Consider the following 455,316-nt stretch of genomic DNA (forward strand, 5'->3'; position numbering starts at 1 on the left):
CGTTGCGCGAGCGGAGCGACCGGCCGTTGCGCGAGCGGAGCGACCGGCCGTTGCGCGAGCGGAGCGACCGGCCGTTGCGCGAGCGGAGCGACCGGCCGTTGAGCGAGCGGAGCGAGACGAAACGCCCGAGACCCCCGCGGAGGCCGCTTCGGCTCGGTCGCGCTGCGCGCGGCCTCGCTCAACGACCGGGTGGGCCCCGTGGCCGTGGTCGTGGCCATGGTCGGCCTCCGCGCCTGCGGGCAGCGTGAAGCTCAGCACGGCGCCCACGAGCACGAGCACGGCCATCGGCACGGCGAACCAGTTCGACGACGGGTTGATGTACAGGCCCAGGCGCCCGGTGGCCCAGAGCCCCAGCGTCGCCACGGCGAGGATCGAGGCGATCCCCACGCCGAGCCATCGGCCGCCCCACGCGTTACGCAAGGTTCACCCCTACTGCGATCGCGAACGCCGTGAGCACGACGACGACGACCATGATGACCAGCGCGGGCGCCCGGAACGTGGTGCGCAGCAGTGCGAGCATCTTCACGTCCACGAGCGGCCCGACGATCAGGAACGCGGCGATCGAGCCGGGCGTGAACGTCGCCGCGAACGACAGCGCGAAGAACGAGTCGACGTTCGAGCAGATCGAGACGATCATCGCCAGCAGCACCATCGCGACGATCGACAGCACCGGGTTCGATCCGATCGCCAGCAGCGCGTCGCGGGGCACCAGCACCTGCACGGCACCGGCGAGGGCCGATCCGATGACCAGCGCGGGCATCACGGCGCGCAGCTCCACGACGAACTGGGCGATGCTGCGCCGGCCACGCGCGTGATGGTCGTGCGTGACGACGTCGCACGTGCGCAGGAACCGGTCGGTCAGCAGACGCTGCTGGTCGGGGTGGCGGCTGAAGATCCAGCCGAGCAGGTTCGCCACGAGCACGCCCCCGGCGAGCCGGGCGACGAGGATGCCGTCGTCGAAGCCGAACGCCTGGTGCGTGGTGATGATCACGATCGGGTTCACGATGGGCGCCGCGATCAGGAACGTGAGCGTCTCGGGCACGCTGAACCCGCGCATCAGCAGGCCGCGCGCGAACGGCACGTTGCCGCACTCGCAGACCGGCACGAGCATCCCGAGGAACGACAGCACGAGCCGGCGCGCCCACGCGGGCCGCGGCATCCATCGCTCGAGCACCCCCGGCGGCACCCACACCTGCACGACGATCGACAGGACGACGCCGACCGCGACGAACGGCAGCGACTCGATGAGCACGCTGATCGCGAGGGTCAGTCCGTCCTGCAGGCGGGTCGGCAGCGCGGGGACGGCGCCGGGCACGACCGCGTACACGGCGAACAGGGCGAGCACGGCGAGCACGCCGATGCCGACCGCGACGACGGGGCGTCGGGTCGAATGCGGGGCTGCCGTGGCGGCCGGCGCGGTCAGGTCAGTGCGGGCCGGAGGCATCGGTCGCCGGGCGCCCGGCACGGGCGCGGTTCGCGGTGCAGTCTGCGCACAAACCGAAGATGTCGACCACGTGCTCGGCGGCCGTGAAGCCGTGGCCCGCGGCGGTGGCCCGCGCCCACTCCTCCACGTCGGTCGCGGCGATCTCGACGGTCAGTCCGCACGAACGGCAGATCAGGTGGTGGTGATGGCCCGGGCTCGTGCACGCGCGGTACAGGCTCTCGCCCTCCGGGCTCTGTAGCGAGTCGGCGTCGCCGGCCGAGGCCATGTCGGACAGGGCGCGATACACGGTGGCCAGGCCGATCCCGGTGTTCTCGTCGCGCAGCGTGGCGTGCAGCGTCTGCGCGCTGACGAAGCCTGCCGCATCGGACAGGGCCTCGCGCACGCGTTCGCGTTGCCAGGTGTTGCGCTGGGCCATGCTTCGAGTGTAGGCGGGCCGCGGCATCCCCACTTCGGCGTCCGCCATCAACGCACCCCGGTCGGCGCGACCGGCAGGCGCCGCTCGGCGACGCGGACTGACACGACGACGATCACCGCCATCGCCACGGCGAAGCCCAGTGCCACCCAGCCCGATCCGATGCCCACACCGCCGTCGGCGATCGGTTTGCCGAGCCAGTCGGCGACCGATGCGCCCAACGGCCGGGTCAGCACGTAGGCGAACCAGAACGCGAACACGCCGTTCCAGCGCAGCACGCGGTAGCCGAGCGCGGGGATCAGGATCAGCACCGCGAACAGCGCGATCGACGGCAGGTAGCCCAGGTGCAGTCCGATCGCGGTGAAGTCGCCGAGCGCCGTGCCCATCGCGAACGTGCCGACCACCGCGGCCCAGTAGAACAGCTCGCGACGGGTCGTGGTGATCGCGTGCACGTCGAGCGTGCGCTCGGTGAGCCACCACCCGGTGAACACCACGGCGAGCACCAGGGCGTACGCCGTGGCGGACACGACGTACGGCAGGCCGATCACGACGTGCACGACGTCGGCCGCCATGGTGCCGAACACGCCGACCATCGCGACGGTCAGCCAGTACACGGCGGGAAGGTAGCGCCGGCGGGTCAGCTGCAGCGCGAGCGCGGCGACGAACAGCGCGAACCCGAGCAGCACCGCCGCCACGGGCGGCATGACGTGGATCGAGAAGTCCGACAGCGCCTCGCCGAGGGCGGTGGAGGCCGCTTTCGCGAGCCAGAAGGCGACGGTGGGGGCGGCGACCGCGCTGACCAGCCGGCGGGAGGGGGTGCCGATGCTCACCAGACAAGAGTGAACGCCGCAGGATAAGAATCCGCAGTGAGCGCGCGGCGGACGCTGGACCCTCCATCGCCGCAATCCATAGGGATTGGGCGAATCCATACGCAATGGGGTATTGACTCGCCCAGTCCCTATGGATTCGGGGCGGGGCGGGACGGGACCGGTCGGTCGAGGGCCGGGTCAGGCGACCGCGGTGCGCACCACGCGCCCGCGACGGGCCCCGGCGGTGCGGCACACGAGGTAGATCACGAACGAGATCGTCGTGATGTAGGGACTGACCGGCAGCTCGCCCATGATCGCGAGCAGGATGCCGCCGACGGCTGCCGTGAATCCGAAGACCGCCGCGAGCACGGGCACGGCGACCGGGCCGGCGGCGATGCGCATCGCGCTCGCGGCGGGGGTGACCACCAGCGCGAGCACCAGCAGCGCCCCGATGATGTGGACGGCCACCGCCACGATCAGCCCGAGCAGCAGCATGAACCCGAGCGACACCCAGCGCACCGGCACGCCGCGGGCGGCGGCGGCCTGCGGATCGAGCGAGTCGAACCGCAGCGGACGCCAGATGAGCAGCAGCCCCATCAGCACGACGAGGCTGATCACGGCCAGCCAACCCAGTTCGGCGTTCTGCACCGTGACGATCTGTCCGGTCAGCAGGCTGAATCGGTTGGCGCTGCGGCCGGGATACAGCGACAGGAACAGGATGCCGAGCCCCAGCCCGAAGGGCATCAGCACGCCGATGATCGAGTTGCGCTCGCGCGCGCGGGCGCCGAGCCATCCGATCACCGCCGCGGCGATCAGGGATCCGACGATCGAGCCGGTCACGACATCCACCCCGACCAGCAGGGCAGCAGCCGCCCCGGCGAACGAGAGCTCGCTGATGCCGTGCACGGCGAACGCCATGTCGCGCTGCATCACGAACACGCCGACCAGTCCCCCGACCAGGCCCAGCAGCGCGCCCGCCCACACGGAGTTCGACACCAGCGCGAGGATCGCCCCGTAGTCGGCGGCGCCGCCGAACATCGCATTCCACACGTCGTTCCAGCTCATACGGGTTCGCCTTCGTGGTGGCTCTCGTGATGGTGGTGGGATGCCTCGGCATCAGGTGCTCCGACGACCACGAGCCGGTTGCCGGCCCGCAGCACGAACACCGCCGCACCGTACAGATCCGTGAGCACATCGCTGCGCAGCACGTCGCGCGGGGCGCCGAGCATGAAGCGACCGCCGGCGAGGTAGAGGATGCGATCGACCTTGCCCAGCACCGGGTTGATGTCGTGCGTGACGAGCATGACCGCCGCCTGGCTCTCGCGCCGGTGCCGGTCGATCATGCGCACCACCGCGTCCTGGTTGGCAAGGTCCAGGCTCGTGAGCGGCTCGTCGCACAGCAGCAGCTTCGGGTCGTCGGCCAGCGCCTGGGCCACGCGCAGCCGCTGCTGCTCGCCGCCGCTGAGCAGGCCCACCGGCCGGTCGGCGTAGTCCGTGGCGCCGGCGGCGGCCAGCAGCGCGTCGACGCGGTCGCGGTCGCCGCGGCGCGGGAACGGCAGCCCGAACCGGTGCCCGTCGATGCCCAGCTGCACGAGGTCGCGCGCGCGCATCGCGGTGTCGGGGGGCAGCGGGCGCTGCTGCGGGATGTACCCGATGCGCCGGTTGCCGGCGGCATGCACGGGCTCGCCGAGCGCGGTGATGCCGCCCTCGCTGAGCCGCTCGAGCCCTAGGATCGCGCGCAGCAGCGTCGTCTTGCCCGAGCCCGACGGGCCGAGCACCGCGATGAGCTCGCCCGGGTTGATCGTGAGGTCGAGTCCCGCCCACAGCTCGCGGCCGTCGCGGCGCAGCGCCGCGCCCTCGATCACGAGGGGAGGGCCGGTGCGGGCGTTCGAGCTCATCGTTCCACCTTAGTGATAACCGTTCTCAGGACATGTGCAGAGACGCTCGCTCCGGGGGTCACCCCAGCGCCCGGGCGAGGGCGGCGGCGTTGCCCTGCATCCACGAGAGGTACGTCCGCCCGTCCGGCACGAGCTCTGAGAACGCGAGCACGGGGGTCCCGGCATCCTTCGCCGCCTGCTGGATGCGCTGGGTCTCGGGTCCGCCCGCCTGCGCGTTGACGATCACGACCTGCGCCTGCCCCGACGAGACGATCTTCAGCGCCTGCAGCAGCGTCGCCGGCGGCACGTCCTGCCCCTCTTCGACCGCCTCGCTGAACGGCGGCGGCGTGAGGTTGCGCAGGCCCGCGGCCCCGGTCAGGTACAGCGGCAGCGGCTCGGTGACGAACACGCCGGCGCCGTCGTGGGTCTTCCGGATCGTCGCGAGCGCGGCCGTGATGCGGTCGATGCCGACCCGGAAGGTCTTGGCGTTCGCGGCGAACGCGGCCGCGTGCGCAGGGTCGAGCTTCGCGAACCGGGCGGCCAGGTCGTCGGCGAGCGCCGACATCGTCGCCGGGTCGTAGAACACGTGCTCGTTGCCGCCGGGGGTGAACGCCTTGGACAGGTCGACGGCCGTGACCACCTGCGCCTTCGAGCCCGAGGCCTTGACCAGGCTCTCCATGAACGGGTCGTACCCGCCGCCGTTCTCGATCACGAGGGCCGCCTCGTTCACCCGCAGCTGGTCGCGGGCGCTGGCCTCGAACTCGTGCGGATCCTGCGCTGACGAGGCGACGAGCGAGGTCACGCGCACGGCGTCGCCGCCGACCGCCTCGGCGATCGAGCCGTACACGTTCGTCGAGGCGACCACGTCGATCCGGCCGTCGTCCGCACTGCTCGACGACGAGCATCCGGCGAGCAGGGCGATGGATGCCGCGACCAGGCCGGCCAGGAGCGCTCGGTTTCTCATGCGCTCCACTCTAAGCCGTAATGAGAATCATTCTCAACTCGCATGCCTGGGCGCCCCTTACCTGTACCCTCGCGGAGAGTTCGAGAGGCCGGCCGCATGCGGGGCAGGCGGGTGCCGGGGCAGGCGGTGCCGGGGCGAGGCCCGGCCCGGTCAGTCCAGGAGAAGGGCGGGTTCCTCGAGGATCGCGGCCACGTCGGCGATGAACCGGCTCATGCCGTCGCCGTCGACGACGCGGTGATCGAACGAGCCGGCCACGGTCGTGACCCAGCGCGGCCGGACGTCGCCGTCGACGACCCACGGCTTCTGCCGGATCGTGCCCATCGCCACGATCCCGGCCTCGCCGGGGTTGATGATCGGGGTGCCGGCATCCATCCCGAACACGCCGATGTTCGTGATCGTGATCGTGCCGTGCTGCTGATCGGCCGGCGTGGTCCTGCCCTCGCGCGCGGTGAGTGTGAGCTTCTCGAGCGCGCGGGCCAGCTCGCGCATCGAGAGGTTCTGCGCGTCCTTGACGTTCGGCACGAGCAGGCCGCGCGGGGTCGCCGCCGCGATCCCGAGGTTGACGTAGTGGCGCACGCGGATCTCGGCGCCGCCCTCGGCGTCGACCCATGCGGCGTTGACCATCGGCGTGCGGCGCACGGCCCAGATCACGGCGCGCGCCATGATCAGCAGCGGCGAGACCTTGATGTCGGCGAAGTCGGGCGAGGCCTTGAGGCGCTTGACGAGCTCCATCGTGCGGGTGGCGTCGACATCGGTCCACACCGACACGTGCGGCGCGCTGTAGGCCGATCCGACCATCGCGGTCGCGGTCGCTTTGCGCACGCCCTTGACCGGGATCGTCTCGGTGCGCTCGTCGGCGGCAGGGGCGGTGGATGCCGCAGCCGGCGCCGCGGCGGCTGCGACGGGAATCGTCTCTTCGCGCACCGTCGACCAGTCGGGGGTCTCGATGTTGCGGAACACGCTCGCCTGCGACGCATGCTTGAGCACGTCGTCGCGGGTGACCTCTCCGACGGGCCCGGACGGGGTGACCGCGGAAAGGTCCACGCCCAGGTCGCGGGCTAGTTTGCGGATCGGGGGCTTGGCCACGACCCCGACCGAGGCGGCGACCGGCCGCTCGGCGGGCTTGCGGCGCCGGGAGGCGACCTGGCCGCCGGTGCCGTAGCCGACCAGCACCGCGCCCTCGGACGCCGGCTCGGGCTCAGGCTGACCGTGCGCGCTCTGCCCGACGGTGACATCGGCCGGCGCCTCGCCGCCTGCGATCGTGATGATCGGGGTGCCGACATCCACGGTCGTGCCCTCGGCCACCAGCACGTCGCCGACGATCCCGGCGAACGGCGACGGCAGCTCGACGAGCGACTTGGCGGTCTCGATCTCGACGAGCACGTCGTTGACCGCGACGGCGTCGCCCGCGGCGACCCGCCAGGTGACGATCTCGGCCTCGGTGAGCCCTTCGCCGACGTCCGGCAGCAGGAAGGTCTGGATGTTCATGTCGTTCCTGTCAGTACGCGAGGGCCCGGTCGACGGCCTCGAGGATGCGGTCGGGGTCAGGCAGGTAGACGCCCTCGAGCTTGGCGGGCGGGAAAGGAGTGTCGAAGCCCGACACGCGCAGCACCGGCGCCTCGAGCGCGTAGAACGCCTCCTGCATCACGGTGGCGGCGATCTCGCTGCCCAGCGACACGAAGCCCGGCGCCTCCTGCGCATAGACCATGCGGCCGGTGCGGCGGATCGAGTCCAGCAGCGGCCCGTAGTCCACCGGCGACAGCGAGCGCAGGTCGACGACCTCGCACGACGTGCCTTCGCCCTCGGCGAGCGCGGCGGCCTGCAGCAGGGTCGTTACCATGGCGCCGTGCCCGACGAGCGTGACATCCGTGCCGCGACGTACGATGCGCGACGCGTGCAGCGGCAGGGCCCGTTCGGCCAGGTCGACCTCGCCCTTCTGCCAGTACTTCGCCTTCGGCTCGAGGAAGATCACCGGGTCGTCCGACACGATCGCGTCCTGGATCATCCAGTACGCATCGTTCGGGGTCGACGGCGAGACGACCCGCAGCCCCGGCGTGTGCGCGAAATAGGTCTCGGGGCTCTCTTGATGGTGCTCGACCGCGCCGATGTGCCCGCCGTAGGGGATGCGGATGACCACGGGCATGCGCAGGGCGCCCTCGTGCCGGTTGGTGAGCTTGGCCAGCTGCGTCGTGATCTGGTCGAACGCGGGGAACACGAACCCGTCGAACTGGATCTCGACCACGGGCCTGAAGCCGGCCATCGCAAGACCGATCGCGGTGCCGACGATGCCCGACTCCGCCAGCGGAGTATCGAGCACGCGCCGGTCGCCGAATGCGGCCTGCAGCCCCTCGGTGACGCGGAAGACGCCGCCGAGCCTGCCGATGTCCTCGCCCATCAGCACGACATGGTCGTCGTCCTCCATCGCCCGGCGCAGGCCCGCGTTGAGGGCCTTCGCGAAGGGCATGGTCTGGGGCGTTTCGACTCGGGGCGTTTCGACTCGGGGCGTTTCGACTCGCTGCGCTCGCTCAACGACCGGGGGCTCGGCGCTCATCGGGTGCCCTCCTCGAAGGATGCCTCGTACTCGGCGAGCCACGCCTTCTGCCGGTCGACCAGTGGATGCGGCTCGGAGTACACGTGGTCGAACATCGTCGACGCGGGGATCGTGCCCAGCGCAGTGGTGCGCTCGCGCACGTCCGCCGCATACGCCGCGGCTGCGGCATCCACCTCGTCGAAGAACGCGTCGGACGCGCCCCGACCGCGCAGATACGCCTGCATGCGCGCGATCGGATCGCGCTGCGCCCACGACGCCTCTTCGTCGGACGTGCGGTACTTCGTCGGATCGTCGCTCGTGGTGTGCGCGCCCATGCGGTAGGTCACGGCCTCGATCGCGCGCGGGCCGGCTCCGCTGCGCGCGTCGTCGAGCGCACGCCGGGTCACGGCGTAGCTGGCGAGCACGTCGTTGCCGTCGATGCGGAAGGACGGGATGCCGTAGCCTGCGCCGCGCTCGGCCAGCGGCACCCGCGCCTGGGTCGCCACCGGCACCGAGATCGCCCACTGGTTGTTCTGCAGGAAGAACACCTCGGGGGTCTGGTAACTGGCCGCGAACACCATCGCCTCGTGCACGTCGCCCTGGCTGGATGCCCCGTCGCCGTAGTAGACGATGACGGCCTCGTCGCGGTCGGCATCACCCGTGCCGCAGCGTCCGTCGAACCCGAGGCCCATGCCGAACCCGGTCGCGTGCAGGGTCTGCGACCCGAGCACGAGCGTGTAGATGCGGGTGTTGCCGTTCGCGGGGTCGGTCGGGTCCCACCCGCCGTGGGTGAGGCCGCGCATGAGCCGGATGATGTCGAGCGGATCGACGCCGCGGATCGTGCACACGACGTGTTCGCGGTACGAGGGGAAGATGTGGTCCTGCGTACGGGCGGCGCGGGCCGAGCCCACCTGCGCGGCCTCCTGCCCGTAGCTCGGCGGCCACAGTGCCAGCTGCCCCTGCCGCTGCAGGTTCGTGGCCTGGGTGTCGAACGCGCGCACCACGACCATGTCGCGGTAGAACTGCTCGAGGTCGGCCTCGGCCAGTCCCTCGATCAGCCCGAGGTACGGCTCGGCGGCGGGGGTGGGTGCGAACGTGCCATCTGCGGAGAGGATCCGCACGATGCCCGTTTCGGTGTCGTCCAGCGTCGTGGCGTCGGTCTGGGTCACCGTTCTACGCTAACCGTCGCGCGGGATGCCCTTCTTCAAGACTGCCGACAATGGATGCCGCGATCTGCAGTACTTTCTCCACAGACTCCTCTTCGCCGACCGAGATGCGGATGCCGTCACCGGCGAAGGGGCGCACGATGCAGCCGGCCGCTTCGAAGGCGGCCGCGGCATCCATCGTCTGCGCGCCGGTGGCCAGCCACACGAAGTTGCCCTGGGCGACCGGGATGTCCCAGCCCTGTGCGCGCAGGGCGTCGGCGAGCCGGTCACGGCGGGCGGCGATCGTGCGCACCCGCTCGAGCAGCTCGGTCTCGGCGTCCAGGCTGGCCAGCGCCGCCTCTTCGGACTGGGCCGTGACCGACAGCGGCACGGCAGTCGAGCGGGCGGCGTCGAGGATGCGGCGGTGCCCGATCGCGTAGCCCACGCGCAGTCCCGCGAGCCCGAACGCCTTCGAGAACGTGCGCAGCACGACCACGTCCGGGTGGTCGTCGCGGCCGAGCTTGACCAGGCCGTCGACGGCGTCGGGGTCGGTGACGAACTCGGCGTACGCCTCGTCGAGGACGACGAGCAGGTCGCGCGGCACCTTGGCCAGGAACGCCTCGAACTCGGCCTGCGTGACGATCGGACCGGTCGGGTTGTTCGGGCTGCACACGATCACAGCGCGGGTGCGATCGGTGACCGCGGCGGCCATCGCATCGAGATCGTGGCGGGCGCCTTCTTTCAGCGGGACCTCGACCGGGGTCGCCCCGGCGATGAGGACGAGGCCCGGGTACGCCTCGAACGACCGCCACGCGTAGACGACCTCGTCGCCGGGGCCGGCGGCGGCCAGCATCAGCTGCGACAGGATCGACACGCTGCCGGCGCCGATGTGCACCTCGTCGGGCAGCACGCCGTAGCGCTCGGCGAGCCGCTGGCGCAGACGGGCGGCCGTGGCGTCCGGATACCTGTTCACCCCCACGGTGCGCCGCAGCGACTCGACGACGCTCGGCAGCGGCTCGTACGGGTTCTCATTGCTCGACAGCTTGAACGCGTCGGCACCGGCCTGCTTGCCCTGCTTGTACGGCGGAAGGGCTGCGATCTCGGGGCGGATGCGCACGGGAACGTCTTCGGTCACGATCCCGAGTCTACGAGGATGCCGCGACCCGGCGTTCACCCACGGTGAGGCCGGTTGGTCAACCTCCCGCCCGGCGCGGCGGGTGCATGACACACTTGCCACATGCGCTTCCTCATCCGTGTGGTGATCAACGCCTTCGCGATCTGGGTCGTGACCCTGATCCCCGTGCTGCAGGTCTCGGTGCTGCCGATCAAGGTCGGCTGGGACCGCACCGTCTCGTACATCGTCACGCTGCTGATCGTCGCGGCGATCTTCGCGATCGTGAACACGATCATCGGCACGGTGATCAAGATCATCGCCCTGCCGCTGTACATCCTGACGCTCGGCCTGATCTCGCTGGTGATCAACGGGTTCCTGCTGTGGCTGACCGCCTGGCTCACGCACTGGTGGAGCTGGGGTCTGCGCGTCGATCACTTCTGGTGGGGCGTCGTCGCGGCCCTGATCATCACCGTGATCAACTGGTTCTTCGGCATCTTCCTGCGCCCCGCGCGCAGGCGCTGAGGGCGCAAGCACGGACCCCGACCCACCGATTCGCGATACCATTATGGTATGGCCATGACGGTGCGGATCCCCGAAGAGCTCGACGCGCGACTGGACGCGATCGCCGCGGCCGAGCACGTATCGAAGCACGCTCTGCTGCTGCAGGGCGCACAGCTCGTCGCCGACCGGCACAGCCGCGCCCGGCAGATGGATGAGGCTCTCGACTTCGTGCTCGCACACGATGCCGCGCTGCTGGAACGCCTCGCCGACGCATGACGCAGTATCTGACCCTCGACGATGCACTCCAGATCACACGGCGTCTCGGCTTCCACGTCCGTGACGTCGGACTCCTGGCATCGGCACTCGCCCGGCCTGCGGCATCCATGCTCGGCACGGATGCCTATGCCGCACTCGAGCTCAAAGCGGCGGCGCTGCTCGAGTCGATGCTGCGCAATCATCCGCTGATCGACGGCAACAAGCGCACCGGCTGGTCGGCGATGGTCGCCTTCCTGTGGATCAACGGATTCCGGCACGATTTCGACACCCACGCCGCGTTCGCACTCGTGGTCGGCGTCGCCGACGGACGCATCGACCTCGACTCCGCAGCGCAGTCGATCCGGGCGCACATCGCGCATCGTTGAGTTCAGCGTCGCGTCGAGCGAGGTGCATTCAAGGGAATAGATCCCTCGGCGCGGACGCTGTGGTCAGCGTGACAGACGTGTTCGATGGGCGGATGCTGTCGGTCGTCGTGATCGGCGCAGGGCAGGCGGGGCTCTCCGCGGCGTATTACCTCGCAGCGCGTGGGCTGGTGCCGTGGAAGGACTTCGTCGTCCTCGACGCGAACGACGGCCCCGGCGGCGCGTGGCGCCACCGCTGGGACACCCTGACCTTCGGCCGCGCGCACGGCATCCATCCCCTGCCGGCCGGACCGATCGAAGAGCCCGATCCGACCGAGCCCGCGAACCGGATCGTGCCGCGCTACTACGGCGCGTACGAGGAGCGCTTCCACCTGCCGGTGCTGCGCCCGGCGCCGGTCGCCGCCGTCACGCGCACCGACGACGGGTTCGCGATCGAGACATCGCAGGGGCGGGTGGAGGCGGCATCCATCGTCAACGCGACCGGCACGTGGGACAGCCCGTACCTGCCGTTCTACCCGGGCGCCGACCGGTTCGAGGGCGCGCAGCTGCACACCCGCGGCTATCGCTCGGCCGAGGACTTCGGCGGGCAGCGCGTGCTGGTGGTCGGCGGCGGCACGTCGGCCGTGCAGTTCATCCAGGAGCTGCACGCGCACGGCGCCGACACGGTCTGGACCACGCGGCGCGCGCCGCAGTGGGTCGACCGCGCGTTCGACCCGGACTGGGGGCTCGAGGTCGAGCGCTCGGTATCGGCGCGCACCCGCGTGGGACTGCCGCCGCTGTCGGTATCGGCCGCGACGGGCCTGCCGCTGAACGATCTCTATCGGCGGGATGTCGCTTCGGGCCTGCTCGTCAGCCGCGGCACGCTCTCGGGGTTCACGGCGCACGGCGCCGTGCTCGACGGGCCGGGGCCCGACGGCGCGGGCTTGCCGACGCAGGGCGCCGCCGATGCGTTGATCGACCCCGCATGCGTCGAGCGGCTGCCGGGGCAGGCGGTCGAGGCGACCTCCGCGCTCTGGGAGGTGCCGGTCGACGCCGTGCTGTGGGCGACGGGCTTTCGCGCGCACATCCCGCATCTGCGGCCCCTCGCGCTGCGCGAGTCCGGCGGCGGCATCCTGATGGGCGACGACGGGGTCACCGTCGAGCGCGTGCCTGGGCTGTTCCTGGCCGGGTACGGCGCTTCGGCGTCGACGCTCGGCGCCACCCGCGCGGGTCGCAAGGCCGCGATGGCCGCGCTGCGCTTCGCCGCGCAGCGGCCGGCGAACGTGGATGCCGCGGCCGCGGCATCCGTCGCCTGAGACCGGGCTCGCCCCGCCTACTCCTGCACGTGCGGGGGCCGGTTCTGCCGCGGGTGCAGGCGCACGCCCGGCAGGGCCGGCGCCGGCAGTCGGTCGAGCCCGTCGGGGTCGTGGCCGACGTAGCCCTCGACCCGGCCGAAGCGGTCGGCGTGATCCTGCCACTCCCGGCGGTAGCGGGCGATCTCGTCGGAGTCGCGGCCGACGAAGTTCCACCACATGATGATCTCTTCGTCGAACGGCGCTCCGCCGATGAGGACGAGCCGCGCGGGCTCGGTGCCCTCGTTGCGCAGGTGCACGATGCTGCTGCCGATGCCCGTGTACCCGACGGTCGCGCGCGGCACGGTGACACCCTCGAGCGTCACATCGCCCGCGTCGACGAGCACCCCGTGCTCGAAGCCGGGATCGACGTCGAGGGCGAGCAGAGCGCCGGGATCGAGGCGGATCTCGGCGCCGACCAGCGGCGAGTGCACGTCGACCGGCGAGGTCTGCCCGAAGAGTGTGCCGAGGAAGACGAGCGCCGATCCGCCCTCGAAGGTGAGGGCTTCGGGGGCGTAGTGCTGGAAGCGTCGCGGCAGCGTCTCGCGCACGGCATCGGGCAGGGCGACCCACAGCTGCACGCCGTGCAGGACGGTGGTGTCGTCGGTCGAGACCTCGGAGTGGCAGATGCCGAAGCCCGCGGTCATCAGGTTCATCTCGCCCGGCAGCACCCGGCCGACGTTGCCACCCGAGTCGATGTGGTCGATGGCTCCTTCGAAGAGCCAGCTGACGGTCTGCAGCCCCGTGTGCGGGTGGGGTGCGACATCCATGCCGCCGGTCGTCGAGACGTCGTCGGGTCCGTAGTGATCGGCGAAGCACCAGGCGCCGATCATCGAGCGCTGCCGCTGCGGCAGGGTGCGGTGCACGGTCATCGCGCGCGGGCCGCCGAGCGGCACATCGCGCGCCTCGATGATCTCGACGGCCACGCCGTCGGCACACTCGGATCGCGGGCCGGGCAGGCCGCCGTCCTGGCAGACGACCTCGTCGGGGTGCACCTCGGTGTTGCTCATGCAGTCATCCTCGCCTGTTTCGGGCAGCGATGGGTCACGCGGATCGCCAGGGTGCGCCGCGACCGCCGTCCACGATGACCGTGCGCAGACGCTCACCAGCTGATGCGACATAGCCATCAGCTGGTGAGCGTCCGCAGCACAAGCCGCCGGGCGACGGTCGGCCGCTGTGGGCAGGGCCGGCCAGGCCGCTGTCAGACGGCGACGGCGACCGGGGCGACGGCGGGCTCGGTGGCCGCCACGGCGACCCGACGCCCGACGAAGCGCTTGAGCAGCACGAGCAGCACCGCCGTGACGATCGTCCCGGCGACCAGCGCCAGCAGGAACCCCCAGATCGGTTCGATCGCGAAGAACACGAAGATTCCGCCGTGCGGGGCACGGGATGCCACGGCCAGCGCCATGCACAGGGCGCCGGTGACCGCACCTCCGACGAGGTTCGCCGGAATCACCCGCAGCGGGTCGGCGGCGGCGAACGGGATCGCGCCCTCGGAGATGAACGACGCACCGAGCAGCCACGCCGCCGCGCCGTTCTCACGCTCGACGGTGGTGAAGCCGCGACGGTACAGCACGGTCGAGGCCAGCGCCATGGCCAGCGGCGGCACCATGCCCGCGCACATCACGGCGGCCATGATGTGCATGCTCGCCGGTGTCTGGGATGCGAGCCCTGCGACGGCGAACGCGTAGGCGGTCTTGTTGACCGGGCCGCCCAGGTCGAAGCACATCATCAGGCCCAGGATGACGCCGAGGCCGATGGCGCCGGCGCCGGACAGGCCGTTGAGGAACTCCGTCATGCGCGCCATGAGCCAGGCGATCGGCCCGCCGAGGATCAGCAGCATGAGCCCGGACGAGATCGCCGAGGCCAGCAGCGGGATGATCACGACCGGCATGAGTCCGCGCAGCCAGCGGGGCACCGCAGGCTTGCCGATGAGATGGGCCGCGTACCCGGCGATGAGGCCGCCGACCAGGCCCCCGATGAAGCCGGCGTTCATGAACACGGCGATCGAGCCGGCCACGAACCCGGGGGCGATGCCCGGCCGGTCGGCGATCGCGAAGGCGATGTATCCGGCCAGCGCCGGCACGAGAAAGCTCATGCTGATGTTGCCGATCTCGAACGAGATCGCACCGAGGTAGTAGATGAGGCCCTGGGGCGGCAGGCTCCAGATCGCGTAATGCTGCAGGGTGTAGACGGCGTTGTTGACCCCGGCGTCACCGTGGGCGAGCGCGATGCCGTATCCGGCCAGCAGGAACCCGATCGCCATGAGCAGACCGCCGCCCGCGACGAACGGGATCATGTAGCTCACGCCCGTGAGCAGGATGCGCTTGATGCGGGCGCCGCCCGATTCGGCGGGCGCGTCTGAGGCGGCCTTCGCGGCCGCGCCGGTCACGCGTTCGGCGCGGGGGTCGGATGCCGCGGCCACCGCCTGGTCGATGAGGTCCTGGGGATGCTCGATCCCGGCCTTGACCGAGGCGCGCACGACGGGCTTGCCGGCGAAGCGCTGCGGTTCGCGCACATCGACGTCGACCGCGAAGATCACCGCGTCGGCGGCGGCGATGACGTCGGCGGGCAGGGCCTTGTATCCGCTGGATCCCTGCGGTTCGACGACCAGGTCGACGCCGGACTTCTTGCCGGCGGCGGTCAGGGCGTCGGCGGCCATGAAGGTGTGGGCGATGCCGGTCGCGCAGGCCGTGACGGCGACGATGCGGGTGCCGGTCGCCACCGCCGGCGCGTCGGCCTCGGCGGTGCCGACCGTTCCGGCCGGGGAACCGGCATCCACCCCTTCCTCGCCGATGGCGACGCGCACGAGGTGTGCGACGTCGGCGGGGGTGTGCGCGGCACGCAGTCCGTCGGTGAACTCGTCCTGCATGAGACTGCGCGCGAGCTTGGACAGGACGGCGAGGTGGGCCTCGGCCGCGTCGGCGGGCGCGGCGATCAGGAACACGAGGTCGGCCGGACCGTCGTCGGCGCCGAACTCGACGCCGGGCGTCAGCCGGGCGAACGCGAGCGAGGGCTCGGTGACGGCCGGGCTCTTCGCGTGCGGGATGGCGATGCCGCCCGGCAGCCCGGTCTCGTCCTTCTGCTCGCGCGCCCAGGCGTCGGCGAACAGCGCGTCGGCGTCGTTCGCCCGGCCCTGGGCCGTCACGCGCTGCGCGAGGGCCCGGATGACCGCGGCCTTGTCCGCGCCGAGATCGGCGTCGAGGCTCACGAGCTCTGGGGTGATTGTGTGGGACATGATGACCTCCGTCGGTCAGGTGAGAGTCAGATCCGGGTGACGGCGATGTCTGCGCGGGACAGGTCGCCGGGTCGCGGCGCCAGGGTTCCGGGCAGGGATGCCGCGGCCGACCCGTGCCGGATGGCCGAGGTGAGGCGCTCCGCCGCGTCGCCTCCGGCGGTTGCGGCCAGCAGATAGCCGGCGAGAGCGGCGTCGCCCGCGCCGACCGTGCTGCGCACGCGGGTGGCGGGCGGCACGGCGGCATGGGCGCCGTCGGCCTCGACGAGCACGGCTCCGCTGCCCCCGAGGGTGACCAGGACGGCGCCGACTCGGTCGGCCACCAGCGTCCGTGCCACGCACGCGGTGGCGGTCGCGAGTCCGTCGGGTACCGGGGCGTCGACCGTGTGGTTCAGCGTCGTCCCGGTGAGCTCGGCGAGCTCATGGTCGTTCGGCTTGATGAGGTCGGGTCGCGCATCGTCCACGACCGACTGCAGCGCCGGGCCCGAGGCATCCACCGCGATGCGCGGCGCCGCATGCCCCCACCGATCCCGCACCGCATGGATGAGCGATGCGTAGAAGTCGTCGGGGACGCCGGGCGGCAGGGAGCCTGCCAGCACGACCCAGTCCGCTGCCTCGGCGGCGGCCACGACGGCGGCCTGCAGCGCGGCGAGGTCGTCGGCGGACGGGGTCGCGCCGGGCAGGTTGAGCTTGGTGGTCACGCCCGCCGGGTCGGTGATCGTCACGTTGGCCCGGCAGTGTCCGGCGACCGGCACCGCGCGCACGGCGAGGTGCTCGGCCGCGAGCACGGCACGGTACGGATCGTCGGCGGCGAGCGGAAGCACGGCGAGGGTCTCGACACCGGCTGCCGCCAGCACGCGTGCGACGTTGATGCCCTTGCCCCCGGCGTCTTCGCGGGTGGATGCCGCGGCCTGCACGGCGCCGGGCTGCAAAGGCGCATCGAGCACGATCGTGCGGTCCAGCGACGGGTTCACGGTGACGGTGACGATCATGCGACCCACACCTCGACTCCCGCATCGTCCAGGGCCGCGGCCAGGGGGCCGGTGGGCGCCGTGTCGGTGACGAGCACGTCGATGTCGTCGAGGGCGGCGAAGCGCACGAGCGACTCGCCGCCGAACTTGCCCGAGTCGGCGACGACGACGACGCGGCGTGCGGCGTGCACGAGCGCTTCTTTCACGGCGGCCTCTTCGGGGTCGGGCGTGCTCAGCCCGAACGACGCCGAGATGCCGTTCGTGCCGACGAACACGACGTCCGGGCGCAGGGAGGCGATCGCGCGGACCGTGCCCGCGCCCACCGCGGCCGCGGTCACGCCGCGCACGCGCCCGCCCACGACGGTCAACGCGATGTGGTCGGCGGCCGCCAGACCGGGCGCGAGCGTCAGCGAGTGGGTCACCACGTCGGCGGTGCCGCCCGTCGCGGCCAGGCGCGCGGGCAGAAGCTCGGCGACGGCCGCGGTCGTGGTGCCGGCGTCGAAGAACACCGAGCCGCGGAAGCCGTCGGCGAGCACGTCCAGTGCACGGGCGGCGATTGCCGCCTTGGCCTGCATACGACGGTGCGAGCGCTCGGTGACGGTGGGCTCTGCGGTGCTGTGGCCGCCGTTGGGCACGGCACCGCCGTGCACCCGGCGCAGCGCTCCGGTGCGCTCGAGGGAGTCGAGGTCGCGCCGCACGGTCTCGGTGGTCACGCCGAAGCGGTCGGCCAGCTCTTGAACCGCGACACGCCCGTCGGCGCTCAGCAGCCTTTCGATGAGCTCCTGACGCTCCGTTGCATACATCGCCGCCTCCCTGGGGTTTCCCACACATTACAACAGATCCCAACACGAAACAAGAGTTGTTTTATGTGGGATTGGCGAATGGTCGATCCCGCACGTTCGCCGATTTCGGCATCGACGCACCGAACCTCGGGTTCGTGCGCGTCGATGAGACGGGGTCGGTCGAGTTCTCGCTCAGCCTCGAGCGCTGCGCGTGCTCAGCCGCTCGATCGCGCCGGTGACCAGGTCGGCGAAGCGCGGCCAGTCCAGCTGCAGCGCGACGTCGGCGCGGAAGTCCCCCGGGCTGCTGCCGTGGCGCATCGCCGGCACGTCGGCGAAGTCGACGACCGTCATGCCGCGGGTCCATTCGCCGCGCAGCTCGACGCGCACGTCGGCCTTCGCGGTGGTGAACACGGTCGGGTCGATGACGGCGGCGACGCAGCACGCGTCGTGGATGGGTGGATGCTCGAACCCGAACACGGTGCGGTAGGTATCGCCGAAGAACTGCCAGACGTCGAGCACGAACCCGCTCACCGGGCCGTCGATCGCGCGCACGCGGTCGTGCAGCTCGGCGGTCGCCAGGGCCTGATGCGTGAGATCGAGGCCGACCATCGTGACGTCCCACGCGCCGCGGAAAACGGCCTCGGCCGCCTCGGGGTCCACTGCGATGTTGAACTCGGCGGCGGGCGTCGTGTTGCCCCGGGTGTAAGCGCCGCCCATCACGACGATCCGCGCGACCCGATCGACGATCGCCGGCTGCGTGCGCATCGCGAGCGCGATGTTGGTGAGCGGCCCGGTCGCCACCAGGGTCACCGAGCCCGGCTCGTGCGCCATGACGGTGTCGATGATCACCTGGACCGCGTGGCGCTCATCGAGCTCGAATGCGGGCGGCGGCAGTACGGGGCCGTCGAGGCCCGAGTCGCCGTGGATGTCCTCCGCCACCCGCTGCGGTTCGACCAGCGGCCGATCGGCGCCGGCGGCGACGGGCACCTGGATTCCGGCGATCGCACACACCGACAGCGCGTTGCGCGTCACCTTCGGCAGGGTCTGGTTGCCGGCGACCGTGGTGATGGCGAGCAGGTCGACCCGTGGGTCACCGGCCGCGAGTAATATCGCGATCGCGTCGTCGTGCCCCGGATCGCAGTCGAGGATGACCTTGCGCATGGTGCATCCAGCCTGGCACGCCCGCGCGGTTTCGGGCGGAGATGAAGGAGTCTCATGAAGATCACCGGTGCCGTCCTCGAAGAGATCGGCCGCGAGCGGCCGTTCGCGGCCTCCCGACCGATCACCATCGGCGAGCTGGAACTCGATCCGCCGGCCGGACCGGAGCTGCTCGTGCGCATCGAGGCGGCCGGGGTGTGCCACTCCGACCTGTCGGTGGTCGACGGCAACCGCCCCCGCCCCGTGCCGATGCTGCTCGGGCACGAAGCATCCGGAACCGTCGACGCCCTGGGTGACGAGGCGCGGGCCGCGGGATTCGCCGTGGGCGACCGCGTCGTGATGTCGTTCCTGCCGCGGTGCGGCACGTGCGCGGGGTGCCTCACCGACGGCCGGCTGCCCTGTGAGACGGGCTCGCGCGCCAACACCGCGGGCGTTCTGCTTTCGGGCGGCTCGCGGCTGCGGCGGGACGGCGAGGTCGTGCATCACCACCTGGGTGTCTCGGCGTTCGCGACCCATGCCGTCGTCGACCACCGCTCGGCGGTCGTCGTGGGCCGCGATGTGCCGCCCGAGATCGCGGCCGTGCTCGGCTGCGCCGTGCTCACCGGCGGCGGCGCGGTCATCAACGCGGGCGCCGTGCAGCCCGGGCAGGACGTCATCGTGGTCGGTCTCGGCGGCGTCGGCATGGCCGCCCTCATCACCGCGATCTCGCTCGGACACGGACGGGTGATCGGCGTCGACGCGCTGCCGGCCAAGCTCGATCGAGCGCGCGAGCTCGGCGCCGACCGGGCGCTCACGCCCGACGAAGCGGTCGCGCAGGGGCTGCGCGCGCCGCTCGTGGTCGAGGCCGCCGGGCACCCTCGCGCGTTCGAGACCGCGTTCGCCCTGACCGCGCCGGGCGGGCGCACCGTCACGGTCGGTCTGCCGTCGCCGACCGCCACGAGCACGGTCTCGCCGCTGACGATCACCGCCGAGGCCCGCACGATCGTCGGGTCGTACCTGGGCTCGGCGGTGCCCTCTCGCGACATCCCGACGTACGCCCAGCTGTGGCGCGAGGGCCGCCTGCCGGTCGAGGCGCTCATCTCGAGCCGCATCGCGCTCGACGACGTCAATACCGCGATGGACCATCTCGCCGCCGGCGAGGCCGTCCGCCAGGTGATGGTGTTCTGACCGGCCGCGGCCCTCAGTCCACGACGCCGCGGAAGGACTCCGACAGGTCGGGGTTGCGCGTGAACACGGGAATCCGGTCGAGCGGAGCCGGCACCCGGACGGTCTGCAGGCCCGCATGCGACTGCCCCGTCCACACATCCCACCACTCGCCGTCGGGCAGGTAGACGTCCCATTCGTCCGCACCCGGCTCGAGCACGGGGACGACGAGGATGTCGTCGCCGAGCAGCCATTGAGTCCCGGCATCCCACGCTTCGCGGTCGTCCGGCCAATCGAAGAACAGTGGACGCATGAGCGGCTTGTCGGTCCTGATCGCCTGGGCCGCAGCCTCGGTCAGGTACGGGACCAGACGCTCGCGCAGCTGCGCATATCGGCGGAACAGCGGGATGACGCGGTCGTCGCCGGTGCGTTCGGCGATGTTCCACGGCGTGCGGTCGCGCGACGGCGTGCGGTGGTGGTTGAACTCGGAGTGGTACTGCATGATCGGCACGAACGTCGAGGCCTGGGTCGCCCGCAGATACAGCTCGGCCGAGGGGATGTCGCCCGAGAATCCGGCGATGTCCCATCCCCAGTAGACGATCCCGCACGCGGCCGCCGTCAGCCCCGCGTTCATCGACCACCGGAACGCCTGCCAGGTCGAGTTCTCGTCGCCGGCCCAGAACGCGCCGTGCGCCTGCGACCCGGTGAACCCGGCGCGACTGAACGTGACCGGCGCCTTGCCCGCCGAACGCAGCAGGTCTCCGTACGCCTGCGCGTACGCGACCGGGAACAGGCCGTTCTTCTCATCGCCGTGCCGCCCGTCGAGGTACACGAGCTCGGCGCCCCACGCGTGCTCGCCGCCGTCGGTCTTGAAGCCGTCGACACCGATCTCTTCGACGAGGTACCGGCGCTTGTCGGTCCACCACCGCGCCGCGCGCTCATCGGTGAGGTCGGGCATGAGCGCCAGCGGGAACCACCAGCCGCGATTGCGGTACGGGCGCAGGCGCCCGCGAGGATCGGGCTCGCGGATCACGACGTCGTCGCGCACGGCGGCCGCGGCATCCGCCGCCGCCTGCCCCGCGGGGTGCGGACGCATCTTGATCAGCGGGATCTGCCACAGATGAAGACGAATGCCGCGGTCATGCAGTTCGTCGGTCATGCGTTTCGGGTCCGGCCAGGCCCCTTCGGGCGGGAAGGTGAAGTCGGCGAGGCGGTGCGGTGCACCGTCGGCCGAGACCTCGTAGCGCGCGTCACGGAAGGCCGTGAAGGTCGATTCGTCGCTCCATGCCTCGATCACGACCGACCCGACCGGGATGTCGTGGGCGGCGTGCAGGTCCATCTGCCGCATCACCTCGGCCTGCGTGTTCCACTCGTTGCCGCTGGCCCACAGGCGGAACACCCAGGCCGGCAGCTCGGACGCCCGCCCGACCCGGTCGAGGAAGCCGCGCAGCACCTCGACCGGCGACCCGTCGAACCGGTGCAGCTCGACCGTTCCCTCGGGTCCGGTCTCGGCCTCGACGACGATCCGCTCGGGGTCGCTCTCGCCGAGGTCGAACCAGGTGCGGCGGGAGGTGTCCACGTGGAACCCCCAGCCCTCACCGCCGACGACGTGCGCGAAGGGCATCGGCAGGTAGGTCTTGCGCTCGGCGCCCTGGCTCTTGTACTGCTCGAAGACGACGGCGTCCAGGCTCGTCCCGGTCTGATCCACCGCGTCGTAGCGCTCCCCGAAGCCGGTGACGTGCTCGCCGCGGCGCAACGGCAGCGCGAACCGCACCCGCCAGGCCCGCCGGCCGTCGTGCAGCACTTCGGTCGATCCGTCGACGACGCTCGGCGTGCCCGTCTGCACGACGGCGTCCGCGGCGTGCTGCCACTGCGCCGCGCGGACCTCGAACCACCGCGTCCGCTCGGTGCTGCCATCGGCGCGGGCTGCGGTGAACCGGTAGCGGTAGGTCCCGCCGGTTCGCAGCGGAGCCGTGTGCGCCTGCCATCCGCCCGCGGCGCGGGCCATGCGGCTCGCCGCGGATGCGAGATGGCCGCCGTCGGTCATGCGGCCGCGCGAGGTCGTGGCGACGCGCTCCAGCGCGAGTTCTTCGGTGGATGCCGCGGCCCCGTCGTCCGGGTGCCATTCGATCGTGGCGACCACCGACACGGCCCCGGCATCGGTCCGGACGCCGAGGCTCGCCGCCTGCCCGGCGACGGGGACGACGGGCCGGCGCTGTTCGGTGTCGACGGAGTAGGGGTGGCCCGATCCCGCGGGGCGGTGGCGGATCATCGTGCGGCTCCTTCCACGGCCGGCCGGACGGTCAGGTCGATGCGGCCGAGCGCTGCGCCCAGGCGCAGGAACATGGCGTGGCTCCACAGCAGCGGGGTCGCGACGGTCCCCCAGCGGTCGATCCACTCCTGCCGCATGCCGGGGGCGATGAGGTGGTCCGGCACTTGTTCCGGCAGATCGAGCTCGGGTGTGGCCGTCGCCGCGGCCCACTCGAGCAGTTCGCCCGCACGGTCGCGGTCGCCGGCGGCGAGGTGCGCCAGCCCGAGGAAGCACGACAGCAGGGGCCATTGACCGCCGCCGAAGAACGTGTCGCCGAGGTACCGGTGCACCCCGCCCTCGACGGTGAGGTGAGACTCGAGCACGGCGATCGTGCGCCGGGCGGCATCGGAGCGCGGGTCGACGACGCCGAGCGGGGCGATCGCCGCGGCAAGGCTCCCGTCGACCGCCGTGCTGCCGAGCCACTTCAGCAGGTGTCCGTCGGCGGTCCCCTGGGTGGCGACGAGGCGACGGATCGCCGTCGTCTCGGAGCGGATGCCCTCGGCACGGTCCGGGTCCACGAGCCCTGCGGCGGCGACCGCGTCGAGGCCGGCGGCGATGCACGCCAGCGTCGACACGTGCACGTGCTGCGCGTGCTCTTCCCACCAGTCGTAGCAGGGGCGTTCCCACGAGACGAGCAGGTAGTCGACCGTGAGCTGCACGGCGTCGCGGTAGGGCGCGTCGTCGAGGCCGTGGCGGTGAAGGTGCTCGACGAGGGCCCAGAGCCATGTGCCGTAGCCGTCCAGCTGGAAGTCCCACCACTCGTCGGCGCCGTCGCGGCCATCGAACGTGAAGCGTGCCGGCAGCATGTGTTCGGCCGGGGGCCGGCGGCCTGCCCGGCTCTCGCTCACGATCCAGCGGATCGCGTCGGTGCGACGCCCGATGACCTCCGCACACCAGCCGAAGAAGCGCGACGCCGAGTCGACCTCGCCGACCGCGGACATGCCGTCGGCGATGAAGGCTCCGTCGCGCAGCCAGCTGTAGCCGACATACGCCGAGAAGGTGGGGCTGGCCGGGTAGGCTCCCTCGGCCGTCTGGAGCGCCGTGATGAGGCGGATGCTGTGCTCGGCCAGGGCGGTGAGATCGGGACGGATGCGGCGCGGGGAGGTTTCGGTCACGGTGTGTCTTTCGAGAAGGGGTCGTGCTCGCGACGCGCAGCGCGTCGCGAGCACGACCGGTGCATCAGGGCTACTTCAGGAGGGAGTCGACCTGCTTGGCCAGCGCGGGGATGGCCTTGTCGGTCGTGGTGCGGCCGGCCGCGATCTCTCCGAGCGCGTTGGTCACGGCATCCTGGATCTGCTGCGAATTCGCGCCGAGCTGGGGAGCCGGAGCGATGTGGTCGAGCGCGTCGAAGACGGCCTTGCGGTTCGCCGGCGGGGTCTTGTCCAGGTACGGCTTCAGCTGGGCGTCGTCGCTGATCGCCGGGAGCTCCCAGCCGGCGTCGAGCCGGACGCCCACCATCTCCTTCGAGCTGCTGAGGTACTCCGCGAACTTCTGTGCGGCGGCCTTGTGCTTCGAGCTGTCCGAGACGACGACGGCGTTCGAGAACGTGGCGCTCGCCTTCTGGGTGTCACCGGGCTCGACGGCGATGTCCCAGCCGAACGGCAGCTGCCCGACGAGGCTGATCATCCAGATGCCGGTGTGCCACATCGCGAGCTTGCCCGCCTTGAACAGGTTCGTGTCGAAGTCGGCCGTGCCGGCGCCGTCGGCGGCGGTCGGCATGGTGGTTCCGGACTTGCCGGCGATCCAATCCGCGGCGGCCTTGCCCGCAGCGGAGTCGAACGCGGTGGACGTGCCGTCGGCCGAGAGGAACGACCCGCCGGCCTGCTGCACGGCCTTGTAGTACTCGTTGTAGGTGACCGGCTGGTAGTCGCCCCAGACCCCGGCCTTCTTGTCGGTCAGCTTCTGGGCGGCGGCCTTCTCGTCCGCCCAGGTCCAGTCCGCTGTCGGGTAGGCGACGCCGGCCTTGTCGAACAGGTCCTTGTTGTAGAAGAGCACGACGTTCGAGAACGAGGTCGGCAGCGCGTACTGCTTGCCGTCGACCTTGTAGCTGTCGAGCACCGACTGCCGGTAGGCGCCGGCGTCGATGCCGTCGAGCGAAGCGAGCACGCCGTTGGCCTGGATGTTGGCGAAGCTGCCGGCGTCGACGTCGAAGACGTCGGCCTGGGTGCCGGCGGCGAGGTCGGTCTGCAGCTTGGTGAAGTAGTCGGCGTAGGCCGACGTGGTGACCTTGACCTTGATGTTCTTGTTCTGCTTCTCGAACGCGTCGACGATCTTCTGCAGGTTCTTCTCGTTGCCGCCGTTGGAGATGAAGTTCGAGTAGGTGATGGTCACGGGTCCGCTGTCGGCGGTGCCGCCACCGGACGAGGCGCAGCCGGTGAGCCCGGCCGCGGCGAGCAGCGCGACTGCTGTGGTCGCGACGAGTGTCTTCTTCATGTGAGTGCGATCTCCTTTGATGTGGATGTGATGGTGTCGGGTGAGGGGTTCATTTCAGGCCGGTCCCCGCGACGCCCTGGACGATGTACTTCTGCGCGAACACGTAGAGGGCGAACATCGGCAGGATGCTGATGACCGAGCCAGCCATGAGCACGTCCCATTGGGTGGAGTACTGGCCCTGCAGGCTCGACAGCGCGACGGGCAGGGTCTGCATGGTCGGGTCGCGCAGGATGATCAGCGGCCAGAGGAAGCTGTTCCAGGTGTTGAGGAACGCGAACACCGTGAGGGTCGCGAGCGCGGGGCGCACCAGCGGCAGCATGATCTGGAAGAAGATGCGGAAGTGGCCCGCGCCGTCGAGCGTCGCGGCCTGGTCGAGGTCGTAGGGCACGGTGCTCATCGCCTGGCGCAGCAGGAACACGCCGAACGCCGAGGCGATGGTCGGCAGGATCGCGCCGAAGTAGGTGTTGATCAGGCCGAGCGTCTTCATCTCGGCGAACAGCGGCACGATGAGCACCTGGAACGGGATCATCATCGTCGCGAGATACAGCACGAACACGGCACCGCGACCTCGGAACGGCATCCGCGCGAAGACGTAGGCCGCCATCGCGCTCGTGATCAGCTGGAGCACGGTGCTGATCACGGCGATGATGAGCGAGTTGACGATCACCTGGGCGAACGGCACCCGGCTGAACAGTTCGAAATAGGGCGCGAGCGACGGGTTGTCGGGGATGATCTTGGGGGTCGTCGTGAGGGTGGCGCCGGGCGTGATGGATGTCACGACCGTCCACACGAACGGGAACACCATGATCAGCGCCCCGACGACGAGCACGAGATAGAGCAGCGTCCTGCCGGTGAGGGTCGGGCGGCGGGCCTCAGTCATAGTTCACCCACCTGCGCTGACCGTAGAACTGGACCAGGGTGACGATCAGGATGACCAGGAACAGCAGCCACGACAGCGCCGACGCCATGCCCGCCTGGCCGTACCGGAACGTGAGGTCGTACACCTGCTGCACGACCACCTGGCTGGAGTTGTTCGGCCCGCCGCCGGTCATCACGTAGACCTGGTCGAAGACCTGGAACCCGTTGATGAGCGAGAGGACGACGACGAAGAACGTGGACGGCGAGAGCATGGGGAGCGTGACGCTGAACAGCCGCCGCCACCAGCCGGCGCCGTCGAGCGCCGCCGCCTCGTAGAGGTCGGAGTTGATCGACTGCAGGCCCGCCAGCAGGATGACCATCACGAAGCCGAGGTCCTTCCACGCCGAGGCGAGGATGATGGACGGCATCGACCAGACCGGATCAGCCCACCAGCCGGGTCCGTCGATGCCGAACCAGGCCAGCACGGTGTTGACGATGCCGGTGCTCGGGTTGAGCAGCCAGCGCCAGACGAGCGCCACGACGACCCAGCTCGAGATCACAGGCAGGAAGTAGACGCCGCGCAGGAGGGACCGCCCACGCAGCTTCGTGTTCAGCGCGAGGGCGAGTGCGAGCCCGCCGATGTACACGAGCGGCAGGTAGCCGACGATGTAGTAGACGGTGTGCAGGAACGCCTGGCGGGTCGCGGGATCACCGAGCAGGTGGGCATAGTTGTCGAGCCCGACCCACTTCATGGACCCGATGAGGTTCCAGGAGTGCAGGCTGGTCCAGGCGGCGGAGATCATCGGTCCGATCACGAACGCCAGCAGGGGGATGAGGCTCGGCAGCAGGAACACTGCGACGGTCAGCAGGTACGTCGCCTTGCGCGCCCGCCGGCGCGGGCCCGACGGCGCCGGGGCCGGCGGCGCGGCCACGACGGGCTGCACCGTCATCGTGCTCATGGCCGCGCCTCGATCGATGCGACCAGACGCTCGCGGACGAGCCGCCCCTGCTCTCCCGCGACACCCTGCGAGTCGAACGGCGTCGCGAGCACGAGTGCGGCGGCGCCCTGCGCCCACCGGTCGTCCTGCCAGCGCTCGACGGCGACCGCGGTGCCGCGCTTGCCCGGCACCAGCGCACTGCGCAGAGCGTTCTCGAACGGTGCGGACCAGTGCGACCACGCCTCGACGCCCTCGCCCGAGAGCACGACGATGTCGGGGGCGAGCAGATTCACGGCACCCGCGAGGGAACGCCCGAGCTGGTGACCGGCGTGCGCGAAGATCTCGCGCGCCGCGTCGTTGCCCGCGTCGGCCAGTTCACGCAGCTCGTCGATCCCCTCGGCATCCCCCAGCAGTCGGATCGACCGCGCGTCGTTGACGAGCGCCGCCTGCCCGATGATCGCCTCGAGGCAGCCGCGATTGCCGCACTGGCACAGCGGTCCGTCCTCGCGCACCGGGACGTGCCCCAGGTCGCCGGCACCGCCCGCGCGACCGCGGACGATGACGCCGTCGGCGACCAGACCCGCCCCGACGCCGTTGCCGACGGTGACGACGAGCACGTTCCGGAACTGCCGTCCCTGCCCGTACAGCTGTTCGGCGACGGTCAGCGCGTTGACGTTGTTCTCGACCACCACGGGAAGACCGAGCGCACGCCGCATCTGCTCGCCGAGCGGAACCTGGTTCCAGCGCAGCTGGGTCGAGTCGACGACGCCGACGCCCTGCTGGGCGACCGTGCCCGGCAGGCCGACCCCGATGCCGATCAGTCGGCTCGACTCTGCACCGGCGACGAACTCCCTGACGAGGTCAGTCAGATGCGGTACCGCCAGCGGCGAGACGGCGTCGAAGGCCTGCGTCTCGGAGCGACGGACGACGCCGTCGATGCCGACCTCCACGAACGCGACGTGGTCAGGGGCGACCTTGACGCCGAGGGCGGTGATGTCGTGCGAGACGATCCCGAGCATCCGTGCCGGCCGTCCGCCGCTGCGGGCTTCTTCGAGCTCTTCGACGAGGCCGTCCGCGAGCAGGTCCCGGGTGAGCTGGGTCACCAGAGCCGCCGAGACATCGAGTGCGCGGGCCAGCTCGGCACGCGAGGCCGGCCCGTGCGCACCGAGGTGCGCGAGGATCGCCGTGCGGTTCACGTCCGTCTGAGAGCGGGAGCCGGCTCGCATTTCACTCCTTTGTTAAGTCGTGAAGAAAGAGTAGAAGTAAGTCCGCAAGCCTGTCAAGGGGTGAACCGGCCCGGTTCATCCCCGGCGCTAGGCTCGGCCGCATGAGCATCGACCTCGAAGAGCTGTACATCGATCTGCACAGGCATCCCGAGCTGTCGTACCAGGAGACCCGCACCGCCGGCATCGCCGCAGGGCATCTGCGCGACCTGGGGCTCGAGGTTCGAAGAGGGGGTCGGAGTGACGGGCGTGGTCGGCGTGCTGCGCAACACGCGCAAGGGTGACGACGGCCCCGTCGTCTGGATGCGCGCCGACATGGACGCACTGCCGGTCGAAGAGCAGACCGGGCTCGCCTACGCCAGCACCGTCACGGGCGTCGACCCGGCCGGCACCACCGTGCCGGTCATGCACGCGTGCGGGCACGACATGCACGTGACCGCGATGATCGGCGCGGTCGAGAAGCTCGTCGCCACGCGCGACGAGTGGTCGGGAACCGTGGTCGTCGTGATCCAGCCGGCCGAGGAGTACGGTTCGGGCGCCCGCTCGATGCTCGACACGGGACTGCTCGAGCGGTACCCGAAGCCCGACGTCGTGCTCGGCCAGCACGTGGCCCCGCTGCCGGCCGGCACGATCGGCATCCGCCCCGGCACGCAGATGGCCGCTTCGGACGGCCTCACCGTGACGCTGCACGGCCGCGGCGGCCACGGCTCGCGCCCCGAGTCGACGATCGACCCGGTCGTGATGGCGGCATCCACCGTCATGCGCCTGCAGACGATCGCCTCGCGCGAGATCGATCCGCAGAAGGTCGCGGTGGTCACGGTCGGGTCGATCCACGCGGGGCTGAAGAACAACATCATCCCCGACAAGGCGACGCTCGAGATCAGCCTGCGCTACGCCGACGACGAGATGCGCGAGCACGTGCTCGCAAGCGTCGAGCGCATCGTGCGCGCCGAAGCCGAGGCATCCGGCGCCGAACACGAGCCCGAGATCCGCACCGACCACACACTGCCGGCGACCATCAACGACGCCGAGGCCACCGCCCGGGTCACCGCCGCACTGCAGCGCGCGCTGGGCGAGCGGAGCGTCATCGATCCCGGCATGACCACAGGCAGCGAGGATGTCTCGTGGTTCGCGCGCGATGCGGGCGTGCCGCTCGTGCTCTGGTTCTGGGGCGGGGTGGATGCCGCGACCTTCGCCACGGCGATGCAGAACGGCACCGTCGACAGCGACATCCCGACCAACCACTCCCCGTTCTTCGCGCCGCTGATCCACCCCACGATCGAGGTCGGGGTGACGGCGATGGTCGCGGCCGGCCGGGAGTTCCTCGTCTGAGCCGCGACGCCTGACGAATACCCTCCGACGAGGGCCGCGCCTCTTCCACAGGAGCGTCCCGACCCGCTACCGTTCGAGGCGGGGACGGCGGAAGGCGGGGAGCCATGACGACGCAATGGGGCGCGATCGGAGTGTGGGTCGGCAGCTTCGAGGGTCACGTCACCCGGCAGATCGGCACCGAGGCGATGGGTGCCGAGATCACCGAGACGGTATCGGGCAGCTTCGAGCTGCACCGCGACCTCGCCAACGACGGCTCGACACCGTACGTGTGGTCGGGCGTCGGGCGGATCTCGGGCTCGGTCGAATCGAAGAATCGCGGGATTCCGGGCGGTTCGAGCGGAAAGGGCGCCGGGACGACGGCGATGTCACTGTCGATCGATCCGCCCTCGGGAACGTACCAACTGAACATCCAGCCCTTCCGGTTCGCCATCACCGTGACCGACGGTGACGGGACTCGGCAGGACACTGCACAGACAGCGTGGGACGATCCACCGAAGTGGAACGACTGGCCGCTGCCCTCGGCGGGAACGCTGCTGTCGGGGGATGCCGCAGGAGCGACCGGCCAGCAGCAGACCTGGCGCATCGCGCCCCAGATCGGCGATCTCCACCTCGAGGTGACGGCGACCAGCACCGACATGCGCAAGACGAAGGCGAAGATCGTGCACCCGATCGCAGCGATGGACGGCAGCGGCCCCCGCATGCCCGACCTCGTGGTCGGCACGAGGATCAAGGAGCTCAGCGCCGCCGAGGACGCCGCCGTCGCTCGACGCGTGCGCATCGAGATCGAATACCGGCAGAGCGGGGTCAGGTGGGTGCCGAAACAGAAGAAGAAGGACGGCACGGTCGTGCCTGGCCACTACAAGCCGGCGGAACGACACGACATCACCTACCTCCCGGGCCCCGATGCGACCGGCTGGCAGGACGTCCCCATCGGCAGCACCGACTGGCTCGTGGACTGGAAGGGCGAGTTCTACGGCGGGGATCTGCGCGCCTACGCCGAGGCGACGCCATCCGGCGCCCCGATTTCGGCCGCGCTCGAAGAGCACCATTCGATCTTCGGCCTCACTCCCACGCACGAACAGATCCGCGACAGGATCACGCACGATCGCGCTCTGAGCTGCCACGTGGTCGCGTTTCAGGAATCGCGCTTCACCGAGTTCGCGTCATCGGTGAAGAAGCTCGGCGTCGTCTCGAAGTCGCCGCAGCCCGTCGTCGCCTCCCGCGACCTCGGGTTCGGCATCGGACAGCTGACGAACTCACCCGAGCCGAGCACCGATCAGCTGTGGAACTGGCAGGACAACGTGACGGACATGTGCCGCCGACTGCGCGACTGGCGGTCACAGGCGGTGACGGACGCCAAGGAGGTTCAGCGGTACGGAAAGCCGATGCCGTCCCGGGCGAGCAAGACGCAGCGCGAGAAGTGGGCCAAGCACCCGCGCACACCCAAGCCCACCCCGGCCCCCGCCTTCACCGACGACCAGCTCGACCTCGAGATGTGGTGCCGTTACAACAGCGGCCGCCCCTATCACGACTACGACGTGAAGAAGAAGACGTGGGTGAAGGGCCGCGGCAACGCTGCCGGGCACACCTACGCCGACACCGTCATGGGGTGGCGGCACGACGTCGAAGCGAAGACGCCGCCGCCGCTGTGGAAGTGAACGTCTGACGTCCTCTGCCACATAATCGGAACATGGCCCCAGCCCGCAGCTCGCACCAGCCGCCGAGCATCAGGGATGTCGCCCAGCGCGCCGGCGTCTCGCACATGACCGTCTCGCGCGTGCTCAACGAGTCCGACAACGTCAGCGCGGCCACGCGCGACCGTGTGCTGGCGGCCATCGCCGAGATGGACTTCCGCCCCAGCCGCACCGCGCGTGCCCTCGCCCGCGGCCACACCCAGATGCTGGGCGTGCTCGATGCGACCGGCGGGCTGCTCTACGGGCCGAGCAGCACGATCAACGCGATCGAGCTGGCCGGCCGGGCCGTGGGCTACTCGGTGACGATCGCGGGGGTCGATCCGGCCGACGCCGACAGCGTGCGCGAGGCGCTCACCCACCTGCTGAGTCAGGATGCCGCGGGCCTGATCATCATCGGACCCAGCGCGCAGACGCGCGAGGCCGTGGCCGAGGCGAGACCCGGCGTCCCCGTGGTCACGATGCACGGCCCGGGCGAGGCCGCGGCGTTCACCGAGCAGTCGGACGCGGCAGCCGCCGCCGCCCGGCACCTGCTCGGCCTCGGCCACACGCGCTTCGCCGTGATCGCCGGCCCGACCGATTGGCCCGAGGCCGCCGCCCGGCGCAGCGGCTTTCTCGAAGCCCTCGCGAACGCGGGGCTGACGGCGGTCGGCGTGCAGGAGAGCGACTGGAGCGCGCAGTCCGGCTACACGGCCGGCCGGCTGCTGCTCGCGGCCGCCCCGTTCACCGCGGTGTTCTGCGCGAACGACCAGATCGCCCTGGGGTTCATGCACGCCGCGCGCGAGCACGGAGTGCGCATCCCCGACGACATCAGCGTGGTCGGCTTCGACGACACCCCCGAGAGCGCCCACTACACGCCGCCGCTGACGACCCTGCGGCAGGACTTCGCCGAGAGCGGCCGCCGCGCCGTGGCGCTCATCCTCGCCCGTCTTACGGGTGCCGACGAAGACAGCGCGCTCGCGCCCCTCGTGCCCGAGCTCGTGATCCGCGCCTCGACGGCGCCGCCCGCCGCCGGCTGAACCCCGACCTGACCGTCGGATCGCTCGGCTGGACCACGGTGCCGGTTCACCCCGCCCGGGCACTGCCGAAACCGACCTCTTGACATCGACGAGCACTCGTCGTAACGTCGACGCCAGCAATTGTTACCGGTAACTCTTCACCCTGGATTGTTACCGGTAACAGCTCGTGAGACAGGACGAAGCGGTTCTCTTGCTCGGCACCGATGCCCACCTCGGATGACCCGACCGACAGGACGCTCTCGCCTCGTCTTCACGCGACCTCTCGCAGGTTCGAGTTCCCGTCCGCAGTTCCGTTTGAAGGAGGCAGAACCATGATGTTCCGCACCAAGAAGCTGGCCGCCGTCGCCGTCGGTGCAGCCCTCGCCCTCAGCATCACCGCGTGCAGCGCCGGTCGCGGAGGGACAGCCGCCGATGCCGCCGGCGGCGGCGCAGCAAACGCCGGAAAGGGCGCGCTGGTCGGCATCGCGATGCCCACCAAGGTCGACCAGCGCTGGATCCAGGACGGCAACAATGTCGAGAAGTACCTTCAGCAGGCGGGTTACAAGACCGACCTCGAGTACGCGAACAACGACATCCCCACGCAGGCGCAGCAGATCGAGTCGATGATCACGAAGGGCGCGAAGGTGCTCGTGATCGCCTCGATCGACGGCGGCGCGCTCGGCCAGCAGCTCGACGACGCGAAGGCCGCCGGGGTCAAGGTCATCTCGTACGACCGGCTGCTGACCGGCGACGCGAACGTCGACTACTACGCCACGTTCGACAACTTCAAGGTCGGCGTGCTGCAGGCCAACTCGCTGCTGACCGGCCTCGGCTATCTGGACGACAGCGGCGCCAAGACCGGCAAGACCGGACCGTGGCACGTCGAGATCTTCGCCGGCAGCCCCGACGACAACAACGCCACGTTCTTCTACAACGGCGCGATGAGCGTGCTCAAGCCGCTGATCGCCGACGGCACCCTGGTGGTCACCAGCGGCCAGACCGCGTTCAACCAGACCGCGATCCAGGGCTGGGACCCGGCCACGGCCAAGAAGCGCATGGACGACCTGCTCGCCAAGAGCTATTCGACCGGCAGCACCAAGCTCGACGGCGTGCTCTCCCCCTACGACGGTCTGTCGGACGGCATCATCGCCGCGCTGGAGAGCGGCGGCTACAAGGTGGGCTCGAACGGCTGGCCGGTCATCACCGGGCAGGACGCCGAGGTCGCGAGCGTGAAGCAGATCATCGCCGGCTCGCAGTACTCCACGATCTTCAAAGACACCCGCAACCTCGCCAAGCAGGCCGTCGCGATGACCGAGGCGCTGCTGCAGGGCAAGCAGCCCGAGGTGAACGACACCAAGAGCTACGACAACGGCAAGAAGATCGTGCCGACCTACCTGCTCCCGCCGGTGGTGGTCACCAAGACCAACTACCAGAAGGAGCTCATCGACAGCGGCTACTACACGGCCGCCGACCTGAAGTAGGACGACGGTTCGGGATGCCGCGACCCGGCGGCTGCGGCATCCCGAACCCTTCATCGCAAGGAGGCGACATGGATCAGGCCCCCATCCTCGAGATGCGCTCCATCACGAAGGAGTTCCCCGGCGTGAAAGCGCTGTCGGACGTCACGCTCTCGGTGCGCCGCGGCGAGGTCCACGCGATCTGCGGCGAGAACGGCGCCGGCAAGTCCACCCTGATGAACATCCTCTCGGGCGTGTATCCCCACGGGACATACGAGGGCGACATCGTCTACGGCGGGCAGGTCTGCCAGTTCAGCGGCATCTCCGACTCGGAGAAGGCCGGCATCGTGATCATCCACCAGGAGCTGGCGCTCAGCCCCTACCTGAGCATCGCCGAGAACATCTTCATCGGCAACGAGCGCGCCACCGTCGGCTGGATCGACTGGGGCGCGACCGAGACGCTGGCCCGCGAATACCTCGACCGGGTCGGAATGCTCGACAACCCCGCCACGAAGATCGCCGAGCTCGGCGTCGGCAAGCAGCAGCTGGTCGAGATCGCCAAGGCGCTCTCGAAGAAGGTCGAGCTGCTCATCCTCGACGAGCCGACCGCGGCCCTCAACGACGACGACTCGGCGCGGCTGCTGGAGCTGATCCTCGAGCTGAAGGCGCAGGGGGTGACCAGCATCCTGATCTCGCACAAGCTCAACGAGATCAAGAAGGTCGCCGACACCGTCACGATCATCCGCGACGGGCACACGATCGAGACGCTCGACGCGTCCAGTCCCGACGTGAACGAGGACCGCATCATCAAGGGGATGGTCGGTCGCGACCTCACCCACCGCTTTCCCGACCACACCCCCACGATCGGCGACGAGCTGCTGCGCATCGAGGACTGGACGGTGCACCACCCCTCCGACCGCGGCCGCAAGGTCGTCGACGGGGCGCACCTGTCGGTGCGCGCCGGCGAGATCGTCGGCATCGCCGGCCTCATGGGCGCCGGGCGCACCGAGCTCGCGATGAGCGTGTTCGGGCACAGCTGGGGCGTCGACATCTCGGGCAGCGTCTTCATGCGGGGCGAGCGGGTCAACACGCGCACCGTGCCCGCCGCGATCCGCGCCGGACTCGCGTACGCGACCGAGGACCGCAAGACGTACGGCCTGAACCTCATCGAAGACATCGCACGCAACGTCTCGTCCGCCGCGCTCGGCAAGCTCAGCCGCAACGGCTGGGTCGACCGCAACCGCGAGCACGTCGTGGCCGAGGAGTTCCGCCGCGACATGAATATCAAGGCGCCGTCGGTCGCCACGTTCACCGGCAAGCTCTCGGGCGGCAACCAGCAGAAGGTCGTGCTGTCGAAATGGATGTTCTCGGACCCCGACGTGCTGATCCTCGACGAGCCGACCCGCGGCATCGACGTCGGCGCGAAGTACGAGATCTACACGATCATCAACCGGCTCGCCGACCAGGGAAAGGGCATCCTCGTGATCTCGTCCGAGCTGCCCGAGCTCATCGGTCTGTGCGATCGCATCTACACGCTCTCTGAGGGCGTGATCACCGCCGAGGTGCCGCGGGCCGAGGCATCCCCCGAACGACTCATGCAGAGCATGACCAAGATCCGAGAAGAGGACCACGTATGAGCACGACCCGGGTCGCCCCGCCTGCTCCTCCCGCATCCCGCCCCACGGGCGGAGGGATCGTGGCCAGCACCGTCGCCTACATGGGCGGGCAGCTGCGCCAGATCGGCCTGTTCATCGCGCTGATCGTGATCGTGCTGTTCTTCCAGCTCGTCACGCAGGGCATCACGCTGAGCCCGCGCAACGTGTCGAACCTCATCGTGCAGAACAGCTACATCCTGATCCTCGCGATCGGCATGGTCATGGTGATCATCGCCGGACACATCGACCTGTCGGTCGGCTCGGTGGTCGCCGTGATCGGGGCCCTCGCCGGCGTTCTCAACAACAAGATGGGGATGTCGTGGGGCATGACGGTGCTGCTGTGCCTGATCGCCGGGGCCCTCATCGGCGCCTGGCAGGGGTTCTGGATCGCGTACTTCCACATCGAGTCGTTCATCGTGACCCTCGGCGGCATGCTGCTGTTCCGCGGGCTCGCGCAGATCCTGCTGCACAACACGCAGATCTCGCCGTTCGACAACGGCTTCCGCGCGATCGGATCGGGGTTCCTGCCCGACCTCGGCGGCGGCACGTCGTATCTCGAAGCGTTGACGATGATCATCGGCGTCGGCTCGGTGCTGGCACTCATCGGCATGAGCGTGCGCTCGCGCCGGGCACGGGCGCGCAACGGGCTCACGCTCGAGCCGCTCGGCTGGTCGGTGCTGAAGACGGCGTTCATGTCGGTGCTGATCCTGGGCATCTCGTGGCTGCTGGCCAGCTACCGCGGCACCCCGGTCGTGCTGATCATCCTCGGCGTGCTCGTCGTCGCGTACTCGGCCGTCATGGCCAACAGCGTCTTCGGCCGCCACGTCTACGCGATCGGCGGCAACAAGCGCGCCGCTCAGCTCAGCGGCGTGCGCACAGACCGGGTCAGCTTCCTGCTGTTCGTGAACATCGGCGTGCTCTCGGCCTTGGCGGGGCTCGTGTTCACGGCGCAGCTGAACCTCGCCGGGCCCAGCGCCGGCAACGGGTTCGAGCTCGACGCGATCGCGGCGGTGTTCATCGGCGGGGCCGCCGTCAGCGGTGGCATCGGCACGATCGGCGGGGCGATCATCGGCGGTCTCATCATCGGCGTGCTCAACAACGGCATGACGATCATGGGCGTCGGCACCGAGTGGCAGGAGTTCATCAAGGGCCTCGTGCTGCTGGCCGCCGTCGCGTTCGACGTCATCAACAAGCGCCGCGGCGAGCGCGCCCGATGACGGGCGACGCAGCGGCGATCGCCGACGGTGCGGTCTGCCTGGGCATCGAGCTCGGTTCCACGCAGGTCAAGGCGTGCCTCGTCGATGCGGCGCGACCCGCCCGGGTCGTGGCATCCGGAACCCACACGTGGCAGAACCGGCTCGTCGACGCGCGCTGGACGTATGCGCTGGAGGATGTGTGGACTGCGGTGCAGACGGCGTACCAGGCGATGTCGGAGAACGCGCTCGCCCGGCACGGCGTGCGTCCGACCGCGCTTCGGGCCCTCGGCGTCTCGGCGATGATGCACGGCTACCTGGCGTTCGACGCCGGCGGCGAGCTGCTGGTGCCGTTCCGCACGTGGCGCAACACGTCGACGGGGGATGCCGCAGCCGCCCTTTCGGAGCTGTTCGGCGTGAACATCCCGCTGCGCTGGTCGATCGCGCATCTGCAGCAGGCGATCCTCGACCGCGAGCCGCACGTGCCGCGCATCGCGCACCTGACGACCCTGGCCGGCTACGTGCACGAGCGCCTCACCGGCCGCCGCGTGCTCGGCATCGGCGATGCGGCCGGCATGTTCCCGATCGATCCGGTCACCGGCGACTACGACGCGTCCATGGCGGACGCCTTCGACCGGCTCGAGACGAGCGCGGTGCTCGGCTGTCCGGTCCGCGGCATCCTGCCCCCGATCGCCCGGGCGGGCGCCGACGCCGGGACGCTGACCGCGGCCGGCTCGCTGCTGCTCGACCCGACGGGCGCTCTCACGGCGGGTGCCCTGGTGTGCCCGCCCGAAGGCGATGCCGGCACCGGCATGGTCGCGACCGGGGCGCTGTCGCCGCGCACGGGCAACGTCAGTGTCGGCACCAGCATCTTCGCGTCGGTCGTCCTGGACGAGCCGCCGGCTCACGCCCACCGCGAGATCGACATCGTCGCCACCCCCGAGGGGCGCGCGGTCGCGATGGTGCACTGCAACAACGGGGCGAGCGAGCTCGGCGTGTGGGTCGACCTGTTCCGGCGCTTCGCCGCGCTGACGGGCGCACCCGTCGAGGTCGACGAGTCGTACCGGGTGCTGTTCGACGAGGCGCTGACCGCCGACGCCGACGCCGGGGGCGTGATCGCCTACAACCACCTGTCGGGCGAGCCGCTGGTCGGGCTCGACTCCGGCCGCCCGCTCGTGGTGCGCACCGCCGACAGCGACCCGTCGCTGGCCAACATGATGCGGGCGCAGCTCTACGGCGTGTTCGCGACGCTGGCGATCGGCATGCAGATCCTGGCCGGCGAGGGCGTCGACCTCGACCGCATCTACGCGCACGGCGGCGTGTTCCGCACGGCCGGTGTCGCGCAGCGGATGCTCGCAGCGGCCCTGGACACCTCGGTGCTGGTGGCGCGCACCGCGTCGGACGGCGGGGCGTGGGGCGCCGCGGTGCTGGCCGCGTTCCGCGCCGTGCGCGCGGCATCCGACGGGGACGGCACCGCCGCGCCGACGCTGTCGGACTACGTGCACACCGCGGTCTTCGCCTCCGGCGACTTCTCCCTCGTGCAGCCCGACCGCGACGACGTCGCCGGGTTCGCACGGTTCCACCGCCTCTACCGCGCCGGGCTCTCGGTCGAGAGCCGGGCGGTCCGTGACATCCCTCTCGAAAGGAGCGGAATCATGAACGTCGACGACGATCGCATCCAACGCACCCGTGAGCGGGTGGCCGCGCTGCACGCCGAGCTCGTTCGCAACGGGCTCGTCGTCTGGACCGGCGGCAACGTCTCGGAGCGCGTGCCCGGCGCCGATCTGTTCGTCATCAAGCCCAGCGGCGTCTCGTACGACGACCTCACGCCGCAGAACATGGTGCTGTGCACCCTCGACGGCGTGCCCGTCGCGGGTGCGGCCGGCAGCGACCGGTCGCCGTCGTCGGATGCCGCGGCCCACGCGTACGTGTACCGGCACATGTCGAACGTCGGCGGTGTGGTGCACACGCATTCCCCGTACGCGACGTCGTGGGCGGCCCGGGCCGAGCCCATCCCCTGCGTCCTGACCGCGATGGCCGACGAGTTCGGCGGCGAGATCCCGATCGGCCCGTTCGCGCTGATCGGCGACGACGCCATCGGGCACGGCATCGTCGAGACCCTCACCGGGCACCGCAGCCGTGCCGTCCTCATGCAGAACCACGGCGTGTTCACGATCGGACGCGATGCGCGGGATGCCGTGAAGGCGGCCGTGATGACCGAAGACGTGGCCCGCACCGTGCACCTGGCACGGACGGGCGGTCCGGTCGTGCCGATCCCGCCCGATGCCGTGGACCGCCTGTTCGACCGCTATCAGAACGTGTACGGCCAGAAGCCGGAAGGAGCTCTGCAGTGAGCACGTCCCCCTCGACGATCCTCGACGGCTACGAGGTCTGGTTCCTCACCGGCAGCCAGGAGCTGTACGGACCGGCCACCCTCGCCCGCGTGGCCGAGCAGTCGCAGGCCGTGGCTGCGCAGCTCTGCGCGGCGGTGCCCGTCCGCCTGGTGTGGAAGCCCGTGCTCACCGACGCCGACGCCATCCGCCGGACGATGCTCGCGGCCAACGCCGACGACCGGGTCATCGGCGTCACGGCGTGGATGCACACGTTCAGTCCGGCCAAGATGTGGATCGCCGGGCTGTCGGCGCTGCAGAAGCCGCTGCTGCACCTGCATACGCAGGCCAACGTGCAGCTGCCGTGGAGCGACATCGACTTCGACTTCATGAACCTCAACCAGGCGGCGCACGGCGACCGCGAGTTCGGGTACATCCAGTCGCGGCTGGGGATGCCCCGCAAGACCGTCGTCGGGCACGTCTCGGATCCGGCCGTGGCGGCGAAGGTCGGCGCCTGGATGCGTGCGGCGGCGGGCCTGGCCGTGACCCGGTCGCTGAAGCTCGCGCGCTTCGGCGACAACATGCGGCAGGTCGCCGTCACCGAGGGCGACAAGACGCAGGCCCAACTGGTGTTCGGGGTCGAGGTGAACACGTGGGGCATCAATGAGCTCGCCGACGCGGTCGCGCAGTGCACCGACGCCGAGATCGACGCCCTCGTCGACGAGTACGCCGAGGTGTACGACGTCGACCCGGTGCTGCTGCCGGGCGCAGAGCGGCACGGTGCGCTGCGTGACGGCGCGGCGATCGAGCTCGGCCTGCGCCGGTTCTTGGAAGGAGGCGACTTCGGCGCCTTCACGACCTCGTTCGAGGACCTGGGCGCGCTGCGGCAGCTGCCGGGACTCGGCGTGCAGCGCCTGATGGCCGACGGCTACGGCTTCGGCGCCGAGGGCGACTGGAAGACCGCGGTGCTGCTGCGGGCGATCAACGTCATGGGCGCTGGGTTGCCGGGTGGAGCGTCGCTCATGGAGGACTACACGTACGACCTCACCCCGGGCGACGAGCGCATCCTCGGCGCGCACATGCTCGAGGTGAGCCCGACGCTGACCTCGACGCGCCCGTCGCTCGAGGTGCACCCGCTCGACATCGGCGGCAGGGACGACCCGGTGCGACTCGTGTTCACCGCAGACCCCGGCGCGGGCGTGGTCGTGTCACTGTCGGACGTGCGCGACCGGTTCCGGCTGGTGGCGAACGCCGTCGAGGTGGTCGAGCCCTCGGCGCCCCTGCCGGAGCTGCCGGTCGGCCGGGCGGTGTGGAAGCCGGCGCCCGACTTCACGACGTCGGCCACGGCGTGGCTGCAGGCCGGCGGAGCACACCACACCGTGCTGACCACGGCCGTGGGGATGGACGTGATCGAGGACTTCGCCCGCATGGCACGCACCGAGCTGCTCATCATCGACGAGCAGACGACGGCCCGCAGTTTCACCCGCGAGCTCGACTGGAACGCCGCCTACTACCGGCTCGCGCAGGGCATCTGACGCACACTCGCGGCGTCACTCACACTCGAGGTCGCCGCCCGGAAGGTCGGTCGACTGAATCGGCTGCACGGTCATCGGATCGCCGCTTCTCAGTTGCCGTCTTCGGCGGCGCCGACGAGCATTCCCAGACCGATCCCCAGCATCCACGCGTCCTTGCTGATGGCGGTGCCGGCCTGGCTCGGCCAGATGCTGCCGGGCTTGCGCAGCGCGGGCGTGCGCAGGTACATGCCGACAAGTCCCGACGAGAACCCCGTGAGCACGGCGCCGGCCACCACCGTCGGGACGAACGGCAGCAGCAGCAGCGTTCCGACCGCGATCTCGCCGATCGCGAGCGAGCGCACGAACCGCGCGGGCGGGATGTCTTCGAGCATCGGGTACGCCCCCGCCGCCGCACCGTGCAGGCCGGTGGCCTGTTCGGGGCCCGCCTTCAGTTTCGTGATGCCGGAGTGCAGGATGTACGCCCCGGTGACCAGTCGCGTCGGCACGTCGCGCAGCTTCATGGTGACCTCCTCGCCCGTCGCGTCCGTTCACAGACGACGGTCTGCACGATACGCCTGATGAGGGATGCTGTGGCCCGGCCGCCCCGTTCTACTCGGCCTCGATGAAGCTCTCGTCGGCGCCTCCACCGTAGCGGCGGCGGCTGAGCACGCGCGAGAGCAGGATCGCGACGGCGAGGATCACGCCGTAGAAGATCTGCTGGATGTAGATCTGCGCGCCCAGCAGCTGGAACCCCGAGACGCCGAACGCCAGGAAGTACACCGCGATGCACGTGCCGATCGCGTTGAAGCGGCCCGGCTGGATCGTCGTCAGGCCCAGGAACGCGGCCGCATAGGCCGGCAGCAGCAGGATGTTGCCGTCGCCCGGGCTCGCCGATGCCTGCGTGCCGACGAACAGCAGCCCCGACAGGGCGGCCATCCCGCCGGCGATGATGAAGCCGTAGGAGCGGGCCCGGCTGACCGGAAAGCCGCTGAGGCGGGCGACCTGCCGCGACTGGCCGACGAACAGGGCACGCTGGCCGAACGGCGTGAACGTCAGGACGTACCACATCGCGAGCATCAGGATGATGCCGATGAAGAACTCCCACGGGATGCCGATCAGGTCGTTGTAGAAGACGACCTGCACCAGGTCGCTCGAGACGCCCGTGATGGTCTGCTCGCCCGAGATCCACTCGATGATGCCCGCGAACACCGTGCCGGTGGCCAGCGTCATGATGAACGAGTTGGCGTTGAACCGGATGACGAGGAACGCGTTGAGCGCTCCCCCGACCAGGCCCACGGCAAGGCCGATCAGGCAGCACAGCCAGATGTTCACGCCCGCCTGAGTGTTCAGGACCGCCACGACCATCGACACGAGCCCCGACAGGCTGCCGACCGACAGGTCGATGTCGCCGTTCGTCAGCGGGATCAGCAGGCCGAGCGCGAGGACGAACAGCACCGCCTGCGACCCGAGGACGCTGGAGAAGTTCGCGCCGGTGAGGAAGTTCGGGGTGGCGATGGTGAACGCGACGATCAGCAGCACGAACGCCACCGGCAGCATCAGGCTCTCGAGCAGATTGCCGTAGCGGCCGAGCGGCCCGCCGCGCCTGCCCGCCCTCTGGGCACTGCCTCGCGCACCCGCCGCACCCGAGGTCGTGCCCGTAGCCGTGCCGTTCGCACCGCTCGTGCCGGTCGCGCCCGGTGCCCCCGGCTTCGCATCCAGTCCCATGGATCAGCCTTCCTGTGCTCGTACGCGGGCGCCGGCGGCGTAGACCTCTGCCGTGATCCGGTCGCGGGTGATCGGGTCGTCCCCGGGGGCTGCCCCGGGCGTGGAGCTCAGCTGCGCGGCGATCACGCCGCCCGAGCAGATCAGCACGCGGCTGCAGACGTCGGCGAGCTCGTCGAAGTCGGTGCTGACCCACACGATCGAGATGCCGGTGTCGGCCAGACGCCGCAGCATAGCGCCGAGCTCTGCGCGGGTGCCGACGTCCACGCCCTGGGTCGGCTCGTGCAGGATCAGCACGAGCGGCGGGTCTTCGAGCCACCGCGCCAGCACGACGCGCTGCTGGTTGCCCCCGCTGAGCGACGAGACCAGCGCGCTCGAGCGCGGCGGGCGCACGCCGAACGCGCGGGCCCGCTCGTCGGCGGTGCGCCGCAGCGTGCGCCGGCCGAGCAGCCCGCGGCGGAAGTACTGGTCGTACACGAGCGACATCATGTTCTCGCCGATCGTCAGGGCCGGGGCGATCCCCTGCTGCTTGCGGTCGGCGGGAACCAGCGCCAGCCCCGCCGCGCGTGCCGCCCGCGGGCTGAACCGGGCGAGGTCGTGCACCGCGTCGCCGACCTGCAGCCGGCCCGAGGCCCCGGGCAGCGCGCCGAACAAGGCGTACGGCAGGTCTTCGGCCCCCGAGCCCAGCAGGCCCGCGACGCCGACGATCTCGCCGACACCGACGTCGAACGACACGTCGCGCAGCTGCCCGCCGGCGACCCCGCTCACGCGCAGCCGCTGGGTGGACTCCGCCGTGTCGGTGAGGGATGCCGCGGCCGCGGCATCCACGTCGGAACCCACGACCGACTCGACCGCGCGCGAGGCCGCACGCTCGATGATCGCGGACGCGTGGTGACCCGAGATGAGCTCGACGAGTCGGTCGTCGGGCGTCTCGGCCACGGCGACGTCGCCGATCACCGCGCCGTCGCGCAGGATCACGGCCCGGTCGGCGAGCGCGCGGATCGCGGCCAGGTCATGCGAGACGAACAGCACGGCCGTGCCGCCCGCGGCCACCTGGCGCACGAGGTCGAACAGGAACACCTTCTCGTCCTGCGGCAGGAACACGGTCGGCTCGTCGAGCACGAGCACCCCGTGCGGCGCCTGTGCGCCGTCGCCCGAGCCGGCGCTCGCGCGCTCGCGGAACAGCCGCAGATCCTCGGCCGCCCGCACGATCGCCAGCAGCGCCTGCGCCGCCGGGCGCAGCCCGCCGACGGACGCGCCGGGGTCGAGGTCGACGTGATACCGCTCGAACACCGCCTGCGCCGCTCGGCGCTCGCGGGCCCAGGCGATCGGGCTGAGGATCCCGGTCGCGCCGCCCACCCGGCGCCCGACGTTGAGGTTCTCGACGACACTCAGACCCAGGGCCAGGCCCAGGTCCTGGTAGACGAAGCTCAGCCCGATGTCGCGGTAGTGGTCGTGCGGCACCGGCAGCGGCACGTCGCGCCCCGCGACCCGCAGGCTGCCGCCGGGCTCGGGCGCGTGGAACCCCGACAGGATCTTCACGAGCGTGGACTTGCCCGACCCGTTCTCGCCGAGCAGGGCGAGCACCTCGCCCTGCTCGATCGTGAGGTCGACGCCGGCCAGCGCCGCCTGTGCGCCGAAGCGCTTGGCCAGATTGCGCGCCTGCAGCGCGGGCACGGGCCGGTCGTTCGCGGCGACGTTCATGCTGCCGTTCCTCTGCGGATGGATGCCTCGATCCCGGGCCTTTCGCTCCTTACAGCTGGGGCGCGTTCCAGAGCTTGCGGTAGTCGTTCTGGTAGCTCGTCCCGCCGTAGCCGGCCTCGTTGTAGCCGCCGCTGGAGGTGAGGAAGCCCGACGCGTTGGCGGGCGTCCAGAACCGGTTGGGCACGATCTCGGCCTCGGGCGTGGCCGGAGTCTTGCCGCCGAGCAGCCGGATCGTCTGGTCCATCTCGGCGTAGGCGTCCCACACCACGCTCGGCCCGACATCGGCCTGCAGGATGCCGTCGCCGTTGCCGACCATCGTCTTGACGGTCGAGGCGCTGGTGCCCCACGTGTAGACCTTGACGTCGCTGCGCTTGGCCTGCTGCACGCCGGTGACGGCGAAGGTGGCCATGCCGTCGAACGCGACGAACACCGCGTTGATGTTCTGGTCGGCCAGCAGCGCCGACGACACCTGGTTGGTGGTCTGGCTCGTCCAGTTCTGCACGGGCACGTCGATCGTCTTGTCGACGGTGCACACGCTGGCGCAGTCGGCCTTGACCTCGCTCTGCACCGCCGCGGTGGCCGCGGGACCCTGGATCACCGAACTGCTCGTGACCATCAGGGCATGCAGCGGCTTGCCGTTCAACGCCACGACCGCGGCATCCACGCTCGTCTTCATGCCCTCAGCCGTCTGCACCCCGGTGACCGCGTCGAGACCCTTGTAGTCGTTGGTCTCGTTGTAGTTGCCGTCGATGATCTTGATGCCGGCATTGTGCGCGGCCTGCAGCTGCGGGCCGATCGCGCCCGGGATGATGCCGCAGAACATCGCGAGCACGTCGGCATGCGCGGCGACCGCATTCTTCACGCCCGTGGCCCACTGGTCGGGCGCACCCGCATTGCTGAACGTGATGACGTTCATGCCGAACTGCTGGCCCAGCTGCTTGTAGGTCGCGACCTGGCGGTTGCACGTGTCGATCTCGTTGTTGATCGGGAAGGCGTAGACCGTCTTGCCCTTCACGGCCGACACGTCGACGGACGGACCGGGAGCGACGAACTGCGGCGCCTTCTCGGCGTCGGCGACCGAGGCCTTGAGCCTGGTGATCGTCGCCTGCGAGACGGCCGTGCCGGGGGACCCGCCCGCCTTGGTCGGCGCCGAGCTGCTGCAGCCGGCGAGCGCCAGTCCGCAGGCCAGGGCGGTCGCTCCCACCACCAGGGTCCGCCAGACCGCTCGATCCCGTGGCGAGCGGACTTTCACTGCGTGCATCTGATCCTCCGATCAGTCGACCGATTGCAGGACATACTTCGCGGCACGTGGCGCATCGGTGCGCACGTAGCGGTCAGTCCACCCCGGTCGGGCCTGTTCGGGCGGCCATCGCGGGACAATCCGATCGTCGCGTCCTCGTCAACGCGTGCGTGTGTCAGTGACGGCAGGCTAGGGAATTGCGTCCAGGATTGTCAACAATCGTGCGCACACTCATGGCGAATGCCTCAGAAGCGGATAGCCCGTCCTCAGGCGGCGAGTCGACGCCGTAGCGATACGTGGAGTGATCGATCAGGTCACGTCGATGACCGAGAGGCGAAGCCGCGACGATCCGCAGTGGATGGTGTTGCGCGCGATCTGCCAGGTGCGGTCGCCGAAGACGGGATTGCCAGTGTTCGGGTTCACATCGCATCGAGGGAAGCTGCTCGATGAGACGTCGAGTCGGATGCGATGGCCGGCGGCGAACAGGTTCGCGGTGTCCGGCATCCGAATCGAGATCCGGTAGGAGCGCCCCGGCTCCATCAGCTCGGGAGCCGACGGGTCGTTCCGGTATCGGCAACGGAGCATGCCGTCTGTGATGTTCATCGCGAACCCCTGCGGATAGTCCTCGTTGGGGGGATGGACGTCGACGAGCTTCACTGTGATGTCGGTGTCGGGGGCGCTCGACGAGATCTCCAGTTCGACGATCACCTCACCGGCGACGACAACGTCCTGCTCCAAGGGCGGCGTCATGAAGGCGACGACGTCCTGTCGAGCCGCCAGCGGCAGCGCGACCCCCGAACTCGACGGGCCCTTCTGCCGCGCCACCCGGTCGGCGGACGCGCGCTGGTCGAAGGCGCCGCCTCGCATGAACGGCTCACCGCTCGTGATCCCTCCGCCACAGCTGGGGGCGGGATCCCTCGGGTCGAAGTCGAACGAGATGCTGCCCCGAGCGACCGCGGTCGGCCCGAGCCCTTGATCGACAGTGAGGAAGAGGTCCATCTCGTGCGCCGTCTCGGGCGGCCATTGCGAAGCGGTGGCCCAGCGGCCGCCGTGATCCATGCGGCTGTCGACGCCCTTGCGGCCGGTGCCCCCGCCCATGATGAAGTAGGCAACGGGGGGCAGCGCCGGCCCGTCGCCGTGCAGGGCGCCCTGCAGCCAGTTGTCCTTGAACGACAGGTAGTCGGTATCGAGGCTGCCGTCGAGCGCGGCCGCTGGTCCGAAGTCGACGTCGCCGGCGTAGGTGACGCTGCGCGCGCCGTGCGTCCACGGGCCGAGCACGAGGCGGCTGCGGGGCTGGTCTTCGCGCAGGGTCCGGAAGTTCTCCACCGCAGTCAGCACGTACGGGTCGTACCAGCTCGAGATGCTGAGGATGGGAACGCGCGGGAAGTTCTGGTAGTGGTCACGGGCGCTGAGTCCCGGCGACGTCCAGAAGTCATCGCGGTCCTCGTGCGACCACTGGTCGAAGACGAAGCTCTCGTAATCGGGGTGGCCCGAGAACGGCGATGATCCCCGTCGCCAGGGCATGGCCCGCAGCCAGGCCGCCAACTCCTCCACCGAGGGCACCGAGCCGTCGGCGCCTTCTTGATCCAACAGCCTCCGGTACGCCCACGTCACCTGTTTGAGCTCGAAGGCGCCGCCGAACCGGCCGCCCGCTTCCCAGGCATCCGAGAACCCGCCCGAATCGACGATCATCGCGGCGATGCCCGCAGCGCCCATCGACGCTGCCGCCGTCTGGGTGTGTGCGCTGTACGAGACACCGTACGTGGCGATCCGCCCGTCGCACCACGGCTGTTCGAGGAGCCACGCGGACATGTCGAATCCGTCCGCCGCCTCGCCCACGTACTTGCTGAACGTGCCTTCCGAGTGCCCCCGTCCGCGGCAGTCCTGCCGCACGACGACGTAGCCGCGGCGGGCGAAGTACGTGGCACCCGACTCGGGTGTGACCTGGGTGCCGTCGTCGTGGACACCGTCGGATCGGCGAGTGGCCCGCACGTCGTAGGGCGACCGCTCGAGGAGCACCGTCTTCGTCCCCGATGCATCGAGGTCCGCCACGCCCGACCAGTAGACGTCGGTGGCGAGCCTGACGCCGTCCCTCATCGGAACCATCACGGTCGTCCGATACACGTCCGCAGACACCTGCTCCACCGTGTGCGCTTCTACAAGCGACATCTCGTGCCGTCCTCCCCGGTCGGCCAGGCCGGCCGGCTCGCTGCGGAGCCGGCCGACGATCGGATCAGCCCTGCAGGTTCGGCCAGATCTTGCTGAGGTTCTCGACGGGCTTCTCGTGGAAGTACTGGTCGTAGAGCTTGAGCAGGGTGCCGTCGTCGACGAGCTTGCTCACCTCCGCGTCCCAGGCGTCCACGAGCGCGGTGTTGCCCTTCTGGAAGGCGACGGAGGTCTCGTGGTCCACCGGCTGGGTCGCGGCGATCTTCAGCGCGTCGGGGAACTTCTCGACGTAGTGCGTGGCATCCGGTCCCCCGAGGAACACCGCGTCGACGTTTCGGGAGTTCAGCGCCGAGACCTCGGCATCCTGACTCTCGAACTCCACCGGCGTGACGCCCGCGATCTTCTTGAGGTACCCCGCCTGCACCGAGCCGGTCAGTGCCGCGACGCGCTTTCCGGACAGGTCGCCGATCGAAGCGATGGAGCTGTCTTTCTTCGTCAGGGCGGCCGTCACCGACCAGTACAGGCCCTTCGAGAACGAGATCGCCTTCTTGCGCTCGTCGGTCACGCCCAACCCGTCCGCGACGAGGTCGTACTGCCCCGCGGTGAGGCCCTGGATGCCGGCGGCGCTCGTCGTAAACTTGTACTCGACCTTGAGTCCGAGCTTCTTTGCGACGAGGTTCGTGATGTCGACGATGTAGCCCGAGAGCTTGCCGTCCTGGCTCTGCACCGTGAACGGCGGCTGCGAACCCGAGGTCGAGGTCAGCAGCACGCCCGGGGTGATCAGGTGGTACGGGTCGTCCTTCTTGGCGTCGTCGGCGCTCGCGCCGTTGGAACTGCAGCCGGCGAGCGCGAGCGCGGCGACGACGCTGAGCGCGGCGAGTGCGCGGGTGATCTTCATGGTGGCGTGCCTTTCGTTGAATGGGGTGGGTCGGGATCGGTCGGGTCAGTGAAGTCGGGCAAGCGAAGTCGGGTCAGAGGACCTGCGAGAGAAAGCCCTGCAGGCGCGGCGTGGTCGGATTGCTCAGCAGCTCGCGCGCGCGTCCTTGTTCGGCGATAGCGCCGTTGTCCATGAACACGATGCGGTCGGCGACTTCGCGGGCGAAGTTCATCTCGTGGGTGACGACGGCCATCGTCATGCCCGACTGCGCGAGGTCCCGCATCACGTCGAGAACCCCCTTGACCAGCTCGGGGTCGAGCGCCGAGGTCGCCTCGTCGAACAGCATGACCTGCGGCTCCATGGCCAGGGCGCGGGCGATCGCCACGCGCTGCTGCTGGCCGCCCGAGCAGTCGGCGGGGCGCTTGTCCCGCAGGTCGGCCACACCCAGCCGCTCGAGCTGTTCCATCGCGCGCTGCTTGGCGTCGACCTTCGAGATGCGCTTGACCGCGCGCATCGCCATCGTCACGTTGCCGAGGATCGTCACGTGCGGGAACAGGTTGAAGTGCTGGAAGACCATGCCGACGCTCGAGCGCACCCGGTTGACGTCGACCCTGGGGTCGGTCAGCTCCACGCCGTTGATGTGGATGGAACCAGCCGTGGGCGGCTGCAGCAGGTTGACGCATTTCAGCAGCGTCGATTTGCCCGAGCCGGATGGCCCGATGATGCAGACGACTTCTCTGTGCTGCACGTCGAGGTCGATGCCGCGCAGGATCTCGAGGTGCCCGAAAGTCTTCCTGATGCCGCGCAGTCGGATCGCGGGTTCGCCGGTGGCGACGGATGCCGGGGTCAGGGCGACGGCGGTCATGTCACGCCTCCTCTCCGCCCGCGAGAGCGGGCACGATCTCGGGTTGCGGGGCGGCGATGCGCTTGCCTTCGCGCAGCCGGTGGTCCCACCAGTTGACGAGGTAGGTGAGCGGGACGGTCATCGCGAGGTAGCAGATGCCCGCGGCCACCAGCGCCGATGAGTTGTAGGTGGCGGCCTGCTGCTGGTGCGCGATGAAATAGAGCTCTCGCTCGCCGATGGTCATGCCCAGCAGATAGACGAGCGAGCTCTCTTTGATATCGATGATGAAGCGGTTCGTGAGCGCGGGCAGCACGTTCCGGACGCCCTGGGGGATGACCACCCGGCTCATGGTCTGCAGGTAGCTCATGCCGAGCGAGCGGCCCGCCTGCATCTGTCCGGGGTCGACGGATTGGATGCCGGAGCGGAAGATCTCGGCGCAGTACGCCGCCGAAATCAGCCCGACGGCCAGCACCGCGTACCCGAGCGGCGAGGTGCCGAACGGGCGGATGCCGGCAGCTGGCAGGCCGAGTCCGATGAGGCTGATCGTGAGGATCGCGGGAAGACCTCGGAAGATGTCGACGTAAACCCGCGCGAGCAGCTTGACCAGCGGCATCCGTGCCAGCAGCATCATGGCGAGGACGATGCCGATCACCAGACCCAGCAGAGCTGCGAGCAGGGCGATCAGCAGGGTGTTGCGGACTCCCTCGGTGAGCAGCACTGGGAAGATCGCCAGCATCTCCCGCCAGTCGAAGAAGGTGTGGATAAAGGCATCCATCGTTCATCTCTCCTCGTCGAGCCGTCGCTTTCCGCGACGACGGTGTCACGCACAGTCACGATAAGGAGCGAACCAGACGGAACCGCCGACGGTTGCATCAAGCTGACAACTATTACGCGGTGATCGCGCTCGTCCCGCGGCACCTCGTGGGAGTCTGTCTGGGTGGTTGTTGCACTCACAGTCACCGAGATCGCCGGCGGGGGGCGCGTCGCGGCGGGCACCTCGCCGCTGGCGGAGCTGCTGGCCTGCCTTCACGTCCTTGCCGAGCCCGACCACCACCCCGAGGCACGCGCGTGGCTGGTGTCGATCCGCGAGCAGATCCCGCCGCAGCTGGCTTCGCAATTGCAGCGCTTCGCTCCGCTGTGGGCCAGGTATCGGGCTCGCCTGCTGTATCCGCTGGGACTCGAGCTCGATCGGCCCCTCTCCGACGAGCTGCACACCATCGCGACCGTGGACGACGACACCTTCGTGCCGCTCGTCGCGAACTCCATCCGCGGTCTCACGTTCGCCACAGCGGCGATCCCCGGCACCGGCGCTGCGCTTCTCGATGCGCCCGGGTGGGTGCAGGACTGCGCGCGGCTGTCGTTCGCGCGCGGTGATCTGGCCGTCTCGCTGACCTCCGACCCGAGACGCTTTCGACGCGATCTGCTGAACGTTCTGGAGCAGTGCGCGGGCGCGTTCTTCGACGCCGAATGGAGTCGCGTCGAACCCACGCTCAAAGAGAGCGCTCGCGCCACGCGGGTCAGGCTTGAGAACACCGCGGTTGCCGACGCAGTCGCCGAACTGTCGGACATCGCGTCCATGCGCAGCTCGTCCGACACGGTCTTCTTCGACAAGCTGCAGTCGGCGCGGCGCGAGACCGCGCCGGACGGTCTGGTGCTCGTGCCGTCCGCGCACGCGTGGCCGCATCTGATCCTGAAGCTCGACGTGGGCCTGCCCGTCGTGATCCCCTACCTGGTGCAAGAGGGCAACCGGGGCCGCGACGCCCATTCGACCGCAGAGCTGCGTCGGCGGATTGCCGTCTTCACGGAGCCCGCCCGGTGGGAGCTGAGCCGACACCTGATCGGTGAATCGATCACCACCACCGAGCTGTCGCGACGCACGGGGATGACCAAGTACGCGGTGTCGCGTCACCTGCGGATCATGCGCGAGAACGGACTCATCAGCTCGCAGCGGGACGGGCGGCAGGTGTTCCACCGCATGAGCGCCGCCGTGATCGCGAACATCGGGTACGAGGCGCTGCGCGGGATCATCCAGTAGCGATCACGTGGGTCGAACGAAATGGGTCGACGTCATCGTTCGCCTACGACGGGCGGCTAGCTCTTACACGAATAGAGTGCAGCTAGGCATTCTGGCGCGTGAGTGCCGTCTCGAGTTGCACGCAGACGAACTCGGCAATGGCCTCGGTCATCCAACGGTCTTCGGCTGCACCACTCAGATTGCGACCGCAGCCGCGGCACTGACGGGAATGCTGCAGAAGGGGCGTCTGACGACGATGCGGTGGTTGCGAAGCAGCCAATCCATGGACGATTGCCCGGATGCTGTCCCGGTCACGGCTACAGCGATGTGCGAGCGCCGCTGCCATGCGTTCAGCGAGAGCGTTCACACTGCTGAACACATGTCTCACTCCCGATGGCGCAGTCACTGTCCAACCTGCCGGCCCCGCCACAATGACGAGGCCGGCAGGTAGCGAGTTGAGATAGCGACTGACGACCGTACGCGCATAGCTGCCCGACAGAACGGCAGTCGGCCGATCATCATGCGCCACACCGCACGCTCCGCACATCAGGGCATCACGTCCCCGCTGTTTGGGCCGAGTACCTGCCCGACGTAGAGATTCCCACCCGGATTCGACGCCAGGAGAACAGCCGTCGGCGCAACCTCGTCGACCTGCCCGAACCGGCCGAGCGGCAGTTCCGCTCGTTTAGCCGCCTTCCAGTCCTCGCTGATTCCCTCGACGAGCGGCGTTTCGATCGGTCCCGGCGCGATCGCATTCACCAGCACGCCATTCTTGGATACTTCGAGGGCGAGTGATTTCGTCAGGGCAACGACTCCTGCTTTGGCAGCGGCATAGTGCGCCAGCCCCACACCGCCCTTGATCGCCAGCTGAGAAGCCACATTCACGATCCGCCCATCACGACGTTCGATCATGCCGGCCAGGACTGCGCGGTTCAGCAGAAACACACTGGTCAGATCGATCGCGATCGTCTGGTCCCACGTCGCCTGACTCATCGACGCAACCGGCGACTCAGTGAGAATGCCGTGCGAGGTCACCAAGGTGTCGATGCGTCCGAGACTCCGTGCGGCGTCAGCCACTGCGCGGGTCACATCCGGTTCGTCCGTCGCGTCGAAGACGACGGCGCGGGCAGCACCGATGGCATCGGCCGCCGCTTCCACTGTCGGGTTGCGATCCGCAAGGACCACCTGCGCGCCTTCCTCCACGAACAGCCGGGCGATGCCCAGCCCGATGCCGCTCGCTGCGCCGGTGACGAGTGCCGTGCGTCCTGCTAATGCCCCGTTCAATGCCATGATTCCCCTCTCAGTCCCTCATCGCCACGGTCAGCGCGCCGTCGACGACCAGGGCCTGGCCGCTGACATAGGCTGCTGCATCCGAGCTGAAGAACTCGATGACGGATGCCACTTCCTCCGGAGTGCCGACGCGCCCCCACGGAATGTAGTCACCGGCTCGGCGAAGCCCCTCGGGCCCCAGGGAATTGACGCCATCCATCGACTGCGGTGTCTCGATGAGACCCGGAATGATCGCGTTGGCGCGCACACCGCGCGGACCGCACTCCACCGCGATGCTGCGAATCAGGCCGAGCAGACCGGCCTTGGCTGCGGCATAGTGCGCGTGCTCCTGCCACCCGTAGACGCCTCCCGCGATGGATGAGATGGCGGTGACCGAGCCCCCGGGCCCGAGATGCGGCGCCGCCGCCCGCGCCATCCGCATCACTCCATAGAGGTCCACCTGCAGAACTTCGTCCCACTGTGTATCGCTCATCGATGCGAACTCCGCTCGGCGCAGGATACCGGCACCCGCCACCACGTGGTCGACCCGGCCGAACTCGTCGACGGCACGGCGTACGAAGGCCTCAACAGAATCGGTACTGCTGACGTCGAGATCCACCACGACACCTTCACCGCCGACGGCATGGACGCCGTCCAAGGTGATGCCGGCATCGTGCGGGTCGCCGGGAAATCGCCCGATGACGACGCGGTCACCACGTGCAGCGAGACGCTTCGCGGTCGCACGTCCGATGCCGGATGCGCCGCCGCTGATGATGGAGACGGGTGAGTCAGCCATCATGCGACTCCTTCCGAAGCGGCCTCGACAGCAGCGATGTCGCCCTGCGGCGCGACGGATTTCGCTCCGAGCATGACCAGACCCGAAACGAGCGTGCCCACCGCTCCGACCCAGAAAGCAGCGGTCGAGAACGGTACCGAGGCGGCCGTAAGCGCGGTGAGGATGAATCCGCCGATGATCGCGCCGGGCTGGCTCATCGCGCCGATGAACGTGCTGCCGGTCGCGCGGCAATCGGTATCGAAGCACTCGGCCTGGAAGAACATGATCGCAGCGTACGGACCGAGCAGGAAGAACAGCCCCAGCATGTACGTTACGAGCACGTACGCAGGCTGGCTGGGGCCGAGCAGGAGCGCACCGAAGCAGATACCGCCGAGGATCCAGCCACCGACGATGACGCGTTTACGTCCGAAGCGATCGCCGAGCCAGCCGTGAGTGAGGTATCCGAGGGCAGCGACGATGTTCGAGATCACAACCAGGATGAGCGCATTGGACGCGTCTATCCCCTTGCCGGTCTGCAGCACGGTGGTGCCCAGCACCGAGAAGGTCTGGATCCCGAACCAGTTGACGAGCCACGCCAACGACAGCACGAGTGTGTTGCGCAGGTGCTTGCCGTGGAAGATGCGCTTGAGCGGTGCCGCGGCGTTCTCGTCGAGGCCGAGCGTACGGGCTAGCACGGTCGCACCTCCGACGTCGCCGTCCTTGCGGAGCTTGCGCACTTCCTGCTGCGCCTCGAACTGCGGACTCTCTCGCAGACGGCGGCAGATGAGCGCCACAATGAGTGCGGGGATGGTGGCCAGCAGGAACGCGATACGCCAGCTGTCGACGCCGAAGATGGCGATGATGATCGCGACGAATCCCGCGGCGAGCATGGCGCCGAGCGGCCATCCGGTCTGGACCATCGAATAGACGAAGCCCTGATTGCGCTTGATCTTCTTGTCCTCGGTCTGCGCGTAGAGCTCATTCAGATACGTCGCGTTGATCGACTGCTCTGCCAGGCCGAGGCCGCTGATCGAGCGGATGCCGACGAGATACGCGCCTGACATCGTCGCCGCGGTCGCCGCCGACGAGAGCGCCGTGCCCGTGACCGATATGATCATGCCCTTCCTTCGGCCCAGCCGGTCGACGAGCGGGCCGACGAAGATGACGACGATGAACGTGCCGATGCTCACAAGAGTGGAGATCAGGAGCGCATAGCTCGTGTCCCAGCCGAAGCTCTTGGCGATGTCGGGAAGCAGCGTCCCGAACATGATGAAGTCGTAGACCGCGATGGCCCACGCGAAAAAGGCGATGGAGGTTGCGCGTCGGGTTTCGCGCACTCCGACAGTTCTCAGGCCCGTACCGCCCGGGCTGGAGGTCGTGCTCATGATGACTCCTTTGTGTCATTCGCTCGCTGGTTGGCGGGCGTCGTCGGCGACGCCCGCCCTGGCTCGGGCCGTCTGGCGTGCGACGACCCGAGCCGGATGAGGTCACGCGGTGCGCGGGAACCTCGTCTGAAAGTCCTGGGCGATCTGGTCGAAGGTCGCCCATGTCACGCCGGAGTGGCCATTGATGTGCTCGATCAATCGCTCGAGCATGAGCAGCACCTGCGGACGTCCCGACACGTCGGGATGAACCGTGAATGTGAACACGCCGTAGTCCATCTCTCGATAGACCCAGTCGAACTGGTCGCGCCACATCTCTTCGAGGTGGCGGGGGTTGACGAAGCCGTGGCTGTTGGGGCTCGACTTGATGAACATCATCGGGGGCAGGTCATCGAGGTACCAGCTGGCCGGGATCTCGACGAGGTCCGTCTCGTGGCCGCGTTCCAGCGGTTTCATCCATTCGGCCGCCGGCTTGTCGTAATCGATGTTGGTCCACCTGTCGCCGACCCGCACGTAATACGGGACGAAGTCGCGATGCATGAGCGAGTGGTCGTAGCGAATGCCGCGCTCGATGAGCAGTTCATTCGTCACGGGCGAGAACTCCCACCACGGGGCGACGTAGCCGCTCGGCCGGCGGCCCGAGCGATGCTCGATCAGGTCGATGCAGTAGTCGAGGATGTCGGACTCCTGCTCACGGGTCATCGCGATGGGGTTCTCATGGCTGTAGCCGTGAACGCCGATCTCGAAGCCGGCCTCGACGACGCGGTCGAACTGTTCGGGAAACGTCTCGATAGAGTGGCCCGGCCAGAACCAGGTGGCGGGAAGACTGTTGCGCCGCATGAGCTCAGCGAGCCGCGGAACGCCCACTTCGCCGGCGAAGACGCCGCGCGAGATGTCGCCTGGGGAGTTCTCACCCCCATAGGAGCCGAGCCAGCCCCCGACCGCATCCACATCGATGCCGAACGATACGAAGATCTCTTTCGCCATTGTCTGTTCCTTTCTTCTCGGGTGGTGACCGTCACGAGGACGTGCAGTATTCGCGCAGGAGCGCTGCCGTCTCGGGCGGGTCGTGACGTTCCAGCAGCAGCGCAATCAAGATGCGCGCCTGAGCACAAGAGAGCGTGCCGAGCGGCACCGCGCCGGCAGCGAGGGCGTCGACCCCACCCCCGCCTCCGTAGATGGGGACTACGGGTCCATTCGGCACGCGCGTTCCCAAAGCGACCACGACACCGCTGGCCACGGCATTCTTCACTGCGGACACGAGATCGACGTTGAGGTTGCCGGCTCCGGTTCCGGCGAGCACGATTGCGCGCGCGCCGCCGTCGACGGCACGCCGGAAGGCGGCGGAGCCGGAACCGAGATAGCACGGCACGATCTCCACCGCCGCATTGTCGAATGCGGCGCCCGGCATCGGGAGTGCTTCCGGGCGGAGCGGGCTTGCCACGAGATGCACGTTTCCGTCGACGATGCGCCCTATCGGCCCGCCCTCGCGAGATGTGAACGGATCGTGCGTGAGGGTGTCGGTCTTCTGCAGTCCGCGCGCGGCATAGATCCGACCAGCGAACGCGACCAGAACGCCACGGGCGCGCGAGCGAACGTCCGCGGCGAGCGCGATCGCGTCGCGCAGGTTCGCAGGCCCGTCGCTGTCTGGGCGGTCAGCAGCGAGCTGCGCACCGGTGAAGACAACCGGCCGGGGGTCGGCATGGACCAGGTCGACGAAGAATGCCGTTTCTTCGACCGTGTCCGTGCCGTGCGTGACCACGATGCCGTCCACCTCGGGCCGGGCGAGCTGATCGCGAATGGCATCGGCGAGATGACGGATGTCCGAGAGTGTGAGGTTGAACGAGTTCTTACGCAGGATGTCGAACGCCTCGAGGTTCGCCATCTCTGCCTCATGAGCTGACCCGATCAGAGTGAACGCATCGTCGGTGGCCACGGAGCCGGCAGCGCCGGATCGGGACGAGATCGTCCCACCGGTGCCGAGAACGACGATATGCGCCATTGCAACCTCCCTGGTCGGTGGCCGCTCCAGATCTGTCCAGAAGCGAGCGGCACGTCTTATGATGCACTACACAATCGTTTACGTCAATCGATTAGGGCAATCGATTGTGGAAGAACCTCCCCGAAGACAGGTCGACCTCTCAAGGAGTACGAAACCGGAGCGTGTCTCGGAGACGTCGCGGCCGCAGACGCGTGAAGCGTCGACCCGGATGCGCCTTCCCATACGCTTGGGAGTGAGATCAGGAGGAGTGATGGCAGCACGTCGCCCGATGACCCAACGCATGATTGCGGAGCGGGTCGGCGTCAGCGTCGCGACCGTGTCGCGGGTCCTCAACCAGAGTGAGAAGCAGCCCGAGCGCTGGGCATCGCCTGAGACGATCGCCGCCATCCTCGAAGCGGCGCGGATTGGGGGGTACCGCCGTAATCCGCATGCCACCAGCCTGAGAACCTCGCGTTCCAACCTCATCGGGGTTCTCGTCCCTCGCCTGCAAGACTTCGTTCTCGCGACGATCTATGAGGGGATCGATGAGGCTGCGGCGGAACACGGCGTGTCGACATTCGTCACAAACTCGCTCGACGATCCAGCCCTGCAACACGCACGTACACAGAACATGTTGGACCGACGCGTCGACGGCCTCATCTTCGGTGATGCGCACTTCGGCGACCCGTTTCTCGACGAACTCGCCGATCAGGAGATTCCGTTCGTCCTAACCTCGCGGCGCAGCGGCCGGCATATCGCGGTGACCTGCGACGATCTCGAAGGCGGACGGCTTGTGGCCGAGCATCTGCTCTCACTGGGGCGCCGCGACATCGCCGTCATCGCCGGTCTTCCTTTCGCCTCGACGGGCCTCGAGCGCACCCAGGGTCTGGTCGACGCGCTGAACGACGCCGGTCTTGCCGTGCCTGAGAACCGAATCATCCGCAATGGGTTCGACGCTGTCGCTGGACGTGCTGCAGCCGAGCAGATCTTCGCCGAGCCGCCCTACCCCGATGCGATCTTCGCAACCAACGATTTCGCCGCGATCGGCGCGATGGGTGTTTTGCGCGACAAAGGGCTGACCATCCCGGATGATGTGGCGCTGGTCGGATACAACGACACACCGCTCGCGGAATCGATCACGATCTCATTGACCACAGTGCGTTCACCGATGCACCGTATGGGACGCGTGGCGTTGGAGACTCTGCTCCGGCGAATCGCCGGCGAACCAGTCTCATCGCAGCGGCTGACGCCGGAACTCATCGTTCGCGGCTCGACGGTCGCGGTGTGACGCGAAGCGTTCTCGTCTCAGCCAGCGCTACGCCACGCGTCGAAAGCGCGGACCGCTGTATCCGTCGCGGTCGACGGCGCCCGTGAACAGCTCGAGTGGCCGCACCCAGAAGCTGTAGTCGCCGTAGAGCTGCCGGTAGCAGACGAACTCCTCTTCGGTCTCGGAGTGCCGCGCGACGCTGAAGACCTCGTAGCGATTGCCCTTGAAATGCTCATAGATCCCGGGCTCGACAGCCGGGCCTTCACCCGAGCTGCCACCCTGCGTCATGCTCATTCTCGCGATGCTACCGGCGCATGGCCGCTCAACCGGAATGGCGCTGCGGCCTACCACGCCACGTGCGAGAGCAGCTCCCATATCATGAGACCATGAAGCTCCTCCTCCCCGACACGGTCTCCCTCTCCTTGCAGCTGCCGAACGGGTGGGATGCGTTCATCGTCGACAGCGCAGCGGAGATCCCACAACAGCACTGGGACGCCGACGCCCTGGTCACGTGGGGTCCGTCGGCGCAGCATCTTGATTCGGCCGCAGAGCACCTGCGCACACTGCGACTCGTGCAGTCCTTGTCTTCTGGCGTCGAGGCAATTCTGAGCAGGGGCTTTCGGCCCGAGACGGTGATCGCCAACGGCGCGGGCCTGCATAACCGCACCGTGACCGAGCACGCGCTTGCGCTCCTCCTCGCACTCGTCCGGCGGCTGCCGGCCGCGCTGGAGCATCAGCAGCGCCACGACTGGTCACGTGAACTCGGCGGAATCCACGAACTGCATCCGGTCGACCGGGTCACGACGCTGTTGGACGCCCGCGTCCTGATCTGGGGCTTCGGCAGCATCGCCCAGACGCTCGCGCCCATCCTCAGTGCACTCGGGGCATCCGTGACCGGCGTGGCCCGGCATCCAGGCGAACGCGCCGGAATCCGCGTCATCGAATCTCGTCAGCTGCGAGAGGAGCTGCCTGCCACCGACGTGCTGATCAGCATCCTTCCCGCGACTGCGAGCACCCGCGGCGTGATCGGCGCCGGGGTCTTCGACGCCCTGCCCGCACGGGCGCTTTTCGTCAATGTCGGTCGCGGAGACGTCGTCGACCAGGCCGCCCTGATCTCAGCTCTGCGCGAGGGCGCCATCAGCGGTGCGGCACTGGATGTCACCACCCCCGAGCCCCTGCCGGCGGGCGACCCGCTGTGGGATGCGCCCAACCTCATCATCACTCCGCATGCGGGCGGCGGCCGGCCCGTCGGCGCCGAACGCCTCATCGAACGGAACCTTCGTGCCCTCGGCGGTGACGGTGCGATCGAGAACCGGATCGAACGGCATCCTGATCCCCATTGACACGCGGTACGAACGGGCGGACACTATTTCTTGTGACGTGATAGTCACTCTCTTATTGTGAGAAGGAGTCATCGATGAAGATCAGACGCAAGACCGGACTCACACTGCTCGCACTGACCCTCGCCGTCGTTCCGCTGACGCTCACCGCGTGCACGGCAGACGGCGGGAGTGGTCCCGCAGCGGGGGCAAGCACCTCGAGCACCCTGCAGCAGGTCATCAAGAGAGGCACTCTGCGCGTCGCGGTGCTTCCCGACTTCCCGCCCAGCAGCGTGAAGCAGCCGGACGGCAAGATCGTCGGATACGAGCCCGACATCGCGGCAGCGCTGGCGAAGTCTCTCGGCGTCAAACTCGAGCTCGTCCCCATCGACGGCACGGCGCGGCTCTCCGTCATGCAGTCCAATCGAGCCGACGTCAACATCTCGTCGTACACGGCGACCAACGAGCGCGCCCAGAAGGTCGCGTTCACGATTCCCTACAAGGCGCAGGGCGCGGGCGTGCTCTTCCGCAAGAACAAGCCGATCACGAGCCTCAGCGATCTGGCCGGCAAGTCCGTCGCCGTGGCCAGGGGCAGCACAAACGACACGATCATCACGAACAACTTCCCCAAGGCCAAGCCGGTTCGCTTCGACAACATCGCCGACGCGCTTCAGGCTCTGAAGTCGGGCAAGACGGATGCCGCGATGGAGGAGTCGACGACCGTCAAGGACATCACCGAGAAGAACCCTGATCTGGCGACGTTGAACATTCCGCCGATCGATCCGGACCTCATCTCGATGGGTGTCCTGCCCGACCAGCAGATCTGGCTGAACTATCTGAACAACTTCATCCGCAACCTGATCGCCTCCGGTCAGGACGCCAAGCTGTATCAGAAGTGGTTCCACGAGGATCTGCCGGCGATCATCACCAACCAGCCGTAACCCGCCACGATGAACTTCGCGATCGCCGCCACCTATCTGCCGCAGATGTTGAGCGCGCTCGGGATGAGCGTCCTCATCGCGGTGGTCGGGTTCATCGCGGGATCCATCCTGGGAGTACCGCTCGCGATCGCGAAATCGGGAAGGAACCCGGTCGCCAACTGGGCCAGCAGGATCTACATCGAGATCTTTCGAAACACACCCCTGCTGGTCCAGTTGTATCTGTTCTTCTTCGGGCTCGGGCAGCTCGGCATCAATCTCGATCCGTTCACATCGGCGCTGCTCGGGCTGACGCTGAACAACGCCGCCTACACCGCAGAGATCTTCCGCGCCGGGCTCGAGTCGGTGCCCACCGGTCTGCACGAAGCCGCGGCCGTGCTGGGCCTATCGCGGTGGCAGACGCTCATGCACGTCTCGCTCACGCCCGCATTGCGCAACGTCTTGCCGGCGCTGACCAACCAGTTCATCGTCCTGTTCCTGTTCTCGTCGGTCGCCTCGGTGATCTCGCTGAACGAGCTGACCAACGAGGTGAACCAGCTCGTGTCGCAGACACAACTGACGATCGAGCTGTTCGCCTTCGCGGCCGCCATGTACTACGTGGTGTCGGCGATCCTGGCCGGGGCATCACGGCTGGCCGAGCGAACGCTGTTCCGCTGGTGACCGGGGGGAGTGCGAAGAGATGACAGACGTACTCGGCTTCATGCCCGCTCTGCTCACCGGGTTGGTGCTGACGGTGATCCTGGTGGTGGCGTCGGCGATCATCGGCAGCATCGTCGGGTTGCTGCTCGGCGTCGCCGCGACCTCGCCCTTGCGTGTGGCCCGCTGGATCAGCAACATCTACACGAACGTCATCCGCGGCATCCCGCCGCTGATCATCTTGTTCTTCATGTACTTCGCTCTGCCGCTGGTGCTTCCGGCCTTGACGCTGTCGGCCATCACGACGGGGATCATCGGGCTGTCGATTTACTCGTCCGCGTACGTCGCCGAGATCTTCCGCGGCAGCATCCTCGCGATCCCGCGAGGGCAGTCCGAGGCAGCGGACATCCTGGCGATGAGCTATGTCACCAAGATGCGCCACGTGATCCTGCCGCAGGCGCTGAAGATCGCGACGCCATCGGCGATCGGATTCCTCATCTCGCTGGTGAAGGCGTCGTCGCTCGCCTCGGTGATCGGCGTCACCGAGCTCACCTCGGAGGGCCATATCGTGAGCACGATCAACAACGAACCGCTGACGGTCTTTCTCATCGTCGCCGCGCTCTACTTCGTGATCTCGTACCCGCTCGCGCTGCTCGGCCGCCGCTTGGAAAGGAGGCTCGCATGAAGAACGAGCCGATCGCACCCCGACCGGCGGGCGACGGCACGCCCGCAGTATCGGTTCGCGAGCTGCACAAGTCCTTCAAGTCTGTGGAGGTGCTGAAGGGGATCGACTTCGACGTCCGCCAGAACGAGGTCGTCTGCGTGATCGGTCCGTCGGGTTCGGGCAAGAGCACGCTCTTGCGCTGCCTCAACGGACTGGAGACCTTCGATTCCGGATCCGTGACGGTGCTCGGCCATCACATCGGCTCGTCGCGCACCGATCTGCGTGCGGCACGCGAGCAGATGGGCATGGTGTTCCAGTCTTTCAACGTGTTCCCGCACCTGCGGGTCATCGACAACATCATGCTGGCGCCACGCAAGGTCAAGAAGATCGGCTCGGCTCAGGCGAAGGCCGAGGCCGAGCGTCTGCTGGCCAAGGTCAAACTCGAAGGGCGCGGTGACGCATTCCCCCGTCAGTTGTCGGGAGGTCAGCAGCAGCGGGTAGCGATCGCTCGGGCGCTGGCGATGGACCCCGAGCTCATGCTGTTCGACGAGCCGACATCCGCGCTCGACCCCGAGACCATCGGTGAAGTGCTCGCCGTGATGCGAGATCTGGCGCTCGCGGGCATGACCATGGTGATCGTCACGCACGAGATCGGGTTTGCGCGAGAGGTGTCCGATCGCGTCGTCTTCATGGATGACGGGGTCATCGTCGAGCAGGGCACGCCCGCGCAGGTGCTGGGAAATCCCCAGCACAAACGCACGCAGGCGTTCTTGGATAAAGTGCTTTGAGGCTATGAAGGTATGACTGAACTCACTGCGGAATCGCCCAACGGCCACCGCAATATGCTCGACAAGGCCCTGGACCTGCTCCATGCGGTATCGGTGGATGCCGCGGGCCGGCAGGCCTCGGAGCTCGCAGACGAATGCGGAGTGCCGTTGAGCACGGCCTACCGGCTGCTCACGTCGCTGACGCAACGCGGCTACACCGTACTCGACAAGCGCACGCGCCGATACACGTTGGGGCTCGAGACCTTCGTGCTGGGCCAGACCGTGGCCCAGGCGCGTGGACTCACCGGGGTCGCACGGCCGATTCTCGAGGAGCTGGCCGCTGAGACGGGCGAAGCGACCCTGATGGCGGTGCTCAGCGGCACCCATCAGCTCTATGTCCACTACGTCCGCGGTCCACATTCCGTCAGCGTCACGGGCAGCCCGGGCACGCTCGGCCCGCTGCATTGCACTGCGCAGGGCAAGGTGCTCGTTGCGATGAGCTCTGAGAAGACGCGACGCCACCTCGTCGATACCCTCGATCTGACGGCGTTCACGGCGAAGAGCATCACGGATAGGGCGGAGTTCCGTCGCGAACTGACGAAGGTCGCCCAGCAGGGCTGGGCCATCGCCGACGAAGAGCACGAAGTCGGCATCCGGGCGATAGCCGCGCCCGTGATGCGCGATCCCGTTCCCCTCGCCCGCGCGGCGATCTCGATTGCGGCGCCGGCATTCCGCGCGACGGTCGACACCCTGCAGCGATGGCTGCCGGCGCTTCAGGATGCCGCGCAGCGGATCTCGCTTGTGATGCCCATGGAGTGAGGGTCTAGCCGTGGACATCGCACGTGACGTACGTACAATGGATGTACGAAGTGTGAGGTATCACCATGTCCCCTACCACCGTCCCCGCACGCCCTGCGAAGAGCAGCCGCATCAGTCTGCGCGCGACTCCGCGTCAAGAGGAGGTGCTTCGTCGCGCCGCTGAGGCGACCGACAGCACCGTGACGGACTTCGTCCTGGACAGCGCCGTCGATCGCGCCGAACGGGTGTTGGCCGACCGCCGCTGGTTCGTCACGGACCCGGTAAAGTTCGACGAGTTCGTCCGCCTGCTCGACGCCCCGCTGCCGTCCACCGCGAAGTTCGACCGCCTGTTCGCACGCAGAACGCCGTTCGCGACACCCGAGTGATCGCCTATTCGCCGCCCCGCAAGCTCACCCGCGATGTCGACCGTCGGGCGTTCGCAAGCGGAGCACCCGAACTCGATGAGTGGTTCGCGAAGTACGCATGGCAGAACCAGGTCGCGAACAACGCCACGACGTACGTGACCACGGCGGGCGAGCGCGTCGCCGGATATTACGCGCTCGCGATGGCGGCCGTGGAACGCGCTGCAGCGCCCGAGCAGCTCGCAAAGGGGCGACCCGCGCAGATCCCGTGCATTCTGCTCGCGCGCCTCGCCGTCGACCACCGCGACCGCGGATCAGGAATCGGGGCCGGACTTCTTCGCGACGCTCTCCTAAGAGGGGTGCTCCTCAGCCGCAGCATCGGCGCGGCCGCCGTGCTGGTGCATTGCCGCGACGAGGCCGCACGCGACTTCTACCTGCACAACGGCGACTTCATCCCGTCGCCCGTCGACGGGTTGCACCTGATGGTGCCGATAACGGCGTTGGAACGCTACGTGGATTGAGCGGACCGGGTGCGCTCAGCTCGCCGGTACAACTCCGCCGGCCGCCCCCGCCCCTCGGTGAACAACTCGCCGGTGGCGACGAGCCCGGGCAGCATCGTCCGACGGAAGGTGTCGGGCAGCAGCCGCCCCCCGAGCACTGCCTCGTGCAGGCGCCGCAGCGTACGCATCGTGAACGGCTCGTCGAGCAGCTGCGATGGGTCAGGTGATGCTCGGTACGCTCCGCGCACGGCATCCACCGCGAAGGCGACGATCTCGGCGTGGTCGTAGACCAGCGGCGGCAGTTCGGCGACGGGCATCAGCTCCACCCGGTCCGACGCGAGGCTCGCGGCCGGCAGCACATCGTAGTGCGCGACGCTCATCACCCAGCCGCGGTCGTCGCGGTCGGGCGTATCGAACACGTGCAGTTGACGAGGGCGGATGCTGCTCACCCCGGCCTTGTCGCGCAGCGCGCGGGTCGCGGCATCCACCAGCCGTTCGCCGGGATGCACGAAGGTGCCCGGCAGCCGCCACGGGTCTTCGCCGCTCTCGCGCAGCAGCATCACGCACAGCGTGCCCTCGGCCACGGTCAGCACGGCGGTGTCGACCGCGACGGAGGGACGCGGGTAGTCCTCGAGACCGCGGACGCACTCAGCCATGACTCCGATTTTACGTACTCTTGCGCAATGTCGGAACCCCAGTGCATACTGGTCGTATAAATCACATATGCGCAAACTGGGGAGGATGCGATGAGCACACACGTCACGGGGACGCTCGCCTGCGAACTGACCGACGGGCCGCTCGACGGCACACGGTACGGCGATCTGCCTGACAGCGGCGAGCCGTTCACGAGCGCAACGCTGCGCGTTCCGCTCAGCCAGCCCGCGCATCGCGCCGCGCACGCGGTGTACACCTGCGACGGTTCGTGCACCGACCAGGGGCTGCTGCAGTTCCGGTTCGTGCGCGTCGACCCGCCGGCCGCGGTGCCGACCCCTCCGGGCACGCAGCTGTCGCTTTCGCCGCTGGAGACCTGGAACAGCAGCAACGCGCCGCAACGGGAGCAGCGGGCATGAACGCCGTGCAGCTCGACCGCGCCGTCGGCGTCGTGCTCGCCTCGGCGGCCGGCGACGCGCTCGGCTCGCAGTACGAGTTCGGTCCCGCGCTGTCCGACGACGTCACGCCACGGTTCGGCCGCGGCGTGTTCGGCCACGCGCCCGGCGAATGGACCGACGACACGAGCATGGCGATGCCGATCCTGCAGGTGCTCGCCGACGGGCGCACGCTCGATGACACCGCAGCGCTCGATGAGATCGTCGCCCGGTGGCGTGAGTGGTCGATGACGGCGAAGGATGTCGGGGTCCAGACCCGCGGCATCCTCTCGCGGTTGGCTCGCCCGAGGGCGGCCGAGGCGACCTGCCGCGCCGAGCAGCAGCACCGGGCGACCGGCCGGTCCGCCGGCAACGGATCGCTGATGCGCACCGGTCCGGTGGCACTGGGCTATCTCGACCGCGACCCCGCCGAGCTGATCGCCGCGGCCGGACGCGTGGCGCAGCTGACGCACTGGGAGCAGGACAACGTCGATGCGTGCGCACTGTGGTGCCTGGCGATCCGGCACGCGATCCTCACCGGCGAGCTCGACCTGCACGCCGCCCTCGACACGTACACCAGCTCGTTGAGCGAGCCCGCGCGAAGCGCGAGCGAGACGAAACGACAATCTGTACCCAACGCGGCCGACACGAAACGCCGCTGGCTCCCCCTCGTCGACGAGGCCCTCGCCCCCACGGCGCATCCCCGCGACTTCCGCGAGCACAACGGCTGGGTCGTCCGCGCCTTCCAGGGCGCCCTGTCGGCTGTCGCCGGCGCTGCCTCGCTGCCCGACGCGATCGAACGTGCGATCCGCGGCGGCGGCGACACCGACACCGTGGCCGCGATCGCAGGCTCCCTCGCCGGTGCGGTGTTCGGCGGCAGCGTCCTGCCGTTGCGCTGGAAGCGGATGCTGCACGGCTGGCCCGGCCTGCACGCCGACGACCTCGTGCGCCTGGCCGTCCTGGCGGCGCGGCACGGTCGCTGTGACAGCGGCGGCTGGCCCTCGGCCGAGCGGGTCGCGGTGTCGTCGTCGCGTGATCTGCTGCTGCGGCACCCTCACGATTCCGGCGTGTTCATCGGATCGATCGCCGCGCTCGAGCGCCTGCCCGACGAGGTGGATGCCGTCGTGTCGCTGTGCCGCGTGGGCACGGCGCAGGTGCCCGCGCGGTGCGAGAGCGTGCAGGTGTGGCTCATCGACCAACCGGATCGCAATGCCCAGCCCGGCATCGTCTTGCGTGAGGCGGTGGATGCCGTGTCCGCCCTGCGCGCGGACGGCAAGGCCGTGTTCATCCACTGCTTCGAGGCTCGCAGCCGCACAGCCGCCGTGGCTGCACTGTACGGCGCGCGGCACCGCGGCGTGCCGCTGCCGCAGGCGTGGGAGGACGTGCGCGCTGCGCTGCCGGGGTGCGCGCCGCAGCAGTTCCTGCGCGACGCCGTCGAGCGCGTCATGGGGTGAGGGACCGCGGACCTCGCTGCGCTATTCCAGCCGTCAGTGCCACCCTGCAAGCAGGAGGATGTTGATTCGGCCCGAATAGGATCGCTGCATGAAGAGGCTTTGGGGGAACCTTACCGATTGTGGGTGTACTGCTACTGGCGGGCTGTGGAAGCGGTGGGACGGATGCGGCACCGTCCAGGCCCGAATCTGCGCAGCCGAGCCCGACCGTAACTGAGGCAGACGAACCAACCGCGCTGGGGATGTGCGAAGTCATGGGACAGAAGTTCCTCGACTATCCGCAATATGTGCTCGACATCTCGCGTGGCGACTTCGACGAGTCGACACATGCCGATTTCCTCCGGTGGGCGAACGACGTCGAAGACTCTGCACCACTCGATGCAAAAGCGATCGTCTCGAAATACCTCGACCCGATCTTCCAGGTCCAGTCCGTCGTGGAGAAGGGCGGCGGAGCGCTGACCTTTAAAACCGATGACTTCAAGTCCGGGGCTGCAGACATCCTCAGCTACTGCGTGGATGCGGGTTACAAACTGGGAGACTAGATGCCCGTCGTGCAGCTTTCAAGTAGTTCACGACTACGCCTTCGACGCCCGTGTTTCCGCGGTAATCCTGCCACAGTCCCGCGAGATTCGCTTTGCAGCTTCTTTCAAGTGGCTCACGACCCTGGCACGTTCATCGAGTCGATCGCCTGGCGGACGGCCTGGACGCAGTTCCTGCACGACGCCGCCGAACGCGTCATGGAGTGAGGCCCGATCGCGGCGGCCGCCGCAGCGTGTCAGGATATGGCAATGGACGCGACTTCTGAGGTCGACGCGAACGAACTGTTCGAGCCGTGGCAAGAGACCATCCGCGGGTGGGAGTCCTTTCAATACGAGGTGAACCGAGTCACCGCACTGCATCCCGATCAACGGCTGATCTGGCGCGGCCAGGTCGACGCGAGTTGGGGGCTGCACAGTTCGCTGTACCGCAAGCTTGCGGACGTGACCGGCACGTTGCCGACCGAAGACCAGCTGAACGCCGCGGAGGAGCGCCTGCTCCGTCTGGCCCGTCTGGAGTGGCGCCTGGACGACATCCCGGCACTGCAGCTGTTCGCCCAGATGCAGCACGTGGGCGTGCCGACCCGTCTGCTCGACGTGACGTTCAACCCGCTGATCGCGGCATGGTTCGCCGTCGCACACGACGACACGTCCGATCGTCAGCCGGGACGTCTGCTGGCGTTCACCATGAAGCAGCCGCTGCAGCTGAACTCGAACTGGAACACGAACACGCCCCGCTGGCATCGCCTACACGACGACAACGCGCGCCGCAAGGTCGACTGGGGCACCGGCTTCGGACGCAAGATCTGGCGCCCGCCGGCGCTGCATGGTCGAATTCCCGCGCAGAACGCGGCGTTCATCCTGGACGGCGTGCCTATCGACGCGATCGATGCCGGCCGGCGGGCTGACCGATCGATGTGGGCGGCGACCGAACTGCGCGGGTTCTCGTCGGTCCCGATGCGGCTCGCCCACGTCGGGGAGGACCGCCTGCCCCGCAAGGCGCCGGTGTTCACATACGTGATCGCCCCCGAGGCGAAGGCCGAGATCCGCGACCAACTCGAGGACCGCTTCGGCTACCGCTTCGCGACCATCTACGCCGACATCGAGGGGCTTGCCGCGTACGTCGGCAAGCGACCGGAGGTGCTCGTCGAGTGAAGCGCGCTCGACCACGGGTATAACGGTTGGATGCACCTGGCAGGATGATCAGCTCAGCTGGCTGGAGGAATCGAGGAACCTGATCAACAGACCGACTTCGTGCCCGCGGGATGAGAGGACTGAACCGATGACGAACCCACTCTTCTCCACCTACCGAGCCGGCGAGAATCGGGTCACGTCGTCGACGCTCGCCGTCTTCGAGCGGATTGATCTCGGCATCGTCAAGGAGCTGCTGCAGAACGCTGCCGGAATGGGCGACGAGCTGCGAGCGGTCTCATTCGAGAATCAAGTGGTGGCGAAGGGCTCCGTCCCCGATGCACGGATTGCCGCACATTTCACGTGGCGGTTCGAGACCAAGACCGTGGCGCACGGATACGACACCGAGGGGCATGACCGGCAGCAGGTGCGGGCGCACGCCTCGTGGTTGGTCGGCGATCCTGATGCCTACCTGTTCGTTCTGACCCCGGATGCCGCGCAGCCGGCGTGGCTCGCAAACCCGGTCGGCGTCTATCCGGCGGCCGTTTCCCGTGTCGTGTGGCTCTCATTCGCCGGCCTTGAGAGCACCATCCGCGAACTGCTCGAGGACGCGACCCGTCTGCTTCCGGAGCAGACACGGTTCCTGCTCACGGAGCTCATCGCGCTGTGCGAGGGCCGATGGTCTCCTCAGTGCCGATGACACGGTGATCGTGGCTGCCCGGAATGCATGGGGCGAGTATGAGAAGTATGCCGCCTACGTCTGCCAACCCGATCGGGCGTTCCGGTCCGACGTGCTGTATTTCGGGTTCTACGCGAACGCCCAGATCAAGCCCACGATTGCCCGAATCGAGAAGTATCTGCCCTCGATCGTCTTCTCTGAGGACGGGGTCGCGGGGCTCCGGGCGGACGGTTACGAACGCGCTGCACGTCTGGTCGAATACTGCTCGCGGAGAACAAGCGTGAGGTGGACGCGAACTACGGCATCATGCTGCTCAGCGCTCACGATGACCCTCGCACCGTGCATCTGGCCGCGCCCATCGAGAACGACACCGTCGCCTCGACCGGTCGAGGATGGGCGTGGACAATGGGCCACCGCTACACGCGCCTGTCGGAACTCACGAGCGGTGTGACCCGCACATCGCAGCTGTAGCGATCGGGTACTGCGGCATCCTCACAACCTCGGCGTGTTCGTCGGATCGACCGCCGCGCTCGACCGTCTGCCCGAGGATGTCGATGTCTTCATGTCGCTGTGCCGCGTGGGCACCGCGCAGGTCCCCGCCCGGTGCGAGAGCGTGCAGGTATGGTTGGTCGACCAGAAGGATCGCAACGCTCGGCCCAAAATCGTCTTGCGTGAGGCGGTGGATGCCGTGGCCGCCCTGCGCGCGGAGGGCAAGGTCGTGTTCATCCACTGCTTCGAGGCTCGCAGCCGCACGACCGCTGTCGCGGTGCGGCACGACGCGCGACACGGCGGAATGCCGTGGCCGCAGGCAGAGGAGGACGCACACCCTGCACTCCTCGCGGGGCTCTCGCTCTATGAGCCTCGTGCGAGTCGGGTCGACATCGCTCACCCAAGCTCCGACTAGCGCTCCGCGAAGAACCTCATGAATAGGACGCCCACTCGCGCCGGTCGCTCAGGCAGTCCCGACTGAGCCAGGGATGCGAATACAGGGTTGGGATCGCTCACGTGTCGTCGCCCTCTGCCGCGAGAGCAACTCCAAGGTAAGGCTCGACCTCGTCGATCAACGACCCGCCGAAATAGATGGCATCAGGCGGGACGCTTGCACCCACACCGAAGACCCGCCATCCGAAGTGGGGATCGAGCGTCAAGGTCATGAATTTGTATATGTCCAGCTCAAGCGGCCGCCCTCTACCCTCAACCGTTTTGCCTTCAAGCGACTTGTCTCCCGAGAGCTTGACGCGTGCGATACGAGGGGCAGGGTAGTCGACCATCGATGTTGGCTGGAAGTCGGCAAGATCGGTCCGAAGCTGGTCCCAGTCGGAATCGGCCCACCCGGAAGCTTCGGGTGCCAATAACACGAACAGGTCTTCGGTCTTGGCCTCCTCATTACGAAGACCACCAAGGAACGTCAACGCGACGAGCATCGGGTTGAACGGGCTCTCTTGATCACCCATCTGCCGTTCGTCGCCCGATCCCGATTCCTTCGTCCAGCGAAGACTGTCACGGCTGACGTCTCGAAGCTCGCCGTTGAGTTCTCGAAGCCAGTGTCGACCCTTTGGATCAGTGAATGCCAACGACGCCCTCGGGGACCAGCTGTCGGTGTGAGCAAGCAGCGGGACGGAGACATCGAACACCAGCTCGCGGCGCGGCGGGATGACGCTGATCGGTGCCGGAGCTGCGAGCGGCCCGAGAGGCGTGGCGTCACGACCAATATGTACGTTGACCATCGCGTTGAACACTGGCTCGTTCGATTCGTTGGCGACGTACAGCTGCACGACTCGCTTATATGAGCCTCCGTCGTCGCGGGGCCGGTACTCGTCCGTCACCCACGCCGAAACGAAGCGGGCAGTTGCATCCTTCTCCTGAACCCAGGATCGGAGAGCAAGAACGAGTGCGACCAGAGTCGCGCCCACAGTTCCAATAGCGGTGAGTACAGTCCAGAGGTCCCAACTCAAGGACCACGGCAGAGCATTGATCAGGACAAGCACAAGCCCGGTTGCAGCAAGCACGAGGACGAAGGTCCAGATGATCTGCAGCGCGACAGCTAACCTTCCTCGCACGCGTACCATCTACAGCCCCCACTCCTCGTCGGCCAGCGGAGCGCCGTTCAGCTCGTCGCGGCGCGCTCGCCAGTCCGGCAGGAACTGATCCATCAAGCCGGTGAAGCGCTGGTTGTGGCTGCGTTCGTGCAGGTGCGTCAGCTCGTGCACGACGATGTACTCAAGGCAACGCGGGTTCTTCTTGGCCAGCTCAGGATTAATCCAAATCGTGCGGGAGCGTGTTATGCAGGTGCCCCACTTGGTCTTCATCCGGCGCACGACGATCTTGTCGGCTTCGACTCCCACGACCGGTTGCCACTTGGCGAGCAGAGTGGGCAGGGCGGCCTTGATCTCTCGGCGGTACCAGCGATCCAGGGCAGCGAGCTTGGACTGGCTATCGGCATCGGCAGGCGTCACTACCCAGAGCGTTTGTCCCTTGGTCTCGACATGGAAGTTGCCTGAGGTGCGCGAAACGTCGAGACGGTATCGCTGGCCCCAGACGTAATGCGTTTCGCCAGACTGCATCTCACGCTTGGTCTGGCGATCTGCCTTCTGCAGCTGCTCACGTTGACGCTTGATCCACGGCAAACGTTGGACGATCGCTAGGCGGATGGTGTCCTCGTCGGTGGTATCCGGGGCAGCAACGCGAACTCGCCCAACCGGCGGGTAGACCGAGATGTGTAGGTTCTTGATGTCCTTGTAGACGACATCGATCCCGAGGCCGGCGACGGTGAGGTAGGCGCTAGCGGTACTCATCGTGCCCCTTTAGAAGCTTGACGAGTGCCTCCAGGCGCTCCGCTTCGAAGCCGTCCGGCAGCTCGCGGCGAAGCGTGCGAGCCAGGGCGCGCTCCTTGATCGGGTTGCCCGCCCAGTCGTACTCCTTGTTGTTCTGGATGACGTCGCTCAGGTACTCGACATTGATGACGATGTCGCTCGGCCAGCTGAAGTCGACCAACGCCCGACGAGCTGGAGTTGATGCCCAAGCAGGGTAGGCAGTGTCCGACTCCTTCTTGCCGACCTGAGCGGTCAGAGAAAGGAGGTCGCTCAGGAAGTCGGCGTAGGCCTCCGCTTCCTCGCGGCGGCGTTCGATAATGGCGTCGAGCAGCGAAGACATCCGGTCGTAGTACTTCGGGTTCAGCGCCCGCTCATCAACGATGGTCTTGCGGACGTTGTTGATGATCGTCTCAGCCACCGCCTCGGGATTCTTGCGAATACCTTCAGGCAGGGTGTCGATGGCACCGGCGCCGCGTTCGACGATCAGTTGCACCAAGCCCTGATGCAGGGTCGCCACCGTCTCGGACGGCTCGGCAAGGATGTAGGTGTCGAGCAGCGAACGCATGCCTGCTTCGAACTGCTTCATGTCGATGTTCTCGCCGGCGCCACGTTCGACCTCATTGCGGACGGCAACGTAGCGGGCGATCTCGCTTTTGATCGACGTCGCTTCGGCAGCCGTATAGCCAGCCGACTCCATGTCGTTTGCCAGGGCTCCGTATGCACGAACCAGCGAAGCGATCGACTTGTACAGCTCGACACGCTTCGGTTCGTTGAGCTTGATCTGCTCCGCGTCGCCCGGCTCGAGCGAGACGAAGTAGTGCTGATACTCCAGCGTTCCCTTCGGCGGAGCCACGGGCTCGCAGAGGGCACGAACTCGCTCCAGGGCCTCGTCCAGATCCTGTCGATCCTGCTCGGTGCGGTCCTTGAGTAGTCCCTCGATGTCCTCCTTGGCGTAACCGTCGAGAGCACCCGATGTGTAGTCCGAGATGGCTTGATCGAGCGATTTGAACAGGTCGCGATAGTCGATGACGTAGCCGTAGGTCTTATCGTCGCCATCGAGGCGGTTGACACGACAGATGGCCTGGAACAGGCCGTGGTCCCGCATCTTCTTGTCGATGTAGAGGTAGGTGGCACTCGGGGCATCGAAGCCGGTCAGAAGCTTGTCGACCACGATCAGCAGCCGCATCTGGCCGGGCTCTTCGATGAAGCGACGCTTGACATCCTTCTCGAACTCCTCGATTCGCAGCACCGCCTGGTCTGCCGACTCATGGAAGTAGTCCGCCAGCATCTGGCGATAGATGTCGTACTTGATCAGCTCTTCGTTGTCGCCCGCACCAGCGTCCTCTTTCGAGATTGAGGTAGCGGTTGGGACGTAGCTCGAGACGATGGCGACCTTGTCCTTGAAGCCCGCCTGGACGAACATCTCATAGAACTTGCAGGCCTGGTAGACGCTCTCGCTCACCAGCATCGCGTTGCCGCGCCCAGACAGCAGGCGAGGTTCACGCTCGAAGTCCATCAAGATGTCCTGCACGATCATGGCGGCACGCGAGCGAGCCGACACGACCTTCTGCATGGTGCCCCACTTCTTCTTGAGGCGTGCCTTGCTGAGGTCAGTCAGTCCCTTGGTCTTGATGTCGAACCACTTATCGACGTGCTCCGGGCCGATCAAGTCCTGGTCGATGTTGCGAGCCGTGTAGCGCAGGTCGAGCACCACGCCGTCGTGAACGGCTTCATCGAACTTGTAGGTATGGATGAACGAGCCGAAGGTCTCGATGCTCGTCATCTTGTCGGCCTTGAGCAGCGGCGTGCCGGTGAAGCCGATGAACATCGCTTCCGGCAGCAGGGCGGTCATCGCCCTGTGCAGCTTGCCGCTCTGAGTACGGTGCGCCTCGTCGACAAAAACGAACAGGTTGCCCTTGGCCTTGAAGTCGGCCGGGATGCGAGAGCCCAGTTCCTTGATGAACTCGTCGCTGTCAGTCTCGTCCGCGTCGCTAGTCTGGTCGCCGGAGCGGAACTTGTGGACGAGCGAGCAGAGCAGCCAAGGCTGGCTCTGGTTGAGCTTACCGATGAGGTCGACGCCCGAAGTCGAGCGATAGATCGACTCGTTGACGCCGCCGAAGACCTTCTCGATCTGCTCATCGAGTTCGGTGCGGTCGGTGATGATCAGCACGCGGGCATCCGTCTGATGCTCACGAATCCATTTTGCCAGCCAGACCATCGTGAGGCTCTTGCCCGAGCCCTGCGTGTGCCAGATGATGCCGCCCTCGCGGCTTCGGACGCGCTCTTGAGCCGCCTTGACGCCGAAGAACTGGTTGTGTCGGGCAGTCTTCTTGACCCCCGAGTCGAACACGATGAAGTCGTGGATGATCTCCAGGAACCGCTCCTTGGAGCACATCTGGAGCAGGGAACGGTCGAGCGGGTTCGGCTCCTCGCCGGACTCCTTCCATTCGAGCCAGTACTTCTCGGGGGTATCGATCACCCCGTAGCGCAAGCCCTCGACGTCGTTGCCCGCGAACAGCAGTTGGACGGTCGTGAAGAACGGCCGCACAAAGTGCTGCTTCTGGTTGCCGATGTTCTGGCGGATGCCCTCACTGACGCTGACCCACGAGCGCTTCAGCTCGACTACACCCAGCGCGATGCCGTTGACGTAGAGCACGATGTCGGGGCGCTTCGTGTGCTCGCCCTTGATGGTGACTTCCTCGGCCACCACGAAGTGATTGGCCTGCGGGTTGCCCCAGTTGATCGGCCATACCGTCTCGGTGACCTCGCCGACGTCGCGCTTCACCTTGACTCCGTAGCGAAGCAGCTCGTAGAACTTGCGGTTCGAGTCGTAGAGCTTCTGACCGTCTGCCAGCGATGCGGCGATGAGAAGCTGCGAGACGGCACGACGAATCAGCTCGTCGTCGTAGCCACGGTCCTTCAGGCTCTGGATCAGCAGAGCCTGATCGATGTTGCCGTTGTCGAGATCCTCGCGGTTGCCGCCGTATTCGTAGCTGAGCCGGTCCCGGAAGAGAGCCACGACACGCTTCTGCGTCTTGCGTTCGACCTGTCCTACGGCGCTCATGCTGCGACCTCCTCGGTGAGACGAGTCCGGCCGGTCAGCAGCTCCTGCATCATGCCCTGCTTGATAGCCCGAGCAGACTCGAGGCGATGTTCCAGAGCGGTGATCTCGTCGTCGGCGTCAGACAAGACCTGAGCAATGGCGGACTGCTCTGGCACGCTCGGCAACCGGACCTCCAAGTTCTCGACATCCCTGTGGGAGAGGTGTTTCACAGTGGTCGCCCCTGTTGCGCCCTCTAGCTCTTTCAGCGGGCTCTTCAGCGCGTACGCCAAGAATGTGCCGTTCGCGCGACTCGACACTCGAAGTCGACCCACTCGTTGATTCAACACTGCATCTCCGGTATGCCAAACCACAGGTTCGAAGTCGCCATCCATACCTACCAGTACGTCTCCCGGATATAGGACGAAGTCTGGAGAGTATGCCCCGGAGTAGTAGACAATGGCGTCATCTGCCCGGAGGTCGCGATTCCGGACGAGTCGCGGCCCCTGAGGCAAACTACTGAAATACGCGGAAGAGAACGGGCAGCCCACTTGGAACCGCAGCACTTCTCCGAGATGCACGGGTGACCATGCTTCATCGAACCCGGCCAGCCGAGTCCGGCCGATCAGCAGCTCCTGCATGAGCCCCCGCTTGATCTCTCGCTTCTTCGCGGCGAGTCGTTCGAGAGATGCGATCAGGTTGTCAACATCGACGAGCGCGGTCGAGATAGCCCGCTGCTCGTCCGGGCTCGGCACTAGCAACAACAATTCCAGTAATCGCGACTTCGGGATGTTCTTCATGCTGTTGCTTGTCCCGGTCGCCAACTCTCTGACGTGAATAGCGACATTGCCGAAGCCCAGCGCATAGTTCAGCCATCGCATGTCCGTCGAAGCCGCCCGTTTGCTGCGCGCAATCCAAAGGCGATCAGGCAAGAATACGCCTGATTCGTCGGTTTCCACGTACCCAACGGCGCCCACGAGCGCTGGCGTGTTCATGCGGCTAATAACGATGGAGTCGCGAACCGGCGCGCACTTCGCCCTCGGCACATCAGCGGCGACGATCGCCTTGGTTTCTCGGAAGTCGACTCTTCCGTTTGCAATGGCGGAAGTCTTGAGCACAGCAGGGCGGGAGAGGTCCCCATCGCGAGAGCGAACACTGACGCCGGCGGCGAGACCGTCGATCAGATCACCGACCTTCTTCTCTGCCCAGGGCGTCATGATAAGACCCCCAACGCAGCAAGATGCTCCGCGACCTTCGCGCTTAGCGCCTCGATCTCGGCGTCGAGCTGCCCGACCGTGACCTCGTACCGTTCGGCAAGCACACGCAGGCGAGCGGTGAACTTCTGAACAACTGCCACAAGCTCGCTCTCGATACCCGCCTCGATGGTGACGCCCCACTTGTCGTCGACGACCAACTTCTTGATGTCTTCGGTGGTGAGCTTGCCGTATTGACCCAGCGCCTGCTCCTCGAGCTTGGTCGTCGCTTCCTTGACCGCCTTCTTGGCGGCTGCCTCAGCGACGAACAGGCTGGCAACGTGATTCAGCGCCTTGATTTCGTCGGGGTCGGCTCCCTCGGCCTTGGCGGCACGGAGCCGGTTCTTGACCGTGGTCGCGGTGATCTTGTCGTCCTCGACGGCTTCCCAGAGCAGGCCTTCCTCGTCGGCGTGCTCTTCGGTGTATTCTTCGATCGCCTGCGTTGCGGCTTCGAACTCGGCGGCCAGTTGGTCGAGCTGAGCCTGCTCAACGGCGAAGAACCGTCCGATGATGTAGTTCGGCGGGATGAGGTCCATGACCCAGCGCTTGGCATTGGCTCCGGTGCCGAAGGTCAGATGAGCGACTTCGTACTTGGTCTTGTTGTTCTTGTCTTTCCAGGTACGGGCAGCACGAGGCTTGGCTGCGGCGTCCCAACCTTCGCCGACGATCAGGGCGACATCGTCATGCATCGATGCGTTCCAGTAGCCCATCAGCTGCTCGTAGACGGCGTACTCGTCGAGCAGTCGATGCGAGCGGAAGTTCTCAAGTAGCGATTCGCCGAGATCCGCTGACAGCTCATTCGGTCGGGTCGACCCCTCGATCCCCTCAAGCGCCGCACGGTTCGCTCGCCACCACGACTTGACGAGATCCGTCGTGCCTGAGCTGATCACCGAGTACTGGCTGAAGCCGAGAACGGTCGACTCGATGTCGGCCTTGCTGATCTTCAACTGCGAGTAGCCATCGCGCAGAGGCGAGAACAGCTCCTCGCGCAGGCCAGGGAAGGCGTCCCAGTAAAGCTGCAACTCGTCGAGGTCGCGGTTCGGAATGCCGCCCTGCAGGTGGGCGCGCAGATCCTGGATGTCCTCCGGTTCGGACGAGTTGATGTAGCGAGGGATGTTGAGGTTGTAGTCGTTCTTCGGGTCCTCGATCTCGCTATTCGGCACGAAGCGAGAGAACCGATCGATGGGCGCCTGACGAACGTAGGCATCGACGATCTTGTGCATGTCACGCGGGCGCAGACGGTTCTTCGGGCCGTCCTTCTCAAAGCCCTTGGATGCATCGATCATGAAGATGCCTGTGCGGCTGGCAGCGTCCTTCTTGTCGAGAACCAGGATGCAGGCCGGGATTCCGGTGCCGTAGAAGAGGTTTGCCGGCAGCCCGATGATGGCCTTGATGTAGCCACGCTTGATCAGTTCTTTGCGGATCTGCGCCTCGGTGTTTCCGCGGAAGAGCACACCGTGGGGCAGGATGACTGCCCCACGTCCAGTCGACTTGAGCGACTTGACCACGTGGAGCAGGAAGGCATAGTCGCCGTTCTTGTCTGGCGGCGTCGCGAAGCCGTCGAAGCGGCCGTAGTCCTTCTCAACACCGTTCTTCCAGGTCTTGACCGAGAACGGAGGGTTGGCCACCAGGTAGTCGAAGGTGGTGAGCTTGTCGCCCTCGCGGAACTTCGGGTCGGCCAGAGTGTTGCCCTGCACGATCTCGTGAGTCTCGTTGCCGTGAAGGATCATGTTCATCCGAGCCAGAGCCCAGGTGGCGTTGTCATTCTCCTGGCCGTAGATCGTCAGGCCGTTAGGCGCCGCATCGGCCACCTTGATCAACAACGAGCCCGAGCCACAGGTCGGGTCGTAGACCGTCGTCGACTTGGGTGTACCTGCCGGGATTCGCAGCAATTGGGCCATCACGCGAGAGACCTCAGCAGGCGTGTAGAACTGACCCTTGCTCTTGCCGGACTGTGTGGCGAAGTGACGCATCAGGTATTCGTAGGCGTCCCCGAGCAGGTCGTCGCCCTCAGACCGGGAGCCGGTGAAGTCGATGTCCTGGAAGATGCCGATCAGGTTCGAGACGCGATCCTGAAGATCCTTGCCAGACCCGAGCTTCGTCGGGTCATCGAAGTCGGCGTTGTTGATGACGCCCTGCAGGCTGTTCGCCTCTGCCAGCTTGCGGATGGCGACGTTGACCTTCTCGCCAACGTCCGGCTTGCCCTTGAGCGTGATCAGGTAGTCGAAGGACCCGTCCTCGGGCACCTCGATCAGGGCGTAGGGGTCAGCCTTCGCCTTGTCCGAGACATATTTCACGAAGAGCAGCGTCAGGACGTAGTCCTTGTACTGACTGGCATCCATCGAGCCGCGAAGCTCGTCAGCACTGCTCCAGAGGGAGCTATAGAGATCTGACTTCTTGAGGGCCATCAGTTCATCGCCGAACGGTAGTTGAAGTCCTCGAGCTCATCGAAACCGGGCATGCGGTCCAACTCATCCTCCTATGCGGCGAAGTTCTCTCTCGAACTCTATTGTTCTCAGAACCGGTGCGGGCACTGCGTGGGTATCGTCAAGCCATGCCCGCTCCCCCGCCCGACACCATGTCTTCCTTCGGCTGGCTTGACGCCGACGCCGGTGAGCGTCGGCGCATGCTCGAGGTCATCGACGTGTTCCGCGAGCCAGGCACGGTCGACGAGCTCGGCATCGGGGCCGTGCGCGACGCGCTCTCTGACATGCTGTTCCCCGGCACGTCGGTGCTGCACACACGATTGCGCTACGTTCTGTTCCTCCCCTGGCTGCTGCAGCGCGCCGCCGACCAGGGCGGCACACCCGACGAGATGCGCGAACAGTTCCGCACCCACGAATACCGGCTCATCCCGAGCCTGGCGGCGGGCGGCGAGTCCGCGGGGGTGTTCGGCCGGGTCGCCGGCGGCGAACTCAAGCGCCTGCCCAGCATCGCGTATTGGAGCGCCCTGACCTCCTGGGGAATTGTGCGCGCCGACTCGACCGACGCATTCTTTCGCCGTAGCGCCGATCTGCGCGCGCTGCAGCTCCGCACACCGACGAGTGATGACCCCGAGTCCCGCGGATGGATGCCGCAGCCTACCCTCGATCCCACGCTGCCGCCTGCTCCGCACCAACTACTGAAGGCGACCTCATTCGCACTCACCGCGGCCGAAGCCGACTACCTCTCCGATCGCATCGCCGAGTCCACCGCAGGCACCGCGCTCGCCTGGCTCTGCGAGCATCCACCTGTTGAACTGCCCGACGCCGCCTGGAATCTCGACCTCACGCAAGGACCCGCGACGATCCGCAACCAACTCGACCACGCACGGCGGTTCAGCCTCACGATCAATGGCGCCAGCATCCTCTACAACTTGCTGCTCGCTGAACAGCTCGACAGCCCCGATCTCATCGACAGATATCGTGCCCTGCTCGACTCGTGGGCGACCGAGGTCCGCACGACCCGCGTCCTCGACGACTGGGACCGCGCCGACTGGTGGCACACGATCCTGCGCCAGAACCCGCGGGTCGCCGCCGGAGCGCAACGATTCATCAACCGGTGGCTCGACCACATCACGACCAGCGTCGACGTCGCCGACGATCCGATCGCGCGCGACCTGGTGCGCGAGCGCGAGATCCAGATCAAGCGCGGGCGTGCACGCCTGGCGAATCGGGCAGCGCTCGACGCCTGGAACGGCGACAGCGGCATGGGCCGGCTCACGTTCCGTTGGCACATCGCCCGCAGCCACCTCGCAGATCTCGCCGAGGGCAGGGCATCGAGATGAGCCTCGCTCCCGAATCACGTGTCATGCTCACCGACGCACTGCGCCCACCTGCCGGGTTCCGCGTCGACACCGCCGTCGGCACGACCTACACGCTGGACTTGACCGCACTGCTGCTGGCATCCCTTGCGTTCGCGGTCGCGGACCGCCCAGGCAGGGCCGACGGCGGCGACTCGGGCATCGACCCGATCCGTCTGCTCGAAGCGGTGCGCCGGCACGCCGACCGCACCACCGTCTTCGTGCAAGCGGGAGGCATCGCCGTGCCCGCGAACTACCGGTCGATGCTGACGTTCATCGAAGACAGCGTGCGCGAGGTCGCACCTCCCGCGCACGCGCGCATCTTCCACCCGAAGATCTGGGCGCTCCGATTCATCGATGCGCGAGGACGTCATCTGCACCGGGTGGTGATCCTCAGCCGCAATCTCACGTTCGATCGGTCGTGGGACACCGCCCTCGTGCTCGACGAATCATCGGAGGGCACGATCGACGCCAAGCCCGCGGCATCCTTCATTCGAGACCTCCCGACTCTCGGCCTGCGCTCTCTCGATTCCGACCGGCAAGCGCTCATCGATGACCTCTGCACCACCCTCGGCACGGTGCGGCTGCAAGCCCCCGCACCCTTCACCGGCGGACGTCTGCTGCCGATCGGCCTCGCCGACGAACTGGTCTGGCCGTTTCCCACACACGCCGACCGTCTGCTCGCGATCAGCCCGTTCCTCACTGCGCCCGCCGTCGCTGCGATGACCCGCATCAGCGACGCGCGCACCCTCGTCTCGCGCGCCGAATCGATCGACCTGATCGGGTCGAACGCGCTCGATGGATGGAGCATCCGCACCCTGCAGCGCCTGGCCGAAGGGACCGGTGACGGCGACTCCACCGTTGAGCCCGCGCATGTGCCGTCACACGACGGACTGCATGCCAAGACGTTCGTGCTCGACCTCGACGACGGCCAGTCGATGACCGTCACCGGCAGCGCGAATATGACCGCAGCGCGGTGGGGAAACAGTGTCGAGTTCGACGCCGTGCTCACCGGCCCCACGCGTAGCTGCGGAGTCGAGCACGCGCTCGGCGACGACGGGCTCGCGGCCGTGCTCGGCGCGTACACGCCGCAGTCCGAGGCCGGGGTCGATGCGCCCACGATCGCGACCGAGAGGCTCATCGAGCAGTTCCAGCTGGCCCTGGCGACGTCGCGCCCCGTGCTGCAGGTGGATGCCGCAACCGACGACCTGGTCACCGTCACGCTGACGATCGACCCGCCAACGAGCCCCGGCATGTCACTGGTCTGGCCGGCATCAGTGTCGGCTACGCAGGCGCAGCCGCTGAGCGGCGGACGCACCTGGACAATTGCGGTGAAGAACGTGACGCCGTTCCTCGCGGTCGAGACGACGGCCGGGCAGGGTGAGTCGCGGGTGACGGCGCGATGCGTGATCATGGCCGAGCTGACCGGTGACGTTGGCGACCGGCGCGCAGCGGCTCTGCACGATGTGCTGTTGAGCCCGATCGACGTGCTGCGCTACCTCGTGTTCCTGCTGGGCGACCCGTCGTACGACGACCTGGTCGCGGCATCCACCGACGTGGTCGCGGGGCGCGGATCTCTCGGCTTCGGTGCCAGTGTGACCCTGTTCGAGCCGCTCGTGCGCGCTCTCGGCCGCGATGGCGATGCTCTGGCGCGGGTCGCGAGCCTGGTCGACGAGCTGCGAGCAATGCCCAACGGTGCAGCACTCATCCCCGAGTCGTTCGACGAGTTGTGGGACGCCGTCTGGCAAGTGCACCAGGAGGTGTCGGCATGAGTCTCGGCCCGGGCTTCGGTGGGGTGCGGCCGGCGGTCGGCCCGGTGCTCGATAGCCTGAAGGACTTTCAGCGGAACACGGTCGAGCACGCGTTTCGACGGTTGTGGACGGATGCCGACGCCACCCGCCGCTTTCTCGTCGCCGACGAGGTGGGCCTGGGCAAGACGATGGTCGCGAAGGGTGTCATCGCCAAGACCGTCGACCATCTGTGGGAAACCGTCGAGCGGATCGACGTCATCTATATCTGTTCGAACGCGCAGATCGCCCGGCAGAATCTGAACCGGCTCAACGCAGTCGGCGGCAACGAGCTGCGACACGCCGATCGGCTCACCCTGTTGCCCCGCGTGATCCGTGATCTGCGTGCGAATCGGGTGAACTTCGTCTCGTTCACCCCGGGTACGTCGTTTCAGGTGGGGCAGAAGGCGGGCCGTGTCGAAGAGCGTGTGATGCTGTATTGGATGCTCGCCCGCGCCTGGGGCAGCGAGGTCACCGGGCCGCGCCGATGGAAGAAGTTCTTCGAGGCGGATGCGGGCGAAGCTCGGTTCGCGAGGGATTTGGCGAAGTTCGACGCGACACAACTCGACGACGAGCTGTGCTCGACCTTTGCCGACGAAGTCGAACAGGCGGTCGGGCCGAATGGCGGGCGTCTCGCCGACGAACTGCGCGCCTCGGTCGACGAGTTCAACTACATGAGGCAGGGCACGAAGGCGCGCGGGCCGCAGAGCTGGCGCCGCAACGCGTTGATCGGCAGGCTGCGGCACTTGGTGGCGCGCGCGTCCGTCACCCACCTCGAGCCCGACCTGATCATCCTCGATGAGTTCCAGCGGTTCAAAGATCTGCTGCGCTCAATTGACGAGCCCCGGGACGAGGACCCCGCACCTGTCGATGAGGGCGTCGAGCTGGCGAACGCGCTGATGGACCATCCCGACGCGCGCGTGCTGATGCTGTCGGCCACGCCGTACAAGATGTACACGCTGCCCGACGAGCCCGAGGGTGAAGACCACTACCGCGACTTCACCCGCACGATCGCCGTGCTGGGTGGCCAGGCGCGCGCGACGCGCGTGGAGACCGGGCTGCGCGAGATGCGCGAGGCCATGCTAGGCGGCAGCGACCTCGACCGCGGCTGCGCGGCGCGCGATGCGGTGCAGGCCGAGCTGCGCAGGGTGATGTCGCGCACCGAGCGACTGGCGTCGACGCCGGACCGCGACGGCATGCTCATGGAGCGAGAGATGTCCGGCGCGCGGGTCGTGGCATCCGATCTGCACACGTGGCTGCACTTCGACCGAGTCTCGCGCATCGTCGATCGACACGACGTGTTCGAGTATTGGCGGTCGACGCCATATCCCCTGAGCATCATGGAGCGCGGGACGTACCAGCTGCGGCAGAAGTTCGAAGCTGCGATCGAGCAGGGCGACCCTCGCCTCGTCGAAGCGCTGCGGGCGACGCCGCTGCTCGACCGTGCCGCGATCGAGCAGTACGCACCGATCGATCCGGGTAACGCGAAGATGCGCGGACTGATGCACGATGTGCTGGACCGCGGAGCGTGGCGGCTCGCATGGATTCCCCCGTCGTTGCCGTACTACGCACTCCGCGGCGCGTACGCCACGCCCGAACTGCGATCGTTCACGAAGAGCCTCGTGTTCTCAGCGTGGACCGTCGTGCCCAAGGCGATCGCGTCGCTGGTCAGTTACGAGGCCGAAAGGCGAGCAGTCGCCGGGTCAGGATCGGAACGCGGATACGGCGACCGCGTCGCCCGCCCGCTGCAGTTTCGAATCTCGGTCGACGGGCGTGAAGCAGGCATGCCGGTCCTTGCCCTGATGTATCCGAGTCTGGTGCTGGCTCAGGCCGGGGATCCACTCGGCATCTTGCGGGAGTTCGGCAGTGATCTGGCCGCTGGCCGGGTGGTCGAGGTCGTCGCCGACCGCGTCCGCCAGTTGCTGGCTGCGCTGCCAGCCGGCGAGGGAGCTGTCGACCAACGCTGGTACTGGGCCGCGCCGCTACTGCTCGACCGGGCGCACGCCGCAGATGAGAACGCGGCGTTCGACGCTCTGCTCTCACGGCTCGGCGAGGGCGAGGCATCCACTGACGACAGCGAGGACGAGGATGCCGCCACCGGCCGCGACGGTCTGGACGCGCACCTGCGCCGGGCAGCGCAGCTCGACGTGGAACTCACGCAGAATCCGCTCGGCGCTCGCCCTGACGACCTGGCCGATGTGTTGGCGACAATGGCGATTGCGGGACCCGCGGTCGTGGCGCTGCGTGCGCTATCGCGGGTGTCGGGCGGTGCTGCCTCACTTGGTGATGCCGAACACCGAAGACTGGCGTTCGACGTTGCTGATGGGCTGCGGTCGCTGTTCAACCGGCCCGAGATCATCGCACTGCTGCGCGCAAGCGACGACGGGTACTGGCGCGTCGTGCTGCAGCACGGTCTCGACGGATGTCTTCAGGCTGTCCTCGACGAGTACGCGCACGTGCTCGTCGAGTCGTGCGGGCTGCAGGACGCAGACCACGCGTCGCGAGCAGAGAGCATCGCGTCGACGATGATCGACGCGCTATCGACGCGGACCGCGCGCGCCCAGGTCGAGCACTTCACGGTCAATGAGACGCGCGTAGAAACCGAGGTCTCGCATGTTCGCACCCACTTCGCTGCGCGGCTCACCGATGCTGTGACGGATGCCGCGGCCAAGCGCGGAGCGAGCATCCGCACGGCATTCAACTCCCCGTTCCGACCGTTCGTGTTGGCGACGACCTCGGCGGGGCAGGAGGGGCTGGACTTCCACACGTACAGCCACGCGGTCGTGCACTGGAATCTGCCGAGCAACCCCGTCGATCTGGAGCAGCGCGAGGGGCGCGTGCACCGATACAAGGGGCACGCCGTGCGCAAGAATGTCGCCGCCGTCTATGGCCCGGAGGCGCTGCGCGGGTCCGACGACGATCCTTGGCAGTCGATGTTCGCCGCGGCCGTCGCGGATCGGCCGACCGAGGCATCCGACATCACTCCGTTCTGGGTGTTCACCCGCCCCGGCGGCGCCGTCATCGAGCGGTACGTGCCGGCCCAGCCATTGAGTCGCGAGTCGGCCCAGCTGGAGCGCCTGCAGCGCACGGTCGGCGCCTACCGCCTGGTGATGGGGCAGCCTCGACAGGAAGATCTGCTGCGCTACATCGGCGAGCGCGGCGGCGATGCCGAGTGGATGCGGATCGATCTGAGCCCGCCGTCGTAAGCTGCCCGAGCGCAAATCATGCGCGGGATGCCGCCGACGCCGTTCTGCGCGGTTCATCCGCAATGAATGCCGCGCCCTCACGGAAGGTGACCCCAAGGCCCGAGCGGATCAGCAGATCTCGTAGGTCGGCCGTCGGGCGCTCCGGGAGAAGAACTGAACATGCGAGGTCGTCCACGTCTATGTGGCGCCGATAGTCGTAGAGCTGCCCCAACGCCATCCGTACTTCCGAACGATTGCTGAGCGCTTTCGCTTCGTAGAGAGTGCGCGTATTCGCGTCGTAGACATCAGTGAGCAGTCGCGTGTGCTCAGCAGGCAAGGTGATGGCCCACCTTGAGAACACATGACCGCGCTGGGCTGTCATGAACTCTTCGACGAGGCTGGATTCTCTGCGCACGGCGATCTGTCCCTCGACGCCTGACGTCTCGAAGAACTCAGTCGAGTTCAGTTCAACGGGCACAGTAAGGGCATGCGGGTCGTCTGTCATCTCTGTAAAGCCGACCGCTCTGATTAGGCTCTCTGGAATCCGTCTGACGGGAAGCAGTCGAAAAACGAGTACGGTGCGAAGCGCTCCATGCCTGTCGAGCGCCGGCATCCGTTCGAAGGGCAGCGACGGATCAAGGACAAACTCCCCGACATACCGTTGGCGCTTCGTCTGCGTGCCGGGTATTGTCCCGGCAGCGACGAAAGCCCGAAGAGTGCGCCCCTTTGCCGCGTGCGTAACTATTGGAGAATTGCTACCAGTGCGCTTCTGGTCACCGTCCTGACCAGCTCCGGTGTAATGCAATACTGAACCGTCCTCGGAGAACCCGTCGTAGACGTAGCCGAAGTTGCTCGCTTCTGAACGGTCGCTGAAAATGAAGACATTGTCGGATGTCCGGCTCGGAACAATTCCTCCCGAGTACCTGCTGCCGCCATACTCCAATACGAGGTCTTCACGCGTGACGAAGTCGCCAGGGGTGAGGTGGAACGGCTTCGTCGACACATTCCCGAGCATATCGATGGCGTAGCGGCCAGTCGGCCAATCGCCGCACATTCGCCCGCCGTCGGGTCAGTGCGCGAGAAGTCCAGACCCGATCAGCATGCTGCCCATGAATGCTGCGATCACCATGCCAAAGGGGCTGAGCAGCAGACCTATCGCCCACAGCAGTCGCCGGCGCTTTGCCTGGACGACAGCACTTCGCAGCGCAGCAAAGCCGATGAGATCGGCATCGGGCATTGACGCGCTCCCCCACGTCGACGAACTCGCGGCAGCCTGATGCAGACATCGCACCTCGTCAACGGAGAGGATGGCAGGGCGTTGCTGCAACCAGCGCACAAGACTTGTCGGGGTGACGACGACCACATCGGCCGGCCGTTCACGGATGGTCAGGCTGCGAGCTCCGACGATCGCGATGATCGGGACGACGTCGATTGGGCGTCCTATCGCGAGGGTGAGAAGCTTCGATGCGCGGCGGCTCTCGAAGGCGGCGTTGCGAAGGTGATCCGTGCGCTGTCCATTGACGAGCAGTCGTCTGCCACCGACCCAGATCTTCGTCCCCTCGTGGAACTTCGTATTGATCGTGAAGACGCCCCCTGGTCCGATCACGACGTGATCGATATCGCTTCCCGAAGTTCCGACGGGAACCGAGTGGATCGCATACCAACCCTCCCCCAGATGATCGAGCACCCGCGCAACTTCGAGCTCACCGATCGCGCCGAGATACCACGGGCGACTGTCCGCACTGAGTGGTGACGTGCCGAACAAGCGCGCCTTCCGAGATCGGCGAGGAACACTCGCCTGCACCCGGAGTGTCTCAGCGATGACAGCCGACGCCGGTGCCCGCAACCGAAGGTCTCCAGCGGCGGCTATCGGCTGCGGCAACGGCGCTGCGTTGGCCTCTGCCTTGGGGCTCATCGGGCCAACCTGGTCCTCGCACTGGACGCACCGGATACTGTGCCGCGAAGGCTCATAGATGGCGAGTTCCTGCGCCGCCAGACTCTTTCCGCACAGTCGACAACGGCCCTGATACCGAAGCCGCATGCGCCGGCCTTGCGGACTATCAGCGGGTGCGATCACAGCGAGAGTCCGACCGACCCGTGCGACGCTCGACAACTGTCGGAAGCCGTCGATAAGCTCATATGAGAATCATCTCATCTTCATGAAGAACGTCTATGGCCATCCTTCAGATCAAGAAGCCGCTCGCCCTCATCGCGATCGCTCTGCTTGCAGCAGTCGCCCTCGTCATCGTCACCCTCGTCATCGCGGCACCGAGGGCACGCGCCGACGAAGGAACAGTCGCACGTGTTGTCGATGGTGACACGGTTGACGTCGTCGTCGGCGACAAGACCGAACGCGTCCGCCTTCTCAACATCAACGCCCCCGAAGACAACCCCTCACAGAATGACGTGGAGTGCCTCGGCCCAGAGGCCACGGCGGCCCTGGCGGAACTTCTGCCACGTGGCGCCGAGGTGACTCTGTCGTTCGACGAAGTCCGTGAAGACAAATATGGGCGAACGCTCGCTGGCATCACGACGGCCGACGGCACCTTCGTCTCGACCGCGATGGCGCAACGGGGTTTGGCCACGTATGCGTACTACGGCGACAACAAGAAGTACCTCAAGAAAGTAGAGGATGCCTTTGCCCAGGCGTCGAAGAGCCACCATGGGCTCTTCGACCCCACGATCGAGTGCACGCCGGAATCCAAGGTGACCAACCTCGAGCAGACTGCTCGACCACTGGCCATGCCGACTGACCAGACCTCTTCGACGGTACTCGCGGCCACGGTAGTGACTGCCGCGAGCGTCGCCTCGTCTGCCTCGACCGCGCAGGACGCCGTCGACGCAGTGTCGTGGCTTCCCGCTGCGACGAGGGATGCGTGGCAATCACGGATCAACGACGTCGTCACTGCAGCGACCTCGATCGTCGATCGGGCAACCGAGTTGAAACCGGCAGCCGACGGACGGGCTGCCGCACAGAAGAAGGCGAAGGCCGCCAAAGAAGCCGCCGCAGCAAAGAGGGCAGCGGAAGCCAACAGGGTCGAAGCGGCCAAAAGGGCAACCGAATCACCTCGAAGAGCGCAGCATCCCACCACGAAGAAGTCGACCACCACCAACCGGACTTCCACACCGCCGACGGTCAAGAAGCCTGCCCTTCCTGGCGGCAAATACACCGGATGTCGTGCCTATGGAAAGAATGGCACCTCGCTCGATGACAAGGGGCGCCGCTACACCAAGATCGACTGCACGACGAAGCTTCCCATCGGTTGATGCCCGACCGCCCATCCCGAGACGACGAGGTGTGACATATGCAGATTGATGTCGTGGGCCCGATCTGGGCCGCCATTGTTAGCATTCCCGGTCTGTGTTGGGGGATGATCACCGCGAACCCTGGCCCTTGGCTCATCGCTTTTGCAGCGATCGCGCTCGTATTCATCCTCAAGATCTTCGAGCTGCGTTCACGCGACCGACGTCGGCGTCGGGGTCGCTGACTTCCGTATACACACATGAGGGAGAACATCCGATGACTGACATCGAGACATTCACGCTGGAGGCGGAGCTCGTTGACGAGGACGCCGCGCGCGACATCGCCAAGGCCGTCAGCGGACGACGCTCGATCGCGCGCAAGTACGTCATGCGGTCACGACGCCGGCATCCCGACGCGACACCCGCTGAGATCATTCACCTGCTCGAGCGCCACTACGTCACCGCCATCAGCACCGCCGGTGCCGTCATCACGGCGGGGATCATCGCGGCGGACGTCGGCATCGCGATGATCCCCGGCGTCGGTGCGGCGACCGCCGGCGTCAAGAGCGCAAGTCAGCAGGCCGCGAAGAAGGCCGGCAAGGAAGCCGCCAAAGCCGCCGTCAAGGCCGCAGCGAAGAGTGCTGCCCTCGGCGCGGCGAAGTCAGGGGCCCAGCGGGTCGCCGGGTTCCTCCCGGCAGGTGACGAGCAGCTGCAGTTCGAGATCACCGCTCTGTTCGCACTTGCGGTCGCCGACATCCATGGAATGGACCTCGACGAGGAGCAGGCTCGTACGCTCGTCTATGGTCTGACGAACGACCGCGTCAGCCCACAGCAGATCGCGACGATGGCCACGGATGTCGCGACTGTCTCATCCGGAGGCGTCGTGGGCACCGCCCAGAGCATCGCCTCGGGACGGACCGACTGGTCGCACTGGGCGAACACTCTCGCTGACACGCTCCCCGGTGGCGCCGCACAGAGCCTCGTCCGGACCATCCAGACGGGTCAGCTGGACACCGTTCGCGAGAACCTGAGCGGGAAGCAGCAGGCCGCCGTCGAGTACGGCGTGGGCGCCCTGACCGGAGGGGTCGCACGCTTCGTGTTCGGCCGTGATGTCGTCAACGCTGCTCACGTCGCGTTCGCACCAGCCCCTGACGAGTTCCCGTCTCATCTCGCCCTCGTGGTGAAGGCGGCGTCGGAGCTCGACGACCACGAAGCCGAACCGACCCCGGCCCTGGCCGCGCTCGAGGAGGCTGCCAAGGCGACGGGCACCTGGATCGCCGACACCGCCGGCACGGTGAAGGACGGAGTCAGCACGGGCGCTGCTGCCGTGGCGAACGCTGCCGACGCGACCACCCGCATGTTCCGGAGCGTGGATCTCGACGGGGACGGGATCCCCGACGAGCCGCGAGCCCTCACCGCCGTCAAGGGCGTCGGCGGTGCGATCTCCGGCGCAGCCGGAGCGGTGGGCGGCAATGTGAAGGGACTGTTCACGTCGAAGAAGCGCAACAGTCATTCGACGAATGCGCCGACAGTCAGCGAGGGGATCGTGAGCGAGCGGTAGTGCCAGTGCAAAACGCTCGACTGGGGCTTCCAGCCGAGCGTCTTGCACCACCGGCCCGATCGTGGTGCCGGGATTACGGGACGAGTGCGGGTTCCTTCGCGGTCGCCATATCCATCGCCGTCACATCGATCAGATCGTCGTAGGGGATCGGATCCTTGAACAGCGGAACATCGTGTTGGAAGGCGATCCACCGTTCATACGATTCGCGTGGGATGCGAGTGCTCTCCCACGTCTTCGTGGCCAGGAGGTAGTCGATCACCGATTCGAGCACCCTGGGCTCGGTGTCCGGGAGCACCTTGGAGCCGATGGACAACAACTCGGGCACCCTCTCGGACATCACACGGTCCATGGCCTTCTGAACACCGATCAGCATGCGGCCGATGCGATCGCTCAGCTCCTCGACCCGATCACGACGCACATAGTAGACGCTGTTCGGTACGGGCCCGCCCAGCTGGGCCAGGTTGTAGCTCATCACCCCCGCCCCGCGCGCCTGGAGGCTTGCCGCAGTGTAGAGGTTCACCAGGATCGCGTCCCCCAGGCCGGATTCGTAGCACTCTGTGAGCAGTTCAGTGGAGAGGTCCCGGACCCAGCGGCAGTCGCGGGGATCCAGTCCGGCCTGCTTCATCACACCGGCGAGGAAGGTGTAGCCCGCCGTGCCGCCCGCTCCGGGCACAACGATCGTCTTGCCGCGAAGGTCTGGCAACGTGAAGCCGTCGACGGGGTTGCGCAGAACCAATTCCTGGGCGTACCGCCCGTTGAGCTGCCCCACGCATACGAGATCGCGGGCGGAGCCATGCAGCATCGCCGGCACCCAGAGTCCGCCGAGTGCGACGTCGGCGGTCCCGTTGGCCAGCTCGTCGAGCAGGTCCTCCCACGGGTCCTGGGGATTGCGGATGACTTCGAGGTTCTGCTCCGCGAAGTAGCCGCTCTCCTCAGCAAGGTTGTGCACGAGGTAGTTCTGGCCCCATCCCGTCGATACCAGGGTCAGCTTGTCCATGAATGTCTCCTCAAGAATCTGTCGTCGTGTGTCGTGCTCGGATTGCCGGCGGTCCGTGCCGAGCAGAGAGGCCGACACGGACCGCCAGTGTTCTAGTCGCTGACCCGGTAGGGCTCCAATGGCGTGTGGTACGAGAGGTTCTCGTAACCGTCCTCCGTCACCATGTAGAGGTCTCCGATGTTGGAACCGGCCACCTGCGGCTCGAGCCACTGCGCGTGCAGCACGAAGATCATGCCGGGCTTCAGGATCTCCGTGTTGAGCGAAGTGATGTTGTACTCCGGAAAGCCCATCATGTCGATCTGGTGGCCGAGGTTGGGGTTGTGCGGGCCGAGCGTCGCCGGGTAGACGTGCATGAGCCTGCGGCCCTGCGCCTCCCAGTCGGGGTCCGGAACGTGCTGGTACGGGATCTTGCGTGGCGAGCCGTCCTCTTGCGCGCTCCAGTTGAACGGCATCTTCCCCGTCTCGACCGACTCGAGGTATCCGCGCTCCACATAAGCCTCGAAAGCCGCGTTGTTCAACGCACTGGCGGGGATCCCCGGCCGGATGAGCCGCTCGGCCCTCCGCACCGCATCCACCGTCATGTCGAGAACCTCCTCCTGCTTGGCGGTGATGTCGCCGACCACCATCATCCGGGAGGTCTGCGACGAGTAGCCGTGATAGCAGACGTTCGAAACGTAGAGATTGAGGATGTCGCCGCCTCGAATGGTCCTTCCGTAAGGCTTGCCGCAGTGCGTGCCGAATTCGTTGACACCGAGCTGGTAGCCGTCGCCCGTCTCTCCGCCGCGAGACATCTGGGCGTAGGTGAAGGCTGCGTACACCTCGTAGTCGGTGACTCCCGGACGAAGGACGTGGCAGGCGGCCTCATAACCGATGCTGACGAGCTGGCTGGCGACGCGGATCTGGTCCTGCTCGGCCTTGGAGCGGACCAGCTGCATGCGATCGATGATTCCGGCATCCTCGACGAACTTCGAGCTCGGCAGCGCGTCGCGCAGGCCGGACCAGATCGCCGTCGACTGGAGGTCGCCGATCAGGCCGATCTGAGTGCGCGTGAGTCCCATCCGCTTGAGCACCGAGACAGTCGCGGCGATGACGTTGTCCGTGGTGTTGCCGGGACGACCCGTGTACTCGCGGCCGACGATGCCCACCTGCCAGATGTCCTCGACGCCGACGGCTTCTCCCGCCGGTGGGAGCAGCACGGCTCCGGAGTAGATCGTGAGCAGCTCCGGTTTGATGTTCTCGTCAGTGGGCAGGATCAGGACACCTTCGCGTGGCCAGTCGCACACGTAGCGCAGGTAACCGTTCGAGGTGTGATACCAACCCACCATGCTCGCGTTGATGAGGATGACCTCGTGACCCGCGACGACGGCGTCGCGGCGGATCCTGCGGATGCGGTCCTCGTAGTCCGATTCGGGCACCTGACCGATCGGCTCGAACTCGAATGACGGCTCGAACCCCCTCAGCAGGTCTTCGAAACGTTCGATCTTGATGGCGCCTGGGTCAAGCATTCGGCATCCTTTCCTTTCGATCCCGCGTGTGCGGGAAGCGGGTGATCAGGTCTGTGCGGGCGTGCGCACGGAGGGTGGTCATACTTCGATCTCCTCCAGGTCGCGGCCCCGCGTCTCCGGCGGCACCAGAACGGCCAGCGTGATGATCGCGTACATCACGGCGAACATCACAAAGACGCCGTTGATGCCGACCGCCATGGCGACCGCAGCCGCGATCGGCGGCAGCAGCATGCCCGACGACGTCGAAATGGCGTTCAGGAAGGACGTGCCACGAGCTCGGATCGCGGTCGGGAACTGTTCGGGCCACCACGCCGCGAGGGTCGTGTTCAGCAGCATGGAGCAGACCTTGAACAATCCGCCGAAGATCATGATCGTCGCCGGATCCTGCGCGAAGAGCGCGAAGGAGACACCGACGATGCAACCGGCGAAAGCCGCGAAGATCAGAACCCGCTTGCGTGCGAGCTTGCCGGCGAGGAATGCGGCCAATGATGCACCGGCGAGTCCACCGAGGTTGGTCACCATCGTGAAGATCAAGCTGTCGGTGATCGAGTACCCCTTGTCCATCAGCATGATGGGCAACAGGACGAAGAGCGTGCCGTTCGCCCCGAACGAAAGCCACGAGGCGACACCGAGAGCGGCCAGCTTGCGAATGGACTTCCCGGTGGTGAACAACGCCTTCAGCGGCGACTTGCCGTCGGATGCCGGGGCCGGGATGTCGGCCTCGGTGACGAAGGTCTTGACCTGATCGTCGGTGACCTTCGTGCGCAGCGAACCGGAATCGAGAATCGTCAGCGCCCTGTTCGCACCGAACACGTCTCCCTTGGACAGGAGATAGCGCGGCGATTCAGGAAGGTATCGCCGGAAGAACACCACCAGCAGCGACGGGATGGCCAGGATGACCAGCAGCCACCGCCAGCTGAAGTCGGTGCCACCGAGCATGTTGTTCATCCCGCCGAGGACCAGCAGGAAGAGCCCGTACGCCACGAAGTTGCCGATGCCGCCGGATCCGATGTTCAACGAGGCCGACACCGTACCGCGGTGCCGGGTGGCGACCATCTCCGAGATCATCGTCAGGCCGATCGTGAACTCACCGCCCAGTCCGATTCCGACGATGATGCGAAAGAGGGTGAACAGTTCGATGTTCGGGGCAACCGCCGTGAGAAGGCCACCGATGGTGTACAGCAGCAGGTTCAATGCGAGCACCGAGCGACGCCCGTACCTGTCGCCCAGGTAGCCCGCCAGCAGTCGTCCGACGATGAAGCCGAATGTCTCGAAGGTGGCAATGAACCCGAGCTGCACGGTCGTGATGCCGAAGCTCGCCTGGAGGCCACCGGCGATGGCGCCCAGCGCGTTCTCCTCCAGAGCAGAGAAGAACATTCCGGCGAGCACCAGGCCGAGAATGACCTTCTGCGCGTGGTTGAAGCCGATCCTGTCGAGCACGACCGGTATCGCAGCAGTGCCGGTCGGAGTGAGTGCGGGCGCCTCCTGGGCCTGCGTCGGTCGAGGGTCTTGCTGTCCTTCCATAACCATCTCCTTGATCTCCCTTGATCGTGGTCATGGTCCGAACCTCGGCGAGCAGCGCGATGCGGAGGATAGACCGGCATGCGGGCGCGCGTCGATGACGGACCAGGGGGCCGATCACGGCGAGTTCGTTGGTGGGGGGAGCCGCGTCGCCCGTCATCACTGGTATGCGATTTGACGACTGTAGCAACAAGGTAGGTCTTTGTAAACGGAAACTTTTCCGCGAAAAATCAAGGAATCCTGGCCGTTGAGCTTGATGGCGCCAGCGTCCCCTCGAGCGTGATTGCATACCAGTAGCTAGACTTAGGGACATTCGGGATCCCGCCGGGACGGATGGGATGGAAGCACGTTTCACAACGGAAGGCGAGGTCAAGCGACGAGCGACTGGCACAGCTTGCAAGAATGGGCCCATGCGAACCGTACGGACTGCACGGTGACCCCGGGTTCAGACGAGGCGATCTCCCAGGCGGAGCGCGCATACCTGCTCACTCGCGAGGCGATCATCGCCGGCCAGCATCCTTTTGGCAGCCGCCTGACAGAACGGGTCATATCCGAAACCCTCAGCATGTCGCGGGTACCTGTCCGCGAGGCATTGCGGCGCCTCGAGGACGAGGGATACATCCGCACCTACCCGCAGCGCGGCGCGATCGTGAACCAGCTCACGCTCAAGGATGCGACGGAGCTCTTCGACCTGGAACGCAACCTCGAGGTGCTCGCGGCGCAGAAGGCAGCCGTCGCGGTGGCAGAAGGACGCACTCCAGACCGACTCGAATACGTCCTGACTCAGAACGCATCCAGAACAAAGCAAGTCGGGCCGACGGAACTCCAGTGGGCGAACACAGACTTCCACACCGCCATTGCAGAGATGAGCGGCAACGACCTGCTCATCAAGACAATTGCCCCGCTTCGGGGCCGCATCCGGTGGCTGATGGGGCTTACCGCACCTCGGGCCGCAGAAGTGGAACTCGCTGAGCACGTCGCACTCTATGAGGCGATCTGTCACGGCAATGCCGATCTCGCGGGCGCCTTGGCCTTCGCGCATATCGAGCAGGGCCGAGCCGCATCGCTGCCATCGCTTGCTCGGGTACTGCCTCCGAGCTGAGTGCTGTCAGCGCGCGCCCCTGCAGTTCCCTGGACCCCGCCTATGTACCCAGCCGAATGGCGATGATGCCGGCAGCGGTGACGACGGTCGCAGCAATCCCGACCGCACCCGGCTTCTCCTTGAACACGAGCAGCCCGATCAGCCCGGCCGCCACGACGCCGGTCTCGCGCAGCGCCGACACGAGTGACAGCGGCGCGATCGACTGCGCCCAGACCACGATCGCGTATGCCACCAGCGACAGGATGCCGCCGAAGGCGCCGAGCGGGGCGTACCGATGCAGACCGGCGAGGTGCGCACGGCGGTCACGCGAGAGCACCATGCAGCACAGCGGGATCGTCAACCCCTGCAGAAAGAACAGCCAAGCAGCGTAACTCAGAGGTCCGCCGGATACCCGCACGCCGACGCCGTCGACGAAGGAGTACCCCGTGACGCACGCCCCCACCACGATGGCCAACAGCAGTCCGCGCCGCGGCGTACGCTGCTGACGCACGAACGCAAGCGCGAACAGCGCACCGATGACGATCACGACGCCCGCGGACTGCAGCGGCGCGAGGTGCTCGCCGAGCACGATCACTGCGAGCACTGTCACGCCGAGCACGGCCAGACCGCGGGTGAGCGGGTAGGCGACGCCGAAGTCGCTGTGCGCATATGCCGCGGTGAGCAGGATCAGGTATGCGGTCTGCAGCAGCGCCGATGCACCCAGAGCAGGCCAGGACGCGGCATCCGGAAGCGGAAGAAGCAGGCATCCGACGGCACCGACAACCAGGTAGACGAGCCCGATCAGCGACGACGCAACAAGGCGGTCGGGGATGGCCTTCGCTATCGCGTTCCAGCTCCCGTGCATGACAGCCGAGCCGAGCACGGCGAGCAGGACGGCCGTGCTCATCGCATCGCCGCCGATCTGGCATGGCGCGGGCACGGCTGCCGAATTGGGCTCACGGGAGGGTGCCGAATGCCCTCTGGCCTCGACACGTTGCGAAGTCCCGAGCGCCAGGTGCCCTCGATCGCCGACAGACGTCGGGTCACGATGAGAGGCGCTCGAAAACCATCGCCGCCTGGATGCGATCGCCGCCGCTGAAACACCACCGCGTGGTTCCCGAGCCGTCGTCGTACCAGCCCGCCTGCGTATCGGTCATGACTCATCCCCTCCAGATCCTGGGCACCGTTGCGCCAGACGTGCTCAACGGTATCGGCAGCCACGTCTCACGTGATGCGGGTGGCTGTTCGCGCAGACTTTGATCGCGGCGCGATCCGTCCGTCTGGCGAACGAGAGACGGGCAAACACCCATACTCTCGATTGCAAGAGGGACCTTCGCAGTACGAACCGGGGAAGGCGGAGCATGGCACTCGTGATGGGGATCGACTCGTCGACCCAGTCCTGCAAGATCGTGGTCATGGATGCCGCGACCGGCGCGATCGTGCGGGCAGGGCGTGCGCCGCACCCCGACGGCACCGAGGTGGACCCCGAATCGTGGTGGCAGGCGCTGCAGAGCGCAATCGGCCAGGCCGGCGGCATGGACGATATCGCCGGCTGGGCGATCGGCGGCCAGCAGCACGGCATGGTGGCGCTCGACGCGGCGGGCCGTATCGTCCGTCGGGCGCTGCTGTGGAACGACACGCGTTCGGCGGCCGCGGCATCCGATCTCATCACGGAGTTCGGCGCAGCCACGCTCGCCGCGCGCACCGGTGTGGTGCCGGTGGCGTCGTTCACGATCGCCAAGCTGCGCTGGCTGCGCGACCACGAGCCCGACAACGCGTCGCGCGTCGCGGGCGTCGCACTCCCCCACGACTGGCTGACCTGGCGTCTGCGCGGCTTCGGCCCCGAGAATCCGGATCTCGGCGAACTGATCACCGACCGGTCCGACGCGTCGGGCACCGGGTACTGGGGACCCGAAGGCTACGACAGCGAGCTGCTCGTCGCGGCGCTCGGCCACGATGCCGCGCTGCCGCGCGTGCTCACCCCCCACGAAGGAGTGCGGGATGTCGGGGGCCGGGGTGTCGGTGCGGGCGCGGGCGACAACGCCGCGGCGGCGCTGGGCCTGGGCGCCGCGCCGGGCGATGCGGTCGTGTCGATCGGCACGAGCGGCACCGTGTTCGCCGTGAGCCGGGAGCGCGTGATCGATGCGAGCGGCACCGTGGCGGGATTCGCGTCTGCCGACGGCAACTGGCTGCCGCTGGTCGCCACGCTCAACGCGTCCCGCGTGCTCGACGCGATCGGACGTGTTCTCGGCGTGGACCGCGCCGGCTTCAGCGCACTGGCGCTGGCGGCCGACGCGGGCGCCGGCGGCCTGCGCCTCGAGCCGTACTTCGAGGGGGAGCGGACGCCGAACCTGCCGGACGCGACGGCGACGCTGACGGGAATGACCCTCGCCTCGGCGACCCGCGAGAACCTCGCCCGTGCCGCCGTCGAGGGGATGCTCGGCGGGCTCGCGTTCGGCATGCAGACCCTGCGCGACCTCGGCGTGCCGTTGCGCCGTGTGCTGCTGGTCGGCGGCGGCGCACAGTCCGAAGCCGTGCAGCGCATCGCGCCGGCCGTGTTCGGCCTGCCGGTCGAGGTGCCCACGCCCGCCGAGTACGTCGCTCTGGGCGCGGCGCGTCAGGCCGCCGCGGTGCTCGCCGGCGAGGGCTGAGCGGCTCGACGACGCAACGGTGAGGCCGCGATCGTCGTGACGCGGCCGGCATCTCACCCATAGAGGGCTCGCCGGCGCGTCAGCGCTACGACACCGCCGGCGGCATCCCGCGAATCGCCGACAAAGCACCTGACACCCGCATCGCGCCGGCGCCGAAGGGAATCAGCACGGTGTCGCCCGCACCGACGGCGAGCGCACCGCCGTCCCACGCCAGTTCGCCCGCACCGTCGGTGACCACGAACACGGCGAACTGCGGATCGAGCTCGACCCCCTGCTCCTTCGTGACCGTCACTCCCTCAGCGCGGAAGAAGCCGTCAGCCGCGGCGGGCAGGAATGACCCCGTGGACACCTGGCTGCGGCATCCCTTGATCTGCTCTGTTCCCACTGCAGAACGCGACACGGCGCGCAGAGCCGTGGCCTCGTCGAGCCCGAGCAGGGAGTCGGCCTTGGTCAGTCGTTCGTAGGGCGCGTACTCCAGGATGATCGACAGGTCGGCGGGCTCTTGCAGTTCGAGGATCAGCATCCCCTCACCGATCGAGTGCGGCATGCCGGCCGGCACGAACAGCACATCCCCGGGCCGCAGCGTGACCTCGTTCATCGCGCTCAGCATCGCCGCAGAGTCCTGGCTCGCAAACCACGACGCGAGCACGGCCTCGTCGACATCGTCGCGAAAGCCCACCCAGGCGGTGCCGGACGAACCCTGCTCGACGTCGAGGACGATCCACGCCTCGGTCTTGCCGTTCGCGACGTGCAGTTCGCGCTGCGCGTACGCGCCGTCGGGGTGGGCATGCACGAAGATGCGATCTGCCGTGTGCAACAGCTTGCTCAGCAGCTTGGGGTCGGCGCCGAAGGCGGCGACGTGCGCTTCGCCGAGGTATCCGGCGGGGTCGGCGGCGATGCGGTCGCGCAGCGAGACGCCGTCGATGACCGTGAGGCCCTGGTCGGCGGATCCGAACGTCGTGACGGTGGATGCCACGAAGTCTTCGGGCAGCCACGCGTCGCCGGTCGCCGGGATGCCACGAAAATGCTCGATCGCGGCACCACCGCGGTAGGCACGCGGCGTGGGACGGTTCGCGGGAAGCAGGACGGGAGCGATCATGACGTGGCCTTCCTCTGTGCGGTGCTCTGTGTGGTGGTCTCTGCGGTGGTTTTTTGCGGTGGTCTCTGCGGTGGCGAGTGCCACGAGATGCCCGCCGACGAAGGTGTCACCGGGCGCGGTCATCGCGACGTGCGCCGCCGATACCGACGGTACTGCGAGACGGAGACGGTGAGCGTTCTGAGGCGCAGCCGGGGCCTGGTCTGCGCCGCCGATCTCGTGACCGGCGCCGGACGTCTGACGATGGTAAGACGCCCGGCCGGCCGGGGGAGGACGAACAGACGGTCCACCCAGCGCGCGCTCTCACCCCTCGTAAACGATGGCCTGGTCCTTCACCCGCAGGCGCTCACCCACGATTCCCCCGACGGCAGTGATCAGCGAGATGACGACCAAGATCACGACGGCGGGCCACGAAGCGGTGGTGCCGCTGGCATTGATCAACCAGGTGGCGAGGAACGGCAGGAATCCCGAGAGGGCACCCGCGATGTTGTACCCGAGCGATACGCCGGAATAACGCTGCTCGGCCGGGAAGAGTTCGCTCAGCAACGCGCCGGTGACCGCATACGTGATGGTCAAGAGCCCGATACCCAGCGCGACGGCGACGGTGATCGCCGCCGGCGACTTCGTGTCGATCAGTGCGAACAGCGGCCACGCGGCCACGGCTGTGGCAAGTCCGCCCCAGAAGGTGACGCGTCCGGGTCCGATCTTCTCGGCAACCCGGCCGAACACCAGGATCACGGCGATCTGCACCACGGCCGCGATCAGTGTCGCGTTGACGACGACCTGCCTGTCGCCGCCGAGGGTGTTGGTCACGTAGCTGACCACGAACGTGTTCATCACGTAGAACCCGCCGACGCCGAGGAACGCCGCCGCGATCGCAACGATCAGCCGGCGCCACGACTTCGTGAACACATCGAGTGCGGGAACCTTCGCGCGCTTGTCCATCCGCACGAGTTCCTTGAACACGGGGGACTCCTCGACCTTCAGTCGAATCCAGAGCGCCACCAGCAGCATCGGGAACGCGACAAGGAACGCCAGCCGCCACCCCCACGCGTCGAAGACCTCGGGCGGGAGCAGGAGCACCAGCGCGAACACGCCCGACGACAGCAGCGTCCCTGCGGGCGAGCCGACCTGGACGAGCGCGGCATAGCGGGCCCGCCGCTTCGCCGGCGCGTGCTCGATCGCGATGGTCGTCGCGCCGCCCCACTCACCGCCGACCGTGAGGCCCTGGAACAGCCGCAACAGCACCAGCAAGGCGGGCGCGAGGATGCCGACATCCGTATATGTGGGGAGGACACCGATCAGGCCGGTCGCTGTGCCGATGAAGATGATCGTCATGATGAGCGTCGGCCGGCGTCCGAGACGGTCGCCGATGATGCCGAACAAGAACGCCCCGATCGGCCGAGCGGCGAAGCCGACGCCGAACGTCGCCAACGCGGCCAGCACCGCAGCGGTCGGGTTCAGCGCCGAGAAGAACAGTCTGTTGAAGACGATCGCCGCCGCGGTGCCGAACAGGAAGTAGTCGTACCACTCAAGAGCGGTGCCCACGAATGCCGCGGCCGCGATGTGTCGCAACTCCTTGGGTGTGATGTGGACGACCGTGCCGGTTTCGGTCGTCACCTGGCCGACCGCGTCGTCGCGTTCACCGGGCATGGGGGCTCCTTCGTCCGAATACGGCGCAACGAGGCCGTCGCGCCGGATCAATCGTGACGCAACATTCGCCCACCCTCAATGGCGATTAGACGCGCCATTCTGCATCTGAAATCGACAATTGCACAATACGCATGACCTCGACGTCAGGCGTGGACGGTCTGAAGCGCCACCACTGCCAGCGCCGCTTGCTCCGGCACGGTGACATCGAGCCCCGTGAGCCGCGTGAATGTGCTCAGCCTGTTGACCACCGTGTTCCGATGACAGAAGACCGCTTCTGCCGTCTCTTTGATCGATCCGGTCTGCATGTACGAGCGCACTGTCGCCACCAGCCGTTCCCGTTCATACGCTCCGGTGCCGTCGAGACCTGCGAGGGCGGAGGGGATGAACGAGGGCATGATCGTCATGATGTGGTCCGCGACGACAGCCGGCCAGGCCGATCTGAACGCGGTGAGCACGTCGAGGGGGCCGACCGCGTGCAAGGCATCCCGCAGCGTGCGCGCCACGAGGGGCAACTGCGCGAGCCCGTCGAGCTCCTTCACGAGGAGGCCGCCGACAGGGTGAATCGACGCGACGTCGAACGGCGGCGCATCGTGACGCCAGAAGACGCAGAGCGCTCCGTCATAGGTGTATGTGCACGCCGCCCCGATGGCGATGACGCGTTCCAGCCGCTCAAGCGCGTCACCCGACTTCTGCTCGTCGAACACCGCCAGGTCGAGCCGCTGCGCCGCGCCGATCCCTGTCGCCGATGCCGCACGCTCCACAACGGATGCCGTCGGAGGGATGCTGTTGAACAGCCGCGACAGATCACGCTCCGTCGCACGGCGCGAATCCCGCTCCAGTGCCGCCTGCTCTCGCAGGAACGACGTCTGCACCTCGAGCACATACCGGTCGAGCACTTCGAAGATGACCTCGAACCGGTCCGCGACCAGCACCGTGTACTTGTCGCCGGCGAGCTCCCGCAGCCATCGCCAGATCACCAGCAGGTCCAGTCGCACGGCTTCGGTGAGCGTGTCGAGCGGGACGCCTTGGCGCGCGCGACGTTCGCCCAGGGAATGGACGAGATCGGTCGCGGCCGGGCTCGAGCCCCGATCGTCGAGCCGGTGCACGAGCATGCGCAGCGTCTGTTCCGCGGTGGCACGGAGATCCTCATCCGAGACCGCGCCCGCGGGGTAGAGGCCGCGTGCGGCGAACTCTGTGAGGAAGTCCTCGGCGACCCGAGGGATCGCCTCGTCGAGCCGGTCGATCAAGCGGGTCCATTCGGCGGCGTCGGTGCCCATGGCTGCGTCCTCTTCGACCCTTGGATTGGACAATTTCACAATCGCGCCCTCGATTGCGCGGCGAAAGTCCATTGTACGTGTGAACCAGCACAGATGTAATGGATATGCGGTGTCGAAGGGGGCACCACATGAAGCCAGGCGGTCCCATGCATATCGATCTGATCATCTCCCACGCCCGCATCCGTACGGGGTGGGCGCAGCGGCCGGCGGCGAGCGCCGTCGGCGTGTGGCAGGGATTGATCGTGGGTTTCGACGAGCAGCTCGAAGGGATGACCGCCGAAGCCCGGCTGGATGCGCGTGGCGCTTTTCTGATGGCCGGCTTCAACGATGCCCACGCGCACAGCGTCTGGTACGGGCAGACTCTGTCCGAGATGGACCTCACCGGTGCGACCGATCGATCACAGGTGTACGAAAGGATCGCGCAGGTGTCTGGCGATGACCCGGATGCCTCGGCTTGGCTCATCGCAGCCGGCTTCAATCCGCTGGCTCTCGGCGCTCCGCTCGAACTGGACGCCCTCGACCGTGCGGCGAATGGCCGACCGCTGCTGATCAAGCACGCCTCCGGTCATGCTTACACCGTGAACGGCATCGCACTGGAGGCAGTCGGGATCGGGCGTCGACCGCACGCGCGCATCGACGGCGGGCTCATCGGCACCGATGACGAGGGGCGGGCGACCGGACTGCTGGAGGAGAACGCCATGCGGCCCGTGCAAGACGTGCTGCAGCCCGACCCCGTGCATGACATCTCGCAAGCGCTCGACCGCGCAACGAGGGCGTATGCGCGTCAGGGTCTGACATCGGTGACGGATGCCGGGATCGGCGGAGGCTGGATCGGCCACAGCCCCCGCGAATTCGCCGCCTATCAGGACGCCCACGAACGCCGCACGCTCTCCACACGCATGCAGACGATGATCACCTCGGACGTGCTCCACCCCATCCGCGGGCACCGTACCGAGGGGGCGTTCACCGGTCTCGACGCCGGCATCCGCTGCGGCCTCGGCGACGATCGGCTGCAGATCGGGCCCATGAAGCTGTTCGTCGACGGGTCGCTGCTCGGCAGCACCGCAGCTGTGACCGAGCCGTACTGCGGGCATGACACCGGTAACGGCTACTTTCAGGGCGACCCCGACGTCATGGCCGCGACCATCACCGGTGCGCTGCATGCGGGGTGGGCCGTGGCCACGCACGCGATCGGCGACCGCGGGCTCGATCTCGCCCTCGACCTGCTGGAGGGCGCCGTGGCCGCATCACATCGCACGCCGCCGATGCCGCACCGGATCGAGCACGGCGGCGTGGTCCGGCCCGACCAGCTGCCGCGCATCAAGCGTCTCGGGGCCGCACTGGTTCCGCAGCCGATGTTCATCGCGGCGTACGGCGACGGCATGGCCGAGAAGCTCGGCGACCGACGGACGCTCTTGTCCTACCCTGCGGCATCCGTTCTGCGCGCCGGCATCACGCTGCCCGGCAGCAGCGACTGTCCCGTCGCCGAAGGTGCACCGCTGCGCGTCATCCAGGCGTTCGTCGAACGCACGACGCAGACCGGTCGGGTCTACGGGCCCGACGAGCGACTCACCGTCGATCAGGCGCTCTCGGCGTACACGACCGGTTCGGCGCGCGCGACAGGGTGGGCCGCGCGAAAGGGCCACCTTGCCCCCGGAATGCTCGCGGACTTCGTCGTGCTGTCGGATGACCCACGCCGGGTGCCGACCGACGCGATCGGCCGGATCGGTGTGCTGAGCACCTGGGTCGGCGGCGAATGCACATTCACTGCCGAGCAGCCGGCGATGCGATGAGGTCGGCGGCACGCCAGCCCCACATCCCTGAGAGGAAGACGATGAACACCGACGCTCATTCCACCGGAGCACAGCCGACAGTCGGCGCCGACGGGGCGCGATTCCTCCGGGACTTCGCCGCGCTCTCGACGATCGGCAGGAGCGCCGGCGGCGGGGTCGACCGCGAGGCGGCGACGGTCGCCGACCACGAATCCCGTGCCTGGTGGTCGGGATGGCTCGAAGCCAATGGGTTCGACGTGCGCATGGACCGGATCGGGAACGTCTTCGGTCTGCACACCTTCGTACCCGGGGCGCCCTATGTGCTGCTCGGCTCGCACCTCGACTCCCAGCCTCTCGCGGGGCGGTTCGACGGCGCGTACGGTGTGCTGGCGGCCGGGCATGCGGCCCGTGCCGTGGCCGGCCGGGTCGCGGCGGCCGAAATCACCCCGAGCGTGAACCTCGCGGTCGTGGACTGGTTCAACGAAGAGGGCAGCCGATTCTCGCCGAGCATGATGGGCAGCTCGGTCGCGACCGGAAAGCTGGCGCTCGAAGATGCGCTGGCCATCACGGACGCGATGGGGATCACCGTCGCCGAGGCGCTGATGCCCGACGCCACGTTCGAGACCCCGCTCGCGGTCGCGAGCTACGCGGAGATCCACATCGAGCAGGGGCGCATCCTCGAGGATTCCGGCAAGACGATCGGGCTCGTCGACGGCACCTGGGCCGCCAGCAAGTATGTCGTGCGAGTGCACGGCGACCAGGCGCACACCGGCGCCACCATCATGGCCGATCGACGCGACGCCCTGTATGGAGCGGCGCTGACTATCGTCGCCGCCCGTGAACTGACCGACCGGGTCCCCGCCGGAAAGCTGCATACGGCCGTGTCGACGATGCGGGTACTGCCCAACTCACCCGTCACGATCGCTCGGTTCGCGGAATTCAACCTCGACCTGCGATCCGTCGACGAGGGCGTGCTGGAAGAGGCCAACCGTCTGCTGGAGGAGGAGTTCGCGCGAATCGAGAAGACGGCGCGAGTGACGATCGAGCGGACCCTCACCCACGAGTGGGGCCTGCGCTCGTACACGCCTGCAGGCGTGGCGCTGGCCGTCGCCGCCGCCGAGGCGGCCGGGCTGCCGGCATCCCGCATTCTCACGGTTGCGGGCCACGACTCGACGAACATGAAGGATGTCGTCCCCACCGTCATGCTGTTCATCCCCAGCATCGAGGGCATTTCGCACAACGAGAAGGAAGACAGCACCGATGCCGAATCGGTGGCCGGCGTGACGATGCTCACCGAGGTCGCGTCACGACTCGTGCAGGGCGAACTCTGGGACGGGGAGCGCTACGTCCTGCCGACGACTGCGGGGTGAGTGACGCTCACGCGCCGTCCGGCATCCGCTGGTGCAGCCTCAGCGCACCTGGACGATGATCTTGCCGCTGGGTCGGTGCGGAGCGTTCAGCGCCTCCACGGCGTCGTCGAGCGTGGTGAGCAGACCGACGTGCGGGCGCACTCGGCCGTCGCGCACGCGGGCGGCGATCTCGACGAGCTGCGGCCGGTGGGGCACGACGATGAAGCCGACGGCTCGCCCGTCGGCGGGGCGGGCCTGCGGCATCCCCGCCACGGTCACGAATGTGCCCCCGGGTCGCACCAGGTCCACCGATCGACGCCCGAGCTCGCCGCCGAACACGTCGAAGACCAGGTCGACGGCGCCGACGTCAGCGAGCGTTTCGCTGTCGAGATCGACGAAGTCGTTCGCGCCGAACTCGAGGGCGGCCTGCCGGTGCGCGGCGCGCCCGGTGCCGATCACGTGCGCCCCGGCCTCGCGCGCGAGCTGCACGCCCATCGCACCGACCGCGCCGGCCGCGCCGTGCACGAGCACGCTCTGCCCGGCCTTGAGATGCCCGTGGTCGAAGAGAGCCTGCCAGGCGGTCAGCCCCGACATCACCACGCTCGCTCCGGTCGTGAAGTCGATGTCGCCGGGCAGCGGGGCGAGGTTGCGCGCCTCGACGACCGTGTACTCGGCGAGCGTGCCGTCGCGGGTCCAGTCGGTGAGGCCGAACACCCGCTGCCCGACCGACAGACCGGTCGTGCCATAGCTCAGGGCCGTCACGACACCGGCCACCTCGTGGCCCGGAATCGTCGGCGTGCGGTCATGCCCGGCCCGGTCGACCCAGGTCGAGGCCCACTCCAGCTCGTTGCCGGTGAATCCCGACGCGTGCACCGCCACGACCACGTCGCCGAAGTTCCAGCTCTCGTCGGCCGCCAGGGCCGCGGCATCCGGTTCCGCCACCTCGGTCAGCGCCAGCCCCGGCAGGCCAGCCGTGCGGTCGGTCGCCACTATCGCCTTCATCATCTGCTCCTCACGTCGCGTCGCGCTCGAACGCGGGCAATTGCTGCCTGTTCCGAACGAGACGGGAAGAGTCTACGCAGAATTGGACGGAATCGTCCAATAAAGTTCAGGATGCCGCAGCCGACAGGCTGTCGATGTGGGCGAGTGCCATGTCGATCGAGGTGCCCATGGGTGCGGCATCCCGCGCCGTCTGGGCAAGCATGTACCCGCCCTGCACCGCCCCGAGCAGCCCGGTGGCGAGCTGATCGATGGGCGCGTCCGCCGGCAGCGCGCCCGACTCCTGGATGCGGCGCAGGGCGCCGGCGAGCTGATCGCGCCACTCGGCGAACAGCCGCTCCAGCAGGCCGCGCGCCACGTCGTCGTGGTCGGAGACCTCACTCGACAGCGACCCCAGTGCGCACCCGTAGGCGCCGTGGCGCAGCGCATTGTTCTGCACGAGCGCGTCGCGCCAGCGGCGCAGCCCCGCGATCGTCGACACGCGGCCGAGGGTCTCGCGCTCACGTCCGATGACGCGCTCACCGGTCGCCTCGACCACGGCGCGCACGAGCATCTCTTTGCCCGAGAAGTGGTGGTACAGCTGCGACTTGCTCACGCCGCTGGCGGCGACGACTTCGTCGAGGGTCGTGGCCGTCACCCCGCGCACCTGCATGAGTTCGGTGGCCGCGGCAACGATCCGCGCGCGCGTCTTCTCGCCGCGCGCGGTGATCCGGCGCGTGGCGGAAGGCTCAGCGGGCGTTGTCACGAGATCCACCCTATTCGGGCCTTATGTGGACTGTCTCGTCCTCTTCACCGTCACGACGCGCAGCGAGGTGGCGTCACGGCAAACACCCAGCTGAGCGGGACCGAAATCGACCCTCGCCGCGTTGTACCCGATGACGCCGCAGCCAGCGGCGTCGGAAAAGGAGACGACATCGTGTCGCTTGAGTACCGCAAGACCCCCGAGGCGCTGGACCGCCTCACCGACGACCAGTTCCGCGTGACTCAGCGCGAGGGCACCGAACCCGCCTTCCGCAACGCATATTGGAACAACCACGACGCCGGCATCTACGTCGACGTCGTGTCGGGCCAGCCGCTGTTCTCGTCCACCGACAAATTCGACTCCGGCACGGGGTGGCCCAGCTTCACCCGGCCGATCGACGAGAACGCGGTGCACACGAAGACCGACCGCTCGCTGTGGATGACCCGCACCGAGGTGCGTTCGTCCGGCGCCGACAGCCATCTCGGCCATCTGTTCGACGATGGACCGGTGGATGCCGGTGGTCGGCGCTACTGCATGAATTCGGCGGCGCTCGACTTCATCCCCGTGGCCGAGCTCGACGAGCGCGGGTACGGTGAGTTCCGGGGCCTATTCGAGAACACCGCCACGACCAGCGACCGCACGACCACGGAGGGAGACGCCGCATGACCGGCGGAATCAACGACACAGGCGCAGTGACCCGCACCTCTGGCACCGAGACCGCGGTCCTGGCGGGTGGCTGTTTCTGGGGGATGGAGGATCTGATCCGCCGCCAGCCGGGCGTGCTCGACACGCGGGTCGGGTACACGGGCGGCACGAACGACCATGCCACGTACCGCAACCACCCCGGCCACGCCGAGGCGGTGGAGATCGTGTTCGACCCGGCGCAGACGACGTACCGCGACATCCTGGCCTTCTTCTTCCAGATCCACGACCCGTCCACGCTGAACCGTCAGGGCAACGACATCGGCACGAGCTACCGGTCGGCGATCTTCCCCCTGACCTCCGAGCAGGAGCGTGTCGCGCGCGACACGATCGCCGACGTCGACGCGTCGGGCGTGTGGCCGGGCAAGGCCGTCACGACGATCGAGCCGGCAGGGCCGTTCTGGGAGGCCGAGCCCGAGCACCAGGACTACCTCGTGCGCTACCCGGACGGCTACACCTGCCACTTCCCCCGCGCCGGCTGGGTGCTGCCCAAGCGCGCGAACGCTTCGGCATGACGCGCATCCGGGCGCGGGAGCTTTCGGCTGCCGTGCCCGGATGTCGTGCGAGCAGGTCGATGCCGGATGCCCGACATCACGCTGCGAACGGGCGGGCGGGGCGGCGATCATCCAGATCGCCGCCCCGCCTCAGCCGTTACGCGCTCATGACCTTGCGCAGGCCCGCGACACGTTCCACGATCACGATGAGCGCGACCGAGATCGCGATCAGCACGACCGACAGAGCGGCGATCGAGGGATCCGCGCGGTACTGCAGGTACCGGAACATCGCCACCGGCAACGTCACACGTCCCGAGCTGGCGACGAACAGCGAGATGACCGCCTCGTCGAACGAGATGATGAAGGCCATCACCCCGCCCGCGATGATGCCCGGGGCGATGATCGGCAACGTCACCCGCCGGAACGTGGTGAAGGCGCCGGCGCCGTGGACGCGCGCCGCCTCTTCGCATCTCACATCGCTCGTCTTCAAGCTCATCAGGGTCGTCCGGATCAGGTACGGCACCGTGATGCCGAAGTGAGCGATGACGATGCCGGGGTAGGTGCCGATCAACCCCAGCGGCTGGAAGACCAGCAGCAGGCCCAGCGCGATGACGATGCTCGGGACCAGCAGCGGCGACAAGAACAGGGCCGAGATGACGCCCCGGCCCCGGAAGTCGTGCCGCGCGATCGCCACCGCGATGGGAACACCGAGCAGCAGCACCACCAACGCCACGATGGCCGCCGTCAGGAAGCTGACGCCCGCGCCGTTGATGAAGTCCTGGTTCTGGAGCATCAATCCGTACCACTGCAGCGAGGGCAGCCCGACCTGTATCGACAACTGCGACGAGGAGTTGAACGAGATCAGCACCACCGCGATGATCGGCGCCAGCAGGAACAGATACACGAGGGTCACGACGACCCGGTTGAGAGTTCGGCCCATGGTCATGCCTCGAATTTCTTGATCAGACGCTGGTACACCGCGACCAAGAAGCCGAACAGCACCAGGAGGATCACCGACAGGGCCGAGGCCAGAGGCCAGTTCAGCGTCTGGGTCGCCTCGTTGTAGACCTCCGTCGCCAGCACGAACACCCGGCCACCGCCGAGCAGGCTCGGGGTGACGAACGAGCTGATGGCCAGCACGAACACCAGGAGGAATCCGGTGAACACGCCCGGCAGAGTCAACGGCAGGGTCACTCGTGTGAACACCTTGAGCTTCGACGCACCCAGTGAGCCGGCCGCCTCCTCCAGCGACGAATTCAACCGTCCGAATCCTGAGATCATCGCCAGCACGGCGTACGGCATCAGAATCTCGACGAGAGCGATCGACACCCCGAGCAGGTTGTTGCTCAGCCGCATCGGGGTTCCGATCAGCCCGAGGTTCAGGGCCGCGTCGTTGATGATGCCGCGGTCGCCGAGGATCGCCATCCAGCCGTAGGTCCGTGCGATCGCCGAGGTCAGCAGCGGTGCGATCGCGAGGGCGATCAGCGCGCCCTTCCACTTGGAGGTGGTGCGGGTCAGGAACAGCGCGATCGGATATGCGAGCACGACGGCGGCCGCACCGCACCCGACCCCCAGCAGAAGCGTGTTGCCGATGACCTTCCAGTAGAACGGGTCGGAGAGGGCGTCGAGATACGAGCCGAGGCTGACGCCCTCGATCAGCTGCCCGCCGCTGCCGGTCGTGTTCAGCGACATCCTGATCATCATCAAGAGCGGCAGCAGGAATCCGACGAGCAGCCCGACGAAGCCAGGAAGGATCAGACCCGCCAGCTGCCCGAGCTGTCTCAGATTCTTGCGCTCTCGCGGCATCCGCCCGCCTGTTCGGATGAGCGCCGTCTGCATCTGCACGTGCGTCATGGGCTCACCCCTCTTCGTCTTCGACCAGGTACGCGTCGTGCGGGTCGAACGTCACGGTCGCCCGGTCGCCGACCGCCCGCGCCCGCTCGGACGTGCTCAACTGGTCGACGCGCATCAGCTGGCCGTCATCGAGTCGGACGTCGTAGCTGACCACGTTGCCGGTGTAGCTGGAACCGACGATCCGTCCATGCGCACGTGGCACGTCAACGGTCTCATCGACCACGGCGTCCTCGAGCCTCATCCGGTGGGGCCGAACGACCAGAGACGCGGCGCGGCCGGCGATGCTCTGTGCACCGTCGACATCGATGCGTCCGAACAACTCCGACACCGCGCGGTACGCGCGCCCCGACCCGGGAGCGACATCGGTCACGGGCAGGAAGTTCGCCTTGCCGACAAAGTCCGCCACGAACCGGGTCGCCGGCCGCTCGTACACTTCGGACGGCGGCGCGAACTGCTCGATCTCGCCGTTGTTGAGGATCGCGATGCGGTCGGCCATGTCGAGCGCCTCGTCTTGATCGTGCGTCACGAACAGCGTCGTGGTGCCGGATTTCTGCTGGATGCCGCGGATCTCCTGCCGCATCGACTCCCGCAGCTTCGCGTCGAGGTTCGACAGCGGCTCGTCAAGGAGCAGCAGCGTCGGCTCGATCACCAATGCGCGCGCGAGCGCTACCCGCTGCTGCTGCCCGCCCGACAGCTCGGACGGGCGCCGATCCTTCAGATGGTCGAGCTGCACCATCTCCAGCGCCGCGCGGACGAGGGAGGGCGTCTTCGCCCGAGGCGTCTTCTTCATCTGCAGGCCGAACGCGACGTTCTCGGAGACGGACATGTGGGGGAAGAGCGCATAGGACTGGAACACCATCCCCATGCCGCGTTTGTGCACTGGCGTCGACACGACATCTCTGCCGTTGACCATGATGTGCCCCGCGCTCGGCGGCAGCAGACCCGCCACCATGCGCAGCGTGGTCGTCTTGCCGCACCCCGACGGGCCCAGTAGCGCCACCAGCTCACCCTGCGTGACATCGAGGTCGACGCTGTCGACCGCGGGGCGGGTGGTCTTCGGGTAGATCTTCTTCAACCCTCGGATGGACAGGTATGCGGTGTCGACCGCGTCTCGTGTCTTGGTGTGGGGGCGCGTCTTCGTCGCGATCATGGTCATCCGCCGATCACCGCACGGCGCCAGAGGTTCGTCCAGGCGTCGCGCTTGTCGGCCATCCAGATCCAGTCGATCGGGACGATGTCGGGGTCCGACGGGTCTGCGACGAGATCCTTCGCCTTATCGGAGATCGTGGCGTTCTTGACCGTGGGGGCGTAGTACATGGCGTCGGTGAAGGACTCCTGCGCTTCGGCCGACAGCGCGTAGTCGATGAACTTGTTCACCGCTGCCGCGTTCTTCGAGCCCTCGACGGCGTTGATCGTGTTGATCTGGAAGGCGACCCCGTCCGAGGGCTGCACGACCTTCAGCGCCCCGTTCGAGCCGGCGCTGAAGACCTGCCCCCGGGCGTTCCATCCGATGGCGTACTTCGCGGCGCCGTTGCTCACCGTCTGGTACACGTCGGGTTTCGGATCCCAGCTCGTGACCTTCGGTGCGAGCTTGGCGATCTCCTTGATCGCAGGGTCGACGGACTTCTTGTAGTCGTCCCCGAGGCGATTGGCGGTCAGCGCCGTGAACGCGATCCCCTGGATGTCCGGCGGCGCGGGGATCGCGACCGAGTTGTCGGGCGCGTTCCACAGGTCGGCCAGCTTCGTCGGCGCCGTCGACACCTCCTTCGGGTTGTACAGCAGCACGAGGTTGTCGAAGGTCACGGCAGGGCCGTACCCGTCGGCATTCTGCCCGAGGGGAACCACGTTCTCGACGTTGGGCACGTCCTTCGCCGAGATCTTGCGGAACAGTCCTTCGTGGTTCGCGGTGTTCGCCACCGATGCGTCCATGATCGCGACATCGATGGTGGGATTGCCCTTCTCGGTGCGCAGCCTGCCGAGCATCTCGGCGCTGTTCTGCGCGGGCACGAAGTTGACCTTGATGTTCGAGAACTTCTGCTCGAACTTGTCGATCACGGCTTTCGTGTACGTGTCTTGGAAGATGGCCGCGTAACCCATCACGTTGATCTGGGTCTGCCCGCCCGACGAGCCCGCGCTTCCACTCCCTGATCCGGCACAGGCGCTGAGCACCAGCGCCCCGGTGACGAGGATTCCGGCAAAGAGGTTCTTCTTCATTGACATGGTGGCTGTTTCTCCTTCGAAAAGCGGTGCAACCGCTTGAGCCGACCCCGTGTCAACGAACCTGGTCAGGCCTGCATGGTACCCAGACGATTCACGAGCACGCAAGCGTTGTGACGAGATCGGCCTTCCCGTCTGAAATCGGGAGGTTGTGCTTTCGTGTTCGTTACGTATACATTGCGTATACGCAGTGCATGCACTGCTGTTCGGAACTTCGCGCAGCGAACCTGGTCAGTTCTCTCACTGAAGTCCTCGATGCCCCGCCGCACCGATGCGCAGGGCTCCCTCCCGGAAGGAACACATGTTCACGTTCAACCCGATGCCACCGCAGATCAGCGAGGAACGCCGTCAGGCGCTGCTCACCGTGCAGACCTCCACTCTCGGGCACATGCGCGATCACGGCTTCGTCCTCGGCCTCACCCCCAATCTGCGACCGATCCACTTCGCCGGGACCGCGGTCACCGTCCGGCTGCCGCACATGGACTCGACGGCGCTCCACGTCGCCGCGGACTATCTGCGACCGGGCGATGTGCTCGTGGTCGAGCAGGCCGGCGACGATCGATCGAGCTTCGGCGGCATGGTCGCCTTCACCGCCAAGAACCGCGGTGCCGTCGGCGTGGTGCTGGCCGGTGCCACCAATGATTACGAAGAGGTCCGCGAGCTCGGCCTTCCCGTCTTCTCGAAGGGAGTGTCAGCCCGCACCACGCGAATCCTCGGCATCGAGGGCGCGATCAACACCCCGGTGACGATCGGCGGGGTCGTCATCGAACCGGGCGATGCCATCTATGCGGACGGCGACGGCATCGCCGTGCTCAAGGAGGCCGAGATCGACGAGCTCGTGCCGGTGCTTCGAGAGAAGGAGGGCGCCGAGCCGGCGAAGAAGGCCGAGATCGTCTCGGGGGCGCGCCTCTCGGAGTGGAGCGGTGCGGCCGCGCACTTCCCCGCGGGAACCCTCCCTCAGGCCTCTTAGGAAGGACCAGCAGATGTCGCAACTCAGCATCGCCGTCGCCCAGTTCGCCGCGACTCGGGACGTCGCAGCCAACACGACGAAAGCCGTCGAACTCATCGAGCGCGCGGCGAAGGACGCCCAGCTCGTCATCCTTCCCGAGAACGCGATGTACTCCGACGCGGCGAAGGAAGCACCCGACGAGAAGTACTTCGAACCGTTGGACGGGCCGTTCGTGTCGCGGTTGCAGGCGGCGGCTCGCGAGAACCGGGTCGACGTCGTCGCAGGGATGACGGAGACGAACCCCGACGACCCGCGCCCGTTCAACACGCTCGTGCACATCGATCGAGAGGGCAACCTTGCGGGCACATACCGCAAGGTGCATCTGTACGATGCGTTCGGCTACCGGGAGAGCGACTCGGTCACCCCGGCCGCGATCTCGGTCCCCCTTCTGTTCGAGTGCAATGGTCTGACCGTCGGCGCGGCGACCTGCTATGACCTCCGGTTCCCCGAGATCTTCCGCTGGCTGGTCGACAACGGGGCCGACGTGATCGCGTTGCCCGCCGACTGGATCGTCGGACCGATGAAGGAACTGCACTGGGAGACCCTCGTCCGCGCACGCGCGATCGAGAACACCATCTACATGGCGGCGTGCGGCCAGACCGGCCCGATCGGCTCGGGCCAGAGCGTGATCGTCGACCCCATGGGCACGTTGATCGCTTCGGCGGGTGAGGCGGCGGACAGCATTGCGATCGGCACCGTGACCAAGAGTCGCATCGACGACGTGCGGCGCAGCAACCCGAGCCTCAGCAACCGCGCATTCTCGGTCGTTCCTGGGCGTAGCCTCTGAGCCATGAGTAGAGTCCTCGACCCCGCACGCCGACGGTTCGGCGGGTGGACGACAGAACCGAACCTGCCGCCGAGCACCCGCGATCCACGCGTCAAGGCCACGGACTTCGCGTATGACTATTTGAAGGAGCTGATCGTCACGCTTCAGCTCCCCCCGCTGACGGTCGTCACCGAATCCGAGGTGGCGACCGCCATCGCGGTCTCACGCACTCCCGTGCGGGAGGCCTTCCTGCGGCTCAGCGCCGAGCGTCTGCTCGAGTACGTGCCGCGACGCGGAGCCATGGTCCCCGCGATCACGTTGCGGAGCATCAGAGAACAGGCCGAGACCCGCGTCGTCATGGAGGGCTACGGCGTCGACTGGATCTGCGAGCATCGGGTGCCGGTCGCACCCGACCTCTACGAACTGGTCGAGCAGCAGGCAGCCGTGAACCCCGACGAGCCGGGCGCCATCCCCCACATGGTCGCCATCGACAAGGAATTCCACTGGACGCTCGTGAAGGCGACCGGCAACACCGAGTTCGCGCGTCTGTACAACTCTCTGCACGACCGACAGCTGCGCACGGGCATCGCGATGTTCACGGCCGTACCGAATCGTCCGCACACGGCGGTCGATCATCACCGCGCCATCGCGGACGCGATCGCGGAGTTCGACCGGGACCGCGCCCAGGCCCTGCTGAAGCACCACATCATCGAGAGCCTCGACGAGGTGGCACGGGTGTTCACGGACTGACCGGCATCCGGCGGCGCGCGACCTCCCCGTCGGGGACACTCGCCGGCATCCATTGAATGGACCTCGACGAGGATCAGGTCCTCGTCTGTGGTCTGACGAACGACCGTCACTCCGCAGCAGATCGGGGCGATGGCAACTTCCGCGGGTAGCTTCGCATTGGCCGCGCATCCCGATCAGCGAACCGCACCATATCGACGGCAGCGTGAAGCCCGCCGCTCCGTGACGGGTCTATCGGGTTGTGGCCCCGGCCGGACGGCCGGGGCCACAACCCGATGAGGAGGGCGCCCACTCGGCCCGCGAGAAGTGCGTGCGCCATCCGGGCGCGTACGCCGCGCGTCCCGATCGCGCGGCGTTGGCGGTCGAACAGTGCGGGCGGAGATGAACGCCACCTCGTCCGATCGTTCGTCCCCTCGAGAGCGGGGGCGACCGGTTCCTCGCCGGCGCGTCGTCGTCATCGTCTGGGCCCCCTGCGGAGGGCGCCCCGATCCGATGCAACCTGCGGCCAGCCGTGCGACCAGTGGGGGACGCGTTCGCTGCGGCGGACCGCCGATCGGTCGGTGGTTCGAGCCAGGAACCCGCGATGATCGCGTCGAACTCGACCGCGAGCAGCTCCTCGTCGCTGAGAACCAGATCAAGAAACCGCTCGTCGGTCTCGGGCGCCACCGCCTCGTCGAATGCCGGTGCGTTCGACATGATCACTCCCGAGGAGCGGTCAGGCACCGATGGCCTGGCGCCCCTCGCTCGTGCTCGCGATCGAGATCTTCCGGGGCTTCGCCTCTTCTGCGACCGGGATCTGCAGGGCGAGCACGCCGGCGTCGTAGCTGGCGCTGATCTGGTTCGTGTCCAGATTGTCGCCGAGGACCAGCTGCCGACTGAAGACACCGCGCGGTCGTTCGGCCGCGATGAGCTCGGCGTCGCTCGCGCGGATCGGCCGCTCCGCCCTGACGGTGACCACATTGCGTTCGACATCGAGATCGATCGACTTCGGATCGACGCCCGGCAGGTCGAACTCCACGTGGAAGGTGTCTCCTTCTCGCCACGCGTCCATCGGCATGACCGAAGGACGAGCAGGCGTGCCATCGGCACCGAAGATCTGCTGGGTCAACCGATCCAGTTCTCGGAACGGGTCAGTGCGCATCAGCATCGTCATCACCTCCATGATCTAGTTTTCTCTGATGCTCTCGACGCAGATCCTTCTTAGATCTGTGTCCTGCGCTACAGATTTGTTATAGCATCGAGGACAGGATGATGCAAGGGGATAAGAACCAAGAGGTGAATGGCGCCCGGGGCGTCTACGGAATCTCGGTGGCCGCCGAGCTGACCGGGATGGGCGTACAGAACCTGCGCGCCTATGAGGCGCGCGGGTTGCTCGAACCCGAACGCACGGACGGGGGCACGCGTCGTTACAGCTCAGACGATCTGGACCGCTTGCGTCGGATCGGCGATCTGCTGGGCGCAGGCCTCAACCTCGCGGGGATCGCGATGGTGCTGCCGCTGCAAGACGAGAACGACCGACTGCGCGCCGAGGCGCAGGAGCATCGAGCCGTGTCGCGTGTCGGTTCGGCACGAAGGCGTTCTTCTTCTGACGACCGGGGATGACGGACCCGCGCGATGTTATCGCACAGCCGATGACGCTCGTCGCCGCCGCGCGTCACTCCCCGATGCGCAGCGCCTCGAGCACCTCGACGATCGTGCCGGCCTCGCCGACGTTGCCGGGCACCACGACGTAGAGCACCGGGCGGCCTTCGGGGGTCACGACGTCCCACACCGAGACGCCGGGCACGACCTGCCCGCGCACGAGGGCGCGCTCGGCGCCGAGGCCCACGCGGGCCACGTCGGCCGACGTGATGCCGCCCTTCGAGACGACCACGCCGACGCGGTCGCGCAGGGCGGCGACGGCGTCGGTCAGCACCGTCATGACCCGTTCGCCGTGGGCGAGGGTGTTGTGCTCGGCGCGGCGCACCCGCTCCGACGCGAACGCCGCAAAGCCGGCAGCACCGAGCCGTGACTCCACGGCAGACACGACGCGGGCGGCCTCGGCATCCGGGTCGGCGAAGGCCGCGTCGGTGCCGATCGTCTCGACCGCCCCCCACCGCTCGGCGACCGGCGCCAGCTGGCGGGTCGCCCCGTCGGTGTGCGAGCCGCACACCAGCAGTGTCGGCAGGGGCGCATCGACCAGCGGCGTGGGCAGCAGCCCGGTGCTCTCGACCCCCGCGATCGCCGCGGCCAGCGGGGACGCCGACCGTACGACGACACGGCGGCCGTGGGCCCAGGCATCCCGAACGGCGGCCGCGACCAGACGCACGTCGTCGTCGGTCACGGCGTCGGGCAGCACGACGGATCCGGGGGCGGCGTCGGCCAGCGCGTCCGCCAACCCGCCGGCGCGCACGGCATCGAGCCCGACCTCGGCCGTCGGGCGCGACGAGCGCTGCCGCACATAGTCCGGCAAGAAGCCCGTGTCGAACGGGAACACCGGGTCATCGGCGTATTCGCTGTCGTGCGCGGGGATGTCGGCGCCGTCCAGTCGCACGTAGTGCATGCCGCCCCGGGTGGTGCGCCCGCCCTGCGGGAACGCCGGCACGAACAGCACCACGTCGTCGTCCGACGCGAACACCTCGGTCTCGGCGAACACGTGCCCCCGCAGCGTGGAGTCGCCGCGCAGCACGACGTGCACCGGCTCGTCGAGGGCGATGGATGCCGCATCCCGGTCATCACGGATCCCCTCGAGCAGCGTGACCGCGGCCTGCTCGTCGACGGCCCGCGTGTTCGTCAGCAGATACACCGCGTCGTGCGCGCGCAACGCGTCGGTCAGGGTCGCGGCATCCCACCGGAGCAGGACCAGCGCGTCCGTCGCCGACTGCGTCCCGGTCGGGTCGTCGTCGAGGATCAGGCACTTCATCGCAGCTCGCTCAGCACCCTGTCGACGATGACCGAGGTGGCCAGGCCGTATCGCTCGTGCAGCGTCGGCAGGGCGCCGGCGGCGAGGAACTCGTCGGGCAGCCCGACCGGCACAACCCGGCGCGAGACGCCGCCGCGCACCAGTGCCGAGGCGACGGTCTCGAACAGCCCGCCGACCACCGAGTGGTTCTCGAGGGTCACGGCCAACCGCGGGGTGTCGAGCTCGCGGAGCACGGTGCCTTCGTCGAAGGGCTTGATCGTCGGGGCGTGCACGACGGCGACGTCGACCTTGTGCGCGGCCAGCTGCTCGGCCGCCTGCAGCGCCCGCATCGTCATGAGGCCGCTCGAGACGAACACGACGTCGGCGCCGGGCCGCACCACCTTCGCCTTGCCGAGCTCGAACGTGTAGTCGTAGTCGTCGAGCACGGTGGGCACCTTGCCGCGCAGCAGGCGCAGGTACGTCGGCCCGTCGGTCGCGGCCAGCTGCGGCACGGCCTGGGCGATGTCGACGGAGTCGCACGGGTCGACGATCGTCAGGTTCGGCATGGCGCGGAAGATCGCCATGTCTTCAGTCGCCTGGTGGCTGGGGCCGTAACCGGTGGTGAGCCCGGGCAGTCCCCCGACGATGTTGACGTTGAGGTTCGGCTCGGCGATGTCGAGGCACACGAAGTCGTACGCCCGCCGGGTCGCGAACACCGAGTAGGTCGACGCGAACGGCACGAGCCCCACCTCGGCCATGCCGGCGGCGGCGCCGAACAGCAGTTGCTCGGCCATGCCCATCTGGAAGAACCGGTCAGGGTGCGCGTCGCGGAACACGTGCATGTCGGTGTACTTGGCGAGATCGGCCGACAGCCCGACGATGCGCTGGTCGGTCTCGGCGAGCGCATTCAGCGCGTGCCCGAACGGCGCCGAGGCCGTCTTCTGCCCGGGGTCGGCGAACGAGGCGATCATGGCCGACGTCTTCAGCCGCGTGGTCGTGGTGCTCATCGTGCCTCCTGCTGGTACCCGGCGATCAGCTGGTCGCGGCAGATCGCCCACTCGTGCTCGTCGACCCGCATGAAGTGGTTCTTCTCGCGCGTCTCGAGCAGCGGCACGCCACGCCCGACCTTCGTGTCGCACACGAGCACTTGCGGCTGCCCGACCGGGTCGCGATCCGCGATCGCATCGAACGCCCGCAGCAGCGCGTCGGGATCGTTGCCATCGACGCGCTGGGCGTGCCAGCCGAACGCCGCCCACTTCTGTTCGACGGGCTCGATCGACAGGACGGATGCCGTGGGCCCGTCGGCTTGCATCGCGTTCATGTCCACGACCGCGGTGAGATTGCCGAGGCGGTGGGATGCCGCGGACATCGCCGCCTCCCACGTCGAGCCCTCGTCGAGCTCACCGTCGGAGAGGAAGTTGAACACGCGCGCGTCGCTGCCCTGATGACGCAGCCCGAGGGCCATGCCGACCGCGACCGTGAGCCCGTGGCCGAGGCTGCCGCCCGAGATCTCCATCCCCGGCGTGTAACTGGCCATGCCCGACATCGGCAGCCGCGAGTCGTCGGACCCGTACGTCTCGAGCTCGGCGAGCGGCACGATGCCGGCCTCGGCGAGGGCCGCGTACAGCCCGATCGCATAGTGCCCCGTCGACAGCAGCATGCGGTCGCGGTCGGCCCAGTCCGGATCGTCGGGGTGGAAGCGCAGCTGATCCCTGTAGAGGGCGGCGAGGATGTCGGCGGCGCCGAGCGCCTGGCCGATGTACCCCTGCCCCTGCACCTCACCCATGTTCAAGGCGTTCAGGCGGATCCGATGGGCCGCGTCGCGCAGGATCGCGACACGGTCCGCGCGGGTCGCGGCATCCATCTTCGTCATCGTCATGGGACTCCTCACTCGGCGGCGGCCGCGACCGATGCCGCGGACGGTGCGCCGGTCAGCTCGCCGGTCTTGACCGGCGCGGTCTCGCGGGTGAACACGGCGGTTACCGTCGAGATCACGCCGAGCAGGCCGAACAGGACGGCGGGTCCGGTCCAGCCGACCCACCCGTACAGCGCGGTCGCGAGGAACGGCAGCAGACCTGCGACGATCGACGCGCCGTTGTAGCCGAGCGAGATGCCCGACGAGCGCACGTCGGCGGGGAACTGCTCCGAGAACCAGCTGGCCTCGACCGCGAAGATCGGGTCGTGGCTGAACAGCAGGCCGAGGGCGACCGCGACGACGACCATGACGACCACGCCGGTGTTGATGAGCAGGAACATCGGGAATGCGAACAGGATCGTGAAGATCGATCCGACGAGGAAGACGTTGCGCCGGCCGATGCGGTCGGACCATGCCCCGTACAGCAGGTGGGAGCCGAGGCCGAGGGCCGAGCCGACGATCGTGCCCAGCAGCACGTACTCCTTGTCGATGATCTGCGCGAGCACGACGTAGCTGATGACGAAGCTCGTGGTGATGTAGTAGCCGCCGGTCTCGGCCATCCGCAGGCCGATGATGCGCAGGATGACGCGCCAGTCGCTCTTGATGACCTCGATCGCGGGGCGCTTGTGGATGCGGCCTTCGGCCTTCACCTTCTCGAACGCGGGCGATTCGGTGATGCCCAGCCGGATCCACAGGCCGATCACGACCATGACGGCCGACAGCAGGAACGGCACGCGCCACACCCAGTCGCCCTCGAACAGCACCGACGACAGCAGGAACACGCCGTTGCCGAGCAGCAGACCCGCGGGGATGCCGATCTGGGTGACCGAGCCGAAGAAGCCGCGGCGGCGGGCCGGGGCGTGTTCGACCGCCATGAGCACCGCGCCGCCCCACTCGGCGCCGTAGCCGACGCCCTGCACGGCACGCAGCAGGATGAGCAGGATCGGTGCGGTCACGCCGACGGCCGCGTACGTGGGCAGCACGCCGATCAGCACGGTCGCGATGCCCATCAGCGAGAGGGCCGCGATGAGGATGAACTTGCGGCCGAGCCGGTCGCCGTAGTGGCCGGCGAGGTATCCGCCGAACGGGCGGAACAGGAAGCCGACGGCGAGGGTCGCAAACGATGCGAGCACGCCGATGAACTCGTTCTCGGCGTGGAAGAACGTCGAGCCGAAGTAGGCGGCGGCCGCGGTGCCGTAGATGAAGAAGTCGTAGCTCTCGACGGCGGTGCCGATCATCGAGGCGATCGACACCTTGACCGGATTGTCGCGGGCGAAGGTCTTGTCGGTTGCGGTGGTCACGGTGTTCCTCCTTGAACAGTGGGGTTCGGGGTTTTCGGGGGCTGGGTTTCGGTACGGTTCGGGGTCAGGCGTAGGTCTCGATGACGCGGGAGTCATCGCGGGCGCCCAGGCCCGCCGCCGCGGCGGCGAGGTAGCGGTCGCGGGCGGCGTCGAGCACCGGGGTGTCGGCGCCGACGGCGCGGGCAGCGTCGGCGACGAGGCCCGAGTCCTTGACGAAGATGTCGATCCGGCTGGTGACCTCGGCGTCGCTGCCCTGCAGCATGCGCGGGCCGCGATCCGACAGCATCCAGGATCCGGCGGCGCCCGATTCGAGCAGCGGCAGCACCTGGGCGGGGTCGAGTCCGAGTCCGGCGGCGAGCGACAGCGCCTCGGCGGCTGCGACGATGTGGACGGCGCACAGGTGCTGGTTGACGACTTTGATCGACTGCCCCTGGCCGAGACGGTCGCCGACGACCCGGACGCTGCCGAGGTGCTCGAGCACGGGGATGACCGCCGCGAGGTCGGCGTCGGCGCCCGAGGCGAAGATCGTGAGCTCGCCGGTGCGGGCGCGGGCGACGCCACCGGTGACGGGCGCGTCGACGACGCGGGCTCCGGCGGCCTCGAGCTTCGCCGCTGCTGCGGTCACGGCATCCGGCCCCACGGTGCTCATGACAACCCACGTGGCCGCGGTGGCCGCGCTGTTCGCGAGCGCGTCGTCGACGAGCGCCGCGAGCTGATCGGGAGTGGCGACCATGACGATGACGAGATCGGGGTCGCCGGTGAGGGATGCCGCAGCCCCGAGCCCTGCGGCACGTGCGCGTTCCTGGGCGGCGGGGAAGGGGTCGACGCCGGTCACCGCGAAGCCGGCCGCGTGCAGCTGCACGGCCATCGGAAGGCCGATCGCGCCCACGCCGACGAAGGCGATCTCAGGCTGAGCTGTGGGCATGGTGACCTCCATCGGTACCGGGCAACGGGGATGTGATTGGTAGAACCAATCGGACGAAGCGATGCTACGCCTTGCGTTCCGCCGATGTCAAGAATTGGTTCGACCAATGCTCTCGAGCCGGCGGAACGGGCAGCGAGCAGTCAGTGGACGGTAGGGATGCCGAGCGAGAGCCAGTTCTCGAAGTGCTCGTGCATCGCGCGGCGAGCGCGGTCGGGATCGCGGGCGGCGAGTGCGTCGACCACGGCGTAGTGCACGCTGTCGGTGCGGCGCACGCCGTCCTCGTCGAGCGGCTCGACGGCGACCGCCTCCATCCGGCGCACCCGGATCGCCTCGCGCAGCACGTGGCTGAGCCCCTCGTGCAGAAGGCCCAGCACCGGGTTGTCGATCATGCCCTGCAGGCGCCGGTGGAACGCGACATCCGCCTCGAACGCGGCGTCATGGTCGTCGCGGCGCGTGGCCTCGATCATGCGGTCGACGTCGTCGCGCAGCGCCGCGATCTCGTCGTCGGAGGCCTGCAGCGCGGCCGCCTCGGCGATCGTCTCTTCGAGCATGACGCGCGACTCGGCGAACTGTGCGTCGGTGAGGTAGCCGAACTCGCGCGCGATCGTGAAGTAGCCGCGCACGAACTCGTCGGACGGCGCGTCCAGGTACGTGCCACGGCCCTGCGTGCGGTGCAAGAACCCGAGGTTCTCGAGGATCGAGAGCTGCTCGCGCAGCGCTCCGCGGCTCATGCCGAGCTTCTCGCCGAGCTCGCGCTCGGGCGGCAGCCGCCGGGCGTTCGTGCCCTCTTCGGGGGTCGCGAGCGCGACGAGCTGCGAGACGAGGGTCTCGAGCGATGCGACCACGGCTGCCTCCGATTGGCTAGACCATTTCATGGTAGCGAGGCCATGTGCACGGATGTCAGTCGAGAGGTCGACTTTCCACAGCCTGCATCCGGTCAGGCGCCGGCGAGCTGGGCGATCGCCTGCACGACGGCGAGCACGCCGCTCAGCAGCAGCATCCCGAGCACGACCCAGCGGAACGCGCTCTGGCGGAGCCGGCGGAAGGTGCGGTCGCCCGCCCACCACCCCGCCCACAGTGCGGGGATCGCCGAGACCGCCAATGCGGCCGTGGTCAGGTCGAGCCGGGCGACGAGGACGAACCCGCCGATCGCCAGGAAGTCCTGGATCACGAAGGCCGCCTGCAGCGATGCACGGAACTGCGTCGGGCGCATGCCGCGGGACTGGAACACGGCCACCACGGGCGGCCCGTTCATGCCGGTCGAGCTCAGCAGCACGCCGCTGAGCAGCCCGGCCCCGCCGACCATGCCCAGGCCGGTCAGGTGCCACTCGGTGCGCCGGGCGAGCAGCCACGTCGCACTGATGACGACGAACCCGATGATCAGGGTCAGCCAGCGCGGATCCAGCAGTACAAGCACGGTGAGGCCGATCGGGATGCCGAGCACGGCCGCCCCCGACAGGGTCAGCACGGGTCGCCATTGCACCTGTCTGCGCTCGGCGATCGTGCTGCCGATCGTGAGCAGGAAGCCCAGGACCGTCGCCACCACGACCGACGACTGCGCACCCAGTACCGGAATCATCAACGGGATGCCGAGCATCGAGAACCCGAACCCCGACACCGCCTGCGCATAGGCCGACATGGCGGCGATGATCCAGACCGCCGCGCCCGACAGGAGCACGTCGGTCACCGCCTCTGACCTGCACGGATGCTGCGCACCGCCGTCCTCTCCGCCTGTTCGCTCGGCGCCGGTCTGTCGCCGTCAGGTCCTGCCCCATTCTTCCGGGCGCGAAGGGCCTGGACCAATCCATCCGGGGAGGCGTTGAACCAGGACGCGCGCAGAGCGCCCGAGTCACCAGCCGAGGCAGAGGGGACTCAGCCGATCTGCTTCCAGGGGCCGTTCTTCTGGCCGGGCGCCTGATTGCGGGTGTAGTGCTGCGCCTCGTACTTCACGCCCTGGTAGAGCACGATGTCGCCGGCGTGGAACACCCGTGAGGCGGTCCAGATCGCGGTGCCGTCCGGGGCGGTCGCCATCTCCTGCCACGGCCCGGTGGGGTCGCCCGGCTCCTGGTTGCGCGTGTAGTACAGGGCCTCGTAGATCTTGTCCTGGTACGTCACGCTGTCGCCCGCGTCGAACACGCGCGACGGTGTCCACACCGCGGTGCCGTCGGGAGTCTCGAGCATCTGCTCCCAGGGCCCGGTGGCCGAGCCGGGCTTGTCGCCCTTCGTGCGCCAGAGCGCCTGCCAGGTCGAGCCGCCGTAGTAGACCTCGTCGCCCGCGCGGTAGGTGCTCGAGGCGTTCCAGCCCGCCGGCGACGGCAGCGTCGTCCCCACGACCTCGGGGTTGTGGTCGGATGCCGCGAACGGGTCGTCGCCGGTGAACAGCTGCCGCACGTTGTAGTTGTACCGGCTGTAGTTGTAGGCGATGGACTCCTGTGCGTTGATCTGCCAGACGTCCGCGCCGGTGACCATGGCGAGGGCGGCCGGGTTGGCCAGCACGTGGTCGAGCGAGCCCGACAGGCCGTTGTACGAGTACGACCCCTGGCCCGGCGCGAACCGGCTGCCGAGATCGGTGTAGCCGTCGGCGTACAGCGCCAGCATCGGGTCCTCGTGCGTGTAGGCGTTGAAGTCGCCGAGCAGGAAGATCCTGTCGGTTCCGGCGGCCGCAGCCGTCGTCTCGGCGAACGCCGCCATGTCCTTGGCCTCGTGCACGCGCGTGCAGTTGAAGGCGCCCTGGTCTTCGGCGGGGTCGGTGTTCTCGTTGTCGCCGCCGTTCAGGCAGTCGTCGAACAGGCTCGTGCCGGATCCCTTGGACTTGAAGTGGTTGGCCACCACGAGGAACGCGTACTTCGCCGGAGTGCCGACCTTCGTGAAGGCCTGCGCGAGCGGCTCACGGGCGATGGAGAACGACTGTCCCTTGCCGGACTTGTCGGTCAGGACGTGGGAGGCGCCCACCGGCGAGACGAGCGCCGGCTTGTAGATGAACGCCGTGCGGATCACGTCCTGCTCCGCGAGCGTCGGCAGGGCCGCGGCATCCGGCGACGGCACGTACGCCCACACCGACGAGCCGGCGGCAGTGTTCAGCGCCTTCACGAGACCGGCGAGCGCGCTGTCGCGGTCCTGACCGAACTTCACCGAGTTCTCGACCTCTTCCAGCGAGACGATGCCGGCGTCCAGCCGGTTGATGCCGGTGACGATCTTCGCCTGCTGGCGCAGGAAGCTCTCGGTGGTCGCCGCACCGCGCGGGCCGTCGCCGCCCGGGCCGGAGCACCGGTTGTCGGTGATGTGGTTGCCGGCACGGTCGTCGTACCAGGTGCAGGTGCCGAACCCCTCGGCGACGTACTGCTCACCGGTCATCGCGAAATAGTTCTCGACGTTGAAGGTCGCCAGGCGCACATCACCGCCGACAGCGGCGGGATGCTGGTTGTCGGCACGCGTGTCTGCGAACGTCGCGACGTCCGTGCCCGCATCGGTCACCTGGTGGCGGGGCTGGAAGTTCCACGCGCCGAAGCGGTACTCGAGGATGACCGGAGCGGCGAACGTGACGGCGGCGCCGATGCGCGGATGGTTGTCGTTCGTCAGCCACGGCAGCGGATCGCCGGTGTGCGAGCTGAACACGGCGTAGTTCCAGCTCGAGCCGTCGTCGAGGGTGATCGTGCGCGTGGCATTGTCGGCGACGGCGGCCTTCGCCGCATCGCTGCCGGCGGCGCCGACGTCGGTCGGCTGCGCGAGCGGGGTGGTGCCGGCGGCGAGCAGGAAGGAGCCGTAGTAGTTGGTGTCGTAGTTGTCGGTCACGGTGAAGTCGCCCGGCGGGGCGATCAGCTCACCCTCGTGGGCTTCACGGTCTGCGTCGCTGGTGAGCTGAGCCCACGGGATCGTACCGGCGGTCACGGCGGGCAGGGGCGTGTCGAGCTTGGTCACGGTGGGCGATGTGATCTCGGTCATGCCCTGGTACTCCTGCACCTGGCCGGTGACGGTGACGCTCTCGCCGATGCTGACCCGCGCGGCGGACTGCGATCCGAAAACGAAGACGGCGTCCGAGGCGCCGGGTGTCTTGTCCTGGCTCGGGATGCCGCCGGTTCCGCCGGTCTGGAGGTAGAAGCCGTTGAACCCGCCGGTGGGATAGGCGGCGGTCACGACACCGGTCGTGATGACGTTCTGGCCCTCGTACGGCGAGGTGTCGGTGTTCGCGCCCTGGATCTCGGCGATGCTCAGCGTGCGCGCGGGACCGGCGATGTCGAACGAGAACGTCGCCGACGCCGAGGCGCCGGTGCCGTCGGTCGCGGTCACGGTGACCCGGAAGGCGCCGGCCGTCGTCGGGGTGCCGCTGATGACGGCATCCTGCAGCGACAGGCCGTCGGGCAGTCCGGTCACGGTCCACGTGTAAGCGCCGTCGCCGCCGGACGCCTGCAGCGTGATCGGTGCGATCGCCGTGCCGACGGTGCCGCTGTGGGTGCCCGGGTTCGTGACGGAGACAGTCGCGGCGCCCCCGCCGGAGTTCTGCGGTGTCGGCACGCCGGTCGTGAAGTCTGCCGCGTTGTCGTCGGTGTCGGCCCCGTTCGTGCGCGCGTCGGAGGTCGTGTTGGAGGGCGCGGGGGCGGGACCTGTGCCCTCGTAGCTGCTGGCGGTACTGCCGAAACCGACGAAGTCGATCACGCCGGCGGCCGTGGCGCAGGAGGCGCCGCAGCCCAGCGCCGTCGTGCTCGACACCAGGGCGACTTTGCCGGCCGTGCCCGACATCGGGATGGATCCGGTGGCGTCGGGGGCCGGTAGCGGCGTCGTGCCGCCGCTGCCCTTCGCCTCTTCGACCAGGTAGTACCCGCCGGCGGGGATGCTGCCGGTCAGGTCGGTCTTGTTCGTCCACGTCGTGCCCGCCGCCGACGCGTACTGCACGCTCCAGCCGTCGAGGCTGATGGCTGCACCGGTCGGGTTGTACAGCTCGACGAAGTCGTTCGTGTACGTCGCGCCCGAATTGCCCCCGCCGCCGTAGACCTCGTTGATGACGACGCTCGTGCCGCCGGTGTCGGCGACGGCGGGGGCGGCGAGCGCGGTGACGGTCGCCGTCACGGTGGCCAGGCACACGGCGGCGGTGGCGAATCGGTTCATTCCGGACACTTCCTCGTGGGGGATCTTCGCAGCGGCGCATACCGTCCGCGGCCAAAAGCCCGCGGCATGGGGTCGCCGCGGCGTATGGTTCCTCACCCTGCCATGCGCGTCCGACACGCGCCACTGTTTTCTGGGTCGCGTCCACGGAAGTACATCGGATGTTCATGGTCGGCGCCGAGCCGCTCCCGCGCCGAGGACTCCGAACGGGAGGACGATGAAGGTATGGCGGATGAAGAAGAAGGCACACGACTGGCGGGCAGCGCACGCCCCGCCGGAGCCGGCGCTCGTCTTCTCGGGCCGATCCCCGACGACGAGCAGGTCGAGGCGACGCTCGTGCTGCGGCGACGCGCCGAGCCCGATGTCGCAGCGGGCGGTCCGCCCCTCGATGCCGAGCAGGTGGCGGAGCGCTACGGCGCCGAGCCGGACGACGTCCAGGCCGTACGGGACGCGCTGGTTGCGGCATCCATCGGCATCGTCGACGTGGATGCCGCGACCCGCCGCATCCGGATCACCGCACCCGCCGCGACGATGAATTCCTTTCTCGGCATACGTCTGCAGCGCTGCGACGAGGGGGCGGTGTCGTACCGTCACTTCGACGACGATCTCATGGTGCCGCCCGCCCTGACCGGGATCGTCACGGCCGTGCTGGGCCTCGACGACCGGCCGCAGGCCCGCGCACACAGCCGTCGGTACGACGCGGCGCCGGTCAGCTATACACCGCCGCAGGTGGGCGAGACGTACAGCTTTCCGTCCGGCACCGACGGCACGGGGCAGCGGCTGGCGATCATCGAGCTGGGCGGCGGGTACGCGACCGCCGACCTGAGCACCTACTTCTCGGGACTCGGCGTGCCACTGCCGACGGTGTCAGCGGTGGGTGTCGACGGGGCGACGAACGCGCCCGGGCAGGATCCCGACAGCGACGGCGAGGTCATGCTCGACATCGAGGTCGCCGGCTCTCTGGCGCCGGCCGCCGACATCGTCGTGTACTTCGCGCCGAACACCGATGCGGGGTTCCTCGACGCGATCGCCGAGGCGTCGAAGACGACGCCCGCTCCCACCGCGATGAGCATCAGCTGGGGGCAGAGCGAGGATCAGTGGACCCCGCAGGCGCGCACCGCGATGGACCAGGCGATAGCCGACGCCGTGCTGCGCGGCACGACGGTGACCGCCTCGGCCGGCGACAGCGGCAGCAGCGACGGCTCTTCGGACGGGGCGCCCCACGTCGACTTTCCGGCATCCAGCCCGCACGCCCTGGGCTGCGGCGGTACGAGCCTGCCGTCGGCGTCGGACGAGACCGTGTGGAACGACGGGGCGAGCGGCGGCGCGACCGGCGGCGGCGTCAGCGATGCGTTCGGCCTGCCGTCATGGCAGGCCTCGGCCGGCGTGCCGAGCCGCGCGACCTCGGGCGGAGGACCCGGGCGCGGCGTGCCCGATGTGGCAGCAGACGCCGACCCGCAGACCGGCTACAGGGTGCGGGTCGATGGGCAGGACGCGGTGTACGGCGGCACGAGCGCGGTCGCCCCGCTGTGGGCGGCGCTCGTGTGCCGGCTCGCTCAGGGCACGGGCGCGCCGCTCGGGCTGCTGCAGTCTCGGATCTATGCGGGGGTCGGCGCCGGGGCGGTGGCTGCTGGGTTTCGCGACATCACGTCGGGTTCGAACGGCGCCTATTCCGCCGACGCGGGGTGGGATGCCTGTACCGGCCTGGGCGTTCCCGTGGGCACCGCCCTGCTCGCCGCCCTGAAGGCTTGACCCGCGCCGCCCGTCGCGGCATCCCTCGGTCGCCCCCGACTCTTCCGCGGACCCCGACTCCTCCGCGGACCCCGTCTCCTCCGCGAGGGGCTCGCGGCAGGTTCAGGGCGCCGGGCTCCGGAAGTTGCGGGCGTAGTCCTCTTTCAGCACGCGCAGGTGGAACCACGACTCGGTGCGGGTCACGCCCGGGAGGGCGCGCAGACGCTCCAGGTCCGCGAACAGATCGCCGGCGCTCGGCTCAACCAGGGTCGCGACGATGTCGAACCGGCCGACTGTGCGGGCGGCGAAGTCGACGCACGGCCACGAGGCGAGGGCTTCGACGGCCGCGGCATCCTGCCCCAGAGTCAGTCCGACCCCCAGCGAGAGCTGGCGATACGCGAGCCCCCGCGCCTCGACGGCGCTGATGCTGATCACCCCGGCGTCGGCCAGTCGCTGCACCCGGGTCGCGACGGCCGACGGCGAGAGCCGCACCACCTCGCCGAGCGCCCGATAGCTGCGGCGGCCGTCGCGCTGCAGCTCCTCGATGAGTGCCCAGTCGGTGTCGTCGAGTGCGACCTCACCGCGGAAGTGCGACACGAAGAAGCCCTTGATCACGGACTCGTAGATGAGCGTGTTCGCTTCGGCGACGCCCGGAATGTCGCGGATCTGCGAAATCAGGTCGCGCAGGCTCTGCATCGACCCGACGCGCACCTCGGCGATCAGGTCATGCACCCCGCCGATGGCCGAGACCAGCACGGTCTCTTCGAGCCCCTGGAGCCGGGCGGCGATCACCTCGACCGGACCGTCTGCGCGGATCGACACATGCGCGAGCACGTGCTGCCCGAGAAAGCCGGGATCGACAGCGGCGACCACGCGCACCGTGCCGTCGCGAAGCAGGGCGTTCAGCCGCGCCGACACGGCCGCCCGCGGTCTTCCGAGAGCCGCGGACAGGTCCTGGATGCTCGCCCGCCCGTCGACCTGCAGAGCTCGGACCAGCTCGGTGTCGAAGTCCATTCCGCCTCCTCGGCGATTTCCCGCAACTGCGCGACACGAGGAGCATAACAGGCGTTGAATGAGCAATCGGCCGAACACTGAGTCCGCTAATGCGAGGCATCCCATTCAGATCGACGGTCGAGAAGGATGCAGGACGGGATTCTGACGTTGAGCACAGCGGCGTACGGGGCTAGCATCCAACGCAACCAGCCATCCCCCCAGGCCCACCCGCAAAGGAGCGGTCATGAACTCCACCCACACACGCGCTCGTCGAGCCGGCATCGCCGCGTTCGTCGGCACGACCATCGAGTGGTACGACTTCTACGTCTACGCCACCGCGGCCGCCCTCGTGCTCGGCCCGCTGTTCTTCCCGAGCAGCGATCCCGTCGCCGAGACCGCCTCGGCGTTCGCCACGTTCGCCGTGGCCTTCATCGTCCGACCTTTCGGCGGCATCCTGTTCGGCCACATCGGCGACAAGCTCGGCCGCCGCGTCTCGCTCGTGATCACCCTGCTGGCGATGGGAACGGCGACGGTACTCGTCGGCGTCCTGCCCACCTACGACAACATCGGCGTCTGGGCCCCGATCCTGCTGGTCACCCTGCGCGCCGTGCAGGGCCTGGCCGTCGGCGGCGAGTGGGGCGGCGCGGCGCTCATGAGCGTCGAGAGCGCTCCGGCCAAGCACAAGACGTTCTACGGCGGCTTCACACAGCTGGGCAACCCGGCCGGTGCCCTGCTGGCATCGGGCATCTTCGCCCTGATGGCCCGCTTCGGCGACGGCTTCATCATGAACGGCGGCTGGCGCATCCCCTTCCTGCTGTCGATCGTGCTGATCGGCGTCGGCATCTGGGTGCGCTACCGCGTCGAAGAGACCGAGGTGTTCGAGAAGAAGGTCGAAGGCCGCAAGCAGACCATGCCGCTCGCGTACGCGCTGCGGGTGAACTGGAAGCCGATCCTCCTCGGCATCGGTCTGCTCCCGATCTCGACCGGCGGCTACTACCTGGCGACGACGTTCGCCACGGCGTACGCGGTCGGCGAGCCGATCAAGATCGACGAGGGCGTGATCCTGGATGCCATGACCATCGCGTCGTTCGTCGAGTTCCTCGTGACGCTGCCCATCGCATGGCTGGGCGACAAGTGGGGTCGCAAGACCGTCATGTACCTGGGCCTTGTGACCTCGGTGGTCGTGTTCGCGCCGTTCCTGCTGGTGATGCCCGGACGGATCGAGCCGCTGATCTTCCTGCTCGCCTCGCTGATCCGCGTGACGATGAGCGCCACCTACGCGCCGCTGGCGACGATCCTGTCGCAGATGTTCCGCCCGCAGGCCCGCTACACGTCGCTCGCCCTCACCTATGGCGTCGGTGCTGCGATCTGGGCCGGGTTCTCACCCTGGTTCGCCACACAGCTGGTCGCCTGGACCGGCAGCGTCTGGTCGGTGATCACGATGTTCACCGCGATGGCGATCCTCGCCGCGATCTGCACGAAGTTCGCGCCCCAGCACTCCGACGAGGCCCCGGTGACCGACTCGTTCGTCCCGCGCACCGACACCACGACCGCGCGAACGCTCTGAGCCGCGCCGCCCCCGTCCGCCGAGAACCGAACCCGCCAGAACCCGACCGAGAAAGAGCACGATGCGCAAGCTCACCCCGTTCGACACGCCCGCCCAGACGGTCCCGCGCCTGATCACGGCCCGGCTCGTCCGCACCGTGGACGCCGCCGACGCCACGGCGACCGCGATGCTCACAGGCGGGGGACGGATCCTCGCGGTCGGCTCCCTCGACGAGTGCCGGGCCGAGGCATCCCGTCGCGGCCTCGAGGCCGAGCACGTCGACCTCGGCGACGCGATCGTGGTGCCGGGCTTCGTCGATGCGCACGCCCATCCGCTGATGTACGGGCAGATGATGACGTGGGTCGACTGCGGCCCCGGGAAGGCCGGGTCGATCCCCGAGATCATCGCGCTGCTCAAGGCCGCCGCCGCACGGCTGCCCGAGGGCCGGCCCGTGCGCGGGTACGGGTACGAGCAGCGCAACCTCGCCGAGAAGCGCCACCCGACGCGGTTCGAGCTGGACGAAGTGGCCACCGGTCGCGAGGTGTACCTGATGAACGCGTCGGGGCATGGCGGGGTCGTCAACTCGTACACGCTCGCGGCGAACGGCGTGGACCGCGATACCCCCAACCCCGCCGGCGGCGAGTTCTTCCGCGATGAGAACGGCGAGTTGACCGGCGAGCTGTCGGATGCCGCGTGCAACATCCTCACCGGGGTGCACGGGGTGAAGGTCGGCCACCACGGCCCGAACTTCCACCTCGCCGACGAGCCCGAAGAGCACCTTCGGCAGTTGGATGCCGCGACCCGCCGCTTTCTCGCCGGTGGCGTCACGGCACTCGGCGACGCGCAGGTGTCACGGCGCGAGTTCGACATGTACCTGCGGCTGGCGGCACAGAACGGCCTGCCGCTGCGGGTGTCGATGTACCTGCTGTCGCACCTGCTCGACGAGGCGCTCGAGATGGGGCTGGTCGGCCAGTTCGGCAACGCGTATCTCAGCTTCGCGGGCATCAAGCTGTACGCCGACGGCACGCTCGGCGGGTGGACGGCGTACTTCCCCGACGGCTACGTCGGCGACCCCTGCCGCACCGGGCAGCTCTATCACGAGCCCGCCGAGTACACCGCGCTCGTCCGCAGGGCGCATGCGGCAGGCCTGCAGACCGCGACCCACGCCCAGTCGCCCACCGCGATCGAGATGGTCGTCTCGGCGATCGAGCAGGCGCTCGCCGACCGGCCCGACGCCGATGCGCGTCACCGCATCGAGCACTGCGGACTGCCGACCCCCGACCAGATCGCCCGGATGGCGGCATCCGGCATCCGTCCCGTCAACCAGACGCAGCACTACTACAACTGGGGCGAGGGCGTCGAAGAGGCCATCGGCACGCCCGGCGAGCGCTTCAACCCGCTCGGCGAGTTCGAGGCCGCGGGCGTGCCGATGACGCTGTCGTCCGACGCACCGGTCGCCGAGCCCATCCCGCTCGAGGCGATCCAGACCGCGGTCACCCGCGTGACCCGGCGCGGGCACCGACTCGGCCCCGACGACCTGCGCATCTCGGCGGCCGCGGCGCTGCGCGCGCACACGTACGAGGGCGCCGTCTCGCTCGGCCGCGAAGACGACCTGGGCTCGCTCGAGGTCGGAAAGTGCGCCGACTTCGCCGTGCTCTCGGACGACCCGCTGGTCGTGCCCGGCGACGAGATCGCGGCGATCCGCGTGCTGCAGACCTGGGTCGGCGGCGAGCGCCGCCACGCGGCCGAGCAGGCGGCATGATCGGGGCATGACGATGGACGACGACCGCTACGCCGACACGGCGGGCAACGCGGTGCTGCAGACGCTGCGCGCGTACGGCATCACGACGGTCTTCGGCATCCCCGGCACGCACAACCTCGAGCTGTACCGGCCGCTCGCGCGCCACGGCATCCATGCGGTGACGACCCGGCACGAGCAGGGCGCGGGCTACGCGGCCGACGGCTGGGCGCAGCAGACCGGACTGCCGGGCGTCGTGATCACGACGTCCGGGCCGGGCCTGCAGAACGCCATGAGCGCCGTGGGCACCGCGTACTGCGAGTCGCGCCCCCTGATCGTGCTCTCGCCCGGGCCGGCTCTGGGCGACGAGTTCGCCGACCGCGGCACGCTGCACGAGACGAAGGATGCCTCGGCCATGGCCGGTGCGGTCGCCGAGTGGTCCCGGCGCGTGGCGTCGGCGGCCGAGGCGGTCCAGGCCGTGCACGATGCGTTCGCGCTGTTCCGCACCGGCCGGCCGCGGCCCGTGCACATCGAGATCCCGCTCGACGTGCTCGAGGCGCCGGCCGATGTCGCGGCATCCGACCGCGAGGCGCGGCCTGCGCCCGCGCCGTGCGCGGGAGAACCGGATGCCGTGGCCCGCGCCGCCGCGCTCATCGCGGGCGCTCGGCGCCCGGTGATCATCGCCGGCGGGGGTGCGACCAGAGCGACTGCTGTCATGACCGCCCTCGCCGAGCGACTCGGCGCGCCCGTGCTGACCACGCTGAACGGCAAGGGCAGCGTGGACGAGCATCACCCGCTCTCGCTCGGTGCGAACCTGCGGCTGCCGGCCGCACGCGCGGTGGCCGAGGCATCCGATGTCCTCATCGTGCTGGGATCGAAGCTCGGCGAGGCAGAACTGTGGGCACCCGCGCTGCAGCCCGCCGGCGCCGTGGTGCGCGTGGACATCGCGGCGACGCAGCTGCAGAAGAACCTCGCCGCCGACGTGGCGGTGCAGGGGGATGTCGCAGCCGTCGTCGACGGGCTGCTCTCGGTGCTCGCCGTGGAGCGTTCAGCGTCGCCCGACCTCGGCGCCGTGCGCCGTGAGATCGACGCGCAGATCGTCGATGCGCTGCCGTCGACCGCCCGACTCGGGACGCAGATCGTCGATGCGCTGCCCGACGACGCGATCGTCGCGGGCGACTCGTCGCAGATCGTGTACATGGCCGTCGCGAACCAGTTGCGGCAGGCGCGTCCGCACTCCATGCTCTACACACCGACGTACGCGACGCTCGGGTACGGGCTTCCCGCCGCGATCGGGGCGCGCGTGGCCGATCCGACCCGGCCCGTGGTGACGGTGATCGGCGACGGCGCACTGATGTTCTGCGTCAACGAGCTCGTGACCGCCGTCGAGCAGCGGCTGGATCTGACCGTCGTGTGCGTCGACAACGGCGGCTATGCCGAGATCAAGCAGAACGAGCAGGATCGCGGCATCCCTCCCATCGGCGTCGACCTCGTCCAGCCCGACTGGGCGGCGCTGGCCACGGCCTTCGGCGCCACCGGCACCGGCGTCGCACCCGGCGCCGACATCGGCTCGGCGATCCGTTCCGCCATCGCGGCCGGCGGGGTGCAGCTCGTCCATATCCGCCAGGCGGCATGACCGCCATGACGCCACCCGTCGGGCCGCGGCCGCGCCGCCGCCTGTGAGAGGAGAGATCACCATGAGTGAACCCATCGGCCCCGTCGACGCATCCATCAGCCCGCGATACTCCGGCATCGCCACGTTCGCGCGCCTGCCGCGCATCGAGGACGTGCCGCGCGCCGACATCGCGGTGGTGGGCGTGCCGTTCGACAGCGGCGTGAGCTACCGCTCGGGCGCGCGATTCGGTCCCTCGCACGTGCGCGAGTCGTCGCGGCTGCTGCGGCCGTACAACCCCGCACAGGACGTGTCGCCGTTCGCGCTCGCGCAGATCGTCGACGCCGGCGACATCCCGGTCAATCCGTTCGACATCACCGCGGCCGTCGACGAGGTCACCCGCGCCGTCGACGCGCTGCACGAGAACGTGCGGCGGGTCATCACGATCGGCGGCGACCACACGATCGCGCTGCCCCTGCTGCGCTCGGCCGCGAAGCGCCACGGTCCGGTCGCGGTGCTGCACTTCGATGCCCACCTCGACACGTGGGACACCTATTTCGGCGCGCCCGTGACGCACGGAACGCCGTTCCGTCGCGCGTCGGAGGAAGGGCTGATCGACCTGACGGCCAGCTGCCACGTGGGAACGCGCGGACCGCTGTATTCGAAGCAGGACCTGGAGGACGACTCCCGACTGGGCTTCGCGATCGTCTCGAGCGAGTACATCGAAGAGCACGGCATCGCCGACGCGATCGAGCGCATGCGGGCGCGACTGGCGGGCAAGCCCGTGTACGTGTCGATCGACATCGACGTGCTCGACCCGGCGCACGCCCCTGGAACGGGCACGCCGGAGGCGGGTGGGATGACGAGCCGCGAGCTGCTGCGCATGCTGCGCGCACTCGGCGACGCCGACATCGTGGGCGCCGACATCGTCGAGGTCGCGCCCGCCTACGACCACGCGCAGCTGACCGGCATCGCCGCAAGCCACGTCATGTACGAGCTGATGAGCCTGCTCGCCGCCCAGGTCGGCCGCGAGGGCTGAGCCGGGTCGCCCCGGGCCTCGGCGGGTCCGTTTCACCGCGAAGGTACAGCTGGTGGGCGAGGGTGTGGATGGTTCCCTGCCCTTCGCCCGCCAGTTGTACCCTCGCGGTCCAGGCGGTCGCGGTCGCGGTCGCGGCGACGGGCCGGTCGTGAACGCCGGGGGCGGGGCGAGTCGCGGTGCGAGCCCTACCGTTGCCCGGCGGGCTGGCGGATGGCGGCGTTGATGCGGTTCCACACGTTGATCGCGCCGATCTGGAACAGCAGCGCCGAGACCTGGCGGCGATCGAACAGCGCGGTGACCTCGGCCCACAGCTCGTCCGAGACGGGGTCGTGGTGGTCGGCCAGGCGCGTCAGCACCTCGGTGAGCTCGAGCGCCGCGCGCTCGCGCGCCGTGAAGGAGGGGGCGTCGCGCCAGGCCGCGACCGCGTTCACCTTCTCGGCCGACGCGCCGGCGGCGGCCAGTTCGCGGGCGTGATCGACCGTGCACCAGCTGCACCCGTTGATCTGGCTCGCCCGCAGGCTCACCAGCTGCCGCACCGACGCGGGCAGGCCGGCCGTGTCGACGACGCGACTCACTCCGGCGAGGGCGTCGGCGCCGCCCTCGAGCACGAACGCAGGGTGCGGCATCCGCGCCCGCATCGTGACGAGGGCATCGGTCTCGGCGGCGGTCTTCGCGGCGGTGTCGATGGTGTCTGTCATGATGTTCTCCTCATGGGATGTCACACCGCGCCGATGCGCGGGGTCATCACAGTGACCCGGCAGACCGAGGGAATGTGACATGACCGATCAGGATCTTCTCGCCCAGCGCTTCGAAGCGCACCGCCCGCGCCTCACGCGCATCGCCCAGCGGATGCTCGGCTCGGCGTCCGAGGCCGACGACGCCGTGCAGGAGACCTGGCTGCGCATCTCGCGCGCCGGCGACGACGACGTCGACAATTTCGGGGGATGGCTGACCACCGTCGCTTCGCGGGTGTGCCTGAACGTGCTGCGCGCCCGCGCGACGCGCGGCGAGACAGAGCTCGACGAGCGCCTGCCCGATCCGCTCGTCGAGCCGGTGGCGCCGGCAACGGATCCGGATGCCGCGGCGGAGTTGTCGGATGCCGTGGGCGCGGCTCTGCTGCTCGTGCTCGACCGGCTCAGCCCGTCCGAGCGGGTCGCGTTCGTGCTGCACGACGCGTTCGACGTGCCGTTCGAGCAGATCGCCGAGCTGCTGGAGCGTTCGCCCGACGCGACGCGTCAGCTCGCGAGCCGCGCCCGACGGCGGGTGCGGGCGGGCGGCGGTGACCCCGACACCGATCCCCGCCGGCAGCGACCGATCGTGGACGCGTTCTTCGCCGCCGCGCGCGCCGGGGACTTCGACCGTCTGGTGGCGGTGCTGGCGCCGGATGCCGTGCTGCGGGCGGACGCGGGCGCGTCGGCGACGAGCATCGTGCGGGGCGGCGCGGCGATCGCGGGACGCGCGCTCATGTTCGCCACCCCGGGCGCGGCGCTGCGGCCGGTGCTGGTCGACGGCCGCCCGGGCGTGGTCGTCACGGTCGCGGGCCGGGCGCGGTCGGTGATGGCGTTCCACGTGCACGATGGACGGGTCGTCGGCATCGACGCGTGGGCGGGGCGGCGGGTGGCGCGGCTGCGACTGCCGGCCTGACGCGCGGCGTTTCCCGACGCGAGACGCCGCCGTCGGCGCGGCCTCAGAGCTCCCGTCGCGCGGGCCCGACGTAGGGCGCCGTCAGCGGCGGCGGTATGGGGCCCTTGATGCGACGTCCGCCCTGCTTCTCCTCCCACGCATGGGCGAGGATGCCGACGGAACGGCTGAGCACGAACAGCCCGCGGGCGAGTTCCGGTTCCATGCCGAGTTCGGCATACACCGTCGCCGTCGCGCCGTCGATGTTGATCGGCAGCGGACGCTCGCGGCCCTCCGCCAGCGCGCGCTCGAGCGCCCGCGTGCACGCGAGGTACTCACCGCCGACCTCGCCCGCGGCCACCGCCTCGTCAAGCAGCCCGAGCAGGGGGTCGCGCCGCGGGTCGTGCGTATGGAACCGGTGCCCGAACCCGGGAACGTGACGGCCGCGCTCGCGGTACTCCCGCACGACGGCGGCGGCGGCGGCATCCGGATCCCCGCCCCGCGCGCGCATGTCCTGCAGCATCGTGACGCACTCCTGCCCGGCGCCGCCGTGCACGTCGCCGAGGGTGTTCACCGCGCTCGCGACGGCGTTGTTCAGCCCCACGCCGCAGGTCGCGGCCATGCGGGCGACGGCGATCGACGGCGCCTGCGGTCCGTGGTCGGCGCTGGAGACCAGTGCCGCCTCGAGCAGTCGCGCCTGTGCCGGGGTGGGCAGGTCTCCCCGCACGAGCAGCCAGATCGTCTCGGCGAAGCCGACCCGGCCGATCAGCGACTGCACCGGGTAGCCGCGGTATTCGATGACGTTCGGGGCGATCCGGCTGACGCCGGTGGCCCACCAGGCGCGGACGTCCTCGACGTCGGGCGCCGCCGTGTCGCTCATACTCCTCCTTCGCCCCGCAGCCGGCGGATGTCGGCGTCGGTGTATCCGAGCTCGGCGAGGATCGCGTCGGTGTGCGCCCCGAGCAGCGGCGGTCCCGATCGCGGGATGCTCGGGGCGCCGTCGACATGGATGCCGTTGCCCAGCACCGCGATGGAGTCCTCGCATCCCTCCGACGGCACGTGATGCACCAGGCCCCGTTCCCGCAGCTGCTCGTGTCCGATGGCCTCGGCGACCGTGAGGACCCGGCCGGCCGGCACCCCGGCATCCGACAGCACGTCCTCCCAGTGCGCGGCGTCACGCGAGCCGAGCGCGCACTCGATGAGGTCGTGCAGCTCGCCGCGATGGCGCAGCCGGTCCTCGCGGTGGCGGAACCTGTCGTCGTCGATCAGTGCCTCGATCCCGAGCAGCCGGCACAGCGTCTCGAACTGCGACTGCCGGTTCGCCGAGATGTTCAGCAGCCCGTCGCCGGTGCGGAAGGTGCCCGACGGCGATGCGGTGAAGTTCTCGTTGCCGAGCGGCGTGGGCTCCTGCCCCGCCACCAGGTGGTTCGACACGACCCAGCCCATCGCGGTCATCGCCGTCTCGAGCATCGACACGTCGAGGATCGCGCCGGCGCCGGTCCGCTCGCGGCGCAGCAGCGCCGCCGACACGGCGAGCGCGGCGGCGAGCCCGCCGAGCGTGTCGGCGATGGGGAACCCCGCCCGCAGCGGCCCCGTCTCGGCGGTCCCCGTGGCCGACATCATGCCGCTCAGACCCTGGATGATCTGGTCGTACGCCGGCCGGTCGCGCAGCGGGCCGGTCGCGCCGAAGCCCGACACGGCGCAGTAGACGAGATCGGGACGGATGCCGTGCAGCACGTCGGGCCCGAAGCCCAGCCGCGTGAGCACCCCGGGCCGGAAGTTCTCGACCAGCGCGTCGGCGTGCGCGACCAGCCGCGTGAACACCTCGCGGCCGGCAGCGGTCTTCAGATCGACGGTGATCGACCGCTTGCCGCCGTTCTGCGCGACGAACGAGGCGCCCATGTCGCGCCGGTTGCGCTCGGCGCTCGCGCCGAGCTGCCGGGCGAGATCGCCGCCGCCGGGCGCTTCGACCTTGATGACCTCGGCGCCCAGCAGCCCCAACTGGTAGCTCGCGAAGGGCCCGGCGAGCACGTTGGTGAGGTCGAGGACGCGGATGCCGGTGAGCAGCGCGGGTTCGTCAGGCATTCGCGGCGACCCGACGACTGAAGGCTTCGAGGTACTCGGCGGAGGCGGTGCTCATGGTGTGCGGCACGCCCAGTTCGGTGAGGTAGGCCGCGGTGTCGCGCATCTCGCGGGAACGGCGTACGGCGTGCACGCGGTTGCCGGCGAGGAAGCGGTCGATCACCTTCTGCCCGTCGCCGGCGAGCTGACCGGCGATCTGCGCCCGTGTCCACTCGACCAGGCCGGCCGCCTCTGCGGCGTCGACGGCCTCGCAGATGATGGACGACAGCCCCTTCATGAAGATGCTGCGCAGCAGCTTGTGCGCCATGGCGTCGCCGGGGCGGGCATCGGGCAGCACCTCGATGTCGCCGCCGAACGCGCCGAGCAGCTCGGCGGCGCGGTCGGCCCCGGGCCCGGCGAGCATGAGGGGCACCCGCGTGCCGTGCACCGAGACCGGCCCGAGGATCGCGACGTCGGCGAACGCGGCGCCGATGAGCTCGAGCTGCGCGCCGATCTCGCGCATCACACCCGGCGAGGCCGAGGTGAAATCCAGGTACAGCGTGCCGGCCGAAAGGTGCGCGAGCGCGTCCGCGGCGATGCGCGGCGCGGCAGCGGCCGAGGCCATGACCAGCACGGCGTCGGCACCGGCGACGGCATCGGGCAGCGTCGGCGCCAGCGGGACGGCGCCCCCGGCCGGCACGGCGACCGCGTCGAACCCGACGACCTCGTGACCGGCCCGGTGCAGAGACTCGGCGTATCGCGAGCCCACTTCACCCATTCCGATGACGGCACACTTCATGAGGACTTCACTTTCTGTCTGCGTGAGCAGGAATCGATCCGCTCACGGGATGCGGGCAATCGCCGCCGCCGCCCGTTTGATCTCGGAGATCATCGCCGGGTCGTCGGAGCGCTGCGTTGATTCGGTGGGGCTGAGCAGGGCGAGCACCGCGATCAGATCGCCCCGGTGGTCGGTGACCGGCGCGCTGATGCTCACGGTGCCGACGGCCCGTTCCGCGAACGAGATGTGGTACCCCTGCTCGCGGATCCGCCGGGACTCGGCCCACAGCTCGTCGGCGCTGAACGGATGCCCCTGGATGGTGCGCATGACCTCGGGCAGCCCGGCGGCCATCGCGTCGAACTCCTCGCGGTCCATGAACGAGACGAAGATCTTGCCGCTGCCCAGGTGCAGTGGCAGCAGGCGCCCATTGGGCAGCTCATACCGCAGCGGATCCTTGCCGTTGACGCGCACGATCTGCACCCGGTGCAGCCCGTACTGCACGTACAGCGCGACCGACAGCCCGGTGGCGGCGGCCAGCTCCTGCATGTACGGCTTCGCGTGCCGCGAGAGGGCGCTGTCGCGGGTGAACCCGTACGAGGTCACGAGGCTGGCGACGCCCAGCCGGTACCGCTGCTGTTCCGACGCGACGAACTGCCGCCGGTCCAGCACCGTGAGGATCCGCAGCGCGGTCGCGGGGGTCAGACCCGTCGCACGGGCGATGTCGACGAGCCGCTGCGGACCGTCCGCGGCGACCAGTGCTTCGAGGACGTCGATCGCACGCTCCAGCGAGCGCATCGTGCTGGCAGGTGCCGCGGATGCATCCGCGGTCTGCCGCGCATCGTCCGTACGACGTGTCTGTGGCATCTCGACTCCTCAGCTCTTGACGGTTCGCGCTGGAATCGATGACTCCGCGCCGAGCGCCTCAAGTATGCCAATCTCCCTCTCGGCCTTGGCCTCGGCCGCGTCGAGCACCTCGTCGAGGCGGTCCGGCGTGATGACGACGACCCCGTCGGCGTCGCCGGCGACGTAGTCGCCCGGCTGGATGACCACGCCGCCGACCGCGACCGGCACGCCGATCCTGCCGGGGCCGAACTTGTAGGGACCGGCCGGCGTCAGGGCACGGGCGAACACCGGCACTCCGAGTGCGGCCAGGCCCTCGGCATCCCGCACCGCGCCGTCGATGACGAAGCCGACGGCACCGGCCACCTGAGCGCGGCGCCCGATGAGCTCGCCGATGAGGGCACGGCTCTCGTCGGCTTCGCCGTTGACCACGATCACGTCGCCGGGCTGCACGAGGGGCAGCGCCTCGTGGATCGTCTTGTTGTCGCCGGCGCGGGTCCAGACCGTCAGGGCACGACCGGCCAGACGGGCGCCCTCCCACACCGGCTTGATCGCCGAGTGCAGGATGCCGAGCCGTTCCATCACGTCACCGATCACCGCGACCGGGAGGGCACGCAGACGCTCGAGCACGGCATCCTCGTCGTCACGACGGGTGCTGGATGCCGCGGCGGCGGCGGTCGCTGTCGTCATCAGGATCCCGCCTTGATCTCGGGCAGCAGGGCCTTGTACGTCTGCTCCTGGCTGGACCAGAACTCGTTGTAGTCCGACGAGCTCAGGTATGCGGTGGGCAGGCCCAGCTTGTCCATCTGTGCGATGACGTCCTTGTCTTGGATCGCGGCGCCGAAGGCGTCTTCGAGCTTCTTCTGCACGGCCTCGGGCAGCCCCGCGGGTGCGACATAGCCGCGCGCGGTGCCCTCTTCGACGTCGTAGCCGACCTCCTTGAATGTGGGGACGTCCGGCAGCGAGGCGCTGCGCTTGGCATCCATGACGCCGAGCACCTTCACCTGGTCGTTGCCGTTGTCGACGATGTCCGAGACGTTGCCGACGTAGATCTGGACATGCCCGCCGAGGAAGGCCGACATCGCCGACGCCGCCCCCTCCGAGAACGCGACGAGGTTGAACGTGGCGCCGGTCGCCTTCTCGACCGACAGCATCGCGAACTGCTCGCCGGTCTGGATGCCGGTGGTCGTGGCCGACAGCGTGCCCGGGTGGGCCTTCGCGTAGTCGATCAGCGATTTCAGGTCCTTGAACCGGCTGTCGGCCTTGACGGCCACGACCTGCGGGTCGAACACCTGGCGCGCCAGCGGCAGGAAGCTCTCGCGCGTCCAGGTGGCGCCGCGGGACTTGTCGAGCGGGGTGACGACCACCGACGGGGCGCTGACCGCGCCGACGGTGTAGCCGTCGGGCTTGGCATTGGCCACGGCGGTGTAGCCGATCTGGCCGCCGGCGCCCGGCTTGTTCACGACCTCGACGTTGACGCCGAGCTGCTTCTCGAGGGCCGGGGCGACCACGCGCGCGGCGGTGTCGACCGAGCCGCCGGGCGCATAGGCCACGATCAGCTCGATCGACTTGCCCTTCTGCGGCCAGCTCGCGGCATCCTTCGCGCCTTTCGCTGCGGTGCTGCAGGCCGACAGGCCGACGACCAGCGCGGCTGCGGAGGCGACGACGAGGATCTTCTTCGACTTCATGTCACTTGCCTTTCGTGGGGTGTTGCAGGGTGAGGTGGAGCGGATGGGTCAGACTTCGACGTCGACGGCGAGGGCCGCCGGCTTGCGGATCTTCAGCAGGGGGCTTGCCATGATGGCGACGCCGATGAGGATGAAGACGAGGGCGAACGGACGCGTCACGAAGATCGAGAACGCGCCCTGCGAGATCTCCAGTGACTCGCGCAGAGACCGTTCCATGAGCGGCCCGAGCACGAGGGTCAGCACGAGCGGCGCCATCGGGATGTCGAGGCGGCGGAAGATCAGCCCGACCACGCCGAACGCGATCATGACGAACACGTCGAAGACGCTGTAGTTGATCGTGTACGACCCGACCACGAGGAAGATCATGATCACCGTCAGCAGGATCGGGTGCGGGATCTTCAGGATCGCGGTCCACACCCGGATCAGCGGGATGTTCAGGATGAGGCAGATCAGGTTGCCGATGAACAGGCTCGCGATGATCGCCCAGGCGATCTCGGCGTGCTCGGTGAACAGCGAGGGCCCGGGTGTCAGGCCCTGCTGCAGGAACGCGCCCATCAGCACGGCGATCGTCGGCGAGGCGGGGATGCCGAGGGTGAACAGGGGGATCAGCGCGGCGTTCGCGTGCGCGTTGTTGGCGGTCTCGGGACCGGCGACCCCCTCGATGGCGCCCGTGCCGAGCTCTCTGCGGTGCTTTGCGAACTTCTTCTCGGCACCGTAGGAGAGCAGGGACGTCACTGTCCCGGTCATTCCGGGGATGAGGCCCATGAGAAAGCCGATCGCGGTGCCGCGGCCGATCGACGGCGTCGCCCGCCGCATGTCGGTGCGGCCGGGCAGCATGCCTCGCAGGCCCCCGGTCAGCGCACGCGTCGACCCCTCGGCCGTGGCGCTGACGAGGATCTCGCTGAGACCGAAGATGCCGACGATCACGGCGACGAAGCTCACCCCGTCGAGCAGGTTCTCGCTGCCGAACGTGAATCGCGGCATGCCGACCACGGGATCGATCCCGACCAGCGAGATGAGCAGGCCGAGGATGCCGGAGATCAGGGCCTTGATCATGGACTTGCCGGCGAGCGCCACGAGGAGCGAGATGCCGACGACCATCAGACCGAAGAACTCGGGCGGCCCGACCTTCAGACCGAGCGAGCCGAGCGGCTTGGCCGCGACGACGAGCCCGATCGTGGCGATCGTGCCGCCGATGAACGAGCCGATGGCGGCGATGCCCAGGGCGACGCCTGCCCGGCCCTTCTTGGTCATCTGGTAGCCGTCGATGGCTGTGATGGCAGAGGATGCCTCGCCCGGCGTGTTCAGCAGGACGCTCGTGATCGTGCCGCCGTACTGGCTGCCGTAGAAGATCCCGGCGAGCATGATGATGGCGCTCGTGGGGTTCATCGACAGGGTGAGCGGGATCAGGATGGCCGTGCCCGCGACCGGACCGACGCCCGGCAGCACGCCGACGAGCGTGCCGAGCACGCAGCCGATCAGCGCGAACATCAGGTTCTCGAAGGTCAGCGCGCTCGCGAAGCCGTTCAGCAGTTCGCCCAGGATGTCCATCGCTCACAGCCCGATCAGGTTGAGGAACTCGACGTTCGAGTACGGCAGGGCGACCATGAGCAGGTCGTTGAAGACGTGGAACACGCCGATGCTCCCCGCGAGGGCGATGATCAGCACCGTGTACCAGCGCCGGTGGGCGCGGAACCAGAGGTGGTACACGATGAACAGGAACATCGGCAGTTGGAAGCCCAGCGGGATCATCAGCACGGCCAGCACCAGCAGGCTGACGATGACGTCGACGATGTGCTTGCGCTCGATCGCCGCGGTGTCGGCGCCCGCATGCGCGGGCTCGGCGGGCGCGGGCTCGGTGTGCGCGGGCTCGGTGTGCGCGGGAGAACCGCGACGGATGCGCCGGGACTGGAAGAACCAGGCGACGGTCAGGACGCCGAGGCCGATGCCGAGGAAGAACGGGAAGAAGCCGGCGCCCGGACCGAGCGTCACCATGAGCCCGAGCGACAGCGAGTTCACGACGATGGCGATCGACAGCGCGAACAGGAGGATCTGCGCGCCGAGTTCGAGCCGCGGGGCCGGCGGCGGGTCTGCGGTCTGGGTGTCGGCCTCGACGACCGGGGTCCGGTCGTCGGAAGCAGCGGAGGTCACGATGGATCACGCCTTTCGCCGTTGAAGGGGTTCGTGTGTCGGGTACGAGAACGGGACGGGTCACATTTCATTGTGTGAAATGTTCTTTCATTTCTGCGCGATCATGTAAGCGCACTCCATCGGCCGTGTCAACCTCGGATCTCTCGCCCGTCCGAATCGCCCCGGAACCGCGCCGCGGTGTCATGCTCGACGTATGTGGATCGGGTGGATCGAGTTCGACCTGCTGCTCGGCGATGTGCACTCCCTGAAAGAGAAGCGCAGCATCCTTCGCCCCCTCGTGGCCGACCTCAGTCGGCGGACCGAGGCCGCCGCGGCCGAGGTCGGCGAACAGGACCTGTACCGTCGCGCCTCCGTGGGCGTATCGGTCGTCGGATCGCATGCCGGGCACGTGCGCGACGTGCTCGACCGTGCCGAGCGCACGGTGGCCGAAGAGCATCCCGAACTGACTCTGCTGTCGGCGCGGCGGGGCCTGCATTCCAGCGGCGACTGAACCGGCGTAGCCTGCGAGCATGCGCTCGCTGCGCACCCTGCGGGGCGATCGATGGCCGCGCGACATGGGCATCACGGTCGAAGACCACCCCAGCGCGCTGCTTGAGCTGCTCTGGGTGCGCGACGCGTGGAGCCTGACCGTGACGGGCGACTTTCCGCCGCCGCTGGCCGAGCATCCCGAGCCGATGGATGTGGCCGCCCGCGCCACACAGGATGTCGCCGCGTGGCAGGCGGCGTGGCCGGAGCTGTGGCGGGGGGCGCTGGCCCACACGGCCGAAGAGGTGGATCACTCCCGCTTCAAGACCGTCATGACGCTGGCGCCCGGATCGCCCGAGCGCCGGCAGCTGCTGCAGCGCTTGTACGGGCCGAGCTGGCACGACCGCTTCGGCGACGAGGGCCTCGGCGACGGATACCGCGTGTGGAGCAACCGCCACGTGCAGCGGCAGATCGCACGCATGCACGAGCGCCCCCGCGACGAGCAGCCCGAGCGGGCGAGCCTCGACGCGCTCGTGCCGGCGTGGCGCCGCGGTCTGACCCGCGTGGTGCTCGTGCCGTGCGAGGGCGACTTCACCCGCACGATCGGGCCGCACGCGTTGCTCATGACCGAGGCCGCGCGCGACGATCCGCAGCGCTACGGCCGGGCGCTGTCGACCTTCGCGGTCGCGTGAGGGATGGATGCCGGAGTCAGAGGCCGGTCGCGCCGCGCACGCGGTGACCGACCGCGATGCTCTCGCCCGAGATCGTGCCCGTGCGCGGCGACAGCAGCAGGGCGATGAGGTCGGCGACCTGCGCCGGGGTGCACTGGCCCGAGCGGCCCACCGGGATCTCGACCTCGGGCTCGTCGACGACGATGCCCGGGCTGACGGCGTTGACGGTCACGCCGGAGCCGGCTGCGGCATCCGCGAGGTTCTTCGCCACGATCACGAGCGCCGCGTTGCGCACCGACCCCGTGATGTTGCCGGTCTGGAACGCGTTCTGCCCGCTGACGCCGACGATCCGCCCGTACCCCGCGTCGGTCATGGCCGGCAGCACCGCATTCGCGACCCGCAGGAACGACATCGCCTTCGCGTCGAACGCCGCCAGCGCCTGCGCCGGATCGGAGTTGCGTTCCGGATCCAGGGTGCGCGCGCTCGGCGCGGCCGCGACCACGAGCCCGTCGATGCGGCCGTGCTCGGCGAGCAGCTGCGCGATGCCGACCCGCACGGACGCGTCGTCGGTGGCATCCATCACCAGGCCTTCGTGACGGGATGCCGCGACCGCCGTCGCGCCTTCGGCCCGCAGCCGTTCCACGACGGCTGAGCCGAGCAGTCCGGTGCCGCCGACGACGAGGATGACGCGATCATGCAGTTCGAGGTCCATGCGCCCGACGATAGTCGCCCGGCGGCGCGGAGCGGCCCGCGTACGATCGAGACGTCCCGTCTGCACATCGGAAGGCCGCACCGTGCCCGTCACTCCCGACGCCCTCGCCCACGCCGACGACCTCGCCGACTTCGTCGCGGCGTCGCCGTCGAGCTTCCACGCCGCGGCCGAGGTCGCGCGTCGACTGGCCGCGGCCGGATTCACCCGCCTGGACGAAGCCGACGCGTGGCCGGCACAGCCGGGCGGACGGTTCTTCGTCGTGCGCGACGGCGCCGTGATCGCGTGGGTCGTGCCGGCGGCGGCCACGGCCGCGACGGGCGTGCACATCTTCGGCGCACACACCGACTCTCCGGCGTTCAAGCTCAAGCCGCAGCCGACGACCGGATCGGGCGGCTGGCTGCAGGCCGGCGTCGAGATCTACGGCGGACCGCTGCTGAACTCCTGGCTCGACCGCGAGCTCACGCTGGCCGGTCGCCTCGTCCTCGACGACGGCGCGCAGGTCCTGGCATCCACCGGACCGCTGCTGCGGCTGCCGCAGCTGGCGATCCATCTCGACCGCGCCGTGAACGACGGCCTGGCCCTGAACAAGCAGTCGCAGACCCAGCCGGTGTGGGGGCTCGGCGAGGCCGAGTCGGCCGACATCCTGGGCGAGCTGGCGGCAAGCGCAGGCGTGGATGCCGCGCGCATCCGCGGCTACGACATCGTCACCGCCGACACCGCGCGCGGGCAGGTGTTCGGCAAGGATGCCGCGTTCTTCGCCGCCGGCCGGCTCGACGACCTCGCCTCGGTGCACGCGGGCGTGGCGGCTCTGACCCGCATCGACGAGCCCGGCGCGCACATCGCGATGCTCGCCGCGTTCGACCACGAAGAGGTCGGGTCGGCGACCCGGTCGGGCGCGGCGGGGCCCTTCCTGGCCGACGTGCTCGAGCGGGTCCGGATCGCGCTGGGCGCCGACCGCGAGCAGCAGCTGCGGTCGCTTGCCGCGTCGTGGTGCGCGTCGAGCGACGTCGGACACTCGGTGCACCCGAACTACGCCGACAAGCACGACCCGGTGGTCCAGCCGGTGCTCGGATCGGGCCCGATCCTGAAGATCAACGCGAACCAGCGGTACGCGACGGATGCCACGGGGGCGGCCGCCTGGCACGCCTGGTGCGACGCGGCCGGCGTGTCGAGCCAGGAGTTCGTCTCGAACAACACCGTGCCGTGCGGATCGACGATCGGCCCGATCACCGCGACGCGCCTGGGCATCCGGACGGTGGACGTCGGCATCCCGATCCTGTCGATGCACTCGGCGCGCGAGCTCGCCGGCGTCTCGGACCTGCACGACCTGACCCGGGTCGCCACCGCGTTCTTCGCCGCATAGCCCGGCCGGCCCCGGCGCGGCCGGGGGCGCGGCGCGCCGACTCTCGGGCCGCACGGAGCGGGGGTGCGTACCATGGCCAGACGGGCAACGGAGGGAAGCATGGTCGAGGTACGAGTCGCGGGCGTCGCGCTCGACGCCGGCGGGCAGCACGTCATCCTGCTGCAGCCGGTCGAGGCGACCCCCGGCGAGAGCAAGCTGCTGCCGATCTGGATCGGCCCCATGGAGGCCACCTCGATCATGGTCGCGATCGAGGGCACCGACACCCCGCGTCCTCTGACGCACGACCTGGTGCGCTCGATGCTCGAGACGCTCGGCGTGCAGGTCGAGCGGGTCGAGGTCACGCGCATCGAGGACAGCACCTTCTACGCCGAGATCACGCTGAACTCGGCCACCGGCATCCAACGCGTCGACGCGCGCCCCTCGGACGCCATCGCGATCGCCTCGCGCACCGGCGCCCCGATGTTCGTGGCCGACGAGGTGCTCGCCGAAGCGGGCGTCGAAGATGTGATCAGCGAGGCCGAGGCCGAAGCCGACGTGCAGGAGTTCTCCAAGTTCATCGACGAGGTCGACCCCGACGACTTCCGCGAGTAGCGTCGGAACCGCGGCGTACAGTCCCGGGATGTATCGAATCTGGGTTTGCGGGCCTCTGTACGAATGCGCGGCTCCGCTATGGGAGTGGATGCCGCAGCCTGACTGAAATTGGGGATCAACCATGGCTGTCATCACCGACGATGCCCTCGCGCGCCTGCGCGACCTACTGGGCGAACGACTCATCCTGCCGACCGACCCGGAATACGAAGCGGCGCGACTGCCGTGGAACCGGGCCGTCGACCAGCGCCCGGTCGCCGTCGCCCTGCCGCACACCGATGACGAGGTCGCCGCGATCGTGCGGGTCGCCGCGGCATCCGGCCTGCGCGTCGCCCCGCAGTCCACCGGCCACGGTGCCGGGGCCCGCGTCGACCGCGACCTGTCGCGCACGATCCTGGTGTCGCTCGAGCGCATGCGCGGGGCGAGCGTCGATCCGGTCGCGCGCACGGCCCGGGTGCGCGGCGGCAGCATCTGGAACGACGTCGTCGAGGCGGCCGCCGAGCACGGGCTCGCCGCGCTGCACGGCAGCTCGGGCGATGTGTCGGTCGCCGGCTACATCCTCGGCGGCGGCGTCTCGTTCTACGGCCGCCGGCACGGCCTGGCAGTGAACGCCGTCCGATCGGTGCGCGTGGTGACCGCGCAGGGCACGATCGTCTCGGCCGGCGCCACCCAGAACACCGACCTGTTCTGGGCGGTGCGCGGCGCCTCGGGCGGGGTCGGCATCGTCGTCGAGCTCGAGATCGACCTGCTGCCCTACCCCGACGTGTTCGCCGGCATGCTGCTCTGGGACGCCGCCCGCGCCGCCGAGATCGCCCACGCGTGGCGGCAGTGGACGGCGGACGCCCCCGAGTCGGCGACGACGGCCCTGCGGATCATGCACTTTCCGCCGATCCCCGAGCTGCCGCCGTTCCTGTCCGGCCGTTCGGTCGTGGTCATCGACGGCGCGGTGCTCGAGACGGACGCCGAGGCCGCAGCGCTGCTGGCCCCGCTGCGCGCGCTGCAGCCCGAGGTCGACACGTTCGGCCGGCTGCCGGCCGCGCGCCTGGTCGAGATGCACATGGATCCGCCCGTCCCCTCGCCCGCCGTGTCGGGTCACGCCATGCTCGGCGGGATGGATGCCGCGACCGTCGACGCGTTCGTCGCGGCGGCGTTCGAGGCCCGCCCGATGATCAGCGAGGTGCGGCACGTCGGCGGCGCGTTCGCCCGGCCCGCCGCGCAGGGGGGTGCCCTCACATCGCTCGACGGCGGGTATCTGCTGTCGACGATCGGTCTCGTGCACGATCCGGCCGCGATGGATGCCGCATCTCGCGCGACCCGCGCTGTGATCGAGGCGCTCGCGCCCTGGCACTGCGACGGCATGGCGCTGACGTTCACCGAGGACGGCCGCGACCTCGCCCCGGCGTTCGGGCCGAACGCGGCGCGGCTGTCGGCGCTCAAGCGCGAGCTCGACCCCGACGCCGTGCTCGCCCCCGCCCACTGCGTGGCCTGAGCCGCCGCGGCGCATCCGACGCTCACACCGAGGTTCGCCCAGGCCCGGGCGCCGGCGCGGGCGGGGCGGGTGACATCCGCTGCGCCGGCGCAGCGGGGGCGGGCGCCGGCCGCTGAGCGCTGTACTCCGCCGCGGTGACCGAGCGCGCCGCCTGCAGCTCGCCGAGCGTCGCGCGCAGGGGCGCCGTGCGCGGATCGGTCGAGGCATCCAGCATCCGCGCCGTCGCGACGTAGGCCGGCAGGTGATGCGGTGCCAGGTGCAGGTCCTGCACGCCCGGCGGCGGGTCGCCCACCCGCTCGACGACCATGCTGCCGGGCGACCCCACCTGGGCAGCCGACCCGCCGGCGGCCAGAGACTGCACCACGTCGTCGGTGTGCCGCAGCTGGACGCTGAGGGTTGTCGGCCCGACGTCGGCCTCGGTGGGCGAGCCCGCCGTGGCCAGCAGAACCGGGTCGTAGCCGCCCTCCATCGCGAGCCGGTCCGCGATCATGCCACCCTGCGAGTGGCCGAACAGGTAGACCTCGGCGCCCGCCGGCGCCCCCACGTCGTCGAGTGCCGCGCGCACGGCCTCGTACGATGCGGAGTCCCGGCCGAAGTAGAGCTGCAGGTTGGACGCCATGTCCCACGGCTCCACCCCCTCGCCGTCGAGCGAGCCGGCGCGGGTGCCGGCGATGTAGACGGCGTACCGCGTCGAGCCGTCCGGCATCGCGTACGTCTCGATCCGCACGCGCGCGTCGCCGACGTCGGGGATGCGCGCGAACGCCGACGCCAGGTCGGCAGGCGGCGAGGTCGGCATGGGCGCCCGCGTCGGACGCACGATCACCGGCGGGCGCGGTCCGTCGAGCCGTTCGCACTGCTCGATCGTCCCCCCGCCGACGCGGCGCGCGAGCTGCTGCATCTCGTGCGCGGCATGCGCCAGGGCCGACAGCGCCGCAGCCGTGAGGATGATGCCCGGCACCAGGGCGAACGCGGCCAGAAGACCGCCGGGCACCAGGACGTCCGCGCTCATGCCGTCGACGAGCTCGGACGCCACCCGCGTCCGCTCCCGGTCTTCGAGCCGGTCGGCCGCGCGCGCCGCTTCGGGATCGGCGCTCTCGATCCGCGCGATGGCGGCGGCGAGGTCGGCCGCCCGGTCCGCTTCGTGCGCAGCGGCCAGGCGGGCCCTCAGCTCGACGAGCTCGTACTCGTCGGCGAGCTGCCGCAGCCGCCGCTCCAGGATGGCCGCGCCGTCGGCTCGCGCGGCCATCAGCCTCGCCGCCTGCTGCAGCGCGGACGACGTCGTCCCGGCGACGGCCACGCCCTGCTGCTGCAGCCACCACCCCAGGTCGCCGAGGTCGACCGAGATCTCGTCGAGTTTGGCGCCCACCAGTGCGAATCGGTCCGCCGCGGCGCGCAGGCTCTCGGTGTCGACAGCGACGATCCCGCCGCTGCGGATGTCGATCCCGTCGGTCACCTCTCTCCTCCCCGTGCGCCCCTGCATGCGCACTCGTCGGTCACGGCGGGGCCGCCAGCACGGCGCGCATCGTCGCGAGCTCCTGCTCCTGGTCGCCCAGGCGTGCGGCGACCTGCTGCAGACCCGCCTGCCAGTCGCGCACCTGCGTCCGATAGCCCGCGACCGCGTGGGCCCGCCAGGCGGTGTCGTCCTCGATCGACCCGGCGAGCACCATGAGAGTGTCGAGGCGCTGCCGGGCATCCCGCAGGCGCGAGATCGCGGCATCCAGCACCTGCACGGCGGCGTCGATCACAACGGTCATGCCCCCACACTGTCCGATCACGCACGCCCGCCGGGTGCCGATAGTCCGGTCCGTGGACAGATCGGCATTACGCCTCGCCTGTGCAGGAGCCGTCGAAGGTCGCACAATGGAATCCATGACCGACACCCCGCCGACGTTCCGCGTGGTGTTCGTCTGCACGGGCAACATCTGCCGCTCGCCGATGGCCGAGGTCGTCTTCCGCTGGTTCGCCGACTCGGTGGGCCTGGGCGATCGTGTGGTCTCGACCAGCGCGGGCACGGGTGACTGGCACGTCGGCGAGCGCGCCGACCGGCGCACGATCACGTCGCTGGCCCACCACGGCTTCGACGGCGGCGAGCACCGCGCCCGCCAGTTCGGCTACCGCGACTTCGACGACAACGACCTCGTCGTCGCCCTCGACACCGGCCACGAGCGGGTGCTGCGGGAGTGGGCGCGCGGTGAGGACGACGAGGCGAAGATCGCCTTGCTGCTCTCGTTCGACCCGCGGGCGAACGGGGCGCGCGACGTGCCCGATCCGTACTACGCGGGCCCCGACAAGTTCGACGAGGTGCTCGGTATGATCGAGAGCGCATGCCGGGCGCTCTTCCGGCAGCTCGAACCCGCGATCCGCGCCGCCGGCTGATCCGCTGCGAGCCGGGTCGGCGACGAAACGGGAGACCCGTGACCGCTCTTTCCCCGCAGCCGATCAGCCCTCTCGACGGACGCTACCGCGACGCCGTCGCCCCCCTGGGCGAGTTCCTCTCCGAGGCGGGGCTGAACCGTGCCCGCGTCGAGGTCGAGGTCGAATGGCTGATCGCCCTGACCGACCGGTCGCTGTTCGGCACGACGCCGCTGACCGAGGCCGAGAAGGACGACCTGCGGGGCCTTTACCGCGACTTCGGGCAGGACGAGATCGACTGGCTCGCCACGAAAGAGGCCGTGACCCGCCACGACGTGAAGGCCGTCGAGTACCTGGTGCGCGACCGGCTCGCGGCCCTGGGCCTGGACCGTATCGCCGAGCTCACGCACTTCGCCTGCACGAGCGAGGATGTCAACTCGACCTCGTACGCACTGACCGTGCAGCGCGCCGTGCTGGGGGTGTGGCTGCCCAGGCTGCACGAGGTGATCACGAAGCTGCGGGCCCTGGCCGAGCAGCACGCCGACGCAGCGATGCTCGCGCGCACCCACGGACAGCCCGCGACGCCGACGACGATGGGCAAGGAGCTGGCCGTGTTCGCCTGGCGCCTCGAGCGCGTCGCCGAGCAGATCGCAGACGGCGAGTTCCTCGCCAAGTTCTCGGGGGCGACGGGTACATGGTCGGCGCACCTGGCCGCCGAGCCCGACGTCGACTGGCAGGCGCTGTCGCGCGGGTTCGTCGAGGGCCTGGGCATCGGCTTCAATCCGCTGACCACCCAGATCGAGTCCCACGACTGGCAGGTCGAGCTCTACGATCGCGCGCGTCATGCCGGCGGCATCCTGCACAATCTGGCGACGGATGCCTGGACCTACATCTCGCTCGGCTACTTCGCGCAGATCCCCGTCGCCGGCGCCACCGGGTCGTCGACGATGCCGCACAAGATCAACCCGATCCGGTTCGAGAACGCCGAGGCCAACCTCGAGATCGCCGGCGGCCTGTTCGCGACCCTGTCGCAGACGCTGGTGACCTCGCGTCTGCAGCGAGACCTCACCGACTCGACCACGCAGCGCAACATCGGCGTCGCGTTCGGGCACTCGCTGCTCGCGCTCGACAATCTGCTGAAGGGCCTGGACTCGATCTCGCTGTCGCGCGACGTGCTGCTGGCCGACCTCGACGCGAACTGGGAGGTGCTGGCCGAAGCGATCCAGACCGTCGTGCGCGCCGAGATCGCCGCCGGTCGGTCGTCGATCTCGGACCCGTACGCCATGCTGAAGGACCTCACCCGCGGTCACCGGGTCGGGCCGGTGGAGCTGGCCGAGTTCGTGCAGGGCTTGGACATCTCGGATGCCGCGAAGCACCGCCTGCTGCTGCTCACGCCGGCTTCGTACACGGGGGTGGCCGAGCGCCTGGCCCGGAGGTAGCGGCTACCGGGGTCGAACGGTGAGCGCCTGATCGACGGTGCCGATCGGGCCCTGCTCGTCGTGCAGCACGGTGTGGGTCAGTCCCATGCCGGTCGGGCCGAAGCTGACCGTGGTGTCGGCGCCGATCCAGGTGTCGTCGGCCGACGCGAACGCCGGCTCGCGGAACAGGTGCACGGTCAGGTCGATGTTCGGGAACGCCGCCCGCTCGGGCAGCACGCGCACGGTGACCCCGTTCAGGATGTCGACCGACCCCAGCGTGCGGGCGGTGGCCGAGGCATCCTCCCCGTCCACGAGCGGCAGACGCGGCCGCAGCCAGGACCACGCGCGGCCGGGATGCTGCTGCCGGCGACGGGTCTCGACCGTCGTGACGAACCGGCCCGGCCACACCTCGGACGCGCTCCACTCCGGCAGCGACTCCCGCGGCGGCATCGGCGGCAGGTCGGAGCCGGCGAGCGCCGCAGTGTCGCCGCGCTGCATCCACCACGCCCGCGCGATCACGGCAGGCCGGTCGTCGTGGCAGAGCACGGCCTCGACCAGCTCGACCGTGCGGCCGGGCCGCAGCACGCGCACCTCGGTGTCCATGACGTCGATCGGGATCACGCCGAGGATGTCGTACGACACCCGCGCCAGCTGCATGCCGTCGTCACGGCGGGCGCGGTGCTCGTGCTCGATGACGTGCGCGATCAGGCCGAGCGCGGGGGCGATGTGCTGCTCGGCGGGGTTCCACGCGCCTTCGACGCCGGACGTCGCTCGGAATCGGGTGGGACTCAGACGCTCGAAGTACGCAGGCACCTTGGCATGGTATGCCCGCACGGGCGCCTCACAGACTTCGGAGAATCGCCGCGACGTCGGAGCCGGACGGCGATTCGCCTCCGAAGTTCGCGCGATCATCCGAAGCCTGTGAGGCACGATCCCTCATGCAGGGCCGGCATCCTTGCCGAGCGGGCGGTCGTCGCCGACCGGACCGGCGTCAGCCGCGGACCGCGCGAGCGCGCGGCAGCCGCACGGTGGCCGTGTTCAGGTCCTGCTCCTTGATCAGCGAGATGCCGCGCGTCTCGGGCAGTGTCCACACCGTGACGACGCCGACCGCGCCGACCACGAGCAGGAACCAGCCGGGCACCAGGCCGTTGCCGGTGATGTCGATGAGCCAGGTCAGCAGGTACGGGGCCGTGCCGGCGAACAGGGCGGCGGTGACCGCGTAGGCGATCGACAGCCCGGTCTGCCGGGTGCGGGTCGGGAACAGCTCGACCACCGTGACGGCGTGGGTGCCGAGCACGATCGCGAGCAGGAACGCGAGGCCGAACGTCGAGACGAACACGGCCCAGTCCGATCCGACCTGCATGAGCAGGAACAGCGGCACCGACAGCACGGTCTGCGCGATCGCGGCGAACATCAGCACCGGCTTGCGGCCGAAGCGGTCCGAGGCGATGCCGGCCAGCGGCACGACGATCAGGCCGAGCGCCGAGGCCAGCGTCGACAGCAGAGCCGCGCGGCCGGCGTCGAAGCCGATCGTCTCCTCCTGGTAGGTGAGCAGGTAGACGAGCACGACGTAGAACGTGACGTTCATGAAGATCTCGATGCCGCAGGTCTGCAGGAACTCGCGGCGGTTGCGCTGGAAGACCTCCTTGACCGGCGCGTGCGAGACGGCCTGCAGCTCCTTGAGCTGCTCGAAGTCGGGGGTGTCCTCGATCTTCAGGCGGATGTACAGGCCGATGACGCCGAGCACCGCGGTGAACAGGAACGGGATGCGCCACGCCCATGCGGTGATGGTGTCGCCCGGGAAAGCGACGTTCAGCAGGTACACCGCGAACGACGCGAGCAGGAAGCCGAGCAGGCTGCCGAACTCGAGCCAGCTGCAGCCGAAGCCGCGGCGCCTGCGCGGCGAGAACTCGCCGAGGAACGCGGCCGCGCTGCCGAACTCGCCGCCCGCCGCCAGGCCCTGCACGATGCGGGTGACGATGAGCAGGATCGGTGCGAGCAGCCCGATCGCGTCATAGCCGGGCAGCAGCCCGAGCACGAGCGTGGCCGCGGCCATCGCGATGATGACGATCGACAGGGTCGTCTTGCGACCGAGCCGGTCGCCCAGTCGCCCGAAGATCACCGCGCCGATGGGCCGCACGAAGAACGACACGGCGAACACGGCGAAGGTGGCCAGCAGGCCCGCGGTGTGGTTCGACTCCGGGAAGAACACGACCGCGATCGTGCCGGCCATGTAGGCGTAGACGGCCCAGTCGAACCAGTGCACGAGCACGCCGATGGACCCGGCGACGACGCTCTTGCGCAGGCTCTTCGGCGAGATCTGGTCGCTGGGTTCGAACGCCGGGTCGGTGAATGCCGGGTCGGTGGGGTCGGGTGCGGATGCTGCAGTCGACATTGACGGGATCCCCTCGTTGATGGATCGATTCGAGACGATCCTGCGGGACGACGAGGGCATCTGTAAAACAGATAAAACCGGGAACGGCCTTCGAGTCAGCCTATACCTCCTCGTCAACGCGGGTTGCGGCATCCGTCCCGAGCGTCTGCCGGCACTGGTCGATGAACGCCGTCGCGCGGCGGGTGAGGTTGCTGCCGGCCAGGTGCACGGCGACGACCGGCAGTCCGTGCCACTCGCCCTGCAGCGGCCGGGTCACCACCGGCAGGTTCTCGTAGCTGACCTCGATGTCGGTGTGCTGCGTGAGGATCGAGTAGCCCAGGCCCCGGGCCACGAGCGCCCGCACGAGTTCGAACTCGGTGGTGCGGAACCGGATGGTCGGCGTCAGCCCGTGCAGCGTGAACAGCGACCGGAAGTACTCGCCGCCCGGAGGGAGGTCGAACAGGATGAGCGGCTCGTCGGCGAGGCGTGTGATCGGGATGCTGTCGAGCCCCGCGAGCGGGTGGCCTTCGGGCAGCAGCACGTGCGGGGGGATGGCCTGCAGCTCGACCTTCTGCACGTCGCCGGTCAGCAGGTCGGCTGCGAACTCGTAGTCGTAGAGCAGCGCGACGTCGCACGTGCCGTCGAGCAGCTTCGAGCGCAGCTGGGCGTGCGAGCCCACGACGAAGTTCAGGTCCACGGCGGGGTTCGCGGTCAGGTAGGCGTCCAGCACCGCCGGCAGCAGGTGGGGCGCCAGCGTCGAGTAGCAGCCGACGGTGAGCCTGCCCGACAGCGACTCGTTGTGCTCTTCGGCGCTGCGCTCGAGGTCGTCGGCCTGCTCGAGCAGCTGCCGCGCCCCGCGCAGGATCGACTGCCCGACGGTCGTGAGCGTCAGGCCCCGCGCGTGGCGCACGAACAGCTGCACGCCGAGGTTCTCTTCGAGCTCGGCCAGCGCCGTCGACACCGCCGACTGCGACAGGAAGACGCGCGCGGCCGCCGCGGTGACGCTGCCGGTCTCGGCGGCGGCGACGAAGTACTCCAGCTGACGGAGGGTGATGCGCGCCATGCGCCCCACTTTAGACGCGTCGTGGTGGTCTTCCGCGGGCGGGGATGCCACGTCCCGGGCTGTCACAGCGCGTGTACGAGGGTCGAGGCCGCCATCGTCAGGATCATGCCCGCAGAGGCGGCGAGGTGGACGCGGTGCCGCGGCATCCCGGCACCGCCGCGGCGCGCCATCTCGGCGCCGTCGCAGGTCCACCGCATCGCGATCCAGGCTGCGACGGTGAGCACGACGACGACCGCGCCGGCGCCGGTCACGCCGGCGCCCGAGTGGGCGTGCGTCACGTGCGCCGTGGCGGGCCCGCCGGCGTGGCCGCACAGCATCGCGGCGACCGAGAGCCCCATCATGGCGAGCGCGTCGAGCACGGCCGGCAGCGCCGCCGGATCACGACGGGCCCGCGGCGCCTGCGCGAGCGCCAGGCCGAACAGCACCAGCGCCGCGGCGGCGTGCGCCGCCGCGGCGCCGCCGACGAGGCACGGGATCATGGCAGCGGCCATCAGGCCGTGCCGCAGCAGCGCACCCACCCGGGCGCCCCCTCGGCGGCCGATCGCATCGCCGGTCAGCGTGACCATGCTCAGCCGAACTGGATCCAGGTCGTCTTCAGCGCCGAGTAGGCGTCGAACGCGTGCAGCGACAGGTCGCGGCCGAAGCCCGACTGCTTGAACCCGCCGAACGGGGTGGTCAGCCCGAGCGCGTCGACGGTGTTCACCGACACCGTGCCGGCGACCAGGCGCTGCGAGACGCGGTGCGCACGCGCCAGCGACGAGGTCCAGACCGACGCGGCCAGGCCGTACGTCGTGGCGTTCGCCTTGGCGACGGCCTCATCCTCGGTGTCGAACGCCTCGACCGTCAGCAGCGGCCCGAACACCTCGGTGCTGTGCAGCGGGTGCGCCTCGGGCAGGCCGGTCACGACGGTGGGCACGATGAACGCGTCCGACCCGTCGATCGCGGGCCGCTCGGCGCCGACCACGACCGAACCGGCCTCGCGGGCGCTCGTGATCGCCGCCCACACCTCGTCGGCGTGCGCGGTCGAGACGAGCGATCCGGTGCCGCTGGCCTCGTCCAGCGGATCGCCGGGCGCGTAGGCACGGCTGGCCTCGGCCACGAGCGCGACGAACTCGTCGTGGATGCTGCGCTCCACGAGCAGGCGGCAGTTGGCCGAGCACACCTCGCCCTGGTTGTAGAACGCGCCGCGGGCGGCGGTCTCGGCGGCACCCGGCAGGTCGTCGCAGTCGGCGAACACGATGTTCGCGCTCTTGCCGCCGGCTTCGAGGCTCAGCCGCTTCATGTTCGAGCGGCCCGAGTACTCCAGCAGGGTCTTGGCGACCGCCGTCGAACCGGTGAAGGTCAGCGCGTCGATGTCGCGGTGCATGCCGATCGCCTCGCCGACGCGTCCCCCGGGGCCGGGCACGACGTTGAGCACGCCGGCGGGGATGCCCGCCTCGAGCGCCAGATCCGCCAGGCGCAGTGCCGACAGCGGCGAGACCGACGCCGGCTTGTGCACGATGCTGTTGCCCAGGGCCAGGGCCGGTGCGAGCTTCCATGCGGCGATCTCGAGCGGATAGTTCCACGGCGTGATCGCCGCGACCACGCCCAGCGGCTCGCGGGTGACCAGCGCGGTGGACCCGCGCGGGGTCGCCGGGATCTCGTCGAGCAGCTTGTCGACCGCCTCGGCGTACCAGCGGAACGTCGCGATCGCGCCGGGCACGTCGACCTCGCGCGCCTCGCGCACGGGCTTGCCCATGTCGAGGCTGTCCAGCAGCGCGAGCTCGTCGGCGTGCTGCTCCATCAGGTCGGCCAGGCGCAGCATCCCGACCTTGCGCTCCTCGGCCGACAGCCGGCTCCAGCGGCCGTCCTCGAACGCGGTACGGGCGGCGGCGACGGCCCGGTCGATGTCGCCCGCGTCGAGCGCTGCGACCTCGGCGTGCACCGCGCCGGTGGCCGGGTTCACGTCGGCGCTGGTCGCACCCGAGGCGGCGTGCACGCGCTGCCCGTCCACGACCGCGCGGCCGTCGATCGTCAGTCCCGCGGCACGCGCGTGCCACGAGTCGGTCAGGATGTCGGTGGTCATGCCTCAGTGCCCTTCCTGTCCGTCGTGGCCGTGTCCGTCGTGGCCGTGCTCGCCGTGGCCCGCGTGCTCGGCGTGGCCGCCGCAGCGGCATTCGCCGCCCGCGCAGCCGCAGCCCGCACCGCTCACGCAGTGCGCGGCGGGCCTGGGCAGGTCCAGCGCCGGGTTCTGGTCGAAGAACCCGTACGGCTTGAGCGTGAAGCCCATCCGGTCGACCGGCATGATCGGCCAGTCCTCGGGGCGCGGAAAGTGCGTCATGCCGAACGCGTGCCACACCACGATGTCCTCGTCCTCGATCGAGCGGTCCTTCGCGACCCACTCGGCGATGCCGTGGTTGCCCGGGTTCTGGTTGACGTACTCGCCGGACGGGAAGCGCTCGGTCTCGTCGTACTGCGTCACCCACAGGTTCTTCGTGGCGAACGCGGCGCGTCGCGAGATGGATGCCGCGGGGTCGGCCATCAGGGTCGGCTGGCCGCTCGGGCGCAGCTCGTACGCGACCTGCGCGCCATGGCGGTTCATGCGCTCCGGGTTGAGGATGTGCCAGGCGCGGCCGACGGTGTTGTCGGCCAGACGCACGCCCTCGGTCTCGGTGTGCAGGCGCGTGACCGACTTGGTGAAGCCGTTGCCCCACGGGTTGTCGGGACCCATCGGCACGCGCTGCACCTCGATCTCTTCGATCGCGTTGCGGTCGCCGTCCACCTGCATGTCCAGCCGGGCGCAGAACATGTGCTGGTGGAACGGCATGCCCAGTCCCTCGTCGCCCAGCGGCGTCGACCAGCGCTCGCGCTGCGCCCGGTCGCTGTACGCGGCGGTGTAGACGACGCCGGTCGCCTTGCACTCCAGCTCGATCGTGCCGTCGAGGTACAGATACCAGTAGAACCCGTAGTCGTAGTTGCCGACCGTGATGAAGAACGAGATCACCAGGCGCCGGTTGCGGCGCACGTCGGCCGACAGCGTGAACTCGTCGGTGTGCTTGTAGAGGATGCCGGCATCCTCTTCGTGCATGCAGATGGCGTTGTGGATCGTCTTCGGGTGCCCGTGGTCGTCGGCCAGCACCGCGTCGAAGTACGTGATGTCGCCCAGGCAGTCGCAGCCGAGCTCGAGCGAGTTGGCGTTCTTGCCCATCGAATACTCGCCGGCGTCGAAGTAGTTCTGCCAGAACCGCACCGGACTCGGGTCGCCGTAGGGCACGACCATCTCGGGCACCGACGCGCGGTAGACGATGGGGCGGCGCTTGCCCATGTCGTCGAAGCTCAGCTGGTGCAGCACGAGGCCCTCCACCGGGTCGAAGCCCAGGCGCACCTGCCATTTCTCCCACGTGACCACGTCGCCGTCGACGGCGAAGCTCGGCCCCTCGGGCTGGGTGATCTCGATCGGCTTCTGCGTCGTGCGCGGCTGCGGCATCCACTCGTCGAGGTGGAAGTCGAACCGCTCCTGCGGGATCGGGACCACCTCGGTGTCGATCAGCTCGACGACCTCGCCCGTGTTGGTGTCGAGGTAGGCGACCAGGCCCTCGACCGGGTGCGCCCACGCGTTGTCGGTCGGGTCGTGCTGGATGAACGTCGAGCCGCGCACGAGCCGACGGCCCGCTTCGCCGGGGATGTCGAAGACGCCGGCCGACAGAGCGCACACGCGCGCGGTGGTGAGGTCGGTGACCCCACGGCGGGCCATCGCCGCCCGCCAGCCGGCGTCGGCACGGATCATCTCCTCGGCCTGCTCGTACTCCTCGGCGGTGATCGGCGGCTGCCCCTCGGTGAGGATGTCGAGCACGCGCGACGAGACCACGCGGCGGTCGCGCACCGAGACGACGAGCTCGGTCACCTCCTGCGTGTCACGGTCCAGCAGCAGCGTGCGCACGAGCCGGTCGAGGTCGGTGCGGCCGGCGACGACGGCCTTCTTGTCGTGCTCGACCAGGGTCACCAGGGTGAACAGCGTGCGCTCGGACACGTAGCCGGCGTTGACGATCACGACACGGTTGGCGGCGATCTCGTCGGCGGTCAGGCGTGCCAGGGGGTGCGTGTCGGTCGCGGTCTCGGCGACGTCGTTCGCGATCGTCATCATCTCTCTCCTTCAAGCGCCACCGGCGCGTCGTCGTCGATGGTCGTCAATGTCGTGGTGTCGGGCAGGGGCCGCTCGGCGCGGATGCGGGCGCCGCGGATGTAACCGACCAGGGCGAGGGCGCCGAGCACGACGAGCGTGCCGATCGTCAGCAGCTCGAACGGCAGCTGCTGCACGCCCCAGTTGTCCTCGAAGTCGTACGCGATGCCGAACAGGGCCTCGAGGGTGCCCGGGAAGACGGTGACCCACGATCCGAGCAGCACCCACAGGAAGCAGATGACGCCGAGCGTCGTGAACACGCCGTTGGAGCCGGGGACCCGGTACGGGCGCTCGACGCCCGGGTAGGCATGGCGCAGCTTGATCGCGGCGGGCACGATCAGCAGGTAGCTGAGCAGGAACGTCGAGATCGAGATGTTCAGCACCACCTGGAACAGCGCCGCCGAGCTGCCGGTCAGCTGCATCGCGGCGATCAGGAACACCGTGGCCACGACGCCCGAGAGCAGGTTCACGTGCACCGGGGTGCCGAGCTTCTTGTGGAACTTGCCGAAGAAGCCGCCGAAGAACGCGCCGTCGGCCGCGGTCAGCGCCTGCATGCGGTCGCTGATGATCATCCACGACGCGCCCTGCGAGGCGAGGATGATGACGAACATGAGCGCGGCCAGGAACACCAGCGGCGTCGAGAGCGCCCCGTACACGCCGAACACCGTCTTGACGGCGTCCATCAGGCCCCCGATGCCGGTGATCGTCTTCGACGGCAGCACGAGCAGCATCGCCAGGATCGGCAACAGGTAGCACGCGGCCGACACGATGCCCGAACGGGCGATCGAGACCGGGATGTCGCGCTTGGGGTTCTTCATCTCGCCGGAGGCGCTGTTGGCGGACTCGAAGCCGAGGTAGGCGAACAGCAGCAGCGGCACGAGGCCGAGGAAGCCGCCGAGCGTCGGGCTGAACGAGCCGAGGTCGAGCTGCTCGATGCCGTGCTGCGAGGCGTAGAGCACGGTCGTGATCAGGAAGAAGCCGAGGAAGACGAGCTTGAGGATCGCGCCGAGGCTCGGGATCCACTTGGCCCGGGCCAGCGACAGGATCGCGGCGACCACGGTGATCCAGATGAAGACGATCTTGAAGACCCAGTCCCAGAACGAGCCGTGCGGCAGCGGCGAGATGAAGGCGTCCCAGGTCTCGGACGCCAGGAACGCCATCGATCCACCGACCCACACCGGCTGGGTGATCCAGCTGAGGATCGAGGCCAGCGCGCCGGCGGGCCGGCCGAACGCCCGGCGCACCCAGAGGTACGCGCCGCCTTCGCCGATGAACGTGCTGCCGGTCTCGGCGAAGATCATCGCGTACGGGATCAGGAAGAACACGGCGAGCACGAGCGTCCAGGTGAACGTCTCGGCGCCGAACGACGCCGTCTCGGCGAGCACCTCGATGCTGAGCACCGCCGACATCACCAGGAAGATGATGTCGAAGCGCCCCAGCGTCTTCTTCAGGTGCCCGGTCTCCTGCTGAGCGAGGACGGTCGAGTCGTTGTCCATCGTTCCACCTCCTTGTGGTTCCGGTCCCCCGGATTCTTTGCGATGCATCTCAAAGAATTGCATCTGCGGCGGCTGATCGGAAGACCGACCGCCATGGGTTTCTTCGATCGCCCGGGTCGGACGAATCGATGGGTTCAGTTCTGCCGGTCGACGCTCGAGCTGTCTCGCGCGGCGGCCGCGACATCCAGCGCCGTCCAGGCCAGAGCCGTGGCGCCGTCGAACAGGGTCTGCTCGGCGACCGGTCCCACGCAGTGGTCGGCGAACTCGCGCTGGTGGTTCGACACCGGGAACGAGTCGACCCCGATGTACGGGTGGATGGCGCGGACGACCTGCGACACGTTGCCCATGTCGGTGGATGCCGTGGCCATCGTGGTCGCCGGCCCCTCGGTCGCGAACGTCCGGCCGAGCGCGGTCGCGTTGGCGACGTACGCGTCCAGGGCCGCCCGGTCGGTGCGGAACTCGGCGTACGGCTTGCTCTCGGGAGTGACCTCGAGCGTGCAGCCGGTGGCCAGGGCACCGGCCTCGAAGCAGGCCATCACGCGCGGGATGAGCTCGTCGAGCTGCGCGAGCGAGGCCGCGCGCACGTACCAGCGTCCTTCGCTGCGGCCGGGAATCGCGTTGGGCGCGGTGCCCGCGTCGGTGACGATGCCGTGCACGCGCACGTTCGCCGGCAGCTGCTGGCGCAGCAGGCCCAGGGCCACCTGGGCGATCGTGAACGCGTCGGCGGCGTTGACGGCCTGGGTCGGGTACGCCGCGGCGTGCGCCGTCCTGCCGGTGTACTCGATGTGCCAGTGCGCGACGGCGAACGGGTTCGCCTCGGCGACGTCGACGGGGGCGGGGTGGGCCATCAGGGCCAGGTCCAGGTCCCGGAACGCGCCGCGGTCGAGCAGCTCGACCTTGCCGCCGCCGCCCTCTTCGGCGGGGGTGCCGTACACCTCGACGGTCAGGCCCGCCGCGTCCGCGACCCGGGCGAGGGCCAGACCCGCGCCCACGCTCATCGCCGAGATGAGATTGTGCCCGCACGCATGCCCGAGCCCGGGCAGCGCGTCGTACTCGGCCATGAGCCCCACGCGGAACGAGCCGGAGCCCGCCACCGCGCGGAACGCCGTGGCAAGGCCCAGGTACTCGTGCTCGACGGCGAAGCCGGCGTCTTCGAGGACGCCGGCCACGGCGCGGGCCGACTCGACCTCGTGCCACGCCGTCTCGGGGTGCTCGTACAGCCGCTGCGACAGGCCGACGAGCGCCTCGGCCGCGCCCTGCACGGCCAGGTGTGCGTCGTCTTTGAGTCCAGTGACGGTGCCCGCCGCGGCGTCACTCATCGCCGGGCACTCCGTATGCCGGGGCGGTCTCGGGGTTGATGCCGCGGGTGACGTAGGCGTCGCGCTGCGGCAGCCACACCTCGAGCAGGGCCGCGAGCTGGCCGATCGGGTCGTCGTGCCAGTCCACGCGCAGGTCGGTGACGTTCCAGCCCGCGTCGCGCACGACCGCAAGGCCCGCGGAGTGGACTTCTCCGGCCTCGCCGCCGGCGGCGAGGCCCGCGCGCATGGCGGTCAGCAGCCGCTCTTCGAGGTCGCCGCTCGACGCCTCGAACGCCGCGAGCATCGCGGCCGGCACCTCGGTCGAGGCGAGGAGATTGCCCGCCGTCACCACGCCGTCGCCGGTCGCGGTCGCGTGCGTGCCCAGGGTGTGCACGCCCGAGTGCACGGCGACCCGACCCGCGGCATCCACCACCGCCACCTGGCGGTACTCGCCCGTGGGATCCGCCGACATCAGGGCGGCGAGCGCCTCGTCGGGCGCGGTGCCGGCCTCGAGCGCGTCGAGCAGGGTCTTGCCGTAGCGCGGGTCGGTGATGTTCTGCGATCCGACCGCTCCCACACCGCTGCGCAGGTGCAGGCAGCGGGCGGCGACCGCCGGCGACGACGACGAGACCGCCATGCCGAGGGCGCCCGACGCGTCACGGGCGACGATCGAGAACGTCACTGTGCATCCTCGCTGAGGGCACGCTCGCTGATCACGGCGGTGGCGTCGATCTCGACGAGCCACTCCGGGCGTGCGAGGGCGCTCACGACGAGCCCGGTCGAGACCGGGAAGACGCCCTTGAGCCAGCGGCCCATGACGCGGTAGACGGTCTCGCGGTAGCGCGGGTCGATGATGTAGACGACGACCTTGACGATGTCGTCGAGGCTCGAGCCCGCCTCTTCGAGCAGCATCTTGATGTTGGCCATGGCCTTCTCGGCCTGCGCCTCGACGTCGCCGACGCCGACCGTCTCGCGCGTGGTGAGGTCCTGCCCGATCTGGCCGCGCAGGTACACGACCCCGTTCGCCACGACGGCCTGGCAGAGGTCGTTGTCGAGGTTCTGCTCGGGGTAGGTGACCTTCGTGTTGAAGGGACGGATGCGGGTGTGCGTGGGCATCAGATGGCTCCTGTGGACAGGACCGCTTCGCGGTCGGCGGTGACGGGCGACGAGGATGCCTCGCCCGGGGCGCTGTAGGTCAGGTAGCTCTGCTGGATGAGGATGCTGTCGGCGAGGTACTTCGCGTCGTGCCACACCCCCCAGATGAAGCTGGACCCGCGACGGGACTGCCAGGGCAGCCCGAGGAAGTAGATGCCCGGCTCGGCGGCCACGCCGCGCTGGTGCCTGGGGCGGCCGGCCTCGTCGAACGCGTCGACGTGCATCCAGCTGTAGTCGGCGGCGAAGCCCGTGGCCCACACGATCGAGGCGACGCCGGCCTCGCGCAGGTCGAGTTCGAGGATCGGGTCGACGATGCAGTCGGCCTCGGGGCCGAGGATGCGCGCCTCGGGCTCTTCCGGCAGATCGAGGCCGTTGCGCTCGATGAACTCGTCGGCCTGGTCGAGCAGCCCGAGGTAGTTCGCGTCGCCGCGCAGGATGTTCTCGCGCAGGTCGGGGTTGAAGTGCATCCGCCGGCCGTCGAACGACGCGGTGCGGCCGACGAGCGTGATGCCGTCGGCGGCCAGGCGCCGGAAGTCGACGGTGTGCCCGCCGTCGGCGCCGCTGACCGCGATCGTGACGTGCTCGGCGCCCTGCGGCGGGGTCGACATCTCCCACAGTCCGAGCACGCCCAGCCACCACACGAAGTCGCGGCCTCGGTAGCTGCGGGGCGGGCGGTCGTGCGGCCCGACCGACAGATAGACCTGCTTGCCCGAACGCTGGATCTCGGCGGCGATCTGCACGCCCGACGAGCCGGCGCCGACCACGAGGACGGCACCGTCGGGCAGCTGCCCGGGACGGTGGTAGTCGCTCGAGTGGAGCTGGTGCACGCCGGCGTCGGCCGGCACGATCGGCGGGATCGCGGGCTGCTGGAACGGGCCGGTCGCCGCCACGACGTACCGCGCATCGATGTCGCCGCGCGTGGTCTCGACGCGGAAGCCCGGGCCGCCCTCGCGCTTGCGCACCGCGGTGACCTCGACGCCCGTGCGCACCGGCGCCTCGAGCATCTCGACGTACTCCTCGAAGTACCGGGCCATGCGGTCCTTGGTGGCGAACTCGTCGTCGCCGACGCCCGCGATCGCAAGCCCAGGGAACCGGTCGTGCCAGGCCGGACCGTTGGCGACCAGCGAGTCCCAGCGCATCGTGCGCCAGCGCTCGGCGATGCGGTCGCGCTCGAGCACGACGTGCGCGATGCCGCGCGCGCCGAGGTGCTCGCTCATCGCGATGCCGGCCTGGCCGGCGCCGATCACGACGACCTCGGTCTGTTCGGGCGCCCGGTTCTCGTCCGCGGTGCTCACCATCGTGCTCCTTCGTCTCCACGGTCGCGCCGCGCGTGCGGCTGCGTGTCGGTCTCGACGGGAACAACGCTAGGTCGGCCATTGCCAAAGATAAAACAGAATTAGATGCCATGGGGTATCGGCTGGATAGATACCTCCCCAGGCTGGTTCGGGATGCCGCGGCCCGCCGGTTCTGCGGCTCAGACGAGATCGCACCCGACGAGCACGGCCGCGTGCGCGAGGATCATGTCGCGCACCTGCGCGGCCGCGACCCGGCTGCCGCCCAGCACGTGCAGGCCATAGGCGTCTTCCAGCGCGACGAGGTTGCGCGCGATCGTGCCCGCCGGTGCCTTGAGCGCGAACACGCCGTCCGCCACGCCGTCCAGCAGGACGCTCTCGTACAGCGACACCTCGCGATCGAACAGATCGGCCATGAGCCGGGCGTGCACCTCATCGCGGTACGCGTGCACGTGCAGCTCGTTCAGCACCTGGAAGTCGATGTCGCGGGTCGACGACGGCACGCCGAGGGCGACCGTGCGGCTGAGCTTGAGCCGCGGGTCCTCGATCTCGTCGAGCGCACGGCGGCGATCCCAGTAGAACCGCTCGACCACGTCGCGGTGCACCTCGTGCACCAGCTCGGTCAGGTCGGGGTAATAGTAGGCGACGGCCCCTGCGGTCAGGTCGCACTCCGCGGCCACGTCCTTCAGCCGCAGCCCGGTGAGCCCGCGCGAGGCGATCGCGCGCTTGGCGGCGACGATGATCTCGGCGCGCCGCGCCGCCTGGTCTTTCACGCGTGCCACCCCGCCATTATGCGCACACTCGGTGTCGGCGACTGCGCGTCAGGCGGGCGCGTCAGGCGGGCGCGTCAGGCGGGCGCGTCAGGCGGGCGCGTCAGGCGGAGGTGTCGCCGTGGTCGCGGTCGGCCGGCTTCGACGAGCCGCCGCCGTGCGTGCTCCCGCCGCTCGCGGTGCCGGGCTTCGCGTCGCGGGCGGCCGCGGCATCCCGCGCCGCCTGCTCGTCGGCGACGGCCTGGTCGCGCGCGATCAGCACCGGGCCGTCGACCCGGTGCGTGATCTGGCCGGGCTGCACCGCGAGCAGCAGCAGCGCGATCACGACGAGCGTGACGACGAACGTCGCACCGGCGACGACGAGCGCCACGATCAGCGCGTGCAGCGACTCGCCGTGGAAGCGGTTCTGGAAGAAGCCCATCGACACGAGCGTGACGAGCCCGGCGAACAGCGCGGCGATCAGGGCGAGCCCGAGCAGCTGTGCGGGCTTCATCAGATCGCGGCGGGTGGTGGGGCGCTTGTCGCTCATGCGGCACCTCCGGGGTGGTCGTCGGATGCGGCGGCATCCGCCGCGAGTTCGGGTGCGGGCTCGGGGCGGGGCGAGAAGCCCGCGATGCCCAGGAAGACTGCGACGATCGCGGCGTATCCGCCGTACACGCCGACGCCGATCGTGATGCCCGTGAGGGTGAAGGTCTGGTGCGCCTCGGCGACGCGGTAGGTCAGCGCGTAGCCGGCCGGCACGCACAGCAGCGCGACGCCCAGCACGAGCCCGAGGATGCCGATCGTCAGGGCGTCGCGGGCCTCGGCCCGGGCGGCGGTGCCCTTCTCGGCGCGGCGACCGCGCAGGCCCGCGATGAGCTCGACCAGGCCCGTGGCCAGCGCCCAGCCGATGACGAGGGCGAAGAAGAGCGTGTCGGTGCGGATCGGGCCGATGCCGGCCACCATGCCCGCGATCACGTCGAGCACGCCGAGGATCACGGCGGGCGCGCGACGGCCGGCCGGGAACACGAGCCAGGCCGAGACGAACAGCACGAACGCGGTCGTGATCGCGAACCCGCTGAACACGGCCAGCCCCAGCGGGGCGGAGTGGTCGGGCGAGAACGTGATCATCAGCGCCGCGATCGCGGCGATCACGGCGCGCGCGACTTGCAGGTGGCGCACCTCGAGAGGGCGCGCAGTGCGGGCAGACGACACGACAGGATCCTCGGTGGAGAAGGGCTCGCAGACGGCGAGCGGACGCCACCAGTCTAGGTCGTGCGGATGTGAGGCCGGTCCGCGTCCTGCTCAGGTTCGGACGGCTCAGCCCAGGGCGTGGTCGAGGTCGGCGATCAGGTCGTCGGCGTCCTCGAGGCCGATCGACAGCCGCACCACGTCGGCGCCCGGCCGCGCCTCGGGCGCGACGTGGCGGTGGCTGATCGCGGCGGGGTGCTGCACGAGCGAGTCCACACCTCCGAGCGACACCGCGTGGGTGAACACGCGCAGGCGCGCGGCGAACCGCTCGGCGGCGTCGTACCCGCCCGCCAGGGCGACCGAGACCATGGCGCCGGGTCCGCGCAGCTGGGCGTTCGACAGCTCGGTGCCCAGCAGGCCGCGGGCATCGGCATCCAGTTCCGGATAGTAGGTGTGCGAGACCGCGGGGTGCTCGGCGAGGAAGGCCGCCACCCGCTGCGCGTTCGCCTGCTGGGCGCGCATGCGCACCGGCAGGGTGGTCAGGCCCCGGTGCAGCAGGTACCCGGCGAGGGGGTGCAGGATGCCGCCGGTCGCGGTGCGCACGCGCCGCAGCGCGACCGCGGTCTCGGCGTCGCAGGCCACGGCTCCGGCGATCACGTCGCCGTGGCCGCCGATGTACTTCGTGGCGCTGTGCAGCGACAGCCGCGCGCCGTGCACGAGGGGATTCTGCAGCACGGGCGTGGCGAACGTGTTGTCGACCACGACCGGGATCTCGCCCGCCTGCGCGACGACCGCGGCGATGTCGGCGAGCTCGAGCGTCGGATTCGACGGCGTCTCCATCACGACCAGGCCGGTGTCGGGCCGCAGGGCCGCGGCCACCTCTTCCTCACGGCAGAACGTGTGCTCGACACCGAGCAGGGCGCCTGCGAGCAGTCCGTCGGTGCCGCCGTACAGCGGACGCACGCCCACGACGTGGCGACGTCCGGTCGAGGCGCACATGGCCAGCACCGTGGCGGTCATGGCCGCCATCCCCGAGGCGAAGGCCACGGCATCCTCTGCCTTCTCCAGAGCCGCCAGCGCGGTCTCGAAGCGGGCGACGGTCGGGTTCCACAGGCGCCCGTACACGTTGCTGCCGTCCTCGGGCGGCCGGCGCCCCCCGGTCAGCGCCTCGTACGACTCCCCGCCGCGGGCGATGTCGGGCAGCGGATTGGTGGATGACAGGTCGATCGGCAGGGCGTGCACGCCCAGGTCGTCCAGTCCGTCGCGTCCCGCGTGCACGGCGAGGGTGTCGAAGTGGGGGTCGGGCGCGCTCATACCGACAACGATAGTGAGCGCGGGACCCCTCGCCCGCCCGCGGGGTCCGGCCTACGATCGAGACATGCGCGTGTTCCTGGCCGGAGCGTCCGGTGTCATCGGCCACCGACTCATCCGGCTGCTGCAGATCGACGGTCACGACGTGGCGGGCCTGACCCGTTTCGAAGAGAAGGCGGCGTGGCTGGCCGAGCTCGGCGCCGAGCCGGTCGTGTGCGACGTGTTCGACGCGCAGGCCCTGACCGACGCGGTCGTCGCGTTCGAGCCGGGCGCCGTGATCCACGAGCTGACGGACCTGCCCGACGACGCCCGCGACATCGAGTCGTTCCGCGAGCGACACGCGCGCATCCGCATCGAGGGCACGCACAACCTGCTCGCCGCCGCTCGCGCCGCGGGGGTCAAGCGCGTGCTGACGCAGAGCGTGGCCTGGCCCATGCCGCCCGGGATCGGCGCCGAGTCGATCGCCGAGCTCGAGCGCGCGACGCTCGCGGTCGGCGGCGTGGTGCTGCGCTACGGGCAGTTCTACGGCCCCGGCACGTACTACCCCGACCGACTGCCCTCCGACCCGAGAGTCGAGATCGAACGGGCCGCCGAGGCGACGGTCGATGCCCTGCGCGAGCCGTCTGGCGTGCTCGTGATCACCGACGAGGGGACGACGCGGGTGGATGCCGCAGCCGCCGGCAGGGAGGACTGACATGCACGGAGCCGTCATCCACGCACCCGGCGATGTGCGGTTCGAGGAGCGCGAAGACCCGAGGATCGAGCAGCCCGGCGACGCCGTGATCCGGATGCTGGCCACCTGCGTGTGCGGATCGGACCTGTGGACCTACCGCGGCCTGAACCCAATCCGCAGACCGCTGCCGATGGGCCACGAGTACGTCGGAGTGGTCGAAGAGGTCGGCGCCGAGGTGCGCACGATCTCACCCGGCGACGTCGTGGTTGGCTCGTTCTTCGCGTCCGACGGCACGTGCGAGATCTGCCGTGCCGGCTACCCCTCGCGGTGCGTGAACGCGATCCCGATGGGCCGGTTCGGCTCGCAGGCCGAGCGGCTGCGGGTGCCGATGGCCGACGGCACTCTCGTCGCGACACCGGGCGAGCCGACCCCCGACCTCATCCGGTCGCTGCTTGCGGCCTCCGACGTCCTGGGCACGGGCTGGTTCGCGGCCGAGGCCGCCGCCGCAGGTCCCGGCAAGACCGTCGTCGTGGTCGGCGACGGTGCGGTCGGTCTGCTCGGAGTGCTGGCCGCCCGCACGCTCGGGGCCGAGAGGATCATCGCGATGAGCCGGCACGCCGACCGGCAGGCGCTGGCGCTCGCGTTCGGCGCCACCGACATCGTCACCGAGCGCGGCGACGAGGGCGTCGAGCGCATCCGTGAGCTGACCCGCGGCCTGGGGGCGCACTCGACGATCGAGGCGGTGGGCACGAACGAGTCGATGCAGCAGGCCATCCGCTCCACCCGTGCGGGCGGGCACGTCGGCTACGTCGGCGTCTCGCACGGCGTCGAGCTGGACGGGCAGGAGCTGTTCTACTCAGAGGTGCACCTGTTCGGCGGGCCCGCGCCGGTGCGCCGGTACCTGCCCGACCTGATCGACCGGATCTGGGCGCGCGAGATCGATCCCGGACGCGTGTTCGACCTGACGCTGCCGCTGGCCGAGGTCGCCGAGGGCTACCGCGCGATGGACGAGCGCCGTGCGATCAAGACGCTGCTGATGCCATAGCAACGGAGGCCGCAGCCGTCCGCACTGCCGCGGACCGCGGCATCCACCCACGAAGGAGGACCACGCACATGACCGGTCAGACGCGGCTCGACGAGCTGATCGCGGCGCTGCCCGCGGGGGCGGTGATCACCGATCCGGCGTCGATGGACGCGTACCGCTGGGACCGGGCGAACGACCCCGGCGCGGGCATGCCGCTGGCGGTGGTACGGGCCACCTGCACCGAGGACGTGCAGGCCACCGTGCGCTTCGCGGCCGCCACCGGCACCCCGGTCGTGCCCCGCGGGGCGGGCTCGGGCCTGTCGGGCGGCAGCTCGGCGGTGCACGGCGGCATCGTGCTCTCGCTCGACCGGATGCGCGAGATCCGCATCGACCCCGACACCCGCATGGCGGTCGCGCAGCCCGGCGCGTTCAACGCCGAGGTCAAGGCCGCCGCCGCCGAGCACGGCCTCTGGTACCCGCCCGACCCGTCGTCGTACGAGTTCTGCTCGATCGGCGGCAACGTCGCCACGAACGCCGGCGGCCTGTGCTGCGTGAAGTACGGGGTGACCACGGACTACGTGCTCGGCATGACGGTCGTGCTCGCCGACGGCCGCGCCGTGCGCCTGGGCGGCCCGCGCATCAAGGACGTCGCGGGCCTGTCGCTGACGAAGCTGTTCGTCGGCAGCGAGGGCACTCTCGGGGTGATCACCGAGGTGATCCTGCGGCTCGTGCCCGCCCAGAAGCCGCCGACCACGCTGGTCGCGACGTTCCCGCGCCTGTCGGACGCGACCGACACCGTGCTGGCGATCACCCGCACGATGCGCCCGTCGATGCTCGAGTTCATGGACCGGCCCACGATCCAGGCCGTCGAGGACGCGACCCGGATGGGGTTGGATGCCACGGCCGCCGCGATGCTCGTCATCCAATCCGACGACCACGAAGGCGCCGCGGCCGCCGAGATCGCCGCCATCGAGCAGATCTGCACCGCGCACGGCGCCTCGGAGTGCTACGCGACCAGCGACCCCGAAGAGAGCGAGGCGTTCGTGCAGGCCCGGCGGATCGCGATTCCCGCCGTGGAGCGCAAGGGGCGCATCCTGCTCGAAGACGTCGGCGTGCCCATCCCGCGCCTGGGCGACCTCGTGCTCGGCATCGAGGCGATCTCGGCCGCCCGCGACGTGCCCATCGCGGTGATCGCCCATGCCGGGGACGGAAACACCCATCCCCTGATCGTGGTCGACCCCTCCGACACCGCCCAGCAGGAGCGCGCGACCGTCGCCTACGGCGAGATCATGGACCTGGCCATCTCGCTGGGCGGCACCATCACCGGAGAGCACGGCGTCGGACGGATCAAACGACCGTGGCTGGTCGACTACCTCGGCGACGACGTCTACGAACTGAACTGCCGTATCAAGGACGCCCTCGACCCGCAGCACATCCTCAACCCCGGCTCGGTGTTCGCGCACGCCGCCGCTCCTGCTCCGGCTCCTGCCCAGACGCCGACACCGACCACCACACCGATCCGCGACGAAAGAGAAGACCTTGCCGGCTGATGTGACCCTCGCCCACCCGTTCGACGAGATCAGCGCGGCCGACCTGCGCGCGATCGGCGGCCTGAAGTGGACCGCGTTCCCCGACGCGGTCGGCGCGTGGGTCGCCGAGATGGACTTCGGCACGGCCCCGGCGGTGCAGTCCGCGCTGCGCGCCTCGGTCGACAGCGCCCTGTTCGGCTATCCGCCGCCGCCGCTGGCCGAGGGCATGCGGCAGGCGTGCGCCGACTGGCAGCGCGACGCGTACGGCTGGGAGGTGCCGGTCGAGCGCGTCCGGCCGCTCGGCGACGTGCTGTCGGGACTGTCGGCGATGATCGACGTGTTCACCGCGCCGGGCGATGCGATCGTGCTGCCCACGCCGGCGTACATGCCGTTCCTGACGCTGCCGGCGATGCACGACCGCGAGATCATCGAGGTGCCGATGCTGCAGGACCCGGTGCTGCAGGAGGGGGCCGGCTGGCACCTCGACCTGGACGGCATCGACCGCGCGTTCGCCGCCGGCGGCGGGCTGCTGATCCTGTGCAACCCGCACAACCCGATCGGCAAGGTGTACACGCGCGGCGAGATGACCGCGCTGGCCGAGGTGGTCGAGCGCCACGGCGGACGCGTGTTCTCGGACGAGATCCACTCGCCGCTGGTCTACCCCGGGGCGCAGCACGTGCCGTATGCCTCGCTGTCGCAGGCCGCGGCATCCCACACCGTCACGGCGACCTCTGCATCGAAGGCCTGGAACCTGCCCGGGCTCAAGTGCGCGCAGCTGATCCTGAGCAACGAGGCCGATGCCGAGGCGTGGGAGCACAACAGGCGCGCGATGTTCGTCGAGCACGGGGCGAGCGTGCCGGGGCTCGTCGCGAACGCCGCCGCCTATGCCGACGGGCGTGACTGGCTCGCCGATGTCGTCGCCTACCTCGACGGCAACCGACGACTCATGGCCGAGCTCGTCGCCGAGCACCTGCCCGGCGTCGCGTACCTGCCGCCGGAGGGCACCTACCTCGCCTGGCTGGACTGCCGGGAGCTCGACCTGGGCGACCACCCCGCGGAGTTCTTCCTCGAGCAGGCCGGGGTGGCCGCGACGGACGGTGCCCTGTGCGGCGCCGTCGGCGCCGGCGGCGTGCGGTTCAACCTCGCGATGCCCCGCCCGCTGCTGCGCACGGCCGTCGAGCAGATGGGCGCCGCGCTGCGCGCCCGGTAGCCGGGCCCGGGCCCGGGCTCAGCGCACGCGGCGGCCGTGCGCGAGGTCGAACAGGTGCGGCAGCACGTCGCCCTCGCGCAGGCCGGAGTGCTCGTGCTCGCTGGTCACCCACGGGGTCACGCCCGGCAGCAGCGCGGCCGTCTCGAGCGAGAACTCGACCGGCACGTACAGGTCGTTGAGATAGACGGCGGCCGCCCCGCGCGCATCCGACGAGCGCAGCGCCTCGGCGTCGTAGATCGACGGCCACTCGTGCTCGGCGAGTGCGAGGGTGACGTCCTTCCAGGGCGCGAGAGCAGGCACCGTGTCGAGCCACTCGCGGCGCACGTGCTCGCCGGTCAGCAGCGTCACGTCGTCGCGGAAGTCCGACGGCTCCACCCGGTCGGCCGACCAACGGGTCGCATGGCCGTCGGCATAGCTCGACTCGTGGAACACGTAGTACAGCGGGTTGCGCGCCGAGTACGGCAGCGCATGGGCGAGGTCGTAGCGGAACGCGTTCGTGTGCGGCCCGGTCTCGAGCAGTCCGTGCAGGGTCTGCCAGCCGTCGTTCGAGCCCAGCAGCATGCCGAGCGAGCGCAGCCGCGACACCGAGACGACCTCCCCGTCGGGCAGCACGATCGCGCCCTCACCGGCCAGGTCGGCCAGCCGCCGCACGGCGTCGCGGTGGTGCGGAAAGCGACGGTAGTACCGCTCCGACCCCTCGCGCAGCTTGTCGTAGGTCAGCGCGTACACGTCGTCGGGGTGCCGTCCCACGGCCGACAGACCGCCCGTGAAGAACGCCTCGCGCACGGACGAGGCATCCGTCGACAGGTACGCCAGCGTCGTGAACCCGCCGAACGACTGCCCGAGCACACTCCAGGACGCCGCGCCCAGGTGCTCGCGCATCGCCTCGCAGTCGCGCACGATGGCATCGGCGCGCAGATGCGTGATGTACTCGACGAGCTCGTCGGTGCCGCGCGCGAGGTCCGCGTCGCCGAGCGGCGTCGAGCGCCCCGTGCCGCGCTGATCGATGAGCACGACCCGATAGTGCTCGAGCGCGGCATCCAGCCACGACGGGGCGGTCGGCGCGTGGAACGGGCGCGGCGCCTCGTGCCCCGGTCCGCCCTGCAGGAACACGAGGTACGGCAGCTGATCGCCGCCGGGGCGGCCGACCACCGCGGCGTACACCTCGATGGTGCGCGGATCGGAGTCGTCGCCCCAGACGAGCGGGACGGTGATGGTGTGATCCTCGATGGTGAGGTCCTGCATGCGACGGGTGGTGACGGCCATGCCGACGAGTCTATTGGGGTGCGCGGCACCGCTTTCAGGGGTGGGATGCCGCGGCCCGGGCGGCGCGCATAGGCTGGCGGCATGAGCGGATATGACGTGATGGAACTCGGCGGACTCGACACGTGGCTGCAGGCGGGCGGCGACCGGCCCGGCAAGCAGTTCGTCGACAAGGAGATCCCGACCGAGTTCATCGGCGTGTCGGCCAACGCCGCCGCCCCGGGCGGCGAGGCGCCCTTCTGGCACTCGCACAGCCGGCTCGAAGAGGTCTACCTCTTCCTCGCCGGGCGCGGGCAGATGGCCGTCGGCGACGACGTGGTCGACGTGCAGGCGGGCACGGTCGTGCGGGTCGGCCAGGACGTCATGCGCGCCTGGCGCGCCGCGCCCGACAGCCCCGAGGACCTGCGCTGGCTGTGCATCCGCAGCGGCGGCGACTCCCTCGCCTCGATCGGCCGGGATGGCGAGCTCGACAAGGAGCGCGCGTTCCCCTGGTCCGAGTGAGAGGCCGCGCTACTTCTCGGATCCGGCGACCATGCCCTTGATGAAGTAGCGCTGCAGCACCAGGTATGCCACGAGCACCGGGATCACCGTGAGCAGGGCGGCGGCCGCGGCCGCGTTCGGGTCGCTGCCCTGGCTCGCGAAGAACGTCGCGATCGCGGGCGCCGTCGTGCGCACCGACGGATCGCGCAGGATGAACACGCTCAGCGCGTACTCGTTCCACACCGACACGCTGGTGAGGATGATGACCGTCGCGGTGACGGGCTTGAGCATCGGGAACACGACCCGGAACAGGATCTGCAGCATCCCGGCACCGTCGACGGTCGCGGCCTCTTCGATCGACAGCGGCAGGCTGCGTATGAAGCTCGCGTAGAGGAAGATGCTCAGCGGCAGCTGCGCCGCGACCATCAGCGCCGTCGCGCCCCAGTACGTGTTGATCCACTCCAGCTGCACCATCAGCGTGTACACAGGCACCAGGATGCTCAGCGGCGGGATCATGATCAGCCCGATGATCCCGGCCAGCACGATCCGGTTGCCGGTCGTCTCCCGCCGGGCCAGCGGATAGGCGGCGAGCGCGCCGAGCAGGCAGATCAGGATCGTCGAGGCGAGGGTCACGATCGCGCTGTTGCCGATGGCGCGAAGGATGTCGCCGTCCTCGATCGCCGTCTGGAAGTTCTGCCAGTACACGCCCCCGGTGGGAAAGAGCCACTGCGACGACAGATCGGTGCGGGGCTTCAGTGCCGTCGTGAGCGTGACGTAGAACGGGATCAGCTGCACGACGCAGGCCGCGATCAGCCCCAGGGCCAGCCCGAACCGCCCGAGCACACGCATCATGCGATCTCCAGCCGGCGACGGTTGAAGTACGTGTTCAACGCGAGCGTGAACACGGCGATGATCACGAACAGCGCGACGCCGACCGCCGAGGCGTAGCCGGCGTTCTGGTTGTCGAAATAGAACTTCGAGATCAGCGTCGACATCGAGTCGGTCGAGTACCCCGGTCCCCCACCGGTCATCACCCGGATGACGTCGAACAGCTTCAGACCGCCGATGAGGTTCAGCACGATGCTCGTGGCGAACGCCGGCTGCAGCAGCGGCACCGTGATGCCGGTGAACTGCTGCCAGCCGCCGGCCCCGTCGATGCGCGCGGCCTCATAGTACGAGACCTGGATCGACTGGAGCCCGGCGAGGTAGATCACCATCGAGATGCCCACGAACTGCAGCGAGTTGACGATCACGATGATCGTGATGGCCGACGGTGCGTTGCTCAGCCATGCCACGCGCTCGCCCCCGAGCCCGGTGACGATGTCGTTGAGCCCGCCGTACGAGTACGAGAACAGCAGGTAGTACATCGTGCCCATGACCACCGGCGAGACCAGCACCGGCAGATACACGATCGCGCGTGCGAGGTTGCGCCCGCCGGTGCGGCGCCTGCGCACGGCCCGGTCGAGCGCCAGCGCCAGGGCGAGCCCGATCAGCTGCTGCAGGATCGTCGACCCGAAGCCGTAGACGAACGTGTTGACCAGCGCCGTGCCCACGAGCGGATCGGTGAACAGGTGCACGTAGTTGGCGAGCCCGACGAACGTGCGCTCCGGGCTGTAGCCGTCCCACTTGGTGAACGAGATGAGCACGCCGCTGACCAGCGGGTACAGCGTGAACACCGCGAACAGCGCCACGGCCGGCAGGTACAGCAGGTTCACCCGGCGGCGCAGGAACGGCGCCCCCGTGCCCCGGCGGGCCGCCCGCCCCGGCGACCGACCGGGGGTGCGACGGCGGGTGCGACGATCCGCGGCGACGGTCATCGCACCCGCCTTCGCAGCGGAGGAGCGTCCCCCCAGACGCTCCGCCGCCCCTTTCCCCAGTCCCTCACTTGGTGAACAGCGACGCGAACTGCTGCTTCATCTGCGCGGTCGCCGCAGCCGGCTGCGACTGCCCGCTGATGACCGCCCCCGTCGTGGTCACCATCGTGTCCCACATGCCGTTGGGCAGGTACACGCGGTCGAAGTACGGGTGCAGCGGATACGTGCCCGGCTTGACGTAGGTCTCATAGCTGTCCTGCAGCGGACCCATGTCGGTCGTGGCATCCGTCAGCCCCGGGATGCTGCCCAGCGCCTTCGCCAGCTTGGCGATGTTGTCGGGCTTGGCCAGGCAGGCGAGGTACTCGAGCGCCTGCTTCTTGTGCTTGCCCTTGTTCCACGTGCCGTACGCCGTGCCCTCGCCGCCGACGAAGTACGGCGAGCCGGTGAATGCCGGGATGGGCATGAACCCGAGCTTGGCGTCGGGGTTCTGCTGCAGCGCGGTGTTGGCGAGCGAGTTCTGCACGAACACGAACCCGACCTTGCCGCTGCCCAGGCCCCGGCCGATCTCGTCCATCGTGATCGACGAGAAGTCGGGGTTGAAGTCACCCGCCTTCGCCCACTTCTGCACCTCGGTGAGCATCGTCGTGTAGCCGGACTCGACGAACGTACCCTTCGTGAACTGCTCCAGGTCGGCGTCGCTGAACGCACCCGACGACATGAAGTCGGCCACGTTGCCCGCCATCCACGAGTCCTTCGACGACGACGAGAGCGGCGTGATCTTCGCGGCCTTGAGCTTCGCGAGCGCCGCGGTGAAGGCATCCCACGTCGTCAGCGTGGTCGGGTCGACGCCGGCCTTGCTCAGCGTGTCTTTGTTGTACAGGATGCCCGACACGTCGGTGTTGATCGGCAGTGCGAAGAACTGACCGTCCTTGTTCTCCATCGCCGGCGCCAGCGCCTTGTTGAAGTTCTTCGCCCACGGCTGGGTGTTCAGCGGTTCGAGGAACGGGCTGTAGCGCAGCAGCGACCAGCCGTGCGTCGACCAGATGTCGGGCAGGTCGCCCGAGGCCATGCGGGTCTTCATGTCGGCCTCGTACGTGTTGGTCATCGGCACGAGGTCGATCGTGGCGCCCGCCGGCGTGCAGGTCTTCGTGATGTCCTTGAGCACCGCCAGGGTCGGGTCGGCCGCACCCAGCCCGGTCTGCATCTCGAGCTTCGCGGTGCCGCCGTCGTTCCCGTTGCCGCCGCCGCCGGCGCAGCCGGCCAGCGCGAGGCCCAGCGCGGCCGTGCCTGCCGCTGCGGCCACGGCCATACGCGCCCTGCGTGAAGTCATGCTCATCACTTCCTTGTGATCGAAGGGAAGACGTCGGGTATCACACGGTGTGCATGGACTCTACGCGTGTCATGCAGCATTGGCAAGGGGTGTTCGCGGGGGTTTTCCAGGGCGGAGAGCGGTGTGATCGACGATGGGAGCGCTTTCTGCTTGACGCGCGTCAACCGGGAGAGGATGCTGTCGGGAGGGGTCTGCGCGAAGATGTCGCGGCTCCGGAAGGTTCGTCATGTCATTCACCCTGGGGATCGTCGGCGCGGGGCAGTTCGCCCAGAACTTCGCGCCCTTGTTCTGCGCTCATCCCCTCATCCGCGCGGTGTGGGCGACCGACGTCATCGCCGGCCGCGCCGACGCTCTCGTGGCCGCGCACGGGCTGAGCGGCACGAAGGCGTCGTTCGATGACATGATCGCAGATCCCGCGATCGACGCGATCGCGATCTTCACCCAGCGCTGGACCCACGCCGAGCTCGCCGTGCGTGCGCTGCGTGCCGGCAAGCACGTGTACTCCACCGTCCCGATGGGCATCGGCGTCGACGAGATCGGCGCGATCATCGAGGCCGTTCAGCAGACCGGGCTCGTCTACATGATGGGCGAGACCAGTTTCTACAACCCCGCCGCCGTGTTCGGCCGGCAGAAGGTCGCCTCGGGCGAGTTCGGTCGGCTCTTCTACGCCGAGGGCGACTACGTGCACGACATGGACCTCGGCTTCTACGACGCGTACAAGTACAGCGGCGGTGCGGACTGGAAGACGACGGCGAGCTACCCGCCGCTGCTGTATCCGACGCACGCGATCGGCGGCGTGCTATCGGTGTGGGACACGCATGTGACCAAGGCGGTGGGCATCGGGATCCCGGACTCGCGTGGCGACGGCGTCTTCGACCGCGCGGTGAGCATGTTCGACAACGACGTGTCGAACGCCACCGCGCTGTTCGAGGTCGCGGCGGGCGGCTCGTTCCGCACGAACGAGTTCCGCCGGGTGGGGTACCCCACGTTCATCCGCGAGTCGCGGTTCCGCTACTTCGGCACCGAGGGCAGCTTCGAAGAGGTCGCGACGGCAGCGTATTGGTACACGCGCACAGGCGCCGAGGACGTGTCGTCGCTGGTCGCGACGCACGAGAGCATGAGCATCGACGACCCGCGGCTGGCCGGCATCGCGCCCGAGCTGCGCGCGGCGTTCGTGTCGGGCTATGCGCCGGTGCACGACCGCAGCCGCATCCCGCCCCGGCTCGCGACACTGCCGACCGGTCACGAGGGCAGCCACCACTACCTGGTCGACGACTTCGCCACCGCCGTCGCGAACGACACGATGCCCCCGGTCAACGCGTGGACGGCAGCACGCTTCACGGTACCGGGTATCATCGCCCACGAATCGGTGAGGCGCGCAGGAGAGCGACTGGACGTACCCGACTTCGGTCCCGCTCCCCGTCGCTGACCCGCGCACACCCACTCACCGCGGAGGGGATCATGAATCCAGGGCGAAAGGCCGTCACGCGCGCCGACGTGGCGCGCCTGGCGGGCGTGAGCCCCGCCGTCGTGAGCTATGTGCTCACGGGGTCCGACCGACCGGTGTCGGACGCTGCACGTGCGCGTGTGCGCGCGGCCGTCGACGCGCTCGGCTATCGCCCCAACGCCGCCGCCCGCGCGCTCAGCCGCGGCCGGTCGTCGCTGATCGGGTTCATCGTGCCCGACCAGCGCAACTCGTTCTTCGCCGGTATGGTCTCGATGCTCGATCGGGCCGCCCAGGCCGAGGGGCTGACGGTGCTGATCCTGAGCGCCCATGAACGGCGCACCGGCGGTGAGGAGATCGCAGGGCTGACCGCGCAGCCGCTCGAGGGCATCGTCAGCGCCGACCCGCTCACGTCGCACGAGCTGCGCGTGATCGAGCGGGGCGGCACGCCCCTGGTCTACATCAACCAGTTCCGCGCCCAGCCGGGCCACCCGACTCTGAGCACGGACTACGTCGCGGGTGCGCGTCTTGCCGTCGAGCATCTGCTCTCGCTCGGGCATCGGCGCATCGCGTTCATCGGCAGCTCGTCGCCGCTGGATCCGCGCGAGGCGGGGTGGCGGCAGGCGCTGCTGGATGCCGGGGTCCCGGGCGGTCCGGTCTTCCACAGCGAGTGGAGCCTCGAGGGCGGGTACCTCGCCGGGCAGCAGCTGGCCGACCACCGCGGCGACGTGACCGCCGTGTTCGCAGGATCCGACCAGGTCGCGACCGCAGCGATGGCGGGACTGCGCTCGCGCGGCGTCGACGTCCCCGGCGAGATGTCGATCATCGGCTTCGACGGCACGAGCGAAGCGGCTTACACGTGGCCCGCGCTGACGTCGGTGTCGCAGCCGGTCGAGGAGATGACCCGCGACGCGGTCGGAATGCTCGTGGCCGGCGCGCTCGAGCCGGTGTTCCGCGACTACCCCGCGACGCTGCTGCTGCGCGACTCGGCCGTCCCGCCGCGCACGTAGCGGCACAGACGACCGGACCGGCGACGGGCGCAACTAGACTGGCACGGACGGTCCACAGGGAGGTCATGTGCCGATCACGGGGATGATCCTGGACGTCGCGGCCCGGCATCCCGACCGGCCGGCGATCGTCGGATCAGACGGTCGCTTGACGTACGCGCAGCTCGTCGACGACTCGTGCCGCATGTTCGCGACCGTCGACGCCGTGCACCGCGGGCAGACGATGCCGCCCCGACCTGCCGCCGAGACCGGCGGCATCCCGATCACGGCCGTGAGCCTCACCTCGGCGTTCCACACCGCACGCATCGTGGCGGGACTGGCCGGCTACAAAGCCGTGTCGGCCACGATCGACCCGCGCTGGCCGCTCGCGCACCGGGTGCGCGTCATCCGGACCTGCGGCATCGGGGTCGTGATCAGCGACTCCGCCGAACTGCAGACCGCGCTGATCGACGCAGGCTGGACCGGGACCGTCCTGACGCTCGCCGAGTTCATGCGTCGCGAGGCATATGCGACGGCGCGGTCCGCGCCGCAGGTGCGCGACAGCCGGGAGGCGTTCCTGCTGCTGTTCTCGTCGGGCACGACCAGCAACCCGAAGGCGTTTCTGAAGACGCGCGGGCAGTACCGGGCGAACTACGCGATCTCGAGCGCGCACCTCGAACCGGACGAGGGCGTGGCGACGCTGGCTCCCGGTCCCGTGTCGTACAGCCTCACGCTCTATGCCGTGATCGAGTGCCTCGCCTCGGGCGGCAGCGTGCACCTGGCCGATGCGTTCGACCCCGTCGGGGTGGCCGCGCGCGTGCGCGACGAGCAGATCACCCGCGTGGTCGCCGTGCCCGCGGTCGTGCAGTCGCTCGCCGATGCCGCGCGGCGGCACCCGCAGGCGTTCACCGAGCTCGAGCTGGTCGTGACCGGCGGCGCGAACCTGTCGTCGGCGCTGCGCGAGACCCTCGCCCGCGTGCTGCCGGAAGTCCGGCTGATCAGCTATTACGGTGCGGCCGAGATCGGGTTCATCGGCGACAGCCGGGGCGGCGACGGCACGCTGATCTCGATCTACGACGGCGTCGAGGTCGCCATCCGCGACGAGGCCGGCGCCGAGGTGCCCGAGGGCGAGCTCGGCACGCTGTGGGTGCAGGCCGAGGCCTGCTCGGACGGGTACGTCGCCGCCACCACCCACGAGGTGCTGCGCGGGCCCGACGGCTGGGCCACCGTGCACGACCAGGGCCGGATCGTCTCGGGCCGGCTTGCGCTTGCCGGCCGCGCCGGCGACATCGCCGTCTCGGGCGGGCACAAGATCTCGCTGCAGGACGTCGACCGCGCCTTCGAGGGGATGCCGCAGCTCGGCGCCGTGTGCGCGGTCGCCCTGCCCTCGCCGCGGCTCGGGACGGTCATCGCCCTCGTGATCGAGCAGGCCGACGGGCCCGTGCCGGCGAAGGCCGAGCTGCAGGAGTGGGCGCACGAGCGGCTGGCGCCGCAGTTCGTCCCGCGTCGCTGGTTCGTCGTGCCCGCGCTGCCGCGCACGGTGGGCGGCAAGATCCGCCGGGGCGGGACGGCCGAGCTCGTGACGCGAGGAGAGGCTGTGCGGCTGTGACCACCGCATCCGCGCCGCTTTCCTCGCGCGAAGCGAGGAGATCTCACCGAACGAGGACCACCTCGCGGGTTTCGGTCCTCGTCTCGTCGGATCCCCTCGCCTGGAGCGACGAGAAGAGGCGCCGGTCATGACCCGCGCCGTGATCACCGGGATGGGCGCGATCACGCCCAGCGGGCCCGACGTCGGGTCCCTGTGGGACGCGGTCGCGTCGGGCCGCAGCGCGATCGATGTGCTACAGGGCGACGAGTACGCCGGGCTGCCGGTGCGCATCGGCGGGCAGGTGCGGGGGTTCGAGGCATCCACCTGGCTCGAGCCGGCGCTCGCGCGGCGCCTGAGCCCCGTGCAGCACTGGGCGATCGCCGCCGCGGCGCAGGCGCTCGCGCAGGCGGGCGCCGACCCGCTGCCGTGGGAGCCCGACCGCGTCGGCGTGATCGCGGCGACCGGCTCCGGGCCGATCGACGCGATGCAGAGCGCCACGCGTGCGCTCGACGCCCGTGGTCCGCGCGCGGTGCCGCTGACTCTCTCGGTGTACGGGGCTCCGGATGCCGCGGCCGCCCTGCTCTCGCAGCGCTACGGCATCACCGGCCCCGCGCAGGGCCTGTCGGCGACCTGCGCGAGCGGCGCGATCGGACTCGGCGAGGCACTGCGACGCATCCGCCACGGCTACGCCGACGCGGTGCTCGTGGTCGGCATGGAGGACTGCCTGAACGCGGTCAACCTCTCGTCGAACGCCAATCTGCGGGCGCTCGCGACCGGGTACGAGGATGCCCCGACCACCGCCTCGCGGCCGTTCGACCGCGCTCGGCGCGGGTTCGTGATGTCGCAGGGGGCGGCGGCGATCCTCGTGGAGTCCGATGCGTCCGCCCGGGCGCGGAACGCGCAGATCCTGGCCGAGATCGCCGGGTTCGGCGCGTCCAGCGACGCGCACCACCCCACCGCGCCCGACCCCGAGGGGCGCGGCGGCGCGCGCGCCGTGCGCGCCGCCCTGGCCGATGCCGCCGTCGCCCCGGCCGACATCGACCACGTCAACGCGCACGGCACCGGGACGCAGGCAGGGGACGCCGCCGAGCTGCACGCCCTCGACGCAGCGCTCGGCGACCGGGCCCGCGGCATCCCGCTCAGCGCGACGAAGTCGTCGACCGGCCACCTGCTCGGCGCGTCGGGCGTGGTCGAAGCGGTCATCGCCGTCCAGACGCTGGGCCGCGGCATCCTTCCCCCGACCGTCAACCTCGACGACCCTGCATTCCCAGACTGGAATATCGTCGACGCGCCGCGGGAGCAGCCGGTGCGCACCGTGCTGTCGACCTCGTTCGGCTTCGGAGGGCACAACGGCGCCCTCGTCATCCGTCACCCCCGCGACCTCGAGGAGACCCCATGACCGATCGAGAAGCCCGGCACGCTCAGCTGGCCGAACGGTACCTGCCCGACGACCTGCTGGAACGGTTCCGCGCACGGGCCGACGCGTACGACCGCGAGAACGGCTTCTTCGACGACGACCTCGCCGAGCTGCGCGAGCGCGGATACCTGCTGCTGTTCGTGCCCGAGTCCCTCGGCGGCGCGGGACTGTCGCTGAGCGAGGTGTCGCGGCTGCAGCAGCGGCTGGCGACCGCGGCTGGGGCCACGGCACTCGCGGTCAACATGCACCTGATGTGCACGGGCGTGGTCAAGGCCATGGTCGACCGCGGCGACTCGTCGCTGGCGTACGTGTTCGACGAGGCGGCTGCCGGCGAGATCTTCGCGTTCGGCATCAGCGAGCCGTCGAACGACTGGGTGCTGCAGGGGTCGAACACGGTAGCCGTGCCGCAGGCCGACGGCGGATACCTGCTGACCGGCGTGAAGATCTTCACGTCGCTGTCGCCGGTGTGGACGCGGCTGATCGTGCACGGGCTGGATGCGACTGGGGAGCCCGAGCTGGTCTACGGCTTCATCGATCGGGATGCCGGGGGCATCACGGTCTCGGACGACTGGGACGTGCTCGGCATGCGCGCTTCGCAGAGCCGCGCGACGATCCTGAAGGACGTGCGGCTGCGCCCCGACCGGGTCGCGCGTCGGATACCGCCGGGCCGGGTGCCGGACCTGCTGACGTTCGCGATCACGAGCAACTTCCAGCTGCTGATCGGGTCGGTGTACGCCGGGGTGGCGTGGCGGGCGCTGGAGCTCGGGGGTGCAGGCCTGAAGCGGCGGAAGTCCGCGAAGGCGGGCACGAGCTTCGCCGAGGTGCCCGAGGCGCGGGCGCGGCTGGCCGATGCGCTCATGGACTACATGGCCGTGCCGGCGCAGCTGGACGCGTACTGCCGCGACTTCGACGAGCTGGCCGACTACGGCGCGGGCTGGCCGCTGCGCCTGGTGTCGGCGCGGATCAACGCGTCGACGGCCGCCCGACGCGCCGCCGAAGTGGCGCTGGTGTGCGCGGGCGGCAGCGGTTTCGGCAACGGCAGCGAGCTGAGCCGGCTGTTCCGCGACGCGCAGGCCGGGCTGTTCCACCCGCCGAGCGCCGACGCCGCCCGCCCCATGTACGCCGCCGCGCTGCTCGACGACTAGGACCTGCTGCGGGTCAGGCCGGGCCGAGTCGCAGGGTCGTGGGATAGGCGTGCGCGCCGACCACCGTGCCGACGATGGCCGGACCGTGGCTGTCGTACTTCGCGTGGTACGCGGCATCCACCGCCTGCTGCGCCGACGTGTCGTCGGCCGAGACGGGCGCGAACGTCACGTCGCGCTCGACGCCGCCCGCCCGGATGCGACCGGCGCCCGAGGCCGCAGCACGGCGGAACCACGGGTTGTCGGATCCGTACGCCGAGCGGATGCAGAGCTCGTCGCCGACGCGCACGACCCAGATCGTCACGAACGGGCGGTCGGCGCCGTCCGGTCGCTTCGATGAGACGCCCAGCTCTTCGGCCGAGCCGATGCGTTCGAGTTCATCCGTCGTCCATGCGGGCATGATGGCCCCCTTCGGTCGCGTGCCGGGGGCGTCGATTCAGGTGTATCACTCGGGCCGCAGCGGCGTCAGGCCCCCGCCGCGGGTACTTCCACCAGCAGGAACCAGCGACCGGTCGGCGCGAGCTTGGCCCAGTTCGGCAGAAAGTGCCGATCGGACACATGCCCGTCGAAGTCGACCCGCTGCACGCCGCGGGCGGCCAGCGCGTCGAGTGCGAACCGCACGCACCCCTCGACCAGGCGCTCGCCCTCGGGCCCATCGGGCCGCGTGGTCTCGGCGCACAGCACCGGCGGGTCGCTGTCGCGGTACACCGCTGCGATCGCAGCGACGCGGCCATCGTCGTCGAGCGCCACCGCGGATGCGTCACGATCGAGGTCTTCGTCCAGGCCCTGGTTCACGGCATCCTCGAATCCTGCAGCCACCGGGCTCCACGATCGGTGGATCCACGCATACACGTCGCTGTGGGCATGCAGCACGTCGCTGAACGGGATGCCGCCGGCTGCGACGACGCGGGGGTCCGGCCGCAGCACGGATCGGCGTTCCACCAAGACATGCATGGGCGGCACGACTTGGATCGCATGTGCACCCAGGGCGTACGCGAACGCGAGGCGCGGCTCGTCGGCGAAGCTGCGGGTCATGAACGGGATGTCGAGGGTCCGCAGGCGCGACAGGTGGGCGTGCATCGCGGTGCCCACACCACGACGGCGGTGTGCGGGGTCGACGACGATGTCGATCCAGAACCGGTCGTCGTGCGCGCGGGAGGTCCAGATGATGCCGGCGGCCACGATGCGACCGGCCTCCACGGCCACAGCGGAACGTGTGGTCGTGTCATGCCAGCCGTCGGGCCGCAGCTCGATCTCGCCGAACCAGTCCGGTGCGGCTGTCAGATCGGCGTCGGTCAGCGGGCGGAACTCCACCCGCTCATTATCCCGGCCGCCGTCTCTCCACGAATCGCCCGCCCGGAGAGTCGCCGCCCGGCCCCCAAAGACCGCGAGGGTACAACTGAGCGGCGAGGGGTAGGGGGATACCCGCACCTTCGCCGACCAGATGTACCCTCGCGGTGACACACCAGCGCGCACCGCCGCCCCGGCCGCGAGGGCGGGTCAGGCCAGGGCGCCCATCGGGTCCCAGGCGGGCAGCACGAGCGGCTCGGCCGCGAGCGCCGCCTGCAGCTCGGCCGGCAGGCGGTCCTTGCGCACGACGACCTCGAACATGTACTCGTCGAACCACGAGTCATCCATCGTGTAGAAGCCCTTGTCGCCGTTCTCGGTGCCCCAGCTGTTCTCGACGCGCCAGCGCCGGGCGGTGCCATCCTCGTCGAGGTCGACGCCGGTGAACAGCATCGCGTGGGTCATCGCCGACTCGCCGAAGCGCACGCGCTCCTCCTTGGTCGTGGACAGGTCGACGCCGTACACACCCGCGTAGTCGAACAGGTCGGCGGCCCACACGCCGTCGGTGCGCAGCATCTGCGGCGCGACGTCGCAGCCGAACCAGACCGGCTCGCCGTCGGCGATCGTCTGCGCGGCCACACGCTTCATCAGGTCGATGTCGACGTTCAGATACACGACGTCATCGCCGTCCACGACGTTGCCCAGGTGCGCCACAGTGAGGGTCGACCCCTTCGCGTGCTCGGGCCGCGGGTCGTCGACCAGGCAGACGTAGTCGTGCAGGTCGATCGACGTATACTCCGCGAGGAATGTCTGCGGCGTGAACGTGCCGGCGCGGTGGAACTCGTTGTCGTCGTCGTTCCACTGCCACTCGAACCCGGTCGGCGGCACGCCCAGGTGGATCGTGAGGATGCGGTGCGTGTCGGCCAGGATCGACTGCTTCAGGGACTGCAGCTCGTCGGCGCCGGCGCCGGCGGCGGCCGCGGCCCGCAGCGTCCGCGCACCGCGTCGCAGCTGCGTGCGCAGTGATGCGTTCATGCGGCCCGTGTTCGAGGAGGATTCCGTCTCGGGCATGAGCTCCTTCGGCACGGCGCCGTGCTTGGCGAAGACCGAGACCTCCATGTTCCACTGGCCGCCGTCGCCCATCAGCTGCTCGAGCAGGAACGCCATCAGCCGATCGCCCGGGTCGGTGTCGGCGAGCTCGATCATGTCGTCGAGGAAGTAGTTCGCCCGCTCGATCTTGTCCCAGTACATCGCGTGGTTCTGGCTGAACTCGAAGTTCTTCACCTTCATCACGCGCCGGGCGTCGCCCCGCAGCAGGTTCAGCGCCGCGAAAAGCCAGCAGCGGCCGGACTTCTTCTGGTTCGTCGCCTCCCAGTCGTCGATGCGGTGCGACATGCTGCGCCGCGTGTCGACCAGCCGGGTGCGGTTGACCGCCACGTCGTCGAGCGCGGTGCGGGTGACGGCGTTCATCGCCCGGACCGCGGTCGGGTCGTCGAGGAACGCGGCGTTCCATCCCGCGACGGTTGCGGGATCGAGTGCCGTTCGAGTGGATGCTGCAGCGGTGGCTGCGTCGTCGATCAGGGTCATGCATCCAGCCTCTCACCGCGGGCCGGACGGCGCACCCGGTTCGCCTGCGCCGGTTCGCGCGCTAGGCCTCGTCTTCGCCGGCCATCAGCCGGGCGAGGTAGTGCATCGTGCCGTTCACGCGCTCGGCCGCCCGCGGGTCGGCGTCTTTCAGCGTCCACCACGCCTGCCCGCCCAGGGTCATCGCCTCTTCGGTTCTGCCCGCCTTGCCGAGCGCTCGCAACGCCTTCGTGAACAGCGTCACCAGGTCGCGCTCTGCTGATGACTCATCGGTCATAGCTGCCGCCTCCTGCCATCGACGCTACCGCCGCGCGGCACCCAGCCGGCCCGGCGCGGTCCACAGGCTTCGGAGAATCGCACGAACTCAGGATGATCCAGCCGAAATCGTCCGAGATCCGCGCGATCCTCCGAACTCTGTGAGCGGCGCTCACGCGCAGAGAGCGCAGCGCGGCATCCCTCACCTGCCGAGCACCGACCGCACGCTCGCCTCGGGCCGCAGGTCCAGGCGCCGCAGCAGCTGTGCGTTCAGGGCGACGACCACGGTCGACAGCGACATCAGGATCGCCCCGACCGCCATCGGCAGCACGAACCCGATCGGCGCCAGGACGCCGGCCGCGAGCGGCACCGAGATCAGGTTGTACCCGGCCGCCCACCACAGGTTCTGCGTCATCTTTCGGTACGCGGCCCGCGACAGCTGGATCACCGACATCACCGACCGCGGGTCGGATCCCGCCAGGATCACCCCAGCCGACGCGATCGCCACGTCGGTGCCGGCGCCGATCGCGATGCCGACGTCGGCCTGCGCGAGCGCCGGGGCGTCGTTGACGCCGTCGCCGACCATCGCGACCTTCTTGCCCTCGCCCTGCAGCCGGGCCACCATCGACGCCTTGTCTTGGGGCCGCACGCCGGCGAACACCCGCTCGATACCCAGTTCGCCGGCGACCGAGCGCGCGACGGCCTCGGCGTCGCCGGTGATCATGACCACCTCGACACCGATCGCGCGCAGCGCGTCGACGGCCTCGCGCGACTCGGGCCGCACCTCGTCGGCCAGGCGCAGCCCGCCGATCACGACGCCGTCGCGGGCGACGTGCAGGATGATCGCGCCCTCGCCCCGCCACTGCGCGGCCTCGGCGATCTCGGTCGCCCCGATCTCGTCGAGCAGGTGCGGGCCGCCGACGCGCACCTCGTGTCCGTCGACGGTCGCGGTGACGCCCACGGCGGGCGAGGACGAGAATCCGGATGCCGCGGCTCGCGCGAGCTGCTTCTGCTCGGCCGCGCGCACGATGGCCTTGGCCAGCGGATGCTCGCTGTCGGCCTCGGCCGCGGCGGCCAGGGCCAGCACCTCGTCGGCGCCGATGCCCTCGACCGGCATGACGGCCGTCACCGTGGGCTCGCCGCGCGTGAGGGTTCCGGTCTTGTCGAAGAGAACGGCATCCACTGTGCGCATGCTCTCCAGAGCCCGGCGGTCCTTCACCAGCACGCCGCCGCGCGCCGCGCGCTCGGTCGCGATCGAGACCACGAGCGGGATCGCCAGACCCAGCGCGTGCGGGCACGCGATCACGAGCACGGTGATCGTGCGGACGACCGCGTCGTCGGGGTTGCCGACCAGGGTCCAGACGATCGCGGTGAGGACCGCCGCGCCCAGCGCGAACCAGAACAGCAGCGCCGCGGCGCGGTCGGCCAGCAGCTGCGCGTGCGACGACGACGCCTGCGCCTCGGCGACCAGGCGCTGGATGCCGGCGAGTGCGGTGTCGTCGCCGGCCGCGGTGACCTCGACCCGCAGTGCCGAGTCGGTGGCGACCGTGCCGGCCGTGACGGCGTCGCCGGTGCCGCGGGCGACCGGGCGCGATTCGCCGGTGATCATCGACTCGTCGAGATCGGCGCGCCCGTCGACGATGCGGCCGTCGGCCGGGATGCTGCCGCCGGGACGGACGAGGACCACGTCGCCGACCCGCAAGTCGGACGGCGCGACCGTCACGGTCGTGTCGCCCTCGACGCGCTCGGCCTGATCCGGCAGGAGTGCTGCCAGCGAGTCCAGCGCCGAGGTGGTCTGCGCCAGTGACCGCATCTCGATCCAGTGCCCGAGCAGCATGATGACGATCAGCAGCGCGAGCTCCCACCAGAACTCGAGCTCGTGGTGCAGCAGGCCGAGGGTCGCACCCCACGATGCGACGAACGCGACCGTGATCGCCAGGCCGATCAGCAGCATCATGCCGGGGCGGCGGGCGCGCAGCTCTGAGACCGCTCCGCCCAGGAACGGCCGCCCTCCCCACACGTACATCACGGTGCCGAGCACCGGTGCGATCCAGGTGGCCCAGGACGGGATGCCGTAGCCCAGGATCATCGCGAACATCGGCGAAAGCGCGACCACCGGCACGGCGATGACCAGGTTGATCCAGAACAGTCGCCGGAACTGGCCGACGTGGTCGCCGTGCCCGGCGTGATCCGCGTGCCCGGCGTGCCCGGCGTGCCCGGCGTGCCCGCCGTGCCCGCCGTGCGCGGCGTGCGCGGCGTGCGTAGCGCGATCCACCTCGCCGAGATCGGCCGAACCGTGGTGGTGGTCGTCCGTCATGTCGTCTGCGCCCCTTCTTCGATACCTCGGACGGGTATCCCAGTCTCTCCCAACGAGATACCCCCTAGGGGTATTCCCCGACCGCGAGGGCGCACGTGCGCGCCGACCTCTGGAGGTTCGGCCGACGCCGGAGCAGACTGAGGGGCATGGCCGAGGCGCCCCGGATCACCGCCGTGCACGGCGACATCACCGCGCAGCGGGTCGATGTCGTCGTGAACGCCGCCAACTCGCGCATGCGCGGGGGCGGCGGCGTCGACGGCGCGATCCACCGCGCAGGAGGGCCCGCGATCCTGCAGGACTGCATCGCGCGCTTCCCGTACGGGCTCGCCACCGGAGATGCCGGCTGGACGACCGCGGGCGACCTGCCCGCGCAGTGGGTGGTGCACACCGTCGGCCCGAACCACGCCGCCGGCCAGCGCAACCGGTCGCTGCTGGTGTCGTGCTACCGGCGCTCGCTCGAGGTCGCCGACGAGCTCGCCGCGCGCAGCATCGCGTTCCCGCTGATCAGCGCAGGCGTCTACGGCTGGCCGCGCGACGACGCGATCGCCGCCGCCGTCGACACGATCTCGGCGACGCCGACACACGCCACCGACGTCCGGATCGTCGCGTTCGACGCCGCCGCGTACCGGCAGGTGCTCGACGCCCTGGGCGTCCGCGGCCTGGGGTAACGTACGTGCACGTGAGCAGTCCTGTCGGGCCCGGGGTGGCGGCCGCCCGCGTGCCGGGTGAGGATGCCAGGGCCGCCCTGGCCCGGTTGGCCGGGCCGGTTGTGGACTGGCGCCGACTCGGCCGGGCCGCCGTGCCGCTGCGCGACGGCCGCCGCTCGGCCGTGCTCATGCTGTTCGGCCCCGAGGACGGATCGCCCGCGGACGCCGTGGTCGCCCCGGCCGACGCCGGCGTGCTGCTGCTGCGCCGCGCTCCGAACCTGCGGCACCATCCCGGCCAGATCGGATTCCCCGGCGGCGGCATCGAGCCGGGCGACGCCGACCTCACCGCGACCGCGCTGCGCGAGGCGGTCGAAGAGACCGGGCTGGATCCGAGCGGCGTCGACCTGTTCGCCCCGCTGCCCGAGCTGCCGCTGGCCGTGAGCAACAACCTCGTGACGCCCGTGCCGGCCTGGTGGCGGCATCCCTCACCCGTGCACGCTGCCGACGCGGTCGAGACCGCCGAGGTGTTCTACGCGTCGATCGGTGCGCTGCTCGACCCCGAGAACCGCCGCAGCGTCGAGCGGGTGCGCGGACAGCTCATGCCGCGCATGCCCGCGTTCGAGGTGGACGGCCGGCTGATCTGGGGGTTCACCGCCGTGCTGCTGTCGGGCCTGTTCGACACCCTGGGCTGGACGCGGGAGTGGGATGCCGCACGCCTGGTCGTACCGGACGTCTGAGAGGGGGCGCATGCCTGCGACGCTGAGAGTGGAGGTCTTCCCCGCCGAGATCGACCGGGCGGTCGCGTTCTACACGACGCTCGGCTTCACCGTGACGCGGCGACACGAGGGACCGCCGATGCGCTATGCGTCCCTGCAGTACGGACAGGTGCGGCTCGGGCTCGCCGAGCGCGAGGCCGTCGATCCGGCCCTGCGGATGCTGCCGATCGGCACCGAGATCGTCGTCGAGGTCGACGACGTGCGCGCCGAGCGCGATCGTGTCGTGGCAGCCGGCATCCCGCTGCTCGAAGACCTCGTCGAGCGCTCGTGGGGCCTCACCGACTTCCGCCTGACCGACCCGGACGGCTACTACTGGCGGTTCACCTCCCGCGAGTGACCCGCGGGCGCGTCACTCGGTCGGCAGGTGCTCGCGCACCGCGGCCAGCACGGCCTTCGGGTCGTCGGCCCAGAACCGCAGCGCGTCCACGCGGTGCTCGCCGCCCTTGGGCGCCAGGCCCGGCACGCGCACGGTCAGCGGGCCCTCGAACCGCACCTCGAGGTTCGTCTCGCCGCCGATCCTGATCGCGCAGATCCGCTCGCCGTCCTCATCGAACACGCGGCCGATCTTGGGCTTGCCCGGCTCGTTCTCGACCCGCGTCGGCACGATCTCGATCGAGGCGAAGTCGTCCCACGGCACGTGCAGGTCGATCTCCATCCCCTCGCGCACCCGGATGCCGTCCGGCCCCACGGTGTGCGGCCTCGTGAAATACGCGCACAACAGCCCCAGCATCCACGTCACGCCCCAGATCCCGAGGATCAGGAATCCGATGCGCACCGGCGGCCACCGGTGGACGATCAGATCCACGATCGGGATCTCGAGCGCCGACAGCGCGATGAACACGATGAGGATCGTCAGCACGGGCCCGTGGTACCGGAACCCGGTCGCCCCTGGCGCGATCTTCGGCCGCCGGGCGACCACGCGCCACAGGCTCTCGTAGACGCGCAGCTCCATCAGCACGGCGCGCGTCGCGAGCTGCGCCGCCCGCCGGCCGCGCGACGGCCGGTCGCCGGCACCGGCGTCGAGGGCGGGATGCCGGGGCCCGCGCGGCGCGGTCACGGCGCACCGTCCGGACCCGGGGCCGACTCGACGTCCGCGTAGGCGACCGACTCGGTGGCGACGAGCTCGCGCAGCCGGTCCAGCACGGCCGCGACGCCGCGTTCGAACGCGGATCGGTCGGCGGGCGCGACGGCCGAGAGCAGCGACGCGGTGAGCTCGTCGTGGTCGCCCTGCATGCGGGTCATGACGGTGCGCGCCGCGTCGGTGAGCGTCACGAGCACGGCACGGCGGTCGTCGGGGTGCGGAGTGCGCACGACGTATCCGCTCCCCTCGAGCCCGTCGACCAGCGCCGACACGCTGCGCGGCGTCGTGCCCAGCGCCTGGGCCAGCGCCTGCTGGGTCACCGGCCCCGCCTGCTGCAGCACCCAGAGCGCGTGCACACGGGTCTCGGTCAGCGACGTGCCGGCGAAGGCGGCCTGCATGTCGCGCTGGAACAGCGCGCTGATCTCGAGCAGGCGGTCGAGGACGGTGGGTTCCATGCTTCGTTACATTACCACATTATTACATCTAGTAACCATATTTCCGGCCGCCCGTTCTTCACGGTGAACGCACGGTGGCGGCCTCTTGCCGGCACCGTGCGCGAGACGTAGGTTTGGCGTCGTTCCATCGAGCAAAGGGGCTGGAACCATGTCACACGGCGACATCACACACCTCGAGATCCCGGTCACGGACTTCGAGGCGGGCAAGACCTTCTACGGCGCGGTGCTCGGCTGGCAGATCGCCGACGTGCCCGGCTACGACGACTACCCGATGTGGCGGGCGCCGAACGGGACGAGCGGCGGCGCGCTGGTCAAACGCGACGCCGACTTCACCCAGCCGCGCAGCACGGTCGAGGTCGATTCGATCGATGACGTCCTCGCGAAGGTCGAAGAAGCCGGCGGGCGCGTGGTGACGCCCAAGAGCGCGATCACCGACACGAGCTGGTGGGCCGTCTTCGCAGACCCCGACGGCAACGTCATCGGCCTGTTCGAAGGCTCGATGGGCTGACCCGGGTCAGCGCGGCATCATCTCGCCCGCCTCGATCGCGATGTCGAGGCGGTTCTCGACGGGCGGCAGCGGGCACATGGCACTCGCGGTGTAGGCGCAGGGCAGGTTCACCGACCGGTTGAAGTCGATGCGCAGCCGGCCGTCGGCGTCAGGCGCGTCGACGTGCAGATTGCGGCTGGCAGCGTACGTGGTCACGCCGCTGGTGCGGTCGGTGAACAGCAGCCGCAGTCCGTCGCCGTCGCGGAACGCGGTGAGCCGGTGCGGCCCGTCAAGGTCGAACGCGACCGTCCCGGGCGCGTCGAACAGGGTCTCGAGACCGTCGACGACGGTGTCGACCGACACGGCGCGCGGCTCGTCGAACGGCGTGAACGCGGCGTCCACGACGAACCGCTCGTCGGCCGCATACGTCGGTGTGCCGGTGTAGGCGAGCAGCGTCGGATTGTCGGGATGCCGCGGCCTGATCACCGCGTGCCCGCCGAAGTTGGCGACCTCGACCACGGCGGTTCCGGCATCCGTCCCCCACGTCGCGCGCACCGGCGCACCGATCTGCACCGGCCCGAACGCGTGCTCGCCCGTGATCGGACGTCCGTCGATCGTGAGCGCCTCGCCGTCGGCGAGGTCGACGACGGGGCCTGCCTCGCCGGTCGACCATGCACCGGGCACATCGTCGAACCGCTGCGGTGCGGGGGTCAGCCAATGCGCCGCCGTGATCGCCAGGAACCCGTCGGGCGCCGCGCGGTCGCGCTCGTGCTCGTCGTGCCATGCCTGCCATTCGGCGACGAAACCGTCCGTGCCCTGATCGACCATGCCTCCAGTCTCCCGCACCTGCCGGGGACGGCGGCGCGGGCGGCATACGCTCGAGGGATGACGACGGAATTCCGCCCGGCATCCGATGGCCCCTCGGTCGTGCTGGTGCGGCACGGCGAGACCCACTGGAGCAAATCGGGCCGGCACACGTCGGTCACCGATGTGGGCCTGACCGCCGCGGGTCGCGAGCAGGCGCGGCACGTGGGGGCGGCGCTGCGCGCGCAGCGGTTCGCCCTGGTGCTGTGCAGTCCGCGCCGGCGGGCGCGCGACACCGCCGCCCTCGCCGGGTTCGACGAGCCGCTCATCGACGACGACCTCGCCGAGTGGGACTACGGAGCGCTCGAAGGTCGCACCACCGCCGAGATCTCGGCCGAGATCGGGCACCCGTGGCGCATCTGGACCGCCGAGGCACCCGATCCGCTGCCCGCCGAGACGGCCGACGACGTCGCGCGACGCGCCGACGCGGTGATCGCGCGGCTGCGCAGTGTGACGTCGCAGGGGCAGGATGCCGTGGTCTTCTCGCATGCGCATTTCTCGCGCGTGCTCGCCGCCCGCTGGCTCGGGCAGCCGCCGACCGAGGGGGCGCGGCTGGCCCTGGGGACCGGCAGCATCAGCGAGCTCGGGTTCGAGCACGCTCTGCCGGTGATCAGCCGATGGAACCTGCAGCCGTGACACGGTCGCGACGCCACGGGGTTGAATGACGGTATGGATGCCGACAGCCTCCGCGCACTGCACCTCATCGACCGCTCGGGCACCCGCTACCCGCTGGGCGAGGATCGGTGGCGCGGTGACGACGGCACGCCGCTCATGCTCTCGCCGATCCCCGGCACGACGACGGTGGATGCCGCGCAACGGTCGCTGTGGCGGTACGGCGCCGTGCTGCCCGTGTCCGACGAGCACCGCGTCAGCCTCGGCGAGGGGTGGACGCCCCTGATCCCCGATCGGCGGACGGGCCGTGGCATCCACTACAAACTCGAGTGGTTCAACCCGACCTCGAGCTTCAAGGACCGGGGCGTGGCGGTGATGATGTCGCACCTGGCGGCGCACGGGGCGACGCGGGTGCTCGAAGACAGCTCGGGCAACGGCGGGTCGTCGGTCGCCGCCTATGCCGCAGCGGCCGGGATCGCGGCGAAGATCATCGTGCCCGCCGCGACCTCCCCCGCCAAAGTGCTGCAGGCGCGCGCGTACGGCGCCGAGATCGAGCTCGTCGGCGGCACCCGCGACCAGGTCGGCGACGAGGCCGTGCGGCAGTCGGCCGAGATCCCGTACGCGAGCCACAACTGGCACCCGATGTTCGTGCAGGGCGTCAAGACGATCGGCTACGAGATCTGGGAGCAGCTCGGGTTCCGCGCCCCCGACAACATCGTGACGGTGGCCGGCGCCGGCAGCGTCGTGCTGGGCTGCGATCTCGCCTTCGGCGAGCTGCGGGATGCCGGAGCCGTCGACACGGTTCCCCGGCTGCTGGTCGGCCAGCCTCGCGACTGGGCCACGATCGTCGAGGCGGTGAACGGCGTGCACCGCGACCCCGACCGGCCGCGCGCGCCGACGATCGCCGAGGGCTCGTCGATCGCACGGCCGGTGCGTCTGCCCGAGGTGGTCGCCGCGATCGAACGGTCGCACGGGGCGGCAGTGGCCGTGAGCGACGACGAGATCCGCACCGCGCTGCGGGGGCTGGCCGCGTGCGGGCTGTATGCCGAGCCGACGAGCGCCGTGGCCGCGGCCGCGCTCGAACGGTTCGTCGCCGACGGCGCGATCGGCCCCGGCCAGACCACGGTGGTGATCCTCACCGGCACGGCGCTGAAGGCCGCCGATCGCGCCGCCGAGGTCTTCGACGGCGCGCGGTAGCGGCATCCGTCATCTTCAGCGCAGGGCGTCGATGATCGCGCCCACGTTCGGCGTGCCGTAGCCGGTGGGACGGTCCCATCCGGCGGAGGCCGAGTAGCCGCCCGTGAACGTCGGCGTGCTGTTGCTGCCGACCGTCACGTCGTACATCCGGCCGCTGCGCGCCCACGATGACGTGTACTGGCTGATCTCGCCGACGCGGTGCCCGACGGCCTGTACGACATCGGCCGTGATGCCGGCCCACTGCGGCGAGCCGGCCGAGGTTCCGCCGAAGAAGTAGAAGCCGTCCGCCGCGGCGCCCAGGAAGCCGAGGTACGTCAGCACCCCGGTGTAGACGCTCGCGTTGTAGGCGACATCCGATCCGCCCTTCGCGGTGATCAGGCTCGGGGCACCGCCGGTGGCCCCGAACGGACCGTCGGCGCAGGTGGTCGCGCAGTTCGTGTAGTCGCCCCAGACGGTCTCGCGCTGGCCCTTGTCCAACGGAGTGCCGTACAGCAGGTTCGTGCCGCCCACCGAGGTGACCAGCGTGTCGGAGGCGGGATACGAGTAGTTCGGGGATCCGGTGCCGTTGTCCGATCCAGCATCGCCCGACGAGGCGAACACCGACATGCCCTGAGCCGCGGCCGCTTGATACACGGCGTGCGCCTGCGTCAGCTGTCCGTTGTTGCCGCGCAGCGCCGCTTCGTCGATGCCGAAGCTCATCGACATCACCGCGCCGAGGTGATGGCCGACGGCGTACTGCTCTGCCGCGTTGATCGTGTTGCCGTGGTCGTTGGCGGCGATCACGAGGTCGATCGTCGCACCGGGGGCCACCGCATGGGCCCACTGCACGTCGAGCGAGGTCTCTTCGGCCCAGCCCAGCTGGGTGCCGTGGCCGGTCCACGTCGGCACTCCGGTCGGATAGAAGACGTTCAGGTGCGCGGCGGGCAGACCGAACTCCTGCGAGAAGGTCGCGAGGTCCGAGCGGACCGTCGGGCTGCCGAACGCGTCGACGATCACGATCGTCTGCCCGGTGCCGGCTGGCACGCCGTCGATCTCGGCGGGGATGTCGTACGCCGCGCGGATGCTGTCGGGCGTCTGACAGGCGAACTCCCCGTCGGTCTGGGCCAGGCACTGCGCCGCCGACGTGTCGTGGGCGATCTCGCCCGGCGACAGATGGGCTCTGATCACGATCGGATGGACCGCATAGCTCCACTGCGTGGAGGAGGTGGCGGCCGAGGCGGGCACGGCGCTCACTGCGACGAGAGCGGCTGCGGCGGCCAGGGCGAACAACGTTGTCGACGTGTGCTTCACGATCATTCCCTTGTTCAGCGTTGACGGGGTGAAGCGACTGTCGCCTGCGTCGGATTGCGGCGTGAGGTGGCAGGGCCACCGTGCAGAATATGCCTGTCTCCCCAGGAATGACAGGGGGAATCCGAAGCGTGGGCCCGGTCCGCGGCTACTGGTGGGTGGAGCGTTCGATCGACATCACGAGGATCACGCGCTTCGCTCTGTCGGCCGGCGGCGTGGTGCTGGGATCGCCGTACCGGTTCTGCAGCCGGACATAGAAGGCGCCCTCGGGGTCGGGCACCGCTTCGACGAGCCTGCCGGCCACTTCGAGATAGTGCGTCGGGCTCTCGGGGTCGATGATCGACAGCGCCATCGACGGGTTGTGCTGCAGGTTGCGGTACTTCTGCCGGCGGTTGGTGTGGGTGAAGCGCACGTGCTCGCCGTCGAACTCGAACCACATCGGCGTGACCTGCACGCTGTCGTCGGGTCGGATCGTGCCGAGGTGCCCGAAGAGGGGCAGCTCGAGCAGGTGACGGCGGTTCGCGGGGATGAGCGTATCGAGATCGGTCATGCCTCCAGCATGGCCCACGCGCAGTCGGCGGTCCGCGGTACGCTCCGCTCATGGTCTCGTTCGGCACCGTCGTCTCGCCGGTGGGCACCCTCGGCGTGACCGGCGACGGCGAGGCGATCACCGGCGTCGGGTGGGGTCTTCGACGGCCGATGGATGCCGCGGCCGCGGCCGATCCGGTCCTCTCCGAGGCGATCGCCCAGCTGACCGCCTATTTCGCCGGCACGCTGCGCCGGTTCGACGTGCCGTTCGACCTCGGAGAGCAGGCCGACGGCAGCCGCGCCGTGCTGACGACGCTGTACGAGAGCGTGGCATACGGCGAGACGGTCACCTACGGCGAGCTGGCCGCCCGCAGCGGCTGCGGCATCCCGGCCCGCGGCATCGGTGCCATCATGGGCGCCAACCCGATCCCGATCATCGTGCCGTGCCATCGCGTGCTCGCCGCCGACGGCCTGGGCGGCTACTCGGGCGGCGCCCCCGGCCAGGGCCTGGCGACCAAGCGCCGGCTGCTCGAGTTCGAGGGCGCGCTGCCGGCGCCGCTGTTCTGACCCGCCCGACGGACGACGGGTGCCCGGGGCCACGAAACCGTGCTCCCGGGCACCCGCGACATCGGTGCGTCGGTGTCAGTGCGTGGGCTCGAGGGATTCCGACGCGGCAGGCTCTGCGGCCTCCCCACCCGCGGCGCCGTGCGCCGAGACCCCGTGCACGTTCTCGAGCGTCGACTCGTCGAAGGGAAGGTCGCCGGCGAGCACCGCGCGCACGCGCGTGGTGTCGATCTCGTGGGTCCACTGGCCGATCAGCAGCGTCGCCACGGCGTTGCCGGTGAAGTTCGTCAGGGCACGGCACTCCGACATGAACTTGTCGATGCCGACGATCACGCCCATGCCGTCCAGCAGCTCGGGGCGGTGGGCCTGCAGGCCGGCGGCCAGGGTCGCCAGGCCCGCGCCGGTGACCCCGGCGGCGCCCTTCGAGGCGATGATCATGAACACCAGCAGCGAGATCTGCTGCGGCAGGTCCATCGGCATGCCCATCGCCGACGAGACGAACAGCGACGCCATGGTGAGGTAGATGGCGGTCCCGTCGAGGTTGAACGAGTAGCCGGTGGGCACCGTGATGCCGACCACGGCGCGCGAGACGCCGGCGTGCTCCATCTTGGCGATCAGCCGCGGCAGCACCACCTCGGACGACGAGGTCGAGAAGATCAGCAGGTACTCGCGGGCGAGGTACTTGATGAGCGTGAAGATGTTCAGCCCGGTCACGAGCTTGAGCAGGCCGCCGAGCACGACGACGATGAACAGCGCGCAGGTCGCGTAGAACGCGCCCATGAGGATCGCCATCGATCCGATGGCCGCCCAGCCGGTCGCCCCGACGACGGCCGCGATGGCGCCGAACGCGCCGATGGGCGCGGTCCACATGATCATCATCATGAGCTTGAACACGAGGGCCTGCGCGTGCGTGATCGCCGTGACGATCGGCTTGCCCGCCTTGCCCATCGACTGCAGCGCGAACCCGATCAGCAGGGCCAGCACGAGGGTCGGCAGCACCGGGATGTCGCCGGGGATCAGGCTCAGCAGGAACGTGACCGTGGGGTCGCCGCCGGCGCCGGCGGCCGCGTCGTAGGGCTTCAGGTGCAGGCCGCTGCCCGGGTGGACGATGTTGCCCACGACCAGTCCGATGATCAGGGCCACCGTGGCCATGATCAGGAAGTAGACCAGCGCGAGTCCGCCGACCTTGCCGACGGTCGAGGCGCGGGCCACCGATCCGACGCCGAGCACGATCGTGCAGAAGATCACCGGCGCGATGATCATCTTGATCAGCGCAACGAACGCGGTGCCGAGGGGTTTGAGCGCGATGCCCGCCTCGGGGGCGATCAGGCCGATCGCAGCTCCCGCCACGACGGCCACGATGACCGCGATGTACAGCCAGTGGGTGCGATCCCTGCGGGTGCGCACGGGCACGGATGCCGCGGCATCCCCTCCTCGTGCAGGCACAGTCTTCTTCGTCATGCCGACTCCTTCGTCCGGGTGTGATGAGGTACCCCGACACGATGCCCGACCGGCGCGCGCACGTCACCGTTGCGGTCATAACGATCACGCCGGCTCCCAGCCCGGGGTGGGAAGCTGGAGGCGATGAGCACGACCGCGCACCGCGTGAACCGTCGCCGCACCGGGCGGCTGTCGCTTGCCGCGAGGCTGTTCCTCGCGGAGCTCGTCATCGTCGTCGCCCTGTGCGCGACGTTCATGGTGCTCTCGTACAACCACACCAGGGTGCTGCTGCGGCAGGCCGCGGCATCCCAGGTGCTCAGCCTCGCGCAGACCCTGGCCCACGATCCCTTCGTCGTCGCCGGCGTGCAGTCCGCGCGGCCGTCCGACACGCTCGAGCCGTATGCGCTGGACATCGACAAGACCGCGTCGGTCGACTTCGTGACGATCATGGACCGCGACGGCATCCGCTACACGCACCCGGACCCCGCGCAGATAGGCCGGCCCTACATCGGCTCGACGGCCGCGGCCCGAGCCGGGCACAGCCAGGTCGAGCAGTTCACGGGCACGCTGGGGCCGTCGGTGCGGGCGATCGTGCCGATCTTCGACAGCGCCGGGCAGGTCACCGCGATGGTGGCGGTGGGCGTGACGATCCACCACCTGGCGATCGCCGAGGCCGCCGCCGTACCGCAGATCCTGACCGCGGGGCTGATCGTGCTGGCGGTCGGCGCTCTCGCGGCCTGGCTGCTCGGGCGCTATCTGCGGCGTACGACGCTCGGCTATCGCCCGGCCCAGCTGCGGCGGCTGTTCACGTACTACCACTCGGCGCTGCACTCGCTGCGCGAGGGGCTCATGCTCGTGAACGAGAACGGCGACCTGGTGCTGTACAACGATCAGGCAGCTCAGCTTCTCGATATCGCGCCGTTCGACGACGATCGGCCGTCCGCGCTCGGCGACCTGCACCTGCCGGCCTCGCTGCACGAGCTGCTGGCGTCGGGCCGCACCGTCGCCGACGAGGCGCACGTGACCGGCGAGCGGATCCTGATCGTCACCCAGCAGCCGGCCGTCGAGCCGGGCCGTCCGGGGGCGGACGCCTCGCCGCGCCGGCGCCGGCGCGGCAGCGTGGTCACGATTCGCGACCGCACCGAGGTGCAGACCCTGGCCGGCGAGCTCGCGTCGATGACGTCGCTGTCGGACGCGCTGCGGTCGCAGACGCACGAGCACGCGAACCGGCTGCACCTGATCGCCACGCTCGTCGAGCTCGGGCGCACGCGCGAAGCGATCGATCTGGCCGTGCGCGACCAGCAGCAGGCGCAGCAGCTGACCGATCACTTCGTGCAGTCGCTGGACGAGCCGTTCATCACGGCGCTGCTGATCGGCAAGACCGCGCAGGCTCACGAGCGCGGCATCCGCCTGGGCATCACGGCATCGGGCACGCTGCCGCCGCAGGCCCTGGACGCGCTGGATCTGGTGACCATCACCGGCAACCTCATCGACAACGCGTTCGACGCCGCGGCGGAGTCGGAGGAGCGGCGGGTCTGGGCGGACTTCACGGTGGCCGACGACGCGCTGGTGATCACCGTGGCCGACTCGGGCCCCGGCATCCCGGCCGACGAGGTCGAGACGGTCATGCGCATGAACACGTCGTCGAAGCCGGATGCCGCAGCCGCCGGGCACGGGTACGGTCTGACTCTCGTGCGCCAGGCGGTGGCGCGGCTGCGGGGCACGATCGAGGTCGAGACCGACGGCGGAGCGATCATCACGGTGACGATCCCACTCGCCGCAGACAGGGTCGGACGGGTCGCGGCATCCAGCGACGACGCGGCATCCGGCCCCACGGCATCCCGTGACGTCGCGTCGGCCGATGGGCTCGGGGAGGAGCCGCGGTGACCGGCGCGGACGGCGTGCTGCGCGTGCTCGTCGTCGACGACGAGCCGCTGACGGCTGAAGCGCACGCCGCATACGTGCGCCGGGTGCCGGGCTTCACCGTGGTGGCCGTCGCGCACGACGGCGCCACCGCGCTGCGCGAACTCGACCGCGCCGCCGCCGACGGCGCGCCGATCGACGTCGTGCTGCTGGACATGGTGCTCACCGACCTGCACGGCCTCGACGTCGCCCGCCGGCTGCGGGCGCGGGGGCACACCGTCGACATCATCGCGATCACCGCCGTGCGCGATCTGTCCGTCGTGCGCCGTGCGGTCGCCGCCGGCGTCACCCAGTACCTGATCAAGCCGTTCACCTTCGCCGTGTTCCGCGCGAAGCTCGAGAACCAGCGCGACTTCCGCCTCGGGCTCGATCAGACCGGGCCGCTGGCGACCCAGTCCTCGATCGACAACGCCCTGAGCGCCCTGCGCACGCTGGCGCCGGGCCGTCTCCCGAAGGGGCTGCTGCCCGAGACCCTCGCCGAGATCACCCATGCCATGCGCACGGCAGACGTGCCGCTGTCGGCCGCGGAGCTCGCCGTGCATCTGGACCTGTCGCCGGTCACCGTGCGCCGGTACCTGCGCTTTCTCACCGAGCAGCACGATGTCGTCCGTGCCGCGCGCCACGGCGTGCCCGGCCGGCCGGAGTACGAGTACCGCTGGTCGGGTGGGGCGGCGGCGCGCTGACAGCGGTGCGGTACCAGCCGCCGTCGGGTCAGGTCTGCGCTTGCCCCGTCAGTCGCGCCGGCGGTCGCGAACCTCGGGGAGGGCCTCGTACCCCGCCGCACGGTATGTCGCCACGCCTGCGATGTTCGAGCTCGCCGTGCACACGATCGCGCTCGAGGACCCGAGCTCCTGGAGCGCGGCCGCGGCGGCCACGGTGATCGCGGCGCCATAGCCGCGGCCCCGGTGGTCGCGGTGCACGCCCATCGGCTCGAGCAGACCCGGCCGGCCCGGCCCCGCCGACCAGACGGTGACGGCCGCGACGGCCTCGCCGTCGTCGTCGAACGCCAGAAGGCATCGCGCGTGGACGTACGGCGGGGCTGCGGCCATGGTCTGCCAGCGGTCTACCGTGAACGTGGACTTCTCGAACGCGCTGCGCTGTACGGCCACCCGATCGGGCACGGTGGCCGGCGTGACCGTCTCGACGCGGATCGCGGGTGTCTCCACCCGCTGAGACAGATCGCGTCGCAACGGTGTCCAGGGCTCGTCCGTGCCCCAGCCTTCGACCGCCAGCGCCGGCTGGAGCGCCGCGTCCGCCGGGGCTTCGACGTTGGCCGCGCCGGCTGCCAGTACGCCGCGCTCGGGGCGGACGATGTCGTCCGCGATGCGCCGCGCCAGAGTGGTGTCGCGGCGCACGTCCGGCGCCGTCGTCATCCGCAGCAGGCCCGGGCCGTCGAGGAACCCGATCGCGAGGATCCGATCGCCCTCTCGCCAGACGCGCAGCGCGGCCGCGGTCGCCTCGGCACCGAACCGGTGGAACCAGCCGATGTCGCCGGGGTGCAGCTGCATTGCGGCACGTTCGTGCTGCCAGGAGCACAGTGCGTCGACGACATCGACCACGTCGGCGACGGAGGGCTCATGCAATTCGACGGCCATCACGCTCACCGTCGGCAGGCCGGTTCGTGCCCGTGATTCGAGTGGTCCATGACGGCAACCCTACTGTTCGTCGTCCCCGTGAACGCCTATCCCCCGCCCGCCGACGCGAGTCACGCGGCACGGTACTCGAAGCGAGCTCGGCCCCCGAGGCGGGGCGTCTGCGCAGGGTCGACGGTGGCGGGCGGGATGAACCAGACACTGGCCTTCACACCGTGCCCCTCGATACGGATCTCCCACCCGTTGTCGTGGATGCGATGGTGGCACGATTCGCAGAGCAGCACGCCTTCGTCGATGTCGGTCTCGCCGTGATCTCGCATCCACCAGTTGAGATGATGCGCCTTGGTCATGCCCGGCGGCAGGTTGCACATCGCACATCCGCCATCGCGTTCGGCGAGCGCGAGCTGCTGCGCTCTGGTGAACAGCCGCTTCTCTCTGCCCCAGTCCATGACTTCGGATTCTCCGTCGAGGACGATGGGGATGATTCCCGCCGTGGCCGCGAAGTGCCTGGCGCCGACGGGTGAGATCGGCGCGGTGATGCCGTCGATCTCAGCGAGACCCGCGCCTTCGGTCAGTGTCTCGAGGTCCATCCGCACCACGACGGTCGCTCCCGCGAGGGGCAGGTCTTTGTTCTTGCACCCGAGGGCGTGCTCCGCCAGCTGCACGAGCGCCTCGGCCTGCAGCTGCGGCACACGGGGGCGGATCTGATCGTCGTCACCGCGCGTGACGTCGTCCCGGGTGCGGCGGAACGCCGCGCTGACGAGGGCCTCGATGGCGGCCTTCAGCGGCGCCCCGCGCGAGACCTCGATCTTGCCGTCGATGACCAGGAACCCATCGCGCTCGAAAAGGTGCAGGTGCTGCTCCCCACGCCGGTCGCGTTCCGCCGGCTCGACACCGTCCTGGTCCAGCCAGGCCTCTGCGTGGGCGACGAGTTTGCGCAGCTGATCCAGGGTGAGTCCCGGCGCCCGCGCCACCAGGGTCTGCTCGACCTCGTCGCGATCCTCGGCCTTCGAGCGGACTGCCACCCTGTCGAGCATCGCGATGATCGTCCCCGCCACCGCCTGGCCGATGCGACCGCCGCGGATGCCCTCGGCGACGTGCGGGTGCTTCGCCGGAAGCTCCTCCCCCGTGAGCGCCTGCCTGGGGGCAATGGCCTTGCCGACGGACACCAGCCTCTTCGCCTCGCCCGTGCCGATCGCCGTGGTGGCCGCGATCAGGGCCGCGGCGTTGCGGTAACCCTGTTCCTTGGCCAGCGACTCGGCACCCAACTCGGGCCGGGACTCCCGATCGATCTCGGCGGCGACCTCGGCGCGGACGCCGTCGACGCGACGGCTGATGGCACCCAGCTGATCCAGGGCCCACACCAACTGCGGGCGGTTCAGTTCGGACGCGGGCCCGGCCGCCGCATCGCGCTCACCTGTCCACGCCAGCCGCAGCGCCGCCACCGCGTCCTCGAGACCGGCAAGCGTGTCTTCCATGCCTCGGATATTAGTACACACATACGACACTCACTTCGAGTACGGCGTGAAACCAGGGCGATCTGTGGACAACGCCGATCGCTCTCGCGGTGGGGAGAGCTCCGTGTTCGCGCATCAGTACGAATGTCATCCTTGCGAGTCGAAGAACTCCCAATGCCCTTCCGACACCACCGCAACGACACCGTCGACGACCGATATCGCGGTCTGATCGTCGATCGCATACGCCGGTCCCGGCATCCTCGTCGCCCACTCACGGGCGCACTCGAGTGTGTTGTGCGACCAGCCGGGGTAGTCCAGATGCGGAAAGATCGAGAAGCCGACGACGCTGAGCGCCGTGTCGGTCCCGTCCGGGCGCCAGTCCACGAACTCGCGGCCGATGCGGGGTGTCATGGCCATGCTCCCCGCGCTCACCCCGACCCACACCGTGTCGGGCAGCTCCGGGAGCATGTCGGCGAGACCGGACCGCCGCATCCAGTGACTCAGATAGACCGCCTCGCCCCCGTCGACCAGCAGAACGTCGGCGGCGCGCACTCACGGCTGCCAGCGCTCCGGGTCGATGTCGGGCAGGGCCGTCAGCTCGAGGACGCCGACCGACGACCAGCCCAGATCACACAGGCCGCCGGCATCCCCCCATTGCCCAGCCGTGGACTTCCACACCGACGTCGGCGTGCACGCGGGCTGCCCCCACTGCGCCGTCGGGATGAACAGTGCGTTCGACTCGGCGATCGGCTTGCCGAGCAGGCCGACGAGCGTGTCGCGGATGGCGGCGTTCGTTACCCCGCCCGACGTGAGCAGCAGCTTCATGTCGACCCTTCCATGTCCGATGGATGTAGGTCGAGACTGCGCCCTCACGTCGGTGTGCGCAACGGACCGTCACCCGCCGAGGTCGCCCTCGCTCCGATGAGGCTCGTCTCCGACCTCGACCTGCGCGCGTCGCAGCCGTGCCCGCATGTCGGCGAAGATGTCCCGGTAGGCAGGGTCATGGGCGACGTTGCGCACTTCTTCGGCATCGGTCTCGAGGTCGTACAGCTCCCACTCGCCCGGGTACGTGAAGCCGCCGGTGCCCGGCAGCCCCAGTCCGTCGTTGTAGAAGTAGATGATCTTGTACCGGTCCGTGCGGTAGCCGTAGTGCGCGGGGGCCTTGTGGAAGACGTCGTCGTGCTCCCAGTACCGGTAGTAGAACCCCTCGACGGGATCGGATGCCGGTGGCTCGGCGAGATCGGGCAGGAAGCTGCGCCCCTGCATGCGGGGATGCGCCTCGACGCCGGCGGCATCGAGGATCGTCCGCGCGAAGTCGACGTTCGTCACGATCCCGTCGTGCACCGTCCCGGCCGCGATCCGATCCGGGTAGCTCAGCACCAGCGGCATGCGAATCGACTCCTCGTACATGAACCGCTTGTCGAACCAGCCGTGGTCGCCGAGGAAGAACCCCTGGTCGGAGGTGTACATCAGCAGCGTGCTGTTGAACCGGTCGCGGTCCTGCAGCCAGTCGATCACGCGCCCGACGCTCTCATCGACGGCGGCCACGCACCGCAGGTAGTCCTCCATGTAGCGCTGGTACTTCCACAGCGCCTCGTCCTCGTACGACAGACCCGCGGGCGGCTCCTGCTTGAGGTCCGCTGCGCGGGCGCTCTGCGGCGGCGGTATCTTGAGACTCCTCCCGTCCCCCGCAGAGAGGCAGTCGTGTCCTTCACCGATCCGCATGCGGCCGTCCCCGTGGAGTTGGCGACCCCGGAATTCGTCCTGCGCCCGATCACCTCCGACGACGCCGAGCGCGACCACGACGCCGTCATGGAGACGCGCCATGACCTGCGCCTGTGGGAGCAGTCGACGTGGCCGGCCGACGACTTCACGGTCGACGACAACCGGACGGACCTCGTGGGACTCGAACGTCGCCATGTCGAGCATCGCGCGTACACCTACACGGTGCTCGATCCGGACGGCGCCGAGAGTCTCGGATGCGTCTACGTCTTCCCCACCACGGCGGCGTTCCTGGCGAGGTCCACGGTCACCGCGGTCGGGGACGACGTGTGGGACGACGTGGACGCGGTCGTCTACTTCTGGGCCCGCGCGTCCCGGATGAGGACGGGGATGGACGGCCGGCTGCTCGCGGCCCTGCGCACGTGGTTCGCCGACGCGTGGGGATTCGAGCGGTCCGTCTATGTCACCAACGAGCGGTTCGAGCAGCAGGTGCAGCTCATCCGCGGCACGGGTCTGCACCTGAAGTTCGAGCTGCGCGAGCCGGGCAAGCCGGGCGCCTACCTGGCCTTCGGCTGACGGTCACGCGCGATCCCGGCCGGTCTACCACCACCACGATCTGCCGCGCAGCATCGCGCCGAAGTCCTCGGGCGACCCGCGCCTGCCCGGCCGGGATCCGAGGTAGCTGTCGACCACGGCGCGGCCGAGATCGTCGAGCTCGGGTGCGACCACGTGCCCGCCGGCGCGATACGCGAGGGCGTCGATGAACCGTGCGAGACCCGAGTCGCTGCCCAGGCGGAAGAACGTCGTCTGCGCGCCCATCCGGTGCACGGTGTCGAGCTCGCGCACCGTGACGGCCACCGTGCGCGGATCCGGCGGGTACGCGAAGAAGACCTCGCCGTCCGGCTCGAGATGGGCCGTCGGCTCGCCGTCGGTCACGATCAGCAGGACGGGCTGGGCCACCGGGTTGCGGCGGAAGTGCCGCTGGGCCAGCAGCAGGGCGTGGTGCAGGTTCGTCCCCTTGTCCCACACGCCGTCCTTCGCGGTCAGCTGCTCGATGTCGATCACCTCGGCGTAGCGCGAGAACGAGATCAGCTGCAGGCTGTCGCCGCGAAAGCGGGTCGAGATCAGGTGATGCAGCGCCAGCGCGGTGCGCTTCATGGGCACCCACCGGTCGTCCATCACCATCGAGAACGACGTGTCGACCAGCAGCGCGACCGCGGCCGTGGTGCGCTGCTCGGTCTCGACGACCTCGACGTCGTCCGTGGCCAGACGCACTCCGGTCGACGCGTCGCCGCCGTCGAGGATCGTGCGCAGGACCGCGTTCGAGACGGTGCGGGGGATGTCCCACGGTTCGGTGTCTCCATAGGCCCACGCGCGAGTCGCGCCGGTGAGGTCGCCCGCGGCGCCGGCGTTCCTCGTCTCGCGACGGCCCAGTCGACCGGACTGCCGGGTCGCGACATCCTTCATCAACGCGCGCCCCAGCTGACGCATCGCCCGCGGCGTGAGCCGCAGCGCACCGTCGGACGCGCGCTGCAGCATCCCGGTGTCCTTCAGCTCCTGCTCGAGGTCGCGCAGCGCGCGGGCGCTCACGGCGGCATCGTCGCCGACCAGGCGGGCGAGCGCGTCGAGGTCGATGTCGTCCATCCGCGCCCCGGGGTACGCCTGGGCCAGCTGCTCGGTCAGCGCGTCGAGGTCCGAGAGGTCCTGCATGACGCCGGTCGCCTCGCCGAGACCGGTCGGCTCGTCGCCCGAGAAGGATGCCGAGCCCGTCCAGTCCTCGCCGGGCCGGAGCGACCGCAGATTGTCGTCGAGACGTGACAGCGACTGCATGAGCTCGGGCGAGCCGAACGCCTGGGCGGCGAGGCTCATGAGCTCGTCGCGCTGCTCGGGGGACATCGAGTTCAGCATCCGGTTCGCGGCGGCCGAACGCTCGGCGAGCGTATCCATCAGCTCGTCGAGGTTCTGCGGATTCTCGGGGAACTGCGCTCCGTGCTTGCGCATGAACTCGTCGAAGTCCGCCTGCGTGTCCTCGCCGCGCCGCCGCTTCTCGAGCAGGTCGTTGAGATCGTTCAGCATGTCGCGGATCGCCTCGCGATCGGCATCCGTCGCGTTCTCGAGCGCGTTCTTCATGCCGGCGAACCGCTGGTCCAGCAGCTCCCGGCCGAGCAGTTCGCGGATGCGGTCGTAGTCCGCACGCGCGGTGGGGCTGTGCCACTCATAGTCGGCGAGCTCGTTGACCGCCGCGGCGGTGCCGGGCGGCAGGTTCTCCATCCGCATCTCGGCGAACGCGCGTTCGTCGTCGTCGAGGTCCACGTCGCGCACGAGCTGCTTGCGCTCTTCGAGCACGGCGTGGTCGAGCAGCTTGCGGATCTCCTGCAGCGTGCCGTCCAGCCGGTGCCGGTTCAGCAGCTCGGATCTGCGCTCCCGCACCCGGCGGGCCAGGTCGTCCAGTCCCTCGCGCCCCTTGGCGCCGCGGCGCAGGTACTCGCGCATCGCTCGTTCGGCCGACGTGCCGGCCATGACGTCGGCGCCGATCGCCTCGAGCGCCTGCTGCACCGGCACCGGGGGCGCGAGCGGATCGCCGCCGGAGTATCTGCCGTACCGCGCCGTGTGCGCGGGCACGCGATGGAAGCTGCGGACCATCAAGTGACCGCCTTCCGCAGATCCACGATGGATGCCGCCGCCTCACCCATACACGGTCTCCCCCGCTGCGCTCTCCTTGCCGATCCGGCGTTCCAGGTACAGCGACTCGAGCAGCAGCTCGAGGGCCCCGGCACGTTCGCCGGGAGTGCGGGCGTCGAGCCGGTCGGCGACCTCGTCGTACAGATCGGACTCGCCGAGCACGGGCATCGCCGCCAGGACGTCGGCGGCGGCGACCTGCTCGCCGGTCATCACGGTGGCGCCCTCGTGCAAGGCGTCGACGAGCACGGAGGTCTCGAGGCCGCCCAGGTGCGCACGTGCGGTCTCGGCCACCGCGGTGCGCAGCAGGTGCTCCAGAATCGCGCGCTCGCGCCCCTCTTCGCCGGTCTCGAACTCGATCTTGCCGCCGAGCACGTCCACGGCGGTCTCGAGGTCGACGGGGCGGGCGACCGCCACCGGCTCGTGCTGTCGCGTCGCCCGGTGCAGGGCGGCCGCGGCGATCGTCTCGGCGCCGGCGATCGCAAAGCGTGCCGAGACACCGGCGCGCTGGTCCACGGCATCCGATTCCCGAAGGTTCCGCGTGAATCGCGCGAGGATCTCGAGCAGGTGTGCGGGCACCTCGGCGGCCAGCTCGGACTCTTGCCGGATGACTGCGACCTCCTCGTCGATCGACGGCGGGTAGTGCGTGCGGATCTCGGCGCCGAACCGGTCCTGCAGCGGGGTGATGATGCGGCCGCGGTTCGTGTAGTCCTCGGGGTTGGCCGTGGCCACGAGAAGCACGTCGAGGTCGAGGCGCAGCACGTAGCCGCGGATCTGGATGTCGCGCTCCTCCATCACGTTCAGCAGCGACACCTGGATGCGTTCGGCGAGGTCGGGCAGTTCGTTGATCGCGACGATGCCGCGGTGGCTGCGCGGCACGAGTCCGTAGTGGATGGTCTCGGGGTCGCCGAGCGAGCGGCCTTCGGCCACCCGGATCGGGTCGACGTCGCCGATGAGGTCCGCCACAGAGGTGTCGGGGGTGGCGAGCTTCTCGGCGTACCGTTCGGACCGATGCCGCCACGCGACGGGCAGATCGTCGCCGAGCTCGGCGGCACGGCGACGCGATGCCGGCGTGATCGGGTGGAAGGGATGCTCGCCGAGCTCAGCGCCCTCGATCACCGGCGACCACTCGTCGAGCAGTCCGGCGAGGCTGCGCAGCAGGCGGGTCTTGCCCTGCCCGCGCTCGCCGAGCAGCACGATGTGGTGCCCGGCGATGATCGCACGTTCCAGCTGCGGGATGACGGTGGTGTCGAAGCCGTGGATGCCGGGCCACGGATCGCGCCCCTCACCGAGCGCCGCGAGCAGGTTCTCACGCAGTTCGACGCGCAGGGTACGGTGCACGTGCCCCGAGGCGCGCAGCCGACCGGCCGTGGTGATCGCGGGAGGCGAAGAGGTCATGACGAGAGGTTAAGACTCGTGGATGCCGCGCGGGCCGGTTTCACGGGATCCTCATCCACGATCGGCCGCTCATTCCGCCCGGCGATAGTGCACGGCGATGGCGCCGTTGGCGAGCGAGTTCGCCGAGATCAGCTCGAGGCGCCGGGTGCTGGGGAGTCCGTCCTGGTACAGGGTGGGGCCGTGGCCGACGATCAGGGGGTGGACGAGGAGCTTGTACTCGTCGATCAGACCCAGCCGGTCCAGCTCGGTTGCAAGCCGGCCGCTGCCGACGAGCACGCCGCGGGGAGTCTGTTCCTTCAGCTCCTGGACCGCGGTGCGCAGATCACCGGCGAGGTGGTGGCTGTGGGTCCAGGGAAAGTCGCTCCGCGTCGTCGACACGACGTACTTCGGCTTCGCCTCGAGCTTCTGCGCCCATTCGAGCATCGCCGGCGGCGCATCGACCTCGCCGCGGGCGACCATCGGCCAGTAGCTCTCCATCATCTCGTAGGTGGTACGGCCCCAGAGCATCGCGCCGCTCTCGTCCATCAGGCGGGTGAAGTGTGCGTGCGTCTCGTCGTCGGCGATGCCCTCGCGGTGGTCGACGCACCCGTCCAGGGTGACGTTGATGCTGAATGTCAGAAGACCCATGCGCGAACTCCGTTCCTCTCCCTGGCCGGACAGGCTACCGAACGACGGTCGCCGTCCCGGTCACTGTGATACCCCCGTCGTCGGGGATGCCGATCTGCAGGATGCTGGGTCGGCCGACGTGCCTACCCTGGTGCACCGTGACGTCGGCGGGCGGGGTGATGACGCCGAGCGCGCGAAGGTAGGCGCCGAGGGATGCTGCCGCCGATCCGGTGGCAGGGTCTTCGGTCACCGCGCCGACCGGGAAGAGATTGCGTGCCTCGAACGCGTCGAACGTTTCGGTGGTCGCGTGGATGACGGTGACCGTCCCGGTCCACCCTCTCGCATCCATGAGTGCGCGCACCGCTGCAGGGTCGAAGGTGAACGAATCGAAGACCTGTTGCTCCCGGATCGCGACGATCGGGTGCCAGTTGCCGGCGAAAGACTCCCGCAGCGGGAGCGCGTCATCGAGATCGGCTGCCGTCAGCCCGAGCAGGCCGAGCAGCGCTGCGGCCGTGTCCGGATCGAGGTCACGAACGCGGGGCGGAACGCTGGTGAAGGATGCCGTGGTCTGCCCGTGTGCCTCTTCCGTGGTGATGACGACCTGGCCCACGCTTGTCTCGAACACGAAGCCCCCCGTTCCGCGCTCGGACGAGAGGAACACTGCCGCGGCGATCGTCGCATGCCCGCAGAACGGGACCTCGGCCCCCGGCGAGAAGTAGCGGATCCGCACGTGCCGCGGATCGCCCTCCACGGCGGGGTCGACGAGGAAGGCCGACTCGGGGTAGCCCAGCTCTGTGGCGATCTCCTGCATCGCGCCGTCAGTGAGAGCCGAGGCATCCGGAACGACTCCAGCAGGATTCCCGCCGGACGGCTCGGCGGGGAATGCAGTCATGTGCAGAACCGGGATGTCGATCGTCACCCCGCAGTCCTCCCCACTTCTATGCCTCCCATCGCAGAACGGCATCGAGCAGTTCGCCCACCGGCGCCACGGCATCCAGTCGCAGCACCGGCTTTCCCATGCGGCGGAGCCACGCCTCCTGCCCGGCCCGACTGCGGCCCTCGAAGGAGGGATCATCGTATCCCTTGGCCCAGTCGAGGAACTCGTCCCACGCGACGGAGTCGTACTCACCACCCGCCCGGCGTTGCACCTCGCGCTGCTCGAGCCGGCGGATCCGCTCGGTCGGATCGAGCGACAAGAAGACGACGGCGTCGCATTCGGCGACCACACTCTCGCCCCAGTCACCCAGAGAACCCGACAGCACCCACGCCTCGCGCGGTACGAACACTTCGCGCATCAGCGCTACCCGATTCGGCGCCGGTCGCGTGCTGACGTACGGAGGATTCGTCGGCATCCAGAAATAGTCGTCGGTGTCGGCGTGCGGCACCGCCCAGCGGTCTGCGAGCGCCCGGGCCAGCGTGGTGGTACCGCTGCCGCTCGCGCCTGTCACATGCACTCTGGATCGCAGCATCCGCCCATTCTTCCAGCCGTGCCGTGGTCACCTGCCACTCGTTGTTGCGCGCCTCCCGCGAGGCGCGTCCCGCGCTCCCCAATACGTTGGCGTGCACCCGATGTCGATGGGGTCCGGGGCGTCGTTATTGGAAGTCGCCCGCCGGGGCCATGTCGGTGAAACGCGAGAAGTGCCCCTGGAAGGCGATCTCGATGGTCGCGGTCGGGCCGTTACGGTGCTTGGCGACGATCAGGTCGGCCTCGCCCGGGCGGCTGTCCTTGTCATAGACCGACTCTCGGTGCAGCAGGATGACCATGTCGGCGTCCTGTTCGATCGAGCCCGACTCGCGCAGGTCCGACACCTGCGGCTTCTTGTCCTGCCGCTGCTCGGGACCACGGTTCAGCTGCGACAGTGCGATCACCGGCACCTGCAGCTCCTTCGCGAGCAGCTTCAGCGCCCGCGAGAACTCGCTGACCTCTTGCTGACGCGACTCGACCCGCTTGCCGCTCGACATCAGCTGCAGATAGTCGATCACGACCATCTTCAATCCGGCGCGCTGCTTGAGTCGACGGCACTTCGCACGGATCTCGACGAGCGACATATTCGGGCTGTCGTCGATGTACAGCGGCGCGTCGTTGATGCGCCCGCGGGTGGCGGCGACGGTGGTCCAGTCGCGGGAGTCGAGCGTGCCCTTGCGCATGTTCTGCAGCGGGATCGCGCCCTCGGCCGACAGCAGGCGCATCGCGATCTCGCTGCGCCCCATTTCGAGCGAGAAGAAGATCGCCGGCATGTTGTGCTTGATCGCCGCGGCCCGGGCAAAATCGAGAGCCAGCGTTGACTTGCCCATAGCAGGCCGGGCGGCCACGACGATCATCTGCCCCGGGTGCAGGCCGTTGGTCAGGTCGTCGAGCTCGCGGAAGCCGGTCGGGATGCCGGTCATCTGTCCGTCGCGCCCGCGCGCGGCCTCGATCTCGTCGACGGCCGCGTCCACCGCGATGGTCAGCGGCACATAGTCCTCGGTGGCCTCGGCCCCGGTGACGCCATAGATCTCGGCCTGTGCGTTGTTGACCAGGTCGAGCGCCTCGCCCTGCCCCGAATACCCCATCTGCACGATGCGGGTGCCGGCCTCGACGAGCCGGCGCAGCAGCGCACGTTCCGACACGATCGACGCGTAGTAGCCGGCGTTCGCCGCGGTCGGCACGATCGAGGTGAGCGTGTGCAGGTAGTCCGCTCCCCCGGCCCGCTGCAGATCGCCGGTCTTGATGAGCTCGTCGGTGACCGTGATGACGTCGGTAGGCTCGCCGTGCGAGTACAGATTGAGGATCGCCTCGAAGATCAGCTCATGCTTGGGCACGTAGAAGTCCGTGCCGCGCAGACTCTCGATGACGTCGGCCACGGCATCCTTCGACAGCAGCATGCCGCCGAGCGCGCTCTGCTCGGCGAGGATGTCGTGCGGCGGCGTGCGATCGTGCTCCCGAGGCGCACCCAAACGCTCTTCGGAGATGTCCGCGATCGACACGTCCTCTGTCCTCCCCCTGCTAGGCCGCGCTCGTGCACCGGAATGGTGTTCCGGGACGGATCGGCTCCAGCCCTCGAAAGGCGATGGTTGCCGCGGCCGCCGCGATCTGATCACAGCAGATCACGGACCTCCGACATCCCTCGTCCACGACAGGATGCGTCCCCCGGTGAGTCAGGAACCCACGCTAGGGACGGCTCGATCAGGGTGCAACTCAGCCTGTGGATAACTGTGTGGAGAGATTGCGAGAAACGCCGGAAGTCCTGTGTACAGCACCTGTGGAGAACATCTGTGTAATTCTCGTTCTGCGACTTTTTATTTAGCTCTCACCAGGGATTTGAAAATCAACAGCCTGTGGATGGAACTCGACTTCAAGACCGGGTTGAAGGTTGCGGAGTGCAACGGAGTTATGCACATGACCGCGCACCCCGCAACTTCGCGCGCGCGAGGGCGAGGACTTCCTGAGGATTGTCTGGACACGTCTGCACGACCGCGGTAACGTGTCCACACCAGGCACCCTCATCACGCGTGCGTCCGCACGCGCAAGCTTTGCTTACGGGGGAGGTGAGCGTGACCTTGACACCGCTGATGCGGCGAGCGATGGTGCTCGTCGCCACGGGCGTTGCGCTCGCGTTCGCCTGGATTCTGGCCGCCGTTCTGTTCGGCTTCGCCGCCAACGGCGCGCAGGCCGCCACCGATTCCGGCGACGACTCCCCCGCGCCCGGGCTCTCCACCCTCGTCGGCTCGGCCCTCGACACCGTCCACGACACCGTGGCGACCGGCACCGCCGCGGTCACCGACGTCACGGATGCGGTCACCGACGATGCCGGGGACGTGGTGGATGCCGCGACCACCACCGTGTCGAAAGCCCCCGTGGCCACACCCGTCGTGAAGACGGTGACGAGGGCCGTGAGACCGGTCGCCGCGACTGTCTCCTCCGTCGTGACCGCGGCCGAGAAGGCTCCGCTCGTCGGCGACGTCGTCGCCGCGCTCGACGGGACCGTCGCCGATGTGACGGGCACGATCGACCACGTCGCCGGCAGCGCCCTCGATTCGATCGACGGCCCGCTCTCGACCCTTCCCGGCCGCACGATCCTGCAACCGGGGGAGCAGACTGCAGGCGGCTGGATCGGCATCCTCGATCCCGTGCAGAACGGCGGCGTCCCGGGCCTGCCCGCATCGCACGCCGCCGCCGGCCCACCAGGCGCTGCCGCAACGGCTGTGGCTGTGGCATCCAACGACGCGGCGACGGCCGCATGGTTCACCGCCGCCACGATCGTGCGGGCCGCGACCGCGACCATACTTCCGATGACTTCTCCGGGAACGGCACCCCTTCCTGCCGCTCCCGGAGACTCTGCCGATCTCGCCGCGTGGACCGCGGCCGGATCGTCACTGACGGGCTCCGGCGGCGCCGGACCCGCCGCTGCGGCTGTGATGGCCGTCGGCCTCTTGCTCGCGCACCGTGCCTGGGTGCGCAGGGGACGGCTCGACGACGATCTGTCGCCGGCGACGCCTGTCTACGCCACCGACGTCTCGCCCGACTGATCGAGAACCGGCCGCCTGTGCTGGCGGCAACGGTTCCCGCGCGCTTCCGCGTGCGGTCGATTCGATCTGTCCAGGGAGGACTTCATGAACACGTTCGTCAAGCGTGCCATCTGGGGCACGCTTCTGGCCGGGGGCATCACGCTCGCCGGCGGCATGGCCGCCAATGCGGCCGAGACGACTGGGGACGGCGGGATTCTGTCAGGGACCCAGGGCCTCATTTCTGTGAGCGCACCGGTGACGGTGGCCGGCGACACCGTTTCGGTGCTCGGCGACACACTCACTGATTCGTCGCAGCCCGCACCGGCTCCTGAGCCGGTGGCGGCACCGTCTGCGACCACGTCCGGCCAAGGGGGCACCGGGTCGGGGTCGCAGGCGGTGATCACCATGCAGGCGCCGATCACCGTGTCGGACAACGCCGTCTCGCTGCTCGGCGACAGCACGTCGACCGGCACGAGCGGCACCGCAACCGAGCCGGAAGGCACCGCAACCGAGCCGGAAGGCACCGCGACCGCTACCAGCACCGACGGCACCGACGGACTGCTCTCGGGCAGCCAGGTCGACGCGCCCGTCAGCGCTCCGATCACCGCTACCGGCAACGCCGTCTCGCTGCTCGGCGACAGCACGTCGGCCGGCACGGGCGGCACGGCGGGAACGACCACGGGTACGACCGACTTGGTCACCACCGACGGAACGGAAGGCACCCTCGCCGGCACCCAGGTGCTCGCCCCGATGTCCGCGCCGGTCACGGCGTCGGGCAACTCCCTCTCGCTGCTCGGCGACAGTGCGTCGACCGGTACCGTCGACTCGGTCCCGACCGGGACGACCGGCGAATTCGGGATCCTCGCGTCGGCACCGGACGGCGTCCTCGGCGGCACACAACTCGGGCTGCCGTTGCGCATGCCGATGAGGCTCCACGGCAATGTCGTCGCGGTCGTCGGCGACTCCGCGGCGGCGTCGCCGGCGCCGGGCACCGACACCGGCGCGAACCCGGGCACCAGCCCCGGCACCATCCCCGAAGAGACCGGCAGCACACCCGGTGGCAACGGCACCACGCCGGGCACGGAGGACGCCACCACGCCCGACGGGGTGACGGGCACGCCGCAAGGCTCAGCTCTCAACAGCTCGGCGACGGGGGAGCTCGCCGAGACCGGCGGAGGCATCGCCCCGCCCGCACTGGTCGCGGGCCTGGCGTTCCTGCTGCTCGGCGGACTCGCCGCAGCACGCCGGCACGGCACGGCATAGCGGCACGGCTGCGCGCACATGCCTGGTTGCGCGCATCCTCAGCCCCACACCGTGCAGCAATGCCGCGGGTCGTCCACAGCGGGCGGCCCGCGGCATCCATGTTCCTGCGCCCACGGTGAACTCCTTCGTGCGGCCTCGCTCAGCTTCTTCGTTCGCCCTCGGCCAGTTCAATTCCCAGCCGCCTCTGGCTAAGATGCCTCCGGGCGCCCGCTTGTGTGGGCGACATCTCGACGGTCTGGGGCGCCGTCCATCCGACCGTCAGGTCCGCCTGATCCGCTGAGGAGCACAACAGCCCATGTCGAACGCAACGGTGGTCGCCGCCGTGATCCGAGCAGACGGCTCAGCCGTCCTGCACATCGACGGTCGCGCCGAGAGCATCTCGACGACCCGGCCCGAGGACGCCCGGCGCGAGATCGTCCGTCGCCTGACCGCTCGTGCTGCAGAGCTCGGCGCTCCGGTACCCGTCACAGTGACCGAACCCGACGTGGCCGTCCAGCTCGTGGTGACTCCGGACGGCGGGGTGAACGTCGTGGAAGACACCGACGTCGCACCCACAGCGCCGCAGCCGAACCACCAGGGGACCGTCGAGCAGGCTCCGGCGGCCGCGCCTGCGCAGAGCATTCCGCGCGTGGCCCCGCAACACTCGGCGCCGCAGAGCGCACCGCCGGAGGCCGCACCCTCGCGCGCCACGCCTGCGCAGAGCGTGGCACCGCACGTCGCACCCGAGCGCGCGAGGCGTTCGCAGACCCGTCAGTCGTTCCTGAAGCACGAGGAGGTCGAGCGCCCGGCGTCGAAGGGCTGGCGCGGTGCCCTTGTGCGGGTCGGATTGCGGGTGCCGCCGAATGCGAAGGAGCGCGCTGAGCGCGCCGACCTGCACGCCGTGGCCCAGCACTGGGCCGGGCCGCGCACGATCGCCGTCGTCAACGGCAAGGGCGGCGCCGGCAAGACGCCCACCACCATCAACCTGGCGGCCGTGTTCGCGCGCAACGGCGGCGCCGGCGTCCTCGCGTGGGACAACAACCAGACCCGAGGCACTCTCGGATGGCGCACCGAGCAGGGCCCGCACGATGCGACTCTGCTCGAGCTGCTCCCACGGACGGGTCTGCTGCTCGGCGCGAGCGCGCAGTCCGCCGACCTGGCCCGCTTCGTCCATCACCAGACTGCCGACAAGTTCGACGTGCTGCGCTCGAAGCCCGCGGTGCTGGCCAGCGAGCAGCGCATCACGGCGCAGGACGTCTCGAGCATCCACGCCGTCGCGGCCAAGTACTACCGACTCATCGTGATCGACTCCGGCAACGACGAGACCGACCCGCTGTGGCTGCAGATGATCGATCACACCGACCAGCTCGTGGTCGCCACGACCACTCGCGACGACCACGCCGAAGCCGGGGCTCTGCTGCTCGAGGGCCTCGCCGAGCGCGACGAGCGGTCTGCGCGACTCGCGGCCAACGCGGTGGCCGTCGTAACCCAAGCCGACCCGAAGGCGACGGGCGCCGACATCCATCACGTGGCGGAGGGCTTCCGCTCGATCGCGCGCGATGTCGTCAGCATCCCGTTCGATGCGGCCCTCGTGGACGGCGTCATCACATTCGACGCGCTGCGTCCCGAGACGCGCCGGGCATGGCTCGGCGCGGCGGCCGCGATCGCGCGCGGGCTCTGACCCCACGTCGCTCACGGGCCGCCCGATCCGGACCTCTCGCCCGCGCGCGGCAAGCTGCAGCATTCACGAGAGAGACTTCGCCCGCGCGAGAACGGCCGCCGACCCGAGGGTCGACGGCCGTCTCCGCGTTCACTGCCTTACTTGGCGGCGACCACCTGCAGCGTGATCACGGCGGTCAGCTCGTCGCGCAGACGAACGGTCGCCTCGTGCTCACCGACGGCCTTGATCGGCGCGGTGATGTGGATCTTGCGCTTGTCGAGGTCGCCCAGGCCCGCGGCCTTGACCGCCTCGGCGATGTCGCCGGTCTTGACGGCGCCGAACAAGCGACCCTCGGCACCGGCCTTGACGGTCAGCTTGACCTTGGCGGCCTCGAGCGCATCCTTCAGCGCGACGGCCTCTTCGTGGTCGTGGATCGCGCGCGCGTCGCGGGCGGCGCGGATCGACGCCACCTGCTTCTCGCCACCGCGGGTCCACGCCACAGCGAAGCCCTGGGGGATGAGGTAGTTGCGGGCGTACCCGTTCTTGACCTCGACCACGTCACCGGCGCTACCGAGCCCGGCGACCTCATTCGTGAGAATCAGCTTTGCCATTGCGGTGCTCCTTAGCGGCCGGCGCCGGCGTAGGGCAGAAGAGCCATCTCGCGCGCGTTCTTGATCGCGCGGGCGATGAGGCGCTGCTCCTGCACGGAGACACCGGTGATACGACGGGCGCGGATCTTGCCGCGCTCCGAGATGAACTTGCGAAGGGTGGCGACGTCCTTGTAGTCAATGACGCCGACACGGATCGACTTCGCGGGAGCGGCGTTCTTCGCGCCCTTCCGCGGCTTGCGGCGGTCGCCGCTCGACTTTCCAGCCATGTTGTTTCCTTAGATCAGATGAGTTCTTGTGAGGGATGCCTCGGCCCGGGCGCTCTGTCACGCGGGTTTCGACTCGCTCGCACTTCCGCACGGGCTCGCTCGACCTTGAGTCGATCTCGCGTCAAGGTCGCTTCGCGACCGTGACCCGAGCCGACTCAAAACGGCGTGTCGTCGCCGTAGTTGCCGGGCGTGCTCCAGGCGTCGGCGCCGCTGTTCGACCCGGGGGTCGCCCACGGCTCTTCCGAGACCTGCTGCTGACGCGGGGCACCGCCACCGGACGAGGCCGCGCGCGTGACCTGGGCGGTCGCGTAGCGTAGCGAGGGGCCGATCTCGTCGACCTCCAGCTCGATCGAGGTGCGGTTGTTGCCCTCACGGTCCTGGTACGAGCGCTGCTTCAGGCGCCCGGATGCGATGACGCGCGAGCCCTTCGTCAGCGAGCCCGCGACGTGCTCGGCGAACTCCCGCCACACGCTCGCGCGGAGGAACAGCGCTTCGCCGTCCTTCCACTCGTTCGACTGACGGTCGAAAGTGCGCGGCGTCGACGCGATCGTGAAGTTCGCGACGGGCAGGCCCGACTGCGTGTAGCGCAGCTCGGGGTCGGCCGTGAGGTTTCCCACGACGGTGATGATCGTCTCGCCGGCCATCGTCGTTACGCCTTCGCGCCTGCGGCGGCCTTGCGGGCGGCCTTCGCCTCGGAGCGCTGCTTCTCAGCGGCGACCTGGGCGATCGCCTCTTCGGCACGCAGCACCTTGGTGCGCATCACGAGCTCGTTCAGCTTGAGCTGGCGGTCCAGCTCCTGCGTGGCCTCGCTGGTCGCGGTGAAGTTGACGACGGCGTAGATGCCCTCGCTCTTCTTCTGGATCTCGTACGCCAGGCGGCGACGACCCCAGATGTCGATGTTCTCGATCGTTCCCTTGGCGTCGGTGATGACCTTGAGGAACTTGTCCAGATGCGTCGGAACCTGGCGCTCATCGATCTCAGGGTTCAAGATGACCATGAGTTCGTACTGGTGCGTCACTAACCCACCTCCTTCGGACTAGAACGGCTCGCGGGTATCTCCCGTGAGCAGGAGGGTGTGTTGCACGTCGTCCGGCGCGTGACACGCCAGACAACCTTGACAGTCTATCGGATGCCGCGGATCCTCGCGATTCGCCGAGTACAGCGCGATGGCGCCGCGGCCCCGGTAGCGTGACACCCATGGAGTGGGCGCCGGATGCCGCAGCCGGCGACTGGCTGCGCGAGCGATTGGACGCGCCCTGGCGGGGGACGATGCACGACGTCGTGCCGCGCGGGTTCGCCGCGTACGCGCGCATCCTCCATCCGGCGACCCGGGAGCGCCCCGTCGGGCGCGACTGGCCGGCCGAGGGCGACCGCGACGGATGGGAGGACTTCCTCGCCGATGCGCCCGAGGTCGACACCGAGCGGGTGACATGGGCGGTCACGGCCGCAGCGTTCGGCACGAGGATGCACGCGCTGGCACAGTGGCACCGTCTGCGCCGCGGAACCGATCCCTACGGCGCCGACGACGCACCCCGCGATGCGGCAGGGTGGCGCTACGCCGATCCACTCCTCGGGGAGCTCGAACCGGCCACCCTGGCCGAGCTCGCGCGCGTCCTCGCCGCGCACACGTCCACCCCGCGCGCAGGCTTCGTCGCCCTCTGGGAAGGGCGCGGCGGCCTGGTCGGCGGCATGGGCACGGGCCCATCGCGCGAGTTCCTCACCAAGGTGACGACCGACGCGGCGGACGACGACATCGAGCGGCGCCACGCGGAGCTGCTGGCGCACACGGTCGACGACCGCGCTGAGAACCCGTTCGGCCAGCTCACCTGGCAGCCCGGCATCCTCTCCGACGAGATCTCGCGCGGCCCGCGACTGCAGCTGCCCGGCCGCGACTTCGTGCTGTTCCGCGGGAGAGTGGCCGAGCTCGCCGACCGGGACTGGATGCTGCGGATGCCGTGGCGCGACCTTCCGGCCGAGCGGCACGGCATCGCGCCCTCGGCGCAGTCGCCGAGCATCGTGTGGCCCGACGATCGCGCGTGGGTCATGGTCAGCGAGGTCGACTTCGACTTCACCGTCGTGGCGGGATCCGCCGACCTCGTCGACGCCGTCCTGCGCGATCCGCGGTTCGAGTCGTGGGCGCTGCCGCCCGGCGCCGATCTGAGCTGGACCGGCGACCGGCTGAACCGGTGATCCCGATTCCACCGGTGATCCGGATTCCGCCCGGGTAGCGTGGACGGATGCAGTGGACGCAGGATGTCGCGGCCGGCGACTGGCTTCGGGAGCGCATCGACGAGCCCTGGCGGGGAACCATGCACGACGTCGTGCCGCGCGGGTTCCCGGCCTACGCGCGGATCTTCCACCCGGCGCATCGCGAGCACCCCGTCGGGCGCAACTGGCCGGCGGACGGAGAGGATGCCGCAACCCGCGCCGCCTGGGAGGCGTTCGCCGCCGATGCGCCCGAGATCGACACCGAGCGAGTGCTGTGGAGCGACGTCGCCCGCGCGTTCGGCACGTCGATGCACCCGACCGCGCAGTGGGGGAGTCTGGTCGGCCGGACCGGGCCGCACGGCTTGGGCGCACGTCCCCGCGATGCGGCCGGCTGGCGCTACGACGACCCGCGGGAGGGCCACCTCGAACGCGACGACCTGGCCGCGCTCGCGCAGATCCTGCAAACGCACACGACGACGCCGGATACCGGGGGCATCGCGATCTGGGAAGGCTGGGGCGACCTCGTCGGGTCGATGCGGGTGGCGCCTTCCGGCGGCTTGGTCGACGGCGTGCCGCGGCGGTATGCGGAGTACGCTCCCGCTGCGACCCCGGACGATCCCGACGCCGTCCCCGCGCCGCACGAGTCGTTCCTGGCCCGGTCGTCCGTCCGCGACTTCTTCAACAACCCGTTCCAGAAGCCGACGTGGCAACCGGGCGTCCTGTCCGACGAGATCTCGCGCGGCCGGCGGTTCACCCTGCCCGATCGCGAGTACGTGCTGTTCCGCGGGGGAGTGGCCGAGTTCGCCGACGAGCAGTGGGTCCGGCGCGTGCCCTGGCAGGGCGCGTACACGGCCGGCTGGCCCGACCCCGCATCGCCGAGTCTGATCTGGCCCGACGACCGCGCGTGGGTCCTGGTGACCGAGATCGACTTCGACTCCACGATCGTGGCCGGCAGCGCCGAGCTCGTCGCGGCGATCGTCGCCGACCCGCGACTGGAGGCCGCGGAGATCCCCGGCGACGCCGTCCTGTGGCCCAATGCCGACGAGGTGAACCGATGACGCAGGCCACGGCATCCTTCGATCCCCACCCGCTGACCGATCCGGTCGACAAGGCGGCCGCGCGCGCCTTCGCGAAGCAGCTGCGCGCGAGCGGCGGCGGCGCCACGGCGCAGCGCACCATCGGGATCGTGATGATCAGCGTCTTCGCGGTGTTCTTCCTCACGATCGGCGGCACGATGTTCGCGAGCTTCGTGAGCATCGGCGGCGGCATGGGCGGCGGGTTCGGACTGTTCACGGTCATCCCGTTCATCGTGCTCATCGCGTTCGTCGGCGGCATCGTCGCGGTGATCGCGAACATCGTGCGCGGCGCCGGCGCGATCCGCGCATTCCGCCTGGCGAACTTCGCCCGCGCCAACGCCATGTCGTTCGACCCGGGCATGACCGCCCCCGGGCTGCCGGGCATGATCTTCCAGCTGGGCGGCAACCGGCGCTCGTCCGACCTGGTGCGCGGCGACCGGCCGCGGTTCGTCGAGTTCGGCAACTACCAGTACACGACCGGATCGGGCAAAGAGCAGACCACGCACCGGTGGGGGTACGTCGCGATCAAGCTCGACGTGCCGCTGCCGAACATCGTGCTCGACGCGACCAGCAACAACGGTCTGTTCGGCTCGAACCTGCCCGCCTCGTTCTCACGCGATCAGCGGCTGAGCCTCGAGGGCGACTTCGACGACCACTTCGCGCTGTACTGCCCCGAAGGCTACGAGCAGGACGCCCTGTACCTGTTCACGCCCGACATCATGGCCCGATTCATCGACCACGCCGCCACCCTCGACGTCGAGATCGTCGACGACTGGCTGTTCCTGTACGCCAAGCGCGACCTGTCGACCCTGGACCCGGCGACGTGGGCGTGGCTGTTCGCGACGGTCGGGGCGATCCTCGACAAGATGGCGCAATGGGCGCGGTGGCGCGACGAGCGACTGGCGATGGATGCCTCGTCCCGCGCGGGAATCGTCGAACCGGGCGTCGCGACCGGCGGCGGTGCGCCGGGTGCCGCGGCCCCCGCGGGGGCGCCGACGGCTGCGGCTGCGGCATCCCACCCGTTCGCCTCGCCCGCGATGCTCACCCCGCCGCCGGGCGTGGCCCAGCAGGGCAGGCGCCTGCGCCGGCGCATCCCCGTGCTGACGTGGGTGATCGCCGCCGTCATCGTCGCGGTGTGGGCGTCGGTCTTCTTCCGGATGTGGTGAGTCGTCAGTCCACGGCGCCCGCCCGGGGCACGGCCGCCCGTCCGCCTCGGGGTCACCCGGTGATGTCAGCGACTAGGCTCGCAGCGGACGAGGAGGGCGGATGCACGATCTGGAACAGGCCCGGCGCACACGGGAGTGGGTGAGCGAGGCCGTGCGCAAGGTCGAGGCCGACGCGAACCGCTCCAGCGACACGCACCTGCTGACCGTTCCGCTGCCCGAGGACTGGGGCATCGAGCTGTACCTGAAGGACGAGTCGACGCATCCCACCGGGAGCCTGAAGCACCGCCTGGCCCGCTCGCTGTTCCTGTACGGCCTGTGCAACGGGTGGATCGTCGAGGGCACCACGATCGTCGAATCCTCGAGCGGGTCGACGGCCGTCTCGGAGGCGTACTTCGCCCGGATGCTGGGGCTGCCGTTCGTCGCCGTGATCCCGCGCACGACCACGCAGGAGAAGATCGACCTCATCGAGTTCTACGGGGGGCGCTGCCACTTCGTGGACGACGCCGCCGGCGTGTACGACGCGGCCGCGCGCCTGGCTGCCGAGTCGGGCGGCCACTACATGGACCAGTTCACGTTCGCCGAGCGGGCGACCGACTGGCGCGGCAACAACAACATCGCCGAGTCGATCTTCGACCAGCTGGCGCAGGAGCGGCACCCCATCCCGCGCTGGATCGTCGTCGGCGCGGGCACCGGTGGGACGAGCGCGACGATCGGACGGTACGTGCGCTACCTGCGGCATCCCACCCAGCTGTGCGTGGCCGATCCCGAGAACTCGGCGTTCCTGGGCGCGTGGCAGACCGGCTCGCGCGACGTGCGCACCAGCGGCGCGAGCCGCATCGAAGGCATCGGCCGCAACCGGGTGGAGCCGAGCTTCCTGCCGCAGATCGTCGATCACATGGTGCGGGTGCCCGATGCCGCGTCCATCGCGGCGATGCGGTTCCTCGCCGCGCGCACGGGCTTTCGCGCCGGGGCGTCGACCGGCACGAACCTGTGGGCGGCGTTCGGACTGATCGCCGACATGCTGCGCCGCGGCGAGACCGGCAGCGTCGTGACGCTCCTGTGCGATGCCGGCGACAGGTATCGGCACACCTACTACGACGACGCGTGGGTCGCCGAACGCGGCCTGGACCTTGCCGGGCCGACCGCAGCGCTCGAGGAGTTCGTCGCAACGGGCGCCTGGGCGTGACCGCAGCCGGTCGTTGAGCGAGCGCAGCGAGTCGAAACGTCCTCTGCGCGCCGCTCAGTTCGCGGCGCGACGCGCCTCGTCGAGGTAGGCGTACGCCGTCACCCGCGAGATGCCGAGCCGCACGGCGATGGTCTCCACCGACTTGCGCATCTGGGTCGCGCCGCGCGCGTCGAGTCGCTGCAGCACGCCGATCCTGTCCTCCCGTGACATCTGTGCGACAGGCCGGCCGGCCTCGGCGATCGCCTCTTCGATCATCGCGTCCATCACCGACACGAGGTCGCGGCCGAAGTGCTCGTCGGGCTGTGCCGGAGTCGTCTGCTGCGCGTCCGGCAGCAGCGCGTCGAGCAGCGACCGCGCCTGCTGCACGGCGCTCAGGTCGACGTTGATGCACAGCGCAGCGATGATGTCTCCGGCACGGTTTCGGAAGTACACGCTCGCGCAGCGCAGCTCGCGGCCGTCGGCGGTGAAACCGCGGTAGCCGAACGCGTCGTGGTCGTCCTTGCGGTTCTGCAGCACGCTCAGGCCGAGACTCGTGGACGGTCCCCCCACTTCGCGACCGGTGACGTGGCCGTTCTCGATCGCCGCGATCGTGTGCCCGAGGTCGACGTCGGCACCGTCGAGGTTGTGCAGCACCACTTCGCACGCCGGGCCGTTGGCGGCGGCGATCGCTCGCATCGCCGGACGGAAGGTCTCGAGCACCTCGGCGGCGCTCTCGAACGTTTCGTGCGTCTGGATGTCCACGTCTTCCACTCTGCACCCCCGGTTCGAGACTGAACGAATTGTCTTCAGTCTAGACATTCCGTTCAACTTGCGCTAGCTTTGCCATCGGTCGATCACGCGACCGTTCATCAGGGCACGGAGTAAGGAGGCTCTCATGACCCAGGCAGAGACCCGCAGAGGACTAACCCCCCGGCAGCGCCGGATGATCGCGGGCGGTTCCATCGGCACGCTGATGGAGTACTACGACTACTACCTGTACGGCCTCGCCTCGGCCGCCATCTTCCCCGCCGTCTTCTTCTCGAGCGACGATCCGGTCGTCGCCCAGCTCGCCTCGTTCGCGACGTTCGCGGTCGGATTCCTGCTGCGCCCGCTCGGCGGCATCGTCTGGGGCATCGTCGGCGACCGGGCCGGTCGCAAGGTCGTCCTCATGATCACCGTCGTCGGCATGGGTCTGGCGACCACCGGCATCGGGCTGATCCCGTCCGACCTCACGATCGGCGTCCTCGCGCCCATCCTGCTGCTGCTGTGCCGCATGTTCCAGGGCTTCTTCGTCGGCGGAGAGATGGGCGGCGCCGCCACGATGGTGGTCGAGAACGCACCCGTCGGCAGGCACGGCCTGTACGGCGCGTTCCTCATCAGCGGCGCCGGCATCGCGAACGTCGTGTCGGGCGGCCTCATGGCAGCCCTCGGCCTGACCCCCGCGTCGTGGTTCATGCAGTGGGGCTGGCGCATCCCGTTCGTGTTCTCGATCGTGCTGGCGATCATCGCGATCCTGCTGCGGCGCAAGCTCGAAGAGTCGGACGAGTTCACCCAGACGCAGGCGCTGCAGCTCGAAGCCGCCGGCAAGAAGGCGAACCCGCTGATCGAGGCGTTCCGCCACCCGAAGAACGCCATCATGGGCATCCTGATCGGACTGCCCCAGTCGATCGCCGGCTACGTGATCCTCACGTACGGCCTCGGCTTCATGGTGACGAACAAGCACCTGCCCGCATGGATGGGCTTCGCCGGCACGATGATGGTGGGCCTGCTGCAGATCGTCGTCGCACCGCTGTGGGGCCACATCTCCGACCGGATCGGCCGTCGCACGGTCTACATCATCGGATGCCTCGGCTTCGCCGCCATGGTCTATCCGGCGTTCGCGCTGTTCAGCACCGGCGACATGTGGCTCATCTGGCTGGGTCAGATCCTCGGGTTCGTCGTGTTCGGCGTGGCCATGCAGGCGACCCTGTCGACGATGCTGGTGGAGATGTTCGACCCCGAGGCGCGCACGACCGGCGTGAACATCGGCTACCAGTTCTCGAACACGCTCGGCGGCGGGTTCGCCCCGCTCATCTGCGCGGCCCTGGTCGCGGCCGCCGGTGGCGCGTTCTGGCCCGTGGTGGTGTACTCGTCGGTCATCGCCGTCGTCGGCGTCATCGCGACCCTTGTGGCATCCATCCGTCCCGATCGAGAGGGGTCCGAGCGGCTGCACGTGCTCGCCGCCACCCAGAGCATCACGACGGTCAAGGCATAGTCCTCGATGAACGCGGCACCCACTCCACGCCTGATCACCCTCGGCGAGACCATGGTGATGATCACGCCTGCGCGCGCGCAGTCGCTCGCTGTGGCCGACGAGCTGCGGCTGCACGTGGGCGGCGCCGAGTCGAACGTGGCGAGTCACGCCGCCGCGCTCGGCATCGACACCGCCTGGGTGAGCGCCGTGGGCGCCGACGTCCTCGGCGAGCGCGTGCGGGCCGCCGTGGCGGGGCGCGGTGTCGACGTCGGCTGGGTGCGCACCGACCCGTCCGCACCCACGGGCGTCTACTTCAAGGACCCGGGCAACGGCGTGCTCTATTACCGTCAGGGCTCGGCCGCCTCGCGCATGGGGCCCGATGCCGTGGCCGACGTGCCGCTGGAGGACGCCGCGGTGGTGCACATCTCGGGCATCACCCCGGCCCTGTCCGGCAGGTGCGCTGCGCTCATCGACACGATCATCGAGCGGGTCGCGACCAGCCCCGCGCTGCTCAGCTTCGACGTGAACCACCGCGCCGCGCTCTGGCAGCCGGGCACGGCCGCTCCGACGCTGCTGGCCCTCGCCCGCCGCGCCGACATCGTGTTCGTCGGACTCGACGAGGCCGAGACCGTGTGGGGATGCACGACCGCCGACGACGTGCGGCGCCTGCTGCCGGAGCCGGCGATGCTCGTGGTCAAGGACGGCGCGGTCGGCGCCGCCGAGTACGCGCGCGTCGATGGCGTCGACACGGCCGCCTTCGTGGCGGCGATCCCGACGGACGTCGTCGAGCCGGTCGGTGCCGGCGACGCCTTCGCGGCGGGCCATCTCGCCGCACTCATCGGCGGTGGCGACGCCACCGCGCGACTGACCGCCGGGCACGAGCGCGCCCGGCTCGTGCTGCTGTCGACGAGCGATTTCGTCGACGAGCCTGCTGTGAAAGGACTGTCATGACCGACAACTCGATGTTCGGTGAGCTCTTCGGGGACATCCCCCTGATGGCGATCCTGCGCGGCATGGGCGTCGAGCGCAGCCTCGCCACGGCCAACACGGCGTGGGACCTCGGCATCGAGGCCGTCGAGGTGCCGGTGCAGACGCCCACCGACGTCGAAGCGCTGCGGGTCGTCGCCGAGGCCGCGGCCGCCCGGGGCCTGCGCGTCGGGGCGGGCACGGTGGTGACGCCGGAGCATGTCCGCCAGGCCAAAGACGCCGGCGCCGCGTTCACGGTGAGCCCCGGCTTCGACGTCGAGGTCGTGCGCGCGTCGCACGAGGCGGGTCTTCCGGCCCTGCCCGGCGTCGCCACGGCGAGCGAAGTGCAGCTGGCGCTGCGCGAGGGACTCACCTGGCTCAAGGCGTTTCCCGCGTCGCTGCTGGGCACCGGATGGTTCGGCGCCATGCGCGGCCCGTTCCCGCAGGCCACGTTCGTCGCCACCGGGGGTATGGATGCCGCAACCGCCCCCGTGTTCCTCCGGGCCGGCGTTCGGGTCGTGGCCGTCGGCTCGGCGCTCGAAGATCCGGCGCAGCTGCCCGCGCTCGCGCAGCTGCTGGCCTGAGGAGCCCGCGATGACCGCCGCCGAGCTGCTCTCCGATCCGCTCACTGCACGCGACAAGGGCATTCCGTCGCGGGCGATCGGCATGACGATCGCCGAGTTCCTCGCCGCCCCGCCCCGGCTCGAGGAGTTCTGGACTCCGCTGATCGTGCTCGACGACAGCGCCATCGGCCACAACGTCGACACGATGGCCGCCTGGTGCCGTGCGCGCGGCCTCGACCTCATGCCGCACGGCAAGACGACGATGTCGCCGACACTCTGGCGGCGTCAGCTCGACGCCGGCGCCCTCGGGATCACGCTGGCCACGATGGGGCAGGTGCGCACCGCGCGCAGCCTCGGCATCGGGTCGATCATGCTCGCCAACTCCGCCGTGGACGAGCGATCCCTGCACTGGCTGTGCGGTGAGCTTGCCGATCCTGACCTGCGGTTCGTGTGCTGGGTCGACAGTGTCGAGACCGTGGACGCCCTCGCACGCATCCTGACCGCTGCCGGCTCTCCGCAGCCCGTCGACGTCTGCGTCGAGCTGGGCGCGGCCGGCGGCCGCACCGGCGCCCGCACGGTCGACGCGGCCGTCGCAGTGGCCGAAAGGGTGGCGGCGGCGCCCGCGCTGCGCCTGGCCGGCGTCGCGGGTTACGAGGGCAGCCTCGCCCACGACCGGTCCGAGCCCGGCATGCGGTCGGTACGCGACTACCTGCGCCGGCTGGTCGAGCTGCATGAGCGCATCCGGCAGCTGTACGGACCCGGCGACGTGTACGTCACGGCCGGCGGCAGCGCGTACTTCGACGTGGTCGCCGACGTGTTCGCCGACGCGGGGGCCGGCGACGACCCACGCACGCGCTTCACGCTGCGCTCCGGCGCCTACATCGTGCACGACGACGGCTTCTACCGGCAGATCTCGCCGTTCGACGAGGCACGTGCGTCGGCCGAGACGCCGCGGTTCCGCACCGCGATGCGCGGTCTCGCGCGAGTCGTGTCGCACCCCGAGCCGGGCCTCGCGCTGCTCGACGGCGGCAAGCGCGACTTCCCATACGACGAGGGCCTGCCGATCCCGCGCGAGACGGCATCCGATCTGGGCGCGGCCCGATTCGCGCTCACAGGCGCTGCGATCACCGCGATGAACGACCAGCACAGCTATCTGCGATCGGGCGACGCGCTGCCGACGCCGGTGGGATCGGTGGTCGCCCTCGGGCTGTCGCACCCGTGCACGGCGTTCGACAAGTGGCGGGTGCTGCCTGTGGTGGACTCCTGGGACTCCGGCGTCGTGGTCGACCTGGTGCGCACGTACTTCTGATGGCCGGGCGCGAGCGATGAACGACACGGCAGCTGACGGCGCCGCCCGCATCGTGCTGCGGGGCGGGCGGCTTGCCGACCCGCGGGGCGAACGCGCCGGCGACCTGACGATCGAGGGCACGACCATCGTCGAGGTCGGCGACGTCGAGCCCCGCCCCGGCGACACCGTCGTCGACTGCACGGACCGGCTCGTCATGCCGGGGTTCATCGACGCGCATGCGCACGTCGACGGGCTGCTCGGCGACGACGATGTGCAGCGGGCGCTGCTGCGGCAGGGCGTGACCACGGTGATCGTCGGGCAGGACGGCGTCTCGTACGCGCCCGGCGACGGCCGTTACGGCGGCGAGTACTTCGCGGCGATCAACGGCGCCCACCCGGGCTACACGGGCGGCGGCATCGGGGCCTACCTCGCCTGGCTCGACGGGGCATCGCGGATCAACGGCGCCGTCCTCGTCCCCGCGGGCACCGTGCGGTTCGACGTATGCGGCCGCTCGCAGACCCCGCCCACCGCCGCACAGCGGACCGCCATGATCGCCCTCGTCGACGAGGGCATGCGCGCCGGCGCCGTCGGCCTGTCGACCGGTCTCGACTACGTGCCCGGCATGTTCCAGAGCGCCCAAGAGATCGCCGCGCTGTGCGCGCCGGTGGCGCTTGCGGGCGGCGTGTACGTCAGTCACATGCGCGGCGGGTACGAGGCCAACGCCGCCGCGGGCATCGACGAGATCGTCGCGATCGCACGGCAGGCGCACGAAGAGACCGGCAGTGTCCTGCGCGCGCACGTCTCGCATTTCCACGCCGACGCCGACATCGTGCTCGCACAGCTCGATGCGCTCGAGGCGTCGGGCACCAATGCCACCTTCGACGCCTATCCCTACATCCGCGGCTGCAGCCTGATGGGCATGCCGCTGCTGCCGCCTGCGCTGTCGGCCCAGTCCGTCGACGACGTGATGCGGACCCTCGGCGATCCGGCCGAACGCGATCGGCTCCGCCGCGAGTGGTTCCCCCACGTCGCCCAGAACCCGAGTCTGGGCCCGGACTGGCCACGCATGATCACGCTCGCGCACCTGTCCGACCCCGCTCTCGCGTGGGCGCACGGCCTGACGATCGCCGACGCGGCCGCGCGTGCCGGCACCGACCCGATCGAGTTCACGCTCGACGCACTGCGGAGCTGCCGGCTGCAGGCGAACATCATCATGGCGGTGCAGAACCAGCGCCCGGTCAGCGAGCTGGCGCGCATCTTCGCGCACCCTCGGCACATGGCCGGCTCCGACGGCATCTTCATCGGCGCGCACCCGCATCCCCGCGCCCGGGGCACGTTCGCCCGCTATCTGCGCGAGTACGTGCGCGAGACCGGCACCTGGACGTGGGCCGCGGCCGCCCAGCATCTCTCCGCCGGGCCCGCCGAGCGTTTCGGCCTCGGCGGACGCGGCATCCTCGCTCCCGGCGCCGTCGCCGACCTCGTCGTCGTCGACCCGCGCACCGTCGCCGACACCGCCACCTACGACGAGCCGCTGGGCGAGGCCATCGGCATCGACGACGTGTTCGTGGCGGGCACGCCCGTGCTCACCGACGGGCAACTCACCGACCAGCGCCCCGGACGGGGCCTGCGTCATATCGGCACCGTCCGATCATCGACCATCAGAGAAGGGAATCCCTCATGACCAAGACCGCCATCCACACGGCGAACGCCCCCCAGCCGGCGGGCCCCTACAGCCAGGGCATCGTGGCGAACGGCTTCTTCTACACGGCCGGCTTCGGCCCGCAGGACCCCGCGAACGGGGGCGCCGTCGCCGACTCGGTGGCCGAGCAGACCCGTCAGGTGCTGCGCAATGTCTCAGCCGTGCTCGCCGAACAGGGGCTGACCCTCGACGACTGCGTGAAGACCACGGTGCACCTGGCCGATCTCGCCGACTTCGCCGCGTTCAACGAGGCCTACCGGGAGTTCTTCTCCGAGCCCTATCCGGTGCGCACGACCGTCGGCTCGCAGCTGGCCGGCATCCTCGTCGAGATCGACGTGGTCGCCGCCCTTCCCGCCTGACCCTTGCACCGGGCTCGGTCGCTGAGCCTCGCAGGTCCGTCGCGATCAACCGACCCACCTCCCAGTCCACCACCCCCAATCCATAGGGATTGGGCGAATCCATATGCCATGGCGTATTGACTCGCCCAGTCCATAGGGATTGGGGAGCGGTCCATAGGGATTGGGGATCGGGCGTGGCGCGCGGGGCGCCCAGCCGGGTCGGCGGGCGAGGCGCTCAGCCCTTGTCGGCGGCCTCGGCCGCGGCCCACGCGGCGCGGCGCGCGGCCTGCTGCGCGGGGTCGGGGACGGGGATGGATGCCAGCAGCCGGCGCGTGTAGTCGTCCTGCGGGTCGCCCAGCATCTGCACGGTGGTGCCCTGCTCGCGGACGGTGCCGCGGCGCAGCACGACGATCCGGTCGGCGACCTCGTCGATCACGGCCAGGTCGTGGCTGATGAACAGGCATGCGAAACCGAGCTCGCGCTGCAGCTCGTCGAACAGCTCGAGCACGCGCGCCTGCACCGACACGTCCAGGGCGCTGGTCGGCTCGTCGGCGATGAGCAGCTTCGGGTCGAGGGCGAGAGCGCGTGCCAGCGACGCCCGCTGACGCTGCCCGCCCGACAGCTCGTGCGGGAACCGATCGCCGAACGTGGTGGGCAGGTGCACGGCATCCAACAGCTCGTCCACGCGCGCGCGGGCGGCCCGCGGGCTCGACTCCCGCCCGTGCACGACCAGCGGCTCGGCGATGCATTCGGCGATCGACAGCAGCGGGTTGAAGCTGGTCGCCGGGTCCTGGAAGACGAAGCCGATGTCGGGCCGCAGCTTCTTCAGGTGCCGGGCCGAGGCGGCGCGCTTGCCGTTCATCTCGTGCCCGAGCACGGTCAGCGATCCGCCGACCACCTGGGTGAGCCCGACGATGGCGCGGCCGATCGTCGTCTTACCCGAGCCCGACTCGCCGACCAGGCCCAGCACCTCGCCGGGCGCGATCCAGAAGTCGACGCCCTTGACCGCGACGACGCCGGCGCGGCCGAACCGTCCCGGGTACGCGATCTGCAGGTCCTTCGCGACCACGAGCGAGCCGGCCGGGGGAGAGCTCGGCGCCGGGGCCGCGGCATCCTGCCTCGCGCTCTTGCCGCGCCCGACGTGCGGAACCGCCGCCAGCAGCTTCTTCGTGTACTCCTCGCGGGGCGCGGCGAACAGCTCGGCCGCCGGCGCCTGCTCGACGATGTCGCCCTGGTACATCACGACGACGCGATCGGCGAGGTCGGCGACCACGCCCATGTTGTGCGTGATGAGCACGATGGTCGCGCCGAACTCGTCGCGGGCGGCGCGCAGCAGGTCGAGGATCTCGGCCTGCACCGTCACATCCAGCGCGGTCGTCGGCTCGTCGGCGATGATCAGGCCGGCGTCCAGCACGAGCGCCATCGCGATGACGATGCGCTGCTTCTGCCCGCCCGAGAACTGGTGCGGGTAGTCGTCGACGCGCGTCTCGGGCTCGGGGATGCCCACCCGGCGCATGATGTCGATCGCGCGGCGCCGAGCCTCGCGCTTCGAGATGCGGTGGTGCGCGCGCAGGCCCTCGGCGATCTGGAACCCGACCGTGAACACGGGGTTCAGCGCCGTCGACGGCTCCTGGAACACCATCGCCGCGTCCTTGCCGCGCATCGCGCGCAGCTGCGCGTGGCTGGCGTGCACGACGTCGGTCTGTCCGCTCTCGCGGCCGCGGATGAGCAGGGCCCCCTGCAGCGTCGCGGTCTCGGGCAGGAGTCCGAGCAGCGCGTTGGCCGTCACGGTCTTGCCCGACCCCGACTCGCCCACGATCGCGAGCACCTCGCCGGCGTGGGCCTCGAGCGAGATGCCGTTCACGGCCACGACCGGGTCGCCGTCGGTCGCGAACGTGACCTTGAGATCGCGGATGGATGCCGCGTCCCGCGCCTGCGGGTCGAACACCGGTGCGCTCATCATTCGGCTCCCTTCGCGACGACGCGGCGACGGCGGCGCAGCCGCGGGTCGCTCAGGTCGTTCAGACTCTCGCCCACCAGGGTGATGCCCAGCACCACCAGCACGATCGCGACTCCGGGCGGGATCGCCGTCCACCAGATGTGGCTCGTGACATCCTGCACCGAGCGCGACAGGTCGTAGCCCCATTCGGCGGCGGCGGTGGCCTCGATGCCGAAGCCCAGGAAGCCGAGGCCGGCCAGGGTCAGCACCGCCTCGGAGGCGTTCAGGGTCACCACGACCGGCACCGAGCGCATCGAGTTGCGCAGCACGTGGCGCACCAGGATGCGCAGCGTCGGCACGCCGATCACCTTCGCCGACTCGACGAACGGCTCGGCCTTCACGCGCAGCACCTCGCTGCGCACGACGCGGAAGTACTGCGGCACGAACACCACCGTGATCGAGATCGCCGCGGCCAGGATGCCGCCCCACAGCTTCGACTGCCCGTGGCTGATCACGATCGCCATGACGATCGCGAGCAGCAGCGACGGGAACGCGTAGATGGCGTCGGCGATCACGACGAGCAGGCGGTCGATCCAGCCGCCGAAGTAGCCCGACAGCAGACCGACGAAGATGCCGATGAAGATCGAGAACAGGATCGCGCAGACGATCACCAGCAGCGCGGTCTGCGCCCCCCAGATCGTGCGCGAGAGCACGTCGAAGCCGCTGACGGTCGTGCCCAGCAGGTTCGTGGGGTTCGGCGGCTGCAGCGTTCCGAAGTCATGGCCGTCGACGGTGCGCTGCGCATATCCGTACGGCGCGATCAGCGGCGCGAAGACCGCGACGAGCACGAACAGCCCGGTCAGAACGAGCCCGACCACGAGCATGGCCCGCTGCCAGCCGACGCTGTGCTTGAGGTGCGAGACGACGGGGATGCGGTCGGTCAGGGGACGACGTGCCGGCTCGGTGGGCGCGGCCAGGACGCCGGTGGGCATCGGGTCGAGCGCGCCGGTGGGGGTGGGGTCCTTTTCGATGGTCATCTCAGTACCTCACTCGCGGATCGATCAGCACGGCGATCACATCGACGAAGAAGTTCACGACGGCGACCACCACCGCGATCATCACGACGATGCCCTGCACGGCGACGAAGTCGCGCGCCTGCAGGTACTGCGCGAGCATGAAGCCCAGGCCCTTCCATTCGAAGGACGTCTCGGTCAGCACGGCCCCGGCCAGCAGCGCCGCGATCTGCAGCCCCATGAGCGTGACGACCGGAATGAGGGCCGGTCGGTAGGCGTGCTTGGTGACCAGCCGGTACTCGCCGACGCCGCGGGAGCGCGCCGACGTGACGTACTGGGCGCCGAGCGTGCCGATCACGTTGATGCGCACGAGTCGCAGGAAGATGCCGGCGGTCAGGATGCCGAGGGCAAGGCCGGGCAGCACCGCATGCCAGAGCACGTCCCACACCGCATCGGGATTGCCGGTGCGGAACGCGTCGATCAGGTAGATGCCGGTGGGGTTGTTCAGCGATTGGAGCTGCAGTTCGACGCGGGTGGATGCCCGCCCCGACACCGGCAGGATGTTGAACTGCACCGCGAAGACGAGTTTCAGCAGGATCGCGATGAAGAAGATCGGCGTCGCGTAGCCCAGGATCGCCATCACCCGCAGCAGGGCGTCCTGCCAGCGGTCACGCTTGTAGGCGGCGATGAGGCCGAAGGGGATGCCGAGCAGGAACGCGACGATCAGGGCGTAGAACGCGAGCTCGAGGGTCGCCGAGCCGTACGTCAGCAGGATCTGCGTCACCGGCTGGTGGTCGGTGAGGGTCGTCCCGAAGTCGCCGCGGAACACGCCGGACAGGTACTCGAAGTACTGCACGATCAGCGGCCGGTCGTAGCCCGCCTCGTGGATGCGCTGGGCGAGCTGGTCGGGGGTGAGCCTGCCGCCCAGGGCGGCGGTGATCGGGTCGCCGGTCAGGCGCATCAGGAAGAACACGACCGTGACGAGGATGAACACCGTCGGGATGATCAGCAGCAGGCGGACGAGGATGAAGCGCCACAGCCCGCCGCTCTTGGCGTGGACGGGTTTGGACGCGAGGTCGGCGGCTTCGACGACGGTGGTCATGCGGGTACCTTACTCACACGCGTCTGCCCGGTCGCCGGGGTGCCGGCGACCGGGCGGAACACGATCGGACTTACTTGTGCAGCGGGGCGTAGCGGAACTTGAACGAGCCGTCCAGGGTCGTGCCCTTGACGTCCGTGCCCACGATCGCCACCTGCGTGCCCTGCAGGTACGGCAGGGTGGACAGGTCCTTGGCGACCAGGTCCTGGACCTGGCCGATCTCCTTCGCGCGGCTGGTCGCGTCGGGGTCGGTCTCCTCCTTGGCGATCAGCGCCTGGACGTCCTTGTTGTCGTAGTGGTTGCCGAGGAAGTTGTCCTTCGTGAAGAACGGCGCCAGGTAGTTGCCGGCATCCGAGTAGTCCGGGAACCAGCCCAGCTGGTACATCGGGTAGACGTCGGCGGTGCGGTCCTTGGAGTACTGCACCCACTCGGTCTGGGCGAGGTTCACCTTGAACAGGCCGCCGTTCTCGAGCTGCGTCTTGATCGCCGCGTACTCGTCACCCGACGACGGGCCGTAGTGGTCGCCGTTGTACTGCAGGTTCAGCGTCACCGGGGCCTTCACGCCGGCGGCATCGAGGGTCTGCTTGGCCTTGTCGAGGCTGGGGCCGCCGTTGCCGTCGCCGTACATGCTCTTGAGGGCCTCGTTCGCGCCGGTCATGCCCTGGGCGACGTACGAGTACAGCGGCGTGTAGGTGTCCTTGTAGATGTCCTTCGACAGCTGGTCACGGTCGATCAGGTCGGCCATCGCCTGGCGGACGGCGAGCGCCTTGGCCGGGTCGGCCTCGGAGGTCTTCGCGCCGAACGGCATCGTGTTGAAGTTGAACACGATGTAGCGGATCTCGCCGCCGGGGCCCTGCACGACCTGCACCTTCTTGTTGTTCGCCTTCAGGTCCGCGATGTCCGTGGGCGACAGGCTGCGGTAGGCCACGTCGATGTCACCGTTGCCGATCGCGAGCTTCAGGTTCGAGGCATCCGCGTAGTACTTGACGGTGACACCGGAGTTCGCGGCCTTGCCCAGCACGCCCTGGTAGTCCTTGTTGGGCTTGAAGTCGACGATCTCGTTGATCTTGTACGAGTCGATCGTGTACTGACCGGCGAAGGCGTCGCCCTTGACGATGTCGGCGTCGGGCGTGACCTTGTCGGGCGAGAAGACCTGCTCGTCGACGATCGGGGCGGCCGGGCTCGACAGGATCTGCGGCCAGGTCTGGTCGTTGGCGTTCTTCAGGTGGAAGACGACCGTGGTCGCGTCCGGCGTGTCGATGCTCGCCAGGTTGCCGAGCAGCGTCGCGGGACCGTTGGGGTCGTTGATCTTGACGACGCGCTCGAACGTGAACTTCACGTCGGACGAGGTCAGGTCGTGGCCGTTGGCGAACTTCAGGCCCGGCTTGAGCTTGACCGTGTACTCGGTCGGCGAGGTGAACTCGGCCGACGTGGCGATGTCGGGAGAGACGTCGGCGGTGCCGTACTTGCTGTTCATCAGGAACGGGTAGATCTGGTTCATCACGGCGAACGAGCCGTTGTCGTACGAACCGGCCGGGTCGATCGACGTGATCTTGTCGGTCGTGCCGACCAGGAGCGAGCTGCCGCCCCCGTTGCCGCCGTTGTTGTTGCCGCCGCCGCCGCTCGCGCAGCCGGCGAGGACGATCGCGGACGCGCCGACAGCGGCGAGGGCCGCCAGGAGACGTGCTCGTTTGGAAGTCTGCAGTGACATTCTGAATCCTCTGCTGTGAGAAGGGCCGCGCAGGGCAGCGCGACCGCATGACCCCATCATTCCGGTGAATAGGTCGATGCGGCAACGAGCAGCCTCGTTCGTGATCAGAATGCAACGCGTGTGGGGGCGCAGCAGAGCGACCTGCGCAACCGGCGGGGGTGGATGCCGCGGCTGACCGTCACGGCGCGTTCACTCCGGATTCAGACCGGCGTCGCCGCCCGGTCGCCCGGCGCGTGTCGTCTGAAGGGGCCGGGCTCCGGCATCCACCCCACCTCGACAGGGAGCATCCATGACCTCCTTCTTCGCGAAGACCTCTCGCCGCACACGCCGGGTCACGGCGGTCGCGGCCGCTGCGGCGGTCGTCGGCGGAACTCTGCTGGCGGCCGGCGCCGCCGCCGCCGGGCAGAGCGCGTTCGTCGCCGACGCGCACCGCATCTCGGGCGACCAGACGAATGCCGTGCGCCAGGCCATCACCGGCGGCAAGGCGAAGAACGTGATCCTGCTGATCGGCGACGGCATGGGCGACAGCGAGATCACTGTCGCCCGCAATTACCGGTACGGCGCCGCGGGCCGCCTGCCGGGCATCGACGCGCTGCCGCTGACCGGCTCGTACACGACGTACTCCGTATACAAGGACGGCCTGGACAAGGGCAAGCCCGACTACGTGCCCGACTCGGCGGCCACCGGCACCGCCTGGGCCACCGGCACGAAGTCGTACGACGGGGCGATCTCGGTCGACGTGGACGGCGACATGCTGCCCACGCTGCTCGAGATCGCCAAGGCGAACGGGCTGCGCACCGGCGACGTGTCGACCGCCGAGATCCAGGACGCGACGCCCGCGGTGCAGGTCGCGCACGTCGGCGACCGCGGCTGCTTCGGCCCCGACAGCGCCGCGTGCGGCGCCGACGCGCTCGAGAAGGGCGGCCGCGGCTCGATCTCGGAGCAGCTTCTGAACACCCGCCCCGACGTCGTGCTCGGCGGGGGACTGCGCAGCTTCGAGCAGACCGCGAAGGCCGGCCGCTGGCAGGGCTCGACGGTCCTGCAGCAGGCGACCGAGCGCGGCTACCAGGTCGTGACGGATGCCGCGGGCCTGGCCGGCGTCGCGAAGGCCGACCAGAGCCAGCCCGTGCTCGGGCTTTTCTCGTCGGGCAACTTCCCGACGCGCTACGCCTCGACCACGGCCACGGTGGGTGGGGCCGACACGCCGACCACGTGCACCGCCAACCCCGAGCGCCTCTCGACCGCGCTGTCGCTCGCGTCGCTGACCACGAAGGCGATCGATCTGCTGAACAGCCCGAAGAAGAACGACAAGGGCTTCTTCCTGCAGGTCGAGGGCGCCTCGATCGACAAGCGCGACCACTCCGCCGACGCGTGCGGCCAGATCGGCGAGACGATCGACCTCGACGAGGCCGTGCAGGCCGCGCTGGACTTCGCGAAGAAGGACGGCGACACCCTGGTGATCGTCACCGCCGATCACGCGCACACGAGCCAGATCGTCGACTCGACGCCCCCGACCTCGCTGTCGACGGCCCTGGTCACCGCCGACGGCACCGTGATGAAGGTGTCGTACGGCACGGGTGCGGCCGGCGGCTCGCAGCAGCACACCGGCGCGCAGGTGCGCATCGCCGGGTACGGCCCGGGGGCGGCGAACGTCGTGGGCCTGACCGATCAGACCGACACGTTCGGCACGATCGTGCGCACGCTCGGCCTGCGCACCGCCGGCGGCCGCCCCTGACAGGCACGCCTCGCTGCGGCATCCATCGCAAAGGCGGCCGGCCCCTCACCGGCCGCCTTTCGCATTCCCGCGCCACCCGTTCCCGCGCCGCCCACCGTCCCTGCGTCGCTCACAGGGTTCGGAGAATCGGATCATCCTCGGATGATCTCTGCGAAATCATCCGAGGTTCGCGCGGTCTTCCGAAGTCTGTGAGTGTGCGGCAGAGGGAGCGACACGGGATGCCGCGTCAGAGCACCTTCGACAGGAAGGCCTTGGTGCGCTGGTGCTGCGGGTTGGTGAGCACGTCGTGCGGGTCGCCGGACTCCACGACCACGCCACCGTCCATGAACACGACCGAGTCGCCCACTTCGCGGGCGAAGCCCATCTCGTGCGTGACCACGACCATCGTCATGCCGCTCTCGGCGAGCTCGCGCATCACGTCCAGCACCTCGCCCACCAGTTCCGGGTCCAGCGCGCTGGTCGGCTCATCGAACAGCATGAGCTTCGGGTCCATCGCCAGCGCCCGGGCGATCGCCACGCGCTGCTGCTGACCGCCCGACAGCTGTGCCGGGTAGTGCTTGGTCTGCGGCTTGAGTCCGACGCGCGTGAGCAGATCGCGGCCGCGGGCCTCGGCATCCTTCTTCGAGACGCCCTTCACACGCATCGGCGCTTCCATCACGTTCTCGAGCGCGGTCATGTGCGGGAACAGGTTGAAGTGCTGGAAGACCATCCCGATGTCGCGCCGCTGCAGTGCCGCCTCGCTCGGGCGCAGCTCGTAGAGCTTGTCGCCCTTCTGCCGGTAGCCGATCAGCTCGCCGTCGACGAACAGCCGGCCCGCGTCGATGCGCTCGAGGTGGTTGATGCAGCGCAGGAACGTGGACTTGCCCGAGCCTGAGGGTCCGATCACGCACATCACCTGGCCGCGCTCGACGCGCAGCGAGATCGACTTCAGCACCTCGTTGCTGCCGAAGCTCTTCGAGACCATGACGGCCTCGACCATCGGCGGCGTGCCGTTCGCGGTGGTGTTCGCGCCCGCGGCGGCCTGAGCGGTGTTCGCATCCATGGCGGTCATCCCTTTCCTCCCACGTCGATGCCGACGCCGGCGACCCCCTGGCCCTCGGCGCCGACCACGGCACCGGCGACGACGGGGCGCGACCGGTCGGAGCCGCGGGCGAACCGCTTCTCGACGAAGTACTGCCCGATCATCAGGATCGAGGTGAAGAACAGATACCAGACCGAGGCGACGATCAGCAGCGGGATGGGCGCGAAGATCGTCGCCGAGATGTCGCGCGTGCGCCCGAACAGGTCGAGCGTGAACGGGATCGCGACCACCAGCGACGTGGTCTTCAGCATCGAGATCACCTCGTTGCCGGTCGGCGGGATGATCACGCGCATCGCCTGCGGAACCACGACGCGGCGCATCGTCTGCCCCCACGACATGCCCAGAGCCGTGCAGGCCTCTTCCTGCCCGGGGTCGACCGACAGCAGGCCCGCGCGCACGATCTCGGCCATGTACGCCGACTCGTTCAGCGCGAGGCCGATGACGGCGATGAGGAACAGCGGGGGCGTCCACGTGATGTCGATCACGGCCCACGTGTGCACGAACGGGATGCCGACGATGATGTTCTTGTAGATCAGGGTGATGAGGCCCCAGAACACCAGCTGCACGTACACAGGCGTGCCGCGGAACACCCACAGGAACGCCCAGGCGACCCATTTGAGCACCGGGTTCGGCGACAGGCGCATGATCGCCAGGATCAGACCGAGGATGATGCCGAACAGCATCGCCAGCACGGTCAGCGCGAGTGTGATCATGGCGCCCTGCGAGACACGGGTGTCGAACAGGTACTTGCCGACGAGGTCCCACTGGAACGTCTGGCGCTGGGCCGCGTCCAGGATGAACAGCACGACGACGATGATCAGGACCACCGCGAACGTGTTGCGCCACGGATGCCGCAGCCGCACCGCCTTGATGGTGTCGGCCCGCGCGATCGGAACGGCCGAGGTGTCGGCCGCCGGCGGGGGAGTCCCGCCGGCGCTCTGCACGTCGCTCATGACTACTGCTTCGACGCGGCGTCGACGGCCGCGGCCTTCACGGCGCCGTCCTGCACGCCCCACTTCGTGAGGATCTTCAGGTAGGTGCCGTCGTCGATCAGCGACTGCAGGGTGTTCTTGATGACGTCCACGAGCGGGCCGTTCTTTGCCACGGCGAACCCGTACGGGGCGATGTCGAATGTCTCACCGGCGACCTGGATCTTGTCGGCCTGCTGGTGCACGGCGTACTCGGTGATCGGCGAGTCGGCGCTCATCGCGTCGACCTGGCCGAGCACGAGGGCGTTCGTGGCCTGGTCCTGGCCGTCGTACTTGAAGATCGAGATCGCTGCCTTGCCGGCGTCGGTGCACGCCTTGGACTTGGCCGGCACCTCTTCGGTGTCTTCGTACGTGCCGGCCTCGACGGCGACCTTCAGCCCACAGGCGTTGTTCGGGTCGACCGCCTTGCCCTTGGCCGAGGCCCACAGCACGCCGGCGTTGTAGTAGTTGACGAACGTGACCTGCTTCTCGCGGTCGGTCGTGTCGGTGAACGACGAGACGCCCAGGTCGTACTTGCCGCCGGTGATGGACGGGATGATGTTGTCGAACTTCGACGTCGTGTAGACCATCTTCACGCCGAGCTTCGCAGCCATCGCATTGGCCAGATCGACATCCCAGCCGACGACGTTTCCGCTGTCGTCCTTGTACTCGTTCGGCGGGTACGTCGGGTCGATGCCGACCTGGATCGTCGCGGACTTCTGGATGGCCGCGGGAAGGGTCTTCGCGAGGGCGTCGTCCTTCTTCACACCGTAGGGGTTGGCGCTGTCGGAGGCGTTGGCATTGCCGTTGCCGTTCGAGCCGGGGCCCTCCGAGGCCTGGTTGTTCACGCAGCCGGTGAGCAGAAGCGCCGCGGCGACCACGGCTACCGGCAGGGCGAGGATCCTTCGCATTTCGTACCTTCCTCATCGTCGAGGGTCAGCGGCGTCTCGGGCGGACGCCGGCCCCCTGAATTCTATGTACACCCGCAAGGGGCGAATGTGACGATCTGATTGCATCCCGTCTGGTCACCCAGACTTTCCCGTGCTACCGGGCTGCCCACCACGCCCGCAGGCGCCGTTCGGCCTCTTCGGGCCCGACCATGCCCTCGTCCAGGCGGATGTCGAGCAGGAACCGATAGGCCTCGCCGACCTCGCGGCCGGGTCCTATGCCGAGCACCTGCTGGATCCGGTTGCCGTCCAGCTCCGGGCGCATGGCGTCGAGCTGCTCCTGCGCGGCGAGCTCGTCGATGCGCCGCTCGATGTCGTCGTACGCCGTCGCGAGCATGCGCGCTTTGCGCTTGTTGCGCGTGGTCACGTCGGCGCGGGTGAGGATGTGCAGCCGCTCGAGCCGATCGCCCGCGTCGCGCACGTAGCGGCGGACCGCGGCATCCGTCCACGCTCCCTCGGCATAGCCGAAGAAGCGCAGGTGCAGCTCGATGAGCTTGGCGACCGTGTCGACGGTGTCGGAGTCGAACCGCAGCTCGCGCAGACGCCGGCGCGCCAGGCGTGCTCCGCGCACGTCGTGGTGGTGGAAGCTGACCGCCCCGCCCGGCTCGAGCTTGCGAGTCGCCGGCTTGCCGATGTCGTGCAGCAGCGCGGCCAGCCGCAGCGGCAGGTCAGGCGGCGCGCCCGGGTGGCGGGCGTGCTCGAGGTCGATGGCCTGGCGCAGCACGGTCAGCGAGTGCTCATAGACGTCCTTGTGGTGGTGGTGCTCGTCGACCTCGAGGCGCAGCGCGGGCACTTCGGGCAGGAACTCGGCCATCAGCCCGGTGTCGACGAGAAGGCGGATGCCGCGACCCGGGTCGTCGGTGGCCAGCAGCCGCATCAGCTCGCCCTGGATGCGCTCGGCCGACACGATCTGGATCGTCTGGCGCAGCTGCTCGATCGCGGCGACCGTCTCGGGGTCGACGTCGAACTCGAGCTGTGACGAGAACCGGGCGGCCCGCAGCATCCGCAGCGGGTCGTCGCCGAAGCTCACGGTGGGATCGATCGGAGTGCGCAGAATGCCGCGGATGAGGTCTTCGACGCCGCCGGTCGGATCGACCAGCCGCTTGTCGGGCAGGTGCAGCGCCATCGCGTTGACGGTGAAGTCGCGGCGCACGAGGTCGCCGTCGATCGTGTCGCCGAACGCGACGACCGGCTTGCGTGTGGCCCCGTCGTAGCTGTCGGCGCGGTAGGTCGTGATCTCGACCTGCTCGCCGGCGACACGGGCGCCGATCGTGCCGAACTCGCGGCCGATGTCCCACTGCGCGCTCGAGATCGGCCGCACCACCCGCAGGATCTCGTCGGGGTGCGCGTCGGTCGTGAAGTCGAGGTCGTGCGTGGTCCTGCCCAGCAGCGCATCGCGAACCGGACCGCCCACGAGAGCGAGCGCATGCCCCGCGTCGGCGAACGCCTGCGCGAGGGCCGCCACCGGCGGCGAGGCCGCGAGCTCGTCCAGGCGCGCGACGCCCTCCGCCATGTTCAGCATGGGTTCCAGCCTATCCGCGCTCCCCTTGTGCCCTGCGCGGGCGTCGCTCACGCGAACGACAGGAACCCGCACAAGACCAGCTCGCGCACGCGGGGGAGAAGGTCGGCGCGCAGGGATGCCGCATCCACCTCCAGCAGCTCGGCGATCGCGTCGATCAGCGGACCGACGGCCAGATCGCCGTCGCACGCACCGACCAGTGCGGCGAGTGCCGGATCGACGTCGAGCACCCGGGCGAGCCCGGCGCCCTGTCGCAGCTCGATCACGCTCGGATCCGCGGCCCCCGGCAAGTGGTGCCGGGCCTCGGTGACATCGGGGGCGACGACGAGGGTGGATGCCGCGAGCCCGACGTCGTCCCGTGCGACGAGCAGATCGTGCGCGGCCAGGGCCCTGCCCAGGTGCGCGCCCAGTCCGCCCTCGGCGAGCGGCTGCGCGACCCGTTCATACCGTGCGAGCGTCGGAGCGCCGTCGACCGGGCGCCGCAGCAGGATGTAGCCGAACCCGATCTCGTCCACGCCCCGGTCGGCGAAGTCGTCGAGCCACGCGCCCAGCAGTTCGTCGTATCCCGGTGCGCCCGGCACCGTGCCGCCGTCCCGGATCCACAGCTCGGCGTACGCCACCGGATCGAGCAGCTCGCGCTCGATGACCCACGCATCCAGAGCAATGTCCGAGGCATCCACCCACTCCCGCACCCGTTCCAGGCCTGCCCGGCCGCCCCGCGACTCCCAATTCGCCAGCAGCTGGGCCGTGCCGCCGGGGGCGAGGTGCATCCCGACACCCGCGATGAACTCCGCGACGAGCCCGTCACCCACCCGCCCGCCGTCGCGGTACTCGTACGTCGGCACGCCGCCGGCGCGCGGCGTGATCACGAACGGCGGATTCGAGACGATGCGGTCGAACGTCTCGCCCGCGACCGGCGCGAACATGTCGCCGCGCCGCGTCTCGACGCCGTCCACGCCGTTCAGCCGTGCGTTCAGCCGCGTGATCCGCAGGGCGCGGTCCGACACGTCGGTCGCGGTGACGGATGCCGCGGCCCGCCGCGCACGCAGCGCCTGGACGCCGCATCCCGTGCCCAGATCCAGTGCGCGACCGACCTCGTCGGTCAACTGGAGGCCCGCGAGGGTCAGCGATGCCTGGCCGACGCCGAGCACGTGGTCTTCGGGCAGCGGGCCGCCCAGCGCCGCCTCATCGAGGTCGCTGGCCACCAGCCACTCGCCGGCCCCGTCCTCATCGACATATGCCTGCGGGCGAATGAGCAGTGCGGGCCGTACCCTCCCGGCATCGACGGTCACCAGTCCGAGCGACACCAGTCCGTCCACACCCGCGGTCGGAAAGGCGAGGGATGCCTCGTCCGCCGAGACGGCGTCGCCGAGGCCGAACAGCCGCGCGATGACCGCCAACGGGCGTCGATCGCCGGCGAGGGCCCTTCGGGCGGGCAGCGCGTGTCCCCGGCCGAGCGCGCCGTCCGCGGCCGCGCCCCACGCCGAGCGCAGACGCTCGGTGCGGTATCCCGCCGTCTCGAGGTCGGCGGCCACGCCACGGCAGAGGGACGGATCGGGGTCAGGCTGCAGCATCCTCCCATTCAACCGCGCCGGCCCACCGCCCGCGGCGCGCGTTCGGCGGGCACGGAGGGCCGCCCCGTAGAATCGCACCAGATCGTGCGGCGTTCATCGCACGACACCATCCACAGCATGTCCGTGACCGATTCCGATCCCGTCGCGCGCGCGTCGCGAGCCGCATCCTCTGACCGGCCCCCCGCTGACCCGCGCGCCTGTGGCGACCCCGCCCGCATGGCAGCCGAGTCGGCCAGACGCGGCGACCGCCGCCGGTTGTCCCGCGCCATCACGGCATTCGCGGCCGCGGCGGCACTTGCGCTGGCCCCGGTGCTGCCCTCGGGGACCGGCGCGGCGCACGCCGCGACCCCCAGCCCGTCGCCGTCGCCCACACTATCGGGCTCGGTGGCCGCCTACGTCTCGACGCTGCGCGGGGGCGTCATCGACAAGCGGCGGCCGGTCGACATCCAGGTCGCGCTCGACAACGGCACCCCGTTCAGCCTCGCCGAGACAACCGCGACGGTCCGCGTCGGCACGGCCACGCTCGCCGACCGCGGCGCCCTCACCGCCTGGCTCGGCGGAAAGGCGCAGGCGAAGGGCCTCGTCGCCGTCGGGTCGCAGACGATCGCCTCGGTGAACTCCGGCGACATCGGCAGCGCCGTGGTCACCGTCCCGCAGGACGACCCGATGCTCGCCAAGCTCACGCCCGGCGTGCACCCGCTGCAGGCGACGATCAAGGGCCCGTCCTCGACGCGGACGGCCACGAGCGTGCTCGTGGTTCCCGACCCGAAGGCCACCGACCGCACCCCGGTCGGGCTCGTCGTGCCGATCACGGCGGGGCCCCTGTCTGCGGGCCTGCTCACTGCGGGCGAGCTCGAGAAGCTGACCGCCCTGGACGGCGATCTCACCAACGAGCTGAACGCGGTCGCCGGCACCTCGGTGATCCTCGCGATCGATCCCGCGATCCCCGCGTCGATCCGGGTGCTCGGCAGCGCGGCCCCGGAGTCGGCCACCGCATGGCTCGAGCGCCTCGACATGCTGCCCAACGAGCGTTTCGCGCTGCAGTTCGGCGACGCCGACGTCGCGCTGCAGGTCGCCGACGGGCGCTCCACGCTGCTGGCGCCCACGAGCCTGCAATCCTCTATGCAGCCCCAGGACTTCATTCCCGATCCCAACGCCACGCCGAGCCCGACGCCGAGCGACACCGCGTCGCCCACACCGACCACCGCGCCCAACCAGCCGGTCTATCCGACGCTCGAGGCGCTGCAGTATCTCGGACCCAACACGCGCGGCGCCGTGATGTGGCCGTTCTCGGGGACGGCCGGGGGCAAGACCCTGCAGACCCTCGCGAAGATGTCGACCGACGATGCGTCCGCGCTCACCCTGATCCCGTCGGCGACCACGACCGCCGGCGCGCAGGGGGCTGTCGTCCCCGGCCACGCGGTCGCCGGCAAGGCCGACCTGCTCGTGTATGACTCGTCCGTCTCCGACCAGTTGCGCACCGCCTCGACCCTCGAGCCGCCGCTTCGCGGGTCGTCCCTGGCTGCGGCATCCGCGTACCTGGATCTGGCCGCGAAGGCCAGCGGAACCCGCCCGCTGCTGGTCGCGGTCGACCGTGCCGTCGCGCGATCCGGACTGTCTGCCGCCGTTCAGGCCGTCACCCGCGTGCCGTCCACGACGTCTGCGACGCTCGCGACGGTGGCCTCGGCGGCGGCGCAGCCGGTGACGGTGAAAGATGCCGCGTCCCGCCCGCTGCGTGCGTCGGCGTTCACGAGCCTCACGCACGGTGAGCGCGAGCTGGCGATGTTCTCGTCGATCCTCGACGATCCCACCGTGCTCACAGGGCCCGAGCGCGCCACGCTCCTGCAGCTGCTCGGCGGGGCATGGCTCGACGACCCGAACGGGTGGAGCGCGGCGGTCGCCACGCACGAAGAGGCCACCGACACCACACTGCAGTCGGTCACGATTGCGCCCAGCAGCTCGTGGAACCTCGCCGGCTCGTCGGCGTCCCTGCGCTTCGGCGTGCGCAACGACCTGCCGTGGCCGGTGCACGTCGTCATGCGTGCGGTCCCCGACGATCTGCGCCTCGAGGTGCAGACGACGACCCCCGTGGACGCCCAGGCCAGCAGCACGACCCGCGTGACGGTGCCCGTGCGCGCCCGGATCGGCAGCGGGCAGGTCACCCTCGACCTGCGCCTCTACAGCCCGACCGGGGTCTCGGTCGGCGCTCCGCAGAGCGTCGACCTGAACGTCCACGCCGACTGGGAGGTCATCGGTCTGACTGCGCTCGGCATCGCGATCGGCGGCTTCCTGGTGCTGGGACTGGTCCGTACGATCCTCGCGCGCCGCCGCCGCCACGCCGAGGACGCCGAGCCCGACGGCGCCGGACCCGACGCGAATGCGAAGGATGCCGCATCCACCGACTCCCCAGAGGACGGCGCATGACCAGCATCGGGCGCGCCGGGATGATGATCGGCGCCGGCACGATCGTCTCGCGCCTGAGCGGCTTCGTCCGCACGATGGTGCTGGTCGCTGCGCTCGGCTCGACCGGCAGCCGCGCGGCGGACGCGTTCGCCACCGCGAACGGCCTGCCGAACACGATCTACACGATCGTATCGACGGGGCTGCTCACGGCGGTGATCGTGCCGCAGATCGTGAAGGCCGCTGCGCATGCGGACGGCGGTCGCGGGTTCGTCTCGAAGCTGTTCACGATGGGCACCGTGATCCTGCTGGGCGCGACCCTGATGGCCGTCGCGCTCGCACCGGCGCTGGTGGGGCTCTACGCACCGGGCTACCCACCCGAGCAGCAGGCGCTGGCGATCGCCTTCGCGTACTGGTGCCTTCCACAGATCCTCTTCTACGGGTTGTACGCCCTCGTCGGCGAGACCCTGAACGCGCGCAACATCTACGGTCCGTACACGTGGTCGCCGATCGCGAACAACGTCATCTCGATCGCCGGCTTCGGTGCGTTCATCGCGCTGTTCGGCCTGCGTGAGGACGTCGTCGGCTGGACCGGCGGCATGGGCGCCCTGATCGGCGGCACCGCGACACTGGGCGTGGCTGTCCAGGCGCTGCTGCTGTTCGCGTTCTGGCGCAAGACCGGCCTGAAGATCCGGCTCGACTTCCGCTGGCGCGGCGTGGGCCTGGGCCAGGTCGGCACGCTCGCCGGGTGGACCTTCCTCATGGTGATCGCGGGCCAGGTCGCAGGGCTGATCCAGTCGACCCTGCTGTCGCACGCGTCCGGCCACGGCCCGGCCGCCGCCACGTTCGGCTACATGTGGCTGCTGTACATGCTCCCGTATTCCGTCATCGTGCTCTCCATCGGCACGCCCTACTTCACGCGGCTGAGCGAGCACGCGCACGCGGGGCGCATCGACGACGTGCGTGCCGACATCGACAGCAGCATCCGCACGGTGGGTGTGTTCATCGTGATCTCGACGGCCGCCGTCGCCGCGGCCGCGGCCCCGGCATCCCGCATCTTCACGAACAGCGCGCACGGCGCCCTTCAGGCGGCACCGCTGCTGTGGTGCATGCTGGCCGGGCTGATCCCCAACGCCGTGCAGTTCACGATCCAGCGCACGTTCTATGCGTACGACGACACCCGTACGCCGTTCCTGTTCACCCTGGTGCAGACCGCCGTGGTGATCGGCACCGCGTACCTCGCGTTCTCGTTGCTGCCACCGGAGTGGATGGCTGCCGGCATGGCGCTCGGTCAGTCGCTGGCGGCGCTCATCCAGCTGGTGATCGCGACCTGGCTGCTGCGACGCAAGATCGGCGCGCTGCGGGTGCGCTCGTGGGTGTCGGCGCTCGGACGGTTCGCCGTCGCCGCGGTCCCTGCGGGCCTGGCGGGCTGGGGAGCGTACGTGCTCCTGGGGGGAGCGACGGGATGGATGCTGTCGGGCATGATCCGCGGGGCCCTCGGCACCGCGGTGATCTGCCTCGTGAGCCTCGCCGTCTACATCCTGCTGCTCGCGTTGATGCGCGCCCCCGAGCTCGGGCCCGCCCTGCAGGTCGCGCGCCGTTTCGTCCACCGCTGACACTTTTCGACGCTCGCAGACGGGCCGCTCGCCGGGCCGCGGCGGAATGCCGCGCGGTTACGATGTGTTGAGGCATCCAGGCAGTGTCGTGCTGTCTGCAGACGGGAGAGAACGTGCGTCAGCTCATCATCATCGGTTCCGGCCCCGCGGGGTTCACCGCGGCGATCTACGCTGCGCGGGCGAACCTGAACCCCCTCGTGATCGCGAGCAGCGTCGACGTGGGCGGCGAGCTGATGAACACGACCGAGGTCGAGAACTTCCCCGGATTCCCCGAGGGCATCCAGGGCCCCGACCTGATGACCAAGCTGCAGGAGCAGGCCGAGAAGTTCGGCGCCGAGATCCTCTACGACGACGCCGTCGAGCTCGACCTCGAAGGCCCGGTCAAGCGCGTGACGCTCGGCAGCGGCAAGGTCGAAGAGGCCGACGCGCTGATCTTCGCGACCGGCTCGGCCTACCGCAAGATCGGCATCGCCGGCGAAGAGCGTCTGTCTGGCCACGGCGTCTCGTGGTGTGCGACCTGCGACGGCTTCTTCTTCCGCGAGCAGCAGATCGCGGTCGTCGGCGGCGGCGACTCGGCGATGGAAGAGGCGACGTTCCTCACCCGCTTCGCCTCGAAGGTGTACGTCATCCACCGCCGCGGCGAGCTGCGCGCCTCGAAGATCATGCAGGAGCGCGCGTTCAACAATCCGAAGATCGAGTTCGTCTGGAACAGCGAGGTCGCCGACATTCTGGGCGGGGATGCCGTGACCGGCGTGCTGCTGCGCTCCACGGTCGACGGATCCGAGCGAGAACTGCCGGTGACCGGGGTTTTCGTCGCGATCGGCAATGACCCGCGCACCCACCTCGTGCACGGCAAGCTCGAGCTGACCGCCGAGGGCACCGTCTGGGTGGACGGCCGTTCGTCGCGAACCACGGCGCCGGGCGTGTTCGCCGCCGGCGACGTCATCGACCCCACCTACCGCCAGGCCGTGACCGCGGCCGGCTCGGGAACGGTCGCCGCCCTCGACGCCGAGCATTTCCTCGCAGCCCTCGGCGAGGCGGGCGCCCCCGCGGCCGCTGCGGACGAGATCGGCGGCCGTCCCGAGGTCGACCAGCCGGTCGGCTAGGAATGAATCCGCCCGGACTCGGGTTCTCACCAGCGAAGACTTCCATCGAAGGAGAAACATGACTGCCAAGGCGACCACTTCCGCCACCTGGGAGCAGGACGTGATGAACGCGCCCGGCCCCGTTCTCGTCGATTTCTGGGCCGCCTGGTGCGGGCCGTGTCGCATGGTGTCGCCCGTGCTCGATGAGATCGCGGCCGAGAACCCCGACAAGATCACCGTCCTGAAGCTGAACGTCGACGAGAACCCCGATCTGGCCATGAAGTACCAGATCACGTCGATCCCGGCGATGAAGGTGTTCCAGGGCGGCGAGGTGAAGACCTCGATCATCGGCGCCAAGCCGAAGTTCGCGCTCGAGCAGGATCTGGCCGCCTATCTCGGCTGACCGTTCCGCATGAAGGCCCCCACGATGTGGGGGCCTTCATCGTGTGCGCTGCGACTCAGGCGGACCTGGTCTCGGCATCCGGCGTCACCGTCCCGCCGTCTGCCGTCGCGACGATGTCTTTGATCTCGTCGGTCGCAAAGCCCGAGTAGATGGCCCAGACGTAGGCGACGATGCCGACGCACACCTCGACGAGCATGCCCCAGGGGAAGCCCAGGGCGGGATGGGTCATCGGCCCGTACTCGCCGAGGTAGCCGACCAGGAGCGAGGCCAGCAGCAGCCAGATCAGCCACCAGTTCGCGGTCACATGGCGCTTGCCCTCGGCAGTGCTCGTGGTCCAGACCGCGGCGCAGAAGGCGACCACGAGCACGCAGAACACGATGTAGTACACGGGGAACGGCCACCCGCCCGGCCGCTGCCCGCCGCCTGTGGTCAGCACCCAGCCGCCGGCGGCGGCGACCCAGATCCACAGCACGAAGAAGACGACGCTGATCACGATGCTCGCCACGGCGTTCATCCACTTCATCTTCCAGGCGAAGTACGCGGTGAAGAACGGAAGCCCGATGAAGGTCGCGGTGATCACATTGGCCAGCGTCGAGAACCCGCTCCAGTAGAGGATCAGCACCGCCGCGAGGAACGAGATCGGCGACCACACCCGGTATCCCTTGAGCAGGAACGGCCGCTGCAGGTTGGGCGCGGTGCGCCGCAGCACCGGCAGGCCCGCTCCGCCCATGATGTAGGTGAGCACCGCGGCCGAGCTGATGAACCCGACCAGCTGGTACCAGCTGGGCGCCGGCACGAAGAACACGCAGCCTACGACGGCCGAGACGATCAGCGGCAGCCAGGGGATGCCGAACCTGTTGTTCGCGGTGAAGACCTTCGGGATGTTGCGGTGCACCCCGAGTCCGTACCCGGTGCGAGCACCGGTTCCGAGGTAGACCCACCCGGTGGCCAGCGGCGAGATCGCCGCGTCGATCAGCAGGAAGGTGCCCAGCGCCGCCAGCGCCGCCATGTTGGCGGAGTCCAGTGCGTGGAACAGGGGACCGTCGGCCCAGCCGCCCTCGACGAGCTTGCCCCACGAGCCGGGGGAGAGGCCCATGTCCTTCCAGTTCAACGCGCCGACGAACGCGACCTGCAACAGCGTGTAGATGACGGCCGGGATCACGATCGACCCGATCGTCGCCAGCGGCACATTGCGCTGCGGGTTGCGTGCCTCGCCGCCGTAGTCGAGCGCCTGGCGGAACCCGAGCAGCGAGAAGATGATGCCGGTCGTGGCGATCGCGTGGAAGATCGGGGGAACGCCCATCGGGGCGAACCCGCCGTAGCCCGTGAAGTTGCTGCCGTCGAGGATGAAGAACAAGAAGATGAAGGTCAGGGTCGGCAGGGCGATCTTCCACAGCGTGACCCACCGGTTCGACTCGGCCAGGAACCGGGCGCCGAAGAAGTTCAGCGCGAAGAACAGCAGCATGAGCACGAACCCGGCGACGATCCCGACCGGCCAGCTCAGCACCTGCACGCCCTCGACCGTGGTCAGCAGGTGCGTCTCGGGAAAGCGCCCGCCGAGGTACGTCAGCGTCGCCTCGGCCTCGATCGGTGGGATCGACACGACCGAAAGCCAGTACGCCCAGCCGATGATCCAGCCCGACAGCGACCCGTGCGTGAGGTAGGTGTAGCGCACGATGGCGCCCGAGCGGGGGAGCATCGCGCCCAGCTCCAGATAGGTCAGCGCGATGAGGAAGACCAGCACCGACGCGATGATCCACGACAGGATCGCCGCGGGCCCCGCCACTCCCGCCGCGGCGAGCACGCCGAACAGCCAGCCCGACCCGATCTGCGCGCTTACGCCGAGCAGCAGCAGCTGTGTGAGCGAGAGTCTGCGCTTGAGTCCGCCGTCGGCGACTTCGAAAGTTCCGGTGACCGGTTCAGGTTCGGGCTTCGTCGTAGTCATCACTGCCACTTCCTCGTGTCCGTGTGACGGCTCGCCTCGGCGAGCGGGTCGCCGGTGCCCACGGTACGCCTGTCGGCGTGCGCTGTGGGGGCGTCGGCGGACAGCTCCTCGGCATCACCGAGCGCGTCGGTCGCTCATGCGGAGTGGGAAGAGAAGGTCAGGATGCCTCGACCCGCACGACGGCGTCCCAACGCCGGTGCGTGTTCGCGGCGCCGATCAGACGCCACACCGTCGGCGTCAGCTCGGGGTAGTCGAGGGCGATCTGCCGCAGGACCCGATAGTGGCGTGCGGCGTTCGGTCGCACCCCGCCGTTGGCCGCGATGTTCTCGGCTCGCAGAGTGAAGACGACGAGCTCGTCGACGGACGGAAGCTCCTCCATGAAATCCCACGGGTCCTCACCGCCGAGCAGCCGTTCGTGCACGAGGACCGCGAGCTCGTCCGCCGCTTCGGCGCGCAACAGCTCAAGGCTCGCGCGCCGCTTCAGCATCACTTCGTCGTCGTTCCGACCTGCCATCGCTCCAGCCTAAACGACGATCGGGGGTGCTTCCGCCGACCTGCCGGGTTCAGGCGCCGTAGGTGGACTCACCGAGTTCTGCCAGGATGCGGTTCAAATCCTGCACGGTGGCGAAATCAATGCTGACCTGGCCTTTACGTGCTCCAAGAGTGACCTTGACCTTGGTGTTCAACCGGTCGCCGAGTCGCTCGGCGACCTCGTCCAGGTACGCCTTGCGTGCACCGGCCTTGGGTGCCGAAGTCCGCGTGGCACCGGCATCCTTCGTCTTGGCCGCAGCCTCGGCAGCGCGCACCGAGAGGTCCTCGTTGACGATCTTGTCGGCGAGCCGCTGCATCGACTCGGTGTCGTCGAGCGAAAGGATCGCGCGGGCGTGGCCAGCCGTCAGGACGCCCGCGGCGACGCGCTGCTGCACGGGGACCGGCAGCTTGAGCAGGCGGATCGTGTTGCTGATCTGCGGGCGAGAACGTCCGATGCGGGTCGCCAGCTGCTCTTGCGTGATGCCGAAGTCCTCGAGCAGCTGCTGGTACGCGGATGCCTCTTCCAGCGGGTTGAGTTCGGAACGGTGCAGGTTCTCGAGCAGGGCGTCGCGCAGCAGGTGCTCGTCGGACGTCTCGCGCAGGATCGCCGGGATCGAGTCGAGCCCCGCCTCGCGGGCAGCCCGCGTGCGCCGCTCGCCCATGATGAGCTCGTAGGCGCCCTCGGCGTTCTGGCGGACGACGACCGGCTGCAGCACTCCGAACTCACGAACGGAGTGAACGAGCTCGGCGAGGTCCTCGGGATCGAACACCGTGCGGGGCTGGCGCGGGTTGGGCACGATATCGTGTGGGTCGACGCGGATCAGGCGGGCACCCGGTACCGCGACCAGGTCGGGCTCGGGCGCCTGGTCGGCCGGGGGCGTCAGATCCGCTGAATCGGGTGCGGCGTCCTGCTTCACCTTGGTCGCGGTCGTCGACCCACCGGGGAAGAAGACGTCGACCGGGCGCTCCTGGGTGGCCTCGGCCGTGGGGATGAGCGCGCCGATGCCTCGTCCCAGTCCTGTGCGCTTGGCTGCCATCAGGCGTCTCCTTCTTTCACTGCGTCACGTTTGATGATTTCGACGGCCGCCTCACGATAGGCGATCGCCCCGGCCGATTGACCGTCGTACGCGATCACGGTCTGGCCGAAACTGGGGGCCTCCGACACACGGACGGAGCGAGGGATGACGGTCTCGAGCACTTGGCTGGAGAAGTGGGTGCGCACTTCTTCGGCCACCTGCTGGGCCAGGCGCGTCCGCCCGTCGTACATCGTGAGGATGATGGTCGATACGTGCAGCCGCGGATTCAGGTGCTTCTGGATCATGCCGACGTTGCCGAGGAGCTGGCTCAGGCCCTCGAGTGCGTAGTACTCGGTCTGGATCGGGATCATCACTTCGTGCGCCGCCGTGAACGCGTTGATGGTGAGCAGACCCAGCGACGGCGGGCAGTCGATGATCACGAAGTCCGGGCGGATCTCGGCGGTCTCGAGGTAGCCCTCGAGGGCCGTGCGCAGTCGGTGTTCACGTGCGACCTGCGAGACGAGCTCGATCTCGGCGCCGGCGAGGTGGATCGTGCTCGGCGCACACGCCAACAGCTCGGATTCGGGACTGGTCTGGACGATGCTCGCGAGCGGAACCTCGTCGATCAGCACGTCGTAGACGCTGGGAACGTCCGCGCTGTGCGGGATGCCCAGCGCGGTCGAGGCGTTTCCCTGCGGATCCATGTCGATGACCAGCACGCGCGCACCGACGGAGGCCAGTGCGGCCGCGATGTTGACCGTGGTCGTCGTCTTGCCGACGCCGCCCTTCTGGTTCGACACCGTGATCACCCGCGTGCGCCCGGTGAGCGTGACGGTGGCGCCGTCGAGAACCTTGCGGCGAGCCGTCAGGTCAGCGAGCTCGCGGGCGATAGGACTGTCGCCGAGGGGATTCAAGGTCGTCGTGTCCGAGTCCTCGGATTGTTTCACGTGAAACACACTCCCTCTTCGTGCGGCGTCCTGTCGTCAAGTCTAAACGGGGGCACCCCCATGCCCGGAACGCCATGCGGTGCCCACGGATACCGTCGATGAGTGTTTAACCACGATGCTGTTCGCACGGGGGAGTGGGATGCCGGAGCTCTGACATTCCGGTCATCCTCGCCTCGTCTACTGCCCACCGTGGATGTTCCTGGCACGAACTCGTTCACCTCTGCCCGCTCTTCCTTCGACAGCGCACCACACCGCAGGCAGCACGAGCACCGTTTCACGTGAAACCATGGCCCCGCTGGTCGTCGAGGACTCACGCGACGATTCGTCGCATTGACCATCCGCGACGTGGTTCGTCCTCAGGGACAGGTGATGCCGCGGTACGGTCCTCGGGCTTGGACCTCGGTGCTCTTGGGCCCATGGCGCTCGAATCCAGCTGTTCGACCGGCGAGAGCGGTCGGGACGAGACGAACAGTCCGGCCCGGACGACGTGAGCCGAACCTGACACGGTCCGGGCTGGTTCTACTGCGCACGGCGGTGGGCGAGCGCCGAAGCCGATGCTGTACAGCTGGCCTGCCCACGTTTCACGTGAAACACGTTCGCAAGACGTAAAGAGCGAGACGCGGCGGGCTGGGTCTCGCTTCAGGTGAAACGCCGCGGAACCGGGGCTGAGACGGAGAGCTTCCCGTGTCACGCTTCACGGCTTCGATCCGAGGGTCGAATTAGTCCGCCGCATCAGCCGGATACGACGGGGCGGCGAGGCCCGCGCTGACCGAGCACCGTCGCGTTGCAACCGGCGGTGTCGACCTCGGCATGAGCGTGAGGATGCGTCCCGTGCACGGCGTGCACCGCGGGCACGCACTCCACAGAACCCCGCAGCCCTGGTCGACCCACGGCGGGTCCGCGCCGGGCCGATCGTGCATCCGCTGGGCTTGCCGGCTCTCGATTCTCGGGGCAGCTGTCGCCATAGCCATACTCGCCGACGGCGCACCGACCGGTTCCTCGCACAGACCAGCGGTTTGTCACGCTGGCGAACGACACTGCACCAACCGCGACCCCGCCGATGAGCCGAGCGGCACCTGACACCGACAGGTCCGTTTCACGTGAAACAGTTGTCGCAGCTCATCTTCCGGGAACAGCTACCCCAGCCCTACGCCTCACCGAGACTCGGGTCTCCGCGCGGGCCTCCGCACGCGAGTCGGAGGTATCCGTCAATCTCAGACGAGTCCCTGAGGACCCTGGCCGGGCGTGGGACGGACCGCACACGTCACCGAAGCCACAACCGGGTTGCGTGACACGCGCCGAGCCTCGAGAAGACGCGCCCAACGTGTGTTTCACGTGAAACACGTCCAGCCGCGTGTGCGCGGTCATGTCGGCCGCCGGCGAGGAGCTCATCCTCACTCACTCGGTGTAGAAACCAGAGGGCGAGCGGTCTCGTCTGCACCCACGGGGCTGGATCCGCTCAACCAGGTCCGGATGCCTGCGCGTATAGCAGCCGTGTTTCACGTGAAACATCCCCGGATGCTGGCGCGACCGGGCCAGCAAGCACACCTCCAACGAGAGGTCTCGCCGTAAACGCCGAGTCGCAGCCATCTCGGACTCCGCCGCCCGGCGTTGAAGCGGACCGGCGGCAGGCGCACTCCAGCCGTCACCGCGCCTACCCTCGCACATCCACTCGACCGCGACAGCGCCATCACTCCGAGTGATGGCCAAGACCGGCCGTCGGTCGATGCCCGCGACTGGAGCGCTGAGCTCTGAAGCAGGACACGTGACACACGATGACGATCATGGGCGACAATCCGCGCGGACCCGGGCAAAGCCCCAATGCCGCACTGTCCATCTGTCGAGCCGCTGCAGTCGGGACTTCAGGCCGTGCCACTCCTCCTGCTGTGCACTGCCCGACGTGATGTACCACCGCAATCGATCTGTGGCACTTGCGCCCGCGGTGTCAGCCCTCGTGGCTGCTCGCCCCGGAGACTTCCTCCCGCGCCGGATCACCGGCTGCGCTCCACCGACGGCTCTTTCGAGGCGGGATCCTCGATGAACCACCACCCGAGGGCGTTTGTCGATCAGGTCCCGACGCTGAGCCGAGCGGTGCGTGCACGCCTCGCCGGCTCGGACTCCCAGACGAACACCGTCGTAGTCCGAGCTGTGAGGCAGCGCGATGTTTCACGTGAAACGCCGCGGGCACACCGGCGCGTCAGGTGACCGACCACAGAACTGATGCTCCGGGAACGACATGCGATGCGATCCGACGAGCTGCCCAACGGGAGCGGACGCGGACATTGCACACGGACGATCACGACAAAGCCGCCACCGTTGCGACCTCATGCGAGCCGCGGTTCGAGGACAAGTCAGTGCAGGATTCCGCGTTGGGGATGGCGGGCAGGAGGTGCGGCCTGGACTCACGGCTGCGCGGCCTCACGACGTCATGGACGTCTACACCACTCAGCGTCGCGGCTCGCCTTCAACTACGCACTCCTTCGCGCAACACCAACCCGCGGAGGAGCGGCGCGCGTTCCACCAGCGATGGGGCGTTTCACGTGAAACGCCGCGACCTTGATCTGCGCGGGCGTGGACTGTCTCATGATGAGCACCCAAGCCAGACCCACACGATCACGCCAACCGCACACAGGTCAGAGAAGCCCCTTGATGACCGCAGCGCGAAGCTGCGTACCGGTCTCCGGTCCGAAAGAGATCCATCTGGGAGAACGTGAGCTGGAGAGAAGCGGAGCAGCCTCATCGGCGTCCAGCGCGTGAATCTGGTCGAGCCGTGGTGCGTGGCGTCGCAGACCGTCTTCGCATGCTGCGGCCAGCGAAAGGTCCGAGGCAGCCACGACCGTCCTCGCCGCATTCGCTCATCTGTACTCAGTACCGTTCGTCCCACTCCAGCAAGGCAGACCGAGGGCGCTGTTTCACGTGAAACACACACGGGCTGGCTGATCGAGGCCCGAGTATGCGATGTTCAGACTTTCGCCTACGGCGCCGGCGCATGGGCGGGCTGCCGTTGACTCCTCGCGGATCGGTGGACCGTTGCGCGCGCCACCCGGACCGACGGGGGTCGCGCCGCGGTACGTGCGAAACTCTGTCGGTCTTCGCGTTTCACGTGAAACGCATGGCCGCAGGGAAACGGCAAAGTCGTCCCACTGACAGAGGGAGACTGATCGCGTGCCGGGGAGAGTGGTTTTCTCAAGCCCGAATCCCGACGTGGAGGAACAGGAGCGGGGCCTGATCGGGTGCCGAGCTCCATGACATCTGCACCTGGCGCGCCGAACGGGGTGCTGCCCCGCATGTCCGCGATCGCGAAACTCGACCCGGAGCGTCCGTTCACGTGCCGGCCGTCGGTTTCACGTGAAACGAACATGAGACGCGAGACGCAGTACGCCCGTTGAGCTCAGCTTCGGACCCGTGCACGGATGACACGGGAGGGGTCGGCGACGACACCTTCACCCACGATCTCGACCCGCACGTCCGAGAGCCCGAACTTCTTGATCTGCTTGCCGGCCGACTCGATCTCGGTGGGCGCGCTCGAGCCCTTGAGCAGAATGAGTTCGCCGCCATCCCGCACCAGGGGAGCAGTGAGAGGGATGAGGGTGCGCAACGCGCTGACGGCACGGGCGGTCGCGGCATCCAACACCGGCCCGCGCTTCCAATCCTCAGCGCGCGCACGAACGACCTCGACGTTGTCGAGCCCGAGTCCCTTCACCTGCTCGTCGAGCCACGCGACGCGGCGCTCCATCGGTTCGATCAGAACCCACTCGACGTCGGGGCGAGCAATGGCCAGCACCAGGCCAGGAAGTCCCGCGCCCGAGCCCACGTCGCCGACGCGGCCCGAGAACAACGGCGCGATGACAGCGCTGTTCAGCACGTGCCGGCTCCACAGTCGCGGCCGCTCGAGCGGGCCGATGAGACCGCGCTCCTCACCATGCGTGGCCAGCGCATCGGCGAACTGCCGCGCGAGGTCGATACGGCTGCCGAACAGCTTCTGCGCCTCGACAGGTTCCTGCTCGGTCAGAGCTTCAGCATCACTCATGGTTGTCAGGGCGAAGGTCAGCCGCGACGGATGACGGTGTGGCGATCGCCACCCTCGCCGTACGACTCCGACGCGAAACCGCGCTCGGCGACGATGTCGTGCACCAGCTTGCGCTCGTAGCTCGACATGGCAGGAAGCGAAGCCTGCGAGGCGCCGTCGTCCAGGCGCGAGATGGCACGGTCGACCAGACGCGCCAGCTCGACCTGCCGAGCGTCGCGCGATCCGCCGATGTCGAGGATCAGACGCGAGAAGCGCCCCGTCTGGTTCTGCACGGTGAGTCGCGTCAGTTCCTGTACGGCCTGCACCGTGTCGGGGTCCGACAGCAGCGCGAGCGCGGCCGGGTCGTCGGCCTCGACCGAGACGTAAGCGCGGCCGTTGCGCACGTCGAGCGCCAGATCGCCGTCCACGTCGGCGATGTCGAGCAGCCCCTCGATGAAGTCAGCGGCGATGTCGCCCTCTTCTTCGAGCTGTGCGATGGTAGGCGCTCCGTCGGCGGGGGAGTGGGTGGTCGACATGGGCCGGTCTCCGTTCAATCTCGAAATGTCGCTCAGGAACCGGATCCGGTGCCGCCGCCGGTCTTGCCGGTCGGCGACCCCGATGGATTCTGCTTCGACGCCTGCTTCTTGGCGCGCTGCTTGCTGACCGGCTGCTGACGCTTCGGCGCGATCGCCTTGGCCTTCTCGGCCTCGGCCAGCAGACGCTCCTGCTCGGCGACGTACTTCTCCATCGGGATGATCTTACCCTTGGCATCGAGCGCCTTGCCGCGCTTGGCCAGACGCTCTTCGCGCTCCTTGGCCGCCTGCGAACCGGGCGTGGGCATGTTGCGGATGACCATGAACTGCTGGACCGCGGTCCAGATGTTGCTGGTGAACCAGTAGATGACCACGCCAAGCGGGAAGAACACACCCGAGAACACGAATGCGAACGGCAGGACGTAGACCATCATCCGCTGCATCTTGTACGCCTGGCCCTGCTTGGCCTCGGGCGACAGGTTCTTCGAGACGATCTGCAGCTGGGTGAAGAACTGCGACGCGATCATGAGCACCACGAGCGTGACCATGATGGCCGTCGTGGTCTGCCAGCCTTCGGGCTTGAACTGGATCGTGTTCTGCAGCGACTCATGCAGCGAAGCGACACCGAAGAGCTTCGCGTTGTAGAACTCCTGCGTCAGATCGGGGGTGAGCCAGAAGATGCCGCCGTGACCTGCCTCGGCGTTCGCCTTGATCGACGACAGCACACTGTACAGCGAGAAGAACACGGGCATCTGCACCAGGATCGGCAGACAGCCCGACACCGGCGAGGTGCCGTTCTTCTTGTACAGCGCCATCGTCTCACGGCTCATCGCCTCACGGGAGAGCTGGTCGCGCTTGCCCTTGTACTTCTCTTGGATCTTCTTGAGCTCCGGCGCGATCTCCATCATCTTGCGCTGGCTCTTGATCTGCTTCACGAACAGGGGAACCAGCGCGGCACGCACCACGATGACCAGGCCGATGATCGAGAAAACCCAGGTCAGACCAGAAGACGGGTTCATCCCCAGGGCGGAGAAGATCCAGTGGAAAGCGACGAGGATGAGCTCGACGGCCCACTTCAGCGGCCAGAGGACGAAGCCGATGGGATCGAACCCACCGCCGGCAGGGGATGTCGGCGAGGTCGTGCTCGCGGCGAGAAACAGCAGATCCTGCAACGGATCAGTCCTTTCTGGGGGGCACGACGAATCCGTGCGGAGTCAGCTCGTGGCGGAAATGGCGGTGCGGGGGCACGTCGTCGACGCCGCCTGCGGCCCATGGGTGACAGCGCGCGATGCGCCAGGCGGCCAAGGCCGCACCCTTGAGCACACCGTGCTGCTGCACGGCGCCCACCGCATAAGCCGAGCACGACGGGTAGTACCGGCACACGTCACCGTAGGTGTGCGAGATGGTGGCGCGATACCCGTGCAGCAGCGTCAGCACCGCATTGCGGGGAAGAAGAGGGATGCTGCGCCACAGCGCAGCGGGGGAGAAATGGCCGGTGCCGACATACGCGGCCGGCAGCGTCGCGACGCTCATGTCGCTCTCCGTGCGAGACAGCGATGTACCTCGGTGGCAAGATCGGCGAAGTCTGCGCGCGCGGCCGCCGGCAGGGCGCGGATCACGACGTCGGCTCCCGGCCGGACGTCCGGGAGCGCCTGTGCGCACAGTGCCTTGAGCCGACGACGCACGGTGTTGCGGGTGACGGCCGAGCCGACCTGCTTGCTCACGATGAATCCGAACCTCGGCGCTCGATCCTCACCGGACGCGACGACGTATGTCACGGTACGGGGCCCGGCACACTTCACGCCCCGACGGACGACGGCCTTGTATTCCGCCCCGCGGGTCAGTCGGTTCGGCCTCGCGAGCACCTCAGTGGTGTCAGGCCGACAGCTCGCTGCGGCCCTTGGCGCGACGAGCGGAGAGGATGGCGCGGCCGGCGCGGGTGCGCATGCGGGCGCGGAAGCCGTGCTTCTTGGCGCGACGGCGGTTGTTGGGCTGGAAGGTGCGCTTGCTCATGAATAGACTCCGGAGGTTCACCGGGTCGTGCGCCCGGAGATGACGAAGAGGGACCACGCCACAAAGGCATAAGTCAACCGATTAAGGCTACGTCTTGGGAGTTCAGAACTCAAACCGGGCGCCAGGCTCCCACATTATCCACAGCTGTGGAGAGGAGGGCTTCAGACACACCGTCTCGCGGTTCTACAGTGGAGTTTGCTCTCCGAGCAGCGCCTGACTAGCGTTGCTCGGGCAAGTTATCCACAGCCGCTGCACCACCGTCTGTGTCGCAGATTCAGGCTTTGAACAGATCAGCCGGGGGCCCCATGACGTCGCAGGACAATCCCGACGTGCCGGTATGGGGCACAGTCCTTCACCTGCTCGAGGCCGACGACCGGGTCACGCCCCAGATGTGGGGCTTCCTGAATCTCGCCGTTCCGCAGGGCGTGATGGGCGGAATCCTCTACATCGATGTGCCGAACGACCTGACCGCCGCCCAGATCAACAAGCGCATGCGCGCGCCGATCATGGAGGCGCTCGAGCACGCCGGGGACGAGGCATCCTCGTTCCGCGTCGTGGTCAATCCCGAGGTCACCGACGCGCACCTCTCGTCGCCGACCCCGCCGCAGACCGCGCCGACGCCGGCGATCGACACGGCGACCATCGACCGGCCCGAGCCCACTCCGCAGCCCACGCGCAGCGACACCCGGCTTAACCCGAAGTACAGCTTCGACAACTTCGTCATCGGCCAGTCCAACAGGTTCGCGCACGCCGCGGCCGTCGCCGTGGCCGAAGCGCCGGCGAAGGCGTACAACCCGCTGTTCATCTACGGCGATTCGGGTCTGGGCAAGACCCACCTGCTGCACGCGATCGGGGACTATGCGCAGAGCATGTACGCCGGCATCCGGGTGCGGTACGTCTCGAGCGAAGAGTTCACGAACGACTTCATCAACTCGATCGCCAACAACCGCGGCTCCGCGTTCCAGGCGCGCTACCGCGACGTCGACATCCTGCTCATCGACGACATCCAGTTCCTGCAGGGACGCGCCGAGACGCAGGAGGCGTTCTTCCACACGTTCAACACGCTGCACGATCACGACAAGCAGGTCGTGATCACCAGCGACGTGCCGCCCAAGCACCTCACCGGGTTCGAGGACCGCATGCGCAGCCGGTTCGAGTGGGGCCTGATCACCGACGTGCAGGCGCCCGACCTCGAGACCCGGATCGCGATCCTGCGCAAGAAGGCACAGAGCGAGCGGCTGCAGATCCCCGACGAGGTGCTCGAGTACATCGCTACGGTCGTTTCGTCGAACATCCGCGAGCTCGAGGGCGCGCTGATCCGCGTCTCGGCGTTCGCCAGCCTCAATCGCTCGACGCTCGACATGTCGCTCGCCCAGACCGTGCTGCGCGACATCGTCGACCAGGACGACGCGAACATCATCTCGCCGACCGACATCATCACCGCCACGGCGTCGTACTTCAAGCTCTCGGTCGACGACCTGTACGGCTCGAGTCGCTCCCAGGCCGTCGCACAGGCGCGGCAGATCGCGATGTATCTGTGCCGCGAGCGCACGAGCCTGTCGCTGCCGAAGATCGGCCAGCTCTTCGGCGGCCGCGACCACACCACGGTGATGTACGCGTACAAGAAGATCAGCGACCTCATGAAGGAGCGCCGCTCGATCTACAACCACGTCACCGACATCACCGCGCAACTAGGCCGCAACGGCCGCTGAGACGTTCCTGCCGAGAACGACACGGGCAATTCCACAGTGTGGATAACATGTGGAAAACGCGTCGGATGCTGTCATTCGATGTGAACGGATCCGTCCCCGTTGTGGATAACTCTCGGAGCGCCCGAACGACGACCACCCGCTGCACACGCGTGATTCCGCAGGCGATCCACATCTGACACGTGTGTAGTTCCCTACTCCCGTGAGTGATCCACCGACTTATCCACAGTTCCCACAACTGTTAACACCATGACAAGAAGTTAACGATGAAGAAGCCGATCCGATCACCTTGGCGCACGGACCGGCGGTCGACCGGATCGGACGAACGGCATCGGCATCCGCAGTCCGGGGCACTAGCATGAGAAAACCCACGCCCATGTCAAGGGAGCGCAAGTGAAGTTCCACGTTGGCCGCGATGTGTTCGCCGAGGCCGTCTCGTTCGTTGTGAAGCTCTTGCCGCAGCGCAATCCGCAGCCGATCCTCGCCGGTGTGCTCATCGAAGCCGGTGAGCACGGGCTGTCGCTGTCGGCGTTCGACTACGAGGCATCGGCCCGCACGACGATCGAGGCGAGCGTCGACGACCCCGGCACGATCCTCGTGCACGGCCGTCTGCTGTCCGACATCGCGAGCCGGCTGCCCAACGCGCCGATCCAGGTCGAGGTCGAAGACGACGGCATCGCGCTCACCTGCGGGTCCGCGCGCTTCATGCTCGCGTCCATGCCGGTGCAGGAATATCCCGCCATCCCCGAGGTCAGCGGCGAATCCGGTCTGGTTCCTGCCGAGGACTTCGCGACCGCGATCGCACAGGTCGCCTTCGCCGCGTCCCGCGACGACGTCACGCCCGTGCTCACCGGCGTGCAGCTCGAGGTCTCAGGCACCCAGCTGAGCCTCGTGGCCACCGACCGCTACCGCGTCGCCCTGCGCGACATCCCGTGGGACGGATCCGCCGCGGCCGACGAGACCGCAGCGCTGGTCCCCGCGCGCACGCTCACCGAGGTCGGCAAGACGTTCTCGCATGGCGGCGAGATCTCGATCGCGTTCTCGGGATCCGGCGATCGCGAGATCATCGCGTTCACATCGGGCAACAAGACCGTCACCTCGCTGCTGATCAAGGGCAACTTCCCGCCGGTACGGCGCCTGTTCCCCGAGCAGACCGAGCACCACGCGGTCGTGAACACCGCCGACCTGGCCGAGGCCGTGCGCCGCGTCGCCCTGGTGCTCGACCGGTCGGCGCCGCTGCGGTTCACGTTCACGCCCGAAGGCGTGTCGATGGATGCCTCGGGCACCGAGCAGGCGCGCGCCAACGAGTCGGTCGACGCGACCCTCGTGGGCGAGGACGTCACGCTCGGCCTCAACCCGCAGTACCTGCTCGAGGCGCTGTCGGCGGTGCGCAGCGAGTTCACGCGCATCACGTTCACCTCGAGCGAGAACCAGAACAAGCTCAGCCCGGTGCTGATCACGCCGCAGACCTCGGTCGAAAAGGGCGGCGAAGACAGCTTCCGCTACCTGCTGCAGCCGAACCTCCTGCTGCGCTGACGGCGTCCGTGCGCGAGCGCGGGTGGGGGATGCGGTCGGTAGGGTTGATGCGGTGATCGTCGAGCAGCTCAGCCTGGTGGATTTCCGCAACTACGCGGCCGCCGACGTCGCCCTCGACGCAGGCCCGAACGTGTTCGTCGGCCGCAACGGCCAGGGAAAGACGAATCTGGCCGAGGCCATCGCGTACTTCGCCACGCTCGGGTCGCACCGTGTCTCGAGCGATGCGCCGATGGTGCGCCACGGCGCCGACGCGGCGATCGCCCGCGCACGTCTCGCCCACGGCAGCCGGCGCGTGCAGCTCGAGGTCCAGATCAACAAGCAGGGGTCGAACAAGGCTCGGGTCAACGGCGCTGCGATCAAGCCGGCCGAACTGCCCCGCTACGCCCAGGTCGTGCTGTTCGCTCCCGAAGACCTGCAGATCGTGCGCGGCGATCCGTCCGCCCGACGGCGGTTCGCCGACCAGCTGCTGATCCAGCGCGCTCCGCGGCTGGCCGGGGTGCTCGGCGACTACGATCGCGTGCTGCGTCAGCGCAACGCTCTGCTGAAGTCGGCGAAGGCGCGCGGAATCCGCGGCGAGCAGCTGTCGACCCTCGACGTGTGGGACGACAAACTCGTCGCGCTCGGATCCCAGGTCATCGACGCCCGTGTCGCCCTCACGCTCGAGCTGGCGCGACCGATGGCCGACGCGTACCACCAGATCGCCGGCGCCGACCACGAGCCGCAGCTCGACTGGGCGCTGTCGGTGCGCGGGGCGGATCCGGAAGACGGAGCGGACGAAGGGGATGCCGCGGCATCCGGCACCACCGTCGACCTGTTCCGCACCGCCCTGGCGGCCAAGCGCACGACAGAGCTCGACCGCGGCCTGACCCTGGTCGGACCCCACCGCGACGACCTCGTGCTGCGCGTGCGGGGACTGCCCGTCAAGGGCTATGCCTCGCACGGCGAATCGTGGTCGGTCGCGCTGTCGTTGCGGCTGGCGTCGGCCGAGCTGCTGCGGGCGCAGTCGCAGCTGGGCGACCCCGTGCTGATCCTGGACGACGTGTTCGCCGAGCTCGACGCCGAGCGCCGTCAGCGCCTGGCGGCCCTGACGGCAGGCTATGAGCAGGTCATCGTGACGTCGGCCGTCGAAGCCGACGTGCCGGACGCGCTGCGCGCCCATGTGGTGCGGGTCGAGGCGGGCACGATCGTCGACGCCGAGCGCGTCGAGGCCGAACCGGCCGAGGCAGTACGCATCGAGGACGGGCACGCCGATGGCCGATGAGCAGGATGCCGTGCCCGAGACGCTCGCCACGTACCTGCGGTTGCGCGGACTGGAGCCCTCGCCCCGGGCGAAACGTCGCCGGCGCCGACGCGACGCCGACGACGAGCACCAGCCGTTCACGCCGGGGCGGGACCCGAAGGGCGTCGGCGACGTGCTGACCGCGCTCACCCACGAGTCCGGATGGGACTCGAACCTGGCCCGGGCCGACCTCGTCCGGCAGTGGGACGAGGTGGCCGGCGCCGACACCGCTCAGCACACCCGGCCGGTGGGGCTTTCGGACGGCATGCTCACCGTTCAGTGCGACTCGACGGCGTGGGCGAAGCAGCTCCAGTTCATGCGCGCGCAGATCCTCACCGAGATCTTGAGACGGTATCCGGATGCCGGGGTTCAGAGCATCCGGTTCCTGGGGCCGGACGTCCCCTCGTGGAAATGGGGTCCCAGAGCCGTTCCAGGGCGCGGTCCGCGCGATACCTACGGATAACCGGGTCCCGGGATCATCCGATGCGGTTTTCCACCGCCAGAGGGCCGCACATCCCTTGTGGCGGGGCCATTCTTGATAGGATGGATCGGTCACCCCTGGATGATCGGAGCGCGGGATCCCTATGACGTCAGATACACCGGAGAACGAGTCCGCGCAGGCGAACGAGAACATCCCGTCCACGCCCGCACCCGCACAGACCGACTACGGTGCCGACGCGATCCAGGTGCTCGAAGGGCTCGAGGCCGTGCGCAAGCGGCCCGGCATGTACATCGGCTCGACGGGCGAGCGCGGCCTGCACCACCTCGTGCAGGAGATCGTCGACAACTCGGTCGACGAGGCCCTCGCCGGCTACTGCGACACCATCGAGGTCACGATCCTGGCGGACGGCGGCATCCGGTGCGTCGACAACGGCCGCGGCATCCCGGTCGACCCGCACGCCTCCGACCCATCGAAGTCGACCGTCGAGGTCGTGCTCACCGTCCTGCACGCCGGCGGCAAGTTCGGCGGCGGCGGGTACGCGGTCTCGGGCGGTCTGCACGGCGTGGGCTCGTCGGTCGTGAACGCCCTGTCGACCCGGTTCGACGTCGAGGTCAAGCGCAAGGGGCACGTCTGGCGCCAGACGTTCACCGACGGCGGAGTGCCGCAGGGCCCGCTGTCGAAGGATGAGCCCAGCGGCGAGACCGGCACGACGATCACGTTCTGGCCCGACGGCTCGATCTTCGACACCACCGAGTTCGACTACGACACGCTGCGCGTCCGGTTCCAGCAGATGGCGTTCCTGAACAAGGGCCTGAGCATCTCGCTGCTCGACGAGCGCGAGAAGGCGATCGTCGTCGAGGACGTCGACGGGCAGGAGGTGCTCGAGCAGCGCCACGACACGTTCCTGTACGAGCGCGGCCTGGTCGACTACGTCGAATACCTCAACAAGGTGCGCAAGTCCGAGCGCGTGCACGAAGAGATCATCGACTTCGAGTCCGAGGACACCGAGCGAAAGATCTCGCTCGAGGTCGCCATGCAGTGGACCACGAGCTACACCGAGAACGTGTTCACGTTCGCGAACACGATCAACACCCACGAGGGCGGCACGCACGAAGAGGGCTTCCGTGCGGCGCTGACCACCCTGGTGAACCGGTACGCGCGGGCGAACAACCTGCTCAAGGACAAGGACGACAACCTCTCCGGCGACGACGTGCGCGAAGGTCTCACCGCGGTCATCTCGGTGAAGCTGTCGGAGCCGCAGTTCGAAGGGCAGACCAAGACCAAGCTCGGCAACACCGAGGCGAAGGCGTTCGTGCAGAAGGTCGTCGGCGACCGGCTCGGCGACTGGTTCGACCGCAACCCCTCGGCGGCCAAGTCGATCATCCGCAAGTCGATCGACGCGGCGACCGCGCGCCTCGCCGCGCGCAAGGCGCGTGAGACCGCGCGTCGCAAGAGCGTGTTCGAGTCGGCGTCGATGCCCGACAAGCTCAAGGACTGCACGAGCAAGGACCCGTCGATCAGCGAGATCTTCCTCGTCGAGGGCGACTCCGCCGGCGGTTCGGCCGTGCAGGGCCGTGACCCGCACACGCAGGCGATCCTGGCGCTGCGCGGCAAGATCCTGAACGTCGAGCGCGCCCGGCTCGACAAGGCGCTGTCGAACAACGAGATCCAGGCGATGATCCAGGCCTTCGGCACCGGCATCGGCGAGGACTTCGATCTCGGCAAGGCGCGCTATCACAAGATCGTGCTGATGGCCGATGCCGACGTCGACGGCCAGCACATCACGACCCTGCTGCTGACCCTGCTGTTCCGCTATATGCGCGGGCTCATCGAGGCGGGTTACGTCTACCTCGCGATGCCGCCCCTGTACCGGCTGAAATGGACGAATTCGGCGCACGAGTACGTGTACTCGGACGCCGAGCGCGACGCGCTGCTGACCGACGGCATCGCGCAGGGCAAGCGCATTCCGAAAGACAACGGCATCCAGCGCTACAAGGGTCTGGGCGAGATGAACCCGAAGGAGCTGTGGGAGACCACGATGAACCCCGAGACGCGGACCCTGCGTCAGGTGACGATCGACGACGCAGCCGCAGCCGACGAGATCTTCTCGGTGCTGATGGGCGAGGACGTCGAGTCGCGCCGCAGCTTCATCCAGCGCAACGCCAAGGACGTGCGCTTCCTGGACATCTAGATACCGCCTTTGCGTTTCGTCTCGTCGCTTCGCTCCTCGCTCAACGACCGAAACATCCCCGGCCGTTGAGCGAGCGAAGCGAGACGAAACGACAGCGAGAGAGAACGAAGACACATGGCTGACGACGAACGCCCCACCGAAGCGCCCGAGCACAATCACGGCAAGATCGACCAGGTCGACCTGCAGGTCGAGATGCAGCGCAGCTACCTCGACTATGCGATGAGCGTCATCGTCGGGCGCGCCCTTCCCGATGTGCGCGACGGCCTGAAGCCCGTGCACCGCCGTGTGATCTACGCGATGTACGACGGCGGGTACCGTCCCGACAAGTCGTTCTCGAAGTGCGCCCGCGTGGTCGGCGAGGTCATGGGTCAATACCACCCGCACGGCGACTCGGCGATCTACGACACCCTCGTGCGCCTCGTGCAGCCGTGGTCGCTGCGCTACCCGCTCGCGCTCGGGCAGGGCAACTTCGGCTCGCCCGGCAACCAGGGCGCCGCCGCCCCCCGGTACACCGAGACGAAGATGGCCCCGCTCGCGCTCGAGATGGTGCGCGACATCGAAGAAGAGACCGTCGACTTCCAGGACAACTACGACGGCCAGACGCAGGAGCCGGTCGTGCTGCCCGCGCGGTTCCCGAACCTGCTGGTCAACGGCTCGGTCGGCATCGCAGTCGGCATGGCCACGAACATCCCGCCGCACAACCTGCGCGAGGTCGCCGATGGCGCCCTGTGGGCGCTCGAGCACCCCGAGGCCACCCGCGAAGAGCTGCTCGAGGCGCTCATGCAGCGCATCCCCGGGCCCGACTTCCCCACGGCAGCGCAGATCCTCGGGGTCCGCGGCATCCATGATGCATACCGCACGGGCCGCGGCTCGATCACGATGCGCGCGGTGGTCAATGTCGAAGAGATCCAGGGCCGCACGTGTCTCGTGGTCACCGAGCTGCCGTACCAGGTGAACCCCGACAACGTCGCCGTCAAGATCCGCGACCTCGCCCGCGACGGCAAGATCTCGGGGATCGCCGACATCCGCGACGAGTCCAGCGACCGCACGGGTCAGCGTCTTGTGATCGTGCTGCGTCGGGATGCCGTGGCCAAGGTCGTGCTGAACAACCTGTACAAGCACACCCAGCTGCAGGAGAACTTCGGGGCGAACATGCTCGCCATCGTCGACGGCGTGCCGCGCACCCTGCCGCTGGACGGGTTCGTCTCGCACTGGCTCACCCACCAGGTCGACGTCATCGTGCGTCGCACGCGCTACCGGCTGCGCAAGGCCGAAGAGCGCATGCACATCCTGCGCGGCTACCTCAAGGCGCTCGACGCGCTCGACGAGGTCATCGCCCTGATCCGCCGGTCGCCCACCGTCGACGAGGCGCGCGAGGGCCTGAAGGGCCTGCTCGACATCGACAACGACCAGGCCGATGCGATCCTGGCGATGCAGCTGCGACGGCTGGCGGCGATGGAGCGGCAGAAGATCGTCGACGAGGCCGCCGAGCTCGAGCTGCAGATCGCCGACTACAACGACATCCTCGGCGACCCGGCCCGGCAGCGCGCCATCATCCGCGACGAGCTCACCGAGATCGTGGCGAAGTTCGGCGACGAGCGTCGCACGCACATCCTGCCCGGGTTCGACGGCGACATGTCGATGGAGGACCTCATCCCCGAAGAGGAGATGGTGGTCACCGTCACCCGCGAGGGGTACATCAAACGCACGCGCAGCGACAACTACCGGTCGCAGCACCGCGGCGGCAAGGGCGTGAAGGGCGCGCAGCTGCGCGCCGACGACGTCGTCGAGCACTTCTTCGTCACGACCACGCACCACTGGCTGCTGTTCTTCACCGACAAGGGTCGCGTGTACCGCGCCAAGGCGTACGAGGTGCCCGAGGCCGGCCGCGACGCGAAGGGCCAGCACGTCGCGAACCTGCTCGCGCTGCAGCCCGAAGAGGAGATCACGCAGATCCTCGACGTCCGCTCGTACGACGATGCGGCCTACCTCGTGCTGGCCACCCGCGGGGGGCTGGTCAAGAAGAGCCGGCTCACCGACTACGACACGAACCGCCAGGGCGGCATCATCGCGATCCGTCTGCGCGAGGACGACGAGTTGGTCAGCGCACTGCTCGTCGACGAGGACGACGAGATCCTGCTGATCAGCCACCACGGGATGTCGCTGCGGTTCGCCGCGACCGACGAGGCGCTGCGCCCGATGGGCCGGTCGACCGAGGGCGTGAAGGGCATGTCGTTCCGCGAGGGCGACAGCCTGCTGTCGGCGTCGGTGGTCAGCGACGAGGGATACGTGTTCGTCGTCACCGAGGGCGGGTACGCAAAGCGCACCGCGGTGAGCGAATACCGCGTGCAGGGCCGTGGCGGACTGGGCATCAAGGTCGCCAAGCTGAACGACGATCGGGGTGGTCTCGCGGGCGGTCTCATCGCCTCTGCGGACGACGAGATCTTGGTGGTTCTTGCCAGCGGCAAGGTGGTACGCTCTGCCGTGGCCGAGGTGCCCGCGAAGGGTCGAGACACCATGGGCGTCGTGTTCGCCCGTCCTGGAGACGACGATCGGATCATCGCCATCGCCCGGAATTCCGAGCGTGCAGTGGTTGTCGAAGACGAAGCGGATGCCTCCACCGGCGACACTGCTCAGGCAGCGGCCGCCGAACCCGAGACTTCCCCGAACCCCGAAGAGAGCACTGACGCATGAGCACGGTAGCCGACAAGCTCGCCAAGAAATCGACGCACGCGACCAGCGCGAAGCAGGTGCGCCTGCGCCTGGTCTACGTGGACTTCTGGTCCGCGGTCAAACTCGCGTTCCTGGCATCCATCGCCCTGGCGGTGGTGACGCTGGTGGCGTTCTTCCTCGTCTACATGGTGATCTCGGCGACCGGTCTGATCGGCAAGGCCGATGACCTGTTCAAGAGCATCTCGGGCGGCGGTCAGACGCTGTCGTCGATGATCGGGTTGCCGCAGGTGATGGCGGTCGCCTCGATCATCGCGATCCTCAACCTGGTGGTCGGCACCGTCCTCGGGGCCGTCGTCGCGGGCCTGTACAACCTGGCCGTGAAGGTCACCGGCGGCCTGCTGATCGGCTTCACCTCGAACTGACCGCGCCGCGCGGGCCGCGGCATCCCCTGCCCTCGCCCGCGCCTGTTCCCCGCCCCGATCACTGATCCGGCGAAGGTACAGCCGGTGGGCGAAGGTACGGCATCGGCCCATACCCTCGACCGGGAGCTGTACCCTCGCGGTTCTTGGGGGCCAAGGAGCGGTGGGATGCCGCGTCAGGCGATGCCCGAGGTGCCCAGCAGCATGCCGATGAGGAACGTGGCGATCAGAGCCAGTGCGCCGCCGATCACCAGCCGCGCCATCGCCCGCGCCTTCGGGGCGCCGCCGATCCGAGCCGAGATCGTCCCGGTGATGGCGAGGGCGACCAGCACCGCGATGAACGTGACGACGATCCGCGCCGGTGCCGGCACGAGCAGGATCGCCAGCATCGGCAGCAGGGCGCCGATCGTGAACGACACGGCCGACGACAGTGCCGCGTGCCAGGGGTTGACCAGGTCTTCTTGGTCGATATGCAACTCGACCTCGAGGTGCGCCCGTAGAGCGTCGTGGGCGGTCAGCTCCTTCGCGACCTGCAGCGCGGTGTCGCGCGTGAGCCCCCGCGCCTCGTACATCTGGGTGAGTTCTTCGAGCTCGGCCTCGGGCATCTCGGCCAGTTCGCGCCGCTCTTTCGCGATCAGCGCCCGCTCGGTGTCGCGCTGGCTGCTCACCGACACGTACTCGCCCAGCGCCATCGATACCGCACCACCGACTACGGCTGCGGCCCCCGCCGTGAAGATCGCGCCGAGGTCCGCCGTGGCGGCGGCAACACCGACCACGACGGCGGCCACCGACACGATGCCGTCGTTCGCGCCGAGGACGCCGGCGCGCAGCCAGTTCAGGCGCTGACCGATGCGGTCGGAATGCGACTCGCCAGGGTGTGCTGTGACATCGTCACTCATGATCTCAGTGAAGCAATGCAGCACCGTGGTGGCAAGCAAGCCGAGCCTCATCGATTCGGAAAATCGGCGCAAGTCGGGTAATCTCTTGGAGGTTGACAGTGCATGTCATCAGCGGGGGTATAGCTCAGGCGGTTAGAGCGCTTCACTGATAATGAAGAGGTCCCAGGTTCAAGTCCTGGTACCCCCACCACACATCTCGGGGTCTTAGCTCAGTTGGTAGAGCACCTGCTTTGCAAGCAGGGGGTCAGGGGTTCGAATCCCCTAGGCTCCACCATTTTCGCGAGTCGCGTCATAGGCCCCGCATGCCGCGGGTGGCCTCAGCCGTTGGCCGAGGACAGGCCGAGCGGTGAGGCGTCGAGTCGCCCCTCCTGCTCGATCGCGGTGAGCACCTGCGCCGGTTCGTCGACGAAGCGGCACAGCTGCGCGAGGGGAACCGGCAGGAACCCCTCGGCATCCATTCGCGTGAACTGCTGGCGCAGTCCGTCGTAGAAGCCGTCGGTGTTCAGCACCACCACCGGCCCCGCATACCGGGCGTGCTTGCGCAGTTCGAGGACCTCGGTCGCCTCATCGAGCGTGCCGGTGCCACCGACCATGATGACGATGGCTTCGCTGCGATCCAGCAGCGCGGCCTTCCGTTCGGCGAGGCTGGCGGTGATCTCCATCTCGTCGGGCGGCCGCACCGACCGTGCCCGGTCGGCCAGGAAGTCGACCGAGACGCCGATCAACCGGCCGCCCCCGGCCTCGACGGCGTCGGCCAGCACCTTCATGAGCCCGACGTCGCTTCCTCCCCAGACCAGCGTGTGCCCGCCTTCGGCGATCCGCCGGCCCAGATCTCGGGCCGCGTCGGTGTAGCGGGAGTCGAGATCGGCCGCCGAGAGAAACACGCAGATGTTCACCCATGCAGTCTACGAAGGGGGACTCAGGGGTGTGTGACACCCCTCCCCTCAGTCGGCGTCAGCGCGTGCGGTGTCACGTTCAGCCGCTCGCAGCCGTCGGCGGTGACCACGACGATGTCTTCGATCCGCGCGCCCCACTCGCCGGGGAAGTAGATGCCCGGCTCGATGCTGAACGCCATGCCCTCGCGCAGCACGAGCGCGTTGCCCGGGGCGATGAAGGGCTCCTCGTGCACCGACAGACCGATGCCGTGACCGGTGCGGTGGATGAACGCGTCGCCGAGGCCTTCGGCTGACAGCACCTGCCGGGCTGCGGCATCCACCTGCTCTGCCGTCGCCCCCGGACGCACGGCGTCGACGGCGGCCTGCTGCGCTCGCACGAGCGCGTCGATGCGGCGACCCGGCTCGGTACCGGGAGTGCCGACCACATAGGTGCGCGTGCTGTCGGAGTTGTATCCCGCGGGCACCGCACCCCCGATGTCGACCACGACGATGTCGCCGTCGCCGATCACACGGTCCGAGACCTCGTGGTGCGGGTCGGCGCCGTTCGGGCCGGATGCCACGATCACGAACTCCGCGGTCCGGTGGCCCTCTTCGACGATGGCGGCGGCGATGTCGGCAGCGACCTCGCGCTCGGTGCGCCCCGCGCGCAGCCATCCGGGCACGCGGCGATGCACCGCGTCGATCGCGGCGCCCGCGCGACGCAGTTCGGCGATCTCGGCGGCATCCTTGATCATCCGCCCTTCGCGCAGGACGTCCGTCGCGAGCTCGAGGCGCACCCCGAGCCGCGCCTGGATCGGGATGACATGCAACGCGGGCAGCGCGTCCGACACGGCCACGCGCGACGTGGCGTCGGGCATGGCGCGCGTGACGAGCGCGTAGGGGTCGTCGCCGTCGACCCAGTCGGCGGTCTGGATCCCGAGCGCCCCCACGGCAGTGTCGCGCACCTTCGCCAGCTCCATCCGGGGCACGATGACCGTCGGCGACGCGTCGCCGCGGACGACGAGCGCGGTCAGCCGTTCGATCGTGTCGCCCTCGACGCCGGTGAGATAGGCGAGGTCGGGGCCTGGACCGACGATCAGCGCATCGATCCCGGCCTCGGCAGTGAGCCGGCGCGCCCGCTCGAGGCGCGCCGCATAGACGTCCGCAGTGAAGGTCACGCTCTCACGCTATTGCGGGGTGCACGTATGCGCCAGGGTCGGTGGCGGCGGGCGTGCACGAGGTGTCTCGCCCGGCCCCGATTCCGACACCGCGTCGAATCAGCCCGCCGAAACCTCGTACCTGAGACCGTGAAGTCGCACCACGTCGCCGGTCTAACGTGAACGGCGTCGCGGCGACGCAGACGTCGTCGCAGATGAGGAGTACCCGCAGATGTCCATCCCGACCGTGAGTCGTCCCGCGTTGTTGCCGTCGATCGACGAGGCCACGTGGCCCGACGAAGCCGAGGTCGTGATCGTCGGAGGCGGGCCGGTCGGACTGTCGGCCGCGATCCTGCTCGCTCAGCGGGGGATCGACGTGCTGCTGCTGGAGCGTCGCGGATTCGACGCGCGCTTTCCCCGTGCGCACCTGCTCAACGTGCGCACGATGGAGATCTTCCACACGATGGGCGTCGCCGATGACATCTACGCGGCGGGACCGAAGGACGACCGCTGGCACAAGGTCGTCTGGTACACGAGCGTGGGCGGCGCGGACGACGTCGACGGCGTCAAGATCGGCGAAGTGCCGGCCTGGGGCGGTGGCCCGGACGCGATCAGATACGCCGAGGCGAGCCCGCGCCACTTCGCGAACCTGCCACAGCTGCGCATCGACCCGCTCCTCTACGCCCACGCGGCCGCGGCGTGCCCGGGACGCATCCGCGGCCACCAGGAGGTCATCGGGATCGCGCAGGACGATGATGCCGCCACCGTGACGTTCGTCGAGCGGCCCGGGGCGGTGACGCGTTCCATCCGGGCGAAGTACGTCGTGTTCGCCGACGGCGGGCGGGCCAGCGGCGAGCTCCTGGACGTCGAGATGGAGGGGCCGCAGGCGATCCGCGAGGTGGTGAACTACCACGTCAGCACCGACCTGTCGATGTGGTCCGAACCGGATGCGCTGCTGGCGTTCTTCTTCCACCCGAAGCAGTCGGGGCGCCGCGGAGGCACGCTCCAGGCGCTCGGCCCGAACTCGTACGACCGCGACTCCGAGGAATGGCTGATCGCGGTCAACGGCGGTACCGGCAAGGACGGCACGCCCCGCTCGGCGGTCGCGTCGATGCGCGATGTGCTCGGCCTGCCGGTCGACCATCCGATCCAGGTGCACACCGAGAGCCACTGGCTCTACAACGGCATCGTCGCGCGCCGGTGGCGCCACGGCCGCGTGTTCATCGCGGGGGATGCCGCGCACAAGCATCCGCCCACAGGGGGGCTGGGACTCAACAGCGGCGTGCAGGACTCGGACAACCTCGCCTGGAAGCTGGCGGCGGTGCTCAAAGGCCAGGCGCCCGAGACCCTGCTGAACAGCTATGAGTGGGAACGGCGTCCCACCACGGCGTACTACACGGCCCATTCGATGGAGAACGCCACCCGGCACGCCCCGATCGGCGAGGCGCTCGGCCTGAACACCGACCCCGAGACGGCGCGTCGCAACGTCGAGGCTTTTCTGGCCGACACGCCCGAGGGCGCGGCGCGCCGGGCCCGGGTGGCCGAAGCCGTGCAGGAGAACGCGCTGGACTACAGCCAGCTCAACGTCGAGGCGGGCTACCACTACTGGGCCGGCGCGTTCGTGCCCGACGGTTCTCCGCTGCCAGAGCACTACGCATCGCCGATCGACTTCACGCCCACCGCGCGCCCGGGTCACCACATCCCCCACGTCTGGCTCGCGCACCGCGACGAGACGGGCGCATCGGTCTCGACCCGCGATCTCGTGCAGTCCGAGGGGTTGACGCTGTTCGTCTGCGAGCAGGCCGCCGACGCATGGCGGAACGCGGTCGCGGCGCTGCGCGCATCGCTGCCGGTCGCGGTGGTGGTGGTGCCCGAAGGGGACGCGCCGGCCTGGACCCGGGTCAGCGCCGTTTCGCGCGACGGGGCGCTGCTGGTCCGGCCGGACGCGAAGAACGCGTGGCGGGTCGTCGCGATGCCGGCCGACCCTTCGGCCGCCCTGGAAGCCGCGGTCCTCACGATCGCCGCCGGCGGGGCCGCCCCGGAATCCGACCCGGCCGAGCCCTACTTCGAGCGCATCCGCGCCGCCGCCAGCGTCCTCGTGGGTTGACGGCGGCGCGAGCGGTCAGGCTCCGCGCAGCTGATCGACCAGCGCCCGCGGCTCTGCCGGGACGGCGTCGCCGCGCCATGCCACGTGCTGGTCCTCGCGGACGATGACGTAGCCGTGCTCGTACAGGTCGCGACCTTCGGCCTTGCGCGCGTCGACGACTGCGAGCGGCATGCGTGCGGCGCGGGCCGCGTCGACCAGGTCGGATGCTCCGGCCGGGTCCGCGAAGCACAGCAGCGAGTAGCCGTCGCCGAGCAGGTCGTAGACGCTGCGGCCGTCGGGCATCCAGAAGTGCGGGGCGCGGCATCCCGGCACGGTCGACGGGGTGAAGTCGTCCATCGTGTACTCGGGGGGCGTGACCCCGTCGTAGCTGATGATGGGCGAGGCGTCGTAGCTGTAGCCGAAGTTCAGTCCGGCGGCCGCGAACTGCTGCGTGTTCAGCTCGCGGGCGTACGCGCCGAGAATCCGGCGGGCGTCGGCGCCGGCGGCCGTCTGGTGCTCGATGTCCGCCGGGATCCGGTCGCTGCTCACCTTCCGCTGGTGGCTCATCGCGAACTTCGACACCTGTTCGGTGATCGGCAGGCGCTCGGCCTCGTACGCGTCGAGGATGCCGGCATCTGCCCAGCCGCCGAGATGGGCGCCGAGCAGCCACGTGAGATTCAGGGCGTCGGCGATGCCGGCGTTCATGCCGAACCCGGCATACGGCACCCAGAGATGGGCGGCGTCGCCCGCGATGAACACGCGTCCCGCGCGCATCCGATCGACGACGAGACGCCGGGCGGTCCAGTCCTCTTCGGACAGGATCTCGTATTCGAACCCGTCGTCGACGCCGAGGATGTCGCGGATCGACGAATCGCGGTCGACGGCGTCGGCGTCGTACTCGTCGGGACTGAGGTGGTTGTGGATGAGGAACGTGCCGGTGCCGTCGATCGTGAAGACGTGGCCGTTGCGGCGGGTGTTGTAGGTGTAATAGCACCACGCCCGCTCGCCCTGCATGAGGTCGTACAGGCGCGGCGCCCGGATGCAGGTGGACTGCACCTGCTGCAGCACGGCGTCACCCTGCAAGGCGGCGCCGATGATCTTGCGCACCGCCGACCGACTGCCGTCGGCGCCCAGCAGGAATGCCCCGCGCAGCGTCCGGCTGCGACCCGCGCTGTCGGATACCGTGATCGTGACGCCGGTGTCGTCCTGCTCGAGACCCTCGAACCGGGTGCCGTTCATCAGGGTGACCTGCGGCAGCGCGTTCGCGTGGCGCGCGAGGAGCGGTTCGAGGAAGGTCTGGTTGATGCGGTGCGGCGGCTCGGGGGTCGGCCACCACGTGTCGGCGCCGATCGGATGCGGCGCCCGACGTCCGTCGCGGGACGGGAGGACGACGCGGGACAGCTCGGCGCCTGTCACTGTCGTGCGGAAGGCGATGTCGTGGGGATGGTCGTGCGGCAGGCCGGCGTCGCGCACCTGCTCCGCGATGCCCAGCCGCCGGAAGCGCTCCATCGTCCGGGCGGCGACGTGGTTCGACTTCACCTCCGGCGGCTGCAGATACGAGCGCGCTTCGACGACGACCGTCGTGACGCCCTTCTCGGCCAGATCGATCGCCGCGACCAGTCCCACGGGACCGGCGCCGATGATGAGGACGTCGGCGTCGAATTCCTGTGCCATGTCGTTTCCGCCTTCCTTCGTGCGTCTTGTTGAACGCGCGCTCGTGCCGCCCGCCCCCGTGCGCGGGAGTCATGCCATCGTCCGCTCCGACTCGATGGCAATCAAGGTCAAAATCTTCCGGTGATTGTTTAGGATCTCTGAAATGGGCACCTTCACGCTGCGCCAGCTCGAGGCATTCGTCGCGGTCATGGAACTGCATTCGGTGAGCCTGGCCGCGCGGCGCCTTCGCCTGACGCCGGGCGCCGTGTCGCTTGCGGTCAACGAGCTCGAGAGGGCGATGGGCCTGCAATTGATCGTGCGCCGTCGCGGCAAGGGCGCCGAGCCGACCCCCGCGGGCATCGCGGCCCTCGCCCGTGCGCGGGCCACGCTCGCCGCGGCGCAGGGGCTTGCGGACCTGGGGCGAGAGCTCGCCGGCGAGCTGGCCGGTCCGCTGCGGATCGGATGCCTCGCCACGCTGTCGCCGTGGCTGATGCCGCCGGTCGCGGCGCACTTCGCGGCGCATCACCCGGCGGTGGACGTGCAGTTCGTCGAAGCGGCGACGGACGTTCTGACCGAGCGGCTGCGCGGCGGTGAGATCGACGCCGCGCTGATGTACGCGAACCACGTCTCCAGCGGCATCGTCGGTCGCGAGATCTCGGCGGCCCGGCTGCACGTCGTGTTGCCTGCGGGGCACCGGCTCGCCGCTCTCGATGCGGTTCCGCTCTCGGAGCTCGACGGCGAGCCGGCGATCTTGCTCGGCATCGAGCCGACCCTGAGCCATGTCGAAGACCTCGTCCGCCAAGCGGGGCACGTCCCCGACGTGCGCTGGCGGTCCACGAACCCCGAGACCATCCGCGCGATGGTCGCCCGCGGCCTCGGCTACACGATCATCATGGGTCGGCCCTACGGCGATCGCAGCATCGCGGGTCTGCCCCTCGTGTACCGGCGGATCGACGACCCGATACCGCGCAACGCCGTCGTCATCGCGACGCCGACAGGGACTCGGCCGCACGCGCGCCTCGCCGCACTCGTCGAGTTCTGCGAACGGCACTTCGCCGGCGACGATGTGCTCGGATGAGCCTGCGCGCGCCGCGCGCGTGCGATCAGCGCAGGCCCGCGAGCGTCGCGATGCGCAGGCCCGTATGCAGCTCGCGGCGGACCTGCCCGTCGCCGAGGTCGGCGCCGATGAGCAGCCGGATCCGATCGAGCCGGTAGTACAGGGTGCTGCGGTGGATGTGCAGGTCCTGCGCGGTGCGCTGCGCATCGGCGCCGCTGTCGAGGTACGCCTCCAGCGTCAGGGCGAGATCGGGCCCGCTCGACTCGTCGACCAGCAGCGCGATCGCCGGCGGCAGGTCGGCGAGGGTCAGGCGCTCCAACGGCAGCTGCAGCAGGACGCGGTCCAGCCCCAGATCCTTCCACGCCGCGGCCGAACCATAGCGGGACGCGTCGCGGGTGGTCGCCCGCACCGCGATGCGCGCCTCATGGCGCGAATCGCGGACCTCGGCCAGTCGCGCACGCGGGCCGCCGCCGCCCGCGTGCACATCGGCGTACGCCGGATCGTCCAGCAGGCGCCGCAGGCGCTCCAGATCGACGTCGCCGGGAAGGATGAGCAGGCCCTCGTCGTCCAGCACCGCGCCGACCATCTTCAGCGGGCTCGTCATCGCCACTTCGCGCAGCGCGCGCTCGACCAGAAGCCGCGCCACCGTCATCGAGGGCTCGGCCTGTGCGACAGGGCGGAACAGCACGACGGAGTATCGCGGCGCCGACGAGACGAGCCCCTCGTGGACGAGATCGGCGGCGGCCGCCTCGCGCTGGTCCTGCTGGCCGTCCATCAGCCGCGAGATCAGCTGCAGCACGCGGTCGGAGCCCTCTTTGCGGCCGGCTTCCATCGCGGCCAGGATCGCGCCGAGCTCGTCGCGTGCGGTGACGATGTCGGGCGCGTCCCGCGCATCCGGATCCTCGTCGTCGCCGGGGATGTACGACACATAGCCGGTGAGCCGGCCCTCATAGCGCAGCGGCGCGACGATCCGCGAGGGGAAGCCCGCCGCCACCGGCAGCAGCACGGCGCCGGCGGCCCGATGCACGTGATGCGCGGTGATCATCGCGGTCGCCCGCTCGCTCGCGTGATGCGTGAGGATCATGTTCAGGCGCGGACGATCGATGGGCCCTTCGTGCACGCTGAAGCCGGCCACGGCGAACTCGGCGTCGAACACGATGATGGGCCGGCCTACACGGTGCGCGAGCGTCTGCACGGCACGGTCGAGGTCGAATGTCGGCATCATGGGGTCCCCCTCGGCGGGCGACGGTCGGGTTCCCGTCCCTCACCAGCATTCTCCGACACCGTGTCGGATCCGGCGAAACCAGGTTCGCGCAGGCAAAGGAAGAGCCGCCGGGCGGGCTCTCACTAGCGTGGGACTGCCCGGACGGCGTCCGGCAGTGCCATGCAAAGGAGCGGATAGCGCATGATCGTCGATGTACACGGGCACGTCTCGGCCCCCGAGTCGCTGTACGCATGGAAGGCGAACCTGCTGTCCCATCGCGGAGCCCACGGACTGAGGGCCCCGAGCATCTCGGACGAGGCGATCCGGAACGCCTACTCCGCCCCGAACCCGAGCTTCGGCGACGTCTCGCACCTCGACCACCTCGATGAGGCCGGGGTCGACATCCAGCTCATCTCGCCGCGCCCGTACCAGATGATGCACTCCGAGCAGCCGGCCAAGATCGTCGAGGCGTACACCGCCGAGGTGAACAACGTCATCGCGAGGTCCGCCGAGCTGTTCCCCGGTCGCTTCCGCGGTGTGGCGGGCCTGCCGCAGAGTCCCGATCTGCCGGTCGAGGCCTGGACGAAGGAGCTTCGCCGCTGCGTGAGCGAGCTGGGCTTCGTCGGGTTCACGCTGAACCCCGACCCGCACGAGGGCCTCACGGTCCCGCCGGCCTTGGGCGAGCGGTACTGGTATCCGCTGTACGAGGCGGCGGTCGAGTTGGGTGTGCCGGCGATCCTGCACGCCGCAGGATGCCGCCCCCCGGCGCGCGAGCCATACTCGCTGCACTTCATCCAAGAGGAGACCGTGGCCGTCTGGAGCCTGCTGAACTCCGACGTGTTCACCGACTTCCCCGACCTGAAGATCGTGATCACCCACGGCGGCGGCGCGATTCCCTACCAGGTCGGGCGATTCCTGCCGGCGGATGCGCGGGGCAACGGCCGCCCGTACATGCAGAAGCTGCGCCAGCTGTACTTCGACACGTGCCTGTACACGAGGGACGCCGTCGACCTCCTGCTGCGCACGGTGGGCACCGATCGCGCGCTGTTCGGTACCGAGAAGCCCGGCACCGGGTCGCAGCGCAACGCCGCGACGGGCCGCTGGTACGACGACATCCATCTGCTCGTCGACGAGATCGACTGGCTCAGCGACGCGGACCGCGCCGCCGTCATGCACGGGAACGCCGAGCGGCTGTTCCACCTCTGACCGAGACGAAAGGAGACGACGATGGCGAAGATCGTCGGCGGGTTCGGGACATCGCACGGGCCGCAGCTGAAGGTGGCGCCGCCGGAGGAGTGGATCGAGCGCGGTCGCGCCGATCGGCAGAACCCGGCGCTGTGGTACCAGGGTGAGACGTATGACTTCGAGAGCCTGAGGTCGCATCGCGAGGACTTCTCGCACGAGATCGCCCCCAACGTGATGCGCGCCCGCTGGGACCGCATGCAGGCCTCCCTCGACGCACTGCACGAGTACGCGGCATCCCAGCAGTACGACGCCCTGGTCATCGTCTCGAGCGACCACAAGGAGATCTTCGGGGACGAGCTGCTCGCGCCCTTCGCGATCTACTGGGGCGATTCGGTCGAGCACCTGCCGTTCAGCGAAGAGGACTTCGCAGCGATGTCGCCGGGGCTCGCCAAAGCCGCTCTCGGGGACGTCCCCGACCGGCCGATCACGCGGCCCGTGGACTCGGGCCTCGCGCGCCACCTCATCGACGCGATCCTCGACGACGGGTTCGACCCGGCAGCGTCACGCTTCCTCCCCGCCGGCCGCTACAAGAACGGCGGCATCCCGCACGGCTGGGGGTTCATCTATCAGCGCATCCTCGGGCAGGCCTCGACGATCCCGATGGTGCCGATCTTCGTCAACACGTTCTGGGAGCCGACACCGCCCTCCGCCGCGCGCAGCTACGACTTCGGCGTCGCGCTGGGCAAGGCCATCCAGAGCTATCCCGCCGACATCCGCGTCGGCATCGTGGCATCCGGCGGTCTCAGTCACTTCGTCGTCGACGAAGAGCTCGACCGCTCGTTCATCCGGGCGTTCGCCGAGCGCGACGTCGAGCACCTGCGCTCCATCCCGGCGAACCTCATGACGGCCGGCACCTCGGAGCTGCGCAACTGGATCGTCGTCGCCGGGGCCGCCCATGCCGCGGGACTCGAGGTCGACGAGGTCGTGTACGAGCCCGCCTATCGCACCGAGGCCGGGACCGGCAACGCGATGGGGTTCGTCACGTGGAAGGCGTGAGAAGCGTCGCCGAGCGCCTCGCGCAGTTGGACAGCTGTGCCGTCTCGGACGCGCTGGACACTCTCGGGCTGCCCGGTGCCGTCATCGGCATCCGCAGCCAGTCGCTGCCGGACGCGGCGATCTTCGGCCGGGTGCGCACGGTGCAGGCCGGTCCGCGTCGCGACGCCGGCCCACAGGCGCACATCGCGGCGGCGCTCGTCGACTCCGCCGAGGCCGGGGATGTCGTCGTGATCGCGAACGAGGGGCGGACGGATGTCTCGTGCTGGGGTGGTCTGCTCGGCCAGACCGCGGTCGGGCACGGCGTGGCGGGCGTCATCGTCGACGGTGCGTTCCGCGACGTTCAGGAGAACGCGGATCTCGGCCTGGCCGTCTTCGCCCGCGCGTGCGTACCGGTCAGCGCCCGGGGGCGCATCGTGCAGCACTCGATGGACGAGCGCATCGAGGTGGCCGGGGTGGCGGTCGACCCCGGTGACTGGGTCGTCGCCGACCGCAGCGGCATCGCGTTCATCCCGAAGGCCGACGCCGAGCGCGTCATCGCCCTCGCGGAGCGCATCGTCGCGCGCGAGGCCGACATGTCCGCGGCGGTGACCGCCGGCGCCGCCGTGGTCGACGTCATGCACGACTCGAAGTTCCCCACCGCCGGCGAATGACGCCGGCGACGTCCGCGAACGAAAGGCAGCGATGACGATCTCCCACGAGCGCATCGGCGCATCCACCGCGAGCATCTCGGACGCCCTCGACCGGCTCGGCCGCGACGGCGCCCTTCTCGGCATCGCACCGCTGGAGAACGGGCAGCGCATGCAGGGCCGTGCCTACACCGTGAAGTACGTGCCCGCCGGCAGCCCGCCCGGCACGGTCGGCGACTACCTCGACGACGTCGCGCCCGGCCAGGTCGTCGTCCTCGACAACGGCGGTCGGCTCGACGCGACCGTATGGGGCGACATCCTCACCGCCATGGCGCACACCAAGGGCGTGGCCGGAACGGTCATCGACGGCGTGAATCGCGATGTCGCCAAGGCGCTCGAGCTCGGCTATCCGATCTATAGCCGAGCGCGGTTCATGCGCACCGGCAAGGACCGCGTCGAGGTGCTCGCCGAGCAGGTCCCGGTGAGCATCGGCGGTGTGAAGGTGTCGCCGGGAGACCTCATCGTCGGCGACGACGACGGCGTCGTACGCATTCCGCAGGATGTCGAGGACGAGGTGCTGCGTCTGGCCGCCGAGATCGAGCAGCGCGAGGGCGCGATCCTGGCGGCCGTGCTGAACGGGATGTCGATCGCGCAGGCCCGCGCCGACCAGGGGTACCACACGCTGCAGCGGAAAGGCGAGTGACGGTGGAGTCGATCGCCGCGCGGCTGCGCGAGCTCGGGGCGGCGACTCTGCACGAGTCGTGCCCCGCGCCCAACGCGCTGCCCGCGTCGCTCCGGCCCGCATGGACCGGGGCCCGGCTTGCCGGACCGGCCTATCCCGTCCAGGTCGCCCCCGGCGACAACCTCGCTCTGCACTGGGCCATCGCGAGAGCCGACGCCGGCGAGGTCGTCGTCGCCGATGCGCATGACGCCGCTCACGGCCATTGGGGCGAGGTGATGGCGGTCGGGGCACAGGCGCGGGGGATCGCAGGCCTCGTGATCGCGGGCGGTGTACGGGATGTCGCGGAGCAGGCCGAGCTGGGCTTTCCGGTCTTCTGCAGCTCGGTCACCGTGCGCGGCACGGTCAAGCGCTGGGCCGGCACGCACGGGCTGCCGATCGTCCTGGGCGGCGTTGCGGTGCGGCGCGGCGACTGGATCGTCGCCGATGCGGACGGTGCGGTCGTGATCCCGGTGGAGCAGCTGGAGGTCACGCTCGAGCGTGCGGCAGCCCGCCTGGACAAGGAGGCCGCGATCATGGCGCGCCTGCGGGCGGGCGCCACGACGCTCGACGAGTACGGCCTGCGCGGGATCGACCGGCCTTTCGAGGCCTAGCCGCTCGACACAGAACACCCCCGGGAGCGTGCTGGCATCCCGGGGGCGTCCTGTCTGCGGGCTCAGCCGTGCATCACCGCGGCGATCTGCGCGGCCGCGGCGAGCACGCGATCGTTCTCCTCAGCCGTGCCGATCGTGATGCGCATGCCGTCGTCTCCCGACCCCCGTGCGAGCACGCCGTGTTCGCGGAGGGCCGCGCCCACATCGGCCGTGCGGGTGCCGCTGCGCAGCCACACGAAGTTGGCGTCCGAGTCGGCGACGTGGCAGCCGGCGGCGCGCAGCCCCGAAATGACCCGGCCGCGTTCGGCGACGAGGGCGTCGATCCGCTCGGCGAGCTCGTCCTGGGCGTCGAGCGAGGCGATCGCCGCCTGCTGGGCGAGGTCGGTGACGCCGAAGGGGATCGCGACGCGCCGCAGCGCGCCCGCGACCTCCGGCTGGGCGATCGCGTAGCCCACACGCAGCCCGGCCAGCCCGTATGCCTTCGAGAACGTGTACAGCAGGGCGACGTTCGGGTGCGCCCGGAAGACGTCGATCCCGTGCACCCCGTCATCCCGACGGCTGAAGTGCACGTACGCCTCGTCGAGGACCACCAGGACGTTCTCTGGCACACGGGCAAGGAACCGCTCGAGCTCGTCGGCTGTGACCGACGTCCCCGTCGGGTTGTTCGGGTTGCACACGAGGATCATGCGGGTGCGCTCGGTGATCGCATCCGCCATCGCCGGCAGGTCGTGCCGGTCGTCGGCGGTCAGCGGCACCGCGACCGGCGTCGCACCGGCGATCCGCGCGAGCGTCGGGTATGCGGTGAACGACGGCCACGCGAACAGCACCTCGTCGCCGGGTCCGGACGTCGCGCTCACGATCTGACCGGCCACTTCGACCGATCCCGAGCCGAGAGCGATCATGTCCTCGTCGACGCCGTGATGGCGTGCGATCCGGGCGATGAGCCCGGGGGCGGTCATCGCGGGGTACCGGTTGATGTCGTCGATGCGGCTCAGCACGGCATCCCGCACCGAGGGCAGCGGAGGGTATGGATTCTCGTTGGACGACAGCTTCACCGCGTCGGCCTCAGGGATCGCCCCCTGCTTGTAAGCCGGGATCTCCAGCACCTCGTCGCGCAGGCGGATCATCGATTCTCCTTCTGTGTTGTCATGTCGTGGTCACTCCCGCAGCGAGACGACGACGTCGCCGTCCACGATCTTCACGGGCACGGGGGTGAGCCGCATCGTCGCGCAGGACGGATGCTCTCCGGTCAGGATGTCGAATTCGTAGCCGTGCCACGGACAGACGATGTTCCGATCGGTCTCGGAGAACCCCGGACCGCCGCTCTTGTTGCCTTCGCGCACCAGCTGGACCGTGCGCGGCATCGTCTTTCCCTGGCACACCGGCCCGCCCTGATGGGGGCAGAAGTTGTGCCACGCGCGCACTTCGCCGCGGTATGCGTAGAGCCCCAGCTCGACGCCGTCCACGTCGACCACGATCCGCTCCCGCGCGACGAGGTCGGCCAGCTGCGCGACGACGACGTCCCGCATCCCGTTGCCTGCCGCCATCACACCCTCCGGTACCAGATCGCCATGTCGAAGATGTTGATGTCGGCGGCATCCAGGAGCGCCGCGACCAGGACCACGGTCTCGGTCGCGGTCAGCGCGTCGGCGGCGACCGGCCACTCCAGGCCTGCCACCTTGTCCTTCTTCGCTGCGAACAGCCGTGCGGCGGCGTAGAGCGCCTCGGCGATGGCCTCGTCGGGGACGTCGGCGACGTGGCCGCCGTCGATCACGACCTCGGTCGTCGCCTTCAACCGTGCGACGAGCTCGTCGAGAGCGGTGATGTCGGGGCTCTGGGTCTGTGCGCTCATGTCAGGAGATCCTTGGACGCTCACGAAGCACCTGCTCTGCGGAGGGCTTCTTGCGGGTGGTGGGGAGGTTGAAGATCCGCGCGGCATTCAGGCCGAGGATGTTGCGCTTGGCCTGCTCGCTGAGGAACGGGAGGCGGGTGATCGTCTGTGGCGGATCCCAGTCCCAGTGCGGCCAGTCGGACGAGTAGAGCAGCTGGGTCTCGGCGTTGAACGAGTACATGCTGGACTCCAGCAGCTTCATGTCCGTGCGCTCCATCGGCTGCGTCGTGTAGTACATCTCCTTCATGTACTCGCTGGGCAGTCGCTTCAGGCCCGGCGCCTCGCTGGGCCGCATCAGCACCTCGTGGTCGAGCCGCTGCATGAGGAACGGGATCCACGCCAGTCCGCTCTCGACCCACAGCATCTTGATCTTCGGGAACCGCTCGGGCATCGCGTTGATCAGCCAGTTCGTGACGTGGATCTGGTTGTAGTGCGTGAACGACAGGGCGTGCATCGAGAGGAAGCGGTTCAGCTGCGAGAACGACGGGTCGCCCCAGTGGTAGCCGGAGTGGAACGCGAGAGGCTTGCCGCTGTCCTGGATCATCGCGTACAGCCGCATGTAGCAGTCGGCGTGCACCGGGTTGTTCCGTGTCGAGCACACCGTGAAGCCGATGATGTTGTCTTCGCCGGCGTACTTCTCGACGAGCTCTTCGCAGACCTCGGGGGTGTTGTACGGCAGGTACAGCAGGCCCTTGAGCCGGTCGTCCTGCGGCAGGATCGTCTCGATCATCCATCGGTTGTAGGCGCGGGCGAGCACGACCTCGACCTCGTCCTGAGGGTGCATCCCGAGCAGCAGCATCGCACTCGGGAACACCACCTGATAGTCCAGGCCCATCGCGTCCATGCCGCGTCGGGCGGCGACGACGAACGGGTGTCCGTCCTCGCCGTCGACCGGCTCTTTTCGTCCCTGATGCCCGATGCGGCCGCCGACGCTCTGGTGCGACATCCCGGGGGCGATGTTCAGGAGCGCGTTCTGCCCTCCGAACCCGTTGAACTGGCGCATCCCGAGATCGCGCCAGACGTCGTTGTCGATGAGCTCGAGCACCTCGCCCCAGAAGTGGTCCTCCGAGACATGCGCGTCGATGTCGACGATGAAGTAGTCGTCGTACTCCGCGGCGGCCTGCTTGGTCGCGTGGGACAGGACGTCCCTCGTGTCCGACCGGTTCCCGATCTCGGCGAGCTCGCGTACGTCAGGTGCGGTGTGTGGCGGTTGACTGCTCACTGTGCCCCCTTCCTCTGGTCTTCTTCGACGGTGCTGGAACGGCCGGGTGCGTTGCCGCCTTCGGCCTGCGGAAAGTATCATACATATAATCTTTAGGAGTGCACATCGAGGAGGCTGCCATCGCGAGCAACGCCGAGAACGGCGCCGTACGCCGAGGGAGCAGGGCCTCGGATGCGGTCGCCGACGAGATAAGGAAGCAGTTCTTCGCAGGTCTGCGGCCGGGCGACTGGGTGGGCACGGAATCCGAGCTCGCCGATCGGTTCGGCGTCAGCCGCATCACCGTGCGGGACGCGATCCGCACGCTCGAGGCGCAGGGCATCCTCACCGTGGTGCTGGGCGCGCGCGGCGGGCTGCGCATCGCCGAGGCCGCGACCGATCGCGTGTCGGACACGCTCGCGGTGCAGCTGCACCTGGAGGGCATCAGCTGGGCCGAGGTCACCGAGGCGATGGCGACGATCGAGCCGACGACCGCCCGGCGGGCCGCGGAACAGTGCGACGACGACGACGCAGACCGGCTGCGCGCGCTGCTCGTCGAGACGCGTGCGGCAACCGACGATCCCGATGCGTTCACGGCCGCAGCGCTGGATTTTCACCTCTGTCTGGCCGAGATCGCCCGCAATCGCGCGCTCATCGCCTCGGTCCGGGCCCTGCGCATCGTCGAGCAGCAGCACTTCGCGCCGCAGACGACGCCGGCCGTCATACGGCGCGTCCTCGACGCGCACACGGCGATCGCCGACGCCGTGATCGGACACGACGCCGAGACGGCGATGCGCGAGATGGCGAAGCATCTCGATAAGGTTGCAGGTTCCGGCCGACGGGCGATCTGCTGAGGGTTCGTGCTCTCCGACACCATGTCGGATGAACCTCTCCGGGGTTCGTACCCCCGTTCCTCGTAGGCGCCGATTCGGGCCGACTACCATCTCGTGAATGTCGGCCCGCAATGCTGCGGCCGGCGGACGATCAACGGCGATAGGGAGCACGCATGACGGCAGTCGGTACGGGCACGCAGCCCGAGGTCCGCATGCCCACGGGCCGCCTGCGCCGGGCCGGGGGCCGGTTCGGCTGGGTGCTGTTCGTGCTCGTGCTCGCGGCGGTGTTCATCTACCCCGTGCTCATGCTCTTCTTCGGGGCGGTCAACGACGGTCTTCCGGGCAGCTCCGCGAAGGGCTGGTCGCTCGACAAGTTCGTCTCGGCCTGGACGGCCACGTCGACCTATGTGACCTTGGTGAACTCGCTGGTCATCGCGGTCGCCGGCACGATCGTGGCGGTGCTGCTGGGCGCGCTGTTCGCCTGGGTCACGACGAGCACGAACGTACCGGGGCGCAAGGCCCTCACGCCGATCATGATCCTCAGCATGCTGCTGCCCCCGCTGTTCTACGGCTTCGGCTGGATCATGCTCGCCAACGAGCAGACGGGCCTGCTGAACGTCGCGCTGCAGCGCTGGTTCGGCGTGCACGGCAGCCCGTTCAACGTCGAGTCGTGGACGGGACTGATCATGCTCTCGGGCCTCGGCTTCTCGCCGTTCACGTACCTGCTGCTGGTGGGGGCGTTCCAGAACCGCGATCAGTCGCTGGACGAGGCATCCCGCATCTCGGGTGCCAGCATGCTGCGCACGCTGTTCAGGGTGACCCTGCCCTCGATCGCGCCGGCGCTGACGGGCGTGATCACCCTGACGATCGTGCTGAACCTCCAGTCGTTCGACGTGCCGCAGCTGATCGGCCGCCCCGCCGGCATCTTCGTGTTCTCCACCGAGATCTACCGGCGCATCTACGACTTCAGCCCGTCCGACTACGGGTCGGCATACTCGCTGTCGATCATGATCCTCGCGGTCATCGTCGTGCTGTTCATCGCGCAGAAGCTCGTGCTCGGCAACCGGAACTATTCGACGCTGTCGGGCAAGGGCTTCCGGCGCGAGCCGCAGCAGCTCGGCGCCGGGCGCTATGTGCTGACCGGCGTCATCGTCCTGTATGCGGTCGTCAACCTGGTGCTGCCGGCGGGCGCGGTGCTCCTCGGATCGCTCCAGCCCGTGTTCGGCGTCTTCGGCAGGTTCACACTGGCCAACTTCGTCGCGGTCTTCCAGAGCCCCGACCTCATCGACAGCCTGAAGCTGACCGCCCAGCTCTCGGTGTTCGGCGGCCTGATCGCCATGGGCATCGCACTGCTCACGTCGTACGTCGTGCTGCGTCGCCGCGGATTCCTGAGAGGGTTCACGTCACTGGCGGTGTGGATGCCGTGGGCCATGCCGGGCATCGTGCTGGCCCTCGCCTACCTCTGGATCGTGCTCAGCGTCCCGGCACTGTCGGAGCTGTACGGCACGGCATGGCTCATGCTCATCGTGCTCATCATCGCGACCATCCCGCTGGTCAGCCGGATCGCCGAGGGGGCGCTCGCGCAGATCTCCCCGGAGCTCGAGGAGGCCGCCCGGATCTCGGGCGCCGGACCCAGCCGGGTGTTCGTCGGGATCGTGCTGCGCCTGGTGATCGCGAGTTTCGGCGCCGGCTGGTTCCTGTCGGCGCTGTTCATCTCCGGCAACCTGGCCGTACCGGCGATGCTCGCCTCTCCGGTCGCCAAGCCCGTGGCATCCACCGCTTATGAGCTGTTCGCGAGCGGCCAGACCTCCGAGGCCGCGGCGCTGTTCCTCATCATCCTCGCGGCCGCGTTCATCGTGCTCGTGGTCGTCGGGGGAGTCGGCGCCGTCCTCCGGGCGCGCACCGCGCGGGTCCTGCGGGCGGCGTCCGCGAGCGCCGAGACCCATGACGTCCCGCCGCAGACGACCGTGTTCGACGTGGCGGCGGAAGCGAGCCCCCTGATCCCCGAAGCCAGCGGGAGCCGCCGATGACGCACGGATGACGACGTTCCAGCACAGAGCCTCATATCACCCACCAACACCCAGCCCGAAGTCGCTTCGGGCACGAGCAGGCAAGGATGCCATGTCAAGGAAACTGATCCCCGCACTTGCGGTGCTGGGCGCGACAGCGATGCTGCTGGCCGCCTGCAGCACCGGCGGCAACACCCCGGGCGGTTCGGCCAAGACCGTCACCGTCCCCGGCGCCGACGCCGCGGCAAACGACTACATGAACAGCCTCTACCAGAAGGCGCTCAAATCGGGCGACACGAAGATCGTGGCGTACGGCTCATCGCCGTCGCAGGCCAAGCCCATCTGGGATGCGTTCAGCAAGCGGTTCCCCGGGATCACGGTGAGCCCGCAGGACCAGTCCGACGGACAGTCGCTGACCAAGCTGCAGCTCGAGGCGAAGAGCGGCAAGCGCATCGGCGACATGCTGTTCAGCGGCCACAGCGGCATGGCCCCGGTCGCCGCCGAGTCCAACATCTGCGTCTCGAACCCCACGATCAAGACCGTTCCCGCGAACGACCTCAAGGGGTACTGGGACAACAAGGTCATCAACTACACGAACCGCGTGTTCGGGCTCATCTACAACACCGACATGGTGAACAAGAGCGACGTGCCGACGTCGTGGGAGGACCTGCTCGATCCGAAGTGGAAGGGCAAGATCGAGCTGTACGACCCGACCGTGCTCGGCGGCCCGCGGTTCATCTTCGCCGACATGCAGCTGCCCGGGTCTCCCATGCAGTCCATCGCCGACCACATCATCAGCGGCATCGCGGCGCAGAAGCCGCACGTCTCGGCCGACGAGCCGTCCGTCGCCACCGACGTCGCGGCGGGTCGCTTCCCGATCGGGATCGGCGTGTACAAGGGCTTCTACGACGACGCGAAGGCCAAGGGTGCTCCGGTCGGATTCCAGTTCCCGATGGCGGAGGGCAACGAGCTCATCACGTCGGGCCTGTGCGTGATCGAGGACTCGCCGGCGTACGACGCCTCGCTGCTGCTCACGAACTGGCTGTTCACCTCGGAGGGGCAGAAGACGATCGTCGAGAAGACCGGTGCCTACGGCGCCGTGCCCGATGCGCCCGGCCCGGAGGGGATGCCGCCGTTGAAGGAGGTCAAGATCTTCCCGCAGATCGACGGCGACCAGTCGCAGTACGACCCGTACTTCGCCGTGGTGGACAAGTACTTCAAGCAGTAAGGAAGGGACACGTGTCTGAGGTCATCGCCCAAGGCCTGGTGAAGAAGTACGGCGAACGGATCGCCGTGCGCGGGATCGACATCCGCATCGAATCAGGCGAATTCATCACTCTCCTCGGCCCCAGCGGGTGCGGCAAGACGACCACGTTGCGCTGCCTCGCCGGCCTGGAGCGCCTCACCTCGGGGCGTGTCGACTTCGGCACACGGACGGTGGCGGACCCGCAGCGCCACATCTTCGTGCCGCCGGAGAAGCGACAGGTGGGGATGGTCTTCCAGAGCTATGCGCTGTGGCCGCACATGACCGTGTTCGAGAACGTGGCATACCCGCTCAAACTCGCGCGGGTGCCGAAGAAGGAGGTCGAGACCCGGGTCACCTCGACCCTGGAGGGCCTCGGCCTGAAGGAGCACATCCGCAAGCCGGCCATGGCCCTGTCGGGAGGGCAGCAACAGCGCGTCGCCCTCGCGCGAGCCATGGTCGGCAAGCCCCAGCTGATCCTCTACGACGAGCCGCTGTCGAATCTCGACGCCAAGCTGCGTTACCAGATGGGGCTGCAGATCCGGCAGCTGCACGACGAGGCGGGCGCCACGTCGATCTATGTGACGCACGATCAGGAAGAGGCGATCACGCTCTCGGACCGCATCATCGTGATGAAGGACGGGGCCATCGAGCAGATGGGCACCCCGAACGAGGTGTACACGCACCCCCGTACGGCGTTCGTCGCCGACTTCATGGGGTTCGGCAATATCTGGTCCGGCACGGTGCAGTCCGTCGAGGGGGATTGCGTCCGGGTGCAGGTGGATGCCTCGCCCGTGCAGTTGAGTGGCACCGCCGGCTGCGACCTCAAGGTCGGGGACCACGTCGCCGTGGCCTTCCGCAGCGCCCACGTGGCACTGAGCACCGGGGGGCAGGAGCGGGCGGACACCGCCCGGATGCGCGGTACCGTCGTGCACTCCACGTATGTGGGCAGCGCGGTCAACGTGCTCGTCGACCTCGGCGGACTCAACCTGCGCGTGCGGCTCGGCGAGCTGGAGCTCGGGATGCTGGAATCCGGCGTGCCCCAGCCCGGAGACGCCCTCGATCTCGTCCTGCCCAGCAGGCATGTCGTCGTACTCGAAGAAAGGTGAATCGGTGGCGGAAGTGACCCAGGAGGGCACCGGAGGAGACATCCTCGCCCAGGCTCTGATCAGTCAGGGGGTGACGCAGATCTTCGGCATCCCCGGGGTGCAGCTGGACGGGGCGACCGATGCGCTGTACAAGCGGCAGGACGAGCTGGCGTTCACCTGTGCACGCAACGAGCAGGCCACGACCTACATGGCGGACGGCTACGCGCGCTCCACGGGTCGCGAGGGCGTCGCCATGGTCGTGCCGGGCCCCGGCATGCTCAACGCGACCGCGGGACTGGCCACCGCCTACGCGGCGAACTCGCCGGTGCTGCTGGTCAGCGGCCAGATCAACAGCGCGATGATCGGCAAGGGGTACGGCGCGCTGCACGAGATCCCCGACCAGAGCGGCATCCTGTCCCGCCTCACGAAGTGGTCGGGCCTGGCCAAGACGCCCGAAGAGGTGCCCGGGCTCGTGGCGGAGGCGTTCCGCCAGCTGCGTTCGGGTCGACCGCGGCCCGTGGCGATCGAGGTGCCGATGGACGTGCTGCACGCCCATGCCCGCGTGCAGATCGCCGACCGCGTCGGACACGCGCCGACGGCGCCGGACGCCGCGGCGATCGATCGGGCCGCCGAGGTGCTGTCGTCTGCGCGCAAGCCGCTCATCTACGTCGGCGGCGGCATCCGTGCCGCGGATGCGTCGCAAGCGCTCGTCGCGCTCGCCGAGGCGCTCGAGGCGCCGGTCGTCGTGAGCGAGAACGGGCGGGGCGCGATCGACGCGCGTCACCGGCTGGCGTTCGACGGCCTGGCGATGCGCCGATTCCGCGACGACGCCGATGTCATCCTCGCCGTCGGCAGCCGCCTGGCCAGCGCCGGCGGCCAGCCGGTGAGCCTGGGATCGGGCAAGGTCGTCATGCTCAACGTGGAAGAGGCGGACCTGCACGGACCGCATCCCGTGGACGTCGCCGTGCACGGTGACGCGCGGCTGGGCCTCGAAGCCCTCGCGGCGGGCATCGTGGGCGGGCCGCGAGAGAGCCGGCAGGCCGAGTTCGACGGCGTCCGGGCATGGTGCGACGAGCAGTTCGCGGGCATCCGGCCGCAGCTGGACTACCTCGCCGCCATCCGCTCGGCGCTGCCGGAGGACGGGGTCTTCGTCAGCGAGCTCACTCAGATCGGCTACGTGGCGAACATCCGGTTCCCCACGTATCACGCCCGCGGATTCCTCAGCGCGACCTATCAGGGCACGCTCGGCTTCGGCTTCACGACCGGACTGGGTGCGAAGACCGCGAACCCGGACCGCGCCGTGGTCTCGGTCAGCGGCGACGGCGGCTTCTCGTGGACGCTGCAAGAGCTGTCGACGGCGAAGCGGTTCAACATCGGCCTCGCCGCCATCGTGTTCAACGACGGCCACTTCGGCAATGTGCGCCGCATGCAGCGCGACAGCTACGGCGGCCGGTTCTTCGCCACCGATCTGACCAACCCCGACTACCAGAAGCTGGCCGAGGCGTTCGGCGTGGCCTCGGCCAGGGTCACCACGTGCCAGGAGCTCCACGGCGTGCTGACCGAGGCCTTCCAGGGTGACGAGCCGCTCCTGATCGAGGTGCCGGTCGGAGACTTCCCGAGCCCGTGGCCGCTGATCCACGAACGCTGAACCCGATGGCCGAAGCGCCCGGGTGCGCTCGGGCATGCAAGAGAAAGTGACCGACACATGACGAAGCACGCAGCCCACTACATCGACGGGGAGTGGGTGGACGAGGGATCCCCTCTCGAGGTCGTCAACCCCGCCGACGGCTCCGTCGTGGGCACGGTTCCGGAGGCGGACGCGGATGTCGTCGACCGCGCGGTCAAGGCCGCTCGGCGGGCGTTCGCGTCGTGGAGCACGACGCCGATGGCCACGCGGATCGAGTTCGTGCGGCGACTTCGCGACCAGGTCGACCAGCGTCGCGAAGAGATCGCGCAGACCGTCAGCCGGGAGATGGGGTCGCCGATCTCGTTCGCGCGGGTCGCCCAGATCGTCGTCCCCCTGGCGGACCTCGACGCGCTCATCGCCGCGGCCGAGGCGCACGAGGATGTCCGGGTGGTGTCGCGCTCGCTCGTCGTCGCCGAGCCGGTGGGCGTGGTCGGGGCCATCACGCCGTGGAACTATCCGCTGCATCAGATCATGCTCAAGATCGGCGCGGCGCTGCTCGCGGGCTGCACGGTCGTGCTCAAGCCCAGCGAAGAGGTGCCGTTCGCGGCCCATATCGTCGCGCAGATCCTCGACGGACTCGGCCTTCCGGCGGGCGTGTTCAACCAGGTGCACGGGCGGGGGATGCCGACCGGCGATGCGCTGATCCACCACCCGGACCTCGACATGGTCAGCTTCACCGGTTCGCGGGCCGTGGGCGAGATCGTCGGCGCGGCAGCGGGCGGTTCACTCAAGCGCATCGCCCTGGAGCTCGGTGGAAAGTCGGCGGCGATCGTGCTGGACGATGCCGACCTCGACACGGCGGTCACCGAGGTCGTCTCGCAGTGCTTCGCGAACGCGGGGCAGACCTGCGCGGCCATGACCCGCGCCCTGGTCCCGTCGGCGCTGCTCGACGAGTTCCAGCGGCGCGCCGTCGAGATCGCCGCCGGCTGGGAGCCGGGGCTGCCCGACGACGAGAGCACCCGGATGGGGCCCGTCGTCTCGGCGAAGCAGCAGGCCTCGGTCCGGCGTCGGATCGAAGAGGCCGTCGCGCAGGGCGCCACCCTGCTGTACGGCGGCGCAGACCTGCCGGAGGGCCCGCTGCAGGGCGGTGCGTTCGTGCGTCCGACGATCTTCGGCGACGTGACCCCCGAGATGGCGATCTATCGCGAAGAGGTCTTCGGGCCGGTGCTGGCCGTCACCCCGTACGACACGGTGGACGAGGCCGTCGACCTGGCCAACGACAGCGAATACGGCCTGTCCGGAGGAGTGTGGACGACGAACATCCGCCGCGGCGTCGACATCGCCCGCCGTATCCGCACCGGGGTCGTGAACATCAACGGCGCCAAGCTGGATGTGGGCGCCCCCTTCGGCGGCTACAAGAAGTCCGGCATCGGGCGTGAGGCGGGTGTGCACGGCTTCGAGGAGTTCCTCGAATTCAAGAGCATCACCGGCGTCGAAGCGGCGCCGGACATCTCCTGAGCACGATCGGCGGAGGAAGCGGATGAGCGAGCTCGAGACCGTGATCGGCACGGGAGTCGTCTACACCGGCACGTGGGAGGTGCCGCACGGCGGCACCGGTGATGCACGGGATGCCGCAACCGGCGCGTCGCTCGGAACGGTGGGGCTCGCCGACGCGATGGATGTCGAGACCGCCGGGCGGGCGGCGCGCGCCGCGCAGCCCGGCTGGGCGGCCCGGCCGTTCACCGAGCGAGCGGCCGTGCTCGCACGGGCCGCGGCCTACCTCGAGGCGCTGCCCGCCGAGGACCGCATCACGATGCAGCGCGAAGAGGGCGCGATCGCATCCAAGATCGCCGGCGAGCTGCACAAGTCGGCCGAGGAGCTGCGGTCGGCCGCGGGCCTGCTGGAGCTGCCGTACGGAGACCTGCTGCCCAGCGAGGATCCGGCCGTGCTGTCGATGGCGCGCCGGGTCCCTGCGGGCGTCGTCGGCGTGATCGCACCCTGGAACGCACCACTGCTGCTCGCGATGCGCGCCGTCGCCCCGGCGCTCGCCCTGGGCAACGCCGTCATCCTCAAGCCCGACCCCAAGACGGCCATCTCGGGCGGCCTCGTGCTGGCGAAGGCGTTCGACGCTGCAGGACTGCCGGCCGGCGTGCTGCACGTCCTGCCCGGGGGTCCCGACGCGGGCGAGGCGGTCGTCGCCTCGCCGCACACCGATGTGATCTCGTTCACCGGATCGACCGCCGCGGGCCGTCGCGTCGGCGAGGTCGCGGGGCGGCTCCTGAAGAAGGTCGTCCTCGAGCTCGGCGGCAACAACGCCTTCATCGTGCTGGACGACGCGGACCTCGACGCCGCGGTGCGGTTCGCACAGTCCGGCTCGCTGCTGCACAACGGCCAGATCTGCATGGCCACCGGACGCCACCTCGTGCACGAGTCGATCGCCGACGATTACGTCGAACGGCTTCGCGCGCACGCCGCCGGGCTCGTCGTCGGCGACCCAACCGAGTCCGACACGCGGATCGGCCCGCTGATCTCGCTGCAGCAGGCTCAGCGCGTCCAGCAGATCGTCGACGAGGCCGTCGCCGGCGGCGCGAGTGTGCTCACCGGCGGTCGCCATGACGGCCCCTTCTTCCCGCCCACCGTGCTCGACCGCGTCGAGCCGGGCAACGCGGCGTTCGAGAACGAGATCTTCGGCCCCGTCATGCCCGTCACGCGCTTCGCGACCGACGACGAGGCGATCGCGCTGGCCAACAGCACGGACTACGGCCTGGCCGCGGCCATCCACTCCGCCGACCTGAACCGCGCCCTCGGACTCGCCGGGCGCCTGCGCACCGGCATGGTGCACATCAACGGGATGACGATCGGCGATGCGCCCTGGGTGCCGATGGGCGGAATGGGCCAGTCCGGCAACGGCGGCCGATACGGCGGGCACTGGAACCTCGACGAGTTCAGCAGCTGGCAGTGGGTCACCGCCCGCACCTCTCCCCGATCATGAGGTGGCGAGATGGCCTCTGCCGCTGACCTGCTTCAGACGCTGCGCGCCTGGCGCATCCCCTACGTCTTCTGCTGCCCCGGGACGAGCGAGGTGCCACTGCTCGATGCGCTCGCCGCCGACGACGCAGCCTCGCCTCGGTTCCTGCTCACCACGCACGAGGCGATCTCGGTGTCGATGGCCGACGGGTACGCACGGGCATCGGGCGACATCGGCGTCGCGTACCTGCACACCAACGTCGGCCTCGCGAACGGGTTGGCGCACCTGTATGCGGCGCAGGTCGCGCGCAGCAGCGTGGCCCTGCTCACCGGTGTCAAGGGCACAAGGACCCTGCCGCATCGCGCACTGACCACCTCGCCCCGCATTCTCGAGACGGCCGCCCCGTACGCCGGCCACACGTGGCAGAACCTCGACGGCGAGAGCCTCGTCGACGACGTCGATCGCACGCTGTGGCACACTACCGTCGCCCCCGAGTCGCCCGCGGTCCTGACCATCCCGCAGAACCACCTGTCGGCCGCCGCGAGCACGGCGTACAGCGCCGGCAGGCCGCCCGCGCACCCGCGCCGGCCCGCGCCCGACGACCTGCGGCGCGCCGCGTCCCTGCTGCGCTCCGCCCGCCGACCGCTGATCATCGCGGGATCGGATGTCGCGCGACGCGGCGCGCAGCAGTCGCTGGAGCGCATCGCCACAGCCCTCGGCGCCCCCGTGTACGTCGAGTCCCGCCGAGACATCGAGCGATGGTCGTTCTCGAGCGACCATCCCAACTTCGCGGGCGTGTTCGAGCCGCGCAGTCCGATCGCCGCCGACGCCGACCTGCTGTTCCTCGCCGGCGCACCCACGCCGCTCGAGTTCTCGGCCGAGATGCCGATCCTGCCTGCCGGCGTGCCGTTGCTGCACCTGACCGAAGACGCTGCCGAGGCGGGCCGGCGCATCCGCCCCGCGGGCGCCCTCGTCGGCGACACCGCACTCGGGCTCGCCGAGCTCGCAGACCTCCTGACGGCGGACAGCTCCTGCCGGCCGGCGACGGACTTCCTCGCCCGGGCCCGCCGTCACCATGACCAGCAGCGGTCGGGCTGGGCCGAGAGCGTGCCCGCGGCCGCCGAGGGGGCGGACTTCAGCGCTGCGGCCGCGATGCGTGTGCTCGCCGAGACTCTCGGCGGTGAGGGACTGCTCGTCCTCGACGGCGTCACGTCCACGCTTCCGCTCCTGCGCTTCCTCCGGCGCACACGCCACGACAGCCTGTTCGCCACCGCGAGCGGGTCGCTCGGCTGGGGCATGGGGGCCGCCGCCGGCGTCGCCCTGGCCCGCAATGAGCGCACGATCGCCGTCGTCGGAGACGGGGTCGTGCAGTTCGGCGTCCCCGCCTTGTGGACGGTGCGCCACTACGACATCCCCGTCACCTACATCGTCGTCAACAACGGCCGCTACCAGGCGGTGATCTCGGGCCTGGCCCGCATGGACGGGGCCGCGCACGCGAAGCGCGACTACCCCCTCACCGACATCAGCGGCGTCGACATCGCCGCCCTCGCGGCATCCTTCGGCATCCCGTCCGAGCGCGTGCACGGATCCGCCGGCCTGGCCCGGGCCGTCGCCGACGAGCTGGCGCGGACCCCCGACGACGGGCCGCGACTGATCGAAGTGATGGTGAACGACACCCTGTGGCAGTGACCGGCGACGACGCCGGCCACCCGCACACGCAGAAGAAGAGGAGAGAACATGGCAACCGGCATCCATCGGCCCGGCCTGCTGCCGCCCGTCGCAGAGGACGACTGGCCCGAGTCCACCGACGTGCTCATCATGGGCGGCGGTCCGGTCGGACTGTCGTGCGCGATCCTCTTGGCCCAGCACGGCGTGGACGTGCTGCTGGTCGACCGGCGGGACTTCGTCTTCCGCTTCCCGCGGGCACATCTGCTCAACATGCGCACGATGGAGGCGTTCGCCGACATGGGCGTCGCGGACGACATCTACGCGGCGACCCCTCGACACGACCGCTGGCGCAAGGCCGTCTGGTACACGACCGCGACCGGCCCCGGCCGGTTCGACGGCATGAAGATCGGCGAGGTGCCCGCCTGGGGCGGTGGCGACGAGGCCGAGCGGTATCGGCAGGCCGGCCCCCGTCCGCACGCGAACATGCCGCAGATCCGCCTCGACCCGCTGCTGTACTCCCATGCGCTCGCCGTGGCCCCCGGCCGGATCCGCAAGCTGCAGGAGGTCGTCGCGATCGACCAGGACGAGGCATCCGTACATGCGACGATCCGCGACGTCGCGACCGGGGTGACGCGGCGGGTGCGGGCGCAATACCTCGTCGCGGCCGACGGCGGCCGCAGCAGCGCCGAGCTGCTGGACGTCGCGCTCGAAGGTCCGCGCGACATCCGCGAGGTCGTCAACTACCACGTGAGCATGGATCTGTCCGCGTGGCCCGAGCCCGATGCCCTGCTCGCCCACTTCATCCATCCCGCCGGCGGTGCCCGCCGACGCGGCACGATCCAGGCGATCGGCCCGGTGCACTACGACCGCAACTCCGAGGAGTGGCTGGTCTCGGTCGCGGCCTGGATGGTCGAGGGCGACCCCGACGACGAGGCGGCGCTGTTCGACTCGATCCGGCGGATGCTGGGCCTCGCGTCCGACCACGAGATCACGATGCACACCACCACGCGCTGGAACTACCACGGACTCATCGCCGAGCACTTCCGGGTCGGGCGGGCGTTCCTCGCGGGGGATGCAGCGCACAAGCATCCGCCGACCGGCGGCCTGGGGCTGAACGGCGGCGTGCAGGACGCGCACAACCTGTGCTGGAAGATCGCGGCCGTGCTGCACGGCCAGGCACCGGACGGGCTGCTGGACAGCTACGAGGCCGAGCGGCGTCCCACCGTGGCCTGGTACACCGCGCACTCGCTCGAGAACGCGAACCGGCACCCCCCGATCGCCGAGGCGCTCGGTTTCGGGCCCGACGAGGCGGCGGGGTTCCGCAGCCTCGAGACGTACGTCAGCGACACACCCGAGGGCGCCGCCATGCGCGCGCGGGTCGCCGCGGCCGTCGCGCACAACGCGTACGACTACAGCCAGCTCGGCGTCGAGGCGGGCTACCACTACTGGGCGGGCGCGTTCGTCCCCGACGGCACGCCGGTGCCGGGGGACCCGGCCGATCCGATCACGTTCCATTCGACCTCGCGCCCGGGCCACCACCTGCCGCATGCCTGGCTGAGGGGAGGGGATGCCGCGGCCGTGCCGGTCTCGTCGCACGACCTCGTCGAGCCCGAGGGGCTGACCCTGCTCACGTCGGCCGCCGCGGCTCCGCGATGGACCGAGGCAGTGCGCCGGGCCGACGGTCCGATGCCGGTCACGGTGGTCGGCGTCGGCGACGACGAGGCGGCGTGGAACGCCGCGAGCGAGATCGGGCCGGAGGGCGCGCTGCTGGTCCGCCCTGACCGGAAGGTTGCCTGGCGTGCGGTCGTGCTCCCGGCGGATCCGGCGCACGAACTGCGCGACGCGCTCGGGGTGGTGCTGCGCGGCGGCGACGCCCCCGCCGAGGATCCGGCCGAGCCGTACCTCGTGCGCATCCGCGCCGCCGCGAGCGTGCTCGTGCGCTGACGGTGCGCGGGCTGCGGCATCCAGCACCACAGTGATGAGGCAGAGGGCGAGCCGGCTTCCGGCACAGAGAAGGAGGAGAGCATGAGCGCATCGGCGATGACCGACGAGCGAGCCGTGTACGAGTGGGCGCCCGGGTCGGGCGACGTGCGGTCCGTCGTGGACGCCGCGACAGGAGCCGAGATCGGCCGTGTCCGGCTGGCGACCGCGGACGACGTCGACGTCGCCGGCCGCGCGGCCCGCGCCGCGCAGGCGGAGTGGGCGGGCCGTGGGTTCCGCGAGCGCGCCGCCGTGCTCGAGCGGGCGGCGGCCGCGATGGCGCGTCTCGCTCCGGAGTACGAACGGCTCTCGCGGCGCGAGACCGGCGCCACGCTGACCAAGGTGCGCCGCGAGCTGGCCAAGACCGCCGACCAGTTCCGCGCCGCCATCGCCCTTCTCGAGCAGCCGACCGGCGTGCTGCTGCCCGACGAGGTGCCGGGGCGGATGTCTTTCGCGCGGCGCGTGCCGGTGGGCGTGGTCGGCGTGATCGCGCCGTGGAACGCACCGCTCATGCTCGCGATGCGCTCGGTCCTGCCCGCGCTCGCCCTCGGCAACGCGGTGCTCGTCAAGCCCGACGTGAAGACGCCGATCACCGGCGGCGCGCTGATCGCGCGGATGTTCGCCGAGGCGGGCCTGCCGCAGGGCGTTCTGGCCGTCCTGCCCGGCGGTGCCGACATCGGCGAGGCCGTCGTCGCCTCGCGGCACACCGACCTCATCTCGTTCACCGGTTCGTCGGCCGCCGGCCGCAAAGTGGGCGCGGTCGCCGGCGGGATGCTGAAGAAGGTCATCCTCGAGCTCGGCGGGAACAACGCGTTCGTGGTGCTGCCCGACGCCGACCTCGACGAAGCGGTCGCGCAGTCCGTCCGCGGCTCGTACTCCCATCAGGGGCAGATCTGTATGGCGACGGGCCGCCACCTCGTGCACGAGTCGATCGCGGCCGAATACGTGCGCCGCCTCGTCGCGCATGCCCGGACCCAGCGTGTCGGCGATCCGGCCGACCCCGAGACGACGCTCGGCCCGCTGATCGACGTGCGCCAGGCCGAGCGGGTCCAGGACGTCGTGGACCGCGCCGTCGCCGCCGGAGCGCGCGTGCTCACCGGCGGCCGACACGACGGTCCGTTCTATGAGCCGACCGTGCTCGACGGCGTTGCACCCGGCAACCCCGCGTTCGACGCCGAGATCTTCGGACCGGTGCTGCCGGTCACGACGTTCTCGACCGACGACGAGGCCGTCTCCATCGCGAACGCGAGCGACTACGGCCTGTGCGCCGCGATCCACACCGCCGACCTCGACCGCGCCCTCGCGATCGCCGCCCGCATGCGCACCGGCATGGTGCACATCAACGGCCAGACCGTGACGGACTACGCGTGGGCGCCGATGGGCGGCATGGGCCGCTCGGGCAATGGCGGCCGGTTCGGCGGCCACTGGAGCCTCGACGAGTTCACGACGACCCAGTGGGTCACCGCGCGCTGAGCCCGCCTGCGCGGCCTTCCGGCGCTCGACCGGCTACAGCGTCTGCCCGGCCAGAAAGTGCCACCCCAGCCACCACCAGATGACGATCACCGCGAGGCGCACCGCGCGGTCCGACATCAGCCGGTCGAACATCGCGGTGACGGATGCCTCGGCGAAGCGCCGTCCGACGAGCCAGCCGGCGATCGCGAGCGCCGCGGCGCACGCCAGGAAAGCCCCGGTGCTGACGACGATCATCGGGCACCTCCACGGCGCAGCAGCCACGCGCCGCCGCTGACCCACAGCACGATGAACACGATCCTGCCCGGGACGGTGGCGACCGCGGGGTTGAGCAGGTCGCTCAGCGAGAACCACGCCGCGTCGGGCTCGACGAGTCCCAGGATGAACTGCGTGAGCTCCCACAGGCATCCGGTCACGAGGATCGCGCCCCACCACCAGGCCAGGTGCCGGATGCCGGTACCCGCGGACGTCCGCTGCACGGGCCGGGCGACCCCGGCGCCGAGCCAGGCGAGCGCCACCGCGGCGAGGCCCGCGACGATCACGACGATCTGCATCGCGATGCCGTGCCGCGGGAGGAAGCACAGGATCGCGCCCAGGATCGCGGTGGTCCCGGCGAGGGTCGAGAGGGGCAGGCGCCCGGGGCGTGCGCGGGTGCGTGCGTGTGCTGCCAGCACGACCCCGAGGGTCGCGACCGTGAACACGGACGCGTCGAACCACTGCAGCCGCACGATCTGCACGATGCCGATCGCGGCGAGGATGAACGCCCAGCAGGCGACCGGCCAGCTCAGTCCTCTGCGGGTCGTGGGGCCGGTGGAGGGCGTCGCCGGCGTGTGGGCGCGTCGTTGCTTGTTCTGCCCGTCCATGGCACAGCCCCCTTACCGAGAACTCTAGTCAGGTCGCCGGGAGGCGGAGCCGGGCGACCGGCCCTAGGGTGGATCCGTGGACCTGCGTGTCGCCGCCTATGCAGTCATCGTCGACGACGGCCGCGTGCTGCTCTCGCACTGGATCCAGGGGCGCCGCCCGGCATGGACGATGCCCGGCGGGGGACTCGAGGACGGTGAGGACCCCGTCGACGCCGTCCGGCGCGAGGTGCGCGAAGAGACCGGCTACCGGGCGAAGATCGGCGAGCTGCTCGGCATCCACTCCCGGGTGATCCCCCCGGGACGCCGGGTCACCGACAGTGCGACCGAGCCGCTGCACACGCTGCGGATCGTGTACCGCGCGAGCATCATCGGGGGCAAGCTGCGCAACGAGGTCGACGGCTCGACCGATCGCGCCAGCTGGTTCGACCTGGCGGGCGTGAAGTCGCTGCAGCGCGTGAAGCTCGTCGACATCGCCCTGAAGATGGCCGACGTCGCGTACTGAACCAGCCCCGGGCGCGGCACTACGACGAGCCCGGTCCGTCAACATCACAGCCATGTCGGCCAGGGCGTGAGGCGGGCGAGCGGGCCGGACGTCAGGAGCGTGGCGGTCAGGGCGCGGACGGGTCGGGGAGGGGCTGCGAGATGTCGGCCACGGTCGCGCCGTAGGCCGCGATGAGATCGTCCGCCTCCACGAACAGGCTGTAGCCGTGCGCGCCCGCGCCCATCGCCACCCGGCGCCCCACGATCTGCTCGTCGGCGTACACCGGCCAGTCGTGGGTGGACCCGAGCGGCACGATCGTGCCGCGTTCGTATCCGGTCGCGGCGAGGGCCAGCTCGGGCTCGGGCAGGCGCAGCTTGTTGACGCCGACGACGGCGCGCAGCTTCGGCCACGAGATCGCACGATCGCCGGGGATGAGCGCGAACAGGTACGAGTCGTCGCGCCGCTTCACGACCAGGGTCTTCACGATGTCGGCGGGCTGCAGCCCCAGGAGCGCGGCGGCCTCGGGAAGGCTCTTGGCCGCCGGGCGCTCGCGCAGCTCGATCGCGAGATCGCGGGCGGATGCCGCGGCCCGCACGCGTGCGGTGGGGTCGGGCGTTGCGGGACCGTCGGGACGTGTCGACCTGCTGCGCTCGCTCGACGACCCGGGGTCAGCGGTCACGCCTCGGGGGCACGCAGCGGATCGTCGGCCACCCACAGCTCGTCGTCGGCGCGCAGCGTCTGCCACGCCGCGTACACGACTCCGATGGCGGCGGCGATGCCGAGCAGGATGGCCAGGACCCCGCCGGCGCCGATCCCCGACTTCTGGGGGGCGGGCCTGGCGGCGGCCAGCTGCGCGGCGAACGCGCGGGTCGCCTTCTTGCTCTTCTTCTTCGTGTTCTTGGCGAGGGCGTCGAGGTCGATCGACGGGCTGCGACCGGCCGCGAGTTTCGCACGCGTGTCGGCCGCGGCATCCCACACCGACAGTGCGGAGCCGACGACGGCGCCGGCAGCGGGCACGACCGTGTCGTTGAACACGTGCTGGGCCGACTTCATGCCCTTGTCGACATACGGTGCGGCGTACTTCTGGTAGTTCGCCTGCATGGTGGGCGTGACGTGCTCCCGGTTGTAGTTGCCGAGTTGGCGACCGGCCTCACGGGCGACGGCCGCGGCCTCACCGACGAGCACCTGCTGCGACTCCCAGACCTTCGTGGCCTGATCCTGCAACTTGCGGAGTTCTTTCTTGCGCTTGCGGCTGAGACCCACGGCGTGCCCTCCCTGTCGATGGGTAGTGTGCCTCTTCATCTTGCCAGACGTACCCGCCAGCGGAAGGGGCTGTGCACAACTTCAAAGGATGACTCTGGAACAATGGGATGCATGCCAATCGCAACCGCTGTCGCCACACTTCACACCAACCACGGCGACATCGTCGTCAACCTCTTCGGAGACCATGCTCCGCGCACCGTGCAGAACTTCGTCGGCCTCTCCGACGGCACGGGCAGCTGGACCGACCCGGCCACCGGCAAGCCGGGCGAGGGTCCCCTCTACAAGGACGTCATCTTCCACCGCATCATCCCCGGCTTCATGATCCAGGGCGGCGACCCGCTCGGTCAGGGCATCGGGGGACCCGGTTACACGTTCAACGACGAGATCCACCCCGAGCTGACGTTCGGCTCGCCGTACCTGCTGGCGATGGCCAACGCGGGACTCCGCCGCAACGCGATCACGGGCGCCGCCGAGGGCACCAACGGGTCGCAGTTCTTCATCACCACCGACCCGACGCCGTGGCTGAACGGCAAGCACACGATCTTCGGCGAGGTGGCCGACGACGCCTCGCGCGCGGTCGTCGACGCGATCAGCGCCGTGCCCACCGGCGCGCAGGACCGCCCGCTCGAGCCCGTCGTCATCTCGTCGATCGACATCGCCGCGGCCTGAGGCCGAACCGCCCGGCGCCCACCAGATGACCAACGCCGATTTCGCTCGCGATCGCGAGAACTTCTGTTACCGGCATCCCGACCGGCAGAGCTTCGTGCTGTGCCAGCGGTGCCTGCGCGCGATCTGTCCGGAGTGCCAGATCCAGGCGCCGGTCGGGGTCATCTGTCCGGAGTGCCTGCGCGACCAGCAGCGCGCCGCCTCGCCGACCCAGCGCAAGGCGGAGCGCCGCTGGGGGCGGCGCGGGGGCGCCGTGGCCGCCACGCCGATCGGCGGGCGGCCGCTGGTCACCTACTGGATCATCGGCATCACCGCCGCTGCGTACCTGGCCCAGCTCGGCTCGCGCGAGCTGCTCGGAGTGGACGTCGTCCAGCAGTGGCTGGCGATGTACGGACCGCTGGTCAATCCCGCGCTGGGAGCATTCCAGCCGTGGCGGCTGATCACGGTGCTGCTGGTGCACTCGTCGTGGCTGCACATCGGCCTGAACATGCTCGCGCTGTGGATGATCGGCCGAATCCTCGAACCGCTCGTCGGCCATACGCGCTTGCTCGCGATGTATCTCCTCTCGGGGATCGGCGGATCGGTCGCCGTCGCGCTGCTCAGCCCGACGACCCCGGTGGTCGGGGCGTCGGGCGCGATCTTCGGTCTGTTCGGCGCACTGCTGGTGATCGGCCGGCACATCGGAGCGAACATCGCAGGGATCGCCGTGATCATCGCGATCAACTTCGCGTTCCCGTTCGTGATGGGCCTGCTGGCGGGGTCGCTGTCGTCGATCCAGATCTCATGGCAGGCGCACCTGGGCGGGCTCATCTCGGGCGCCGCGGTCGGCTTCATCTATGCGCGCACGCGCGCGGCGCGTCAGCGTGGCCTGCAGATCGGTCTGCTCGTGGCGCTCACGGCAGTGCTGCTCGCGCTGCTGGCGATCCCCGCCGCCATCGTGTCCGCCTGACGCTCTTCGCGCGACGCGTCTCTTCGCCGAACAGGCGAAGTTATCCACAGGTTCATCCCCAGGTGGGGATGAATCACACCGTTGTGATTCGCTGTCGTTCGAAGGTCGTCAGCGCCAGCGCGTGGTCATGAGGAACCCGACGAACGCGATGCCGAAGCCGATCGCGAGGTTCCACGGTCCGATGCCCGGGATGGGCCACTGCATGCCGCTGAGGTAGAAGACGAGAACCCAGATGAGGCCGAGCAGCATCAGTCCGACCATGATCGGTTTGAACCACGCGGCGTTGGGCGCGGCATCCCCTTCGCTGCGCTCGACGAGCTCGTCGTCCTTGCCAGATCGTGCCATACAGGCATTCTACGGGGGCGGGGCGCCGCGGGCCGAACCCGACCTCCCGGCCGACCCCGGCCCGGCGTCTGCGCGGCCGCTGGCTAGAATCGCCCTGTGACGGATAGGTCTGGGGCCTCGCTGCCGGCGCGCGGCAGAGGTGCGAAGCGGCGCCCAGGCGTGGTCGGCGTGCTCGGCGAGGTGCTGGTCACCGTCGGCGTCGTGACGCTGTTGTTCGTCGCCTGGCAGATGTGGATCGGTGACTGGATCGGCGCGGCCGAGAAGAATGCCGCGGGCCACGCTTTGAGCGCGCAGTGGGCGCAGGAGCGGGAGCAGCTGCCTCCGGCATCCACTCCGAGCGCTTCGGCGACCCCCGCGGGCACCCCCACCGCGCGCCCGGCCGTCCCGCCGCCCGCCATGCCCCAGGCCCGCGATGCTCAGGTGTTCGGCGTCATGTTCGTGCCGCGTTTCGGGGCGGACTACGCCGTCCCGATGGCGGGGGGTGTCTCTCGCGCGCGCACGCTCGACCCGATCGGCATCGGGCACTATCCGGGCACGCCGATGCCGGGTGCGGTCGGCAACGTCGCCCTCGCCGCGCACCGCACGACGTTCGGCAAGCCGTTCAACCTGATCGCGACTCTGCGCGTCGGCGACCCCATCGTCATCGAGACGAAGGGCGGCTGGTACACCTATCGATTCCGCAATCTCGAGTACGTCAAGCCGGATGCGGTCGATGTGCTGCTGCCGGTGCCGCAGGAGGCTCACGTGAAGGCCGACGGCCGATACCTCACCATGACAAGCTGCAGTCCGATGTATTACAAGTCGGAACGGATCGTCGCCTACAGCGTGTTCGAATCGTTCACACCGGCATCAGCGGGCCCACCGCCGTGGCTGCCGGGGGTGAAGTAGATGTACGCGGCGCTGTGGCGCATCCTTCCCGGCCCCTGGTGGGTGCGCGTACTCATCCTGCTGGTGGCCGCGGCCGCCGTGCTGTACGGGCTGTTCTTCTTCGTCTTCCCGTGGGTGAGCACGGTCATCGATCCGGAGGATGTGACGATCCGATGACCCGTGTCCTGGTCGTGGACAACCACGACAGCTTCGTGCACATCCTCGTCGACTACCTCGGGGAGCTGGGCGCGCGCACGACGTTCGTCGAGGCAGACCAGATCGATCCCGACGAGGCGGCCGCGGCGATCGCGGACTTCGACGCCGTGCTGATCTCGCCCGGTCCCGGCACGCCGGCGCGGGCCGGGGCATCCATCGCCGTCGTGCGGGCGGCGGCCGCGCTCGGCATGCCGCTGCTGGGCGTGTGCCTCGGCCATCAGTCGATCGCCGAGGCGTTCGGCGGGGTCGTCTCGACGGCGCCCGAGCTCATGCACGGGATGGTCTCGATGATCGCGCACGACGGTGCAGGGCTCTTCGACGGGATGCCGCAGCCTTTCGCCGCCGGTCGCTATCACTCGCTCGCCGTGACCGAGGTGCCCGACGACCTGGTCGTCACCGCCCGGGCCGACACCGGCGTGGTGATGGCGCTGCGGCACCGGACCGCGCCGATCTGCGGCGTGCAGTTCCACCCCGAGAGCGTGCTCACCGACAACGGCCACCGGCTGCTGGCGAACTGGCTGCGCGAGGTGGCGACGGTGACGCCGGCCGGTCAGCCCTGACCGTCGCCGCCCGAGCCGTCCGCGGGCGGGGTGGCGCCGTCGGACGAGCCCGAGCACTGCACGAGCGTGATGTCGGAGTGGATCGGCACCTCGCCCGGTCCGACCGTGTTGTCGGGACCCCAGTACTGCGAGCTCACCGTCGCTGGGTCCGTGGCCGGGCACGCCGGATCCTCGCTGACCTTGACCTTCAGACTCAGGGCCTCGAGCTCCTGCTTGGCCTGATCCACGGTGTAACCGGGTACGGCGAAGTTCGGCACCGTCACCGTGCCGGTCGCGACGACGAGGTTCACGGCGGAACCCTTCGCGATCGACTGACCCTCGGTCGGATCGACCGACAGCACCTGGTCGGCGGGGGCGTCGGCATCGTCTTCGCGTCGCACGGTCCCGAGCGACAGCCCGGCATCCTGCAGCGCGTTCTCGGCATCAGCGCGAGAGAGGCCGACGAGCTTTGGCACCGCGACCTGGTCGGGGCCCGTGGACACGAACACCGTGACCTGCGAAAGGCGCTTGACCGAGACGCCCGCCGCCGGGTCTGTGCCGATGACCGAGCCCTCGGGCACGGTGGGATCCGGCTTGTCGGTGCGCTTCGCATACAGATCGCTGTTGCTCAGCGCCTGGGCCGCCTCGTCGTACGTCTGCCCGGCGACGGTGGGGACGATCCGCGAGTTGTCGGGGACCACGGTGCCCGGACGGATCGTCAGCACCCAGATGAGCACCGAGATCAGCAGCACCGCCAGCACGGCGACGCCGGCCCAGATCCACGCCGCCGGGGGCCCCGCCTGGGTGCGCCTCATCGTGGTGTCGGTGCTCAGCTGCCGCAGCGACCTGGCCGTCTCGGCGGCCTGGCGGGGATCCGGCCCGTACAGCGAGTTCGCGAGGGTGTCGACGTCGTGCTGCGACGGCGCCTTGCCGTCGACGGCCGCGTCCAGACCCTCGCGGAAGGCTCCGGCATCCGGGTACCGCTGATACGGGTCCTTCGCGAGCGCGCGCAGCACGACCGCGTCGAGCGTGCGCGGCACCGTCTCGACGACCTCGGACGGCGGGACCGGCGCCTCGCTCACGTGCTGGTAGGCGACGGCGACCGGCGAGTCGCCGCGGAACGGCTGGCGCCCGGTCAGCAGCTCGTAGAGCACGACGCCCGCCGAGTACAGGTCGGTGCGCGCATCGACCACCTCGCCCTTGGCCTGCTCGGGCGAGAAATACGCCGCCGTGCCGAGGATCGTCGTGGTCTCGGCCACGGTCGACGACGAGTCGCTCACGGCACGCGCGATGCCGAAGTCCATCACCTTCACCTGGCCGGCCTCGGTGACCATGACGTTGCCCGGCTTGATGTCGCGATGCACGACGCCGGCGCGGTGCGAGTACTCGAGGGCTTCGAGGATGCCGTCGACATAGCGGACGGCATCGGCGATCGGCACGGGGCCGGCGGCGATGATGTCCTTCAGCAGGTGCCCCGTGACCAGCTCCATCACGATGTAGGGGATGGGGTGCGCCCGGCCCGCATCGTCGATCTCGCTGTCTTCGCCCGCGTCGAACACGCGCACGATCGCCGGGCTCGACATCCTCGAGGCCGACTGCGCCTCGAGCCGGAAGCGCGTGCGGAACGCGCTGTCGGCGGCCAGTTCGCCGTTGAGGATCTTGATCGCGACCGGTCGGCCGAGCGTCAGGTCGTAGCCGCGGAACACCGAGGCCATGCCGCCGTGCCCGATGGGCTCATCGACGCGATAGCGTCCGGACAGCACGCGGGACTCGGCAGACACTTCTCTCCCCTGGAATCGAACAGATGACAGCCTAACCGACGGGTCTGCACCCACCTCGGTCAGGGCTGGGTCGACGGGGACGGCGACGGGTCGGCGCCCGGTTCGCCGCCGCCAGGGGCCGACGGCGACTCGGACGGGGCGGACGGGGGCATGATCGGCTGCGAGATCTGACCCGACTCCGGTGAGGAGCGGTCGCCGCACGTCGCGGCGTACGACGCGGTCAGGTTGCTGCCCGCACTGTTGGCCACGTTCACCTCGGCGCTGGTCGTCGACGCGTCGGCCTTCAGGGTGGACTGCCCGCCGTCGACGAACGTGCCGTTGTGCACCGTGACGATGTACCCGGTGAGGGTGCCGGTGCCGGGCGGGCACTGGAACGAGTCCCACACGATCTTGGCCGTGTCGCCCGCGATCACCTGTCCGCCCGGGCCGTTGCCGTTGATCGTCGGCGTCGCCGGCGTGGGGATCTTCGTCTGGGCGGCGTAGCAGGTCAGGGTGACCGTCTCGCCCGGGGGCACGTTGGCGGTCGGGTCGACGGATGCCACGGTGTCGACCTTGTCGGCGGACGGTGCGGCAGCGCCGGGCTGCGTCTTGGGGTTCAGGCCGTTCGTGGTCAGCACCCCGGAGGCCTCGGAGCACTTCATGCCGACGAGGCCGAGGGAGTCGACGTTCACCGGCTCGGTCGTCGGCGTCGGCGAGGACGGCGCCGACACCGGCGTCGACGGCGAACCCGTGTTCGTCGGCGCGCTGGACGGGCGGCCGAAGAGGGCGAACAGCGTGCCGGCCAGCACGATCAGCAGCAGGGCGATCAGCGCGATGAGCGGCCACGTCCACGGGCTGCGCTTCTTCTTCTCGCGCTGCTCGGGCTCGGGCACCAGCGGCGCGGGCTGGGTCGCCGGCAGCAGCTGCGTCGTGGCGGACGTGCCGCCGGGCGAGGTGAGCAGCTGGGTCGCGACATCCACCCCCGCGCCGATCGCGGGGACCGCGGCGATCGCCGCCGCGATGTCGCCGCGACGCAGGGCGGTGGCCGCGCGCGCGACCGTCGCCGTCGAGGCGGGGCGGTCTTCGGGCTTCTTGGCGATCATCGCCATCACGAAGTCGCGCACCGGCGGCGAGACGGTCTCGGGCAGCGGCGGGGGCTGCTCGTTGATCTGCGCCATGGCGATGGCGACCTGCGACTCGCCGGTGAACGGACGCCTGCCGGCCAGGCACTCGTAGGCGACGATGCCCAGCGAGTAGATGTCGGTGGAAGGGGATGCCGGATGCCCCGACGCCTGCTCGGGCGAGAGGTATTGCACCGTGCCCATGACCTGACCGGTCGCCGTCAGCGGTACCTGGTCGGCGATGCGGGCGATGCCGAAGTCGGTGATCTTCACGCGCCCGTCGGGCGTGATCAGCAGGTTGCCGGGCTTGATGTCGCGGTGCACGAGACCGGCGGCGTGGGCCGCCTGCAGCGCCGCGGCGGTCTGGGCGACGATGTCGAGCGTCTTGTCGGTCGACAGCGACCCCTCGCGCTCGAGGATCGTCGACAGGGCCTCGCCGGGCACGAGCTCCATGACCAGGAACGCCGAGCCGTTCTCTTCGCCGTAGTCGAAGACGCTCGCGATGCCCTCGTGGTTCACCAGGGCGGCGTGGCGCGCCTCCGCGCGGAAGCGCTCGAGGAAGCCCGGGTCGCCCATGTACTCGTCTTTGAGGATCTTGATCGCGACGGTGCGGCCGATGACGTGGTCGGTCGCCTCCCAGACCTCGCCCATTCCGCCGATCGCGATCCGCGAGTCGAGCTCGTAACGGCCGCCGAAGGTGACACCCTGCGTCGGTCTCATTTACCCAACACCGCCTCCATGACCTTCTTCGCGATCGGGGCCGCGAGAGTGTTGCCCGTTCCGGACTGCCCCATGCCTCCGCCATTCTCCACGACGACGGCCACGGCAACCTGGGGGTCTTCTGCGGGCGCGAACCCCGTGAACCACAGCGAATACGGAGCGGTCTGCCCGTTCTGCGCCGTGCCCGTCTTGCCCGCCACGTCGACCCCGTCAATTCTTGCATTGGTCGCGATGCCCCTGCTGACATTGGCGACCATCATGTCGACCATCTGCGAGTCGAGGTCCGAATCCAGCGCGCGGCCGTACTCCTCGTTCGCGAACGTCTGCTGCACCGAGAGGTCGGGACCGACGACCTGGTCCACCATGCGGGGTTTCATGACGACGCCGCCGTTCGCGATGCCGGCCGAGACCATCGCCATCTGCAGGGGCGTCGCACGCACGTCCCCCTGGCCGTAGCCGCTGAGGGCCACCCGGTCGGGGCCGCCGGTGCGCGGGTAGGTGGACGGGGTCGAGGGCAGCGGCAGGTCGAACGACGAGTTGAAGCCGTACTTCTCGGCCTCGGCCCGCATCGCGTCGAGCCCGACCTTCACGGCCAGCTCGGCCATCGGGATGTTGCAGCTCAGGCGCAGCGCGTCGGCGATCGTGACCTCTTTGCCGGGTCCGCACGTGCCGCCGGTGTCGTTGCGGACCTGGGTCGACGTGCCCGGCAGCGTGTAGCGGGCGACGTTGGGCAGGGTCGAGGTCGGCGTGAACTTGCCCGAGGCGAGGGCGGCCGAGGCGGTGACCAGCTTGAACGTCGACCCCGGCGGGTTGAGGTTGCCGCCGATCGCCCGGTTGAACAGCGGCTTGGCCGGGTCGCCGTTGAGCTTGTCGTACGCGTCGTTCACGGCCTTCGAGTCGTGCGAGGCGAGCGCGTTCGTGTCGTAGCTGGGGCTGGTCACCATCGCCAGGATCCGGCCGGTCTTCGGCTCGATCGCGACGACCGCGCCCTGCAGCTTGCCGAGCGCGTCGTAGGCGGCCTTCTGCACCTTGGCATCCAGCGAGAGCACGACGTTCGACCCGCGCGGCGGCTGGCCGCTGACGATCCGCTCGACCCGTGCGAGGAACTGCGAGCTGCCCGTGCCCGACAGCTGCTGGTTCATCGCGCGTTCGATGCCCGGGCCGGTCGCCTGCAGCACGGGGTTGATGTAGCCGGTGACGGGCGCCCACATGTCGGGATCGACGTACTCGCGCTGCCAAGTGTAGATGTCCTTCGAGGGCACCGACGAGGCGATCGCAGAGCCGCTCGCGATGATCGAGCCGCGCTGCACGTCGAACGAGTCGTACAGCGTGCGCTTGTTCAGCGGGTTCTGCGCCAGGGACTCGGCCTGCACGACCTGGATGACGCTGGTCGAGGCGAACAGGGCGAGGAACATCGCCAGCAGGATGATCGACAGGCGTCGCAGTTCCTTCGTCATCAGCCGATCACCACCCGGGGACGAGAGCGCACTGCATCCGAGACGCGCAGCAGCAGGGCCACGATCAGCCAGTTCGCCACGAGCGACGAACCGCCCGCGGCCAGGAACGGCGTCGTGAGGCCGGTCAGCGGGATCAGACGCGTGACGCCGCCGACCATGATGAACACCTGCAGGGCGATCGTGAACGAGACGCCGACCGCGAGCAGCTTGCCGAAGTCGTCCTGGCCGTTCAGGCCGATGCGGATGCCGCGGCTGGTGAACACCATGTACAGGGCGAGGATCGCGAACAGCCCGATGAGCCCGAGCTCTTCGCCGAGGCTCGGAAAGATGTAGTCGCTCTCGGCGACCGGGGTCAGCCACGGCCGGCCCTGGCCGAGCCCGGTGCCGATCAGGCCGCCCTGCGCCATGCCGAAGATGCCGTTGACGAGCTGGAAGCTGCCGCCGTGCGCGTCGTACAGCTTCGGGTCGAACGCGCCCAGCCAGTTCTGGAACCGTCCGCTCACGTACGGCAGCAGGCGCGAGGCGACGACTGCGCCGCCGGCGGCCAGCAGGACGCCGATGAGCACCCAGCTGGTCTTGCTCGTGGCGACGTAGAGCATCGCGACGAACATGCCGAAGATCAGCAGACCCGTGCCGAGGTCGTGCTGCAGCACGATGATGCCGAGCGAGACGAGCCAGACCACGAGCAGGGGGCCGAGCTCGCGCGGGCGCGGCCAGGTGAACCCGAGGAAGCGCGTCCCGGTCGAGGTGAGGCTGTCGCGGGTGCGCACGAGATACCCGGCGAAGAAGATGGCCAGGCAGATCTTGGCGATCTCACCCGGCTGGAACGAGAAGATGCCGATCGAGATCCAGACGTCGGCTCCGGCATCCGTCCCCAGTCCCGGCACCATCGGCAGCAGGAGCAGCAGGATGCCGGCCAGGCCGAAGATGTAGGTGTAGCGGAACAGCACGCGGTAGTTGCGCAGCAGGATCACCAGCAGGATCGCGCCCACCAGGGCGATGCCCGCCCACGCCAGCTGGCGGGTCGAGAACGCCGCCCAGCCGTGACGGCCCCAGTGCACGTCGAGCCGATAGATCTCGGCCAGGCCGATGCCGGTCAGCAGCGTCGCGATCGGGACCACGAACGGGTCGGCGTCGCGGGCGACGATGCGCAGCGTGATGTGCAGCGCCAGCGACAGGGCGCTGAGCACGCCCAGGTAGATCAGGAACTTCGGGTCGATCTCGCCGGCGGCGCCGAGCTGGACCAGCATGACGGCCGCGCCGTTGATGACGAACGCGAACACGAGCAGCGCGAGTTCGCGGTTGCGCTGCGTCTGCGGCACGCGGAACTTGCGCAGCGCGCGCAGCACGGACGTGTCGGCCTGCTCGGCCGCGGGGGCGGGAGCGGGGGCCGGACCGGAGCGGACCGGGGCGATTCCACCGGGCGGGGTGCGCATCACTCGCTCCCAACGTTCTGGCGAAGCTGATCGACGATCCGCTCCGCGTCCTGCAGCGAGTCGGCCGAGATCGTGTCCTGGACGACCTCCTGCTCGAACTGGGGAAGGACGACCAGCGGCAGCCCGGTGTCCTCGTACGGCGACGACAGCGAGATCGGGCCGAAGTTCTGCTGGATTCCCCGGAAGATCACCACGTTCGTCCCGTTCGTGCCGATGAAGTAACGCGTCTGGGTCCACTGGTAGGCGCCGAACACCGCGGCGGCGATGAGGGCCAGCACCACGACGAGGCCCGCGATCCAGCCGATGCGGCGGTACCGTGCGCGCCGGCGGTCCTCTTCGATGAGCTCTTCGAGGTACTCGGCGGCCGGTTCGTAGTGCGTCGGCTCGTTCGCGGCCTGGCGGCCGGGGTGCAGCCACGACACTCGGCCGGGCCGGGCGGCGGGCACCTCGACCCCTTCGGGGTTGGATGCCGCGCCCACGATCGTCGGCGTGCCCGACATGAGCGGGTGCTGCCCCCCGACATCCGCGATCACGATCGTGACGTTGTCCGGGGCTCCGGCATCCAGTGCCTGCTTCAGCAGCACATCGGCCGTGCGGCCCGGAGCCAGTCCCAGCGCCAGCGTCTTGGCCGTGTGCGTGTCGTCGACGACGCCCGACAGCCCGTCGGAGCACAGCAGCCACCGGTCGCCGGGGTGTGTCGGCATGACGAACGTGTCGATCTCGGGGTCGTCCGACATGTCGCCGAGCACGCGCATGAGCACGGAGCGCCGCGGGTGGTAGCGCGCCTCTTCGGGCGTGATGCGGCCCGAGTCGACCAGTCGCTGCACGAACGTGTGGTCGGTCGTGATCTGGGTGAGCGCGCCGTCGCGGTACAGATAGATGCGCGAATCGCCGATGTGGGCGATCACCGCGTACTCGTCGACCATGATGATCGCGCACACGGTCGTGCCCATGCCGGCCAGCTCCGGCCGCTTCTTGACCGCCTCGATCAGGTCGCCCGCGGCGGCGGTGATCGCCTTCTGCAGCGCGCGCTGGGCGTCGATGGTCGTGTCGTAGTGGTGGTCGAGGCCCTCGATGCGGGCGATCGCCAGGCTCGAGGCGACGTCGCCGCCGGCGTGCCCGCCCATGCCGTCGGCGACGACGAACAGGTTGGCTCCGGCGTAGCCGGAGTCCTGGTTGTTCGACCGCACCTTGCCGGTGTGGCTGAGCGCGGCGCTCGAACCCTGGAAGACCATGTCGGACAGGGCCTTACTTCCGCAGCTCGAAGGTCGTCGCCCCCACGCGGATGGGCGCCCCGACCGTGATCGGCACGGGCACGGTCACGCGCTGCCCGTCGTGCCAGGTGCCGTTCGTGGAGTCGAGGTCCTGGATCATCCACTGCTCGCCCCACAGCACGAGACGGGCGTGGTGGCTGGAGGTGTAGTCGTCGCGGATCACCAGGCCCGATTCGCTCGAGCGGCCGATCGTGAGCGGCTCGTCGCCCAGGGGCAGCTCGAGCCCGGCCTTCGGTCCGCTCGTGATGACGATGCGCGAGACCGTGCCGGTGGTGGCCAGGCCGCCCGCCGCGGGGGCCGGCTGCCGGAGCGCCTGCACCGGCATGGTCGCATCGGCCGGGCCCGAGGTCGGGGCGGGACTGGCCGCAGCCACGGGCTCGGGCATCTTGCGCACCTTCACTCCGAACAGGTCGGCGCGCAGCGAATAGACGACCGCGAAGACGAAGAACCACATCAGCACGAGGAAGCCGATGTTCAGCAGAAGCAGGGTGAGCTGGCTCGTCATCGGGCGCCCCCGTCGAAGAGCCGGGTCGCAGCGTCCGCGGCCGGCGTCGTCGGCTTCGGGGGAGCGGTCAGGGGGACGATGCGGAACACGATGTCGGTGCGTCCGATCGTGACCGTCGACTCGGCCGGAAGGGGCGCCTGCGAGACGGGCTGCCCGTCGAGCTTGGTGCCGTTCGTCGAGCCGAGGTCGCGCACCATCGCGCGCTCGCCGTCCCACAGGATCTCGACGTGCTTGCGGCTCGTGCCCGAGTCGGCGACCGTGATGTCGGCGTCGCTGCCGCGCCCGATCACGGTGCGGCCCTTGTGCAGCGGATGGCGAGTGCCGGCGATATCGACCACGCCGCGCCACGATACCGTGCCCTCGGCCGTGCGCGAATCCACGCGCAGCGTTCCTGTGGACAGGCGCTCGTCGCGCTGCAGGGTCACCGAGACGGGACCGGCGAACGAGTAGTGCTGGGATGCCGCGTGCGTGCGGACGATCTCGGTGAGCTCTCCGATCAGCGCGGGGCCTACGGCATCCATCTTCTCCGCGTCGGCGGGGGCCAGCTGCACCACGAGGGTGTTGGGCACCAGGATGCGGTCGCGGCTGACCACAACGGCCTTCTTGTCGAGCTCGCTGCGCAGGGCAGAGGCGATCTCGACAGGCTGGATGCCGCTGCGGAAGGTCTTGGCGAACGCGCCGTTCACGGCACGTTCGAGACCCTTCTCGAAGCTGTCAAGTAGTCCCACGCGACTCCTCAGGCAGGGCGGACTGGTGGCTACATGCTAGTTGTCCCGCCTGAAGAGGTGATGGATTCGCGGTTTCACGGGGCTCTCGGGGCCCCGGATCGGGTCCCGGCGGCGATTAGAAGCACGCGGGCGGCCGTGCTATCCTCGACGAGTTGAGTTCGAGGTCCGCCTCGACTCGCGCGAGTGGCGGAATAGGCAGACGCGCTGGCTTCAGGTGCCAGTGCCCGAAAGGGCGTGGGGGTTCAACTCCCCCCTCGCGCACCAGAGGCTCTCTTCGCTTATTGAAGAGAAGCTTTCATGAAATGCGTGAAAGAAGCCGGTTGGGGAGGATTTCCCGGCCGGCTTCGGCGATTCTTGGCCGAAGATGCTGTCGGTTCCGGCCGATCCTTGCCGGGGTGTAGTGCTGGCCCAACACGAGTAGCCCCTTTCGGGGCTGTTCAGGTTGATGTTCGGTTCGGGCTGCTGGTTGTGCGGCTATTGCCGCAGCGGGTCAGCGTGCGCGGGGTGTTCGAGGCGGTTGCCGTGCTCGTCGCGGCGTCGTCGTGCTCTGAGCTGCTTGGGGCTCAGGACGCGTTTTGCGTGCGCGGTGATGAATGTGACGATGCGGCGCATGTTGGAGACGGTTGCGGCGGCCGCGACGGCGAGGGCTTGGTAGGCGTATCCGCGGGGGCGTCGCTTGTTGGGGTTGCCGAGATCGGCGTGTGCGTCGTCTTTCATGTACTGGTTGTTGCCCTCAACGTGGGAGCGCAGTCCGTACCAGGCTTTCCAGGTGGGGGAGCGGTATTCGACGGCTTGCAGGTGCTTGATGATGCGCATCGACTCCGGATTGTCCGGGGCGAGGGTGATGGTCGTCGTGCTGAGTTTCGGGCGTACCGGTTTGCCGGTCGCGGGGTCGAGGCACATGAGTTTGCTGACGTCGGGGTAGCTGAATCGTTGGCGTCCGTCCGGGTCGGGCCGGCCTTTGTCCATTAGCCGATATTCCGAGCGCTGGGCGAGGCGGGCTTGGTAGGTGGCTTTGTCGATGGTCTTGTGCTTGTAGTAGTCGCTGCTCGCGGTGATCAGGTTCCCGGGCATCCATCGGACGTAGAGGCAGCCGTCGACGAGGATGGCGTCGTCGATAGCGCCTTGCTTGCCGAGCGTCGTGCCTCGGTAGTCGTAGACGTGCCGGAATCCGAGCTTGCGGGTGGGGTTCTGGAACCGGTGGGGTTTGAGGCCGTTGTATGCGCGGTCGACCATGCAGAATCCTCGTTCGGTGAACAGGCGTGTGTGGTGGCCGACGGCGATCAGGGGACCGTGCTTGATCTTTCCGGGCTGGTGGAGGGTGAGGCCCGTGGTGAGCACGGGGAAACTGTCGGGGTGACCGGGGTTGTTGGGGACGGTGACGACCGTCTCGGCCTCCCACCCGGCGATGTCTTTCCGCTTGCCTTGGCCCTCGTGGTTGCCGTCGCGGGTGTAGGGGCCGCTCATGCCGTCGAGGTTCACGCGGTCGCTGTCGAGGTTGGTGGAGCGGGGGTTCGGACGGCCGGGGACGGGGATGAGTGTCGCGTCCAGGGCGATGTTGCCACGGTAGGTGGCGCGGATCTCTGCGGGGAGTCGTCGGACGGAGGCGTGCGCGAGCCGGTTCATCAGCTCGTCCATCCGGTCGCGGCGCTGTTGGGAATACGTGCCCAGGGCGGTCTGGTACGCGGCGGCGGACAGGAACGTGTTGCGGGGCACGTCCCAGGGGCTGGTGAGGGCGAGGAGCCGGTTCATCGCCCTCCAGTACCGCTGGTACCACTCGCGTTGCGTGCCGGGGGTCTCGGCGATGCCGAGGTACGCGAACGTGTCGGGGGTGGTGCGGGCGAACAGGGTGGTGGCGATGTCGTCGTACCGGCTGCTGCCGTTGGCGGTGTGCATGAGGTAGAGGATGAGCACGGCCCGGAACGAGATGAGCGGTTTGCGGCCCGCGTTCGACTTGCGGTCCTCTGCCGCCCAGGCGTCGAGTGCGTCGACGGCGCCGGACTCGTCGACGAGACGCCCGTACAACTGCACATGTGCGAGGGAGGTGGGGCCGACGGCGCGGACCCGCTCGTACTGGTCGAGGGTGTACCCGGTGGCCTCGAGCATGTGCCGCTCGAACCGTTCCGCCGCGGCGATCTGCTGCGGGGTCATCGGTGTCTCTCCGAGCGGAATATGCGCCGGTACTCGTCCTCGTCGCGCAGGTCGACGTAGTCCAGCATCTGATGCAGGTGCTGGATCTTGGTGAACCCGGCCGCGCGGCACAGGTCTTTCATGGGGACCCCGGCGGTGAGGTGGTGCACCAGCCAGGTCGCACGGAGCCGGTCGGCGCGCGGTGGTTTCCCGTTCGTGTACTGCGTGAACGCGGAGGTCAGGTTGTGGGTCGTCCGGCGGTTGATGGGTCCCCAGAGTGACTCGTGGGCGGGGCGGCGTCCCAGGAGGGACAGCATCCACTCCTCCCACCCGGCCAGCAGCGGCACTGCGCGCTGGTTCTCGGCCGGGACATGGATGACGATTCCGGTTTCATCGACCTGCACGTGGGATGGGTGGATCAGGGGCAGCTCGCTGGGCCGCAGGCCGGCGCCGGCACACAGCGTGAGCATCACCATCGCCCTGTCGCGTTTCACCGTGGTGAGCTGGTCGCCCGCCCACTGCCGGAACCCGTCCATGTCCACGGTGTTATACGGGGCAGCCAGCTGGCGACGGGTCATCGGCGTCTGCCGCTCGGGGTGCTGCTCGGGCAGGAGCACGGCGCTGATCCGCATCAGCATCATCCGCCAGTTCATCCGCGTGCCCTCGGACCGGGACAGGTGCGCGGTCGTCGCGTACAGGTCGATCGCGCGCACGCTCCAGATCACGTCCGCATCCAGCGGCCACCCCTTGTCGCGCACACACCAGGCGACGTAACGCGCGCAGATCGGCAGGAGAGTCGCCGCCGCATACGCCGTGTGCGGTGCCGCGACAGTCACCGCGTCACGAACGAACAGGTCCAGTTCTGATGTTCCCGGGTCCTGGTCCATCAGTCTCATGTTGGTCACCACGCGCAGCACCTCCTCCGGGAGGGTCGCGTAGCTGCACCGGGCCAGCGCCTTGACGAGGGCACGGTCCGGGTCCGGTGCGCGGAATCGACCAAGATGGCGGGCGAGCACGTCACTGGACTGCCGGGCATAGGCGGTGTCGCCCCAACGGGTGACGCGATTGGTGTAGAACATGACGGGCTACCTATGCGTCCCGGCATGTCTCGCCTCCCCGAAATCGAGGCAAAACGCGAATGTTGCGAGATACTTGCGTTAATAGGCATATCCAGACAGCAGATGTGGTGAATATTCAGCAGGAGGTTCGGAGTGGGGCGCATGCCGAGCGGGATGGGGATGGCGTTCGAGCCGCGGTCGGTCGTCGCCGAGCGGTACGCGTTCGGGCAGGTGAACCAGTTGCTCACGCCGGTCGCCGGTATCGACTCGACCGACCAGAGGTACCGGGCGGCGATGCTCCAACACCTCCTGGCAGGTGCGGTCAAAGACGGGCTGAGACTCGCCGGCACTAGCCTGCCCTCGTTCCTCAACGACCTAGGCGACGTGCGGGGGCTGAGCGCGGACCGACAGCGGCGTGTGCTCCGGGGCGAAACCGGCGCGCAACTGGCCGACGTCGCGTTCTGGTCCGCGCACTTCCCGACCGCCGCGGTCAGAGTCGCCCGGTACATCCACAGCTGGATAGACCCCGGGACCGCGCCCACCACACAGGCGACCTCCAGCCCCGAGCGGTCACTTTCACGCCCACCGCTGCGCTGAACTCGCGTCAGGAGCGGCCGCGCCTGGATACACCCCAGATGATCCAGACCCAAACGGGCCTGGATGTGAAGTTCGAGCTGCTTGTTGGGCTGGACGCCGTCGACTGCGACAGTGTCACAGCGTGGATCATCCACCGGCGAGCCCGAAGTCGTGAACGGTTGGTAGATCGATGTAGTGGCTCCGCCGCCGCGCGCCCGGGATCCGAGCAACCAGCAGGTCGCATTGAATCAGCCCCCACGCGGACATCGCGGTGATCACCCCATAATCCGTGTTGGTCCTGTTCTCGAGCACCTCGGGGTCCGCGATTCCCCTGATGTGCACCGTTTTCGCGAAGAACGCCAACCGCGTCGCATAGGCATCCGGCACGAGCACCGTCACCGAAGTATCTACAGTCACACGCACCTCCTCGATCTCGTCGCCGTCACCGTCCGTGTCGTGCTCGGTGACCTCGGCCGACCATGAGATGGCTCGCGCACCCGGCACTGCCAGGACCGTCAGATCGGGGGAGAGCAGGGTGAGCACGGCATCGGGCAGAGACGGAAGCTCGAGCCCGGCAGAAGTCATATCGCTCAGCTCGGGTGAGATCAGATCGTCGCCAAAGGCTGCGTACTGCACAGCAAGCGGGTAGGCGATATCGATCGTGATAGTCATTGGTATGGTCAGGCGCACGGCTGTCCTCCTCGGGTATGGGTCGACAACGTACGACGACGCGGCACACCGGCGTTGCACCGAGTGTGCACGGCCCCGCTCATGAGTTGCGCCCGTCGCTGCCGGCATTGTGGAGCGGACGGAGCCCGTACAGGTCGTCGAGAACGCGATCGTGCAGCCACCGCATCCCGATACGCGTCGCCTCGTCTGCGTCGAATACCTCGTCCCCGTGTATCGCCGCCACCCACCAGGCGCATCCTGCCGGTAGCTGAACCCAACCCCCTGGACTATCGACGCCCCGGCGGAATACCGTTCGCGCAGTCCCGCTGCCACCACTGACCTCGACAAGCAGCCGGTCCGCCGTACCCAGCACCTGAAAGAACGGGTAAGGCGCCTCCGCTCTCGTCTGGACCGTGGTCCATGGCCAACCCGCACCGTCGCATGCGCCCACCAGCGGCCGGAGCGCGGAGAACGTTCGAGCGAGGGGCACCAGGCCGCCGGTGTGTTCCGCCCTCCAGAACCAGGACACAATTGGTGCGGGAGAACGCGCGGGGGTCGTCAGGTGCTGCAGGGTTGTCATCACCCGGCACACCGTAGGGAAGGTCGGCGGCTCGTCGTTGCACCATGTGCACACCGCGCATAAGCAGGTAGTGACACACACAGATGACGCCGCTCAGTTTCCCATCACCCGCGCCGAGCGTTGGCATTACCGCTACCAGCAACTCGACACCGCGGCACGCGCGCTCGGCAGGCCACCCCGACAAAGCGACAACGTGCCTGACGGACTCGTCATGTGGGTCAAGAACCAACGCCGAAACCCAACACTGACGCGCGCGCAAGCACGGAGCCTTGAACGCATCCCCTCGTGGTCGTGGGAACCACGCCTCGAACAGTTCGAATCACAGGCTGAGTTGCTCCGACAATTCATCCGCGATAACAATCGGCTGCCTCGGCGCCCGCCACAGATTTGGGAAGGGCTGTCGATGGTCGAGTTGGTCTGGGATGGGAAGTACGACGATCGTGGCCGAAAGGTTGCGCCGCCGCGCATCTCTCTGCCATTTCAGACGATCGAGACGGTGAACGAGTCGGCCCTCGAGCGTCAGCAGGCCTTCGACTTCTTCGCTGAGGATCGGCCAGCCGACTGGCGCAATCGGCTCATCTGGGGCGACAAGAAGTACGTGCTCCCAGCCCTCATGAGTGAGTTTTCGGAGTCTGTCGACCTCGTCTACATCGACCCGCCCTTCTTCACCGGCGATGACTTCAGCCTGAACATCTCGGTTGACAACGAGGACTTCACCAAAGAACCGAGCCTCATCGAGCAGAAGGCATACCGTGATACCTGGGGCAGCGGGATCGATGGCTATCTCGCCTGGTTCCACAGCACCATCGTGCAACTGCACGATCTACTGAAACCGGACGGCAGCATCTTCGTGCATCTCGACTGGCACGTTGGGCACATGGCGAAGATGATCCTGGACGAGGTATTCGGACGTGACAACTTCCGCAACGAGATCGTGTGGTGGTACTACAACAAGCTCCAGGGAAACATCAATCGATTTGCCTCGAATCATGACGTCATCTTCTGGTACACGAAGTCGAATAAGTACACATTCAACCGTATACGCGAGGCCCGCGATCAGGCGAAGCGACAGCAAAAGCGTGTGTGGGACCCTGCGACAAAGTCACTGAAACAAGCCCGTGATGAGAATGGCAAGCTTGTCTATTACACCGAAACCGAACGCACGATTGACGATGTCTGGCGGCTCTCCTATCTGATGCCCGCTGACCGCACTGAAAACGTGGGCTATCCAACTCAGAAACCCGAAACGCTTCTCGAGCGGATCATCACAGCTACTACTGATCCTGGCGATCTCGTCTTGGACTGCTTCGCGGGCAGTGGGACGACGGCGGTAGTCGCGGAGAAGCTCGGGCGGCGCTGGATTACCTCCGATCTGGGGCGCTTCGCCATCCACACGACTCGGAAGCGACTTCTGAGTAACGAGCACGTGTTGCCGTTCGCTGTCCAGAACTTGGGCAAGTACGAACGCCAACTCTGGCAGGAGGCTGAGTTCGGCGACACCGCTGCCGCACGTGTCGGCGCCTACCGAGATTTCATCCTCACTCTCTATGGAGCCGAACCGATCCGAGGCTATGCGTGGCTGCACGGGCTCAAGGCTGGACGCATGGTTCACGTTGGAACCGTCGACGCGCCCGTATCAGTTGGCGATGTTCGACAGATCGTCACTGAGTTTCGCAAGTCGACGGGCACCGGCGAGGGGGCCCCTTCGCTCCAGAGCGTGGATGTCCTTGGTTGGGACTTCGCTTTCGAGCTCAACGAGATCGCTCGTCAGGACGCACTCAAAGCAGGCATCGAACTCCGGCTCGTGCGCATTCCCCGGGAGGTGCTCGAGAAACGAGCTGTCGAGCAGGGAGACATCCGCTTCTTCGAACTGGCGGCACTCGACGTACATCAGACGTCAAGCGGTCGACAACTCACACTCGGGGTTGAGAACTTCATCATTCCACTCGACGACGTGCCCCAGGAGATCCAGTCCGCCGTAACCCACTGGTCGCAGTGGATCGACTATTGGGCAGTCGACTGGGACAACCGCGGCGATGCCTTCCACAACGAGTGGCAAACGTACCGAACGCGCAGTTCGAAGGACCTTGAGCTGGTGGCCACGCACACCTATGAAAAGTCGGGTGAGTACACGGTTGTTGTGAAGGTTATCGACATCCTCGGGAATGACACCACAAAGGTCATCTCCGTGAAGGTCGGCTCCTGATGGCGGCGACGAAGAAGGGCGCGCTGCTCAACAGCGGGACGGCTCCTCTCATCCCTGAGATCCGCAAGAGGGTCGATGAGTGGCGTGACGCCGGCTACCCCGGCACGTCGCCCACGACGCTCACGTTGCTACGGCACTGGTTCGAGCGGGAACACCGGTTGCCATCAGGAGCAAAGTTCGCGTACTACGCCGCTCAACGGACATCGATCGAGACGCTGATCTGGCTCTTCGAGGTGGAGAACGTTCGCCGGCACCGCGATCTGATCGAGCGGTTTACGACCACCCCGGGCCTTCACATCTTGCAGTATGACGACTTCGCGCGGTACGCGATCAAGATGGCAACCGGATCGGGCAAGACCAAGGTCATGTCCTTGGTCATTGCGTGGCAGTACTTCAACGCCGTCGTCGAGGGCGACGAGGACTTCGCAAGCACGTTCTTATTGCTTGCGCCGAACCTCATTGTTCTTGACCGGCTGCGGTCCGACTTCGCCAACGGCAAGATCTTCAAGCTGGACCCTGTGATCCCACCCGAACTCAGGATCTATTGGGAACTCGAGTCATACATGCCTGGCGAGCCCGAACGTGCCTCCTCGAGTGGTGCCCTCTACCTCACGAACATTCAGCAGCTGTACGCACCCTCATCCAAGAGCGCAGAGTCCGAGGTCGTGGTCATGACCGATGTGCTTGGGCCGATACCTGGCGCTTCGATTGAGCAAGTGCAAGATCTGTCGAGCAGGCTGATTTCTCAAGGCAACAACCTCCTCGTGCTCAATGATGAAGCTCACCATGTTCACGATGAGTTGAGCGAGTGGAATGAGATCATTAGGCGACTCGGTGCGTCGACTCCGATCTCGGCACAGCTGGACTTTTCCGCAACGCCCAGGTATCAGAAGGGTGGGCTCTTTACCTGGACGGTCGCGGACTATCCCCTCAGGCAGGCGATCATTGACAAGATCGTCAAGCAGCCCATGAAGGGAATTACGACGGGGCTCAAGGACCAGCCGTCGGATATCGCGAGCGTTCGCTATCAGGCATACCTGACCGCCGGTGTCGAGCGTTGGCGGGAGTACCGGGATCAGCTTGGCCCACTTCGCAAGAAGCCGTTGTTGTTCATCATGCTCAACAGCACTAGCGAGGCAGATGATGTCGGCAACTACCTTCAGTCGAAGTACCCGAAGGAGTTCGGCGCGAACGACAACGGTGATGCTCAGCTCCTCGTCATTCACACGGACCGCTCTGGTGACGTCTCCAAGAAGGACCTTGATACCGCTCGCGAAGTCGCACGTCGGGTGGATGACGACGCGAGTCCGGTCAACGCGATCGTCTCGGTGCTCATGCTCCGCGAAGGCTGGGACGTCAAGAACGTCACCGTTATTGTTGGGTTGCGCCCCTTCACGTCCAAAGCAAACATCTTGCCTGAACAGGCAATCGGGCGTGGCCTTCGACGAATGTTCATCGGGGACCAGACGGACTATGTCGAACGAGTCGATATTCTCGGCAACGCGGGCTTCATCAAGTTTCTGGATCAGCTCGAGAAGGACGAAGATCTCACGCTTGAGACCTTCGACCCGAAGAACCCTGTTGTCATTGTTACGATCTCGCCAGATGCTGACAAGGCGGACTGGGACATCTCAATTCCCAAGCTGAGCCCCATCCTGGCCCGGAAGCGCTCGCTCGCCGAGGAGATCGCTGCGATCGACGTCATGGCGTTCAAAGTGCCCAAGTTGCCCAAGAGGGAGAATGACAAGGCAGCCCAGTCGTTCTCATACGAGGGTACTGACATCGTGACGCTCGAGAAGCTCGTCGAACGTGAGTACAGCATCCCTGAGCCGCAGACGGCGGAGGAAGTGGTCTCGTACTACGCCAAGCGGATTGCACAAGACGTGAAGCTGCCATCTCAGTTTGCGGCGCTCGCACCTAAGGTACGGCTCTTCTTGGAGCAGCGAGCTTTCGGCGAGACGGTTGATCTCAGCGACAGGTCGATAGTCCGAGCGATCTCGACTCCAATCGCCTCCTATGTGACCATCAAGAGCTTTGCTGAAGTTCTGCGAGCGCTAGTTGTGGACGAGCTTCAACCCACGCTCGAGGACATGGGCATACGGCTGTCAACTACCGAGCCGTTCCCGTTCTCGCGGCCGACGTTCGAGGCGAGCAAGACCGTGTTCAACCTTGTCGCCGCTGACAACGAGTTCGAGCGCAAATTCGCCCACTTCCTCGAAGACGCTCCCGACGTGCGGGCCTTTGCCAAGCTTCCACAGCGATTCGGCTTCACCATCGAGTACACCGACAGTGCGACCAATCTGCGCTACTACGAGCCGGACTTTGTCGCCGCTCAAAGTGACGGCACCCATGTGCTGATCGAGACCAAGGGCCGGGAAGACGTAGATGTCGCCTTCAAAGACAGAGCTGCAAGCATTTGGTGCGAGAACGCGACGATGCTGACCGGCGTCGAATGGAAGTACGTCAAGGTCCCGCAGCACGAGTTTGAGAAGCTTGAGCCATCAGATCTCGCGGACGTTCGGATCGCGTTCGCCGAGGATCCAACGCCGTAGAACTGGGGCGTCAGCGTTGTCCGGAACTGCGGTGCGGTTGCCCACTCGTTGGGACCTCATCGCGTTCCTGCGTTTGAGTAGCACCTCGACTCGGGCTGCGTATCGGTGGCCTCGTCCGCGTGCTCGTCGTGGTGGCGTCCGCGTTGTGCTAACTACTACAGACGGTGTCTGAGGCTCCTGTCATAATCATGGGCAGTATGGGAAGCAGACGGAACGTCGAACCAGCGGACTCGAAAGTATCGTTCGATATTTCGCGTGCCCCGTTGGGGCAGAGGGCCGCATCGGCGCTCGTCGCGGAACTCGCCAAGCTCGATGACACGGTGGAGCGCCACTACCTCGAGATGAAGGGCAGTCTCGATCCGGGCAAGAACGAGTTTTCGAAGGTCGCGAAGTACATTCTCGGCTCAGCGAATCGGATGCCTGAACTCTCTGCCAAAGCCTTTGAAGGCTATGGTGTCATGGTCATCGGTGTCGTGCCGGGCGAGATCCGCGGCATTCCACCCGTCGAGATGATGGAGATCGACAAGGTTGTCAAGCCGTTCATCGGCCAGGAGGGTCCGAAGTGGGATCTGATTTACGTGCCCATCGAGAACTCAACTAATCAGGTTCTGGTCATCCTGGTCGACCCTCCGCAAGATGGACAGGATCCGTTCATATGCCAGAAGGAGGGAGACAACCTCTACAACGGCCGTGTCTACGTCCGTGTTGAAGGCGAGACCCGTGAAGCTCGAGCGGACGAATTGCGGCAACTCCTCGAGCGAGGGAAGCGGCGCCGCGGCTCGGAGGTCGGATTCGAAGTGCAGATATTGGGGTTTGCATACCGACGTGAAGTGGATGAGGTCCGCTCGCTGGAGTCGTACGTCAACTCGACGAAGTCAAAGCTGTTGAATGCGCTTCCGCGACCGGAGCCTGTGCCGAAGCCCGAGATGAAGCCGCATGCTCTGGCTCAGTTCAACCACGATGGGGCCTCCGAGTCGCTTATCGCGTCACTGAACGCCGTTGCGAAGCTTGCAGGCGAGATGTCAAGGTCGAGCGCGTTTCGTAGCCTCATGGAGTCAGAACCCGAGAAACGTAGCGAAGACGAGTATCGCAGCATGATCGATCGGTGGGAGGCTACCTTCCGGAATGCGTGGCCTCACGCGATCGACACACTGGCCAGCTTCGCATTCGACGCAGTTGTCATACGCGTTGAAAACAAGACGAAGACGTTCTTTCACGACATGGAACTCAAGATTCACCTCGAGGGCGCAGTCGAGGGCCTCGACTATCGGCACCGCGATGAGCGTGTCCGTCTTCGCGATCTTGAGTTGCCGACACCGCCACGCGCTTGGGGGCCCACCCCCCGATCAATCATGCCTTCGCTAATGGGAGCGCCCCCTTACATCCCGGACTACAACGCCGTGACGCCCTATCGGTCGCGCTTGGAATGGAAGAACGGTGGTTCCGTGGACCTGACTCTAAAGGTGGGGGAGCTTCGTCCACTCGGCGAATACACGTTCGAGAGAGAAGAGCTCGTACTAGTCGTGCCGCGGGACCAGAACAGGGCGGTCACCGGAACGTGGCAGATCACAGCGAGCGGTCATGACGACATCTACTCGGGCGACCTGAGTATCGAAGTGGACTCTTCCACCGATCTCACTACCGTGATGAGGCGAGTACTTGGCATGGACAAGGCTGAGGGCCCAACAGGCGCTGCTCCTGTTTGACCACCTGAGCCTGACGCACCATCGTGTTCCTCGCGTCAACAGGATCAGGATTGGCCTTCGAGTGCACGGGACTTCGTGCGTTAAGCGCCGACTCTCTTCAAGACGTTACGGATCGTGGTGGCCGAGAACCGGACTCGTTCACTGTCCTGCTGGGCATTGCCAATAGTCGTCCCAAATCTGCGGGATAGATGCGCGGAGCGCCGTCGTGGGAAGTGGGCACCATGCCGCTAGTCCCACGCCGTCCGTCGACAGTCACGCTGGTCTCTCCTGGCTCCTGCGCATGGAACCACGCCGCATGTCGGAGTGGGCCCCTACTCTGAACTCAAGACGTCTGTCGGGGAGAGGCGATTAGCAGAATGAGTGCAAGCCAGTTGCGGGGCCAGTTGGAACGGAAACGCAGACAGCGAGTGGATGCTGAGAAGAAGGCTGGGGAATACCGGATCAAGGAATCAACCAAGCGGACAGAAGCCGCCAAAGCGAGACAAGCTGCCTCAAAATCGACCAACCCTTCGAACGCCCGCAGCAAGACGAGTGAAGCGTCTCGCCGCGAACACGAAGCCGCGAATGCCGGACGGGAGGCCAACCGATGGCAGACACGTGCAAGTGGCTATCTCAGGGAGGAGAACGATCTGGTTTCTCGACTCAGCAAGGCCGAGGTCGCGGATGCCGGCGCAGCGGAGCGACAACGTCAGCGTGATCTGGAGCAGACGGAGCGTCGTGCGGCCGAGCAAGCTGCAATGGTTGACGCTCGTGTCAAGCGCGTGGAGGAAGCCGCGGACGAGGCTCTTCGCACGCTCCGCTCTCCCCGACCAGAAAAGCTCCGTGTCTTGCTTCTCGGTGCCTCGTCCAAGGGTGATCTCCGAGTGGCGCGGGAACAGAAGCGCATTCGACGCGCCGTCGAGTCTGCGTTGCACCGCGACCTGATCGAACTCGACGCGCGTCCTGCTGCGACCACGGACGATCTGTTAGAGGGCGTCGCGAAGTTTCGACCGCACATCGTGCACTTCTCCGGCCATAGCAACGAGGACCTCGTTGTCTTCGAGCAAGAGATCGACGGTCCCCATTCCGGCCAACTGGTCACTGCGCGGGCATTCGCTCACGCGATCGCCGCGACCGACGACCCACCGCTCCTCGTCCTTCTCAACGCATGCAACTCAGCGGCTCACATAGGCGAACTTGTCGCCGAAATGGTCCCGTTTGCAATTGGCATGGCCGAGGAAATCGACGACGGCGACGCGATCAACTACGCGGCACAGTTCTACGCCTCAGTCGCGAACGGCCAGTCGATCCTGTCGTCTCACCGCGCGGGGAAGTCTGCCCTCGAACTCGCCGGACTCGCAGGAGCCGAACTCCCGACCTTGGCGTACTCTGCGGACGTCGACCCAATGAACACGGTTCTCGTGAAACCATTGATGTGAGGGTCCTGTACTTTCGCACCTGGTGATCGACCGCGACGCGGGCTGTGGCACCCCCGGGACGCGTACAGGCATGAACTTGACGTAGCGCGAGCTTGGCGGCGTTGACGCTCGGCCAGCGCACGGATGGCGGTACGTGTTCCCACCGCGCTCATCGCTCTGCGGCAGCCTTCAGAGCGTCGATGAGGCCCGGGGTGTCGGCAACGTTCCGCCAGCGAACCGCTGCCGCCGCTGAACGATACGTACGTTGCGCAGTCCCCCTACCGGGCAACCGCGGGCGCTACTGGCCTAGCTGACGAAGCTGTGTCCTCCAGGCGTAGTAGCGCGCCGGTTAACCTCTCCGGTGTGGTGGTCTGACGCTTCTGGATTGTGCACGTTCTCGGAAACACCTTGAATATCGCGACCGTGCGCGAAGGGCCGGGACGCGACGGAGATGGGACTGAGAAGCGGTTGGATCAGGTGCGGCGGTCGCAGGTTCAGGTCCCTGTTATCCCGTTCGGAGCGTGCCCCCCTCTGGCCCCACCGAGGGGAGCCAAGGGACACCTGTCGTATACCGTGCGGGGGAATCCCCTCTGGACAGGGAAGCTGCTCACTGCCCGCAACCGTTCACTTCACGAACGCCGAAACGGTTCAGAGTTCGAGCGCCGCCGACACGCAACGACGGCTATTCCTCGGCGTTCGTATGGGCGGCATTCTTCGTGACGATGCGAGGCTCCAGTCGTTGCTTGTCACGGATGCAGAATCGCAAGCTTGTCACGCCCGCGGTGCAGAGCGCACCGCGGGCACGAGATAGTCTAAGCAGCTGCGTTTCTGGCAGAAGTCTCTTGGACGTCGGAGCGCTGGGTCAGGGATACCTTCGTCTCTCCGGCCCTCAAGCGCGATGCAGCCAAGCTTGAGATGACCGCCACAGCGATCACGTAGAGGATGAGCCAGTACCACTGCCCGCCGCTGAGGGCCAGGAGCGCGGTTCCGATCAGGGGCGAGAGGCCGCCGCCGAGCGTGGCGCCGACTTGCTGGGTGACGCTGAGGCCGGTGTAGCGGACCTCGACTGGGTAGAGGTTGGCAAAGAGTGCTCCCTGCGCTCCATACATCGCGCCATGCCCGATTGCGAGGCCAAGGGACATGGCAATCGTCGTCAATGCGAAGTTGCCCGTCTCGACCATGAAGAAGAACGGCACAGCGAGCAGGAGTTGGAACAGGGCGCCTGCAATATAGACCTTTCGGCGGCCGATCCTGTCAGAGAGAGCGCCGAAGAGCGGGAGGGTGAGACACTCGAGGAAGCAGGCGATGAGGACCGACAAGAGGACCGGCTCGCGTGGTACACCGAGGGTGGTCGTGACGTACGCGATCGTGACCACGTAGTAGATGTTGAATAGGCCGGATTCGGCGATCTTTGCGAGGATCGAGAGAACCACCCGGCTGGGGTAGCGGGACAGCACCTCTCCGATCGGCACTTTGGCTGTGGCCTGAGCTTCGCGCGCGGCAACGAACTCGGGGCTTTCGGTCAGTCGCATGCGGATGTAGATACCGACGCCGATGAGCACGATGCTGAGCAGGAACGGGAGGCGCCATGCCCAGTTCTCGTACGCGCCGGCGGGGAGGGCGACTTGGAGGATGGCGACCAGGCCAACGGGGAGCAGGACACCGGCGGGGGTTCCGATGTGCACGAGGGACGTCGCGAGCCCCTGCTGCTTCGTCGGTGCGTTTTCGAGTGCCATCAGGACACCGCCGCCGTATTCACCACCCATCCCTATGCCCTGGATGAGGCGGATCAGAACGAGTAGCAACGGGGCGGCGACTCCGATCGTCGCGTAACTGGGGAGCACGCCGATGGCGAAGGTGCCGAGGCCCATCATGAGCATCGTGATGATGAGGATGCGTTTGCGGCCTAGGCGGTCACCGTAGTGGCCGAAGATGATGCCGCCAACTGGTCGAGCGAGGTAGCCGACGAAGAAGGTTGCAAATGCAGAAAGCGTGCCGATGAGCGGGTTCTCGGTGGGGAAGAAGACATTCCCGAAAACGAGAGCGGCGGTTGTGGCATAGAGGGTGAAGTCGTAGTACTCCACGGTGGTGCCGAGGGCACTGGCCCAGATCGCACGGCGGAGCATTCTGGGGTCGGATGCGCCGGCGTGAGCGCGGGTGTCAGTCATGGACGAACTCCTTTGTTACGTAATGGTGCGCTTCGAGACGGGCATCTGGTCGAGTGCCCGGACGGGCGCCGCGAGGCGGACTCGTGGTCCTGCCGTCTCGACGTTGTGGCTTGACAACGAGACGGGTGTGCGGGTGGGTTGGTTGTTCAGATTCGGAGCTGGCCGTCGATTCGACGGGGGAGGTGATGCTTTGCCTCATCGGCGAGTTCCGCCGGGAGGAGGCTTTCCGGGAACCCCTGATAGGCGACCGGGCGGAGGAATCGGGTGATCGCGGCTGTCCCCACCGACGTTGTCCCCGAGGCCGTGGTCGCAGGGTACGGGCCGCCATGCTGCTGTGCGTATGTGACAGACACACCGGTGGGCCATTGGTTCCACAACAGACGTCCTGCGCGCTTCGCGAGCAGCCTTACCAATTTGGGGACGATTTCCTCGGTTCCCTCGCCGATGATCGTGGCAGTGAGCTGCCCATCGATGGCTTGGGCAAGCTCGAGCAGTTGGTCATCCCGCTGGTATATGACCACGAGCGCGGTCGGGCCGAAGCACTCCCTGAAGAGGTCGTCGCGGTGCGCGAGGACCGCGTCGATGTCGGTGGTGAGGATGGTGGGTGACGGAGGGTCGGCCAGCGCCGCGTCCCCGCGGGCCAAGACTGATATGTGACGGCTGCTGAGGAGGTCCTCGAGCATCTCGGTGTAGCCGGTCTGGATCCGATCGTTGAGCAGCGGAGCGGCTGGCGGAAGCGCCTGAGCTCGAAGGTGCTCCGTGATCGTTGACGTCTCCGGGACGACGAGCACGCCGGGCTTCGTGCAGAACTGTCCTGCCCCGAGCGACATGGAGTCGAGGAACTGATCAGCGATCTCGTCTGCCCGGATTGAATCGGCGTCGCGGGTGACGAAGACCGGATTTACGCTGCCGAGTTCGCCGTAGAAGGGGATCGGTTCGGGCCGGGCGTTGGCGAGATCGAACAGTGTCCTGCCTCCGGGAGTGGATCCGGTGAATGAGCCTGCCTTCACTCGTGGATCCTGCAGTGCGACGCGGCCGGACTCGATGCCGAAGATCACCGCGAACAGGCCGCCACCGAAACCCGCCTCGTTAATGCCTTCCCGGACGATTTCCCCAGTCCGCGCCGAAAGAAGTGGATGCCCGGAGTGGGCCTTCAGGATGACGGTGCAGCCGGCGGCCAGAGCAGCAGCTACGTCGCCGCCCGCGACGCTGAATGCGAACGGGAAGTTGCTGGCTGCGAACACGACGACGGGACCGACCGGCTCGAGCATGCGCCGTAGGTCCGGGCGCGGTGCCCCCATGGGCCACCCGGGGTCGGCGTGGTCGATGCGGGCGTCGAGGTAGCTTCCCTCGCGGAGCACCTCGCCGAAGAGCCGCAACTGGAAGGTGGTTCGTTGGAGTTCGCCTCGCAGGCGCGCCTCGAGGAGATGCGTCTCACGCTGGGCAATCTCGACAAGCTCGTCCGCGTTGTCGTCAAGCCGGCGCGCGATGGCGTCGAGCACATCCGCGCGTTCGTGACGCGTGGCGCTTGCCCACGTGTCAGCTTCCTTGGCGGCGGTCGCGAGGATGCTTTCGAGCTCCTCGGGTGTGGTGGGCGCGATGGCCGTCATATCGTCTTCCTCCTGGCCGTTTTGTGCGGCGCAGCTGCAACCCGTGTCGTCGCGTAGGGGTGTGGAGTGCGCGGCGGCGGTGGACTAGTGAATGCTGCGCAGGAACTGCTTGGTGCGTTCGTGCTGTGGGTTGGTGAAGAACTCCTCGGGCGGGGCTTCCTCGACAATCTCGCCACCGTGCATGAAGATCACACGGGACGCTGCCTGCCGAGCGAAGCCCATCTCATGGGTGACGACGATCATCGTCATGCCCTCGGAGGCGAGGGCAAGCATGACTTCGAGGACATCCCCGACCAGTTCCGGATCGAGGGCGGAGGTCGGCTCGTCGAAGAGCATCAGGTCTGGGTCCATGGCGAGCGCCCGTGCGATCGCGACACGCTGTTGCTGCCCCCCGGAAAGCTGGACGGGGTACGAGTAGGCCTTATCCTCCAGCCCGACCTTCGCGAGCAGTTCCATCGCCCGGGCGATGGCCTGCTTCTTCGGCTGCTTGAGCACCCCGACAGGTGCTTCGATGATGTTGTCGAGGACGGTTAGGTGGGAGAACAGGTTGAACCGTTGGAAGACCATGCCGATTCGCTTGCGCTGCTCGGCGGCCAGTTTCGGGCTGAGCTCTCGGTACACGTCGCGGTGCGGTTCGTAACCGATCAGCTGGTCATCGACCCAGATCTCGCCGCCGTCGATGGTCTCGAGGTGGTTGATCGCGCGGAGGAACGTGCTCTTGCCGGCCCCAGACGCGCCGAGTAGGCAGACCACTTCGCCGCGGGCAACGTCGAGGTTGACGTTCTTGAGGACCTCTACGTTTCCGAACGCTTTTCGGACGGCGATTGCGGAGACGACGAGGGGTTCTGGCGTGGTCACTTCTGGGCCTCCTCCATAGAGTTCTTCGAGGCGGCAAGGTCTCGGGTGAACGGGGGTGCGGCGGCTTTGCGGAGGACCGCGCGGGTGGCATTCTTCCCAGTGCGGCTTACGCTGGCATCCAGGGACCGTTCGAGGAAGTATTGCCCGATGCTGGTGATCGTGACGATGACCATGTACCAGAAGGCGGCCGCGAATAGGGTCTCCATGACCTGTAGGTTGACCGCGGCGATGTTCTGCGCAGCGCGCAGCAGTTCCGGGTAGGTGATCACGGACGCGAGCGAGGTCGTCTTCAGCATGTTGATGAAGTCGTTGCCGGTCGGAGGGATGATCACGCGCAGCGCTTGTGGGAGGGTCACTCGTCGCATGGTGCGGCCGGGTGACATCGCGAGGGCGGATGCCGCCTCGATCTGACCGGCATCGACGCTCTTGATGCCGCCGCGGACGATCTCGGCCATGTATGCCGCCTCGTTCAATGCCAGACCAAGGAGTGCGGCGACGAACGGAGTCATTACGGTGTTGGTGGACTCGTCGAAGAAGACCGTATCGGTGCCCGGGATACCGATCGTGATCCTGGGGACCACTAGGGCGAGGTTGTACCAGATCAGGATCTGCAGCAGCACGGGTACACCGCGGAAGATCCAGATGAAGAGTGCGGCGGAGTATGAGGCCACTGGGTTTCCAGAGATTCGCATTACCGCGATCAGCACACCAAGGATGATGGCCACCGCCTGGGAGACGACCGCGAGCACGATCGTCCCCAGGACGGCCTCTAAGAACAGCGGGTGGAAGATATAGAGCAAGACGTCGGACCAGGCGATCCTTGCTCGGCCCATCGCGACGATCACCGCGACGAGGACCGCGATGATGATGACTCCGGTCACCCACCGCCACGGATGTCTCCGTTTGACGGTCGGCTTCTGCAGTCGGATTCCGCGGGTAGCGGTCATTTCGTGTGCGGACATGCTCTTTCTCCCTCCAGGTTGTCCCGAGGTTGGGGCTACTTTCCGCTGTTGACGGTGACCGTCGTGAGGGCGCCGCTGCTGAGGCCCCACGCGGCGAGGATCTTCGCGTAGGTGCCGTCGTCGATCAGCGACTGCAAGGCCGCTTTGGTCGCGTCACGCAGATCGGTGCTGCTCTTGTTGAAGCCAATACCGTACGGGGCGGCGTCGATCGGCGGGGTGTTGACGACCTCGAAGTCGTTGCCCCCACCAGAAGTCTGCGCGATGTAGGTAAGGTTCGGGAGGTCGTTGAGTGCGGACTCGGTACGGCCGGTCTTCAGATCGTTCAGCCGCTGCTGGTCGTCTGAATTGGTGATGACGTTGATCGTCTTGCCGGATGGGCACAAGGTGGGGCTTTCCTGCTGTGCCCAGGCCAGCTGTGAGGAGCCGGGAGCGGCGGACGTGTTGGTGCCGCACAGGTCTTTGGGTTCCGTGATGTTGTGCGGATTGCCTTTGGTTACCAGGATGGCGATGCCGGAGTTGAAGTAGTCGACGAAGTCGATGGCCTTCTGGCGCGTGGCGTTGTCGTTCATCGAGGCGATGGTCAAGTCGACGCGACCGGACTGCAGGCTGGAGATGAGGGTGTCGAATTGCATGTTCTGGATGTTCATCTTCACGCCGAGCCGGTTGGCGATCGCGTTGACCAAGTCGATCTCGTATCCGATCGGTGTCTTGCCATCAGCGGCGAGGAACGTGGCGGGCGGAGACTGCAGGTTCGAACCGACTTCGATGGTCGCCTTTCCCTTAGGCAGCAGCGCTGCTGCGGCTGAGTCGACCTTGACCGCCTTGACGATGGGGGCGGTGACGTCCTGCGGGGACGTGCCGGCCTTGGCAGCCCCGCTCGATGCGGGCGCGCCCGGGAGCGTAGAGCTGCACGCGCTCAGGGTGATCACGGTGGCCGCGGCGAGCAGAAGCGCTGCGAGTTTCGTCTTCATGATGTGTCTTTCTTCCTTTTCGGGTGCGGAGGGTGTTGTTACGGGAGGGTGATGAATCGACTGCCGAGCCGCTGCAACCCGGTTTCGAGTTGCGCGGTCTCTCCGCCGAAGGAGATGCGGGCATAGCCTTGGCCGTAGTTTCCGAACGCGGTGCCCGGGGCGATCGCGACACGGTCGTCGGCGAGCAGGTCCAACGCGAACTGCTTGGCGGAGGTGACGGACTCGCGGAGGTCAAGCCAGAGGTAGAACGCGCCAGCCGGGACGGTCGCGACGGGGACATCGTGGTTGGCCAGAATGGCGAGGGCACGGTCGCGACGGTCAAGGTATGTGGCGCGCATCTCTTCAACGCACTCTTGCGGGCCGGAGACCGCGGCGATCGCGGCGGCCTGGCCTACGGCGCTGACGCAGCTGACGATCGGCTCGTGGACGCGCGCAACCACGCGGGGCATTCCCTTGGGGAGTGTCATGTAGCCGATCCGCCACCCGGTCATCGCGTAGGTCTTGGAGAAGCTGTGAGCGGTCACGATGCGGTCGTAGTCGCTCAGCGCCGCGGCGGAGACGAAGCCCGGCTCGAAGGTGAGTTCGTCGTAGCACTCGTCCGACAGCAGCCAGATGCCACGCTGTTCGGCGAAATTGATGATGTGCCGCATCCGCGGTTCGCTGATGATGGTGCCGAGCGGATTGGATGGAGAGTTGATCAGCAGCACCCGGGTGCGCGGGGTGACCAGTTCCTCGAGTTCTGCGACGTCGGGAAGGAACCCGTTCTCCGGACCGAGTTTGTAGCCGATCGCTTTCGCACGGATCAGGTGCGCCATGCTCATATAGTTCGACCATCCCGGGTCCGGGATGAGGATTTCGTCACCCTCATCGCACAGCGCGAAAAGGGTCGAGTACAGGCCCTCGACAGCACCGGACGTGACGAGCACCTGGTCAGGGTCGGCGACGATCCCGTTCACTCGAAGCAGCTTCGCAGCGAGAGCTTCGCGCAGGGCCGGAACGCCCTCGTTCGATGTGTACTTAGTCCATCCGTCATGAAGAGCACGCGAGGCGGCGTCGATGACATGCGGCGGGGTGGCGAAACTCGGCTCGCCGAGCTCGAGGTGGATCACGTCGTCCATTGCGAGGGCGAGTTCCAGCACTTCACGGATCCCGGATCGGGGCGTGGTGAGAGCCAGCGGTGATGCCGCAAGGGTGGTCATCCTGAGTGATGCCTTTCTGAGCGTTGGTTTGAAAGAGGGTTTGGATGCTCCGGAGGTTTGTGCTGTCTCTCGTCAGAAGCTGTCCGCGCCCATCTGGAAGAATCGCGCGACGGCTGCGGCACCCGGATCGATCGCACCGATTGCGCGGTCGCCGACATAGCTGGCGCGGCCTCGCCGAGCACGGTACTGGCGGGTGTTCTCAGCTCCCGCGGCTCCTGCTTCCGCTGCTGCCACGAAGGCAGCCCGGAGGTCACTGTCGGTGGCCGTGTTCAGCGCGTCGGCGATGGGGGAGAGCGCGTCGATCAGGGTCTTGTCTCCCAGTTCGGCGTGCCCCACCCGGACGATCGCGTCGCGTCCATCGCTCACCCCCTTGGCAAGAGTGGTCGCGGTGAAAGCGTCACGGGTCGCGCGTTCGATGTTTCCGAACAGCAGGCCGAACAGGGGGCCGCTGGAGCCGCCGATGTCGTCGAGGAATACCTGAGCGATCGTGGCCAGTGGGCGTTCAGTGGTGGAGGCCAGTTGTGCCTGGGTAAGTCGACCGCCGAGGGCGAGGTTGGTTCCGAAGTCGCCGTCGCCGACCTTCTGGTCTAGCTCGTTGTAGGTAGCTTCGGATGAGGAGGCGTGATCGGCGAAACCGGCGATCCAGCGGGCCTCTGCGGGCGCGGTGTCAGTCATGTGTGTTCTCCAAGTGAAAAGTTCAGATCCATGTCCGGTCCGCGCCTGGGTCGTCCCAGAGATCGAGCGTCTCGTCGTCTAGCAGGGCAAGTGTCAGCGAGAATCCCTTCATATCCAAAGCGGTGACGATCGATCCGACCAGCGTGCGGGCGACCTGCCATCCGCGCTGGTCGAGGGAGGTGGCGGCTTCTTCCAGCACGCTGTAAAGCTCCATGCTGGTCGTCGCGCCCAGGCCGTTCACGAAGAGCAGCGATCGCGTGTCTTGGCGGGGAATGGCACCGGTGAGGTCGTCGAGCATCCGGCCAATCAGTTCGGGCAGCGGCGGTGCCGTGATGGTCACGCCGCTTCGCTCGCCGTGGATGCCAACCCCGTATTCGAGGGTGTCTTCTTCGAGTTCGAAGACCCTCCGCCCCGTCTGGGGAGCAGTGTGGGGCGCACTGGCGACGGCGACGCTCCGGCTTCCCGCGACGAACCGTTTGCCCAGCGCGACCAGAGCGTCCAAGTCGTATTCGCGATCTGCGGCGGCGCCGAGGATCTTCTCGACGAGTACGGTGGCGCCGGTGCCGCGGCGGCCGAGGCGGATGTTCGGATCATCCGTGGCGATGTCATCATCGACCACGACCGTGCCAACTTGGATGCCGTCCAGGCGGAGCCGCTCGGCCGCGATCCCGAAGTTGATATTGTCGCCCGTGTAGTTCTTCACCAGGTGCAGGACGCCGTCCTCACGGGCGACCAGTCGCGAGGCTTCATATATCTGACGGTTGTGTGGGGAAGCGAAGATTCCACCCGGGACAGCCGCGTCCAGCAAACCTGGTCCGACGACGCCGGCGTGGAGGGGCTCATGTCCAGACCCTCCGCCAGATACCAGGCCAACCCGGCGTGACTGACGGGTCTGCGTTGTGAACACGAAGCGGGGATTCTCGACGAACTTCAATGCACCATCGCTCGCGCGAACGAGGCCTCGCAGAGCGTCGTCGACCGCTGTCGCGGTATTGGTCAGAAAGTATCCGCTCACTGCACTCCCTCGTGGAACTGAAATCTAGCATGCCAGATGTTACCGTTCAGATGCTAGTCTCAATTTGTTAGACGGTGAAGCAGCCGGAGAACAAACCAGAACTGCAAGATCACCCGCTGCGGCGGATGAGAGGAGAACCAAATGTCACCTGTGGAGCTCGGTGGGATCATCTCGACCGTCGTCACACCCTTCACCGCCGACGACGAGGTCGACTACGACGCCCTTCGCGAAGAAGTCCGATACCTGCTCGGCACCGGCATCACCGGCATCTGCGCCTGCGGCAGCACGGGTGAGGGCCACACTCTGTCCGTTGAGGAGAGCGCCGAAATCTGCCGTGTCGTCGTCGAAGAAGTTGGTGGCCGCATTCCGGTCGTTGGCGGAGTCATCCAGAATTCCACTGCGTCTGCGATTCGTTACGGTCTGGCACTGAAGGAGGCCGGCGTTGATGCTCTGCAGATCACCCCCGTCCACTACGTGTTCGCTCCCGGCCCCGACCAGACCGTGGAGTACTACCAGAAGATCGCGGAGGTGGTCGGACTGCCGATCGTCGTCTACAACGTCGTCCCGTGGGCACTCGTGCCCGCAGACGTCATCGAGCGACTGATCGAGATCCCCGAGATTGTTGCGCTCAAGCAAAGCGGTGGCGATGTGCACCTGCTCGCGGACGCTTGCGCCCGCTTCCGTGACCGCATCGTCATCCTCGCGGCGCTCGACGACATCCACTACCCCGCATTCATGCTCGGTGCGCAGGGCGCGCTCGCAGCAATTCCTACTGTCACGCCGACGCTGAGTGTCGAACTCTGGAATGCCGTGCAGGAAGGCCGCCACGCGGACGCTCTCGACCTGCACGAGCGAATTCTGCGGGTCTGGCGCACCATTGAAGGTCCCAACTCGCCGTCGCTTCTCAAGGGCGCCCTCGAGCTGCAAGGCCGGAACGCGGGGTACCCCCGCCACCCCTTCCGCAAGGCCACTCCGGAGCAGCTCGTGCCGGTCCGTGAAGCGCTCGTCGCGGCCGGGGTCAGGGTCGTCGAGAGCGAACCTGTCACTGTGTGACACTCCCGGGTCGCGTCGTACAAATGCAACCCGTTCGACGCGACCCGCCCAATTGGAATCTGAAATGGCAGAATCACGATTATGACGCTCCCCAACACTCCATCGCAGGTCGCCAGTCCCGTGCCTGCCGGCGGGATCGTGCTCGAGAGCCTGTCGGACCAGGTTCACCGACTCCTGTTGCGCCGCATCATCGACGGCCAGCTCGCACCTGGTTCCAAGATCGATGTCCCCGCCCTCGCGCGTGAATTCGGCACTTCCAAGACACCTATCCGTGAGGCACTTGCGCGCCTTGAGTTCGACCACTTCGTCGTCACCAAGCAACGCTCCGGCAGTTACGTCCGCCAACCCACCATCAGCGACGTCGACGAGATCTGCGAACTGCGAAAAGCAATCGAATGGCTCTGCACCGGGCTCGCGACCAATATCCTCACCGACGAGGAGCTCCACGCACTTCACGACGAAATCGTCGATGCCGAACGCATCGCCCAGGAAGACGGCGACCTTCGGCCCTTCTTCCAGAGCGACGAACATCTCCACGGTTCGATCGTGGCCGCTACCCGTAACGAACGAATCATCCAGGTTCGCCACGCATCCGAGCCCTACCTGGAATGGATCCGAGTCCTCGGCGCAACCGGTCTCCACCGCATCGAAGTCTCCACACAGCGCCATCTCGAGATCGTCGATGCCATGCTCGCCCGTGACCCCCAACGAGCACAATCCATCGCTGCCATCCACGTCGATGAGGTCCAACGGTTCACCAAGGAAGACTTCTCCGGTCAGATCGTAAGCTTCGCCGAGGCGAATAGCCGTCTCTAACGTTCCCCGTGTATCTGGGCATTGCTCAGCAACCCGTGAGCCTCGGTCCGGGACCACGCGCAAGTCTCGGGCCGCTCGACGAGTACCGGCTCGCCCCCCTTGCCAGTATTCGTCGCCGGCCACCTCGAGGAGCCCCCTGGTGAGGAGTGCGTGAAGAGATCCCACTGACGCCGGGCAATAGGTAGTCCTGGTCGACGAAGAAGACACTGTGCGAGGCGACCCCGCGATGCCGAGGACGCGCGCAAAGAATGGCTCCCAACTATGGCGCGACAGGACACGGAATCAGTGCGCGACCCGGGTGTTTGAGGGCAGCTGGAAAATTCTCGGGCCTAGCGTGGAAAGCGCCAGGAGCGCCGGTCTGTGATCCCTTGTCTCGCATGGGATCCGGGATAAGCGAAACGAGCCACCAGATGGTGTGGGGCTCCCGAGAGGGGGCCCTTCGTCGTTCTTCGGCGTCTCCGCGGCCCGGGGGCCGGGTCACCGGCCCGCGAATGCTGCAGCATCCTGCTGATGCGCCAGGAATCGTCGGCGCGCTGCACTTCCCTGCTGATGCGCCAGACAAAAGCAGCCGCATCTGCAGGAAAGTGGCGCACCGGTGGGTCCGGTGACCCGAGAGCTCCCGATAGCGTGGACGGCATGATCCGCGAGTTCGCCGCCGGCTTCGGCACGCTGGGCCGCGGATTCGGCATGTGGCGCACGCATCCGCGGCTGCTGGCGCTCGGCCTCGTCCCGGCGATCATGGCGTTCGTCGTGCTGGCCGGACTGCTCATCCCGTTCGCCCTGTCGCTGGGCGGCATCACGTCGTGGATGACTCCGTTCGCCGACGGCTGGGCCGCGGGCTGGCGCGACGCGCTGCGCGTCGCTCTCGGGATCGTGCTGTTCCTGGCCGCGGCGATCGGTGCCGGCCTGACGTTCAGCGCGCTCGCGCTGACGATCGGCGACCCCTTCTATCAGTGCATCTGGCGGGGCGTCGAACGTGCGCTCGGCGGCCCCGAGCCCACGGGCGAGACCGGATTCTGGGCGGCCATCGGAGAGGGCCTGCGCCTTGTGGTCTTCGGCATCCTGGTCGCGCTGCTCACCCTCGCGATCGGATTCATCCCGGTCGTCGGCGGGATCCTCGCGTCGATCGTCGGCGTCGTGCTCTCGGGCAGGATGCTGGCGCGCGAGCTCACCGGTCGGGCCTTCGACGCTCGGGGCCTGCGCAGCGCTGAGCGGTCGCGACTGCTCGCGGCGGGCCGTGCCCGCGTGCTGGGCTTCGGCGTCGCCACGCAGCTGTGCTTTCTGGTGCCGCTCGGGGCGATCATCACGATGCCGGCCGCCGTCGCCGGCTCGACCATCCTCGCCCGCACGCTGACCGAGCGCGCCGCCGTGACCTACTCGACGGTCGGCACGAGCGCGTAGACGAGCTCTTCCACCTCGTGACCGACGCCGGGCGCGGGTTCGACCGAGCGCGACACCTCGCTGAACCCGTTCTTCTCGAGCACCGCGATCGATGCCGCGTTGTGCGCGGCGACGCGCGCGTACAGCGGGCGCGTCGCCTCACGCGAGACGAGCAGGCGCAACGCCTCGGTGGCGACCCCGCGCCCCCACGCGTGCCGGGCGATCCAGTATGTGACCTCCCGCTCGCCGTCCACCGTGAATGCGCCGGCGATGCCGGCGAAGCCGCCGCGCTCGGTGACGACGTGCAGGTCGACGTCGGGCGAGGCCCGGCGGCGCGCGGCCCATTCGTCGAACGACGCGCGGTCCGAGGCATCCGTCCGCGTGAATGCCGCCATGGCGATCGCATCGGGGTCGCGCATCATCTCGAAGACGGCGTCGAGGTCGTCGTCGTCCAGGTCACGCAGCTCGATGTGGCCCATGCGGCAACGGTACCGGGCGGTGTGCGCCGGAGGAAGCGGTCAGCCCAGGCCGTGCTGCAGGCGCAGGACGCGCTCGGCGCGGTCGCCGTCGCGGACGGACACGGCATCGCGGAACACGCGGTACATGTCGGTGCGCTCGCCTATGTGGTCGATGTGGGGAGACCAGCCGAAGAGGTTGCGCCGCAGCCCGAACTCGCATTCCTCGAGGATGCTCTGCAGCATGCGGTTGCCGGTGGCGTAGGTGACGGAGGTGAAGAAGACCATGCTGGTGCGCAGCAGCTCGGGGCGGTCGTCCACGGTCGACGCGTCGATCATGTCGTCGATCTGGGCGAGCAGCTCAGCGAGCGTCTCGTCCGAGCAGCGCGCGGCCGCCATGCGGATCGCGTTGCCCATCGTGTAGACGGCGAACTCGTGCGTGGAGGTCAGCATCGACTCGTCGGGGATCGACACCCGCGTCCAGCGGTTCGCCGACACCTCGACCAGGCCGCAGCGCTCCAGGCGCTGCAGGGCCTCGCGCACAGGGGTGCGCGAGACGCCGAGCCACTCGGCGAGCTCCACGTCGCGCAGTCGCTCGCCCGGTGCGAGCCGGCCGTCCAGGACCGCTTCGCCCAGAATCCGGTAGACCTCGTCGCCGAGCAGCGCACCCCGCGGATCGACAGGGGTGAAGCGAACATCGCTGGTCATCGATCCGCAATATATCAGTACAGTGGTGACGTCACGCCTCGCGTGGCCTATCCGGGGGGATCCGTCGACGCCCGGGCCGATCCGGCGCAAGCCCGGCCCGGGCGTCGAATGGGGGCCGAGACGGCACCGGAACGCGCCGATCGTGCAACATTTGTGTCACCATCCTGCGATGACCGGGTGTTGTGGTCTCGATTTCGTTACGGTTGATGCAATCCGGCGCACCGTGCGCCGGTACGCAAAAGAACGGCAGTACATGAGCACGCAGGGCACCGTCAAGTGGTTCAACGCGGAGAAGGGCTTCGGCTTCATCGCCCCCGATGAGGGTGGCGCCGACGTCTTCGCGCACTACACCGCCATCGTGGCGAACGGGTACCGCTCCCTCGAGGAGAACCAGCGCGTCGAGTTCGACGTCGCACAGGGACCGAAGGGTCTCCAGGCCGAGAACATCAAGCCGATCTAAGCACGGCTCGTCTCGACAGCAACGCCCCGGCTTCCGGTCGGCCGTCACGGTCGCAACGCGGCTGAGACCATGTTCGGTGGGTCGGGGCGTTCGCCGCGCCCGGCCACGGGCGCTGCGGGCGCAACGAGGCGCCCACAGGCCGCTCACGCGTCAGTGCGTGAGCCGATCGTAGTCGGCGAGGGCCTGCGCGTCTTCGGCGTGCCGCATCGCCCGCCGGGCGGCGTCGAGCGCCTCGACCGGGTCGGCGGCCTGCCGTGCGCCGGCGAGTTCATCCTGTGCGGAGGCGAGCCGCACGCGGGCGTCCGCCCCGGCTCTGGCGACGGATGCCTCAGCCCGTGCGACCGCGTCACGGGCGGCTGCGATCGTGGCGGGCAGCGCCGTGCGGGCGCCCTGCAGGCGCTGCTGCGTCGTGCGCGCGTCGCCGAGTCCGAGATCGAGCCGGTCGCGCAGCCGCGCGATCTGCCCGATCGCCGCGCGCGGTGCCCGGGGCGCCCGGGGCTCGAGCGCGGTGAGGGATGCCTCGACCTGCCGGATCTGCTCGCCCAGGCGGGTCGCGGCATCCGGCTGCAGCTCGTCGCGCGTCGCGAGGGCCTGCCGGATCGCGCCGCGCAGCGATGTGATCTCGTCGGACAGCGCCTGCGCCGCCTGCACGACCATGCGGTGCACCTCTTCGAGGCGCTGCGCCGCCTCCTGCGCGCGGCGGATGCGCCGCTCGGCGAGGGCGAGGTCGCTCAGGGCGCTGCGCGACGGGTCGTCGGCGGCCGATGCCGCACGCTCGAGCAGCTGCCCGGCCTCGGCGAGGTCGCCGCGGACTGTCTCGGCGGCGGCCGCGGCATCCGACCACTCCGGCTTGTCGAACTGTGCCGACAGCTCGCGCACGAGGGCATCAGGGTCACCGGTCTGCTCGCGCAGCCGGTCGAGCCGGGCGCGCGCCGCCTCGATCTGCGTCGCCGCGGACGAGTTCTCGGCCATCCAGTGGTCGTGCTCGGCGCGGGCGCGGCCGATCGCGCCCATCGCCTCGGCGACGTGTGCGCTGATCAGGCGCGCACGCCGCTGCAGCTCGGCGGGCACCAGCGCCGTGCCGTCGCCGAGGCCGCGGAAGTCCTCGAACGCCTCATCGCGCACGTGCTGGGCGGTCATCCGCGCGCGCCTCAGCGACGACGGGGCGTTGCCGCCGTAGAGCGCACCCGACAGCCCCACCTCGAGGTCGAGCTCGCCCACCGCGTCGTCGAGCTCGACGAGCGCGGAGCCCGCGGCGGTGCGGGCCGCCTCGGCCGCCGCCCGGGCGCGCGGCGAGCGGCGGGAGGAGCGCACGGCCAGGCCGATCGCCAGCACCACGGCCGCGGTGACGCCGAACACGACGAGCGCCGGGACGAGCCAGCGCAGGATTCCGGCGACAGTGGCTGCGGCATCCATGTCAGTGGTCTCCGAAGGCGGCGACGCCCACGTCCGTTCCAGTGTCGGGATCGGCCGCGTCGACGTCGATCAGCAGCAGGGCGCGCAGCTCGTCGACCGTCTCGACGACGGCCTGTGCACCCTCGGCCTCGTGCGGCCAGCTGAAGCCCCAGCGCACGAAGACGACCGGGATGCCGTGCTCGGCGCCGCCGTCGATGTCGTGGTGGCGGTCGCCGATCAGCACCGGCCGGGTCGTGTCGGCGCCGGCCGCCTCGAGCCGGCGCAGCGCCTCGGCGATCACGTCGGCCTTGCTGCTGAGCGTGCGCTCGTCGGGGGTCGCGCCGGCCAGTGCCGTGAACCGGTCGGCGAGGTCGAAGTGCTCCATGAGCGCGACGACCTGCACCTCGGGCTTCGAGCTGGCCGTGGCCTGCGGGATGCCCGCCGCCTCGACGGCGGCGATGAGCTCGGCCACGCCGGGGAACAGCCGGGCGCCCGTCGCGTAGCCGTCGGCCTTGCCGATCACGCGGTAATAGGCGACGGCCTCGGCCGCCTGCTCGGGCGTCATGCCGACGTTGACCTGGAAGGAGTCGTGCATCGGCGGACCGATCCAGTGCACCAGCTCGTCACGCGTGGGCGCGGGGTGCCCGAAGTGCTCGAGCGCGACAGCGAGTCGGCGCAGAATGCCCTCGGACGCGTCCACGATCGTGCCGTCGACGTCCCAGAGAATGCAGGTGAACGGGGAACGCGCGGGCATGGTGTCCAGCCTAAGCGGTGGGCCCGACAGCCCCGGTCCGTGCGTCAGAACAGGCGGGGGGCGCCGGACTCGATGCCCTTCATGCCCTCGTAGTCCAGCGTCACGCAGCGGATGCCGCGGTCGGCGGCGAGCACCTTGGCCTGCGGCTTGATCTCCTGCGCGGCGAACACGCCGGTCACCGGCGCCAGGTGCGGATCGCGGCCCAGCAGCTCGAGGTAGCGGGTCAGCTGCTCGACGCCGTCGATGTCGCCGCGGCGCTTGACCTCGACGGCGATCGTGCTGCCCGCCGGGTCGCGCAGCAGCAGATCGACCGGACCGATCGCGGTCGGGTATTCGCGCCGGACGAGCGTCAGGTCGTGGCCGATGACGTCGACCTGCTCGGCGAGCAGGCGCTGCAGGTCGGCCTCGACGCCGTCCTTGACCAGGCCCGGGTCGATGCCGAGCTCGTGCGACGAGTCGTGGATGAGCTCGTAGATCTGCACCACCAGCTCGTCGCCGCTCTTGCGGTGGGTGACGCGCCATTGCTCGACGACGCCGGCGGACGCGGCATCCTCTTCCGGTGCCTCGACCACGAGGGTGCACGGCGGGCTCATCCAGTTCAGCGGCTTGTACGAGCCGCCGTCGGAGTGGATCAAGAGGCTGCCGTCGCCCTTGTGGACGAGCAGGCGGGTGGCCGGATCGAGATGGGCGTTCAATCGACCGTGGTAATCGACGGAGCAGCGGGCGATGACAAGACGCACCCGACGAGCCTACCGGCGGCGGCCGCCGTTCCCCGGCGCGATTCGCTACCGTGTGCTGGTGAAGAATTCCTCTCAGCGGGACAACGATGTGCCGAATTCAGGGCTCGCCTCGGTGACGAACGCCCTGCGACTCATACGTCTGCTGAGTTCGCATCGAGAGATACGGGTGGTGGATGCGGCCGAACAGCTGAACATCGCGCGCTCCACCGCACATCGGCTGTTGATGACCCTTCGCGACAACGGGTTCGCGACGCAGGAGCGGGTGAACTCGGCATACCGGCTGGGACCGGTGGTCACAGAGATCGGGTTGGCCGCGATCCGGCACATGGATCTGCGGGGAAGCGCCCGCCCGACGCTGGAGGAAGTCCGTGAACGCACCGGCGAGACGGTGAGCCTGTCGGTGCTGGAAGGGCAGTACGTCCGGTTCGTCGACGGCTTGGAGGGGACGCAGCTGGTTCGCGTCGGGGAGCGTACGGGCTATGTGCTGCCTGCGAGCTCGACGGCAGGCGGAAAGGCCATCCTGGCGGCTCTGCCCCTCGATGACCTGGAGCGACGGTTCCCGTCCAGTGCCCTCCCGACGCTGACGCCGTCGTCTCCGGCGCGCCGCTCCGATCTGCGCCGCGAGCTCGAACGCGCGCGCGTCCTGGGGTATGCCGTGAACAAGGGCGAGAGCGAGTCGGCGGTCAGTGCGGTCGGGGTGGCGATCCGCGATCCTTCCGGACTGCCGGTGGGCGCGATCGCGATCGTCTTTCCCACGTCGCGCTGGGAGGAATCCGCAATCGAGGGGTGGGGCCGAGAGCTTCTCACGGCACGTGAGCACATCGAGCGGAGCATCGGCATGTAGCCGTCGGCACCGCCGCGATATCCCACATAGAGGAATCTGAGGCGCGAATAATTCCCTGTCTTCCGAATCCGTGGCAAGGTGGCGATCGTTGGCCCGGACACCGCGGTTCGGGTCTGGGAAGGACAGGTCGTGGCACCCACCGCTGCATCGACGCCGTCGAAGGCGACTCGGCCGCTTCTGCTCGAGACGCAGGTGGCGATCGTGGGCGGTGGCCCCGTCGGAGTCGCCCTGTCGATAGCGCTCGCGCAGTACGGGGTCGAGAGCGTCGTCATCGAGCGGCATCGCACGCCGCAGCATGTTCCGAAGGGGCAGAACCTCACCCAGCGGACGATGGAGCACTTCCGACGTTGGAACATCGATCGCGAACTCCGCCGGGCGCGCACGCTGCGCGCGGGCCAGAAGGTCGCGGGGATGACCGCCTACGGATCGCTCACGGGGGACTACCACTACTCCTGGTTCGAGCGGGGTCTCGTCGACCCCTATTACTGGGAGCGCAACGAGCGTCTGCCCCAGTATGCGACCGAAGACGTGCTTCGGCAGCGCATGGCCGCGATGCCCCAGGCCACTGCCCTGTTCGAGTGGAAGGCGACGGATGTCACGCAGGACGCCGCCGGCGTCGTCGTCGCGATCGCGTCGCGCGACGGGGGGTCGGGTGCCGTGCGCGCGCAGTACGTCGTCGGCTGCGACGGGAGCCGTTCCGTGGTGCGGTCGGCGGCGGGGATCACCCAGACGCTGAGCGACGAGGAACGGCGCATGATCCTGCTCGTATTCCGCTCGTCGGAATTCGAGCAGATCATGCTGCGCTATCCCGACACGACGTTCGCCAATGTCCTACGCCCCGGTCTCGACGGCTACTGGCAGTTCTTCGGCCGCGTGGACGCGCAGGACAGCTGGTTCTTCCACGCACCGGTCGATCGCAAGGCCACGAAAGAGAGCATCGATCTGCACGAGATCGTCTCCCGCGCAGTCGGTCGCGACTTCGAGTTCACCGTCGATCACCTGGGCTTCTGGGACCTTCGCTTCGCGCTCGCCGACAGCTACCGCACGGGGCGGGAGTTCATCGCCGGCGATGCCGCCCATAGCCACCCGCCCTACGGCGGCTATGGGGTGAACACCGGTTTCGAGGACGCCACCAACCTCGCCTGGAAGCTCGCCGCGACTGTTCAGGGATGGGGCGGCGACGGGCTGCTGGACTCCTACGATGCCGAGCGTCGCCCGGTGTTCGCCTCCACACGCGACGGCTTCATCGAGAAATCGATCCTCGACGACCGGGCATTTCTGGCCGCGTTCGCGCCTGAGCGCGACGAGCCGGCTTTCATCCGCGCATGGGATGAGCGTGCGAAGGGCACGCCCGACGAGATCCGGCGCTTCGAGCCGAACTACGAGGGCTCTCCGATTGTGGAGGGCCCGGCCGGTGCCGCACCCGGAGCCGTCGGCGGTCATGAGCATCGTGCACGCGCGGGTCACCACCTCGCGCCGGTGCAGCTGCGGGACGGAGGCGATGCGTTCGCGGCTCTCGGCGGCCGGTTCTGCGTGTTGACCGCGGCCGCCGCCGACGGCGAGGGGTTCGTGCGCGCTGCGGCAGAGATGAACGTCCCGCTGTCCGTCGTCGTCGTCGACGCCGAGTCGGCGCAACGTCTGGACTCGCGTGTGGTGCTGGTGCGTCCGGACGAGTTCGTCGCCTGGGAGGGCGATCCTTCCGCCGTGGAGCCGGCGGAGATCCTGGCGGTGGCCATCGGCCGCCGCGCGCCTGCTGCGGCCTTGGCCGGGGCAGTGACCTCGAGCACGCATGAGGAGCACATCGATGAGCGATGAAATGACGCCGGCACCCCACCTGGGTCTGTATATCGACGGAGCCGTCGTGGATCACGGGGAGGCGATGAGCGTGCCGAGCCCCGCGAACACGGCGATCGTGGTGGGCACCCTCGCGCAGGGAACGGTCGAGGATGCGGAGGCGGCGATCCAGGCGGCCGCGAAGGCGGCTCCGGGCTGGGCGACGACGCCCGTCGCGCAGCGGTCGGCGGCACTCGAGCGGATCGCCGCCGGCATCGAGGCGCGGGCAGAAGAACTCGCGCGGCTGGTGGCGCGAGAGAACGGCAGCATGCTCGAGACCGTGCGACGCGAGGTGATAGGCGCCGTCGACCACTGGCGGCAGGTCGCCGGACGGCTGGAGGAACAGCTTGCATCCCGTCACGTCCCGACGGGTGAGGGCGGCTTCGCGCGGATCTCCCGCAAGCCCTATGGAGTGGTGGGCTTGATCGTCCCGTGGAATGCGCCGCTCATCCTCACTGTCAACAAGCTGGCACCCGCGATCGCCGCCGGCAACACCGTCGTCATCAAGCCGTCGCCGCTGTCGCCGCTGGGCTCGACGACGATCGCCACGATCGCTGCGCGCGAACTGCCACCGGGGGTGGTCAACGTGCTCAACGGCGGCGGCGAGATCGGCGGGGCGCTCATCGACCATCCGCTGGTGCGCAAGGTGTCGTTCACGGGCGGTGGATCGACCGCCCGGCACATCATGCGCCAAGCCGCCGACGGGCTCAAAGACGTGCACTTCGAACTCGGCGGAAACGACCCGGCGATCATCCTTCCCGACGCCGATGTCGACAAGGTGGTCACCCGACTCGGCGAAGCGGCCTTCCGCCGTGCCGGGCAGGTGTGCTTCGCCGTCAAGCGCGTGTATGTGCCGCGGAGCCTGGCGACGGCCTTCATCGAGAAGTTCTCCGACCGCATCGACCAGATCGCGGTCGGCGATCCACTCGACCCGGCCGCGTCGATGGGCCCGGTGAACAATCAGGCCCAATACGACCACGTCGACGCCCTCGTGCAGGGCGCCCGCGCGGCCGGGCGGGACGTCCGCGAACTCGGAACGCGCCTACCGTCGGCGGACGAGAACGGGTTCTACCGCCAGCCGACACTGGTCGTCGATGCGCAGCAGGGCGACGAGCTCGTGCGCGTCGAACAATTCGGACCCGTTCTGCCGATCATCACCTACGACGACGAGGAGCAGGCGATCGCGTGGGCCAACGACACCGACTACGGCCTGTGCTCCTCGGTGTGGTCCGAAGACCGCGATCACGCACTGGCTGTCGCGGACCGGATCGAGTCGGGGTCCACGATCCTGAACAATCATCTCTTCAGCCCTGGGGGTACCCGAGAAGTCCCCTTCGGCGGCTGGAAGCAGTCCGGCATCGGGTACGAGGCGTCCCCGTACGGCATCGAGGAGTATCTGCAGTTCCACAGCGTCGACGTGCAGTCCTGACCGTCTGCACCGACATCCGGTGCCCGAGCGCCGGACCACACCCCACGAAACGGAAACAATGATGTTCACCACCACACGAATGAACCTGCGTGGCACCGTCCGCATCGCGGCAGTGCTGGCCACCGGAGCGCTCGCGGCCGCAGCGCTCGCCGCCTGTTCGGCCTCTTCCGGCGACGGCGGCACTGCACCCTCCACGACGGCGACGATGCCGGCCAAGATGACGACCGTCAAGGTCGCGATCAACCCCTCGGCACAGTATGCGGCGATGTATTACGGCATCCAGCAGGGCATCTTCAAGAAGCACAATCTGGACCTCGATGTGCAACCGCAGGCGAACATCGCCCAGACGGTGGCCGGGCTGCTCAGCGGCGCCTACCAGTTCGGCCAGACCACGCCGATCCACGTGGTGTCGGCTGCCGCCCAGGGTCAGCAGATCATCGAGGTCTCCACCGTCGAAGGGCGCCTCGGCGATGAGGACAAGGGCACCACGGTGGTCGCGAGCAAGGCATCCGGCATCACAGACATCAAGGACCTGGCGGGCAAGAAGGTCGCCACCGTCGGACTCACCTCCAACAACACCTACGCCACCGACGAACTCGTCGCACAGGCAGGCGGTGACTGGAAGAGCATCAACTTCATCCAGATGCCCTTCGGTCAGATGGCAGGAGCCCTCGAAACCGGCGCCGTGGACGTCGCGATCATGCAGCAGCCGTTCGCCACGCAGGCGCAGGCCGCGGGCGGCGTCGCGCTCGGCTACCCGAGTGCGATCTACAAGAATGGGGCGACGACGGTCTTCGATGCGTCTCAGCAGTACATCGACGAGCACCCGGACGTGGTGCGCGCCTTCAGCGACTCGATGATCGAGTCCCTCAAGGCAGCGGTGAAGAACGAGGATGCCGCATCCCTGTCGCTCGTCGACAGCATCATGAAGTACTCCAAGGACCAGGCGTTGAAGGCGGTCCGCAACAAGAACGACGCGCCGTGCCTGACCGTCTCCAGCCTGGTGCGCGCGGAGGACCTGCTGAAGAAGTACGCGAACCTCACCACGGACGTCGACGTCGACAAGCTCGTGTGGCCGGGTGCCCTCGAGTGCAAGGACGCGACGTCGAGCAGCACACCGGCCAGTTGATGTCGACCACCTCTCCTGCTGTCGTGCCGGGCCGTGGCGCCCGGCGCGACGGCGCCCTCGGATGGCTGCTGCCGTCGCTCACCGTCCTCGCTGCTCTGCTGCTGTGGCAGGCGATGACGGCGCTGCCGGTGGTGCCGGACGCGACGGAGGGGTTGCGGCCGGTGTTCCGCGCCAGCCAGTTCCCGACCGCGCTGGACAGCGTCGCGGCTCTCTGGCAGTCGCTGTTCGGGCCGGACCTGTGGAGCGCGGTGGGCCTGACCCTGCTGGCGTGGGTGCTGGGTATGCTCTTCACCGTCGTCGTCGGGGTCATCCTCGGGTCGCTGCTCGCCCTCAACGAGTTCGCGGCCCGCAGTGCCGGACCCGTGATCGAGATCGTCAAGGCCATCCCCGCCATCGCGATCCTGCCACTGGTGATCATGACGCCCCTGCAGAACGGGATGGGAATGAAGGTGTTCCTCATCGCCTTCGCCGCATTCTGGCCCTTCATCATCCAAGTGATGTACGGCGTGCGCTCGACCGATCCCGTAGCGCTGGACACCGCGCGGGCGAACGGGATCAAAGGCGTACGGCGCTTCTTCTCCGTCACCGTCCCCTCTGCCTCCCCCTATCTCGTGACGGGGATGCGGATCGCCAGTGCGCAGGCGCTGATCCTCGCCATCATCTCCGAACTCGTCGGCGGCGCCGACGGCATCGGCCGCGAGATCCTCCTCGCTGAGAACAACGGCATCGACTCGTATCCGACGATGTACGCGTACATCATCGTCTCCGGCCTGCTCGGACTCGTGCTGACCGGCGTGCTCTTCCTCATCGAGCGAAAGGCCATGCACTGGCACGAGTCGCAGCGCAACATCCGCGCGGGAGGTGGGCGATGACGGCGACCCCGAACCGCATGGTCACCGGCGTCATCCGCACGAAGCGCCCGACGCGCACGGGCTTCCTCTCGACGACGCCCGGCCGCATCGTGGTCGGTGCGTGGCTTCCGATCCTGATCCTCGTCGCCTGGTGGTTCTGGTCGGCCAACAGCACGGTTCCGCAGTTCCCGCCCCTCAAGGTGATCCTGCAGGGGGTCTGGGAGCAGTGGGTGCTCGGCGACGCGTGGATCAACATCCTCTCCAGCGGCTGGAAGCTGCTCGTCGGCTATGGGATCGGGTGTCTGCTCGGCATCGTCGGAGGATCTCTGCTCTGGCGATACCTCGGCTTGCGCCGCGCGACGAATCCGATCGTCTACTTCCTGTACGTGCTCCCGGCGCCGGCTCTGCTGCCGGCGCTCATCGCGCTGTTCGGGATCGGCCCGGCGCGGCAGATCGCGCTCATCGCCTTCGGGGCGCTGTGGCCGACGCTCCTGAACACGCTCGACGGCATGCGCGGGATCGACACCGTGAAGTTCGACACCGCGAAGGCCCTGCGCCTGGGTGGTGGGCGTACGTACTTCCGCTTAGTGCTGCCGGCGGCTCTGCCGCAGATCTTCGCGGGGATGCGCGGATCGCTCACGGTGTCGATCATCCTGATGGTCGTCAGCGAGATGGTCGCGGCCAACTCCGGCATCGGCTACTACATCCTGCAGGCGCAGGCGGCCTTCGCGACGCGCGACGTCTGGGCGGGCATCATCGTCCTGGCCCTGCTGGGCCTCGTCCTCAACGGATTGTTCGTGCTCATCGAGCGCGGCGTCCTTCGTTGGTATTACCGTTCACGGGCTGCGCGATGACTGCGCTCGTCCCCGACCTTCTCCGGAAAGGAGCACATCCGATGACCGATTCAACCACGCCGCCGGCTCGGGGTGGTGCGCTCGCCGTCGACAGCCTCCGAAAGGTGTACCAGGAGGGTACTGCGCAGGAGTTCGTCGCCGTCGAGGACGTATCGTTCTCGGTCGAGCCGGCCGAATTCGTGTGCATCGTCGGCCCGTCCGGTGCCGGCAAGACGACGCTGCTGCGGGCCATCGCGGGGCTGTCCGCACCGACCAGCGGCACCGTCCACATGGATGGGCACCTGCTCAGCGATGTGCCTCCGCAGCTCGGCCTGGTCTTCCAGGACTACGGCCGATCGCTGTACCCATGGTTGACGAACGGGCGCAACATCGAGTTGCCGCTGAAGGCTCGCGGCGTGTCCAAGCGTGATCGTGCCACTCGTGTCGCCGAGGTGCTGGAGGCCGTCAGCCTGGGGCACATCGAGAAGAAGTATCCATGGGAGCTGTCGGGCGGGATGCAGCAGCGTGTCGCGATCGCCCGCGCGCTCTCGTATCGTCCGGAGCTGCTGCTCATGGACGAGCCGTTCGCCTCGGTCGACGCGCAGACCCGCTTCGACCTCGAGGACCTGATGCTGCGGGTCCGGCGCGAACTCGGCGTCACGGTGATCCTCGTCACCCACGATATCGACGAGGCGATCTACCTCGGCGACCGCGTGGTCGTGCTCTCAGGGAGCCCGTCTGTCGTGCGCGACATCGTCGATGTGCCCCTCGGCGAGAGCCGCGAGCAGGTCTCCACGCGGGCGAGTGCCGACTTCATACGGTTGCGCGAGCACGTCCTGTCTCTCGTCATGCCTCGCACGGCTCGTGACGGTGCGGCAGCAGCCACGGCGGATGGCGGCACGCGATGAGCATCGAGGTGTCGCCGGCCCGGCAGGTCGTCGAGTCGACGGCTGCTCGGCATCTCATCCGAGCATTGGCGGACGCCGGTGTGGAGTACCTCTTTGCGAACTTCGGCTCGGACCACCCCGCGATCATCGAGGCGCTGGCGGCCGCGCGCGCGGACGGGGAGCGCACGCCGACGGTGATCCTCTGCCCGCACGAATACGTGGCGATGAGTGCGGCGCACGGTTACGCCGCTGTGACAGGGCGCCCGCAGGCAGTCTTCGTGCACACCGACGTCGGAACGGCGAACCTGGGCGGGTCGGTGCACAACGCGTTCCGCTCGAGGGTGCCGGTCTTCATCTTCGCGGGCCTCACACCATTCACGATCGACGGTGAACTGGCCGGTACGCGCAACACCGCCATCAACCATCTGCAGGATGCGCCGGACCAGGCCGCGATCGTGCGCCAGTTCACGAAGTGGCAGGCGGATCTGCGCACCGGCCGAAACGCTCCGCAGCTTGTGGCACGAGCACTGCAGCTGGCTGCGTCTGCACCGGCGGGGCCGGTCTACCTCACCGGCGCGCGCGAGCCGCTCGCCGAGACGGTCCCGGCGACGCCGATCGACCCCGCACGCTGGCAGCCGGTCGCACGGGCGACGGTCGGGTCGACGCTGCTGAGTGCACTCGCTGCGGATCTGGATGCCTCGGAGCGGCCTGTGCTGATCACGTCTTACGCGGGTCGCGACACCGCGGCCCCGGAACTGCTGGCCTGGTTCGCAGAGACGTTCGCCGTGCCGATCGTGGAGCACAGTCCCGAGCGCGTGAATCTCGCCGGCGATCACCCGTTCCACGCGGGCAACGACCCGCATCCCATCCTCGCCGAAGCCGACCTCGTCATCGCGCTCGATTCGGATGCGCCGTGGCTCGCCGCCAAGGGGTCCCCGCGCGAGGACGCACGGATCTGGGTGGTGAATGAGGATCCGCTCGAGCAGTCGATCCCGGTCTGGTACGCCCCGGCAGACCGACACGTCCAGGCCGCTGCGCGGGGCTTGCTCGAACCCCTGCGCGCCGCCACGGAATGCGCCGGGCGACAAGACCCCGAGCGGCACGCCGTCCGCCGTGCTTGGGCGCAGCGTTGGCACGTGCGCTTCGAAGACAGCGTGATGACGGCCGCCGCTGCGCTTGACGACGCGGATGAACTCAGCGCCGCTCTCGTCGCCCACGTGCTGGCGAGTCTCGTCGATGACGAGACGCTCATCGTCGACGAGTCGATCACCTCTACCGTCGACGTGTGGCGCCACCTCCCGCGCCGCCACGCAGGAACGCGCATCAACAACGGCGGCACGTCGCTCGGCTGGTCGGGTGGCGGTGCTCTCGGCGTGAAGCTCGCCCACCCCGACCGGACCGTGATCGCCATCGTCGGCGATGGCACCTTCTTCTTCACGGTGCCCTCGTCGACGTTCTGGGTGGCCGCCCAGTACGGTCTGGCGACCCTCACGATCGTCCTCGACAACGGCGGATGGGGCGCGACCAAGCGCAACCTGCTTCTTCAGCACCGCGGCGGCGTCGCGGATGTGGGAGACAGCTCCTTCACGAATCTGGGCCAGTCGGCTGATTACGGTGGGATCGCGGCCGCCGCGGCCGCCGGCGGCGTCTGGGGCGCGACCGTCACGACGCCGGCGGATCTGCGTCCCACCTTGACCGAGGCGCTCGCCGCTGTCGGGAAGGGCACGCCCGCTGTCGTGACCGTTCGCCTGCCGGCGATCTCGCGCCAGGCGCCGGACACGATCGGCTGACCGACCCGGTCACCGGCGCACGGAGTCGTCGCTGAGCTGGAACAGCCTTTTCGGATTGGTCAGATAGATCTGCTCTCGGTCGGCATCACTGAGGGACTCGAAGCCCTCCAGCGCTGCGATCGTCGATCTGATGTAACCCGGCCCCTTCTCGGGGTCGTAGGGGCTGTCCGAGGCGAAGAGCGTGTGGTCCACGCCGAAGAACCTGATCGCGGTGAGCAGCGGGTCTGCGGCGCCGAACGTCGCCGTGTCGGCGTAGAACATCCTGAAGTAGTCGAGCGGACGCTTCGTCAACGGGTAGGGAAGCGCGACATCCGCCTTCTGGTCGTCGGGAGTACGAGCACCCAGCTGATCCCATCCTGCGCCGACGCGTCCCGCGAAGTGCGGGATCATCGCGCCGCCGTGGTGGATGAGGAATGTGAGGTTCGGCCAGCGCTCCAGCACACCGGAGAACACGATGCGGGCGCAGAACGCGCTGAGGTCGTACTCCCAGCCGAAGGCCCACCAGATCTCGTATTTCGAGCGGTCCTCGGTCGGATAGTCCGGCCAAGCGGACGTGCGGTTGGGGTGCACCTGCACGAGCTTGTCGTGCTTGGCGACGAGCGCCCAGAAATCGTCGTATTCGGGAAGGTCGAGTGGCTTGCCATGCACGTGCGAGTAGATCTGAACGCCCACGGCACCCAGTTCGGTGAACGCGCGCTCGGTCTCTCGGACAGCGGTGACCGGGTCGTCGAGCGCGACGGCGGCGCAGAAGCCGCTGAAGCGGTCTGGATGCGCGCCGACCAGTTCCGCGAGCGAGTCGTTCGCCAGGCGCGTCATGTCCTGATTGAACGCACGCGATCCCATGTCTTCGAGCGGGGGAGCCGCGACGTTGATGATCTGCTTGTAGTCGCCGAACTCGTCCATCTGCCGGAATCGGAGGTCGAGATCGAACAACGACGGGATGTTGCGTGTGCGCTGCTGGAGGTTGCGCAAGGCGGGGCTGTCGTCGATCGCGAAGAACCGGTCCGCGTAGCGGGGCGGCAGCAGGTGGCAGAAGGAATCGATCTTCACGGGTATCACTCCATCGAGATCCCGATTATCAATTTATGATAATCAACTATTCATCTGCGATAATAGACCCTGACATGCCGACAGGGCGAGAGGGTGTGATGCGGGTGACGGACCCAGTGCCGAAGGCGGTGGGCTCTGCAACGGCGCGCAAGGTGCTGGAAGTGCTGTTCAGCTTCTCAGAGCGACGGATCTCGGCGACGGTGCCCGAACTGGCCCGAGTCGTCGGTGTTCCGGTGCCGACGGCCTACCGGCATGCCGCGCTCCTGAAGGACATGCAGCTGCTGATCGAGGGGCCCCCGGGCCGCTACCACCCCACCGCGAAGGTCATGGCGCTCGCCCGCGCGGCCCAGCTCGCGAACGAGCTCGGGGACGTCGCCCGCCCGTTCATCGTGGAGGCCGCGGAGACGTTCCATGAGACCGTCATGCTCATGCAGTACGCCGGTGACGCGGTCGTCTGCGTCGAGGTGGAAGAGACCCGGCGCGCGATGCGCTTCACCTTCCACCGCGGACACACGGTGGAACCCGGGCGCGGAGCGTCCGGGAAGATGGCGCTGGCCCTTCTGCCGGCGCCCGAGCGCGCCTCGATCCTCGCCGGTCTTCGGATTCCGGGCCTCGAGCACGAGATCGCCGAGATCGAGGCCCGCGGGCATGCCACGAGCCTCGGCGAGATGGACGACGGCGTCTGGGCGTGTTCGGTGCCGGTGACCCCGCTCGACGGATCGCCACTCGTCCTCACCGTGGCCGGTCCCGACTCGCGGTTCGACGACCGGACGAAGAAGGCCGCACCGGATCGGCTCATCGCGTTCGCAGACCGATTGCGGGACGCGCTGCAGCGATACTCCCTGTGATCGCGTGTTCCGGCCGGGCGGGGCGCGGACCGCAGCACCCGACGGCGGCGCGAGAAGATCGTGGGGTGGACTCGGAGGAAGCGCCCGCTCGGCGCATCGGCTGGACCGTCGTGGCGCTGTGCCTGGGCACGACCCTGAACCCGCTGAACTCGTCGATGGTCGCCGTCGCGCTGCTGGCCATGCAGCACGATTTCGGCGTCTCGATCGGCGATGTCACCTGGGTGATCACCGTGTTCTACATCGCCTCGACGATCGGCCAGCCGCTGATGGGTCGGGTGATCGACGCCTTCGGTGCGCGGCGCACGTTCTGCGGCGGCATGGTGCTGGTCGTCATCGCCGGCGCGATCGCGCCCCTGGGGCTCATCGGCGACAGCTTCTGGGTCGTGCTGCTCTCACGCGGCGTGCTCGCGATCGGCACGTCTGTGGCGTTCCCCGCCGCCGTGGCGCTCGTCGGCCCTCTGGCGGTGATGGGCGGCACGAGTGCGCCGCGACTGCTCGCGCGCGTGCAGGTCGCGAACACGACGGCGGCGGCCCTCGGGCCCGTCGTCGGCGGTGTGCTCATCACGGCCGCCGGGTGGCCGGCGATCTTCCTCGTCAACGTGCCGCTGGGCATTGCGGCGCTCGTCAGCGTCTGGATCCTGGCCCCGCGCGACACCGCACGGACGGCGGTCTCGGCATCCTCCGTGCTCCGCGTGCTCGATCCGCCCGGTGTGCTCTCGTTCGGAATCGGGGTGGTTGCGCTTCTGATCGTGCTGCTCGGTGTCGCAGACACGGCCGTCTGGGTGCTGATCGCCGTCGGCGTCGTGGGACTCGCCCTGTTCGTGTGGCGCGAGCTGCGCGCGCGGACCCCGTTCATCGACGTCCGGATGCTGGCACGCGACCGGGTGCTGTCCCTCAGCTTCACGGCGTTCGCGGTGTTCAGCGCCCTGTATTACCTGGCCCTGTTCGGACTGCCGCAGCTGCTGGAGGCCTTCGGCGGATACTCGACGGCGGTCGTCGGTGTTCTCATGCTGCCGCTGTCGGGCATCACCATCGCGATCGCACCGCTGGTGGCGCGATGGATCGATCGGCGCGGGCTGGCGACGCTGCTGGTGGCGACCGGCGTGCTGCTGCTGGTGGCCTCGGCGGCGCTCGGTCTCGGCGTGCTCACCACCGCACCGGTCTGGATGCTCATCATGGCGGCGGTCATGGGCATCCCCTACTGCATGGGCTCGCTCGCGATGACCGAGGCAGTGCGGCGCACGGCACCGCCCGATGCGGTGGGCGTGGCATCCGGCCTGCTGCAGTCGATGCGGTATCTCGGCGCGATCGTGGCGACCGTGCTGCTGGGCAGGCTGCTGGCCGGAGGAGTGGATGCCGCGACCTGGGCATCGGTCGTCGTCGCGGGCGTGTCGATCGGCGTCGTGCACCTGGTCGTGATGCTGGTGACGGCATCCGCCCTGCGTCGCCGCGGGTGATCCGCGGGGCGGACGGCGCAGCCGCAGGGCCGGACGTGCAGGGGCCGTGCGGCGCGGTCAGTCGCCCGGGTCGGGGGTGGATGCCGCGTGCCCGGCGCCGACCGTGGACCCGGCAATGGGCCGGGCCGCGCCCGAGGCGAACCCCGACAGCACGATCAGTCCGACGATGATGTAGAGCGTGTTCAGCAGGCCGATGTGGTCGCTGATGTAGCCGAGCGCGGGGGGACCGGCCAGGAACGCGACATACCCGATCGTCGCGGCGGCGCTGACCCGTGCGGCGGCCTTGGCCGGGTCGTCCGCCGCCGCCGACATGCCGAGCGGGAACCCGAGCGAGGCGCCCATTCCCCACAGCGCGGCGCCGGCGAACACGAGCGGCAGGTTCGGCGCGAGGATGAACAGCAGCAGTCCGCCGCCGGCGAGAACGGCCAGGATGCGCAGCGTCGTCACCCGGCCGAACCGGTCGACGAGCGGACCGCCCAGCACGCGGAACGCCGTCATGCAGACCGAGAACGTCGCGAGAGCTGCGGCGCCCAGCGCCTCAGACGCGTCGTGGCCGTCGACGACGCCGAGCGCGAGCCAGTCGTTCGCGCCGCCCTCGGCGAAGGCCATGCCGAGCATGATCAGACCCAGTGCATACGTGCGCGGCTCTTTCCAGGCCGACAGGGCGAGCGTGAGACGATCGCGCCATCCGGTCTTCTGCACGGCCGGATCGACAGCATCCATCGCCGCTTCGCGGGTGGGCACGTTGGCGATGCTGACCACGGCGACCACGACGATGACGGCAGCGATGACCGGCAGATGCACGGCGGGGACGAGCCCGAGCGCGATCGCAGCGACGCCCAGGCCCGCGCCGATGACGGTGCCGAAGCTGAAGAAGGCGTGGAACAGCGGCAGGATCGTCTTGCCGATGTACTTCTCGATCGCCGCGGCCTCGACGTTCATCATGACGTCGAGGCATCCGTTTCCGAAGCCCCACAGCACGAGGCCGGCGGTCACGGCCTCCCACGAGTGCAGGACGTCGGTGCCGACGCCGATGACGACCACGCCGGCGGCGAACGTGAACATCATCGTGAGCATGCCACGCCGGGCCCCCGAGCGGGCGAGCACGACGGAGCTGACCGACAGGCCGACGATGGACGCGACGCCGCCGAGCAGCAGCATGAGACCGACGTCGGTGCGGTCGATCTGCAGGGTGTCGCGGATGGCGGGGACCCGCGCCGACCAGGTGGCGATGCTCAGCCCGCTGGCGGTGAAGATCGCGAAGATCGCGGTGCGCCAGCGCACGAGTTGAGAGCGGGTCAGCACGAGGTCCATCCGACAAGTCTATCGAATCGATTCGAATCGCGTCGAAACGGGAGGTAGCATCGAGGCGATGAGCCAGCGCAGAGCCACCCTCGCCGACGTCGCTCGCGCCGCGGGCGTCGCGGCTTCGACGGCATCGGTCGTCTTCAGCGGCCGGACGGCGGTCGCGGATGCCACGCGCCGCCGCGTGCTGGATGCGGCGGCAGCGCTCGGCTACACGGGGCCCGACCCGCGCGCGGCCTCGCTGCGGCGCGGACGCAGCGGCATCGTCGGGGTGGTGTTCCAGGCGCCGCTGGGCACGGTGTTCCTCGATCCGGTGATGCGGCTGATGATGGACGGCATCGCCGACGGCGTGGCCCCGGCCGGCGCGGGCCTGCTGCTGCTGCGCGACGAGGCTGCGGTCGGTGCGCCCGATCTCGCCCCCAAGCCCGTCTCCGCTGCGCCGGACCCAGGCCACACACCCGCGAGGGTACAGGTGCCGGGCGAGGGTGCGGTCGTTTCCCACCCCCTCGCCGACCAGCTGTACCCTCGCGGTGGTCGAAGTCAGGGTGGCCAGAGCCGGAGCCAGAGCCAGAGCGACGCGGGGGGAGCGGGCTCGGGGCCGTCGCTGACCACCGCTCCGCTGGATGCGGCGGTGCTCATCGGGTGCAACCCGGGCATGCGCGCGCAGCTCGGGGTGCTCGCCGCCCGCGGCATGCCGGTCGTCGTGATCGAGGGGGACGCCGGGGACGACGTCACGCGGATCACCCTCGACAACACCGAGGCGCAGGAGCAGATGGCCCGGCACGTGGCGCGCCTCGGACACATCCGCGTCGCGATGGTCACGCTGCCCCGCGACGCCGGACGCGAGCGCGGATGGCTCGCCGGCGACGCGACCGTCGCAGTCGACGTCACGCGGGACCGGCTCGCCGGGTTCCGCACGGTCTTCCCCGACGCGCCGGTGTTCACCGCGGCGGCGAGCTCGATCGACGAGGGGCTCGTCGCCGGGCGGGTGCTGTTCGCCGACCCGGCGGCGCGGCCCACTGCCGTGGTCGCACAGAGCGATCTGCTCGCAGCCGGGGTGATCCGCGCGGCCGAAGAGGCGGGACTTCGCATCCCGCAGGACGTCAGCGTCACCGGGTTCGACGGCGTCACCGTCGACGGCCTCGCGGAATACGAGCTCACCACGATGGTCCAGCCTGCGACCGACAAGGGGCGCGCGGCGGGTCAGGCGGTCACGGCGATGCTGCAGGGTCGGGATGCCGCATCCTTCCGTTTCACGTGCACCTTCCGCGAGGGCGACACGACGGCGCCGGCGCCGCACTGAGGGCCGGGCCGAGGCGTTTCGACTCGCTTCGCTCGCTCAACGGCCGGAAGAGGGTTCCTCGCTCAGCGGCCGGGGCGGGCGGAAAGTAGGATGAAGGCAGACCCCCGCCAACCCGAGGAGGCCGCACTGTGCTCGTCCTCCTCGCCGCGTTCGCCCTGGTCCCGCTGACGCTGCCGATGCTCGTGCGCGCGATCGGGCCGCGGGCGTTCTACGTCGCGGCCGCGCTGCCGGCGGTCGCCTTCGTGCACGCGGTGCTGCAGGCGCCGTCGGTTCTGGCCGGCAGGATTCCGTTCGAGGCATACGAATGGATGCCGAGCCTCGGCATCCGGATCTCGATGCGCATGGACGTGCTCGGCTGGATCCTCACGCTCATCGTCACGGGCGTCGGCGCACTCGTCCTGCTGTACTGCCGCTGGTACTTCGACGGGCAGACGGACGGGATCGGCCAGTTCTCGGCCGTGCTGCTCGGCTTCGCCGGGGCGATGTACGGGCTCGTGCTCACGGACGACATCGTGGTGCTCGTCATGCTGTGGGAGGTCACGAGCGTCCTCAGCTACCTGCTGATCGGCTTCTACCACCGGCGCGGCGCGAGCCGGCGCTCGGCCCTGCAGGCCCTGCTGGTCACGACCGTCGGCGGGCTCGTCATGCTCGTGGGCGTCGTGCTGCTCGTGGTCGGCACCGGCACGACGAGCCTGTCGGGCATCATCGCCCGCGCGCCGACCGGTCCGCTCGTCGACGCCGCGATCGTGCTGATCCTGGTCGGCGCGCTCAGCAAGTCGGCGATCTTCCCGTTCCACTTCTGGCTGCCCGGCGCGATGGCCGCGCCCACCCCCGTCAGCGCGTATCTGCACGCGGCGGCGATGGTGAAGGCCGGCATCTATCTCATCGCCCGCCTGGCCCCTGCCTTCGCCCTCGCCGGGCCGTGGCGGCCGATCCTGATCTCACTCGGCGTGTTCACGATGATGCTCGGCGGCGTGCAGGCGCTGCGCGAGACCGACCTCAAGCGCATCCTCGCGTACGGCACGGTCAGCCAGCTGGGTCTGCTCACGGTCGTGCTCGGCTACGGCACCCGCGACGCAGCGGTGGCGGGCCTGGCGCTGCTGATCAGCCATGCGCTGTTCAAGTCGAGCCTGTTCCTCGTCGTCGGCGTGATCGACCGTCAGCTGTCGACCCGCGACATCCGCGAGCTCTCGGGGCTGGGCCGTCAGGCGCCCGCGCTCGCGGGCACCGCGATCGTCGCGGTGTGCTCGATGGCCGGAGTCATCCCCACGATCGGCTTCGTCGCGAAAGAAGGGGCGCTGGGCGCGCTGCTGCACGAGACCACTGCCGGAGCGTGGGGCACGGGCGCGCTCGTGGGCATGATCGCCGGGTCGATCCTGACCGCCGCGTACGGCATCCGTTTCGTCTGGGGTGCTTTCTGGCGCAAGAAGGATGCCGCGTCCGCGCGCCGCGAGAAGAACAGCGCAGCGGCGCAACGGTATATGCCCGATACGGAATGGCCGCGTCCGCCGTTCGGGTTCGTCGCGGCGCCGATCGTGCTGTCGGCGCTCACGCTCGTCGCCGGGCTCGCAGCGGAAGCGATCGATCGCGTCGTCGGGCTCTATGCCGAGACGGTCGACGCGATCCCCTCGGCCCTGCAGCCGTACGCGGGCGTACAGCCCGAGCGGGCGCATCTGGCGCTCTGGCACGGGTTCGAGCCCGCGCTGTGGATCTCGCTGGGCACGCTCGTCGTCGGCGCCCTGACCTTCGCCGGCGCGCAGGCGGCGGGCTGGGACCGGCGAGCACACCTGGTGCCGTTCACCGCGGTCGACGCGTACAACCTCGTGCTGCGCGGGGTCGCCCGACTGTCGCTGACCGTCACGCGGGTCACACAGCGGGGTTCGCTGCCCCTGTACGTCGGCACGATCTTCGTCGTCCTGGTCGTCGCCGAGGGCACCGCCCTGCTCGCGAGCCCCGAGTGGCGGGCGCGGCTCGAGCTGTGGCAGTCGCCGATGCAGCTGTTCGTCGCCCCGGTGATGATCATCGCGGGTCTGCTCGCGGTGCGCGCCCGCAAGCGCTACACGGGCGTCGTGCTCGTATCGGTCACGGGCCTCGGCATGATCACGCTGTTCGCCACGAGCGGCGCCCCCGATCTGGCCCTGACCCAGGTGCTCGTCGAGACGGTCACGATGATCACGTTCGCGCTGGTGCTGCGGCGCATCCCGTCGCGGATGGGCGAGCATCACACCTCGGTGTGGCCGATCGGCCGCGGCGTGCTCGCGGCCGCCGTCGGCCTGACGATGGCGGCCGTCGCGGTCGTGGCCACGGGCGCCCGCACGGCCACCCCGGTCTCCGAGACCTTCCCCGAGCTCGCCTACCGACTCGGCCACGGCACGAACGTGGTCAACGTCGCCCTGGTCGATCTGCGCGGATGGGACACGATGGGCGAGCTGTCGGTGCTGATCCTCGCGGCCACGGGCGTGGCATCCCTCGTCTTCGTCACCCACCGCGCCGACCTGCTCTCGTCGCTGTCGGCCCTTCCCGAGGCCGTCGGGCGCTCGCGCCGTGCGCTCATCGAGACCGACGAGGGACTCAAGCGCCAGACCCGGGGCGGCCATGTCGAGGGGCGGCGCGCGTGGCTCGTCGGCGGGCAGCGCGTGCACGCGGGCGAACGGTCGATCATGCTCGAGGTGATCGTGCGGATCCTCTTCCACACGATCATCGTCGCCTCGCTGTATCTGCTGTTCGCGGGACACAACCTGCCCGGCGGCGGCTTCGCCGGGGGACTGGTCGCCGGCATGGCGCTGGTCATGCGCTACATCGCGGGCGGGCGCTACGAGCTCGGCGCGGCGGCGCCGACCGACGCCGGGCGACTGCTCGGGGCGGGCATGGTGCTGGCCGTGGCCTGCGCTGTCGTGCCCGTCTTCTTCGGGGCCGCGCCCCTGACCAGCGCCGTGTTCGAGGCCGACGTCCCCGTGCTCGGGCACCTCGAGTTCGTGACCTCGACGATCTTCGATGTCGGCGTGTACCTCGTCGTGATCGGCCTGGTGCTCGACGTGCTGCGCAGCCTGGGCGCCGAGGTCGACCGTCAGGCGATCGAGCGTCCCGCCGGGGTCGGTGCACGGTGAGCGTCAGCGGCATCCTCATCGTCGTCATGGCGGTGCTGTTCGCGTGCGGCGTCTACGCGATGCTCGAGCGGAGCCTCACCCGCGTGCTGATCGGATTCCTGCTGCTGGGCAACGCGGCGAACCTGCTGCTGCTGATCGTCATGGGCGCCCCGGGGATCGCGCCGTTCTTCGGCGCCGGCGCCAAGGGCGATTTCAGCGACCCGCTGCCGCAGGCGCTGACCCTCACCGCGATCGTGATTACGTTCGCGGTCTCGGCGTTCCTGCTCGCCCTGATCTACCGGTCGTGGCAGCTCGGGCAGGCCGACACGGTGGCCGACGACGAGGACGACGTGGCCCTGCGCGCGCCCGCGCACGAGACCGACGAGGACGCCCTGGACGACGAGGTCGAGGTCGAAGACGCCGACGAAGAGATCACGACCGACTTCGTCGACATCCGCACCGCGCCCATCACCGTGCTGCACCACGGCGACGTGCCGGCGATCGACGACGATGCGCCCACCGACCGCCCCACCGATCGACCCGACGACGGTCCGGGCGGCGGAAGGGACAACGACGCATGAACGCCCTGATCCCGCTGATCGTGACGCTTCCGCTGCTCGGGGCGGGCATAGCCCTCGCTCTCGCGCGCCATCGCCGCGCGCAGATCCTGACCTCGGTGGTCACGCTGTCGGCGGTCGTCGTGATCGCCGCGATCCTGCTGGTGGCGGTGGATGCCTCGAACACGCCGCTTGCGGTCTCGGTCGGCGGCTGGCCCGTGCCGTTCGGCATCATCCTGTACGTCGACCGGTTCGCGGCGCTGCTGGTGGGGGTCTCGGCCGTGGTGCTGCTGTCGGTGCTGTTGTTCTCGGTGGGGCAGGGCTCGGCCGACGGCGACGACGAGACGCCGGTGTCGATCTTCCACCCGACGTACCTGATCCTGTCGGCGGGCATCTTCAACGCGTTCATCGCCGGCGACCTGTTCAACCTCTATGTCGGATTCGAGATCCTGCTGGTCGCCTCCTATGTGCTCATCACGCTCGGCAGCACCGAGTCGCGCATCCGCACCGGCGTCGTCTACATCGTCGTCTCGCTGGTCTCGTCGATCCTGTTCCTCGCGGCGATCGCGATGATCTACGGCGCCGTCGGCACGGTCAACATGGCGCAGGTGTCCGAACGCATCGCACAGCTGCCGTCATCCATCCAGCTCGTCCTGCACCTCATGCTGTTGATCGCGTTCGCGATCAAGGCGGCGGTGTTCCCGCTGTCGTTCTGGCTGCCCGACTCGTACCCGACCGCCCCCGCGCCGGTCACCGCCGTGTTCGCGGGTCTGCTGACCAAGGTGGGCGTGTACGCGATGATCCGCACCGAGACCCAGTTGTTCGCCTCGAGCGACGTCGACGCGCTGCTGCTGTGGGTGGGCCTTGCCACGATGGTCGTCGGGATCCTCGGCGCGCTCGCGCAGGCCGAGCTCAAGCGCATCCTGTCGTTCACGCTGGTCAGCCACATCGGCTACATGGTGTTCGGCCTCGCGATCGCGACCCCGGCGGGCCTCGGCGCGGTGGCGTACTACATCGTGCACCACATCGTCGTGCAGACGACGCTGTTCCTGGCCGTCGGGCTCATCGAGCGGCGGGCGGGCTCGACATCCATCCTGCGCGTGCGCGGGCTCATGCGCGCGGCGCCCCTGCTGGCGGTGCTGTTCTTCATCCCGGCGATCAATCTCGGCGGGCTGCCGCCGTTCTCGGGGTTCATCGGCAAGTACGCGCTGTTCGCGGCGGCGGCGCAGGTGGGCACGCCGATGATGATGGTGCTCATCGTCGGAGGCATCGTCACGTCGCTGCTGACGCTGTACGCCCTCATGCGCGCGTGGAACCTGTCGTTCTGGCGCGAGGACGAGGCGGCCGAGCCCGAGGCCGAGACGCTCGAGCGCATCGAGTACCTGAAGACGGCGCCGGCGGCGGCGGTGCAGGTCGAGCGCCGCGCGATCCCGCGGATCATGACCGTGGCCACCGCCGGCATGGTGGCTGTGACGATCGCGCTGACCGTGTTCGCCGGTCCCCTCTACGACCTGTGCGCGCGGATCGGCGCGGGCATCGCACAGCCGGTGCACCTCGAGCAGCTGCAGCAGGAGGCGGATCGATGAACCACCTGCTGCACACGCTGTGGCGCCAGCTGCCGTTCTTCGTGTGGCTGGTCGCGCTGTGGATGCTGCTGTGGGGCCAGTTCACGGTGCTCGCGGCCGTGACCGGCCTGATCGTGGCGGTCCTGGTCACCCGGGTGTTCCGGCTGCCGCCGGTGGAGCTGTCGGGGCGGATCAACCTCTGGTGGGGGCTCGTCTACGTCGTGCAGTTCCTCGGCGCGGTCGTGGTCGGGTCGCTCACGGTCGCGTGGCAGGCGATCGACCTGCGCCGACAGCCCGGGGCGGCCGTGATCGCCGTGCCCCTGCGGTGCGACGACGACCTGATCATGACGCACGTCGGGGTCACGGCGTCCCTCATCCCCGGGTCGCTGGTCGTGCACACCGACCGCGACCGGCGCATCCTGTACCTGCACTTCATCGGCGTGCGGTCGATGGCCGACGTCGAGAAGCAGCGCACGCGGGTGCTGCGGTGGGAGGAGCGGATCGTGCGCGCCGTCGGCTCGCGGGCGCAGCTGGATGCGGTGCGTGCGGCAGGGGAGGGGACGAGATGACCTGGCTGATCGTGGTGATCGCCGCGGTGTTCGCGACCGCGGCCCTGGTGACCCTGTGGCGGATCGTGCGGGGTCCGTCGATCCTCGACCGGGCGGTGGCCGCAGACGTGCTGCTGACCGAGGTCATGTGCGCACTCGGCGCAGACATGGTGATCAGCCATCACACGCGCACGCTGCCGGTGCTGCTGATCATCGCCGCCGTGGGGGTGTTCGGGTCGATCGCGATCGCCCGGTTCGTGGCGCGGAAGGACCAGGGATGAACGGGGACTCCGTACTCGACGTGATCGCTGTGCTGCTGGTGCTGGCGGGTGCGATCCTATGCCTGACCGCGGCGATCGGCGTCGCCCGGTTCAAGGACGTGCCGACCCGCCTGCACGCGGCGACCAAGCCGCAGGTGCTCGGGCTGATGCTCGTGTGCCTGGGGATCGCGCTGGCGCTGCGGTCGTGGCAGGTGACGGCGTTCCTCGTGCCTGTCGTGGTGATCCAGATGGCCACGGCGCCGCTGGCAGCGCACATGGTCGGCCGTCAGGCGTATCGCAACGGCCGGGTCGACAGCCGATCGATGGTGGTCGACGAGCTCGCGCAGGCCGACGAGTCGAACAAGCCGGAATGAGGGGATGCCGCAGCCTCGCGCATCGCGCGGCTGCGGCATCCCCTCCCGAGGCCTGAGGGTCAGTACCAGCCGGTGGACTGGGAGTGGCCCCACGCGCCGCACGGCGTGCCGTAGACGCTCTTGATATAGCCGAGACCCCACGAAACCTGCACGCGGGCGTCGTTCTGCCAGCCGGCGCCCATCTTCGAGCCGGGCAGGGCCTGCGGGATGCCGTAGGCGCCGCTCGGGTTGTAGGCACGGTAGTTCCAGCCGGACTCGCGGTTCCACAGCGAGTTCAAGCACTGGAACTGGTCGCCGCCCCAGCCGTAGCGGCTGGCCATCAGGCTGCGGGCGTACGAGCGGGCGGCGTCGGGCGAGAGCCCGCCGGAACCGCCGACCGACGCCGGCGAGGGGCCGGAGTCCGACGAGGCGTTCTGGCGCGCGCGCTCGGCGGCGGCCTTGGCCGCGGCCTCTCTGGCCGCGCGGATCTTGGCGGCCTTGATCTTGGCGGCCTTGATCTTCGCCGCCTTCACGGCGGCCGCCTTGTCGTACGAGACGACCTGGGCGGCGACGTTCGCGGTCATGGTGCGGAGCTGATCGGTGAGCTCCTGCGCGGTCGCGACCGACATCGTGTCGGACTGCTCGACGAGGGCGATCTGCACATCGAGGTTCGCGGTGCTGACCTTGCCCTTGGCGAGATCGGCAGTGCCCTGGGCCACGCTCGCGAAGTAGGCGGCGTTCTGATCGACCGGGCGGGCGACGGGGGTGGAGATCTGGGACTGTGCGCCTGCGCTGACCGGCGCGTGGGCGGCGGCGGCAGAAGCGGGGACGGCGATGATGCCGAGTGAGGCCGCGATCGACACGGCGGTGAAAATGGACTTCTGGGTGAGGGTCAGGCTGCGGATCCGCACGAGGCTCCGATGTTCCGGGCTGTCCCGTCGTGCATGTCACCGGTCGGGACCGGGGGCTACGGGCACGCACTCAGCGGGTGCGACTCGCGACGGGCTGGTCGTCCCGGCACGGCCGCCATCGCACGGCATGTTCGGGAACGTTCCGCGCACTGGCACCGGCTCTCGCCGGCTGCTGGAGCCGTTCGACCACGCGGCCGAACCGGGACATCTGCCACTCGGCTCGGGTGCCGGGCAACGGACCGGACCACCGTAGGTGCGGTTTCTGGACGGTTCGTGCGAGCTTCCTGACCGTATCGTGGACGCGACACGTATCGGTTCGATAACGATCAGAGATGCATCGCGGGGGAATCCGGGGTGAAATCGGCATGCTTCGGGCATGCGCAGAGCGACCGGAACGGCTCTTGCCGGCCTGCTGACAGGGGCCGTGATCGGCATGCCCGGCTGCGCGGGATGGCCGTTCGTGCAGTCGGCGGCGTGCCCCGGCTGGGCAGTCGTCGATACCCCTGCACAGGCCCGGAATCATGCGGATGCCGTCGTGATCGGGCACGTCGCGCGACGTGACGGTACCGGCAGCTTCCTGGGAGCCGAGGTGCACGCGTGGACGGTGTCCGTGGAGCACTGGACGAAGGGGTCCGGGGGTGATCGCATCCGCGTCGTGTCGACCCCGGATGGGTGCCCCGGGCAGGAGCCGTATCTCGAGGGCGACCCTTTCGAAGCCGCTGTCGAGAATGAGGAATCTGTCATCTTCTTGACGCGTGACGATAACGGGTGGAGGTCGCTGTCGCCGCTGCAGGGTGTGATCCCGGCCACGCCGAGCGGCGGCATTCCCGATGCCTGGCCGCCGGGGATGATGGGGAGCCCGCCGGCGACCACGCCCGCCGAGCGCTGACCTACGGCTCGAGCACGAGGGTGTGGGTCGCGGCCGCCTTCACGGCTTTCGGCGAGAAGGGCCACGGCAGCCCTTGCAGATGCTGCCATGCGTCGATCTGGTCGGTGTAGTTCGGGTGGAAGGCGTGTCCGCTCTGACCGGTGAGGTTCGTCCAGGTCGACGCGTCGAGATCCGACAGGTCGACGACCATCCGCATCGACGGGACGGTGTTCACGTCGAATCCTTCGCCGATGACCCAGCCCGTGGCATCCACCACACTCGACCCGCCACCCACTGACACCGGTCCGCGGTTGAACATCCACTCGAGCGGCGCGATGCCGCTCGATCCGAACGTCGCGTTCGTGAGCGTGAGCGTGTGGATGCCGCCCCAAGTCCAGCGGTCGGGCTTGTCGCCCTCGAGCCGCACGAGCCGGTGGTAGGCGTCGGTGGCCGCCTTGACGAGCATGGCGTCCTTGCTTGCCACGTCGATGTTCTTGTTCGTCCACCACGGTGAGTCGGGCTTGCCGAGCAGCGTGTCGACGACGAGGAACAGTCGTCCCTGGCCCGAGAGGGGCGCAGGGTGCTCACGGCGCGAGAAGAGGTCTTGCGCCAGCTCGTCCCACACGACGTTGGCGTAGGCGGCGGCTGCAGAGTTCGCATCGTCGTGGCCGTCCCACATCTTGAACAGGTCGAGCGCCGCCTGCACGTCCTTGTCATCGACGGTGATGTCCTTGTAGGCCGTGATGAGCTTCTTGCCGATCCAGAAATCGGTGTCGGCCTGGATCGCGCGCATGTCCTGGACGGTCAGCTTGTGCGAGGCCGCCGTGCTCTTGATGAGGTCGGCGATGCGGGCGGCGCGCCAGCCGTAGTCCCAGTCGTTCGTGAGGAAGTACGGGTAGCCCGCCCCGACCACGGCGTTGTTCGCGGTGACGATGTAGCCCGCATCCGGGTTGTACGACACCGGCAGCTCGTCGAACGGGATGAAGCCCTTCCAGTCGTACTTCGAATCCCAGCCGGGTTGTGGCATCGATCCGTCGCCGGCGCCGCGGATCGGCAGCTTGCCGGGCGCCTGGTACCCGATGTTGCCCTCCTGATCGGCATAGATCAGGTTCTGCGCGGGCACGTCGAACTGCTCGGCCGCGGCGCGGAACCCGGCGAAGTCCTGCGCCACGTCGAGAGTGAAGATCGCCTCGGCCGTGGTGCCGGGGGTCAGCGCCGTCCACTTCAGCGCCACCGCCGTATCGCCGGCGGGCATGTTCGCGGGCGCCGTGACGCTCCCGCCGGTGCCGACGTACGGGTGCTCGGCGATCGAGGCGAAATCGCCGTTCGTGGACGAGATGATCGGCCCGTTGTTCGTCGAGCGGATCTCGAGATCGACATCCTTGCCGCCCGCGACCTTGATGGTCTCGTGCGAGATCTGCAGCGGGACGAGCTTGCCGTCGCGCCAGTACCTGTCGCCCTGCACGCGCTCGAGGTAGAGGTCGGTGACGTCGGTGGTCAGGTTCGTGAACCCCCACGCGATCTTGGCGTTGTGCCCGATGATCACGCCCGGGATGCCCGAGAACCCGAACCCGGCGACGTCGAACGGGCACGATTCCGACACGGTGCGGCACTTCAGATCCGCCTGGTACCAGATGCTCGGCATCGCCGCGCCGAGGTGCGGATCGTTCGCCAGCAGCGGTTTGCCCGACGCGGTGAGATCGCCCGAGACCACCCACGAGTTCGACCCGACGCCTTCGCCCACGTCGCCGACGAGAGCGCTGGCGGCCTCGATCACCGAGCCGACCTGCTTCCACTGCAGCGACGCGGTGCCGACGGTGTCGGTGGGCGACTTCGCCGTGGGCGCCGTGGTCGACAGCGTCGGCACGATCACCGGGTTCTTGTCGAACGGGTACTTCGGGTACAGCTCGTCGATCTGCTCCTGCGAGTAGTTCTGGGCGAGCTGGGCGCGCGCGGTCTCTTCGAGCAGATTGGAGCGCAGGTCCCAGGCCATCGCCTTCAGCCAGGCGAGGGAGTCGGCGATCGTCCACCTCTCGACCGTGTAGCCGAGATTCTGCACGCCCAGGATCGCGTACTCGACCGACAGCGCGGCGCCCTTGTGACCGGCGAGGTACGCGTTCACCCCGTCGGCGTAGGCCTGGTAGAACGCCTTCGCATCGGGCGAGAGCAGGTCGACCTCCTTCTCGGCGACCGCGCGCCAGCCGAGGGTGCGCAGGAACTTGTCGGTACCCAGCTGCGAGGCGCCGAACAGCTCGGACAGGCGCCCGGCCGTCACGTGACGCCGGAAGTCCATCTCGAAGAAGCGGTCCTGCGCGTGCACGTACCCCTGCGCGAAGAACAGGTCGTGGGTGTCGCCGGCGGTGATGGTCGGGATGCCGCGGCCATCGCGCAGCACCGTCACCCGGCCGTGCAGCCCCTGGGCCGTGACCTGGCCGTCGAGCGTCGGGAACGACCGCTGCACCGTGAACCCGACGAACCCCACGGCAACCAGCGCGATCACGACGATTCCGGCCAGGACGCTGTACACCGTGATGCCGATCCGCCTGCCGAGCGAGGATCTCGCCCGTACCGCCGTCACTGGGCCCGTCGTCACGGCTCCGGTGGGAGAAGACGCGGGGCTGTCGGAGGCAGGGGGATTCTTCGACATCGAAGCTCTTTCGGTGTGGGGACGCGGCGCTTTCGGGTCGCGCCGACATCATCGCATCGTATCGTCCGGCATCCGCGCAGGCCGAACCGCGGCGGGTTCGCGGGACGCCTACCCGATGAGGCTCGGCTGCAGGTCGCGCAGGGTCCTGCGATGCGTCATGCGCGTCACCCCGATCGCCGCGAGCACGAGCGCGCCGACGAGCCACGCGGCGAGCACCAGCAGGTCGGATCCTGCCCGGCTCAGGTCGCCGCCGTACATGAGCTGGCGCATCGCGTCGACCACGAAGCCCATCGGCAGCACCTTGTGCAGCCCGATCAGAGGCGCCGGCAGGGTCTGCCAGGGGAACGTGCCGCCGGCCACGACCAGCTGCAGCACCATGAGCACGAGCCCGAGGAACTGGCCCACCGAGCCGAGCCAGACGTTGAGGGCGAGGATGATGGCGGCGTACGTGACGGATGCCGCGACCATCACACCGAGCGTTCCCCAGGGGTTCGCGAAGCCGAAGCCCAGGGCCAGGGCGAGCACCCCGAACAGGCCGATCATCTGCACGCCGCCGAGCAGCGCCGGAGTGAGCCACCCCGCCATCGTCACCCGGATCGGCTTGCGCAGCGCGGTGACCGCCCGACGCGAGACCGGCTTGACGATCAGGAACAGCGCGTAAATGCCGATCCAGCCCGCCAGCGCAGCGAAGAACGGCGCCAGTCCCGCGCCGTAGTTCGCGGCCGACGCCACCTTGCCCGACTCGATCGCGACCGGGTCGGCGATCGTCCTGGCCTGGTCGTCGCGCAGCCCGGCGGTGGAGTCCGGGATCTGCGCGACGCCGTCCTTCAGCCCGTCGCGCAGGCTCGCCGCGCCGTTCTCGAGGGTGCCGAGGCCGCCTTCGAGCGTGCCCGCGCCGTCGCGCAGCTTCGCAGAGCCGGCGGCTGCGGCATCCGCCCCTTTCGCGACCTGAGACCCACCCGAGGCGACCTGCTTCGTGCCCGCGGCGAGCTCGTCGGCACCCGAGGCGACCTGTGCGGCGCCGCCGGCCAGCCGATCGATCTGGCCGACGGCGGCCTGCACCTTCGCATCGCCCGCGCGCGCCTTGTCGGCGACCGGGTCGAGGCGGGCGAGCACGCGGTCGATCTGCTGCGCGGTGAGCCCCTGCTCGGCGAGCACGGTCGCGATGTCGCGCCGCGCGGTGGGCAGTGCGTCGGTGACGGCCTGCACCGCGCGCCCGGCCTCGTCGGCGTAGCCCGCGATCTTGCGGTTGCCGTCCGCCACCTGATGTGCACCGGTCGCGAGCCGCGCGGCGCCGTCGGTCAGCTGCGCCGCGCCGTCGGCCACCCGGTGAGCACCGCTGGCCAGCGTCTTCGTGCCGGTGGCCAGCTGGGACGCGCCGTCGTGCAGGGCGCCGGCGCCGTCGCGAGCGGTGGCGGCCCCGTCGGTGAGCTTGGCGGCACCGTCGGCAGCGGTCACGAGGCCGCCCCGGATGTCGCTCAGCACCGTCAGCATGCGGCCTGCCGCCTCGCGTCCGACGAGCTGCGCGACCGAGCTGCGGATCTTCTCGACGGCCTGGTCGCCGATCGTCGAGGCGAGGTAGTTGTTCGCGTCGTTGGTCTCGAGGTCGATGCGCGCCCGGTGCGGGTCGTCGGTCGACACGCTCGTCAGGGATTGCGAGAAGTCGTTCGGCAGCGTGACCGTGAAGTCGACGCGCCCCTCGTGCAGCGCATGGGCGGCTGCCGCGGCCGACATCCGCTGCCAGTCGAACGCCCCGCCTGCGATGAGCTCGTCGGCCACCTGGTCGCCGTAGTTCACGGCGGGCTGATCGCCCGAGGCCGGCGCGCCCTCATCGTCGACGACGAGCGCGACCGGCACTTCGCTGAACTGACCGTACGGGTCCTGGTTGGCCCAGAGGTAGAGACCGCCGTACAGGATCGGCACCGCGATGAGCGCGATCAGCGCCAGGACGGCCATCTTGGTCGAGGTCAGGCGCCGCAGCTCGGCGGCGATCATCGCCGGGATCTTCACCGGGCGTCCTCCTCGGTCTCGTCCAGGGTGGGTGCGTCGACTGCGGTGGGCCGGTCGCCGGCGGCGGGCACGGTGTCGCCGATGGATGCCGTGTCATCGGTGTCTGCTGCATCGTCGGTGTCGTGAACGTCGCCGGTGGATGCCGCAGCCGCGGCATCTCGGTCGGCATCCGGTCCGACCGTCGATTCCGAGGGCTCGGCGGACTGGTCGGTCGCATCCGCCGAGGGCTCGGCGGACTCGTCGGTCGCGTCTGCCGGCTGTTCGGCGGGGTCCGCGGCGGCATCCGGTTCCACCGTCGAATCAGGCGTGGCCGACATGCCACCACCGGCATATGCCGGCTGCTCGGCCGGGGGAGTCGGCGACGGAGTCGACTGGATCGCCGAGTCCGAGGCATCCCGATTCTGCAGCACCGTCGCCGACGCACGGCCGGCGACCACGAGCATTGCGTAGCCGCGGGCGGCGAAGCCCTCGACGACGTCCCACCAGTCGCGGGGATCGCCGCCGTGGCGGTCGGGCGAGACGAGCACCATGGCCTCGACGCGGCGGCGCAGGGCGGTCAGCTCCAGCAGCAGCGCGATGCGCTCGCGCGGGGCGACGGCCGAGATCGGCAGGCGCGCGAGGTGTCCGAGCCCGTTCTCGTCGAGCCAACGGCGCGCCGAGAGCAGGTTAGCGGGGCGGCCGGCGAACATCAGCTCTTCTTCGACGAGCCCCGACACGGCCACGTTCGGCGCCGGGTCGCAGACCTCGGGCGCGTCGACGAGCGCCGTACGGGCGCGCACCGCGCGGGCATCCTCGGCGCCGTCGAGCAGAACGACGCCCGCGTCGGGTCGCATCCGCCCCGACGCGATCAGACCCAGCACCGCGGGGCGCTGCTCGGTCTCGGCTTCGACGAGCGCAGCTGTGCCGGTCTCGAACACGACCGAGACGGGCTCGAGGGCGCGAGCACGCGTCGGACCCTTCGCCACGTCGCGCAGCTCGATCTTCATGCGCGTTCCTCCGCCGCGTCGTCGATGAGGTCGTCGACGTCGGCCCATCCGAGGCCGGCGGCGCTCAGCACGGCGCGGGCCGCGAGCCGGTGATCGCGCGTGAGCCGCGGATCGAGGTGGGTGATGACGCCGCGTGCCGCCTCTTCGGTCAGCCGCGCCGTCACGGCGGCCGGCACGTCGCGGCGCAGAACGCCGCTTGCGGCGCCCCGCTCGCAGATCTCCACGAGCCGTGCGCGCACGGGAGCCAGGGCATCGGCGGTCCGCTGCACGAGACGGTCGTTCAGGGCGATCGCCGCGGCGGCGTGCACATGCTCGGCCTCGCCCCACAGCGCGCCGGCCAGATGCGCGAGGGCGACGCGCGGATCGTCGTCGTCGACGGCGGCGGCGATCGCGTTGAAGCGCTCGGCGCCCTCGGCGATGACCGCCGTGATCAGGGCGTCACGGTCTTCGAAGTGTCCGTAGAAGGCGCGGCGGGTGAGCCCGGCCGCCTTCGTGATTGTGTCGACCGACGCGTGCGGGTCGTCGGCGAGGACGCTGACGGCGGCGACGAGGATCGCGGCGCGGTTCTGCGCGGCGTCCTTCCGACGGGGAGGATGCGGTGTGCTCACGACATCCAGAATAGAACTTGCACACGCCTGTGCACATTCAATCTGCACAATACTGTGCAATTTCTCAGCCTGCTGCCGCCCCTACCGAACCCGGTGCTGCCGAGGCAAGGCCGGGGTGGATGCCGCGGCCCGGCCGATCCGGGTCAGTCGGTGCCGGTGTCGAACGCGGCGCCCTCGACGGCCTCGTCGACGGCGGCCACGGCCTGCTGCGTCTCGGCGCCGGCCTCGGCGATCTCGTCAGCCGTGCCCTGCTCGAGCCGGCCGACCAGCTCGCCGGTCGCCCCGCCGATCATGCCCTTCGCGGCGTACTGCTCGAGCCGGCCGCGCGAGTCGGCGATGTCGAGGTTGCGCATCGTGAGCTGGCCGATCCGGTCGACCGGGCCGAAGGCGGCGTCGCCGACGCGCTCCATCGACAGCTTCTCGGGTGCATAAGAGAGGTTCGGCGCGGTCGTGTCGAGGATCGTGTAGTCCTCGCCGCGCCGCAGCCGCAGCGTGACGGTTCCCGAGATCGTCGACCCGACCCACTTCTGGATCGACTCGCGCAGCATGAGCGACTGCGGCTCGAGCCAGCGCCCCTCGTACATCAGCCGGCCGAGTCGACGGCCCTGCTCGTGGTACGTGGCCAGGGTGTCTTCGTTCAGGATGCCGTTGACCAGGCGTTCGTACGCGATGAACAGCAGTGCCATGCCCGGCGCCTCGTAGATGCCGCGCGACTTGGCTTCGATGATGCGGTTCTCGATCTGGTCGCTCATGCCCAGCCCGTGGCGACCGCCGATGCGGTTCGCCTCCAGCACCAGCTCGACCGGGTCGTCGAACGAGACGCTGTTCAGGGCCACGGGCCGCCCGCCGTCGAACGTCACGGTGACGTCTTCGGCGGCGATCTGGACGCCTGTGTCCCAGAAGCGCACGCCCATGATCGGCTCGACGGTCTCGAGCGACACGTCCAGGTGCTCGAGCGTCTTCGCCTCGTGCGTCGCGCCCCAGATGTTCGCGTCGGTCGAATAGGCCTTCTCGGCCGAGTCGCGGTACGGGAAGCCGTGCGCGACCAGCCATTCGCTCATCTCCTGCCGGCCGCCGAGCTCGCCGACGAAGTCGGGGTCGAGCCACGGCTTGTAGATGCGCAGCGCGGGGTTCGCGAGCAGGCCGTAGCGGTAGAACCGCTCGATGTCGTTGCCCTTGTAGGTCGATCCGTCGCCCCAGATGTCGACGCCGTCCTCTTTCATTGCGCGCACGAGCAGCGTGCCGGTGACGGCGCGGCCGATCGGCGTCGTATTGAAATAGGTGCGCCCGCCCGAGCGGATGTGGAACGCGCCGCAGGCGAGGGCGCCGAAGCCCTCTTCGACGAGCGCGCGCTTGCAGTCGACCAGGCGCGACACCTCGGCGCCGTACTGCAGGGCGCGCCCCGGGATCGCCTCGATGTCGGTCTCGTCGGGCTGGCCGAGGTCGCCGGTGTACGTGCAGGGGATCGCGCCCTTGTCGCGCATCCACGCGACGGCGACGGAGGTGTCAAGACCCCCCGAGAAGGCGATGCCGACGCGCTCGCCGACGGGCAGGGACTGGAGGACCTTCGACATGCGCTCAAGTCTACAAACGTGCGGGATGCCGCACCCGACGCATGACCGTCGGCACTGCGCTTCGTCGGCCCAGCCGATGCGGACCGGTCCGGATGGCCGAACAGCGCGCGCGGGCCGCGGCATCCCATCCACGCGCGTCACTGTCGGCGTGCCCGATAGGATGGGGCGTAACCCGTTCGCACACAACCCGGGGGTCCTCTCATGCCAGGAATCGTCATCGTCGGAGTCCAATGGGGCGATGAGGGGAAGGGCAAGGCCACCGACCTGCTCGGCGATCGCACCGATTGGGTGGTGAAGTTCAACGGCGGCAACAACGCCGGTCACACCGTCGTGGTCGGCGAGGAGAAGTACGCGCTGCACCTGTTGCCGAGCGGCATCCTGAGTCCCGGGGTGAACCCGGTGATCGGCAACGGCGTCGTGATCGACCTCGAGGTGCTGTTCGCCGAGCTCGAGGCCCTGTCGGCGCGCGGCGTGGACGTCTCGCGCCTGCGGGTGAGCGCGAACGCGCACATCATCACGCAGTACCATCGCACGCTCGACAAGGTGACCGAGCGCTTCCTCGGCAAGCGGCAGATCGGCACCACGGGCCGCGGCATCGGCCCGACGTACGCCGACAAGATCAACCGCGTCGGCATCCGCGTGCAGGACCTGTTCGACGAGAACATCCTGCGGCAGAAGATCGAGGGGGCGCTCGAGCAGAAGAACCACCTGCTGGTGAAGGTCTTCAATCGTCGGTCGATCTCGTGCGACGAGGTGCTCGAAGACCTGCTGTCGTACGCCGACCGGCTGCGGCCGATGGTCGCCGACACGTCGCAGCTGCTGAACGACGCGCTGGACGCCGGCGACATCGTCGTGTTCGAGGGCGGTCAGGCGACCATGCTCGACATCGACCACGGCACGTATCCGTTCGTGACATCGTCGTCGGCGACCGCGGGGGGAGCGGCGACCGGCTCGGGCGTCGGTCCGAACCGGCTCGATCGCATCGTCGGCATCGTCAAGGCGTACACGACGCGCGTGGGCTCGGGGCCGTTCCCGACCGAGCTGTTCGACGAGTCGGGCGACTGGCTGCGCTCGCGCGGCTTCGAGTTCGGCACGACGACCGGGCGGCCGCGGCGCGTGGGCTGGTACGACGCGCCCGTGACCCGGTACGCGACCCGGATCAACGGCATCACCGACCTCGTGCTGACCAAGCTCGACATCCTCACCGGGCTCGAGCGGATTCCGGTCTGCGTCGCGTACGACGTCGACGGTCAGCGGTTCGACGAGGTGCCGGTCAACCAGACCGACTTCCACCACGCGACCCCGATCTACGAGTACCTGCCGGGCTGGCGCGAAGACATCTCGGGCGCCCGCTCGTTCGACGAGCTGCCGCAGGCCGCGCAGGACTATGTGCTCGCGCTCGAGGCGATGAGCAACACGCGCATCTCGGTGATCGGCGTGGGCGCCGCGCGCGACGCCGTGGTCGTGAGGCACGACCTGGTCTGATCGCTCGCCCCGCCCGTTGGGCGAGCGAAGCGAGTCGGAACGCGCAGGCGCCACCATCCATCCGACCTCGGAGGCATGACATGCGGTTCTGGACCGGCGGGTACACGGCCGACATGGACGGCGCTGCCACCGGAGTCGGCGTGCTGCTGGCCGGCGCGCCCGACGACGTGCTGGCCGGCGGACCGCTCGGGTTCGCGGGGGATGCCGCGGCCACCGGCGGATCGCCGTCGTGGCTCGCCGCACACCCGACGCTCGACGTGATCTACGCGGCGCTCGAGGGGGACGGCGCCGTGCAGGCGTTCGAGCGGACGGGCGAGGCATCCTTCACCCGGCTCGGATCCCCGGTCTCGGCGGGTTCACTCGTCTGCCACGTGGCGGTCGCGCCCGACGGCGCGTCGCTGATCGCCGCGTGCTGGGGCGACGGGCGCGTGGTGCGCATGTCGCTGGATGCCGAGGGCCGGCCGTCGTCGCCGGCCCTCGCCCCCGCGGCCGCCGACCCGTACGTCGAGACCGACCCGTTCGCCGATCCTGGCGCGTTCGGCGATGTCGGCGCGTTCGCCGGCCGCGACCCGTTCGCCGGCGCGGTCGATCTCACCTCGCTCACCCCGGCTTTCCCCGCGAGGGTACAGCTGGTCGGCGAGGGTGCGGGCGCTTCCCTTCCCCTCGCCGACCAGGTGCACCCTCGCAGGTCGGTCGGGGCCGAGCGCGGGGCGCACGGCGGGGCGGACCGCGGGGGCGGCGGCGGGGTCGAGCGCGGGGCGCACGGCGGGGCGCAGGGCGGGGCGGACCGCGGGGCGCACGGCGGGGCCGAGCGCGACAGCGGGGTCGAGCGCGGGGGCGGGACCGAGGGCGAGAGCAACCGCGAGGGCGGGGCGGATGACGCAGCGGAACGGGTCTCGCGCGCGCACCAGACCGTGTTCCTGCCGGGTGGGCTGATCGCCACGACCGATCTCGGGTTCGACCTCGTGCGGTTCTGGCGCCCCGGGGCGGGCGGCCTGCGCGCGGTCGGCCAGGTCGTGCTGCCGCGGGGGAGCGGTCCTCGCCACATGCGGTGGCATCCCAGCGGCCACCTGTACATCGTGACCGAGCTCTCGCTCGAGGTGTTCGCACTCGCTCCCGACCGCTCGGGGGCGTGGCGCGTGGTGGCAGGGTCTCCGCTCGGGCCGGGACTCCTCGCCGGCGACGCGGCCGCCGAGCTTGCGGCATCCCGTGACGGCGCCTTCCTCTACGCCGGCGTGCGCGGCTCCAACACGATGGCGACGCTGCGCGTCCGCGGCGACGGCTCGCAGGTGCAGCCGGTCGCGATCGTCGAGACGGGCGTGGACTGGCCGCGCCACCACGTCATCGAACGCGACACCCTGCTGGTGGCCGGGCAGCGATCGCACGACGTGGTCTCGCTCGCGCTCGACGAGCGCACGGGCGTGCCCGGCCGCGTGCGTCACCGCACCGCCGTGCCCTCGCCCACCTGCCTGCTGCCGGTGCACTGAGCCGGCGCTGAGCCGGCGCTGCCGTCGCCTACAGCTTCGCGTCCTGCTTCGGGATGACGACCTGTTTGACGATCAGCAGTACCGAGGCGGTGACCGGGATCGCGACCAGGGCGCCGAGCAGGCCGACCAGGGTGCCGCCGACGAGCGCGCCGATGACGACCAGGGATCCGGGCACCGACACCGCCTTGTTCATCACGCGCGGCGTGAGCACGTACGCCTCGATCTGCATGTAGATGAGGTAGATCGCCGCGAAGATCAGGGCCGCCAGCGGGTTCGAGAGCAGCGCGACGAGCGAACCGGTGATCCAGAACAGCACCGATCCGACGAGCGGGATCAGCGTGACGCTGAACGCGACGACCGCCATCAGCAGCGGGAACGGCAGCTGCAGCACGGTGTAGAGGATGAACGCGACGATCGCGTTGAAGAACGCCAGCACGACCATGCCGCCCAGGTATCCGCCGATCGACGTCGTGATCTGCTCGGTGAGCGACGCGACCTGCGAGCGGTTGCGGGCCGGCGCCAGGCGGGTGAACGACTCCTTCATCGTCGGCAGCGACGACAGGAAGTACAGGCTCAGCACGAGGATGATGATCAGTCCCGAGATCGTGGTGCCGATCGTCACACCGACCTTCACAACCCCGCCGCCGATCGCGGCGATGTTCGCCGGGTTGCTCAGGAACGACTCGACCTGCTGCAGGATCGACCCCACCTGGTCGCCCAGGTTCGCCTGCAGCCACGCGTACAGGTCGGTCGCCTGGAAGCCTGCGATGATCGTCGGGATGTCCTTGATGAACGTGCCGATCTGGTCGACGACGGTGGGGATGATCAGCCACAGCACGCCCACGACGAGCAGGGCGAACACCGTGTAGACGATCACGATGCTCCACACCCGCGTGACCTTCTGTCGTTCGAGCAGGCGCACGACGGGGTCGAGCCCCAGCGCGAAGAACAGCGCGAGGACGACGTAGATGATGATGGTCGACAGGTTCGAGATCGCAAGCCCCAGCACGATCGCCACGAGCGCCCCGAGCGTGAGGAAGAAGCCCACCCCGAACGGGTGGTTCAGACTGGCCCAGAACGTGCGCGACGGCGGTGCTTCGCCCGAGGCGGCGGCGATCGCGTCGGTGGCGGGCGCGGTGGCCGGCACGTCCGATGCGCTCGCCGTCTCGGGCGCGTCGGCCTCGGCGGGCTGTGCGGCGTCGGTCATGCTCACACTCTATTGGCGCACCCGCGCAGGTTCGGGATGCCGCGGCCGCCCGCGCGGTCGTCATAGACGCGGCCCGTCCGGCGCGGCGCGGTAGTGTCGGTACGCAGTCTGACGGATGCCGGGAGGATGTCATGACCGACGCCGAAGATCCGATGGTGACCCTGCGTCGTCTGCGCGGCAGCATCGACAACATCGACGCATCGCTCATCTACCTGCTCGCCGAGCGGTTCAAATGCACGAAACAGGTGGGGCGGCTGAAGGCCGAGCACGCGATGCCGCCCTCGGACCCCGCGCGCGAGGAGCAACAGGTCGCGCGCCTGCGCCGTCTGGCCGAAGAGGCCGATCTCGACCCCGAGTTCGCGCACAAGTGGTTCGCGTTCGTCGTGGCCGAGGTCATCCGCCACCATGAGGCGGCCGCCGAAGACGCCTGAGTCCCGCGGCCTGGCGAGCCCGTCGAGGGCCGCGTCGAGGCCCTCCGGACGCCCGCCCCGGCTTGCATCCTTCTATCGACTGACGTAACGTCGATAGAAGGGCCTCCGGGTGGCACGATGTGCCATCGTGGCCCTGACGACCAGTCCGCGGCCGCGTCGTCTGCCCCTCGGGGGCGTTCTGGCGCGAACGTATGGTCGGCGGTCTGGGCGACGGACCCGATGTGTGTCGCCGCAGCGCAAGCGTTTCAGCACCCGATGACGTGAGCCGAGCGCGTGCCGAAGATCGTCACCCGGGCGTAACCAATGCAGTCGCGCCGCGACTGCCGAGGCCAAGCAAGTGACCATCCCACCCGCTGTCGAGGCCAAGAACCTCTTCAAAGTCTTCGGGCGCAATCCCAAAGACGCCGTTCGCCGGCTCAAGGCCGGCGAGACCCGTGCTCAGGTGCGGGATGCCGGTACCGCCGCTGTGATCGAAGCGAGCTTCACCGTCCAGCCCGGCGAGATCTTCGTGATCATGGGCCTGAGCGGCTCCGGCAAGTCCACCATCATCCGCATGCTGAACGGCCTGCTGCAGCCCAGCGCCGGTGAAGTGCTCGTCAAGGGCGAGAACGTCACTACGGCGAACCCGGCCGAGCTGCGCCGCATCCGTCGCACCTCCATGTCGATGGTGTTCCAGCACTTCGCGCTGCTGCCGCACCGCACCGTTCTCGACAACGCCGCCTACGGTCTCGAGATCCAGGGCGTGGGCAAGGCCGAACGTCGCGAGCGCGCACGAGAGATCCTCACCAAGGTGGGGCTCGGCGACCGCGTCGACGCGATGCCCGACGAGCTGTCGGGCGGCATGAAACAGCGTGTGGGCCTGGCACGCGGGCTGGCCGCGGGCACCGACATCCTGCTCATGGACGAGGCGTTCTCGGCGCTCGACCCGCTGATCCGACGCGAGCTGCAGGAGCAGCTCGTCGAGCTGCAGCAGGAGCTCGGGCGCACGATCGTCTTCATCACCCACGACCTGAACGAGGCGATGTTCCTCGGTGACCGCATCGCGGTGATGCGCGACGGCCGGATCGTGCAGAACGGCACGCCCGAAGAGATCCTGACGGACCCGGCGAACGACTACGTGGCGCAGTTCGTGCAGGACGTCGACCGTGCCCGCGTGCTCACCGCGGGCGCGGTGATGGAGCGCCCGCTGGCCGTGCCGGTGTCGGCCGGCATCCGCGGCGCGCTGCGCGTCATGCGCGAGGAGCAGGTCAACGAAGTGTTCGTGGTCGAGAACCGCAAGCTCCTGGGCGTGGTCACCGACCGCGCCGTGATCCGCGCCGTCAAGGGCGGAACCACCGATCTGCGAGCCATCGCCGACCACAGTGTGCGGCGCCTGGGCGCGGACGACCTGCTCACCGACGTCGTGGAGCACGCCGTCGGCAGCCCCGTCTCGCTGCCCGTCGTCGGCGCCGACGGGCGCCTCATCGGCGTGGTGCCGCGCATCACGCTGCTGGCGGCGCTCGGCAACGTGCCCGCCACGACCCAGCCGATCTCGATCGTGCCGGCCACGGCGCTCGAGCTGGCCGAGGAGCTGACCGAGCTCGCTCCGAACGCGCTGGCCGTGGCCGAAGGGGGTGAGCGCTGATGGACATGATCCGCATCCCACTCGGCGATTGGGTCGAGACGCTCATCAATTGGGTCATCGAGGTGCTCGGAGGCTTCTTCGACGTCGTCGCGACGATCTTCGGCGGCCTGTACGACGGCGCCGAGTGGCTGTTCACCACGCCGCCGTTCTGGCTGATCATCGTCGTGGTCGCCGCCATCGCGTGGCTGGCCAAGGGCTGGAAGCTCGCGGTCGGCTCGATCGTCGGGCTGTTCGTGATCGGCGCGGTCGACCAGTGGGAGAACGCGATGCAGACGCTCGCGCTCACCCTCGTTGCGGTGCTCATCGCGGTCGTGATCGCGATTCCCGTGGGCATCTGGGCCGCCCGCTCGCAGACGGTCTCGAAGATCGTGCGCCCGATCCTGGACTTCCTGCAGACGATGCCGGCGTTCGTCTACCTGATCCCGGCGATCTTCCTGTTCGGCATCGGGGTCGTGCCCGGCATGGTGGCCACGATCCTGTTCGCCGTCGCCCCCGGCGTACGGCTGACCGAGCTCGGCATCCGCGGCGTGGACCAGGAAGTGGTCGAAGCCGGCAACGCGTTCGGTGCGACGCCGGGACGCATCCTGCGCCAGATCCAGCTGCCGCTGGCGATGCCGTCGATCATGGCGGGCATCAACCAGATCATCATGCTCGCCCTGTCGATGGCCGTGATCGCCAGCATGGTCGGCGCGCCCGGCCTGGGCAAGGACATCATCCAGGCGCTCAGCCGCACCGACATCGCCCTCGGATTCGAGGCGGGTCTGGCCGTCGTGATCATCGCGATGATCCTCGACCGCGTCACGAGCGGGTTCGGTGCCGTCAAGCGCGGGCGTCGACGCATCGCGCACGTCGCGGCATCCACCGACGAAGCCGGCCAGGCCGAGGCATCCACCTCGCGCACGCCCGCCACCATCTGATCACCACTCTTCGGCGCCGCATGCGCCGAGACTCCGCGAGACTCTGCGGGGATCCCCAACGCCCGTGCCACAGCACACGGGAGGAAAGGAATCAATCACATGAAGAAGCGCACTCTGTTCGGCGCCCTTGCCATGGGACTGGCCGCCAGCGTCGCCCTGGTCGGCTGCGCGAGCGGCACCGGCGACAACGCCGGCGGCAGCGGCAAGAAGGTCACGGTCGGCGTGTTCAACGGCTGGCCCGAGGGTGAGGCCGCGTCGTACCTGTGGCAGCAGATCCTCGAAGACAAGGGCTACAAGGTCGATCTCGAGTACGCCGACGCCGGTCCGGTGTTCGCGGGCCTGGCCAAGGGCGACTTCGACGTCGCGTTCGACGGCTGGCTGCCGACCACGCACGCGAGCTACTTCAAGCAGTATGGCAAGAAGCTCGTCGACCTCGGCTCGTGGAACGACGACGCCAAGCTGACTCTCGCCGTGCCGGCCGACGCACCGATCGACTCGATCGACCAGCTAGCCGCCAACGCCGACAAGTTCGGCAACCGCATCGTCGGCATCGAGCCGGGCGCGGGCCTGACCGAGGCGATGGAGAAGAAGGTCATCCCCGAGTACGGCCTGGACAAGATGGACTTCATCACCTCGTCGACGCCGGCCATGCTCGCCGAGCTGAAGAAGGCGCTCGACGGCCACAAGGACATCGCGGTCACGTTGTGGCGCCCGCACTGGGCCTACGACGCGTACGACCTGAAGGATCTCAAGGACCCGAAGGGCGCGCTGGGGGCCGCGGAGTCGATCCACACGGTGACCCGCACGGGCTTCGCCGACGACCAGGCGAAGGTCAACACCTGGTTCAAGGGGTTCAAGATGGACTCCGACCACCTGTTCTCGCTCGAGAACGCGATGTTCCGCGAGGAGCACAAGCAGAGCGAGTACCCCGACATCGTCAAGAAGTGGATGTCGGAGAACCAGGACTACGTCGACTCGCTCACCAAGTGATCCGCCCGGCCCGCTGGGCGGGCCCGCGCGAAACCCGCAAGATCATGCGGGCGCTTCAAGACGAAGCGCCCGCACCTGACATGAAGCGCCGGCACCCTGCGTGGGTGTCGGCGCTTCATCGTGCGCCGATGACATGCCGCACGGCGCAGTTCGCCCCTCGTCGCAGTGGATTCGGTCGGTTCCGCGTGTTCTCAGCCTGCGTCGCGCTTCCTGAGCAGGATGGAGCGGTGACGATCACGGCTTCATCACGGACCCGCCTCGTGGAACCGCATCGTCCTGCTCGACCGTCTGCAGGAGTCCGTGCGCTGCGTTCACACAGCGGGTGCGAACCGCATCAGATTGCGGGCCGGCAGCGGGCGTGGTTCGCTCCCGCCGGGTGGATGAAGCCAGTACGCATCGGATCCGTCGGCCACCCACGCGCGGGTGATCCACCAGCCTTGATTGTGCAGACGCATGTGGCAGTTGCGGCACAGGAGGATGCCGTCGGCGAGATCCGTTCTGCCGCCTGATGCCGCCCACGGATAGATGTGGTGCGCTTCGCAGCGGGATGGTTCCGCACCGCACCACCTGCATCCTCCGTCTCGCAGTGCGAGAGCCACACGCTGTTTCGGTGTGAAGAGGCGGGACTCGCGCCCCACGTCGAGCGGGGTGCCGCACGAGTCGACGGTGATGGGCTTGACTCCGGCGTCGCAGAGGTACTTCTCGGCCATCGTGGCGGGAATCGCCTGCCCGGTCTCTTCGTAGTACGCGACACCGACACCGACACCGACACCCTGGTCGTGGTGGTCGTGGTTGTCGTGGTTGTCGTGGTGGTCGTGGTCGTGGTCGTCACCGTGGTCGTGGTCGTGGTCGTGGTCGTGGTCGTGGTCGTGGTCGTGGTCGTGGTCGTGGTCGTGGTGTTCTGCTCCGGCCTCGAGGGCCTCGGCCGTCACGATGACCCGCACACCCGGCTGGCGATCTCCGAACGCCTGGGTGGGGTCGGCCGCTGCTCCCGTGCGCAGCACTGCCATGATCGTGTCGTACTGCAGCTGCTCGTTGGTGCGCGTGTCTTCGTCGGCCGCGGTATTCGCGGCGGCGCGTGCGTCGGGGTCGACGAAGCGGGGTCCACGGCGCGGCCGCAACGCGGCGTTGAGGATCGTCTGCACCCACGCCGCGGCATCGTCGTCGTAGGTGATGTGCGCGTGGCGCTGCCCGTCGGCGTCGACCCAGGTGCGGAACGAGCGCTTGCGGAAGCGCTCTTCGAACCGCAGGCGGGTGCCGACCGGGTCGAGCGTGTCGCGAGCGAGCCGGGCATCGGCTGCGAGGTCTTCGACGCTGCGATCGCTCGCGTCTTCGATCAAGGTGCATGCCGCTTCACGCCATGCGCGTGGCAGGAAATCTGGCGCGAGTTCGAGGTAGCGGTCGATGGGCGGTTCGCCCAGTCCTCGTCGGATCGCGTCATACTGCTCACGCGAGAGCCGCCCCGACCCCAGAGCATCGGTCAGTGGTGTGAACCAGGGGGAGCGCCCGACGACCCTGTCGGCGCCGGCCGACGAACCGTCGGCATTCCCGTCGCCGGCTGTGCCGTGACCGGATACGTCGCCGTCGCCCGGTGAGCCATCGCCTCTCGAGCAGCCCGTGTCTGAGTCATCCCGACCTGAACCGTCGCGCCCCGGACCGCCGCTCTCCGCACCGTGCACACCGCCGAGCTTCGCAGCGGTGTGTACGGCGGCCAGGTCTTTGCCGGCCTCGGTGGATCGGCGGATGTCGGCACGGGTCTGTCCGGTGACGGATTGTACGAGATCACCCGCCGTGCGATGGCCGGCGCGCTGCGCCAACCCTTGGTAGCCGAGACCGCGCGCGGAGCGATGATCAACCTCGGCCGCCATTGCGGCGACCAGCACTTCGACCGCTCGGCGCGCTTCGCCGGCGATCCGCAACCCCTCGAGCAGCGATTCGTCGGAGAGCTGAGACAGACGTTCAGTCACGTCGCCGTCGCCGAGACCCGCGCACAGTCGAGCCGCTGCGGTGGCCAGTTGCTGGTGCGGGAAGAGGTCCACGAAGGGCTCCGACGGTCGATGTGATCGATGGCATCTTCTCGGCCGAAGAGGGCGATCGCCGCCGACCCTCGCATGTCACTTGACCCGGGCTCCACTGACGCGGAACGAACTGTCGCTCACACGGTACAACGAGGCTCGGACACTGCATCCGACACTCGGTGCATCGCTGATATCTACGATATTAGCCGAACAGACTATCGAGCGCAAGGGATAAGAAGTTCGAACCCTGCAACCGCTTCGAGGCTGAACGCTGATCAGGAATGCGACTCAGAACGCCGTGGAACGGGCCAGGATCCGGCGTCGGACTGACGCATGGGAAGCGGCTCGGCGGCTGGGGATGCCGCATCCCCAGCCGCGTCGCCGACGACGGCCACATCGACGGCCGGCTCGGGGCTGGGCGCAGAGGCGGTGGGCGCCGCCCCGGCCGCTGAGGCCGCTGTGGCCGGCAGCTGCAGGGCGACCTTCTTCTCGAGCACCTCGACCGCGCCGTCCGAGAGCGAGATGAGGCCGTCGAGCTCTTCGCGCACGCGCTTGTAGGCGATCTGCCGCTCGGCAGGGGTGGCGGCCTCGTCGACGGCGACCGTCAGCAGCTGCTTGGCGGTGTCGAGCCGCTTGCGCTCGCTGTCGGTGAACGACGAATCGCGGATGCGGCGGGCATCGCGCTCGGCGACGTCGAACGCGACCTCATAGTCGGTGACCGCGTTGCGGTACTCGTCCAGCTGCTCCTTTGCCAGCTTGACCTTGACGGATGCGGGCCGCAGCCGGTCGGCGACCTTCTTGGCTCGCAGGAACGCCGCCGTCAACGGCTGGCGTCCGTCGCTCATCGCGGGGAAGGCGATGAGCTTGGCGACGTCGAGCTCGTACTCCAGCCAGCGCTTGGTCACGGCATCCTGCGCGTCGAACAGCTTCTGCAGCTGGTCGGCCACGGGCGCTGCTTCGGCGGCTGGAGGTGCGGCCCCGCGCCCGCGACGAGCCGCGCGCGCGTCGGCCTCGGCGGAGCGGATCTCGGCCTTGGCGTGCATGAGCTCGAGGCGTCGCTGGTGGCGCAGCTTGGAGTTGCGCTCCCACGACTTGGCGAGCGCGCCGACGACTCCCATGAATGGGAAGATCAGCCACCAATAGCTGCCCAAGAAGCCGACGAAGTCGTGAGGTTGCACCCTGCCATGGTAACCATCGGGGGTCGCCGAAGTACCGGCCCTTCGCCTCGCTTCGCTCGCTCCGGGATCTGTGTTGTTCCGGACTGTCAGCCGAAGAGCAGGGCGAGGACGGTCGCGCCACCCGCGACCAGGATCAGCGCCACGATGACCACCCACGCGATCACCTTGATGCGGTGCTGGCGGCGCTCGCTGAACACGCTGTACTCGTCGTCGTCGGGCATAGGCACCAGTCTAGGGTTCGGTGACCGTCGGGCCGAACACCGCGGGCAGGGTCGCCTCGGCCCGCTCGTTCAGCTCGGCGACCGGCACGGTGAACAGGCCCTGCACCTCGAGCGCGGCATCCGGGCCGGACTCGTCGGTGACGCCGATGCGCAGCACCGGGTAGCCGCGGCCTTCGCACAGTCCGCGGAACTTGACGTCCTCTTCACGGGGCACGGTCACGATCGCACGCGCGGTGGTCTCGGAGAAGAGGGCGGATGCGGCATCCACCCCATCACGCTCGATGATCTCGTCGAGCCAGACGCGGGCGCCGACGCCGAAGCGCCGCACACCGTCGGCGAGGGTCTGCGCGAGCCCGCCCTCGGAGAGGTCGTGCGCGCTCGAGACGAGGTTCTGGTCGTTGGCCGCGTGGATCAGCTCGGCCAGACGCTTCTCGGCACCCAGGTCGACGGCCGGCGGACGGCCGCCGAGGTGGCCGTGCACGGTCGCGGCCCACGCCGAGCCGCTCAGCTCGGTCGCCGTGACGCCGAGCAGGTAGATGTTCTCGCCCTCGTCCTGCCAGCCGGCGGGGATGCGGTGCGCGACGTCCTCGATGATGCCCATCACGCCGACGACCGGGGTCGGGTGGATCGGCACATCACCGGTCTGGTTGTAGAAGCTGACGTTGCCGCCCGTGACCGGAACGGCAAGCTCCAGGCATCCATCGGCCAACCCGTCCACCGCCTGCGAGAACTGCCACATGACCTCGGGGTTCTCGGGGCTGCCGAAGTTCAGGCAGTCGGTCACGGCGGCGGGCACCGCGCCGCTGACGGCGACGTTGCGGTACGCCTCGGCCAGGGCCAGCTGTGCGCCCTGATACGGATCGAGCTGGCAGTAGCGGCCGTTCGCATCGGTCGCGATCGCGAAGCCCAGGCCGCTGGTCTCGTCGACGCGGATCATGCCCGCGTTGTCGGGGAAGGCCAGGGCCGTGTTGCCGCCGACGTAGTAGTCGTACTGGTTCGTGATCCACGACGCGTCGGCCTGGTTGGGGCTGGAGATCACCCGCAGGAACTGGTCGCGCAGCTCGTCTCCGTCGGTCGGGCGGTCGAGGGCGGATGCCGCGTCCTGCTGCAGCGCGTCGAGCCAGGCCGGGTACGCGATCGGACGCTCGTACACCGGGCCGTCGACGGCCACGGTCGACGGGTCGACGTCGACGATCTGCTCGCCGTGCCAGAAGATCTGCAGGCGTCCGTCGCCGGTCACCTCGCCGAGCACGCTGGTCTCGACATCCCATTTCGCCGTCACCGCGAGGAATTCGTCGAGCTTGTCGGGCGCGACGACCGCCATCATGCGCTCCTGGCTCTCGCTCATCAGGATCTCTTCGGGCGTGAGCGTGGGGTCGCGCAGCAGCACGTTCTCGAGGTCGACGCGCATGCCCGACCCGCCGTTGGCGGCCAGCTCGCTGGTCGCGCACGAGATGCCGGCGGCACCCAGGTCCTGGATGGCCTCGACCAGCTCGCCCTTGTAGAGCTCGAGGCAGCATTCGATGAGCACCTTCTCGGCGAACGGGTCGCCGACCTGCACGGCCGGGCGCTTGGTCGGGCCGCCTTCCGAGAACGTGTCGGACGCGAGGATGGATGCCCCGCCGATGCCGTCGCCGCCGGTGCGGGCGCCGAACAGCACGACCTTGTTGCCGGCGCCGCTCGCGTTGGCGAGCTTGAGGTCCTCGTGGCGCAGCACGCCCACCGCGAGCGCGTTCACGAGAGGGTTGCCCTGGTACACCGGGTCGAACACCGTCTCGCCGCCGATGTTGGGCAGGCCCAGGCAGTTGCCGTAGAACGAGATGCCGCCGACCACGCCGTGCACGACGCGCGCGGTGTCGGGGTCGTCGATCGCGCCGAAGCGCAGCTGGTCCATCACCGCGACCGGGCGGGCGCCCATCGAGATGATGTCGCGCACGATGCCGCCGACGCCGGTCGCGGCGCCCTGGAACGGCTCGATGTAGCTCGGGTGGTTGTGGCTCTCGACCTTGAACGTCACCGCCCAGCCCTCGCCGATGTCGACCACGCCGGCGTTCTGGCCCATGCCCACCATGAGGCGGGTCTTCATTTCTTCGGTGACCTTCTGCCCGAACCGGCGCAGGTAGATCTTGCTCGACTTGTACGAGCAGTGCTCGCTCCACATGACCGAGTACATCGCCAGCTCGCCGCTGGTGGGACGCCGGCCGAGGATGCTCTTGATCTCGGCGTACTCGTCGGGCTTGAGACCGAGCGCCGCATACGGCTGCTCCTTCTCGGGAGTCGCCTTCGCGTTGTCGACGGTGTCGGCGACGGATGCCTGGGTGGGGGTGGTCATGCGGCTGAGCTCCATCCTTCGTGCACCCGGGTCCACGGGCGCCGGACACATCGATTCTAGTTGCCGGGTATGCCCGGTGACGCCGGGTGCGCGGCATCCAGCCGGGTGCCGACGTGCACCCTCAGGCGACGTGCACCATCGGGCGGCGAGTGACGTCGGGCTCGGCCTGGCGCAGCACCTCGCGGGTGACCGGGGCCACCTCGCCGGTGCCGGTGAACAGGAACCGCAGCATGTTCGAGAGCGGATTGCCCTCGGTCCACTCGAAGTAGACGGTGGGCACCACTCCGGTGCGGTCGCGCGTGGCCATCAGGATGGCGGCGACCGTGTTGGGAACGTTGCCGCTGCGCACCTCGAGCACGCGGTACCCGTATCGCTCGACGCCGGTGACCTCGAGGTCCTCTTCGAAGTCCGACGAGTCGGACGGGTGCACCTCGAGGAACAGCGTGTGCGCCGAGCGCGGCATGTTGGTCTCCTGCCGCTCTTCGCGATTCTTCTCCTGGTACTCGGCGCCGCCCTCGCCGTGCGGCTCATGCGCGATGACGTCGATCTGCCCCCGGGCGGCGTCGGCCTCGAGGAACGCCGTCGCCTTCTCGTCGAACGTTATGGACGTGGCTCGCAGCTGGAACGAGCGCCCGATGCGGGAGATGAGCGAGACGATCATGATGCCGAGGATGAACAGTGCGGCGATGCGGATGCCGTCGGGCCGTTCCATCACATTCAGCACGGTCGTGTACACGAACACGAGCGAGATCAGCGAGAAGACGGCGACGCGCCAGCGCTGACGTCGGCGGTAGGCCGAGACGGCCACGGCGACGGCCGCCGACGTGATCAGAACGAGCACGCCGGTCGCGTAGGCGCCGCCCTGGGCGTCGACGCTGGCGCGGAAGACGATCGTGACGATGAACGCGATCACGGTGAACACGAGCACGAGCGGACGCACCGAGCGTGCCCATTGCGGCGCCATGCCGTACCGCGGCAGGTACCGGGGCACGAGGTTCAGCAGCCCGGCCATCGCCGACGCGCCCGCGAACCACAGGATCGCGATCGTGCTGAGGTCGTACACGGTGCCGAAGCCGCTGCCCAGATACAGGTGCGCGAGATACGCCAGCGCACGCCCGTTCGCCGGCCCGCCGGGCTGGAACTCCGATTGCGGGATGAGGACGGTCGTCACGAAGCTCGACGTGATCAGGAACGCGCTCATGATCACCGCCGCGGTGGTCAGCAGCCGCTTCGTGCCGCGGATGCGCGTGCGCGGGTCGTCGGGGCTGTCGTCGTCCGAGCCGTGCACCTGCGGCATCACCGCGACACCGGTCTCGAAGCCCGACAGTCCCAGTGCGAGCTTGGGGAACACGATCAGGGCGATCCCGGCGACCATGAGCGGATTGCCGTGCTGCGCGGTCAGGGCGCCCCACCAGTCGTGCACGACGACCGGATGCTGCAGCACGTGACCGATGCCGACGGCCACCACGACGACGTTAAGGGCCAGATAGGCGGCGACCAGCCCGACCGCGATGCCGATCGCCTCGCGGAACCCGGCCAGGAAGACCGCACCGAGGACGGCGATCAGCACGATCGTGATTCCGATCTGGTTGCCGCGGAACCACGACGGCGCGAACGGGTTCTCGATGGCGTGGGCCGAGGCATCCGCCGCCGACAGTGTGATCGTGATCATGAAGTCCGTCGCCGCGAACCCCAGCAGCACCAGCACGAACACCTTGCCCGTCCACCACGGCAGCAGCCGCTCGAGCATCGCGATCGACCCCGATCCGCGAAAGCTCTCGCGTGCGACCCGGCGATAGACCGGCAGCGCGCCCAGCAGCGTCAGCGCCACCAGCACGATCGTGGCGAACGGCGAGATGAGGCCCGCCGCCAGCGCCGCGATCGCCGGCTGGTACCCGAGAGTCGAGAAGTAGTCGAGGCCGGTCAGGCACATGACCCGCCACCACGCATGCGTGCCGGCGGTCGCTTGCGCGTGGGGTCCCTGGTGGCTGCCGGCGTCGTCGACGAGTCCGGTCAGCAGCCAGGTGCGCACTCCCTTGCGACGGGAGCCGTTCGACGATTCCCGCGTTGAGGCGATCTGATCCGTACGCGACATGACGCCTCCCTCGACGACGCCGAGTATTCATCCAGGGTAGATCCCGGGCTGTCACGGCGGCAGGGTGCCGCTCTGCACGTGTGGGCTCCTGCCCGAGGCGGCGAAGTCACACGCGCGTGAGGGCGTCCTCCAGGGCGACCCAGGCGAGCATCGCGCACTTGACCCGGGCGGTGTACTTCGACACCCCCGACAGGGCCGCAGCGTCGCCGAAGCGCTGTTCGTCCAGCGGGATCTCGCCGCGCGAGCGCAGTGCGGTGCGGAACGCGTCGATGAGAGTGGATGCCTCGGCCCGCGGCATCCCTTCTTCTTCGCCGATGAGCGACGCGAGCATCGAGGCCGACGCCTGCGAGATGGAGCATCCCTGGCCCTCCCACGTGACGTCGCGGACGACCTCGCCGGCCCTGCCCTCCGTGAGCCGCACGCGCAGCGTGATCTCGTCGCCGCAGACCGGATTGCGCTGGTGCGACTCGGACGAGCGTCCCTCGGCGTCGGCCAGCCCGTAGCCGTGCGGGTGCTTGGAGTGATCGAGGATCAGCTCCTGGTACAGCGACTCGAGTCCGCTCATCGGCCCGCTCCGAAGAACGCCCGCACGCCCGAGACGGCATCCAGGAACGTGTCGATCTCGGCCTCGGTCGTGAACACCGATGCGCTCGCGCGCACCGACGCCGTCATGCCGAACCGGCGATGCAGCGGCTGTGCGCAGTGGTGGCCGACCCGCACGGCGATGCCTCGGGCATCGAGCACCTGGCCGACGTCGTGCGCGTGCACGCCGTCGACGTCGAAGGCGCACAGGGCGACGCGTTCGACGTCGGCGCCGGCCGTGTCGCCGAGCAGCCGGATGCCGGGGATCTCGCGCAGCCCGTCACGCAGGCGCCGCTCGAGCACGCGCTCACGGCCGTGCACGGCGGCCATGCCCAGGCGGTCGAGGTAGCGCACGGCGGCGGCGAGGCCGATCGCCTGCGACACCGGCTGCGTGCCGGCCTCGAACTTCTGCGGCGCGGGCAGGAACTCCGCGTGCTCGAGCGTCACGGTCGTGACCATCGAGCCGCCGGTGTTGACGGGCGGCAGCGCGTCGAGCACCGCGCGGCGCCCGTACAGCGCGCCGATGCCGTACGGGCCGAGCATCTTGTGGCCCGAGAACGCGGCGAGATCGACGCCCAGGGCGGACAGGTCGAGGGGAAGGTGGGGTGCGGACTGGCAGGCGTCGAGCACCGTCAGGGCTCCGACATCCTTCGCCATCGCGACCAGGGCTGCGACGGGGTTCACGATGCCGAGCACGTTGGACACGTGCGCGAACGCGACGACGCGGGTGCGCGCGCCGATCAGCGCGGCGGCCGCGTCGAGGTCGAGCGTGCCGTCGTCGTGGACGGGGATGTGCCGCAGCGTCGCCCCGGTGCGGGCGGCCAGCTGCTGCCACGGGATGAGGTTCGCGTGGTGCTCGGCCTCGGTGACGACGATCTCGTCGCCGGGGGCGAGGGCATAGGGGGATGCCGCGGCTGCGGCGGTGGCGTTGCCGAGCGCGTAGGCCACGAGGTTGAGGGCCGCCGTCGCGCCCGAGGTCCACACGAGGTCGTCGGTGTCGGCGCCGACGAAGGCGGCGACGGTGGCGCGGGCATCCTCGAACGCATCGGTGGCCTCGGCGGCGAGGGTGTGTGCGCCGCGGTGCACGGCCGCGTTCGCGTGCTCGAGGAACGAGCGCTCCGCGTCCAGCACGACACGCGGCTTCTGGCTCGTGGCCGCCGAGTCGAGGTACACGAGCGGGGCGTCGCCGACCGTCTCATCCAGGATCGGGAAGTCCGCCCGGACGGTATGCACGTCGAACGTGCCGGTGTCGGTGATCAAGCCCATGGAATCCAGGCTACGTCCCGGAAGGATGCCGGGGCTCCGGCGTGCCCGGTCTCACGGCGCGGCCGTAACCGCCCAGCTTCTCCACGGCGAAGTCGAGGAGGGCCGATGCGCGGGGCGTGAGCTTCATGTCCGCAGGCCAGAGCCCGACGACGTGCGAGCGGGTGACGGGCGGGTCGAGGGGCCGGATGACGACCGGACGCCCCTCGGTGCTCATCGGGAGCATGTTCGGCCGTGACATGAGCAGCCCATAGCCGAGGCCCCGGCCCACGAGCGCCTCGACGAGGCTGATCTGTGTGACGCTGGCCACGATCCTCGGCTGCAGGCCGCGCGCGGCGAAGGCGTCCGTCACGTTGCGGGTGCCGGGAGCGGCGTCGTACAGGATGTAGGGCTCGTCGGCGAGCTCTGCGAGGTCCACCGTGTCAGCCGTCGCGAGCGGGTGGTCGACAGGCAGGTGAACCTCGAGTTCCGTCGCATAGATCCTGCGGCGCCGGTAGCCGACCGGCAGCGAGACGTCGAACACGAGGGCGACATCCAGACGCCCGGCCTCGAGTGCTGCGAGCAGTTCTTCGTTGGTGCCCACCATCACCTCGAGACGCACTCCCGGGTGTCTCTTCGGGAAGCCTTCGAGAAGCTCGGGGATCATGTTCGTGGCCAGGCTCGAATAGCAGCCGAGCTTCACGGGACCCCGCAGCTCCTGCCCCCGACCCGCACTGAGCACGAGCTCATTCGTCTCGGCGATGATCTTGCGCGCCTGCTCGGCGAACTGCTGGCCCGTGGGGGTCAGAGTGAGGCCGCGCGCCTTGCGGCGTACGCACAGCTGCTCGCCCACCGCGTTCTCCAGGCTCGTGACGGCCTGCGACAGCGCAGACTCCGAGATGTGCAGATGGGCTGCGGCCGCGCTGAGTGTGGTGAAGTTCGGCAGGGCGGCGAACAGTTCCAGCTGCCTGAGGCTCACGTCGACCATGGGCACCTTCGTCTCGTCAACTTCTTCAGTCCACTCGAACTATAACTGCGCATAACTGCGATTTACACGCAGAGGCGACGTATCGCACGATGAGAGAAACCCGCTTCCCAGACCCTCCGGCGGAGGGCAGACAATGACGTTAGGGACAACGATGACCTCTTCGATTGCCACCGGCAATTCCACCTCCCAGCGCCGGATCGCCTCAGCGACGATCATCGGCACCACGATCGAGTGGTACGACTTCTTCATCTACGCCACGAGCGCAGGTCTCGTGTTCGCCCAGCTCTTCTTCCAGCCCGCCGGCAAGGACATCGGGCTCCTGCTCTCCTTCGCGACAGTCGGCATCTCCTTTCTCTTCCGCCCCCTCGGCGCGTTCCTCGCCGGCCACTTCGGCGACGTCATCGGACGACGCGCCATGCTGGTGGCCACGCTCGTCCTCATGGGAGCGGCGACGACGCTCATCGGCGTGCTGCCCACGTTCACCCAGATCGGCATCGCCGCACCGATCCTCCTGCTGGTCCTGCGCATCCTGCAGGGTCTGTCGGCGGGCGGTGAGTGGGGCGGCGCCGTTCTGATGGCCGTCGAGCACGCACCTGCGGGCCGCCGCGGCCGCGCAGGCGCCTGGCCTCAGCTCGGCGTCCCGCTCGGCTTCCTTCTCGCGTCGGGGATGACCGCGCTCATGACGGGCCTCGTCTCTCCCGGCGCCGCCTACCTGCAGTGGGGCTGGCGAGTGCCGTTCCTGGTGAGCATCGTGCTGATCGTCGTCGGCTTCCTGATCCGCCGTTCGGTCGCCGAGAGCCCGGTGTTCGCTGAGATCGCCAAGCGCGGAAAGCAGGCGAGCCTTCCGATCGTGACGCTGTTCAAGCGCCACTGGTATCTCGTGGTCCTCGCGGCCTTCGTGTTCGTGGGCAACGGCACCCTCGGCTACATGACGACGGGCGGCTTCCTCAACAACTACGCCATCAGCGTGCAGCACCTGGACACCACGGCCGTCCTCGTCGCCGCGGTCTTCGCGGCCGTCGTGTGGTTCTTCTCGACGCTGCTCGCGGGCTACCTGGCAGATGCGATCGGTCGGCGGAACACCTTCCTCATCGGCTTCGTCCTGCAGGCCGTCATCGTCTTCCCCGTCTTCTGGCTCGTCGATGCAGCCGGGCTGCCGGGTCTCTACCTCGCGCTGCTGCTGATCTCGACCGGCCTCGGCCTCACCTACGGCCCGCTGGCCGCCTGGTACGCGGAGATCTTCCCGGCATCCATCCGCTTCTCGGGTGTGTCGATCACCTACGCCGTCGGCGCGGTCCTGGGCGGGGCGTTCGCTCCGATGATCGCTCAGATGCTGCTGGGTGCCACCGGAACCACGACCGCCGTCTCGGCATACCTGCTTACCGCGACCCTTCTGGGAGCTGCGGCCACCGTGTGCCTGCGCGATCGCTCCGGCATCCCGCTCGGTCCCGACAACGAGGCCGAGCAGGCGACCGGAGCCACGATCTTCACGCCGAGAGAAGCCGCCCGTGAGTTCGCGGGAACACGCTAAGGAAGGGCACGTCTTGCGCCGGTCAGTCAAGGAGAAGCAATGGTAGGTCAGAACGCCAGGATCGCGATCATCGGCGGGGGGATGGGCGGACTCACCGCCGCCATCGCGCTGACGAAGATCGCCGGGGTCCAGGTCACCGTGTTCGAGCAGGCGAGCCGACTGGGCGAAGTGGGCGCGGGCGTCACCGTCGCACCGAATGCCGCACGCGTTCTGGAGAGGCTCGGTGTGCTCGATCGGATCAGGCGCATGGGGGCGGTCCCCGACGGGCACGGCGTCTATCTGGACGCCATGGGCGGGATGGTCACGGACGCGGCATGGGAAGACACGGCGAAGCAGTATCAGAACATCGGGATGTACCGCCCGGACCTCATCAGTGCTCTGGCGCAGGAGGTCGATCCTGAGACGGTCCGTCTGGGCCACCGCCTGCAGGCGGTCGAGACGGTCGACTCCGGCGTCCGGGTGGAGTTCGAGAACGGCGTGGAAGAGGTCTTCGACGCCGTCATCGGAGCCGACGGCATCCATTCCGTCGTGCGGAACGCCGTGGACCAGCATCCCGAGTCCGTCTACTCCGGGTACATCGTCTATCGCGGAGTGATGGACGCGACGCGCCTGCCCGAAGACTGGCCCATGATCAGCCAGGTGTGGATGGGCGACAGCAGGCACTTCATGTGCTACCCGCTGCAGCAGCGCAAGCTCTTCAACTTCGTCGCAGGCATCCCCAGCGACCGGCCCCTCAACGGGCCCTGGTCGGGCCCGGCCGAGGTCAGCGAGCTCGCCGCTGAATTCGCCGGCGATAGCTGGGATCCCCGGCTGCAGCACTTCATCTCGCTCATCGACAAGACGTTCTGGTGGGGCCTGTTCGACCACGAACCCCTCACCAATTGGTCTCGGGGGCCCGTCACGCTGCTCGGCGACGCCGCGCACACGATGCTGCCGCATCAGGGCCAGGGGGTGAACCAGGCGATGGAGGACAGCATGGCCCTCGCCACGTTCCTCGCCGCCGCCGATGACATCTCCGACATCCCCGAGGCGTTCCGGCGTTACACCGCGGTTCGCATGCAGCGCACGGCGATCCTGCAGAACGGCTCTCGCCGAGCCGGCGCCATGTTCGATGCGCAAGACGAGTTCGCCGACCTGAAGAAGCGTGACGCCGACATCCGCGTCGGTCGGGATTTCCGTCGCGGCGCCGTGTTCGACTACGACGCGCAGAAGGTGGCTGAGCGAGCTCTCCGTCGATTCAGGAAGGTCCAGTTCGCATGACTTCGATCAGCATCATCGGCAGCGGCAAGATGAGCGGGGCGATCGCAGAGGTCGCAACGCGAGCCGGTGCCCACATCCAGATCATCAAGCGCACGGCGACCAGCATGTCTGCGGCGCGGCCGGGTCTCGAGTACGGCGTGATGGGCGATGAGCTCACCGGCGATCTCGTCGTGCTCGCCGTTCCGTACGGCGCGTACTCGGGCATCCTCGAGCACTACCGGGATCAGCTCGGCGAGAAGGTCGTCATCGACATCAGCAATCCCATCGACTTCTCCACCTACGACGAGTTGAAGCCGCCGGCCGACTCGTCGACGGCGGCCGAGCTGGCCGATCTGCTGCCCGAGGGCGCAGCCGTCGTGAAGGCGTTCAACGTCAATCTCGGCGATACGCTCACCAGCGGCACGAACGGCACGACGCCCACGACCGTGCTGTACGCCGGAGACTACGCGGACGCGAAGATGCAGGTCGCTGCGCTCATCGAGGCGGCAGGAATGCGGGCGGTGGATGTCGGTCCGCTCACGCGAGCACGGGAACTCGAGGCGATGGGCTTCCTTCAGATCATCATGGCGTCGCTCGGCAAGACGCGCTATGAATCGGGATTCGCTCTGCTGCCGTAACGGAGTGGATGCCGTCATGCGGTCGAGTGCGTGATGTCGCCGTCGGGTGCAGGATGAGGAGGATGACTTCGACGACGCTTCGCGACATCGCGCGCCGACGGCTGCGCTCCCAGCTGCTCGAAGGGCCCGCGGTCGATGCCGAGAGCGTCGTTCGGACGATGCTCGCCGTGCAGGCCGAGAACCCGGCCCAGTCCGCCTGGGCGGTCGCTGCCCGCACGGCCTCTCCCGATCGCGACGACCTGGCGCGGGCGCTGTCGGACGGAAGGGTCGTGCGCACGCACGTGCTGCGTCCTACCTGGCACTACGTGCACGCGGACGACGTGCGCTGGCTGATCGAGCTCACCGCGCCGCGGGTGCTGCCCGTGTTCGACCAGCAGCTGCGGCCCTCGGCCGATCGCCTGACCGCACTCACCGACGCGATCACGCACGCCGTCGCCGGCGGCACCGGGCGCACCCGCGACGAGCTCGCGGCCGCGCTCGCGAGGGCCGGACTCGACCTCCCCTCGTCGCAGCTGACGCTGCTGCTGGGCTCGCTCGAACTCCGGTGCGTCCTCAGCAGCGGCGCACCCCGCGACGGCCAGCACACCTACGCCCTCATGGCCGAGCGCGTGCCGCCGTCCGCGACGAGCGGGCGAGACGAGGCTCTCGCCCGGCTGGCGCTGCGCTACCTCGGCTCGCACGGTCCGGCCACCGACCGCGACCTCGCGTACTGGGCGACCCTCACGTTGACGGACGCCCGCCGGGGGATCGCCGCCGTCCGCGACCGGCTGGAGTCGTTCGACCACGAGGGTCGCACCTACTGGCACGCCCCTTGTCACGTGCCCGCGTCGCCCTCGGGCCGCGGTCGTGCGCACCTGCTGCAGATCCTCGACGAGATGTACCGGGGCTATCAGGACTCCCGCTGGGCCCTGGATTCCGAGGGCATCGTGCCGCGGGAGCGCGAGGCGTCGATCGGCATGGTGCTGTGCGACGGTCAGCTCGTCGCCGGGATGCGACGCAGCGTCGGCGCCCGGAAGGCGGTCTTCGCCGTCGCGCCGCACCGCCGGCTCACGGCACGCGAGCGCGCCGAGATCCAGAAGGCCGCCGGCCGCTGCGCCGCGTATCTCGGGGTCGAACCCGAGCTCGAGTTCGCGTCGGCCTGAGCACCTAGCCCGGTGGCGGCGTCGCGTCGGCGTAACGGCGGGCGAGCGTCCTGATGGCCTCGCTGAGCTCCGCCGGGCCGTCGACTGTGAACGGCTCGTCGAGCAGTGCGAGGTGCACGGCGACCGTCATCGGGTGGTCCGCACCGGTGGCGAGGACGCAGTGCGCATCGTCGACCGCCTCGACCAGGCCGACCGAGGGGTCGATCTTCTCGGCGACCAGCTCCGCAGGCGCGTGGATCAGGACCCGGGCGCGGAAGCGCCAGCCCGCCGAGGCGACACCGCGCAGCACGTACGCGGCGACGTCGTCGGCCGGCAGCGCGCGAGGGGCGAAGGCGCGCCGTGTCGGCGGCCGCAGCGACATACGGTCGACGCGGAAGCTGCGCCAACCCTCGCGCTCGAGGTCGAAGGCGACGAGATACCAGCGCCGCCCCCAGCTCACGAGCCGGTACGGCTCGACGCGTCGCATCGCGCTCTCGCCCTGGAACGGGGTGTACTCGAACCGCAGCCACTCGGCATCGTGCACCGCCTGGGCGATGGCCGCGAGCGCCGACGCCTCGACCTCGGCATCCCGCTCCCGCGTCTGCGGCGCGGTCGCGACGTCCATGGCGCGCACCTGGGCGGCGAGCGCCGGCGGCAGCACGTTCTCGAGCTTGGCGAGGGCCCGCGCCGCGCTGCCCTCGATGCCCGCCACTGAGTTCGTGGTCACCTGATGCAGCGCGATCGCGACGGCGATGCCCTCGTCGTCATCGAGCATGAGCGGCGGCAGATCGGTCTCCCGGTCCAGCCGGTAGCCGCCGGCGGGGCCCGCTGTGGCGTCAATGATGTAGCCGAGCTCGCGCAGCCGGGTGATATCCGTACGGATCGTCCGCGTCGACACCGCTGTGCGCCGCGCCAGCTCCGGAGCCGTCCACGCACGTCGCTGGCGAAGCAGGGCCAGCACCTGGAGCACGCGGGTGGCCGTCTGATTCACGCCGACCCCGCTTCGCCTATGCGGAAGCTCTTCTTCCGCATTGGTTCCTACCTTAGGGCCATGACGAACAACGAGCCGACCGGCACCCTGCAGACCGCCCTCCTCGCCGGCGAGCAGATCACCCCGTTCACGCTGTCGATCCCCGAGAACGACCTCGACGACCTCCGCGACCGCCTCGCGCACACGCGCTATACGACCGAGGTGCCGGGTGCCGATCCCGCGTACGGGGCCAGCCTCACCGAGGTGCGAGCGATGGCCGAGTACTGGCAGCACGAGTTCGACTGGCGCGCCGTCGAGGCGCGCCTCGCCGCATTCCCGCAGTTCATGACGACGATCGACGGTCAGCCGATCCACTTCCTGCACATCCGCTCCGCCGAGCCCGAGGCGTTCCCGATCGTGCTCACGCACGGCTGGCCGGGATCGTTCGCGGAGTTCGCGGACATGATCGGACCGCTCATCGATCCCGTGGCATACGGCGGACGCGCCGAGGACGCCTTCCATGTCGTGGTTCCGAGCTTCCCCGGGTACGCGTTCAGCGGGCCGGTGACCGAGTCGGGCTGGGGCTCGGCGCGGGTGGCGGCCGCGTGGGACACGCTCATGAAGCGCCTGGGCTACGAGCGGTACGGCGCGCACGGCGGAGACGGCGGATCGCTGGTCGGCCGCGAGCTCGGCATCCTCGCCCCCGACGGGCTGGTGGGCACGCACGTGCTGCAGCTGTTCTCGTTCCCGAGCGGCGACCCGGCGGAGTTCGAGAAGCTCGGCCCGAAGGACTACGAGGCCCTCGAGATCCTCAAGGACTTCGGCGAGATCTCGGCGTTCGCGACTCTGCAGTCGACCCGCCCACAGACCTTGGCGCACGCGCTCGCCGACTCACCGGTCGGGCAGCTCGCCTGGAACGAACTCATGGCGACCTTCGATCGTCCGACCGCGCTCACGCGGGACCAGATCCTCACGCACGTCTCGCTCTACTGGTTCACCAACACCGCGGGGTCGTCGGCCCGGCAGTACAAGGAGGATGCCCAGTTCAACGCCGGCGAGGGGATCGCGACGCGGGTCAACCACACCCCGACCGGCGTATCGATCTTCGCGAACGATTTCCACTCGATCCGCGCCTTCGCGGAGCGGGACAACGACCACATCGTGTTCTGGACGGAGCACGAGGTGGGCGGGCACTTCGCCGCGATGGAGGTGCCGGACGTCCTCATCGCGGACCTCCGCGAGTTCTTCCGGCCGCTGCGCTGACCTGTGCTGAGCCGAGCGGAACGGCCGCCCCGCCCAGGGCGGCCGTTCCGCCGTTCTCGAAAGGAATGAAAGGGTTGACGGCGGCTGCGGCATCCTCTAATCTACAACCAAATGGTTGCACAAGCAGAGCTCAGCGACGACGAGGTGGACCGGATCTTCCGGGCCCTCGCCGACGCGACGCGTCGTGACATCCTGCGCCGGACGATCGAGGTGGAGCAGTCGGTGTCGGCGCTCGCCGCGGACTACGACATGTCGTTCGCAGCGGTGCAGAAGCACGTCGCCGTGCTCGAAGCCGCCCGCCTGATCGTCAAGCGGGCTGAGGGAAGGGAGCGGCTCGTGCGCACCGACCCCGCCATGATCGCCCGGGCGCAACGGCTGCTCGAGCGCTACCAGGAGCTCTGGCGTCACCGCATCGACCGCATCGATGCGCTGCTGGCCGAAGACGCCGAGCCGCCGCACACACCGCAGACACCACCACGACCCGCGTCTTGAGCCGGGTCACCCGATCAAGGAGAGATCATGCCCGTCACCGACATCATCAGCGATCCCGAGACCCTGACGATGAACATCACCGCCGAGTTCGATGCCCCCCTCGAGCGCGTGTGGACGGTGTTCACCGATCCGCGTCAGCTCGAGCGGTTCTGGGGTCCTCCGGGATGGCCGGCCACGTTCACGCGCTTCGACTTCGCCCCCGGCGGCCTGGCGCAGTACCACATGACCAGTCCGACCGGCGAGAAGTCCCGCGGCCGGTGGGAGTTCCTGACCATCGACGAACCGCGTTCGTTCGAGGTGCTCGACGGCTTCGCCGACGAGAACGGCGGCCTGAACCCCGAGATCCCGCCGATGCGGATGGTCTTCGCGTTCGAGGCGACCCCGACCGGCACGCGCCTGAACGGCGTCACCCACTTCGCATCGGTCGACGCGCTCGAGCAGGCCGTCGGGATGGGCATGGTCGAGGGCACGCGCATGGCGATGGGTCAGCTCGACGCCGTGCTGCAGGGGCTGCGCGACTACGCCGCCGGCAAGGGCACGCAGGTCGAGGTGCTCGACGACCAGCACGTGCGCATCACCCGGCTGATCGAGGGGCCGCGCGAGCTGGTGTGGCGCGCGCACCAGGAGCCCGATCTGATCCGGCAGTGGATGCTGGGGTCCGACGGATGGCGCATGACGGTGTGCGAGGTCGACCCGGCGGTCGGCGGCGCGTACCGCTACGCCTGGGCGCCCGAGCCGGGCACCGAGGGCGAGTCGTTCGGCTTCGACGGCACGACCCTGCTCTCGGAGGCGCCGCGCCGCGCCGTCACCACCGAGCACATGACCGGCACCGACTATCCGTCGACGACGAACGATCTGCAGCTGTACGAAGAGGACGGCGCGACGCTGATCACGCTGTTGATCGAGTACCCGGATGCCGCGACCCGCGACATGGTGCTGGCCACCGGCATGGCCGACGGCATGGAGATCAGCTACCAGCGCCTCGAGCGCGAGCTGCTGCCCGCCTGACGCGTCACGCGCGGTCGACGGATGCCGCATCCTCCTCATCGACGGAGGATGCGGCATCCATCGTCGATGCCGGCTTCGTCTCGTCGCCGTGCGACCGCTCGACGGACTCGGGCGCGTGACGCGGCGCGCGCGCCGGCCGGGGGAAGGCCTCGCCGTCGCGCTCGACGGTCTGGATGCGAGTGCGCGGCAGACCCTCGGGGTTCTGCTTCTGCAGCCACAGCAGCATCTCTTCGCGCACCGTGCGCGACAGGTCGAACATCTGGAACGCGTCGGCCGCGCTGATCAGCGCACGCACCTGCACGAAGCCGCCGACGGTGTCGGTGATGCGCAGCGACGAGGCCTCGCCGTCCCACATGCCGCTGTCTTCGAGGATGCGGTCCAGTTCGGCGCGCATGCGCGGGATGTCGACCCCCCAGTCGAGGTCGAAGAACACCGTGCCGAGGACGGCCGTCGACTCGCGCGTCCAGTTCTCGTACGGCTGCAGCGTGAAGTACGTCGACGGCAGCACGAGCCGGCGCTCATCCCACACGCGCACGACGACGTAGGTGAGCGTGATCTCTTCGATGTAGCCCCACTCGCCGCCTACGACGACGATGTCTTCGAGGCGGATCGCCCCGCTGAAGGCCAGCTGCATCCCGGCGAACACGTTGCTCAGCGTGGACTGCGCGGCAAGACCCGCCACCACCGACAGGAACCCGGCCGAGGCCAGCAGGGTGCCGCCGACCGCGGCGATGCCGGGGATGGTCAGCAGGGCGGCGGCGATCCCGATGATCACGGTTCCCGCGCCGATGAGGCGGCGCACGACGGCGACCTGGGTGCGGGCGCGGCGGGCCTGCCAGCCGTCCGACCCGTCGGTGGCGTAGTGCGACAGGCCGAGGTCGGCCGCGAACATCAGCACCGCGCCCACCGCCCACGTGACCGAGAGCACCAGCAGCACGATGAACACGTGCCGCCGCAGGTCGGCGCCCGAGCCGGCGCCCGGCAGGGTGAGTGCCAAGGCGATCCAGGCCAGGGCGACCGCGCTGAGCGCGATGAACGGCACGCGCGTGCGGCGCTTGAGCAGCCCGAGCCAGGGCCGGTCACGCCCGACGGCCGCGACGACCCGCGTGAACGCGTACGTCGCGACCACGACGGCCAGGGTGGCGACAACGAGCAGGATCAGGGCGTTGACGGCGGGGGGAAGGTTCCAGAACGAGACCATGGCCTTCAACCCTAGGCGGCCGGTCCGCGGCCCTCAAACGAGCCGACGTCTCGATGAGCCTGCGTCTCAGCGCGATCGGGTGGCCCGGTCGCGCTCGTCCTTGCGCGCCGACTCGTCTTTGCGGGCCGGCGTCTCGTCCCTGCGCGGCGCCTCGGCGTTGTAGCGCGCGCCCGGCGAGAACGGCCGCCCCGCGCGCTCCTGACCGGGCATCGGTCGCGAGCGACGGCCGTAGATGAGCTCGGACGAGTCGAGCATCCACGGCACGAGCGTGATGGTGACCCCGTGCACGAGCATGAGCTGCTGGGCGATCCGCCGCGCGCGGCGGTTGTGCAGCACCGACTCCCACCAGTGGCCGACGATGTACTGCGGCAGGTAGACGGTCATGACGCTCGAACCGTGCTCGGCCCGGTACTGCTTGATGAACTCGATCAGCGGCCCCGCGTAGTTGCGGAACGGCGACTCTATCGTCATGAGCGGCACCGGCATCCGGTGCTCCTGCCAGTCCTTCTGCAGCGCGCGCGACTCCTCTTTGGTGACCGCGATGTGCACGGCGAGGGTCTTGTCGTGCCGGGCGGCGAGTGCGTAGTCCACGGCCTTCACGACCGGCTTCTGCAGACGGTTGACGAGGATGATCGCGACGTCGCCCTCCGACCCGAAGTGCACGGTGTCGTCCATGCGGATCTCGTGCTCGACGTCGCGGTAGTAGCGGTACACGCCCATCATCAGCGTGGACAGGATCGGGATCGCCAGGAACACCAGCCACGCGCCGTGCGTGAACTTGGTGATCGTCACGATCACCAGCACCGACACGGTCATGGTGGCCCCGATGCTGTTGATCACCAGGCCCTTGCGGAAGCTGCGGACCTGGCTGCGCGCGGACTGCTGCGCGCGTGCGTCCTCGGGCAGGTTCGCGACACGGCGCAGCCCCCGCAGCCAATGTCGGATCATGCCGATCTGGCCGAGCGAGAACGACACGAACACGCCGATGATGTACAGCTGGATGAGGTTCGAGAGGTTGGCCTGATAGACCACGAGCACGGCCACGGCGGCGATGCCGAGCAGGATCATGCCGTTGGAGTAGACGAGCCGGTCGCCGCGGGTGTTCAGCGCCTTCGGCGCATAGCCGTCACGGGCGAGCACCGCGCCCAGCAGCGGGAACCCGTTGAACGCGGTGTTCGCCGCCAGCAGCAGCACGCACGCGGTCGCGGCCTGCACGATGAAGAACGGGATCGAGTTCATGCCGAACGTCGCCGCCGCGAGCTGCGCCATGAGGCTCGGCTGCGGCGTGTTCTTGCAGTCGAACCCGATCAGGTCGCACGGGTTCTCGGCATACTGCACGTGCGAGATGAGGGCCAGCGCGACCAGGCCCGCGAACATCAGCCCGGCGATCGAGCCCAGCATCGCCAGCGTGGTGCGGGCGTTGCGGATCTTCGGCTTGCGGAACGCCTGCACGCCGTTGGCCACGGCCTCGACGCCGGTCAGGGCCGAGCATCCACTCGAGAACGCCCGCAGCACGAGCAGGATCACCGCCGCCTGCGAGATGCTCTGCGCGTGCATCGTGTAGCCCGCGCTCGAGGCGACCGGGGCGCTGCCGAGGGCCACGCGGATCAGGCCGGTGATCACCAGCACCGCGACGGAGCCGATGAACACGTAGGTGGGGATCGCGAACGCGCGGGATGCCTCGCGCACGCCGCGCAGGTTCGTCAGGACGATCAGCGCGACGCAGGCGACGGCCAGTTCGACCCGCCAGCTGTTGAGGAACGGCAGGGCCGAGATGATGTTGTCGACGCCGGACGCGGTCGAGACGGCGACGGTGAGCACGTAGTCGACCATGAGGGCGGATGCCACGACCACGCCGGGGATCTCGCCCAGGTTCGTGCGGGCCACCTCGTAGTCGCCGCCGCCGGAGGGGTAGGCGCGGATCAGCTGGCGGTACGAGAGCACCACGACGGCCAGCAGCAGCACGACCGCAGCGGCCACCCACGGCGTGAACACCAGGAATGCGAACCCGCCGCCGAGCAGGATCATCAGCATCTCCTGCGGGGCGTACGCCACCGACGAAAGGGCGTCGGATGCGAAGATCGGCAGCGCCATGCGCTTGGCCAGCAGATGCTCGTCCGCATTCTGCGACGCCAGGGGGTCCCCGATCAGAATGCGTTTCGCGATCGGGGACTCCGGAGCCTCATCGCGATTTTCGCTTGTCACGGCGGGTGACACTACCCCGGATGCGTCCGCGTTGCAACGCGACACGGGCCGTCTTGCCGGGTGTTACCGCTTCGTGGCCGTCGGAACGCTCTGCGGCGGGCTCGCGGGCTCGCGGGCTCGCGGTCGGCCCGACGATCGCCGTCTCAGCCGACGGCGGGCCGGGCGGTCGATCCGCGCACGACGAGCTCGAACGGCAGCCGATCGGGTACCCCGCTCGCTGCGGCGGGACGCGTGCCCGACGGAGCCTGCAGCACGTCGAGGATCGCCTGGGCGGCGCGCTCGCCCTGCTCGGCCGGGAACTGGTCCACTGTGGTCAGGCGGAAGAACTCGCCCAGATCGTGCCCGTCGACGCCGACGATCGACAGGTCGGCGGGCACGCGGTAGCCGAGCTCGCGCGCGGCCAGGATCGCCCCGATCGCCATCTCGTCCGAGGCCGCGAAGATCGCCGTCGGGCGCTCGCCGGGCCGCCCGAGCAGTTGCTTGGCGGCACGGAATCCCCCCTCGACGGTGAAGTCGGCCGGCTCGAACAGGGCGGGGCGCACCTCGAGGTCGGCCTGTTCGAGCGCCTGCTCGAACCCCTGCCGCCGCTGCGTGGGGATGTGGAAGTCGAGGTCGAACTCGGGGCTCGCGCCGATGTGCGCGATGTCACGGTGGCCGAGGGCGAGCAGGTGCTCGGTGGCCAGCCGTGCGACGGCGACGTCGTCGACGGTCAGCGTGCGCAGGCGCGGGTCGGGCCCGCCGATCGCGATGACCGGCATGTCGAGGGCCAGGAGGCGTTCGATCTCGGCGTCGCCGAGCGCGATCGAGACCGCGATGATCCCGTCCACGCGCTGCCGCCGCAGCAGCGTGTCGAACACGCTGCGCCGCAGCTCGGGATCCTCGGTCACGCTGTACAGCGTGATGTCGTAGCCGTGCCGCATGAGCTCGGCCGACGTGCCGGCCAGCACGGTGGAGAAGAACCACCGCTCCAGGAACGGCACCAGCACCCCGATGTTGCGCGCCCGCCCCGAGGCGAGGCTCGACGCCGGCGCTGACACGACGTACCCGAGCGAATCGGCCGCAGCCTCGACCCGCGCCTTCGTCGCGTCCGACACGCGCCCGCGCCCGCTGAGGGCCCGCGACACGGTCGCCGTCGAGACCCCGGCCAGGCGCGCGACCTCGTCGATGCTCACCATGGCCGTGCCTCTTCTCTCGGAGTGTTCGGTCCGGACCGGCCGCCCGACGTCGGCTTCGCGACCGCCAGACCGTCAGTCGGTCGTGACCCACACGGTCGTGTCGGTCGGCACGAGTCCGTCGGCGAGCGGCCCGCTCACCGCGATCAGCCGGCCGCTGGGCGCTGCGACCGGGGTCTCGCCGAGGTTGGCCAGCACGGTCACATTCCCGTTGCGGAATGAGAGGACGCCGGGCTTCGCGTCGAGCCACTCCAGGCTACCCGTGCCGAGGCTGCAGGCCTGGCGCTCGTCGAGCAGCGTCGTGTACAGCGAGAGGGTGGATGCCGCATCCGCCGCCTCGACGTCGCGGGCGAGCAGTGCCCACTCGGCCGGCTGCGGCAGCCACGACATGCCGCTGTCGTTGAAGCCGTACGCGGGGGCGTCGGCGACCCACGGCAGCGGCACGCGGCAGCCGTCGCGGCCGTACCGCTCGTGGTTCGTGCGGAACCAGGTCGGGTCCTGCCGCGCGTCGTCGGGGATGTCGATGACCTCTGGCAGGCCGAGCTCCTCGCCCTGGTAGAGGTACGCCGAGCCGGGCAGCGCGAGCATCAGGGTCGTCGCCGCGCGGGCGCGCCGCAGCCCGACCTCGGGGATCGGCTTGCCGGGCGAGTCCGGTCCGATCCCGTGGCCCTGCGGGTTGTCGGCGGTCAGCGCCAGGCGCGATGCGTGGCGCACGACGTCGTGGTTCGACAGCACCCATGTGCTGGGGGCGCCGACGGCGGCGTAGGCCGCCAGCGACGCGTCGATCACCGCGCGCAGGGCCGCGGCATCCCACCCGGTCTCGAGGTAGGCGAAGTTGAAGGCCTGGTTCATCTCGCCCGGTCGCACCCACTGGGCGGTCTGCTCGATCGAGGGCAGCCACGCCTCGGCGCACAGGGCGCGGTCGCCGTCGTACGCGGCGAGCACGTCATGCCACTCGCGGTACACGTCGTGCACCTCGGGCTGTCCCCAGTACGGCACGCCGGACTCGTCACCGCCCATCGAGCCGCCGTCCGCGCTCGGCGAGTAATCGGGGAGCCCTGCCTTCTTGATCAGGCCGTGCGCGACGTCGACGCGGAAGCCGTCGACGCCCCGGTCGAGCCAGAACCGCAGGATGCGGCGGAACTCGGCACGCACCTCGGGGTTCGTCCAGTCGAAGTCGGGCTGCGACGAGTCGAACAGGTGCAGGTACCACTGCCCCGGCTCGCCGTCGGCCTCGGTCACGCGGGTCCAGGCCGGGCCGCCGAACACCGAGTCCCAGTTGTTCGGGGGCAGCTCGCCGTGCTCGCCCCTGCCGTCGCGGAACAGGTAGCGCGCGCGCTCGGCGCTGCCCGGGGCCGCCGCCAGCGCCTGCCGGAACCACACGTGCTGGTCGGACGAGTGGTTGGGCACGAGGTCGACGATGACCCGGATGCCGCGCTCGTGCGCATTGGCGAGCATGTCGTCGAAATCGGCCAGCGTGCCGAAGATCGGGTCGACGTCGCAGTAGTCGGTGACGTCGTAGCCGGCGTCCTTCTGCGGGCTCGTCATGAACGGGCTCAGCCAGACCGCGTCGATGCCCAGGCGCTGCAGGTCGTCGAGGTGCGCGGTGACGCCGCGCAGGTCGCCGATGCCGTCGCCGTTGGCGTCCGCGAACGACCGCGGATAGATCTGGTAGATCACGGCGGACCGCCACCACTCGGCTCCCGGGGCCGAGGGCAGCGCGAGGCTGGTGTCGAGAGCGGTCGAAGTCATGCGATCAGCGTAGTGCAAGCGCTTACATTTGTCGCCCCGCGTAGTGTTGACGCGTGCCCGATGAACTACTGCAGCGCGCGGAGCTTCTGCAGCGCGCCGAGAGCCTGATCCGCAGCATCCCGGACTATCCCGAGCCCGGCGTGATGTTCCGCGACATCACGCCGCTGCTCGCTGACGCCGGGGCCCTGCGCGCGTCGGTCGACGCGATGATCGCACCGTTCGCCGGGACGTTCGACGCCGTCGCGGGCGTCGAGGCGCGCGGCTTCCTGCTCGCCGGGGCCGCCGCGATCGCAGCCGGGGTCGGGCTCATCCCGATCCGCAAGGCCGGCAGGCTGCCGCGTCCGGCGGCCTCCGTCGACTACGAGCTCGAGTACGGCACGGCGACGATCGAGGCGCACGACGACATCCGGCCCGGGGGGCGGCTGCTGCTGATCGACGACGTCCTGGCCACCGGCGGCACCCTGCAGGCGGCGCATGCGCTCGTGTCCGAGCTCGGCGGCACGGTGGTGGGCACCGCCGTGCTGATGGAGCTCGAGGCCCTCGGCGGCCGCGCCGTCGTCGGCGACGTGCACGCGCTGTTCCGCGTCTGAGTTCCGGCTGATTCCCGACGCGCCCGCACAGGGGCCGACGCGTCAGACTGGACACATGCGCGGACGTCTGTGGGTGCCGCTCGTCGCGGCGGTGATGCTGCTGTCGGCCTGTGCGCCGACGCCCGCGGCCGGCAGTCCGTCGCCCACCGCCCCGACCCCGTCGCCCACGAGCGGCAGCCCGTCGCCGACGAGCGGCCAGATCACCGCGTCCCCGCCGATGGCGCCGACCCCGAGTCCCATTCCGGTCGACCCCATCGCCCGGCTCACCCTCGCCCAGCGGGTCGGGCAGCTGTTCATGGTCGGCACCCCGCGCGGCACCGCCGACGCCGGATCGCTGAGAGCGGTCGCCGACCGGCACGTGGGCGGCGTCTTCCTGCACAGCAGTCCGCGCGCGAGCGCGAAGACCACCGCCGGTGTGGTTTCCCGGTTCACGAAGCTCGTCTCACCGGCCACGACCGGCGACGTGCCGCTGTGGGTGGCCACCGATCAGGAGGGCGGCGAGGTCCAGGTGCTGTACGGCCCCGGGTTCGACCCGATCCCGTCGGCGGTCGAACAGGGCCGGATGGCCCCGGCGACACTGCAGAAGGATGCCGCGACCTGGGGTTCGCAGCTCGTCACAGCCGGTGTCGACCTGAACCTCGCGCCGGTCGGCGACATCGTGACGAGTCCCGCGGTCGCCCGGCAGAACAAGCCGATCGGGTTGCTGGACCGGCAGTACGGCTACGACGAGAAGACCGTGGCCGCCGAGGCGGGCGCGTTCGCCGCCGGCATGCGGCGGGCCGGCGTCCTGCCGACGTTCAAGCACTTCCCGGGCCTGGGTCGCACGAGCTCGAACACCGACTTCTCGTCGGCCGTCGACACCGTGATCACGGCGGACGCCGACGACGTCGACGTATACCGCTCGCTGCTGGCCGGCGGGCCTGCGCTGGTCATGGTCTCGACGGCCGTCTACAAGAAGATCGACGCATCGGCGCCGGCAGCCTTCTCGTCCAAGATCGTCACGCAGCTGCTGCGCGGCACGCTCGGGTTCCGCGGCGTCGTGATCACCGACGACCTGTCGGCGGCCGTGGCCGTCTCGGGGTTCAGCCCGGCCGAGCGCGCGATCGACGCGATCGCGGCCGGCTGCGACATCGTGCTGGTCTCGTCGGGCCCGGCGGTGCTGCCCGAGATGTACGACGCGGTGCTGGCCAAGGCGAAGAGCGATTCGGCGTTCGCCGCGAAGGTGGATGCCGCGGCCCGCCGTGTCGTGACCGCCAAGCACATCGGGGTGGGCTGACCCCGCGCGCCCCGCCGACGTCACGCCCGGGCGCGAACGCTGATATCGCCCGTTGAGCGAGGACGTGCGCAGCGCGACTGAGACGAAGCGTGGACGCGGCCGCGTCGTTTCGTCTCGCTGCGCTCGCTCAACGACCGGGTGGGGCGAGCGCCGGCTCAACGATCGGGGGCGATGACGACGTTCAGGGGCGGTTCGCCGGTGAGCATCCGGTCGATCTGCGCGCGGACGAGGCGCGCGATCCGCGGCTGCATGGCCGTCGACGCCCCGCCCACGTGCGGCGCGATGAGCACGCCCGGCAGCGCCCACAGCGGGTGATCGGGCGGCAGCGGCTCGGGGTCGGTGACGTCCAGGGCCGCGCGGATGCGTCCGCGGCGCACGTGGTCGACGAGCGCGTCGGTGTCGATCAGCGGCCCGCGGCCGACGTTCACGACCAGGGCGCCGTCAGGCAGCAGCGACAGCGCCGCGTCGTCGATGATGTGCTGCGTCGCCGCGTTCGCCGGCAGCGTCGCGATCACGATCTCGGCCTCGGGCAGCAGCGCGTGCAGTTCGTCGGCGCCGTGCACGTGTACGCCGCCGTCGTCGCGGGCGCGGCTGGCGAGCACGGTCAACTCGACCTCGAACGGAGCCAGCCGCGCGGCGGTCGCCTTGCCCACGCCGCCGTAGCCGAGCAGCAGCACGCGCCGGTCGGCCAGGCTCTCGGTGAACACGGGCGCCCAGCGGTGCTCCTGCTGCGTCCGGACGAAGCCGGGCAGCTGCCGCTGCGCGGCCAGGGTCAGCGCCAGGGCGAGCTCGGCCGTCGAGGACTCGTGCACGCTGGCCGCGTTGGCGAACACGATGCCGTCGGGCAGCACCGGGACCACGTTCTCGTATCCGATCGACTGCCCTTGGACGAGACGGGTCTGCACCGCACCCAGGTGTGCGAACGCGTCGGCCGCATGCGCACCCATGTAGGGCGGGACCACGATGTCGATCGCATCGCGGTCGGCCGCGGCATCCATCGGCCAGACGACGACCTCGACGTCGTCGGGCAGGGGCTCGAGGTCGTGGGCGAGCTGTGCAGTGGGGACCGAGACGACCAGACGTGGCATGACGCCCACGCTACCGCGGCTGCCGGCCGCCGAACCGCCGGGAACCGGGGCCCGGGACGCCGCTCAGAACGCCGGCGGGACGCCGAGGCTCTCGAGCTTCTCGCGCACGTGGTCGCTCGTGAGGGCCTTGACCAGCGCCTCGATCGCCGCCGACTTCTCGTTGTCCTTGCGCGCGACGAGGGTCACCGCGAAGCGGGGGTCCTTCTCGACGGCCAGGCCGTCCTTGTCGGGCGTGAGCCCCAGCTGCCGCGCGAACGAGGGCAGGTCGAACACGGCGTCGGCCTCGTCGTAAGCGGTGTTCAGCTGCAGCAGGTCGACCTGGGTGAGCTTGAGATTCCGCGGGTTCGAGGCGATGTCGTCCATGGTCGCGGTGAACGGCTCGGTGCCGTCCTTGAGCGTGATCAGGTGCGCGTCGGCGAGCATCTGCAGGGCCCGCGCGGCGTTCGACTTGTCGTTGGGGATCACGACGCTGCCGCCCTCGGGCAGCTCGTCGAGCTTCTTGTGCTTCTTGGAGTAGAACGCGACCACGGTCGAGTACACCGGCTGCACCGCGACGAGGTCGGCGCCGTTCTTGTCGTTGAACTCCTGCATGAACCCGGGGAACTGCACGAGGTTCGCGTCGATCTCCTTGTGCTGCAGCAGCACGTTCGGCTGCACGTAGTCCGACACCGGCACGAGCTCGACCTTGTAACCGTCGCCGATCACGTCGGCGGCCGCCTCGACCGCGTCGGTCATGGGCGTCACGGTCGCGGCGACCTTGATGACCTTGCTGTCGGCCTTGCCGCCCGCACCGCTCGATGCCGCGCATCCGGTGAGGCATCCGGTGAGGAGCAGGAGGGATGCCGCGGCCGCCGCGGCGATCGTGCGCAGTTTCATGGGTGCCTTTCTCGAGCCGCTCGGGCTCACTGTGTGTCGAACCGTGCGGCTCAGCGTCTGTCGAGCATCGCCGACGCCTTCTCGCCCGCCGTCTGGAGCAGCAGGACGCAGACGATGACGAGCACGATGGTGGTGTACATGAGGGGGTAGTCGTACTCCTGGTAGCCGTAGCGCAGGGCGAAGTCGCCGAGCCCGCCGCCGCCGACGATGCCGAGCACCGTCGAGTACGAGATGAGGCTGATGGATGCCGAGGTCAGGGCGTACACGAGTCCCGAGCGCGCCTCGACCAGCAGGAAGCGGCCGACCAGCTGCGGGGTGCTCGCACCCATCGAGTGCGCCGCCCGCAGCACGCCCGAGGGCACCTCGAGCAGGATCTGCTCGACCAGGCGCGCGTAGAGGGCGACGCCCACGAAGCACAGCGGGAACGTCGCCGCCGCGGTGCCGAACGTCGTGCCGTATACGAACCGGGTCACCGGGATGAGAAACACCACGAACAGCAGGAACGGGAACGAGCGCACGACCGTGACGTACAGGTTCGCGGCGAACCAGACCGGCCGCAGCTCGCGCACCCCGCCGGGACGGGTCAGGTAGATGACGACACCCAGCGGCAGGCCCAGCACGATCGCCGCGGCCAGCGAGAACGCCAGCATGTAGCCGGTCTCAGCCAGGGCGACGCCGATCTTGTCGGCGTTGGCGGCGAGGTCTGCGAGAAAGCCGTTCATGCCCCAAGCACCCGCCGCACGTGGTCGAGGTAGCTGGCGTCATCGCGCTCGGCGGCCTGCCGGGCGACGGGCAGGATGTCTTTCAGCACGCCGCGCTCGAGCACGGCGGCCCGGTCGCAGACGGCCGCGACGGCGGGCAGCTCGTGGGTGACCAGCACGATCGTCGTGCCGAAATCGCGCCGGGTACGGGCGAGCAGGTCGAGGATGTCGGCGGCGGTCCGGTTGTCGAGGGCGCTCGTCGGCTCGTCGCACAGCAGCAGGCCCGGACGCGTCACCAGGGCCCGGGCGATCGCGACCCGCTGGCGCTGCCCGCCCGACAGCTGCGCCGGAAAGTCCCGGCCACGGTCGGCCAGGCCGACGTAGGACAGCAGGGAATCGACGAGAGCGGCATCCTTCTTGCCCTGCAGCTTCAGCGGCAGCGCCACGTTCTGCCGCACCGTCTGGTTCGCGAGCAGGTTGAAGCTCTGGAAGATCATGCCGATGCGGTGCCGCAGCAGGCGCCGGCCGCGCTCGCTGAGCGGCTCGGGATCGACGCCCTCGATCAGCACGCGGCCCGCGGTGGGGTGCTCGACCGCGTCGAGCAGGTTCAGCAGCGTCGACTTGCCGGCGCCGGACTCGCCGACCACGCCGAGGATCTCGCCCCGCTGGATCGTCAGATCGATGTCGGCCAGGGCCGTGGTGGCCCCGTAGCGGACGGTGACGCGCTCGAGCTCCGCGACGATCTCGCGGGCGCCGGCGTTCTCAGGGTCGGCGACGCGGCCGGATTCCGGCATGTCGTCGCTCCCGCTCCCGCTCGCCGTTTCTGAACGGTGTTCAAGTATACCAGCGGCTCGAGCCCCGACCCCGGCCCGGCCCCGCCCCGGCCTGGTCCCGGCCCCGGCCCGCCGCCCGGTCGAGTCCGCCCGGTCGAGTCCGCGGGGGTACAGCTGGTCGGCGAGGGTATGGGATCCGGCCGTACCCTCGCCCCGGAGCTGTACCTTCGCGGTTAAGCGAGAGAGCGAGGGGGAGCGGGCGGGCGGTCGAAGAGAAGGGGATGCCGGAGGTCAGGCCGCCGCGCCGACGGTGGCGGCGATCGCCGAGGTGAAGAACGTCAGTCCGTCGATGCCCGAGCGCATCGCGGCGGCCGTGTCGGGGCCGAAGCCGGGCTCGGTGGCGTGCTCGGGGTGCGGCATGAGGCCCACGACGTTGCCGTGCTCGTTGGTGAGCCCCGCGATGTCGTTGAGCGATCCGTTCGGGTTCACGCCGACGTAGCGGAACGCGACGAGCCCCTCGCCCTCGATGCGCTCGAGCGCATCGCCCGAGGCGATGTACCCGCCCTCGCCGTTCTTCAGCGGGATCACGATCTCCTGCTGGCGGCTGAAGCCGCTCGTCCAGGCGGTGTCGTTGTTCTCGACGCGCAGGCGCTGGTCGCGCCGCACGAACTGCTGGTTCGCGTTGCGGATCAGGCCGCCCGGCAGCAGGTGCGCCTCGACGAGCATCTGGAACCCGTTGCAGATCCCGAGCACCGGCATGCCCTTGGCCGCGGCATCCTTCACCTCCGCCATGATCGGCGACAGCGCCGCGATCGCACCCGAGCGCAGGTAGTCGCCGTAGCTGAAGCCACCCGGCAGCACCAGCGCGTCGACCCCGTCGAGGTCGTGCGAGCCGTGCCACAGCGCGACCGGCTCGGCCCCCGCGATGCGGATCGCGCGCTGCGCGTCGCGGTCGTCCAGCGAGCCGGGGAAGGTGATGACCCCGATGCGGGTGGTCATTCGACGACCTCGACACCCACGACGTCTTCGATCACGCCGTTGGAGAGGATCTCGTCGGCGATGCGCCGGGCCTTCTCGAGCGTGGCCTCGTCGACCTCGCCCTCGACGGTCAGCTCGAAGCGCTTGCCGATGCGCACGCCGCTGAACGCGGATTCGCCGAGGCGCGCGAGGGCGCCGGCGACGGCCTTGCCCTGCGGGTCCAGCAGTTCGGCCTTGGGCATGACGTCGACGACGATGGTGGGCATTCGAAGCTCCGGATGTCGCGGGTAGGGGTGCCCGTCCAGTCTACGGTGCCGTCGGCCCGGCGCCGCCCCGTGCGCTTGACAGAGCTGGGAGCGCTCTCATAGGGTGCGAACGACCCCTGCGCCCGGAGAGGAATCCGCCCCGCATGAGCGAGAGTCGTCGCCCCTTCCCGTCCGAGTTCCTGTTCGGCGCCGCCACCGCGGCGTATCAGATCGAGGGCGCCCACGCCGAGGACGGGCGGCGCGACTCGATCTGGGATGCGTTCTGCCGGGTGCCCGGCGCCGTCATCGGCGGTGACGACGGCGACGTCGCCTGCGACCACTACCACCGCTACCGCGACGACGTCGCGCTCATGAAGCGGATGGGCCTGCAGACCTACCGGTTCTCGACCTCGTGGGCGCGCGTGCGCCCCGACGGCGGGGCACTGAACCCCGCGGGCGTCGCGTTCTACGAGCGGCTGGTCGACGAGTTGCTGGATGCCGGGATCCGGCCGTGGCTCACGCTGTATCACTGGGATCTGCCCGAAGCGCTGCAGGCCCGCGGCGGCTGGACGGTGCGCGAGACGGCCGATCGCTTCACGGAGTACGCACTCGACCTGCACGACGCGCTCGGCGACCGGGTGGACGTGTGGACCACGCTGAACGAGCCGTGGTGCGCATCGTTCCTCGGCTACACCGCGGGCGTCCACGCGCCCGGCCGCACGAGCGTCGCCGAGGGCATGCTCGCCGCCCATCACCTGCTGCTCAGCCACGGCCAGGCCCTGCGCGAGCTGCGCGCCCGCGATGCCGGGCTGAACCTGGGCCTGACCCTCAACCTGACCGTGGCCGACCCGGTCGATCCGGCCGACGCGGCCGATGTGGACGCCGCTCGGCGGATCGACGGCCAGTTCAACCGCTGGTTCCTCGACCCCGTGTTCCGCGCCGAATACCCCTCCGACGTCGTCGACGACATCCGGGCGGTCGACGCCGACGCCGTCGCACGGTTCGAGCGGGCCGTGCTGCCCGGCGACCTCGAGACGATTGCGACGCCGGTCGACACGCTCGGCGTGAACTACTACCACGGCGAGTTCGTCGGCGGCCGGCCTTCGCCCGTGCCGGTGCCGCCGGGTGACGCGGCCACCACGCGGGCCGTGGCATCCCCCTTCCCCTCGCACGAGGGCATCTTCTGGCACGAGCGGAACCTGCCGCGCACCGCGCAGAACTGGGAGGTGCAGCCCGAGGGGCTCACCCGCGTGCTCGTGCGCGTGCACGACGAGTACACGGGCGAGCCCGGCGTCGCGCTGTATGTCACCGAGAACGGAGCGGCGTACGACGACGTGCTCGTGACGGACGGCGGCGAGCCGCGCGTGCACGACGATGATCGCGCCGCGTTCCTGCGTGCGCACCTGGGTGCGACGCTGGACGCGGTGGATGCCGGAGCCGACGTGCGCGGATACTTCGCCTGGTCGCTGCTCGACAACTTCGAGTGGGCGTGGGGCTACGACAAGCGCTTCGGCATCGTCCACGTCGACTACGAGACGCAGCAGCGCACCGTCAAGGACAGCGGGCGCGCCTATGCAGGGATCATCGCCGCGCGTGCCCTGGCGGGCGTCCCGGCAGCGTCTCTCCAGTAGTGCCGCCGCCCGGCGCCGACACCGAGCGGCGCCGGGCCGGTACCATCCCTCACGGGAGGAACCGATGGTGGCAGCATCCGGACCCACGACGGCATCCGGGCGGGAATCGGCGCGAGGATCATCGCGGGGGCCGTCGCGCGGGGCGGCGACGATCGAAGAGGTCGCCGCTGCGGCGGGGGTGTCGCGCTCGACGGTCTCGCGGGTGGTCAACGGGTCGAGCGCGGTCAGCCCCGAGGCGCTCGAGGCGGTGCAGCGTGCGATCGCCGCGCTGCGTTACGTGCCCAACCGGGCGGCGCGCTCGCTCGCGAGCCGGCAGACGCTCGCGATCGCCCTCGTGGTGCCCGAGGACACCACGCGGTTCTTCGGCGACCCGTTCTTCGCGGCGATCGTGTCGGGCATCAACGACCGGCTGGTGCGCAGCGACTACGTGCTGAACCTGTTCATCGCCAGCGACGACCCGGGCCACAAGATGACCAGCTATCTGCGCGGGGGCAACGTCGACGGTGCGATCGTCGTGTCGCACCACACCAGCGACACGTTCGTCGACCTGATCAGCGCCGCGATGCCGGTCGTGTACGGCGGACGCCCGGTGCGGCCACGCGAGGACGACTACTACGTCGACGTCGACAACGCGGCCGGCGGTCGGGATGCCACGGCCTACCTGATCGAGCGGGGACACCGCCGCATCGCGACGATCACGGGTCCACTCACGATGCAGGCGGGTATCGACCGGCTGCAGGGCTACCGCGACGCGCTCGCCGCGGCCGGGCTGGACGAGGGCGGCGTCGCCGACGGCGGGTGGACGGCGCGGGGCGGAGCCGACGCGATGCGCGCCATCCTCGACGCGGGGCCGGCGCCCGACGCCGTGTTCGTCGCCAGCGACCTGATGGCCGAGGGAGCGATGCGCGTCCTGCGCGAGCGGGGGCTGCGCGTGCCCGACGACGTCGCGATCCTGGGCTTCGACGACTCGCCGATCGCGACGGCGGTGACGCCGGCGCTGAGCACGATGCGCCAGCCCTCGCACGACCAGGGCGAGCAGATGGCCGACGTGCTGCTGCAGGTGCTGGCCGGCGGCCTGCCACCGCACGCCACGATCCTCGCGACCGAGCTCGTCGTCCGCGCGTCGGCATAGGGCCGCGGCCGAGAGGGCGCAAAGTGCGCGTCGGCCGGCCTCAACCGCGCACTTCGTGCGATCTCGACGGCACCCCGCCCGGCTCGGGGGTCAGGCCGGCGGCTCGGCGGCACCCCTGCGGCGGGCGTCAGCCGGCAGCGCGCTTCACCAGCTCGGCGATGCGCTCCTCGTCGGCCTTGGTCAGGCCCAGAATCGCGTACGCGGTCGGCCACACCTGGCCGTCGTCGAGCATCGCGTTGGTCTCGAACCCGAGGGTGGCGTAGCGGTCCTTGAACTTGGCGGCGGGCTTGAAGAACAGCACGACCTTGCCGTCCCGCGTGTAGGCGGGGAATCCGTACCAGGTCTTCGACGCGAGCTGCGGGGCCGCCGTGGTCACGATCTGGTCGATCTTCTCGGCGATCGCCCGGTCGGTGTCGTTCATCGCGGCGATCGCGTCGACGAGGTCCTGACGATCGAGGGCCTGCAGTTCTGCGGGGCTCTTGCCCTTGCGCTCCTGCGCGCGCAGCTCGGCGGCGCGCTGGCGCATCGCGGCACGTTCTTCGGCGGTGAATCCGGACTTCGTGTTTCGTTCGGGGCTCATGATGAAGACGATACGGATGCCGCCACCCCGCCGCTTATCGAATCCTGCTCACCCCGCAGTGTCGTGTGACGACGGGGGAGTGCTCGAACACCTCGCCCTGCCCGTCGAACGAGCTGATCGTCACCGTCGAGGCCGACGGGTCGCTCGTGGGCACGCTGCAGCTCACGCCGATCCCGGGCATGGCGCGCCGCGGCAGCACGCGGCTGCTGGTCGAGGCCGTGCGGGTCGCGAGCGAGCGCCGCTCGGCGGGCATCGGCGGTGCGATGATGCGCTGGGTGATGGATGCCGCGACCCGTCACTCGACGGCGCCCTCATTCGACGGGCCGTCCGGCGACTCGCCCGGTGCGTACCGCCGGAGCTGGCCCTCCACGCCGTCGGTCGCCGCTCGTGTGCTGGACACGAAGCCCAACACCGCTGCGGTGAAGCGGTCCGAGTCGAGCGCCTGCAGCTGCAGCGGGGTGCGGGCCACGATCGTCGCGGTGCGGGGCATGCGACGAAGCAGTGCGATCTCGCCGAAGCCCTGGCCTGGTCCGAGCACCGTGACGAGGCGTCCCTGACCCAGGACATCGGCCTGTCCGGACCGGATGACGTAGTAGAGGTCGCCCACGTCCCCTTGGGCGAAGACGGTGGCGCCCTGCGGCACCGCGACGGGCATCAGCCCGCGGGCGAGGTGCTCGATTGCCGGAAGCGGCAGCGGATCGAGCATCGGCACCCGCTGCAGCAGCGCGATCTCGCCGTCGAGCGCCTTGACGGAACCGTCCAGGGTGCGCAGCCGCCACCACGACGCCACGGCCAGGACCGGGCACACCAGCCCGATGACGATGAGGGCCCCCTCGACGCCGATCCATTCGATCAGCACAGAGGTCGCGATCGCCCCGGCGCCGAACGAGACGGCGGCGAGGCTCTCGAGGATCGTGAACACGCGCGCCATGACGGCATCGGGCGCCAGGCGACCGATGAGGGTGAACCCGGCCGCGTCGATGAGCGCGTTGGCGACGCCGACCAGCGCCAGAAGGCACAGCGCCGTCGCCTGCTGGGGGAAGACGCCGATCAGCGCGATGGGCATTCCCCACATGCCGACCCCGATCGCGAACCAGCCGCCCAGGCGCCATCTGCCCACCAGCAGCGACGCGGCGAGCGAGCCGATCACGGCGCCGGCGCCGAAGGCCGCCATGAGCGTTCCGGTGCCCGCGTCGCCCATTCCGAGCAGCTGCACCGCGACGACGACAGAGAAGACGGTGAGCGCTCCGCGCGTCAGGGTCTGCGCGCTGACCAGGCCCAGGATCAGCATCAGATCGCGATGTCGGGCGACGACGCGGATCCCTTCGGCCGCCTCGGCGACGAGGGCGGGCCGGTGCGCCGCCGCCCGGCGCGCGGGCGCCTCGTAGCGCAGCCCGAGCACGAGCAGGACGGCGCAGAACGCGGCCGCCGCGGCAACCGCCATCACGAGCGCGACGTCGGTCACCGCGATCAGCACGGCGGCGACGAGCGGCCCGACCAGGTTCGCGGTCGAGTCGAGCAGCCCGCGCACGACGTTCGCGTTCGTCAATTCGCCGCCCGTGCGGCTGAGCGTCGGCAGCAGTGCCGAGTGCGCGGGGCGGAAGAGCGTCGCCGGCACCGCCGAGGCCGCCGTGAGCGCGTACACGATCAGCACCGGGCCCGACGCCGCGACGACCACGGCCGCGACAGCGAACGCGAGGCCGCGCAGTCCCGCCACGATCGCGAGCACGCGTTCGCGTCGGCCGCGGTCGGCCAGCGGCGCCAGCAGAGGCGTGAGGAACGCGGGCGGCAGCATCCTGATCAGTCCGACGATTCCAACGGCGAGCGGGCCGCCGGCGTCGTAGGCGACGACGCTCAGCGCGACGGTGAACGTGCACTCACCGGTCCAGGCGGCGAAGAAGCTCAGCTGCGCGCGGCGCAGGCTCGGGTTGCGCCAATTGCTGGCGAAGGCCGCGGCAGCTTCACCCAGTCTGCCGCGGGTCGGCCCACGGCCCATGCGCAAACTCTAGGACCTCGGGGCCCGCGGTGACCAGAGTGCGCCGCACGCCGGCCGGCTCACCCCCGCCGGCGGGCTCACCCCCTCGCCGGCTCAGCCCGCGGTGCGCTCGGTCGCGGTCGCGTGCAACGCGTTGTTCCAGGGGTCGTCGAACGACAGCGTGCGCCCGTCGTCGCGCACCTCGAATCCGTGGTGGCGCAGGCGCTCGCCGAGCTCGCCCAGGTCGTCGCCGCTCGGCAGGGCCAGGTCGATGCGGCCGAGGCCCAGGGCGGGCATGCGGGGACCCGCTCCCCGCGACTCCCATACGTTCATGGCCATGTGGTGGTGGTAGCCGCCGGCGCTCACGAACAGCGCCTGGTTCCCGAGCGTCGCGGTGGTGTCGAAGCCGAGGGCGTCGACATAGAAGGCGCGCGCGGTCGCGACGTCCCCCACCGACAGGTGCACATGTCCGACGGATGCCGCGACCTGCGCGGTCGCGCCCGCCAGAGCCTGCTCGGTCAGGTGCTCCTGCAGGTACCGGTTCGGGTCGAGGTACATCGTCGCCATCTCGACCCGGCCGTGCGTCCACGACCATTCGCTGCGCGCGCGGTCGAAGTACAGCTCGACGCCGTTGCCCTCGGGATCGGTGAAGTAGAACGCCTCGCTGACCAGGTGGTCGGCGCTGCCGGTGAACGTGCCGGGCGCGCGGCGGGCGGTCGAGTAGAGCGCGGCGGCCAGCGCCTCGCGCGTCTCGAACAGGATCGCCGTGTGGTACAGCCCGGCCGAGCCGGCGGCGGCGTGCCGCAGCGACGGCTCGTGGCGCAGGATCACGATCGCGCGACCGGCGCGGCCGAGCGTCACGGTGTCGCCGTCGGCGTCGAGGACCTGCAGCGTCACGGCATCGCGGTAGTAGTCGGTCATGGCGTCGAGGTCGCCGACGAGCAGGGTCACCGCGCCCATCGCGGTGTCGGCGGCCAGACGGTCGGGACGCTCGACGCCGGGCTGCGCGAGGGGTGCGATGGAGAAGTCATTCACACGAATGGACAACCCCCGGCATCCCCCGCGCATTCCCCCTACTGGGGATCGCCGCCCAGCGCGCGCACGGCGGGGATGGGGCCGCCGTCGTCGGCGCCGGTCTTGCGCCAGCGGGCGATCGCGTTGCCGCCGTGGTAGATCACGAGGGCGGCGGCCGCGCCCAGCACGATGCCGTTGAGCTGGAAGGCGCCCCAGCCCATCGTGAAGTTCGCGATCGCGATGACCAGGGCCACGGCGCCCGTGTACTGGTTGACCGGGCGTGAGAAATCCACCCGGTTGTCGACCCAGATCTTGATGCCGATGATGCCGATCAGGCCGTACAGCGCGGTGGTGGCCCCGCCGAGCACGCCCGGGGGGATCGTGTTGAACAGCGCGCCGATCTTCGGCGACAGGGCCAGCAGGATCGCCACGATGCCGGCGACCCAGTACGCGGCCGTGGAGTACACGCGGGTCGCGGCCATGACGCCGATGTTCTCGCCGTACGTCGTCGTGCCCGAGCCGCCGAACGCGCCGGCGATCACGGTCGACGCGCCGTCGGCGATCAGCGCCCTGCCGGTCTGCTTGTTGACCGAGGCGTCGGTCATGGTCGCCACGGCCCGCACGTGCCCGACGTTCTCGGCGATCAGCACGAGCACGACGGGCAGGAACATCGCGATCGCGCCCCACGTGCCGGGGGCCGCGAAGTTCGCGATGTGGAACTCGGGCAGGCCCACCCAGGGCTGGGCGTTCACGGCCTTCCAGTCGATCTGGTCCTGGTAACCGGCGTAGACGTAGCCGACGACCACGCCCAAGAAGATCGAGATCCGTCCGAGGAACCCGCGGAACAGCACGCTGAACAGGACGACGGCCACCAGCGTGATCGTGGCGGTCACGGGCTGCTTCTGCACATTGCCCCACGCAGCCGGCGCGAGGTTCAGGCCGATCAGCGCGACGATCGCGCCGGCGACCACGGGCGGCATGAACCGGTCGACCCAGGCGATCCCGGCGAACTGCACGACGAAGCCGACGATCGCCAGCAGGAGGCCGACGGCGACGATGCCGGCGAGGGCGGTGCCCATGCCCTGGGACGCCGTGGCCGCCGTGACCGGTGCGATGAACGCGAACGACGAGCCGAGATAGCTGGGCAGCTTGTTGCGGGTCACCAGCAGGAACAGGATCGTCCCCAGGCCCGAGAACAGCAGCGTCGTCGAGACCGGGAACCCGGTCAGGATCGGCACGAGGAAGGTCGCGCCGAACATCGCCACGACGTGCTGCGCGCCGATCGCGATCGTGGCCGGCCAGCTGAGGCGTTCACCGGGATGCACGACAGCGCCGGGCGCGACGGTGCGGCCGTTGCCGTGCAGGGTCCAGAGGGGCATGCGGACTCCAGGGTTCGGAGGGACGGGAAGGTGGCGGGATGCCGCCCGGGGATGACTTTATCGGGGCCCGACCCCCTCAGACGGCGCTAACGTCGGAGGTGTCCGAAGAAGGGAGCTCCATGAGCGAGCCCGAAGTCCTCGATGTCCGCAGCCTGGTACCCGCGCAGCGCCACCAGATCATCTTCGAGAAGTACGGAGCCCTCGAACCGGGCCAGTCGTACGTCCTCGTCAACGACCACGACCCGAAGCCCCTGTACTACCAGTTCGCCGCCGAGCACGCGGGGCGCTTCTCGTGGGAGTACCTCGAAGAGGGCCCCGAGGTGTGGCGCGTCGAGATCGGCCGCCCCGCCGCCGAGTGACGGCTACGCGGTCAGGCGCTCGATGAGCTCGCGGTAGCGGGCGGCGGTCCGCTCGACGATGTCGGCGGGCAGCTCCGGCGGCAGGTCGCTGCGGTCCTGCCCACGCCCACTCGACGCATCGCCGGCGCGCTGCGCCGAGCCTCCGGGCGCGTGGGTCCAGTGCGCGGCGAGCCAGTCGCGGACGATCTGCTTGTCGAAGCTCGCCATGCGCTCGGCGGGGGTCGAACCGGTGCGCCAGGCCTCGGCATCCCAATACCGCGACGAATCCGCCGTCAGCACTTCGTCGGCGAGTGTGATCGTGCCGTCGTCGGCCGCGCCGAACTCGAACTTCGTGTCGGCGAGGATCAGGCCGCGCTCCAGCGCGGTCGCTGCGGCGCGCACGTAGATGTCGATCGACAGTGTGCGCAGCTGATCGGCCCGGTCGGCGCCGATCAGTTCGACCGTCTGCTCGAACGTGATGTTCTCGTCGTGCTCGCCCATGGGCGCCTTGTGCGCGGGGGTGAAGATCGGTTCGGGCAGCCGGTCGCCGTTGTGCAGTCCCTCGGGGAGAGGGATGCCGCAGACCGTGCCGCTCTGCTCGTATTCGGCCCATCCCGACCCGGTGAGGTAGCCGCGCACGACGCACTCGATCGGCAGCATGGCCAGGGCCCGGACGACCATCGCGCGGCCGGCCACGGCATCCGGGGCCTGGGCGCCGGGGATCAGATGGTTCGGGATCGGCGCGCCGCCGTCACCGCCCGCCAGCTGGTCGAACCACCACAGGCTCAGCGTCGTCAGCAGCTCGCCCTTGCCGGGGATGCCCGGGGTGAGCGAATAGTCGAACGCGCTCACCCGGTCGCTGGCGACCACGAGCATGCGGTCGGCGTCGTCGGCGTGCCCTTCGGGCACATAGAGGTCTCGGACCTTGCCCGAGTAGGTGTGCGTCCAGCCGGGCAGTTCTTCGGGAGTGCTCACCCGCCCATCCTCCCATCCGGCGGCCTCGTCTCAGTCGCGCTTCGCGCGGCCTCGCTCAGGGACCTCAGGGGGTGTATAGTCCATCTGGACTAGTCGATATGGAGCAAGTGGGATGAAGGATGCCGCGCTCACGCCGTTGGGGGTGATGGTGCTCGCGCTGCTGCACGAGGCCGACATGCATCCCTACGAGATGATCCGGCTGCTGCGTCACCGCCGCGAGGACCGCATGGTCAAGCTCACCAACGGCACGTTCTACCACACGGTGTCGCGGCTCGAGCGGGACGGCCTGATCGCCGAGGTCGGCGTGGACCGTGACGGCAACCGTCCCGAGCGCACCACGTACACCCTCACCGAGGACGGTCCGGCAGCGCTCGCGCAGTGGGTGCGCGCGCATCTCGGGCGCGCCGACGGCGCACAGAACTTCCGTGTCGCGCTCGCCGAGGCGCACAACCTCGACCGCGCCGAGGCGACCGTGCTGCTGGCCGCGCGAAGAGATGCGCTCGCGGCGGAATACGCGGCACTGACGGCGGGGTTGCACGATGCACGGGGCCGTGGATTCTCCGAGCAGTACCTCATCGAAGTCGACCGGCATACCGCACTGCTGCGCGCCGATCTCGACTGGACCGACTCGCTTTTGGCCCGTCTCACGGGCGAGGGCTTTCCGTGGGGACCCGGCGACCTGACGCCCGAGAACCGCGCAGCTCGACAGACGATGCGAAAGGCAGCTCAGCAATGACCGAAACCTCCGCCGCACCGCAGGGCGCGGCATCCGGACCGGATCAGAGCCATCCGCGCAGCCCGTGGCCTGCGCTGTGGGCACTGGTCGTCGGGTTCTTCATGATCCTGGTCGACACCACGATCGTCTCGGTCGCCAACCCCGCGATCAAGGCCGCACTCGACCCGAACACGAATAATCTCGACAACGTGGTGTGGGTGACCAGCGCCTACCTGCTCGGCTACGCCGTGCCGCTGCTGATCACCGGGCGACTGGGCGACCGGTTCGGTCCGAAGAACCTGTACCTGATCGGTCTGGCGCTGTTCACGCTGTGCTCGCTGGGCTGCGGCCTGTCGACGACGCTGCCGATGCTCATCGCGTTCCGTGCCGTACAGGGCGTCGGCGCCTCGATGCTGACCCCGCAGACCATGGCCGTGATCACCCGCACGTTCCCGCCGCACCAGCGCGGTGCCGCGATGGGGCTGTGGGGCGCGACCTCGGGAGTCGCGATGCTCGTCGGGCCGCTTGCCGGCGGCCTGCTCGTCGACGGTTTCGGCTGGGAATGGATCTTCTTCGTCAATCTGCCGGTCGGGGTCATCGGCTTCGTGCTCGCGTGGATCCTGGTTCCGAAGCTGCCGACGCATCAGCACCGGTTCGACATGGTGGGCGTGTTCCTGTCGGCGGCGGCGTTGTTCTTCATCGTGTTCGGCCTGCAGGAGGGCGAGAAGTACGACTGGGGAAAGATCTGGGGCCCGATCACGGTGTGGCAGCTCATCGCCTTCGGCGTCGTGCTGCTGGGCGTGTTCATCTGGCAGCAGGCCACGACCCGCAGCGAGGCGCTCGTGCCGCTCGGCCTGTTCCGCGACCGCAACTTCTCGGTCTCGAACCTCGGCATCGCGGTCGTCGGGTTCACCGTGACGAGCATGACGCTGCCGATGATGTTCTTCATCCAACTCGCCCGGGGACTCACCCCGACCGACTCCGCCCTGCTGATGATCCCGATGGCGGTGCTCGCCGGCGTGCTCTCGCCGTTCGCCGGTCGGCTGCTGGACCGCACCGACTCGCGACTGCTGCTGGTGCCCGGCCTCGTGCTGTTCGCGGGCGCGCTGTTCTGGTATTCCGCGCTGAGCACCATGGACACCCCGATCTGGATGTTCCTGCTGCCGTCGGCCGTCATGGGCATCGGCAGCGCGGGCCTGTGGGGGCCGCTGGCCACGACCGCGACCCGCAGCCTCGAACCGCGCCAGGCGGGCGCGGGATCGGGCATCTACAACACGACCCGCACGATGGGCTCGGTGCTCGGGTCGGCGGCGATCGCGGCGTTCATGCAGGCGCGGCTCGAGGCGAACCTGCCCGGAGCCGCTTCGAACGCCGGCGGGTTCGGCGACGTCAAGCAGTTGCCGTCGTTCATCGCCGGTCCCTTCTCGGACGCGATGGCGCAGTCGATGCTGCTGCCCGCGATCGTGATGGCCGCCGGCGTCATCGTCGTGCTGTTCATGAAGGATCCACAGGCGACCACGGCCGCCCAGTGGCAGCACGCGCACGCCGAGGCGTAGGTCCCGGAGTCAGTCCATGTCGGCGGGGTCGATCGGGGCGTGGTGGTCCCACGCCTCGACACCCTGCCGCCAGTAGCCGGTGACCGTGAACTGCTCGCGCGGCAGGTTCAGGGTGTGGCGCAGGTGGCGGCGCAGCGGAACGAGCGCGGATGCCTCACCGGCGGCGAACACGTAGGTCGAGGCATCCACCCCCACCGCGGTGAGCGCGGCCACAGGGTCTGCGCCAGCGGGGTGAAGACCGAACGCTTGCGTCGAGAACGTGCGCAGGTACGCGCGCGCCGCGTCGAGGTCGGGCACGTCGGCGATGATCTCGACCGCCGTCGACGCGGGCACCTCGCTCAGCCAGCGCCCCGCCGACGGCAGCGAGGTCCCGTCGACCACGAGCACCACGCGGGGCGCGTTCCGCGTGGCCGCCTTCGATCCGCGCGGGCCGACGAGCACGAGCCGGTCGCCGACCCTCGCCCGCGTCCCGAACAGGGCCGCAGGCCCGGGACCGGGGTGGTTCAGGATGTCGAGATCGACCAGGCGGCGCCCGTCGTCGTCGCGCACGTTCAGCGGCGTGAAGTCGCGGCCGAACGTCGTGGCCTGCGGGCGGATGACGCCCTCCTCGCCCGGCCCGGCCGCCACCGGCGCCACGAGCTCACCCGTCGTCGGGTCGGGGAAGAACGTCCGCGCGTGATCGCTCGGCCCGTCGCTGCGGAAGTCGCCGAATTCCGGCCCGGTGAGGGTCACCCGGATGTACTCGGGCGTCGGCCGGCTGACCGCGACCACGGTCGCCTCGCGCGCCGTGAACCGGTGTCGTGCTCTGTCGCGGTGGAACAGGGCCTCGGCATCGGTCGTCGGTGCGGCTGCGGCATCCGTCATGTGTCTTCCTCGCTCCGGTGTCTTCGTGTGGGGGCTGCGCCCAGCCTAGATCGCCGGCGAAGTGTCGTGTCCGGCCGCGGCATCGACGGATCACGCGCGCCCCGCCTCAGAACGTGCGGATCGGGCTCGTGAAGGCGGCGTCGGAGCGACCGGCGGCGATCAGCGCGTCGAGCTCGGCGATGACCTCGGCGGTGTAGGCCGGGGCGTCCAGCCCGCTGGCCGCCACCTCGCCGCGCAGATAGGCGCGCATGCCGTCGCGCAGTGCGTCGTCGGACTGCTCCACCACGCGGATCGTGTCGCCCGGCAGCGCGTCGCGCACCGACCCGAACGCCGTCGAGACGATCGGCAGATCGCACAGCGCCGCCTCGAGCAGCACCATCGGCTGCCCTTCGTACGTGCTCGAGAGCACGAAGCAGTCCGCCGCGGCCAGGATCGGGAACGGGTTGCGGCGCAGTCCGGCCAGGAACGCGGCATCCGTCAACCCCGCCGCGGCGATCTGGCGCTGCAGGTCGGCTTCGAGCGGGCCCTTCCCGACGATCACGAGCCGCGCCTCGGGATGCTCGGCGTGCACCTGCGCGAACGCGCGCAGCAGCCGTGCATGGTTCTTCTCGGTCGACAGGCGCCCCACCGACACGAACCACGTCGTCTCGCGGTCCGGCTTCGCCAACTCGGTCACCCAGGCCGGCTCCGCCTCGTCCGGCTCGAGCACGCTCGTCAACGGCTCGGCCGCGCCGGCCACGACGCGTTCGACGTCGGGCAGGTTGCGGACCGTCGTGAAGCGCTCGGGCGGCGCGTAGGCGGCCAGTCCCTTGCGATTGAGCTTGGTCAGTTCGGGGGCGACCGACACCAGGTGGTCGAACGACCTGTACATCGAGAAGACGAGACCCAGCGAGCGCTTGAGGTGCTGTCGACCGGCGACGGTGCGCTCGCGGTCCGAGGCCATCTCGTTGTGCAGCCAGACCGCACGCGGTGCGTGCGGGGAGTGCAGCAGCAGGTTCGTCCAGATCGGGCTGTAGCCGCTGAAGTCGGCGACCCAGTCGAACCGCGCCGACCCGAAGACGCGCGCCCACTCGGCGTCCCACAGCGCGGTGTGCCACCGCTCGTCGCGCGGCGCGGGCGGCAGTCCCCGCCGGTTGCGGGCGTGCCGGCGCAGCTGCACCGCCTTCGACCCGTTCATTCCGCCGATGCGGAACACCTGCCGCACCGCCGGGTGGATGCGTGCCAGGTTGTGCAGCGGGTCCTCGGCGCGGAACAGCGGCATCAGCGCGGTCACGTCATAGACGTCGTGGTCGATCGCGTTCAGCAGGTTCACGACCGAGGTCGTGATGCCGTTCGAGCGCATGCCGCCGACGTAGAACAGCAGGCGCTTGCGCCCGTCGGTGCGCGCCGGGCGCACGCGCCGGCCGGATGCCGCGCCCCGGAACACGATGTCCACCACGCGGCGCGTCACCTCGCCGTCCTCGAGCGGCGTGAACCGCTCGGCCCACTCGGCGTACCGGGCGTGCGGCTCGCCGCCGCCCGCGCGGATGCCGAGCAGGGTGTGCAGCTGCCTGCCCGCCTCGGCCGGGTCGGCGGTGACCGGGCCCGGCAGCTCGTCGAGCGGCAGGTACGTGCCGCGGTCGTGGGCATAGGCATCCGCGTCCGGCGTGAAGAACACGATCGGCCGCCCGGTGGCCAGGTAGTCGAAGAAGATCGACGAGTAGTCGGTGATCAGCGCCGCCGCCGCCCCCAGGGTCACGTTCGTGGGGATCGTGTTGGGGACCAGGACGCTGCGCAGCCCCGGGCGGGCCGCGGCCAGCGCGTGCACGATCTGGTGCGTCTTCAGCAGCACGATCGCATCGTCGCCGACCTCTGCCTGGATCGCGGCGGTCTGCGCGGCCAGGTCGTCGAGACCGTCCTCGGGGTCGCTGAACGAGGCGCCGCGCCACGTCGGGGCGAACAGGACGATGCGCTTGTCGCCGACCGCGATGCCGGCGCGGGCGAACTCGGCGCGCACATCGTGCTGCTGCGCCTCGGTGAGCCGCTGCCGGTCGATGCGCGGGTAGCCCTCTTCGATGATGCGGCCCTGGTAGACATTGCGCAGCCGGTACGCGTCCTCGTACATCGTCTCGGCCATGAACGGGTTGGCCGCGAGCACGTAGTCGGCGGCGAGCAGATTGCGCAGGGTGTTGGCCGACTCGATCGCGCCGTTGGGCATGTCGAAGCCCATGAGCTTCAGCGGCGTGCCGTGCCAGGTGTTGACGTAGACCTGGCCGGGCCTCTTGCCGAACGCGGGCGGGAACGTCGCGTTGTTGATCAGGTACCCCGCCGACGACAGCTCGAGCCAGTACTCGAACGACCCGCGACGCACGAAGCGCACGCGCGGGTTCGCCGCGAACTCGGCCTGGAACCGGGCGATCGCCTGCTCGTCGTCGATCGACCACACGTGCGTCAGGTGGTCGAAGTCGGGACGGTTCAGCAGGTGGCGGAAGATCGCCTCGGGATTGCACAGCACGCCGTTGCCGGCGAAGGACTCGTAGAGCACGGTGTCGTGCGCGATCGGCTTCGACCGGGCGTAGGCGATGCGCTCGGCCTGCACGGCCCGCCCCGCGCGCGTGACATAGCGATTCAGGCGGCGGGGAAGGCGGAGTTTCACGAGAGTCGAGCGTAGACCGCGCGCCCGGTGACCTGCTGTGAGGGTTACGGGGTCGTTACCGTGGCCATCCCGAGTGGTCCAGGCATAGCCTGGCGGCATGCGCGCAGGAATCCACTTCTGGAACTACACGATGCCGCGGCAGCCGGCATCCATCCCCACGGCGATCGCCGAGAGCGCCCGCACCGCCGAGGACGGCGGCTTCGACCAGTTCACGGTCATGGACCACTGGTTCCAGATGGAGAGATCCGGCGACCCCGCTGAGCCGATGCTCGAGGCGTTCACGACCCTGGGGTTCGTCGCCGCGCACACGCAGCGGATGAGGCTGTCGCCGCTTGTCGCCGGCGTCACCTACCGGCACCCGGGGCTGCTGGCCAAGACCGTCACGACCCTCGATGTGCTCAGCGGCGGCCGCGCTGCACTCGGCATCGGCGCCGCGTGGTACGAGCGCGAGCACCACGCGCTGGGTGTGCCGTACCCCGCGATCTCGGAGCGCTTCGAGCGGCTCGAAGAGGCGATCCGCATCGTGCTGCAGATGTGGAGCGACGACGTCGGCCCGTTCGAGGGCGCGCACTACGCCCTGGCCGAGACGCTCAACAGCCCGCGGCCGGTCAGCGCGCCGCACCCGCCGGTCATGGTGGGCGGCAAGGGCGAGCGCAAGACGCTGCGCATCGCGGCGCAGTATGCGCAGATCGTGAACCTCATGACGGCCGACCCCGACGAGACGGCGCACCTGCTCGAGGTGCTGCGCCGGCACTGCGACGCGGCGGGCACGGATTACGACGCGATTGAGAAGCAGGTCATGGGCACCCGCATCAACCCGACCGGACCGGAGTTCTGGCCCGCGATGGAGAGGTTCGCCGCCCTCGGCATCGATCTCGTCGTCTTCGGCGTGCGGCCGGACCGGCAGGTCGAGTCCGTCGAGATGCTCGCCGCCGACGTCCTGCCGCGTCTGCGGGAGATGTGAGGCGTGGTCGACGCCAGGCTGGCGCAGTCGTTCCGTCTGATCGGCGAGGACTACCACCGCTACCGGCCGGGGTTTCCGGATGCCGCGGCGGCAGCCATTCTGCCGCATGCGGCTGACGCGGTGCCCGGTATCGACGCGGTGCCCGATATCGACGCGGTGCTGGACCTCGGTGCCGGCACCGGCAAGTTCACGTCGCTCCTCGTCGGTCGTGCACGGGAGGTGATCGCGGTCGAGCCGTCCGAGCCGATGCTCGCCGTGCTGCGCGCGACCCTGCCCGCCGTCGACGCGCGGATCGGCAGCGCCGAGCGCATCCCGCTCGATGACGACAGCGTGGATGCCGTGACCGTGGCACAGGCGTTCCACTGGTTCGACCGGGAGCCCGCGTGCGCCGAGATCGCGCGGGTGCTGCGGCCGGGCGGGGTGCTCGGGATGCTGTGGAACAACGCCGATCCCGGGTGCGACTGGGATCGCGCCTGCCATCGGATCGCGCACCCCGGGCTTGTGGGGGAGGGCGGCGAGCCTCGAGAGGCGCCCGAGGCCGCCGCCGACATCATCGGGCCGCTGCCCGGATTCGTGTTCGAGGCCATGACCACCCACCCCTGGGCGGAGCGCATCACGCGCGACGACTACATCCGCCGGTGGCTCACGGTCAGCTCGTTCCTCGCCGCCGACGAGCCGACCCGGGCTCGGATGGTCGGCGACGTCGAGCGCGTGCTCGACATCGATCCCGCAACCGCCGGTCGCGCCGAGTTCGACCTGCCGCAGGTGACCGACGTGTTCGTCTACCGCCGGGTCTGACGCCGAATGCTGCAGCTCTCCCCGGGGCTGCACTTCCCTGCTGATGCGGCAGTGTTTTCCTGGCGCATCAGCAGGGAAGTGCAGCGCTCGGTGAAAACGTGGCGCATGAGCAGCAAGCTGCAGCATTCGACGGACGGACGGACGGCCGCGTGGGGGGCCGGGCGGGATGGTGATGCGCGGGCGATCGCCGCGGGACCCTCAGCTCTCGACGACGCGGGCGGCGATGTCGGTGCGGTACTGGCCGCCCTCGAGTCCGATCTTCGCCAGCGCGGAGTAGGCGCGCGAGGTCGACTCGGCGAACGTCGTGCCCAGGCCGACGACGTTGAGCACCCGCCCGCCCGTGGCGACCAGGCCCGCGTCGGTCAAACCGGTGGCCGCATGCGCGACGTGCACTCCGTCGACGGCGGCTGCGGCATCCACCCCCGTCAGTACGCGCCCGGTGACGGGCGCCGCCGGGTAGCCCTCGCTGGCCAGCACGACGCTCACGGCGGTGGCGTCGGCGAACGCGGGGCGGGCGAAGTCCTCGAGGTGGCCAGAGGCCGCGCCCAGCAGCAGCTTGCTCAGCGGATCGACCAGTCGCGGCAGCACGACCTGCGTCTCGGGGTCGCCGAAGCGGGCGTTGAACTCGATGACTTTGACGCCCTGCTCGGTGAGCACGAGTCCCGCGTACAGCAGGCCGATGAACGGTGTGCCCTCGGCGTCGAGCTGGCGGATCACCGGCTCGGCGATCGTCGTGGTGACGAGCTCGACGAACGCGTCCTCGCCGCCGAAGTGCTCAAGCAGCCACGGCAGGGGTGAGTAGGCGCCCATGCCGCCGGTGTTCGGACCGTCGTCGCCGTCGCGCAGGCGCTTGTAGTCCTGCGCGGGGCTCAGCGGCAGCACGTGATCGCCGTCGCAGAGGAAGAACAGCGATACCTCGGGGCCGGCGAGGTACTCCTCGACCAGCACGGGCGCGGCGCCGATATACAGCGCGGCGTGGGCCAGGGCGGCCTCGCGGTCCTCGGTGACGATCACGCCCTTGCCGGCGGCCAGGCCGTCCGCCTTCACGACGTACGGAGCGCCCAGGTCGTCGAGGGCGGCGGCCACCTCGTCGAGGGTGTGCGCGCGCACGGCGCGACCGGTCGGCACGCCCGCGGCATCCATGATCCGCTTCGCGAACGTCTTCGACCCCTCGAGCTGCGCAGCCGCCTTGCCCGGACCGAAGACCGGGATGCCGCGCTCGCGCAGCGCGTCGGCGACACCAGCGACCAGGGGAGCCTCGGGGCCGATCACGACCAGGTCGATGCCGTGTTCGTTCGCGTACCCGGTGACGGCGGCGGGGTCGTTCGCGTCGAGCGGCACGACGATCGCGTCCTGTGCGATGCCGGCGTTGCCGGGGGCGGCGAAGATGTCGTGTTCGGCGTCTTCGGAACGCAGGGCGAGGATGATGGCGTGCTCGCGCGCGCCCGAGCCGAGGACCAGGATTCTCACCCGGCCAGCCTAGCCGCGCGCGGTGCGGGAGTTGCCGGATCCGTACCGCAGAATGATCGAGTGCCACTGCCTCACATCACACGCTCCACGCTCAACGGCGTGCCGGTGTTCAGCGCCCCCATCCGCGCCGGATTCGCCGGCTCTCTGATCTTCGGCGTCGGCTTGCGAGATGAATCCGCCCGCAGCGCCGGAACGGCCCATCTCATCGAGCACCTGGTCATGAGCAGGGTCGGCCGAGTGCACATCGCGAACAATGCGCGCACCGATGAGGCCAGCATCGCGTTCTTCGCAGAAGGTCCTCCGGCTCAGGTCGTGGACTTCCTCAACCGGGTCATGTGCGTGATCTCAACGCTCAGCGAGATCGGCGACGACGACGTCGCCGAGCAGAAGAGGATCATCGCCGCCGAGCTCGGCGAGGACGACGAGCGGGTCGGGCGGGGCATGCTGTCTGATCGGTTCGGCCACCAGTCGCTCGGGCTGCTCGACACCGGGTCTCCCGCCCACCGCTCCCTGACCCGCTCCGACGTGCTCGCTTTCGCGGATGACTGGCTGCATGCGGGAAACGCCGCTCTCGTGTTCAACGACGACGTTCCCGAGGGGCTGAATGTCGTGCTGCCCGCGTCGCACACGCTGCCCGACCGTCCGGCGCCGGAGGTCGTCCGCCACGGCGGTTGGAACGAGGCCGGGACGAACCCGCTCTCGATCACCATGGTGCTGCGCTCCAACGATGTCGACGTGATGCGCCGGACGGGCTCGTACCTGGCCGAGGCCCTTCACACCGAGCTGCGCACCGCCCAGCAGCGCATCTACTCCGTGCAGGTGTTCGTCGCCGTCCTCACGCCCGACACACGCATCGTCGGCTTCGGGCTCGACGCGCGGGCTTCGGATGCCGTCGTGACAGCCGCTCAGGCGCTCGCGATCATCCGGCGGATCGCCGAGAACGGACCCGATGCAGAGCTGCTCACCGCAGACCGGGAGTCATGGATCCATTCCGTCGACATACCCGACGAGCAGTGGAGCTACGTCGAGAACCGGGTGATCGCGGTGCTGCGCGGGTGGCATGTGGGCGACCTGGACGACGCCGGTGCCCCGCAGGATGTGACGGGCGAGCAGATCCGCTCGGCCGTCGCCGCAGCGCTGCCCACGTTGTTCGTCACGCTCGGCGACGACACGCAGTACGAGGCCGACGACGAGGTCGGCAGCGCGCTGGGGCTGCCGCATGCGGCCGACCCGACACCGCTGTACGCTTCGCTGTCGAAGATACAACTGGTCCGGCACATCATGGCGCACCGGGGCGACACGTTTCAGCCACGGCTGTTCCGGGGCTGGCCTCGGGGCACCGATCTGGTGGTCGACGACGAGCGGATGACGCTTGCTGATCCCCAGAACGGCCTTGCCGAGATCGTGTTCGAGGAGCTGGCGCTCGCCTCCTATTCGGTCAAGCACCGCGTGTGGGCGATGTGCGCGCGGGACGGGCGCGGTGTGTTCCTGGATCTCGACGAGTGGCGGCGCGACGCGAAGCTGCATTCGCTGCTTCGCGATCGGGCGCCTGCCGAGGTCCGGTTCGACGTCGACGTCGACGGATAAGCCCGCATCATACCCGCTCTGCGGCACCCGCGGGTGTCAGTCGGCGGCGGCGCGATTGTGCTCCAGCGCGACGCCGACCCAGAACGCGAGCTCGTCGTCGTCGGCGACCGTGTCGGTCGAGACGCGCAGCCATGACCGGCCCATGTCGCGACCGGCCCCCATCTGCGCTTGGCTCGCGCCGGGGCGGGCGGTGAGCTCGGCGTGCCGGGCGGGGTCGATGCGCACGAGCAGGGCACCGTCCTTGCCGGCGCTGACGAGGATCTTGTCGTCGACCATGATCGCCACGCCGCCGAACATCGCGACCTCGCGCACGGGAGCCCCCGAGACCTCGCCCGTGCCGGTGTCGAGCATCGCCCGCACCCGGGCCGCGAGCCGCTCCTGCGCGATGCCCGTGCTCATGGTGCCGGCGGCCCGTACGAGAGCCGGTCGAAGGTCAGCACGCCGCGGGCGATCAGCCCGTCGCGCAGCGTCCACGCACGGTGCCGGGTCCGCGCGATGTCGTGTGCCGATTGCCCAGTCAAGACCCACCTCCGGGATTCGAAACCCGCCCCCATTCGAGAATGCCTCGTGCCGCCGCTGAAGACCAGCCCGATCCGTGCGGATGCGGGGTAGCGTATGCGCATGGCCCGCAAGATCTCTACGGAGGACGGAAGAGCCGCGCTCGCCGGCGTCAAGAGCGGTGACCCCGAGCGCACGGACCTCGCCACCGCCGTCCGGTATCTGCTGCAGCTCCTGGTCGAGAAGGCCCCCGGCCACACGGTCGAAGTGCGGGTGCCGCCGTTCGGGGCGGTGCAGGTGATCGAAGGGCCGCGGCACACGCGGGGCACGCCGCCGAATGTCGTCGAGACCGACCCGATGACCTGGATCTCGCTCGCGCTCGGCCAGCAGCAGTGGCAGGATGCCGAGGCCTCGGGCCGAATCCTCGCGTCGGGCGTCCGCGCCGACATCTCGGATCTGCTGCCCCTGCGCCCCTGATCGGCCGCCGCTGGACCAGACCCGGTGCATCCCGCGCACGCGCGCGGTGAGACAATGGAGGCATGACCGACCAGCCGCAGCAGCCCGAGACCGCGCCGAGCGCGGCCACGCCCGTGCCGGTCGAACTGGTTGAAGAGACCGTCGAGACCGTCACGGTGCGACGCGCACCCAAGATGCTGGTCTTCCTGCTGCTGGGCGCAGCCCTGGGCGTGCTCGTCGCGCTCATCCTCACCTACGGGTTCGGGGTCGTCGACTCCTCGGGCAACGAGGCGTCCACCGTCAGCCAGATCACGTACACGAAGAGCCAGATCTTCGGCTTCCTCGTGCTGGTGTGCGGGGTGGCCGGTGTCGCGCTCGGCGGCGTCGTCGCGCTGATCCTCGAGCGCACCGTCGGCCGGCGCACCACGCGCGTGCGCGTCGACCGCGAGAGCGTCACCTCCGCCGACTGAGTCCGGGCCTCACGCCAGCTCGGCGATGATCGGATGGATGGCGGCGTCGAACGCCACCACGTCCTGACGCAGGCTGTCGGTGACCGCGACCGTCAGCGCGCCGATCCACCACACCCCGCGCTGGGTCAGCGGCAGCACCTGCACGTTGAGCTCGAACGAGTGCGCGCGCCGGCCCACCTGGCGTTCGTGCTCCGCGATCGCGCTCGCATACGCCCGGTACGACGTGCCGGGCTTGGCCCCGGCATCCTTGCGGTATCGCGCGTGCATCGTCTGCGAGAGGGCCATCGCCTCGGACGCGTGCGGCGTGATCGCGCGGCGCAGCTCGTCGAACCCCTCGGCCGGCAGCGCGATCAGGGTCTCGAAGCCGTCGACGAGCTCGAGCGGCACCTTCGACGGGTGCGCACGCGGCTCGACCGTGAAGTCCCAGTAGGCGCTCCACTGCTCCTCGAGCGCATCCTGCGCGTCGTGGGAGCGATCGTTCGTGCGGGGCGGGATGCCGCGCAGCGACGGCAGCTCGGCGGGGGCGCGGATGCCGACCAGCTGCCGCAGGCACAGCGCGAGCAGCACGAGACGACTCGCATCCTCATGGATCGTCCACTCCGGCCCACCGGCTCCGCCCATGCCGCCATTGTAGGGCGGAGCGCCCCCGCCGGTCCCGGCGTTCTGCCCCCCAAGAGGCTCCCGCTCACGCCCGCACGCGGCCCCGCACCCGACGGGCGTTGACGACGCTCAGCGCCACGCACACGACGATGAGAAGAAGGGATGCCGCCGCCACGCCGATCGCGGTCAGCACCGCCGAGAGCGGCACCATCAGCCACGGAAGCACCACACCGGCCGGTCCCCACAGGACCACGTCGCGCCAGGCGGCCCCGTAGCGCAGGGACTCGGCCACGCTGGCGAGGAAGAAGAGGCAGACGCCCACTGCGATGCAGACCGCGGCGGCGATCGGCAGGCTGTCGGCCCCGTCGGCGACCGCGGTGCCGATGCCCGCCGCGAACAGCACGACCCCGGCGATCAGCAGCACCGGCAGGTACATCACGGTGTCGCGCAGGCCCTCGAGGCTGCCGCGGTGCTGCAGCCGGTGCAGGCCCATCTCGACCCCGACGGTGGCGAGCGTGAAGAACATCCACGCGAGCACCACCACGGCCACCAGGCCCAGCAGCGCGGCCACCGCGCTCGCCGGCGTCCAGTGCGCGGCGAGCTCGGTGATGATCGACAGCACCGATTCGCCGAAGACGATCACGACCAGCAGGCTCACCCGCTCGATGAGGTGGTCGACGTCCACGGCACGGCTCAGCCACGCCGACCCGCGACCCAGGTTCACCAGCAGCGCGATCTCGAGGGCGATCGCGGCCACCCACAGCACGTACCGCCACGGCCCGGGCGCCCAGATCGACACCGTCCACAGCACCGCGGGCACCAGGCAGTACAGCCACGGACGCCACCACGCGACGCCGATCGCCCGCCGCTTGGCCAGCCAGGGATACATCCACACGAGACGGATCGCCGCGTTGCCGAGCGCGAACGCCGCCGACCGCGCGGTGAGCGCCTCGGGGACGGCGGCGGCCATGAAGCCGACGGCGATCATCGCGATCCCGACCGCGATCCAGATCGTGGGGGTGACCCGTGCGCCGAACAGGTTCATCGTGACGCTGGCGTTGATCCACGCCCACCAGCCGGCCGCCAGCAGCACCGCGAACACGAGGCCGTCCGCCGGCGTCGGACCGCCGTGCATCGTGTGCGCGACCTGGCCGATATAGGCGACCATGACCAGGTCGAACAACAGCTCGAGCCAGTGCACGCGGCGGCCGCGCGCCGGCTGCTCGTCAGCACTCACGCGCTCAGCCTAGACACGGGGATGCCGCGGCACACCGGGTGCTTTCGGGCGCGCGTCATCGGGCCGCTCACCGGGCTTGTGCTCAGGTGTCGGCCACTAGGCTTGACGCGTGGTCGCATCGTCCCCCGCCAACCCCTATGCACAAGCCGGAGTCGACACCGCCGCGGGTGATCTCGCGGTCGAGCTGATGAAGTCCGCCGTCCGCCGCACCCACGGTCCCGAGGTCCTGGGCGGAGTGGGCGGATTCGCCGGCCTGTTCGACGCCTCGGCCCTGCTCGGGTACACCCGGCCGCTGCTCGCATCGAGCACCGACGGCGTGGGCACGAAGGTCGCGATCGCGCAGGCGATCGACAAGCACGACACGATCGGGCAGGACCTGGTCGGCATGGTCGTCGACGACATCGTCGTGGTGGGCGCCAAGCCCCTGTTCATGACCGACTACATCGCGTGCGGCAAGGTCGTGCCCGAGCGCATCGCCGACATCGTGGCCGGCATCGCCCACGGCTGCGCGGCCACCGGCACGGCCCTCGTCGGCGGCGAGACCGCCGAGCACCCGGGCCTGCTCGGCGCGAACGACTACGACGTGGCGGGCGCGGCGACCGGGGTCGTCGAGACCGACCGCGTGCTCGGCGCCGACCGCGTGCGCGCGGGCGATGTCGTGCTCGCTCTGGCCTCGAGCGGCCTGCACTCCAACGGCTATTCGCTCGTGCGCCACATCGTCACGGGCGCCGGCGTCTCCTACGCCTCGCACGCGGCCGAGCTCGGCACCTCGTGGGGCGAGGCGCTGCTCGAGCCCACCCGGCTGTACACGACACCGCTCCTGGGTCTCATCGACGCGGTGGGCGACGGCATCCACTCGCTCAGCCATGTCACCGGCGGCGGGATCGCCGCGAACCTCGCCCGGGTGCTGCCGCCCGGCACGTGGGTCGAGCTCGACCGGTCGACGTGGTCGCCCGCCCCCGTGTTCCGCGTGCTCGCCGACCTGGGCGGACTCGATCTCGTCGACACAGAAGGCACCTGGAACCTGGGCATCGGGTTCCTCGCGATCGTGGATGCGAGCGCTGCGCAGGCCGCGGCATCCACCCTCACCGCCGCGGGGATCGACACGTGGCAGGTGGGCGTCGTCGCCGACGGGCACCGGCCGGCCGGCGATTTCGAGTCCGGCGCGAAGGGCGTCGACGGCGGGGCCGTGCGCTTGGTCGGATCGTACGCAGACATCAGCAACGGAGCGAAGTAACACCACATGTGCGGCATCGTCGGCATGGTCGGGCGCGGCCCGGTCAACCAGGACATCTACGACTCCCTGCTGCTGCTGCAGCACCGCGGCCAGGACTCGACCGGCATCGCGACCGCCGAGCCGAACGGCACGTTCCACCAGCACAAGGGCCAAGGCATGGTGCGCGAGGCGTTCCGCACCCGCGACATGCGCTCGCTGCTGGGCAACGTCGGTCTCGGGCACGTGCGATACGCGACGCGGGGGTCGGCCTCGAGCGAAGAAGAGGCGCAGCCGTTCTACGTGAACGCGCCCTACGGCATCGTGCTCGTGCACAACGGCAACCTCACCAACACCCGGGAGCTCACCGATGAGCTGTTCCACAAGGACCGCCGGCACCTGAACACCACGAGCGACACCGAGCTGCTCGTCAATGTGCTCGCCAACGAGCTGCAGTCGTCGCTGTCGGGCCTCGAGCTCGGACCCGACGAACTGTTCGACGCCGTCACCCGCGTGCACGAGCGCGTCGAGGGTTCGTACGCGGCGCTCGCGCTGATCGCCGGCTACGGCCTGCTCGCCTTCCGCGACCCGTTCGGCATCCGCCCCCTGATCCTCGGCACCCGCAAGGCCGCCGACGGCACGTACGAGTGGATCGTGTCGAGCGAATCCCTCGTGATGGAGAACGGCGGCTTCGAGGTCGTTCGCGACGTCGCGCCGGGCGAGGCCGTGTTCGTCGACCTGGACGGCGTGCTGCACACGCGCCAGTGCGCCGCGGACCCGCAGCTGTTCCCGTGCTCGTTCGAGTACGTGTACCTGGCCCGGCCAGACTCGATCATGAACGGCATCGCGGTGTACGAGTCGCGGCTGCGCATGGGCGAGCGCCTGGCCGACACGATCGCCAAGCACGTGCCGCGCGAAAAGATCGACGTCGTCATGCCGATCCCCGACTCGTCGCGGCCCGCCGCGATGGAGGTGGCCCGCAAGCTCGGCATCGAGTACCGCGAGGGCTTCTACAAGAACCGCTACGTCGGCCGCACGTTCATCATGCCGGGTCAGGCGGTGCGCAAGAAGAGCGTCCGGCAGAAGCTGAACGCGATGTCGAGCGAGTTCAAGGGCAAGAACGTGCTGCTGATCGACGACTCGATCGTGCGCGGCACCACGAGCAAGCAGATCATCCAGATGGCGCGGGATGCCGGAGCCCTGTCGGTCACCTTCGCGTCGGCCGCCCCGCCCGTGCGGTACCCGCACGTGTACGGCATCAACATGCCCTCGCGCCACGAGCTGGTCGCCCATGGCCGCACGATCCCCGAGATCGCGCAGGAGCTCGGCTGCGACCACCTCGTGTACCAGGAGATCGACGACCTGAAGGCCGCGATCCTGGACGGATCGGAGATCGCCGACCTCGACATGAGCTGCTTCGACGGACGGTACGTCACCGGCACCGTCACGGACGAGTACCTCGCCTGGGTCGAGGGCGCGCAGGAGTCCTGACCGGCAGCGCCGCGGCATCCCGAATCGCATGCCGGGCGCTCAGCGAGCGCAGCGGACAGACTACGCCTGCAGGTGCTGGTACGAGCCCGAGGTCTCGTCGTCCTCCGTGTCGTCGTCGTCGGCGTACTCGTCCGCCCACTTGTCGACGTATTCTTCGCCGGCACCATCGTGATGCCCGAGCTCACGCTCGAGGGCCGTGAAGTTCACGTTGTACGTGTCGTACTTGAGTTCACGGGCGATCTTGGTGTGCTTCGCCTTCTGACGGCCACGCCCCATGCGAGACCCCCTTATGGTCCAAGTCGGCGGGCGGTCTCGCGCCCGACGCGTTCATGAAATCCGGTCGCAAGCCGGTAAGAGTAGCATTCAGGATATCACGCGGGGCGGTGACGGACCCGGCCCCGCGACGTGCTTCGAGTGGTCTCGCAGGAGAGGTGGACGACATATGTCCGACGCGGCATCCGATGCCACGCCCGAACCCGTCCTGACCGGCGCCGTGATCGTCGGCGTCGTGCCGGGCGAACCCCCGCGCGTAGCCCGAGAGGCAGCGCGGTATGCCAAGGCGTTCGGCGCTCCGCTGCTGGTCGTGACCGTCGACGTCACGCGATTCGTCGCGTACGAAGACCCCGACGGGTTCGTGCAGACGGCCTCGGCCGACCTCAATGCCGCCGGCCGCGAGCACGAGGTCGCCCAGATCACCGACGAGACGACGCAGGCCCTCGACGGGTGCGGCGTGGACTGGACGCTGCGGCAGCTCGTGGGCGACCCGGCCCTTGCGATCAAGAAGCTCGCCGACGAGGTCAAGGCCCGGCTCATCGTCGTCGGCACCCGCAAGCGCGGGCTCGGCGAGTCGATCCGCGAGTTCTTCACCGGGTCGGTGGCGGTGCGCCTCGCACACCGCCAGACCCGCCCGGTGCTGGTCGTGCCCATCGGCGAGATCCTCGAGGACGATCAAGAACTGCCCTGGTGAGGGCGGGGCGACAGGGGGTGAGCGCGGGGTGACCGCGGTCAGCGGGACTCCGGCGCCCCGGCCCGCAGGCTCAGCGCCCGTGTGACCGCGCGCGACGCCTCGTCGAGCGCCTGTGACAGATCGTCGACGACCGATGCCGACAGGTCGCCGCCGCGTGCGACGTGCGTGCGCAGGTCGGTGCGCACCTGGGCGCGGAACGCGTTGACCGTCGCATCGGCCCGCTGCAGCTGCTGCCGGCTGCGCACGCGCGGGTCGTCGCCGCGGTCGCGCGGGGGAGTGCTCGCCCGCTGGTCGTGCGCGGCCGAGGCGAGATCGGCGCGCAGGCTCTTCATCGCCGCGCGGACGCTGCCGCGCACCTCGTCGGCGATCAGCCGCACCGAGTCGGCGAGCCCCTCTTCGATGCCCTCGAGGTCGGTCGACCGGGCGGCCACCTCGTCGCGCCCGGCGTCGGTGATCGCGTAGACGGTCTTGCGGCCGTCGACGGTCTTGGTGACCAGGCCCTCCTCTTCGAGCTTCGCCAGCCGTGGATAGATGGTGCCGGCGCTGGGTGTGTACGTGCCGCCGGTGCGGTCGGACAGTGCCTGGATCAGGTCGTAGCCGTGCCGCGGCTGCTCGTCGAGCAGGCTCAGCAGGTACAGGCGCAGATCGCCGTGCGAGAAGACGGGTGCCATCACCACTCCTGTTCGTCGTACTCGGTGGCCGCCGACGCGTCGGTGGTCGGCGCCGGGCGCCGCAGCACCGTGAGGTCGCCCGAGACCGAGTTCGTGCGCACGTCGGCGAAGCTGCCCGACAGCTCGCCGGTCGAGCCGGTGTAGCTGGTCGGTCCGCTGCCCGAGCGCACGATACCGTCGATCTGCACGCGGCCGCTCACACTGCGGGCCACGAAGTTGGCCGCGTGGCCCTCGTCGAGGCGCACGGTGGCGTTGCCGCTGACCGTGTTCAGCGAGATCTGGTGGACGGGTCCGGTCGCGTCGACGAGCACGGCGCCCGACACCGTGTCGACGGTGGCCTTGCGCACGGCGCCGGCGGCCGCGACATCGCCCGAGACGCTGTTCGCGCCGAGGCTGCCGTCCAGGCCGCGGATCTGCACGTCGCCCGAGACGGCGTTCACCACGATGTCGCCGGTCAGCCCGTTGGCGATGATGTCGCCCGACACGGTGTTCAGCCGCGCGTCGCTGCGGATGCCCGAGACCAGCGCGCTCGCGCTGACGACGCCGAGCGTGAGCGCGACGTCGCGGGGGACGGCGACGCTGACCTCGGCCTTGGGGCCGCCCGCGCCGAAGTTGCGGAAGACTTCGAGGAAGTTGTCCCACCGCAGCTGCGGGTGGTCGATCTCGACGACGTCGCCGGTGACCTCGATGCGCAGGTCCTTCACCGTGACGCCGTGCACCTCGATGCGCGCGCCCGGCTCGTCGTGCGCGATCACGTCGACCTGGCCGCCGACGAGTCCGATCTTGAGCTTGCGCACGGTCTCGATGTCGATCACGCGCGTCTGCCCGGGCTGGATGAGCCATTTCTCAAGGGTCATGGGATGCTCCTGGGTGAGTGTGGAGGTCGCGATATATCGCGTTGGAGCGAGCATAACACGATATATCGCGTTTGTGTCAAGCGCCTTTCCCACTCACCCGCCGGCGATCGCCTCACGCCAGCGAGGCGGAACTGAGCAGGATGCTGGTCTCGCTGTCGCGGATGCCGTCCAGCGTGCGCAGCGCGTTCAGCACGCCGTCGAGACTGGCGAGACTGTCGCAGCTGAGCTCGGCCACGAGATCCCAACGCCCGTTGGTGGTATGCAGCGCGGCGATCTCGGGGATGCCGCGAAGCCCGGCCACGACATCCCGTGCGTCGCGCCCCTCCACCGCGACCATCGTGATCGCGCGGACCGCCGAGGCGGCGGCATCGTCGTGCACCCGCACCGAGAACCCGACGATCACGCCGGTGTCGACGAGGCGCTCGAGCCGCTTGTTCACGGTCGTCCGGGTGACGCCCAGGGCCTCGGCCAGCCGGACCACCGACTCGCGTCCGTTCGCGCGCAGTCGCGAGATCAGGCGCCGGTCGAGGTCGTCGAGATCGTGTTTCATGTTCTCAATGTAGATGCGAGGTAGACATAGTAGCTATAGATACGTCGAAATGACGCGTTGCGCTCATTGAAAGCACCCTCGCACCATTTCTAGTGTGGAAGGACCCCACCACCCGATCGGAAGACCGCGATGACCGACCCTGCCCGCATGCACGCCCTGACACCCGAGACCACCGCGATCGTCGACGACGTGCTCGACTACGCCCGTCGCCGTGAGCTCTACCACGACGTGCCGCTGGACAAGCCGCTGACGCAGCGCGAGCTCGTGCGGCTGGCCTCGGGCACGATCACCGAGGACGGGATCGGCGCGCGGCGGGCGGCGGGCCTGTTCGAGAACGTGCTCGCCCCGGCGTGCCTGTCGACCGACCACCCCGGGTATCTCTCGTTCATCCCGTCGGCGCCGAGCAAGGCGGCCACTGCGTTCGACGTCATCGTGTCGGCCTCGTCGGTCTACGGCGGGTCATGGCAGGAGGGCGCGGGCGTCGTCTACGCCGAGAACGAGGTGCTGCACTGGCTGGCCGGCGAGTTCGGCCTGCCCGCCGACGCCGGCGGCGTGTTCGTGCAGGGCGGCACGATCGGCAACCTGTCGGCCCTGGTGGCCGCCCGCGACGCCGCCCGCCGCCGCCGGCGCGCAGAGGGACTGGACGATCCGGGACGCTGGGTGATCGTGTGCAGCGCCGAGGCGCACTCGTCCGTGGTGTCCGCGGCATCCATCATGGACGTCGACGTGGCGGGCGTGGCCACCGGACCCGACGGCCGCCTGCACGGCGACGCCGTCGCGGCCGCACTCGACGAGCACGGCGACGCGGTGTTCGCCGTGGTCGCCACGGGCGGAACCACCAACTTCGGCATCGTCGACGACATCGCCTCGATCGCCGACGTGACGACCGCCCGCGGCGTCTGGCTGCACGTCGACGGCGCCTACGGCCTGGCCGCGATGCTCGTGCCGCGCATGCGTTCGGTCTTCGCCGGGGTCGAACGCGCCGACTCGGTGATCGTCGACCCGCACAAGTGGCTGTTCGCGCCGTTCGACGCGTGCGCGCTGATCTATCGGGATCCGGCCGCCGCGCGGCTCGCGCACACCCAGCACGCCGAATACCTCGAGACCCTCACGGACGGCGCCGACTGGAACCCCTCGGACCTTGCGATCCAGCTGACGCGCCGGGCCCGAGGCATCCCGCTCTGGTTCTCGCTCGCCACGCACGGCGCCGGGCAGTACCGCGCGGCGATCGAGTACGGCATTGATCTGGCGCGCCGGATCGCGGATGAGATCGAGGCGCGCGACGGCCTGTCGCTCGTGCGCGACCCGCAGCTGTCGGTCGTCGTGTTCCGGCGCGAGGGGTGGGATGCCGCGGCCTACCGTGCCTGGTCGGACCGCCTCCTCGACGAGCAGATCGGCTTCGTCGTCCCCAGCTCGCACGACGGCGAGACGGTGCTGCGGTTCGCGATCATCAGCCCGCTGACGACCTACGAGAAGCTCGTGGAGATCCTCGACACCCTCGTGTGACGACACCTTCGTGTGACGTTCTTCGCCCGTCCGTCCGTCCGCTCGGGTTCCGCATCGTCGAGATCGCACGAACTGTGCCGGAATCCGCCGGCCGCGCGCCGTTTGCGCGATCTCGGCCGTCGCGCGGTGCCGTTCGACCATTCCCGCGCTTGACCTTGACGCAACGTCAACCTCTACCGTGGAGCGCGGAAGGGAGGACGACATGGACTGGTCGATCCAAGAGGTCGCGAAGCTCGCCGGGACGACGAGCCGCACGCTGCGTCATTACGACGATATCGGGCTGCTCGCACCGACCCGCGTCGCGCCGAACGGCTACCGGCACTACGACGAGACCGCGCTCGTGCGGCTGCAGCGCATCCTGCTGCTGCGCGAGCTCGGACTCGGACTGCCGCAGATCGCCGACGTGCTCGCACGCGAGACGAGCGAGACCGCGGCGCTGACCACGCACCTGGCCCTGCTGCGGCAGGAGCGCGGGCGCATCGACCGGCAGATCGCCGCCGTGTCGTCGACGATCGACGTGTTGAGAGGGGGTGAGAAACCCATGGCAGAGAACATGTTCGACGGCTTCGACCACACGCAGTACAAGGAAGAGGTCACCGAGCGCTGGGGTGCCGACGCCTACGCGCGCAGCGACGCGTGGTGGCGCGGCAAGACCGACGCCGAGAAGGCCGAATGGCAGCAGCGGGTCGCCCAGCTGCAGGACGAGTGGAAGGATGCCGCGACCCGCGGCATCGATCCCGCCGGCGACGAGGCGCAGGCGCTCGCCGAGCGTCACGTGGCGTGGCTGACCGGCGTTGCGGGCATCCCCACCGACCTGAAGGCATACGTCACAGGGCTCGGGGAGATGTACGTCGCCGACCCGCGGTTCGGTGCGAACTACGGCGGCACCGCCGGTGCGGAGTTCGTCCGTGACGTGCTGCGCGTCTACGCCGAGGCCCGGCTGTAGCCGAGCCGCGGCGGCCGAGCGTCCACCCGACCGGCATAGGCTGGCCGGGTGGGCGATCCGGTCGAATTCCTGCGCGGCTGCGCGCTGGGCACGCGCGTGACGGTGCGCCGCCGCATCGACGACGGCTGGACCGACGCCCTCGGCTATCTGCGCGAGCTGTCCGACACGGCGTGCGTCGTCGAGACGCGCCGCGGCCCGGTGACCGTGCCGTTGGATGCCGTGACCCACGCGATCGCCGTCCCCGAGCCGCCGCCCCGCCGCCGGTAGCCGATCTGAACACGGCACAGGCCCCGGCCGGACGGCGCCGGCCCGGTCAGCGCCGAATGTCCTCGACGAACCGGGGGCGGCCGGCGAGGATGCCGAACACGGCGATGCCGAGCGAGACGACCAGCAGCAGTGCCAGCGGCACATTCCACGAGCCGGTCGTGTCGTGCAGCACGCCGACCAGGATCGGGCCGAAGGCGGCCAGCAGATATCCCACGGACTGGGCCATGCCCGACAGCGACGCGGCCTGCTCGTGGTTGCGCGTGCGCAGCCCGAACAGCGACAGCGCGATCGTGATCTGCGCACCCGCGGCGAGCCCCACGAGCACGACCCAGACCAGGTCCAGGGCGGGCACGAACAGCTGCCCCGCCATCGCGACGACGGCGAACGCCGCGGCCACGACCGTCAGCGCGCTCTGCGAGCGCAGCCGGTGCAGCAGCGCCGCGCCGATCAGGCTGCCCGCGATGCCCATGGCCTGGAACACGAACTGGTGCCAGCCGGCAGCGAGCTTCGGCAGCCCGCTCGCGTTCTCGATCGCCGGCCACCACGTGATGACGGTGTAGTAGATCGTCGACTGCAGGCCGAGATAGATCGTCACCCACCAGGCGAGCCGGTTGCGCCACATGCTCCCGATGTGGACGGGGTCGCTCGGCACGTCCATCTCGGCGGCGGCCGCGGCATCCTCCGCCCCTTCGGCCGTGTGCCGCCGGCGCAGCTGCGGCAGGAACACCGCGAACCCGATCAGCGCCAGCCCCGCCCAGACACCCAGCGACAGGCGCCAGCCCGAGTCGGTCAGGCCCGCGATCGGCACGGCCAGGCCCGCGGCGATGGCGGCCACCCCGCTCTGCACGGCGGAGTAGATCCCCGTCATCGCGCCGACCCGGTCGGGGTACTCGCGTTTGACCAGCGCCGGGATGAGCACGTTGAGCATCGCGATGGCGGCGCCGAGTACGGCCGTGCCGATCCAGATCATTCCGGCCACCGGCACCGAACGCAGCACGATGGCGCCGGCGAGCACGAGCAGGGATCCGCCGAGCGCCCATTCCAGCCCGATGCGCCGCGCAACGGCCGGGGCGAACGGTGAGACGACGGCGAAGCCGATCACGGGCAGGGCGATGAGAAAGGATGCCGCAGCCCCGCCGAATCCGAGTTCCGCGCGGATGTCGCCCAGCACCGGACCCACCGATGTGATGCTCGCACGCAGGTTGACCGCCAGCAGGAGGACGCCGGCCAGAACCAATCCGCCGCGTACGACGCCGTCCGCGCGTGAGGGCGGCAGCGAAGCATGGGGCATTGCCCCAGGCTATGCCCGAATTCGGTATACCGTCCAATCGGCCGAAGGCGAGGCATCCCACCGGCAGGGGAACCCTCACCCGGACATGGAATACTGTGCCCGGGCGGCGAACGCACCACGTCTTGTCGCCGCGTCCTGACGCCGCGTCATCCGTGCCGTCGTACGTTCCCTCCGAAGGTCATCCGTGTCCAAGCTCGCCGTCCTCAGCCTGCGCAACCGCGCGCTCATCGCCCTGATCACGATCGTCGCCGCCGTCTTCGGGGGACTGGCGCTGGTCAACCTCAAGCAGGAGCTGATCCCGTCGATCGAGTTCCCGCAGCTGGTCGTCGTCTCGAGCTATCCGGGGGCCTCGCCCGAGGTCGTGGCGGGCGACGTCTCCACCCCGATCGAACAGGCGATCCAGGGCGTGCCCGGGCTGGAGCAGACGAGCGCCACGAGCACGACGAACTCGTCGGTGGTGCAGGCCCAGTTCACGTACGGTACGGACCTGGCCACCGCCGAGCAGAAGATCGACGTCGCCATCGCTCGCATCAAAGCCACCCTGCCGTCGGGTGTCGACCCGAACGTCATCTCGGCGTCGATCGACGACTTCCCTGTCATCCAGCTCGCCGTCACCGGCTACAAGGACGAGGCGGCGACGCAGGCGCGCCTGCAGTCGACGATCGTCCCCGAGATCCAGGACCTGGCCGGGGTGAACGCGGCCCAGATCGTCGGCGGCCGCGGAAAGCGCGTGACGATCACCCCCGACGCCGACAAGCTCGCGGCGGCCGGGTTCACGACGCAGTCGATCAGGGACGCCCTCGCGCAGAACGGCATGCTGTTCCCCGGCGGCGACATCACCGACGGCGGCAAGACGCTGACCGTGCAGACGGGGTCGAAGCTCGAGTCGGTCGATCAGGTCGCCGCCCTGCCGCTCGTGCCGTCCACGCCGGCCCAGGCCGCGGGTGGGGCCAAGACCATCGCGGACGTCGCGTCGGTCGTGCTCGCGCAGGACCCGGTGACCACGATCTCGCGGGTGAACGGCAAGGACGCCCTGACCCTGGCGATCACCAAGCTGCCGTCGGCCAACACGGTCGACGTGTCGAAGGCCGTGCGCGCCGACCTGCCCGCGCTCGAGCGCAAGCTCGCCGGCGGAGCGTTCACCGTCGTGTTCGACCAGGCGCCGTACATCCAGCAGTCGATCGACTCGCTGGCGCAGGAGGGCCTGCTCGGCCTGCTGTTCGCCGTGATCATCATCCTGATCTTCCTGCTGTCGGTGCGCTCGACGCTGGTCACAGCGATCTCGATCCCGACCAGCGTGCTCATCACGTTCATCGGCATCCAGGCGTTCGGGTACTCGCTGAACATCCTGACCCTGGGGGCGCTGACGATCGCGATCGGCCGCGTGGTCGACGACTCGATCGTGGTGATCGAGAACATCAAACGCCATTACGTCGCCGGCGCCGACAAGCTCGCCGCCATCATCCGCGCCGTGCGCGAGGTGGCCACCGCCGTCTCGGCATCGACCATCACGACGGTCGCCGTGTTCCTGCCGATCGCGTTCGTCGGCGACATGACCGGCGAACTGTTCCGTCCGTTCGCGCTGACGGTGACGATCGCCATGGCCGCGTCGCTGTTCGTGGCGCTGACGATCGTTCCGGTGCTCGCATACTGGTTCCTCAAGCCGGGGAAGGCGGTGGTGGATGCCGGGGGCGACGCGATCGATCCCGAGTCGCCCGATGCGCCCCCGTCGCGCCTGCAGAAGAGCTACCTGCCGATCCTGCGGTGGACGCTCAAGCACTCGTGGGTCACCGTGCTGCTGGCCGTGCTGGTCATGGGCGGGACGGTCGCGCTCGCCCCGCACATGAAGACGAACTTCCTCGGCGACTCGGGGCAGAACACGTTCACGATGACCCAGGACCTCGGGCCCGCGGCATCCCTCACCTCCGAAGAGACCGCGGCGCAGAAGGTCGAGACGGCGATCAAGGACGTGTCGGGCATCGACACCGTGCAGGTCTCGATCGGGTCGTCCGGCTCGGCGCTGCGCGACGCGTTCTCGGGCGGCGGCAGCGGGATCACCTATTCGATCACCACGAACCCCGCGGCGGATCAGACGCAGGTGCGCAGCGACGTCGAGAAGGCCGTCGCGGGCCTGAACGACGTCGGGACCATCACGATCGCGACCTCGGAGGGCGGGTTCGGCTCGTCCGACGTCGAGATCGACGTCACCGCGCCCGACGCCGAGACGCTCACGACGGCCACCGACGCGGTCGTGCACGCGGTCGAGGGCAAGCAGGGCATCGGCCAGGTGTCGACGAACCTGGCCGCGTCGCTGCCGTACATCGCCGTCTCGGTCGACCGCGACAAGGCGGCGAAGCTCGGGCTGAGCGAGGTCGCGGTCGGCGGCATGGTGTCGAACACGATGAGGCCGCAGTCCATCGGCGCGGTCGAGATCGACGGCACCAACCTCACGGTGTACCTGGCGGCCTCGTCGGCGCCGGACTCGATCGACGCGCTCAAGGCGATGCAGGTGCCGACCGCGACCGGCCCGGTGCGGCTGGACGCGGTCGCCTCGGTCGCCGAGACCACCGGTCCCACCTCGATCACGACGCAGCGGGGAGTGCGCACCTCGACGGTCACGGTCACCCCGTCGA

408 protein-coding genes, 3 tRNA genes and 5 pseudogenes (1 of these 416 only partly in view) are annotated in these 455,316 nt (G+C 69.2%); 191 read left to right on the top strand and 225 right to left on the bottom strand.

Annotated features, from left to right (window positions below; all coding sequences use genetic code 11):
* The 11 genes and pseudogenes from AC3RX0_RS09350 to AC3RX0_RS09400 all read right to left on the bottom strand — a co-directional run.
* Positions 1-420: pseudogene (locus AC3RX0_RS09350) on the bottom strand (hypothetical protein); the annotation flags it as partial.
* Positions 413-1,444, bottom strand: coding sequence for a permease (locus tag AC3RX0_RS09355; protein ID WP_491505708.1), 1,032 nt, complete (start codon positions 1,442-1,444; stop codon positions 413-415). The pseudogene AC3RX0_RS09350 and the gene AC3RX0_RS09355, both read right to left, overlap by 8 nt.
* Positions 1,425-1,859, bottom strand: coding sequence for a Fur family transcriptional regulator (locus tag AC3RX0_RS09360; RefSeq protein ID WP_491505709.1), 435 nt, complete (start codon positions 1,857-1,859; stop codon positions 1,425-1,427). The genes AC3RX0_RS09355 and AC3RX0_RS09360 overlap by 20 nt, the downstream gene beginning before the upstream one ends.
* A gap of 47 nt (positions 1,860-1,906) precedes the next feature.
* On the bottom strand, positions 1,907-2,686 hold the full coding sequence (locus tag AC3RX0_RS09365; RefSeq protein WP_491505710.1) for a COG4705 family protein: 780 nt from the start codon (positions 2,684-2,686) through the stop codon (positions 1,907-1,909).
* 177 nt (positions 2,687-2,863) lie between these two features.
* Positions 2,864-3,730, bottom strand: a complete 867-nt coding sequence (locus AC3RX0_RS09370; RefSeq protein ID WP_491505711.1) for a metal ABC transporter permease — start codon at positions 3,728-3,730, stop codon at positions 2,864-2,866.
* Positions 3,727-4,563, bottom strand: coding sequence for a metal ABC transporter ATP-binding protein (locus tag AC3RX0_RS09375; protein WP_491505712.1), 837 nt, complete (start codon positions 4,561-4,563; stop codon positions 3,727-3,729). Before AC3RX0_RS09375 ends, AC3RX0_RS09370 begins: the two co-directional genes overlap by 4 nt.
* Positions 4,564-4,621: 58 nt before the next feature.
* The gene (locus AC3RX0_RS09380) at positions 4,622-5,506 is read right to left on the bottom strand and encodes a metal ABC transporter solute-binding protein, Zn/Mn family (RefSeq protein ID WP_491505713.1); all 885 of its coding nucleotides are present in this window, start codon (positions 5,504-5,506) and stop codon (positions 4,622-4,624) included.
* Positions 5,507-5,656: 150 nt separating this feature from the next.
* On the bottom strand, positions 5,657-6,994 hold the full coding sequence (locus AC3RX0_RS09385; protein WP_491505714.1) for a dihydrolipoamide acetyltransferase family protein: 1,338 nt from the start codon (positions 6,992-6,994) through the stop codon (positions 5,657-5,659).
* A gap of 10 nt (positions 6,995-7,004) precedes the next feature.
* Entirely contained in the window at positions 7,005-7,970 is a 966-nt protein-coding gene (locus AC3RX0_RS09390; RefSeq protein ID WP_491505715.1) for an alpha-ketoacid dehydrogenase subunit beta, read from the bottom strand.
* A gap of 83 nt (positions 7,971-8,053) precedes the next feature.
* Positions 8,054-9,205 carry a thiamine pyrophosphate-dependent enzyme gene (locus tag AC3RX0_RS09395; protein ID WP_491505716.1) on the bottom strand — a complete coding sequence of 384 codons (1,152 nt, stop codon included), beginning with the start codon at positions 9,203-9,205 and terminating at the stop codon, positions 8,054-8,056.
* Between the two features lie 4 nt (positions 9,206-9,209).
* Positions 9,210-10,316: a histidinol-phosphate transaminase gene (locus AC3RX0_RS09400; RefSeq protein ID WP_491505717.1), complete on the bottom strand. Its 1,107-nt coding sequence runs from the start codon at positions 10,314-10,316 to the stop codon at positions 9,210-9,212.
* Positions 10,317-10,418: 102 nt separating this feature from the next.
* On the opposite strand from AC3RX0_RS09400, the gene AC3RX0_RS09405 reads away from it, so the two are divergent.
* The 4 genes from AC3RX0_RS09405 (at position 10,419) to AC3RX0_RS09420 (ending at position 12,729) form a co-directional block, all read left to right on the top strand.
* Positions 10,419-10,817 carry a phage holin family protein gene (locus AC3RX0_RS09405; protein ID WP_491505718.1) on the top strand — a complete coding sequence of 133 codons (399 nt, stop codon included), beginning with the start codon at positions 10,419-10,421 and terminating at the stop codon, positions 10,815-10,817.
* Between the two features lie 54 nt (positions 10,818-10,871).
* Complete coding sequence (locus AC3RX0_RS09410; protein ID WP_491505719.1) at positions 10,872-11,072, top strand: ribbon-helix-helix protein, CopG family; 201 nt, start codon at positions 10,872-10,874, stop codon at positions 11,070-11,072.
* Entirely contained in the window at positions 11,069-11,437 is a 369-nt protein-coding gene (locus AC3RX0_RS09415) for a type II toxin-antitoxin system death-on-curing family toxin (protein ID WP_491505720.1), read from the top strand. Before AC3RX0_RS09410 ends, AC3RX0_RS09415 begins: the two co-directional genes overlap by 4 nt.
* A gap of 68 nt (positions 11,438-11,505) precedes the next feature.
* Positions 11,506-12,729 carry an FAD-dependent oxidoreductase gene (locus tag AC3RX0_RS09420; RefSeq protein ID WP_491505721.1) on the top strand — a complete coding sequence of 408 codons (1,224 nt, stop codon included), beginning with the start codon at positions 11,506-11,508 and terminating at the stop codon, positions 12,727-12,729.
* A 17-nt stretch (positions 12,730-12,746) separates the two neighbouring features.
* On the opposite strand, the gene AC3RX0_RS09425 is transcribed toward AC3RX0_RS09420, so the two are convergent.
* The 5 genes from AC3RX0_RS09425 to AC3RX0_RS09445 form a co-directional block, all read right to left on the bottom strand.
* Positions 12,747-13,775, bottom strand: coding sequence for a pirin family protein (locus AC3RX0_RS09425; protein WP_491505722.1), 1,029 nt, complete (start codon positions 13,773-13,775; stop codon positions 12,747-12,749).
* Positions 13,776-13,966: 191 nt separating this feature from the next.
* Positions 13,967-16,003, bottom strand: coding sequence for a PTS fructose transporter subunit IIABC (locus AC3RX0_RS09430; protein WP_491505723.1), 2,037 nt, complete (start codon positions 16,001-16,003; stop codon positions 13,967-13,969).
* Positions 16,004-16,029: 26 nt separating this feature from the next.
* The gene (locus AC3RX0_RS09435) at positions 16,030-16,992 is read right to left on the bottom strand and encodes a hexose kinase (RefSeq protein WP_491505724.1); all 963 of its coding nucleotides are present in this window, start codon (positions 16,990-16,992) and stop codon (positions 16,030-16,032) included.
* On the bottom strand, positions 16,989-17,774 hold the full coding sequence (locus AC3RX0_RS09440) for a DeoR/GlpR family DNA-binding transcription regulator (protein ID WP_491505725.1): 786 nt from the start codon (positions 17,772-17,774) through the stop codon (positions 16,989-16,991). The genes AC3RX0_RS09435 and AC3RX0_RS09440 overlap by 4 nt, the downstream gene beginning before the upstream one ends.
* A gap of 171 nt (positions 17,775-17,945) precedes the next feature.
* Positions 17,946-18,914: a nucleoside hydrolase gene (locus AC3RX0_RS09445; protein WP_491505726.1), complete on the bottom strand. Its 969-nt coding sequence runs from the start codon at positions 18,912-18,914 to the stop codon at positions 17,946-17,948.
* A 54-nt stretch (positions 18,915-18,968) separates the two neighbouring features.
* Here AC3RX0_RS09445 and AC3RX0_RS09450 point away from each other — a divergent pair, with 54 nt between their 5' ends.
* Positions 18,969-20,078, top strand: a complete 1,110-nt coding sequence (locus AC3RX0_RS09450) for a zinc-binding dehydrogenase (protein ID WP_491505727.1) — start codon at positions 18,969-18,971, stop codon at positions 20,076-20,078.
* 13 nt (positions 20,079-20,091) lie between these two features.
* On the opposite strand, the gene AC3RX0_RS09455 is transcribed toward AC3RX0_RS09450, so the two are convergent.
* From AC3RX0_RS09455 to AC3RX0_RS09480, 6 genes are all read right to left on the bottom strand, one after another.
* Positions 20,092-22,326, bottom strand: coding sequence for a glycoside hydrolase family 31 protein (locus AC3RX0_RS09455; protein ID WP_491505728.1), 2,235 nt, complete (start codon positions 22,324-22,326; stop codon positions 20,092-20,094).
* The gene (locus AC3RX0_RS09460; RefSeq protein ID WP_491505729.1) at positions 22,323-23,480 is read right to left on the bottom strand and encodes a glycoside hydrolase family 15 protein; all 1,158 of its coding nucleotides are present in this window, start codon (positions 23,478-23,480) and stop codon (positions 22,323-22,325) included. The genes AC3RX0_RS09455 and AC3RX0_RS09460 overlap by 4 nt, the downstream gene beginning before the upstream one ends.
* Before the next feature lie 70 nt (positions 23,481-23,550).
* Positions 23,551-24,798 carry an ABC transporter substrate-binding protein gene (locus AC3RX0_RS09465; protein ID WP_491505730.1) on the bottom strand — a complete coding sequence of 416 codons (1,248 nt, stop codon included), beginning with the start codon at positions 24,796-24,798 and terminating at the stop codon, positions 23,551-23,553.
* A 49-nt stretch (positions 24,799-24,847) separates the two neighbouring features.
* Positions 24,848-25,678, bottom strand: coding sequence for a carbohydrate ABC transporter permease (locus AC3RX0_RS09470; protein WP_491505731.1), 831 nt, complete (start codon positions 25,676-25,678; stop codon positions 24,848-24,850).
* Positions 25,671-26,615, bottom strand: coding sequence for a carbohydrate ABC transporter permease (locus tag AC3RX0_RS09475; protein WP_491505732.1), 945 nt, complete (start codon positions 26,613-26,615; stop codon positions 25,671-25,673). Before AC3RX0_RS09475 ends, AC3RX0_RS09470 begins: the two co-directional genes overlap by 8 nt.
* Positions 26,612-27,820: an ROK family protein gene (locus AC3RX0_RS09480; protein ID WP_491505733.1), complete on the bottom strand. Its 1,209-nt coding sequence runs from the start codon at positions 27,818-27,820 to the stop codon at positions 26,612-26,614. The genes AC3RX0_RS09475 and AC3RX0_RS09480 overlap by 4 nt, the downstream gene beginning before the upstream one ends.
* A 101-nt stretch (positions 27,821-27,921) precedes the next feature.
* Here AC3RX0_RS09480 and AC3RX0_RS09485 point away from each other — a divergent pair.
* The 9 genes and pseudogenes from AC3RX0_RS09485 to araA all read left to right on the top strand — a co-directional run bounded on the left by AC3RX0_RS09485 (position 27,922) and on the right by araA (position 40,008).
* Positions 27,922-29,149: pseudogene (locus AC3RX0_RS09485) on the top strand (amidohydrolase).
* Between the two features lie 104 nt (positions 29,150-29,253).
* Positions 29,254-30,807 carry a hypothetical protein gene (locus AC3RX0_RS09490; protein WP_491505734.1) on the top strand — a complete coding sequence of 518 codons (1,554 nt, stop codon included), beginning with the start codon at positions 29,254-29,256 and terminating at the stop codon, positions 30,805-30,807.
* A gap of 32 nt (positions 30,808-30,839) precedes the next feature.
* Entirely contained in the window at positions 30,840-31,859 is a 1,020-nt protein-coding gene (locus tag AC3RX0_RS09495; RefSeq protein WP_491505735.1) for a LacI family DNA-binding transcriptional regulator, read from the top strand.
* A gap of 311 nt (positions 31,860-32,170) precedes the next feature.
* Entirely contained in the window at positions 32,171-33,319 is a 1,149-nt protein-coding gene (chvE, locus tag AC3RX0_RS09500) for a multiple monosaccharide ABC transporter substrate-binding protein (protein ID WP_491505736.1), read from the top strand.
* A gap of 68 nt (positions 33,320-33,387) precedes the next feature.
* Positions 33,388-34,932 carry a multiple monosaccharide ABC transporter ATP-binding protein gene (gene mmsA / locus AC3RX0_RS09505; RefSeq protein WP_491505737.1) on the top strand — a complete coding sequence of 515 codons (1,545 nt, stop codon included), beginning with the start codon at positions 33,388-33,390 and terminating at the stop codon, positions 34,930-34,932.
* Between the two features lie 80 nt (positions 34,933-35,012).
* Positions 35,013-36,167, top strand: coding sequence for a multiple monosaccharide ABC transporter permease (gene mmsB, locus AC3RX0_RS09510; RefSeq protein WP_491506335.1), 1,155 nt, complete (start codon positions 35,013-35,015; stop codon positions 36,165-36,167).
* Positions 36,164-37,777 (top strand): annotated as a pseudogene (locus AC3RX0_RS09515) (xylulokinase); the annotation flags it as partial. The gene mmsB and the pseudogene AC3RX0_RS09515, both read left to right, overlap by 4 nt.
* A 21-nt stretch (positions 37,778-37,798) precedes the next feature.
* A complete protein-coding gene (locus AC3RX0_RS09520) occupies positions 37,799-38,497 on the top strand; it encodes an L-ribulose-5-phosphate 4-epimerase (protein WP_491506336.1) in 699 nt (232 codons plus the stop codon).
* On the top strand, positions 38,494-40,008 hold the full coding sequence (gene araA, locus AC3RX0_RS09525) for an L-arabinose isomerase (protein ID WP_491505738.1): 1,515 nt from the start codon (positions 38,494-38,496) through the stop codon (positions 40,006-40,008). The genes AC3RX0_RS09520 and araA overlap by 4 nt, the downstream gene beginning before the upstream one ends.
* A gap of 89 nt (positions 40,009-40,097) precedes the next feature.
* On the opposite strand, the gene AC3RX0_RS09530 is transcribed toward araA, so the two are convergent.
* The 8 genes from AC3RX0_RS09530 to AC3RX0_RS09565 all read right to left on the bottom strand — a co-directional run bounded on the left by AC3RX0_RS09530 (position 40,098) and on the right by AC3RX0_RS09565 (position 49,315).
* Entirely contained in the window at positions 40,098-40,508 is a 411-nt protein-coding gene (locus AC3RX0_RS09530) for a hypothetical protein (protein WP_491505739.1), read from the bottom strand.
* Between the two features lie 88 nt (positions 40,509-40,596).
* Entirely contained in the window at positions 40,597-41,712 is a 1,116-nt protein-coding gene (locus tag AC3RX0_RS09535) for an ABC transporter permease (RefSeq protein WP_491505740.1), read from the bottom strand.
* 3 nt (positions 41,713-41,715) lie between these two features.
* On the bottom strand, positions 41,716-43,413 hold the full coding sequence (locus AC3RX0_RS09540; RefSeq protein ID WP_491505741.1) for a sugar ABC transporter ATP-binding protein: 1,698 nt from the start codon (positions 43,411-43,413) through the stop codon (positions 41,716-41,718).
* Between the two features lie 49 nt (positions 43,414-43,462).
* Entirely contained in the window at positions 43,463-44,674 is a 1,212-nt protein-coding gene (locus AC3RX0_RS09545; protein ID WP_491505742.1) for a sugar ABC transporter substrate-binding protein, read from the bottom strand.
* A 288-nt stretch (positions 44,675-44,962) separates the two neighbouring features.
* Positions 44,963-46,822, bottom strand: coding sequence for a CocE/NonD family hydrolase (locus AC3RX0_RS09550; protein WP_498165946.1), 1,860 nt, complete (start codon positions 46,820-46,822; stop codon positions 44,963-44,965).
* A gap of 64 nt (positions 46,823-46,886) precedes the next feature.
* Positions 46,887-47,717: a substrate-binding periplasmic protein gene (locus AC3RX0_RS09555; protein ID WP_491505744.1), complete on the bottom strand. Its 831-nt coding sequence runs from the start codon at positions 47,715-47,717 to the stop codon at positions 46,887-46,889.
* A gap of 73 nt (positions 47,718-47,790) precedes the next feature.
* On the bottom strand, positions 47,791-48,561 hold the full coding sequence (locus tag AC3RX0_RS09560; RefSeq protein ID WP_491505745.1) for an amino acid ABC transporter ATP-binding protein: 771 nt from the start codon (positions 48,559-48,561) through the stop codon (positions 47,791-47,793).
* A gap of 1 nt (position 48,562) precedes the next feature.
* Positions 48,563-49,315 (bottom strand): amino acid ABC transporter permease, encoded by a 753-nt coding sequence (locus AC3RX0_RS09565; RefSeq protein WP_491505746.1) that lies wholly within the window; start codon positions 49,313-49,315, stop codon positions 48,563-48,565.
* A gap of 162 nt (positions 49,316-49,477) precedes the next feature.
* Between AC3RX0_RS09565 and AC3RX0_RS09570 the strand changes: the two genes are divergently transcribed.
* Positions 49,478-50,575, top strand: coding sequence for an ArsR/SmtB family transcription factor (locus AC3RX0_RS09570; RefSeq protein WP_491505747.1), 1,098 nt, complete (start codon positions 49,478-49,480; stop codon positions 50,573-50,575).
* Between the two features lie 525 nt (positions 50,576-51,100).
* Here AC3RX0_RS09570 and AC3RX0_RS09575 read toward each other — a convergent pair.
* The 5 genes from AC3RX0_RS09575 to AC3RX0_RS09595 form a co-directional block, all read right to left on the bottom strand.
* Positions 51,101-51,844 carry an SDR family NAD(P)-dependent oxidoreductase gene (locus AC3RX0_RS09575; RefSeq protein WP_491505748.1) on the bottom strand — a complete coding sequence of 248 codons (744 nt, stop codon included), beginning with the start codon at positions 51,842-51,844 and terminating at the stop codon, positions 51,101-51,103.
* Positions 51,845-51,854: 10 nt separating this feature from the next.
* Positions 51,855-52,622 (bottom strand): SDR family NAD(P)-dependent oxidoreductase, encoded by a 768-nt coding sequence (locus AC3RX0_RS09580; protein ID WP_491505749.1) that lies wholly within the window; start codon positions 52,620-52,622, stop codon positions 51,855-51,857.
* Positions 52,619-53,983 carry an MFS transporter gene (locus AC3RX0_RS09585; RefSeq protein ID WP_491505750.1) on the bottom strand — a complete coding sequence of 455 codons (1,365 nt, stop codon included), beginning with the start codon at positions 53,981-53,983 and terminating at the stop codon, positions 52,619-52,621. Before AC3RX0_RS09585 ends, AC3RX0_RS09580 begins: the two co-directional genes overlap by 4 nt.
* A gap of 102 nt (positions 53,984-54,085) precedes the next feature.
* Positions 54,086-54,967, bottom strand: coding sequence for a polysaccharide deacetylase family protein (locus AC3RX0_RS09590; protein ID WP_491505751.1), 882 nt, complete (start codon positions 54,965-54,967; stop codon positions 54,086-54,088).
* A 31-nt stretch (positions 54,968-54,998) separates the two neighbouring features.
* Complete coding sequence (locus AC3RX0_RS09595; RefSeq protein ID WP_491505752.1) at positions 54,999-55,982, bottom strand: asparaginase; 984 nt, start codon at positions 55,980-55,982, stop codon at positions 54,999-55,001.
* 250 nt (positions 55,983-56,232) lie between these two features.
* On the opposite strand from AC3RX0_RS09595, the gene AC3RX0_RS09600 reads away from it, so the two are divergent.
* Positions 56,233-57,249, top strand: a complete 1,017-nt coding sequence (locus AC3RX0_RS09600) for a LacI family DNA-binding transcriptional regulator (protein WP_491505753.1) — start codon at positions 56,233-56,235, stop codon at positions 57,247-57,249.
* Between the two features lie 27 nt (positions 57,250-57,276).
* Here the strand turns inward: AC3RX0_RS09600 and AC3RX0_RS09605 are convergent, their stop codons facing one another.
* The gene (locus AC3RX0_RS09605) at positions 57,277-57,522 is read right to left on the bottom strand and encodes a DUF1653 domain-containing protein (protein ID WP_491505754.1); all 246 of its coding nucleotides are present in this window, start codon (positions 57,520-57,522) and stop codon (positions 57,277-57,279) included.
* A gap of 20 nt (positions 57,523-57,542) precedes the next feature.
* On the opposite strand from AC3RX0_RS09605, the gene AC3RX0_RS09610 reads away from it, so the two are divergent.
* The 8 genes from AC3RX0_RS09610 to AC3RX0_RS09645 all read left to right on the top strand — a co-directional run bounded on the left by AC3RX0_RS09610 (position 57,543) and on the right by AC3RX0_RS09645 (position 63,233).
* The gene (locus AC3RX0_RS09610; RefSeq protein ID WP_498165948.1) at positions 57,543-58,571 is read left to right on the top strand and encodes an NAD(P)-dependent oxidoreductase; all 1,029 of its coding nucleotides are present in this window, start codon (positions 57,543-57,545) and stop codon (positions 58,569-58,571) included.
* A 74-nt stretch (positions 58,572-58,645) separates the two neighbouring features.
* The gene (locus tag AC3RX0_RS09615; protein ID WP_491505756.1) at positions 58,646-59,488 is read left to right on the top strand and encodes a transporter substrate-binding domain-containing protein; all 843 of its coding nucleotides are present in this window, start codon (positions 58,646-58,648) and stop codon (positions 59,486-59,488) included.
* 9 nt (positions 59,489-59,497) lie between these two features.
* Positions 59,498-60,145, top strand: coding sequence for an amino acid ABC transporter permease (locus AC3RX0_RS09620; protein ID WP_491505757.1), 648 nt, complete (start codon positions 59,498-59,500; stop codon positions 60,143-60,145).
* A gap of 19 nt (positions 60,146-60,164) precedes the next feature.
* Positions 60,165-60,806, top strand: coding sequence for an amino acid ABC transporter permease (locus AC3RX0_RS09625; protein WP_491505758.1), 642 nt, complete (start codon positions 60,165-60,167; stop codon positions 60,804-60,806).
* Complete coding sequence (locus AC3RX0_RS09630) at positions 60,803-61,573, top strand: amino acid ABC transporter ATP-binding protein (RefSeq protein WP_491505759.1); 771 nt, start codon at positions 60,803-60,805, stop codon at positions 61,571-61,573. The genes AC3RX0_RS09625 and AC3RX0_RS09630 overlap by 4 nt, the downstream gene beginning before the upstream one ends.
* Positions 61,574-61,585: 12 nt before the next feature.
* Positions 61,586-62,371, top strand: a complete 786-nt coding sequence (locus AC3RX0_RS09635; RefSeq protein WP_491505760.1) for an IclR family transcriptional regulator — start codon at positions 61,586-61,588, stop codon at positions 62,369-62,371.
* A gap of 65 nt (positions 62,372-62,436) precedes the next feature.
* Positions 62,437-62,736, top strand: coding sequence for a type II toxin-antitoxin system TacA family antitoxin (locus AC3RX0_RS09640; RefSeq protein WP_491505761.1), 300 nt, complete (start codon positions 62,437-62,439; stop codon positions 62,734-62,736).
* Positions 62,733-63,233 (top strand): GNAT family N-acetyltransferase, encoded by a 501-nt coding sequence (locus tag AC3RX0_RS09645; RefSeq protein WP_491505762.1) that lies wholly within the window; start codon positions 62,733-62,735, stop codon positions 63,231-63,233. The genes AC3RX0_RS09640 and AC3RX0_RS09645 overlap by 4 nt, the downstream gene beginning before the upstream one ends.
* On the opposite strand, the gene AC3RX0_RS09650 is transcribed toward AC3RX0_RS09645, so the two are convergent.
* Positions 63,221-63,868, bottom strand: coding sequence for an NUDIX hydrolase (locus tag AC3RX0_RS09650; protein WP_491505763.1), 648 nt, complete (start codon positions 63,866-63,868; stop codon positions 63,221-63,223). The two genes, AC3RX0_RS09645 and AC3RX0_RS09650, sit on opposite strands and share 13 nt — an antisense overlap.
* A gap of 90 nt (positions 63,869-63,958) precedes the next feature.
* On the opposite strand from AC3RX0_RS09650, the gene AC3RX0_RS09655 reads away from it, so the two are divergent.
* The 7 genes from AC3RX0_RS09655 (at position 63,959) to AC3RX0_RS09685 (ending at position 68,998) form a co-directional block, all read left to right on the top strand.
* Positions 63,959-64,282 (top strand): hypothetical protein, encoded by a 324-nt coding sequence (locus AC3RX0_RS09655; protein WP_491505764.1) that lies wholly within the window; start codon positions 63,959-63,961, stop codon positions 64,280-64,282.
* On the top strand, positions 64,279-65,751 hold the full coding sequence (locus tag AC3RX0_RS09660; protein ID WP_491505765.1) for an ADP-ribosylglycohydrolase family protein: 1,473 nt from the start codon (positions 64,279-64,281) through the stop codon (positions 65,749-65,751). The genes AC3RX0_RS09655 and AC3RX0_RS09660 overlap by 4 nt, the downstream gene beginning before the upstream one ends.
* A 251-nt stretch (positions 65,752-66,002) precedes the next feature.
* Complete coding sequence (locus tag AC3RX0_RS09665) at positions 66,003-66,290, top strand: hypothetical protein (RefSeq protein ID WP_491505766.1); 288 nt, start codon at positions 66,003-66,005, stop codon at positions 66,288-66,290.
* A 246-nt stretch (positions 66,291-66,536) separates the two neighbouring features.
* Positions 66,537-67,439, top strand: a complete 903-nt coding sequence (locus AC3RX0_RS09670) for an FRG domain-containing protein (RefSeq protein ID WP_491505767.1) — start codon at positions 66,537-66,539, stop codon at positions 67,437-67,439.
* A 127-nt stretch (positions 67,440-67,566) separates the two neighbouring features.
* The gene (locus AC3RX0_RS09675; RefSeq protein WP_491505768.1) at positions 67,567-68,115 is read left to right on the top strand and encodes a hypothetical protein; all 549 of its coding nucleotides are present in this window, start codon (positions 67,567-67,569) and stop codon (positions 68,113-68,115) included.
* A 264-nt stretch (positions 68,116-68,379) separates the two neighbouring features.
* Entirely contained in the window at positions 68,380-68,565 is a 186-nt protein-coding gene (locus AC3RX0_RS09680) for a hypothetical protein (protein ID WP_491505769.1), read from the top strand.
* A 34-nt stretch (positions 68,566-68,599) separates the two neighbouring features.
* Positions 68,600-68,998 (top strand): hypothetical protein, encoded by a 399-nt coding sequence (locus AC3RX0_RS09685; protein ID WP_491505770.1) that lies wholly within the window; start codon positions 68,600-68,602, stop codon positions 68,996-68,998.
* A gap of 97 nt (positions 68,999-69,095) precedes the next feature.
* Here the strand turns inward: AC3RX0_RS09685 and AC3RX0_RS09690 are convergent, their stop codons facing one another.
* The 5 genes from AC3RX0_RS09690 to AC3RX0_RS09710 are packed head-to-tail and all read right to left on the bottom strand — an operon-like array spanning position 69,096 to position 77,608.
* Positions 69,096-70,103 (bottom strand): hypothetical protein, encoded by a 1,008-nt coding sequence (locus AC3RX0_RS09690; protein WP_491505771.1) that lies wholly within the window; start codon positions 70,101-70,103, stop codon positions 69,096-69,098.
* Positions 70,104-70,163: 60 nt separating this feature from the next.
* Positions 70,164-70,889, bottom strand: coding sequence for a M48 family metallopeptidase (locus tag AC3RX0_RS09695; protein WP_491505772.1), 726 nt, complete (start codon positions 70,887-70,889; stop codon positions 70,164-70,166).
* Positions 70,876-73,971, bottom strand: coding sequence for a type I restriction endonuclease subunit R (locus AC3RX0_RS09700; RefSeq protein WP_491505773.1), 3,096 nt, complete (start codon positions 73,969-73,971; stop codon positions 70,876-70,878). The genes AC3RX0_RS09695 and AC3RX0_RS09700 overlap by 14 nt, the downstream gene beginning before the upstream one ends.
* Positions 73,968-75,164, bottom strand: a complete 1,197-nt coding sequence (locus AC3RX0_RS09705; RefSeq protein WP_491505774.1) for a restriction endonuclease subunit S — start codon at positions 75,162-75,164, stop codon at positions 73,968-73,970. The genes AC3RX0_RS09700 and AC3RX0_RS09705 overlap by 4 nt, the downstream gene beginning before the upstream one ends.
* Positions 75,161-77,608: a type I restriction-modification system subunit M gene (locus AC3RX0_RS09710; RefSeq protein WP_491505775.1), complete on the bottom strand. Its 2,448-nt coding sequence runs from the start codon at positions 77,606-77,608 to the stop codon at positions 75,161-75,163. The genes AC3RX0_RS09705 and AC3RX0_RS09710 overlap by 4 nt, the downstream gene beginning before the upstream one ends.
* 146 nt (positions 77,609-77,754) lie before the next feature.
* On the opposite strand from AC3RX0_RS09710, the gene AC3RX0_RS09715 reads away from it, so the two are divergent.
* From AC3RX0_RS09715 to AC3RX0_RS09725, 3 genes are read left to right on the top strand one after another with little or no spacing between them, the layout of a single operon-like run.
* The gene (locus AC3RX0_RS09715) at positions 77,755-78,966 is read left to right on the top strand and encodes a DUF6361 family protein (protein WP_491505776.1); all 1,212 of its coding nucleotides are present in this window, start codon (positions 77,755-77,757) and stop codon (positions 78,964-78,966) included.
* 23 nt (positions 78,967-78,989) lie between these two features.
* Positions 78,990-80,753 (top strand): phospholipase D family protein, encoded by a 1,764-nt coding sequence (locus AC3RX0_RS09720; RefSeq protein ID WP_491505777.1) that lies wholly within the window; start codon positions 78,990-78,992, stop codon positions 80,751-80,753.
* Positions 80,750-83,974, top strand: a complete 3,225-nt coding sequence (locus tag AC3RX0_RS09725) for a DEAD/DEAH box helicase (protein WP_491505778.1) — start codon at positions 80,750-80,752, stop codon at positions 83,972-83,974. Before AC3RX0_RS09720 ends, AC3RX0_RS09725 begins: the two co-directional genes overlap by 4 nt.
* Before the next feature lie 16 nt (positions 83,975-83,990).
* Here the strand turns inward: AC3RX0_RS09725 and AC3RX0_RS09730 are convergent, their stop codons facing one another.
* Together AC3RX0_RS09730 and AC3RX0_RS09735 are read right to left on the bottom strand one after the other, a co-directional pair.
* Positions 83,991-84,956, bottom strand: a complete 966-nt coding sequence (locus AC3RX0_RS09730) for an SRA domain-containing endonuclease (RefSeq protein WP_498165951.1) — start codon at positions 84,954-84,956, stop codon at positions 83,991-83,993.
* A 66-nt stretch (positions 84,957-85,022) separates the two neighbouring features.
* On the bottom strand, positions 85,023-85,868 hold the full coding sequence (locus AC3RX0_RS09735) for a nuclease-related domain-containing protein (RefSeq protein ID WP_491505780.1): 846 nt from the start codon (positions 85,866-85,868) through the stop codon (positions 85,023-85,025).
* Between the two features lie 257 nt (positions 85,869-86,125).
* Between AC3RX0_RS09735 and AC3RX0_RS09740 the strand changes: the two genes are divergently transcribed.
* Together AC3RX0_RS09740 and AC3RX0_RS09745 are read left to right on the top strand one after the other, a co-directional pair.
* The gene (locus AC3RX0_RS09740; protein WP_491505781.1) at positions 86,126-87,220 is read left to right on the top strand and encodes a thermonuclease family protein; all 1,095 of its coding nucleotides are present in this window, start codon (positions 86,126-86,128) and stop codon (positions 87,218-87,220) included.
* Between the two features lie 253 nt (positions 87,221-87,473).
* Positions 87,474-88,757 carry a hypothetical protein gene (locus AC3RX0_RS09745; protein WP_491505782.1) on the top strand — a complete coding sequence of 428 codons (1,284 nt, stop codon included), beginning with the start codon at positions 87,474-87,476 and terminating at the stop codon, positions 88,755-88,757.
* Positions 88,758-88,830: 73 nt separating this feature from the next.
* On the opposite strand, the gene AC3RX0_RS09750 is transcribed toward AC3RX0_RS09745, so the two are convergent.
* The 3 genes from AC3RX0_RS09750 to AC3RX0_RS09760 all read right to left on the bottom strand — a co-directional run bounded on the left by AC3RX0_RS09750 (position 88,831) and on the right by AC3RX0_RS09760 (position 92,699).
* Positions 88,831-89,754: an ABC transporter substrate-binding protein gene (locus tag AC3RX0_RS09750; RefSeq protein ID WP_491505783.1), complete on the bottom strand. Its 924-nt coding sequence runs from the start codon at positions 89,752-89,754 to the stop codon at positions 88,831-88,833.
* A gap of 92 nt (positions 89,755-89,846) precedes the next feature.
* Positions 89,847-91,259 carry a M24 family metallopeptidase gene (locus AC3RX0_RS09755; protein WP_491505784.1) on the bottom strand — a complete coding sequence of 471 codons (1,413 nt, stop codon included), beginning with the start codon at positions 91,257-91,259 and terminating at the stop codon, positions 89,847-89,849.
* 78 nt (positions 91,260-91,337) lie between these two features.
* The gene (locus AC3RX0_RS09760) at positions 91,338-92,699 is read right to left on the bottom strand and encodes an MFS transporter (protein ID WP_491505785.1); all 1,362 of its coding nucleotides are present in this window, start codon (positions 92,697-92,699) and stop codon (positions 91,338-91,340) included.
* A 514-nt stretch (positions 92,700-93,213) separates the two neighbouring features.
* On the opposite strand from AC3RX0_RS09760, the gene AC3RX0_RS09765 reads away from it, so the two are divergent.
* The gene (locus AC3RX0_RS09765; RefSeq protein ID WP_491505786.1) at positions 93,214-93,882 is read left to right on the top strand and encodes a GntR family transcriptional regulator; all 669 of its coding nucleotides are present in this window, start codon (positions 93,214-93,216) and stop codon (positions 93,880-93,882) included.
* A gap of 40 nt (positions 93,883-93,922) precedes the next feature.
* On the opposite strand, the gene AC3RX0_RS09770 is transcribed toward AC3RX0_RS09765, so the two are convergent.
* Complete coding sequence (locus AC3RX0_RS09770) at positions 93,923-94,768, bottom strand: EamA family transporter (protein WP_491505787.1); 846 nt, start codon at positions 94,766-94,768, stop codon at positions 93,923-93,925.
* Between the two features lie 454 nt (positions 94,769-95,222).
* Here AC3RX0_RS09770 and AC3RX0_RS09775 point away from each other — a divergent pair, with 454 nt between their 5' ends.
* Positions 95,223-96,512 (top strand): FGGY family carbohydrate kinase, encoded by a 1,290-nt coding sequence (locus AC3RX0_RS09775; protein ID WP_491505788.1) that lies wholly within the window; start codon positions 95,223-95,225, stop codon positions 96,510-96,512.
* An 85-nt stretch (positions 96,513-96,597) separates the two neighbouring features.
* Here the strand turns inward: AC3RX0_RS09775 and AC3RX0_RS09780 are convergent, their stop codons facing one another.
* From AC3RX0_RS09780 to AC3RX0_RS09790, 3 genes are all read right to left on the bottom strand, one after another.
* Positions 96,598-97,611 carry a class I mannose-6-phosphate isomerase gene (locus AC3RX0_RS09780; RefSeq protein ID WP_491505789.1) on the bottom strand — a complete coding sequence of 338 codons (1,014 nt, stop codon included), beginning with the start codon at positions 97,609-97,611 and terminating at the stop codon, positions 96,598-96,600.
* A 300-nt stretch (positions 97,612-97,911) separates the two neighbouring features.
* A complete protein-coding gene (locus AC3RX0_RS09785; RefSeq protein ID WP_491505790.1) occupies positions 97,912-99,261 on the bottom strand; it encodes an MFS transporter in 1,350 nt (449 codons plus the stop codon).
* 143 nt (positions 99,262-99,404) lie between these two features.
* On the bottom strand, positions 99,405-100,538 hold the full coding sequence (locus tag AC3RX0_RS09790; RefSeq protein ID WP_491505791.1) for an RsbRD N-terminal domain-containing protein: 1,134 nt from the start codon (positions 100,536-100,538) through the stop codon (positions 99,405-99,407).
* Positions 100,539-100,684: 146 nt separating this feature from the next.
* Here AC3RX0_RS09790 and AC3RX0_RS09795 point away from each other — a divergent pair, with 146 nt between their 5' ends.
* Positions 100,685-102,331, top strand: coding sequence for an amidohydrolase (locus AC3RX0_RS09795; RefSeq protein WP_491505792.1), 1,647 nt, complete (start codon positions 100,685-100,687; stop codon positions 102,329-102,331).
* Between the two features lie 41 nt (positions 102,332-102,372).
* On the top strand, positions 102,373-103,680 hold the full coding sequence (locus AC3RX0_RS09800) for a hydantoinase/carbamoylase family amidase (protein WP_491505793.1): 1,308 nt from the start codon (positions 102,373-102,375) through the stop codon (positions 103,678-103,680).
* A gap of 39 nt (positions 103,681-103,719) precedes the next feature.
* Here the strand turns inward: AC3RX0_RS09800 and AC3RX0_RS09805 are convergent, their stop codons facing one another.
* Together AC3RX0_RS09805 and AC3RX0_RS09810 are read right to left on the bottom strand one after the other, a co-directional pair.
* Positions 103,720-104,664: an NADP-dependent oxidoreductase gene (locus AC3RX0_RS09805; RefSeq protein WP_491505794.1), complete on the bottom strand. Its 945-nt coding sequence runs from the start codon at positions 104,662-104,664 to the stop codon at positions 103,720-103,722.
* Between the two features lie 103 nt (positions 104,665-104,767).
* Entirely contained in the window at positions 104,768-105,403 is a 636-nt protein-coding gene (locus AC3RX0_RS09810) for a TetR/AcrR family transcriptional regulator (protein ID WP_491505795.1), read from the bottom strand.
* Positions 105,404-105,574: 171 nt separating this feature from the next.
* On the opposite strand from AC3RX0_RS09810, the gene msrB reads away from it, so the two are divergent.
* On the top strand, positions 105,575-106,066 hold the full coding sequence (msrB, locus tag AC3RX0_RS09815; RefSeq protein ID WP_491505796.1) for a peptide-methionine (R)-S-oxide reductase MsrB: 492 nt from the start codon (positions 105,575-105,577) through the stop codon (positions 106,064-106,066).
* Positions 106,063-106,617 (top strand): peptide-methionine (S)-S-oxide reductase MsrA, encoded by a 555-nt coding sequence (gene msrA / locus AC3RX0_RS09820; RefSeq protein WP_491505797.1) that lies wholly within the window; start codon positions 106,063-106,065, stop codon positions 106,615-106,617. The genes msrB and msrA overlap by 4 nt, the downstream gene beginning before the upstream one ends.
* Positions 106,618-106,753: 136 nt before the next feature.
* Here msrA and AC3RX0_RS09825 read toward each other — a convergent pair whose 3' ends face one another.
* From AC3RX0_RS09825 to AC3RX0_RS09840, 4 genes are read right to left on the bottom strand one after another with little or no spacing between them, the layout of a single operon-like run.
* Positions 106,754-107,542 carry an ABC transporter permease gene (locus AC3RX0_RS09825; RefSeq protein ID WP_491505798.1) on the bottom strand — a complete coding sequence of 263 codons (789 nt, stop codon included), beginning with the start codon at positions 107,540-107,542 and terminating at the stop codon, positions 106,754-106,756.
* Positions 107,539-108,450 (bottom strand): ABC transporter permease, encoded by a 912-nt coding sequence (locus tag AC3RX0_RS09830; protein ID WP_491505799.1) that lies wholly within the window; start codon positions 108,448-108,450, stop codon positions 107,539-107,541. The genes AC3RX0_RS09825 and AC3RX0_RS09830 overlap by 4 nt, the downstream gene beginning before the upstream one ends.
* Positions 108,451-108,454: 4 nt before the next feature.
* The gene (locus tag AC3RX0_RS09835; RefSeq protein ID WP_491505800.1) at positions 108,455-109,606 is read right to left on the bottom strand and encodes an ABC transporter ATP-binding protein; all 1,152 of its coding nucleotides are present in this window, start codon (positions 109,604-109,606) and stop codon (positions 108,455-108,457) included.
* Positions 109,603-110,670: an extracellular solute-binding protein gene (locus tag AC3RX0_RS09840; RefSeq protein ID WP_491505801.1), complete on the bottom strand. Its 1,068-nt coding sequence runs from the start codon at positions 110,668-110,670 to the stop codon at positions 109,603-109,605. Before AC3RX0_RS09840 ends, AC3RX0_RS09835 begins: the two co-directional genes overlap by 4 nt.
* Before the next feature lie 298 nt (positions 110,671-110,968).
* Here AC3RX0_RS09840 and AC3RX0_RS09845 point away from each other — a divergent pair, with 298 nt between their 5' ends.
* Genes AC3RX0_RS09845 through AC3RX0_RS09855 form a run of 3 tightly spaced genes read left to right on the top strand, consistent with a single transcriptional unit; the run spans position 110,969 to position 113,192 of the window.
* Positions 110,969-111,637: an RraA family protein gene (locus AC3RX0_RS09845; RefSeq protein ID WP_491505802.1), complete on the top strand. Its 669-nt coding sequence runs from the start codon at positions 110,969-110,971 to the stop codon at positions 111,635-111,637.
* A gap of 13 nt (positions 111,638-111,650) precedes the next feature.
* A complete protein-coding gene (locus tag AC3RX0_RS09850; RefSeq protein ID WP_491505803.1) occupies positions 111,651-112,463 on the top strand; it encodes a carbon-nitrogen hydrolase family protein in 813 nt (270 codons plus the stop codon).
* 3 nt (positions 112,464-112,466) lie between these two features.
* Positions 112,467-113,192, top strand: coding sequence for a GntR family transcriptional regulator (locus tag AC3RX0_RS09855; RefSeq protein WP_491505804.1), 726 nt, complete (start codon positions 112,467-112,469; stop codon positions 113,190-113,192).
* Positions 113,193-113,904: 712 nt separating this feature from the next.
* On the opposite strand, the gene AC3RX0_RS09860 is transcribed toward AC3RX0_RS09855, so the two are convergent.
* Positions 113,905-114,336 (bottom strand): Hsp20/alpha crystallin family protein, encoded by a 432-nt coding sequence (locus AC3RX0_RS09860; RefSeq protein WP_491505805.1) that lies wholly within the window; start codon positions 114,334-114,336, stop codon positions 113,905-113,907.
* 161 nt (positions 114,337-114,497) lie between these two features.
* Here AC3RX0_RS09860 and AC3RX0_RS09865 point away from each other — a divergent pair, with 161 nt between their 5' ends.
* On the top strand, positions 114,498-114,791 hold the full coding sequence (locus tag AC3RX0_RS09865; RefSeq protein ID WP_491505806.1) for a MerR family transcriptional regulator: 294 nt from the start codon (positions 114,498-114,500) through the stop codon (positions 114,789-114,791).
* Positions 114,792-114,843: 52 nt separating this feature from the next.
* Here AC3RX0_RS09865 and AC3RX0_RS09870 read toward each other — a convergent pair whose 3' ends face one another.
* The 8 genes from AC3RX0_RS09870 to AC3RX0_RS09905 form a co-directional block, all read right to left on the bottom strand.
* Positions 114,844-116,091: a four-carbon acid sugar kinase family protein gene (locus AC3RX0_RS09870; RefSeq protein ID WP_491505807.1), complete on the bottom strand. Its 1,248-nt coding sequence runs from the start codon at positions 116,089-116,091 to the stop codon at positions 114,844-114,846.
* A complete protein-coding gene (locus tag AC3RX0_RS09875) occupies positions 116,088-117,077 on the bottom strand; it encodes a transketolase family protein (protein WP_491505808.1) in 990 nt (329 codons plus the stop codon). Before AC3RX0_RS09875 ends, AC3RX0_RS09870 begins: the two co-directional genes overlap by 4 nt.
* Positions 117,074-117,949, bottom strand: a complete 876-nt coding sequence (locus tag AC3RX0_RS09880; RefSeq protein WP_491505809.1) for a transketolase — start codon at positions 117,947-117,949, stop codon at positions 117,074-117,076. The genes AC3RX0_RS09875 and AC3RX0_RS09880 overlap by 4 nt, the downstream gene beginning before the upstream one ends.
* An 8-nt stretch (positions 117,950-117,957) precedes the next feature.
* Positions 117,958-119,286 (bottom strand): MFS transporter, encoded by a 1,329-nt coding sequence (locus tag AC3RX0_RS09885; RefSeq protein ID WP_491505810.1) that lies wholly within the window; start codon positions 119,284-119,286, stop codon positions 117,958-117,960.
* Positions 119,287-119,350: 64 nt separating this feature from the next.
* Entirely contained in the window at positions 119,351-120,211 is an 861-nt protein-coding gene (locus tag AC3RX0_RS09890) for an NAD(P)-dependent oxidoreductase (protein WP_491505811.1), read from the bottom strand.
* Between the two features lie 140 nt (positions 120,212-120,351).
* Complete coding sequence (locus AC3RX0_RS09895) at positions 120,352-121,056, bottom strand: FadR/GntR family transcriptional regulator (protein WP_491505812.1); 705 nt, start codon at positions 121,054-121,056, stop codon at positions 120,352-120,354.
* Positions 121,057-121,148: 92 nt separating this feature from the next.
* Entirely contained in the window at positions 121,149-121,898 is a 750-nt protein-coding gene (locus AC3RX0_RS09900; RefSeq protein WP_491505813.1) for a TSUP family transporter, read from the bottom strand.
* 185 nt (positions 121,899-122,083) lie between these two features.
* Complete coding sequence (locus tag AC3RX0_RS09905) at positions 122,084-125,314, bottom strand: ExeM/NucH family extracellular endonuclease (protein ID WP_491505814.1); 3,231 nt, start codon at positions 125,312-125,314, stop codon at positions 122,084-122,086.
* A gap of 222 nt (positions 125,315-125,536) precedes the next feature.
* On the opposite strand from AC3RX0_RS09905, the gene AC3RX0_RS09910 reads away from it, so the two are divergent.
* A complete protein-coding gene (locus AC3RX0_RS09910; RefSeq protein ID WP_491505815.1) occupies positions 125,537-127,063 on the top strand; it encodes a S53 family peptidase in 1,527 nt (508 codons plus the stop codon).
* Positions 127,064-127,165: 102 nt separating this feature from the next.
* Here AC3RX0_RS09910 and AC3RX0_RS09915 read toward each other — a convergent pair whose 3' ends face one another.
* A complete protein-coding gene (locus AC3RX0_RS09915; RefSeq protein ID WP_491505816.1) occupies positions 127,166-128,056 on the bottom strand; it encodes an Lrp/AsnC family transcriptional regulator in 891 nt (296 codons plus the stop codon).
* A gap of 223 nt (positions 128,057-128,279) precedes the next feature.
* Here AC3RX0_RS09915 and AC3RX0_RS09920 point away from each other — a divergent pair, with 223 nt between their 5' ends.
* The 4 genes from AC3RX0_RS09920 to speB all read left to right on the top strand — a co-directional run bounded on the left by AC3RX0_RS09920 (position 128,280) and on the right by speB (position 133,970).
* Positions 128,280-129,602, top strand: coding sequence for an MFS transporter (locus AC3RX0_RS09920; RefSeq protein ID WP_491505817.1), 1,323 nt, complete (start codon positions 128,280-128,282; stop codon positions 129,600-129,602).
* Positions 129,603-129,663: 61 nt separating this feature from the next.
* A complete protein-coding gene (locus AC3RX0_RS09925) occupies positions 129,664-131,343 on the top strand; it encodes an amidohydrolase (RefSeq protein ID WP_491505818.1) in 1,680 nt (559 codons plus the stop codon).
* Between the two features lie 13 nt (positions 131,344-131,356).
* Positions 131,357-132,955, top strand: coding sequence for a thiamine pyrophosphate-binding protein (locus tag AC3RX0_RS09930; protein WP_491506337.1), 1,599 nt, complete (start codon positions 131,357-131,359; stop codon positions 132,953-132,955).
* Between the two features lie 61 nt (positions 132,956-133,016).
* Positions 133,017-133,970, top strand: a complete 954-nt coding sequence (gene speB, locus AC3RX0_RS09935) for an agmatinase (protein ID WP_491505819.1) — start codon at positions 133,017-133,019, stop codon at positions 133,968-133,970.
* A 185-nt stretch (positions 133,971-134,155) separates the two neighbouring features.
* On the opposite strand, the gene AC3RX0_RS09940 is transcribed toward speB, so the two are convergent.
* Complete coding sequence (locus AC3RX0_RS09940) at positions 134,156-134,668, bottom strand: carboxymuconolactone decarboxylase family protein (protein WP_491505820.1); 513 nt, start codon at positions 134,666-134,668, stop codon at positions 134,156-134,158.
* A gap of 79 nt (positions 134,669-134,747) precedes the next feature.
* Here AC3RX0_RS09940 and AC3RX0_RS09945 point away from each other — a divergent pair, with 79 nt between their 5' ends.
* Positions 134,748-135,614 (top strand): sigma-70 family RNA polymerase sigma factor, encoded by an 867-nt coding sequence (locus AC3RX0_RS09945; RefSeq protein ID WP_491505821.1) that lies wholly within the window; start codon positions 134,748-134,750, stop codon positions 135,612-135,614.
* 43 nt (positions 135,615-135,657) lie between these two features.
* On the opposite strand, the gene AC3RX0_RS09950 is transcribed toward AC3RX0_RS09945, so the two are convergent.
* The 8 genes from AC3RX0_RS09950 to AC3RX0_RS09985 are packed head-to-tail and all read right to left on the bottom strand — an operon-like array spanning position 135,658 to position 143,108.
* Entirely contained in the window at positions 135,658-136,470 is an 813-nt protein-coding gene (locus AC3RX0_RS09950) for a citryl-CoA lyase (protein ID WP_491505822.1), read from the bottom strand.
* Entirely contained in the window at positions 136,467-137,675 is a 1,209-nt protein-coding gene (locus AC3RX0_RS09955; RefSeq protein ID WP_491505823.1) for a CaiB/BaiF CoA transferase family protein, read from the bottom strand. The genes AC3RX0_RS09950 and AC3RX0_RS09955 overlap by 4 nt, the downstream gene beginning before the upstream one ends.
* Positions 137,668-138,450, bottom strand: a complete 783-nt coding sequence (locus AC3RX0_RS09960) for an NAD(P)-dependent oxidoreductase (RefSeq protein WP_491505824.1) — start codon at positions 138,448-138,450, stop codon at positions 137,668-137,670. The genes AC3RX0_RS09955 and AC3RX0_RS09960 overlap by 8 nt, the downstream gene beginning before the upstream one ends.
* A gap of 42 nt (positions 138,451-138,492) precedes the next feature.
* Positions 138,493-139,293 (bottom strand): IclR family transcriptional regulator, encoded by an 801-nt coding sequence (locus AC3RX0_RS09965; protein ID WP_491505825.1) that lies wholly within the window; start codon positions 139,291-139,293, stop codon positions 138,493-138,495.
* A 9-nt stretch (positions 139,294-139,302) separates the two neighbouring features.
* Entirely contained in the window at positions 139,303-139,959 is a 657-nt protein-coding gene (locus AC3RX0_RS09970; protein ID WP_491505826.1) for an RraA family protein, read from the bottom strand.
* A complete protein-coding gene (locus AC3RX0_RS09975; protein WP_491505827.1) occupies positions 139,959-140,957 on the bottom strand; it encodes a tripartite tricarboxylate transporter substrate binding protein in 999 nt (332 codons plus the stop codon). The genes AC3RX0_RS09970 and AC3RX0_RS09975 overlap by 1 nt, the downstream gene beginning before the upstream one ends.
* Positions 140,958-141,005: 48 nt before the next feature.
* Positions 141,006-142,508, bottom strand: coding sequence for a tripartite tricarboxylate transporter permease (locus AC3RX0_RS09980; protein WP_491505828.1), 1,503 nt, complete (start codon positions 142,506-142,508; stop codon positions 141,006-141,008).
* A 3-nt stretch (positions 142,509-142,511) separates the two neighbouring features.
* A complete protein-coding gene (locus AC3RX0_RS09985; RefSeq protein ID WP_491505829.1) occupies positions 142,512-143,108 on the bottom strand; it encodes a tripartite tricarboxylate transporter TctB family protein in 597 nt (198 codons plus the stop codon).
* Positions 143,109-143,301: 193 nt separating this feature from the next.
* Here AC3RX0_RS09985 and AC3RX0_RS09990 point away from each other — a divergent pair, with 193 nt between their 5' ends.
* Both AC3RX0_RS09990 and AC3RX0_RS09995 read left to right on the top strand, forming a co-directional pair.
* A complete protein-coding gene (locus tag AC3RX0_RS09990) occupies positions 143,302-143,598 on the top strand; it encodes a DUF503 domain-containing protein (protein ID WP_491505830.1) in 297 nt (98 codons plus the stop codon).
* A 19-nt stretch (positions 143,599-143,617) separates the two neighbouring features.
* The gene (locus AC3RX0_RS09995; protein WP_491505831.1) at positions 143,618-144,265 is read left to right on the top strand and encodes a hypothetical protein; all 648 of its coding nucleotides are present in this window, start codon (positions 143,618-143,620) and stop codon (positions 144,263-144,265) included.
* A gap of 16 nt (positions 144,266-144,281) precedes the next feature.
* On the opposite strand, the gene AC3RX0_RS10000 is transcribed toward AC3RX0_RS09995, so the two are convergent.
* Complete coding sequence (locus tag AC3RX0_RS10000) at positions 144,282-144,956, bottom strand: SDR family NAD(P)-dependent oxidoreductase (RefSeq protein ID WP_491505832.1); 675 nt, start codon at positions 144,954-144,956, stop codon at positions 144,282-144,284.
* 82 nt (positions 144,957-145,038) lie between these two features.
* Between AC3RX0_RS10000 and AC3RX0_RS10005 the strand changes: the two genes are divergently transcribed.
* The 3 genes from AC3RX0_RS10005 (at position 145,039) to AC3RX0_RS10015 (ending at position 148,396) form a co-directional block, all read left to right on the top strand.
* Positions 145,039-146,319 carry a M18 family aminopeptidase gene (locus AC3RX0_RS10005; protein ID WP_491505833.1) on the top strand — a complete coding sequence of 427 codons (1,281 nt, stop codon included), beginning with the start codon at positions 145,039-145,041 and terminating at the stop codon, positions 146,317-146,319.
* A 99-nt stretch (positions 146,320-146,418) separates the two neighbouring features.
* Positions 146,419-146,910, top strand: coding sequence for a bifunctional nuclease family protein (locus AC3RX0_RS10010; protein WP_491505834.1), 492 nt, complete (start codon positions 146,419-146,421; stop codon positions 146,908-146,910).
* A gap of 121 nt (positions 146,911-147,031) precedes the next feature.
* Entirely contained in the window at positions 147,032-148,396 is a 1,365-nt protein-coding gene (locus tag AC3RX0_RS10015) for an FAD-binding oxidoreductase (RefSeq protein ID WP_491505835.1), read from the top strand.
* A gap of 22 nt (positions 148,397-148,418) precedes the next feature.
* Here the strand turns inward: AC3RX0_RS10015 and AC3RX0_RS10020 are convergent, their stop codons facing one another.
* Both AC3RX0_RS10020 and AC3RX0_RS10025 read right to left on the bottom strand, forming a co-directional pair.
* Positions 148,419-149,849: an alpha/beta fold hydrolase gene (locus AC3RX0_RS10020; RefSeq protein WP_491505836.1), complete on the bottom strand. Its 1,431-nt coding sequence runs from the start codon at positions 149,847-149,849 to the stop codon at positions 148,419-148,421.
* A gap of 40 nt (positions 149,850-149,889) precedes the next feature.
* Complete coding sequence (locus AC3RX0_RS10025; protein WP_491505837.1) at positions 149,890-150,150, bottom strand: hypothetical protein; 261 nt, start codon at positions 150,148-150,150, stop codon at positions 149,890-149,892.
* Between the two features lie 115 nt (positions 150,151-150,265).
* On the opposite strand from AC3RX0_RS10025, the gene AC3RX0_RS10030 reads away from it, so the two are divergent.
* Both AC3RX0_RS10030 and purB read left to right on the top strand, forming a co-directional pair.
* Positions 150,266-150,772, top strand: coding sequence for a low molecular weight protein-tyrosine-phosphatase (locus AC3RX0_RS10030; protein ID WP_491505838.1), 507 nt, complete (start codon positions 150,266-150,268; stop codon positions 150,770-150,772).
* 38 nt (positions 150,773-150,810) lie between these two features.
* Positions 150,811-152,187: an adenylosuccinate lyase gene (gene purB / locus AC3RX0_RS10035; protein ID WP_491505839.1), complete on the top strand. Its 1,377-nt coding sequence runs from the start codon at positions 150,811-150,813 to the stop codon at positions 152,185-152,187.
* Between the two features lie 3 nt (positions 152,188-152,190).
* Here purB and AC3RX0_RS10040 read toward each other — a convergent pair whose 3' ends face one another.
* The 15 genes from AC3RX0_RS10040 to AC3RX0_RS10110 all read right to left on the bottom strand — a co-directional run bounded on the left by AC3RX0_RS10040 (position 152,191) and on the right by AC3RX0_RS10110 (position 168,257).
* Entirely contained in the window at positions 152,191-152,979 is a 789-nt protein-coding gene (locus AC3RX0_RS10040) for a thioesterase family protein (RefSeq protein ID WP_491505840.1), read from the bottom strand.
* A 178-nt stretch (positions 152,980-153,157) separates the two neighbouring features.
* Positions 153,158-154,561, bottom strand: a complete 1,404-nt coding sequence (locus AC3RX0_RS10045; protein ID WP_491505841.1) for an MFS transporter — start codon at positions 154,559-154,561, stop codon at positions 153,158-153,160.
* A 100-nt stretch (positions 154,562-154,661) separates the two neighbouring features.
* A complete protein-coding gene (locus AC3RX0_RS10050) occupies positions 154,662-155,603 on the bottom strand; it encodes a LysR family transcriptional regulator (RefSeq protein WP_491505842.1) in 942 nt (313 codons plus the stop codon).
* Positions 155,604-155,665: 62 nt separating this feature from the next.
* A complete protein-coding gene (locus tag AC3RX0_RS10055) occupies positions 155,666-156,169 on the bottom strand; it encodes a hypothetical protein (protein ID WP_491505843.1) in 504 nt (167 codons plus the stop codon).
* A gap of 2 nt (positions 156,170-156,171) precedes the next feature.
* On the bottom strand, positions 156,172-157,668 hold the full coding sequence (locus tag AC3RX0_RS10060) for an aldehyde dehydrogenase (protein ID WP_491505844.1): 1,497 nt from the start codon (positions 157,666-157,668) through the stop codon (positions 156,172-156,174).
* A 3-nt stretch (positions 157,669-157,671) separates the two neighbouring features.
* Positions 157,672-159,726, bottom strand: a complete 2,055-nt coding sequence (locus AC3RX0_RS10065; RefSeq protein WP_491505845.1) for a primary-amine oxidase — start codon at positions 159,724-159,726, stop codon at positions 157,672-157,674.
* Positions 159,723-161,258, bottom strand: coding sequence for an APC family permease (locus AC3RX0_RS10070; RefSeq protein WP_491505846.1), 1,536 nt, complete (start codon positions 161,256-161,258; stop codon positions 159,723-159,725). The genes AC3RX0_RS10065 and AC3RX0_RS10070 overlap by 4 nt, the downstream gene beginning before the upstream one ends.
* A gap of 134 nt (positions 161,259-161,392) precedes the next feature.
* Complete coding sequence (locus AC3RX0_RS10075) at positions 161,393-162,577, bottom strand: M20 family metallopeptidase (protein WP_491505847.1); 1,185 nt, start codon at positions 162,575-162,577, stop codon at positions 161,393-161,395.
* Positions 162,570-163,238 (bottom strand): DUF1028 domain-containing protein, encoded by a 669-nt coding sequence (locus tag AC3RX0_RS10080; RefSeq protein ID WP_491505848.1) that lies wholly within the window; start codon positions 163,236-163,238, stop codon positions 162,570-162,572. Before AC3RX0_RS10080 ends, AC3RX0_RS10075 begins: the two co-directional genes overlap by 8 nt.
* Positions 163,235-163,672, bottom strand: a complete 438-nt coding sequence (locus AC3RX0_RS10085) for a RidA family protein (RefSeq protein WP_491505849.1) — start codon at positions 163,670-163,672, stop codon at positions 163,235-163,237. Before AC3RX0_RS10085 ends, AC3RX0_RS10080 begins: the two co-directional genes overlap by 4 nt.
* Complete coding sequence (locus AC3RX0_RS10090; protein WP_491505850.1) at positions 163,672-165,009, bottom strand: flavin-containing monooxygenase; 1,338 nt, start codon at positions 165,007-165,009, stop codon at positions 163,672-163,674. Before AC3RX0_RS10090 ends, AC3RX0_RS10085 begins: the two co-directional genes overlap by 1 nt.
* A gap of 176 nt (positions 165,010-165,185) precedes the next feature.
* A complete protein-coding gene (locus tag AC3RX0_RS10095; protein ID WP_491505851.1) occupies positions 165,186-165,785 on the bottom strand; it encodes a TetR/AcrR family transcriptional regulator in 600 nt (199 codons plus the stop codon).
* Positions 165,786-165,876: 91 nt separating this feature from the next.
* Positions 165,877-166,302, bottom strand: coding sequence for an amino acid transporter (locus AC3RX0_RS10100; RefSeq protein WP_491505852.1), 426 nt, complete (start codon positions 166,300-166,302; stop codon positions 165,877-165,879).
* Positions 166,299-166,967, bottom strand: coding sequence for an acyl-CoA synthetase (locus tag AC3RX0_RS10105; RefSeq protein ID WP_491505853.1), 669 nt, complete (start codon positions 166,965-166,967; stop codon positions 166,299-166,301). Before AC3RX0_RS10105 ends, AC3RX0_RS10100 begins: the two co-directional genes overlap by 4 nt.
* Positions 166,968-167,072: 105 nt before the next feature.
* Complete coding sequence (locus tag AC3RX0_RS10110; protein WP_491505854.1) at positions 167,073-168,257, bottom strand: trans-sulfuration enzyme family protein; 1,185 nt, start codon at positions 168,255-168,257, stop codon at positions 167,073-167,075.
* A 64-nt stretch (positions 168,258-168,321) separates the two neighbouring features.
* Here AC3RX0_RS10110 and AC3RX0_RS10115 point away from each other — a divergent pair, with 64 nt between their 5' ends.
* The 4 genes from AC3RX0_RS10115 to AC3RX0_RS10130 all read left to right on the top strand — a co-directional run bounded on the left by AC3RX0_RS10115 (position 168,322) and on the right by AC3RX0_RS10130 (position 172,690).
* Positions 168,322-168,948 (top strand): NAD-dependent epimerase/dehydratase family protein, encoded by a 627-nt coding sequence (locus AC3RX0_RS10115; RefSeq protein WP_491505855.1) that lies wholly within the window; start codon positions 168,322-168,324, stop codon positions 168,946-168,948.
* 1 nt (position 168,949) lies between these two features.
* Positions 168,950-169,972 carry a zinc-dependent alcohol dehydrogenase family protein gene (locus tag AC3RX0_RS10120; protein ID WP_491505856.1) on the top strand — a complete coding sequence of 341 codons (1,023 nt, stop codon included), beginning with the start codon at positions 168,950-168,952 and terminating at the stop codon, positions 169,970-169,972.
* Between the two features lie 68 nt (positions 169,973-170,040).
* Entirely contained in the window at positions 170,041-171,501 is a 1,461-nt protein-coding gene (locus AC3RX0_RS10125) for an FAD-binding oxidoreductase (RefSeq protein WP_491505857.1), read from the top strand.
* Positions 171,491-172,690 (top strand): MalY/PatB family protein, encoded by a 1,200-nt coding sequence (locus AC3RX0_RS10130; protein WP_491505858.1) that lies wholly within the window; start codon positions 171,491-171,493, stop codon positions 172,688-172,690. Before AC3RX0_RS10125 ends, AC3RX0_RS10130 begins: the two co-directional genes overlap by 11 nt.
* A gap of 18 nt (positions 172,691-172,708) precedes the next feature.
* Here the strand turns inward: AC3RX0_RS10130 and AC3RX0_RS10135 are convergent, their stop codons facing one another.
* Positions 172,709-173,956 (bottom strand): alpha/beta fold hydrolase, encoded by a 1,248-nt coding sequence (locus tag AC3RX0_RS10135; protein ID WP_491505859.1) that lies wholly within the window; start codon positions 173,954-173,956, stop codon positions 172,709-172,711.
* Positions 173,957-174,037: 81 nt separating this feature from the next.
* Here AC3RX0_RS10135 and AC3RX0_RS10140 point away from each other — a divergent pair, with 81 nt between their 5' ends.
* On the top strand, positions 174,038-174,454 hold the full coding sequence (locus AC3RX0_RS10140) for a cupin domain-containing protein (RefSeq protein WP_491505860.1): 417 nt from the start codon (positions 174,038-174,040) through the stop codon (positions 174,452-174,454).
* 9 nt (positions 174,455-174,463) lie between these two features.
* Here AC3RX0_RS10140 and AC3RX0_RS10145 read toward each other — a convergent pair whose 3' ends face one another.
* The 3 genes from AC3RX0_RS10145 to AC3RX0_RS10155 all read right to left on the bottom strand — a co-directional run bounded on the left by AC3RX0_RS10145 (position 174,464) and on the right by AC3RX0_RS10155 (position 177,577).
* Positions 174,464-175,285, bottom strand: coding sequence for a carbohydrate ABC transporter permease (locus AC3RX0_RS10145; protein ID WP_491505861.1), 822 nt, complete (start codon positions 175,283-175,285; stop codon positions 174,464-174,466).
* Positions 175,282-176,250, bottom strand: a complete 969-nt coding sequence (locus AC3RX0_RS10150; protein WP_491505862.1) for a carbohydrate ABC transporter permease — start codon at positions 176,248-176,250, stop codon at positions 175,282-175,284. Before AC3RX0_RS10150 ends, AC3RX0_RS10145 begins: the two co-directional genes overlap by 4 nt.
* Positions 176,251-176,314: 64 nt before the next feature.
* Positions 176,315-177,577: an ABC transporter substrate-binding protein gene (locus AC3RX0_RS10155; protein WP_491505863.1), complete on the bottom strand. Its 1,263-nt coding sequence runs from the start codon at positions 177,575-177,577 to the stop codon at positions 176,315-176,317.
* Positions 177,578-177,803: 226 nt separating this feature from the next.
* On the opposite strand from AC3RX0_RS10155, the gene AC3RX0_RS10160 reads away from it, so the two are divergent.
* The 5 genes from AC3RX0_RS10160 (at position 177,804) to AC3RX0_RS10180 (ending at position 184,157) form a co-directional block, all read left to right on the top strand.
* Positions 177,804-179,006 (top strand): Gfo/Idh/MocA family protein, encoded by a 1,203-nt coding sequence (locus AC3RX0_RS10160; protein WP_491505864.1) that lies wholly within the window; start codon positions 177,804-177,806, stop codon positions 179,004-179,006.
* Between the two features lie 32 nt (positions 179,007-179,038).
* Positions 179,039-180,031: a LacI family DNA-binding transcriptional regulator gene (locus AC3RX0_RS10165; RefSeq protein WP_491505865.1), complete on the top strand. Its 993-nt coding sequence runs from the start codon at positions 179,039-179,041 to the stop codon at positions 180,029-180,031.
* 67 nt (positions 180,032-180,098) lie between these two features.
* Positions 180,099-181,616 carry a class I adenylate-forming enzyme family protein gene (locus AC3RX0_RS10170; protein ID WP_498165954.1) on the top strand — a complete coding sequence of 506 codons (1,518 nt, stop codon included), beginning with the start codon at positions 180,099-180,101 and terminating at the stop codon, positions 181,614-181,616.
* A 127-nt stretch (positions 181,617-181,743) separates the two neighbouring features.
* Complete coding sequence (locus AC3RX0_RS10175) at positions 181,744-182,994, top strand: beta-ketoacyl-[acyl-carrier-protein] synthase family protein (protein ID WP_491505867.1); 1,251 nt, start codon at positions 181,744-181,746, stop codon at positions 182,992-182,994.
* Positions 182,991-184,157: an acyl-CoA dehydrogenase family protein gene (locus tag AC3RX0_RS10180; RefSeq protein ID WP_491505868.1), complete on the top strand. Its 1,167-nt coding sequence runs from the start codon at positions 182,991-182,993 to the stop codon at positions 184,155-184,157. Before AC3RX0_RS10175 ends, AC3RX0_RS10180 begins: the two co-directional genes overlap by 4 nt.
* A 13-nt stretch (positions 184,158-184,170) precedes the next feature.
* Here the strand turns inward: AC3RX0_RS10180 and AC3RX0_RS10185 are convergent, their stop codons facing one another.
* The 5 genes from AC3RX0_RS10185 to AC3RX0_RS10205 all read right to left on the bottom strand — a co-directional run bounded on the left by AC3RX0_RS10185 (position 184,171) and on the right by AC3RX0_RS10205 (position 189,597).
* The gene (locus tag AC3RX0_RS10185) at positions 184,171-184,554 is read right to left on the bottom strand and encodes a DUF2255 family protein (RefSeq protein ID WP_491505869.1); all 384 of its coding nucleotides are present in this window, start codon (positions 184,552-184,554) and stop codon (positions 184,171-184,173) included.
* A 65-nt stretch (positions 184,555-184,619) separates the two neighbouring features.
* On the bottom strand, positions 184,620-185,468 hold the full coding sequence (locus AC3RX0_RS10190; protein ID WP_491505870.1) for a GNAT family N-acetyltransferase: 849 nt from the start codon (positions 185,466-185,468) through the stop codon (positions 184,620-184,622).
* Positions 185,469-185,654: 186 nt separating this feature from the next.
* Positions 185,655-187,028 carry a C1 family peptidase gene (locus tag AC3RX0_RS10195; protein ID WP_491505871.1) on the bottom strand — a complete coding sequence of 458 codons (1,374 nt, stop codon included), beginning with the start codon at positions 187,026-187,028 and terminating at the stop codon, positions 185,655-185,657.
* A 61-nt stretch (positions 187,029-187,089) separates the two neighbouring features.
* On the bottom strand, positions 187,090-187,302 hold the full coding sequence (locus AC3RX0_RS10200) for a hypothetical protein (RefSeq protein WP_491505872.1): 213 nt from the start codon (positions 187,300-187,302) through the stop codon (positions 187,090-187,092).
* A gap of 180 nt (positions 187,303-187,482) precedes the next feature.
* Positions 187,483-189,597: a heavy metal translocating P-type ATPase gene (locus AC3RX0_RS10205; protein ID WP_491505873.1), complete on the bottom strand. Its 2,115-nt coding sequence runs from the start codon at positions 189,595-189,597 to the stop codon at positions 187,483-187,485.
* A 146-nt stretch (positions 189,598-189,743) separates the two neighbouring features.
* Here AC3RX0_RS10205 and AC3RX0_RS10210 point away from each other — a divergent pair, with 146 nt between their 5' ends.
* The 3 genes from AC3RX0_RS10210 to AC3RX0_RS10220 are packed head-to-tail and all read left to right on the top strand — an operon-like array spanning position 189,744 to position 191,357.
* Positions 189,744-190,265: an O-acetyl-ADP-ribose deacetylase gene (locus tag AC3RX0_RS10210; RefSeq protein ID WP_491505874.1), complete on the top strand. Its 522-nt coding sequence runs from the start codon at positions 189,744-189,746 to the stop codon at positions 190,263-190,265.
* Positions 190,266-190,276: 11 nt separating this feature from the next.
* Positions 190,277-190,981: an NUDIX hydrolase gene (locus AC3RX0_RS10215; RefSeq protein WP_491505875.1), complete on the top strand. Its 705-nt coding sequence runs from the start codon at positions 190,277-190,279 to the stop codon at positions 190,979-190,981.
* A 10-nt stretch (positions 190,982-190,991) separates the two neighbouring features.
* Entirely contained in the window at positions 190,992-191,357 is a 366-nt protein-coding gene (locus AC3RX0_RS10220) for a VOC family protein (RefSeq protein ID WP_491505876.1), read from the top strand.
* A 12-nt stretch (positions 191,358-191,369) separates the two neighbouring features.
* On the opposite strand, the gene AC3RX0_RS10225 is transcribed toward AC3RX0_RS10220, so the two are convergent.
* Together AC3RX0_RS10225 and AC3RX0_RS10230 are read right to left on the bottom strand one after the other, a co-directional pair.
* Positions 191,370-192,077, bottom strand: coding sequence for a hypothetical protein (locus AC3RX0_RS10225; RefSeq protein ID WP_491505877.1), 708 nt, complete (start codon positions 192,075-192,077; stop codon positions 191,370-191,372).
* Positions 192,074-192,556: a MarR family winged helix-turn-helix transcriptional regulator gene (locus tag AC3RX0_RS10230; RefSeq protein ID WP_491505878.1), complete on the bottom strand. Its 483-nt coding sequence runs from the start codon at positions 192,554-192,556 to the stop codon at positions 192,074-192,076. Before AC3RX0_RS10230 ends, AC3RX0_RS10225 begins: the two co-directional genes overlap by 4 nt.
* A gap of 148 nt (positions 192,557-192,704) precedes the next feature.
* Between AC3RX0_RS10230 and AC3RX0_RS10235 the strand changes: the two genes are divergently transcribed.
* Positions 192,705-193,064 carry a VOC family protein gene (locus AC3RX0_RS10235; protein WP_491505879.1) on the top strand — a complete coding sequence of 120 codons (360 nt, stop codon included), beginning with the start codon at positions 192,705-192,707 and terminating at the stop codon, positions 193,062-193,064.
* Between the two features lie 6 nt (positions 193,065-193,070).
* Here the strand turns inward: AC3RX0_RS10235 and AC3RX0_RS10240 are convergent, their stop codons facing one another.
* Positions 193,071-193,871 (bottom strand): DUF1684 domain-containing protein, encoded by an 801-nt coding sequence (locus tag AC3RX0_RS10240; protein ID WP_491505880.1) that lies wholly within the window; start codon positions 193,869-193,871, stop codon positions 193,071-193,073.
* A gap of 57 nt (positions 193,872-193,928) precedes the next feature.
* On the opposite strand from AC3RX0_RS10240, the gene AC3RX0_RS10245 reads away from it, so the two are divergent.
* Both AC3RX0_RS10245 and AC3RX0_RS10250 read left to right on the top strand, forming a co-directional pair.
* Positions 193,929-194,543, top strand: a complete 615-nt coding sequence (locus AC3RX0_RS10245; protein WP_491505881.1) for a histidine phosphatase family protein — start codon at positions 193,929-193,931, stop codon at positions 194,541-194,543.
* Positions 194,544-194,576: 33 nt separating this feature from the next.
* On the top strand, positions 194,577-195,716 hold the full coding sequence (locus AC3RX0_RS10250; protein WP_491505882.1) for a threonine synthase: 1,140 nt from the start codon (positions 194,577-194,579) through the stop codon (positions 195,714-195,716).
* Positions 195,717-195,731: 15 nt separating this feature from the next.
* Here AC3RX0_RS10250 and AC3RX0_RS10255 read toward each other — a convergent pair whose 3' ends face one another.
* Together AC3RX0_RS10255 and AC3RX0_RS10260 are read right to left on the bottom strand one after the other, a co-directional pair.
* Positions 195,732-197,006: a S53 family peptidase gene (locus tag AC3RX0_RS10255; protein WP_491505883.1), complete on the bottom strand. Its 1,275-nt coding sequence runs from the start codon at positions 197,004-197,006 to the stop codon at positions 195,732-195,734.
* 145 nt (positions 197,007-197,151) lie between these two features.
* Complete coding sequence (locus AC3RX0_RS10260) at positions 197,152-197,553, bottom strand: PPOX class F420-dependent oxidoreductase (RefSeq protein WP_491505884.1); 402 nt, start codon at positions 197,551-197,553, stop codon at positions 197,152-197,154.
* Positions 197,554-197,603: 50 nt separating this feature from the next.
* Here AC3RX0_RS10260 and AC3RX0_RS10265 point away from each other — a divergent pair, with 50 nt between their 5' ends.
* Complete coding sequence (locus AC3RX0_RS10265) at positions 197,604-198,098, top strand: methylated-DNA--[protein]-cysteine S-methyltransferase (RefSeq protein WP_491505885.1); 495 nt, start codon at positions 197,604-197,606, stop codon at positions 198,096-198,098.
* Positions 198,099-198,173: 75 nt separating this feature from the next.
* On the opposite strand, the gene AC3RX0_RS10270 is transcribed toward AC3RX0_RS10265, so the two are convergent.
* On the bottom strand, positions 198,174-199,556 hold the full coding sequence (locus AC3RX0_RS10270) for a cation:dicarboxylate symporter family transporter (protein ID WP_491505886.1): 1,383 nt from the start codon (positions 199,554-199,556) through the stop codon (positions 198,174-198,176).
* Between the two features lie 123 nt (positions 199,557-199,679).
* Between AC3RX0_RS10270 and AC3RX0_RS10275 the strand changes: the two genes are divergently transcribed.
* Together AC3RX0_RS10275 and AC3RX0_RS10280 are read left to right on the top strand one after the other, a co-directional pair.
* A complete protein-coding gene (locus AC3RX0_RS10275; protein WP_491505887.1) occupies positions 199,680-201,422 on the top strand; it encodes an ATP-binding protein in 1,743 nt (580 codons plus the stop codon).
* Positions 201,419-202,141: a response regulator gene (locus AC3RX0_RS10280; RefSeq protein ID WP_491505888.1), complete on the top strand. Its 723-nt coding sequence runs from the start codon at positions 201,419-201,421 to the stop codon at positions 202,139-202,141. The genes AC3RX0_RS10275 and AC3RX0_RS10280 overlap by 4 nt, the downstream gene beginning before the upstream one ends.
* A gap of 48 nt (positions 202,142-202,189) precedes the next feature.
* Here AC3RX0_RS10280 and AC3RX0_RS10285 read toward each other — a convergent pair whose 3' ends face one another.
* From AC3RX0_RS10285 to AC3RX0_RS10300, 4 genes and pseudogenes are all read right to left on the bottom strand, one after another.
* Positions 202,190-203,053 carry a GNAT family N-acetyltransferase gene (locus AC3RX0_RS10285; protein ID WP_491505889.1) on the bottom strand — a complete coding sequence of 288 codons (864 nt, stop codon included), beginning with the start codon at positions 203,051-203,053 and terminating at the stop codon, positions 202,190-202,192.
* A 110-nt stretch (positions 203,054-203,163) separates the two neighbouring features.
* Entirely contained in the window at positions 203,164-204,528 is a 1,365-nt protein-coding gene (locus AC3RX0_RS10290) for an HNH endonuclease signature motif containing protein (RefSeq protein ID WP_491505890.1), read from the bottom strand.
* 126 nt (positions 204,529-204,654) lie between these two features.
* Positions 204,655-205,332 (bottom strand): annotated as a pseudogene (locus tag AC3RX0_RS10295) (Type 1 glutamine amidotransferase-like domain-containing protein).
* A 69-nt stretch (positions 205,333-205,401) separates the two neighbouring features.
* Positions 205,402-206,232: a sulfatase/phosphatase domain-containing protein gene (locus tag AC3RX0_RS10300; RefSeq protein ID WP_491505891.1), complete on the bottom strand. Its 831-nt coding sequence runs from the start codon at positions 206,230-206,232 to the stop codon at positions 205,402-205,404.
* Between AC3RX0_RS10300 and AC3RX0_RS10305 the strand changes: the two genes are divergently transcribed.
* Entirely contained in the window at positions 206,212-206,805 is a 594-nt protein-coding gene (locus tag AC3RX0_RS10305) for a GNAT family N-acetyltransferase (protein WP_491505892.1), read from the top strand. The two genes, AC3RX0_RS10300 and AC3RX0_RS10305, sit on opposite strands and share 21 nt — an antisense overlap.
* 24 nt (positions 206,806-206,829) lie before the next feature.
* On the opposite strand, the gene AC3RX0_RS10310 is transcribed toward AC3RX0_RS10305, so the two are convergent.
* The 6 genes from AC3RX0_RS10310 to dnaB all read right to left on the bottom strand — a co-directional run bounded on the left by AC3RX0_RS10310 (position 206,830) and on the right by dnaB (position 213,879).
* The gene (locus AC3RX0_RS10310) at positions 206,830-208,872 is read right to left on the bottom strand and encodes a vWA domain-containing protein (RefSeq protein ID WP_491505893.1); all 2,043 of its coding nucleotides are present in this window, start codon (positions 208,870-208,872) and stop codon (positions 206,830-206,832) included.
* Between the two features lie 42 nt (positions 208,873-208,914).
* Positions 208,915-210,306: a sigma 54-interacting transcriptional regulator gene (locus AC3RX0_RS10315; RefSeq protein WP_491505894.1), complete on the bottom strand. Its 1,392-nt coding sequence runs from the start codon at positions 210,304-210,306 to the stop codon at positions 208,915-208,917.
* A 69-nt stretch (positions 210,307-210,375) separates the two neighbouring features.
* A complete protein-coding gene (locus tag AC3RX0_RS10320; protein ID WP_491505895.1) occupies positions 210,376-210,933 on the bottom strand; it encodes a dihydrofolate reductase family protein in 558 nt (185 codons plus the stop codon).
* A gap of 34 nt (positions 210,934-210,967) precedes the next feature.
* Positions 210,968-211,831 (bottom strand): PhzF family phenazine biosynthesis protein, encoded by an 864-nt coding sequence (locus AC3RX0_RS10325; RefSeq protein WP_491505896.1) that lies wholly within the window; start codon positions 211,829-211,831, stop codon positions 210,968-210,970.
* 19 nt (positions 211,832-211,850) lie between these two features.
* Complete coding sequence (locus tag AC3RX0_RS10330; RefSeq protein ID WP_498165957.1) at positions 211,851-212,381, bottom strand: P-loop NTPase family protein; 531 nt, start codon at positions 212,379-212,381, stop codon at positions 211,851-211,853.
* Positions 212,382-212,505: 124 nt separating this feature from the next.
* Positions 212,506-213,879, bottom strand: coding sequence for a replicative DNA helicase (dnaB, locus tag AC3RX0_RS10335; protein WP_491505898.1), 1,374 nt, complete (start codon positions 213,877-213,879; stop codon positions 212,506-212,508).
* A 567-nt stretch (positions 213,880-214,446) separates the two neighbouring features.
* On the opposite strand from dnaB, the gene AC3RX0_RS10340 reads away from it, so the two are divergent.
* From AC3RX0_RS10340 to AC3RX0_RS10350, 3 genes are all read left to right on the top strand, one after another.
* Positions 214,447-215,421 (top strand): hypothetical protein, encoded by a 975-nt coding sequence (locus AC3RX0_RS10340; RefSeq protein WP_491505899.1) that lies wholly within the window; start codon positions 214,447-214,449, stop codon positions 215,419-215,421.
* Positions 215,422-215,505: 84 nt separating this feature from the next.
* The gene (locus tag AC3RX0_RS10345) at positions 215,506-216,663 is read left to right on the top strand and encodes a chaplin family protein (protein ID WP_491505900.1); all 1,158 of its coding nucleotides are present in this window, start codon (positions 215,506-215,508) and stop codon (positions 216,661-216,663) included.
* 295 nt (positions 216,664-216,958) lie between these two features.
* Positions 216,959-218,323, top strand: coding sequence for a MinD/ParA family ATP-binding protein (locus AC3RX0_RS10350; RefSeq protein WP_491505901.1), 1,365 nt, complete (start codon positions 216,959-216,961; stop codon positions 218,321-218,323).
* A 137-nt stretch (positions 218,324-218,460) separates the two neighbouring features.
* Here AC3RX0_RS10350 and rplI read toward each other — a convergent pair whose 3' ends face one another.
* From rplI to rpsF, 4 genes are all read right to left on the bottom strand, one after another.
* On the bottom strand, positions 218,461-218,913 hold the full coding sequence (gene rplI, locus AC3RX0_RS10355) for a 50S ribosomal protein L9 (protein WP_491505902.1): 453 nt from the start codon (positions 218,911-218,913) through the stop codon (positions 218,461-218,463).
* An 11-nt stretch (positions 218,914-218,924) separates the two neighbouring features.
* Complete coding sequence (gene rpsR / locus AC3RX0_RS10360) at positions 218,925-219,179, bottom strand: 30S ribosomal protein S18 (RefSeq protein WP_029146075.1); 255 nt, start codon at positions 219,177-219,179, stop codon at positions 218,925-218,927.
* Positions 219,180-219,334: 155 nt separating this feature from the next.
* Positions 219,335-219,823 carry a single-stranded DNA-binding protein gene (locus AC3RX0_RS10365; protein WP_491505903.1) on the bottom strand — a complete coding sequence of 163 codons (489 nt, stop codon included), beginning with the start codon at positions 219,821-219,823 and terminating at the stop codon, positions 219,335-219,337.
* A gap of 5 nt (positions 219,824-219,828) precedes the next feature.
* Complete coding sequence (gene rpsF / locus AC3RX0_RS10370; protein WP_491505904.1) at positions 219,829-220,197, bottom strand: 30S ribosomal protein S6; 369 nt, start codon at positions 220,195-220,197, stop codon at positions 219,829-219,831.
* A 179-nt stretch (positions 220,198-220,376) separates the two neighbouring features.
* Between rpsF and AC3RX0_RS10375 the strand changes: the two genes are divergently transcribed.
* The 4 genes from AC3RX0_RS10375 (at position 220,377) to cds1 (ending at position 224,815) form a co-directional block, all read left to right on the top strand.
* Positions 220,377-221,369: a hypothetical protein gene (locus AC3RX0_RS10375; protein ID WP_491505905.1), complete on the top strand. Its 993-nt coding sequence runs from the start codon at positions 220,377-220,379 to the stop codon at positions 221,367-221,369.
* 47 nt (positions 221,370-221,416) lie between these two features.
* The gene (locus AC3RX0_RS10380; protein ID WP_491505906.1) at positions 221,417-222,445 is read left to right on the top strand and encodes a hypothetical protein; all 1,029 of its coding nucleotides are present in this window, start codon (positions 221,417-221,419) and stop codon (positions 222,443-222,445) included.
* Positions 222,442-223,629: a hypothetical protein gene (locus tag AC3RX0_RS10385; protein WP_491505907.1), complete on the top strand. Its 1,188-nt coding sequence runs from the start codon at positions 222,442-222,444 to the stop codon at positions 223,627-223,629. The genes AC3RX0_RS10380 and AC3RX0_RS10385 overlap by 4 nt, the downstream gene beginning before the upstream one ends.
* A 100-nt stretch (positions 223,630-223,729) precedes the next feature.
* Positions 223,730-224,815, top strand: coding sequence for an L-cysteine desulfhydrase Cds1 (cds1, locus tag AC3RX0_RS10390; protein WP_491505908.1), 1,086 nt, complete (start codon positions 223,730-223,732; stop codon positions 224,813-224,815).
* 54 nt (positions 224,816-224,869) lie between these two features.
* Here cds1 and AC3RX0_RS10395 read toward each other — a convergent pair whose 3' ends face one another.
* Complete coding sequence (locus AC3RX0_RS10395; RefSeq protein ID WP_491505909.1) at positions 224,870-225,613, bottom strand: helix-turn-helix transcriptional regulator; 744 nt, start codon at positions 225,611-225,613, stop codon at positions 224,870-224,872.
* Positions 225,614-225,689: 76 nt separating this feature from the next.
* On the opposite strand from AC3RX0_RS10395, the gene AC3RX0_RS10400 reads away from it, so the two are divergent.
* Genes AC3RX0_RS10400 through AC3RX0_RS10425 form a run of 6 tightly spaced genes read left to right on the top strand, consistent with a single transcriptional unit; the run spans position 225,690 to position 231,902 of the window.
* A complete protein-coding gene (locus AC3RX0_RS10400) occupies positions 225,690-227,048 on the top strand; it encodes an MFS transporter (protein WP_491505910.1) in 1,359 nt (452 codons plus the stop codon).
* A 6-nt stretch (positions 227,049-227,054) separates the two neighbouring features.
* Positions 227,055-227,978, top strand: coding sequence for a sugar kinase (locus tag AC3RX0_RS10405; protein ID WP_491505911.1), 924 nt, complete (start codon positions 227,055-227,057; stop codon positions 227,976-227,978).
* Complete coding sequence (locus tag AC3RX0_RS10410; protein WP_491505912.1) at positions 227,975-228,577, top strand: bifunctional 4-hydroxy-2-oxoglutarate aldolase/2-dehydro-3-deoxy-phosphogluconate aldolase; 603 nt, start codon at positions 227,975-227,977, stop codon at positions 228,575-228,577. Before AC3RX0_RS10405 ends, AC3RX0_RS10410 begins: the two co-directional genes overlap by 4 nt.
* Before the next feature lie 10 nt (positions 228,578-228,587).
* Positions 228,588-229,865 (top strand): alanine racemase, encoded by a 1,278-nt coding sequence (locus tag AC3RX0_RS10415; protein ID WP_491505913.1) that lies wholly within the window; start codon positions 228,588-228,590, stop codon positions 229,863-229,865.
* A 16-nt stretch (positions 229,866-229,881) separates the two neighbouring features.
* A complete protein-coding gene (locus AC3RX0_RS10420) occupies positions 229,882-231,525 on the top strand; it encodes an N-acyl-D-amino-acid deacylase family protein (protein ID WP_491505914.1) in 1,644 nt (547 codons plus the stop codon).
* Positions 231,522-231,902 carry a RidA family protein gene (locus AC3RX0_RS10425; protein WP_491505915.1) on the top strand — a complete coding sequence of 127 codons (381 nt, stop codon included), beginning with the start codon at positions 231,522-231,524 and terminating at the stop codon, positions 231,900-231,902. The genes AC3RX0_RS10420 and AC3RX0_RS10425 overlap by 4 nt, the downstream gene beginning before the upstream one ends.
* A gap of 214 nt (positions 231,903-232,116) precedes the next feature.
* Here AC3RX0_RS10425 and AC3RX0_RS10430 read toward each other — a convergent pair whose 3' ends face one another.
* The 4 genes from AC3RX0_RS10430 to AC3RX0_RS10445 all read right to left on the bottom strand — a co-directional run bounded on the left by AC3RX0_RS10430 (position 232,117) and on the right by AC3RX0_RS10445 (position 237,643).
* Positions 232,117-233,844, bottom strand: coding sequence for a dipeptide ABC transporter ATP-binding protein (locus tag AC3RX0_RS10430; protein ID WP_491505916.1), 1,728 nt, complete (start codon positions 233,842-233,844; stop codon positions 232,117-232,119).
* Positions 233,841-234,812 carry an ABC transporter permease gene (locus AC3RX0_RS10435; RefSeq protein WP_491506338.1) on the bottom strand — a complete coding sequence of 324 codons (972 nt, stop codon included), beginning with the start codon at positions 234,810-234,812 and terminating at the stop codon, positions 233,841-233,843. Before AC3RX0_RS10435 ends, AC3RX0_RS10430 begins: the two co-directional genes overlap by 4 nt.
* A gap of 46 nt (positions 234,813-234,858) precedes the next feature.
* Entirely contained in the window at positions 234,859-235,935 is a 1,077-nt protein-coding gene (locus AC3RX0_RS10440) for an ABC transporter permease (RefSeq protein WP_491505917.1), read from the bottom strand.
* Between the two features lie 70 nt (positions 235,936-236,005).
* Positions 236,006-237,643, bottom strand: coding sequence for an ABC transporter substrate-binding protein (locus AC3RX0_RS10445; protein WP_491505918.1), 1,638 nt, complete (start codon positions 237,641-237,643; stop codon positions 236,006-236,008).
* A gap of 289 nt (positions 237,644-237,932) precedes the next feature.
* Between AC3RX0_RS10445 and phoA the strand changes: the two genes are divergently transcribed.
* Complete coding sequence (gene phoA, locus AC3RX0_RS10450) at positions 237,933-239,378, top strand: alkaline phosphatase (RefSeq protein ID WP_491505919.1); 1,446 nt, start codon at positions 237,933-237,935, stop codon at positions 239,376-239,378.
* A gap of 226 nt (positions 239,379-239,604) precedes the next feature.
* Here phoA and AC3RX0_RS10455 read toward each other — a convergent pair whose 3' ends face one another.
* From AC3RX0_RS10455 to AC3RX0_RS10475, 5 genes are all read right to left on the bottom strand, one after another.
* On the bottom strand, positions 239,605-240,420 hold the full coding sequence (locus AC3RX0_RS10455; protein WP_491505920.1) for an amino acid ABC transporter ATP-binding protein: 816 nt from the start codon (positions 240,418-240,420) through the stop codon (positions 239,605-239,607).
* 5 nt (positions 240,421-240,425) lie between these two features.
* Positions 240,426-241,412: an amino acid ABC transporter permease gene (locus AC3RX0_RS10460; RefSeq protein ID WP_491505921.1), complete on the bottom strand. Its 987-nt coding sequence runs from the start codon at positions 241,410-241,412 to the stop codon at positions 240,426-240,428.
* 2 nt (positions 241,413-241,414) lie between these two features.
* Positions 241,415-242,338 carry an ABC transporter substrate-binding protein gene (locus AC3RX0_RS10465; protein ID WP_491505922.1) on the bottom strand — a complete coding sequence of 308 codons (924 nt, stop codon included), beginning with the start codon at positions 242,336-242,338 and terminating at the stop codon, positions 241,415-241,417.
* A 133-nt stretch (positions 242,339-242,471) separates the two neighbouring features.
* Positions 242,472-243,896, bottom strand: a complete 1,425-nt coding sequence (locus AC3RX0_RS10470; protein WP_491505923.1) for a CCA tRNA nucleotidyltransferase — start codon at positions 243,894-243,896, stop codon at positions 242,472-242,474.
* Positions 243,897-243,943: 47 nt separating this feature from the next.
* Entirely contained in the window at positions 243,944-245,467 is a 1,524-nt protein-coding gene (locus AC3RX0_RS10475) for a DUF7059 domain-containing protein (RefSeq protein WP_491505924.1), read from the bottom strand.
* A 216-nt stretch (positions 245,468-245,683) separates the two neighbouring features.
* On the opposite strand from AC3RX0_RS10475, the gene AC3RX0_RS10480 reads away from it, so the two are divergent.
* From AC3RX0_RS10480 to trxA, 4 genes are all read left to right on the top strand, one after another.
* Entirely contained in the window at positions 245,684-247,891 is a 2,208-nt protein-coding gene (locus AC3RX0_RS10480) for a DUF6049 family protein (RefSeq protein WP_491505925.1), read from the top strand.
* A complete protein-coding gene (murJ, locus tag AC3RX0_RS10485) occupies positions 247,888-249,483 on the top strand; it encodes a murein biosynthesis integral membrane protein MurJ (protein ID WP_491505926.1) in 1,596 nt (531 codons plus the stop codon). Before AC3RX0_RS10480 ends, murJ begins: the two co-directional genes overlap by 4 nt.
* A 113-nt stretch (positions 249,484-249,596) precedes the next feature.
* Complete coding sequence (gene trxB, locus AC3RX0_RS10490) at positions 249,597-250,589, top strand: thioredoxin-disulfide reductase (protein ID WP_491505927.1); 993 nt, start codon at positions 249,597-249,599, stop codon at positions 250,587-250,589.
* A 58-nt stretch (positions 250,590-250,647) separates the two neighbouring features.
* A complete protein-coding gene (gene trxA / locus AC3RX0_RS10495; protein WP_417563193.1) occupies positions 250,648-250,971 on the top strand; it encodes a thioredoxin in 324 nt (107 codons plus the stop codon).
* 55 nt (positions 250,972-251,026) lie between these two features.
* Here trxA and AC3RX0_RS10500 read toward each other — a convergent pair whose 3' ends face one another.
* The 10 genes from AC3RX0_RS10500 to rpmH form a co-directional block, all read right to left on the bottom strand.
* Positions 251,027-252,916: an APC family permease gene (locus AC3RX0_RS10500; RefSeq protein WP_491505928.1), complete on the bottom strand. Its 1,890-nt coding sequence runs from the start codon at positions 252,914-252,916 to the stop codon at positions 251,027-251,029.
* Positions 252,917-253,073: 157 nt separating this feature from the next.
* Positions 253,074-253,430, bottom strand: a complete 357-nt coding sequence (locus AC3RX0_RS10505) for a tryptophan synthase subunit alpha (RefSeq protein WP_491505929.1) — start codon at positions 253,428-253,430, stop codon at positions 253,074-253,076.
* 49 nt (positions 253,431-253,479) lie between these two features.
* Positions 253,480-254,484 (bottom strand): ParB/RepB/Spo0J family partition protein, encoded by a 1,005-nt coding sequence (locus AC3RX0_RS10510; RefSeq protein WP_491505930.1) that lies wholly within the window; start codon positions 254,482-254,484, stop codon positions 253,480-253,482.
* A complete protein-coding gene (locus tag AC3RX0_RS10515; protein WP_491505931.1) occupies positions 254,484-255,419 on the bottom strand; it encodes a ParA family protein in 936 nt (311 codons plus the stop codon). The genes AC3RX0_RS10510 and AC3RX0_RS10515 overlap by 1 nt, the downstream gene beginning before the upstream one ends.
* A 3,382-nt stretch (positions 255,420-258,801) precedes the next feature.
* Complete coding sequence (gene rsmG, locus AC3RX0_RS10520) at positions 258,802-259,440, bottom strand: 16S rRNA (guanine(527)-N(7))-methyltransferase RsmG (protein ID WP_491505932.1); 639 nt, start codon at positions 259,438-259,440, stop codon at positions 258,802-258,804.
* A 17-nt stretch (positions 259,441-259,457) separates the two neighbouring features.
* Positions 259,458-259,955 (bottom strand): Jag family protein, encoded by a 498-nt coding sequence (locus AC3RX0_RS10525; RefSeq protein ID WP_491505933.1) that lies wholly within the window; start codon positions 259,953-259,955, stop codon positions 259,458-259,460.
* Positions 259,956-259,987: 32 nt separating this feature from the next.
* Positions 259,988-261,115, bottom strand: a complete 1,128-nt coding sequence (gene yidC, locus AC3RX0_RS10530) for a membrane protein insertase YidC (protein ID WP_491506339.1) — start codon at positions 261,113-261,115, stop codon at positions 259,988-259,990.
* A gap of 13 nt (positions 261,116-261,128) precedes the next feature.
* Positions 261,129-261,485 (bottom strand): membrane protein insertion efficiency factor YidD, encoded by a 357-nt coding sequence (yidD, locus tag AC3RX0_RS10535; protein WP_491505934.1) that lies wholly within the window; start codon positions 261,483-261,485, stop codon positions 261,129-261,131.
* Positions 261,482-261,817: a ribonuclease P protein component gene (gene rnpA / locus AC3RX0_RS10540; RefSeq protein ID WP_491505935.1), complete on the bottom strand. Its 336-nt coding sequence runs from the start codon at positions 261,815-261,817 to the stop codon at positions 261,482-261,484. The genes yidD and rnpA overlap by 4 nt, the downstream gene beginning before the upstream one ends.
* 10 nt (positions 261,818-261,827) lie before the next feature.
* The gene (gene rpmH / locus AC3RX0_RS10545; RefSeq protein WP_193597422.1) at positions 261,828-261,965 is read right to left on the bottom strand and encodes a 50S ribosomal protein L34; all 138 of its coding nucleotides are present in this window, start codon (positions 261,963-261,965) and stop codon (positions 261,828-261,830) included.
* Between the two features lie 305 nt (positions 261,966-262,270).
* On the opposite strand from rpmH, the gene dnaA reads away from it, so the two are divergent.
* From dnaA to AC3RX0_RS10580, 7 genes are all read left to right on the top strand, one after another.
* Positions 262,271-263,677: a chromosomal replication initiator protein DnaA gene (gene dnaA / locus AC3RX0_RS10550; protein WP_491505936.1), complete on the top strand. Its 1,407-nt coding sequence runs from the start codon at positions 262,271-262,273 to the stop codon at positions 263,675-263,677.
* A gap of 390 nt (positions 263,678-264,067) precedes the next feature.
* Positions 264,068-265,210, top strand: coding sequence for a DNA polymerase III subunit beta (gene dnaN / locus AC3RX0_RS10555; RefSeq protein ID WP_491505937.1), 1,143 nt, complete (start codon positions 264,068-264,070; stop codon positions 265,208-265,210).
* 52 nt (positions 265,211-265,262) lie between these two features.
* Positions 265,263-266,471 (top strand): DNA replication/repair protein RecF, encoded by a 1,209-nt coding sequence (gene recF, locus AC3RX0_RS10560; protein ID WP_491505938.1) that lies wholly within the window; start codon positions 265,263-265,265, stop codon positions 266,469-266,471.
* Positions 266,461-266,952 carry a DciA family protein gene (locus tag AC3RX0_RS10565; protein WP_491505939.1) on the top strand — a complete coding sequence of 164 codons (492 nt, stop codon included), beginning with the start codon at positions 266,461-266,463 and terminating at the stop codon, positions 266,950-266,952. The genes recF and AC3RX0_RS10565 overlap by 11 nt, the downstream gene beginning before the upstream one ends.
* A 121-nt stretch (positions 266,953-267,073) precedes the next feature.
* Entirely contained in the window at positions 267,074-269,122 is a 2,049-nt protein-coding gene (gene gyrB, locus AC3RX0_RS10570; RefSeq protein ID WP_491505940.1) for a DNA topoisomerase (ATP-hydrolyzing) subunit B, read from the top strand.
* Positions 269,123-269,236: 114 nt separating this feature from the next.
* Positions 269,237-271,816 (top strand): DNA gyrase subunit A, encoded by a 2,580-nt coding sequence (gene gyrA / locus AC3RX0_RS10575; RefSeq protein ID WP_491505941.1) that lies wholly within the window; start codon positions 269,237-269,239, stop codon positions 271,814-271,816.
* Positions 271,813-272,217: a DUF3566 domain-containing protein gene (locus AC3RX0_RS10580; RefSeq protein ID WP_491505942.1), complete on the top strand. Its 405-nt coding sequence runs from the start codon at positions 271,813-271,815 to the stop codon at positions 272,215-272,217. Before gyrA ends, AC3RX0_RS10580 begins: the two co-directional genes overlap by 4 nt.
* 173 nt (positions 272,218-272,390) lie before the next feature.
* Here the strand turns inward: AC3RX0_RS10580 and AC3RX0_RS10585 are convergent, their stop codons facing one another.
* Positions 272,391-273,113: a VIT1/CCC1 transporter family protein gene (locus AC3RX0_RS10585; RefSeq protein WP_491505943.1), complete on the bottom strand. Its 723-nt coding sequence runs from the start codon at positions 273,111-273,113 to the stop codon at positions 272,391-272,393.
* A gap of 113 nt (positions 273,114-273,226) precedes the next feature.
* On the opposite strand from AC3RX0_RS10585, the gene AC3RX0_RS10590 reads away from it, so the two are divergent.
* A tRNA-Ile gene (locus tag AC3RX0_RS10590) sits at positions 273,227-273,303 on the top strand.
* A gap of 8 nt (positions 273,304-273,311) precedes the next feature.
* Positions 273,312-273,387: transfer RNA gene (locus tag AC3RX0_RS10595), tRNA-Ala, on the top strand.
* 43 nt (positions 273,388-273,430) lie between these two features.
* Here AC3RX0_RS10595 and AC3RX0_RS10600 read toward each other — a convergent pair.
* Both AC3RX0_RS10600 and AC3RX0_RS10605 read right to left on the bottom strand, forming a co-directional pair.
* Entirely contained in the window at positions 273,431-274,009 is a 579-nt protein-coding gene (locus tag AC3RX0_RS10600) for an LOG family protein (protein ID WP_491505944.1), read from the bottom strand.
* Positions 274,010-274,032: 23 nt separating this feature from the next.
* A complete protein-coding gene (locus AC3RX0_RS10605) occupies positions 274,033-275,166 on the bottom strand; it encodes a M24 family metallopeptidase (protein WP_491505945.1) in 1,134 nt (377 codons plus the stop codon).
* 211 nt (positions 275,167-275,377) lie between these two features.
* Between AC3RX0_RS10605 and AC3RX0_RS10610 the strand changes: the two genes are divergently transcribed.
* On the top strand, positions 275,378-277,252 hold the full coding sequence (locus AC3RX0_RS10610) for an FAD-dependent oxidoreductase (protein WP_491505946.1): 1,875 nt from the start codon (positions 275,378-275,380) through the stop codon (positions 277,250-277,252).
* Between the two features lie 15 nt (positions 277,253-277,267).
* On the opposite strand, the gene AC3RX0_RS10615 is transcribed toward AC3RX0_RS10610, so the two are convergent.
* Positions 277,268-278,905: an FAD-dependent oxidoreductase gene (locus AC3RX0_RS10615; protein WP_491505947.1), complete on the bottom strand. Its 1,638-nt coding sequence runs from the start codon at positions 278,903-278,905 to the stop codon at positions 277,268-277,270.
* A gap of 142 nt (positions 278,906-279,047) precedes the next feature.
* Between AC3RX0_RS10615 and AC3RX0_RS10620 the strand changes: the two genes are divergently transcribed.
* Positions 279,048-279,962 (top strand): LysR family transcriptional regulator, encoded by a 915-nt coding sequence (locus tag AC3RX0_RS10620; protein WP_491505948.1) that lies wholly within the window; start codon positions 279,048-279,050, stop codon positions 279,960-279,962.
* A 25-nt stretch (positions 279,963-279,987) separates the two neighbouring features.
* Here the strand turns inward: AC3RX0_RS10620 and AC3RX0_RS10625 are convergent, their stop codons facing one another.
* Positions 279,988-281,166, bottom strand: a complete 1,179-nt coding sequence (locus AC3RX0_RS10625) for a PucR family transcriptional regulator (protein ID WP_491505949.1) — start codon at positions 281,164-281,166, stop codon at positions 279,988-279,990.
* A 180-nt stretch (positions 281,167-281,346) separates the two neighbouring features.
* On the opposite strand from AC3RX0_RS10625, the gene AC3RX0_RS10630 reads away from it, so the two are divergent.
* Genes AC3RX0_RS10630 through AC3RX0_RS10650 form a run of 5 tightly spaced genes read left to right on the top strand, consistent with a single transcriptional unit; the run spans position 281,347 to position 285,344 of the window.
* Entirely contained in the window at positions 281,347-282,351 is a 1,005-nt protein-coding gene (locus AC3RX0_RS10630) for an amidohydrolase family protein (RefSeq protein WP_491505950.1), read from the top strand.
* 21 nt (positions 282,352-282,372) lie between these two features.
* Positions 282,373-283,386 carry a DODA-type extradiol aromatic ring-opening family dioxygenase gene (locus AC3RX0_RS10635; RefSeq protein ID WP_491505951.1) on the top strand — a complete coding sequence of 338 codons (1,014 nt, stop codon included), beginning with the start codon at positions 282,373-282,375 and terminating at the stop codon, positions 283,384-283,386.
* Complete coding sequence (locus AC3RX0_RS10640; RefSeq protein ID WP_491505952.1) at positions 283,383-284,036, top strand: RraA family protein; 654 nt, start codon at positions 283,383-283,385, stop codon at positions 284,034-284,036. Before AC3RX0_RS10635 ends, AC3RX0_RS10640 begins: the two co-directional genes overlap by 4 nt.
* Before the next feature lie 31 nt (positions 284,037-284,067).
* Entirely contained in the window at positions 284,068-284,715 is a 648-nt protein-coding gene (locus tag AC3RX0_RS10645; protein WP_491505953.1) for an RraA family protein, read from the top strand.
* Positions 284,716-284,717: 2 nt separating this feature from the next.
* A complete protein-coding gene (locus AC3RX0_RS10650; protein WP_491505954.1) occupies positions 284,718-285,344 on the top strand; it encodes an RraA family protein in 627 nt (208 codons plus the stop codon).
* Positions 285,345-285,406: 62 nt separating this feature from the next.
* Here the strand turns inward: AC3RX0_RS10650 and hisC are convergent, their stop codons facing one another.
* Genes hisC through AC3RX0_RS10670 form a run of 4 tightly spaced genes read right to left on the bottom strand, consistent with a single transcriptional unit; the run spans position 285,407 to position 288,457 of the window.
* Positions 285,407-286,471 (bottom strand): histidinol-phosphate transaminase, encoded by a 1,065-nt coding sequence (gene hisC, locus AC3RX0_RS10655; protein ID WP_491505955.1) that lies wholly within the window; start codon positions 286,469-286,471, stop codon positions 285,407-285,409.
* Positions 286,472-286,501: 30 nt separating this feature from the next.
* On the bottom strand, positions 286,502-286,891 hold the full coding sequence (locus AC3RX0_RS10660; RefSeq protein ID WP_491505956.1) for a Rieske (2Fe-2S) protein: 390 nt from the start codon (positions 286,889-286,891) through the stop codon (positions 286,502-286,504).
* Entirely contained in the window at positions 286,891-287,196 is a 306-nt protein-coding gene (locus AC3RX0_RS10665) for a hypothetical protein (RefSeq protein ID WP_491505957.1), read from the bottom strand. Before AC3RX0_RS10665 ends, AC3RX0_RS10660 begins: the two co-directional genes overlap by 1 nt.
* A 1-nt stretch (position 287,197) precedes the next feature.
* Positions 287,198-288,457 (bottom strand): amidohydrolase family protein, encoded by a 1,260-nt coding sequence (locus AC3RX0_RS10670; RefSeq protein WP_491505958.1) that lies wholly within the window; start codon positions 288,455-288,457, stop codon positions 287,198-287,200.
* Positions 288,458-288,555: 98 nt separating this feature from the next.
* Here AC3RX0_RS10670 and AC3RX0_RS10675 point away from each other — a divergent pair, with 98 nt between their 5' ends.
* The 10 genes from AC3RX0_RS10675 (at position 288,556) to AC3RX0_RS10720 (ending at position 303,322) form a co-directional block, all read left to right on the top strand.
* Entirely contained in the window at positions 288,556-289,287 is a 732-nt protein-coding gene (locus AC3RX0_RS10675) for a FadR/GntR family transcriptional regulator (protein ID WP_491505959.1), read from the top strand.
* A 152-nt stretch (positions 289,288-289,439) separates the two neighbouring features.
* Positions 289,440-291,296, top strand: a complete 1,857-nt coding sequence (locus tag AC3RX0_RS10680; RefSeq protein ID WP_491505960.1) for an ABC transporter permease — start codon at positions 289,440-289,442, stop codon at positions 291,294-291,296.
* Between the two features lie 91 nt (positions 291,297-291,387).
* Entirely contained in the window at positions 291,388-292,503 is a 1,116-nt protein-coding gene (locus tag AC3RX0_RS10685; protein WP_491505961.1) for an ABC transporter substrate-binding protein, read from the top strand.
* Positions 292,504-292,514: 11 nt separating this feature from the next.
* On the top strand, positions 292,515-293,627 hold the full coding sequence (locus tag AC3RX0_RS10690; protein ID WP_491505962.1) for an ABC transporter ATP-binding protein: 1,113 nt from the start codon (positions 292,515-292,517) through the stop codon (positions 293,625-293,627).
* Between the two features lie 4 nt (positions 293,628-293,631).
* Complete coding sequence (locus AC3RX0_RS10695) at positions 293,632-295,254, top strand: thiamine pyrophosphate-dependent enzyme (RefSeq protein ID WP_491505963.1); 1,623 nt, start codon at positions 293,632-293,634, stop codon at positions 295,252-295,254.
* A 57-nt stretch (positions 295,255-295,311) separates the two neighbouring features.
* Positions 295,312-296,751: an aldehyde dehydrogenase family protein gene (locus AC3RX0_RS10700; RefSeq protein WP_491505964.1), complete on the top strand. Its 1,440-nt coding sequence runs from the start codon at positions 295,312-295,314 to the stop codon at positions 296,749-296,751.
* A 22-nt stretch (positions 296,752-296,773) separates the two neighbouring features.
* The gene (locus tag AC3RX0_RS10705) at positions 296,774-298,225 is read left to right on the top strand and encodes an aldehyde dehydrogenase family protein (protein ID WP_491505965.1); all 1,452 of its coding nucleotides are present in this window, start codon (positions 296,774-296,776) and stop codon (positions 298,223-298,225) included.
* 9 nt (positions 298,226-298,234) lie between these two features.
* The gene (locus tag AC3RX0_RS10710) at positions 298,235-299,890 is read left to right on the top strand and encodes a thiamine pyrophosphate-binding protein (protein WP_491505966.1); all 1,656 of its coding nucleotides are present in this window, start codon (positions 298,235-298,237) and stop codon (positions 299,888-299,890) included.
* Positions 299,891-299,938: 48 nt separating this feature from the next.
* A complete protein-coding gene (locus AC3RX0_RS10715) occupies positions 299,939-301,813 on the top strand; it encodes an FAD-dependent monooxygenase (protein ID WP_491505967.1) in 1,875 nt (624 codons plus the stop codon).
* A gap of 81 nt (positions 301,814-301,894) precedes the next feature.
* Complete coding sequence (locus tag AC3RX0_RS10720; RefSeq protein ID WP_491505968.1) at positions 301,895-303,322, top strand: aldehyde dehydrogenase family protein; 1,428 nt, start codon at positions 301,895-301,897, stop codon at positions 303,320-303,322.
* A gap of 33 nt (positions 303,323-303,355) precedes the next feature.
* Here the strand turns inward: AC3RX0_RS10720 and AC3RX0_RS10725 are convergent, their stop codons facing one another.
* Both AC3RX0_RS10725 and AC3RX0_RS10730 read right to left on the bottom strand, forming a co-directional pair.
* Entirely contained in the window at positions 303,356-303,556 is a 201-nt protein-coding gene (locus AC3RX0_RS10725) for a DUF6186 family protein (RefSeq protein WP_491505969.1), read from the bottom strand.
* Entirely contained in the window at positions 303,553-304,182 is a 630-nt protein-coding gene (locus tag AC3RX0_RS10730) for a hypothetical protein (RefSeq protein ID WP_491505970.1), read from the bottom strand. The genes AC3RX0_RS10725 and AC3RX0_RS10730 overlap by 4 nt, the downstream gene beginning before the upstream one ends.
* 76 nt (positions 304,183-304,258) lie before the next feature.
* Between AC3RX0_RS10730 and AC3RX0_RS10735 the strand changes: the two genes are divergently transcribed.
* Positions 304,259-304,684 (top strand): NUDIX hydrolase, encoded by a 426-nt coding sequence (locus AC3RX0_RS10735; protein ID WP_491505971.1) that lies wholly within the window; start codon positions 304,259-304,261, stop codon positions 304,682-304,684.
* 106 nt (positions 304,685-304,790) lie between these two features.
* Here AC3RX0_RS10735 and AC3RX0_RS10740 read toward each other — a convergent pair whose 3' ends face one another.
* Both AC3RX0_RS10740 and AC3RX0_RS10745 read right to left on the bottom strand, forming a co-directional pair.
* Positions 304,791-305,258, bottom strand: a complete 468-nt coding sequence (locus tag AC3RX0_RS10740; protein ID WP_491506340.1) for an aminoacyl-tRNA deacylase — start codon at positions 305,256-305,258, stop codon at positions 304,791-304,793.
* A gap of 80 nt (positions 305,259-305,338) precedes the next feature.
* The gene (locus tag AC3RX0_RS10745; RefSeq protein ID WP_491505972.1) at positions 305,339-305,926 is read right to left on the bottom strand and encodes a DNA helicase; all 588 of its coding nucleotides are present in this window, start codon (positions 305,924-305,926) and stop codon (positions 305,339-305,341) included.
* Between the two features lie 111 nt (positions 305,927-306,037).
* On the opposite strand from AC3RX0_RS10745, the gene AC3RX0_RS10750 reads away from it, so the two are divergent.
* Both AC3RX0_RS10750 and AC3RX0_RS10755 read left to right on the top strand, forming a co-directional pair.
* Complete coding sequence (locus AC3RX0_RS10750; protein WP_491505973.1) at positions 306,038-306,595, top strand: peptidylprolyl isomerase; 558 nt, start codon at positions 306,038-306,040, stop codon at positions 306,593-306,595.
* 25 nt (positions 306,596-306,620) lie between these two features.
* A complete protein-coding gene (locus AC3RX0_RS10755; protein WP_491505974.1) occupies positions 306,621-307,541 on the top strand; it encodes a rhomboid family intramembrane serine protease in 921 nt (306 codons plus the stop codon).
* Between the two features lie 108 nt (positions 307,542-307,649).
* Here AC3RX0_RS10755 and AC3RX0_RS10760 read toward each other — a convergent pair whose 3' ends face one another.
* The gene (locus AC3RX0_RS10760) at positions 307,650-307,886 is read right to left on the bottom strand and encodes a cell division protein CrgA (protein ID WP_491505975.1); all 237 of its coding nucleotides are present in this window, start codon (positions 307,884-307,886) and stop codon (positions 307,650-307,652) included.
* A gap of 96 nt (positions 307,887-307,982) precedes the next feature.
* Here AC3RX0_RS10760 and AC3RX0_RS10765 point away from each other — a divergent pair, with 96 nt between their 5' ends.
* The 3 genes from AC3RX0_RS10765 to AC3RX0_RS10775 are packed head-to-tail and all read left to right on the top strand — an operon-like array spanning position 307,983 to position 309,529.
* Entirely contained in the window at positions 307,983-308,774 is a 792-nt protein-coding gene (locus AC3RX0_RS10765) for a class E sortase (protein ID WP_491505976.1), read from the top strand.
* Positions 308,775-308,930, top strand: coding sequence for a hypothetical protein (locus AC3RX0_RS10770; RefSeq protein WP_491505977.1), 156 nt, complete (start codon positions 308,775-308,777; stop codon positions 308,928-308,930).
* Positions 308,927-309,529, top strand: a complete 603-nt coding sequence (locus AC3RX0_RS10775) for an anthranilate synthase component II (protein WP_491505978.1) — start codon at positions 308,927-308,929, stop codon at positions 309,527-309,529. The genes AC3RX0_RS10770 and AC3RX0_RS10775 overlap by 4 nt, the downstream gene beginning before the upstream one ends.
* Here the strand turns inward: AC3RX0_RS10775 and pknB are convergent.
* From pknB to AC3RX0_RS10810, 7 genes are read right to left on the bottom strand one after another with little or no spacing between them, the layout of a single operon-like run.
* Positions 309,520-311,289, bottom strand: a complete 1,770-nt coding sequence (gene pknB, locus AC3RX0_RS10780; protein ID WP_491505979.1) for a Stk1 family PASTA domain-containing Ser/Thr kinase — start codon at positions 311,287-311,289, stop codon at positions 309,520-309,522. The two genes, AC3RX0_RS10775 and pknB, sit on opposite strands and share 10 nt — an antisense overlap.
* A 59-nt stretch (positions 311,290-311,348) precedes the next feature.
* On the bottom strand, positions 311,349-313,109 hold the full coding sequence (locus AC3RX0_RS10785) for a serine/threonine protein kinase (protein ID WP_491505980.1): 1,761 nt from the start codon (positions 313,107-313,109) through the stop codon (positions 311,349-311,351).
* Positions 313,106-314,566: a peptidoglycan D,D-transpeptidase FtsI family protein gene (locus tag AC3RX0_RS10790; RefSeq protein WP_491505981.1), complete on the bottom strand. Its 1,461-nt coding sequence runs from the start codon at positions 314,564-314,566 to the stop codon at positions 313,106-313,108. The genes AC3RX0_RS10785 and AC3RX0_RS10790 overlap by 4 nt, the downstream gene beginning before the upstream one ends.
* A complete protein-coding gene (locus AC3RX0_RS10795) occupies positions 314,566-316,002 on the bottom strand; it encodes an FtsW/RodA/SpoVE family cell cycle protein (RefSeq protein ID WP_491505982.1) in 1,437 nt (478 codons plus the stop codon). Before AC3RX0_RS10795 ends, AC3RX0_RS10790 begins: the two co-directional genes overlap by 1 nt.
* On the bottom strand, positions 316,002-317,237 hold the full coding sequence (locus tag AC3RX0_RS10800) for a PP2C family protein-serine/threonine phosphatase (protein ID WP_491505983.1): 1,236 nt from the start codon (positions 317,235-317,237) through the stop codon (positions 316,002-316,004). Before AC3RX0_RS10800 ends, AC3RX0_RS10795 begins: the two co-directional genes overlap by 1 nt.
* Before the next feature lie 13 nt (positions 317,238-317,250).
* Positions 317,251-317,781 carry an FHA domain-containing protein FhaB/FipA gene (locus AC3RX0_RS10805; RefSeq protein ID WP_491505984.1) on the bottom strand — a complete coding sequence of 177 codons (531 nt, stop codon included), beginning with the start codon at positions 317,779-317,781 and terminating at the stop codon, positions 317,251-317,253.
* Positions 317,778-318,509, bottom strand: a complete 732-nt coding sequence (locus tag AC3RX0_RS10810) for an FHA domain-containing protein (RefSeq protein ID WP_491505985.1) — start codon at positions 318,507-318,509, stop codon at positions 317,778-317,780. The genes AC3RX0_RS10805 and AC3RX0_RS10810 overlap by 4 nt, the downstream gene beginning before the upstream one ends.
* Before the next feature lie 177 nt (positions 318,510-318,686).
* Here AC3RX0_RS10810 and AC3RX0_RS10815 point away from each other — a divergent pair.
* A tRNA-Leu gene (locus tag AC3RX0_RS10815) sits at positions 318,687-318,773 on the top strand.
* Between the two features lie 210 nt (positions 318,774-318,983).
* Here the strand turns inward: AC3RX0_RS10815 and AC3RX0_RS10820 are convergent.
* Both AC3RX0_RS10820 and AC3RX0_RS10825 read right to left on the bottom strand, forming a co-directional pair.
* Positions 318,984-320,660, bottom strand: a complete 1,677-nt coding sequence (locus tag AC3RX0_RS10820; RefSeq protein ID WP_491505986.1) for a hypothetical protein — start codon at positions 320,658-320,660, stop codon at positions 318,984-318,986.
* Positions 320,657-321,718, bottom strand: a complete 1,062-nt coding sequence (locus tag AC3RX0_RS10825) for a site-specific integrase (RefSeq protein ID WP_491505987.1) — start codon at positions 321,716-321,718, stop codon at positions 320,657-320,659. Before AC3RX0_RS10825 ends, AC3RX0_RS10820 begins: the two co-directional genes overlap by 4 nt.
* Before the next feature lie 159 nt (positions 321,719-321,877).
* Here AC3RX0_RS10825 and AC3RX0_RS10830 point away from each other — a divergent pair, with 159 nt between their 5' ends.
* Positions 321,878-322,294, top strand: coding sequence for a hypothetical protein (locus AC3RX0_RS10830; RefSeq protein WP_491505988.1), 417 nt, complete (start codon positions 321,878-321,880; stop codon positions 322,292-322,294).
* Between the two features lie 126 nt (positions 322,295-322,420).
* On the opposite strand, the gene AC3RX0_RS10835 is transcribed toward AC3RX0_RS10830, so the two are convergent.
* Positions 322,421-322,945: a hypothetical protein gene (locus AC3RX0_RS10835; RefSeq protein WP_491505989.1), complete on the bottom strand. Its 525-nt coding sequence runs from the start codon at positions 322,943-322,945 to the stop codon at positions 322,421-322,423.
* 647 nt (positions 322,946-323,592) lie between these two features.
* On the opposite strand from AC3RX0_RS10835, the gene AC3RX0_RS10840 reads away from it, so the two are divergent.
* From AC3RX0_RS10840 to AC3RX0_RS10855, 4 genes are all read left to right on the top strand, one after another.
* The gene (locus AC3RX0_RS10840) at positions 323,593-325,728 is read left to right on the top strand and encodes a DNA methyltransferase (protein ID WP_491505990.1); all 2,136 of its coding nucleotides are present in this window, start codon (positions 323,593-323,595) and stop codon (positions 325,726-325,728) included.
* Positions 325,728-328,280, top strand: a complete 2,553-nt coding sequence (locus tag AC3RX0_RS10845; RefSeq protein ID WP_491505991.1) for a DEAD/DEAH box helicase family protein — start codon at positions 325,728-325,730, stop codon at positions 328,278-328,280. The genes AC3RX0_RS10840 and AC3RX0_RS10845 overlap by 1 nt, the downstream gene beginning before the upstream one ends.
* Before the next feature lie 188 nt (positions 328,281-328,468).
* The gene (locus tag AC3RX0_RS10850; protein ID WP_491505992.1) at positions 328,469-329,986 is read left to right on the top strand and encodes a hypothetical protein; all 1,518 of its coding nucleotides are present in this window, start codon (positions 328,469-328,471) and stop codon (positions 329,984-329,986) included.
* A 407-nt stretch (positions 329,987-330,393) separates the two neighbouring features.
* Positions 330,394-331,404 (top strand): CHAT domain-containing protein, encoded by a 1,011-nt coding sequence (locus tag AC3RX0_RS10855; protein ID WP_491505993.1) that lies wholly within the window; start codon positions 330,394-330,396, stop codon positions 331,402-331,404.
* A gap of 791 nt (positions 331,405-332,195) precedes the next feature.
* Here the strand turns inward: AC3RX0_RS10855 and AC3RX0_RS10860 are convergent.
* The 8 genes from AC3RX0_RS10860 to AC3RX0_RS10895 all read right to left on the bottom strand — a co-directional run bounded on the left by AC3RX0_RS10860 (position 332,196) and on the right by AC3RX0_RS10895 (position 340,841).
* Positions 332,196-333,551 carry an MFS transporter gene (locus AC3RX0_RS10860; protein WP_491505994.1) on the bottom strand — a complete coding sequence of 452 codons (1,356 nt, stop codon included), beginning with the start codon at positions 333,549-333,551 and terminating at the stop codon, positions 332,196-332,198.
* A 146-nt stretch (positions 333,552-333,697) separates the two neighbouring features.
* Positions 333,698-335,161 (bottom strand): aldehyde dehydrogenase (NADP(+)), encoded by a 1,464-nt coding sequence (locus AC3RX0_RS10865; RefSeq protein ID WP_491505995.1) that lies wholly within the window; start codon positions 335,159-335,161, stop codon positions 333,698-333,700.
* A gap of 84 nt (positions 335,162-335,245) precedes the next feature.
* The gene (locus AC3RX0_RS10870) at positions 335,246-336,019 is read right to left on the bottom strand and encodes an amino acid ABC transporter ATP-binding protein (protein WP_491505996.1); all 774 of its coding nucleotides are present in this window, start codon (positions 336,017-336,019) and stop codon (positions 335,246-335,248) included.
* Positions 336,016-336,900, bottom strand: coding sequence for an amino acid ABC transporter permease (locus AC3RX0_RS10875; protein WP_491505997.1), 885 nt, complete (start codon positions 336,898-336,900; stop codon positions 336,016-336,018). Before AC3RX0_RS10875 ends, AC3RX0_RS10870 begins: the two co-directional genes overlap by 4 nt.
* A 116-nt stretch (positions 336,901-337,016) precedes the next feature.
* Positions 337,017-337,952, bottom strand: coding sequence for an ABC transporter substrate-binding protein (locus AC3RX0_RS10880; protein WP_491505998.1), 936 nt, complete (start codon positions 337,950-337,952; stop codon positions 337,017-337,019).
* A gap of 38 nt (positions 337,953-337,990) precedes the next feature.
* A complete protein-coding gene (locus AC3RX0_RS10885) occupies positions 337,991-339,151 on the bottom strand; it encodes a pyridoxal phosphate-dependent aminotransferase (RefSeq protein WP_491505999.1) in 1,161 nt (386 codons plus the stop codon).
* A 72-nt stretch (positions 339,152-339,223) separates the two neighbouring features.
* Complete coding sequence (dhaL, locus tag AC3RX0_RS10890; protein WP_491506000.1) at positions 339,224-339,826, bottom strand: dihydroxyacetone kinase subunit DhaL; 603 nt, start codon at positions 339,824-339,826, stop codon at positions 339,224-339,226.
* A 22-nt stretch (positions 339,827-339,848) separates the two neighbouring features.
* A complete protein-coding gene (locus AC3RX0_RS10895) occupies positions 339,849-340,841 on the bottom strand; it encodes a dihydroxyacetone kinase subunit DhaK (RefSeq protein WP_491506001.1) in 993 nt (330 codons plus the stop codon).
* Positions 340,842-340,982: 141 nt separating this feature from the next.
* Here AC3RX0_RS10895 and AC3RX0_RS10900 point away from each other — a divergent pair, with 141 nt between their 5' ends.
* From AC3RX0_RS10900 to AC3RX0_RS10910, 3 genes are all read left to right on the top strand, one after another.
* A complete protein-coding gene (locus tag AC3RX0_RS10900) occupies positions 340,983-341,894 on the top strand; it encodes a dihydrodipicolinate synthase family protein (protein WP_491506002.1) in 912 nt (303 codons plus the stop codon).
* A gap of 81 nt (positions 341,895-341,975) precedes the next feature.
* Entirely contained in the window at positions 341,976-342,710 is a 735-nt protein-coding gene (locus AC3RX0_RS10905) for a GntR family transcriptional regulator (protein WP_491506003.1), read from the top strand.
* 636 nt (positions 342,711-343,346) lie between these two features.
* Complete coding sequence (locus AC3RX0_RS10910) at positions 343,347-344,111, top strand: EI24 domain-containing protein (RefSeq protein ID WP_491506004.1); 765 nt, start codon at positions 343,347-343,349, stop codon at positions 344,109-344,111.
* On the opposite strand, the gene AC3RX0_RS10915 is transcribed toward AC3RX0_RS10910, so the two are convergent.
* A complete protein-coding gene (locus tag AC3RX0_RS10915; protein WP_491506005.1) occupies positions 344,084-344,569 on the bottom strand; it encodes a GNAT family N-acetyltransferase in 486 nt (161 codons plus the stop codon). The two genes, AC3RX0_RS10910 and AC3RX0_RS10915, sit on opposite strands and share 28 nt — an antisense overlap.
* 39 nt (positions 344,570-344,608) lie before the next feature.
* A complete protein-coding gene (locus AC3RX0_RS10920) occupies positions 344,609-345,253 on the bottom strand; it encodes a GntR family transcriptional regulator (protein WP_491506006.1) in 645 nt (214 codons plus the stop codon).
* A gap of 253 nt (positions 345,254-345,506) precedes the next feature.
* On the opposite strand from AC3RX0_RS10920, the gene AC3RX0_RS10925 reads away from it, so the two are divergent.
* Complete coding sequence (locus AC3RX0_RS10925) at positions 345,507-345,713, top strand: cold-shock protein (RefSeq protein ID WP_308492488.1); 207 nt, start codon at positions 345,507-345,509, stop codon at positions 345,711-345,713.
* 150 nt (positions 345,714-345,863) lie between these two features.
* Here the strand turns inward: AC3RX0_RS10925 and AC3RX0_RS10930 are convergent, their stop codons facing one another.
* The 3 genes from AC3RX0_RS10930 to nucS are packed head-to-tail and all read right to left on the bottom strand — an operon-like array spanning position 345,864 to position 348,602.
* A complete protein-coding gene (locus AC3RX0_RS10930) occupies positions 345,864-347,129 on the bottom strand; it encodes a coiled-coil domain-containing protein (protein WP_491506007.1) in 1,266 nt (421 codons plus the stop codon).
* A 1-nt stretch (position 347,130) separates the two neighbouring features.
* Positions 347,131-347,862: an HAD hydrolase-like protein gene (locus tag AC3RX0_RS10935; protein WP_491506008.1), complete on the bottom strand. Its 732-nt coding sequence runs from the start codon at positions 347,860-347,862 to the stop codon at positions 347,131-347,133.
* A 44-nt stretch (positions 347,863-347,906) separates the two neighbouring features.
* The gene (nucS, locus tag AC3RX0_RS10940; protein WP_491506009.1) at positions 347,907-348,602 is read right to left on the bottom strand and encodes an endonuclease NucS; all 696 of its coding nucleotides are present in this window, start codon (positions 348,600-348,602) and stop codon (positions 347,907-347,909) included.
* Positions 348,603-348,660: 58 nt separating this feature from the next.
* Between nucS and AC3RX0_RS10945 the strand changes: the two genes are divergently transcribed.
* The 8 genes from AC3RX0_RS10945 (at position 348,661) to AC3RX0_RS10980 (ending at position 358,198) form a co-directional block, all read left to right on the top strand.
* Positions 348,661-349,446, top strand: a complete 786-nt coding sequence (locus AC3RX0_RS10945; protein WP_491506010.1) for an IclR family transcriptional regulator — start codon at positions 348,661-348,663, stop codon at positions 349,444-349,446.
* Between the two features lie 129 nt (positions 349,447-349,575).
* A complete protein-coding gene (locus AC3RX0_RS10950) occupies positions 349,576-351,261 on the top strand; it encodes an FAD-dependent monooxygenase (protein WP_491506011.1) in 1,686 nt (561 codons plus the stop codon).
* The gene (locus AC3RX0_RS10955; RefSeq protein ID WP_491506012.1) at positions 351,251-352,708 is read left to right on the top strand and encodes an aldehyde dehydrogenase family protein; all 1,458 of its coding nucleotides are present in this window, start codon (positions 351,251-351,253) and stop codon (positions 352,706-352,708) included. The genes AC3RX0_RS10950 and AC3RX0_RS10955 overlap by 11 nt, the downstream gene beginning before the upstream one ends.
* A 58-nt stretch (positions 352,709-352,766) precedes the next feature.
* Positions 352,767-353,837 (top strand): ABC transporter substrate-binding protein, encoded by a 1,071-nt coding sequence (locus AC3RX0_RS10960; RefSeq protein ID WP_491506013.1) that lies wholly within the window; start codon positions 352,767-352,769, stop codon positions 353,835-353,837.
* Complete coding sequence (locus AC3RX0_RS10965) at positions 353,798-354,709, top strand: ABC transporter permease (protein ID WP_498165961.1); 912 nt, start codon at positions 353,798-353,800, stop codon at positions 354,707-354,709. Before AC3RX0_RS10960 ends, AC3RX0_RS10965 begins: the two co-directional genes overlap by 40 nt.
* Positions 354,706-355,542: an ABC transporter permease gene (locus AC3RX0_RS10970; RefSeq protein ID WP_491506015.1), complete on the top strand. Its 837-nt coding sequence runs from the start codon at positions 354,706-354,708 to the stop codon at positions 355,540-355,542. Before AC3RX0_RS10965 ends, AC3RX0_RS10970 begins: the two co-directional genes overlap by 4 nt.
* A 41-nt stretch (positions 355,543-355,583) precedes the next feature.
* Entirely contained in the window at positions 355,584-356,429 is an 846-nt protein-coding gene (locus AC3RX0_RS10975) for an ABC transporter ATP-binding protein (RefSeq protein ID WP_491506016.1), read from the top strand.
* The gene (locus AC3RX0_RS10980; protein ID WP_491506017.1) at positions 356,426-358,198 is read left to right on the top strand and encodes a thiamine pyrophosphate-requiring protein; all 1,773 of its coding nucleotides are present in this window, start codon (positions 356,426-356,428) and stop codon (positions 358,196-358,198) included. The genes AC3RX0_RS10975 and AC3RX0_RS10980 overlap by 4 nt, the downstream gene beginning before the upstream one ends.
* A 9-nt stretch (positions 358,199-358,207) precedes the next feature.
* On the opposite strand, the gene AC3RX0_RS10985 is transcribed toward AC3RX0_RS10980, so the two are convergent.
* Positions 358,208-359,248: an amidohydrolase family protein gene (locus AC3RX0_RS10985; RefSeq protein ID WP_491506018.1), complete on the bottom strand. Its 1,041-nt coding sequence runs from the start codon at positions 359,246-359,248 to the stop codon at positions 358,208-358,210.
* 104 nt (positions 359,249-359,352) lie between these two features.
* Here AC3RX0_RS10985 and AC3RX0_RS10990 point away from each other — a divergent pair, with 104 nt between their 5' ends.
* The gene (locus tag AC3RX0_RS10990; RefSeq protein WP_491506019.1) at positions 359,353-360,096 is read left to right on the top strand and encodes an IclR family transcriptional regulator; all 744 of its coding nucleotides are present in this window, start codon (positions 359,353-359,355) and stop codon (positions 360,094-360,096) included.
* Between the two features lie 65 nt (positions 360,097-360,161).
* A complete protein-coding gene (locus AC3RX0_RS10995) occupies positions 360,162-361,553 on the top strand; it encodes an MFS transporter (RefSeq protein WP_491506020.1) in 1,392 nt (463 codons plus the stop codon).
* A 57-nt stretch (positions 361,554-361,610) separates the two neighbouring features.
* On the opposite strand, the gene AC3RX0_RS11000 is transcribed toward AC3RX0_RS10995, so the two are convergent.
* The gene (locus tag AC3RX0_RS11000) at positions 361,611-362,867 is read right to left on the bottom strand and encodes an MFS transporter (RefSeq protein WP_491506021.1); all 1,257 of its coding nucleotides are present in this window, start codon (positions 362,865-362,867) and stop codon (positions 361,611-361,613) included.
* A 58-nt stretch (positions 362,868-362,925) separates the two neighbouring features.
* Here AC3RX0_RS11000 and AC3RX0_RS11005 point away from each other — a divergent pair, with 58 nt between their 5' ends.
* From AC3RX0_RS11005 to mnhG, 7 genes are all read left to right on the top strand, one after another.
* Positions 362,926-364,161 carry a LacI family DNA-binding transcriptional regulator gene (locus AC3RX0_RS11005; protein WP_491506022.1) on the top strand — a complete coding sequence of 412 codons (1,236 nt, stop codon included), beginning with the start codon at positions 362,926-362,928 and terminating at the stop codon, positions 364,159-364,161.
* 128 nt (positions 364,162-364,289) lie between these two features.
* Positions 364,290-367,268 (top strand): Na+/H+ antiporter subunit A, encoded by a 2,979-nt coding sequence (locus tag AC3RX0_RS11010; RefSeq protein ID WP_491506023.1) that lies wholly within the window; start codon positions 364,290-364,292, stop codon positions 367,266-367,268.
* On the top strand, positions 367,265-367,828 hold the full coding sequence (locus AC3RX0_RS11015) for a Na(+)/H(+) antiporter subunit C (protein WP_491506024.1): 564 nt from the start codon (positions 367,265-367,267) through the stop codon (positions 367,826-367,828). Before AC3RX0_RS11010 ends, AC3RX0_RS11015 begins: the two co-directional genes overlap by 4 nt.
* Positions 367,825-369,390 carry a Na+/H+ antiporter subunit D gene (locus AC3RX0_RS11020; protein ID WP_491506025.1) on the top strand — a complete coding sequence of 522 codons (1,566 nt, stop codon included), beginning with the start codon at positions 367,825-367,827 and terminating at the stop codon, positions 369,388-369,390. The genes AC3RX0_RS11015 and AC3RX0_RS11020 overlap by 4 nt, the downstream gene beginning before the upstream one ends.
* On the top strand, positions 369,387-369,938 hold the full coding sequence (locus tag AC3RX0_RS11025) for a Na+/H+ antiporter subunit E (protein WP_491506026.1): 552 nt from the start codon (positions 369,387-369,389) through the stop codon (positions 369,936-369,938). Before AC3RX0_RS11020 ends, AC3RX0_RS11025 begins: the two co-directional genes overlap by 4 nt.
* A complete protein-coding gene (locus AC3RX0_RS11030; protein WP_491506027.1) occupies positions 369,935-370,198 on the top strand; it encodes an MrpF/PhaF family protein in 264 nt (87 codons plus the stop codon). The genes AC3RX0_RS11025 and AC3RX0_RS11030 overlap by 4 nt, the downstream gene beginning before the upstream one ends.
* Positions 370,195-370,551, top strand: coding sequence for a monovalent cation/H(+) antiporter subunit G (gene mnhG, locus AC3RX0_RS11035; protein ID WP_491506028.1), 357 nt, complete (start codon positions 370,195-370,197; stop codon positions 370,549-370,551). Before AC3RX0_RS11030 ends, mnhG begins: the two co-directional genes overlap by 4 nt.
* Positions 370,552-370,610: 59 nt before the next feature.
* Here mnhG and AC3RX0_RS11040 read toward each other — a convergent pair whose 3' ends face one another.
* A complete protein-coding gene (locus AC3RX0_RS11040; protein WP_491506029.1) occupies positions 370,611-371,441 on the bottom strand; it encodes an aggregation-promoting factor C-terminal-like domain-containing protein in 831 nt (276 codons plus the stop codon).
* 376 nt (positions 371,442-371,817) lie between these two features.
* On the opposite strand from AC3RX0_RS11040, the gene AC3RX0_RS11045 reads away from it, so the two are divergent.
* Entirely contained in the window at positions 371,818-372,330 is a 513-nt protein-coding gene (locus AC3RX0_RS11045) for a hypothetical protein (RefSeq protein ID WP_491506030.1), read from the top strand.
* A gap of 1 nt (position 372,331) precedes the next feature.
* On the opposite strand, the gene AC3RX0_RS11050 is transcribed toward AC3RX0_RS11045, so the two are convergent.
* The 5 genes from AC3RX0_RS11050 to argG all read right to left on the bottom strand — a co-directional run bounded on the left by AC3RX0_RS11050 (position 372,332) and on the right by argG (position 380,134).
* Positions 372,332-374,956: a penicillin acylase family protein gene (locus tag AC3RX0_RS11050; protein WP_498165963.1), complete on the bottom strand. Its 2,625-nt coding sequence runs from the start codon at positions 374,954-374,956 to the stop codon at positions 372,332-372,334.
* Positions 374,957-375,064: 108 nt separating this feature from the next.
* The gene (locus AC3RX0_RS11055) at positions 375,065-376,966 is read right to left on the bottom strand and encodes a YhgE/Pip family protein (protein WP_491506032.1); all 1,902 of its coding nucleotides are present in this window, start codon (positions 376,964-376,966) and stop codon (positions 375,065-375,067) included.
* Complete coding sequence (locus tag AC3RX0_RS11060) at positions 376,963-377,952, bottom strand: hypothetical protein (protein WP_491506033.1); 990 nt, start codon at positions 377,950-377,952, stop codon at positions 376,963-376,965. Before AC3RX0_RS11060 ends, AC3RX0_RS11055 begins: the two co-directional genes overlap by 4 nt.
* Positions 377,949-378,560: a TetR/AcrR family transcriptional regulator gene (locus tag AC3RX0_RS11065; RefSeq protein ID WP_491506034.1), complete on the bottom strand. Its 612-nt coding sequence runs from the start codon at positions 378,558-378,560 to the stop codon at positions 377,949-377,951. The genes AC3RX0_RS11060 and AC3RX0_RS11065 overlap by 4 nt, the downstream gene beginning before the upstream one ends.
* A 143-nt stretch (positions 378,561-378,703) precedes the next feature.
* Positions 378,704-380,134, bottom strand: coding sequence for an argininosuccinate synthase (argG, locus tag AC3RX0_RS11070; RefSeq protein ID WP_491506035.1), 1,431 nt, complete (start codon positions 380,132-380,134; stop codon positions 378,704-378,706).
* Between the two features lie 201 nt (positions 380,135-380,335).
* On the opposite strand from argG, the gene AC3RX0_RS11075 reads away from it, so the two are divergent.
* Both AC3RX0_RS11075 and AC3RX0_RS11080 read left to right on the top strand, forming a co-directional pair.
* A complete protein-coding gene (locus AC3RX0_RS11075) occupies positions 380,336-381,619 on the top strand; it encodes an adenylosuccinate synthase (protein WP_491506036.1) in 1,284 nt (427 codons plus the stop codon).
* A gap of 80 nt (positions 381,620-381,699) precedes the next feature.
* Positions 381,700-383,106 (top strand): lactonase family protein, encoded by a 1,407-nt coding sequence (locus AC3RX0_RS11080; RefSeq protein WP_491506037.1) that lies wholly within the window; start codon positions 381,700-381,702, stop codon positions 383,104-383,106.
* 28 nt (positions 383,107-383,134) lie between these two features.
* Here AC3RX0_RS11080 and AC3RX0_RS11085 read toward each other — a convergent pair whose 3' ends face one another.
* The gene (locus AC3RX0_RS11085; protein ID WP_491506038.1) at positions 383,135-384,313 is read right to left on the bottom strand and encodes an AI-2E family transporter; all 1,179 of its coding nucleotides are present in this window, start codon (positions 384,311-384,313) and stop codon (positions 383,135-383,137) included.
* A 131-nt stretch (positions 384,314-384,444) separates the two neighbouring features.
* Between AC3RX0_RS11085 and AC3RX0_RS11090 the strand changes: the two genes are divergently transcribed.
* The 4 genes from AC3RX0_RS11090 (at position 384,445) to AC3RX0_RS11105 (ending at position 388,275) form a co-directional block, all read left to right on the top strand.
* Entirely contained in the window at positions 384,445-384,744 is a 300-nt protein-coding gene (locus AC3RX0_RS11090; protein WP_491506039.1) for a chorismate mutase, read from the top strand.
* Between the two features lie 337 nt (positions 384,745-385,081).
* Positions 385,082-386,368 (top strand): quaternary amine ABC transporter ATP-binding protein, encoded by a 1,287-nt coding sequence (locus tag AC3RX0_RS11095; RefSeq protein WP_491506040.1) that lies wholly within the window; start codon positions 385,082-385,084, stop codon positions 386,366-386,368.
* A complete protein-coding gene (locus tag AC3RX0_RS11100; protein WP_491506041.1) occupies positions 386,368-387,285 on the top strand; it encodes an ABC transporter permease in 918 nt (305 codons plus the stop codon). The genes AC3RX0_RS11095 and AC3RX0_RS11100 overlap by 1 nt, the downstream gene beginning before the upstream one ends.
* Positions 387,286-387,384: 99 nt before the next feature.
* Entirely contained in the window at positions 387,385-388,275 is an 891-nt protein-coding gene (locus AC3RX0_RS11105) for a glycine betaine ABC transporter substrate-binding protein (RefSeq protein WP_491506042.1), read from the top strand.
* Positions 388,276-388,586: 311 nt separating this feature from the next.
* Here AC3RX0_RS11105 and AC3RX0_RS11110 read toward each other — a convergent pair whose 3' ends face one another.
* Positions 388,587-389,615, bottom strand: a complete 1,029-nt coding sequence (locus tag AC3RX0_RS11110; protein ID WP_491506043.1) for an HNH endonuclease signature motif containing protein — start codon at positions 389,613-389,615, stop codon at positions 388,587-388,589.
* 333 nt (positions 389,616-389,948) lie between these two features.
* Between AC3RX0_RS11110 and AC3RX0_RS11115 the strand changes: the two genes are divergently transcribed.
* Positions 389,949-390,338 (top strand): hypothetical protein, encoded by a 390-nt coding sequence (locus tag AC3RX0_RS11115; RefSeq protein ID WP_491506044.1) that lies wholly within the window; start codon positions 389,949-389,951, stop codon positions 390,336-390,338.
* 230 nt (positions 390,339-390,568) lie between these two features.
* On the opposite strand, the gene AC3RX0_RS11120 is transcribed toward AC3RX0_RS11115, so the two are convergent.
* The 7 genes from AC3RX0_RS11120 to AC3RX0_RS11150 form a co-directional block, all read right to left on the bottom strand.
* Positions 390,569-391,471, bottom strand: a complete 903-nt coding sequence (locus AC3RX0_RS11120) for a hypothetical protein (RefSeq protein ID WP_491506045.1) — start codon at positions 391,469-391,471, stop codon at positions 390,569-390,571.
* A gap of 86 nt (positions 391,472-391,557) precedes the next feature.
* A complete protein-coding gene (locus AC3RX0_RS11125; protein WP_491506046.1) occupies positions 391,558-391,692 on the bottom strand; it encodes a hypothetical protein in 135 nt (44 codons plus the stop codon).
* 10 nt (positions 391,693-391,702) lie between these two features.
* Entirely contained in the window at positions 391,703-394,024 is a 2,322-nt protein-coding gene (gene purL / locus AC3RX0_RS11130; RefSeq protein ID WP_491506047.1) for a phosphoribosylformylglycinamidine synthase subunit PurL, read from the bottom strand.
* A 121-nt stretch (positions 394,025-394,145) separates the two neighbouring features.
* Entirely contained in the window at positions 394,146-396,119 is a 1,974-nt protein-coding gene (locus tag AC3RX0_RS11135; protein WP_491506048.1) for an APC family permease, read from the bottom strand.
* Positions 396,120-396,225: 106 nt separating this feature from the next.
* Positions 396,226-396,684, bottom strand: coding sequence for a Fe-S cluster assembly sulfur transfer protein SufU (gene sufU / locus AC3RX0_RS11140; protein ID WP_491506049.1), 459 nt, complete (start codon positions 396,682-396,684; stop codon positions 396,226-396,228).
* Entirely contained in the window at positions 396,681-397,967 is a 1,287-nt protein-coding gene (locus tag AC3RX0_RS11145; RefSeq protein WP_491506050.1) for a SufS family cysteine desulfurase, read from the bottom strand. Before AC3RX0_RS11145 ends, sufU begins: the two co-directional genes overlap by 4 nt.
* Positions 397,968-397,977: 10 nt before the next feature.
* Positions 397,978-398,931: a LysR family transcriptional regulator gene (locus AC3RX0_RS11150; protein ID WP_491506341.1), complete on the bottom strand. Its 954-nt coding sequence runs from the start codon at positions 398,929-398,931 to the stop codon at positions 397,978-397,980.
* Positions 398,932-399,082: 151 nt separating this feature from the next.
* On the opposite strand from AC3RX0_RS11150, the gene AC3RX0_RS11155 reads away from it, so the two are divergent.
* From AC3RX0_RS11155 to AC3RX0_RS11170, 4 genes are all read left to right on the top strand, one after another.
* The gene (locus AC3RX0_RS11155; protein ID WP_491506051.1) at positions 399,083-400,462 is read left to right on the top strand and encodes an MFS transporter; all 1,380 of its coding nucleotides are present in this window, start codon (positions 399,083-399,085) and stop codon (positions 400,460-400,462) included.
* 39 nt (positions 400,463-400,501) lie between these two features.
* Complete coding sequence (locus AC3RX0_RS11160; protein ID WP_491506052.1) at positions 400,502-401,722, top strand: FAD-dependent monooxygenase; 1,221 nt, start codon at positions 400,502-400,504, stop codon at positions 401,720-401,722.
* The gene (locus AC3RX0_RS11165) at positions 401,719-402,339 is read left to right on the top strand and encodes an NADPH-dependent F420 reductase (RefSeq protein WP_491506053.1); all 621 of its coding nucleotides are present in this window, start codon (positions 401,719-401,721) and stop codon (positions 402,337-402,339) included. Before AC3RX0_RS11160 ends, AC3RX0_RS11165 begins: the two co-directional genes overlap by 4 nt.
* Positions 402,340-402,401: 62 nt before the next feature.
* Positions 402,402-403,481, top strand: a complete 1,080-nt coding sequence (locus AC3RX0_RS11170; RefSeq protein ID WP_491506054.1) for a winged helix DNA-binding domain-containing protein — start codon at positions 402,402-402,404, stop codon at positions 403,479-403,481.
* 4 nt (positions 403,482-403,485) lie between these two features.
* On the opposite strand, the gene AC3RX0_RS11175 is transcribed toward AC3RX0_RS11170, so the two are convergent.
* Positions 403,486-404,451: a helix-turn-helix transcriptional regulator gene (locus AC3RX0_RS11175; RefSeq protein WP_491506055.1), complete on the bottom strand. Its 966-nt coding sequence runs from the start codon at positions 404,449-404,451 to the stop codon at positions 403,486-403,488.
* Positions 404,452-404,511: 60 nt separating this feature from the next.
* On the opposite strand from AC3RX0_RS11175, the gene AC3RX0_RS11180 reads away from it, so the two are divergent.
* The 3 genes from AC3RX0_RS11180 (at position 404,512) to AC3RX0_RS11190 (ending at position 407,193) form a co-directional block, all read left to right on the top strand.
* Complete coding sequence (locus AC3RX0_RS11180; RefSeq protein ID WP_491506056.1) at positions 404,512-405,693, top strand: epoxide hydrolase family protein; 1,182 nt, start codon at positions 404,512-404,514, stop codon at positions 405,691-405,693.
* 111 nt (positions 405,694-405,804) lie between these two features.
* Positions 405,805-406,185, top strand: coding sequence for an ArsR/SmtB family transcription factor (locus AC3RX0_RS11185; protein ID WP_491506057.1), 381 nt, complete (start codon positions 405,805-405,807; stop codon positions 406,183-406,185).
* A gap of 27 nt (positions 406,186-406,212) precedes the next feature.
* The gene (locus AC3RX0_RS11190) at positions 406,213-407,193 is read left to right on the top strand and encodes an SRPBCC family protein (RefSeq protein WP_491506058.1); all 981 of its coding nucleotides are present in this window, start codon (positions 406,213-406,215) and stop codon (positions 407,191-407,193) included.
* A 4-nt stretch (positions 407,194-407,197) separates the two neighbouring features.
* Here the strand turns inward: AC3RX0_RS11190 and AC3RX0_RS11195 are convergent, their stop codons facing one another.
* The 4 genes from AC3RX0_RS11195 to AC3RX0_RS11210 all read right to left on the bottom strand — a co-directional run bounded on the left by AC3RX0_RS11195 (position 407,198) and on the right by AC3RX0_RS11210 (position 413,523).
* Positions 407,198-408,394 (bottom strand): mechanosensitive ion channel family protein, encoded by a 1,197-nt coding sequence (locus AC3RX0_RS11195; RefSeq protein WP_491506059.1) that lies wholly within the window; start codon positions 408,392-408,394, stop codon positions 407,198-407,200.
* 66 nt (positions 408,395-408,460) lie between these two features.
* Positions 408,461-410,611, bottom strand: a complete 2,151-nt coding sequence (locus tag AC3RX0_RS11200; protein ID WP_491506060.1) for an APC family permease — start codon at positions 410,609-410,611, stop codon at positions 408,461-408,463.
* A gap of 131 nt (positions 410,612-410,742) precedes the next feature.
* Positions 410,743-411,774 carry a LacI family DNA-binding transcriptional regulator gene (locus tag AC3RX0_RS11205; RefSeq protein ID WP_491506061.1) on the bottom strand — a complete coding sequence of 344 codons (1,032 nt, stop codon included), beginning with the start codon at positions 411,772-411,774 and terminating at the stop codon, positions 410,743-410,745.
* Between the two features lie 72 nt (positions 411,775-411,846).
* Positions 411,847-413,523 carry a glycoside hydrolase family 13 protein gene (locus tag AC3RX0_RS11210; RefSeq protein WP_491506062.1) on the bottom strand — a complete coding sequence of 559 codons (1,677 nt, stop codon included), beginning with the start codon at positions 413,521-413,523 and terminating at the stop codon, positions 411,847-411,849.
* Positions 413,524-413,576: 53 nt separating this feature from the next.
* On the opposite strand from AC3RX0_RS11210, the gene AC3RX0_RS11215 reads away from it, so the two are divergent.
* Both AC3RX0_RS11215 and AC3RX0_RS11220 read left to right on the top strand, forming a co-directional pair.
* Entirely contained in the window at positions 413,577-414,113 is a 537-nt protein-coding gene (locus tag AC3RX0_RS11215) for an adenine phosphoribosyltransferase (protein WP_491506063.1), read from the top strand.
* Between the two features lie 55 nt (positions 414,114-414,168).
* Positions 414,169-415,389, top strand: coding sequence for a glycoside hydrolase family 3 N-terminal domain-containing protein (locus AC3RX0_RS11220; RefSeq protein ID WP_491506064.1), 1,221 nt, complete (start codon positions 414,169-414,171; stop codon positions 415,387-415,389).
* Positions 415,390-415,544: 155 nt separating this feature from the next.
* On the opposite strand, the gene AC3RX0_RS11225 is transcribed toward AC3RX0_RS11220, so the two are convergent.
* The 6 genes from AC3RX0_RS11225 to purS form a co-directional block, all read right to left on the bottom strand.
* A complete protein-coding gene (locus AC3RX0_RS11225) occupies positions 415,545-416,477 on the bottom strand; it encodes a 2-hydroxyacid dehydrogenase (RefSeq protein ID WP_491506065.1) in 933 nt (310 codons plus the stop codon).
* 63 nt (positions 416,478-416,540) lie between these two features.
* Positions 416,541-417,353 (bottom strand): MetQ/NlpA family ABC transporter substrate-binding protein, encoded by an 813-nt coding sequence (locus tag AC3RX0_RS11230; protein WP_491506066.1) that lies wholly within the window; start codon positions 417,351-417,353, stop codon positions 416,541-416,543.
* 50 nt (positions 417,354-417,403) lie between these two features.
* On the bottom strand, positions 417,404-418,075 hold the full coding sequence (locus tag AC3RX0_RS11235; RefSeq protein WP_491506067.1) for a methionine ABC transporter permease: 672 nt from the start codon (positions 418,073-418,075) through the stop codon (positions 417,404-417,406).
* Complete coding sequence (locus tag AC3RX0_RS11240; protein WP_491506068.1) at positions 418,072-418,848, bottom strand: methionine ABC transporter ATP-binding protein; 777 nt, start codon at positions 418,846-418,848, stop codon at positions 418,072-418,074. Before AC3RX0_RS11240 ends, AC3RX0_RS11235 begins: the two co-directional genes overlap by 4 nt.
* A gap of 270 nt (positions 418,849-419,118) precedes the next feature.
* On the bottom strand, positions 419,119-419,826 hold the full coding sequence (gene purQ / locus AC3RX0_RS11245) for a phosphoribosylformylglycinamidine synthase subunit PurQ (RefSeq protein ID WP_491506069.1): 708 nt from the start codon (positions 419,824-419,826) through the stop codon (positions 419,119-419,121).
* Positions 419,823-420,071 carry a phosphoribosylformylglycinamidine synthase subunit PurS gene (gene purS, locus AC3RX0_RS11250; RefSeq protein ID WP_491506070.1) on the bottom strand — a complete coding sequence of 83 codons (249 nt, stop codon included), beginning with the start codon at positions 420,069-420,071 and terminating at the stop codon, positions 419,823-419,825. The genes purQ and purS overlap by 4 nt, the downstream gene beginning before the upstream one ends.
* Positions 420,072-420,214: 143 nt before the next feature.
* Between purS and AC3RX0_RS11255 the strand changes: the two genes are divergently transcribed.
* Positions 420,215-421,681, top strand: coding sequence for a GH1 family beta-glucosidase (locus AC3RX0_RS11255; RefSeq protein WP_491506071.1), 1,467 nt, complete (start codon positions 420,215-420,217; stop codon positions 421,679-421,681).
* Between the two features lie 64 nt (positions 421,682-421,745).
* Positions 421,746-422,813, top strand: a complete 1,068-nt coding sequence (locus AC3RX0_RS11260; protein WP_491506072.1) for a LacI family DNA-binding transcriptional regulator — start codon at positions 421,746-421,748, stop codon at positions 422,811-422,813.
* 127 nt (positions 422,814-422,940) lie between these two features.
* Here AC3RX0_RS11260 and AC3RX0_RS11265 read toward each other — a convergent pair whose 3' ends face one another.
* A complete protein-coding gene (locus tag AC3RX0_RS11265) occupies positions 422,941-423,393 on the bottom strand; it encodes a hypothetical protein (RefSeq protein ID WP_491506073.1) in 453 nt (150 codons plus the stop codon).
* Between the two features lie 146 nt (positions 423,394-423,539).
* On the opposite strand from AC3RX0_RS11265, the pseudogene AC3RX0_RS11270 reads away from it, so the two are divergent.
* Positions 423,540-423,632, top strand: a pseudogene (locus AC3RX0_RS11270) (GNAT family N-acetyltransferase); the annotation flags it as partial.
* A gap of 56 nt (positions 423,633-423,688) precedes the next feature.
* Here the strand turns inward: AC3RX0_RS11270 and AC3RX0_RS11275 are convergent.
* The 3 genes from AC3RX0_RS11275 to AC3RX0_RS11285 form a co-directional block, all read right to left on the bottom strand.
* The gene (locus AC3RX0_RS11275; RefSeq protein ID WP_491506074.1) at positions 423,689-425,389 is read right to left on the bottom strand and encodes an MFS transporter; all 1,701 of its coding nucleotides are present in this window, start codon (positions 425,387-425,389) and stop codon (positions 423,689-423,691) included.
* Between the two features lie 93 nt (positions 425,390-425,482).
* A complete protein-coding gene (locus AC3RX0_RS11280) occupies positions 425,483-426,328 on the bottom strand; it encodes a VOC family protein (protein ID WP_491506342.1) in 846 nt (281 codons plus the stop codon).
* A gap of 113 nt (positions 426,329-426,441) precedes the next feature.
* Positions 426,442-427,761, bottom strand: coding sequence for a uracil-xanthine permease family protein (locus AC3RX0_RS11285; protein WP_491506075.1), 1,320 nt, complete (start codon positions 427,759-427,761; stop codon positions 426,442-426,444).
* 119 nt (positions 427,762-427,880) lie between these two features.
* Here AC3RX0_RS11285 and AC3RX0_RS11290 point away from each other — a divergent pair, with 119 nt between their 5' ends.
* Positions 427,881-428,120, top strand: a complete 240-nt coding sequence (locus AC3RX0_RS11290) for a DUF2249 domain-containing protein (RefSeq protein WP_491506076.1) — start codon at positions 427,881-427,883, stop codon at positions 428,118-428,120.
* Between the two features lie 3 nt (positions 428,121-428,123).
* Here AC3RX0_RS11290 and AC3RX0_RS11295 read toward each other — a convergent pair whose 3' ends face one another.
* A complete protein-coding gene (locus AC3RX0_RS11295; protein ID WP_491506077.1) occupies positions 428,124-429,074 on the bottom strand; it encodes a phosphoribosylaminoimidazolesuccinocarboxamide synthase in 951 nt (316 codons plus the stop codon).
* Between the two features lie 112 nt (positions 429,075-429,186).
* On the opposite strand from AC3RX0_RS11295, the gene AC3RX0_RS11300 reads away from it, so the two are divergent.
* Entirely contained in the window at positions 429,187-429,810 is a 624-nt protein-coding gene (locus AC3RX0_RS11300) for a PadR family transcriptional regulator (RefSeq protein ID WP_491506078.1), read from the top strand.
* Positions 429,807-431,345: an MFS transporter gene (locus tag AC3RX0_RS11305; RefSeq protein ID WP_491506079.1), complete on the top strand. Its 1,539-nt coding sequence runs from the start codon at positions 429,807-429,809 to the stop codon at positions 431,343-431,345. The genes AC3RX0_RS11300 and AC3RX0_RS11305 overlap by 4 nt, the downstream gene beginning before the upstream one ends.
* A gap of 9 nt (positions 431,346-431,354) precedes the next feature.
* Here AC3RX0_RS11305 and AC3RX0_RS11310 read toward each other — a convergent pair whose 3' ends face one another.
* Both AC3RX0_RS11310 and AC3RX0_RS11315 read right to left on the bottom strand, forming a co-directional pair.
* Positions 431,355-432,209 carry a siderophore-interacting protein gene (locus AC3RX0_RS11310; protein WP_491506080.1) on the bottom strand — a complete coding sequence of 285 codons (855 nt, stop codon included), beginning with the start codon at positions 432,207-432,209 and terminating at the stop codon, positions 431,355-431,357.
* A gap of 106 nt (positions 432,210-432,315) precedes the next feature.
* Positions 432,316-434,844, bottom strand: a complete 2,529-nt coding sequence (locus AC3RX0_RS11315) for a CDP-glycerol glycerophosphotransferase family protein (protein WP_491506081.1) — start codon at positions 434,842-434,844, stop codon at positions 432,316-432,318.
* Positions 434,845-434,941: 97 nt separating this feature from the next.
* Between AC3RX0_RS11315 and AC3RX0_RS11320 the strand changes: the two genes are divergently transcribed.
* Both AC3RX0_RS11320 and AC3RX0_RS11325 read left to right on the top strand, forming a co-directional pair.
* Positions 434,942-435,808, top strand: a complete 867-nt coding sequence (locus AC3RX0_RS11320; protein ID WP_491506082.1) for an LLM class F420-dependent oxidoreductase — start codon at positions 434,942-434,944, stop codon at positions 435,806-435,808.
* Between the two features lie 3 nt (positions 435,809-435,811).
* Complete coding sequence (locus tag AC3RX0_RS11325; protein WP_491506083.1) at positions 435,812-436,606, top strand: class I SAM-dependent methyltransferase; 795 nt, start codon at positions 435,812-435,814, stop codon at positions 436,604-436,606.
* A gap of 198 nt (positions 436,607-436,804) precedes the next feature.
* On the opposite strand, the gene purD is transcribed toward AC3RX0_RS11325, so the two are convergent.
* Positions 436,805-438,076: a phosphoribosylamine--glycine ligase gene (gene purD / locus AC3RX0_RS11330; RefSeq protein ID WP_491506084.1), complete on the bottom strand. Its 1,272-nt coding sequence runs from the start codon at positions 438,074-438,076 to the stop codon at positions 436,805-436,807.
* 60 nt (positions 438,077-438,136) lie between these two features.
* Between purD and AC3RX0_RS11335 the strand changes: the two genes are divergently transcribed.
* On the top strand, positions 438,137-439,663 hold the full coding sequence (locus AC3RX0_RS11335) for a peptidase M16 family protein (RefSeq protein ID WP_491506085.1): 1,527 nt from the start codon (positions 438,137-438,139) through the stop codon (positions 439,661-439,663).
* A gap of 36 nt (positions 439,664-439,699) precedes the next feature.
* Here the strand turns inward: AC3RX0_RS11335 and AC3RX0_RS11340 are convergent, their stop codons facing one another.
* A complete protein-coding gene (locus AC3RX0_RS11340; protein WP_491506086.1) occupies positions 439,700-440,062 on the bottom strand; it encodes a TfoX/Sxy family protein in 363 nt (120 codons plus the stop codon).
* Positions 440,059-440,184: a hypothetical protein gene (locus AC3RX0_RS11345; RefSeq protein WP_491506087.1), complete on the bottom strand. Its 126-nt coding sequence runs from the start codon at positions 440,182-440,184 to the stop codon at positions 440,059-440,061. The genes AC3RX0_RS11340 and AC3RX0_RS11345 overlap by 4 nt, the downstream gene beginning before the upstream one ends.
* A gap of 100 nt (positions 440,185-440,284) precedes the next feature.
* Between AC3RX0_RS11345 and AC3RX0_RS11350 the strand changes: the two genes are divergently transcribed.
* Together AC3RX0_RS11350 and AC3RX0_RS11355 are read left to right on the top strand one after the other, a co-directional pair.
* On the top strand, positions 440,285-440,638 hold the full coding sequence (locus AC3RX0_RS11350; RefSeq protein WP_491506088.1) for a sterol carrier family protein: 354 nt from the start codon (positions 440,285-440,287) through the stop codon (positions 440,636-440,638).
* A gap of 62 nt (positions 440,639-440,700) precedes the next feature.
* Positions 440,701-441,087: a potassium transporter Trk gene (locus tag AC3RX0_RS11355; protein ID WP_491506089.1), complete on the top strand. Its 387-nt coding sequence runs from the start codon at positions 440,701-440,703 to the stop codon at positions 441,085-441,087.
* Positions 441,088-441,096: 9 nt separating this feature from the next.
* Here the strand turns inward: AC3RX0_RS11355 and AC3RX0_RS11360 are convergent, their stop codons facing one another.
* Both AC3RX0_RS11360 and AC3RX0_RS11365 read right to left on the bottom strand, forming a co-directional pair.
* A complete protein-coding gene (locus tag AC3RX0_RS11360) occupies positions 441,097-441,708 on the bottom strand; it encodes a zinc-binding alcohol dehydrogenase (RefSeq protein WP_491506090.1) in 612 nt (203 codons plus the stop codon).
* A gap of 64 nt (positions 441,709-441,772) precedes the next feature.
* Complete coding sequence (locus tag AC3RX0_RS11365) at positions 441,773-442,924, bottom strand: low temperature requirement protein A (protein ID WP_491506091.1); 1,152 nt, start codon at positions 442,922-442,924, stop codon at positions 441,773-441,775.
* Between the two features lie 109 nt (positions 442,925-443,033).
* Between AC3RX0_RS11365 and purM the strand changes: the two genes are divergently transcribed.
* Together purM and purF are read left to right on the top strand one after the other, a co-directional pair.
* Positions 443,034-444,161, top strand: a complete 1,128-nt coding sequence (purM, locus tag AC3RX0_RS11370) for a phosphoribosylformylglycinamidine cyclo-ligase (RefSeq protein ID WP_491506092.1) — start codon at positions 443,034-443,036, stop codon at positions 444,159-444,161.
* Positions 444,162-444,167: 6 nt separating this feature from the next.
* Positions 444,168-445,628: an amidophosphoribosyltransferase gene (gene purF / locus AC3RX0_RS11375; RefSeq protein ID WP_491506093.1), complete on the top strand. Its 1,461-nt coding sequence runs from the start codon at positions 444,168-444,170 to the stop codon at positions 445,626-445,628.
* A 60-nt stretch (positions 445,629-445,688) separates the two neighbouring features.
* Here the strand turns inward: purF and AC3RX0_RS11380 are convergent, their stop codons facing one another.
* Positions 445,689-445,904 (bottom strand): DUF3073 domain-containing protein, encoded by a 216-nt coding sequence (locus AC3RX0_RS11380; protein ID WP_491506094.1) that lies wholly within the window; start codon positions 445,902-445,904, stop codon positions 445,689-445,691.
* Between the two features lie 166 nt (positions 445,905-446,070).
* On the opposite strand from AC3RX0_RS11380, the gene AC3RX0_RS11385 reads away from it, so the two are divergent.
* The gene (locus AC3RX0_RS11385; protein ID WP_491506095.1) at positions 446,071-446,595 is read left to right on the top strand and encodes a universal stress protein; all 525 of its coding nucleotides are present in this window, start codon (positions 446,071-446,073) and stop codon (positions 446,593-446,595) included.
* A 38-nt stretch (positions 446,596-446,633) separates the two neighbouring features.
* Here the strand turns inward: AC3RX0_RS11385 and AC3RX0_RS11390 are convergent, their stop codons facing one another.
* From AC3RX0_RS11390 to AC3RX0_RS11400, 3 genes are all read right to left on the bottom strand, one after another.
* Positions 446,634-447,266 (bottom strand): PadR family transcriptional regulator, encoded by a 633-nt coding sequence (locus AC3RX0_RS11390; protein WP_491506096.1) that lies wholly within the window; start codon positions 447,264-447,266, stop codon positions 446,634-446,636.
* On the bottom strand, positions 447,266-448,123 hold the full coding sequence (locus AC3RX0_RS11395; RefSeq protein WP_491506097.1) for a DUF4097 family beta strand repeat-containing protein: 858 nt from the start codon (positions 448,121-448,123) through the stop codon (positions 447,266-447,268). The genes AC3RX0_RS11390 and AC3RX0_RS11395 overlap by 1 nt, the downstream gene beginning before the upstream one ends.
* Before the next feature lie 112 nt (positions 448,124-448,235).
* Positions 448,236-448,673 carry an Lrp/AsnC family transcriptional regulator gene (locus AC3RX0_RS11400; protein WP_491506098.1) on the bottom strand — a complete coding sequence of 146 codons (438 nt, stop codon included), beginning with the start codon at positions 448,671-448,673 and terminating at the stop codon, positions 448,236-448,238.
* Positions 448,674-448,802: 129 nt separating this feature from the next.
* Here AC3RX0_RS11400 and AC3RX0_RS11405 point away from each other — a divergent pair, with 129 nt between their 5' ends.
* The 3 genes from AC3RX0_RS11405 (at position 448,803) to AC3RX0_RS11415 (ending at position 451,392) form a co-directional block, all read left to right on the top strand.
* On the top strand, positions 448,803-450,179 hold the full coding sequence (locus AC3RX0_RS11405; protein WP_491506099.1) for a pyridoxal phosphate-dependent decarboxylase family protein: 1,377 nt from the start codon (positions 448,803-448,805) through the stop codon (positions 450,177-450,179).
* 202 nt (positions 450,180-450,381) lie between these two features.
* Positions 450,382-451,125, top strand: coding sequence for a MerR family transcriptional regulator (locus AC3RX0_RS11410; RefSeq protein ID WP_491506100.1), 744 nt, complete (start codon positions 450,382-450,384; stop codon positions 451,123-451,125).
* Positions 451,126-451,173: 48 nt separating this feature from the next.
* The gene (locus tag AC3RX0_RS11415; protein WP_491506101.1) at positions 451,174-451,392 is read left to right on the top strand and encodes a putative acetyltransferase; all 219 of its coding nucleotides are present in this window, start codon (positions 451,174-451,176) and stop codon (positions 451,390-451,392) included.
* Positions 451,393-451,438: 46 nt separating this feature from the next.
* On the opposite strand, the gene AC3RX0_RS11420 is transcribed toward AC3RX0_RS11415, so the two are convergent.
* A complete protein-coding gene (locus AC3RX0_RS11420; RefSeq protein ID WP_491506102.1) occupies positions 451,439-452,683 on the bottom strand; it encodes a CynX/NimT family MFS transporter in 1,245 nt (414 codons plus the stop codon).
* Between the two features lie 184 nt (positions 452,684-452,867).
* On the opposite strand from AC3RX0_RS11420, the gene AC3RX0_RS11425 reads away from it, so the two are divergent.
* On the top strand, positions 452,868-455,316 hold the 5' portion of the coding sequence (locus tag AC3RX0_RS11425; protein WP_491506103.1) for an efflux RND transporter permease subunit. The gene runs 875 nt beyond the window's last position; only the first 2,449 of its 3,324 coding nucleotides appear in the window; the start codon lies at positions 452,868-452,870; the stop codon falls past the right edge of the window.

This window comes from Microbacterium sp. W1-4-2 (assembly GCF_058349885.2).

Excerpts from the sequence above, each read along its gene's own strand:
- AC3RX0_RS09355 (WP_491505708.1), bottom strand. The coding sequence starts at position 1,444 with ATGCCTCCGGCCCGCACTGACCTGACCGCGCCGGCCGCCACGGCAGCC.
- AC3RX0_RS09360 (WP_491505709.1), bottom strand. The coding sequence starts at position 1,859 with ATGGCCCAGCGCAACACCTGGCAACGCGAACGCGTGCGCGAGGCCCTG.
- AC3RX0_RS09370 (WP_491505711.1), bottom strand. The coding sequence starts at position 3,730 with ATGAGCTGGAACGACGTGTGGAATGCGATGTTCGGCGGCGCCGCCGAC.
- AC3RX0_RS09375 (WP_491505712.1), bottom strand. The coding sequence starts at position 4,563 with ATGAGCTCGAACGCCCGCACCGGCCCTCCCCTCGTGATCGAGGGCGCG.
- AC3RX0_RS09380 (WP_491505713.1), bottom strand. The coding sequence starts at position 5,506 with ATGAGAAACCGAGCGCTCCTGGCCGGCCTGGTCGCGGCATCCATCGCC.
- AC3RX0_RS09385 (WP_491505714.1), bottom strand. The coding sequence starts at position 6,994 with ATGAACATCCAGACCTTCCTGCTGCCGGACGTCGGCGAAGGGCTCACC.
- AC3RX0_RS09390 (WP_491505715.1), bottom strand. The coding sequence starts at position 7,970 with ATGCCCTTCGCGAAGGCCCTCAACGCGGGCCTGCGCCGGGCGATGGAG.
- AC3RX0_RS09405 (WP_491505718.1), top strand. The coding sequence starts at position 10,419 with ATGCGCTTCCTCATCCGTGTGGTGATCAACGCCTTCGCGATCTGGGTC.
- AC3RX0_RS09410 (WP_491505719.1), top strand. The coding sequence starts at position 10,872 with ATGACGGTGCGGATCCCCGAAGAGCTCGACGCGCGACTGGACGCGATC.
- AC3RX0_RS09415 (WP_491505720.1), top strand. The coding sequence starts at position 11,069 with ATGACGCAGTATCTGACCCTCGACGATGCACTCCAGATCACACGGCGT.
- AC3RX0_RS09425 (WP_491505722.1), bottom strand. The coding sequence starts at position 13,775 with ATGAGCAACACCGAGGTGCACCCCGACGAGGTCGTCTGCCAGGACGGC.
- AC3RX0_RS09430 (WP_491505723.1), bottom strand. The coding sequence starts at position 16,003 with ATGTCCCACACAATCACCCCAGAGCTCGTGAGCCTCGACGCCGATCTC.
- AC3RX0_RS09435 (WP_491505724.1), bottom strand. The coding sequence starts at position 16,992 with ATGATCGTCACCGTCACCGTGAACCCGTCGCTGGACCGCACGATCGTG.
- AC3RX0_RS09440 (WP_491505725.1), bottom strand. The coding sequence starts at position 17,774 with ATGTATGCAACGGAGCGTCAGGAGCTCATCGAAAGGCTGCTGAGCGCC.
- AC3RX0_RS09445 (WP_491505726.1), bottom strand. The coding sequence starts at position 18,914 with ATGCGCAAGGTCATCCTCGACTGCGATCCGGGGCACGACGACGCGATC.
- AC3RX0_RS09450 (WP_491505727.1), top strand. The coding sequence starts at position 18,969 with ATGAAGATCACCGGTGCCGTCCTCGAAGAGATCGGCCGCGAGCGGCCG.
- AC3RX0_RS09455 (WP_491505728.1), bottom strand. The coding sequence starts at position 22,326 with ATGATCCGCCACCGCCCCGCGGGATCGGGCCACCCCTACTCCGTCGAC.
- AC3RX0_RS09465 (WP_491505730.1), bottom strand. The coding sequence starts at position 24,798 with ATGAAGAAGACACTCGTCGCGACCACAGCAGTCGCGCTGCTCGCCGCG.
- AC3RX0_RS09470 (WP_491505731.1), bottom strand. The coding sequence starts at position 25,678 with ATGACTGAGGCCCGCCGCCCGACCCTCACCGGCAGGACGCTGCTCTAT.
- AC3RX0_RS09475 (WP_491505732.1), bottom strand. The coding sequence starts at position 26,615 with ATGAGCACGATGACGGTGCAGCCCGTCGTGGCCGCGCCGCCGGCCCCG.
- AC3RX0_RS09480 (WP_491505733.1), bottom strand. The coding sequence starts at position 27,820 with ATGCGAGCCGGCTCCCGCTCTCAGACGGACGTGAACCGCACGGCGATC.
- AC3RX0_RS09490 (WP_491505734.1), top strand. The coding sequence starts at position 29,254 with ATGACGACGCAATGGGGCGCGATCGGAGTGTGGGTCGGCAGCTTCGAG.
- AC3RX0_RS09495 (WP_491505735.1), top strand. The coding sequence starts at position 30,840 with ATGGCCCCAGCCCGCAGCTCGCACCAGCCGCCGAGCATCAGGGATGTC.
- chvE (WP_491505736.1), top strand. The coding sequence starts at position 32,171 with ATGATGTTCCGCACCAAGAAGCTGGCCGCCGTCGCCGTCGGTGCAGCC.
- mmsA (WP_491505737.1), top strand. The coding sequence starts at position 33,388 with ATGGATCAGGCCCCCATCCTCGAGATGCGCTCCATCACGAAGGAGTTC.
- mmsB (WP_491506335.1), top strand. The coding sequence starts at position 35,013 with ATGGGCGGGCAGCTGCGCCAGATCGGCCTGTTCATCGCGCTGATCGTG.
- AC3RX0_RS09520 (WP_491506336.1), top strand. The coding sequence starts at position 37,799 with ATGAACGTCGACGACGATCGCATCCAACGCACCCGTGAGCGGGTGGCC.
- AC3RX0_RS09530 (WP_491505739.1), bottom strand. The coding sequence starts at position 40,508 with ATGAAGCTGCGCGACGTGCCGACGCGACTGGTCACCGGGGCGTACATC.
- AC3RX0_RS09535 (WP_491505740.1), bottom strand. The coding sequence starts at position 41,712 with ATGGGACTGGATGCGAAGCCGGGGGCACCGGGCGCGACCGGCACGAGC.
- AC3RX0_RS09540 (WP_491505741.1), bottom strand. The coding sequence starts at position 43,413 with ATGAACGTCGCCGCGAACGACCGGCCCGTGCCCGCGCTGCAGGCGCGC.
- AC3RX0_RS09545 (WP_491505742.1), bottom strand. The coding sequence starts at position 44,674 with ATGCACGCAGTGAAAGTCCGCTCGCCACGGGATCGAGCGGTCTGGCGG.
- AC3RX0_RS09550 (WP_498165946.1), bottom strand. The coding sequence starts at position 46,822 with ATGTCGCTTGTAGAAGCGCACACGGTGGAGCAGGTGTCTGCGGACGTG.
- AC3RX0_RS09555 (WP_491505744.1), bottom strand. The coding sequence starts at position 47,717 with ATGAAGATCACCCGCGCACTCGCCGCGCTCAGCGTCGTCGCCGCGCTC.
- AC3RX0_RS09560 (WP_491505745.1), bottom strand. The coding sequence starts at position 48,561 with ATGACCGCCGTCGCCCTGACCCCGGCATCCGTCGCCACCGGCGAACCC.
- AC3RX0_RS09565 (WP_491505746.1), bottom strand. The coding sequence starts at position 49,315 with ATGGATGCCTTTATCCACACCTTCTTCGACTGGCGGGAGATGCTGGCG.
- AC3RX0_RS09575 (WP_491505748.1), bottom strand. The coding sequence starts at position 51,844 with ATGGCATTGAACGGGGCATTAGCAGGACGCACGGCACTCGTCACCGGC.
- AC3RX0_RS09580 (WP_491505749.1), bottom strand. The coding sequence starts at position 52,622 with ATGATGGCTGACTCACCCGTCTCCATCATCAGCGGCGGCGCATCCGGC.
- AC3RX0_RS09585 (WP_491505750.1), bottom strand. The coding sequence starts at position 53,983 with ATGAGCACGACCTCCAGCCCGGGCGGTACGGGCCTGAGAACTGTCGGA.
- AC3RX0_RS09590 (WP_491505751.1), bottom strand. The coding sequence starts at position 54,967 with ATGGCGAAAGAGATCTTCGTATCGTTCGGCATCGATGTGGATGCGGTC.
- AC3RX0_RS09595 (WP_491505752.1), bottom strand. The coding sequence starts at position 55,982 with ATGGCGCATATCGTCGTTCTCGGCACCGGTGGGACGATCTCGTCCCGA.
- AC3RX0_RS09600 (WP_491505753.1), top strand. The coding sequence starts at position 56,233 with ATGGCAGCACGTCGCCCGATGACCCAACGCATGATTGCGGAGCGGGTC.
- AC3RX0_RS09605 (WP_491505754.1), bottom strand. The coding sequence starts at position 57,522 with ATGAGCATGACGCAGGGTGGCAGCTCGGGTGAAGGCCCGGCTGTCGAG.
- AC3RX0_RS09610 (WP_498165948.1), top strand. The coding sequence starts at position 57,543 with ATGGCCGCTCAACCGGAATGGCGCTGCGGCCTACCACGCCACGTGCGA.
- AC3RX0_RS09615 (WP_491505756.1), top strand. The coding sequence starts at position 58,646 with ATGAAGATCAGACGCAAGACCGGACTCACACTGCTCGCACTGACCCTC.
- AC3RX0_RS09620 (WP_491505757.1), top strand. The coding sequence starts at position 59,498 with ATGAACTTCGCGATCGCCGCCACCTATCTGCCGCAGATGTTGAGCGCG.
- AC3RX0_RS09625 (WP_491505758.1), top strand. The coding sequence starts at position 60,165 with ATGACAGACGTACTCGGCTTCATGCCCGCTCTGCTCACCGGGTTGGTG.
- AC3RX0_RS09630 (WP_491505759.1), top strand. The coding sequence starts at position 60,803 with ATGAAGAACGAGCCGATCGCACCCCGACCGGCGGGCGACGGCACGCCC.
- AC3RX0_RS09635 (WP_491505760.1), top strand. The coding sequence starts at position 61,586 with ATGACTGAACTCACTGCGGAATCGCCCAACGGCCACCGCAATATGCTC.
- AC3RX0_RS09640 (WP_491505761.1), top strand. The coding sequence starts at position 62,437 with ATGTCCCCTACCACCGTCCCCGCACGCCCTGCGAAGAGCAGCCGCATC.
- AC3RX0_RS09650 (WP_491505763.1), bottom strand. The coding sequence starts at position 63,868 with ATGGCTGAGTGCGTCCGCGGTCTCGAGGACTACCCGCGTCCCTCCGTC.
- AC3RX0_RS09655 (WP_491505764.1), top strand. The coding sequence starts at position 63,959 with ATGAGCACACACGTCACGGGGACGCTCGCCTGCGAACTGACCGACGGG.
- AC3RX0_RS09660 (WP_491505765.1), top strand. The coding sequence starts at position 64,279 with ATGAACGCCGTGCAGCTCGACCGCGCCGTCGGCGTCGTGCTCGCCTCG.
- AC3RX0_RS09665 (WP_491505766.1), top strand. The coding sequence starts at position 66,003 with ATGGGACAGAAGTTCCTCGACTATCCGCAATATGTGCTCGACATCTCG.
- AC3RX0_RS09670 (WP_491505767.1), top strand. The coding sequence starts at position 66,537 with ATGGACGCGACTTCTGAGGTCGACGCGAACGAACTGTTCGAGCCGTGG.
- AC3RX0_RS09675 (WP_491505768.1), top strand. The coding sequence starts at position 67,567 with ATGACGAACCCACTCTTCTCCACCTACCGAGCCGGCGAGAATCGGGTC.
- AC3RX0_RS09695 (WP_491505772.1), bottom strand. The coding sequence starts at position 70,889 with ATGAGTACCGCTAGCGCCTACCTCACCGTCGCCGGCCTCGGGATCGAT.
- AC3RX0_RS09700 (WP_491505773.1), bottom strand. The coding sequence starts at position 73,971 with ATGAGCGCCGTAGGACAGGTCGAACGCAAGACGCAGAAGCGTGTCGTG.
- AC3RX0_RS09705 (WP_491505774.1), bottom strand. The coding sequence starts at position 75,164 with ATGACGCCCTGGGCAGAGAAGAAGGTCGGTGATCTGATCGACGGTCTC.
- AC3RX0_RS09710 (WP_491505775.1), bottom strand. The coding sequence starts at position 77,608 with ATGGCCCTCAAGAAGTCAGATCTCTATAGCTCCCTCTGGAGCAGTGCT.
- AC3RX0_RS09715 (WP_491505776.1), top strand. The coding sequence starts at position 77,755 with ATGCCCGCTCCCCCGCCCGACACCATGTCTTCCTTCGGCTGGCTTGAC.
- AC3RX0_RS09720 (WP_491505777.1), top strand. The coding sequence starts at position 78,990 with ATGCTCACCGACGCACTGCGCCCACCTGCCGGGTTCCGCGTCGACACC.
- AC3RX0_RS09725 (WP_491505778.1), top strand. The coding sequence starts at position 80,750 with ATGAGTCTCGGCCCGGGCTTCGGTGGGGTGCGGCCGGCGGTCGGCCCG.
- AC3RX0_RS09735 (WP_491505780.1), bottom strand. The coding sequence starts at position 85,868 with ATGAGCCCCAAGGCAGAGGCCAACGCAGCGCCGTTGCCGCAGCCGATA.
- AC3RX0_RS09740 (WP_491505781.1), top strand. The coding sequence starts at position 86,126 with ATGGCCATCCTTCAGATCAAGAAGCCGCTCGCCCTCATCGCGATCGCT.
- AC3RX0_RS09745 (WP_491505782.1), top strand. The coding sequence starts at position 87,474 with ATGACTGACATCGAGACATTCACGCTGGAGGCGGAGCTCGTTGACGAG.
- AC3RX0_RS09750 (WP_491505783.1), bottom strand. The coding sequence starts at position 89,754 with ATGGACAAGCTGACCCTGGTATCGACGGGATGGGGCCAGAACTACCTC.
- AC3RX0_RS09755 (WP_491505784.1), bottom strand. The coding sequence starts at position 91,259 with ATGCTTGACCCAGGCGCCATCAAGATCGAACGTTTCGAAGACCTGCTG.
- AC3RX0_RS09770 (WP_491505787.1), bottom strand. The coding sequence starts at position 94,768 with ATGAGCACGGCCGTCCTGCTCGCCGTGCTCGGCTCGGCTGTCATGCAC.
- AC3RX0_RS09775 (WP_491505788.1), top strand. The coding sequence starts at position 95,223 with ATGGCACTCGTGATGGGGATCGACTCGTCGACCCAGTCCTGCAAGATC.
- AC3RX0_RS09780 (WP_491505789.1), bottom strand. The coding sequence starts at position 97,611 with ATGATCGCTCCCGTCCTGCTTCCCGCGAACCGTCCCACGCCGCGTGCC.
- AC3RX0_RS09785 (WP_491505790.1), bottom strand. The coding sequence starts at position 99,261 with ATGCCCGGTGAACGCGACGACGCGGTCGGCCAGGTGACGACCGAAACC.
- AC3RX0_RS09790 (WP_491505791.1), bottom strand. The coding sequence starts at position 100,538 with ATGGGCACCGACGCCGCCGAATGGACCCGCTTGATCGACCGGCTCGAC.
- AC3RX0_RS09795 (WP_491505792.1), top strand. The coding sequence starts at position 100,685 with ATGCATATCGATCTGATCATCTCCCACGCCCGCATCCGTACGGGGTGG.
- AC3RX0_RS09800 (WP_491505793.1), top strand. The coding sequence starts at position 102,373 with ATGAACACCGACGCTCATTCCACCGGAGCACAGCCGACAGTCGGCGCC.
- AC3RX0_RS09805 (WP_491505794.1), bottom strand. The coding sequence starts at position 104,664 with ATGATGAAGGCGATAGTGGCGACCGACCGCACGGCTGGCCTGCCGGGG.
- msrA (WP_491505797.1), top strand. The coding sequence starts at position 106,063 with ATGACCGGCGGAATCAACGACACAGGCGCAGTGACCCGCACCTCTGGC.
- AC3RX0_RS09825 (WP_491505798.1), bottom strand. The coding sequence starts at position 107,542 with ATGACCATGGGCCGAACTCTCAACCGGGTCGTCGTGACCCTCGTGTAT.
- AC3RX0_RS09830 (WP_491505799.1), bottom strand. The coding sequence starts at position 108,450 with ATGACGCACGTGCAGATGCAGACGGCGCTCATCCGAACAGGCGGGCGG.
- AC3RX0_RS09835 (WP_491505800.1), bottom strand. The coding sequence starts at position 109,606 with ATGACCATGATCGCGACGAAGACGCGCCCCCACACCAAGACACGAGAC.
- AC3RX0_RS09840 (WP_491505801.1), bottom strand. The coding sequence starts at position 110,670 with ATGTCAATGAAGAAGAACCTCTTTGCCGGAATCCTCGTCACCGGGGCG.
- AC3RX0_RS09845 (WP_491505802.1), top strand. The coding sequence starts at position 110,969 with ATGTTCACGTTCAACCCGATGCCACCGCAGATCAGCGAGGAACGCCGT.
- AC3RX0_RS09850 (WP_491505803.1), top strand. The coding sequence starts at position 111,651 with ATGTCGCAACTCAGCATCGCCGTCGCCCAGTTCGCCGCGACTCGGGAC.
- AC3RX0_RS09855 (WP_491505804.1), top strand. The coding sequence starts at position 112,467 with ATGAGTAGAGTCCTCGACCCCGCACGCCGACGGTTCGGCGGGTGGACG.
- AC3RX0_RS09860 (WP_491505805.1), bottom strand. The coding sequence starts at position 114,336 with ATGCTGATGCGCACTGACCCGTTCCGAGAACTGGATCGGTTGACCCAG.
- AC3RX0_RS09870 (WP_491505807.1), bottom strand. The coding sequence starts at position 116,091 with ATGAAGTGCCTGATCCTCGACGACGACCCGACCGGGACGCAGTCGGCG.
- AC3RX0_RS09875 (WP_491505808.1), bottom strand. The coding sequence starts at position 117,077 with ATGAGCACCACGACCACGCGGCTGAAGACGTCGGCCATGATCGCCTCG.
- AC3RX0_RS09880 (WP_491505809.1), bottom strand. The coding sequence starts at position 117,949 with ATGACGATGACGAAGATGGATGCCGCGACCCGCGCGGACCGTGTCGCG.
- AC3RX0_RS09890 (WP_491505811.1), bottom strand. The coding sequence starts at position 120,211 with ATGCCCACAGCTCAGCCTGAGATCGCCTTCGTCGGCGTGGGCGCGATC.
- AC3RX0_RS09905 (WP_491505814.1), bottom strand. The coding sequence starts at position 125,314 with ATGAACCGATTCGCCACCGCCGCCGTGTGCCTGGCCACCGTGACGGCG.
- AC3RX0_RS09910 (WP_491505815.1), top strand. The coding sequence starts at position 125,537 with ATGGCGGATGAAGAAGAAGGCACACGACTGGCGGGCAGCGCACGCCCC.
- AC3RX0_RS09915 (WP_491505816.1), bottom strand. The coding sequence starts at position 128,056 with ATGGACTTCGACACCGAGCTGGTCCGAGCTCTGCAGGTCGACGGGCGG.
- AC3RX0_RS09920 (WP_491505817.1), top strand. The coding sequence starts at position 128,280 with ATGAACTCCACCCACACACGCGCTCGTCGAGCCGGCATCGCCGCGTTC.
- AC3RX0_RS09925 (WP_491505818.1), top strand. The coding sequence starts at position 129,664 with ATGCGCAAGCTCACCCCGTTCGACACGCCCGCCCAGACGGTCCCGCGC.
- AC3RX0_RS09930 (WP_491506337.1), top strand. The coding sequence starts at position 131,357 with ATGGACGACGACCGCTACGCCGACACGGCGGGCAACGCGGTGCTGCAG.
- speB (WP_491505819.1), top strand. The coding sequence starts at position 133,017 with ATGAGTGAACCCATCGGCCCCGTCGACGCATCCATCAGCCCGCGATAC.
- AC3RX0_RS09940 (WP_491505820.1), bottom strand. The coding sequence starts at position 134,668 with ATGACAGACACCATCGACACCGCCGCGAAGACCGCCGCCGAGACCGAT.
- AC3RX0_RS09945 (WP_491505821.1), top strand. The coding sequence starts at position 134,748 with ATGACCGATCAGGATCTTCTCGCCCAGCGCTTCGAAGCGCACCGCCCG.
- AC3RX0_RS09950 (WP_491505822.1), bottom strand. The coding sequence starts at position 136,470 with ATGAGCGACACGGCGGCGCCCGACGTCGAGGACGTCCGCGCCTGGTGG.
- AC3RX0_RS09955 (WP_491505823.1), bottom strand. The coding sequence starts at position 137,675 with ATGCCTGACGAACCCGCGCTGCTCACCGGCATCCGCGTCCTCGACCTC.
- AC3RX0_RS09960 (WP_491505824.1), bottom strand. The coding sequence starts at position 138,450 with ATGAAGTGTGCCGTCATCGGAATGGGTGAAGTGGGCTCGCGATACGCC.
- AC3RX0_RS09965 (WP_491505825.1), bottom strand. The coding sequence starts at position 139,293 with ATGCCACAGACACGTCGTACGGACGATGCGCGGCAGACCGCGGATGCA.
- AC3RX0_RS09970 (WP_491505826.1), bottom strand. The coding sequence starts at position 139,959 with ATGACGACAGCGACCGCCGCCGCCGCGGCATCCAGCACCCGTCGTGAC.
- AC3RX0_RS09975 (WP_491505827.1), bottom strand. The coding sequence starts at position 140,957 with ATGAAGTCGAAGAAGATCCTCGTCGTCGCCTCCGCAGCCGCGCTGGTC.
- AC3RX0_RS09980 (WP_491505828.1), bottom strand. The coding sequence starts at position 142,508 with ATGGACATCCTGGGCGAACTGCTGAACGGCTTCGCGAGCGCGCTGACC.
- AC3RX0_RS09990 (WP_491505830.1), top strand. The coding sequence starts at position 143,302 with ATGTGGATCGGGTGGATCGAGTTCGACCTGCTGCTCGGCGATGTGCAC.
- AC3RX0_RS09995 (WP_491505831.1), top strand. The coding sequence starts at position 143,618 with ATGCGCTCGCTGCGCACCCTGCGGGGCGATCGATGGCCGCGCGACATG.
- AC3RX0_RS10000 (WP_491505832.1), bottom strand. The coding sequence starts at position 144,956 with ATGGACCTCGAACTGCATGATCGCGTCATCCTCGTCGTCGGCGGCACC.
- AC3RX0_RS10010 (WP_491505834.1), top strand. The coding sequence starts at position 146,419 with ATGGTCGAGGTACGAGTCGCGGGCGTCGCGCTCGACGCCGGCGGGCAG.
- AC3RX0_RS10015 (WP_491505835.1), top strand. The coding sequence starts at position 147,032 with ATGGCTGTCATCACCGACGATGCCCTCGCGCGCCTGCGCGACCTACTG.
- AC3RX0_RS10025 (WP_491505837.1), bottom strand. The coding sequence starts at position 150,150 with ATGACCGTTGTGATCGACGCCGCCGTGCAGGTGCTGGATGCCGCGATC.
- AC3RX0_RS10030 (WP_491505838.1), top strand. The coding sequence starts at position 150,266 with ATGACCGACACCCCGCCGACGTTCCGCGTGGTGTTCGTCTGCACGGGC.
- AC3RX0_RS10045 (WP_491505841.1), bottom strand. The coding sequence starts at position 154,561 with ATGTCGACTGCAGCATCCGCACCCGACCCCACCGACCCGGCATTCACC.
- AC3RX0_RS10050 (WP_491505842.1), bottom strand. The coding sequence starts at position 155,603 with ATGGCGCGCATCACCCTCCGTCAGCTGGAGTACTTCGTCGCCGCCGCC.
- AC3RX0_RS10055 (WP_491505843.1), bottom strand. The coding sequence starts at position 156,169 with ATGGTCACGCTGACCGGCGATGCGATCGGCCGCCGAGGGGGCGCCCGG.
- AC3RX0_RS10060 (WP_491505844.1), bottom strand. The coding sequence starts at position 157,668 with ATGACCACCGACATCCTGACCGACTCGTGGCACGCGCGTGCCGCGGGA.
- AC3RX0_RS10065 (WP_491505845.1), bottom strand. The coding sequence starts at position 159,726 with ATGATGACGATCGCGAACGACGTCGCCGAGACCGCGACCGACACGCAC.
- AC3RX0_RS10070 (WP_491505846.1), bottom strand. The coding sequence starts at position 161,258 with ATGGACAACGACTCGACCGTCCTCGCTCAGCAGGAGACCGGGCACCTG.
- AC3RX0_RS10075 (WP_491505847.1), bottom strand. The coding sequence starts at position 162,577 with ATGAGTGACGCCGCGGCGGGCACCGTCACTGGACTCAAAGACGACGCA.
- AC3RX0_RS10085 (WP_491505849.1), bottom strand. The coding sequence starts at position 163,672 with ATGCCCACGCACACCCGCATCCGTCCCTTCAACACGAAGGTCACCTAC.
- AC3RX0_RS10090 (WP_491505850.1), bottom strand. The coding sequence starts at position 165,009 with ATGGTGAGCACCGCGGACGAGAACCGGGCGCCCGAACAGACCGAGGTC.
- AC3RX0_RS10100 (WP_491505852.1), bottom strand. The coding sequence starts at position 166,302 with ATGAGCGACAAGCGCCCCACCACCCGCCGCGATCTGATGAAGCCCGCA.
- AC3RX0_RS10110 (WP_491505854.1), bottom strand. The coding sequence starts at position 168,257 with ATGAGCGCGCCCGACCCCCACTTCGACACCCTCGCCGTGCACGCGGGA.
- AC3RX0_RS10115 (WP_491505855.1), top strand. The coding sequence starts at position 168,322 with ATGCGCGTGTTCCTGGCCGGAGCGTCCGGTGTCATCGGCCACCGACTC.
- AC3RX0_RS10120 (WP_491505856.1), top strand. The coding sequence starts at position 168,950 with ATGCACGGAGCCGTCATCCACGCACCCGGCGATGTGCGGTTCGAGGAG.
- AC3RX0_RS10125 (WP_491505857.1), top strand. The coding sequence starts at position 170,041 with ATGACCGGTCAGACGCGGCTCGACGAGCTGATCGCGGCGCTGCCCGCG.
- AC3RX0_RS10135 (WP_491505859.1), bottom strand. The coding sequence starts at position 173,956 with ATGGCCGTCACCACCCGTCGCATGCAGGACCTCACCATCGAGGATCAC.
- AC3RX0_RS10140 (WP_491505860.1), top strand. The coding sequence starts at position 174,038 with ATGAGCGGATATGACGTGATGGAACTCGGCGGACTCGACACGTGGCTG.
- AC3RX0_RS10145 (WP_491505861.1), bottom strand. The coding sequence starts at position 175,285 with ATGATGCGTGTGCTCGGGCGGTTCGGGCTGGCCCTGGGGCTGATCGCG.
- AC3RX0_RS10150 (WP_491505862.1), bottom strand. The coding sequence starts at position 176,250 with ATGACCGTCGCCGCGGATCGTCGCACCCGCCGTCGCACCCCCGGTCGG.
- AC3RX0_RS10155 (WP_491505863.1), bottom strand. The coding sequence starts at position 177,577 with ATGACTTCACGCAGGGCGCGTATGGCCGTGGCCGCAGCGGCAGGCACG.
- AC3RX0_RS10160 (WP_491505864.1), top strand. The coding sequence starts at position 177,804 with ATGTCATTCACCCTGGGGATCGTCGGCGCGGGGCAGTTCGCCCAGAAC.
- AC3RX0_RS10165 (WP_491505865.1), top strand. The coding sequence starts at position 179,039 with ATGAATCCAGGGCGAAAGGCCGTCACGCGCGCCGACGTGGCGCGCCTG.
- AC3RX0_RS10175 (WP_491505867.1), top strand. The coding sequence starts at position 181,744 with ATGACCCGCGCCGTGATCACCGGGATGGGCGCGATCACGCCCAGCGGG.
- AC3RX0_RS10180 (WP_491505868.1), top strand. The coding sequence starts at position 182,991 with ATGACCGATCGAGAAGCCCGGCACGCTCAGCTGGCCGAACGGTACCTG.
- AC3RX0_RS10185 (WP_491505869.1), bottom strand. The coding sequence starts at position 184,554 with ATGCCCGCATGGACGACGGATGAACTCGAACGCATCGGCTCGGCCGAA.
- AC3RX0_RS10195 (WP_491505871.1), bottom strand. The coding sequence starts at position 187,028 with ATGACCCTGATCGACGACGCAGCCACCGCTGCAGCATCCACTCGAACG.
- AC3RX0_RS10200 (WP_491505872.1), bottom strand. The coding sequence starts at position 187,302 with ATGACCGATGAGTCATCAGCAGAGCGCGACCTGGTGACGCTGTTCACG.
- AC3RX0_RS10205 (WP_491505873.1), bottom strand. The coding sequence starts at position 189,597 with ATGACGGACGACCACCACCACGGTTCGGCCGATCTCGGCGAGGTGGAT.
- AC3RX0_RS10210 (WP_491505874.1), top strand. The coding sequence starts at position 189,744 with ATGGCCGAGGCGCCCCGGATCACCGCCGTGCACGGCGACATCACCGCG.
- AC3RX0_RS10220 (WP_491505876.1), top strand. The coding sequence starts at position 190,992 with ATGCCTGCGACGCTGAGAGTGGAGGTCTTCCCCGCCGAGATCGACCGG.
- AC3RX0_RS10230 (WP_491505878.1), bottom strand. The coding sequence starts at position 192,556 with ATGGAACCCACCGTCCTCGACCGCCTGCTCGAGATCAGCGCGCTGTTC.
- AC3RX0_RS10235 (WP_491505879.1), top strand. The coding sequence starts at position 192,705 with ATGTCACACGGCGACATCACACACCTCGAGATCCCGGTCACGGACTTC.
- AC3RX0_RS10240 (WP_491505880.1), bottom strand. The coding sequence starts at position 193,871 with ATGGTCGATCAGGGCACGGACGGTTTCGTCGCCGAATGGCAGGCATGG.
- AC3RX0_RS10245 (WP_491505881.1), top strand. The coding sequence starts at position 193,929 with ATGACGACGGAATTCCGCCCGGCATCCGATGGCCCCTCGGTCGTGCTG.
- AC3RX0_RS10250 (WP_491505882.1), top strand. The coding sequence starts at position 194,577 with ATGGATGCCGACAGCCTCCGCGCACTGCACCTCATCGACCGCTCGGGC.
- AC3RX0_RS10260 (WP_491505884.1), bottom strand. The coding sequence starts at position 197,553 with ATGACCGATCTCGATACGCTCATCCCCGCGAACCGCCGTCACCTGCTC.
- AC3RX0_RS10265 (WP_491505885.1), top strand. The coding sequence starts at position 197,604 with ATGGTCTCGTTCGGCACCGTCGTCTCGCCGGTGGGCACCCTCGGCGTG.
- AC3RX0_RS10270 (WP_491505886.1), bottom strand. The coding sequence starts at position 199,556 with ATGACGAAGAAGACTGTGCCTGCACGAGGAGGGGATGCCGCGGCATCC.
- AC3RX0_RS10275 (WP_491505887.1), top strand. The coding sequence starts at position 199,680 with ATGAGCACGACCGCGCACCGCGTGAACCGTCGCCGCACCGGGCGGCTG.
- AC3RX0_RS10285 (WP_491505889.1), bottom strand. The coding sequence starts at position 203,053 with ATGGCCGTCGAATTGCATGAGCCCTCCGTCGCCGACGTGGTCGATGTC.
- AC3RX0_RS10290 (WP_491505890.1), bottom strand. The coding sequence starts at position 204,528 with ATGGAAGACACGCTTGCCGGTCTCGAGGACGCGGTGGCGGCGCTGCGG.
- AC3RX0_RS10300 (WP_491505891.1), bottom strand. The coding sequence starts at position 206,232 with ATGCGGATCGGTGAAGGACACGACTGCCTCTCTGCGGGGGACGGGAGG.
- AC3RX0_RS10310 (WP_491505893.1), bottom strand. The coding sequence starts at position 208,872 with ATGGTCCGCAGCTTCCATCGCGTGCCCGCGCACACGGCGCGGTACGGC.
- AC3RX0_RS10315 (WP_491505894.1), bottom strand. The coding sequence starts at position 210,306 with ATGACCTCTTCGCCTCCCGCGATCACCACGGCCGGTCGGCTGCGCGCC.
- AC3RX0_RS10320 (WP_491505895.1), bottom strand. The coding sequence starts at position 210,933 with ATGGGTCTTCTGACATTCAGCATCAACGTCACCCTGGACGGGTGCGTC.
- AC3RX0_RS10330 (WP_498165957.1), bottom strand. The coding sequence starts at position 212,381 with ATGCTGCGATCCAGAGTGCATGTGACAGGCGCGAGCGGCAGCGGTACC.
- AC3RX0_RS10345 (WP_491505900.1), top strand. The coding sequence starts at position 215,506 with ATGAACACGTTCGTCAAGCGTGCCATCTGGGGCACGCTTCTGGCCGGG.
- AC3RX0_RS10350 (WP_491505901.1), top strand. The coding sequence starts at position 216,959 with ATGTCGAACGCAACGGTGGTCGCCGCCGTGATCCGAGCAGACGGCTCA.
- rplI (WP_491505902.1), bottom strand. The coding sequence starts at position 218,913 with ATGGCAAAGCTGATTCTCACGAATGAGGTCGCCGGGCTCGGTAGCGCC.
- rpsR (WP_029146075.1), bottom strand. The coding sequence starts at position 219,179 with ATGGCTGGAAAGTCGAGCGGCGACCGCCGCAAGCCGCGGAAGGGCGCG.
- AC3RX0_RS10365 (WP_491505903.1), bottom strand. The coding sequence starts at position 219,823 with ATGGCCGGCGAGACGATCATCACCGTCGTGGGAAACCTCACGGCCGAC.
- AC3RX0_RS10375 (WP_491505905.1), top strand. The coding sequence starts at position 220,377 with ATGGAGTGGGCGCCGGATGCCGCAGCCGGCGACTGGCTGCGCGAGCGA.
- AC3RX0_RS10380 (WP_491505906.1), top strand. The coding sequence starts at position 221,417 with ATGCAGTGGACGCAGGATGTCGCGGCCGGCGACTGGCTTCGGGAGCGC.
- AC3RX0_RS10385 (WP_491505907.1), top strand. The coding sequence starts at position 222,442 with ATGACGCAGGCCACGGCATCCTTCGATCCCCACCCGCTGACCGATCCG.
- cds1 (WP_491505908.1), top strand. The coding sequence starts at position 223,730 with ATGCACGATCTGGAACAGGCCCGGCGCACACGGGAGTGGGTGAGCGAG.
- AC3RX0_RS10395 (WP_491505909.1), bottom strand. The coding sequence starts at position 225,613 with ATGTCTAGACTGAAGACAATTCGTTCAGTCTCGAACCGGGGGTGCAGA.
- AC3RX0_RS10400 (WP_491505910.1), top strand. The coding sequence starts at position 225,690 with ATGACCCAGGCAGAGACCCGCAGAGGACTAACCCCCCGGCAGCGCCGG.
- AC3RX0_RS10405 (WP_491505911.1), top strand. The coding sequence starts at position 227,055 with ATGAACGCGGCACCCACTCCACGCCTGATCACCCTCGGCGAGACCATG.
- AC3RX0_RS10410 (WP_491505912.1), top strand. The coding sequence starts at position 227,975 with ATGACCGACAACTCGATGTTCGGTGAGCTCTTCGGGGACATCCCCCTG.
- AC3RX0_RS10415 (WP_491505913.1), top strand. The coding sequence starts at position 228,588 with ATGACCGCCGCCGAGCTGCTCTCCGATCCGCTCACTGCACGCGACAAG.
- AC3RX0_RS10420 (WP_491505914.1), top strand. The coding sequence starts at position 229,882 with ATGAACGACACGGCAGCTGACGGCGCCGCCCGCATCGTGCTGCGGGGC.
- AC3RX0_RS10425 (WP_491505915.1), top strand. The coding sequence starts at position 231,522 with ATGACCAAGACCGCCATCCACACGGCGAACGCCCCCCAGCCGGCGGGC.
- AC3RX0_RS10430 (WP_491505916.1), bottom strand. The coding sequence starts at position 233,844 with ATGATGAGCGCACCGGTGTTCGACCCGCAGGCGCGGGACGCGGCATCC.
- AC3RX0_RS10435 (WP_491506338.1), bottom strand. The coding sequence starts at position 234,812 with ATGCCCACCGGCGTCCTGGCCGCGCCCACCGAGCCGGCACGTCGTCCC.
- AC3RX0_RS10440 (WP_491505917.1), bottom strand. The coding sequence starts at position 235,935 with ATGACCACCGTCGTCGAAGCCGCCGACCTCGCGTCCAAACCCGTCCAC.
- AC3RX0_RS10445 (WP_491505918.1), bottom strand. The coding sequence starts at position 237,643 with ATGTCACTGCAGACTTCCAAACGAGCACGTCTCCTGGCGGCCCTCGCC.
- phoA (WP_491505919.1), top strand. The coding sequence starts at position 237,933 with ATGACCTCCTTCTTCGCGAAGACCTCTCGCCGCACACGCCGGGTCACG.
- AC3RX0_RS10455 (WP_491505920.1), bottom strand. The coding sequence starts at position 240,420 with ATGGATGCGAACACCGCTCAGGCCGCCGCGGGCGCGAACACCACCGCG.
- AC3RX0_RS10460 (WP_491505921.1), bottom strand. The coding sequence starts at position 241,412 with ATGAGCGACGTGCAGAGCGCCGGCGGGACTCCCCCGCCGGCGGCCGAC.
- AC3RX0_RS10465 (WP_491505922.1), bottom strand. The coding sequence starts at position 242,338 with ATGCGAAGGATCCTCGCCCTGCCGGTAGCCGTGGTCGCCGCGGCGCTT.
- AC3RX0_RS10470 (WP_491505923.1), bottom strand. The coding sequence starts at position 243,896 with ATGCTGAACATGGCGGAGGGCGTCGCGCGCCTGGACGAGCTCGCGGCC.
- AC3RX0_RS10475 (WP_491505924.1), bottom strand. The coding sequence starts at position 245,467 with ATGCTGCAGCCTGACCCCGATCCGTCCCTCTGCCGTGGCGTGGCCGCC.
- AC3RX0_RS10480 (WP_491505925.1), top strand. The coding sequence starts at position 245,684 with ATGGCAGCCGAGTCGGCCAGACGCGGCGACCGCCGCCGGTTGTCCCGC.
- murJ (WP_491505926.1), top strand. The coding sequence starts at position 247,888 with ATGACCAGCATCGGGCGCGCCGGGATGATGATCGGCGCCGGCACGATC.
- trxA (WP_417563193.1), top strand. The coding sequence starts at position 250,648 with ATGACTGCCAAGGCGACCACTTCCGCCACCTGGGAGCAGGACGTGATG.
- AC3RX0_RS10500 (WP_491505928.1), bottom strand. The coding sequence starts at position 252,916 with ATGACTACGACGAAGCCCGAACCTGAACCGGTCACCGGAACTTTCGAA.
- AC3RX0_RS10505 (WP_491505929.1), bottom strand. The coding sequence starts at position 253,430 with ATGGCAGGTCGGAACGACGACGAAGTGATGCTGAAGCGGCGCGCGAGC.
- AC3RX0_RS10510 (WP_491505930.1), bottom strand. The coding sequence starts at position 254,484 with ATGGCAGCCAAGCGCACAGGACTGGGACGAGGCATCGGCGCGCTCATC.
- rsmG (WP_491505932.1), bottom strand. The coding sequence starts at position 259,440 with ATGAGTGATGCTGAAGCTCTGACCGAGCAGGAACCTGTCGAGGCGCAG.
- AC3RX0_RS10525 (WP_491505933.1), bottom strand. The coding sequence starts at position 259,955 with ATGTCGACCACCCACTCCCCCGCCGACGGAGCGCCTACCATCGCACAG.
- yidD (WP_491505934.1), bottom strand. The coding sequence starts at position 261,485 with ATGAGCGTCGCGACGCTGCCGGCCGCGTATGTCGGCACCGGCCATTTC.
- rpmH (WP_193597422.1), bottom strand. The coding sequence starts at position 261,965 with ATGAGCAAGCGCACCTTCCAGCCCAACAACCGCCGTCGCGCCAAGAAG.
- dnaA (WP_491505936.1), top strand. The coding sequence starts at position 262,271 with ATGACGTCGCAGGACAATCCCGACGTGCCGGTATGGGGCACAGTCCTT.
- AC3RX0_RS10565 (WP_491505939.1), top strand. The coding sequence starts at position 266,461 with ATGGCCGATGAGCAGGATGCCGTGCCCGAGACGCTCGCCACGTACCTG.
- gyrB (WP_491505940.1), top strand. The coding sequence starts at position 267,074 with ATGACGTCAGATACACCGGAGAACGAGTCCGCGCAGGCGAACGAGAAC.
- gyrA (WP_491505941.1), top strand. The coding sequence starts at position 269,237 with ATGGCTGACGACGAACGCCCCACCGAAGCGCCCGAGCACAATCACGGC.
- AC3RX0_RS10580 (WP_491505942.1), top strand. The coding sequence starts at position 271,813 with ATGAGCACGGTAGCCGACAAGCTCGCCAAGAAATCGACGCACGCGACC.
- AC3RX0_RS10585 (WP_491505943.1), bottom strand. The coding sequence starts at position 273,113 with ATGAGTGACGATGTCACAGCACACCCTGGCGAGTCGCATTCCGACCGC.
- AC3RX0_RS10610 (WP_491505946.1), top strand. The coding sequence starts at position 275,378 with ATGTCCATCCCGACCGTGAGTCGTCCCGCGTTGTTGCCGTCGATCGAC.
- AC3RX0_RS10615 (WP_491505947.1), bottom strand. The coding sequence starts at position 278,905 with ATGGCACAGGAATTCGACGCCGACGTCCTCATCATCGGCGCCGGTCCC.
- AC3RX0_RS10620 (WP_491505948.1), top strand. The coding sequence starts at position 279,048 with ATGGGCACCTTCACGCTGCGCCAGCTCGAGGCATTCGTCGCGGTCATG.
- AC3RX0_RS10625 (WP_491505949.1), bottom strand. The coding sequence starts at position 281,166 with ATGATGCCGACATTCGACCTCGACCGTGCCGTGCAGACGCTCGCGCAC.
- AC3RX0_RS10630 (WP_491505950.1), top strand. The coding sequence starts at position 281,347 with ATGATCGTCGATGTACACGGGCACGTCTCGGCCCCCGAGTCGCTGTAC.
- AC3RX0_RS10635 (WP_491505951.1), top strand. The coding sequence starts at position 282,373 with ATGGCGAAGATCGTCGGCGGGTTCGGGACATCGCACGGGCCGCAGCTG.
- AC3RX0_RS10645 (WP_491505953.1), top strand. The coding sequence starts at position 284,068 with ATGACGATCTCCCACGAGCGCATCGGCGCATCCACCGCGAGCATCTCG.
- hisC (WP_491505955.1), bottom strand. The coding sequence starts at position 286,471 with ATGATCCGCCTGCGCGACGAGGTGCTGGAGATCCCGGCTTACAAGCAG.
- AC3RX0_RS10660 (WP_491505956.1), bottom strand. The coding sequence starts at position 286,891 with ATGGCGGCAGGCAACGGGATGCGGGACGTCGTCGTCGCGCAGCTGGCC.
- AC3RX0_RS10665 (WP_491505957.1), bottom strand. The coding sequence starts at position 287,196 with ATGAGCGCACAGACCCAGAGCCCCGACATCACCGCTCTCGACGAGCTC.
- AC3RX0_RS10680 (WP_491505960.1), top strand. The coding sequence starts at position 289,440 with ATGACGGCAGTCGGTACGGGCACGCAGCCCGAGGTCCGCATGCCCACG.
- AC3RX0_RS10685 (WP_491505961.1), top strand. The coding sequence starts at position 291,388 with ATGTCAAGGAAACTGATCCCCGCACTTGCGGTGCTGGGCGCGACAGCG.
- AC3RX0_RS10700 (WP_491505964.1), top strand. The coding sequence starts at position 295,312 with ATGACGAAGCACGCAGCCCACTACATCGACGGGGAGTGGGTGGACGAG.
- AC3RX0_RS10705 (WP_491505965.1), top strand. The coding sequence starts at position 296,774 with ATGAGCGAGCTCGAGACCGTGATCGGCACGGGAGTCGTCTACACCGGC.
- AC3RX0_RS10710 (WP_491505966.1), top strand. The coding sequence starts at position 298,235 with ATGGCCTCTGCCGCTGACCTGCTTCAGACGCTGCGCGCCTGGCGCATC.
- AC3RX0_RS10715 (WP_491505967.1), top strand. The coding sequence starts at position 299,939 with ATGGCAACCGGCATCCATCGGCCCGGCCTGCTGCCGCCCGTCGCAGAG.
- AC3RX0_RS10720 (WP_491505968.1), top strand. The coding sequence starts at position 301,895 with ATGAGCGCATCGGCGATGACCGACGAGCGAGCCGTGTACGAGTGGGCG.
- AC3RX0_RS10725 (WP_491505969.1), bottom strand. The coding sequence starts at position 303,556 with ATGATCGTCGTCAGCACCGGGGCTTTCCTGGCGTGCGCCGCGGCGCTC.
- AC3RX0_RS10730 (WP_491505970.1), bottom strand. The coding sequence starts at position 304,182 with ATGGACGGGCAGAACAAGCAACGACGCGCCCACACGCCGGCGACGCCC.
- AC3RX0_RS10750 (WP_491505973.1), top strand. The coding sequence starts at position 306,038 with ATGCCAATCGCAACCGCTGTCGCCACACTTCACACCAACCACGGCGAC.
- AC3RX0_RS10755 (WP_491505974.1), top strand. The coding sequence starts at position 306,621 with ATGACCAACGCCGATTTCGCTCGCGATCGCGAGAACTTCTGTTACCGG.
- AC3RX0_RS10760 (WP_491505975.1), bottom strand. The coding sequence starts at position 307,886 with ATGGCACGATCTGGCAAGGACGACGAGCTCGTCGAGCGCAGCGAAGGG.
- AC3RX0_RS10770 (WP_491505977.1), top strand. The coding sequence starts at position 308,775 with ATGTACGCGGCGCTGTGGCGCATCCTTCCCGGCCCCTGGTGGGTGCGC.
- AC3RX0_RS10775 (WP_491505978.1), top strand. The coding sequence starts at position 308,927 with ATGACCCGTGTCCTGGTCGTGGACAACCACGACAGCTTCGTGCACATC.
- AC3RX0_RS10785 (WP_491505980.1), bottom strand. The coding sequence starts at position 313,109 with ATGAGACCGACGCAGGGTGTCACCTTCGGCGGCCGTTACGAGCTCGAC.
- AC3RX0_RS10790 (WP_491505981.1), bottom strand. The coding sequence starts at position 314,566 with ATGACGAAGGAACTGCGACGCCTGTCGATCATCCTGCTGGCGATGTTC.
- AC3RX0_RS10795 (WP_491505982.1), bottom strand. The coding sequence starts at position 316,002 with ATGCGCACCCCGCCCGGTGGAATCGCCCCGGTCCGCTCCGGTCCGGCC.
- AC3RX0_RS10800 (WP_491505983.1), bottom strand. The coding sequence starts at position 317,237 with ATGGTCTTCCAGGGTTCGAGCGCCGCGCTCAGCCACACCGGCAAGGTG.
- AC3RX0_RS10805 (WP_491505984.1), bottom strand. The coding sequence starts at position 317,781 with ATGACGAGCCAGCTCACCCTGCTTCTGCTGAACATCGGCTTCCTCGTG.
- AC3RX0_RS10820 (WP_491505986.1), bottom strand. The coding sequence starts at position 320,660 with ATGACCCCGCAGCAGATCGCCGCGGCGGAACGGTTCGAGCGGCACATG.
- AC3RX0_RS10825 (WP_491505987.1), bottom strand. The coding sequence starts at position 321,718 with ATGTTCTACACCAATCGCGTCACCCGTTGGGGCGACACCGCCTATGCC.
- AC3RX0_RS10830 (WP_491505988.1), top strand. The coding sequence starts at position 321,878 with ATGGCGTTCGAGCCGCGGTCGGTCGTCGCCGAGCGGTACGCGTTCGGG.
- AC3RX0_RS10835 (WP_491505989.1), bottom strand. The coding sequence starts at position 322,945 with ATGACTATCACGATCGATATCGCCTACCCGCTTGCTGTGCAGTACGCA.
- AC3RX0_RS10845 (WP_491505991.1), top strand. The coding sequence starts at position 325,728 with ATGGCGGCGACGAAGAAGGGCGCGCTGCTCAACAGCGGGACGGCTCCT.
- AC3RX0_RS10850 (WP_491505992.1), top strand. The coding sequence starts at position 328,469 with ATGGGCAGTATGGGAAGCAGACGGAACGTCGAACCAGCGGACTCGAAA.
- AC3RX0_RS10860 (WP_491505994.1), bottom strand. The coding sequence starts at position 333,551 with ATGACTGACACCCGCGCTCACGCCGGCGCATCCGACCCCAGAATGCTC.
- AC3RX0_RS10865 (WP_491505995.1), bottom strand. The coding sequence starts at position 335,161 with ATGACGGCCATCGCGCCCACCACACCCGAGGAGCTCGAAAGCATCCTC.
- AC3RX0_RS10880 (WP_491505998.1), bottom strand. The coding sequence starts at position 337,952 with ATGAAGACGAAACTCGCAGCGCTTCTGCTCGCCGCGGCCACCGTGATC.
- AC3RX0_RS10885 (WP_491505999.1), bottom strand. The coding sequence starts at position 339,151 with ATGACCACCCTTGCGGCATCACCGCTGGCTCTCACCACGCCCCGATCC.
- dhaL (WP_491506000.1), bottom strand. The coding sequence starts at position 339,826 with ATGACTGACACCGCGCCCGCAGAGGCCCGCTGGATCGCCGGTTTCGCC.
- AC3RX0_RS10900 (WP_491506002.1), top strand. The coding sequence starts at position 340,983 with ATGTCACCTGTGGAGCTCGGTGGGATCATCTCGACCGTCGTCACACCC.
- AC3RX0_RS10905 (WP_491506003.1), top strand. The coding sequence starts at position 341,976 with ATGACGCTCCCCAACACTCCATCGCAGGTCGCCAGTCCCGTGCCTGCC.
- AC3RX0_RS10910 (WP_491506004.1), top strand. The coding sequence starts at position 343,347 with ATGATCCGCGAGTTCGCCGCCGGCTTCGGCACGCTGGGCCGCGGATTC.
- AC3RX0_RS10915 (WP_491506005.1), bottom strand. The coding sequence starts at position 344,569 with ATGGGCCACATCGAGCTGCGTGACCTGGACGACGACGACCTCGACGCC.
- AC3RX0_RS10920 (WP_491506006.1), bottom strand. The coding sequence starts at position 345,253 with ATGACCAGCGATGTTCGCTTCACCCCTGTCGATCCGCGGGGTGCGCTG.
- AC3RX0_RS10925 (WP_308492488.1), top strand. The coding sequence starts at position 345,507 with ATGAGCACGCAGGGCACCGTCAAGTGGTTCAACGCGGAGAAGGGCTTC.
- AC3RX0_RS10930 (WP_491506007.1), bottom strand. The coding sequence starts at position 347,129 with ATGGATGCCGCAGCCACTGTCGCCGGAATCCTGCGCTGGCTCGTCCCG.
- AC3RX0_RS10935 (WP_491506008.1), bottom strand. The coding sequence starts at position 347,862 with ATGCCCGCGCGTTCCCCGTTCACCTGCATTCTCTGGGACGTCGACGGC.
- AC3RX0_RS10955 (WP_491506012.1), top strand. The coding sequence starts at position 351,251 with ATGAGCGATGAAATGACGCCGGCACCCCACCTGGGTCTGTATATCGAC.
- AC3RX0_RS10960 (WP_491506013.1), top strand. The coding sequence starts at position 352,767 with ATGATGTTCACCACCACACGAATGAACCTGCGTGGCACCGTCCGCATC.
- AC3RX0_RS10970 (WP_491506015.1), top strand. The coding sequence starts at position 354,706 with ATGACGGCGACCCCGAACCGCATGGTCACCGGCGTCATCCGCACGAAG.
- AC3RX0_RS10975 (WP_491506016.1), top strand. The coding sequence starts at position 355,584 with ATGACCGATTCAACCACGCCGCCGGCTCGGGGTGGTGCGCTCGCCGTC.
- AC3RX0_RS10980 (WP_491506017.1), top strand. The coding sequence starts at position 356,426 with ATGAGCATCGAGGTGTCGCCGGCCCGGCAGGTCGTCGAGTCGACGGCT.
- AC3RX0_RS11000 (WP_491506021.1), bottom strand. The coding sequence starts at position 362,867 with ATGGACCTCGTGCTGACCCGCTCTCAACTCGTGCGCTGGCGCACCGCG.
- AC3RX0_RS11005 (WP_491506022.1), top strand. The coding sequence starts at position 362,926 with ATGAGCCAGCGCAGAGCCACCCTCGCCGACGTCGCTCGCGCCGCGGGC.
- AC3RX0_RS11020 (WP_491506025.1), top strand. The coding sequence starts at position 367,825 with ATGAACGCCCTGATCCCGCTGATCGTGACGCTTCCGCTGCTCGGGGCG.
- AC3RX0_RS11025 (WP_491506026.1), top strand. The coding sequence starts at position 369,387 with ATGAACCACCTGCTGCACACGCTGTGGCGCCAGCTGCCGTTCTTCGTG.
- AC3RX0_RS11030 (WP_491506027.1), top strand. The coding sequence starts at position 369,935 with ATGACCTGGCTGATCGTGGTGATCGCCGCGGTGTTCGCGACCGCGGCC.
- mnhG (WP_491506028.1), top strand. The coding sequence starts at position 370,195 with ATGAACGGGGACTCCGTACTCGACGTGATCGCTGTGCTGCTGGTGCTG.
- AC3RX0_RS11045 (WP_491506030.1), top strand. The coding sequence starts at position 371,818 with ATGCGCAGAGCGACCGGAACGGCTCTTGCCGGCCTGCTGACAGGGGCC.
- AC3RX0_RS11050 (WP_498165963.1), bottom strand. The coding sequence starts at position 374,956 with ATGTCGAAGAATCCCCCTGCCTCCGACAGCCCCGCGTCTTCTCCCACC.
- AC3RX0_RS11060 (WP_491506033.1), bottom strand. The coding sequence starts at position 377,952 with ATGAAGATCGAGCTGCGCGACGTGGCGAAGGGTCCGACGCGTGCTCGC.
- argG (WP_491506035.1), bottom strand. The coding sequence starts at position 380,134 with ATGTCGAAGGTCCTCCAGTCCCTGCCCGTCGGCGAGCGCGTCGGCATC.
- AC3RX0_RS11075 (WP_491506036.1), top strand. The coding sequence starts at position 380,336 with ATGCCAGGAATCGTCATCGTCGGAGTCCAATGGGGCGATGAGGGGAAG.
- AC3RX0_RS11080 (WP_491506037.1), top strand. The coding sequence starts at position 381,700 with ATGCGGTTCTGGACCGGCGGGTACACGGCCGACATGGACGGCGCTGCC.
- AC3RX0_RS11085 (WP_491506038.1), bottom strand. The coding sequence starts at position 384,313 with ATGACCGACGCCGCACAGCCCGCCGAGGCCGACGCGCCCGAGACGGCG.
- AC3RX0_RS11090 (WP_491506039.1), top strand. The coding sequence starts at position 384,445 with ATGACCGACGCCGAAGATCCGATGGTGACCCTGCGTCGTCTGCGCGGC.
- AC3RX0_RS11100 (WP_491506041.1), top strand. The coding sequence starts at position 386,368 with ATGGACATGATCCGCATCCCACTCGGCGATTGGGTCGAGACGCTCATC.
- AC3RX0_RS11105 (WP_491506042.1), top strand. The coding sequence starts at position 387,385 with ATGAAGAAGCGCACTCTGTTCGGCGCCCTTGCCATGGGACTGGCCGCC.
- AC3RX0_RS11125 (WP_491506046.1), bottom strand. The coding sequence starts at position 391,692 with ATGCCCGACGACGACGAGTACAGCGTGTTCAGCGAGCGCCGCCAGCAC.
- purL (WP_491506047.1), bottom strand. The coding sequence starts at position 394,024 with ATGACCACCCCCACCCAGGCATCCGTCGCCGACACCGTCGACAACGCG.
- AC3RX0_RS11135 (WP_491506048.1), bottom strand. The coding sequence starts at position 396,119 with ATGTCGCGTACGGATCAGATCGCCTCAACGCGGGAATCGTCGAACGGC.
- sufU (WP_491506049.1), bottom strand. The coding sequence starts at position 396,684 with ATGAGCGGACTCGAGTCGCTGTACCAGGAGCTGATCCTCGATCACTCC.
- AC3RX0_RS11145 (WP_491506050.1), bottom strand. The coding sequence starts at position 397,967 with ATGGGCTTGATCACCGACACCGGCACGTTCGACGTGCATACCGTCCGG.
- AC3RX0_RS11150 (WP_491506341.1), bottom strand. The coding sequence starts at position 398,931 with ATGGTCGACGTGAGCCTCAGGCAGCTGGAACTGTTCGCCGCCCTGCCG.
- AC3RX0_RS11155 (WP_491506051.1), top strand. The coding sequence starts at position 399,083 with ATGACCTCTTCGATTGCCACCGGCAATTCCACCTCCCAGCGCCGGATC.
- AC3RX0_RS11160 (WP_491506052.1), top strand. The coding sequence starts at position 400,502 with ATGGTAGGTCAGAACGCCAGGATCGCGATCATCGGCGGGGGGATGGGC.
- AC3RX0_RS11165 (WP_491506053.1), top strand. The coding sequence starts at position 401,719 with ATGACTTCGATCAGCATCATCGGCAGCGGCAAGATGAGCGGGGCGATC.
- AC3RX0_RS11170 (WP_491506054.1), top strand. The coding sequence starts at position 402,402 with ATGACTTCGACGACGCTTCGCGACATCGCGCGCCGACGGCTGCGCTCC.
- AC3RX0_RS11180 (WP_491506056.1), top strand. The coding sequence starts at position 404,512 with ATGACGAACAACGAGCCGACCGGCACCCTGCAGACCGCCCTCCTCGCC.
- AC3RX0_RS11185 (WP_491506057.1), top strand. The coding sequence starts at position 405,805 with ATGGTTGCACAAGCAGAGCTCAGCGACGACGAGGTGGACCGGATCTTC.
- AC3RX0_RS11190 (WP_491506058.1), top strand. The coding sequence starts at position 406,213 with ATGCCCGTCACCGACATCATCAGCGATCCCGAGACCCTGACGATGAAC.
- AC3RX0_RS11195 (WP_491506059.1), bottom strand. The coding sequence starts at position 408,394 with ATGGTCTCGTTCTGGAACCTTCCCCCCGCCGTCAACGCCCTGATCCTG.
- AC3RX0_RS11205 (WP_491506061.1), bottom strand. The coding sequence starts at position 411,774 with ATGGTGAGCATCGACGAGGTCGCGCGCCTGGCCGGGGTCTCGACGGCG.
- AC3RX0_RS11210 (WP_491506062.1), bottom strand. The coding sequence starts at position 413,523 with ATGACTTCGACCGCTCTCGACACCAGCCTCGCGCTGCCCTCGGCCCCG.
- AC3RX0_RS11220 (WP_491506064.1), top strand. The coding sequence starts at position 414,169 with ATGCGCGGACGTCTGTGGGTGCCGCTCGTCGCGGCGGTGATGCTGCTG.
- AC3RX0_RS11225 (WP_491506065.1), bottom strand. The coding sequence starts at position 416,477 with ATGCCACGTCTGGTCGTCTCGGTCCCCACTGCACAGCTCGCCCACGAC.
- AC3RX0_RS11230 (WP_491506066.1), bottom strand. The coding sequence starts at position 417,353 with ATGAAACTGCGCACGATCGCCGCGGCGGCCGCGGCATCCCTCCTGCTC.
- AC3RX0_RS11235 (WP_491506067.1), bottom strand. The coding sequence starts at position 418,075 with ATGAACGGCTTTCTCGCAGACCTCGCCGCCAACGCCGACAAGATCGGC.
- AC3RX0_RS11240 (WP_491506068.1), bottom strand. The coding sequence starts at position 418,848 with ATGCCGGAATCCGGCCGCGTCGCCGACCCTGAGAACGCCGGCGCCCGC.
- purQ (WP_491506069.1), bottom strand. The coding sequence starts at position 419,826 with ATGACCACCCGCATCGGGGTCATCACCTTCCCCGGCTCGCTGGACGAC.
- purS (WP_491506070.1), bottom strand. The coding sequence starts at position 420,071 with ATGCCCACCATCGTCGTCGACGTCATGCCCAAGGCCGAACTGCTGGAC.
- AC3RX0_RS11255 (WP_491506071.1), top strand. The coding sequence starts at position 420,215 with ATGAGCGAGAGTCGTCGCCCCTTCCCGTCCGAGTTCCTGTTCGGCGCC.
- AC3RX0_RS11260 (WP_491506072.1), top strand. The coding sequence starts at position 421,746 with ATGGTGGCAGCATCCGGACCCACGACGGCATCCGGGCGGGAATCGGCG.
- AC3RX0_RS11265 (WP_491506073.1), bottom strand. The coding sequence starts at position 423,393 with ATGAGCCCCGAACGAAACACGAAGTCCGGATTCACCGCCGAAGAACGT.
- AC3RX0_RS11275 (WP_491506074.1), bottom strand. The coding sequence starts at position 425,389 with ATGGGCCGTGGGCCGACCCGCGGCAGACTGGGTGAAGCTGCCGCGGCC.
- AC3RX0_RS11280 (WP_491506342.1), bottom strand. The coding sequence starts at position 426,328 with ATGGGCGCGGTGACCCTGCTCGTCGGCGACCTCGACGCCATGACCGAC.
- AC3RX0_RS11285 (WP_491506075.1), bottom strand. The coding sequence starts at position 427,761 with ATGCCCCTCTGGACCCTGCACGGCAACGGCCGCACCGTCGCGCCCGGC.
- AC3RX0_RS11290 (WP_491506076.1), top strand. The coding sequence starts at position 427,881 with ATGAGCGAGCCCGAAGTCCTCGATGTCCGCAGCCTGGTACCCGCGCAG.
- AC3RX0_RS11300 (WP_491506078.1), top strand. The coding sequence starts at position 429,187 with ATGAAGGATGCCGCGCTCACGCCGTTGGGGGTGATGGTGCTCGCGCTG.
- AC3RX0_RS11305 (WP_491506079.1), top strand. The coding sequence starts at position 429,807 with ATGACCGAAACCTCCGCCGCACCGCAGGGCGCGGCATCCGGACCGGAT.
- AC3RX0_RS11310 (WP_491506080.1), bottom strand. The coding sequence starts at position 432,209 with ATGACGGATGCCGCAGCCGCACCGACGACCGATGCCGAGGCCCTGTTC.
- AC3RX0_RS11320 (WP_491506082.1), top strand. The coding sequence starts at position 434,942 with ATGCGCGCAGGAATCCACTTCTGGAACTACACGATGCCGCGGCAGCCG.
- AC3RX0_RS11340 (WP_491506086.1), bottom strand. The coding sequence starts at position 440,062 with ATGAGCACGGGCATCGCGCAGGAGCGGCTCGCGGCCCGGGTGCGGGCG.
- AC3RX0_RS11350 (WP_491506088.1), top strand. The coding sequence starts at position 440,285 with ATGGCCCGCAAGATCTCTACGGAGGACGGAAGAGCCGCGCTCGCCGGC.
- AC3RX0_RS11355 (WP_491506089.1), top strand. The coding sequence starts at position 440,701 with ATGACCGACCAGCCGCAGCAGCCCGAGACCGCGCCGAGCGCGGCCACG.
- AC3RX0_RS11360 (WP_491506090.1), bottom strand. The coding sequence starts at position 441,708 with ATGGGCGGAGCCGGTGGGCCGGAGTGGACGATCCATGAGGATGCGAGT.
- purF (WP_491506093.1), top strand. The coding sequence starts at position 444,168 with ATGTGCGGCATCGTCGGCATGGTCGGGCGCGGCCCGGTCAACCAGGAC.
- AC3RX0_RS11380 (WP_491506094.1), bottom strand. The coding sequence starts at position 445,904 with ATGGGGCGTGGCCGTCAGAAGGCGAAGCACACCAAGATCGCCCGTGAA.
- AC3RX0_RS11385 (WP_491506095.1), top strand. The coding sequence starts at position 446,071 with ATGTCCGACGCGGCATCCGATGCCACGCCCGAACCCGTCCTGACCGGC.
- AC3RX0_RS11390 (WP_491506096.1), bottom strand. The coding sequence starts at position 447,266 with ATGGCACCCGTCTTCTCGCACGGCGATCTGCGCCTGTACCTGCTGAGC.
- AC3RX0_RS11395 (WP_491506097.1), bottom strand. The coding sequence starts at position 448,123 with ATGACCCTTGAGAAATGGCTCATCCAGCCCGGGCAGACGCGCGTGATC.
- AC3RX0_RS11400 (WP_491506098.1), bottom strand. The coding sequence starts at position 448,673 with ATGAAACACGATCTCGACGACCTCGACCGGCGCCTGATCTCGCGACTG.
- AC3RX0_RS11405 (WP_491506099.1), top strand. The coding sequence starts at position 448,803 with ATGACCGACCCTGCCCGCATGCACGCCCTGACACCCGAGACCACCGCG.
- AC3RX0_RS11410 (WP_491506100.1), top strand. The coding sequence starts at position 450,382 with ATGGACTGGTCGATCCAAGAGGTCGCGAAGCTCGCCGGGACGACGAGC.
- AC3RX0_RS11420 (WP_491506102.1), bottom strand. The coding sequence starts at position 452,683 with ATGCCCCATGCTTCGCTGCCGCCCTCACGCGCGGACGGCGTCGTACGC.